This window comes from Amycolatopsis sp. WAC 04182 (assembly GCF_003947465.1).
In the GTDB taxonomy this organism is placed as follows: domain Bacteria; phylum Actinomycetota; class Actinomycetes; order Mycobacteriales; family Pseudonocardiaceae; genus Amycolatopsis.
Genome location: NZ_QHJJ01000009.1, coordinates 57,233 through 443,772, shown reverse-complemented (window position 1 = coordinate 443,772; position 386,540 = coordinate 57,233). Strand labels below are relative to the sequence as shown.

At 68.7% G+C, this 386,540-nt stretch carries 377 protein-coding genes, 1 tRNA gene, 5 pseudogenes and 2 riboswitches (1 of these 385 cut by a window edge); of the genes and pseudogenes, 182 read left to right on the top strand and 201 right to left on the bottom strand.

The annotated features are described in order from the left end of the window. Window positions 1-247: 247 nt before the first annotated feature. The 7 genes from DMH01_RS39575 to DMH01_RS39550 all read right to left on the bottom strand — a co-directional run bounded on the left by DMH01_RS39575 (window position 248) and on the right by DMH01_RS39550 (window position 5,478). Complete coding sequence (locus DMH01_RS39575) at window positions 248-868, bottom strand: alpha-ketoglutarate-dependent dioxygenase AlkB (RefSeq protein ID WP_125684096.1); 621 nt, start codon at window positions 866-868, stop codon at window positions 248-250. Then, window positions 856-993, bottom strand: a complete 138-nt coding sequence (locus DMH01_RS43130; RefSeq protein WP_199745793.1) for a hypothetical protein — start codon at window positions 991-993, stop codon at window positions 856-858. The genes DMH01_RS39575 and DMH01_RS43130 overlap by 13 nt, the downstream gene beginning before the upstream one ends. Window positions 994-1,079: 86 nt before the next feature. Continuing rightward, a complete protein-coding gene (locus tag DMH01_RS39570) occupies window positions 1,080-2,138 on the bottom strand; it encodes an alcohol dehydrogenase catalytic domain-containing protein (protein WP_125684095.1) in 1,059 nt (352 codons plus the stop codon). A 9-nt stretch (window positions 2,139-2,147) separates the two neighbouring features. After that, window positions 2,148-2,522 carry a transcriptional regulator gene (locus DMH01_RS39565; protein ID WP_125684093.1) on the bottom strand — a complete coding sequence of 125 codons (375 nt, stop codon included), beginning with the start codon at window positions 2,520-2,522 and terminating at the stop codon, window positions 2,148-2,150. 192 nt (window positions 2,523-2,714) lie between these two features. After that, the gene (locus DMH01_RS39560) at window positions 2,715-3,398 is read right to left on the bottom strand and encodes a metal-dependent transcriptional regulator (protein ID WP_125684091.1); all 684 of its coding nucleotides are present in this window, start codon (window positions 3,396-3,398) and stop codon (window positions 2,715-2,717) included. Between the two features lie 35 nt (window positions 3,399-3,433). After that, on the bottom strand, window positions 3,434-3,883 hold the full coding sequence (locus DMH01_RS39555) for a GNAT family N-acetyltransferase (protein WP_125684089.1): 450 nt from the start codon (window positions 3,881-3,883) through the stop codon (window positions 3,434-3,436). Window positions 3,884-3,888: 5 nt separating this feature from the next. Continuing rightward, window positions 3,889-5,478 carry an amidohydrolase gene (locus tag DMH01_RS39550; protein ID WP_125684087.1) on the bottom strand — a complete coding sequence of 530 codons (1,590 nt, stop codon included), beginning with the start codon at window positions 5,476-5,478 and terminating at the stop codon, window positions 3,889-3,891. A 47-nt stretch (window positions 5,479-5,525) separates the two neighbouring features. On the opposite strand from DMH01_RS39550, the gene DMH01_RS39545 reads away from it, so the two are divergent. The 4 genes from DMH01_RS39545 to DMH01_RS39530 are packed head-to-tail and all read left to right on the top strand — an operon-like array spanning window position 5,526 to window position 8,845. After that, on the top strand, window positions 5,526-6,278 hold the full coding sequence (locus DMH01_RS39545) for an enoyl-CoA hydratase/isomerase family protein (protein ID WP_125684085.1): 753 nt from the start codon (window positions 5,526-5,528) through the stop codon (window positions 6,276-6,278). Next, window positions 6,275-7,819 carry an AMP-binding protein gene (locus tag DMH01_RS39540; protein ID WP_125684083.1) on the top strand — a complete coding sequence of 515 codons (1,545 nt, stop codon included), beginning with the start codon at window positions 6,275-6,277 and terminating at the stop codon, window positions 7,817-7,819. The genes DMH01_RS39545 and DMH01_RS39540 overlap by 4 nt, the downstream gene beginning before the upstream one ends. Beyond that, window positions 7,810-8,451 (top strand): TetR/AcrR family transcriptional regulator, encoded by a 642-nt coding sequence (locus DMH01_RS39535; RefSeq protein WP_125684081.1) that lies wholly within the window; start codon window positions 7,810-7,812, stop codon window positions 8,449-8,451. Before DMH01_RS39540 ends, DMH01_RS39535 begins: the two co-directional genes overlap by 10 nt. 58 nt (window positions 8,452-8,509) lie before the next feature. Then, entirely contained in the window at window positions 8,510-8,845 is a 336-nt protein-coding gene (locus DMH01_RS39530; RefSeq protein ID WP_034308634.1) for a hypothetical protein, read from the top strand. Window positions 8,846-8,923: 78 nt separating this feature from the next. Here DMH01_RS39530 and DMH01_RS39525 read toward each other — a convergent pair whose 3' ends face one another. Then, window positions 8,924-10,093 carry an acyl-CoA dehydrogenase family protein gene (locus tag DMH01_RS39525; protein ID WP_125684079.1) on the bottom strand — a complete coding sequence of 390 codons (1,170 nt, stop codon included), beginning with the start codon at window positions 10,091-10,093 and terminating at the stop codon, window positions 8,924-8,926. Window positions 10,094-10,230: 137 nt separating this feature from the next. Between DMH01_RS39525 and DMH01_RS39520 the strand changes: the two genes are divergently transcribed. Then, entirely contained in the window at window positions 10,231-11,571 is a 1,341-nt protein-coding gene (locus DMH01_RS39520) for a cation:dicarboxylate symporter family transporter (protein WP_125684077.1), read from the top strand. Continuing rightward, entirely contained in the window at window positions 11,568-12,257 is a 690-nt protein-coding gene (locus DMH01_RS39515) for a 4'-phosphopantetheinyl transferase superfamily protein (RefSeq protein ID WP_125684075.1), read from the top strand. Before DMH01_RS39520 ends, DMH01_RS39515 begins: the two co-directional genes overlap by 4 nt. On the opposite strand, the gene DMH01_RS39510 is transcribed toward DMH01_RS39515, so the two are convergent. Together DMH01_RS39510 and mihF are read right to left on the bottom strand one after the other, a co-directional pair. After that, window positions 12,254-13,393: an isochorismate synthase gene (locus DMH01_RS39510; RefSeq protein ID WP_125684073.1), complete on the bottom strand. Its 1,140-nt coding sequence runs from the start codon at window positions 13,391-13,393 to the stop codon at window positions 12,254-12,256. The genes DMH01_RS39515 and DMH01_RS39510 overlap by 4 nt on opposite strands. Before the next feature lie 107 nt (window positions 13,394-13,500). Continuing rightward, on the bottom strand, window positions 13,501-13,812 hold the full coding sequence (gene mihF / locus DMH01_RS39505; RefSeq protein WP_005155963.1) for an integration host factor, actinobacterial type: 312 nt from the start codon (window positions 13,810-13,812) through the stop codon (window positions 13,501-13,503). A gap of 451 nt (window positions 13,813-14,263) precedes the next feature. Between mihF and DMH01_RS39500 the strand changes: the two genes are divergently transcribed. Both DMH01_RS39500 and DMH01_RS39495 read left to right on the top strand, forming a co-directional pair. Further along, the gene (locus DMH01_RS39500; RefSeq protein WP_125684071.1) at window positions 14,264-15,901 is read left to right on the top strand and encodes a long-chain fatty acid--CoA ligase; all 1,638 of its coding nucleotides are present in this window, start codon (window positions 14,264-14,266) and stop codon (window positions 15,899-15,901) included. 100 nt (window positions 15,902-16,001) lie between these two features. After that, on the top strand, window positions 16,002-17,279 hold the full coding sequence (locus DMH01_RS39495) for an ABC transporter substrate-binding protein (protein WP_125684069.1): 1,278 nt from the start codon (window positions 16,002-16,004) through the stop codon (window positions 17,277-17,279). Here the strand turns inward: DMH01_RS39495 and DMH01_RS39490 are convergent. Beyond that, window positions 17,248-17,703, bottom strand: a complete 456-nt coding sequence (locus DMH01_RS39490; RefSeq protein WP_125684067.1) for a hypothetical protein — start codon at window positions 17,701-17,703, stop codon at window positions 17,248-17,250. The two genes, DMH01_RS39495 and DMH01_RS39490, sit on opposite strands and share 32 nt — an antisense overlap. Before the next feature lie 58 nt (window positions 17,704-17,761). Between DMH01_RS39490 and DMH01_RS39485 the strand changes: the two genes are divergently transcribed. Beyond that, a complete protein-coding gene (locus DMH01_RS39485) occupies window positions 17,762-18,361 on the top strand; it encodes a TetR/AcrR family transcriptional regulator C-terminal domain-containing protein (protein ID WP_125684065.1) in 600 nt (199 codons plus the stop codon). On the opposite strand, the gene DMH01_RS39480 is transcribed toward DMH01_RS39485, so the two are convergent. Then, window positions 18,358-18,807, bottom strand: a complete 450-nt coding sequence (locus DMH01_RS39480) for a hypothetical protein (RefSeq protein ID WP_233621852.1) — start codon at window positions 18,805-18,807, stop codon at window positions 18,358-18,360. The genes DMH01_RS39485 and DMH01_RS39480 overlap by 4 nt on opposite strands. Before the next feature lie 161 nt (window positions 18,808-18,968). Here DMH01_RS39480 and DMH01_RS39475 point away from each other — a divergent pair, with 161 nt between their 5' ends. From DMH01_RS39475 to DMH01_RS39465, 3 genes are all read left to right on the top strand, one after another. Further along, a complete protein-coding gene (locus DMH01_RS39475; protein WP_125684063.1) occupies window positions 18,969-20,690 on the top strand; it encodes a TIGR03767 family metallophosphoesterase in 1,722 nt (573 codons plus the stop codon). Between the two features lie 97 nt (window positions 20,691-20,787). Beyond that, a complete protein-coding gene (locus DMH01_RS39470) occupies window positions 20,788-22,053 on the top strand; it encodes a peptidase C39 family protein (protein WP_199745792.1) in 1,266 nt (421 codons plus the stop codon). A 109-nt stretch (window positions 22,054-22,162) separates the two neighbouring features. After that, on the top strand, window positions 22,163-22,810 hold the full coding sequence (locus DMH01_RS39465; protein ID WP_125684061.1) for a gamma-glutamylcyclotransferase: 648 nt from the start codon (window positions 22,163-22,165) through the stop codon (window positions 22,808-22,810). Here DMH01_RS39465 and DMH01_RS39460 read toward each other — a convergent pair. Further along, window positions 22,788-24,407, bottom strand: a complete 1,620-nt coding sequence (locus DMH01_RS39460) for an FAD-binding oxidoreductase (RefSeq protein ID WP_199745791.1) — start codon at window positions 24,405-24,407, stop codon at window positions 22,788-22,790. The two genes, DMH01_RS39465 and DMH01_RS39460, sit on opposite strands and share 23 nt — an antisense overlap. 97 nt (window positions 24,408-24,504) lie before the next feature. Here DMH01_RS39460 and DMH01_RS39455 point away from each other — a divergent pair, with 97 nt between their 5' ends. The 8 genes from DMH01_RS39455 (at window position 24,505) to DMH01_RS39420 (ending at window position 30,276) form a co-directional block, all read left to right on the top strand. Next, window positions 24,505-25,068 carry a TetR/AcrR family transcriptional regulator gene (locus tag DMH01_RS39455; protein ID WP_125684156.1) on the top strand — a complete coding sequence of 188 codons (564 nt, stop codon included), beginning with the start codon at window positions 24,505-24,507 and terminating at the stop codon, window positions 25,066-25,068. Beyond that, entirely contained in the window at window positions 25,065-26,603 is a 1,539-nt protein-coding gene (locus tag DMH01_RS39450; protein WP_125684059.1) for a glycerol-3-phosphate dehydrogenase/oxidase, read from the top strand. The genes DMH01_RS39455 and DMH01_RS39450 overlap by 4 nt, the downstream gene beginning before the upstream one ends. A gap of 81 nt (window positions 26,604-26,684) precedes the next feature. Then, window positions 26,685-26,954 carry a helix-turn-helix transcriptional regulator gene (locus tag DMH01_RS39445; protein ID WP_034308595.1) on the top strand — a complete coding sequence of 90 codons (270 nt, stop codon included), beginning with the start codon at window positions 26,685-26,687 and terminating at the stop codon, window positions 26,952-26,954. Further along, a complete protein-coding gene (locus DMH01_RS39440) occupies window positions 26,951-27,487 on the top strand; it encodes a hypothetical protein (RefSeq protein WP_125684057.1) in 537 nt (178 codons plus the stop codon). Before DMH01_RS39445 ends, DMH01_RS39440 begins: the two co-directional genes overlap by 4 nt. Then, window positions 27,484-27,939 carry a hypothetical protein gene (locus DMH01_RS39435; RefSeq protein ID WP_125684055.1) on the top strand — a complete coding sequence of 152 codons (456 nt, stop codon included), beginning with the start codon at window positions 27,484-27,486 and terminating at the stop codon, window positions 27,937-27,939. Before DMH01_RS39440 ends, DMH01_RS39435 begins: the two co-directional genes overlap by 4 nt. Further along, window positions 27,936-28,166, top strand: coding sequence for a hypothetical protein (locus DMH01_RS39430; RefSeq protein ID WP_125684053.1), 231 nt, complete (start codon window positions 27,936-27,938; stop codon window positions 28,164-28,166). The genes DMH01_RS39435 and DMH01_RS39430 overlap by 4 nt, the downstream gene beginning before the upstream one ends. Then, complete coding sequence (locus tag DMH01_RS39425; protein ID WP_125684051.1) at window positions 28,163-29,089, top strand: ABC transporter ATP-binding protein; 927 nt, start codon at window positions 28,163-28,165, stop codon at window positions 29,087-29,089. The genes DMH01_RS39430 and DMH01_RS39425 overlap by 4 nt, the downstream gene beginning before the upstream one ends. Beyond that, window positions 29,086-30,276 (top strand): ABC transporter permease, encoded by a 1,191-nt coding sequence (locus tag DMH01_RS39420; protein ID WP_125684049.1) that lies wholly within the window; start codon window positions 29,086-29,088, stop codon window positions 30,274-30,276. Before DMH01_RS39425 ends, DMH01_RS39420 begins: the two co-directional genes overlap by 4 nt. Window positions 30,277-30,280: 4 nt before the next feature. Here the strand turns inward: DMH01_RS39420 and DMH01_RS39415 are convergent, their stop codons facing one another. From DMH01_RS39415 to DMH01_RS39400, 4 genes are all read right to left on the bottom strand, one after another. Beyond that, window positions 30,281-31,630 (bottom strand): deoxyribodipyrimidine photo-lyase, encoded by a 1,350-nt coding sequence (locus tag DMH01_RS39415; protein WP_125684047.1) that lies wholly within the window; start codon window positions 31,628-31,630, stop codon window positions 30,281-30,283. A 113-nt stretch (window positions 31,631-31,743) separates the two neighbouring features. Then, window positions 31,744-33,045, bottom strand: a complete 1,302-nt coding sequence (locus DMH01_RS39410; RefSeq protein ID WP_125684045.1) for a citrate synthase — start codon at window positions 33,043-33,045, stop codon at window positions 31,744-31,746. Between the two features lie 192 nt (window positions 33,046-33,237). After that, complete coding sequence (locus DMH01_RS39405; RefSeq protein ID WP_125684042.1) at window positions 33,238-34,179, bottom strand: carbohydrate kinase; 942 nt, start codon at window positions 34,177-34,179, stop codon at window positions 33,238-33,240. Between the two features lie 43 nt (window positions 34,180-34,222). Beyond that, window positions 34,223-34,813, bottom strand: coding sequence for a TetR/AcrR family transcriptional regulator (locus tag DMH01_RS39400; protein ID WP_125684040.1), 591 nt, complete (start codon window positions 34,811-34,813; stop codon window positions 34,223-34,225). A gap of 117 nt (window positions 34,814-34,930) precedes the next feature. Between DMH01_RS39400 and DMH01_RS39395 the strand changes: the two genes are divergently transcribed. Both DMH01_RS39395 and DMH01_RS39390 read left to right on the top strand, forming a co-directional pair. Further along, the gene (locus tag DMH01_RS39395; RefSeq protein ID WP_125684038.1) at window positions 34,931-36,076 is read left to right on the top strand and encodes an acyl-CoA dehydrogenase family protein; all 1,146 of its coding nucleotides are present in this window, start codon (window positions 34,931-34,933) and stop codon (window positions 36,074-36,076) included. Window positions 36,077-36,108: 32 nt separating this feature from the next. Next, a complete protein-coding gene (locus tag DMH01_RS39390; protein ID WP_233621851.1) occupies window positions 36,109-36,705 on the top strand; it encodes a Uma2 family endonuclease in 597 nt (198 codons plus the stop codon). A gap of 258 nt (window positions 36,706-36,963) precedes the next feature. Here DMH01_RS39390 and DMH01_RS39385 read toward each other — a convergent pair whose 3' ends face one another. From DMH01_RS39385 to DMH01_RS39370, 4 genes are all read right to left on the bottom strand, one after another. Continuing rightward, entirely contained in the window at window positions 36,964-37,524 is a 561-nt protein-coding gene (locus tag DMH01_RS39385; RefSeq protein ID WP_125684034.1) for a hypothetical protein, read from the bottom strand. A gap of 68 nt (window positions 37,525-37,592) precedes the next feature. Continuing rightward, on the bottom strand, window positions 37,593-38,822 hold the full coding sequence (locus DMH01_RS39380) for an amidohydrolase (protein WP_125684032.1): 1,230 nt from the start codon (window positions 38,820-38,822) through the stop codon (window positions 37,593-37,595). An 11-nt stretch (window positions 38,823-38,833) separates the two neighbouring features. Then, on the bottom strand, window positions 38,834-39,319 hold the full coding sequence (locus DMH01_RS39375; protein ID WP_125684030.1) for a GNAT family N-acetyltransferase: 486 nt from the start codon (window positions 39,317-39,319) through the stop codon (window positions 38,834-38,836). Beyond that, window positions 39,319-40,224 carry an aldose 1-epimerase family protein gene (locus tag DMH01_RS39370; protein WP_125684028.1) on the bottom strand — a complete coding sequence of 302 codons (906 nt, stop codon included), beginning with the start codon at window positions 40,222-40,224 and terminating at the stop codon, window positions 39,319-39,321. Before DMH01_RS39370 ends, DMH01_RS39375 begins: the two co-directional genes overlap by 1 nt. Window positions 40,225-40,297: 73 nt before the next feature. Here DMH01_RS39370 and DMH01_RS39365 point away from each other — a divergent pair, with 73 nt between their 5' ends. The 4 genes from DMH01_RS39365 to DMH01_RS39350 all read left to right on the top strand — a co-directional run bounded on the left by DMH01_RS39365 (window position 40,298) and on the right by DMH01_RS39350 (window position 44,162). Continuing rightward, a complete protein-coding gene (locus tag DMH01_RS39365) occupies window positions 40,298-41,806 on the top strand; it encodes a fatty acyl-CoA synthetase (protein ID WP_125684026.1) in 1,509 nt (502 codons plus the stop codon). 138 nt (window positions 41,807-41,944) lie between these two features. After that, window positions 41,945-42,508: a TetR/AcrR family transcriptional regulator gene (locus DMH01_RS39360; protein WP_125684024.1), complete on the top strand. Its 564-nt coding sequence runs from the start codon at window positions 41,945-41,947 to the stop codon at window positions 42,506-42,508. Then, complete coding sequence (locus DMH01_RS39355) at window positions 42,508-43,338, top strand: MBL fold metallo-hydrolase (RefSeq protein ID WP_125684022.1); 831 nt, start codon at window positions 42,508-42,510, stop codon at window positions 43,336-43,338. Before DMH01_RS39360 ends, DMH01_RS39355 begins: the two co-directional genes overlap by 1 nt. Continuing rightward, window positions 43,335-44,162, top strand: a complete 828-nt coding sequence (locus tag DMH01_RS39350; RefSeq protein ID WP_125684020.1) for an MBL fold metallo-hydrolase — start codon at window positions 43,335-43,337, stop codon at window positions 44,160-44,162. The genes DMH01_RS39355 and DMH01_RS39350 overlap by 4 nt, the downstream gene beginning before the upstream one ends. A 6-nt stretch (window positions 44,163-44,168) precedes the next feature. Here DMH01_RS39350 and DMH01_RS39345 read toward each other — a convergent pair whose 3' ends face one another. The 5 genes from DMH01_RS39345 to DMH01_RS39325 all read right to left on the bottom strand — a co-directional run bounded on the left by DMH01_RS39345 (window position 44,169) and on the right by DMH01_RS39325 (window position 49,514). Beyond that, window positions 44,169-45,554 (bottom strand): APC family permease, encoded by a 1,386-nt coding sequence (locus tag DMH01_RS39345; protein ID WP_125684018.1) that lies wholly within the window; start codon window positions 45,552-45,554, stop codon window positions 44,169-44,171. Window positions 45,555-45,649: 95 nt separating this feature from the next. Beyond that, on the bottom strand, window positions 45,650-46,234 hold the full coding sequence (locus DMH01_RS39340) for a DUF3558 domain-containing protein (protein ID WP_125684017.1): 585 nt from the start codon (window positions 46,232-46,234) through the stop codon (window positions 45,650-45,652). A gap of 24 nt (window positions 46,235-46,258) precedes the next feature. Further along, on the bottom strand, window positions 46,259-47,542 hold the full coding sequence (locus DMH01_RS39335; RefSeq protein ID WP_125684015.1) for an MFS transporter: 1,284 nt from the start codon (window positions 47,540-47,542) through the stop codon (window positions 46,259-46,261). 383 nt (window positions 47,543-47,925) lie between these two features. Further along, window positions 47,926-48,603, bottom strand: a complete 678-nt coding sequence (pdxH, locus tag DMH01_RS39330) for a pyridoxamine 5'-phosphate oxidase (protein WP_125684013.1) — start codon at window positions 48,601-48,603, stop codon at window positions 47,926-47,928. A gap of 539 nt (window positions 48,604-49,142) precedes the next feature. Next, the gene (locus DMH01_RS39325) at window positions 49,143-49,514 is read right to left on the bottom strand and encodes a hypothetical protein (RefSeq protein WP_125684011.1); all 372 of its coding nucleotides are present in this window, start codon (window positions 49,512-49,514) and stop codon (window positions 49,143-49,145) included. 378 nt (window positions 49,515-49,892) lie between these two features. On the opposite strand from DMH01_RS39325, the gene DMH01_RS39320 reads away from it, so the two are divergent. Genes DMH01_RS39320 through DMH01_RS39290 form a run of 7 tightly spaced genes read left to right on the top strand, consistent with a single transcriptional unit; the run spans window position 49,893 to window position 56,644 of the window. Next, complete coding sequence (locus DMH01_RS39320) at window positions 49,893-50,897, top strand: ABC transporter substrate-binding protein (RefSeq protein WP_199745790.1); 1,005 nt, start codon at window positions 49,893-49,895, stop codon at window positions 50,895-50,897. Continuing rightward, window positions 50,894-51,847: an ABC transporter permease gene (locus DMH01_RS39315; protein WP_125684008.1), complete on the top strand. Its 954-nt coding sequence runs from the start codon at window positions 50,894-50,896 to the stop codon at window positions 51,845-51,847. The genes DMH01_RS39320 and DMH01_RS39315 overlap by 4 nt, the downstream gene beginning before the upstream one ends. Next, window positions 51,844-52,632 carry an ABC transporter ATP-binding protein gene (locus tag DMH01_RS39310; RefSeq protein WP_125684006.1) on the top strand — a complete coding sequence of 263 codons (789 nt, stop codon included), beginning with the start codon at window positions 51,844-51,846 and terminating at the stop codon, window positions 52,630-52,632. The genes DMH01_RS39315 and DMH01_RS39310 overlap by 4 nt, the downstream gene beginning before the upstream one ends. A gap of 2 nt (window positions 52,633-52,634) precedes the next feature. Beyond that, complete coding sequence (locus DMH01_RS39305; protein ID WP_125684005.1) at window positions 52,635-55,250, top strand: nitrate- and nitrite sensing domain-containing protein; 2,616 nt, start codon at window positions 52,635-52,637, stop codon at window positions 55,248-55,250. Further along, complete coding sequence (locus tag DMH01_RS39300; protein WP_005156032.1) at window positions 55,247-55,672, top strand: roadblock/LC7 domain-containing protein; 426 nt, start codon at window positions 55,247-55,249, stop codon at window positions 55,670-55,672. Before DMH01_RS39305 ends, DMH01_RS39300 begins: the two co-directional genes overlap by 4 nt. A 20-nt stretch (window positions 55,673-55,692) precedes the next feature. Further along, window positions 55,693-56,073: a DUF742 domain-containing protein gene (locus DMH01_RS39295; protein ID WP_034308529.1), complete on the top strand. Its 381-nt coding sequence runs from the start codon at window positions 55,693-55,695 to the stop codon at window positions 56,071-56,073. Continuing rightward, on the top strand, window positions 56,051-56,644 hold the full coding sequence (locus tag DMH01_RS39290) for an ATP/GTP-binding protein (protein ID WP_034308526.1): 594 nt from the start codon (window positions 56,051-56,053) through the stop codon (window positions 56,642-56,644). The genes DMH01_RS39295 and DMH01_RS39290 overlap by 23 nt, the downstream gene beginning before the upstream one ends. A 67-nt stretch (window positions 56,645-56,711) precedes the next feature. On the opposite strand, the gene DMH01_RS39285 is transcribed toward DMH01_RS39290, so the two are convergent. Further along, window positions 56,712-57,332, bottom strand: a complete 621-nt coding sequence (locus tag DMH01_RS39285; RefSeq protein WP_125684003.1) for a TetR/AcrR family transcriptional regulator — start codon at window positions 57,330-57,332, stop codon at window positions 56,712-56,714. 91 nt (window positions 57,333-57,423) lie between these two features. Between DMH01_RS39285 and DMH01_RS39280 the strand changes: the two genes are divergently transcribed. Beyond that, entirely contained in the window at window positions 57,424-58,515 is a 1,092-nt protein-coding gene (locus DMH01_RS39280) for a lipase family protein (protein ID WP_125684001.1), read from the top strand. A 79-nt stretch (window positions 58,516-58,594) separates the two neighbouring features. Here the strand turns inward: DMH01_RS39280 and DMH01_RS39275 are convergent, their stop codons facing one another. From DMH01_RS39275 to DMH01_RS39250, 6 genes are read right to left on the bottom strand one after another with little or no spacing between them, the layout of a single operon-like run. Next, the gene (locus DMH01_RS39275; RefSeq protein ID WP_125683999.1) at window positions 58,595-59,299 is read right to left on the bottom strand and encodes an urease accessory protein UreD; all 705 of its coding nucleotides are present in this window, start codon (window positions 59,297-59,299) and stop codon (window positions 58,595-58,597) included. Continuing rightward, window positions 59,296-60,003, bottom strand: a complete 708-nt coding sequence (gene ureG, locus DMH01_RS39270; RefSeq protein ID WP_037317874.1) for an urease accessory protein UreG — start codon at window positions 60,001-60,003, stop codon at window positions 59,296-59,298. Before ureG ends, DMH01_RS39275 begins: the two co-directional genes overlap by 4 nt. After that, window positions 59,993-60,667: an urease accessory protein UreF gene (locus tag DMH01_RS39265; RefSeq protein ID WP_125683997.1), complete on the bottom strand. Its 675-nt coding sequence runs from the start codon at window positions 60,665-60,667 to the stop codon at window positions 59,993-59,995. Before DMH01_RS39265 ends, ureG begins: the two co-directional genes overlap by 11 nt. Beyond that, a complete protein-coding gene (locus tag DMH01_RS39260; RefSeq protein WP_125683995.1) occupies window positions 60,667-62,388 on the bottom strand; it encodes an urease subunit alpha in 1,722 nt (573 codons plus the stop codon). Before DMH01_RS39260 ends, DMH01_RS39265 begins: the two co-directional genes overlap by 1 nt. Further along, the gene (locus tag DMH01_RS39255) at window positions 62,388-62,681 is read right to left on the bottom strand and encodes an urease subunit beta (RefSeq protein WP_125683993.1); all 294 of its coding nucleotides are present in this window, start codon (window positions 62,679-62,681) and stop codon (window positions 62,388-62,390) included. Before DMH01_RS39255 ends, DMH01_RS39260 begins: the two co-directional genes overlap by 1 nt. A 12-nt stretch (window positions 62,682-62,693) precedes the next feature. After that, window positions 62,694-62,996: an urease subunit gamma gene (locus DMH01_RS39250; RefSeq protein ID WP_037317886.1), complete on the bottom strand. Its 303-nt coding sequence runs from the start codon at window positions 62,994-62,996 to the stop codon at window positions 62,694-62,696. Between the two features lie 292 nt (window positions 62,997-63,288). On the opposite strand from DMH01_RS39250, the gene DMH01_RS39245 reads away from it, so the two are divergent. Continuing rightward, window positions 63,289-64,437: a citrate synthase 2 gene (locus tag DMH01_RS39245; RefSeq protein ID WP_125683991.1), complete on the top strand. Its 1,149-nt coding sequence runs from the start codon at window positions 63,289-63,291 to the stop codon at window positions 64,435-64,437. A 51-nt stretch (window positions 64,438-64,488) separates the two neighbouring features. On the opposite strand, the gene DMH01_RS39240 is transcribed toward DMH01_RS39245, so the two are convergent. The 3 genes from DMH01_RS39240 to DMH01_RS39230 are packed head-to-tail and all read right to left on the bottom strand — an operon-like array spanning window position 64,489 to window position 68,324. Further along, window positions 64,489-65,079, bottom strand: a complete 591-nt coding sequence (locus tag DMH01_RS39240) for a TetR/AcrR family transcriptional regulator (RefSeq protein ID WP_125684152.1) — start codon at window positions 65,077-65,079, stop codon at window positions 64,489-64,491. A 17-nt stretch (window positions 65,080-65,096) separates the two neighbouring features. After that, window positions 65,097-66,788 carry an SDR family oxidoreductase gene (locus tag DMH01_RS39235; RefSeq protein WP_125684150.1) on the bottom strand — a complete coding sequence of 564 codons (1,692 nt, stop codon included), beginning with the start codon at window positions 66,786-66,788 and terminating at the stop codon, window positions 65,097-65,099. Window positions 66,789-66,824: 36 nt separating this feature from the next. Then, complete coding sequence (locus DMH01_RS39230) at window positions 66,825-68,324, bottom strand: MFS transporter (RefSeq protein WP_125683989.1); 1,500 nt, start codon at window positions 68,322-68,324, stop codon at window positions 66,825-66,827. Between the two features lie 191 nt (window positions 68,325-68,515). Here DMH01_RS39230 and DMH01_RS39225 point away from each other — a divergent pair, with 191 nt between their 5' ends. Continuing rightward, a complete protein-coding gene (locus tag DMH01_RS39225) occupies window positions 68,516-69,106 on the top strand; it encodes a TetR/AcrR family transcriptional regulator (RefSeq protein ID WP_125683987.1) in 591 nt (196 codons plus the stop codon). A 47-nt stretch (window positions 69,107-69,153) separates the two neighbouring features. Here DMH01_RS39225 and DMH01_RS39220 read toward each other — a convergent pair whose 3' ends face one another. After that, a complete protein-coding gene (locus DMH01_RS39220) occupies window positions 69,154-70,116 on the bottom strand; it encodes an endonuclease domain-containing protein (RefSeq protein ID WP_233621850.1) in 963 nt (320 codons plus the stop codon). A 184-nt stretch (window positions 70,117-70,300) separates the two neighbouring features. Here DMH01_RS39220 and DMH01_RS39215 point away from each other — a divergent pair, with 184 nt between their 5' ends. From DMH01_RS39215 to DMH01_RS39195, 5 genes are read left to right on the top strand one after another with little or no spacing between them, the layout of a single operon-like run. Beyond that, window positions 70,301-71,140 carry an ABC transporter ATP-binding protein gene (locus DMH01_RS39215; RefSeq protein ID WP_125683985.1) on the top strand — a complete coding sequence of 280 codons (840 nt, stop codon included), beginning with the start codon at window positions 70,301-70,303 and terminating at the stop codon, window positions 71,138-71,140. After that, complete coding sequence (locus tag DMH01_RS39210) at window positions 71,137-71,949, top strand: ABC transporter permease (protein WP_125683983.1); 813 nt, start codon at window positions 71,137-71,139, stop codon at window positions 71,947-71,949. The genes DMH01_RS39215 and DMH01_RS39210 overlap by 4 nt, the downstream gene beginning before the upstream one ends. Continuing rightward, on the top strand, window positions 71,946-73,100 hold the full coding sequence (locus tag DMH01_RS39205; protein WP_125683981.1) for a sensor histidine kinase: 1,155 nt from the start codon (window positions 71,946-71,948) through the stop codon (window positions 73,098-73,100). The genes DMH01_RS39210 and DMH01_RS39205 overlap by 4 nt, the downstream gene beginning before the upstream one ends. Next, entirely contained in the window at window positions 73,097-73,717 is a 621-nt protein-coding gene (locus DMH01_RS39200; protein ID WP_125683979.1) for a response regulator transcription factor, read from the top strand. Before DMH01_RS39205 ends, DMH01_RS39200 begins: the two co-directional genes overlap by 4 nt. A gap of 14 nt (window positions 73,718-73,731) precedes the next feature. Next, entirely contained in the window at window positions 73,732-75,078 is a 1,347-nt protein-coding gene (locus DMH01_RS39195; protein ID WP_125683977.1) for a serine hydrolase, read from the top strand. Here DMH01_RS39195 and DMH01_RS39190 read toward each other — a convergent pair. Both DMH01_RS39190 and DMH01_RS39185 read right to left on the bottom strand, forming a co-directional pair. Beyond that, on the bottom strand, window positions 75,075-75,584 hold the full coding sequence (locus DMH01_RS39190; protein WP_125683975.1) for a hypothetical protein: 510 nt from the start codon (window positions 75,582-75,584) through the stop codon (window positions 75,075-75,077). The two genes, DMH01_RS39195 and DMH01_RS39190, sit on opposite strands and share 4 nt — an antisense overlap. Continuing rightward, complete coding sequence (locus tag DMH01_RS39185) at window positions 75,584-75,901, bottom strand: hypothetical protein (protein WP_125683973.1); 318 nt, start codon at window positions 75,899-75,901, stop codon at window positions 75,584-75,586. Before DMH01_RS39185 ends, DMH01_RS39190 begins: the two co-directional genes overlap by 1 nt. 115 nt (window positions 75,902-76,016) lie before the next feature. On the opposite strand from DMH01_RS39185, the gene serC reads away from it, so the two are divergent. Further along, window positions 76,017-77,144 carry a phosphoserine transaminase gene (serC, locus tag DMH01_RS39180; protein WP_125683971.1) on the top strand — a complete coding sequence of 376 codons (1,128 nt, stop codon included), beginning with the start codon at window positions 76,017-76,019 and terminating at the stop codon, window positions 77,142-77,144. On the opposite strand, the gene DMH01_RS39175 is transcribed toward serC, so the two are convergent. From DMH01_RS39175 to DMH01_RS39155, 5 genes are all read right to left on the bottom strand, one after another. Then, window positions 77,141-78,343, bottom strand: coding sequence for a glycosyltransferase 87 family protein (locus DMH01_RS39175; protein ID WP_125683969.1), 1,203 nt, complete (start codon window positions 78,341-78,343; stop codon window positions 77,141-77,143). The genes serC and DMH01_RS39175 overlap by 4 nt on opposite strands. 92 nt (window positions 78,344-78,435) lie before the next feature. Continuing rightward, window positions 78,436-79,656, bottom strand: coding sequence for an ABC transporter permease (locus DMH01_RS39170; protein ID WP_125683967.1), 1,221 nt, complete (start codon window positions 79,654-79,656; stop codon window positions 78,436-78,438). Beyond that, entirely contained in the window at window positions 79,653-80,339 is a 687-nt protein-coding gene (locus DMH01_RS39165) for an ABC transporter ATP-binding protein (protein ID WP_034308470.1), read from the bottom strand. The genes DMH01_RS39170 and DMH01_RS39165 overlap by 4 nt, the downstream gene beginning before the upstream one ends. After that, on the bottom strand, window positions 80,336-81,436 hold the full coding sequence (locus DMH01_RS39160; RefSeq protein WP_125683965.1) for a peptidoglycan-binding protein: 1,101 nt from the start codon (window positions 81,434-81,436) through the stop codon (window positions 80,336-80,338). The genes DMH01_RS39165 and DMH01_RS39160 overlap by 4 nt, the downstream gene beginning before the upstream one ends. After that, a complete protein-coding gene (locus tag DMH01_RS39155; protein ID WP_125683963.1) occupies window positions 81,433-81,981 on the bottom strand; it encodes a hypothetical protein in 549 nt (182 codons plus the stop codon). The genes DMH01_RS39160 and DMH01_RS39155 overlap by 4 nt, the downstream gene beginning before the upstream one ends. A 230-nt stretch (window positions 81,982-82,211) precedes the next feature. On the opposite strand from DMH01_RS39155, the gene DMH01_RS39150 reads away from it, so the two are divergent. The 4 genes from DMH01_RS39150 to sepH all read left to right on the top strand — a co-directional run bounded on the left by DMH01_RS39150 (window position 82,212) and on the right by sepH (window position 87,191). Further along, window positions 82,212-84,014: an alpha-L-fucosidase gene (locus DMH01_RS39150; protein ID WP_125683961.1), complete on the top strand. Its 1,803-nt coding sequence runs from the start codon at window positions 82,212-82,214 to the stop codon at window positions 84,012-84,014. Between the two features lie 318 nt (window positions 84,015-84,332). Further along, complete coding sequence (locus tag DMH01_RS39145) at window positions 84,333-84,992, top strand: response regulator transcription factor (RefSeq protein ID WP_125683959.1); 660 nt, start codon at window positions 84,333-84,335, stop codon at window positions 84,990-84,992. Continuing rightward, entirely contained in the window at window positions 84,989-86,155 is a 1,167-nt protein-coding gene (locus DMH01_RS39140; protein WP_125683957.1) for an ATP-binding protein, read from the top strand. Before DMH01_RS39145 ends, DMH01_RS39140 begins: the two co-directional genes overlap by 4 nt. Before the next feature lie 190 nt (window positions 86,156-86,345). Then, window positions 86,346-87,191: a septation protein SepH gene (gene sepH, locus DMH01_RS39135; protein WP_125683955.1), complete on the top strand. Its 846-nt coding sequence runs from the start codon at window positions 86,346-86,348 to the stop codon at window positions 87,189-87,191. 36 nt (window positions 87,192-87,227) lie between these two features. On the opposite strand, the gene DMH01_RS39130 is transcribed toward sepH, so the two are convergent. After that, window positions 87,228-87,593 carry an MmcQ/YjbR family DNA-binding protein gene (locus tag DMH01_RS39130; RefSeq protein WP_125683953.1) on the bottom strand — a complete coding sequence of 122 codons (366 nt, stop codon included), beginning with the start codon at window positions 87,591-87,593 and terminating at the stop codon, window positions 87,228-87,230. Window positions 87,594-87,712: 119 nt separating this feature from the next. On the opposite strand from DMH01_RS39130, the gene DMH01_RS39125 reads away from it, so the two are divergent. From DMH01_RS39125 to DMH01_RS39100, 6 genes are read left to right on the top strand one after another with little or no spacing between them, the layout of a single operon-like run. Beyond that, the gene (locus DMH01_RS39125; protein WP_233621849.1) at window positions 87,713-88,453 is read left to right on the top strand and encodes a hypothetical protein; all 741 of its coding nucleotides are present in this window, start codon (window positions 87,713-87,715) and stop codon (window positions 88,451-88,453) included. Window positions 88,454-88,486: 33 nt separating this feature from the next. Further along, entirely contained in the window at window positions 88,487-89,392 is a 906-nt protein-coding gene (locus tag DMH01_RS39120; RefSeq protein ID WP_125683948.1) for a hypothetical protein, read from the top strand. Window positions 89,393-89,435: 43 nt separating this feature from the next. Beyond that, window positions 89,436-89,888, top strand: a complete 453-nt coding sequence (locus DMH01_RS39115; RefSeq protein WP_125683946.1) for a hypothetical protein — start codon at window positions 89,436-89,438, stop codon at window positions 89,886-89,888. After that, window positions 89,885-91,108, top strand: coding sequence for a putative T7SS-secreted protein (locus DMH01_RS39110; RefSeq protein ID WP_125683944.1), 1,224 nt, complete (start codon window positions 89,885-89,887; stop codon window positions 91,106-91,108). Before DMH01_RS39115 ends, DMH01_RS39110 begins: the two co-directional genes overlap by 4 nt. Continuing rightward, the gene (locus tag DMH01_RS39105; protein ID WP_125683942.1) at window positions 91,099-91,728 is read left to right on the top strand and encodes a hypothetical protein; all 630 of its coding nucleotides are present in this window, start codon (window positions 91,099-91,101) and stop codon (window positions 91,726-91,728) included. The genes DMH01_RS39110 and DMH01_RS39105 overlap by 10 nt, the downstream gene beginning before the upstream one ends. A gap of 2 nt (window positions 91,729-91,730) precedes the next feature. After that, window positions 91,731-92,075 carry a YbaB/EbfC family nucleoid-associated protein gene (locus DMH01_RS39100; RefSeq protein ID WP_125683941.1) on the top strand — a complete coding sequence of 115 codons (345 nt, stop codon included), beginning with the start codon at window positions 91,731-91,733 and terminating at the stop codon, window positions 92,073-92,075. On the opposite strand, the gene DMH01_RS39095 is transcribed toward DMH01_RS39100, so the two are convergent. Together DMH01_RS39095 and DMH01_RS39090 are read right to left on the bottom strand one after the other, a co-directional pair. Further along, a complete protein-coding gene (locus DMH01_RS39095) occupies window positions 92,072-92,674 on the bottom strand; it encodes a DUF2537 domain-containing protein (protein WP_125683939.1) in 603 nt (200 codons plus the stop codon). The genes DMH01_RS39100 and DMH01_RS39095 overlap by 4 nt on opposite strands. Window positions 92,675-92,701: 27 nt before the next feature. Beyond that, a complete protein-coding gene (locus DMH01_RS39090; RefSeq protein ID WP_125683937.1) occupies window positions 92,702-93,517 on the bottom strand; it encodes an RNA methyltransferase in 816 nt (271 codons plus the stop codon). Between the two features lie 216 nt (window positions 93,518-93,733). Between DMH01_RS39090 and DMH01_RS39085 the strand changes: the two genes are divergently transcribed. The 8 genes from DMH01_RS39085 to DMH01_RS39045 all read left to right on the top strand — a co-directional run bounded on the left by DMH01_RS39085 (window position 93,734) and on the right by DMH01_RS39045 (window position 102,578). Continuing rightward, window positions 93,734-95,233: a glutamate-cysteine ligase family protein gene (locus DMH01_RS39085; protein WP_125683935.1), complete on the top strand. Its 1,500-nt coding sequence runs from the start codon at window positions 93,734-93,736 to the stop codon at window positions 95,231-95,233. Window positions 95,234-95,257: 24 nt separating this feature from the next. Then, a complete protein-coding gene (locus DMH01_RS39080) occupies window positions 95,258-95,851 on the top strand; it encodes a TetR/AcrR family transcriptional regulator (protein WP_125683933.1) in 594 nt (197 codons plus the stop codon). A gap of 73 nt (window positions 95,852-95,924) precedes the next feature. Beyond that, window positions 95,925-96,593, top strand: coding sequence for a heme oxygenase (biliverdin-producing) (locus DMH01_RS39075; RefSeq protein ID WP_125683931.1), 669 nt, complete (start codon window positions 95,925-95,927; stop codon window positions 96,591-96,593). A 93-nt stretch (window positions 96,594-96,686) separates the two neighbouring features. Then, complete coding sequence (locus DMH01_RS39070; protein ID WP_125683929.1) at window positions 96,687-98,555, top strand: serine hydrolase; 1,869 nt, start codon at window positions 96,687-96,689, stop codon at window positions 98,553-98,555. Window positions 98,556-98,753: 198 nt separating this feature from the next. Continuing rightward, entirely contained in the window at window positions 98,754-99,377 is a 624-nt protein-coding gene (locus DMH01_RS39065) for a superoxide dismutase (protein WP_016337537.1), read from the top strand. Window positions 99,378-99,471: 94 nt separating this feature from the next. Next, a complete protein-coding gene (locus tag DMH01_RS39060) occupies window positions 99,472-100,221 on the top strand; it encodes an arylamine N-acetyltransferase (RefSeq protein ID WP_125683927.1) in 750 nt (249 codons plus the stop codon). A 218-nt stretch (window positions 100,222-100,439) separates the two neighbouring features. Beyond that, window positions 100,440-101,279 carry an SDR family NAD(P)-dependent oxidoreductase gene (locus DMH01_RS39055; protein ID WP_125683925.1) on the top strand — a complete coding sequence of 280 codons (840 nt, stop codon included), beginning with the start codon at window positions 100,440-100,442 and terminating at the stop codon, window positions 101,277-101,279. Window positions 101,280-101,561: 282 nt separating this feature from the next. After that, complete coding sequence (locus DMH01_RS39045) at window positions 101,562-102,578, top strand: hypothetical protein (protein WP_125683922.1); 1,017 nt, start codon at window positions 101,562-101,564, stop codon at window positions 102,576-102,578. Here DMH01_RS39045 and DMH01_RS39040 read toward each other — a convergent pair. From DMH01_RS39040 to DMH01_RS39025, 4 genes are all read right to left on the bottom strand, one after another. Continuing rightward, the gene (locus DMH01_RS39040; RefSeq protein ID WP_125683920.1) at window positions 102,575-103,000 is read right to left on the bottom strand and encodes a hypothetical protein; all 426 of its coding nucleotides are present in this window, start codon (window positions 102,998-103,000) and stop codon (window positions 102,575-102,577) included. The genes DMH01_RS39045 and DMH01_RS39040 overlap by 4 nt on opposite strands. Continuing rightward, window positions 102,997-104,256, bottom strand: coding sequence for an MFS transporter (locus tag DMH01_RS39035; RefSeq protein ID WP_125683918.1), 1,260 nt, complete (start codon window positions 104,254-104,256; stop codon window positions 102,997-102,999). Before DMH01_RS39035 ends, DMH01_RS39040 begins: the two co-directional genes overlap by 4 nt. A gap of 107 nt (window positions 104,257-104,363) precedes the next feature. Next, complete coding sequence (locus tag DMH01_RS39030) at window positions 104,364-104,795, bottom strand: MarR family winged helix-turn-helix transcriptional regulator (protein WP_125683916.1); 432 nt, start codon at window positions 104,793-104,795, stop codon at window positions 104,364-104,366. 67 nt (window positions 104,796-104,862) lie between these two features. After that, entirely contained in the window at window positions 104,863-106,320 is a 1,458-nt protein-coding gene (locus tag DMH01_RS39025; RefSeq protein WP_125683914.1) for an NCS2 family permease, read from the bottom strand. Between the two features lie 80 nt (window positions 106,321-106,400). On the opposite strand from DMH01_RS39025, the gene DMH01_RS39020 reads away from it, so the two are divergent. Beyond that, the gene (locus tag DMH01_RS39020) at window positions 106,401-106,628 is read left to right on the top strand and encodes a DUF2530 domain-containing protein (protein ID WP_125684146.1); all 228 of its coding nucleotides are present in this window, start codon (window positions 106,401-106,403) and stop codon (window positions 106,626-106,628) included. A 25-nt stretch (window positions 106,629-106,653) separates the two neighbouring features. Here the strand turns inward: DMH01_RS39020 and DMH01_RS39015 are convergent, their stop codons facing one another. Continuing rightward, entirely contained in the window at window positions 106,654-109,461 is a 2,808-nt protein-coding gene (locus tag DMH01_RS39015) for a sacsin N-terminal ATP-binding-like domain-containing protein (protein WP_125683912.1), read from the bottom strand. Then, window positions 109,451-110,350 (bottom strand): DUF3027 domain-containing protein, encoded by a 900-nt coding sequence (locus tag DMH01_RS39010; RefSeq protein WP_125683910.1) that lies wholly within the window; start codon window positions 110,348-110,350, stop codon window positions 109,451-109,453. Before DMH01_RS39010 ends, DMH01_RS39015 begins: the two co-directional genes overlap by 11 nt. Window positions 110,351-110,399: 49 nt before the next feature. Between DMH01_RS39010 and DMH01_RS39005 the strand changes: the two genes are divergently transcribed. Genes DMH01_RS39005 through DMH01_RS38995 form a run of 3 tightly spaced genes read left to right on the top strand, consistent with a single transcriptional unit; the run spans window position 110,400 to window position 113,631 of the window. Continuing rightward, window positions 110,400-111,164, top strand: a complete 765-nt coding sequence (locus DMH01_RS39005) for a glutaminyl-peptide cyclotransferase (protein ID WP_125683908.1) — start codon at window positions 110,400-110,402, stop codon at window positions 111,162-111,164. A 51-nt stretch (window positions 111,165-111,215) separates the two neighbouring features. Then, entirely contained in the window at window positions 111,216-113,138 is a 1,923-nt protein-coding gene (locus tag DMH01_RS39000; RefSeq protein ID WP_125683906.1) for an MFS transporter, read from the top strand. A 28-nt stretch (window positions 113,139-113,166) separates the two neighbouring features. After that, window positions 113,167-113,631: a DUF2771 family protein gene (locus DMH01_RS38995; protein WP_125684144.1), complete on the top strand. Its 465-nt coding sequence runs from the start codon at window positions 113,167-113,169 to the stop codon at window positions 113,629-113,631. Window positions 113,632-113,754: 123 nt separating this feature from the next. On the opposite strand, the gene DMH01_RS38990 is transcribed toward DMH01_RS38995, so the two are convergent. After that, window positions 113,755-114,141: a cold-shock protein gene (locus DMH01_RS38990; RefSeq protein ID WP_016337551.1), complete on the bottom strand. Its 387-nt coding sequence runs from the start codon at window positions 114,139-114,141 to the stop codon at window positions 113,755-113,757. Between the two features lie 131 nt (window positions 114,142-114,272). Here DMH01_RS38990 and DMH01_RS38985 point away from each other — a divergent pair, with 131 nt between their 5' ends. Next, window positions 114,273-114,518, top strand: coding sequence for a hypothetical protein (locus DMH01_RS38985; RefSeq protein WP_125683903.1), 246 nt, complete (start codon window positions 114,273-114,275; stop codon window positions 114,516-114,518). Here DMH01_RS38985 and DMH01_RS38980 read toward each other — a convergent pair. Continuing rightward, window positions 114,454-115,107: an HAD family hydrolase gene (locus DMH01_RS38980; RefSeq protein ID WP_125683901.1), complete on the bottom strand. Its 654-nt coding sequence runs from the start codon at window positions 115,105-115,107 to the stop codon at window positions 114,454-114,456. The genes DMH01_RS38985 and DMH01_RS38980 overlap by 65 nt on opposite strands. A 94-nt stretch (window positions 115,108-115,201) precedes the next feature. On the opposite strand from DMH01_RS38980, the gene DMH01_RS38975 reads away from it, so the two are divergent. Continuing rightward, window positions 115,202-115,813, top strand: coding sequence for a TetR/AcrR family transcriptional regulator (locus tag DMH01_RS38975; protein WP_199745789.1), 612 nt, complete (start codon window positions 115,202-115,204; stop codon window positions 115,811-115,813). Between the two features lie 15 nt (window positions 115,814-115,828). Next, window positions 115,829-116,800, top strand: a complete 972-nt coding sequence (locus tag DMH01_RS38970; RefSeq protein ID WP_125683899.1) for a R2-like ligand-binding oxidase — start codon at window positions 115,829-115,831, stop codon at window positions 116,798-116,800. Window positions 116,801-116,887: 87 nt separating this feature from the next. Here the strand turns inward: DMH01_RS38970 and DMH01_RS38965 are convergent, their stop codons facing one another. The 3 genes from DMH01_RS38965 to DMH01_RS38955 form a co-directional block, all read right to left on the bottom strand. Then, window positions 116,888-118,036, bottom strand: coding sequence for a hypothetical protein (locus DMH01_RS38965; protein ID WP_125683897.1), 1,149 nt, complete (start codon window positions 118,034-118,036; stop codon window positions 116,888-116,890). Window positions 118,037-118,182: 146 nt separating this feature from the next. Next, a complete protein-coding gene (locus DMH01_RS38960; protein ID WP_125683895.1) occupies window positions 118,183-118,476 on the bottom strand; it encodes a hypothetical protein in 294 nt (97 codons plus the stop codon). 127 nt (window positions 118,477-118,603) lie between these two features. Further along, window positions 118,604-120,262 (bottom strand): AMP-binding protein, encoded by a 1,659-nt coding sequence (locus tag DMH01_RS38955; RefSeq protein ID WP_125683893.1) that lies wholly within the window; start codon window positions 120,260-120,262, stop codon window positions 118,604-118,606. A gap of 212 nt (window positions 120,263-120,474) precedes the next feature. On the opposite strand from DMH01_RS38955, the gene DMH01_RS38950 reads away from it, so the two are divergent. From DMH01_RS38950 to DMH01_RS38930, 5 genes are all read left to right on the top strand, one after another. After that, window positions 120,475-121,938 (top strand): DUF4331 domain-containing protein, encoded by a 1,464-nt coding sequence (locus tag DMH01_RS38950; RefSeq protein WP_125683891.1) that lies wholly within the window; start codon window positions 120,475-120,477, stop codon window positions 121,936-121,938. Between the two features lie 66 nt (window positions 121,939-122,004). Beyond that, window positions 122,005-123,357, top strand: a complete 1,353-nt coding sequence (locus DMH01_RS38945) for a lipopolysaccharide assembly protein LapB (RefSeq protein WP_125683889.1) — start codon at window positions 122,005-122,007, stop codon at window positions 123,355-123,357. Beyond that, a complete protein-coding gene (locus tag DMH01_RS38940; protein ID WP_125683888.1) occupies window positions 123,354-123,728 on the top strand; it encodes a hypothetical protein in 375 nt (124 codons plus the stop codon). Before DMH01_RS38945 ends, DMH01_RS38940 begins: the two co-directional genes overlap by 4 nt. A 67-nt stretch (window positions 123,729-123,795) precedes the next feature. Continuing rightward, window positions 123,796-124,557 carry a PhzF family phenazine biosynthesis protein gene (locus DMH01_RS38935; protein ID WP_125683886.1) on the top strand — a complete coding sequence of 254 codons (762 nt, stop codon included), beginning with the start codon at window positions 123,796-123,798 and terminating at the stop codon, window positions 124,555-124,557. After that, window positions 124,557-124,931 carry a YccF domain-containing protein gene (locus tag DMH01_RS38930; RefSeq protein ID WP_125683884.1) on the top strand — a complete coding sequence of 125 codons (375 nt, stop codon included), beginning with the start codon at window positions 124,557-124,559 and terminating at the stop codon, window positions 124,929-124,931. Before DMH01_RS38935 ends, DMH01_RS38930 begins: the two co-directional genes overlap by 1 nt. Window positions 124,932-125,097: 166 nt before the next feature. Here the strand turns inward: DMH01_RS38930 and DMH01_RS38925 are convergent, their stop codons facing one another. Genes DMH01_RS38925 through DMH01_RS38895 form a run of 7 tightly spaced genes read right to left on the bottom strand, consistent with a single transcriptional unit; the run spans window position 125,098 to window position 130,264 of the window. Further along, window positions 125,098-125,913 carry a metallophosphoesterase gene (locus tag DMH01_RS38925; RefSeq protein ID WP_125683882.1) on the bottom strand — a complete coding sequence of 272 codons (816 nt, stop codon included), beginning with the start codon at window positions 125,911-125,913 and terminating at the stop codon, window positions 125,098-125,100. Between the two features lie 37 nt (window positions 125,914-125,950). Next, window positions 125,951-126,745 carry an HAD-IIA family hydrolase gene (locus DMH01_RS38920; RefSeq protein WP_125683880.1) on the bottom strand — a complete coding sequence of 265 codons (795 nt, stop codon included), beginning with the start codon at window positions 126,743-126,745 and terminating at the stop codon, window positions 125,951-125,953. Window positions 126,746-126,755: 10 nt separating this feature from the next. Then, a complete protein-coding gene (locus DMH01_RS38915) occupies window positions 126,756-127,820 on the bottom strand; it encodes a sulfate/molybdate ABC transporter ATP-binding protein (RefSeq protein WP_125683878.1) in 1,065 nt (354 codons plus the stop codon). Further along, a complete protein-coding gene (locus tag DMH01_RS38910) occupies window positions 127,817-128,584 on the bottom strand; it encodes an ABC transporter permease (protein ID WP_125684140.1) in 768 nt (255 codons plus the stop codon). Before DMH01_RS38910 ends, DMH01_RS38915 begins: the two co-directional genes overlap by 4 nt. A 16-nt stretch (window positions 128,585-128,600) precedes the next feature. Next, window positions 128,601-129,356, bottom strand: coding sequence for a molybdate ABC transporter substrate-binding protein (modA, locus tag DMH01_RS38905; RefSeq protein WP_125683876.1), 756 nt, complete (start codon window positions 129,354-129,356; stop codon window positions 128,601-128,603). Further along, complete coding sequence (locus tag DMH01_RS38900; RefSeq protein ID WP_125683874.1) at window positions 129,353-129,757, bottom strand: molybdopterin-binding protein; 405 nt, start codon at window positions 129,755-129,757, stop codon at window positions 129,353-129,355. Before DMH01_RS38900 ends, modA begins: the two co-directional genes overlap by 4 nt. Window positions 129,758-129,790: 33 nt before the next feature. Continuing rightward, window positions 129,791-130,264 carry a MarR family winged helix-turn-helix transcriptional regulator gene (locus DMH01_RS38895; protein WP_125683872.1) on the bottom strand — a complete coding sequence of 158 codons (474 nt, stop codon included), beginning with the start codon at window positions 130,262-130,264 and terminating at the stop codon, window positions 129,791-129,793. Window positions 130,265-130,341: 77 nt separating this feature from the next. On the opposite strand from DMH01_RS38895, the gene moaA reads away from it, so the two are divergent. The 4 genes from moaA to DMH01_RS38875 all read left to right on the top strand — a co-directional run bounded on the left by moaA (window position 130,342) and on the right by DMH01_RS38875 (window position 133,696). Continuing rightward, on the top strand, window positions 130,342-131,406 hold the full coding sequence (gene moaA / locus DMH01_RS38890) for a GTP 3',8-cyclase MoaA (protein WP_199745788.1): 1,065 nt from the start codon (window positions 130,342-130,344) through the stop codon (window positions 131,404-131,406). 1 nt (window position 131,407) lies between these two features. Beyond that, a complete protein-coding gene (locus DMH01_RS38885; protein ID WP_199745787.1) occupies window positions 131,408-131,662 on the top strand; it encodes a MoaD/ThiS family protein in 255 nt (84 codons plus the stop codon). A gap of 90 nt (window positions 131,663-131,752) precedes the next feature. Continuing rightward, window positions 131,753-132,604, top strand: coding sequence for a phosphatidylinositol-specific phospholipase C/glycerophosphodiester phosphodiesterase family protein (locus DMH01_RS38880; protein ID WP_125683870.1), 852 nt, complete (start codon window positions 131,753-131,755; stop codon window positions 132,602-132,604). Window positions 132,605-133,060: 456 nt separating this feature from the next. Continuing rightward, a complete protein-coding gene (locus DMH01_RS38875; RefSeq protein WP_125683868.1) occupies window positions 133,061-133,696 on the top strand; it encodes a transglycosylase family protein in 636 nt (211 codons plus the stop codon). A 207-nt stretch (window positions 133,697-133,903) separates the two neighbouring features. Here DMH01_RS38875 and DMH01_RS43620 read toward each other — a convergent pair. From DMH01_RS43620 to DMH01_RS38845, 5 genes and pseudogenes are all read right to left on the bottom strand, one after another. After that, window positions 133,904-134,820: pseudogene (locus DMH01_RS43620) on the bottom strand (molybdenum cofactor biosynthesis protein MoaE). Further along, the gene (gene moaC, locus DMH01_RS38860; RefSeq protein WP_125683864.1) at window positions 134,817-135,287 is read right to left on the bottom strand and encodes a cyclic pyranopterin monophosphate synthase MoaC; all 471 of its coding nucleotides are present in this window, start codon (window positions 135,285-135,287) and stop codon (window positions 134,817-134,819) included. The pseudogene DMH01_RS43620 and the gene moaC overlap by 4 nt, the downstream one beginning before the upstream one ends. Window positions 135,288-135,394: 107 nt before the next feature. Further along, window positions 135,395-136,942, bottom strand: coding sequence for an alpha/beta hydrolase (locus DMH01_RS38855; RefSeq protein ID WP_125683862.1), 1,548 nt, complete (start codon window positions 136,940-136,942; stop codon window positions 135,395-135,397). 262 nt (window positions 136,943-137,204) lie between these two features. Next, the gene (locus DMH01_RS38850) at window positions 137,205-138,605 is read right to left on the bottom strand and encodes an NAD-dependent malic enzyme (RefSeq protein ID WP_125683860.1); all 1,401 of its coding nucleotides are present in this window, start codon (window positions 138,603-138,605) and stop codon (window positions 137,205-137,207) included. Window positions 138,606-138,705: 100 nt separating this feature from the next. Further along, complete coding sequence (locus DMH01_RS38845; RefSeq protein ID WP_125683858.1) at window positions 138,706-138,888, bottom strand: hypothetical protein; 183 nt, start codon at window positions 138,886-138,888, stop codon at window positions 138,706-138,708. Between the two features lie 93 nt (window positions 138,889-138,981). Between DMH01_RS38845 and DMH01_RS38840 the strand changes: the two genes are divergently transcribed. After that, a complete protein-coding gene (locus DMH01_RS38840; protein ID WP_125683856.1) occupies window positions 138,982-141,225 on the top strand; it encodes a helicase-associated domain-containing protein in 2,244 nt (747 codons plus the stop codon). Window positions 141,226-141,229: 4 nt separating this feature from the next. On the opposite strand, the gene DMH01_RS38835 is transcribed toward DMH01_RS38840, so the two are convergent. From DMH01_RS38835 to DMH01_RS38800, 7 genes are all read right to left on the bottom strand, one after another. Next, complete coding sequence (locus DMH01_RS38835; RefSeq protein ID WP_034308335.1) at window positions 141,230-141,562, bottom strand: hypothetical protein; 333 nt, start codon at window positions 141,560-141,562, stop codon at window positions 141,230-141,232. A 477-nt stretch (window positions 141,563-142,039) separates the two neighbouring features. Beyond that, complete coding sequence (locus tag DMH01_RS38825; RefSeq protein WP_125683852.1) at window positions 142,040-142,615, bottom strand: DUF742 domain-containing protein; 576 nt, start codon at window positions 142,613-142,615, stop codon at window positions 142,040-142,042. A 3-nt stretch (window positions 142,616-142,618) separates the two neighbouring features. After that, complete coding sequence (locus DMH01_RS38820; protein WP_038507851.1) at window positions 142,619-143,038, bottom strand: roadblock/LC7 domain-containing protein; 420 nt, start codon at window positions 143,036-143,038, stop codon at window positions 142,619-142,621. Between the two features lie 429 nt (window positions 143,039-143,467). Next, window positions 143,468-144,076 (bottom strand): ATP/GTP-binding protein, encoded by a 609-nt coding sequence (locus tag DMH01_RS38815; RefSeq protein WP_007033392.1) that lies wholly within the window; start codon window positions 144,074-144,076, stop codon window positions 143,468-143,470. Continuing rightward, complete coding sequence (locus DMH01_RS38810) at window positions 144,057-144,839, bottom strand: DUF742 domain-containing protein (protein ID WP_125683850.1); 783 nt, start codon at window positions 144,837-144,839, stop codon at window positions 144,057-144,059. Before DMH01_RS38810 ends, DMH01_RS38815 begins: the two co-directional genes overlap by 20 nt. A 25-nt stretch (window positions 144,840-144,864) precedes the next feature. Then, window positions 144,865-145,323, bottom strand: coding sequence for a roadblock/LC7 domain-containing protein (locus tag DMH01_RS38805; RefSeq protein WP_085939650.1), 459 nt, complete (start codon window positions 145,321-145,323; stop codon window positions 144,865-144,867). A gap of 20 nt (window positions 145,324-145,343) precedes the next feature. Further along, a complete protein-coding gene (locus DMH01_RS38800; protein ID WP_125684134.1) occupies window positions 145,344-148,460 on the bottom strand; it encodes a nitrate- and nitrite sensing domain-containing protein in 3,117 nt (1,038 codons plus the stop codon). Between the two features lie 656 nt (window positions 148,461-149,116). On the opposite strand from DMH01_RS38800, the gene DMH01_RS38795 reads away from it, so the two are divergent. From DMH01_RS38795 to DMH01_RS38775, 5 genes are all read left to right on the top strand, one after another. Beyond that, the gene (locus DMH01_RS38795) at window positions 149,117-150,133 is read left to right on the top strand and encodes an ABC transporter substrate-binding protein (protein ID WP_125683840.1); all 1,017 of its coding nucleotides are present in this window, start codon (window positions 149,117-149,119) and stop codon (window positions 150,131-150,133) included. Between the two features lie 248 nt (window positions 150,134-150,381). Continuing rightward, a complete protein-coding gene (locus tag DMH01_RS38790; RefSeq protein ID WP_370323606.1) occupies window positions 150,382-151,386 on the top strand; it encodes an ABC transporter substrate-binding protein in 1,005 nt (334 codons plus the stop codon). An 8-nt stretch (window positions 151,387-151,394) separates the two neighbouring features. Beyond that, entirely contained in the window at window positions 151,395-152,165 is a 771-nt protein-coding gene (locus DMH01_RS38785) for an ABC transporter permease (protein WP_034308326.1), read from the top strand. Next, entirely contained in the window at window positions 152,162-152,995 is an 834-nt protein-coding gene (locus DMH01_RS38780; protein WP_125683838.1) for an ABC transporter permease, read from the top strand. Before DMH01_RS38785 ends, DMH01_RS38780 begins: the two co-directional genes overlap by 4 nt. Before the next feature lie 19 nt (window positions 152,996-153,014). Next, window positions 153,015-153,887 carry an ABC transporter ATP-binding protein gene (locus DMH01_RS38775; RefSeq protein ID WP_125683836.1) on the top strand — a complete coding sequence of 291 codons (873 nt, stop codon included), beginning with the start codon at window positions 153,015-153,017 and terminating at the stop codon, window positions 153,885-153,887. A gap of 78 nt (window positions 153,888-153,965) precedes the next feature. Here the strand turns inward: DMH01_RS38775 and mdlC are convergent, their stop codons facing one another. From mdlC to DMH01_RS38760, 3 genes are all read right to left on the bottom strand, one after another. Then, window positions 153,966-155,549 (bottom strand): benzoylformate decarboxylase, encoded by a 1,584-nt coding sequence (gene mdlC, locus DMH01_RS38770; protein ID WP_125683834.1) that lies wholly within the window; start codon window positions 155,547-155,549, stop codon window positions 153,966-153,968. A gap of 340 nt (window positions 155,550-155,889) precedes the next feature. Further along, on the bottom strand, window positions 155,890-156,567 hold the full coding sequence (locus DMH01_RS38765) for a copper homeostasis protein CutC (protein ID WP_125683832.1): 678 nt from the start codon (window positions 156,565-156,567) through the stop codon (window positions 155,890-155,892). 15 nt (window positions 156,568-156,582) lie between these two features. Beyond that, window positions 156,583-159,252 carry a nitrate- and nitrite sensing domain-containing protein gene (locus DMH01_RS38760; protein WP_199745786.1) on the bottom strand — a complete coding sequence of 890 codons (2,670 nt, stop codon included), beginning with the start codon at window positions 159,250-159,252 and terminating at the stop codon, window positions 156,583-156,585. A 191-nt stretch (window positions 159,253-159,443) separates the two neighbouring features. Here DMH01_RS38760 and DMH01_RS38755 point away from each other — a divergent pair, with 191 nt between their 5' ends. After that, on the top strand, window positions 159,444-160,403 hold the full coding sequence (locus tag DMH01_RS38755; protein WP_125683827.1) for an ABC transporter substrate-binding protein: 960 nt from the start codon (window positions 159,444-159,446) through the stop codon (window positions 160,401-160,403). On the opposite strand, the gene DMH01_RS38750 is transcribed toward DMH01_RS38755, so the two are convergent. After that, window positions 160,400-161,032: a hypothetical protein gene (locus DMH01_RS38750; RefSeq protein ID WP_125683825.1), complete on the bottom strand. Its 633-nt coding sequence runs from the start codon at window positions 161,030-161,032 to the stop codon at window positions 160,400-160,402. The genes DMH01_RS38755 and DMH01_RS38750 overlap by 4 nt on opposite strands. A gap of 85 nt (window positions 161,033-161,117) precedes the next feature. On the opposite strand from DMH01_RS38750, the gene DMH01_RS38745 reads away from it, so the two are divergent. The 3 genes from DMH01_RS38745 to DMH01_RS38730 all read left to right on the top strand — a co-directional run bounded on the left by DMH01_RS38745 (window position 161,118) and on the right by DMH01_RS38730 (window position 164,960). Further along, complete coding sequence (locus DMH01_RS38745) at window positions 161,118-162,764, top strand: DNA repair helicase XPB (protein WP_125683823.1); 1,647 nt, start codon at window positions 161,118-161,120, stop codon at window positions 162,762-162,764. A 572-nt stretch (window positions 162,765-163,336) separates the two neighbouring features. After that, window positions 163,337-164,092 (top strand): DUF4253 domain-containing protein, encoded by a 756-nt coding sequence (locus DMH01_RS38735; protein ID WP_125683819.1) that lies wholly within the window; start codon window positions 163,337-163,339, stop codon window positions 164,090-164,092. 52 nt (window positions 164,093-164,144) lie between these two features. After that, the gene (locus tag DMH01_RS38730; RefSeq protein ID WP_125683817.1) at window positions 164,145-164,960 is read left to right on the top strand and encodes a DUF72 domain-containing protein; all 816 of its coding nucleotides are present in this window, start codon (window positions 164,145-164,147) and stop codon (window positions 164,958-164,960) included. 115 nt (window positions 164,961-165,075) lie between these two features. Here DMH01_RS38730 and DMH01_RS38725 read toward each other — a convergent pair whose 3' ends face one another. Then, window positions 165,076-167,898 carry a BTAD domain-containing putative transcriptional regulator gene (locus DMH01_RS38725; RefSeq protein WP_125683815.1) on the bottom strand — a complete coding sequence of 941 codons (2,823 nt, stop codon included), beginning with the start codon at window positions 167,896-167,898 and terminating at the stop codon, window positions 165,076-165,078. A 57-nt stretch (window positions 167,899-167,955) separates the two neighbouring features. Between DMH01_RS38725 and DMH01_RS38720 the strand changes: the two genes are divergently transcribed. Next, complete coding sequence (locus DMH01_RS38720) at window positions 167,956-168,900, top strand: o-succinylbenzoate synthase (RefSeq protein WP_125683813.1); 945 nt, start codon at window positions 167,956-167,958, stop codon at window positions 168,898-168,900. Between the two features lie 59 nt (window positions 168,901-168,959). On the opposite strand, the gene DMH01_RS38715 is transcribed toward DMH01_RS38720, so the two are convergent. The 4 genes from DMH01_RS38715 to DMH01_RS38700 all read right to left on the bottom strand — a co-directional run bounded on the left by DMH01_RS38715 (window position 168,960) and on the right by DMH01_RS38700 (window position 172,228). After that, window positions 168,960-169,868, bottom strand: coding sequence for a M23 family metallopeptidase (locus DMH01_RS38715; RefSeq protein WP_233621848.1), 909 nt, complete (start codon window positions 169,866-169,868; stop codon window positions 168,960-168,962). A gap of 156 nt (window positions 169,869-170,024) precedes the next feature. Next, window positions 170,025-170,618, bottom strand: a complete 594-nt coding sequence (locus tag DMH01_RS38710; protein ID WP_125683811.1) for a hypothetical protein — start codon at window positions 170,616-170,618, stop codon at window positions 170,025-170,027. Between the two features lie 78 nt (window positions 170,619-170,696). Then, entirely contained in the window at window positions 170,697-171,491 is a 795-nt protein-coding gene (locus DMH01_RS38705; protein ID WP_125683809.1) for a transporter substrate-binding domain-containing protein, read from the bottom strand. After that, complete coding sequence (locus DMH01_RS38700) at window positions 171,491-172,228, bottom strand: DNA polymerase beta superfamily protein (protein ID WP_125684128.1); 738 nt, start codon at window positions 172,226-172,228, stop codon at window positions 171,491-171,493. Before DMH01_RS38700 ends, DMH01_RS38705 begins: the two co-directional genes overlap by 1 nt. A 72-nt stretch (window positions 172,229-172,300) precedes the next feature. On the opposite strand from DMH01_RS38700, the gene DMH01_RS38695 reads away from it, so the two are divergent. Further along, window positions 172,301-172,525, top strand: coding sequence for a PspC domain-containing protein (locus DMH01_RS38695; RefSeq protein WP_007033414.1), 225 nt, complete (start codon window positions 172,301-172,303; stop codon window positions 172,523-172,525). 240 nt (window positions 172,526-172,765) lie between these two features. Here DMH01_RS38695 and groL read toward each other — a convergent pair whose 3' ends face one another. The 5 genes from groL to DMH01_RS38670 all read right to left on the bottom strand — a co-directional run bounded on the left by groL (window position 172,766) and on the right by DMH01_RS38670 (window position 177,857). After that, window positions 172,766-174,394 (bottom strand): chaperonin GroEL, encoded by a 1,629-nt coding sequence (groL, locus tag DMH01_RS38690; RefSeq protein ID WP_034308290.1) that lies wholly within the window; start codon window positions 174,392-174,394, stop codon window positions 172,766-172,768. A gap of 337 nt (window positions 174,395-174,731) precedes the next feature. Then, window positions 174,732-176,174, bottom strand: a complete 1,443-nt coding sequence (locus DMH01_RS38685) for a serine/threonine-protein kinase (protein WP_125683807.1) — start codon at window positions 176,172-176,174, stop codon at window positions 174,732-174,734. A gap of 56 nt (window positions 176,175-176,230) precedes the next feature. Continuing rightward, entirely contained in the window at window positions 176,231-176,437 is a 207-nt protein-coding gene (locus tag DMH01_RS38680; RefSeq protein WP_005164266.1) for a cold-shock protein, read from the bottom strand. Window positions 176,438-176,551: 114 nt separating this feature from the next. Further along, window positions 176,552-177,175, bottom strand: a complete 624-nt coding sequence (locus DMH01_RS38675; protein ID WP_125683805.1) for an AIM24 family protein — start codon at window positions 177,173-177,175, stop codon at window positions 176,552-176,554. Between the two features lie 4 nt (window positions 177,176-177,179). Continuing rightward, window positions 177,180-177,857, bottom strand: coding sequence for a TIGR00266 family protein (locus DMH01_RS38670; protein WP_034308282.1), 678 nt, complete (start codon window positions 177,855-177,857; stop codon window positions 177,180-177,182). 74 nt (window positions 177,858-177,931) lie between these two features. Between DMH01_RS38670 and glp the strand changes: the two genes are divergently transcribed. Beyond that, the gene (glp, locus tag DMH01_RS38665; RefSeq protein ID WP_125683803.1) at window positions 177,932-179,125 is read left to right on the top strand and encodes a gephyrin-like molybdotransferase Glp; all 1,194 of its coding nucleotides are present in this window, start codon (window positions 177,932-177,934) and stop codon (window positions 179,123-179,125) included. A 15-nt stretch (window positions 179,126-179,140) separates the two neighbouring features. On the opposite strand, the gene DMH01_RS38660 is transcribed toward glp, so the two are convergent. Next, complete coding sequence (locus DMH01_RS38660; RefSeq protein ID WP_125683801.1) at window positions 179,141-180,385, bottom strand: MFS transporter; 1,245 nt, start codon at window positions 180,383-180,385, stop codon at window positions 179,141-179,143. After that, a complete protein-coding gene (locus DMH01_RS38655) occupies window positions 180,382-180,945 on the bottom strand; it encodes a helix-turn-helix domain-containing protein (protein WP_125683799.1) in 564 nt (187 codons plus the stop codon). Before DMH01_RS38655 ends, DMH01_RS38660 begins: the two co-directional genes overlap by 4 nt. A gap of 81 nt (window positions 180,946-181,026) precedes the next feature. On the opposite strand from DMH01_RS38655, the gene DMH01_RS38650 reads away from it, so the two are divergent. The 3 genes from DMH01_RS38650 (at window position 181,027) to pssA (ending at window position 183,489) form a co-directional block, all read left to right on the top strand. Next, window positions 181,027-181,308: a GlsB/YeaQ/YmgE family stress response membrane protein gene (locus tag DMH01_RS38650; RefSeq protein ID WP_038507811.1), complete on the top strand. Its 282-nt coding sequence runs from the start codon at window positions 181,027-181,029 to the stop codon at window positions 181,306-181,308. A 477-nt stretch (window positions 181,309-181,785) separates the two neighbouring features. Then, window positions 181,786-182,514: a phosphatidylserine decarboxylase gene (locus DMH01_RS38640; protein WP_125683795.1), complete on the top strand. Its 729-nt coding sequence runs from the start codon at window positions 181,786-181,788 to the stop codon at window positions 182,512-182,514. A gap of 3 nt (window positions 182,515-182,517) precedes the next feature. Continuing rightward, entirely contained in the window at window positions 182,518-183,489 is a 972-nt protein-coding gene (gene pssA / locus DMH01_RS38635; protein ID WP_125683793.1) for a CDP-diacylglycerol--serine O-phosphatidyltransferase, read from the top strand. A gap of 238 nt (window positions 183,490-183,727) precedes the next feature. Here the strand turns inward: pssA and DMH01_RS38630 are convergent, their stop codons facing one another. Continuing rightward, window positions 183,728-184,369 (bottom strand): TetR/AcrR family transcriptional regulator, encoded by a 642-nt coding sequence (locus DMH01_RS38630; protein WP_125683791.1) that lies wholly within the window; start codon window positions 184,367-184,369, stop codon window positions 183,728-183,730. Window positions 184,370-184,450: 81 nt separating this feature from the next. On the opposite strand from DMH01_RS38630, the gene DMH01_RS38625 reads away from it, so the two are divergent. Next, the gene (locus tag DMH01_RS38625; RefSeq protein ID WP_125683789.1) at window positions 184,451-185,065 is read left to right on the top strand and encodes a nitroreductase family protein; all 615 of its coding nucleotides are present in this window, start codon (window positions 184,451-184,453) and stop codon (window positions 185,063-185,065) included. 13 nt (window positions 185,066-185,078) lie between these two features. Next, window positions 185,079-187,358 carry an AAA family ATPase gene (locus DMH01_RS38620; RefSeq protein WP_125683787.1) on the top strand — a complete coding sequence of 760 codons (2,280 nt, stop codon included), beginning with the start codon at window positions 185,079-185,081 and terminating at the stop codon, window positions 187,356-187,358. Window positions 187,359-187,410: 52 nt separating this feature from the next. Here DMH01_RS38620 and DMH01_RS38615 read toward each other — a convergent pair whose 3' ends face one another. Then, complete coding sequence (locus DMH01_RS38615) at window positions 187,411-188,055, bottom strand: LytR C-terminal domain-containing protein (RefSeq protein ID WP_125683785.1); 645 nt, start codon at window positions 188,053-188,055, stop codon at window positions 187,411-187,413. Then, the gene (locus tag DMH01_RS38610; protein WP_005160574.1) at window positions 188,052-188,363 is read right to left on the bottom strand and encodes a DUF3263 domain-containing protein; all 312 of its coding nucleotides are present in this window, start codon (window positions 188,361-188,363) and stop codon (window positions 188,052-188,054) included. The genes DMH01_RS38615 and DMH01_RS38610 overlap by 4 nt, the downstream gene beginning before the upstream one ends. A gap of 157 nt (window positions 188,364-188,520) precedes the next feature. Here DMH01_RS38610 and DMH01_RS38605 point away from each other — a divergent pair, with 157 nt between their 5' ends. Then, window positions 188,521-189,093, top strand: a complete 573-nt coding sequence (locus tag DMH01_RS38605) for a peptide deformylase (protein ID WP_125683783.1) — start codon at window positions 188,521-188,523, stop codon at window positions 189,091-189,093. 90 nt (window positions 189,094-189,183) lie between these two features. Here the strand turns inward: DMH01_RS38605 and DMH01_RS38600 are convergent, their stop codons facing one another. Beyond that, window positions 189,184-191,352: a glycoside hydrolase family 15 protein gene (locus DMH01_RS38600; protein WP_125684126.1), complete on the bottom strand. Its 2,169-nt coding sequence runs from the start codon at window positions 191,350-191,352 to the stop codon at window positions 189,184-189,186. A 157-nt stretch (window positions 191,353-191,509) separates the two neighbouring features. Between DMH01_RS38600 and DMH01_RS38595 the strand changes: the two genes are divergently transcribed. The 3 genes from DMH01_RS38595 to thiD (DMH01_RS38585) all read left to right on the top strand — a co-directional run bounded on the left by DMH01_RS38595 (window position 191,510) and on the right by thiD (DMH01_RS38585) (window position 194,719). Next, entirely contained in the window at window positions 191,510-192,040 is a 531-nt protein-coding gene (locus DMH01_RS38595; RefSeq protein ID WP_125683781.1) for a LysE family translocator, read from the top strand. A gap of 99 nt (window positions 192,041-192,139) precedes the next feature. Continuing rightward, a riboswitch (TPP riboswitch) is annotated at window positions 192,140-192,270 on the top strand. After that, a complete protein-coding gene (thiC, locus tag DMH01_RS38590) occupies window positions 192,264-193,907 on the top strand; it encodes a phosphomethylpyrimidine synthase ThiC (protein WP_167373530.1) in 1,644 nt (547 codons plus the stop codon). Its footprint overlaps the riboswitch before it by 7 nt. Continuing rightward, on the top strand, window positions 193,904-194,719 hold the full coding sequence (thiD, locus tag DMH01_RS38585; RefSeq protein WP_125683779.1) for a bifunctional hydroxymethylpyrimidine kinase/phosphomethylpyrimidine kinase: 816 nt from the start codon (window positions 193,904-193,906) through the stop codon (window positions 194,717-194,719). Before thiC ends, thiD (DMH01_RS38585) begins: the two co-directional genes overlap by 4 nt. Before the next feature lie 202 nt (window positions 194,720-194,921). Here the strand turns inward: thiD (DMH01_RS38585) and DMH01_RS38580 are convergent, their stop codons facing one another. Next, window positions 194,922-196,439 (bottom strand): alkaline phosphatase family protein, encoded by a 1,518-nt coding sequence (locus DMH01_RS38580; RefSeq protein ID WP_125683777.1) that lies wholly within the window; start codon window positions 196,437-196,439, stop codon window positions 194,922-194,924. Between the two features lie 139 nt (window positions 196,440-196,578). On the opposite strand from DMH01_RS38580, the gene thiD (DMH01_RS38575) reads away from it, so the two are divergent. Both thiD (DMH01_RS38575) and DMH01_RS38570 read left to right on the top strand, forming a co-directional pair. After that, a complete protein-coding gene (gene thiD / locus DMH01_RS38575; protein ID WP_125683775.1) occupies window positions 196,579-197,409 on the top strand; it encodes a bifunctional hydroxymethylpyrimidine kinase/phosphomethylpyrimidine kinase in 831 nt (276 codons plus the stop codon). A 26-nt stretch (window positions 197,410-197,435) separates the two neighbouring features. Continuing rightward, window positions 197,436-198,233 carry an ion transporter gene (locus tag DMH01_RS38570; RefSeq protein WP_125683772.1) on the top strand — a complete coding sequence of 266 codons (798 nt, stop codon included), beginning with the start codon at window positions 197,436-197,438 and terminating at the stop codon, window positions 198,231-198,233. Here DMH01_RS38570 and DMH01_RS38565 read toward each other — a convergent pair. From DMH01_RS38565 to thiO, 4 genes are all read right to left on the bottom strand, one after another. Then, entirely contained in the window at window positions 198,211-198,645 is a 435-nt protein-coding gene (locus tag DMH01_RS38565; protein ID WP_125683770.1) for a MarR family winged helix-turn-helix transcriptional regulator, read from the bottom strand. The genes DMH01_RS38570 and DMH01_RS38565 overlap by 23 nt on opposite strands. Window positions 198,646-198,755: 110 nt before the next feature. Next, complete coding sequence (locus DMH01_RS38560) at window positions 198,756-199,514, bottom strand: thiazole synthase (RefSeq protein WP_125683768.1); 759 nt, start codon at window positions 199,512-199,514, stop codon at window positions 198,756-198,758. 1 nt (window position 199,515) lies between these two features. Further along, the gene (gene thiS / locus DMH01_RS38555; protein WP_125683766.1) at window positions 199,516-199,716 is read right to left on the bottom strand and encodes a sulfur carrier protein ThiS; all 201 of its coding nucleotides are present in this window, start codon (window positions 199,714-199,716) and stop codon (window positions 199,516-199,518) included. Beyond that, window positions 199,716-200,786 carry a glycine oxidase ThiO gene (gene thiO / locus DMH01_RS38550; protein WP_125683764.1) on the bottom strand — a complete coding sequence of 357 codons (1,071 nt, stop codon included), beginning with the start codon at window positions 200,784-200,786 and terminating at the stop codon, window positions 199,716-199,718. Before thiO ends, thiS begins: the two co-directional genes overlap by 1 nt. Continuing rightward, a riboswitch (TPP riboswitch) is annotated at window positions 200,780-200,887 on the bottom strand. It overlaps the preceding gene by 7 nt. A 30-nt stretch (window positions 200,888-200,917) precedes the next feature. Between thiO and thiE the strand changes: the two genes are divergently transcribed. Then, window positions 200,918-201,583, top strand: a complete 666-nt coding sequence (gene thiE / locus DMH01_RS38545) for a thiamine phosphate synthase (protein ID WP_125683763.1) — start codon at window positions 200,918-200,920, stop codon at window positions 201,581-201,583. A 79-nt stretch (window positions 201,584-201,662) separates the two neighbouring features. Here the strand turns inward: thiE and DMH01_RS38540 are convergent, their stop codons facing one another. Further along, window positions 201,663-202,373, bottom strand: a complete 711-nt coding sequence (locus DMH01_RS38540; RefSeq protein ID WP_125683761.1) for a hypothetical protein — start codon at window positions 202,371-202,373, stop codon at window positions 201,663-201,665. A 149-nt stretch (window positions 202,374-202,522) separates the two neighbouring features. Here DMH01_RS38540 and DMH01_RS38535 point away from each other — a divergent pair, with 149 nt between their 5' ends. After that, a complete protein-coding gene (locus DMH01_RS38535; protein WP_125683759.1) occupies window positions 202,523-203,461 on the top strand; it encodes a threonine/serine dehydratase in 939 nt (312 codons plus the stop codon). A 43-nt stretch (window positions 203,462-203,504) separates the two neighbouring features. On the opposite strand, the gene DMH01_RS38530 is transcribed toward DMH01_RS38535, so the two are convergent. Together DMH01_RS38530 and DMH01_RS38525 are read right to left on the bottom strand one after the other, a co-directional pair. Continuing rightward, the gene (locus DMH01_RS38530) at window positions 203,505-205,010 is read right to left on the bottom strand and encodes an MFS transporter (protein WP_125683757.1); all 1,506 of its coding nucleotides are present in this window, start codon (window positions 205,008-205,010) and stop codon (window positions 203,505-203,507) included. A 91-nt stretch (window positions 205,011-205,101) separates the two neighbouring features. Then, window positions 205,102-205,857, bottom strand: coding sequence for a GntR family transcriptional regulator (locus DMH01_RS38525; RefSeq protein WP_005160527.1), 756 nt, complete (start codon window positions 205,855-205,857; stop codon window positions 205,102-205,104). Between the two features lie 140 nt (window positions 205,858-205,997). Between DMH01_RS38525 and DMH01_RS38520 the strand changes: the two genes are divergently transcribed. Together DMH01_RS38520 and DMH01_RS38515 are read left to right on the top strand one after the other, a co-directional pair. Continuing rightward, window positions 205,998-207,041, top strand: a complete 1,044-nt coding sequence (locus DMH01_RS38520; RefSeq protein ID WP_125683755.1) for an SIS domain-containing protein — start codon at window positions 205,998-206,000, stop codon at window positions 207,039-207,041. After that, window positions 207,038-208,012: an N-acetylglucosamine kinase gene (locus tag DMH01_RS38515; RefSeq protein ID WP_125683753.1), complete on the top strand. Its 975-nt coding sequence runs from the start codon at window positions 207,038-207,040 to the stop codon at window positions 208,010-208,012. The genes DMH01_RS38520 and DMH01_RS38515 overlap by 4 nt, the downstream gene beginning before the upstream one ends. Window positions 208,013-208,096: 84 nt before the next feature. Here DMH01_RS38515 and DMH01_RS38510 read toward each other — a convergent pair whose 3' ends face one another. Further along, a complete protein-coding gene (locus tag DMH01_RS38510; protein ID WP_125683751.1) occupies window positions 208,097-208,780 on the bottom strand; it encodes a DUF3159 domain-containing protein in 684 nt (227 codons plus the stop codon). Between the two features lie 273 nt (window positions 208,781-209,053). On the opposite strand from DMH01_RS38510, the gene DMH01_RS38505 reads away from it, so the two are divergent. The 6 genes from DMH01_RS38505 (at window position 209,054) to DMH01_RS38480 (ending at window position 213,469) form a co-directional block, all read left to right on the top strand. Next, entirely contained in the window at window positions 209,054-209,893 is an 840-nt protein-coding gene (locus DMH01_RS38505; RefSeq protein WP_125683749.1) for an SGNH/GDSL hydrolase family protein, read from the top strand. Between the two features lie 162 nt (window positions 209,894-210,055). After that, window positions 210,056-210,772 (top strand): OmpA family protein, encoded by a 717-nt coding sequence (locus DMH01_RS38500; protein ID WP_233621846.1) that lies wholly within the window; start codon window positions 210,056-210,058, stop codon window positions 210,770-210,772. Window positions 210,773-210,779: 7 nt separating this feature from the next. Next, window positions 210,780-211,208 carry a hypothetical protein gene (locus DMH01_RS38495; protein WP_034308226.1) on the top strand — a complete coding sequence of 143 codons (429 nt, stop codon included), beginning with the start codon at window positions 210,780-210,782 and terminating at the stop codon, window positions 211,206-211,208. Window positions 211,209-211,299: 91 nt separating this feature from the next. Beyond that, window positions 211,300-211,776 carry a hypothetical protein gene (locus tag DMH01_RS38490; RefSeq protein ID WP_101610959.1) on the top strand — a complete coding sequence of 159 codons (477 nt, stop codon included), beginning with the start codon at window positions 211,300-211,302 and terminating at the stop codon, window positions 211,774-211,776. Beyond that, complete coding sequence (locus tag DMH01_RS38485; protein ID WP_007033450.1) at window positions 211,773-212,657, top strand: hypothetical protein; 885 nt, start codon at window positions 211,773-211,775, stop codon at window positions 212,655-212,657. The genes DMH01_RS38490 and DMH01_RS38485 overlap by 4 nt, the downstream gene beginning before the upstream one ends. A 161-nt stretch (window positions 212,658-212,818) precedes the next feature. Further along, complete coding sequence (locus DMH01_RS38480; RefSeq protein ID WP_125683747.1) at window positions 212,819-213,469, top strand: DUF4190 domain-containing protein; 651 nt, start codon at window positions 212,819-212,821, stop codon at window positions 213,467-213,469. A gap of 208 nt (window positions 213,470-213,677) precedes the next feature. Here the strand turns inward: DMH01_RS38480 and DMH01_RS38475 are convergent, their stop codons facing one another. The 8 genes from DMH01_RS38475 to DMH01_RS38440 all read right to left on the bottom strand — a co-directional run bounded on the left by DMH01_RS38475 (window position 213,678) and on the right by DMH01_RS38440 (window position 225,844). Further along, window positions 213,678-216,467: a BTAD domain-containing putative transcriptional regulator gene (locus DMH01_RS38475; RefSeq protein WP_125683745.1), complete on the bottom strand. Its 2,790-nt coding sequence runs from the start codon at window positions 216,465-216,467 to the stop codon at window positions 213,678-213,680. Between the two features lie 673 nt (window positions 216,468-217,140). Continuing rightward, window positions 217,141-218,040, bottom strand: coding sequence for an ectoine hydroxylase (thpD, locus tag DMH01_RS38470; RefSeq protein ID WP_125683743.1), 900 nt, complete (start codon window positions 218,038-218,040; stop codon window positions 217,141-217,143). Between the two features lie 24 nt (window positions 218,041-218,064). Next, window positions 218,065-218,454 (bottom strand): ectoine synthase, encoded by a 390-nt coding sequence (locus DMH01_RS38465; protein ID WP_007033454.1) that lies wholly within the window; start codon window positions 218,452-218,454, stop codon window positions 218,065-218,067. Window positions 218,455-218,498: 44 nt separating this feature from the next. Next, the gene (gene ectB / locus DMH01_RS38460; protein ID WP_125683741.1) at window positions 218,499-219,749 is read right to left on the bottom strand and encodes a diaminobutyrate--2-oxoglutarate transaminase; all 1,251 of its coding nucleotides are present in this window, start codon (window positions 219,747-219,749) and stop codon (window positions 218,499-218,501) included. Window positions 219,750-219,787: 38 nt separating this feature from the next. Next, complete coding sequence (gene ectA / locus DMH01_RS38455; protein WP_125683739.1) at window positions 219,788-220,279, bottom strand: diaminobutyrate acetyltransferase; 492 nt, start codon at window positions 220,277-220,279, stop codon at window positions 219,788-219,790. Window positions 220,280-220,502: 223 nt separating this feature from the next. Further along, window positions 220,503-223,475 (bottom strand): patatin-like protein, encoded by a 2,973-nt coding sequence (locus tag DMH01_RS38450; RefSeq protein WP_125683737.1) that lies wholly within the window; start codon window positions 223,473-223,475, stop codon window positions 220,503-220,505. Window positions 223,476-223,809: 334 nt separating this feature from the next. Beyond that, complete coding sequence (locus tag DMH01_RS38445) at window positions 223,810-225,054, bottom strand: DUF445 domain-containing protein (protein ID WP_125683735.1); 1,245 nt, start codon at window positions 225,052-225,054, stop codon at window positions 223,810-223,812. Window positions 225,055-225,061: 7 nt separating this feature from the next. Next, entirely contained in the window at window positions 225,062-225,844 is a 783-nt protein-coding gene (locus DMH01_RS38440; RefSeq protein ID WP_125683733.1) for an Abi-alpha family protein, read from the bottom strand. Between the two features lie 88 nt (window positions 225,845-225,932). Between DMH01_RS38440 and DMH01_RS38435 the strand changes: the two genes are divergently transcribed. After that, on the top strand, window positions 225,933-226,793 hold the full coding sequence (locus DMH01_RS38435) for a maleylpyruvate isomerase family mycothiol-dependent enzyme (RefSeq protein ID WP_125683731.1): 861 nt from the start codon (window positions 225,933-225,935) through the stop codon (window positions 226,791-226,793). Here DMH01_RS38435 and DMH01_RS38430 read toward each other — a convergent pair. Then, complete coding sequence (locus tag DMH01_RS38430) at window positions 226,756-227,154, bottom strand: pyridoxamine 5'-phosphate oxidase family protein (protein ID WP_125683729.1); 399 nt, start codon at window positions 227,152-227,154, stop codon at window positions 226,756-226,758. The two genes, DMH01_RS38435 and DMH01_RS38430, sit on opposite strands and share 38 nt — an antisense overlap. A gap of 82 nt (window positions 227,155-227,236) precedes the next feature. Between DMH01_RS38430 and DMH01_RS38425 the strand changes: the two genes are divergently transcribed. After that, window positions 227,237-228,154, top strand: a complete 918-nt coding sequence (locus DMH01_RS38425; RefSeq protein WP_125683727.1) for an AraC family transcriptional regulator — start codon at window positions 227,237-227,239, stop codon at window positions 228,152-228,154. Here the strand turns inward: DMH01_RS38425 and DMH01_RS38420 are convergent. The 4 genes from DMH01_RS38420 to DMH01_RS38405 are packed head-to-tail and all read right to left on the bottom strand — an operon-like array spanning window position 228,142 to window position 231,283. Next, the gene (locus tag DMH01_RS38420) at window positions 228,142-228,498 is read right to left on the bottom strand and encodes a lipopolysaccharide assembly LapA domain-containing protein (protein WP_125683725.1); all 357 of its coding nucleotides are present in this window, start codon (window positions 228,496-228,498) and stop codon (window positions 228,142-228,144) included. The two genes, DMH01_RS38425 and DMH01_RS38420, sit on opposite strands and share 13 nt — an antisense overlap. Window positions 228,499-228,536: 38 nt before the next feature. Further along, window positions 228,537-229,685 (bottom strand): dipeptidase, encoded by a 1,149-nt coding sequence (locus DMH01_RS38415; protein ID WP_125683724.1) that lies wholly within the window; start codon window positions 229,683-229,685, stop codon window positions 228,537-228,539. Between the two features lie 36 nt (window positions 229,686-229,721). Next, complete coding sequence (locus tag DMH01_RS38410) at window positions 229,722-230,327, bottom strand: alpha/beta hydrolase (protein WP_125683721.1); 606 nt, start codon at window positions 230,325-230,327, stop codon at window positions 229,722-229,724. Next, entirely contained in the window at window positions 230,324-231,283 is a 960-nt protein-coding gene (locus DMH01_RS38405) for a ring-cleaving dioxygenase (protein ID WP_125683719.1), read from the bottom strand. The genes DMH01_RS38410 and DMH01_RS38405 overlap by 4 nt, the downstream gene beginning before the upstream one ends. A 98-nt stretch (window positions 231,284-231,381) precedes the next feature. Between DMH01_RS38405 and DMH01_RS38400 the strand changes: the two genes are divergently transcribed. Continuing rightward, window positions 231,382-231,843, top strand: coding sequence for a MarR family winged helix-turn-helix transcriptional regulator (locus DMH01_RS38400; protein WP_199745785.1), 462 nt, complete (start codon window positions 231,382-231,384; stop codon window positions 231,841-231,843). A 162-nt stretch (window positions 231,844-232,005) separates the two neighbouring features. On the opposite strand, the gene DMH01_RS38395 is transcribed toward DMH01_RS38400, so the two are convergent. The 4 genes from DMH01_RS38395 to DMH01_RS38380 are packed head-to-tail and all read right to left on the bottom strand — an operon-like array spanning window position 232,006 to window position 237,235. Beyond that, the gene (locus DMH01_RS38395) at window positions 232,006-233,613 is read right to left on the bottom strand and encodes a benzoate-CoA ligase family protein (protein WP_125683717.1); all 1,608 of its coding nucleotides are present in this window, start codon (window positions 233,611-233,613) and stop codon (window positions 232,006-232,008) included. Window positions 233,614-233,632: 19 nt separating this feature from the next. Then, a complete protein-coding gene (gene boxB / locus DMH01_RS38390; RefSeq protein ID WP_125683715.1) occupies window positions 233,633-235,054 on the bottom strand; it encodes a benzoyl-CoA 2,3-epoxidase subunit BoxB in 1,422 nt (473 codons plus the stop codon). A gap of 7 nt (window positions 235,055-235,061) precedes the next feature. Then, a complete protein-coding gene (boxC, locus tag DMH01_RS38385) occupies window positions 235,062-236,654 on the bottom strand; it encodes a 2,3-epoxybenzoyl-CoA dihydrolase (RefSeq protein ID WP_125683713.1) in 1,593 nt (530 codons plus the stop codon). 38 nt (window positions 236,655-236,692) lie between these two features. Further along, complete coding sequence (locus DMH01_RS38380) at window positions 236,693-237,235, bottom strand: TetR/AcrR family transcriptional regulator (RefSeq protein ID WP_233621845.1); 543 nt, start codon at window positions 237,233-237,235, stop codon at window positions 236,693-236,695. Between the two features lie 60 nt (window positions 237,236-237,295). Here DMH01_RS38380 and DMH01_RS38375 point away from each other — a divergent pair, with 60 nt between their 5' ends. After that, window positions 237,296-237,751: a cupin domain-containing protein gene (locus tag DMH01_RS38375; RefSeq protein ID WP_125683711.1), complete on the top strand. Its 456-nt coding sequence runs from the start codon at window positions 237,296-237,298 to the stop codon at window positions 237,749-237,751. Here the strand turns inward: DMH01_RS38375 and DMH01_RS38370 are convergent. Then, window positions 237,748-238,170 carry a hypothetical protein gene (locus tag DMH01_RS38370; RefSeq protein ID WP_125683709.1) on the bottom strand — a complete coding sequence of 141 codons (423 nt, stop codon included), beginning with the start codon at window positions 238,168-238,170 and terminating at the stop codon, window positions 237,748-237,750. The two genes, DMH01_RS38375 and DMH01_RS38370, sit on opposite strands and share 4 nt — an antisense overlap. Before the next feature lie 433 nt (window positions 238,171-238,603). Between DMH01_RS38370 and DMH01_RS38365 the strand changes: the two genes are divergently transcribed. The 3 genes from DMH01_RS38365 to DMH01_RS38355 are packed head-to-tail and all read left to right on the top strand — an operon-like array spanning window position 238,604 to window position 241,659. Next, a complete protein-coding gene (locus DMH01_RS38365) occupies window positions 238,604-240,505 on the top strand; it encodes an ABC transporter ATP-binding protein (RefSeq protein ID WP_199745784.1) in 1,902 nt (633 codons plus the stop codon). 45 nt (window positions 240,506-240,550) lie between these two features. Beyond that, window positions 240,551-240,742, top strand: a complete 192-nt coding sequence (locus DMH01_RS38360) for a hypothetical protein (RefSeq protein ID WP_125683705.1) — start codon at window positions 240,551-240,553, stop codon at window positions 240,740-240,742. A gap of 32 nt (window positions 240,743-240,774) precedes the next feature. Then, a complete protein-coding gene (locus DMH01_RS38355) occupies window positions 240,775-241,659 on the top strand; it encodes an alpha/beta fold hydrolase (protein WP_125683703.1) in 885 nt (294 codons plus the stop codon). On the opposite strand, the gene DMH01_RS38350 is transcribed toward DMH01_RS38355, so the two are convergent. Together DMH01_RS38350 and DMH01_RS38345 are read right to left on the bottom strand one after the other, a co-directional pair. Next, entirely contained in the window at window positions 241,640-242,401 is a 762-nt protein-coding gene (locus DMH01_RS38350; RefSeq protein ID WP_199745783.1) for a 2-keto-4-pentenoate hydratase, read from the bottom strand. The genes DMH01_RS38355 and DMH01_RS38350 overlap by 20 nt on opposite strands. Beyond that, window positions 242,398-243,195 carry a 2-keto-4-pentenoate hydratase gene (locus tag DMH01_RS38345; RefSeq protein WP_125683701.1) on the bottom strand — a complete coding sequence of 266 codons (798 nt, stop codon included), beginning with the start codon at window positions 243,193-243,195 and terminating at the stop codon, window positions 242,398-242,400. The genes DMH01_RS38350 and DMH01_RS38345 overlap by 4 nt, the downstream gene beginning before the upstream one ends. A gap of 130 nt (window positions 243,196-243,325) precedes the next feature. On the opposite strand from DMH01_RS38345, the gene DMH01_RS38340 reads away from it, so the two are divergent. From DMH01_RS38340 to DMH01_RS38315, 6 genes and pseudogenes are all read left to right on the top strand, one after another. Further along, window positions 243,326-243,898 (top strand): hypothetical protein, encoded by a 573-nt coding sequence (locus tag DMH01_RS38340; protein ID WP_125683699.1) that lies wholly within the window; start codon window positions 243,326-243,328, stop codon window positions 243,896-243,898. A gap of 34 nt (window positions 243,899-243,932) precedes the next feature. Next, window positions 243,933-244,340, top strand: coding sequence for a CoA-binding protein (locus DMH01_RS38335; RefSeq protein WP_125683697.1), 408 nt, complete (start codon window positions 243,933-243,935; stop codon window positions 244,338-244,340). A gap of 283 nt (window positions 244,341-244,623) precedes the next feature. Continuing rightward, the gene (locus DMH01_RS38330; protein WP_005165190.1) at window positions 244,624-245,406 is read left to right on the top strand and encodes an IclR family transcriptional regulator; all 783 of its coding nucleotides are present in this window, start codon (window positions 244,624-244,626) and stop codon (window positions 245,404-245,406) included. Window position 245,407: 1 nt separating this feature from the next. Continuing rightward, window positions 245,408-247,095 (top strand): annotated as a pseudogene (locus tag DMH01_RS38325) (L-lactate permease). Between the two features lie 107 nt (window positions 247,096-247,202). Then, the gene (locus DMH01_RS38320) at window positions 247,203-248,075 is read left to right on the top strand and encodes a nuclease (RefSeq protein ID WP_125683693.1); all 873 of its coding nucleotides are present in this window, start codon (window positions 247,203-247,205) and stop codon (window positions 248,073-248,075) included. A 124-nt stretch (window positions 248,076-248,199) separates the two neighbouring features. After that, window positions 248,200-248,595 (top strand): sigma factor-like helix-turn-helix DNA-binding protein, encoded by a 396-nt coding sequence (locus DMH01_RS38315; protein WP_125683691.1) that lies wholly within the window; start codon window positions 248,200-248,202, stop codon window positions 248,593-248,595. A 56-nt stretch (window positions 248,596-248,651) separates the two neighbouring features. On the opposite strand, the gene DMH01_RS38310 is transcribed toward DMH01_RS38315, so the two are convergent. Together DMH01_RS38310 and DMH01_RS38305 are read right to left on the bottom strand one after the other, a co-directional pair. After that, window positions 248,652-249,926 (bottom strand): RNA polymerase sigma factor, encoded by a 1,275-nt coding sequence (locus DMH01_RS38310; protein WP_125683689.1) that lies wholly within the window; start codon window positions 249,924-249,926, stop codon window positions 248,652-248,654. A gap of 30 nt (window positions 249,927-249,956) precedes the next feature. Beyond that, window positions 249,957-250,373 (bottom strand): YciI family protein, encoded by a 417-nt coding sequence (locus DMH01_RS38305; RefSeq protein WP_125683688.1) that lies wholly within the window; start codon window positions 250,371-250,373, stop codon window positions 249,957-249,959. A gap of 134 nt (window positions 250,374-250,507) precedes the next feature. Between DMH01_RS38305 and DMH01_RS38300 the strand changes: the two genes are divergently transcribed. Further along, the gene (locus DMH01_RS38300; RefSeq protein ID WP_125683686.1) at window positions 250,508-251,515 is read left to right on the top strand and encodes a small ribosomal subunit Rsm22 family protein; all 1,008 of its coding nucleotides are present in this window, start codon (window positions 250,508-250,510) and stop codon (window positions 251,513-251,515) included. Here DMH01_RS38300 and DMH01_RS38295 read toward each other — a convergent pair. The 4 genes from DMH01_RS38295 to DMH01_RS38280 all read right to left on the bottom strand — a co-directional run bounded on the left by DMH01_RS38295 (window position 251,497) and on the right by DMH01_RS38280 (window position 254,481). Beyond that, entirely contained in the window at window positions 251,497-252,411 is a 915-nt protein-coding gene (locus DMH01_RS38295) for a LysR substrate-binding domain-containing protein (protein WP_125683684.1), read from the bottom strand. The two genes, DMH01_RS38300 and DMH01_RS38295, sit on opposite strands and share 19 nt — an antisense overlap. A gap of 52 nt (window positions 252,412-252,463) precedes the next feature. Then, window positions 252,464-253,177, bottom strand: coding sequence for a GAF and ANTAR domain-containing protein (locus tag DMH01_RS38290; RefSeq protein ID WP_125683682.1), 714 nt, complete (start codon window positions 253,175-253,177; stop codon window positions 252,464-252,466). A 206-nt stretch (window positions 253,178-253,383) separates the two neighbouring features. Further along, a complete protein-coding gene (locus tag DMH01_RS43445; protein WP_233621843.1) occupies window positions 253,384-253,584 on the bottom strand; it encodes a hypothetical protein in 201 nt (66 codons plus the stop codon). A gap of 276 nt (window positions 253,585-253,860) precedes the next feature. Continuing rightward, window positions 253,861-254,481 carry a sigma-70 family RNA polymerase sigma factor gene (locus tag DMH01_RS38280; RefSeq protein WP_125683680.1) on the bottom strand — a complete coding sequence of 207 codons (621 nt, stop codon included), beginning with the start codon at window positions 254,479-254,481 and terminating at the stop codon, window positions 253,861-253,863. Window positions 254,482-254,786: 305 nt separating this feature from the next. On the opposite strand from DMH01_RS38280, the gene DMH01_RS38275 reads away from it, so the two are divergent. Further along, window positions 254,787-255,974 carry a glycoside hydrolase family 64 protein gene (locus tag DMH01_RS38275; RefSeq protein ID WP_125683678.1) on the top strand — a complete coding sequence of 396 codons (1,188 nt, stop codon included), beginning with the start codon at window positions 254,787-254,789 and terminating at the stop codon, window positions 255,972-255,974. A gap of 151 nt (window positions 255,975-256,125) precedes the next feature. On the opposite strand, the gene DMH01_RS38270 is transcribed toward DMH01_RS38275, so the two are convergent. The 3 genes from DMH01_RS38270 to DMH01_RS38260 form a co-directional block, all read right to left on the bottom strand. Then, window positions 256,126-258,291: a germacradienol/geosmin synthase gene (locus DMH01_RS38270; protein ID WP_125683676.1), complete on the bottom strand. Its 2,166-nt coding sequence runs from the start codon at window positions 258,289-258,291 to the stop codon at window positions 256,126-256,128. A gap of 105 nt (window positions 258,292-258,396) precedes the next feature. Beyond that, window positions 258,397-259,176: a DUF3800 domain-containing protein gene (locus DMH01_RS38265; protein ID WP_125683674.1), complete on the bottom strand. Its 780-nt coding sequence runs from the start codon at window positions 259,174-259,176 to the stop codon at window positions 258,397-258,399. A 32-nt stretch (window positions 259,177-259,208) separates the two neighbouring features. Next, on the bottom strand, window positions 259,209-260,000 hold the full coding sequence (locus tag DMH01_RS38260; RefSeq protein WP_125683672.1) for a metalloregulator ArsR/SmtB family transcription factor: 792 nt from the start codon (window positions 259,998-260,000) through the stop codon (window positions 259,209-259,211). Between the two features lie 162 nt (window positions 260,001-260,162). On the opposite strand from DMH01_RS38260, the gene DMH01_RS38255 reads away from it, so the two are divergent. Further along, complete coding sequence (locus DMH01_RS38255; RefSeq protein WP_125683670.1) at window positions 260,163-260,531, top strand: hypothetical protein; 369 nt, start codon at window positions 260,163-260,165, stop codon at window positions 260,529-260,531. Window positions 260,532-260,722: 191 nt separating this feature from the next. On the opposite strand, the gene DMH01_RS38250 is transcribed toward DMH01_RS38255, so the two are convergent. The 5 genes from DMH01_RS38250 to DMH01_RS38230 all read right to left on the bottom strand — a co-directional run bounded on the left by DMH01_RS38250 (window position 260,723) and on the right by DMH01_RS38230 (window position 265,081). Then, complete coding sequence (locus DMH01_RS38250) at window positions 260,723-261,583, bottom strand: class I SAM-dependent methyltransferase (protein ID WP_125683668.1); 861 nt, start codon at window positions 261,581-261,583, stop codon at window positions 260,723-260,725. A 27-nt stretch (window positions 261,584-261,610) separates the two neighbouring features. Continuing rightward, window positions 261,611-262,378: a hypothetical protein gene (locus DMH01_RS38245; RefSeq protein ID WP_125683666.1), complete on the bottom strand. Its 768-nt coding sequence runs from the start codon at window positions 262,376-262,378 to the stop codon at window positions 261,611-261,613. Between the two features lie 459 nt (window positions 262,379-262,837). Further along, on the bottom strand, window positions 262,838-263,494 hold the full coding sequence (locus tag DMH01_RS38240) for a hypothetical protein (protein ID WP_125683664.1): 657 nt from the start codon (window positions 263,492-263,494) through the stop codon (window positions 262,838-262,840). 16 nt (window positions 263,495-263,510) lie between these two features. After that, a complete protein-coding gene (locus DMH01_RS38235) occupies window positions 263,511-264,275 on the bottom strand; it encodes a sulfite exporter TauE/SafE family protein (protein WP_125683662.1) in 765 nt (254 codons plus the stop codon). A gap of 74 nt (window positions 264,276-264,349) precedes the next feature. Beyond that, window positions 264,350-265,081, bottom strand: a complete 732-nt coding sequence (locus DMH01_RS38230; RefSeq protein ID WP_125683661.1) for a hypothetical protein — start codon at window positions 265,079-265,081, stop codon at window positions 264,350-264,352. A gap of 15 nt (window positions 265,082-265,096) precedes the next feature. On the opposite strand from DMH01_RS38230, the gene DMH01_RS38225 reads away from it, so the two are divergent. Both DMH01_RS38225 and DMH01_RS38220 read left to right on the top strand, forming a co-directional pair. After that, entirely contained in the window at window positions 265,097-265,558 is a 462-nt protein-coding gene (locus DMH01_RS38225; RefSeq protein WP_125683659.1) for a hypothetical protein, read from the top strand. A 101-nt stretch (window positions 265,559-265,659) separates the two neighbouring features. Next, complete coding sequence (locus DMH01_RS38220) at window positions 265,660-266,604, top strand: LysR family transcriptional regulator (RefSeq protein ID WP_125683657.1); 945 nt, start codon at window positions 265,660-265,662, stop codon at window positions 266,602-266,604. Between the two features lie 208 nt (window positions 266,605-266,812). Here the strand turns inward: DMH01_RS38220 and DMH01_RS38215 are convergent. Next, a pseudogene (locus DMH01_RS38215) lies at window positions 266,813-267,052 on the bottom strand (NAD(P)H-quinone dehydrogenase); the annotation flags it as partial. A gap of 66 nt (window positions 267,053-267,118) precedes the next feature. Here DMH01_RS38215 and DMH01_RS38210 point away from each other — a divergent pair. After that, window positions 267,119-267,448 (top strand): trypco2 family protein, encoded by a 330-nt coding sequence (locus DMH01_RS38210; RefSeq protein ID WP_125683655.1) that lies wholly within the window; start codon window positions 267,119-267,121, stop codon window positions 267,446-267,448. A 31-nt stretch (window positions 267,449-267,479) separates the two neighbouring features. Beyond that, entirely contained in the window at window positions 267,480-270,914 is a 3,435-nt protein-coding gene (locus DMH01_RS38205; protein WP_125683653.1) for a tetratricopeptide repeat-containing serine protease family protein, read from the top strand. 167 nt (window positions 270,915-271,081) lie between these two features. Here DMH01_RS38205 and DMH01_RS38200 read toward each other — a convergent pair whose 3' ends face one another. Continuing rightward, window positions 271,082-271,273, bottom strand: coding sequence for a hypothetical protein (locus tag DMH01_RS38200; RefSeq protein WP_125683651.1), 192 nt, complete (start codon window positions 271,271-271,273; stop codon window positions 271,082-271,084). Window positions 271,274-271,348: 75 nt separating this feature from the next. On the opposite strand from DMH01_RS38200, the gene DMH01_RS38195 reads away from it, so the two are divergent. From DMH01_RS38195 to DMH01_RS38185, 3 genes are all read left to right on the top strand, one after another. Next, the gene (locus DMH01_RS38195) at window positions 271,349-272,080 is read left to right on the top strand and encodes a helix-turn-helix transcriptional regulator (protein WP_125683649.1); all 732 of its coding nucleotides are present in this window, start codon (window positions 271,349-271,351) and stop codon (window positions 272,078-272,080) included. Window positions 272,081-273,146: 1,066 nt separating this feature from the next. Then, complete coding sequence (locus DMH01_RS38190) at window positions 273,147-273,509, top strand: hypothetical protein (RefSeq protein WP_125683647.1); 363 nt, start codon at window positions 273,147-273,149, stop codon at window positions 273,507-273,509. A 5-nt stretch (window positions 273,510-273,514) separates the two neighbouring features. Then, window positions 273,515-274,318, top strand: a complete 804-nt coding sequence (locus tag DMH01_RS38185; RefSeq protein WP_125683645.1) for a protein phosphatase 2C domain-containing protein — start codon at window positions 273,515-273,517, stop codon at window positions 274,316-274,318. Between the two features lie 3 nt (window positions 274,319-274,321). Here the strand turns inward: DMH01_RS38185 and DMH01_RS43765 are convergent, their stop codons facing one another. The 3 genes from DMH01_RS43765 to DMH01_RS38170 form a co-directional block, all read right to left on the bottom strand. Next, window positions 274,322-274,711 carry a tyrosine-type recombinase/integrase gene (locus DMH01_RS43765; RefSeq protein ID WP_125683643.1) on the bottom strand — a complete coding sequence of 130 codons (390 nt, stop codon included), beginning with the start codon at window positions 274,709-274,711 and terminating at the stop codon, window positions 274,322-274,324. A gap of 1,117 nt (window positions 274,712-275,828) precedes the next feature. Next, window positions 275,829-275,901, bottom strand: a tRNA-Thr gene (locus DMH01_RS38175). A 44-nt stretch (window positions 275,902-275,945) separates the two neighbouring features. After that, window positions 275,946-277,514, bottom strand: a complete 1,569-nt coding sequence (locus DMH01_RS38170) for an alkaline phosphatase (RefSeq protein WP_233621842.1) — start codon at window positions 277,512-277,514, stop codon at window positions 275,946-275,948. Between the two features lie 149 nt (window positions 277,515-277,663). Between DMH01_RS38170 and DMH01_RS38165 the strand changes: the two genes are divergently transcribed. The 3 genes from DMH01_RS38165 (at window position 277,664) to otsB (ending at window position 283,327) form a co-directional block, all read left to right on the top strand. Beyond that, the gene (locus tag DMH01_RS38165) at window positions 277,664-279,229 is read left to right on the top strand and encodes a threonine/serine exporter ThrE family protein (protein WP_125683641.1); all 1,566 of its coding nucleotides are present in this window, start codon (window positions 277,664-277,666) and stop codon (window positions 279,227-279,229) included. An 81-nt stretch (window positions 279,230-279,310) separates the two neighbouring features. Further along, window positions 279,311-280,762, top strand: a complete 1,452-nt coding sequence (locus tag DMH01_RS38160) for a trehalose-6-phosphate synthase (protein WP_125683639.1) — start codon at window positions 279,311-279,313, stop codon at window positions 280,760-280,762. 36 nt (window positions 280,763-280,798) lie between these two features. Next, on the top strand, window positions 280,799-283,327 hold the full coding sequence (gene otsB / locus DMH01_RS38155) for a trehalose-phosphatase (protein WP_125683637.1): 2,529 nt from the start codon (window positions 280,799-280,801) through the stop codon (window positions 283,325-283,327). 445 nt (window positions 283,328-283,772) lie between these two features. On the opposite strand, the gene DMH01_RS38150 is transcribed toward otsB, so the two are convergent. From DMH01_RS38150 to DMH01_RS38135, 4 genes are all read right to left on the bottom strand, one after another. Beyond that, window positions 283,773-284,045: a MoaD/ThiS family protein gene (locus DMH01_RS38150; protein ID WP_125683635.1), complete on the bottom strand. Its 273-nt coding sequence runs from the start codon at window positions 284,043-284,045 to the stop codon at window positions 283,773-283,775. Then, entirely contained in the window at window positions 284,046-285,098 is a 1,053-nt protein-coding gene (locus DMH01_RS38145) for an exo-alpha-sialidase (RefSeq protein ID WP_125683633.1), read from the bottom strand. Between the two features lie 165 nt (window positions 285,099-285,263). Next, window positions 285,264-286,220, bottom strand: coding sequence for a glycoside hydrolase family 6 protein (locus DMH01_RS38140; protein ID WP_125683631.1), 957 nt, complete (start codon window positions 286,218-286,220; stop codon window positions 285,264-285,266). 90 nt (window positions 286,221-286,310) lie between these two features. Further along, window positions 286,311-286,976, bottom strand: a complete 666-nt coding sequence (locus DMH01_RS38135) for a C39 family peptidase (RefSeq protein ID WP_125683629.1) — start codon at window positions 286,974-286,976, stop codon at window positions 286,311-286,313. 158 nt (window positions 286,977-287,134) lie between these two features. Here DMH01_RS38135 and DMH01_RS38130 point away from each other — a divergent pair, with 158 nt between their 5' ends. Both DMH01_RS38130 and DMH01_RS38125 read left to right on the top strand, forming a co-directional pair. Beyond that, window positions 287,135-287,764, top strand: coding sequence for an RNA polymerase sigma factor (locus tag DMH01_RS38130; RefSeq protein WP_199745782.1), 630 nt, complete (start codon window positions 287,135-287,137; stop codon window positions 287,762-287,764). Next, the gene (locus DMH01_RS38125; RefSeq protein ID WP_125683625.1) at window positions 287,751-288,884 is read left to right on the top strand and encodes a CU044_5270 family protein; all 1,134 of its coding nucleotides are present in this window, start codon (window positions 287,751-287,753) and stop codon (window positions 288,882-288,884) included. Before DMH01_RS38130 ends, DMH01_RS38125 begins: the two co-directional genes overlap by 14 nt. On the opposite strand, the gene radA is transcribed toward DMH01_RS38125, so the two are convergent. Further along, window positions 288,881-290,239 (bottom strand): DNA repair protein RadA, encoded by a 1,359-nt coding sequence (gene radA / locus DMH01_RS38120; RefSeq protein ID WP_034310209.1) that lies wholly within the window; start codon window positions 290,237-290,239, stop codon window positions 288,881-288,883. The genes DMH01_RS38125 and radA overlap by 4 nt on opposite strands. Window positions 290,240-290,386: 147 nt before the next feature. Next, entirely contained in the window at window positions 290,387-291,106 is a 720-nt protein-coding gene (locus DMH01_RS38115; protein ID WP_125683623.1) for a hypothetical protein, read from the bottom strand. Between the two features lie 297 nt (window positions 291,107-291,403). Between DMH01_RS38115 and DMH01_RS38110 the strand changes: the two genes are divergently transcribed. From DMH01_RS38110 to DMH01_RS38060, 11 genes are all read left to right on the top strand, one after another. Further along, a complete protein-coding gene (locus tag DMH01_RS38110) occupies window positions 291,404-291,895 on the top strand; it encodes a CarD family transcriptional regulator (RefSeq protein WP_005165253.1) in 492 nt (163 codons plus the stop codon). A 59-nt stretch (window positions 291,896-291,954) separates the two neighbouring features. Next, window positions 291,955-292,602, top strand: coding sequence for a 2-C-methyl-D-erythritol 4-phosphate cytidylyltransferase (locus DMH01_RS38105; protein ID WP_370323602.1), 648 nt, complete (start codon window positions 291,955-291,957; stop codon window positions 292,600-292,602). Continuing rightward, window positions 292,599-293,069: a 2-C-methyl-D-erythritol 2,4-cyclodiphosphate synthase gene (gene ispF / locus DMH01_RS38100; protein WP_034310203.1), complete on the top strand. Its 471-nt coding sequence runs from the start codon at window positions 292,599-292,601 to the stop codon at window positions 293,067-293,069. The genes DMH01_RS38105 and ispF overlap by 4 nt, the downstream gene beginning before the upstream one ends. A gap of 28 nt (window positions 293,070-293,097) precedes the next feature. Continuing rightward, window positions 293,098-293,493 (top strand): PPOX class F420-dependent oxidoreductase, encoded by a 396-nt coding sequence (locus DMH01_RS38095; protein ID WP_034310201.1) that lies wholly within the window; start codon window positions 293,098-293,100, stop codon window positions 293,491-293,493. 13 nt (window positions 293,494-293,506) lie between these two features. Further along, a complete protein-coding gene (locus tag DMH01_RS38090) occupies window positions 293,507-293,902 on the top strand; it encodes a PPOX class F420-dependent oxidoreductase (protein WP_125683619.1) in 396 nt (131 codons plus the stop codon). Window positions 293,903-294,009: 107 nt separating this feature from the next. Continuing rightward, window positions 294,010-294,696, top strand: a complete 687-nt coding sequence (locus tag DMH01_RS38085) for an HAD family hydrolase (protein WP_125683617.1) — start codon at window positions 294,010-294,012, stop codon at window positions 294,694-294,696. 46 nt (window positions 294,697-294,742) lie between these two features. Then, window positions 294,743-296,134 (top strand): cysteine--tRNA ligase, encoded by a 1,392-nt coding sequence (gene cysS / locus DMH01_RS38080; RefSeq protein ID WP_125683615.1) that lies wholly within the window; start codon window positions 294,743-294,745, stop codon window positions 296,132-296,134. Between the two features lie 35 nt (window positions 296,135-296,169). After that, window positions 296,170-297,126 (top strand): 23S rRNA (guanosine(2251)-2'-O)-methyltransferase RlmB, encoded by a 957-nt coding sequence (rlmB, locus tag DMH01_RS38075; protein WP_125683613.1) that lies wholly within the window; start codon window positions 296,170-296,172, stop codon window positions 297,124-297,126. A gap of 184 nt (window positions 297,127-297,310) precedes the next feature. Further along, entirely contained in the window at window positions 297,311-298,744 is a 1,434-nt protein-coding gene (locus DMH01_RS38070) for an MBOAT family protein (protein WP_125683611.1), read from the top strand. A gap of 12 nt (window positions 298,745-298,756) precedes the next feature. After that, window positions 298,757-299,107: a hypothetical protein gene (locus tag DMH01_RS38065; protein WP_125683609.1), complete on the top strand. Its 351-nt coding sequence runs from the start codon at window positions 298,757-298,759 to the stop codon at window positions 299,105-299,107. A gap of 9 nt (window positions 299,108-299,116) precedes the next feature. Beyond that, entirely contained in the window at window positions 299,117-299,332 is a 216-nt protein-coding gene (locus DMH01_RS38060) for a hypothetical protein (RefSeq protein WP_199745780.1), read from the top strand. Window positions 299,333-299,400: 68 nt separating this feature from the next. Here the strand turns inward: DMH01_RS38060 and DMH01_RS38055 are convergent, their stop codons facing one another. Then, a complete protein-coding gene (locus tag DMH01_RS38055; RefSeq protein ID WP_125683607.1) occupies window positions 299,401-300,264 on the bottom strand; it encodes an alpha/beta hydrolase in 864 nt (287 codons plus the stop codon). A 137-nt stretch (window positions 300,265-300,401) separates the two neighbouring features. Continuing rightward, entirely contained in the window at window positions 300,402-301,124 is a 723-nt protein-coding gene (locus DMH01_RS38050) for an alpha/beta fold hydrolase (protein WP_125683605.1), read from the bottom strand. Between the two features lie 87 nt (window positions 301,125-301,211). Here DMH01_RS38050 and DMH01_RS38045 point away from each other — a divergent pair, with 87 nt between their 5' ends. The 5 genes from DMH01_RS38045 to DMH01_RS38025 all read left to right on the top strand — a co-directional run bounded on the left by DMH01_RS38045 (window position 301,212) and on the right by DMH01_RS38025 (window position 305,008). Next, window positions 301,212-301,772 (top strand): TetR/AcrR family transcriptional regulator, encoded by a 561-nt coding sequence (locus DMH01_RS38045; RefSeq protein WP_125683604.1) that lies wholly within the window; start codon window positions 301,212-301,214, stop codon window positions 301,770-301,772. Further along, complete coding sequence (locus DMH01_RS38040; RefSeq protein ID WP_125683602.1) at window positions 301,769-302,374, top strand: transglutaminase family protein; 606 nt, start codon at window positions 301,769-301,771, stop codon at window positions 302,372-302,374. Before DMH01_RS38045 ends, DMH01_RS38040 begins: the two co-directional genes overlap by 4 nt. A 149-nt stretch (window positions 302,375-302,523) precedes the next feature. Beyond that, on the top strand, window positions 302,524-303,570 hold the full coding sequence (locus DMH01_RS38035; RefSeq protein ID WP_233621841.1) for a hypothetical protein: 1,047 nt from the start codon (window positions 302,524-302,526) through the stop codon (window positions 303,568-303,570). 40 nt (window positions 303,571-303,610) lie between these two features. After that, window positions 303,611-304,249, top strand: a complete 639-nt coding sequence (locus DMH01_RS38030) for a hypothetical protein (RefSeq protein ID WP_125683600.1) — start codon at window positions 303,611-303,613, stop codon at window positions 304,247-304,249. 66 nt (window positions 304,250-304,315) lie between these two features. Continuing rightward, a complete protein-coding gene (locus DMH01_RS38025; protein ID WP_125683598.1) occupies window positions 304,316-305,008 on the top strand; it encodes an HD domain-containing protein in 693 nt (230 codons plus the stop codon). A gap of 5 nt (window positions 305,009-305,013) precedes the next feature. On the opposite strand, the gene DMH01_RS38020 is transcribed toward DMH01_RS38025, so the two are convergent. The 6 genes from DMH01_RS38020 to DMH01_RS37995 all read right to left on the bottom strand — a co-directional run bounded on the left by DMH01_RS38020 (window position 305,014) and on the right by DMH01_RS37995 (window position 311,039). Beyond that, entirely contained in the window at window positions 305,014-305,664 is a 651-nt protein-coding gene (locus DMH01_RS38020; protein ID WP_125683596.1) for a class II aldolase/adducin family protein, read from the bottom strand. 2 nt (window positions 305,665-305,666) lie between these two features. Beyond that, window positions 305,667-307,115 carry an FGGY-family carbohydrate kinase gene (locus DMH01_RS38015; protein WP_125683593.1) on the bottom strand — a complete coding sequence of 483 codons (1,449 nt, stop codon included), beginning with the start codon at window positions 307,113-307,115 and terminating at the stop codon, window positions 305,667-305,669. Further along, window positions 307,112-308,146, bottom strand: a complete 1,035-nt coding sequence (locus tag DMH01_RS38010; protein WP_125683591.1) for a 2-hydroxyacid dehydrogenase — start codon at window positions 308,144-308,146, stop codon at window positions 307,112-307,114. Before DMH01_RS38010 ends, DMH01_RS38015 begins: the two co-directional genes overlap by 4 nt. A gap of 62 nt (window positions 308,147-308,208) precedes the next feature. Continuing rightward, window positions 308,209-308,670 carry a ribose-5-phosphate isomerase gene (locus DMH01_RS38005; protein WP_125683589.1) on the bottom strand — a complete coding sequence of 154 codons (462 nt, stop codon included), beginning with the start codon at window positions 308,668-308,670 and terminating at the stop codon, window positions 308,209-308,211. Then, entirely contained in the window at window positions 308,671-310,356 is a 1,686-nt protein-coding gene (locus tag DMH01_RS38000; protein WP_125683587.1) for a dihydroxyacetone kinase family protein, read from the bottom strand. Continuing rightward, entirely contained in the window at window positions 310,353-311,039 is a 687-nt protein-coding gene (locus DMH01_RS37995) for an HAD family phosphatase (protein ID WP_125683585.1), read from the bottom strand. Before DMH01_RS37995 ends, DMH01_RS38000 begins: the two co-directional genes overlap by 4 nt. Before the next feature lie 77 nt (window positions 311,040-311,116). On the opposite strand from DMH01_RS37995, the gene DMH01_RS37990 reads away from it, so the two are divergent. The 4 genes from DMH01_RS37990 to DMH01_RS37975 all read left to right on the top strand — a co-directional run bounded on the left by DMH01_RS37990 (window position 311,117) and on the right by DMH01_RS37975 (window position 315,927). Further along, window positions 311,117-311,734 (top strand): histidine phosphatase family protein, encoded by a 618-nt coding sequence (locus tag DMH01_RS37990; protein ID WP_125683583.1) that lies wholly within the window; start codon window positions 311,117-311,119, stop codon window positions 311,732-311,734. Between the two features lie 5 nt (window positions 311,735-311,739). Beyond that, on the top strand, window positions 311,740-312,534 hold the full coding sequence (locus DMH01_RS37985) for a DeoR/GlpR family DNA-binding transcription regulator (protein ID WP_125683581.1): 795 nt from the start codon (window positions 311,740-311,742) through the stop codon (window positions 312,532-312,534). A gap of 622 nt (window positions 312,535-313,156) precedes the next feature. Beyond that, window positions 313,157-314,491: an MFS transporter gene (locus DMH01_RS37980; protein ID WP_125683579.1), complete on the top strand. Its 1,335-nt coding sequence runs from the start codon at window positions 313,157-313,159 to the stop codon at window positions 314,489-314,491. After that, window positions 314,488-315,927, top strand: coding sequence for an FGGY-family carbohydrate kinase (locus tag DMH01_RS37975; RefSeq protein ID WP_125683577.1), 1,440 nt, complete (start codon window positions 314,488-314,490; stop codon window positions 315,925-315,927). The genes DMH01_RS37980 and DMH01_RS37975 overlap by 4 nt, the downstream gene beginning before the upstream one ends. Before the next feature lie 4 nt (window positions 315,928-315,931). Here the strand turns inward: DMH01_RS37975 and DMH01_RS37970 are convergent, their stop codons facing one another. After that, window positions 315,932-316,873: a hypothetical protein gene (locus DMH01_RS37970; protein ID WP_125683575.1), complete on the bottom strand. Its 942-nt coding sequence runs from the start codon at window positions 316,871-316,873 to the stop codon at window positions 315,932-315,934. 123 nt (window positions 316,874-316,996) lie between these two features. Between DMH01_RS37970 and DMH01_RS37965 the strand changes: the two genes are divergently transcribed. From DMH01_RS37965 to DMH01_RS37955, 3 genes are read left to right on the top strand one after another with little or no spacing between them, the layout of a single operon-like run. Next, the gene (locus DMH01_RS37965; protein WP_125683573.1) at window positions 316,997-318,226 is read left to right on the top strand and encodes a DUF445 domain-containing protein; all 1,230 of its coding nucleotides are present in this window, start codon (window positions 316,997-316,999) and stop codon (window positions 318,224-318,226) included. 50 nt (window positions 318,227-318,276) lie between these two features. Then, complete coding sequence (locus DMH01_RS37960) at window positions 318,277-319,503, top strand: DUF445 domain-containing protein (protein WP_125683570.1); 1,227 nt, start codon at window positions 318,277-318,279, stop codon at window positions 319,501-319,503. Between the two features lie 50 nt (window positions 319,504-319,553). Next, the gene (locus tag DMH01_RS37955; RefSeq protein ID WP_125683568.1) at window positions 319,554-320,777 is read left to right on the top strand and encodes a DUF445 domain-containing protein; all 1,224 of its coding nucleotides are present in this window, start codon (window positions 319,554-319,556) and stop codon (window positions 320,775-320,777) included. 29 nt (window positions 320,778-320,806) lie between these two features. Here the strand turns inward: DMH01_RS37955 and DMH01_RS37950 are convergent, their stop codons facing one another. From DMH01_RS37950 to DMH01_RS37940, 3 genes are read right to left on the bottom strand one after another with little or no spacing between them, the layout of a single operon-like run. Then, on the bottom strand, window positions 320,807-321,688 hold the full coding sequence (locus DMH01_RS37950) for a metal ABC transporter permease (protein WP_125683565.1): 882 nt from the start codon (window positions 321,686-321,688) through the stop codon (window positions 320,807-320,809). Window positions 321,689-321,692: 4 nt separating this feature from the next. Then, a complete protein-coding gene (locus DMH01_RS37945; RefSeq protein WP_125683563.1) occupies window positions 321,693-322,526 on the bottom strand; it encodes a metal ABC transporter ATP-binding protein in 834 nt (277 codons plus the stop codon). Next, complete coding sequence (locus tag DMH01_RS37940) at window positions 322,526-323,458, bottom strand: metal ABC transporter solute-binding protein, Zn/Mn family (protein ID WP_125683561.1); 933 nt, start codon at window positions 323,456-323,458, stop codon at window positions 322,526-322,528. The genes DMH01_RS37945 and DMH01_RS37940 overlap by 1 nt, the downstream gene beginning before the upstream one ends. Before the next feature lie 200 nt (window positions 323,459-323,658). On the opposite strand from DMH01_RS37940, the gene DMH01_RS37935 reads away from it, so the two are divergent. From DMH01_RS37935 to DMH01_RS37920, 4 genes are all read left to right on the top strand, one after another. Beyond that, window positions 323,659-324,759: a LacI family DNA-binding transcriptional regulator gene (locus DMH01_RS37935; RefSeq protein ID WP_005165317.1), complete on the top strand. Its 1,101-nt coding sequence runs from the start codon at window positions 323,659-323,661 to the stop codon at window positions 324,757-324,759. A gap of 51 nt (window positions 324,760-324,810) precedes the next feature. Beyond that, entirely contained in the window at window positions 324,811-325,302 is a 492-nt protein-coding gene (locus tag DMH01_RS37930; RefSeq protein ID WP_034310136.1) for a carbonic anhydrase, read from the top strand. 18 nt (window positions 325,303-325,320) lie between these two features. Further along, window positions 325,321-326,196: an A/G-specific adenine glycosylase gene (locus tag DMH01_RS37925; RefSeq protein ID WP_125683559.1), complete on the top strand. Its 876-nt coding sequence runs from the start codon at window positions 325,321-325,323 to the stop codon at window positions 326,194-326,196. A gap of 88 nt (window positions 326,197-326,284) precedes the next feature. Then, a complete protein-coding gene (locus DMH01_RS37920; protein WP_125683557.1) occupies window positions 326,285-327,247 on the top strand; it encodes an N-acetylmuramoyl-L-alanine amidase in 963 nt (320 codons plus the stop codon). Here DMH01_RS37920 and DMH01_RS37915 read toward each other — a convergent pair. After that, entirely contained in the window at window positions 327,192-328,346 is a 1,155-nt protein-coding gene (locus DMH01_RS37915; RefSeq protein WP_125683555.1) for an MFS transporter, read from the bottom strand. The genes DMH01_RS37920 and DMH01_RS37915 overlap by 56 nt on opposite strands. Window positions 328,347-328,513: 167 nt before the next feature. Between DMH01_RS37915 and DMH01_RS37910 the strand changes: the two genes are divergently transcribed. Further along, window positions 328,514-329,956, top strand: a complete 1,443-nt coding sequence (locus DMH01_RS37910; protein ID WP_125683553.1) for a M1 family metallopeptidase — start codon at window positions 328,514-328,516, stop codon at window positions 329,954-329,956. Between the two features lie 260 nt (window positions 329,957-330,216). Here the strand turns inward: DMH01_RS37910 and DMH01_RS37905 are convergent, their stop codons facing one another. From DMH01_RS37905 to DMH01_RS37895, 3 genes are read right to left on the bottom strand one after another with little or no spacing between them, the layout of a single operon-like run. Next, window positions 330,217-331,191 carry a LysR family transcriptional regulator gene (locus DMH01_RS37905; RefSeq protein ID WP_125683551.1) on the bottom strand — a complete coding sequence of 325 codons (975 nt, stop codon included), beginning with the start codon at window positions 331,189-331,191 and terminating at the stop codon, window positions 330,217-330,219. Continuing rightward, the gene (locus tag DMH01_RS37900; RefSeq protein ID WP_125683549.1) at window positions 331,188-332,501 is read right to left on the bottom strand and encodes a cytosine permease; all 1,314 of its coding nucleotides are present in this window, start codon (window positions 332,499-332,501) and stop codon (window positions 331,188-331,190) included. The genes DMH01_RS37905 and DMH01_RS37900 overlap by 4 nt, the downstream gene beginning before the upstream one ends. Window positions 332,502-332,503: 2 nt before the next feature. Continuing rightward, the gene (locus tag DMH01_RS37895; RefSeq protein ID WP_125683547.1) at window positions 332,504-333,190 is read right to left on the bottom strand and encodes a tRNA-dependent cyclodipeptide synthase; all 687 of its coding nucleotides are present in this window, start codon (window positions 333,188-333,190) and stop codon (window positions 332,504-332,506) included. 159 nt (window positions 333,191-333,349) lie between these two features. On the opposite strand from DMH01_RS37895, the gene DMH01_RS37890 reads away from it, so the two are divergent. The 3 genes from DMH01_RS37890 (at window position 333,350) to DMH01_RS37880 (ending at window position 335,193) form a co-directional block, all read left to right on the top strand. Then, window positions 333,350-334,303 carry a LysR family transcriptional regulator gene (locus DMH01_RS37890; RefSeq protein WP_125683545.1) on the top strand — a complete coding sequence of 318 codons (954 nt, stop codon included), beginning with the start codon at window positions 333,350-333,352 and terminating at the stop codon, window positions 334,301-334,303. A gap of 92 nt (window positions 334,304-334,395) precedes the next feature. Further along, window positions 334,396-334,746 (top strand): rhodanese-like domain-containing protein, encoded by a 351-nt coding sequence (locus DMH01_RS37885; RefSeq protein WP_125683543.1) that lies wholly within the window; start codon window positions 334,396-334,398, stop codon window positions 334,744-334,746. A gap of 12 nt (window positions 334,747-334,758) precedes the next feature. Then, the gene (locus DMH01_RS37880) at window positions 334,759-335,193 is read left to right on the top strand and encodes a co-chaperone YbbN (protein WP_034310116.1); all 435 of its coding nucleotides are present in this window, start codon (window positions 334,759-334,761) and stop codon (window positions 335,191-335,193) included. On the opposite strand, the gene DMH01_RS37875 is transcribed toward DMH01_RS37880, so the two are convergent. Further along, window positions 335,175-335,972 (bottom strand): alpha/beta fold hydrolase, encoded by a 798-nt coding sequence (locus DMH01_RS37875; RefSeq protein ID WP_199745778.1) that lies wholly within the window; start codon window positions 335,970-335,972, stop codon window positions 335,175-335,177. The genes DMH01_RS37880 and DMH01_RS37875 overlap by 19 nt on opposite strands. Between DMH01_RS37875 and DMH01_RS37870 the strand changes: the two genes are divergently transcribed. Continuing rightward, window positions 335,971-337,413 carry a M1 family metallopeptidase gene (locus DMH01_RS37870; RefSeq protein ID WP_233621840.1) on the top strand — a complete coding sequence of 481 codons (1,443 nt, stop codon included), beginning with the start codon at window positions 335,971-335,973 and terminating at the stop codon, window positions 337,411-337,413. The two genes, DMH01_RS37875 and DMH01_RS37870, sit on opposite strands and share 2 nt — an antisense overlap. A gap of 227 nt (window positions 337,414-337,640) precedes the next feature. On the opposite strand, the gene DMH01_RS37865 is transcribed toward DMH01_RS37870, so the two are convergent. Next, window positions 337,641-338,852, bottom strand: coding sequence for an FAD-dependent monooxygenase (locus DMH01_RS37865; protein ID WP_125683541.1), 1,212 nt, complete (start codon window positions 338,850-338,852; stop codon window positions 337,641-337,643). Window positions 338,853-338,892: 40 nt separating this feature from the next. Here DMH01_RS37865 and DMH01_RS37860 point away from each other — a divergent pair, with 40 nt between their 5' ends. Continuing rightward, the gene (locus DMH01_RS37860) at window positions 338,893-339,201 is read left to right on the top strand and encodes an antibiotic biosynthesis monooxygenase (protein WP_016337748.1); all 309 of its coding nucleotides are present in this window, start codon (window positions 338,893-338,895) and stop codon (window positions 339,199-339,201) included. Then, window positions 339,194-340,006, top strand: a complete 813-nt coding sequence (locus DMH01_RS37855) for a Sir2 family NAD-dependent protein deacetylase (RefSeq protein ID WP_125683539.1) — start codon at window positions 339,194-339,196, stop codon at window positions 340,004-340,006. The genes DMH01_RS37860 and DMH01_RS37855 overlap by 8 nt, the downstream gene beginning before the upstream one ends. Here the strand turns inward: DMH01_RS37855 and DMH01_RS37850 are convergent. Next, complete coding sequence (locus DMH01_RS37850) at window positions 339,999-340,835, bottom strand: hypothetical protein (RefSeq protein ID WP_125683537.1); 837 nt, start codon at window positions 340,833-340,835, stop codon at window positions 339,999-340,001. The genes DMH01_RS37855 and DMH01_RS37850 overlap by 8 nt on opposite strands. A gap of 25 nt (window positions 340,836-340,860) precedes the next feature. Then, window positions 340,861-341,874, bottom strand: coding sequence for an endonuclease/exonuclease/phosphatase family protein (locus DMH01_RS37845; RefSeq protein WP_125683535.1), 1,014 nt, complete (start codon window positions 341,872-341,874; stop codon window positions 340,861-340,863). Between the two features lie 136 nt (window positions 341,875-342,010). On the opposite strand from DMH01_RS37845, the gene DMH01_RS37840 reads away from it, so the two are divergent. Then, entirely contained in the window at window positions 342,011-342,988 is a 978-nt protein-coding gene (locus tag DMH01_RS37840) for an ATP-binding cassette domain-containing protein (RefSeq protein WP_125683533.1), read from the top strand. Beyond that, the gene (locus DMH01_RS37835) at window positions 342,985-343,785 is read left to right on the top strand and encodes an ABC transporter permease (RefSeq protein WP_125683531.1); all 801 of its coding nucleotides are present in this window, start codon (window positions 342,985-342,987) and stop codon (window positions 343,783-343,785) included. The genes DMH01_RS37840 and DMH01_RS37835 overlap by 4 nt, the downstream gene beginning before the upstream one ends. A gap of 62 nt (window positions 343,786-343,847) precedes the next feature. On the opposite strand, the gene DMH01_RS37830 is transcribed toward DMH01_RS37835, so the two are convergent. After that, complete coding sequence (locus DMH01_RS37830; protein ID WP_125683529.1) at window positions 343,848-347,033, bottom strand: BTAD domain-containing putative transcriptional regulator; 3,186 nt, start codon at window positions 347,031-347,033, stop codon at window positions 343,848-343,850. A 149-nt stretch (window positions 347,034-347,182) separates the two neighbouring features. Here DMH01_RS37830 and DMH01_RS37825 point away from each other — a divergent pair, with 149 nt between their 5' ends. Continuing rightward, window positions 347,183-348,598 (top strand): M1 family metallopeptidase, encoded by a 1,416-nt coding sequence (locus DMH01_RS37825; RefSeq protein ID WP_125683526.1) that lies wholly within the window; start codon window positions 347,183-347,185, stop codon window positions 348,596-348,598. A 26-nt stretch (window positions 348,599-348,624) separates the two neighbouring features. Beyond that, a complete protein-coding gene (pcp, locus tag DMH01_RS37820; RefSeq protein WP_034310097.1) occupies window positions 348,625-349,260 on the top strand; it encodes a pyroglutamyl-peptidase I in 636 nt (211 codons plus the stop codon). Here the strand turns inward: pcp and DMH01_RS37815 are convergent, their stop codons facing one another. Further along, window positions 349,261-351,027, bottom strand: coding sequence for an Hsp70 family protein (locus tag DMH01_RS37815; RefSeq protein ID WP_125683524.1), 1,767 nt, complete (start codon window positions 351,025-351,027; stop codon window positions 349,261-349,263). It lies immediately after the preceding gene. A 301-nt stretch (window positions 351,028-351,328) separates the two neighbouring features. Beyond that, on the bottom strand, window positions 351,329-353,887 hold the full coding sequence (locus DMH01_RS37810) for an ATP-dependent Clp protease ATP-binding subunit (protein WP_125683522.1): 2,559 nt from the start codon (window positions 353,885-353,887) through the stop codon (window positions 351,329-351,331). Window positions 353,888-354,293: 406 nt separating this feature from the next. Here DMH01_RS37810 and DMH01_RS37805 point away from each other — a divergent pair, with 406 nt between their 5' ends. After that, a complete protein-coding gene (locus tag DMH01_RS37805) occupies window positions 354,294-355,061 on the top strand; it encodes a (2Fe-2S)-binding protein (protein ID WP_199745794.1) in 768 nt (255 codons plus the stop codon). On the opposite strand, the gene DMH01_RS37800 is transcribed toward DMH01_RS37805, so the two are convergent. Then, a complete protein-coding gene (locus DMH01_RS37800) occupies window positions 355,058-355,639 on the bottom strand; it encodes a TIGR03086 family metal-binding protein (protein ID WP_125683518.1) in 582 nt (193 codons plus the stop codon). The genes DMH01_RS37805 and DMH01_RS37800 overlap by 4 nt on opposite strands. A 228-nt stretch (window positions 355,640-355,867) precedes the next feature. Here DMH01_RS37800 and DMH01_RS37795 point away from each other — a divergent pair, with 228 nt between their 5' ends. Then, window positions 355,868-356,707: an AraC family transcriptional regulator gene (locus DMH01_RS37795; RefSeq protein ID WP_125683516.1), complete on the top strand. Its 840-nt coding sequence runs from the start codon at window positions 355,868-355,870 to the stop codon at window positions 356,705-356,707. A 6-nt stretch (window positions 356,708-356,713) separates the two neighbouring features. Here DMH01_RS37795 and DMH01_RS37790 read toward each other — a convergent pair whose 3' ends face one another. After that, window positions 356,714-357,067, bottom strand: a complete 354-nt coding sequence (locus DMH01_RS37790; RefSeq protein WP_005165380.1) for an Lsr2 family protein — start codon at window positions 357,065-357,067, stop codon at window positions 356,714-356,716. Window positions 357,068-357,218: 151 nt separating this feature from the next. Beyond that, on the bottom strand, window positions 357,219-358,730 hold the full coding sequence (gene lysS / locus DMH01_RS37785; RefSeq protein WP_125683514.1) for a lysine--tRNA ligase: 1,512 nt from the start codon (window positions 358,728-358,730) through the stop codon (window positions 357,219-357,221). A gap of 96 nt (window positions 358,731-358,826) precedes the next feature. Here lysS and DMH01_RS37780 point away from each other — a divergent pair, with 96 nt between their 5' ends. Both DMH01_RS37780 and DMH01_RS37775 read left to right on the top strand, forming a co-directional pair. Beyond that, a complete protein-coding gene (locus DMH01_RS37780) occupies window positions 358,827-359,600 on the top strand; it encodes a class I SAM-dependent methyltransferase (RefSeq protein ID WP_125683513.1) in 774 nt (257 codons plus the stop codon). Further along, entirely contained in the window at window positions 359,597-360,361 is a 765-nt protein-coding gene (locus tag DMH01_RS37775; protein WP_125683511.1) for a class I SAM-dependent methyltransferase, read from the top strand. The genes DMH01_RS37780 and DMH01_RS37775 overlap by 4 nt, the downstream gene beginning before the upstream one ends. A gap of 46 nt (window positions 360,362-360,407) precedes the next feature. On the opposite strand, the gene DMH01_RS37770 is transcribed toward DMH01_RS37775, so the two are convergent. The 7 genes from DMH01_RS37770 to DMH01_RS37740 form a co-directional block, all read right to left on the bottom strand. Further along, on the bottom strand, window positions 360,408-361,187 hold the full coding sequence (locus tag DMH01_RS37770; RefSeq protein ID WP_125683509.1) for a type III pantothenate kinase: 780 nt from the start codon (window positions 361,185-361,187) through the stop codon (window positions 360,408-360,410). Between the two features lie 4 nt (window positions 361,188-361,191). Then, on the bottom strand, window positions 361,192-361,686 hold the full coding sequence (gene panD / locus DMH01_RS37765; protein WP_125683507.1) for an aspartate 1-decarboxylase: 495 nt from the start codon (window positions 361,684-361,686) through the stop codon (window positions 361,192-361,194). 12 nt (window positions 361,687-361,698) lie between these two features. Next, window positions 361,699-362,607 (bottom strand): pantoate--beta-alanine ligase, encoded by a 909-nt coding sequence (panC, locus tag DMH01_RS37760; protein WP_125683504.1) that lies wholly within the window; start codon window positions 362,605-362,607, stop codon window positions 361,699-361,701. After that, window positions 362,604-363,527, bottom strand: a complete 924-nt coding sequence (locus DMH01_RS37755) for a Rossmann-like and DUF2520 domain-containing protein (RefSeq protein WP_125683502.1) — start codon at window positions 363,525-363,527, stop codon at window positions 362,604-362,606. The genes panC and DMH01_RS37755 overlap by 4 nt, the downstream gene beginning before the upstream one ends. A 147-nt stretch (window positions 363,528-363,674) precedes the next feature. Beyond that, a complete protein-coding gene (locus DMH01_RS37750; RefSeq protein WP_125683500.1) occupies window positions 363,675-364,844 on the bottom strand; it encodes a PrsW family intramembrane metalloprotease in 1,170 nt (389 codons plus the stop codon). A 205-nt stretch (window positions 364,845-365,049) separates the two neighbouring features. Next, window positions 365,050-367,050 (bottom strand): DUF6779 domain-containing protein, encoded by a 2,001-nt coding sequence (locus DMH01_RS37745; RefSeq protein ID WP_125683498.1) that lies wholly within the window; start codon window positions 367,048-367,050, stop codon window positions 365,050-365,052. Window positions 367,051-367,119: 69 nt separating this feature from the next. Then, window positions 367,120-367,581, bottom strand: coding sequence for a DUF3180 domain-containing protein (locus DMH01_RS37740; protein WP_125683496.1), 462 nt, complete (start codon window positions 367,579-367,581; stop codon window positions 367,120-367,122). A gap of 60 nt (window positions 367,582-367,641) precedes the next feature. Here DMH01_RS37740 and DMH01_RS37735 point away from each other — a divergent pair, with 60 nt between their 5' ends. Further along, the gene (locus tag DMH01_RS37735) at window positions 367,642-368,583 is read left to right on the top strand and encodes a MerR family transcriptional regulator (RefSeq protein ID WP_125683494.1); all 942 of its coding nucleotides are present in this window, start codon (window positions 367,642-367,644) and stop codon (window positions 368,581-368,583) included. A gap of 329 nt (window positions 368,584-368,912) precedes the next feature. On the opposite strand, the gene folK is transcribed toward DMH01_RS37735, so the two are convergent. From folK to dacB, 14 genes and pseudogenes are all read right to left on the bottom strand, one after another. After that, complete coding sequence (gene folK, locus DMH01_RS37730; protein WP_125683492.1) at window positions 368,913-369,401, bottom strand: 2-amino-4-hydroxy-6-hydroxymethyldihydropteridine diphosphokinase; 489 nt, start codon at window positions 369,399-369,401, stop codon at window positions 368,913-368,915. Continuing rightward, window positions 369,398-369,757 carry a dihydroneopterin aldolase gene (folB, locus tag DMH01_RS37725; protein WP_125683490.1) on the bottom strand — a complete coding sequence of 120 codons (360 nt, stop codon included), beginning with the start codon at window positions 369,755-369,757 and terminating at the stop codon, window positions 369,398-369,400. The genes folK and folB overlap by 4 nt, the downstream gene beginning before the upstream one ends. Continuing rightward, entirely contained in the window at window positions 369,750-370,592 is an 843-nt protein-coding gene (gene folP / locus DMH01_RS37720; protein ID WP_199745777.1) for a dihydropteroate synthase, read from the bottom strand. Before folP ends, folB begins: the two co-directional genes overlap by 8 nt. Next, a pseudogene (folE, locus tag DMH01_RS37715) lies at window positions 370,589-370,933 on the bottom strand (GTP cyclohydrolase I); the annotation flags it as partial. The pseudogene folE and the gene folP, both read right to left, overlap by 4 nt. A gap of 972 nt (window positions 370,934-371,905) precedes the next feature. After that, window positions 371,906-372,178: pseudogene (locus tag DMH01_RS37705) on the bottom strand (GTP cyclohydrolase I); the annotation flags it as partial. Then, a complete protein-coding gene (gene ftsH / locus DMH01_RS37700; protein ID WP_125683489.1) occupies window positions 372,147-374,564 on the bottom strand; it encodes an ATP-dependent zinc metalloprotease FtsH in 2,418 nt (805 codons plus the stop codon). The gene ftsH and the pseudogene DMH01_RS37705, both read right to left, overlap by 32 nt. A gap of 189 nt (window positions 374,565-374,753) precedes the next feature. Next, window positions 374,754-375,587: an ESX secretion-associated protein EspG gene (locus tag DMH01_RS37695; RefSeq protein WP_125683487.1), complete on the bottom strand. Its 834-nt coding sequence runs from the start codon at window positions 375,585-375,587 to the stop codon at window positions 374,754-374,756. Window positions 375,588-375,711: 124 nt separating this feature from the next. Then, entirely contained in the window at window positions 375,712-376,506 is a 795-nt protein-coding gene (locus DMH01_RS37690; protein ID WP_125683485.1) for an ESX secretion-associated protein EspG, read from the bottom strand. Between the two features lie 240 nt (window positions 376,507-376,746). Further along, window positions 376,747-378,117, bottom strand: coding sequence for a WXG100 family type VII secretion target (locus tag DMH01_RS37685; protein ID WP_125683483.1), 1,371 nt, complete (start codon window positions 378,115-378,117; stop codon window positions 376,747-376,749). Between the two features lie 17 nt (window positions 378,118-378,134). After that, window positions 378,135-378,497 (bottom strand): hypothetical protein, encoded by a 363-nt coding sequence (locus DMH01_RS37680; protein WP_125683481.1) that lies wholly within the window; start codon window positions 378,495-378,497, stop codon window positions 378,135-378,137. A gap of 144 nt (window positions 378,498-378,641) precedes the next feature. Further along, window positions 378,642-379,205 (bottom strand): hypoxanthine phosphoribosyltransferase, encoded by a 564-nt coding sequence (gene hpt, locus DMH01_RS37675; protein WP_034310045.1) that lies wholly within the window; start codon window positions 379,203-379,205, stop codon window positions 378,642-378,644. Between the two features lie 92 nt (window positions 379,206-379,297). After that, window positions 379,298-380,260 (bottom strand): tRNA lysidine(34) synthetase TilS, encoded by a 963-nt coding sequence (gene tilS, locus DMH01_RS37670; protein WP_125683478.1) that lies wholly within the window; start codon window positions 380,258-380,260, stop codon window positions 379,298-379,300. Further along, a complete protein-coding gene (locus tag DMH01_RS37665; RefSeq protein WP_125684111.1) occupies window positions 380,257-381,285 on the bottom strand; it encodes a zinc-dependent metalloprotease in 1,029 nt (342 codons plus the stop codon). Before DMH01_RS37665 ends, tilS begins: the two co-directional genes overlap by 4 nt. Before the next feature lie 108 nt (window positions 381,286-381,393). Continuing rightward, the gene (dacB, locus tag DMH01_RS37660; RefSeq protein ID WP_125683476.1) at window positions 381,394-383,427 is read right to left on the bottom strand and encodes a D-alanyl-D-alanine carboxypeptidase/D-alanyl-D-alanine-endopeptidase; all 2,034 of its coding nucleotides are present in this window, start codon (window positions 383,425-383,427) and stop codon (window positions 381,394-381,396) included. A gap of 167 nt (window positions 383,428-383,594) precedes the next feature. Between dacB and DMH01_RS37655 the strand changes: the two genes are divergently transcribed. Next, entirely contained in the window at window positions 383,595-384,113 is a 519-nt protein-coding gene (locus DMH01_RS37655) for an inorganic diphosphatase (protein ID WP_034310036.1), read from the top strand. A gap of 267 nt (window positions 384,114-384,380) precedes the next feature. Here DMH01_RS37655 and glyA read toward each other — a convergent pair whose 3' ends face one another. From glyA to rplK, 3 genes are all read right to left on the bottom strand, one after another. After that, on the bottom strand, window positions 384,381-385,649 hold the full coding sequence (gene glyA / locus DMH01_RS37650) for a serine hydroxymethyltransferase (protein WP_125683474.1): 1,269 nt from the start codon (window positions 385,647-385,649) through the stop codon (window positions 384,381-384,383). 111 nt (window positions 385,650-385,760) lie between these two features. Next, entirely contained in the window at window positions 385,761-386,180 is a 420-nt protein-coding gene (locus DMH01_RS37645) for a hypothetical protein (protein ID WP_125683472.1), read from the bottom strand. Continuing rightward, window positions 386,177-386,540: the 3' portion of a 50S ribosomal protein L11 gene (gene rplK, locus DMH01_RS37640; RefSeq protein WP_125683470.1), read on the bottom strand. 68 nt of this gene lie beyond the right edge of the window; the window shows 364 of its 432 coding nt (coding positions 69-432); its start codon lies off the right edge, out of view — the gene reads right to left on this strand; the stop codon is at window positions 386,177-386,179. Before rplK ends, DMH01_RS37645 begins: the two co-directional genes overlap by 4 nt.

The window sequence follows — 386,540 nt, the reverse complement described above, 5'->3', positions numbered from 1 at the left end:
AACTCGATGCCATCGCAGACGAACTCAACGACCGGCCGCGGCAGACGCTGGGCTGGCTTAAGCCGATCGAAGCGTTCAGCAAAGTGTTGCTAGACTAGAGGCGGTGCACTCACCAGTTGAAACCACCATCAACATTACAGCGTGTCGAACACCTGTGCTATAGCATATTCAGACTATGGCGGACTCGACTAATGCATATGTATTATCGAGGCGAGGCAAAGGTGACCGTTTCCTCTAGTCTCAGGAGCTAAAGACCCGAAACCCGCAAAGTGATGTTCAACCGCCCCACCAGCCCCAGCGCCGGATCAGCGGTCCCCGGCAGGATCCGAGGCACCCCGTGGAAGGCCAGCCGCGACTCCCCGCCGAACACGAACAGGTCGCCCGACCGGAGATCCACGTCCGTGTACGGCCGCCCGCGATCCACCGTGTTCCCGAACCGGAAAACGCACGCGTCCCCCAGGCTCAGCGACACGACCGGTTCCGACGACGCCTCGTCCTTGTCCTGGTGCAGCCCCATCTTCGCCGCGGAGTCGTAGAAGTTCACCAGCGCGATGTCCGGCTCGTACGACGAAGGACCGTACGCGGACGAAACCGCCCGCCGCCCCAGGTCGCCCAGCCACGAAGGAAACGGCAGTACCGGTGAGCCGTCCGCGGTCACCTTCGAATACCGGTACGGGTGCCAGTGCCAGCCGAGGCAGACCGTCCGCACCGACATGACGCCGCCGTTCGGCAGCCGCGTCTGCCGGTAACCACGCCAGCCGCGGCAGGCCTCGACCAGGCGGCGTTGCCCGTCGAAGTCGAGCCAGTCGGGAACATGCACCGCACCGGGCGCGACTTCGTTACGCGGGCGAGGGATCAGCGCGTCCACGCGTCGAGTTTGCCAGGGCGCGCGCCGACGATCCGGTGGCCCCGCATCAGGACACCCGCCGCGACGAACCAGCGCAGCACGGACCGGCCGAACCGCGGCCGGGACGGAGCATCCATGACTGTCACGGCCAAGGAAGCTGCCACAAAGTGCCGGCGGAAGCCACCTTTCGGGCTACTCCGATCGGCCGGTTGACCGCAGTGCGTTCACCCGGTCACCGTCCGAATTCGACCACCGTCACCCCGGCCCGCGCGGGCACGGGGTCGTTCATCTCCGCGAGCACCGCGGGGACGTCGTCGAGGCCGACCCGGTTGCCGATCATGCCTTCGAGGTCGATTCCGGCCGTCTCCACCACCCGCAGCATCTCGGGGTACTCGTGCGCTTGCAGCCCGTGGATGCCGACGATCTCCAGTTCCCCGCCGATCACCCGGTGCATCGGGATCGGCGCGACGCCCTGCGCCGGCGGCATCAGCCCGGCTTGGACGTGCCGTCCCCGCTTCCGGAGGCTGCCGATCGAGGCGGCGCAGGTGGTCGGCGAACCGAGGCAGTCGAGGGAGACGTGCGCGCCGCCGCCGGTCAGCTCCCGGACATGAAGAGCGACGGCTTCGTGGCCTTCGAACGCGGACGGATCGACGGCCGTCGAAGCTCCCATCCGCACAGCCAGCGCCCTGGCCTGCGGAGACGGGTCGACGGCGACGACCGAAGCACCGGCGGCGACGGCCAGCAGGATCGCCGAGACGCCGACCCCACCACAGCCGTAGACCGCGACCTGATGGCCCGGCCGGACCCCGCCCTGGCGCAGCACGGCCCGGAACGCCGTCCCGAACCGGCAGCCCAGCGCCGCCGCTTCGGCCGCGGAGAGCGTGTCCGGCAGCGCCACGAGGTTGACCTCGGCGTTTTCGATGGCGACGTACTCGGCGAACGAGCCCCAGTGGGTCGCGCCCGGCTGGAACTCGCGGTCACAGATCTGCTGGTCACCGGCCGCGCACTGGGCGCAGGTGCCGCAGGCGCAGACGAACGGCACCGTCACCCGGTCGCCCTCCGACCAGCCTCGGACGCCCTCGCCGAGCGACGCGATCCGGCCGGCGAGTTCGTGCCCGGCGACGTGCGGCAGCTTCACCGACGTGTCGTGCCCCTGCCAGGAGTGCCAGTCGCTGCGGCACACCCCGGTCGCCTCGACGGCGATCACCACCCCGCCCGGTGGTGCGACCGGATCCGGCACCTCGCGTACCTCGGGCAGTACCCCGAACTCCTCGAAGACGACCGCCCGCACTCGCGCTCCCTACGTGTCCCGGCCTCGCTGCATCACGATGCCCTCGCCGGGCACCGTACACCGGGCCGCCCGCCCCCGCGGCGGTCCCAGAAGCCGCGACAGGGACTCCGGCGGCACCCCGACGATGTCCTCGAGATTCTTGAGCACCAGCAGGGATTCCGGCCGTTCCGGACGGCAACGGCCGGACTGCCAGTGACTCAGCGTCGCGAGGCTGACCGAGCACCCCCGTCCTCTGAGCCGGTACCGGATCCGATCGAGACCGAGACCCCGCGCCCTGATCGCCGCCCTGAGGGCGTCCGCGAACGGCCCCGTCTCCAGCAGCCGCCTGAGTTCACGTCCTTCCGCCACCCCCCGGTCGATGGTGTGTGTCCGCTGACCGGTCATCTTTCATCGCCTTCGCACGCTCGCTAGCCACCCGGAATAGCGCAGCCTAGGCGCGGGATCACATGATCGGAAGGGCCTTAGATCACCTATCGGCTCGGCAGGTGGGTGACGTAATTATGCAGAGACGTAGGGAAAATTCCCACCGCGTGTCCCCACCGGTACGCGTCCACAGTGGACACGTCGGGCATGGGCTCAGCGAAGCGCGACCGACAGCGCCTGCGCGATCTCCTTGCCGATGGCGTGGGTCGCCGCGTCCGGCGGCGAGCCGACCTTGACCACCATCGGGCCGCCGAACGGCTGGCGCTCGACGACCTCGATCCGCTCGCCGAGGCCGATGGAGTGCTCGGTGAGGTAGCGCAGGAGCTCCGGGTCGGTGTCCCAGACGCGGACGATCTCGCCGACCGCGCCGGGCGGGAGGTCGTCGAGGATGCGCATCGGCATCTCCTCGACGCTGCCGTCGGGCGCGGGGATCGGGTCGCCGTGCGGGTCTCGCACCGGGTTGCCGAGCTTCGCGGCGATCCGTTCGACGAGCCTGTCCGACACCGCGTGTTCGAGCGCGTCGGCCTCGGCGTGGACCTCGTCCCAGGTGTAGCCGAGTTCGGAGACCAGGTACGTCTCGATCAACCGGTGGCGGCGGAGCACCGAGCGGGCGAGCAGCCTGCCTTCGGTGGTCAGCTCGATCCCCCGGTACGGGACGTGCGCGACCAGCCCGAGCTGGGACAGCTTGGTGACCATGCCGGACGCCGACGACGGGCTGACCTCCAGCCTTCCGGCCAGCGACGTGTTGGTGACGGCCTCGCCGCGTTCGACCAGCCCGTAGATCACCCGGACGTAGTCCTCCACGGACGACGACCTGCGGCTTGCCCCTTCACCCATGTGTGCGAGTTTACGGCTTGCCGCTCAGCTGCGACTCACCCAGCGTGCGGTCGCCAGCGGTACCGGATCCAGCCGGGGACGGGTTCGGCGCCGAGCTGGGCGTAGAACGCCTCGCCCTTCTCGTTGCCTTCCTGCATGTCCCATTCGACGCGGCCGGGCGTCCGCGCGCTCAGCTCGTCGAGCAACTCCCGGCCGAGGCCGTAGCGGCGGTGTTCCGGGCGCACGAAGAGGTCGTCGAGCCAGATCCCGGGCCTGGCCTCCCAGGTGGAGAAGTTCCAGCTGCAGAAGGCGAAGCCCGCGACCTTGCCCGGTTCACCCGGTGGGGTGGCCAGCAGCACCCAGGCCTTCGGGTCGGGTCCGAAGAGGAACCCGGCCATCTCCTGCCTGTCGAGCTTCAGATCGTGTTTGTCCTCGTAGACCGCGTGCTCCTCGATGAGCGCGCAGATCTCCTCGATGTCGTCCGCGACCGCGTCCCGTACCGGCATGGGTCTCAGCTCCGTTCGTAGACGATGTCGCCGCCGACGGCGGTGGCGACGACGTGGATCGAATCCCCAGTGGACTCGTCGGTCGGGTCGGCCGAGAGGACGGCGAAGTCCGCGAGCTTGCCGACCTCCAGCGTGCCCAGGTCCTTCTCGGCGAAAGCGGCGTACGCGGATCCGTACGTGTACGCGCGCAGCGCTTCGGCGGGCGTGAGCCGCTCATCGGGACCCAGCACGACGCCGGACGCGGTCTCCCGCCGCACCATGTCGGTCAGCGCGAGCAGCGGCGCGCCCTCGACGACCGGGCGGTCGGAGCTGGCCGGGAGCACGCATCCCGCGTCGAGCAGGCTCTTGAGCCGGTAGCACCACGGCTCGCGCTCGGGGCCCAGCGCGGCCCGCATGCCGTCGCCGATCTCGTTGACGAACCTGCCCTGCGGCGAGGCGATCAGCCCCAGCGACGCCAGCCGCTTCAGCTCCTCTGGCCGCAGCACCGCGCAGTGCTCGATGCGGTGCCGATGATCGGGCCGCGGGTCGGCCTTGAGCGCGGCCTCGTAGGCGTCGAGGACGACGGTGATCGCGCGGTCGCCGATGGCGTGCGTGGCGATCTGCCAGCCCGCCTTGTGCGCGGCGGCGATCGTCCGCGCGATCTCGTCCTCGGGTACCTGGAAGTAGCCGACATTGTCCGGTTCGCCCGCGAACGGCTCGTGCATCGCGCAGGTCCGGCCGATCAGCGATCCGTCGGCGAACAGCTTCATCGCGCCGATCCGCAGCCACTCGTCGCCGAACCCGGTGCGCATCCCCAGGTCCAAGCCGAAGCCCGCACCGGCGTCCAGCTCGTGCAACACGCTCGCCGCGACCATCACCGTGCTCCGCACGCGCAACACCCCGCGTTCGCGTGCCACCTGGTACGCGGCGAGTTCGGCGGGGGTCTCCCCCACGAGGCCCCCGCCGATCCCGGCCTCCTGGACACTCGTGATGCCTTCGGCCAGGTACCGCTCGCTCGCCCTGTCCAGCCCGCGGACGACCCGCTCCACCGGCGTCGGGTAGGTCAGCGGCCGCAGCATGAGCTGGGCCTGCTCCCGCAGGAGACCGGTCGGCGAACCGTCCTCGTCGCGGACGACGTCGCCGCCCACGGGCACGTTGCCCAGGTCCAGGCGCTCCAGTACCGCGGAGTTGACCACGGTCATATGCCCGGACGTGTGCTTGAGCCGCACGAGGTGGCCAGGGGCGGCGCGATCGAGCCCCTGCCTCGTCGGATGGCCGCCCACGAGCTTGTTCTGGTCGTAGCCGCTGCCGATGATCCAGCCGCCCGGCGGGGTGTCGGTCGCGCGCCGCGCGACGGCGTCGTACACCTCGTCGACACTGCGGCAATCCGAGAGGGCGACGTCGTCGAGCGCCATGCCGAACCAGGCCATGTGGTTGTGCGCGTCGTGGAATCCGGGCACCACCACCGAGCCACCGAGGTCCACGCGGCGTTTGGCGGAAAGCGCGGCGGCATCGTCGTCCAACGCGACGATTCGTCCGTTCAGCACCGCAAGCGCCACGGATTCCTCTGCCCCAGTGAGGAACCGGGCGTTCTCGTAGACCGTGTCGACCCGCATGGATCCGACCCTATCGATCGATCGATCGGTCGTCTAGGCTCGGCGTCATGAGCACCGTGGACTACGCACTCGACGACGGCATCGCCGTGATCTGGCTGAACCGCCCGGAGCGGCTCAACGCGGTGGTCGCCGAACTGGTCGACGACCTGTTGGAGGCGCTCGACGCGGCCGCCAAGTCGGACGCGCGCGCCGTCGTGCTGGCCGGGCGGGGACGGGCTTTCTGCGCCGGTCACGACCTCAAGGAACCCACCCCGTCCGGAGACACAGCTGATTCCAGGGCGCGCCTCGACCGGTTACAGGACGTGACTCGCCGTCTTCGCGGACTACGTCAGCCCGTCATCGCCGCGGTCCACGGCTACGCGATCGGCGCGGGCGCCGAGTTCGCGATGGGCTGCGACCTGATCCTCGCCGCCGAAGACGCGGTGTTCGCCTTCCCCGAGGTCTCCTTGGGCCTGAGCGTCACGGGCGCGGCGTCGCGGTTGCTGCCGCTGCTGGTCGGCCCGCTGAAGGCCAAGGAACTCCTGCTGCTGGGCGAACGCGTGAGCGGCGTCGAGGCGGCCGGACTCGGCCTGGTCAACGCCGCCCTGCCCGTCGACGACCTGATGGACACCGCCCTCGACTGGGCGGCCAAGATCGCCGCGCATCCGGCGGCCGCGGCCACGATGGCCAAACGCGCCCTCGATTCCGGCATCGACAGCTCCCTCGACGCCGCCCTCGAACTCGAAGTCAGCCACGCGCTGATCACCGAGCACTCCGCCGAGGTCGCCGCCTCGGCCGAGGCGTTCCGGAACCGCGCATGACCTCGCTCACCGGCATCGACACCCTCCTCGGCCTGACCACCAGGGCCGCCGCGCTCTGGCCGGACAAGACGGCGTGGATCTTCGACTCCACCGGAGAGAGCTTCACCTTCGCCGACGTCGACGCGCGCAGCACCGAGTTCGCCCGCGCGTTGCTGGAACTCGGCGTGGAACCGGGTGACCGGGTCGCGGTGATGCTGCGCAACCAGCCCGAGTTCCCGTTGCTGTGGCTGGCCTTGGCCAAGATCGGCGGGGTGCTCGTCCCGGTCAACACCGGGTACCGCGAGTTCGACGGCGCCCACGTGCTCCGGCACTCCGGCGCCAGGTTCGCCGTGGCCAGCGAGGAATTCCTGGAGCTGCTGACCAAGATCGCGCCGGAGACCTCGCTGGAACACGTGCTCACGCCCGGCGAACTCACCGGCTCCGGCGCCGCCCCGGTCTTCGCGAGCGAAGCCGAACGCCCGGTCAACATCCAGTACACCTCGGGGACCACGGGCGCGCCCAAGGGCTGCGTACTGCCGAACCGGTACTGGACGACCCTCGCGATCGGCCTGGCCTCGGACTACCCGTCGGTCGGCGCGGACGACGTCATCCTGACCGCGCAGCCGTTCCACTACATCGATCCACAGTGGAACGTCGCGCTGGGGCTCGCCGGCGGCGCGACCCTGGTGGTGCTCGACCGCTTCCACCCGTCGACGTTCTGGGACAAGATCCGCGAACACGGCGTCACCTGGTTCTACTGCCTCGGCCTGATGCCCACCCTTCTGCTGCGCCAGCCGGAAAGCGAGCTGGACAAGGCGCACCAGGTCCGCGCGATCTGCGCTTCGGCCATCCCGCGCGACCAGCACGCCGCGCTCGAAGCACGCTGGGGCGCGCCGTGGTACGAGGCCTTCGGCATGACCGAGACCGGCGGCGACATCCGGATGTACCCGGCGGATCACGAGGAGACCGTCGGCACCGGCTGTCTCGGCAGGCCGACACCCGCCCGCGAGGTGATGATCGCCGGCGAGGACGGGAAACCGCTGCCACGCGGGGAAACCGGTGAGCTGCTGATCCGCGGCGTCGGCCTGATGCACGGCTACCACGACGATCCCGAAGCGACCAGGCGCGCGTTCGACGGCGGCTGGTTCCACACCGGCGACCTGGCCACAATGGACGGCGAAGGCCGTGTGTACTACGTGGGCCGTACCAAGGACATGATCCGCCGCAGCGGCGAGAACATCTCCGCGGACGAGGTCGAACGGGCGTTGCAGCTGCATCCGGCGGTCAAGCTCGCCGCCGTCGTCGCGGTGCCGGACGACATCCGCGGCGAGGAGGTCAAGGCGTACATCGTCCTCGACGAGAACGAGGGGCACCAGTGCGAACCGGCCGAGCTGGCGGAGTTCTGCTCGGCGAAACTGGCCTACTTCAAGGTTCCCCGGTTCTGGGCCATCGCGGCGGAACTGCCGATGACACCGTCGGAACGGGTCGCGAAGGGCGAGCTGAAGAAGGCGGGCGACCTCCGCGCCGGTTCCTGGGACAGGACCACGGGGACATGGTTGTGAACACCCGCGAACGCGTCCGCCAGGCGGCGGTGAAACTGTTCGCCGCCAAGGGGTTCCACGGCACCGGCATCCGGGATCTGGCGCAGGAGGCGGAGCTGTCGTCCGCCAGCCTGTACCACTACATGGGCACCAAAGAGGATCTGCTGGTCGCCATCATGAACGAGTCGCTGCGGCGCCTGCTCGACGCGGCCGAGCGGGCGACCGCCGGACTCGCCGATCCCGTGTCGCGGCTCGGCTCCCTGGTGGCGCTGCACGTGCTCGCGCACGCCATCCAGCCGGATGACACCCGCGTGGTGGACAACGAGGTCCACGCGCTCACGCCCGGCGCCAGGGCCGAAGTGGTGGGGCTGCGCGACGCCTACGAAAGGCTGTGGGCGGACGCCATCGAGGACGGTGTCGCGGCGGGCGTCTTCCACACCGACCAGCCTTCGGTCACCCGGCTCGCACTGGTGGAGATGTGCAGCGGCGTCGCGCGCTGGTATTCGCCGTCGGGGCCGCTCACCCTGGATCAGCTGGCCGCGCACTACGCGGAGCTGGCGCTGCGGGCGCTCGCCTGCGAAGGCCGGCTCGACGTCAGTGCGCTGCAAAACTGCCGTGAAGTGGTCTCGGGAGTGTGGCGAGTGCCCGTTTAGCGGCGACTTTAGGTCCGTACGCCTTGCTCAGACGGCTTCTCTGGGGGACGCTCGAAGGGTGACTGAGCAAACGATCCAACTCGAACTGGACGACTCGGGTCTCTCGCCGGCGTTGCCGGTGCCTTCGAACCCCCGTGATCAGGTGCAGGACGTCCCCTACCGCCCGGTGGGCTTCCGCGACGACGACCTGCCCACGGCGCTCGAACGGTGCGCGACATGGCTACGCCAGGCTCAGGAGTGGCTCGGGGAACCGGTCGATGTGCTGGCCGTCCATCTCGACTACGACGACCGCAAGGGTTCGCCGTACTACGACGTGAAACTTCTCTGCAACGAGGAGGACCTCGCCGGGGTCCCGATCGCGATGCGGAACCAGAAGGACGAGGACGAGGACTAGAGAGACCGACGCAATGAAGGGGCCTTTCATCGCGAAATTTGCGATGAAAGGCCCCTTCATTGCACTTGGGGGACGGCGTCAGCCCAAGGTGCCGCCGACCTTGACGTGCCCCTTCAGCAGGTTGCGCGCGATGGTCCGGCGCTGGATCTCGTCGGTGCCCTCGTAGATCCGCAGCAGCCGCAGTTCGCGGTACCACCGCTCGACCGGCAGTTCCCGCGTGTAGCCCATCCCGCCGTGGATCTGCAGGACGCGGTCGACGATCTCGTTCGCCTTCACGCCGCCGTACAGCTTCGCCATCGACTGCGCGTGCCGAGAGTCCAGCTTCTGGTCGACCTGCCAGGCGGCGTGCAGCACCAGCCAGCGCAGGGCCTCCAGTTCGGTGCCGGAGTCCGCGATCATCCACTGGATGGCCTGGCGCTCGGCGATCTTCTGCCCGAACGTCTCCCGCGTGTTCGCGTGCTCGATGGCCATGGAGATCAGCCGCTCGCAGGAGCCGATCGCGCGGGCGGGCAGCAGGTAGCGGCCCGCGCCGATCCATTGCATGGCCAGGTCGAAACCGTGGCCGAGCTCGCCCAGGATCTGCGTCTCCGGCACGCGGACGTCCTCGAAGACCAGTGACGCCGGGCCCCATTCGCCCATGGTGTCGATGTACTCGGACTTCCAGCCGGCGTCGCGGTCGACGAGGAAGCACGTGACGCCGCCGTTCGCGCCCTTCTCTTGGTCGGTGATCGCGAAGACCATCACGAAGTCGGCCTCGTTACCGCCGGTGATGAAGGTCTTCTCGCCGTTGATCACCCAGTCGGTGCCGTCCTTGCGGGCGGAGGTCCGGATGGCCTTGGCGTCCGAGCCCGCGCCGGGTTCGGTGATCGCGAAACACGACTTGCGTTCGCCCGAGATCGTCGGGAGCAGGTAGCGCTCCTTCTGCTCGTCGTTGGCGTAGTACAGGATGTTGTCCGCCGAGCCGCCGAAGCGGAACGGCACGAACGTGCGGCCGAGTTCGGCCTCCAGCAGCGCGGTCATCACCGCGGACAGGCCCATGCCGCCGTACTCCTCGGGCGTCTGCACCCCCCAGAAGCCGGATTCCTTGGCCTTCAGCTGCAGTTCGCGCAGCTCGTCGGAGGTCAGGCCGGGCTGACCGGCGCGTTCGCGGCGCAGCACCTCCTGCTCACGCGGCATCAGGTCGCGCTGGACGAAGGTGCGCACCCAGTCGCGTACCTCGCGTTCCTCGACGCTCAGAGAGAAATCCATGGTCAGCCCGCTCCCGTTCGACAGTGACCTAGCGCTGACTAAGCGCTCGCTTAGTCCAGGGTACCGCTTCGGTTGTCGTTCGCCGAGGAGTTGTCATAAGTTTTCGCAACCTGTCCCCACCTCGTCGAAGGGCACCCATGAGCACGGCAGCACCCGCGGCGAAGCGGGATCGCACCCATTACCTCTACATCGCCGTCATCGCGGCGGTGGCGCTCGGCATCGCGGTCGGCATCCTGTTCCCCGAGGTCGGCAAGGAACTGAAGCCGCTCGGGACCGGGTTCGTGAACCTGATCAAGATGATGATCTCGCCGATCATCTTCTGCACGATCGCGCTCGGCGTCGGCTCGGTGGCGAAGGCCGCGAAGGTCGGCCGCGTCGGCGGGCTCGCACTCGGCTACTTCCTGATCATGTCGACGGTCGCGCTGGTCATCGGCCTGGTCGTCGGCAACATCCTCCAGCCCGGCACCGGGCTGCACCTGACCCCCGAGATCGCCGAAAAGGGACAGGACCAGATCGCCAAGAGCGAGGGCACGGTCGACTTCCTGCTCGGGATCATCCCGAAGACGCTGGTCTCGGCGTTCACCGAAGGCGAGGTGCTGCAGACGCTGCTGGTCGCGCTGCTCGCCGGGTTCGCGCTGCAGAAACTGGGCACGAAGGGCGAGCCGATCCGCCGCGGTATCGAGCACATCCAGCGGCTCGTGTTCCGGATCCTGGCGATGATCATGTGGGCGGCCCCGGTCGGCGCGTTCGGCGCGATCGCCGCCGTCGTCGGCGAGACCGGCTGGAAGGCGCTGCAGAGTCTCGCGGTGATCATGCTCGGCTTCTACATCACCTGCGCGTTGTTCGTGTTCGTGGTGCTCGGGCTGATCCTCGGCCTGCTCGCCAGGGTCAACATCTTCAAGCTGCTGAAGTACCTCGGCCGCGAGTTCCTGCTGATCCTGTCGACGTCGTCGTCGGAGTCGGCGCTGCCGCGGCTGATCGCGAAGATGGAGCACGCGGGCGTCTCCAAACCGGTCGTCGGCATCACCGTGCCGACCGGGTACTCGTTCAACCTCGACGGCACCGCCATCTACCTGACGATGGCGTCCATCTTCATCGCGGACGCGCTCGACAAACCGCTGACCATCGGCGAGCAGATCTCCTTGCTGGTGTTCATGATCATCGCGTCGAAGGGCGCGGCCGGGGTCACCGGCGCGGGGCTCGCGACGCTGGCGGGCGGGCTGTCCTCGCACCGGCCGGAGCTGGTGGACGGTGTCGGGTTCATCGTCGGCATCGACCGGTTCATGTCCGAGGCCCGCGCGCTGACGAACTTCGCGGGCAACGCCGTCGCGACCGTGCTGATCGGCACTTGGACCAACGAGATCGACCGCGAGCAGCTGGACCGGACGCTGGACGGCCGATCCCCGTTCGACGAGGCGACGCTGCTCGATGAAAACGCGAGTGATGCCGGCGTGGAATCGGGTAAGAAGGAGACGTGATCGAATGTGCGGTCCGCTGGTCCCCGCCCCTGCCCGCCGAACCCCGGTTCCTGGCCCTGCTCGATGAGCTGGAGCAGGGCCGATACGGAAACTACCGCCAGGACATCGACAAACGCCGGTTCCTGACCGGCCGGGTCCTGGCGAAGACGGTCGCCGCCGAGCGGCTCGGCATGGCCGTCGAGGACGTGGGCTTCGACGCGACCTGTGACGACTGCGGCAAACCGCACGGACGGCCCAGGGTCCCCGGCGCGCCGCTGATGCTGTCGATCTCGCATTCCGGCGAGCTCATCGGCGTCGCGGCCACGGCGGGGACGCCGGTCGGCCTCGACGTCGAGACGGCCACCAGGCGGGCCGAGGACTCGCTCATGGAGTACGCGCTGACCCCCGCCGAGCTGGCCGCGATCTCCGGGCTGTCCGACGACGAGCGCACGACGGCGTTCTTCACCTACTGGACGCGCAAGGAAGCCGTCATGAAGGCCACCGGGAAGGGACTCAAGATCCCGCTGCAGAGCATCACGTTCTCCGGCTACGACGAGCAGGCGCGGCTGGTGCGGTCGAGCCACCAGGCCCTCGACCCGGACCGGACCCGGCTCGCGGACCTGAAGGCGGCCGAGGGCTACCGGGCCGCCGTCGCGCTGCTGACCTCGGACGACATCTCGGTCACCGAAGACTTCGCGACCCTCTAGATCTCCAGGCCCATGGCGGCCAGCAGGGTGCGGAACTTCGCCGAGGTCTCGTCGAGTTCGGTCCGGGGGTCGGAGGCGGGCACGATGCCGCCGCCGGCGTACAGCCGCATGGAGGTGTCGGCGATCTCCGCGCACCGGATCCCGACGGCCCATTCGCCGTCCCCGGCCGCGTCGACCCAGCCGACGGCGCCCGCGTAGTACTCGCGGTCGAACGGCTCCAGCTCCTGGACCAGCGAGCGCGCGGCCTCGGTCGGCGTGCCGCAGACGGCGGGAGTGGGATGCAGGGCGGCGGCGAGGTCCAGCGCGGTGATGTCCTGGTCGATCAGCTCACCGGTGACCGTGGTCGAGAGGTGCCAGATCGCCGGGGTCGAGACGAGTTCGGGGCCGCGGACGTCGAGCGTGCGGCAGAATGGCCGCAGGATCTCGACGACGGACTCGACCACGACGGCGTGTTCGACGTGGTCCTTTTCGGACGCCAGCAGCGCCTCACCGTTCGCCTTGTCGATCGCCGGGTCCGCGGACCGGGGCATCGACCCGGCATGCGGCCGGGACACGACGGCGCCGCCGGTGCGGGAGAGCAGGAGTTCGGGAGTGGCGCCGACCAGCGTGCGCCCGCCGGGCAGCTGCGCGGCGTAGGTGGTGTGCCGGGGGTTCCCGTTCGCCAGGTTCCGGACGACGTCGGCGACCGGAACGGCCTCGTCGAAGTCGAGATCGAGCGCGCGGGCCAGGACGACTTTGCGCAGGTCACGGTCGCTCAGCGCGGCGACGGCCGCGCGGACGGCGGCCAGATGCGCCTCGGGTTCTGGCACGGGAGTGACCTTGACCGGCTGCGGAAGCGCGGTGCGCGGCGGGACGGCCGCGTGGTCGGAAGACGCGCGATGGATCGCCCGGGGCAGGACCAGATGCCCCGGCAGCGAGGTGGTGTCGAAGGGCAGCACGCCGACCGCGATCGACGCGCCCGAGTCGGTGAACAGCCCGGGAAGCGCCCCGGACAGCCGCGACGGCTCGGTCTCGGTCGCGGTGGCCACGGCGCCGCTCGCGAGGAGCGCGTGCCGTGCCGTGGCCAGGAGGAAGTCGCCCCGCTCGTAGCGGGCGGCCAGGTCTGCCGGGGTCGCCGGTGCGGTACTGGTCGTCACCCCACCAGCGTCCCAGGCTCCGGCTGAGACCAGGGGAAAGTGTTGCCCGGGCAACAGCCTCTCAGGCAACACCTTCCCCCGGACAGCCCGTGACCTGGGTGGAAGCGTTACTTCAGCGCCTCGAGAAGGGCCTCACGCTGCCGCTCGCCCAGGCCGGCGGCACGCCGGTCCGGGTCGATCCCGGCCTGCTCCAGCAGGGCGGCGACCTTGACCGCGCCCAGGCCGGGCACGGCCTTCAGCAGCTGCGTGACCTTCGTCTTGCCGATGGTCTTGTTCTCCTTGGCCTGCTTGAGCACCTTGTCGATGCTCTCCTTGCCGGACTTGATCGACGCAAGCAGCTCGGAGCGCGCTTTGCGAGCCTCAGCCGCCTTGGCGAGGGCATCGGCGCGCTGCTCCGGAGTCAACGTGGGCAGAGCCAACGTAGTAGTCCTTTCATCTCAGGTCTCCGCTTTCGCGGCCGACGGCCTTTAAACCATGCTTGCAAGAGCAAGCGCTGGCCAGCCGTCTCTGTACCACGGCTCCAGTAAACGCCACCCGTTCCCCGGCCGTGAAACCGACACGCACTTATTACCCTTCGACCACGCCGTGGGCAACCCGCCCCAGCCTGCGGAAACACGCCGTTCGAGCGGCGATTCGCCCGCGTTCATCACCCTTATGAGCGATGCCATCACTTCGCACAGTCGGCCATTTTTCGTTTCATGGCAGGAAAAATACGAATTATTGATGATCTTGATCCGAACTGGCGAACACCCGTTAGCGCGACACTGTGACCGAACGGTTGCCTGCGATGTTACTGACCGGTTCACCCCTCCCGGATTAGAGTCGGCGCAACCCCAGTTCACCGGAGAACGAGCACCACGGGAGTACGCGATGTTGAGCACGATGCAGGACGGGCAGCTGTCACTCGGCAGGCTCCTCCGCCACGGCACCACGGTGCACTCCGAAAGCGAAGTCATCACCTGGACCGGTTCAGAAGCCCGTCGCGAAACCTACGGCGAGCTCGGCAAGCACGCCGCCCGGCTGGCCAACGCCCTCCGGAGCCTCGGTATCACCGGTGACCAGCGGGTCGGCACCTTCATGTGGAACAACGCGGAGCACATGGCCGCGTACCTGGCCATCCCGGCCATGGGCGCGGTGCTGCACACGCTGAACATCCGGCTGTTCCCGGAGCAGCTCGTGTTCGTCGCCAACCACGCCGAGGACCAGGTCGTCATCGTCGACGGCACACTGATCCCGCTGCTGGCCAAGCAGCTGCCCGAGCTGAAGACCGTGCGTCACGTCATCGTGGCCAACGGCGACGCCTCCGCCCTGACGGCGCCGGACGGCGTCCAGGTGCACTCCTACGCCGAACTGCTGTCGGGCCAGCCGGACACGTTCGACTGGCCCGACGTGGACGAGCGCTCGGCCGCCGCGATGTGTTACACCTCGGGCACCACGGGTGACCCGAAGGGCGTCGCGTACTCCCACCGGTCGATCTGGCTGCACTCCATGCAGGTCACGATGTCCGACAGCATGCGGCTGGCCCAGCACGACAAGGCCCTCGCGATCGTCCCGATGTTCCACGCGATGGCGTGGGGGATGCCATACGCGGCGATGATGGTCGGCGCCTCGCTGCTGATGCCGGACCGCTTCCTCCAGCCCGCGCCCATCGCACAGATGCTCGAGGCCGAGAAGCCGACCTTCGCCGGCGCCGTCCCGACGATCTGGCAGGGCCTGCTGTCCCACCTCGACGCGAACCCGCAGGACATCTCGCATCTCCGCGAGGTCGTCGTCGGCGGATCGGCCGCGCCGCCGTCGCTGATGCACGCGTTCGAAGACCGCTACGGCGTGCCGATCCTGCACGCCTGGGGCATGACCGAGACGTCGCCGCTGGGCAGCGTCGCGCGTCCGCCCGCCGCCGCGACCGGCGAGAAGGCGTGGGAATACCGCTACACCCAGGGCCGGTTCCCGGCGTCCGTCAGCGCCAGGCTGATCGGCGACAACGGCGAGGAACTGCCGTGGGACAACGAAAGCGTCGGCGAGCTCGAAGTGCAGGGCCCGTGGATCGCGGCGTCGTACTACAGCGGCACGAGCGGTGACGAGCCCGACCCGGAGAAGTTCCACGACGGCTGGCTGCGCACCGGCGACGTCGGCAAGATCAGCCCCGACGGCTATCTCACGCTGACCGACCGTGCGAAGGACGTCATCAAATCCGGCGGCGAGTGGATCTCCTCGGTGGATCTGGAGAACCAGGTGATGGCGCATCCCGCGGTGGCCGAGGCGGCCGTGGTCGGCATCCCCGACGAGAAATGGGACGAGCGCCCGCTGGTCGCCGTCGTGCTCAAGGAGGGCCAGAACGTCACGGCCGAGGAACTGCGCGAGTTCCTGTCCGACAAGGTCGCGAAGTGGCAGCTCCCGGAGAACTGGACCTTTGTGGACGAAGTCCCGAAGACCAGTGTCGGCAAGTTCGACAAGAAGCGGCTGCGGGCGTTCCACTCCGAAGGCAAACTCGACATCAGTCAGCTCTAACGGGTTAATCTCCCGCGCGCCTGCCCTTCCGTGAAGGCCATCTTGAGGGACGCTGTTCCCTGAAGATGGCCTTCACTGCGTTCGGCGAAGGGTTTTGTTGGTGCGTAAGACAAACAGGCGAACGTTCCTGGCGCTGGCGGGGACGACCCTGCTCTCCGCCTGCGGGTCCAACACCTTCCAAACAGGCGGTGTCCAACCAGGGAAGCCTCCCCCTTCGACGGCCTACTCCGCCGGGGTGACCAGGCCGAAACCGAAACCGGTGGATCTCACGCAGTGGTATCACCCGTATCCCGAAGCCGGCGTCCAGGAAGCCGTTAAGCGCTACGCGGCCGCGTACCAGAAGTCCAAGGTCGCGGTGCAGTGGAATCCCGACGACTACGAAACGAAACTGAACGCCGCACTGCAGGCGGGCCCGGTCCCCGACGTCTTCGAAGGCCAGGTCACCGTCGACCGCGTCCGGCAGAACCTCCTCGTCCCGCTGGACGACGTGATCGGGCCCGTGCGCGGAGATTTCAACCCCTCGGTACTCGCGGCACAGACGGTCGACGGCAAGACCTACGGCATCCCGCAGGCGCTGGACACCCAGGTCCTGTTCTACCGCAAGAGTTTCCTGCAGGAGGCGGGGGTCCAGCCGCCGCAGACGCTGGACGAACTCGTCGACGCGGCGAAGAAACTGTCCAAGGACGGCGTCAAAGGACTGTTCGCCGGCAACGACGCGGGCGCGGCGGCGCTGGCCGGTCCGCTGCTGTGGTCGGCCGGGCTCGACTACGTCAAGGACGGTAAATCCGTCGGCTTCGACGATCCGCGTGCCGCCACGGTGTTCACGAAACTGCACGAACTCAACGGTTCTCTGCTGCTGGGCGCTTCGACGGACTGGCCGGATCCGCTCCCGTTCATCGACGGGCTCACCGCCATGCAGTGGACCTGGCTGTGGAACCTGCCGAAGATCCAGGACACCGTGAAGGACGACTTCGGTGTCCTGGCGTTCCCCCGGCTCGACGCGGCGGGCGCGCCGTCCGTCCCGGTCAGCGGGTTGAGCGCGATGGTGCATGCCAAGAGCCTGAACCCCAACGCCGCCAAGGACTTCGTCAAATGGCTGTGGCTGGAGCGCGTCGACTTCCAGCAGGAGTTCGCCACCAGGTTCGGTTTCCATCTGCCCGCACGGCTGAGCGTGCTCGACAAGGTCACCGCGGCGGCCGACGCCGCGAAGCTGGTCAAGGAGAACGGCCGCGCCGCCGGTCCACTGTGGACACCGACGGCGAACACCGCGCTCGTCGACGCGCTGGGCCGGATCGTCCGCGACGGCGCCGACGCGGTCGCCGAGACGAAGGCCGCCGTCGAGGCCGTCAAAGCCGAACTGGGCCGCCTGGTCGCGTGAGCCGCCGCGAACGCACGTAAGCGACGATCAACACGATCGACAGGATCACCGCGCCGCCGTCGGTGACCAGGGACGGGAGCACACCCGGCCAGCCGTGTTCCGCGATCGCCGCCTGGTGCACTTCGAACGGCACGACGTACACGCCGAACGCCTGTCCGACATTGACCGCGAGCACCGGCCAGAACAGCCATGACCATCGGAACCACGCCAACAGGCCGAGCGCGTTTCCGACGATGAAGACGTTGCCCACCAGCCGCAGCGCGCCGATATACGCAGGTGCGTCGGCGGTGTCCACCCCCTTGAGCCGCATGCTCGCCTCGATCAGGTCCAAATCGACGATCACGTAGTTCTGCAGCGTCGTCCCGACGACGAAAATGATCGAGCACAGCACTGTGACCAGGCGGATCTTCGGTGTCCAGAGCATCACTTCCCCCTTTCCCTATCAGTGATAGAGACGAATCTATCACTGATAGGGTCCTCGGGTGGCTCGCAAAGGCTCGCTCGACCTCGCCAAGATCACCGAGGCCGCCGTCGAACTGCTCAATGAGGCCGGTCTCGCGGAACTGAGCACCCGGCGGCTGGCGGCGAAGCTCGGCGTCAGCTCGCCGACGCTGTACTGGCATGTGAAGGACAAGGCCGAACTGCTGGACCTCGTCGCCGAGGCGATCTGCGCCGACGCGATCGAGATCGACGCCGACCTGCCGTGGCGCGTACAGCTCGCGAGCGGGCTTCGCCAGTTCCGCGCCCTGCTGCTGCGTCACCGGGACGCGGCCGCGCTGCTGCGCGAGCGGCCACCTACCGGACCGCACCGGCTGGGTCATATCGAGACGACCGCGCGGGTCCTTTTGGAGGCAGGGTTTTCCGAAGAGGACACCGCGGGAATCTCCCGGCTGCTGACCGCGCACGTGCTCGCCTCGGTGGAAACCCTCCCCGCGCGGAAGCCGGATGAGGGGTTTCTCGAACGACTGGCGGCCTACCCGCACGTGAGCAGGCTCGGCCCGGCTTTCGCGACACAAAGCAGCGAAGACCTGTTCGAGCTGGGCGTCGAGGTGATCCTGGACGGGCTCGAAAGCCGGCTCTAGTCCCCGGAGACGCCCCAGATCGCCAGCTCCACCGCGACGTCGTTCTCGTACAGCAGCGCGCAGTTCGCGCTCCAGCGCGGGCGGCGTTCGTACGGCAGCCGCCCAGCCTTGTCGAGTTCGTCGAAGTCGGCGACGGACGGCTCCTCGGTACCGAAGGCGGCGACGAGTTCGGCGTCGGTCAGGGGGCGGATCGTGCCGAAGTCGTCCTCGCCCGTGGCGCTGATGAACTCGTGGACGTCCAGCACGGAGTGGGTCCCCGACTCCTGGACGCTCTCCACCTCGTACAGCTCGTCGATCGAGTCCGGGCGGCCGAGTTCGTCCTCCTCCCAGAGGTAGTCGCCCTCCTCGAAGACGCGTGCCTTCATCGCGTCCAGCGCCGCTTCCGGATCGCCGTCGAACCGGCCGCGGACGGACCAAGCCGAAGCGCCCACCTGGCCACCTCCCACGCTCGCCAAGCGGCCAGCGTAACCAGCCCGCTTGGCTTCCCGGACATACCGCCGAACGTGACAAATTTTCGCATTACCCTTTTCTGGCGTTCACCTCACGGCTAACGTCGTGCGGCATCGTCCTTCCGCGACATCCATCCGCGACGACTGGGGGCACCGCCATGTCCGTCATCTCGAGGCGCACCTTCACCACGGCGGGCGCCGCCGGCGTCGGCCTGCTGCTGTGCACGCCGACCGCCAACGCGCTCGACCGGGCGCTGGCGCGCACCACGACCCGTGCGGTGCGCACCGCGGGCACCACGCTCGAAGCCGCGGCGGCCCCGCTGAAAACCGGTCCTGGCTACACGCGGCTGACCGCGGGCCCCGGCTGGCCGCTCGTCGTCCGCGGCGACCTGGCCGCGCCGAAGTCCGGCCGCGACGACCGGCGCCGCGCGATGGCGTCCTTCGCGCAGTTCACCGACCTGCACTTCACCGACGCCGAAAGCCCGGCGCGGTTCGAATACCTGCACCCGTTCGTCGGCTCGGCGCACCGGCCGCAGGAAACCCTCGGCCCCGTCGCGACGACGGCGTTGGTCGAGCGGGTGAACAGCCTCAAAGCGGGCCCGTTCACCGGACGGCCGATCGACTTCATGGTCACCACCGGCGACAACACCGACAACCACGAGCTGATCGAGCTCGAATGGTTCCTCAAGGTGCTCAACGGCGGCACGGTGAACCCGACCTCGGGCAACCCGAACAGGCACGAAGGCGTCCAGACGTCCGGGTCCGCGCACTACTGGAACCCCGGCAAGACGCTGGACGACGCGTACACGAAGAAAGGCTTCCCGCAGCTGCCCGGCCTGCTCGGCGCGGCCTCGAACACCTTCACCTCGCCCGGCCTCGACGTCCCGTGGTTCTGCACCTTCGGTAACCACGACGACAGCATCGTCGGCACGGTGCCGGATCTGCCGGGGATGGACGCCTGGTACACCGGCCGCTTCAAGGTGATCGGCAAGGACGAGACGACGTCGCGGAAGCTCGCCAAGGCGATCGGGTCCGGCTCCGGCGTCCCGGTCACGGAGCTGTTCGGCGGCTCGGGCACGATCCGCGAGATCACCCCAGACGAGCGACGGCGGCCATTCAGCACCGCGGAGTTCGTGCGGCACCACCTCGATTCCGCCAACACCGGGCCCGGCCCGGTCGGCCACGGGTTCAGCGAGAACAACGCCGACGGGCGCAACGTGTACTACACCTTCCGCATCGCGCCGGGTGTCGTCGGCATCAGCCTCGACACCACGACGATGGCCGGGCTGGCCGACGGATCGATCGGGCTCGGGCAGTTCACCTGGGTGGAGAACACGCTCAAGCGCAACAGCTCGACGTACTACGACTTCTTCGGGCGCAAGGTCACGCAGAACGTGACGGACGAGCTGTTCATCCTGTTCAGCCACCACACCAGCGACACCATGGGAAACGTGCTGCCGGACGCGCGCCACCCGCTGGAGATCCGGCTCAACGGCGACACGTTCGTCTCGCTGCTGCACCGGTTCCCGAACGTGCTGGCGTGGGTCAACGGGCACACGCACCACAACAAGATCACGCCGCACGTCGGCAAGACCGCGAAGCAGGGCTTCTGGGAGATCAACACCGCCTCGCATATCGACTTCCCGCAGCACGCGCGGATCATCGAGGTCGCCGACAACGCCGACGGCACGTTGTCGCTGTTCACAACCCTGATCGAGGCGGAAGCGCCGTACGAGGTGGAGTACTCCGACACCTCGACGCAAGCGCTTGCGTCGCTGTACCGGGAGTTCTCGTACAACGACATCCACGCCTCGCTTTCCGCCGTAGGCACCGCCCAGGACCAGAACACGGAACTCCTCCTGCCGAACCCGCTCGCCTGAGTCACGCCCTCGTGCGATCGGGGGTAACTGTTTACATACCTCGCGCGACCGGCGAAAATCCCTTCCCTACTGGGTGGACACGAGGGATGGAGCGGGGATGCGCATACGAGGGCTGGTCACGCTGCTGACGATCGCGACGATGACCGCGGTGACGGCACAGACGGCGGAGGCCGGTCCGGGCCGCCCGGACGACGAGTCGATCGACTACCACGAATGGTCCGGCCACCATGGTTTCCGTGACGGCAGGCTCGAAGGGCTCGGCCTCGACCACGGCGCGCTGCGCATCGACCGCCCGATCGGCACGATCGAGCACACCGAACCCACGCTCGGCACCACGAAGACCTACGAATACGGCCAGTGGACGTCGCGGAGTCACCCGCAAGGCTTCGACGCCTCCCAACTGGTCGCCTCGTGGAACGCGAAGACGCCGGCCAAGACGTGGATCAAGGTCGAAGCGAAGGGCCGCACCGCCACGGGCACGGAGACGTCCTGGTACGTCATGGGCCGGTGGGCCAGCGGGGACGCCGACATCAAACGCACCAGCGTCGACGGCCAGAGCGACGCCAGCGCCGCGGTCGACGTCGACACGCTGGTCATGAAGGCCGGTGTCGCGCTCCGCTCGTACCAGCTGCGCGTCAGCCTGTACCGCGAGGCCGGCTCCCGCGCCACGCCGTCGGTGACGTCGGTCGGCGCGATGACGTCGCTCGTCCCGGACCGCTTCGAGGTCAAGGCGACGAAACCGGGCCGCGCCACCGGCATCGAGCTCAAGGTGCCCGCCTACGCGCAGAACCTCCACAAAGGACAGTTCCCCGAGTACGGCGGGGGCGGCGAGAACTGGTGCAGCCCCACGTCCACCGAGATGGTCGCCGAGTACTGGGGCAAACGGCCCAAGGCCGAGGACATGAAGTGGATCCCGGAGGGTTACGTCGATCCGACCGTCGCGTACGCCGCCCGCTACACGTTCGACTACGCCTACGACGGAACAGGCAACTGGCCGTTCAACACCGCGTACGCCGCTTCACTCGGACTGCGTGGGCACATCACCCGTTTGCACTCCTTGAATGAACTCGAGAACTACATCGCGCGCGGCATCCCGGTGATCACGTCGCAGTCGTTCAAGGCCGAGGAACTCGACGGCGCGGGCTACGGCACCGCCGGGCACATCATGGTCGTCGTCGGCTTCACGAAGGACGGTGACGTGATCGCGAACGACCCGGCCGCCAACAGCAACGACCGGGTCCGGAACGTCTACAAACGACACCAGTTCGAGACGATCTGGCAGCGCACCAAGCGGTACAACACGAATGGCGGCGTTTCCAGTGGCCCCGGCGGCGTCGCTTACATCATCACGCCTGGGCACTGAATCGGTTCCCCACCCGAGCGGATGTCGCGATCCCGGTCGTCTTCGTGGCAAGCTGCGAAGTCGACGACTCGGAGGTGGGCATGCCGTACGAGGTCCCCGGCGTGGTGACGTGGTGAAACTCTTCACCGACGCCGATTTCCCGGCCGATCCGTACCCGGGCGCGCGGCCGGGGCATTCGTTCGTCCACTTCGACGGCGCCGGGCACAGCCTCGACACCGCGCCGGAGGGCTGGCGCGAACGCCAGGCCGTGCTCGCCTATGGCTCGAACGCGTGCCCGTCCAAGATCACCTGGCTGCGGGAGAACATGGACCTGACCGGTCCGGTCGTCGTCTGCAACGCGCGCTGCACCGACCTCGCCGCGGTCTGGGCGTCCGGCCTCCGGTTCCGGGACGGGCAACGGCCCGCGACGCTCGCCGCCGCGCCGGGTGTCGTCGAGGAGCACTCCGTCTGGTTCGCGACGCCGGAGCAGCTCGCCGTCCTCGATCGCTGCGAGGGCAAAGGACAGCGCTACAACCTGGTGCGCTTGACCTCCCCCGCCATCACCCTCGACGACGGCACGGTGCTCGACGACGTCGTGGCGTACGTCGGCGCCGCGGACATCCGCCTGCCGATCCTGGTGGACGGCAGGCATATCCGCGTCGCCGACCTCGAACAGCGCCGGGCCGCGGCGCTGGAAGGGATCCCCGCCGAAACGCACGGTCTGGACTGCACGCTGGTCGAGGCCGGGACGCTGGTCAGAGAAGCTTCCCGGGATTGAGGATCCCGGTCGGGTCGACGGCCTTCTTCGCCGCCCTCAGCACTTCGACGCCGAGCTCGCCGATCTCCGCCGCCAGATAGCGCGCGTGGTCGACGCCGACGGCGTGGTGATGCGAGATCGTGCCGATCCCGGTGATCGCCTCCGACGCCGCCGCCTTGGCCCGCTGCCATTGGCCGACCGGGTCGGCCTCGTCGCGGGCGGTGAGCACGGTGAAGTACAGCGACGCGCCCGTTTCGTAGGCGTGCGAAACGTGGCACATGATGATGGCGTTGCCGAGCGTCGCGGTGAGCGCGGCACGGACGGCGTCGCGCAGGTCGCTCAGTTCCGTCCAGTACGCGGCGGTTTCGAGGGTTTCGACGCAGACACCGTTGTCCATCAAGGCATCCCGTTGCCGAGGACCGGAGAACCGGCCGCGGCGCCAGGATTCGCCGAGCGCGGCCCCGATGCGGACGGCTCCGAACCGCTCCAGGACGCGGGTGGTCTCCTGACGACGCCGGGCGACCTCGCGCTTCGACGCGCCCTCCCAGCCGACGATCAGCAGGCAAGGCGCGTGGACTTTCCGTGCCTTGAGGTACCGGCGGAGCGCCTTGGTCTTCAAACTGTCGTTGAGCGCCAGCGAAACCTCGCTCTCGTCCACATCGGACAGTCGCGTGACGTCCGCCAGCACGTGCCGCTGGGCGAGTTCGCGGACCGCGTCGGTGCCCTTCTCCCAGCCATCCAGGACATAACCCTCGTAACGGCGCACTTCCGGCACCGGGCGGACGCGGAGGGCGACCTCGGTGATCACGCCGAGCGCGCCTTCGCTGCCGATGGCCAGATGCCGCAGGTCCGGTCCCGCGGCCGACGCCGGCGCGACCCCGAGTTTCCATTCCCCGCGCGGGGTCGCGAGCCGGACACCCGAAACCATGTCCTCGAACCGGCCATAACCCGACGAAGCCTGCCCGGCGGACCGGGTGGCGGCGAATCCGCCGATGGTGGCGCGTTCGTAGGACTGGGGAACGTGCCCGAGGGTGAAGCCGTGCGCGGCGAGCAGCCGGTCCGCCTCCGGGCCGGTGACGCCCGCCTGGAGGACCGCGATCCGGGAGACCGGGTCGACGGAGACCAGTTCGCCGAGCCTGGTGAGATCGAGCGCGATCACCGCGCTCTTGTCCCCGCGCAGCGCCGAAACCCCGCCGACCACCGACGTCCCGCCGCCGAACGGGACGACGCCGACGTCGTGCCGTGCACAGATTTCCAGTACTGACTGGACTTCGGCGGGATTCTCCGGCAGGACGACGGCGTCCGGCACCGGAAAATCACCGAACCCGCGCCGCCGTACCAGGTCCAGATAGGACAGACCACTGGCCCGCGCGAGCCGTTCACCCGGCGCCAGCAGGACTTGATCGGCGCCGACGAGTTCCTCGAGGTCTCGTTTCGGCTGTTCGCCCAGCGCCGAATCGGGAACGGACAGCGCCGAATCGGGCGCGAGGGGCGCCGCGGAGCCCAGCGGACCGATACGCTGGACGAGCCACCTCAAGGCCTTCGCCGGAAGGTGGGCCGCGTCACCGCCCTCGGGCGTCCAGGATCGTCTTAACCGGTGGTCAATAAGCTCCGTCACGACTACAGTGTTACATATGGACGTAAAACGTCACTCACCTGCGGAAACAGGCGTTTCGGCGCTGGCGGACACCCGGTCCCGCCAGGCCTCCACGCGTGTGTCCGACGACGTTCTGCTCGACGCCGCGAAGAAGTGCGTGCTCGCCGTCGGCGTGCGGCGGACCACCCTCGCCGAGATCGCCCGTACCGCGAAGGTCAGCCGGATGACCGTCTACCGGCGGTTCCCGGACGTGCGCAGCGTGCTCGCGACCCTCATGACCCGTGAGTTCGGCGGCCTGCTTCAGGGCGCCGCCGAGCCGGAGGTCGAGCCCGCCAACTTCCGCGAGAAGCTCGTGCAGAGTTCCGCCACCGCCGTCGCCGCGCTGTCGGGCGACCCGTTGTTCCGCACCCTGCTGGATCTCGACTCCGAACTGGTCCTGCCCTACATCGTCGAGCGGCTGGGGAAGACCCAGCGTTTCGCCGAGGGCGTGATCCTGCACCTGCTGAAGTCGGGCCACGAAGACGGTTCGATCCGCAAGGGCGACCTGCCCTCGCAGGCACGCACGCTGCTGCTGCTCATCCAGTCCTTCGCGTTCTCCTACCGCCCCGCCACCGCGGACGTGAACGAGAAGGAGCTGATGGCGGAGTTCGCCCACGTGCTCGACGCGGCGTTGCGGCCGTGACGCCGGGCTCGCTCAACGCCCTGCGGCGCGACCGGGAACTCACGGCGCTGGCCGGCGGCGAGCGGGTCGATCTGGTGGTGGTCGGCGGCGGTGTCACCGGCGCGGGGATCGCGCTGGACGCGGCCGCGCGCGGGCTGTCGGTGGCCCTGATCGAGGCGTACGACCTGGCATACGGGACGTCGCGCTGGTCCAGCAAGCTCGTCCACGGCGGCCTCCGGTACCTGGCCAAGGGCGATCTGGCGCTGGCGCACGAAAGCGCCGTCGAACGCGGGATACTGATGACCCGCACCGCCCCGCATCTCACCAGGGCGATCCCGCAGCTGTTCCCGATGTACCGCAAGACCTCCCGCGGCCAGCAGGCGTTCATCATGACCGGTCTCGTCGCCGGTGACGGCCTCCGCCGCGCGGCCGGGACCCCGGCGTCGGTACTGCCGCGGCCGAGGTCGATCCCGGCCGCGGAGGCGCTGGCGCTCGCACCCGGCCTGTCCCCGAAAGGCCTGCGCGGGGCGCTGCTGGCCTACGACGGCGCGCTGACCGACGACGCGCGCCTCGTCGTGAACCTGGCCCGCACGGCGGCGTCACGCGGCGCGAAGATCCTGACGAAGGTCGAGGCACTCCGGCTCGACGCGGAATCGGTGCTGGCCAGGGACAGGCTCACCGGGCAGGAGATCGAAATCCGCGCCCGCCAGGTGATCAACGCGACCGGTGTCTGGGCGGGCGAACTGGCGGAATCGGTGCGGCTGCGGCCTTCCCGAGGTTCGCATCTCATCCTGGCTTCGGGCGCGGCACGGATCGGCGCGACGTCGGTCAACGTGCCCGTCCCCGGCGAGAACAACCGCTTCGTCTTCCTGTTGCCGCAACCGGACGGCCGGGTGTTCGTCGGGGTCACCGACGAGCCGACCGACGGCCCGGTCCCGCGGGTGCCGTCCGTGCCGGAGTCCGATGTGGACTTCCTGCTCGAAGTGGCGTCGACGGCGTTCACCCGCCCACTGACGCGGGCCGACGTCGCGGGCTCGTTCGCCGGGCTGCGCCCCTTGGTCGAAGGCGGCGGACGCAGCGCGGACCTCTCGCGCAAGCACGCGGTGGTGACCGGCGCCGACGGCGTGCTCACCGTCGTGGGCGGCAAGCTGACGACGTACCGGAAGATGGCCGAGGACGCCGTCGACGCGGCACTGAAACGGTCCGGGCTCCTCGCCGGGCCGTCGACCACCTCCCGGCTTCCGCTGCTCGGCGCGACACCTCGAGACCGTCTGTCTACTGTGGACGCTCCGGCTCGGCTGGTCGCGAAGTACGGCACCGAAGCGCCCCGGGTCGCGGCGCTCGGCGAGGTCGATCCGGAGCTGGGCCTGCCCCTGTTCGACGGGACCGAGATCAGCGCGGCGGAAGTCGTCTGGGCCGTGCGGCACGAGGGTGCCCTCGACGTGGAGGACGTCCTGGATCGCCGCACGCGGCTCGGCCTGGTCACCCCGGACGCCGAGGCCGCCCGCGGCCGTGCCCAGGACCTTGTCGACAAATCGCTCGCCGGCCTCGCCTGATCTTCCGCATTTAGTCCTCTAAATGCGGTGGAGCGCGCCCTCAACTTGACGAGTCGTTGGGTTTTTGCAACAGTATGTTCCATGAGCCCGGTCAGACGCGGCAAAGAGCTGCCGATCTACAACCGGCTACCCGTGCTCCGGGCGGAGCGCGGACTGAGCAGGGCCGCCCTCGCGGCGGCCGTCGAGGTCAACCCGCAGACCATCGGCGCGCTCGAACGGGGGGACCACTACCCGAGCCTGGACCTGGCGTTCCGCATCTGCGCGGTGTTCGACCTCCCGGTCGAGGCCGTGTTCAGCCGCGAACCGTTCACGCCGCTGTCCACTCAGGTCTACCGGGAGGGGGGAACATGAGCGAGGAGCGAGGCCGCCTCGCGGCGTACTGGGAGCGCCAGCAGGAACGGCTGGACGAGTTGGAACGCAAGCGGGCGCTGAAGCTGCCGGCCTGGCGCACGCGGAAACGGCGGCGGACGTTGAGCGTGCTGGTGGTCCTCGGCGATCTGGTCCTGATCGCCGGAGCGGTCTTCTACCAGACAGGGGAGACAGGAGCCTTCCTCGTGTGCTGGCTCGGCGGGGGCCTCGTGGCGGGCGGCTCCCAGTACCTGCTGCGGATCCTCACCGGCAAGATGAGCGGCGGCTTTTCGATGCGGCTCGACGAACGCGAGCGGGAAATGCGCCACCGCGTCACCTATGTCAGCTACCAGATCCTGATGACGCTGATGCTGTTCGCGGTGCTGTACGGCCTCCTGGTCCCCGGCCCCAAGGGCGGCGGCGCGATGATGGCCTGCGCGCTGCTGGTCACCGGCTCCACGGTGGCTGTCGTCATCCTGGGCTGGTCGCTGCCGGATGACGATCCAGAAGACTTCGATGAGGTGACTCCGGCATGACCACCACCCGGACGCGATCGGACCGGCGTCGCCTCGCCGTCGCGGCCGTGATCGGCCACCTGGTCGTGATCGCCGGTGCCGCGCTGCTGCGCGAGCCGACTTTGTGGTTCGCCGTGGGCCTGATGGGGCCGGGGCTGTGTCTCTGCGTCGGCGCGGCGACGGTGCTGCGCAAGGCCGTCGGCAGACCCGGCTCCGCGGCGAAGGATCTCGACGAACGCGAACTGCTGCTGCGAAATCGCGCGCACTACGCTGCGTTCCAGGGGATCTGCGCGCTGATGCTGGTGGATCTCGGGTACGGGCTTTACGCGGCAGGACAACCGGACTCCGGTTCGCTGCTGTCCGCGATGACAGCGGCGTTGTTCGTCTTCGGGACGTCGCTACCGGCGCTTTGGCTCGCGTGGCGGCTGCCGGACGACGACCCCGAAGACTTCGAGGGGGTGGCTCCGGCATGACCGGGGACAAGAAGCGGCACAAGATGTCCATCGGCGTGGTCGCCGTCGTGCTGGTGGCGGGTGGGGTCCTCGCCGGCGCGGGCCGGGCGGTCCTGGTTTACCGGGCCACCTCGGTGGTGAGCAACGTCGAGCTGGACGGGCTGATCGAACGGAACCGCACGGTTTCCGGCGTCCATCGGGGATTCACGGCGCTGGTGCGGTATTTCGAGGAGGGGAAGTGGAAATGAGCGAGGGGAAGCTGGAGATCGACCGGATCTCCAAGAAGTACGGCGCGAAGGTCGCGCTGGACGAGGTGAGCTTCGAGGTCCAGCCCGGTGAGCTGTTCGGGTTCGTCGGCAGCAACGGCGCGGGCAAGACCACCACGATGCGGATCGTGCTCGGGGTACTCGCGGCCGACTCCGGCCAGGTGCGTTTCGACGGCGCCCCGATCACCCACGAGACCCGCACCCACATCGGGTACATGCCGGAAGAACGCGGGCTGTACCCGAAGATGAAGGTGCTGGAGCAGCTGGTCTACCTCGCCGAACTGCACGGGATGTCGACCAACGACGCCCACCGCAGCGCCGAGAACTGGATCGCCCGCCTCGGGCTGACCGAACGGCGCAAGGACGAGGTCCAGAAGCTGAGCCTCGGCAACCAGCAGCGCGTGCAGCTCGCCGCGGCGCTGGTGCACGATCCGAAGGTGCTGGTGCTGGACGAGCCGTTCTCCGGCCTCGACCCGCTGGCCGTGGACGTGATGAGCGGCGTGCTGCGCGAGAAGGCCGCGACCGGCGTGCCGGTGGTGTTCTCCAGTCACCAGCTGGATCTGGTCGAGCGGCTGTGCGACCGGGTCGGCATCATCCGAAGCGGACGGATGGTCGCCTCCGGCACCGTCGCGGAGCTCACCGCCGGCGCGGGCAACGGTCTCGTCGTCACCGCGCCCGCCGCCGCGCCCGGCTGGGCTTCGTCCGTTCCCGGTGTCCGGACGGTCGAGCAGAACGGCCCGACCACGATCCTCGAACTCGAGGCGGGCGCCGACGATCAGGCCGTGCTCGCCGCGGCGCTGGCCACCGGCCCGGTCACCGAGTTCAGCAAACGCAGGCGTTCGCTGACCGAGCTCTTCCGCGACGCGGTCGCGGAAAAGCCGGCGGCACAGGGAGTTTCCGCATGAACACCGTATCTTCGTGGCGCGCGGTCTGGCTCATCGCCAAACGCGAGCTGAACACCCGGCTGCGCACGAGGTCCTTCGTGATCGGCACCGCCGTGCTGCTGGTCATGCTGATGGGCTACGTCCTGCTGCAGTCCACGCTGATCAGCAACGAGGACAAGAGCAAGGTCGGGCTCACCGGCCAGACCGCCGGGATCGCGCAGCAGCTCAAGACCGCGGGCGAAGCGATCGGCGAGCAGATCGAGACCGTCACCGTCGCCGATCCGGCGCAAGGCCGGACGCAGATCGAGAACGGCGACCTGGACGCGTTGCTGTCCGGCAACGCCACCGAGCTGAAGGTGCTCGTCAAGTCCGAATTGGACACGAAGCTGCGTTCCCTGCTGAACGGCGTGTCCCAGCAGGAAGTGCTGAACGGCATCCTTTCCGAGGCCCAGAAGTCGCCGGACGAGGTGATGCGCACGGTCCACCAGACCCAGGTCGAGGTCGACTCGATCAAACCGCCGGACCCGGAGAAGGCGCAGCGGATGGTGATCGGGCTGATCGTGGCGGTGCTGCTGTACATGAGCATCGTGACCTACGGGACGCTGGTCGCGCAGGGCGTGGTCGAGGAGAAGTCCAGCCGCGTGGTGGAGATCCTGCTTTCCACCGTCCGGCCGTGGCATCTGTTGCTGGGCAAGGTGATCGGGCTCGGCCTGGTCGGGCTGACGCAGCTGGTGATCATCGGCGGCGCCGGGTTGATCGTCGCGTCGGCGACCAACGTGCTGACGCTGTCCGGGGTCGCGACGAGTGCGCTGCTGTGGGGTGTGGTCTGGTACCTGCTCGGGTTCCTGCTGTACGCCACCGTCTACGGCGCGATGGGTTCGCTGGTCTCCCGGCAGGAGGACACCCAGTCGGTGATCGGCCCGGTCAACATCGTGCTGATCCTCGGCTTCGTCGTCGGGTTCAATCTGCTGACGCAGGCGCCGGAGGGCACGGGCACGAAGATCCTGTCCCTGATTCCGCTGCTCTCCCCGGTGCTGATGCCCGCGCGGATCGCGGCCGGGACCGTGGAGGTGTGGGAGATCGCGCTGTCGCTGGGCCTGACCGTGGGCGCCATCGCCCTGTTCACCTGGCTGGGCGCGCGGATCTACCAGAACAGCGTGCTGCGGGTCGGCAGCCGGATCAAGCTCTCGGAAGCACTGAAGGGCTGACCCTTCAGGAACCTTTGATGGCGCCGTAGCGCTCCAAGGCGACCTGCCGTTCGTGCGCGTGGTCGACCATCGGTGCCGGATAGTTCTCGACGTTCTCCGGTTTGTGCACGGCTTTGCCTTGCACAAACCGGAGTTCGGGGACATAGCGGCGGACGTAGTCGCCGGCGGGGTCGAACTTCTCCCCCTGCGTGGTCGGGTTGAAGATCCGGAAGTACGGCGCGGCGTCGGTCCCGCTGCCCGCGACCCACTGCCAGTTCAGCTGGTTCGACGCGAGATCGCCGTCGACCAGATGTTTCATGAAATGCCGCGCGCCGAGCCACCACGGCAGATGCAGGTCCTTGACCAGGAAACTCGCCACGATCATCCGGACGCGGTTGTGCATCCAGCCCTCGGCGAGCAGCTGCCGCATCCCCGCGTCGACGATGGGGAACCCGGTGCGTCCCTCGCACCACCGCTGGAAAGCCTCATCGTCGCTCTCGTGTTCCATGGCGTCGAACCGGGAATCGTAGTTCTTCCGCGCGGCTTCGGGACGGTGCCACAGGACGTCGGCGTGGAACTCACGCCAGGCGAACTCACCGCGCAGCGCCTTGGCGCCGGACCCCTCGTTCCCGGCGAGATCGGCCAGCAGGGTGCGCGGGTGGACGCAACCCCAGCGCAGGTACGGCGAAAGCCTTGTCGTGCCGGGGCGATCCGGCCGATCGCGATCCTCGTCGTAGGTTTCGAGGCCGTCGTCCAGGAATTCGTGCCAGCGTTCCAGCGCCGCCTTCTCACCGGGCTCCGGCAGCTCCATTCCCTTGAGCGACGGGGACTTCGGAAGCTTGACGGACCGCAGCGGCTTCACCCAGTCCACTATGGACTTGCCGGTGTCCGCGGGCCGCGGCCAGCCGTGGCGTACCCACGCGCGGTAGAACGGGGTGAACACGCGATAGGGGTCGCCGTCGGGTTTGCTGATGCGGCCTGGCGTGATCGCGTACGAGGAACCGGTCTCCACCCACGCGATGTCGTGCTCCGCCAACGCCTTCTTGACCTCGTCGTCGCGGCGGCGGCCGTACGGGCCGGTGTCCGCGCTGACGTGCACCGCCGCGGCGCCGACCTCGCGCGCGGCCTTGACGACCTGCTCGGCGGGGTCACCCTTGACGAGCATCAGCCGTCCACCGAGCTGATCGTCCAGCGCCTTCAGGCAGCCGTGCAGGAACGCGACACGCGGGGCGCCGGAGGGTTTGAGGAGCGCGTCGTCGAGGACGTACAGCGCGAGCACGTGCTTGCTGTGCTTCGAGGCCTCCAGCAGGGCCGCGTGGTCTCCGAGGCGGAGGTCGCGGCGGAACCACAGCACTACCGGGGCTTCTCTGGTCACTCCCGAAACCCTAAGCGCGCTCCCCCGTCCCCGCACGCCCGGATGCAATGAAGGGGCCTTTCATAGCAAATTTTGCTATGAAAGGCCCCTTCATTGCACTTGCCGGCGGGGGATCAGCGCTCCGCGATGGGCGCGTAGTCCCGCGACGCGTAGCCGGTGTAGATCTGCCGCGGGCGGCCGATCTTGGTGGCCGGGTCCTGGATCATCTCGCGCCAGTGCGCGATCCAGCCCGGCAGGCGGCCGAGCGCGAACAGCACGGTGAAGTACTTCGTCGGGAAGCCGAGCGCCCGGTAGATCAGACCGGTGTAGAAGTCGACGTTCGGGTACAGCTTCCGCTCGATGAAGTAGTCGTCCGAGAGCGCGGTCTCTTCCAGCTTCTTCGCGATGTCGAGCAGCTGGTCGCCGCCCTTGAGCTTGGAGAGGATCTCGTCCGCGGTGTTCTTGATGATCTTCGCGCGCGGGTCGTAGTTCTTGTAGACCCGGTGCCCGAAGCCCATCAGGCGGACACCCTTTTCCTTGTTCTTCACGCGGGTGACGAAGTTCGCGACGTCGCCGCCCTCGGCCTGAATGCCCTCGAGCATGTCCAGGACCGCGCTGTTGGCGCCACCGTGCAGCGGGCCGAAGAGCGCGTTGATCCCCGCCGAGATCGAGGCGAACAGGTTCGCCTCGGAGGAGCCGACGAGGCGCACGGTCGAGGTCGAGCAGTTCTGCTCGTGGTCGGCGTGCAGGATGAAGAGCAGGTCGAGCGCCTTGGCGACGTCCGGGTCGACCTCGTAGGGCTCGGCCGGGAAGCCGAAGGTCATCCGCAGGAAGTTCTCGACAAGGCCGAGCGAGTTGTCCGGGTACAGCAGCGGCTGGCCGACGGACTTCTTGTACGCGTACGCGGCCAGGGTCGGGACCTTGGCGAGCAGGCGGATGGTGGACAGCTCCACGTTCGGTTCGTCGAACGGGTTGAGCGAGTCCTGGTAGAAGGTCGACAGCGCGGATACGGCGCTGGAGAGCACCGGCATCGGGTGCGCGTCGCGCGGGAAGCCGCTGAAGAAGGCCTTGAGGTCTTCGTGCAGCAGGGTGTGGCGCTGGATCTTCTCGGTGAACTCCGACAGCTGCGTCTGGGTGGGCAGCTCGCCGTAGATGAGCAGGTACGAGACCTCGATGAAGGTCGACTTCTCGGCCAGCTGCTCGATCGGGTACCCGCGGTAGCGCAGGATGCCGGCGTCACCGTCGATGTAGGTGATGGCCGACGACGCGGCACCGGTGTTCACGAACCCCGGGTCGTGGGTGATGTACCCGGTCGTCGCCAGCAGCTTCCCCAGCTCGATCCCAGGCGCGCCCTCGACCGGGTGGATCACCTTGAACTCGTGCTCACCATTGGGCAGGCGCAGCGTCGCGGTCTCGCCCGTCGTCGCGTCGGACATGTAAGTCCCTCTCACGTTCAGCACGGGCCGGCGGCGCCTGTAGGTTCCACAGGTACGCCCTCTTTCACGCGCGTGACCCACGGCCTCGCTGCACACCGCCCCGCTGGGGTATGAATTCCCCTCTACGCTAGTCGAGAATGGGGGCAACGCGCAGCGGGTGAGTTGCTCACAACAGCCCCTTTGGGACCAGGTTCACACGCTGGATGCCATATCGCCCGCCGTCGGCGGTTCGGCCCCGCTCCGCGAGACGGTGATCGACGCCGCTTTCGCCGCGAATTCGAGCGCGGTACGCCAGCCGTCGGCGTCGAGTGTGGACACGTCACGCACCCCGTTCGAGTACAGCCATGCCAGCAGGGCGCCCTGCACGGTGTCACCGGCGCCGATGGTGTCGACGACGTCGACCCGGCGTGACGGGACCTGCGCGATTTCGCCCGCTCGTGTGATGACGGACAACCCCTGCGCGCCCCGGGTGAGCACGACGGCATCGACTCCGCAAGAGGTCCAGACCTTTGCCGCGCCGACCGGGTCGGCGCCCTCGGCGAGCCATTCCGTGTCGTCGTCGGAGATCTTGAGCAGGCGGACATGCGGCAGCCAGGACTCGAACCTCGCCCGGTAGGCCGCCGGATCGGTGATCAGCGCCGCACGGATGTTCGGATCGAGCACGGTCAGGACGCCACGGGCGGATTCGCGGCGCAACACGGTTTCGTACGTGCTCGCGCCCGGCTCCAGGACCATGCCGAGGGTGCCGAGCGAGAGCGCCGTCACATCCTCCGGTAGCGGGCCGGGGTCGGCGACCAGCCGGTCCGCGGTGCCCTCGGTGTAGAAGGTGTACTGCGCGGAACCCTTGCCGTCGAGCGCGACCACCGCGAGTGTGGTCGGCTCGTTTCCCCGCTGCAGCAAGGCGGTGTCGACACCGGAGGCGTGAAGCCGGTCCACCAGCGCGACGCCGAAGCGGTCGTTGGAGACGCGCGAAAGGAAACCCGTCGGGACGCCGAGCCGGCCGGCGGCGAGCGCGACGTTGTAGGGACCACCACCCATCCGGGGCAGCAGCGCGCGCAACCCACCGTCCACAGTGGAATCCAACGGTGCACCGGGAACGAGGTCGACCAGCGCCTCTCCACCTACGACGATCACGGGCGCGATGCTAGCCGAGGCGACGGTGAGACCACCAGAATTGTCAGTTCAGGACATTTTTTGTCGCGATCCCGCCAAGGAGCAGTTCCGACAAAGCGGTGAACGCTTCGGCATCGGTCACCCCGGCGCGCTGACCGATGACACCGGTCTGGATTCCCTCGATGATCAGTCCCGCCATTTCCGCGATCAGCCGCGCGTGCACCTCACGGAAAACACCGTCGGTGACGCCGCGATCGATGAACGACCGGATCCGGCCCGCCGCGACCCGGCTGTTGAGCTGATACGCGTCCCGCGCCGGCGCGAATTCGGCGATGTCGGTCATGAAAGCGGCCGAAGCGCGATTCAGGTACTCGGAGATCCCGGCGAGGTACTCCCCGAGGATCTTGCGGGCGTCGTCGATCCCGGCGATCCGCTCCTCCAGCAGCTCGGCGGCGCCCTTGAAAAAGTGGGTGACGACCTTGACCGCGAGCTGCTCCTTGCTGGGCGCGAGCGCGTAGAGGGTCGACTTCGAGCAGCGGAGCCTGGCGGCCAGGTCGTCCAGCGTGAACTGGGAGAACCCTTCGGCGAGAAAGAGCGCTTCAAGCTCCGAGAGCAGTGCTCTCTGACGCGCGGTGGGCTGGCGGCGCGAGGTCATCGGATCACTATCCCCTACGCGAACGGTATCCCCCCAGCGCCGTCTACTGTACGCTGAATCAGCCCACAGTACTGTTTTTAGTACAGCTTGCCCGGAACAGCCCAGCTCGGAGGAGCCATGCCGGCGGACCGTCTGCTGCCCAGCACCGAGGCCCAGGATCTGATCGGCCTGGCCAAGGAGATCGCGCGCGAGGAGCTCGCCCCGATCGCGAGCAAGTACGAGGAGACCGCGCATTTCCCGCGCGAGCAGTTCCGGCTGCTCGGCCAGGCAGGGCTGCTCGGCCTGCCGTACTCGGAACGCTGGGGCGGCGGCGAGCTGCCGTACGAGGTCTACCTGCAGGTTCTGGAGGAGATCGCGGCCGCGTGGATGTCGGTCGGCGTCGGGCTCTCCGTGCACACGATGTCCTGCTTCGCGCTGGCGCACCACGGCACCGACGAGCAGCGTGACCGCTGGCTGCCTTCGATGCTGGAAGGCGACCTGCTGGGCGCGTACGCGCTCTCGGAGACCCACGCCGGCTCCGACGCTGCCGCCCTCTCGACCCGCGCGCGGCTCGACGGCGACCAGTACGTCGTGAACGGCACGAAGGCGTGGATCACCCATGCGGGCGAGGCCGACTTCTACACGACCATGGTGCGCACCAGCGACGACGGCGGCCAGGGCATCTCCTGCCTGCTCGTCGACGCGGCGACGCCGGGCCTCTCGGCCGCGCCGCCGGAGCGGAAGATGGGCCTCACCGGGTCGACCACGGCGCAGCTGATGTTCGAGGACGCCGCCGTCGACGCCGACCGGCGGATCGGCGAAGAGGGCCAGGGGCTCAAGATCGCCCTGTCGTCGCTCAGCTCCGGACGGCTGGGCATCGCCGCCTGCGCCGTCGGGCTCGCGCAGGCCGCGCTGGACGAAGCGCTCGAGTACGCGAAGGGCCGCACGCAGTTCGGGCGGCCGATCATCGAGTTCCAAGGACTGGAATTCCTGCTGGCCGACATGGCCGCGACCGTCGAAACCTCGCGTGCGATGTACCTCGACGCCGCCCGCCGCCGCGACCGCGGGCTGCCGTTCCAGCGGCAGGCGTCGATCGCGAAGCTCGTCGCGACCGACGGCGCGATGAAGGTGACCACCGACGCCGTGCAGGTCCTCGGTGGCGCCGGCTACACGAAGGACTTCCCGGTGGAGCGGTACATGCGGGAGGCGAAGGTGCCGCAGATCTTCGAGGGCACGAACCAGATCCAGCGCATGGTGATCGCGCGGGAGCTCCGGAAGGGCTGACTCTCCGCGCTGCTATGGTCACCAGTGGTCACGTGGTGATCGTGAGACACTGTGGAAAAGTCGACTTCCTGGATCGCCTGCTGTCGGTCGCGGAGTACGCGGCGCTCGGTGAGCCCGATTCCGGATTCACCGAGCTCGTGGAAGGCCGCCTTGTCACGTCGCCAAGTCCCGAGAGGCGACACAACAAGGCGCTCTACGCCGTGGCGAGGCAACTGGAATCCCAGCTGCCCGACCACCTCGAGTTCATCCAGGACATCGACGTCGATCTGGGACTGGTGCCACCTGGCGAGCCGGGTTTCGCCAGGCGACCGGATCTGATCATCGCCCTCCGCGCGGCAGGCGAGCGAAGTGACGAAGAAGACACGATGTACCACGCGGACGACGTCGTCGTCGTGGTCGAGATCGTGTCACCGGGCTCGAAACGCACCGACTACGTGACCAAACACGGCGAGTACGCCGACGCGGGGATCCCGCACTACTGGATCGTCGACCTCAGCGAGCCCGTCTCGCTTGTCGCCTGCCAGCAAGCAGGCGAACTCGGCTATCAGGACGCTCCGGCCATGACCGGCGAATTCGCCGCCACCGAGCCGTTCCCGGTGAAGCTGGATCTCGACCGGCTGCTCTCGTGAATGGCGAGGATGGTCAGGCCATCCGTGTCTCGAGTACCTATTGCGGGTGCGTTTTCGCGTGATGGGGCGGGCAACGTCTGGCTCACCTGCTGGGCGCCGGCCCTGGCGACATGTCGCGAAAGCCACTTTCGCGACGTCTGATGTCCCGAAAGTGGCTTTCGCGACACCATCTCCAGAGGCCGCAGGTCACGGACCGGACCCGAGATCAACGGCGGCCGGAAGCCAGCAGATGCTCTCGGCTAGCACCGTCCTCGCCGCTCACGAGCCTCCGTGCCCCGGCGGACCGAACTGCTGTGGCGGCGGACCGGCCTGCGGCGGCTGCTGCGGCCATCCGGTCGGCGGCGGATAAGGCTGCTGCCCCGGCACGGGCTGCCACTGAGGCTGAGGCGGGGCCTGAAATCGGGCGCCGGGAGCCTGCTGAAAACCTTGCTGCGGGAACCCCGGCGGTTGCTGAAAACCCTGCTGCTGAGCAAAACCCGGCTGCGCCTGCGCATCCTGCCGAGCCGCGGCGAGGGCGCGGTCCTTGCGCCGCTTCCCACGGATCAGCATCGTCGCCCCCAAGCCGGTCAGCGTCACGCCGACCCCGGCCATCCAGAGCCCGTGGCTCCGGAACGTCTCCGCACGGGATTCGGCTGCGGCCTTCATCTCGTCGTAGGTGTCCTCGTCAACGACACGGCTGCCCTTGGTGCTTTCGCAGACGTCGCCGGGCCCCATGATCCGGCTGCCGCATTTGATGACGTTCGGATCCTCGCGCGAGAACAGCAAGGTGACGACCAGAAAACCGATACCGACGATGAGAACGAAGACCCAGCGCTTCATGTGTTACACACCCTCCCCAGTGTGTCACACATGAGAGCACAGGTAGGTCCGTCCTGGCAAGACCGAAGTCAGCCCTCGCGGTAGCGCCGCTCCTCGGTGACGCCGACGCCGGTCTCCTCGTCGAAGTGGTAGACCTCGCGCCCGCGCACGAACACGCGCATGGCCCGGTTCATCACGTCCAGCGGGTCACCCGACCAGATGACCACGTCGGCGTCGAGGCCCGGCTTCAGCGAGCCGACCTGGTCGTCGAGGTCCAGCATCGCGGCCGGGTTGACGGTCAGCGCCTTCAGTGCGGTCTCCGGGTCCAGGCCGTCCTTCACCGACAGGGCCGCTTGGTACACCAGGAAGTTGATCGGCACGACCGGGTGGTCCGTGGTGATCGCGATCCGCACACCCGCCCTGGCGAGGATGCCGGGCGCGCGCAGGGTGCGGTTGCGCAGCTCCACTTTGGACTTGGTGGTGAACAGCGGGCCGAGGATCACCGGCACGTCCCGCTCGGCGAGCAGGTCCGCGATCAGATGCCCTTCGGTGCCGTGGTTGATCACCAGTTTGTAGCCGAACTCGTCGGCCAGCCGGATCGCGGTCACCATGTCGTCGGCGCGGTGGACGTGCTGGTCCCAGTACAGCTCGCCGTCGAGGACCTTGGCCAGCGTCTCCTTGGTCAGGTCGACGTCGAACGGCTTGCCCTCGCCGGCGGCGTGGTCGCGCTGGGCGGCGTAGTTGCGCGCGGCGGTGAACGCGTCGCGGATGGTCGACGCGACACCGAGCCTGGTCGACGGCGTCTGCTTCTTCTCGCCGTAAACCCGCTTCGGGTTCTCGCCGAGCGCGCTCTTCACGCTGACACCCTCGGCGAAGATCATGTCGAGCACGGTCCGGCCCCAGGTCTTGACGCCGATCGTCTGCCCGCCGATCGGGTTCCCGGAGCCGGGCTTGATGACGACGCTGGTGACGCCGCCCGCGAGCGCGTCGTCGAAGCCGGGCTCGTACGGATCGATCCCGTCGATCGCCCGGAACCGCGCGCCGTTGGGGTCGGTCATCTCGTTCGTGTCGTTCCCCGACCAGCCTTCGCCGTCCTCGTGGACGCCGAGGTGGGCGTGCGCGTCGATGAACCCGGGCAGCACCCAGCTGCCCGCGGCGTCGATCAGTTCGGCGTCGTCGGGGACGTCGACGTCGGCGTCGGTGCCGACCGCGGCGATCTTCCCGTTCTCGATGAGGACCGTGCCGCCTTCGATGGGATCACCGTCGACCGGGACGACGTAACCACCGACGATGGCCTTGACCTGTGCTTTGTCAGACATACTTTGACACGCTAACGAACTGGGCCACCGGTCCGCACGCGGGGCTTTTCGAAATGGACCAGTTCGTAGTGCTTCTCGGGCGTGCGGTGCGTCTCGACGTAGCCGAGCTTCCGGTACATCCGCAGCGGACCGGCGCTCCGCTCCCCGGTGAACAGGCGGAACACGGTCACCGAGGGCGGCGCGGCCGCCTCGGCGGCGAGCAGCAACGAGCTGCCGAGACCGTGTCCCTGCCTGTCCGGGGCCACGATGAGCCTGCCGACGAGACCGGCCTCGCCGTCCACGACGATCCGGACGCTCGCCACCAGCCGCCCGGATTCCCTGATGCCCCAGGCGAAACACGCGGGGTCGCCCAGGGCCTCCTTGGCCTGTTCGAAGGTCTCCAGCAGCGGCGGGAGGTCGAGGTTCTCGTGCTCCCTGGCCTCCGGGACGTACGCCGCGCGCTGCAGCGTGAGCACTTCACCCGCGTCGACGGGGCCCAGCCGGAGCGGAACCGTCATCAGCGGACTCGGATTCCCCAGCTCCCGGTCCACGAAGTGGCGGGCTCCAGGTCGATCAGGTCCGTGCCGGTGTTGAGCGCGTCGGCGGGGCAGGTCATCGGCTCGATCGCCACCGCCCGGCCACGGCCGACCAGGTCGTCCGGCGTGAACACCTGCGCCCAGCGGAAGTCCGGCCCCGCCCAGACCAGCAGCTCCTGCTCTCCGTGCGACAGGACGTGGTGGTGGTTCCCGTCCTCGGCCACGCTCAGCCCGCCGAACGCCGTGTCCAGGTCGACGCCTTCCAGCAGCTTGCCGGACCGGAAGTCGTACTCGGTCCCCTCGACGTCCTGCTCGTCGGCGTACGGCATCTGCTCCTCGCCGCGATACGGGCGGACCCGGCTCGCGGGCAGTGTCAGGGTCAGCTCGTCGGTGGGCACGTCGCCGATGCGGAAGTAGGGGTGTGTACCGAGCCCGACGCCGATCGGGCTCTCGCCCTCGTTGCGGATCTCGTGCGTCACGACCAGTTCGCGCGGCGAGATCTCGTAGGTGATCGTCGCGCGCAGCGGCACCGGCCAGCCGTCCTGCGCCGGGACGTCGATGGCCAGCGTGATCGACGACTCCGCGTGCTCGAGAAGTTCCCACTCCTCGTGCCGGGTCAGGCCGTGGATCGCGTTGCCACGCGCCTCCTCGGTGATCGGGAGCTGCTGTTTCTCACCCTGGTGCACCCACTGGCCGCCCTTGGTGCGGTTCGGCCAGGGCAGCAGCACCTGCCCGGCGCCCTTCGGCGGCTTCTCGTCCTCGGCGAACGCCTCGACGTACGGCACCCCGCCGACCTCGAACGCGCGCAACCCGGCACCGATCTCGGTGACGACGGCGCGCGCGTTGCCGCGGGTGATCTCGAACTGCTCTCCGGTGGGATTGGCCATGCGGACGAGGTTACCGGCGGCCGCCGGGAAAGTAGTCTGGGAATGCCACGCCCGGACGAAGGAGACCGCCGCGATGACCGTTCCCGGCTACCCCAGCACCGTCGGCCGCGTCCTGGAACGGAGCGCGCGACGCGTCCCGGACCGGGTCGCGCTCACGTTCGCCGATCGCGTGTGGACGTACGCGGAGCTCGACCGCGCGACGGGCCGGGTCGCGGCGAAACTGCTCGGCCGAGGGCTCGTCCACGGTGACCGCGTCGCGGCCTTCGGCAAGAACTCCGACGCGTACCTGTTGCTGTACCTCGGTTGCGCGCGGGCCGGGCTGGTGCACGTGCCGGTGAACTTCAACGCGCGCGGTGAAGAACTCGAATACCTGCTCACACAGTCCGAACCCGCCGTCGCCTTCGTCGATCCCGCGCTGGCCGAGCACGTCGGCGTCGAGCATGTGTCCACACTGGACGTTCTGGAGTGGGCGCTGGACGAAACCGTCGAGCCACACGAGGAGTCCGGGGTGGCGGACGAAGACCTCGTCCAGCTGCTCTACACGTCCGGGACGACCTCGCGGCCGAAGGGCGCGATGCTCACCCACCGCGCGCTGGTGCACGAGTATTCGTCCTGTATCGCGGCGCTCGACCTGAGCGACCGCGACGTGCCGCTGCACGCGCTGCCGCTGTACCACTCGGCCCAGATGCACGTCTTCCTCATGCCCGGCCTGGCCGTCGGCGCGACGAACCACCTCGTGGAGGCGCCCGACCTCGGCGACATCTTCGCGCGGATTCCCCGCCAGGGCATCACTTCGCTGTTCTTCCCGCCGACCGTCTGGGTGGGACTCGCGAACCATCCCGGTCTCGCGGACGCGGATCTGAGCTGTCTCACCAAGGCGTACTACGGCGCGTCGATCATGCCGGTCCCGGTGCTGAAGGCACTGCGCTCACGACTGCCGGAAGTCGGTTTCTACAACTGCTTCGGCCAGTCGGAGATCGGTCCACTCGCGACAGTGCTGCGACCCGAAGAGCACGACGCGCGGCCGGATTCCGTCGGCCGCCCGGTCCTCTTCGTCGAGACGCGAGTGGTGGACGCCGAGATGAACGACCTCCCGCCGGGTGAACTCGGCGAGGTCGTGTACCGCTCTCCCCAGCTGTGCACCGGTTACTGGGGTAAGCCCGAGGAGTCGGTGGAGGCGTTCGCGGGCGGCTGGTTCCACTCCGGTGACCTGGTGCGGCAGGACGAGGAGGGCTACCTGTTCGTCGTCGACCGGATCAAGGACGTCGTCAACACCGGCGGCGTCCTGGTCGCGTCGCGCGAGGTGGAGGACGCGCTGTACGCGCATCCCGCCGTCGCCGAGGTCGCCGTCGTCGGCCTGCCGCACGAACGCTGGATCGAGGCGATCGCGGCGATCGTCGTGGCGAAGGAACCCGTCGAGGAAGCGGATCTGATCGAGTTCGCCAAGGGGTCGCTGGCGGCGCACAAGGTGCCGAAGTCCGTGCACTTCGTCGGCGAACTGCCGAAGAACGCGTCCGGGAAACTGCTCAAACGCGAGCTGCGGCAACAGTTCGGCGGGTCGGCGTCCGCGATCGGCGTCTAGCGACGCGGCGAACTCGCGAGTTACGCCTCCAATCACGTGAGTTACGCCTTCGATCACGCGAGTTACGCGCCTGATCACGCGAGTGCGGCATCTCTACTTACTAGACCGGTCGTCATAGTTTGAGCTACAGTCGGTCGCATGGTCCGCCGCACCGACACCCGGCAGCGCATGCTCGATTCCGCCGCCGAGCTCTTCCACCAGCAGGGTTACCACGCCACCGGTCTCAACCAGCTCGTCGCCGCCGTCGGCGCGCCCAAGGGATCGCTCTACTTCCACTTCCCCGGCGGCAAGGAGCAATTGGCCGCCGAGGCCATCCGCCAGTCCGCCGATCGGCTCTGCGACCAGCTGCGCACGATCGCCGCGAACGCGCCCGACGTCGTCACCGGGATCGAGAACGTGGTCGAAGCGCTGGCGACTTCGCTGGAGGAGTCGGATTTCCAGCGCGGCTGCCCACTCGCGACGGTCGCGCTCGACGCGTCGGGTGACAGCGAGACGATCCGCCAGGCCTGCGCCGACGGCTACAAGTCCTGGCACACCGTCATCGCCGAAGCGCTCGACACCGACAAGGCGGACCACCTGGCCACTGTCGTCCTCGCCGCCATCGAGGGCGGTCTGCTGCTGGCCAAGACGTTGCACGACACCGCGCCGCTGCGCGCGATCGCCCCTCACCTCCGTGCCACCCTCGAACGGGAGCTGTCCTGATGCGCGTCCATCACCTGAACTGCGGAACCATGCGGCCGGTCGGCGGCAAACTCATCGACGGCAGGCCCGGCCTGTTCCGTCGCGCCGAACTGATCTGCCACTGTCTTCTGCTGGAGACCGACACCGGGCTCGTGCTCGTCGAGACCGGTGTCGGAACGCCGACCGTCACCCGCCCGGTCGAATGGCTCGGCGCCGGTTTCGTCCGGCTGGTCCATCCCGACAGCGACGACGACCTCAGCGCCACCACCCAGATCCGCAAGCTCGGCTTCGACCCGGCCGACGTGCGCGACATCGTGCTCACCCACCTCGACCTCGACCACGCGGGCGGGCTCGTCGACTTCCCGCAGGCGCGGGTCCACGTCCACGATCGCGAGCTCCAGGCGCTGGAGAAGCCGATCGACCGCAAGGAGGCGAGCCGCTATCGGAAGGTCCAGTTCAGCCATGGTCCACAGTGGAGGTCGTACCGCGCCGACGGCGAGCCGTGGTTCGGTTTCGCCGCCGTCCGTGAACTCGAAGGGGTCCCGGACGTCCTGATCATCCCCCTCGCCGGGCACACCCGCGGGCACGCCGGCGTCGCGGTCGACACGGGTGACGGCTGGCTCCTCAACGCCGGTGACGCCGTCTTCCACGGCGGCGAACTGGAACGAAAGCCGCACATCCCTCTGGCCTTGGGCTTCTTCGAGTCGTACATGCAGACGGAGAAGACCGCACGACTGGACAACCAGCGCCGGCTGCGCGAACTTGTCAGTAACAACGGTGACGAGGTGACGGTCTTCGCCGCGCACGACGCCACCGCATTCGAACGGCTCAGCCAGAGGAGCAGGCTATGAAGGTGCACCACCTGAACTGCGGCACGATGCGCGCGCCGGGAGGGAAGCTGCTCGACGGTCAGCCCGGCCTGCTGCGCCGCTCGGAGCTGGTGGCGCACTGCCTGCTCATCGAGACCGGCGACGGGCTCGTGCTGGTGGACACCGGTTTCGGCCGCAAGGGCGTCGAGAATCCCGGCGCGTGGCTCGGCACGCCGTTCACGATCATGGTCGGCGCGAAACCGGTCGAGACGGAGACCGCGGCGCACCACGTCGAAGCGCTCGGCCACAAGCTCGAAGACGTCCGGCACATCATCTGCACCCACCTCGACGTCGATCACGCGGGCGGGCTCGCGGACTTCCCGAACGCCGTCGTGCACGTCCGCACCGCGGAGCACGACGCGGCGACGTCACCGGCCAACCAGAGCGAGAAGCTGCGGTTCCGCGCCAACCAGTTCGCCCACCGTCCACTGTGGAGCATGTACGACGAGGCCGGGGACGACTGGTTCGGCTTCCAGGCCGTCCGGGAGCTGAAGGGCCTGCCGCCGGAGATCCTGCTGGTGCCGCTCGCGGGGCACACCAAGGGCCACACCGGGGTGGCCGTCGACACCGGCGACGGCTGGTTGTTGCACGCGGGCGACGCGTACTTCTTCCACGGTCAGCTCGATCCGGTGAAGCCGCACTGCCCGCCGGGGATGACCGCGTTCCAGAACATGGTGCAGACCCTGCGCAAACCGCGGCTGGAGAACGTCGAGCGCCTGCGGGAGTTGAGCCGAGAACACGCCGACGAGGTCACCGTGTTCTCGGCCCACAGCCCGGTGGAGTACCAGTCGCTCAGCCGGGGATAGGAATGGTCAGCCGACCGGCGGCTCGAGGGGCTGCCGGTCCTCTTCCTTGTGCGTGGCCCGCATGACGAGCCAGTTGATCCCCCACAGCACGATGCCGACGCCGAGCAGGATCGCGGCGACCTTGTAGTCGCGCGCGGGCCGCCCGGACAGCGGCGTCACCAGGTAGAGACAGAAAATCGCGGCCAGCACCGGGATGATCGTCGGCGCGCGGAAATGCTCGTGCGCCGCCTTCTCCTTGCGCAGTACCAGGACAGCGACGTTGACGATGGCGAACACCGCCAGCAGGAGCAACGCCGTCGTACCGCCGAGCACGCTGATGTCCACAAAGGACACGAGGCCGATGGCGATGACACTGGTGAACACGATCGCCACCCACGGGCTGCGGCGGAACGGGTGCACGGTGCCCAGCTGCTTCGGGATGATCCGCTGGTTCGCCATGCCGTAGAGCAGACGGCTGGCCATCAGCATGTTGATCAGCGCCGAGTTGATGACCGCGAAGAGACCGATCGCGGAGAAGATCTCGCGCGGGAACCCGGGGGCCCCGACGTCGAGCACCTTCAGCAGCGCGCTGCTCTTGGCGGCCTCCAGTTCGTCGGCGGGTACCAGCAGCGAAGAGGTCACGGAGACCAGGATGTAGATGGTCGCGGCGATGACCATGCCCCACAGCATCGCCTTCGGGAAGATCCGGATCGGGTCCTTGCACTCCTCGGCCATGTTCACCGAGTCCTCGAAACCGACCATCGCGAAGAACGCCAGCGACGTCGCCGAGGTGATCGCCACCAGCATCGTCTGGTTCTCGGTGTCGAATTCGACCAGCCGCGACGCGTCCCCGCTGCCGTTCAGCACCGCCCACACGCCGACCCCGATGATGATCAGCAGACCGCCGATCTCGATGCAGGTCAGCACCACGTTGGTCTTCACCGATTCGGAGACCCCGCGGAAGTTGATCAGCGCGAGCCCGATCACGAACAGGATCGCCACCAGCGGCATCGGTGCGGTGATGAATTCCTTCAGATAGGTGTCACCGAAGGCCTTCGCCGCCGACGAGGCCGACGTGATCCCGGAGCACATCACCGCGAACGCCACCATGAAGGTGAGGAAGCGGAGCTTGAACGCCTTGTGCGTGTAGAGCGCGGCCCCCGCCGCCTGCGGGTACTTGCCGACCAGTTCCAGGTAGCTGAACGCGGTCATGATCGCGACCACGAACGCGATCAGGAAAGGAAGCCAAAGCGCGCCGCCCACCCGGCCGGCGACCTGTCCGGTGAGCGCGTAGACGCCCGTCCCGATGATGTCCCCCACCACGAAGAACAGCAGGAGTTTGGAACCCATCACCCGCTTGAGGCTCGGTTGGCCGGCCGGACCGGCCTGTTCTGTTGTCGTCGTGTCCGCCATGCGGCAAGAGTGTGCCGTATCACGTCTGGGGCCGACAGTCCGGTTTGGTCAGTTCTTCGTCACGGGTTGACGAAGCACGCCTTTGGGTAACTCCCTCAGTTGGCGTCGACCGCGGTCTTCACCAGCGGGAGCATCATGTCCTGCGTCATCTTCAGCGGTCCGGTGTAGTTGACCAGGACCGGCACGTTGTCCACGAGTTCGGCCGACGCGAGCGTCGCGGTCTTGTTCTCGTCGGTGTAGTAGATGGCGCCTTCGCCGACACCGGCGACGTCCTTCGCGTTCTGCTTGGCCTTCTTCAGCGCGGCGACCATCTCGGCGGGCTTGATCTTGTTGCCCTCGAAGCGGGTCACCGCGAGCGCGCCGATCTGCTTTCCGGCCGCCGAGTAGACGCAGCTCTTGGCCTTGCCGCCGTTGGCGGCGTTGTCCTGCACCGGACCCGGCGCCGACGTCACGCCCTGGATCGAGACCGCCTTGCCCACGGCCTCGGCGGGCAGCAGCGCGCAGGGCTCCTTCGAACCGGTGCCACCGGTGGGAGCGGCCGAGGAACTCGGCGCGGCGGAAGGAGCGGGAGCCTGGCTCGACGGCTTGGCCGCGTTGTCCGTCTTCTCGTCCCCGGACGAACAGGCGGAAAGGGTCGCGATGACAGCGGCGAACAGGATGATCGCCCGTGAAATACGCATGGGCCCGACGATAGACCGAACGGCTCAGTCCACCGGGGCCCGGTACCGCCAGAACGACGGGATGAGCAGCGCCGCGCCGATGACCAGCACGATGACCAGCACTCCGCCGCCGGAGGCCGCGGCGGCCGTGCCGACACCGGCGGCGGCCCAGCCGTGGGTGAGGTCGGCGATCCGCGGGCCGCCCGCGACGACGACGGTGAACACACCCTGCAGCCGTCCGCGCATCTCGTCGGTGGTCGCGAGTTGCAGGATCGACATGCGGTAGATCGCGCTGACCATGTCGGCGGCGCCGGCGAGCGCCATGAAGAACACCGCGAGCCACAGCGAGTTCGCGAGCCCGAAACCGGCGACGGCGGCGCCCCAGACACAGATCGAGACGATCACGCCGACACCCTGTTTGCGGATCCTGGTCAGCCAGCCGGAGAAGAGACCGATCAGCATCGCGCCAGCGGGGAGCGCGGCGTACAGCCAGCCCAGCGCCGGGCCGCCGCCGGGCGGGTCGCCGAAGGTGCGCTCCGCCATCTCCGGGATCAGCGCGCGCGGCATGCCCGCGACCATCGCGATGATGTCGACGAGGAACGAGGCCAGCAGGATCTTCTGGGTCGCCAGGTATTTGAAGCCGTCGATGATGTCGCGGATCCCGGCCCGGCGCGCGATCTCGCCGAGCGGCGGGATCGGGGGCAGCTTCCAGACCGCGATGAGGGTCAAGGTCAGGGCGACGACGTCGATCAGGTAGAGCGTCGAGAGGCCGAGGATCGGGATCAGCGAACCGGCGAGCAGCGGGCCGAAGACCGCGCCGAAGGTGGACATCGTGCTGCTCAGCGCGGTCGCGGGCGCGATCAGGTTGTCCGGGACCAGCCGGGCGACGACGGCGCCGCGGGTCGGCATGTTGATCGCGAAGAACGCCTGGTTGACCGCGAGCAGGCCCAGGACCAGCCAGACGGAGCCGAGGTCGAGGAACGCCTGGAGCCACAGGACGGCCGAAGTGAGCGTGACCCCGACGTTGGTGACGAGCAGGAGCTTGCGGCGGTCGACGGCGTCCGCGATGGCGCCGCCCCAGAGACCGAAGACGAGCAGCGGGACCAGCGCGACCAGGCCGGTCAGTCCGACGTAGGCCGACGAGCCGGTGAGGTCGAAGACCTGTTTGGGGACCGCGACGGCGGTGAGCTGGCTGCCGACGGCGGTGACCGCGGTGGACAGCCAGAGCCGGCGGAACGCCGGGATCTTGAGCGGCCGGGTGTCGACGACGATCGAGCCGAACAGCTTGCGGACACCTTTGCGCTGGTCAACCCCCACGTCGTCACTCACAACCAGACAGCTTAGCCGCGCTAACTAACCATCCGCGCGCGATTTATGTCACCGGGGGCCGAAGGGACCTTTCGCCGCGTGAGACGCAGCGAAGGGAGCTTTCACCTCGTCTCACGCGGCGAAGGCCCCCTTCAGCCCACCACGAACCGCCCCAAAGCCCAGTGACCCAACGCCAGTGCCCCCGAGACCCCCGGTGACCCCACGCGTCTCCCGAAAGCGCGCCAGCGCGACGGGAGACTTCACCGTCGAGCGCCCTCTTTCGGGCCGAAGGCCCACGAAAACGCGATGAAGGGGCGCCCTCCGCTCCCAACGCGAGTTACAAGCGGTCCGGGCGCCCCTTCGGCGCGCTTTTCGTCAGCGCTCGACAAGAACACAGACAGACATCACGGCGCGACGCGCTCGATCTGCCAGCCGTCGTCGGTGCGGACGTAGCGGAGCCGGTCGTGCATGCGGTCCTCGCGGCCCTGCCAGAACTCGACGACGTCGGGCCGGATGCGCCACCCGCCCCAGTGCGGCGGGAACGGGATGTTCTCGACGTCGGCGAACCGGCGCTCGATCCCGTGGAGCGCGTTCTCGAGGGCACGGCGGCCGTCGACGACGCGGGACTGCGGCGACGCCCAGGCCCCGAGCTGCGAACCCCGCGGGCGGGACGCCCAGTACTCGGCGGTCTCGGCGACATTGACCTTCTCCACCTCGCCGCGCACGTGGACCTGACGCTGCAGGGCGTACCACGGGAAGGTGATCGACGCGTACCGCGTCGCGGTGAGGTCGTGGCTCTTGGTCGAGGTGTAGTTCGTGTAGAAGACGACACCGCGTTCGTCGAGGCCCTTGCACAGGACGGTCCGGGAGGACGGCCTGCCTTCCGGGTCGGCGGTGGCGAGCACCATCGCGTTCGGTTCGGGGATCCCGACGGAGACTGCCTGGTTCAGCCAGTCCTGCAGCTGGGCGGTCCACGTCTCCGCCAGCGCGGACTCGTCGAAGGCGGCCCCTTCGTAGGCCACCCGCATTCCGGGCAGGCGAACGACGGCGTCGTCGGCGCCCTCTTTGATCTCCGGCATCATCCGCCAAACCTCCGTACCCGATCGGGGCCCATGACTTCGGCTTTGCCGCCGACGGTATTGCCTAGAAGGCGGCGGCGAAACCCACTGAACGGTGACACCCGCCACCCCTGCCCGATCATCTGTGTGTAGCCGCCGGACCGCAAGCCGTCACCTCCTCGTTACCTGGCAGGACCTGATCGATCAAGGTCGATCGTCGGTCACGCGAGTTCTTGTTCCACACCGTCCTGTCCGCCCGGAAATCGCGCCCACCTTCCCGGGCCGGCACTTTTTCTTCTTCGCGAATCGTGAAAAGCGCCTGGACAGACCCAGTCCGCCGCGAAGAACCGGAAATTGACGACCGCCTATTTCCGCCTTCACTTCGCCACTATCTTCAGCGCCCGTGAACAATTCTTCGGACTTTTCTCGCGACATCCGGCCGCGCCCCGGCTAATTCTGTCGGTTGACAGAAATCAACGGTCTCGGCACACCTCCGCGAGATGTGTCAGACCACGACGCGAAGGTCGCCTCCGTGACGGCAATTCACGCCTTCCGCCGTGCTGTCAGTTCGTGACAGTGAACTCCGCGCGGACGATCCAGCCCCAGCAGTCGTACGACGCCGTGTACCGCCCCGGCACGGTCCCGACCGGACCGTCGCCGCGCAACGCGACACCGATGCCGCCGGTGCCGCCGTCTCCCACCACCCGCAAGGGAATCGGCGCGGCGAGTCCGTTCGCGACGAGCGTCGTCGCGAGCTCGCCCGCCCCCGACGGGCGCAGGCAGTAGATGTCCGCGGTGACCGTCCCACCTGCGACGACGGCACTCGGGCTCATGACCAGACTGGACGGTCTGGTCGCGTTCGCCTGCCCCGCTCCGGCCAAGGTGGACAAGAGCGCCACCCCCGCGACGCACGACGCGGCCGCACGAAATTTCATCTTCCGCTCCCTTCAGGATTTTCACCCGCCACCCGATGGACGTACGGCGCCCGGCACGGGGTTGCCCACCCTGCGAGAGTCCGCCCTTTGGGGCGAACGGCCGGATTTAGCAGAATGTGACAGCGAATCGTGCAAGAGCCGACGATCACACTAGGTAGACCTTGCGCCACTCGATAGGATCGCCGCCGAGAGCAACGGGGTGATCACCTCTATCCAGAGTGTTCAGAGGTTTTGATGGGACGGCCGGGTGTGCGGCCGCGCCATCCGCTATTGCCGGCCGGGCTTCCGCGAGGGAGTTCGACACCGGTCGATCAGTCCTGCGCTCGAACAGCCGGAACTTTCCACGCCCGAGTTACTCCCCTTCCCCAGGAGTGCGTTGTGATTTCCCGTTCCCGCCGTCTCATGACGGCGTTGTTGTGCGCCCTTTCGCTGGCGGGCGTGACCGCCCTTTCGGCTTGTTCCGACAGCACGGCCGCCTCCGGCACCAAGGTCACCATCGGTTACAGCGCCTGGCCGGGCTGGTTCCCGTGGGCGGTGGCCCAGGAGAAGGGCCTGTTCGAGAAGAACGGCGTGAACGTCGACCTGAAGTGGTTCGACAGCTACACCGAGAGCATCAACGCGCTGTCCTCCGGCGCGATCGACGCGAACAGCCAGACCCTGAACGACACGCTCGCGTCGGTCAGCGGTGGCGCGAAGCTGTCGGTCGTGCTGGTCAACGACAACTCGACCGGCAACGACAAGGTCATCGCCCGCCAGGGGATCACCAGCGTCGCCGACCTCAAGGGCAAGAAGGTCGCCGTCGAGCAGGGCACCGTCGACCACTACCTGCTGCTGCTCGCGCTGCAGGAGGCGAAGCTGACCGAGAAGGACATCGAGCTGGTCCCGCTGCTGACCGACGCCGCCGCGGCCGCGTTCGTCGGTGAGCAGGTCGACGCCGTCGCCGCCTTCGCCCCCTTCACCACGAAAGCGCTCGAGCGGCCCGGCAGCCGCGCGATCGCGACGTCCGCCGAGTTCCCCGGCGCCATCCCGGACCACCTGGTCGTCTCCGAGCAGATGTCGAAGGAGCGCAAGAAGGAGGTCCAGGCGCTGGTGAACACCTGGTTCGAGACCATCGAGTGGATCAAGCAGAACCGCGAAGAGGCCGTGAAGATCATGGCGAAACGCGGCGCGGTGTCGATCGACGAGTACAAGTCCTACGACGCGGGCACCACGATCTTCACCAAGCAGCAGAACCTCGACGCGTTCACCCCCGGCGTCACCCCCGCCCACCTGAACTTCCAGGCGGGCAAGATCGCCGACTTCATCGTCTCCAACGGGCTCGCCCAGAGCAGGCCGAACTTCGACGGGCTGTTCGACGACCAGTACGTGAAGGCGGTGAAGTGAGCGCCACGGACGCGTCGGGGCGCGCCGCTCAGCGGACGGACGCCGCCGACGAGGCCGAAGCGCGCCGCCTCGACGACGAACAGCGGCTCGCCGAGGCGCAGGAGGAGCGGCGCGGCACGCGACCGGACTGGTCGCCGCTGCCCCGCCGGGCGGGCCTCAAGCCGAACGCCTCGCCGCTGCTCTCGCTCCGGACGCCGATCCCCGCGCGCTGGCGGTGGACGCTGGCGGTGGCCTCGTTCGTCATCCCGCTGCTGATCTGGGTGACGCTGAACGCGCTGGGCACGATCAAGCCGATGTTCCTCCCGACGCCGGTCGCGGTGTTCGACGCGCTGCTGAAGATGGTCGAGTCGGGCGAACTGTTCAGCGACCTCTGGGCGACCACCCAGCGGGTCCTGCTCGGGTTCGGGCTCGCGGTGGTCGTCTCGGTGCCGCTCGGCATCGTGATGGGGACGTTCGACGCGGGACTGGCGCTGTTCGAGCCGGTCATCGCGATGCTGCGCTACCTGCCGGCGAGCGCGTTCATCCCGCTGCTGATGATCTGGCTCGGCCTCGGCGAACCGTCGAAGGTCGCGGTCCTGTTCCTCGGCACGGTCTTCTTCAACACGCTGATGACCGCCGACGCCGTCCGCGGGGTGCCGCGTTCCCTGATCGACGTGTCGTACACGCTCGGCGCGCGGCGAGGCGAGGTCCTGCGCAAGGTGATCGTCCCGCACGCGCTGCCCGGCATGATCGACGCGACCCGCGTCAACGCCGCGGCCGCGTGGAACTTCGTGGTGGTCGCCGAGCTGATCAACGCCACCGCCGGGCTCGGCCTGCGGATCATGCGGGCGCAGCGGTTCACCCAGACCGACCGGATCTTCGCGCTGCTGATCGTGATCGGCCTGCTCGGGCTGGTCATCGACATCGCCCTGCGGCTCCTTCGGGCCCGGGTCGGGAAGTGGGCGGCATGACGCTCCAGCTGAAGGCCGTCGCCAAGGACTACACGGTCCGAGGCAAGACCACCCGGGCGCTCGACGGGATCGACCTCGACGTGGCGCGCGGCGACTTCGTCTGCGTGGTCGGCGCGAGCGGGTCCGGCAAATCGACCCTGCTGTCGCTGATCGCGGGGCTGACCGAACCGACCGAAGGCCTGATCACCCTCGACGGCGACGCCGTCACCGGACCGGGCCCGGATCGCGGGCTGGTGTTCCAGCACGGCGCGCTGTACCCGTGGCGCACGGTGGAGGCCAATGTCGCGTTCGGACTCGAACTGCTGAGCCTCGACAAGGCCGAACGCGCGCGCCGGGTCGACTGGTATCTCGAAGAGACCGGCCTCGATCACCTGCGGAAGTCGTTGCCCAAACAGCTTTCCGGCGGGCAGAAGCAGCGGGTCGCGATCGCGCGGGCGCTGGCGGGCGAGCCCGACGTGCTGCTGCTGGACGAACCTTTCGGCGCGCTGGACGTCCAGACCAAAGAGGACATGCAGGTCCTGATCCGCCGGATCTGGACCGACACGCACACCACCGTGCTGATGGTGACCCACGACGTCGAAGAGGCCGTGTTCCTCGGCCGCCGCGTCGTGGTGCTGGCCTCGGATCCGGGCCGGGTGGCCGCCGACATCGTGGTCGACCTGCCCGCCGAACGCGACCTCGCGGTCAAACGCGCGCCGGAGTTCGTCTCACTGCGCGCGTCCATCGAAGACCTCGTCCGGGAGCAGCACCGCGGACACCTCGGGCGGAGCCGGGGAGAAAGGTGATCATGAGGCACGGGAAGACCCGGCCCGAACGCGGGCCGCGGTCCGGATTGCTCGGCAGACTCGGCATCCGGGGCAAGCTCAACCTGCTCCTGATGTTGCCGCTGACCGCCGTGGTCCTGGTGTCGGTGCCTTACGTCGCCGGGGAAATCGACGACGCCCGGTCCGCGCGCACCACCGCCGACGTGGCGTCGCAGGCCCGCGCGCTCGGCACGCTGGCCTGGGAACTGCAGCGGGAACGGCTGCTGACGGCGCACTACATCGCGTCTTCGTCGGCGAGCAGTTCGGCGATGCTGAAGCAGCAGGGCGTCGTCGCGGAAACCGTGAACCAGATCCGATCGCAGCTGAGCGCCGACGCGCCGGAAGAGCTCGCAGCCGCGCTGGTGCGCATCGGGTCGCTGAACGAGATCCGGGAGAACGCGCTCCGGCGCGGCGCCTCACTCGACAGCGTGGCGCGGACCTACCACGCGGTGATCGACGCGGTCATCAACTCGCTCCGCCTCGTCCCGCAGCAGACCAGTGACGCGGCGGGCACGCAGCAGCTGACCGCGCTCGACGCGCTGCTGCGCGCGAACGAGGAGAACTCGTTGCGCGGGATGGCGTTGATCATCGTGCTGGTCACCCCCGAATCGGGCACGCCGGTGCTGGCCGACGCGAAGCAGCAGTCGTCGCTGTTCCTCGAACGGTTCGTGCAGCAGGCCGACGTCGCCCAGGCCACGCAGGTCGTCGCGGTCGAGCAGGGCGAGACAGGCCGCCGGGTCGACGCGCTGGAAGCCAGGCTCGCGGAGGCCCGTGGCCCGCAGGCCGTGCAGAGCCTGCTGCCGGACATCCTCGGCGCCGTCGACGCCCAGTCGAACCAGCGACGGCTCGCCCAGGACGCGGTCACCACCGGCATCACCGACGCCGCGACCGCGCGAGCCGACGCGGCGCAGAATCTGGCGTGGACGATCGGTATCGGCGCCGGTGTGCTGTTCCTGCTGGTCGGTGGTCTCGCGATCGCGGTCAGCCGGTCGATCGCGGATCCGCTGCGGAAGCTGACCACGGCGGCGACGTCGGTCGCGGACCTCGCGAGCACCGAGCTCGTCCGCGTCACCGACACCGAGCAGGCCGAAGAACTCGCGCCGCGCCTCGCCACCATCGACGTGTCCTCACAGGACGAACTCGGCAAGCTGGCCGAAGCGTTCAACCGGGTGCAGGCCACCGCGGCCGAACTGGTGGAACGGCAGGCCGTCACGCGGCGCAACGTCGGCCTCATGTTCGCCAACGTCGCGAAACGCACCCAGAACCTGGTGGGCAGGCAGCTGGCGCTGGTCGACGAACTGGAGCGCAACGAGCAGGACGTCGCCCTGCTGGCCAGCCTCTACCGGCTCGACCATCTCTCCACCCGTCTGCGCCGGAACGCGGACAACCTCCTCGTCGTGTCGGGAAACCGTGACGAGGCAAGGATTTCCGGTCCGATCGAGTTGTCGACGGCGCTGCGTTCGGCGCTCGCGGAGATCGAGGACTACCAGCGGGTCCGGCTCGGTTCGATGGGCGACGTCCTGCTGTCGTCGCCGTTCGGCTCCGATCTGGTGCTGATCTTCGCCGAGCTGCTGGAGAACGCGACGTCGTTCTCCCCGCCGGAGTCCTTTGTGGACGTCGGAACGAAGATCCTGCCCGACGGCTCCTGCCTGATCGTGATCGTGGACCAGGGCATCGGCATGACCGCGGAACGGCTCGCCGAGGAGAACCGGCGGCTGGTCGAACGCGAACGGCTCGAACTGGCGCCGACCAGTGTGCTCGGGCTGTTCGTGGTCGGGCGGCTCGCGCGGCGGCACGGGCTCAAGGTCGAACTGACCGAGACCGAGCCGGGAGCGGGGATCACCGCGCGGCTCACCGTCCCGCCGAACCTGCTCACCTACCGGCCGCCCGTGCCGAAGTCCGTCCCCGCGCCGCCGGTGTGGCCGACGGCGGAACCGAGCGACGAGCACGAGCCCCCGTCCCGGGCGGAGCCGCGGGAAGCCGCGCACGAGCCGCCGACGCTGGCGATCGCCGGGATGATTCCGCGCGACGGCATGCGTCCCAAGGACTTCCGGTGGTTCCGCAAGACCGACGGGGAGATCCCGGAACCCGCCCCGGCTCCGGTACCGGTGCTCGAACCGGCGCCCGTGTACCAGGCTCCCGCGCCGACGCTGACCGCCGCCGATCCCGGCGAGACCCGCGGCGGGCTGCGACGGCGGGTCAAGGGCGCGCAGCTTCCCGGAGCCCCCGAAGCACCTTCCCGGCAGAAGTCCAGGCATGATCCAGAAGCGGCCAAGGCGGCCTTCGACGGCTTCGAGGCCGGGCTCGCGAAGGCCACCGCGCCGCCGGCGGCCGCCCCGGCGCCGATGCCCACCCCGACGCCAGTGCCCGCCGCCTCGCGCGGCGGTCTCACCAGAAGGGTCCCCGGCGCGCAGCTGGCGCCGGGGCTCGCGAAAGGTCCGGCCGCGCGGCACCAGACCGCGCGGGCGGCGCTGAACACCACCAAGCCCAAGGGCATGCGTGACCCCGAGGCCGAGCGTGCCGCGTTCGACGCCTTCAGTGACGGGTTGGAGAAAGCCGTCAACCCGGAGATGGAACAGAGAGAGAAGAGCAAGAGATGACGACCGGAGTCAGCGTCGAAGCCCGGAACTTCAACTGGTTGGTGACGCGCTTCGCGCAGAACACGGCGAGCGCGATGGGCGCGATCGCCGTGTCGGCCGACGGCCTGCTGATCGCGATGTCGTCCGAGCTGGAGAGGGCCAACGCCGACCGGCTGGCCGCGATCTGCTCGGCGATGCTCGGCCTCGCGCACGGCGTCTCCGAGAGCCACCCGCTCGGTTCGCCCGACAAGATCATCATCGAGCTGGAGCAGGGCTACCTGCTGGTCTGCACGATCAGCATCGGGTGCTCGCTCGGCGTGCTCGCCACCAAGCAGGCCAGCCTCGGCACGATCGCCTACGAGATGGCGATGTTCGCCAACCGCGCGACCGAGGTACTCACCCCCGCGCTGATCGAGGAACTCAAGAAGAGCGTCGGCAGCTGAACTGACGAGGGGACAAGGGAATGAGCGACGACCAGGTACCTCAGCCGCGGGGCGCCGAACAGGGCATCTCGCCGCTACGCCCGTATCTGCTCACCGCCGGCCGCGCGCAGCCGGTGGACGGCACGCTCGAAATCGAGGCTCAAGTGCTCACGAGCAGGCTGGGCGCGGCGTCCCACGCGAGGCTGACCTTCGAACGACGGGAGATCGTCTCCCTTTGCCGGGAAACGAAATCCGTCGCCGAAGTGGCGGCGATGCTCGGCCTGCACATCGGCGTGGCCAGGGTGCTCGTGGCGGATCTCGCCGCACTCGGCTACGTCGTGCTCCGTCGCCCGGCCGGAGCCTTCACCCAGGACCTCGGCATGATCGAAAGGGTCATTCGTGGACTCGAAGCAATTCGCTGAACCGGTGCCTGCCAAGCCGCCGACACCGGTCAAGATCGTCATCGCCGGCGGGTTCGGGGTCGGCAAGACGACCACCGTCGGCGCGATCTCCGAGATCAAACCGCTGACCACCGAGGCCGCCATGACCTCGACCGGCGCGGCCGTCGACGGCACCGGCGGGAACGTGCCGTCGAAGACCACCACCACGGTGGCGCTGGACTTCGGCTGCATCACCATCGACGAAGAGGTGAAGCTGTACCTCTTCGGCACGCCGGGACAGGACCGGTTCGGGTTCATGTGGCACGACCTGGTGCTGGGCGCGCTCGGCGCGCTCGTCATCGTCGACACCCGGCGGCTCGACGACTGCTATCCGGCCGTCGACTACTTCGAGAAGGCTGGATTGCCGTTCGTGGTCGGGGTGAACGTCTTCGACGGTTCGCTCAAGCACGACCTCGAAGACGTGCGCTGGGCCCTCGCGGTCGGCGAGGACGTCCCGCTGATCACCTTCGACGCGCGACAGCGGCTTTCGGTCCGTGACGCGCTGCTCGCCGTGCTGCACAACACCTTCCGGCGGGCGTCCGCCGCCTCCTGACGCGTTCAGTCCTCTGAATGCGGTACTTGCGTGTGCAAGGACCGCGTTCAGAGGACTGAACGCGGGGTCAGGCAGGCCGGGTGATCGCGGCGAGCATCAGGGCCCGGAGTTCGGCGGCGACGTCGGCGACCGGCAGCGGCGGGGTGTGCGCCTGCCACTCGCGCAGCAGCCCGGTCGCCGCGCCGACGAGCGCGATCGCCGTCAGCCGGTAATCGCGATCCGGCGCCACCCCGTGCGCGGCGGCGTGCCGGGCCTCGGTTTCGATGAACGCGGCCCACCGGTCGACCCATTCCTGGTGCTGCGCCTCCAAAGCGGCACTGACGCCGACGGCCTCGACGTAGTTCAGCCGCGGCATCCGGGGATCCGACGTCACCGTGCCGACGAAGACGTCCAGCAGGGTCCCGATCCGGGTGACCGCGTCGGCGTCCCCCAGCCGCTCCAGAGTGCCGGTGACGTGCTCCAGCGCGAGCGCGTTGATGCGCTCGTGCAGGGTCAGCAGCACCTTCTCCTTGCTCTCGAACTCCTCGTAGAAGTTCCGCGTCGAGACGCCGGCGCGGGTGCACAACTCGGTGATCTTCGCCTGCCGGTAACCCGTCGAGGTGAACAGGTCCAAGGCAGCCGAGAGCAGGCGTTCACGCCGCTCGGCGCGCCGTTGCTCGGGCGCGACCCCGCCGTAGGTGCGGGCCACTCGACCTCCCCCGATTCGGTAACAGGGATTGCCAGATGCTAGCAACACCGCCTACATTGCGAAAATCTCAATTACCAAACTGGAGGCAACGGTGCTTCGGACAGTTCTGGTCGCAGCTCTCACCGCCGCCCTGATCGGTGCGCCCGCCGCGCAAGCCGCGCCGAGCGCGCCCGGGGATCTGGTCGACTACAAACAGGTCATCGCCACCGCCCCGGCGAAGGCCTGGAAACTCCACTACCGCTCCACCTCGGCGACGGGGCAGCCGAACACGGTGTCGGGCATCCTGCTGGTCCCGCACACACCGTGGACGAAGGGCGCCCGCCCGCTGGTCAGCTACGCCGTGGGTACGCACGGCCTCGGCGACCGCTGCGCGCCGTCGACCCGGCTGACGAACGGGTCCGAGAACGAAGTCCTCCTGATGAGCCAAGCGCTTTCGCGCGGCTGGGCGGTCGTCGTGACCGACTACGAGGGCCTCGGCACCCCGGGCACGCACACCTACGCCGTCGGCCAGTCCGAAGGCCGGGCCGTCCTCGACGCCGCCCGCGCCGCGTCGAACGTCCCGGAGGCGGGCCTGTCCAAGACCGGACCGGTCGGCGTTTTCGGTTACTCGCAAGGAGGGCAGGCCGCGGCCTTCGCCGGTGAACTCCAGCCGTCCTACGCGCCCGACGTCAACCTGGTCGGCGTCGCGGAAGGCGGTGTCCCGGCGGATCTGAACGCGGTCCTGAAGTTCAACGACGGTGGGCCGGCGTTCGGTCTGGTGCTCGGTGCCGCCGTCGGTTACGCGACCGCTTATCCGGAACTGCCGTTCAACGACGTGCTCAACGCGAAGGGCGAGAGGGCCGTCGCGAAGGTCAAGGAAGCGTGCACCGTCGAACTCGGCGCCGCGGCGCCTTTCGCCCGGCTCAACGACTTCACGACCGTGCCCAACGTTTCGTCGGACCCGCGCTGGCAGGCCCGGCTCGGCGAGAACCTGGCGGGCAAGACCAAACCCGGCGCGCCGGTCTTCCTGTACCACGCGTCGCTGGACGAACTGATCCCGCTTTCGGTCGGCAAGGGCCTGCTCGACCGTTACCGCGCCCTCGGCGCCGACGTCACCTGGCAGGAGTTCCCGCTGCTGGAGCACATCGGCGGCGTCGCGGCGGGCGGCCCGGTCGCGATGACCTGGCTGGGCACGAAGTTCTGACGTGGGCTGAAGGGGCCCTTCGCCGCATGCGACGCGGCGAAGGGCCCTTTCGCTGCGTCACATGCGGGGAAAGTTCCCTTCAGCCCACGTCGAACACCCGGAGCGCGGTCACGGCGTCCGGAGCCAGCGATGTAGTGAGTGTCCCGCCCGCGGCCAAAGGCGTACGCGACCACCACTCGCCCGAGGCGGCAGGCAGTTCCGGCCCGCCCACGACGAGGTCGGTCGCCAGCACCCGCCGTCCGGCCAGATGTGCGAGGCTGGAGTCCAAAGTGGAGTCTCCGATCTCCAGCGTCTGCCGCAACACCGGCACTTCACCTCGCGTCACCTGCTGCTTGGTCACCAAGGACCCGGGCCGCTCACCCGCACGCCCCAGGACCAGCACCTCCCGCGTGTGCAGATAGGCATCGGTCGCCACAGCCGCCCGGAACTCAGCGGCGTGCCGAGCCCGCGCGGTCACCACGGTCGGCTCCGGCAGATACTCCAGCGAGCCACCGTCTTCCACGACAACGTCCACAAGGGACGAACTCCCCTCCCCCCGCGGCCCCGGCAACGCGATCGTCGCCGCGACCCCGGAAAGCCGCAGCGAAGCACCCGTGCCGACGCGGATGGTCAGCTTCAGCTCGTCACCGCCCAAGGGTGAGGTCGCCGAGTTGACCAGGTGCACCACCGCCGTCACACCGGTGCCCCGCTTGGGAAGGAGCGTGAGCGGCGCCATCGAACGCAGCTCACGCAGTACGGTCCGGCCACCCTCGAAGCAGGCGGTCAGCCGCGCGTGCGCCTTCACCCCGCGCGGACCGGGAGGAGCGAGCGGACCCAGTCCGCGACCGCCGGCGCGTTCGGAGTGTCCACAAGGGACTGAGTGATCACCGGCAGCTCACCCCGCATGCGGTGCGCGTCCGAGGTCATCACGTCCATGTCCGCGCCGACCAGATGCGCGATGTCGATCTTGTTGATCACCAGCAGATCCGCCGTCGTGACGCCCGGCCCGCCCTTACGCGGCACCTTGTCGCCGCCGGCGACGTCGACCACGAATACCTGGCTGTCGGCGAGCCCCCGGCTGAACACCGCGGTGAGATTGTCCCCGCCGCTTTCGATGATCACCAGGTCCAGCCCCGGAAAGCGCTCCTCCAGCCGTTCGACGGCGTCGAGGTTCGCGGTGATGTCGTCCCGTATCGCGGTGTGCGGGCACGCGCCGGTCTGCACGGCCTCGATCCGCTCCGGGTCGAGCACGCCCGCCTTGCGCAGGAAGTCGGCGTCTTCGGTGGTGTAGATGTCGTTGGTGACGACGGCGAGGTTCACCTCGTCGCCGAGCGCCCGGCACAGCGCCGCGGTGAGCGCGGTCTTCCCGCTCCCCACCGGCCCGCCGATCCCGATCCGGTACGCCCGCCCCGCGGTCGGCGCCTGCTCGTAGTGGTCGGGTTCCGCGGCGGTCGGGTCGAAGTTGACGGGATGCACGTGTCCATGACCGTGACCATGCTCAACTGGCAAAGAGACGCACCTCTTCCTGGTGATGCCGGGCGTGTGCCTCGGCGAACAGATCGAGCGCCGGTGAACCCGGCGCCGGGAGATCGGCCGGATCGTCGCCCGCGACCTCGGCCGCGCGCAGGGAAACGTCCCGGACCTCTTTCGCGAGCCGGGCCACGACCGCGTTGACGGCGAACGGGTCGAGACCGAGCAGCCGCACGGCCGCGCTCGCGGGTCCGCTGATCGCGAGGTACGCCACCGCCATCGCCGCGTCGAAGGGCACCCCGATCAGCGCACCGGCGACCACCGGATGATGCGGTCGCGGGGTTTCCTTCAACAGCTGGGAAAGCACTGGTGACGGCCAGGCCGCCTTGCCCGCTCTCGCCGTCCCGCGACCCTGCGCGCGGGACGCCTCCCGTTGCGCGAGCGACGGCGTCCTGGCGTCGAGTTCGACGTCGAGCCGCCGCCAGTGTCCACTCTGGACGTTCCGCGCGGCGGCGTGCGCCGACGCGGCCGCGAACACCGCCGCCAGCGAACCGGCCGTGCGCAAGCGCCCGGAGAGGAATCCCGGCAGGTCGCGCTCGTGCGTGATCAGCTTCCGGGTGACGGCCTCTTCGAGTCCGCCGGAATGGACGTGGCCGCCCCCGGGGAACCGGGAGTCGGCCAAAATGATCGCTGAAAGGTCCATCAAAACAAGAAGTACCTTTGCGCCATCGGCAATTCGGTCACCGGCTGGGGCTCGATCAGGTCGCCGTCGACGTGCACGGCGAAGCTGTCCGGATCCACCCGGATGTCCGGCGTCGCGTCATTCAGCACCATGTCGGCTTTGCCTCGCGAGCGCGTGTTCGAGATCGGCACGAGCTTCCGCGTGATACCGAACCGTTCCGCCACCCCGCCTTCCAGCGCTTCCGGCGCCACGAAATGGAAACTGCTCGCGGCGGCGACCACCGGGGCCGCGCCGAACATCGGCCGCGCGAGCACCGGCTGCGGTGTCGGGATGGACGCGTTCGCGTCCCCCATCGCCGCCCACGCCGGGAAGCCGCCCTTGAGCACTACATGCGGCCGGACACCGAAGAACTTCGGCTCCCACAGCACGAGATCCGCGAGTTTCCCGACCTCCACCGAACCGATCTCGCGCTCCATGCCGTGCGCGATCGCGGGGTTGATCGTGTATTTGGCGACATAGCGACGAGCCCGCAGATTGTCGGCCGCGCCGTCGCCGGCCAGGGCGCCGCGCCGCCGTTTCATCACGTGCGCGGTCTGCCAAGTCCGGATGATGACCTCGCCGATGCGGCCCATCGCCTGCGAATCCGAGCTCATCATGGAGATCGCGCCGAGGTCGTGCAGGACGTCTTCGGCCGCGATGGTCGTCGGCCGGATCCGGCTTTCGGCGAACGCCAGGTCCTCGGGCACCGACGGGTTCAGGTGGTGGCAGACGACGAGCATGTCGAGGTGCTCGTCGAGGGTGTTCGCGGTGTGCGGGCGGGTCGGGTTCGTCGACGAAGGCAGGATGTTGGGCAGGCCGGCGACCCGGATGATGTCCGGCGCGTGCCCGCCGCCCGCGCCCTCGGTGTGGTACGCGTTGATCGAGCGGCCGCAGATGGCGTCCACTGTGGACTCCAGAAAGCCCGCTTCGTTCAGGGTGTCGGTGTGGATGGCCACCTGGACCCCGGATTCGTCGGCGACGGTCAGGCAGGCGTCGATCGCGGCCGGGGTGCTGCCCCAGTCTTCGTGCAGCTTGAATCCGCCCGCGCCGGCGGCGAGCTGTTCCCGCAGAGCCTCGTGCCGGACGGTGTTCCCCTTGCCCAGCAACAGGACGTTGACCGGCTGGCCGTCCATCGCCTGCAGCATCCGGCCGAGATTCCACGCGCCGGGCGTGACGGTGGTGGCCTTGCTCCCCTCGGCCGGGCCGGTCCCGCCGCCGACGAGGGTGGTGAGGCCGGACGCCAGCGCGGTCTCGGTCAGCTGCGGGCAGATGAAGTGGACGTGGCAGTCGATCCCGCCCGCGGTGAGGATCTTCCCGTTGCCGGACAACACCTCCGTGGACGGGCCGACGACCAGCGCCGGGTCCACACCGTCCATGGTGTCCGGATTGCCCGCCTTGCCGATCCCGACGATCCGGCCGTCGCGGACGCCGACGTCGGCCTTGACGATTCCCCAGTGGTCCAGGATCACGGCGCCGGTGATGATCAGATCCGGCGCGCCTTCGGCCCGGGTCGCCATCCCCTGGCCCATGGATTCGCGGATGACCTTGCCGCCGCCGAACAACACTTCGTCGCCGCTGCCGGAAGGGCCCATACTGCGGTCTTCGGTGACTTCGATCAGCAGATCGGTGTCCGCGAGGCGGATCCGGTCGCCGGTCGTCGGGCCGAACAGTTCGGCGTACCGCTCGCGATCGATCGACGGCATCAGGACTCCATCCGCAATCCCGGCACCGCGCGGTTCCCGGCCAGCGGGACGAGGTCGACTTCGCGTTCGACGCCCGGTTCGAACCGCACCGAAGTCCCCGCGGGCACGTCGAGCCGATGTCCTCGCGCGGCGTCGCGATCGAATTCGAGCCCCGGATTCACCGCCGCGAAATGGTAGTGCGAGCCGACCTGGACGGGCCGGTCGCCGAGGTTCCGCACGAGCAGCCGGACCCGCGGCCTGCCCGGGTTCAGCTCGACCGGCGCGTCGCCGGTGATGATCTCCCCTGGTCGCACTCGCGGCCCTCCCTAGACGATCGGGTCGTGCACGGTGACGAGCTTCGTGCCGTCCGGAAAAGTGGCTTCGACCTGCACGGAATCGACCATTTCCGGCACTCCGCCCAGTACCTGCGCCCGGGAGAGCACCGAACGCCCACTCGCGACGAGTTCGCTCACCGTCCGGCCGTCGCGGGCACCCTCGAGGACGTGGTCGGTGATCAGCGCGACCGCCTCGGGGTAGTTCAGCAGGACCCCTCGTTCCAGGCGTTTGCGCGCTACGTCCGCCGCGACGTGGATGAGCAGTTTGTCCCGCTCCTGGGGGCTCAGGTGCATGGGAAAGGTCTATCACCGGAAACCGCCCGCCGCCGGTTCTCGAAACACAGGATTTACGTCGGCGTCCGGTACACGGAAAGTGAACGGCGCCGTAACTCTTCGCGTACGAGGGCGGATTTCACTGAATCGTTCTCGTAATCGTGACCGAAAGCACCACATCTTTCGATTGCCCCGCGCCGCGACGTGGAGCAAAGTTTGTCCATCCGTGCGATGAGGCGCGCCTTCGCTGCGTGCATCCCGTCCACGCATGAAACACAAAGCCGGGGAATGCGCATCGAAAGGTTTCACCACAGTGAGTGCCTCCACGATCAGCACCAAGCCGTCCGACCAGGTCGACGACGGTTTCCGACCGGGTCTCGAAGGTGTGGTCGCCTTCAAGACCGAAATCGCCGAGCCCGACCGTGACGGTGGCGCGCTGCGCTACCGCGGTGTCGACATCGAGGATCTCGCCGGCAAGGTGACCTTCGGTGACGTCTGGGGTCTTCTCGTCGACAGCCGTTTCGGCCACGGGCTACCGCCCGCCGAGCCGTTCCCGCTGCCGGTGCACACCGGTGACGTCCGCGTCGACGTCCAGGCCGCGCTGGCCATGCTCGCTCCGATCTGGGGCTACCGGCCGCTGCTCGACATCACCGACGATGAAGCGCGCGACCAGCTCGCCCGCGCCTCGGTGATGGCGCTTTCGTACGTCGCCCAGTCCGCTCGCGGCATCGGGCAGCCCGCCGTCCCGCAGACCCGGGTCGACGAGGCGAAGTCGATCACCGAGCGGTTCATGGTCCGCTGGCGCGGCGAGCCCGACCCGGCCCACGTCAAGGCCATCGACGCCTACTGGGTCTCGGCCGCCGAACACGGCCTCAACGCCTCCACCTTCACCGCCCGGGTGATCGCCTCGACCGGCGCCGACGTCGCCGCGGCGCTGTCCGGCGCGATCGGCGCCATGTCCGGCCCGCTGCACGGCGGCGCGCCGGCGCGGGTGCTGCCGATGATCGAAGAGGTCGAGAAGACCGGCGACGCGGTCGGCCTGGTCAAGGGCATCCTGGACCGCAAGGAACGGATGATGGGCTTCGGGCACCGCGTGTACCGCGCGGAGGACCCGCGGGCGCGCGTGCTGCGCCGCACCTGCCAGGAGCTCGGCGCATCGCGTTACGAGGCCGCCGCGGAGCTGGAGCAGGTGGCGCTGAAGGAGCTGCGCGAGCGGCGTCCGGACCACCCGATCGAGACCAACGTCGAGTTCTGGGCGGCCGTGATCCTGGACTTCGCCGAAGTGCCGCCGCACATGATGCCCGCGATGTTCAGCTCGGCGCGCACCGCAGGCTGGGCCGCGCACATCCTGGAGCAGAAGAAGACCGGGCGCCTCGTGCGGCCGTCGGCCAAGTACGTCGGCCCCGAGCCGCGCAAGCCGGAGGACGTCGAAGGCTGGGACCTGGTCGCCAAGCAGTCCTGACCCGCGCCATGAAAGGTCCTTTCCTTGCAAATTTTGCAAGGAAAGGACCTTTCATTGCATCTGCGGGACCGAAGTATCGTGCCTCGCGGTCGCCGAGAGCATGGCCGTCAGCTGGTCGACCAGCCAGCCGTCCAGCACCTCGCGCGGCACGGCCCGCTCCTGCAGCCAGCTCAGCAGCGAGCCCTCCACCACCGCGGTCCAGCAGCGCAAGGTCAGCAGGACCATAGGCGAGGGCTCCGACACTCCCAGCGCGTCGAGGATGAGCTCGACGGCGCGGTTGCGGACCTCGTCGATCGCCGCGTCCGTCTCCGAAGTCGCGATCACCGAGCCGCTGCGCAACAGCGCGACATAACCCGCCCGGTAGTGGTCGGCGACGTCGATCAGCCCGCGGACGGCGGCCCGCAGCCGGGTTTCGGGCGGGCCTTCCTCGAGTCCGGCCAGGCCGTCGATGAGCCCTTCGGTGACCGTTTTCAGCGCCTCGACCTGCAGTTCCCTCAGGCTCGAGAAGTACCGGTAGAACAGCGGCCGCGAAACCTCGGCGCGGGCGATGATGTCGTCGACCGTGACGAGTTCGGGCGCGCGCGAACCGAACAGATCCAGCGCGGCGCGGATCAGGTCCTCGCGGCGCGCTTCCGGCGACATCCGGCGAGGGCGTCTGGTCACGGGGTGACGTCCAGTTTCGCCGCGGCCCGCAGCAGTCCGGGGGTGAGCCGGGAGAGGACGAGCGCGGCCTTGGCCTCCGGCGTCGACGGCTGGATCGCCTTGTCCTTCTCGACCGCGCGCAGGATGTCGCGCGCGACCTTCTCCGGGCCGAAACCGCGCTTCGCGTACAGCTTGCTGCTCGACTTCTGGCGCCGCTTCTGCTCGATCTCGTCGACACCGACGAAGCGGGTGGTGCTGGTGATGTTCGTGTTCACGATGCCGGGGCAGATCGCGGTGACACCGATGTTCTCGGCAGCGAGCTCGGCCCGCAGGCAGACGCTCAGCGTCAGCACCGCGGACTTCGTGGTGGCGTAAGCGGAGAGGATCTTCGACGGCAGATAAGCGGCGGCCGAGGCGACGTTGACGATCTGGCCGCCTTCGGCCCGCTCGCGCATCTGCTCGGCGAAGACGCGGCAGCCGTGGATGACTCCCCACAGGTTCACGTCGATGAGGCGTTCCCAGTCCTTGACCGTCGTGTCGAGGAACGGGCCGGACAGGCCGATCCCCGCGTTGTTCACGACGATGTCCGGGACCCCGAACTCCTCCTTGACCCGCTGGGCGAACTTCTCGACCGCCTCGGCGTCGGAAGAGTCCACTGTGTACTCGCCGACGGTGGTGCCCTTGTCCCGCAGCAGTTTCGCGGTGTCCGCGGCGGCCGAGCCGTTGATGTCGGTGATGACCAGGTCGGCGCCCTTGTCCGCGAACGCGAGCGCCGTCGCGCGGCCGATCCCGCTGCCGGCGCCGGTGACCACGACGAGCTTGTGCGCGAAACCGCCGGACCGGGCGCGCTTGAGCGCCCGGCTCTCCTCGCCGCCTTCGACGTGGTCGATCAGCTCGGCGGTGGCGTCGGCGATCACCTGGGGCTTCTCGCGGACCACCCAGTGCGTGCCGACGATCCGGCGGACCCGGAGATCAGGAGCCCAGCGCTCGATCTCGGTCTGCAGCGGGGTGGTGACGAACTTGTCGCCGGTGGGCGCGAGCACCTGCACCGGGATCTCGGCAGGCCGCGGTCGTGGCCGGGAAAGGCGGGTGAACATGTTGGCGCGGTAGAGGTTGAGTCCGTGCAGGCCGTCCGAAGTGGACGGTGCTCCGGCCGCCGGGTCCATCCGGCCGATGAGCGCGCCCATCGCACCGGTGCGCCACAGCACCTGCGGGATCAGCGGGATCTGGAAGCCCAGGATGTAGGTCGAATGCGCCCACTGGACGAGCGCGTTCTTGAGCCGTTTCGGGTTCGGGCGCACCTGCGCGCGGAACCACGCACCGGCGTGGTCGAGGCTCGGCCCGGAAATCGACGTGAACGACGCGAGCCGTCCGCGCAGCCTCTCCCCGGTGACCGAATGCCAGGTCTGGATGGAGCCCCAGTCGTGCGCGAGGAGGTGGACCTTGCCCTCGGGCTGGACCTCGTCGACGACCGCGGCCAGATCCTCGGACAGCTGGTCCAGTTTGTAGGACCCGCGTCCCGAAGGCTTGTCCGACCGGCCCGCGCCGCGGACGTCGTAGACGACGACCCGGTAGCGGCGTTCCAGCAGGGCGGCGATGCCGTCCCACATGGAGCCGTTGTCCGGGTAGCCGTGGACGAGCACCACCGTGGGCGCGTCGTCGACGCCGGTCACCCGGACCGAGAGGCGGACACCGTCGCTGGCCGTCACCCACTTGTGAGACATGCTGTCATGTTAGACAACTTGTCAATAAGGACGCTTTTTCAACACCGCGCGGCCGAGGGTCCACCCGGTGTCGATCACCAGGACGAAGGTCCAGATGCGGCCGATGTTCAGCAGCCAGTGACCACTCGAGTTCCAGTACCAAGCGGCTTCGTGCGCTTCGCCGAACAAGGCTTCGACGGGCCAGCTGTAGCCGGCGAACGCCAGCGCCGCCTGCGCGACGACGTAGACCGCGACATGGACGGCCCAGTTTCGGAGCGGATTCGCGCGCTTGTTCGGCTCCTCCATCACCGATTCGGCCGCTTGCGGACTCTCCCCGGCCGTGCGGGTGACCGGGCTTTCCTTTTGTGACACCGTTTTTCGTGGTTCCACGGGAAACTCCGCAACTCCGACACGCCGTACGGCGCCACGAACCACGAAGGATCCGAAGAGCAGGAGCGCCGCCGCGCCGAAGCACGCGGCCCGCCATCCGGCGTCCGAACCGTAGAGCTGACCCGCCACGAAGGTCCCGATCGTCGCTCCGAGTAACGTCGCGCTCTCGTAGATCCCCATCGCGCGGCCGAGGCTGAGCCCGGCCGCCTCGGCGACGACCGCCTGTTCCACCGGGATGGCCGCGGCGAACGCCGCCGCGGACAGCACCCACATGACCGCGAGCACCGCCGGACTCGGCGCGAAGGACAACCCGGCGGCGAAGACCGCGCTCGCCACCAGCGCCAGCGAGAGCACCCGCGTCCGGCCGACCTTGCGGACGAAGCCGTGCAGGTAGTCCGGCAGCAGGCTGTACACGATGAAGCCGGGGATGAACACCGCGGCGATCTCGCCGAGTTGCAGCTGATGCCCGCGTTGCAGATGCATCAGGAGCAACAGGGCGACCCCGGCCTCGGCCATCGCGGTCAACGCGACGAGCGCGAGCATCGGGCGCATCCGCTTGCCCAATTGCAGAAGCCGCGGCGCGCCTTCTTCTCGCACGGGCGCGGACTTCGCGTTCACCAGGACCACCGCGGCCACCGCGCAGGCCGCCGCGCCGAGCCAGAACACACCCCGGTAGTCGATCCAGGCGATGGCGCTCAGCGCGACCACGAACGCGATCCACGTTCCGCCGCCCTCGGCCGGGAACAACTTGCTGAACGCCCCGTCGTCCCTCGCGAGCCCCTCCCCCACGCGGGCCCGCAACGCGACCCAGAACAGCGCACCGCCCGCGCCGCCGAGAATCGCGGCCAGATAGGCGACCCCGATCCCCGGCGCCACCGCGTAGACCACAAAGGACAGTCCATAGAGGACAGCTCCGATGGCCGCGATCCGGCCCCGGTCGAACCTGTCCGCGAGCGCACCCGCGATCGGCCGGACCACGAACGACACCAGCGTCTCCAACGCCGTCAGCGCCCCGACCTCGGCGGCCGACGCGCCGAGCTGACTCCCCACCCACAACGGCAGCAGGAAATCGAGGACCTCCGCCGGACCTTTGGTCAGCGCGGCGGCGAGCTGGTTCTCCTCCGACCTTCGTTTCTGTGCGACTTCGTCCACCCCAGCACCCCCTTTTCGGATACGACTGTATTCTAAAGGGGGCCGGGTGGGCAAGGCGGCCCGCTGCCAGTCGCCCCGACGACGTGTTGCGAAAGCCACTTTCGCAACGTTGAAGGTTGCGAAAGTGGCTTTCGCAACGCTGGCCCGGGGTTACGACGGGCAAATCGGCCGACGGAGAGGAGGATGCGTCCGTGCCGAAGATCGTGGACCGCGCCGAACGCCGCCGAGAGATCGCCGGCGCCCTCCTGCGCATCGTCGCGCGCGAAGGCGTCGAGGCCGTGAGCGTGCGCTCGGTCGCCGTCGAAGCCGGAGTGTCCGCAGGCGCGGTTCAGAAGTACTTCTCCACCAAGGAAGATCTGTTCCGCTTCGCCCTCGACATGACCAGCGAGTTCCTGGAGCAGCGCTGGCAGACCCTCGATCAGTCCGGAAACTTGCTGGACCTGCTGCTGCGGTTACTCGTCGAGGCGATGCCGCTCGACGAGCAGCGCCGCGCCGAGGTGATCGTCATCAACGCCTTTACCGCACGCGCCGCTGTCCGGCCGTCATGGGCCGAGTTCATCCGCACCGGCTACGACGAACTCGCGGAGATCACGGCCCAGTACCTCTCGAAAGCGCAGTCGGCGGGCCATGTCCGCGACGACCTCCCGGCGTCCGACCTCGCCGACGCCGTCCTCGCCCTTTCCGACGGCTTCGCGAACCGGATGCTCACCTCGGCTGACCCGGCCGCCCTTCTGCCTTCTCTCGAAACCTCCGTACGCACGCTCCTGACTCCCCGCATTTAGTCCTCTGAATGCGGTAGTTGGCCATACGAACGACCGCATTCAGAGGACTAAACGCGGGAGTTGATGGCCGCCTGCACCCTGTGCACCATCGCCCGCGGGGTCGCATAGAGCTCGTCCTTGGTGATGACGACGAACGTCCAGCCCTCAGCCTCGATCATCGCTCGCCGACGGGCGTCCAGACGCGGCTGATCGCCTTCCAGGTGCCAGGCCCCGTCGTACTCGACAGCGACTTTGGCCTCGCGGATCGCGAGGTCGAGGCGCCCCAGGAACCGGGTTCCGCGGTAGACCTCGACTTGAGGCTCCGCCTCGATCTTGTGGAGTCCCAACCACACCCTGACCTCCGATTCCGGAATGGACTCGGCGCGCTCGTCCGAGAACGCCAAGGCCTGTCGGGCACGGACGATCCCGTTGTCGCGTCGGTGTGCCAGGTATGCCTTGAGCATCTCGCCATCGACGAAGCCGGCGCGGAGCAGCATGTCCAGCATGCCGACGACACGAGGTAGCGAACGACGAAGGCGGGTGTCGGTCAAAATATCCATCGTCATGCGCAGAGGTGTCGCGATGAGGCCGTCCCGCCACGGCTCGAAGTCGTGGCCGAGGAGCCTGGTCCGGCGGAGATGTGTTCCACGGAGGCTGTGAAAACCCTTCTCCTCGGGCACCGCGAACTCGACCGGATCGTTTTCGAGCGAGAACGCGAATCCACGGACCGTCGCGGCCGAGCATCCGGTCAGCACCGCGCCGTCGGGTACGACGAGGATCGCGGCCTTGCACCGCAGCACGTGATCGTGAGGGATGCCCATCGGGGCATAGACATCCTGGAAGAGCCGGTTGTACGGCCCCGAGCGGAGTTGCGCGCGGGTCAAGTCTCCTTCGCTGACGGCACGGCTGCCCACGAAGGGACCGGAGAACTCGCATGTCGTCGCGTGACGATTACTGGGCACGGATCGAACGATGACATCTGCTTCCGGCACACCCGCGACTTCAAGATCATCTTCCGCCGAGTTGTCCACAACCGCCCGAGCCTGTGCAAGACCCGCATTTAGTCCTCTGAATGCGGTAGTTGGCCATACGAACGACCGCATTCAGAGGACTAAAGGCGGGAGGGGTGACACCGGTGTCCATCGATCGGTTGACAGCCGGGTTCAGTCCAGCGGACGTCCCGCACACCCCGCCCCGCACAGCACGATCGAAAGCATGAAAACGGCAGTGAGGGTGCGCGGTCTGCGCAAGGAGTACCCGGGCCACACGGCCGTCGGGGGGATCGACCTCGACATCGAGCAGGGCGAGGTGTTCGCGCTCCTCGGCCCCAACGGGGCGGGCAAGACGACGACGGTCGAGATCCTGGAGGGGCACCGCGAGCGGACGTCGGGCGAGGTCGACGTGCTCGGTGAGGATCCCGGCACGGCGGGCCGGGCTTGGCGGGCGCGGCTGGGGATCGTGTTGCAGACGGCCAACGACGCCGCCGAGCTCACCATCGCCGAGACGGTCCGGCATTTCGCCCGCTACTACCCGGATCCCCGTGACACCGATGAAGTGATCGAGAAGGTCGGCCTGACCGAGAAGGCGGGCGCCCGCGTCAAAAGCCTTTCGGGCGGGCAACGGCGGCGCGTGGACGTCGCGCTCGGGATCATCGGGCGGCCCGAGCTGGTGTTCCTCGACGAGCCCACGACGGGGTTCGATCCGGCGGCCCGCCGCCAGTTCTGGGAGCTGATCAGGAGTCTCGCCCGCGAAGGCACCACGATCCTGCTCACCACCCACTATCTCGACGAGGCCGAGGCGCTGGCCGACCGCGTCGCGGTCATCACTCGCGGGGAGATCGTCGCCGAAGGAACGCCGCAGACGCTCGGCGGCCGCGCGACCGCGGAGGCCACCGTCCGCTGGACCGACGAGCACGGCGGCCATCAGGAGCGCACCCACTTCCCGGCCAAGCTGATCCGCGAGCTCTCCGCCGACGGCCGCGAGCCGTCGGAGCTGACCGTCCATCGCCCCACGCTCGAAGAGACCTACCTCGATCTGATCGGAGAAGCCCGATGAGCACGCCGACCCTCCCGGGCACCTTCTCGCTCGGCCTCGTCCGGGGCGCCGCGGAGATCAAACAGTTCTTCCGCATCCGGGAGCAGGTGATCTTCACCTTCGCGTTCCCGTCGCTGCTGATGATCCTGCTCGGCTCGATGCTGAACTCGTCGATGCCCGGCATGGCGATCACCACCGGTCAAGTACTGGCCGCGGGCATGATCGGCTCCGGCATCGTCTCGACGTCCTTCACCAGCATCGGGATCAACCTCGCGTCCGATCGCGAACTCGGCGCGCTGAAACGGTTGCGCGGCACGCCGATGCCCGCGGCGTCCTACTTCGTCGGCAAGATCATCCTGGTCGGCTTCACCAGCATCGCGCAGGTGGTGCTGATGTCGATCGTGGGCAGCCTGCTGTTCGATCTGGAACTGCCGACCGAACCGGCGAAACTGCTGACCGCGCTGTGGGTCTTCCTCCTCGGCATCACCGGCTGCACGTTGCTGGGCATCGCGCTCGGCTCCGTCACCAGGACGGTCAGCGGCGCGGTCGCGGTGACCAACCTGATCTACATCGCGCTGCAGTTCATCTCCGGGGTGTTCGTCACGCCGATCACCGCGCTGCCGAAGGTTATGGTCGACATCGCTTCGTTCTTCCCGGTGAAGTGGATCTGCCAGGGCTTCCGCTCGGTGTTCCTGCCGGCCGAAGCCGCGACACAGGAGATGGCGGGGACATGGGAACTTCCGATGGTGGCGCTGGTGCTGACGGCGTGGTGCGCCGCGGGGCTGCTGCTGGCGAAGCTGACGTTCCGCTGGTCGAACGAGGGCAGGTGAACGCCTGGGAGCGGTTCTACTGGCTCTGGGAAGTCCTCTTCGGGGTCACCTTCGTCGCGACGACGGCCTTGGTACTCCTCGAAGACGGGGCGACGACGGCCAAAACGGTCGCGCTCCTGTGCCTGACAGGGCTCGGCGTGACCTACCTGGCACGAGGACGCCGCCTCATCAAGGGTCCGGATTACGACCACACGCCATGGTTGTTCGCCGGGATGATGATGCTCTTCACGCTGGGAGCCATCTTCGCCGCCGGCACCTCCAGCTTCGTCCTCTTCCTGGTCTGTCCCGTGCTGTACATGACGATGCCGACGAAGGCCGCGTCGATCCTCACCACGGTGGCGGTGCTGTCGAGCCCGGCCTCCCTGCTCGTCCGGGGCGGGCTCGACGAGCAGCCGGTCCTGCTGCCGATGACGGCGATCCTGATCATCTTCAGCCTCCTCGCCGGCCGCTACACCACCCAGATCATCCAGCAGAGCAAGAGCAGGGCCGCGTTGATCGACCAGCTGAAAGCCAGTCAGGCGGAGGTTTCCCGGCTCTCGCGGGAGGCGGGGACGGCCGCCGAACGCGAGCGCATGGCCCGCGAGATCCACGACACGCTCGCGCAGGGGTTCACCAGCATCGTCACGCTCACCCAGGCGATCGAGTCCGAAATGGACACCGACCCGAAAGCGGCGAGGCGCCACCTGGTACTGGCGGCGAGGACGGCGCGGGAGAACCTGGCGGAAGCGCGGGCGATGGTCGCGGCGCAGGGGCCGTCGGCGCTCGCCGACGGTTCACTGGAAGAAGCGGTGCGCCGTCAGGCGGAACGGCTGACCGAGGAGACCGGTATCGAGACTTCGATCGACGTCGACGGCCCGCTGCCCGCGCTCCCGATGGCCACCGAGGTCGTCCTGCTGCGAGGAGCACAGGAGGCACTGAGCAACATCCGCAAGCATTCCCGCGCCACCACGGTCTCCCTGCGTCTGTCCGTTGTGGACGGACACGTCCGCCTCGCCGTGACCGACGACGGCACCGGATTCGATCCCGCCACGCCCACGGGCGGCTTCGGCCTGGCGGGGATGCGGACGCGCACCGATCAGGTCGGTGGCATCGTGACACTCAAGAGCGAACCCGGTGCGGGGACGACGCTGGAACTGGAGGTGCCCGCGTGATCACGATCATGCTGGTCGACGATCACCCCGTGGTGCGGGAAGGCCTGCGCGGCATGCTGGAGGCCGAGCCGGACCTGAGCGTCGTCGGGGAAGCGGGTTCCGGCGACGAGGCCGTCGCGCTGAGCCGGGTCAAGCAACCGGACGTGATCCTGATGGACCTTCGGATGCCCGGTCTCGACGGCGTCGGCGCGACGCGGAAGATCCTCGCCGACCGGCCGGGCCAGCGGGTCGTCGTGCTCACCACCTACGAGACGGACGCGGACATCCTGCGCGCGGTCGAAGCTGGCGCCTCCGGTTACCTGTTGAAGGACGCTTCGCGCGCGGAGCTGGCCGGGGCGATCCGAGCGGCGTCACGCGGCGAGACCGTCTTGGCGCCTTCGGTGGCCGGGAAACTGGTGAACCGGGTGCGCAACCCGACGACTTCACCGTTGTCGGCGCGCGAGATCGAAGTACTCCGGCTGGTGGCGCGGGGAAGCACGAACGCCGACATCGGCCGGGCGCTCCACATCAGCGAGGCGACGGTCAAGACCCATCTGCTGCGCACGTTCGGCAAACTGGACGTTTCGGACCGCACGGCCGCTGTGACCACCGCTATGCGACTGGGCCTGCTCGGGTAGGCAGAATGCGTCCCATGCTTGCCTCGACCGAATTGGCGCTGCTACGCCGCCTCGCGCACGAGCAATCCTCGTGCCGCGCCCCGTCCATCGTCGCCGCCGTCGTCCGCGACGGGGAACTCGCCTGGTCCGGAGGGCGCGGACGCGTCGACGGCGAGACGCCGGGCGCCGACACGCAGTACCGGCTCGGCTCGATCACCAAAACACTCGTCGCGACGGCCGTCATGCGGCTGCGCGACGAAGGCAAGCTCGACCTCAACGACCCGCTGGAGCGGCACCTGCCGGGCACCGCGTTCGGCTCGGCCACCATCGCGCAGCTGCTGTCGCACACCTCCGGCCTGACAGCGGAATCGCCCGGTTCCTGGTGGGAGCGCACGGTCGGCGCCGACTGGGACGCGCTCGTCGAGAGTCTCGAAGACGGCGCGACGCGGCTGCGGCCGGGCAGCAAGTTCCACTACAGCAACGTCGGCTACGGCGTACTCGGCGAGCTGGTCGCCCGGCACCGTGGGCAGTCCTGGCTCGACGTCGTCCGCGCCGAGATCCTCGGCCCGCTCGGCATGACCCGGACGTCGCCGCATCCCGAAGGCGCGCACGCGAGCGGGTTCGCCGTGCACCCCTTCGCCGATCTCCTCATGCCGGAGCCGTCGCCGGACGCGGGCGCGATGGCCCCCGCCGGACAGCTGTGGTCGACGATCACCGATCTCGCGCGCTGGACGTCGTTCCTCGGCGGCCACACCGGCGGCGTGCTCAGCGAGCAGACCGTCGCGGAGATGCGCGAAATGGTCACCGTGGACGACGGCGACGCCTGGACCACCGGGTTCGGCCTCGGCGTCATGCTGGTCCGCACGGAGGGCAGGCGGCTGGCCGGGCACACCGGGTCGATGCCGGGATTCCTCGCCTGTTCGCTGGTCGACGCGAACGCCGGCATCGGCGCGCTGGTGCTGACGAACTCGACGGCGGGTGTCGGCATCACCCAGCTCTGCCTCGACCTGATGAAGCTGACCGAACAGCACGAGCCGTCCATGCCACCGGAATGGCAACCGTCCACTGTGGACCCGAAGCTGCTGGAGCTGACGGGGTTGTGGCACTGGGGCCCGACGCCGTACCACCTGCGGCTGCTCCCGGGCGGCCTGTTCTCCCTCGCGCCGACCGACGGCCCCGGCCGCGCGTCACGGTTCGCGCCGGTGGGCGAGGACACCTGGGTCGGGCTCGACGCCTACTACGCGGGCGAAACGCTGCGGGTCGGACGGGACTCGGCGGGCAAGCCGAACCACCTCGACCTCGCGACGTTCATCTTCTCGCGGACCCCGTTCGACCCGGCCGCGCCCATCCCCGGCGGCGTCGACCCCGACGGCTGGCGCTAACGGAAGCGGAAGGCGGCGGTCGTGAATTCGCGGCCGCCGTCGGCGCAGACCAGGACATCGCCGTAGCCGGCGTCGCCGATGACCCACATCCGGCGAGGACCGCGCAGGGACTCGGCGAGTTCGCCTGGACAGTCGTCGATGACGAACTTCGCCGGGTCCCCATCGAGAACGGCCCACCCGCGCGCGGTGTCCGCGTCCGGCTCCAGTGTGGCGGTGACCCGCATCCACGGCCCGAGCACGACGTCGAGGACACGTTCACGACGGCGAATCGTGTACCGCAGCGCCGCCCACCACTGGCCGATCCTCGGGGAAGAGCTCTCCCCCGGGAGGTCTCCGTGGACCCAGCGCGGCAGGCCGGGGACGAACACCAGCACGAGCGTCGCCACAAAGCCGACGGTCGCGCCGATGGTGAACGTGTCGTCCCACTCGCGGAAGACCCAGTGAAGGACGAAGACGAGGAAGTACAGGAACAGGAAACCCCATCTGGGTCTCCACGGGTCGGACATCAAACGGCCGGGGTGTGCCCGACCGCGGCGCCGACGGCCGCGATGAAGTTGCGGGCGATGCGCTTGCCCTCGCCCCAGTCGACGAAGCCGAACTTGAGGCTCGTCTGGATCGCCAGCCCGGAACCCTCCGTCGTCCGCTCGACCTTCACCGTGACCGTCTGTCCGTAGCTGAAGAAGCCCAGCTTCGTCGAGAAGGTGACGTAGCCCGCTGCCGCGTCGTAGTACGGGTTCTGCCCCTTGACCGCGGTGACCCCGTTGGGGAGGGCCTGCCACATCGCCTCGGGGGGAACGGGGAAACGTTCGTGCACTGTCGCCATGAGGCGAGAAGCTACCCGGCGGTCGGCGCCAGTGGGAGCCGGTCCGCGGATCCCACATGCCGGACACGCCGCACCGACTTTCAGCAGGCCCGTCCCGACCTGAGAGACTGGCCTCATGACCGACGCACCTGAGTTGACCCTCCCCGCGGACCTGAAGCCTGCCGATGGCCGCTTCGGCTGCGGACCGTCCAAGGTCCGTGACGAGCAGCTCGCCAACCTGGCGAAATCCGGTGCCACCTACCTCGGCACCTCGCACCGCCAGAAGCCGGTGAAGTCCCTCGTCGGCCGCGTGCGTGCGGGTCTGTCCGAATTGTTCTCCCTGCCCGAAGGCTACGAAGTGGTCCTCGGCAACGGCGGGACGACCGCATTCTGGGACGCCGCCGCGTTCGGTCTCGTGCGGGAACGTGCGCAGCACTTCACCTACGGCGAGTTCTCCTCGAAGTTCGCCACGGTGACCAAGGGCGCCCCGTTCCTCGCCGACCCGATCGTCGTCAAGGCCGACCCGGGCAGCGCGCCCGAGATCGCCTACGAAGCCGGCGCCGACCTGGTCGGCTGGGCGCACAACGAGACCTCGACCGGTGTCGCGGTGCCGGTCCGCCGCCCCGAAGGCAGTGAAGGCGCCCTCGTCGCCATCGATGCCACCTCCGGCGCGGGCGGCCTGCCGGTCAAGGCCGAGGACTTCGACGTCTACTACTTCGCGCCTCAGAAGTCCTTCGCCTCCGACGGCGGCCTCTGGATCGCGCTGGCTTCGCCTGCCGCGGTCGAGCGCATCGGCGAGATCGGCGCGAGCGACCGCTGGATCCCCGAGTTCCTGTCGCTGACCACCGCGCTGGACAACTCCCGCAAGGACCAGACCTACAACACCCCGGCGGTGTCGACGCTGTTCCTGCTGGCCGACCAGATCGAGTGGATGAACTCGAACGGCGGTCTCGAGTGGACCACCTCGCGCACGCGCGACTCGTCGACCCGGCTGTACGAATGGGCCGAGAAGACCAGCTACACGACGCCGTTCGTCAGCGACCCGTCGCTGCGGTCGCAGGTCGTCGGCACCATCGACTTCGCCGACGAGGTGGACGCCTCGGCGGTCGCGAAGGTGCTGCGCGCCAACGGGATCGTCGACACCGAGCCGTACCGGAAGCTGGGCCGCAACCAGCTGCGCGTCGGCCTGTTCCCGGCCATCGACCCGGACGACATCACGAAGCTGACCCAGAGCATCGAGTACGTCGTCGAGCGCCTGGGCTAGGACTCTTTTCGCGCGTGAAGGCCCCCTTCCCTCGGCTGAGCCGAGGGAAGGGGGCCTTCACGCGCATTCAGGGCGAAATAGAGCAGCAGCACAAGGCCGTACAGCACGAAGGATTCCGTCGCCAGCCACCAGCCGAAGCTCCCGGCCGGCCGCGGCGCGAGCCACATCGGCGCGATGACGAACAGCGCCACCGTCACGGCCGCGAGGGCGTAGGAAAGGACCGATCGGGTCCAGATCAGCAGCGCGAGGATCGGCACGCACCAGACCCAGTGGTGCGTCCAGGACACCGGCGACACCAGCAGCCCGCCGATCGCGCACGCCGTCAGCGCGAACACCGGCTCCGCGACGCGCACGATCACGAACGCGGTCAGCGCGACCACGGCGACCGAGGCCAGCACCCAGACGATGTCCTCCGCCGAGCCGAGCCCGAACCGCGCGAGCATCCCGCGCAGCGACTGGTTGCCGACGTATCCGCGATCGCCGATCCGGCCGGTGTCGAAGAGGATGTTCGTCCAGAACTTCGCGGACGCCCCCGGCGCGACCAGGAACATCAGCGCGCCCGCCCCGGCGAATCCGGCCACGACCCGGGCCGCGGAGCGGAAGTCCTTGCGGAACAAGAAGAACAGGATGAAGAAGGCCGGGGTCAGTTTGATCGCCGCGGCGACGCCGATCAAGAGCCCCTTCGTGCGGGCACGACCGGGCAGGAGCGCGTCGAGGACGACGATCAGCATCAGCAGCGTGTTGACCTGGCCGAAGCCGAGCGTCGAGCGGACCGGCTCCATGATGCCACCGACGGCCTGTGCCCCGATCGCCGCCAGGACGGCGATGGCGCGGCCGCGGACGTTCGCACGGTCGGTGAGCGAGCCGTTGAGCGTCGCCACGAAGACGTAGACGACGATGCCGCCCGCGATGATCGACGCGAGCCCGACCAGTCTCGTGGCCAGCGCGGCGGACAGCAGCGTGCCGGGCAAGAACACCGCGGCTGCGAACGGCGTGTAGGTGAAGGGCAGCCAGCCCCCGTGCGTCTGCACCCACGCGCCGTACGGGTCACCCGAGTCGACGAGCAGCCGCGCGCCGCCGATGTAGACCTCGAGGTCCTGGCCGTCGAACACCTTGAGGGTGAACAGCACGCCGACCACGACGACTTCGAGCGCGATCAACGCCCCCGCGAGTTTCCGCCCCGACAATCCCACCAGCACCTGGCGAGATTACCCACCGCTATCCCGCATCCAGTCCTCTGGATGCGGTAGTCGGCACTACGAACCACCGCATCCAGAGGACGAAACGCGAGCTAGGCGAGGGCTTGGGTGGGCGGGAGCCGGGCCGCGCGCATCGCCGGGTAGGCACCGGCGACGGCACCGACCAGAGCCGAGATCCCGACCCCGCCGAGCAGGGCGCCGACGGGCAGCACCGCCGGCCAGCCCTGGCTGAGCGCGTACCCCGCCGTCACCAGCACGCCGACCAGGACCCCGGCGATCCCGCCGAGCCCGGACAACAGCACCGACTCGGCCAGGAACTGGCCTCTCACCTGCCGTTTCGTCGCGCCGAGCGCGCGGCGCAGGCCGATCTCCCGGCGCCGCTCCAGCACCGAGATCACCATCGTGTTGGCCACCCCGACGCCACCGACCAGCAACGCCACCCCGCCGAGCCCGAGGAACAGCGCGCTGTAGGTGTCCTCCGTCAGCTTCTGCGCCTCCAACGCCTCCGACGGACGGCGCACTTCGACCTCGTTCGGCGCCTCCGGGTTCATCGTCTGCGCGAGCACCGAACGCACGTTCTCGACCTGCGCGTCCTTCGCCCGCACGTACACGGTGGTCGGATGCCCCTCGAAGTCGAGGAGCCGCTTGGCGGCGTCCCAGCCGACCAGCGCCGAACGCTCGATCTCGGGCGCCAGCGGCGTCGGCCCGAGGATGCCGCCCACGGTGAACCACTTCCCGTCGATGAACACCTGCGGTGGCTTGGCCGGGTCGATGTGGTCGATCCCGAGCCGCGCGGCCGCGACCGACCCCAGCACGACGACCGGGTAGTCGCGAGTGGCGTCACGGAGGAACTGCCCGTCGCGGACGGCACCGCCGATGACGTCGAGAAGGTCCGGGGTCGCCGCGTAGACACCGAGGCCGGACGTCTCGTCCTTGTCGATCTTGTCCGTGCGCCGTACGGACGCGCCGGTGGTCCCGGTCGCGGACGCCGCCGTCACCGGGGCGATCCGCTTCGCCATCGGCACCGCGCTGTCCGGCAGGGTCGCGTCGCCGCCGAACATCGTCTTCCCCGGCCCCGCGGTGAGCAGGTTGGTGCCGAGCGCGGCCAGCTGGTCCTGCAACGCCTTCGCGCCCGACGCCGGGATCGCGAGCACCGCCACCATCGCGGCGATCCCGATCCCGATGCCGAGCGCGGACAGCACCGCCCGCATCGGCCGCGTCCGCATCCCGTGCGCGCCGAGGTTCAGCACGTCACGCGGGCCGAGCCTGGCCGGATTAGGCGTCGGCGTCTTGTCGGTGACGGGTGCGCTCACACCAGCACCCCCGTCCCGGTGTCGAGCCGGATCCGGCCGTCCCGCAGCTCGATCCGCCGCGGGATACCCGCCGCGATCTCCCGGTCGTGCGTGATGATCACGACCGTCGTCCCCTGCGAACTCAGCGTGGCCAGCAGATTGAGGATCGCCGCTCCGTTGCCCGTGTCGAGGTTCCCGGTCGGTTCGTCGGCCAGCAGGATCGACGGCGAGTTGACGACCGCCCGCGCGATCGCCACCCGCTGCCGTTCCCCGCCGGAGAGCTCGTTCGGGAAGTGGCCCGCCCGATGCGCGAGACCCACCCGGTCGAGCGCCGCCAGTGCGCGCTCATGCCGTTTGCGCCGCGGCACCCCCGCGTACAGCAGCCCCGTCGCGACGTTGTCGACCGCGCTCACCCCTTCGCTGAGGAAGAACTGCTGGAACACGAACCCGATCCACCGCGATCGCAACGCGGAAAGCTTGCGGTCGGGCAGTTTCGCCACGTCGTGCCCGCGCAGTTCGATGACGCCGCTGGTCGGCCGGTCGAGCGTGCCCATCAGCTGCAGCAGCGTCGACTTGCCGGAGCCGGACGGGCCGACGATGGCGACCATCTCCCTGTCCTCAATGGACAGTGAAACCTCGTGCAGTGCCCGCACCCCGCCGGGATAGGTGCGCGAGGCGCCGCGCACGTCCAGCACCGGGGTCATGAGGTCGTCACCACCCGCATCCCGGCGGCGAGGCCGGTACCGCTGATTTCGACGCGACCGCCAGAGAACAAACCGGTCTTCACCGCGATGAGGCGCCGATTCCCGCCTTCGTCGACCTCGACGGCGTATCCGCCCTCGGCGAGCGCGAGCAGCGCCCCGACGGGAACCGCCAACACTCCACTGTGGACTTCCTTGGTGAAGCGCACCGAGACGGGCGTCGAATCGAGCGACCCCGCCGCGGCCGGATCGTCCAGCTTGATCTTCACCTTGATCTTCGGCTTGCCGTCGTCCTGCCCGGCGCCGTCCTTGCCGGTTTCCGCGACCTTGCCGACCTCGGTGATCACGCCGGTCGTGTTCTTGCCGCCGGTGATGTCGACCCCGACCTTGTCCCCTTCCTTCGCGATGGCCTGTTTGGCGGCGTCGAGCTTGACCTCGACGAGGCGCTCGGTGCCGGTGTACTTCAGGAGTTCGCCGCCGCCGGGGCCGCCGAGCTGCGCGGCGACCTGCGAAACCCGGATCTCGCCGGGCGCGAGGACGACGTCGCCCTGTCCGAACGCACCGGTCTGCTCCAGGCCCAGCGACTTCTGCCACTTCTTGAGCGCGGCGGCGGTGGCGGAGGTGAACTTCTTGTCCGGGGTGCCGAAACCGCCGAAACCGAGCGCCTTCAGGTTCTCTTCCAGCTGCTTGACGTCCGGGCCGTCCGCGGCCCCGTCCGCGAGGTCACGGAAGAACGGCAGTGTGCCGTAGAACAGCGGCACCGGTTTGGCATCGACGCCGTACACGGTCTTCCCCCGGGTGTACACCGCGCCCGTGTCCGGCAGGGCGGTGACGGTGCCCTGTTTCCGGCCGGCGAGGGCGTTTTCCGCGCCGTAGCCCAGAGTTCCGTTCGCCTCTTCCTCCTCCTGCAGGTCGGTCTTCTCGACCTTCGCGGTCTCCACCGGTGGTGGCGCCTGCCCGACCTGCTGGGCCTCCGACGTGACCCTGGTCAGCACGACCACGGACATCGTCCCGACCACGACGACGAGGACCGCCGCGATGATGAACCAGCGCGCCCGGCGCGAACGCCGTGCGCCGCCGGGTCCTTCGTGTTCGCTCATTTCGCCGGGGCCGCCCTCATGCTCATGCCGAGACCGCAGGCCTTCGCCGCTTCTTCGAACTTCTTGGGATCACCCGCGTCCATCGTCATGGCGGCGCCCTTGCCGCTGGGATCGGGATCCGGGAAGTCGATGCCGTGCTCGCGCATGCACTTGGCTTCCTTGCGCATCTTGTCGAGCTCTTCCGGCGTGGGCGGCTTGATCTCGCCACCGTTCGGCAGCAGCTTCCGGCACGCGTCGCTCGCGGCCTTCATCTTGTTCTCGTCGGGCCTGCCTTCGCCCGCCTCGATGGAGATCGTGCCCTGCCCGTCGCCGTTGGTCTGGGGATCCGGCATGTCGATGCCGTGCTCGCGCATGCACTTCGCGAAGTTGCGCATCTTGTCCTCGTCGGACACGTTGTCGGCCTGCTTCCCGTCACCGGCGGCGCCGGAAGCCGGCGGCGACGAGATCGAGGCGACCTTGTCGCCGCCGTCCCCGCCACCGCCACAGCCGGCCACCAGCGCAAGGACCGCTCCGGCGATCAGTACCGCCATCGGTCGTTTCCGCATCGCTGCTCCTTCGGTCGTCTTGGCGCACCGATTTCTACGGAGCTGGCGATTCCGGCGCGGTAAGCGAAGTCGCTTATGCCGCGCTTACCGTCCCAGTCAGCGGAACAGAGATCCGATCTATCTGCCGTCTTTACGAGTGAACTAGGTCCCTGGAGAGACTTTCAGGGGTTCACATCCGACCTCTGGCTTCTTAGAGTCCCCGACGTCCACACCTCAGCGAGGAGGAGTGCATGAATCGCCGCAAGCCACTCCGGGCCCTGGCGGCCCTCGTCATCGCGACCACCGCACTGGGCGTCGTGCCCGCCGCGGAAGCCGCGCCACTCCCGTCCGACCACGCTTACGACGACCCGTTCACCGCCGAGCGCACGCGCTGGTGGCGCGACGACCGCTTCGGCCAGTTCATCCACTTCGGCGCGTACTCCCAGCTCCAAGGGAAGTACACCCGTCCCGACGGAACCGTTTGCCAGGACGCCGAGTGGATCCAGCGGAACTGCCAGATCCCGCGCGCCGAATACGAACAGATCGCCGCGAAGTTCGACCCCGCCGGGTTCGACGCGAACGCCATCGCGCAGTCGGCGAAGGACGCCGGGCAGAAGTACGTGGTGATCACGTCGAAACACCACGAGGGCTACGCGATGTGGCCGACGAAGGTCAACAACTTCAACCTCCGTGACCACTCGGCGTTCGACAAGAAGCGCGACATCCTCGCCGAACTGAAACGCGCGACGGCCGCGCGCGACGTCAAACTCGGCTTCTATTACTCGATCTGGGACTGGCACGACCCGGACTTCCCCGATCCCGCGACGTTCCCGAAGTACAAGGAGCGGATGTACGCCCAGCTCAAGGAACTCGTCGACAACTACCACCCGGCGGTGTTGTGGTTCGACGGCGAATGGAGCACCGACCGGCCCAACAACCCGTGGACGGAAAGGGACGGCGAGGAGCTGGAGGCCTACGTCCGCAGCCTCGATCCGTCCATTGTGGTCAACAACCGCGTCGGCAAACGGCGGGTGGTCGACGGCGACACGGGAACGCCGGAACAGGAGATCCCGGACAAACCGGTCGACGGGCAGCTGTGGGAGTCGTGCATGACCCTCAACGGCAGCTGGGGATACACCGATTGGGACCACAACTGGAAATCCTCGGCGGATCTGACCAGGAAACTACTCTCGATCGCCGGCCGCAGCGGCAACTTCCTGCTCAACGTCGGACCCGACCGCAACGGCCGCGTGCCACAGGAATCCATCGACCGGCTGAAGCAGATGGGCCAGTGGCTGCGAACGAACGGCCACTCCGCGGCCGTCTACGGCGCGGGCGCGCCGGGACTGGTCGCCGAACCGGGCTGGGGCGTCGTCAGCCGTCGCGGTGACAAGCTCTACGCGTCGGTGTTCGACTGGCCCGCTTCAGGCGGCTCGCTGACGCTTGACGCGTTGGCACCTTTCCGGGTTCGCGACGCGCGGGTGCTCGGCAGCCGTCAGCGCGTACGGGTCGAGCAGACACCCGGAAGCGTGAAGCTCACGCCGTCGGGCGGCCGGACGAACGACGTCGCGACCGTCATCGAACTGAGCGTCGATCCGCTGTCGCAGGCACCCGCCGGCCGCGGGCCGGGGCTGACCGCCGAGTACTGGCCGAACGCGGACTTCACCGGGACACCGTCGGTGCGGCGGGTCGAGCCGGGCGTGAACCACAACTGGAAGTTCACCGGCTCGCCGGACGCGAAGATCCCGGCGGAGACCTTCTCGTCGCGCTGGACCGGCCGGGTCACCGCGCGGGACACCGGGAAGTACACGTTCACCACGGTTTCGGACGACACCGTGCGGCTGTGGGTCGACGGGAAACTCCTGATCGACAACACCGTCCCGCACGGCCCGAGTGTCGACAAAGCGACACTTGACCTGGCTGCGGGGCGGTCGTACGCGATCCGGCTCGACCACACCGAACGAGGCGGTGAGGCGTCGATGAAGCTGCTGTGGTCCAGCCCGAACACCCCTCAGCAGGTGATTCCGGCGCGGCAACTGCACCCGGCAGACTGAAGGCGACCTGACACCGCTCGACTGTCCATAGTGGGCACTTCGCGATTCACGAGGGGGTCGTGAGTGATAAAGGTCGTTAGAACGCTCCTTATCACTCACGACCCCCATCGAAAACCGCGCAACCCTTGATCAACCGGACATTTCTCCCCCTTGCGGACACCGGCCCGGACGGCCGCCACCGAAGGGGACTTTCGCCGCATCTCACGCGGCGAAGGGCGCTTTCCTCGCATCACATGCGGGGAAAGTCCCCTTCAGCCCACCCGGTCGGCTGAGCCGCGCTTATCCCGCGCTTACCCCCTCCCGAGGCAGACTGGCCAGGTGAGAGTGCTGGTGGTGGAAGACGAGCGGCTCCTGGCGGACACGATCGCCGAGGGCCTGCGACGGTTCTCCATGGCCGTCGACGTCTGCTACGACGGCGGCCAGGCCCTGGACCGGGTGGGGGTGCACGGCTACGACGTCGTCGTGCTCGACAGGGACCTTCCCGTCGTGCACGGCGACGCGGTGTGCGCCGCGGTGATGAAGACCGGCGGCGAGGCGCGGGTCCTCATGCTGACGGCCGCGGCCGACGTCAACGACCGGGTCGCCGGGCTGGGCCTCGGCGCCGACGACTACCTGACGAAGCCGTTCGCGTTCGCCGAGCTCGTCGCGCGGGTGCAGGCGCTGTCGCGGCGCGCACGGCCGGCGCTGCCGCCGGTGCTTGAGCGCGGCGGCGTGGTCCTCGACCTGCCTCGGCACCAGGCGTCGCGCGACGGCCGGTTCCTTCCCCTGTCCCCCAAGGAGTTCGCGGTACTGGAGGTGCTCATGCGCGCCGAAGGGACCGTGGTCAGCGCGGAAGACCTGCTGGAGAAGGCGTGGGACGAACACGCCGACCCGTTCACGAACGCCGTCCGAGTGGCGATGATGACGTTGCGGCGCAAACTCGGCGAGCCGCCGCTGATCGAGACCGTGCCCGGCGCCGGTTACCGGTTCGGGTCGTGAAACCGCTCCGGATCTCCGTCCGCACCAAGCTGACGGCGCTCTACGGTGGCGCGTTCCTGCTCGTCGGACTCGCTTTGCTGATCGTCAACTACCTGCTGGTGAGTTCGACGCTGCCGGATACGGCGGCGTTCGCGAACGGAGCGACCGCGGGGGCGCAGTTCCAGATGGCCCAGCCGTATCCGGTGGACACGACGATGAACCTTCCCGTGGAGCGCGCTCAGGCCACGCAACTGGTGGCGACCTCGATCACCGAATACCGCTCGGACGTCCTTTCGACCCTGCTGTGGCAATCGCTGGTGGCGCTGGCGATCGCCGGCGGGCTCGCGGTGCTGCTCGGCTGGCTGATGGCGAGCCGGGTACTGCGGCCGTTGCACGCGATCACCTCCACCGCGCGGAAACTCGAGGTGGAAAACCTCGATCGGCGCATCGACCTCGACGGTCCCGACGATGAGCTCAAGGAACTCGCGGACACCTTCGACGGCATGCTCGACCGGCTCGCCGTGTCGTTCGACAGCCAGAAACGCTTCGTCGCCAACGCCTCCCACGAACTGCGGACCCCGCTCGCGGTGCAGCGCACGCTGGTCGAGGTGGCGATGGCCGATCCCGACGCGAGCCCCGAGGTCCGGAAACTCGGCGAACACCTGATCTACACCAACGAACGCAGCGAACGGATGATCGAGGGCCTGCTCGTGCTCGCCCGCAGTGACCGCGGCCTGGCGGCGCGCGGGCCCGTCCGGCTGGACGAGGTCGCGGCGACGGTGATCCGGTCGGCGTCGGCCATGGCCGAAGACGCGGGGGTCACGGTGGAGTCGCGGCTGCGGCCGCGGACGGTGTCCGGCGACCCCGTGCTGCTGGAGCGGCTGGTCACGAACCTGGTGCACAACGCCATCACCTACAACCACCTGGGCGGCTGGGTCCACGTCGACATCGGCGTCGATCCGGCGCTGGTGGTGCGCAACACCGGCCCGCAGGTGCCGCTGGACGCCGTGCCCGCGCTGTTCGAACCGTTCCGGCGGCTGTCGGGCGACCGCACCGGCGACTCGCGCAACGCGGGCCTCGGGCTGTCGATCGTCCGGTCCATCGCGAAGGCGCACGGCGGGACCGCGGGCGCTGAACCCGGCGGCCGCGGCGGCGGACTGGTCGTCCGGGTGCGCCTGCCGTAGATTCCCCCGATCGTGACTGTGCGTGTCCGGCGCGTCACGCGGCGAGCCGCTCGTCGCTCGCGCAGAATTCCCCTTGCCGTCATGAACAAAATAGTGAGCAGGACACATGACATCGGCGCGCCTCACACGTCAAGGCGACGCGCCGTTTTAACGTGGACACCCACAATGGTGAAGAATCGGGGAGGCGAGAATGCGAGCGCTACGGGTGGTCGGGCTGCACGAGGACGGTAAGTCCATCGTGTGTGAAGACCCGGCGAGCCGCACGCGCTTCCTGCTCCCCGCGGATGAGAGGCTGCGAGCGGCGGCGAGGGGTGACATCACCCGCCTCGGCCAGATCGAAATCGAGTTGGAGAGCCAAATGCGGCCACGCGAGATCCAGGCACGAATCCGGGCCGGTGAGTCCGTGGAGCAGGTCGCGAGCAGCGCCGGCGTCACCGTGCAGCGCGTCGAGCGGTTCGCGTACCCCGTCCTGCTCGAACGATCTCGCACCGCCGAACTGGCCCAGCGGGCGCATCCGGTCCGCGAAGACGGCCCCGACGTCCAGACGCTCGGCGAGGTCGTGGCGCACTCCTTCGGGCAGCGCGGCCACGACTACAGCCAGGCGACCTGGGACTCCTGGCGAGGCGACGACGGCAAGTGGGTCGTCGTGCTGAGCTGGAAGGCGGGCCGCTCGGACAACCGCGCGCACTGGTCGTTCGCGCCCGGCGCGCACGGCGGCACCGTGCAAGCCCTCGACGAGAACGCCGAAGTCCTGCTCAACCCCAACGCCTACCGCGCCCCGCGCACGGTCCGGGCGCTGGACCCCGGCAAGGAACCGGCCGTCCAGCCCACCCTCGATTCGGCCCCCGAAGAGCCGGTCGCGAAGGTGATCGACGCGCCGATCGCGGAACCCGAAGAAGAGACCGAGCCTCCACTTCCGGCTGACGAGCCGGAGGAAGTGGCCGAACCCGCTCCACGGGCGAAGGGGAAGAAGAACCACCCCATCGTTCCATCCTGGGAAGACGTCCTTCTGGGCGTCCGATCACAACGAGGTTGAATCCGCACGTAGTGGCCCCTTCCGGTGGAGGGGCCATTACGTGCGTCCGGGGACCTGCGCGATCAGGGATTTCGGCGCCACGAGGCAATACGCGTCGGTGACGATCCGCTCGATTTCGGCCCAGTCGACGTCCACGTCCAGCCGCACCCCGAGCCACCCCCGATGCCCCACATACGGCGGACGGAAGAACCGCTCCGGCTCGGCGCCCACCAGCTCCTCCTGCGCCCCCGGCGGCGCCGGGCACCAGAACGCGACCTTGTCGTCGTGATGACGGTCGGCGTACATGACGAACGTCTTCTTGCCGCGAACGAACCAGGTCGGCTCGCCGTGACTGAGCCGCTCGGAGGTCTCGGGCAGCGCGAGGCACAGCCGTCTGAGTGAATCGAGCGGGTCGCCGGTCATGGATCTCAGTATCGTCGGGCATCCTCGGGCCAGGGGGATACATGCAGGATTGGTACACACGCGCCGTCCGATTGCGTTTCCAGGTTTTCACCGGAACGCCGTATGCGCACGTCTCACCGATGGAATGGTGGATCGATCCCGACGCTCTCCGCGGTATCGCCCGAAGCCGCGGCTACGTCGAGATCGCACCGATGTTCCAGGGCTGCTTGAGCTTCCGATTCGCGCCGCAGCACGTCCCGCCGATCCCCGTCTTCGACGGGCCGGACAGACCGGACAAAGACCGCGAACGCTGGCTGCTGAACCACCTCAGCGGCGCTGACCGGGTTTGGATCAGCCTCAAGCACGCAAACCTCTCCGCCCGGCGTGTCGCGGAAGTCGCCGAGTCGGAAGGCCTGCGTGTCGCGGCCGACTTCACCGATCCGAGCGACCGGGTCCTCCTGCTCAGCCGGGATCCGTCACCGCCGCGGCTTCCCCTTCCCGCGCCCACGGGACTCCGGTTCCGCTACGCCTGGCTGAACTCCATCGCCCCCGTCTCCGTCCTCGTCCTCCTCGGCGCGGCGGCGGCGATCGCCGGAATGCCGTCGGACCACGAAGCCCCGATCGTCAGCCTCCTGTTCATGGCGGCCTTCGCCGGCGCCATCCCGGCCGCTTTCACCACCAGCCTGTTCCCGCGTACCACCCGCGTCGGCTGGCTGGCCCGGGAATTCGACGGCAGCCCGCACGTGCAATTCGCGATGCGCTCCTATCAGGTCCCCGCCGACCTGGTCGTGCAGATCGCCGCGTACCACGGTTATGAGCTTTACGGGCGGTCCGCGACACAGGCGGGCGGGCTGAGTCTCAATTTCTACAAACGCGCGTGACTCGGTTACCCTCGGCGCCGGGGAGGGTGATCGATGCACTACTTGTCGGCGGACGGGGTCCAGCCCGTCGAATTCGGTCTCGACTGGGCTTTCCGTCTTGGCACCTTGCGCTATCAGCGGTTCGACGGACAACCGGTCGTCCACGTCTCGCCCGTCGAATGGAACCTGGATCCGCGGATCATCCGGCAGGCCGCATACGACCGCTTCTACGTCGAGATACCGCCTCCCGACCCCGGTGTCCTCAGCTTTCAGTTCGCCCCGCAGTCCTTCCCCGGCACACCGTTCTACGACTACCCGTCGTCGTCCCCGGATCCTTCACGCGCCCAGTGGTTGATGAAGAAGATCAAAGGTGCCGACCAGGTGTGGATCAGCCTGCAGGACGCCAAGCTCAGCCGGCGGCAAGTCGCCGAATTCGCCGCTCAGGGACGAATGGGCGTGATCGCGGAATTCACCGACAGCAGTGACCGGCTCATGCATCTCAGCCGCACGCCGAACCCGCGACCTGGGAAACGACCGGGTTTCCGGCCGTATTCGTCGGGTTTCTCCACCGCGCTCGCCGTAACGACGATGGCCCTCGTGATCGCCGTGGGCACCGTCGGGGCCTACACCGACCACACCTGGCTGATCTTCGTCGTCCTGGCCATCGGGCTGCCGTTGATGGTGTTCAGTGTCCGCTGGATGAGCGTCGTGCCAAGGAGCGTCCGGGCACGCTGGCTGGCCGCCAGATTCGATGGATCACGCTCGGTACACGTTCACCCGGACGTGTTCGGTTTCACCGCGGAACTCGTCACACAGATCGCCGCTTCCCGCGGCTATTACTACACCGCGTGGGACAGAAAGCCGAACGGTCAACCGACGGAAATGGTGTTCGTCCGGGCGGACACCGGAACATCCGGGGGAACGGGCACGAACGATCGAACGTCGGACGACATGACGTGAAATGGTCTTAGGCTGCCGATCAAGCCGTACCAAAGGGGGGTACATGAGCGGGTACACGGTGAAGATCGCCGAGCTGGGAAAGCTCATCGGCGATCTGGAAACCGGGGCCGACCGGATGGCGGACGCGAACAGGAAACTCTCCGGTGGCGGCGCATGGGGCGCGCTGGGCAACGAGGATCTCGCGAAATCCGGAATGGACTTCGAGGAAGCCTGGGAATTCGGCATCGGCAGGCTGGGTGAGGCCGCGGAAGGCGTCACCGAAAGGCTGAAGAAGGCCCAGCAGAAGTACCAGAAGATGGAAGAAGAGTTCGGCGGGGACCTGAACAAGTTCGCGGAGCTGATCCCCGATCCCGCCGACGGCCCGCAGGGCGGTGGCACACCGAAACCCGGGGGCGCGCCCGACCCTTCACCGCGGTTCCCGCTGGGCGACGACGGCGGCCCGGTCGGCGGCGGCTACACCGGAGGAATCACCGACATCCTCGGCGGTGGCCGATGACCGGCGACCAGTACCCCGCGCTCGGCTTCGACCCGGCTCCCGGTGACGTCGGAGGTGTCGGCGATCTGGCCGAGAAGTACCGCGCGGTCAGCCGTGACCTCGCGGAGGCCGACACCATGCTGCGTCAGATCGTCACGAAGCAGGGAATCTGGACCGGCGAGGCCAGCGAGGCCTTCGCCAGGCGCCTGGGTCCGCTGCCCGAGTATCTCGACGGCGCGGCGCGCTCGATGGCGCAGGCCGCGTACGCGCTCGAAGGCTGGACACACGACCTCGGGGAGATGCAGCGCCGAGCAGCCGATCTCGAGCGGCAGGCCAAGGTCGCTGCCCAAGCAGCCGAGCAGGCTCGTGCCAATCCCGACTTCGCGCTGGCGAACCGGACGTTCACCGACCAGGAGTCCTTGCGGATCGCGCAGACTCTTCTCGACAACGCCGGACGACAGCTCCAGGCGGCCATCGACGGCTGCACGGAAATTCAAGAAGCCGCGAAGAAGCTTCTCGAACAGCACACTTCGGCCGCCGCGCGCGTCGCGGACCTGCTCCGGAAGGCGAAGGATCTCGCACCCGACGAGCCCGATCTGCTGGACGACGTCGTCGACGCGGTCACCGGAGTCGTCACCGACCTCGTGAACACGACCGCCGACCTCGTGGACGCGGCATGGGACCTCGTTCAGGACAACGCCGAGATGCTGTCCAAGATGTCCGACGTCATGGGGGACATCGGCAATCTGCTCGGCATCGCCAGCGATGTCATACCGCCTCCCGTCGGCGAGATCACCAGCATCGTCGCCGCGGGCTTCGGCGTGGCGGCCTTGGGCGGGCATTCCGTGGCGAAGAAGGCGGGCGCGGACGTCGCGCCCGAAACCCTGACCTTCGACGCGATAGGTGCGGCGACCTCCTTGGCAGGGCTCATCCCCGGCAATTCCGCCATGGCGACCAAGATAGCCACCGCCGCCGGGCTCGCCGGTTACGGCGCTCTCGGAGTCCAGACCGGCATGGACACCGCGGGGGAGATCCAAGGACGCAAGTTCGAAGGACCGATCGACGACTTCAAGAACTACTGGATCCCGAAGGACGGCGCCCAGTGGGCCGTGGCCGGTTCGTCGATCATCTTCGGCGGGGCGCCGCTGGCCGCGATGGCCATGGGCAACGCCATCGAGCAGGGCGCGGCCGAGGATCGCAAGAACGTCCAGGAACGCGCGGAAGACAAGGCATGGAGCTGATGAACGCGACCGGCCTCCGGATCGATCTGCCGCCCGGCTTCACCGGGATGCCGGTGACCGGCGACGACACGATGAACGCGCGATTCGCACTGGGTGTCGGCGAAAAGGTCGCCGCCGGCGCCGGGCGGTCCACCGAGGACTTCGCCGCCGCGTTGATGGCACTGACGCCCGAGCTGAAGGCGAACGGCGTGCGGGTGTTCGGCAAGTTCGCCGCGGGTGACGGCCCCGAGTACCTCGCCACGTTGTCACTGGCGGTGCTGCGCTGGCCGGACGCGGATCCGGAGATGCTGACCCTGCGGCGCACCGCGGTGGCCGACGCCTTGCTGGACGTCTACCGGAAGAAGCACCCGCGTGCCGACGCACGGGTGATCCGGTTGCCGATCGGTCCGGCGTTGGCCGCGGTCGTGGCGGGCGAGTACCGTCTGCCGCCCGAGTTCACCGGCCGCCCGACGGAGATCGTGCGCGCGCAGGCCAAGGTGGAGTACCAGATCCCGCTGCCCGACGGCGAGTCCCTGGCTGTCCTGGTGGTCGCCGCCGAGTCCGAAACAGGGTGGCCCGCGGTCGCCGAAGCCGCGTCCCGCGTGGCGCGCAGCCTTCGCCCGGGCACCACGGAGGAATGACCATGGCGGAACTCAGCAATCCCCGGCTGATCGAGGAAATGCGCTGGCAGCTGCGCGAGATCGAGGCACGCAAGGCCGAGAACGCCAAGGCGCTCGCCGCGGTGGGCGAGGTGACGGAGGTGGCCTCCCCCGACGAGATGGTGACGGTGACCGTCGGCCCCGGCGGGGTGATCGGCGAGGTCCGGCTCACCGACAAGGCGATGGCGTCGAGTGCGAGCGCGCTCGGTGACCTCATCACGGCGACCATCCGGCGGGCGCTGACCGGGGAGCCCGCGCCGCGGCCGAAGCGTCCGGCACCCGCGGAGGACGAACACGACGAGCCGATCGACACCGTTTTCGATCTTTAGAAGACGACGATCAGCACACCGATCCACGCGATCACGATGCCCGCGGCCGCGCCGAAGGAAGCCCACCGCACGATCGGCACCCGCCGCGCGAGCCACAGCGACGGCGTGATCCCGGCGGTCACGACGGCGGACGCGAGTAGCGCGAGCCAGCCGTGGGTCTCGCGCGCGAGGGTGTTCGCCAGTGCCAGCATCGCCACGACGACCACGGCCGCGGCGAACGCGGAGACGGTCAGCCCGGTCAGCCACGGTGTCGGTTCCCCGGCGGGGTCCGGCGTGCCGAAGAGCCGCCGCGCGAGTTCGTTGCGGGGCGTGGGGGCGGGTGGGTCGATGATGACGCCGTGACCGGAGACGGGATCGACGAACCGCACCGACGTGCCCATCGTGGCGGCGACCCGCTGGGCGAGCTGGCGGCCGCGCTGGGAGACCACGGAAGCGGCCTCGGTGCCGGTGCCGCCGACGGCGGACGCGACCCTGGCCCATTCGTGCAGCGCCTGAGCGAGATCCGAACCGATCGCGAGTGAATGCGGGTCCACTTCGCGCGCGCGTTCGCCGCCGGGACCGGCCAGCACCGCGCGTCCCTCACGGATCCGCAATTCCATGGGTTCTCCTCGTGATCGCTCGGGTGCTCACGATAGCGGTGGACGCGTCTCGTAGAACGCGATCGCGCCCGCCGTGGCGACATTCAGCGAATCGACGCCTTCCGGCATCGGGATCCGGACCGCGACATCGGCGGCGGCGATGGCCTCTTCGGTCAAGCCGGGGCCTTCCGCGCCCAGCATCAGCGCGACCTTCTCCGGTGTCTGGTCCCGTAACTGGCGCAGCGAAACGGAATCCGCACGAGGAGTGAGTGCCGCGATGCGGAAACCGCGTTCCCGCAGCAATTCCAGGTCGCCGGGCCAGGAGCCGAAAGTCGCGAACGGCACGCGCAGCACGTGCCCCATCGAGACGCGGACGCTGCGCCGGTACAGCGGGTCCGAGCAGCCGGCGCCGAGCAGGACCCCGTCGACGCCGAGCGCGGCCGCGTTGCGGAACAGCGAGCCGAGATTCTCGTGGTCACCGACACCTTCGAGCACCGCGAGCACCCGTGCGCCGTCGACGACCTCTTCGACCGTCGGCGGCGGGACCGGCCGGTCCGCGACGGCCAGGATGCCCCGGTTCAGGTGGAATCCGACCACGTCGGCCATCGTCTCGGCCGAAGTCACATAACCGGGGACGTCGACGCCGTCCAGGTCGCCGCCCAGTTCGCGGAATCGCCGTTCCACTCCGAGCAGGGAACGGACCGGATAGCGGGACTTGAGCAGCCGCTCGACCACGACGGTGCCTTCGGCGATCACAAAGCCACGCCCACCCGGCCTATCGGGACGCCGATCGGCTGTGGACAAGTCGCGGAAATCGTCGAGCCGCGGGTCGCCCGAGTCGTCGATGGTGATCAGTTCTGCCACCAGGAGAGTGTGTCATCCGCCCGCTGCGCGCCGTTTGCGTCCGATCGTCGAAGGGTAAATGGTACGAATGGATGTATTTTGCTGTCAGTTAACCCCTAGTGACAGAGAGCACCAGTTTGGCCGCTAGCCGGGCGACTGCGAGGCGTGAAACCGTTGGGCCGCCTGGCAGTCCCGCCTGGATCCCGCGGAGCGTGGCCAATGAGGAGCTCGACGAACATGGGTAAGAATCTTTCGGCGGACCCCTCCGAGCCGCAGGATCGCGGCCGCTATCGCCGGAAGGTCCAGCGCTGCCTCGACACCTTGGCCCGCATGCTCACCGACGGAAGTTTTTCCTTCCCGCGCAAGAACATCGGTCTTGAGGTCGAACTCAACCTGGTCGACGCGGAGATGCGCCCGTCGATGACGAACACCACGGTGCTCGAAGCGCTGAACGATCCGTCGTTCACCACCGAACTCGGCCAGCACAACCTTGAGCTCAACGTGCCGCCGCGGCCGCTGGCAGGCGAGTCCGCGCTGCAACTGGAGGACGACCTCCACGCGTATCTGGGCGCCGCCTCCCGCAAGGCCGAGGAATCCGGCGCCTCCCTGGCGATGATCGGCATCCTCCCGACGCTGCGGCACGAGCACTTCGACCAGAAGTGGCTGACCAACAACGCCCGGTATTCGCTGCTCAACGACCGGATCTTCGCCGCGCGCGGCGAGCGCACCGTGCTCTCGATGGAAGGCTCCCCGCTCCCCGGCCGTCAGCCCGAGCGGCTGCGCAGCTACTCCGAATCCATCCTGCCCGAGGCCGCCTGCACCTCCGTCCAGCTGCATCTGCAGGTCGCGCCGGAGGAGTTCGCGGCGCACTGGAACGCGGCGCAGGCGCTGGCGGGCGTCCAGGTCGCGGTCGGCGCGAATTCGCCGTTCCTGCTCGGCAAGGCGCTGTGGCACGAGACACGGATCCCGCTGTTCCTGCAGGCCACGGACACCCGGCCCGAAGAACTGAAGAACCAGGGCGTGCGGCCGAGGGTGTGGTTCGGCGAGCGGTGGATCACCTCGATCTTCGACCTGTTCGAGGAGAACGTCCGGTACTTCCCCGGCTTGCTTCCCGAGACCGACCGCGAGGATCCGATCGAGGCGCTGGACTCCGGGCAAGCCCCGAAACTCACCGAACTGCGGATGCACAACGGCACCGTCTGGCGCTGGAACCGGCCGGTCTACGACGTCGTCGACGGCCTGCCGCATCTGCGGGTGGAGAACCGCGTGCTGCCCGCCGGCCCGACCGTCGTCGACATGGTCGCGAACGCCGCCTTCTTCTACGGCGCGCAGCGGGCGCTCGCCGAGGCCGACCGTCCAGTGTGGACACAGATGTCGTTCCAGGCGGCCGAGGAGAACATGTACGCCGGAGCGCGACGGGGTTTCGACGCGCAGCTGTACTGGCCGGGTATCGGCTGGATCCCGCCGGACGAGCTGGTGCTGCGGGTCCTGCTGCCGCTGGCGCACGAGGGACTACGCCGATCGGATGTTTCGGACGAGGCGAGAGAGCGCTATCTGGGCATCATCGAGCAGCGGTGCCTCACCAGGCGGACCGGCGCGGCGTGGCAGCGGGAGTACGTCCTGCGCGCGGAGGAGCGCGGCGCCGAGCGCGAGACCGCGCTGAACCGGATGCTGGGCCGGTACCTGGAGCTGTCGGCCACCGAGACGCCGGTGCACACCTGGTCGCTGGAGGCTTAGAGTCTTCCTCCAGGGAGGTGGCTCGTGCCCAAGATCATCGGCCGGTCGCTGGAGGAGCACCGGCGCGAGGTCCGCAGCAGGGTGTTCGACGTCCTGCGCGGGCAGCTGTACGAGCGCGGATTCGACGCGATCACGCTCGCGGGGGTCGCCGCCGAAGCCGGCCTCGGCCGCACGGCGATGTACAACCACTTCCCCGACAAGGAAAGCCTGCTGGTCGCCTTCGTCGAGGACGAGGCGACCCGGTACGTCGAGCGGCTGACGGCGGCCGTCGCGACCGCGGACACCCCGGTCGAGAAGCTTTCGACGTTCGTCCGGCTCCAGCTGCGGGTGCTGGCCGAGTACCACCTGCCGCCGGGGACGGCGCTCGCTTCGGCGCTGGCACCCGCCGCGTACCGGCGGATCAGCGCGCACGCCGACCCCATCACCGGCCAGTTGCGCGAGATCCTCGCGGAGGGGGTGCCGGACGAGGATCCCGACGTGCTGATCCCGATGATCACCGCCGCGCTGGGCAGCCGTCAGGTCGTCGACGTGCCACCCGAACGGCTGGACGACGCGATCGAGGGAGCCGTCCGCTTCGTGCTCAGAGCGGTCGGGATGACCGAGAACCCTAAAAATTAGGGTAGCCTAACCCGCAGTTGTGCCTTACGCTCTTTCTGACAGCATGTCAGATCGATGCTTGGAGGCTCTGTCCATGCCGGTGACCACCGACGTCGAATCCGGGCCGTTCTCCGCGACCCTGCGCGCCTCCACCTTGCCCGCCCATGAGCGGGCCAACCACTCCGAGTACATGAACGCGCTGCTCGGCGGCGAGCTCACACGCGACGGGTACACGCGGCTGGCGATCCAGTACTACTTCATCTACCAGGCCATCGAGCAGGCCGCCGACAAGCTGGCGAAGGACCCGGTTGCGGGCAAATTCGTCTTCGAGGAGCTGCGGCGGCTGCCGAGCCTCGAACGCGACCTCGAACACCTCGTCGGCCCGGACTGGCGCGAGACCGTCCGGCCGCTGCCCTCGACGGAGCGCTACGCGCGGCGCGTGGCCGAGGCGTCGGACTGGTCCGGCGGGTTCGTCGCCCACCACTACACGCGCTACCTCGGCGACATCGCCGGCGGCCAGGTCATCCGGCGGCTGCTGGAGCGCAAGTACGAGCTCACCGAAGCGGGTTCGCTGTTCTACCACTTCGACCAGCTGGGCAGCGCGCCCAAGTTCCGGGACAAGTACCGCGAGCAGCTGAACTCGGCGCCATGGAGCGAGGACGAGCGCGCGCGGCTGATCGAGGAGGCCATCGTGGCCTTCGAGTGCAACATCGCGGTGTTCGACGAGCTGGCGAGCGAGCTGGACGAATACCGGGCCGCCTGACCTCGTGCCGGTCGCGGGGTAGGGCTGGCCCCACCCCGCGATCGGCGGCCCGCCGGATCCCTTCTCCCCGGGGAAATCCCTAACTTTCGGGGTATGTTCCGGATCGCGGCCACCGCCGCCCTGCTGACCGTCGCGACGGTCCTGAGTGCCCCCGCCGCCCAAGCGGCGACACCCGGCTCCGCCGTCGGCGTCTTCGACGAAATCCTTCCGCGAAGCCTTGCCGAGCACCACATTCCGGGTGCCGCCGTGGTGGTCGTCGAAGGCGGCAAGACGGTTTTCTCGGCGGGCTACGGAGTGTCCTCAGTGGACACTCAAGCCAAGGTGGACCCCGCGCGCACCGGGTTCCTCATCAACTCCGTCGGCAAGTCGATCGCCGCGACCGCCGCGATGCAGCTCGTCGAACAGGGCAAGCTGGCGCTGGACGCCGACGTCAACACGTACCTGAAGTCGTTCAAGATCCCCGAAACCTTCCCCGGTCGCCCCGTCACCCTGTTCTCGCTCCTGACCCACACCGCGGGTTTCGAGGACCGCGTGTACCGGATGTTCACGCCACGGGACGAAAAGCTGCCGTCGCTCGCCGAGCACCTCGCGAACGAGATGCCCACCCGCGTCCGCCCGCCCGGCGAGGTCGCCCTCTACTCGAACTACGGCTTCGCGCTGGCCGGACATCTCGTGGAACTCGCGTCCGGGCAGTCCTATGCGGACTACGTGCGGCAGCACATCTTCGAACCGGCCGGGATGAAGGACAGCAGCGTCGCCCAGCCCACCCCGGACGTCCCGCTCGCGACCGGCTACCGCTGGGACGGGTCCGCGCAGGTCGTCCCGCCCGCCAACTTCGGCCCCGAACCGCCCGCCGGTGACGGCAATGTCGCCACTCCGGCCGACATGGGCCGCTACCTGTCCGCGAACCTCGTCCCCGGCGTGTTCAGCCGCTCCTTGCTCGACCAGCTGCACGGCGCGCGGTTCCGCAACGACCCGCGACTGCCCGCGATGGGGTTCGGCTTCTCCGAGCGGTACCTGAACGGCCTGCGCATGGTGGAGAAGACCGGTGACTCACCAGGGTTCTTCAGCGTGCTGGAGCTGATCCCCGAGAAGAACATCGGTGTGTACCTGGCGTTCAACGGCGGCGCGTTCTCCGGCGACGCCGCCGCGGTGACCGCCGAGGTGCTCAAAGCCTTCGTCGACCGGCTCCGGCCCGCCACTCCCGTCCCTGCTCCCGTGCCCCTGCCGGGGGACGTTTCACGGTTCGAAGGCACTTACAACAACACCCGGTTGGACTACGACAGCTTCACGAAGGTCCGTGCGCTCGCGGGCGGCGTCACGGTGACCACCGACGGCGACGGCGCGCTGACGACGTCCGGTCTCGGCGAAAGGACCCGGCGCTGGACGCAGACCGAGCCCGGTCTGTTCACCGACGCGGCGGGCGAACGGCTCGCGTTCCGTGAGTCCGGCGGCGAGATGTTGCTCTTCGCGGGCGACGACCCGAACTCCTCCTACGAACGCACGTCGTGGCTCGGATCGCCCTCCACGCACCTGCTGATCCTCGGTATCGCGCTGCTGCTCCTGCTGGGCGCGCTGGTGTGGTGGCCGATCCGTGCGTTCGTCCGGCGAGGCCGTGAGCGGAACCCGTCGGGCGCCCGGTTCGCGACCGTCGCCGCCTGGTCCGCGGCCCTCACGGTCCTGCTGTTCACAGGCGGTTTCGCGCTCCTCATGAGCGATCTGAGCGCCGCCGCCGTCGCGCTGACGTCCGGGCACTCCCCCTTGCTGAGCATCACCCTGCTCCTGCCGAACGTCGTCCTGCTCCTGACCGGCGCGGCCGTCGTCTGCACGGCGCTCGCGTGGCTCCGCCGCTGGTGGACCACCCCCGCCAGGATCACCTACACGGTGGTTTCCGTGGCCCTGGCGGCCTTCCTCGGGGTGCTCGCCTCCTATCACCTGGTCGGGTTGCCCTACCTTGCTTGATGACCGCCGTCACATCGCCTTGACCTCCAGCTAACTGGAGCTAGCAGGGTGGGTTTCAGGCGGTGGTCCCAACGGGTACAGCCGCTACGAACGGGTCGTTCCACCTGGGGAGAAACGCGGCGCCCCCGGTCGCCGCAAACGGGTGAAGACGACTAAGTTCGTCCTTGGAAACTTGTGTCGAAGACAGAAGGAGGGCCGATGGCCCGCTACGTGCTCCCCGATCTCGACTATGACTACAGCGCTCTGGCGCCGCACATCTCGGGCGAGATCAACGAGCTGCACCACAGCAAGCACCACGCGACCTACGTCAAGGGCGCGAACGACACGCTCGACAAGATCGCCGAGGCCCGTGAGGCCGGCAACTTCGGCGACATCGTCGGCCTGCAGACCACGCTGGCGTTCCACCTCGCCGGGCACGCCAACCACGTCGTGTGGTGGAAGATCCTCTCCCCGGAAGGCGGCGACAAGCCGACCGGCGAGCTGGCCTCCGCGATCGACGAGGCGTTCGGCTCCTTCGACAAGTTCAAGGCGCAGTTCACCGCGGTCGCCACCACGATCCAGGGCAACGGCTGGGCCGCGCTCTCCTGGGACCCGATCGGCAAGACGCTGATCACCCAGCAGCTGCGTGACCATCACAACAACCTGGTCCTCCCGACCACGCCGATCCTGCTGGTCGACGTGTGGGAGCACGCGTTCTACCTGGACTACAAGAACGTGAAGCCGGACTACGTCAAGGCGCTCTGGAACATCTTCAACTGGGCCGAGATCTCCAAGCGGTTCGACAACGCCGTCGCCGGTGGCAACGGCCTGCTGCTCGGCTGACCTCTCGCCACGAAGCGGGGCTCTCCTTCCGGGAGGGCCCCGTTCTTGTTTTCCGCCTTGACCTCCAGCGGAGTCGAGGTGTGAAGGTGGACGCATGGACGTCGCCGCATACCTCGACCGCCTCGGGCTCGGCCGTCCCGCCGTCGCGGACGTCGCCGCGCTGCGGACGCTGCAGGACCGCCACCTCGCGGTGGTGCCGTTCGAAAACCTGAGCATGCACCTCGGCGAGCCGATCGTCCTGGAGACCGGGGCCCTGTTCGACAAGATCGTGCGCGGGCGCCGCGGCGGCTTCTGTTACGAGCTGAACGGGCTCTTCGCGGCTTTGCTGCGGGAACTGGGGTTCGACGCCGAGCTGAGGTCGGCGAAGGTGTTCCGGCCGGACGGCACCCTCGGACCGCCGTTCGACCATGTGGTCGTCCACGTCGAGCTGGACGAACCTTGGCTGGCCGACGTCGGTTTCGGCCGGTTCAGCCGGTTCCCGCTGCGGCTGGCCGCCACCGAGGCGCAGGCCGACCCGGAGGGTGAGTTCCTGTTCCTCGACGCGCCCCACGGGGACATCGACGTCCTACGGGACGGTGATCCCCAGTACCGGATCGAGCGGCGGCCGCGGGACCTGGACGAGTTCGTCCCGACGGCGTTCTGGCAGTCGACGTCGCCGGACTCGCCTTTCACGCAGGGGCCGACCTGCTCGCTGCCGACCAGGCACGGCCGGATCACGCTGGCGGGTGACAAGTTGATCGTCACCACCCACGGCGTCCGCGAGGAGACCGGGCTTTCGGGTGATCAGGAGATCCTGGACGTCTACCGGAAGGAGTTCGGGATCCGACTCGACCGGGTGCCTTGACCGAATCGGCCTGGTCATCGACCATGAACCCTCCGGAATGAACGAAGCCCCGCCTCCGGGGGTGACCCGGTCGCGGGGCTTCGTCCGTTCCCGAACTGACTGCCGCTCCCACCACGAAGCGGACATGTATGAGGTTAGCCTAACCTCATCTACCCCGACAAGGGGTTCGGCCGAGAGATGCCGATCTCACCCTTCCGGGTGACGGCACACTGGTCTCCATGAGTCTTCTGAGCGGCAAGGCCGTGGTCGTCACCGGCGCCGGACAGGGCCTGGGCAGGGCTTTCGCCCACCACGCGGCCGCACAGGGCGCGGCGGTCGTGGTGAACGACGTCGAAGCGGGGCTCGCGGACGAGGTCGCGGCGGAGATCCGCGCACTGGGCGGACGCGCGGTGGCTCACCACGGCTCAGTCGCCGACGCGGAACTGGCCGCCGGACTGATCGACCAGTGCGTCACCGAATTCGGCGGACTCGACGGCCTGGTCAACAACGCGGGAGTCAACTATCGAGCCGATCCGTGGGCGGACGACCCGGCGCTGATGCGCGAAGTGGTCGAGGTCAACGTGCTCGGCCCGCTGTTCTGCGGGACCGCGGCGGCGAAAGTGCTCCGCGAGCAGGGCGGCGGCGTGATCGTGAACATCGGTTCCGGCTCGATGATCGGCCAGCGGCGCGCGGCCGCGTACTCGGCGTCGAAAGGCGCCGTCGCCTCCATGACCGCCTCGTGGGCGGCCGACCTGGCCGAGCACGGCATCCGGGTCAACGCCGTCGCGCCGGTGGCCTGGACGCGGATGGCCCGGAACGACCCGACCGTCGTCCAGACCCCGGAGCACACCCCGGAACGGGTGGCGCCACTGGTGACGTACCTGCTCAGCGACCTGTCGGTGGGCGTCACCGGGCAGATCCTCCGGTTTCGCGGCGACATCCTGTGCGTCCTTCGGCAGACCGCGATCAAGGACCCCGTCCTCGAACGGGCCGGCTGGACCGTCGAAGACATCGCGGACGCGGTGGGCGGCGATCTGCGGGAGGCGCTGGAGCCGCCGCCGTCGGCCAGGTGGAGGTGAAGCGGCACTGTGGTCGTCCATGAAGGATTTGGGGCGTTGAGCGTCCCAAATCCTTCATGGACGCGAGGGCTTAGCGCGGCGGTCACTGGAAGAGCCGAGTTAGAGAAATCCGAATCGTCTGAGCCCGGATACGCGAAACCCGGCCCACCCACCGTCCGGAAGGCTGCCGGGTCCACTTCGCCGGTCTATTGACCAGCGCTGACCGGAGTTTACCCCCGCGGATCCATCCATCGGGTTGGCGTTTCGCCGGACAGCGGGCGCACGACGGGCTAGCTTCACCCCGTGGCCACCCCGAACGACTACCGCGCCATCGCGCGCAGGACCGACCGTCCGATGTGGATCTGGGCGGGCTGCGCGCTGGTCAGTGTCCTGCTGCTGTTCGGTGTGGGCATCGCCGTCGCGATCACCCTGCTGAGCCGGGACGACACCGAGACCGGCGCCGAACTCCCCGAAGTCTGGCCGTCCGCACGGGCACAGGCGCTCCGGCCGGTCCAGATGCCGACGGGCGAGATGATCGCCGCGCTGACGGACGAAACCGGCGCACAGGTGCTGTGCCAGGCGATCCCGGAACAGCGCTGGGAGGAGATCCTCGGCGGCCGCACGCTGCGGGAGGCGACGACCGCCTGTCACGCGATCACCACGAAATTCGACGTCAGCGTGCAGATGGTCCCCGCGCTGCCCAAGGACACGAGCCGGGGTATGCCCACGAAGACCGCGGTCGCCGGCAAGCTCGCGGTCGTCGCCACGGACAAGGACGGCACCAGTCTGAGCGTGGAGCTCGTCGAGGTCGCGCCGCACAACGGTGCCACGCCGGTGCTGCACGTGACGTTCCGCAGCAGGATCGTCAAGAGCCCCGAAACCGAACAGAAGGCGAGGACACTCGCCGAAGCACTGATCGCCGGCGTGACGCCGCCGGGGCCGAAGTTGCCGAAAATCGGCAAGGACGGCGAGATCCCCCTGGAGAAGACCGAACCCGGCCCGATCAAGGACCGGCCGCTCCCGGTGATCTCGTGGCTGCTGTGCGGAGAACTCGGCCGCGCGCTCGGTGTGCCCGCCGACAACGCGAAGCCGACGTTCTTCGCCGCGTGCGAACTGAACGGCGTGACCGCGGACTACAGCGAACGGTCCACCGCCGTCGCCCCGACCACGACGATCGCCGGGTTGCCCGCTCAGATCGACGAACGAGGCGTCGTCGTGCAGCTCGCCGGCGATCCGGCCGGGCAGACGCTGAAGTTCAAGGGCACCGGCGACCTCCAGGCGATCGCCGAAAAGATGGTGCCGCCGCTGCTCGGGCGTTAGGCGCGGTAGTTCGACAGGAGGTCGCGGAGCAGGGTCTCGTACGCCTTCCGCTCGAACCGGGCGCCGGTGAACCGGTACTCCTCCGGGTCGTCGAACGGCTCGTAGTCGGTTTGCCAGCCGAAAGCCCGCCATTCGACCACGTCGTCACCGAAGACGACCTCGACGCTGTACCCGCCGCAGCCGAGATCGCCGCACAGTGGACACACCAGCAGCGCGACCCGGCCATCGTCGAAATCGCCCGGAAGGCGGCCCAGGAGACGGCGAAGCAGCGCGACAGCGGACTCGCGCCACCTGTCGTCGTCCAGGAACAGCGACGTCCGCTGCTCAGCGGGAACCAGCGTGCGCAGCGCGACGCCGTCGATCGTCCAGTCCAGGAACCGGGCCTCACCGGTCACCGACGGCTCGACGCCGAGTCTGTTCACACCCGCTCCCGCTTCAGCACCCGCAGCCCGTTCCCGAACCGCCGCACCGGCAGGCTCACCCCGCCACGCCGGATCAGCACGACGGCGCACGCTATCGCGGCGAGCGCCGAGACCGCGCCGCCGATGTAGAACGGCGAGCGGCCGCCGAAGGCGTCGGCCATCCAGCCGGTCATCGGGCCGCCGATGGGGTTGCCGCCGATCAGCACCAGCACGTACAGGCCCATCACGCGGCCGCGCATCTCCGGGCTGACCGCGGTCTGCACCAGCGCGTTCGCCGTGTTCAGGAAGGTGATCGTGGCGAAGCCGAGCGGGATCAGCGCGAGGCCGAAGGTCAGGTAGGTCGGCATGAACGCGGTGATCACCTCGAACGCGCCGAGCAGGAACGCCGAGATCAGCAGCAGCCGCACCCGAGGACCACCGCGGCTGTTGCGGCGGGCCGACATCAGCGCGCCGGTGAAGGTGCCGACGGCGACCAGTGTCGACAGCAGGCCGTAGCCGTCGGCGTCGGTGTGGAAGACGTTCGCGGCGACGATCGGCAGCGACGTGAAGTACGTGATGCCGAACGTGCTCACGAAGAACACCAGCACCATCACGGTCATCAGGTCGCTGCGCCGCCGCACGTACCGCAGCCCCTCGACGAGCTGCCCCTTCTCGCGCGGGATGGCCGGGCCGCGGAAGAGCTTGTCCGGGTTCATCATCACCAGCGCGGTGATGACGGCGCCCGTGCTGACCGCGTTCGCCATGAACAGCCAGCCGGTGCCGACCCAGGTGATCGCGAAACCCGCGATGGCCGGGCCGACGATACGGGCCATGTTGAAGATCGAGGAGTTGAGCGCGACGGCGTTGGTGACCTTGTCCCTGCCGACCATCTCGGCGACGAACGACTGCCGCGCGGGCACTTCCAGCGACGCCGTCACGCCGAGGGTGAAGCAGAGCAGGTAGACGTGCCAGAGCGCCGCGATCCCGCTCAGATCCAGCGCGCCGAGGACGACCGCCTGCGCCAGCACGGCGATCTGGATGCCGATCAGCAGGCGCCGCTTGTCGACGCGGTCGGCCAGCACCCCGGCCCACAGCGAGAGGAACAGCGTCGGCAGGAACTGCAGGGCGACCGCGATGCCGAGCGCGATCGGGTCGTTGCCGCTGAGGGTGAACACCAGCCAGTCCTGCGCGATGCGCTGCATCCAGGTGCCGATGTTCGAGATGACCTGGCCGGTGAAGAAGAGCCGGTAGTTACGGACCTTCAGCGAGGAGAACATGCTCCCGCGCGGCTTCTCGGGCGCGGGAGGCGGTGGTGGAGCGGGTTCCCGGGTAACGGTGGTCTTCGAAGGACACTGTGTTTCGTTACCCGTGGTCGTCACCGCTGTTAGTTCCCCGCCATCCTGTCGATGATCTCGGAGGCGCGAGAGAGCACTTCACGTTCTTCGGCGCTCAACTCCGCCAATTGCTTGTCCAGCCAGATCTCCCGCGCGGTGATCTGCTCGATCACGTAGGCCCGGCCGCGGCCGGACAACTCGACGATGGCCTGGCGGCCGTCCGTCGGATGCGGCCTGCGCTCGACGTAACCCATCTCCTCGAGCGCGGCGATCACCCTCGTCATCGAGGGCGGCTGGACGCCTTCCTTCGCGGCGAGCTGACCGGGGGTCAGCGCACCGCATTTGTGCAGCGTCGACAACGCGGACACCTGGGTCAGCGAGATGCCGTCACCGGCACGCTGGGCCCGCAGCCGTCGATTCAGCCGCACCACCGCGAGACGCAGGCGGCTCGCCAGTGAGCGCTCGTGCGTGTCTCCGGACATATAGTTAGCATACCTCACGATCGGATCAACGGCCCGTGAGATCGCCCACGGGTGGCATAACCGCAGGTCAGCTGAACGCGGCTTGGATGGGGCCGACCGCGAAGTAGGCCACGAACATCACCGCGATACCCCACATGAGCGGGTGCACACCCTTGGCCTTGCCGGTGACCGCGCGGATGACGACGTAGCTGACGAAGCCGGCGCCGATGCCGTTGGCGATCGAGTAGGTGAACGGCATGACCACGATGGTCAGGAACGCGGGCAGCGCGACGGTGAAGTCGGCGAAGTCGATCTCCTTGACCTGGCTCATCATCAGCGCGCCGACGACGACCAGTGCCGGAGCGGCGGCCTCGACCGGGACTACCTGATAGAGCGGGGTCAGGAACATGGCCGCGATGAAGAGCACCCCGGTGACGACGTTCGCGAGCCCGGTCCTGGCGCCCTCGGCGATGCCGGACGCGGATTCGACGAACACGGTGTTCGAACTCGACGACGCGAAACCTCCCGCCACCGCGGCGGTGCCGTCGACGAACAGGGCCTTGCCGACGTTCGGGAGCTTGCCGTCGGGCGGGAGCAGGCCGCCTTCCTTCGCCAGGCCGGTCATCGAGCCCATGGTGTCGAAGAAGTCCGCCAGCACCAGGGTGAACACCAGCAGCACGACGGTGATGATCGGCAGCCGCGTCCAGGCGCCGAAGGAGATGTCGCCGACCAGCGAGAGGTCCGGCACGCCGAGGACCTGATCGGGCAGCGCCGGGTAGCCGAGGTTCCAGCCCCGCGGGTCGACGCCCTTCGACGGGCCGACCTTGGTGATCGCCTCGATGACGATCGCCAGCACGGTCGAGGCGAGGACACCGATCAGGATCGCGCCCTTGACCCGCTTCGCCACCAGGATGCCGGTGATGAGCAGGCCGACGACGAACACCAGCGTCGGCCACGACGCGATCGAACCGTTGATGCCCAGCCCGACCGGCACGGTCGTCTTCGCGTCGTCCGGGACGCGGCGAACGAAACCGGCGTCGACCAGGCCGATCAGGCAGATGAACAGCCCGATGCCGACCGCGATCGCGGATTTCAGCGGCGGCGGCACGGCGTTGAACACCGCCGTGCGGATACCGGCGAAGACCAGCAGGACGATGACCAGGCCTTCGATCACCACCAGGCCCATCGCTTCGGGCCAGGTCATCTGGGAGGCGAAGGTGACCGCGATCAGGCTGTTGATGCCGAGCCCGGTGGCGATGGCGAACGGGTAGTTCGCGACCAGCCCCATGATGATCGTCAGCACCCCGGCGACCAGCGCGGTCACCGCGGCGACCTGCGGGACGGGGAGGATGTTGCCGAGGACGTCCTTGTGCGCGCCCGCGTCGTCGGCGGAGAAACTGCCGAGGATCAGCGGGTTCAGGACCACGATGTAGGCCATCGTGAAGAAGGTGACGACCCCGCCGCGGATCTCACGTCCCGGTGTCGAGCCGCGCTCGCTGATCTTGAAGAACCGGTCCAGTGTGGACCGGGTGCGCTGCTCCGCCATCGCTTACCACCCTTCGCCCGTTGCCGGGTACCCTTCCCCACGTGGGCGAATCGATCAATTCCGGGGAAGTAAACGGTTCATTGCGGCCAACGCCGGAACTGCCGAAGCGGCTGACCGACCTGACGCCGGTCGTGATCGTAGGTACCTCGCTCTGGGCGGTCGCGACCGTGGTCCTGTTCTTTGTGACCGACGGCATCTGGGTGCAGACCGCGTTCTCCGGCCTCGTGCTCGGCTTCATCGGTCTCGCGATCATCGCCTGGCAGCGCGCCGCCGCCCGCCGGGGCTCGAAGGGCGCCCAACGCTTCTAGGACCGCATTCAGAGGACTAAACGCGTCAGTTGAGCAGGGCCGAAGGCGAGGGGTCTTCGAGCAGGGCCGTGAGGACGTGCCGGTCGGCCCATCGGTCCGTCGCCCAGGCGAAGGCCCGGCCGAGGCCTTCGGGGGTGTCGGCGGCGTGCAGCCTGCCGTCGGACCACCAGGCGACGTCGTGCTCCGCGTCCTCGAAGGTCACCGTCAGCGCCTCGTGCAGCAGCACCCCGCCGTCGGGCAGTTCGACGCCCAGCTGATCGGCGGCCAGCCGGAGCGCGGAGAGCTCCGTCCACGGCACGAACTCGCCGTCTTCGGTGACCTTGGCGTCGAGACCGCTCGCCACGGGCAGGTCCAGCAGTTCCGCCAGCGCGGCGGCGCCGCTCGCCGCGACGACCATCCGCTCCGGCGCCAGCACGGCCGCGAACCACGGCACGTCGAGCACGACGGCGTCGCGAGCGTCGACGGCCGAACCGTCCGCGGCGCGAACGCGATCCGGCGGCGCGACGTCCACTGTGTACTCGGCGAGGGCCGCGTGCGCCTGGGAAGCGAGTCCAGGACTCACCTTGCGCTCGGGATCACCCAGCCGCTCCAAGAGATCTTCGACGTCTTCGGCGTCGGCACCCAGCTCTGTCCGGACGCCGACGGCGAGCAGGATCTCCTTGCTCAGCCCCGAATCCGGGACGACGTCGTAGAGCCCGGCCAGCGCGGACGCTTCCGGCATCCGCCAATCGAGCGGCGCGTGCCCGTCCAGGAGCGCGTACCGCGCGAGCCACCAGCCGGTATGCCCGCCGGGTTCGGTGAGGGCACGCCAGGTTTCGGGGCGGGACGCGAGCAACCGCAGCGCCTCGGGCCAGGCGTCGTCGCCGACGAGGTCGAGATCGCGCACGGCGAGCACCCGTGACGGCGGGTGCTCCAGCGAATCCCACCAGTCGTGCTCTTCGGGCAGACCGTGCTCGGGTTCCAGCGGTTCGTCGTCGGCGATGATCGCGAAGGAATCCAGCACGCCGACCGCGACGAGCGTGGCCGCCGGCCAATCCTCGGCGAATTCCTCGTCCAGTACGGACAAAGCGCCGTCTTCTTCGAACACCTCGGGATCGAAGATGTCGCCCAGCGGCGACGTGGGCAGGACGAGTTCGTCCGCGCGCCGCCAGCCGTCCTCGCTCGGCAGGGCCAGCGCACCCGCCCACTCGGGGGCTTCGTCGCCGACCTCGGCGATCAGGCGGAGCACCGCGCCCGCGAGGGCCGTACCGTCCAAACCGGACCGGACGTCTTCGACACTGCGTTCGACGGCGGCGCTCAGCGCGTCGGCTTCGAGCAGGTCGCTCGCCTCGGCGTGCTTGGCTCCCAAGCGTTCCAGCAACGGGTGCGCCGCGGCCGGGTGTACGAGCCGCAGGCCGATGATGTCCACATCGGACAGAAGTTCGAGTAGTTCCGCCGAGCCACCGACGAGCAACGCGTCGCGGACGCCGGGCAAGGTACGGCCGTCCGACATCGGCACGGGCAACGCGCCGAGGTCGTCCTTGGTGAGGTCGTGCGCTTCGAGTGCCGGCAGCAGCACGTCGTAGAGCGAACGCCACCACGAGGGCTCGCGCTGCGCCCCGGTCAGCAGGTCGACGGCCTCGGCGGGCGAAAGCGACTGCGCGCCGACGGCGCGAAGGTCCACACCGGACAGTGAAATCAGCCCGGGCACGAGGTCTGTCAGCAGCGGCGCCAGCCCCGGCACGTCCACCGACAGGACACGCGCCTGACGCCCCGGCAAGTCGTCACCCGCTTGCGCGGGAAGCCAGGGCGAGTCGGCGAGATTTTCGAGGATGGCTTCGCGCAGCGTTCCGTCCACAGTGGAACGCGGGAAGTCCGCGCCGGGCACGAGCGCCAGCCGTTCCTTGCCCGGCAAGGAACGGACGAGTTCGACGTACTCCCGCGCGGCGTTCTTCAAGGCCGCCGTCAGCTCGGGACCCGGCAATGCGCGGCGACGGGACGGCTCGATCGGCAACGTCGCGATCAGCCTGGCGGGCAGGGAAAGCTCGTCATCGGTGGGAGTCGGCGCGTGCAGGACGTCGTCACCGAGCGGCCGGGGCGAACCGGACCCGTCCAGCGGGACGGCCCAGACGACGTCGCCGCGATGGACCTGCCAGTGCTCGGAACCGTCCGGCGACACGAGCTCGACGACGCCGTCACCGAGCTCGGACCGGCGCCAGGCACCGCCTTCGACCTCGATGCTTTCGAGCCAGGACAAGGTGAGCAGGAGATCGCCGATGTCGTTCTTCAGGTCCGCCAGCAAGGCCTCGCTGTCGACGCCCTCACGCAGCGGGAGCCGGACCTCGGTGGTGAAGCCTTCGGGCACGGGAGGTTCGGCTTCGGCGACCGGCCACGGAAGCCGGAGCACGGGAACGTCACCGCTGCGACCGGCTTCGGCCCGCGTGCGTTCCGCGGAGAAGGCGACCCCACCGGTCACCGAGACGATCCTCGGCTCGGCGGAAACCGTGAGCACGGCGGCGAATCCGACGCCGAAGCGGCCGACGGTCTCCTCGCCCTTGCCGGAAGCGCGAAGGGAGGCAAGGGATTCGACACCGCGGGCGTCCAAGGGCGCGCCCGTGTTGGCGAACCTCAGCTCACCGTCCACGACGGACACCCGGAGCCTGCCGCGTTCACCGGCGGCCAGGGCGGCGTCGGCGGCGTTCTGGGCCAGCTCGACGAACAGCCGGTCACGGTAGCCGCCGACACGAAGGTCGTTCTCGGTGTTCGTGTCCTCGGTGAACCTCGTCGGCGAATCCGCCCACGCCCGCAGGACGGCGGCGCGGAGCCGCTCGGTGCCGAACGGGTCAGTGCTCACTGGCGCTTTCGGCCTCGGGCTCGACCTCCGGCTGGACCTCGGCGGTCTCCGGCGTCTCGGCCACCGGGGCCTCGGACTCGTCGACGACCGTGGCCTCGGCGGGCTCGGGCTCCGGCTCGGCGGGGGCCTCCGGCGCGGGCTCGAAGTCGATCAGCGAGTCGTCGTAGACGAGTTCCGCCACCGGCACCGACGAGGTCACCTCGACCTCGATCTCGGAATGCGCGCCGCAGCCGTACTCGACGTCGACGACGTGACCGTCCGCCGGGGAGATGTCGTTGGTGCACGCGCCGAAGGCCGCGCTGAGCGACCCGGCGAGCGGCACGAAGAACCCGCAGCTCCCGCAGACGTCCGGCGCGCTGCGCGCCATGTCCGACCGCGGGCCGAACTCACCGCTGTGCCAGCGGGCGGCGGCGTCGAGCCTGCCGTGCCGAGACAGCACGTGGACCCGCCCGAGACCGGCCTCCATGGCGACCGCTTCGACCGCGGGGTCGTCGGACTCCAGGTACGCCGGGACGAGCCGCGGGTCGTCCTTCTCCACCGGGAAGATGTCGCCGACGCCGAGGTCGCCCGCCTGGACGCGGCGATCCCACGGCACCCACGCCGGGGCGACGCGCGCTTCCGGACCGGGGATCAGCACGACCTCGCTGACCGTGATCGGCTCTTCCTCGCCGGCGAGCGCGACCGTGACCGACCAGCGCCAGCCTCGATAACCCGACACGGTCGCCTCGAACAGGTGGCTCGCGGAAACCGCGTCCTCCCGGTCCACGCCGACGTGCGCGCCGACCTGTTCGGCACCGGCGTCCTCCAGCACCGCCGCACGGGCGAGATCGACCGCCTCGGCGAGTTTGCGCTGGATGGAGCCGTCGTCCAGGGTCAACAGCAGGGTCATGCCCCCATTCTGCCGCACGCGATATCGCGGTCCGTGTCAGGCTGTCCGCGTGCGCACGCCGATGACCATGTCGCTCCTGCTGGCCGCCGTCCTCGGTGGCTGCGCCGCCGCGCCGGTGAGCGACGCCGCCCCGCCCGCGCCCGAGAAACTCGAGGTGCGGGTGCTCTCGACGCTTCCTCACGACCCGGCCGCCTTCACCCAGGGCCTCGAGTTCTCCGGCGAGACGCTGTACGAGGGGACCGGCCTGGTCGGGAAGTCGTCGATGCGGGCCGGGCCCGCGGGTGCGGCGCCGTCGGTCCGGCAGGACCTGCCCGGCCTGTTCGGCGAGGGCATCACCGTGCTGGGGCCGACGGCCTGGCAGATCACCTGGAAGGACGGCGTCGCGATCGAACGCGACGCCAAGACGCTGGCCGAGCTGAGGCGCGTGACGTACACCGGCGAGGGCTGGGGGCTGTGTCACCGCGACGGGCAGTTGGTGATGAGCGACGGGTCTTCGAAGCTGACCTTCCGCGACCCCGTGACCTTCGCGCCGACGGGCGGCGTCGGTGTCGGCCGTGACCAGCTGAACGAACTGGAATGCGTTGGCGGCTCCGTGTACGCGAACGTCTGGCAGACCGACCGGATCCTGCGGATCGACGCCGCGACCGGGCGCGTGACCGGCGAGATCGACGCTTCCGGGTTGCTCGCTCCCGAGGAACGGAGCTCCGCCGACGTCCTCAATGGCATCGCGGCGGTGCCGGGGACCGACGAGTTCGTGCTCACCGGCAAGCTCTGGCCAAGGATGTTCCGCGTGAAATTCGTCCCGCCCGCCTAGAAAGCAGTGGTGAACGCGCGAAGCGAGACCCGCGTAAGGCAGGATTGAAGCGTGGGAATCTTCGGCTCGAACTCTGGACCCGACGGCACGCCTTCCGGCAGGCCGGGCAAGGAGCGTGGCCGCAAGAGCAAGCGGAAGTGGACGCCGGAGCCGGGAGCCGCCCAGGCGCGCGACTGGTCCGCCCCGCCGCCGACCCGCGTCGACCAGCAGCCGGTGCCGCCTCGCGCCGCCCGTCCCCAGCCCCAGTACCAGCCGCATCCGGCCGGGCCGACCGCCGACGAGGCGCGCACCAGCGCGATCCCGATGGGGCACCACCAGCCACCACCACCGCCGCCCCCGCCGAGGACCCCTCCCCGCGGCGCGCGGCCGTATCCGGATCCCTCGCAGCGGCAGACCGAACCCGTCCGGCGTCGTCCGGGCGGGTTCTACGACGAGCACCCGCCGGGCAGCGGCGAGTACGAGCACTACGACACCGGCGGTTACGCGGGTGAGCCGCGGGTCGCCCAAGAGCAGCCGCACGAGCATCCGACGACCGCTGCCCCGCCGCGCGCGGGCTCCCTGCCGAAGATGCCGAAGAAGATCACGGTCACCCGGGTCGCGGCGATGCGCAGCCGTCAGCTGACCGGACAAGCCGTCGGCGCCTTCCAGCGCGCGACGAAGGCGGACGGCGCCGACAAATCGGGCCTGACTTCGCTGACGTACGCGGTGATGCTGAACTACGCCAGCGACGCCGCCATGGCGATCGCGCTGGCCAACACCTTGTTCTTCGCCGCCACCAGCGGGGAGAGCAAGGGCAAGGTCGCGCTCTACCTGCTCATCACGATCGCCCCGTTCGCGCTGGTCGCCCCGGTGATCGGCCCGGCGCTGGACAAGATCCAGCGCGGCCGCAGGCTCGCGATGTGCGTGTCTTCGGCGGGCCAGGCGCTGATGGCGATCGTGATGGCGCTGCACTTCGACGACTGGCTCCTGTACCCGGCGGCGCTGGGCATGATGGTGCTCTCGAAGTCGTTCACCGTGCTCAAGGCTGCCGTGACCCCACGGGTGCTGCCGCCGGAGATCACCCTTTCGAAGACGAACGCGCGGCTGACCGTGTTCGGCCTGGTCGCCGCCGGCGCGTTCGGCGCGCTGGCGAGCGGGGTCAACGCGATCTGGGGCTCACAGGGCGCGCTGTGGTTCACCATGCTGATCTGTGTCGCCGCCGCGGTGCAGTCGATGCGCATCCCGTCCTGGGTCGAGAAGACCGAGGGCGAGGTGCCGGCGTCGCTGTCCGCGCATCCCGAGCGGCGGGTCAAGAAGCAGCGGCAGCCGATGGGACGGCAGATCGTCGTCTCGCTGTGGGGCAACGGCACCGTCCGCGTGCTGACCGGATTCCTGATGATGTTCTCCGCGTTCGCGGTGAAGGCGCAGGCCGAAGGCAGCGGGCAGAGCCCGTTCGACCAGCTGCTGCTGCTCGGCATCATCGGCGCCGCGGCCGGTGTGGGCGGGTTCCTCGGCAACGCGCTGGGCTCGCGGCTGCACTTCGGCAAACCGGATCAGGTGATCCTGGCCTGTGTCGGAGCCTGTCTCGGCATCGCGATCATCGCCACCGTGGCGGCGGGGCTGGCGACGGCGGCGATCGTGGCGCTCGTCGGCGCGACCGCGAGCGCGCTGGCGAAGATCAGCCTCGACGCCGTCATCCAGGAGGACCTGCCGGAGGAGTCGCGCGCGTCGGCGTTCGGACGGTCGGAGACCGTGCTGCAGATGTCCTGGTGCTTCGGCGGTGCCGTCGGTCTGCTGCTGCCGCCGACGTACTGGATCGGCTTCCTGGTGCTTTCGATCCTGCTGGCCTTCGGGTTCACGCAGACGTTCATGGTCCGGCGCGGCACTTCGCTGATCCCGGGACTCGGCGGCGACCGGCCGCTGCGCCCGGAGCCGACCAGCGAATCGCCGATCCCCTCGCAGCCCGGTGACTCCCGGTGGCGGCCGGGCTCGTAATCTTCACCGTATGCGGCGACTTCGTATCTTGGCACTTCTCGCGGCGGGTGGTTTCGTGGTGGCCGGTTGTACGGCCCCCGGCCCCGAAGAGGTGACCTTCTTCGCCGACGGGAAGACGGTGAACGTCGCCCCGCTGGCGTCCTGCGACATCAAGAGCGCGCAGTGCACCACCCGGCCCGACGCCGCGGGCAAGCTGCGCATCCGGCCGGGGAAGCCGGTGCAGATCTCGGTGCCGAGCGCGATCGCGGAGACGCCGTGGAAGGTCACGGTGCAGTACGTGAACGGCAAGGGCGAGCCGCAGGAGCTCAAGCAGGACATCATCACGTCGCTGGACCGGTTCGCCTACACCGTGACGACGCCCCGGCCCGACGACCAGATCCTCGTCGTCGAGGTCGCGCAGGCTTCGGTGATCAGCCAGACCGGGCGTCCGGAGGACGCGGAGGCGGTCACCACGGCGATCTGGTCGCTGCAGGTCGAGCCGCCGGCCGCCTGAGGGAGCAAGGGACCTTTGCTACCGCTCGCGAGCCGTTCCTGAGCTGATGCGCGTGAAGGCCCCCTTCCCTCGGCTGAGCCGAGGGAAGGGGGCCTTCACGCGCTTGGGGCGACGGGGCGCCGATCAGGGATCGAGGTCCCGGGCGACGGCGCGCATGATCTCGGCGATCTGCTTCGTGTTCTTGCGGTCCGGGTAGCGATTGCGCCGCAGGTCCGGCTGCACCTTGAGCTCGAGCAGCTTGATCATGTCCTCGATGAGCCCGTGCAGTTCCTCGGCGGGACGGCGGCGCGCCTCGGCGACCGACGGCGGCGGGTCCAGCAGCCGGACGGAGAGCGCTTGCGGGCCGCGGCGGCCGTCGGCGACACCGAACTCGAGGCGCTGCCCGGCCTTGAGTCCTTCGACGCCCTGCGGCAGCGCGGCTTTACGGATGTAGACGTCGGCGCCCCCATCCTGGGTGACGAAACCGAAACCCTTCTCCGCGTCGTACCACTTGACCTTGCCGGTCGGCACTTCCCTCACCAGTCCTTTGCTGTCCTGCTCACAACGAACGCGCCCGGGGCGTACCCAGGGCGCGCGTCCCATAAGCGTATCTCGCCACACGCCCTGTGGAGAAGCGGATACCGGCGGATACCCTCTGCTTCATGGAGACCGCAGTAAAGGAGGCCGCTGTGGCCGTCCCCGAAAAGCCCGGCAAACCGATCCTCATGCGCGTCGGCATCGGCCTGTTCGCGCTCGGCATGATCGCCGTCACAGCGGTGTTCGTCCTGTTCGCCGCCGGTCTGGAGAACCTGCCGGTGTGGCTGTCCGCCGCGGCGGGCGTGATCACCCCGCTGGGACTGGCCCTCGGCCTGATCGCCCTGATCCGCGAGGCTCGCCGAAAGAGCTGAACCAGCCGGGGAACTCGGTCAGCGAGTCGAACACCACGTCGGCCCCTTCCGCGAGCAGCTCGTCCTTGGCGCACGGACCGGTCGTGACCCCGACCGGGACCGCGCCGGCCGCCAGCGCGCCGCGGATGTCGCCGACGTGGTCCCCGACGTAGACACGGGCGCCGTGCTCGGTGAGCGCGGCGGCCTTCTCCGTCGACCACAGCTCCCCGACCAGGACGTCGACCTCGAGCCCGAGCGCGTCCAGGTGGAGTTTCGCGTTGGGGGCGTACTTGCCGGTGACGACGACCGTGCGCCCGCCCGCCTCGCGGACCGCGTGCAGCGCTTCGGCCGCGCCGGGCATCGCGACCGTCACGGGTACGACCGTGTCCGGGTACATCGCGCGGAACCGCGCCACCAGCTCCGGGATGCGCTCCTCCGGCGCCCCGAAGCCGCGAAGGCTGGCGTCGAGGGGCGGGCCGAGGTTGGCCGCGAAGTATTCGCCGTCCAGCGGCAAGCCGGACTCCACGCCGAGCGCGTTCATCACCGCGACCATGCCCGGCCGCGGATCGATCAGTGTCATGTCGAGGTCGAACCCCACGGTGATGCCCACCCGGCCACGGTAGCCGCCCCCACCGACTGATTTACATCGGCCGAGTGCCCGTCAATTTCTTTGACATGGACGCGATCTGTGTCAAGCTGGGATTGTGGGCGAGATCACGAGCTTCTCCGATCGGACCAAGGCCTCTCTGCGCGGGTCGCTGCTCGACGCGGCCACCGAGCTGCTCACCGAACGCGGCTACACGGCCCTGCGGATGGCGGACGTCGCCGCCCGCGCCGGGGTGAGCAGGCAGACCGTCTACAACGAGTTCGGCACCAAGGCCGCGCTCGCCGAGGCCGTGGTCCTCCGGACGACGTCGGAGTTCCTGGAGGGCATCCGGCTGCGTGTGCAGGACGCGCCGGACCTGCGCGCCGGCATCCGCGAAGCCGTCGTCTACACGATCGAGCACGCCCGGGAGAACCGGCTCGTCGCCACCACGCTGGGCACCGAAGCGGGCGAGGACCTCCTCCCCCTGCTCACCACCAAGGGCGAGCCAATCCTGACCGCGGCCACCGAGGTCGCGGCCGGGCAGTACCGGGAGTTCGAGCCGTCGCTCTCCCCGGAATCCGCCACGCTGCTGGCGGAGACCGTCGTGCGGCTTTCCCTGTCCCATCTCGTCATGCCGACGCATCCGGCCGACGAGGCGGCGGCCTCCGTCGTCGCCGTGCTGGCGCCCGCCATCCGGGCGCTGACCACCGATTCGTCCACAATGGAGTGACACGAAGGGTACGTCATGACCGATACGCTCTCCGAACTGCGGACCGGTTTTTCCTCACTGCGCAAAGGCGGGCTGAACTGGGACTCGTTCCCGCTGCGGCTGTTCGTCAAGGGCAACGCCAAGTTCTGGAACCCCGCCGACATCGACTTCTCCCGTGAACGCGAGGGGTGGGAGAGCCTCAATCCGGAACAGCAACGGTCGGCGACCTATCTGGTGGCGCAGTTCATCGCGGGCGAAGAGGCGGTCACCGAGGACATCCAGCCGTTCATGCGGGCGATGTCCGCGACGGGCCGCTTCGGCGACGAGATGTACCTGACGCAGTTCTGTTTCGAAGAGGCCAAGCACACCGAAGTGTTCCGCCGCTGGATGGACGCCGTCGGGCTGACCGAGGACCTGCATCCGTACGTCGCGGAGAATCCCCACTATCGCAAGCTTTTCTACGAGGAGCTGCCGCAGTCGTTGCGTGCGCTGGAGGACGATCCCAGTCCGCTCAACCAGATCCGCGCGAGCGTCACCTACAACCACGTCATCGAAGGCAGTCTCGCGCTGACGGGCTACTACTCGTGGCAGCTGATCTGCACGCAGCACGACATCCTGCCGGGAATGCAGGAACTGGTGCGCCGTATCGGCGACGACGAACGCCGCCACATGGCCTGGGGCACCTTCACCTGCCGCCGTCACGTCGCCGCGGACGATGCGCTGTGGGACGCGGTGCAGCAGCGGATGGGCGAACTGCTTCCCCACGCGCTGGGCATGATCCAGTGGGTGCAGGACCAGTTCGAGGAGATCCCGTTCGACAACGATCCCGAGGAGATCATCCAGTACGCGGCCGACCGGGCGCAGCGGCGCCTCGGTGCGATCGAATCAGCGCGCGGGATGCCGGTGGAGCAGATCGACCTCGACTACTCGCCGGAGAACCTCGAAGAGACCTTCGGCGAAGAAGACGCGAAGGCGATCGCCGCGGCCGCCGCCAACACCGCGGCCTGAGGAGAGCTGAAGGGGACCTTCCCCGCGTCTCACGCGGCGAAGGGAACTTTCCCCGCATCCCATGCGGGGAAAGTTCCCTTCAGCCCCTTACCCGGCGGGCCAGTAGACGGCGCGCGTGCGGCCGTTCTCGTTGTCGGACAAGCCGATGATCGTCCCGTTCGGCGCGAGGTGGGTCGCGACGCTGTAGTCACCGCCCGGCAAAGTGCCGAGCACCGTCCGGCGGCCGTCAGCGGCCCACTTCGTCGCGATGTCGTTCTCCAGGCCCACGACCGTCCCCAGCCGGTCGATGTCGTAGGCCAGTCCGCGTTCGGTAGAAAGCGTCGTACGGCTTCCCGCCCGGTTCCACTTGACCGGGTTGGTGGTGCCGAACACCAGATAGCCGCCGCCGGCGACGACACCGGCGTTGTTGACCGCGCGCCCCCAGCCCGGGTTCGTCTCCGGCCAGTCGAGCCAGGTCATCCGCCCGTCGCGCTCCCACCGCACGGGTTTCGGGTTTCCGTTCACCTCGGCACTTCCGACGATCACGCCGAAGTCGTTCATGTCCTCCGGGGTGCTGTACGGATTGCCGGGGGAAAGATCGGTGATCGCGCCGGCGAGGTTCCAGCGCACGACGTGGTTGTTCCCGGCGGCGTCGGACGCCATCCCGGCGACGGTCCTGCCGTCCGGGGTGATCCATTCCGCGTTGGCGTACGAACCGCCCGGCAGCCCGCCGAGGTCCACCACCTTCCCGTCCGGGTTCCATCTGACAGCGTGGATCTTCCCGTCCGCGGCCCGCCCGGCCCCGACGATCACGCCGCCGTCGGTGATCGAGTTCGCGATCGCGTAGTCACCGCCGGGCAGGTACGGCAGCGCGGTGACCGTGCCGTCCGGCGCCCATTTGACCGCCGCCTGGTTCCAGGCCGCGTCCTTGTGGGCCCAGCCGACGGCGACGCCGCCGCGGTTGATGTCCGTCGCCTTGCTCTGTTCGCCGCCGAGGGCCGGCAACGCGGAGATGCGCCCCTGCGCGTCCCACTTCGCCGCGTGGTACTTGATCTGGCCTTCCAGTGGCGTCGACGAGCCGACCATGATCCCGTCGGCGTTGACCGCGTTGACCTGGCTGTACTGATCCCCCGGCAGGGTTCCGAGGTCAATCGGGGCGATCGCGGGAGCGGCCGCGGCCACTCCGGGCGCGATCAGCGGCAGGATGGCGAGCGAGACGCCCAGGGCGAGAACTCTTCCGCTTCGCTTGAGTTTCATTTTTCCTCCCCTTCGCGGCGGTTCGGATCCACCGCGAAGGGAACACGCGCCAGGGCTGTGACAGGTTGCCTTGAAGTGTCAACTCATGGTGTGAAGGGCCCTTTCCCCGCATCACATGCGGGGAAAGGGCCCTTCGGCTTCCCGCGTCAGAGGCCGATCGCGTCGAGGGTGCCGCTCAGGACGCCCTGGTCGTGGCCGCCGTCGGTGCTGGCGTGGGTCTCGCTGGTCGCGACACCGTCCGGGCCGGCCGCGGTGCTGTTCTCGTGGAACGAGCTCGACCCGCGATCGGTGCTTGCCTGCACGCTGTGCGTCGCTGCGCCGTCCGGTCCGGCCTGGGCTTCGGTGCTGCCATAGCTGTCCGCCGAAGCGATACCGGCGGCTCCGAGCGTCAGCGGCACCGCCAGTGCCGAGGCGGCCAGGGTGCGGCGAATCGTACGCATGAGAATTCCCCTTTTCCTTACGACTGCGGGGTTTCCTTCGGGACGCTCTCACCGTCCCGCTCACAGGCTGCCCATCGTCGCGGCGCCCCATGCGTCCGAAAACTGTGAACGATCACACCGCTCGGGATCAAGCGTGCTTCGCCGCGTCCGCCTTCTCCAGCCCGAGGATGTTGATCGACTCCGCCCGCATCTCGACCTTGCGCACCTTGCCGGTGACCGTCATCGGGAACTCGTCGACGACGTGGACGTAGCGCGGGATCTTGTAGCGCGCCAGCTTTCCTTCGCAGAACTCACGCACGGCTTCGGCCGTCAGCGGCTCCACGCCCTCGCGCATGCGGACCCACGCCATCAGTTCCTCGCCGTACTTCTCGTCCGGGACGCCGATGACCTGCGCGTCGAGGATGTCCGGGTGGGTGTAGAGGAACTCCTCGATCTCGCGCGGGTACAGGTTTTCCCCGCCGCGGATGACCATGTCCTTGATCCGGCCGGTGATGGTGACGTAGCCGTCGACGTCCATGATCGCGAGGTCGCCGGTGTGCATCCACCGCGCCGCGTCGATCGCCTCGGCCGTCTTGTCGGCCTGCTCCCAGTATCCGAGCATCACCGAGTACCCGCGGGTGCAGAATTCGCCAGGTTCGCCGCGCGGCACGGTCAGCCCGGTCTCGGGATCGACGACCTTGACCTCCAGATGCGGCCCGACCCGCCCGACCGTCGACACCCGCCGTTCCACTGAATCGTCCGCGCGGGTCTGCGTGGACACCGGCGACGTCTCGGTCATGCCGTAGCAGATCGACACCTCCGCCATGCCCATCCGGTCGATGACCTGCTTCATCACCTCGACCGGGCACGGCGAACCGGCCATGATCCCGGTGCGCAGCGAAGACAGGTCGTGGGAAGCGAAGTCCGGGTCGGCCAGTTCGGCGATGAACATCGTCGGGACGCCGTACAGGGACGTGCATTTCTCGGCGGCGACGGCTTCGAGCGTGGCCTTCGGCTCGAACGCGGGCGCCGGGATGACCATGCAGGCGCCGTGGGAGGTCGCCGCGAGATTGCCCATCACCATGCCGAAGCAGTGGTAGAAGGGCACGGGGATGCAGATCTTGTCGGCTTCGGTGTAGTTGCAGAGTTCGCCGACGAAGTAGCCGTTGTTGAGGATGTTGTGGTGGCTCAGCGTGGCTCCCTTGGGGAAGCCCGTGGTGCCGGACGTGTACTGGATGTTGATCGGGTCGTCCGCGGACAGCTCGCCTTGGCGCTGGGCGAGCCGCGCCGGATCCGCGCCGCGCCCGTTCTCCAGCAGCGACGCCCACTCCGCGCTTTCGAGCAGCACGACATGGTCCAGCGCCGGGCATTTCGGGCCGGCTTCGGCGATCATGCCCGCGTAATCGGAGGTCTTGAACGACGCCGCGGCCACGATGAGCTTGATCCCGGCCTGGTTGAGCACGTACTCGAGTTCGTGCGAGCGGTACGCCGGGTTGATGTTGACCAGGATCGCGCCGATCTTCGCGGTGGCGTACTGGACGCAGGTCCACTCCCACCGGTTCGGCGACCAGATGCCGACGCGGTCGCCTTTGGCGATCCCGAGGTCGAGCAGGCCCAGCGCGAGCGCGTCCACCTCGGCGGCGAGTTCGGTGTAGGTCCAGCGTTTCCCGGCGGCGCGGTCGACGAGCGCGTCCCGGTCGCCGAAGGCGGCGACGGTGCGGTCGAAGTCGTCGCCGATGGTGTCCCCCAGCAGCGGGGTGTCCGAGATTCCCGATGCGTAGCTCGGTACTGCGGGGGCGTCGGGCATGGAGACTCCTGCGTTCGGCGGCATCGACGCGTCGAGTCTAGGAACGCGGCGTGACCGCGGCCACCTGCAAGTGGAGACGTCGATCCGCCCGGCTCGTCACAACACTTCCACAACATTCCCACTGACGTCGGCGCCCACCATCGGAATCCGGCGTCCGGCCGAGGACAGCGTGCCCGTCCTTCCCCGCGACGCGTTTCGAGAAGGGAATGGAAATGGCTGCACCCCATCCTGCTCGCCGCCGCGTCGTTTCGCGGCGAAGAGCGGCCGCCTCGGCCATCACGGTCGTGGCCACGGTTCTGGCGAGTGCCCTCGCCGGGCTTTCGGCCGGTCCGGCGTTCGCGTCGAGCCACCGGGAAGCCCCGCTGATCTCGGGCGACCCGCCGGTGGACAACACCGACGTGTACGCGTTCGTCAGTCCGGACAGACCGGACACCGTGACCCTGATCGCGAACTGGTATCCGTTCGAGGAACCGAACGGCGGACCGAACTTCTACCCGTGGGCCACGGACGCCCACTACGACATCAACATCGACAACAACGGTGACGCGAAGGCGGACCTGACCTACCGGTGGAACTTCCGCACCGACGACCGGCGAGGGAACAACACCTTCCTCTACAACGACGATCCGGTCACTTCCCTGGACGACGAGGATCTGTTGTTCCGGCAGACCTACACGCTGTCGGTGATCGACAGGGCCACCGGACGGGTCACGAACCTGGTCACCAACGGGAAGGTCGCGCCGTCGAACGTCGGCCCGGCCTCGATGCCGAACTACCGCGCCCTCCGGGACCAGGCGATCACCGCGGTCCCCGGCGGGAAGACGTTCGCCGGGCAGGCGGACGACCCGTTCTTCCTCGACCTGAGGATCTTCGATCTGCTCTACGGCAAGGACCTGTCCGAGGTCGGGCAGGACACGGTGGCGGGCTTCAACGTGAACACCGTGGCGCTCCAGGTGCCCAAGAGCACGCTGACGCTCGGCGGCAACCCTGCCCGTAACCCCGTGATCGGGGTCTGGAGCGACACCGAACGCGGTTCGATCACGTTGCGCACCCCCGGTGCGGAGCGATCGCTCGGCGCCGACGTCCAGATCTCGCGGCTGGGCAACCCGCTGGTGAACGAGGTCGTCGTGCCCGCCGGATTGAAGGACCGGTTCAACTCGCTCCTGCCGGAGCAGGACCGGACGGTGCCCGCGCTGGTGAACAAGGTGAGCAACCCGGAGGTACCGGACCTCGTCCAGCGGTTCTACGGCATCCCCGCGCCCGCCAAGCCGCGCGACGATCTGAGCGAGATCTACCTGACCGGGATCACCAGGAAGTCCGGTGACCGGATCGATCTGACGCTCAACTCGCAACTCGACAACGCCGACGTCGACCCGGCGCGGTTCGCGCCGTCGGAGCAGCTTCGCCTGAACACCTCGATCCCCGTCACCGCGCGGCCCAACCGGCTCGGCGTGCTCGGCGGTGACCTCCAAGGGTTCCCGAACGGCCGGAGGCTGGCCGACGACGCACTCGACATCAGCGTCCAGGCGCTGGAAGGCGCCGCGGTCAGCGGCATCGTCAAGGCGCTCGCCGCGGGAGACCGGGTGGACCGGAACGACGTCCCCTTCGAGGCGGTGTTCCCGTACGTCGCCCTGCCGAACAGCAAGGCGGTCAACTCGTCGTCGTCCGCCGGCTGATCCCCCTCCCCCCGGTGGCCGCCGCGACGGCGGCGGCCACCACCCCACTTCCGGAAGGCGGACGCGATGTCCCGCGAAATCTCCGAAAGCACGACAGATCCCAAGATCCACCGATTCGGGAAACGCTCTCGCCGGGCCGTTCTCCCGGCCGTTTTCGCCGCGAGCCTGCTCATCGTCGGTATCGCCGCGCTCGTCCCGTCCGATCCGCCACCGGCCGTCCCGGAAGGAGCGCGGGGTGGTACGAGCACCCTCGACCACGCGATCCGGGCAGCGGAAGCCAAGCTGGCGAAGGGGACGCGGGATCCGCGGACCTTGGCCGAACTCGGCGCCGCCTATGTCGAGCTGGCACGGGTCGAGGCGGACCCGGCGATCTTCCCGAAAGCCGAGGAGGCGTTGCGGAAGTCCTTGGCGCGGCAGCCCGACGGCAACGGGATCGCGTTGGCGGGCATGGCGGCGCTGGCCAACGCGCGGCACGACTTCGCCGCCGCTCGCCAGTGGGGTGAGAAAGCGAAGGCCGCGCTTCCGGACAACGCCGAGGTCTACGGCGTGCTCAACGACGCCTACACCCAGCTCGGGGACACCACCGCGGCCGCCGCCGCGTTGCAGCGGATGCTCGACCTCAAACCGGGGGTCCCCTCGTTCACCCGCGCCGCCTACGAGTTCGAAATCCACGGCAGGGTCGACGACGCCCGGCACGCGCTCGACCGCGCGCTGGCGGGCGCCACCGATCCCGGCGACGTCGCGTTCTGCCGCGGCCTGCTCGGCGAACTCGCCTTCGACAACGGGGACCTCGACACCGCGGTGCTCCATTTCGAGGCGGGCCTGCGTGCGGCGCCCGAGGAAACCTCACTGCGGCAAGGAAGGGCCAAGGTCGCCGCGGCTCGCGGGCGGATCGACCAGGCCCTCGCCGACTATCAGGATCTGGTGACCCGGCAGCCGAACTTGGGAAACCTGCGCGAGTACGCCCTGCTGCTGACGTCGGCGGGCGCGCCGGACTCCGCCGCACGCCATTACCGGCTCTTCGAGGAACAGCGTCGCCTCGAAATGGCCTCCGGCTCGAACGTCGACCTCGAAACGTCGCTGGTCGCCGCGGACCGCGGCGACGCCGTGCAGGCCCTCAGGTACGCGCAGGCGGAATGGGGACGCAGGCAACCCGTGTTCGTCGCGGACGCCCTCGCCTGGGCGCTGCATCTCAACGGGCGGAACGCCGAGGCCCTGACCTACGCCGACCGCGCGGCGAGCACCGGCTGGCGAAGCGCTTCGTTCTCCTACCACCGTGGCATGGTCCTCACGCGGCTCGGCCGGACCACCGAGGCCATCGAAGCACTCAACGAAGCCCTGCGTATCAACCCGCACTTCTCCGTGGCCGACGCGCGGACGGCGAGGGCCACGCTGGTGAAACTGGGCGGTGGCGGATGAACGAGCACGCGACCGTCGGACGGGCTCCGCGACGATTCCGCGGAACGGTACTGGGCGCGCTGTTCTTCTGCGCCGTCGTCACGGCGTGCTCCGGGACGGCTCCCGATCCCGGCCCCCGGTTCGACGACGAAACCACCGGCGGCGTCGTGACCGAGCTGACCTGCATGAAGCATCAGCCGCGGGCGCCCGGCCGCCGCTACACCGACGAGAAGCTCCAGCGCACCGACGAGACACTCGCCCTGCTCCGCTACTACACCGCCAACGGGGCCAAACCCTATTGCGACGGCAACGACCTCACTGACATCGACCGGCAGTGGGTCGATCTCTACCTCGGGCTGGGCGCGGACGCGGGAAACGTCGAACGCCGGTGACCGCGGCCACGCCACCTCAGGGGAAACCCGGAGGCCGGGTCGGGCCGCGGCCGATATCGTCGAAGACATGCGCCTCTACATCGTCGACGCCTTCACCTCCGAGGCCTTCGCCGGTAACTCCGCCGGCGTCGTGCTGCTGGACTCGCCGGGTGACGCGGGCTGGATGCAGTCCGTCGCCGCCGAGCTGAAGCACGCCGAGACGGCCTTCGTCGAGGTCGGAGGCGAAGGCCCGAAGTCGCTTCGCTGGTTCACGCCGGAGACCGAAGTCGACCTGTGCGGGCACGCGACGCTGGCGACCACGCACGTCCTCGGCGGCGAGCAGACCTTCACGACGAAGAGCGGCGAGTTACGCTGCCGCGCCGAAGACGGCTGGGTGTCGATGGACTTCCCGTCGGATCCGCCGCGCGAGTCGGACGACGATCTGTCGTCGATCCTGCCGGGTGTCTCCTTCGAGTACGTCGGGCGCAGCAAGCACAACCTGTTCGCGGTGGTGGACGACGCGTCCGTGGTGCGCTCGCTCGCCCCGGACCTCGCCGCGCTTCGCGCGCACTGGAACGGACGGCTGATGGTCACCGCACCGGGTGACGTGGACGGGATCGACTTCGTCACCCGGTTCTTCGCGCCGGGCGTCGGCATCGACGAGGACCCGGTCACCGGCTCCGCGCACTGCGTCCTCGCGCCGTACTGGGCCGCTCGCCTCGGCCGGGACGAGCTCGTCGGCGAACAGGCCTCGGCCCGCGGCGGCATCGTCCGGATGAATCTCGAAGGCGACCGCGTCCTGCTTTCGGGGCAGGCGGTCACCGTGGCCAGCGGGGAGCTGCACGTCTGATGCGCCTGATCCTGAACGTCATCTGGCTCGTGCTGTGCGGCCTGTGGATGGCGCTCGGCTACATCGTCGCCGGCGTCATCTGCTGCATCCTGATCGTCACCATCCCGTTCGGGCTGGCGTCGTTCCGGATCGCGGCCTACGCGCTCTGGCCGTTCGGCCGCGCGGTGGTGGACCGGCGCGACGCCGGGGCCGCCTCGACGATCGGCAACGTCATCTGGTTCCTCTTCGCCGGGCTGTGGCTCGCGATCGGGCACGTGCTGACCGGGGTCGCGCTGTGCATCACGATCATCGGGATCCCGCTGGGCGTGGCGAACTTCAAGATGATCCCGGTCTCGCTGATGCCGCTGGGCAAGGAGATCGTCGAGTTGCCGTGAGGCTTCGGCACCAAGGGTCGTGAGTGGTAATGATCGTTCTAACCCTCTTTATCACTCACGACCCCCTTGTGGACAGTCGTGGCCGCGTTGCGACGACCGGGCCGAGGCATTCGGGACCAGACAGCAATGGCTCCGACCCGAATCACCACTCACGTTGCCGTGAGGCTCAGTCCTCGGGCTCCCACGGCAGCGAAACGATGAGGCAGGGGCCGCCGACGAACAACCCGCCGTCGATCCCCAGCGCCTTCCCGCCCGCGTAGAGGTACGGTCCCTCGATCTGCGCCGGGTGGATTCCGAGCTGGTCGGCGATGACGCTGTGCCCGTGCACGATCCGCACGCCGCCGAGCCGGTCCATGACCTGCTGCGCGACGTCGGCGCCGTCCGGGCCGCGGAAGGCGTAGCGCGTGGTCATCCGCCGCCAGACGTCCCACCAGGCCTGGATGTCGCTGCCTTCGAGGATTTCGCGGCCGCGCGCGTTGATGCCGTCGATGTCCTCGCCCCAGTCGAGGTACTCGAGCGTGTCCGAATGCATCAGCAGGTGGTCCGCGGCCAGCGTCAGCATCGGGCGGGAAGTCAGCCATTCGATGTGCTGGGGCGTGAGCCGGTCCTGGTCTTCGAGCAGCCCGCCGTTGATCTCCCAGCTGCGGGCGAAGCTGCGCGGACCGAAGTCGGACGGCACCTCGGTGTCGCCGAAGTGGTACATCCCGAGCAGCAGGATCTCGTGGTTGCCCAGCAGCGTCCCGCAGTGCCCGCCCGCCGTCGCGGCCTGCCGCTCCAGCCGCATCACCAGGTCGATGACGCCGACGCCGTCGGGCCCCCGGTCGACGAAGTCACCGAGGAACCAGAGCGTCGCTTCCCCGCCGGACCAGTCGTCGTCGGAGTCGATCAGCCCCTTCTCCCGGAGCGCTTCGGCCAGCTCGTCCCGGTGTCCGTGCACGTCACCGACCACATAGGTCGGGGACGCGGGCTGATCGTCGTGCATCGTCTGACGATAAGCCCTCCGCCCTCCGCTGTGTCGCTCAGCCTTCACCGAACGGGTCGCCGGTGCGCCCGACCAGATCGGCGATGGACTCGATGATCTTGGTCGGCCGGTACGGATAGTGCTCGGCGCTCTCCCGCGTGGAGATGCCGGTGAGCACCAGGATCGTCTGCAATCCGGCCTCGATTCCCGAGTGGACGTCGGTGTCCATCCGGTCGCCGATCATCAGCGTCGACTCCGAATGCGCGCCGAGCCGCCGCAGCGCGGAACGCATCATCAGCGGGTTCGGCTTGCCCACGTAGTACGGCGAGCGGCCGGTCGCCTTCTCGATCAGCGCCGCGACCGAACCGGTGGCGGGCATCGAGCCCTCCATGCTCGGGCCGGTGGCGTCCGGGTTGGTGGCGATGAACTTGGCGCCGCCCTCGATGAGCCTGATCGCGCGGGTTATCGCGCTGAAGCTGTACGTGCGGGTCTCGCCGAGGACCACGTAGTCGGGGTCGCGTTCGGTCAGCACGTAGCCGACCTCGTGCAGCGCCGTGGTGAGCCCGGCCTCGCCGATCACGAACGCCGAGCCGTTCGGCCGCTGCGACGCGAGGAACTTCGCGGTCGCCAGCGCGGAGGTCCAGATGGCCTCCTCGGGAATGTCGAGACCGGTCCGCTCGAGCCTGGCCCGCAGGTCGCGCGGGGTGTAGATCGAGTTGTTGGTCAGCACCAGGAAGCCGATGTCGTTGGCGCGCAGCTCCTTGAGGAACTCGTCCGCGCCGGGTACGAGGTGCTCCTCCTGGACCAGCACGCCATCCATGTCGCTGAGGTATGTCCAACGGCGCTCGTTCATGGGTCCCACCCTAATGATCGGAGACGGCGTGGACAGCCACGGACGCCGCCTTGACCGAAAGATTGACCGGTGTCCCGGGTTCGAGCGCCAGTTCGGCGACCGCGGCGGGGGTCAGGTCGGCGGCGAGGCCCGCCGCCCAGTCGTCGCCGCGGGCCCGGACGCGGATCACCGGTCCGTGGGGTTCGAGCGCGTCGACGATTCCCTCGACGGTGTTGCGCGGGCTGCCCCGGTGCTCGCCGTCCCGCAGGTACACCGCGACGGCGCTGGGCGCGAAGACGGCGACGGCCGCCTCGCCCAGGACGACGCCCTCTGCCGGGATGCCGGCCAACTTCCCGCCTGACGTGCGCAAACCGTCCTCGGCGGCGACGCCGGGCACCAGGTTCAGCCCGGCGATCCGCGCGGTGAACGCCGTGCGCGGCGCGGAGAGGACCTTGCGGGTCTCGCCGCGTTCGACGATCCGGCCGCCGTCGAGGACGGCGACGTGGTCGGCCAGCGCCAGCGCGTCGAGGGGGTCGTGCGTGACCAGCACGGTCGGCGGCCCGGAGCGCAGGACCCGCCGAAGCAGACCCCGGATGGCGGGCGCCGCGTCGACGTCCAGAGCGGCGAAGGGCTCGTCGAGCAGCAGAAGTACCGGCTCGGCCGCCAGCGCCCGTGCGATCGCGACGCGCTGCGCCTGCCCGCCGGAGAGCTGCGCGGGCCGTCGTCCGGCCAGTTCGAGCGCGTCCACTTCGGTCAGCCACTCCCGCGCACGTTTCTTCGCCTCGGCGCGGCCGGCGCCGGTCGAACGCGGAGCGAAGGCGACGTTGTCCAAAGCGGACAGATGCGGGAAGAGCAGCGCGTCCTGGGAGAGCAGGCCGATGCCGCGCGCGTGCGGTGGCAGGCCCGCCAGCTCGCGGCCGTCGAGGGTGATCCGCGCCCGGCCGGGCCGGAGCAGCCCGGCGAGGCAGCCGAGCACACTGGACTTCCCCGACCCGTTCGGGCCGAGCAGCGCGAGCACACCGCCGTCGGGAACTTCGAAGCCGACGTCCAAGGTGAACTCGCCGCGCCGGAGGGCGAGCTCGGCCGACAGGGTCACGACCGGACTCCTTCGAGCGCGCGCGGCCGGGCGAGCGCGATCACCGCGACGGCGACCAGGATGAGCAGCAAGGCGAGCGCCACCGCGCTGTCGACGTCGACCTCGGCCTGCGTGTAGACCTCCAGCGGCAGGGTGCGGGTCACCCCTTCCAGGCTGCCGGCGAAGGTGATCGTCGCGCCGAACTCGCCCAGCGCCCGCGCGAAGCTCAGCACGATGCCCGAACCGAGCGCGGGCAGCAGCAGCGGCAGCGTGACCCGGCGGAACACCGTCCACGGTTTGGCGCCCAGGGTCGAAGCGACCCTTTCGTACCGGTCACCGGCGCCCCGGAGGGCCCCTTCGAGGCTGACCACCAGGAACGGCATCGCGACGAACGTCTGCGCGATGACCACGGCCGCCGTGGTGAACGGCACCTGCTCACCGGTCAGGGTGGTCACCAAGATGCCGAGGAAACCCTTGCGGCCCAACAGGTAGAGCAGCGCCAGACCGCCGACCACCGGCGGCAGCACCAGCGGCAGCAGCACCACCGCGCGCAGCACGCGGACCCCGCGCGCCCCCGAGCGCGCGAGCACCACGGCGAGCGGGACCCCGAGCAGCACACAGGCCACAGTGGACAGTCCGGCCGTGAGCAGCGAGAGCTTGAGCGCGTTCAGCGACGACGTCGAGGTGATGAGCCCCGGGAAGCGCGTCAGGTCCGAACGCACCAGAAGGCCGATGACCGGCAGGACCACCAGCGCCAGCGCGCAGATCGCCGGTGGCCAGAGGATCCAGGGCACGCCTGGGTCACGGCGTGCCAAAACCGACCTTCGCGAGTTCGTTCCTGCCCTCCGCACCGAGGACGAAGTCCCTGAACAACCCGGCGAGCTGAGCCTGCGGAGCGTCCTTCACCACCGCGATCGGGTAGTCGTTGATCGCGCCCGCCGCCTCGGGGAAGTCCACCTTGTCCACGTTCGCGGCCGCCGATGTCGCATCGGTGACGTAGACGAGTCCCGCGTCGGCGTCGCCCGTCCGCACCTTCGCGAGCACCGACTTGACGTCCTGCTCCTCGCTCGCCAGCTTGAGCGCGACCCCGGACGACTGCTGGACCTTCTTCGCCGCCGACCCGCACGGCACCTGCGGCGCGCAGACGACGACGGTCAGCCCGTCCTTCGCGAGATCGGCCAGCCCCTTGATGCCCTTGGGGTTGCCCTTGCCGACCGCGATGGCGAGCCGGTTGGTGGCGAACACCGACGGCTGCCCGTCGATCAGCTCGGCCTTGGCGGCCTTGTCCATATTGGCCTTGTCGGCGGAAGCGAAGACGTCCGCCTGCGCGCCTTGGGTCAGCTTCTGGACCAGCGCCGAGGAGCCCTCGAAGCTGAACTTCACGGTCACCCCGGAGTTCTGCGCCTCGAACCGCTTGCCCAGCGCGCCGAACGACTCGGTCAGCGACGCCGCCGCGAAGACGGTCAGCGTCCTCGCCCCTTCTTGAGGCGCCGCCTCCGAACCACAGGCCGTCGCGGCCAGCGCCAGCGCGGCCAGGACGGAGGCGAGCTTCCTCATCGGCTTCCCTCCGGGGTTTCGATCACGACGGTGGTCGCCTTGACGACGGCGACCGCGAGCACCCCCGGCCGCAGCCCGAGTTCGCGGACGGCCTCGGTGCTCATCAGGGAGACCACGCGATGCGGGCCGCACTGCAGCTCGACCTGTGCCATCACCTTGTCCGTGATCACCTCGGTGACGAGCCCGACGAACCGGTTCCGCGCGGAGCGGCCGACACTCGAAGGGTCATCGGGCTGTTCGGCCTGCGCCTTGGCGAACGCGGCGAGCTCGGCGCCGTCGACGACCTTGCGGCCCGCCGAGTCGTCGAACGCGGTCAGCTGGCCGGCGCGCACCCAGCGGCGGACGGTGTCGTCGCTGACGCCGAGCAGACGAGCGGCCTCGGACAACCGGAATTGCGGCATGTCCGGAAGGTTACTTCCGCAGATGCGGAAAAGCTATGGACGCGAAGCATCGCCGGGGAGTTCGTCGCGGAGGCCGTCGAGTACCGCGCTCTGGAATCGCTCCAGCACTTTCCGTTCCTCGGGAGAGAACTGTTCGAGCACCGTCTTCATGGTGGTGTACGCGGATTCGAAGAGCGGCGCGTGCCGCTCCATGGCGCCGGGGACGATCTCGATCAGGACCTTCCGGCGGTCGGCGGTGTCGCGGACGCGGCGGGCGAGACCGGCCTTTTCGAGCCTGTCCATGACGCCGGTCACAGCGCCCGTCGACAACCCGGTCAGTTCGGCGATCCTGCCCGCTGTCAACGGTCCCGGCGCCTGTCCCGCCAGTTCGAGCACCTGGTGATCGGTGGCCGACAGGCCCATCCGCTCGGCGATCCTGGCGTGCCGGAGAACGGTCAGCGTGCTGCTCTCCCTGCCGAGATGGGCGAACCGGGCCAATTCCTCCGCCGAGAGCGGATATTTCGCCATCCGGAAACCCTTCAGATTCGATGCCAAGGAATTCTAGACAGTCGGTTTTCGCCCCCTTCGGGGTTAGTCTGGTGTCAATGACAGCAGTCGATCTCGGGTTTCCCCGTGTCCCCGGCACACGAGGGCGTCCCAGCGTGCCCAGGCCGGACAACCCCGCCCTGATCGACACCTTCGGCCGCGTGGCGACCGACCTGCGGGTGTCGCTCACCGACAAGTGCAATCTGCGCTGCACCTACTGCATGCCCGCCGAAGGGCTCGAATGGATGCCGAGCGCGGACGTGCTGACCGACGACGAGCTCGTGCTCCTGCTGCGGATCGCCGTCGAGCGGCTCGGGATCACCGACATCCGGCTCACCGGCGGCGAACCGCTGCTGCGCCAAGGCTTGGAGAAGATCGTCGAGCGGGTCGCGGCACTCGAACCGCGCCCACGGCTTTCCATGACCACCAACGGGATCGCGCTCGCGAAGCGCGCGAAATCGCTCGCCGACGCGGGACTGGACCGGATCAACGTCTCACTGGACACCGTCGACCGCGCGCTGTTCGAGAAGATCACGCGTCGCGACCGGCTTTCGCACGTGCTCGCCGGTATGGCCGCGGCGCGGGAGGCCGGGCTGGACCCGGTGAAGGTCAACGCGGTGCTGATGCGCGGGCTGAACGAGGACCAGGCCGTGCCGCTGCTGAAGTTCTGCCTCGCCGAGGGCTATCACCTGCGCTTCATCGAGCAGATGCCGCTGGACGCGCAGCACGGCTGGAACCGCGCCGACATGATCACCGCCGAAGAGATCCTCGGCATGCTCGGCGAGGAGTTCACGCTGTCGCCGTTCCCCGCCGCGCGTGGCGGGGCGCCCGCCGAACGCTGGCTGGTCGACGGCGGACCGGGCGACGTCGGTGTGATCGCGTCGGTGACCCGCCCGTTCTGCGGCGCCTGCGAGCGGACCCGGCTGACCGCGGACGGCGCGGTGCGCTCGTGCCTGTTCAGCAACGACGAGACCGACCTGCGCGCCCTCGTGCGCGCGGGCGCGCGCGAAGAAGAGGTGGCGGACGCCTGGCGGGCGACCATGTGGGGCAAGCTCGCCGGGCACGAGATCAACGAGGCCGGGTTCGCGCAGCCGATCCGGCCGATGAGCGCGATCGGCGGCTGACATGGTGACCATCGTGGTGCGGTACTTCGCCTCGGCCCGCGCGGCCACCGGCCTCGACGAAGAGAAGGTCACGTTGCCGGACGGCGCCCGCGTCGCCGACGCCGTCTCCCGCCTGCGCGAACTCCACCCTGAGAAGCTGGCGAAGCTGCTCGACGCGGTCTCCTACCTGCTGGACGGCGTCGCGGTGCGGGATCTCACGCGGCCGCTGACCGAGGGCGCCGAACTGGACGTCCTCCCCCCGTTCGCGGGCGGCTGACCTGCGCGAACGGCGAAAGTGGTAGCAAAGGTCCCTTGCTCGCCGTCTCGAGTTCACCGTCCGGTCGCCGAAGCAGCCGAGGATGCGCCAGTGATCACTCCCCGCCGTATTCTCGCCGCACTGCTCGCCGCGGTCGCCGCCACGAGCCTCGCGACCGCTCCGGCGTCCGCCCACGAACGCGGCGTCCGGCCGCTGCCGCAGGCGCACAGCCACAACGACTACGAGCACGCCCGTCCGCTGCACGACGCGCTGGAGCAGGGCTTCACCAGTGTCGAGGCCGACATCTTCCTGGTCGACGGGCAGCTGCTGGTCGCCCACGACCTCGCGGACACCCGCCCGGACCGCACCCTGGAGTCGCTCTACCTGGAGCCGCTGCGCAAGCGCGTCCTGGCCAATCACGGGGTCGGCGTGTACCGGCAGCGCGCGGAGTTCCAGCTGCTGATCGACGTCAAGGGGGACGCGAACAGCACCTACGCGGCGCTCGAGAAGCGCCTCCACGACCCGCGCTACTCCTTCCTCTTCTCTCTGTACGCGTTCGGTCACGTGAAGAAGCGGGCCGTCACCGCGGTGATCTCCGGCGGGCGGCCCAAGGACGTGATGCTCGGGCAGCAGTTCCGGCTCGCCTTCTACGACGGCCGGATCAGGGACGAGAACGACCTCGGCATCGGCTCCGACCGCCGGGTCACGCCACTCGTCTCGGACTCCTGGAGCGGCCTTTTCACCTGGACCGGTGACGGCCCCTTCCCCGCCGGCGAGCGGGCGAAACTCCACGATCTGGTCAAGCGGGCCCACGCGGCGGGTCAGCGCGTGCGCTTCTGGGCCACGCCGGACGCCGCCGGGCCAGGACGCGACGCGTTGTGGAAAGAGCTGGTCGCCGCCGGGGTCGACCACCTGAATACGGACGACCTGCCAGGACTGGCGAACTTCTTGAGGTCTCGCTAAAGTGCGCGGCCCATTCGCGCGCGAAGGCGCACGAATGGGCCAGTCATCCCTTAATCCACGTGATGCAAGCCTCACGATCCGTGAATTATCTCGGTCAGGAAACGGCCAGATAACGGCGCGCTGACCTGCATAAACAGCCGAATCGTTATGGGTTGCGTGCTGTTACTGTGATGTAGGTCACAGCTCGAATAATTTCCGATCAGGCCGTTCGTTACGTACCGTCGCTTTTCGGTTGGCCCCGACCGACCACGCAACACCGGGAACCCGTAGCGCCGAGCCCTGTCCAACGGATTCCCGGACCCAACCCCGAGCGAAAGCATTTCCGGACAGGGACGAGGGGACCGAGCCGACGCGTCGTGCGTCAGGCGAAGTCAGCCGGCCTGAGACGGCCGGCCAGGACCCACGGGTCTTTCCCTCAGCACAGGCTCGTAGGCGCAGGGAGCGAGATTTACTCACATGTCGTACCGAGGCAAGCACCGCAAGATGTCCGCCGCCACCCGTCACATCGCCCGCGTCGCCATTGCGGGTGTCGCGGTCGGCGCTCCCCTCGCAATCGCCGCGACCCCCGCGTCGGCGACCAACTGGGACGCCATCGCGCAGTGCGAGAGCAGCGGAAACTGGAACACCAACACCGGTAACGGCTACTACGGTGGTCTGCAGTTCTCGCAGAGCACCTGGCGTGCCTACGGTGGCACCGGCAGCGCGCACAACGCGTCGCGTGAGCAGCAGATCGCCGTCGCCGAGCGGGTCCTCCAGGGCCAGGGCATCGGCGCGTGGCCGCACTGTGGCAAGAAGGGCGGCTCCGCCAGCCCCGCCAAGGCCAAGTCGAGCGCCCCGAAGGCCACCAAGAAGGTGACCCCGAAGAAGTCGACCGCTCCGGTCACCAAGCAGCAGGCTCCGGCCCCGGCCGCCGCCAATGTCGCCAACTCGAACCCGGCGGGTGACTACACCGTCGTGGCCGGCGACACGCTGTCCAAGATCGCCTCCAAGTTCAACGTCCAGGGCGGCTTCCAGAAGCTGCAGGACCTGAACAAGGAATACGTGCCCAACGCCGACTTCATCGTCGTCGGCCAGAAGCTCGCCACCAAGTGAGCTCTTGAGCACCGGTAAGTCGTGATGCCCGCGGGATTCCCCGCGCGGCCACGTCACGACTGACAAGGCCCCACCGCGCCATTCCCCCGGCGGTGGGGCTTTGTCGTGTCCGGGGTCCGTTCCCGGGCTGAAAGCGTCCTTCACCTCGTCTGACGCGGTGAAGGGCGCTTTCCTCGCATCGCATGCGGGGAAAGTCCCCTTCAGCCCCTACGGCGAGTTGACCCACTCGTCGCTGCCGTCGCTGAAGTGCTGGTGCTTCCACACCGGCAGCCGCGCCTTGACCTCGTCGACCAGCTCCGAGCAGGCGGCGAACGCCTGGCCCCGGTGCTCCGCCGCCACGGCGCACGCCAGCGCGACGTCACCGATGGCCAGCGCGCCCAGCCGGTGGCTGACGGCGACCGCCCGCACGCCCTCCCACTTGCCCGAGAGGTCCGCGACGACCTCCGCGAGGACGTCGGCGGCGCTGGGGTGTCCTTCGTAGGCGAGCCGGTCCACCGACCGGCCGCCGTCGTGGTCCCGCACGACCCCGCCGAAGGTGACGACGGCACCCGCGGCCGCGTCGTCCACCAGGCGGGCGTGCTCTTCGACCGAAAGCGGCTCGTCGACCACCGCGATCCGTGCGACCCGAACGCTCACTGCTGTGCCTCCCGTGGGTGGTCGCCGCCCGCCAGCTGGTCGACGGCGTGGTCGAGGATCCCGTCCAGTACGCCGAGGCCGTCCTTCACCCCGCCACGCGAGCCGGGCAGGTTCACCACCAGGGTCCGGCCGGCGACGCCCGCGACGCCGCGCGAGAGCACGGCCGTGGGCACCTTGGGCAGTCCGGCGGCGCGGATCGCGTCCGCGACGCCGGGGAGTTCGTAGTCGAGGACGGCGCGCGTGACGTCCGGGGTGCGGTCCGTCGGCGAGATGCCGGTGCCGCCCGTCGTCACGATCACCTGCACCCCGGCCGCGACGGCGTCCCTCAGGGCTCCGCCGACGGGTTCCCCGTCCTCGACGACCACGGGCTCCGGCACGTCCCAGCCCCGTGCGGTCAGCCAGTCCGTGATGACCGGGCCCGTGGTGTCCTCGTAGACGCCCTTCGCGGCGCGGTTCGACGCCACGATCACCCTCGCGACCCGGTTCACGGCCGCTCCCAGGTCCCGGCCTTGCCGCCGTCCTTGCGGATCAGGCGGACGTCGTCGAGGGTCGCCGCCGGATCGACGGCCTTGATCATGTCGTGCAGGGTCAGCCCGGCGACGGCGACGGCGGTCAGCGCCTCCATCTCGACGCCGGTCCGGTCGTTCGTCTTCGCGGTCGCGGTGATGTGCACGGCGGTCTCGGCGAGGGCGAATTCGACCTTCACGCCGGACAACGCGATCTGGTGGCAGAGCGGGATCAGCTCGGGCACCTTCTTCGCGCCCATGATGCCCGCGATCCGGGCGGTTGCGAGGGCGTCGCCCTTGGGTAGCCCGTCCGTCGCCAGCAGGCCGAGCACCTCGGCCGTGGTGTGCACGGTGCCGCCCGCCAGCGCGGTGCGGGCGGCGGGCGTCTTGCCGGAAACGTCGACCATACGGGCGGCACCCGTATGGTCGACGTGGCTGAGTTCACTCACGCCCAGCAGGCTAGTCCTCAGAACCTGTCGGCGGAGCCGAGGTCCGTTCGGCACGGCACCATACGCGTGAACGCTGCGACAACGGCCGCGGGTTCACCTCAGAGAATTCAGAAGATCCGCTGCTTCGAGCGAACCTCGTCGAGGGCCTTCTCGCGTTCCTGCCGTTGCTCCGGCGTCATCGAGGCGAAGAGCCCGCCGTTGTCCGCGGCACAGGCCGTGTCGCGCGCGGGGCGCTTGCCTTCCACGAGGAACCGGTTGACGGCGTTGTTGCCGCAGGCGTTCTCGTCGCTCAGCCAGACCCCGTGCCCGCCTTCGTCCACGGTCACGATCCGTGCCCGGTCACCGAGGGCGCGGCGCATCTCCTTGGCGCCGCTCAGCGGCGTCGCCGGGTCACGCAGGTTCTGCACCATCAGGATGTTCGACGGTCCCCGGTCGCCGATCCGCACCGGCGGCTCGATCGGCTCGGACGGCCAGTACGCGCAGGCCCAGATGTTCGCCCCGGCGGCGCCGAACATCGGGTACTTCACCCGGTCCTTCGCGACGTTGCGCTGGTAGGTCGCGACGTCCTCAGGCCAGTCCGCGTCGTTGCAGACCACGTGCAACTGCCCGGCCAGCAGCTGCGCCGGGTCGATCTGCTGGGCCTGAGCGGTCTGCTTCACGGTGCCTTCGGTATCGAGTGCCTGCCACTGCTGCGCCAGCACCGGGAAGGAACTGGTCGCGTAAAGCGCACCGAAAGTGCCCATGCGGAACGCCGCGCCGTCGACACCGGGGACGGCGCCGCCGTCGAGTTTGGCGACGAGGTCGTAGAACTTCGCCGTCACCTGCTGCGGAGTACGGCCCAGCCCGTAGCTCGCGTGCCGCGCCGCCGCCCACTTCGCGAAGTCCGGGAAGCGGTCCTCGAACCCCTCCGCCAGGCGACGCGAGGTGACCGGATCGAGCCCGCCGGGGCCGGTCACGCTGTCGATCACGACGCGATCGGTCTGCCGCGGGAACAGCGTCGAATACACGGCGCCCAGGTAGCTGCCGTACGAAACGCCGTAGTACGAGAGCTTCTCCTCGCCGAGGGCTTCCCGGATGCGGTCCATGTCGCGGGCGGTGTTGGCCGTGGTCATGTACGGCAGGTTCGCGGCGGTCGCCGAAGCCCCGCACTGCTTGGCGATGCCCTCCACGTACTTCGCGCGCTCCGCCACCGCCGCCGCGTCACGCGCGTACGGCGGGACGTTGCTCACCTGCTGTTCGGGCTTGAGGTCGCAGGTGACCGGCGTGCTGTGCCCGATCCCGCGCGGATCGAAGCCGATGATGTCGTACGCGTCGAGCACGCTCGACGGCATGCCCGCCGCCCGCAACCCGGCGGGCATGGTCAGCCCCGGCCCGCCGGGGCCGCCCGGGTTGGTCAGCATGATCCCGCGCCGCTTCGCCGGCTTGGTGCTGGCGAGTTTCGAAACGGCGACGTCGATGGTCTTCCCGCCCGGGTTCCGGTAGTCGAGCGGGACCTTCAAGGTGGCGCACTGCACGCCGGGCGCGGCCACGTCCTCCGGACACGGCCCCCAGCGCACGGACGAAACCGCGGCGGACGCCGTGGCCGGTACGAGTACCGCCATGGTCACCGCCGCGGCCGTGAGTGTCCCGATCCTGCTCAGGACAGAGCGTTTCATCCCCAACCCCCGTCATGATCGACTTCTTGGTCGAGTCGAGCCTATGAGCGGGGCGTCGGCGGAGTCGTCACCCTGAAGTCGGCCACGAGGTCGGCCTCAGTGATGACGAGCACTCCGAATGGAGCAAGGGACCTTTGCTATCACTTCGGGCTACGCGGTCTCCCCAAGGGCGCCCCGCGCCCGACGGAGACTTCACCGCCGAGCGCCCTCTTTCTGGCGAAGGCCGGTGGAAGCGGAACGGCGCCCCTTCGGCGGGTTTTCGTCAGCGCTCGGCAGATTTCACAGCCTTGGCTGCCTTCTTCACCGCTTCCGCCACCGCGGGGGCGACGGCGCTGTCGAACACGCTCGGCACGATGAACGAAGCGTTCAGCTTGCCGTTGTCCACGACGTCCGCGATGGCGTCGGCGGCCGCGAGGAGCATCGAGTCGTCGATGTGGTGCGCCTGCGCGTCGAGCAGCCCGCGGAAGACGCCGGGGAACGCGAGCACGTTGTTGATCTGGTTCGGGAAGTCGCTGCGGCCGGTGGCGACCACGGCGGCGTGCTTCTGCGCCTCCAGCGGGTCGATCTCCGGGTCCGGGTTGGCCAGCGCGAACACGACGGCGTCGGACTTCATGGTCGCGACCTGCTCGGCCCCGAACAGGTTCGGCGCGGAGACGCCGATGAACACGTCGGCGCCGACGAGCGCCTCGTGCAGCGTGCCCGCCTGCTGCTCCTTGTTCGTGTGCTCGGCGATCCAGGTCAGGTTCTCGTCGAGGTTGCCGCGCGCGGAGTGCACGATGCCGTCGATGTCGGCGGCCACGATGTCGCCCGGGTTCTTGCCCAGCAGCAGGCGGATGATCGCCGAGCCCGCCGCGCCGACGCCGCTGACGACGATCTTGCAGTCTTCGATGTTCTTCCCGACCACGCGCAGGGCGTTGCGCAGCGCGGCGACCACGACGATCGCGGTGCCGTGCTGGTCGTCGTGGAACACCGGGATGTCGAGCTGCTCACGCAGGCGCTTCTCGATCTCGAAGCAACGCGGCGCGGCGATGTCCTCGAGGTTGATGCCCGCGTAGACCGGCGCGAGCGCCTTCGCGATCATGATGATCTCTTCGGTGTCCTGGGTGTCCAGGCAGACCGGCCACGCGTCGACGTCGGCGAACTTCTTGAACAGCGCCGCCTTGCCCTCCATCACCGGCAGCGCGGCGGCCGGGCCGATGTTGCCCAGCCCCAGCACCGCGGAGCCGTCGGTGAGCACCGCGACGGTGTTGCGCTTGATGGTCAGGCGGCGCGCGTCCTCGGGGTTCGCCGCGATCGCCTGGCAGACGCGGGCGACACCCGGCGTGTACGCGCGGGAGAGGTCGTCACGGTTGCGGAGCGCGACCTTGGGGGTGACCTCGATCTTGCCGCCGAGGTGGATCAGGAACGTCCGGTCGGAGACCTTGCGCACGCGGACGCCCGGCATCGAGTCCAGGGTCTGCGTGATGTCCTGCGCGTGGTTCTCCGACAGGGCGTTGGCGCTGATGTCGACGACGATCGAGTCGGGGTGCGACTCGACGACGTCGAACGCGGTCAGCACGCCGCCGACCCGGCCGACGGCGGTGGTCAGATCACCCGCCGCGGTGGACGACGCGGGGGCCTCCACCCGGACGGTGATCGAATATCCGGGACCGGGAACCGGCATGGCACTACCCCCGCTGAGGAACGCTCGAATAGGTCGATCGAAAACCTACTCCCGTGACGACGGCCACGGACCCTCGCAGGGGGTGACTGACCAGTAACTTCTACCGGTTGATCTCGGTCTCGGGGTGCACGTACGGCACCGTGTCGAGGGGGAAGGTCACGTCGCCGAACGGGGACAAGGCGCCCTGCCGGTCGGACGCGAGCTCGGTGACGGGGTGCTCCCCGTCTTCACCGGGCCACGTGGGGTCGATGCCCGCGCGCTTCTTGTTCTCGCCCTTCGCCACAACGTCCTCCAGAGCATGGTCAAGCCGTTCTCAGGGGACAGTCTGCCCGAACGCGGCTGCCGGGCCACCACCCGCCCGGTATCCTGGTCCTCTATGCCCGCGCCCTCCCTGGCGGACTGGCTGCGCCAGGAGTCCGACGACGCTCTCGCGGCACTGCTGCGCACTCGTCGCGACCTGTCCACGCCACCCCCGTCCGACACCATCGTGCTCGCCACCCGGGCCGGCACGCCGGGCTCCGTCGCGCGCGCCTGCGAAGACCTCGACACCTTCACGCTCGCCGTCCTCGACGCCCTGCTGCTGGCGGGTGCGGACACCGAGCCGGTCGCCTCGGCCGAGGTCGCGCGGCTCGTGGGCAAGAAGATCGACGAGCCGCTGGCGCTGTTGCGCAAGCGTGCGCTGGTCTGGGGCGAGGACGACGCGCTGCGCGTCCCGCCGTCGGCCCGCGACGCGCTCGGCCCCTTCCCCGCCGGGCTCGGATCGTCGTCGCCCTCGCTCGCCGGAACGGATATCGACGCCGCGCTCGCGGAGGTCGGCGAGGACGAACGCGCCGTCCTGACGACCCTGGCGGCCGGGCCGCCGATCGGCCGGACCCGGGACGCGGCGGCCGACGTCCCGCTGGAGCGGGCGCAGAACCCGGTCCAGCGCCTGCTCGCGCGCGGCCTGCTGCTGCGCCGGGACGACCAGACCGTCGAGCTGCCGCGGGAGATCGGGATCGCACTGCGCGGCGGGTCGGTGTTCGACCCGGCGTCCCTGCGCGAACCGGAACTTCCCACCCATCCGCATCAGCCGTCCACAGTGGACACAACGGCGGCCGGTGAGGCGATGGAGTTCTTGCGCCAGACCGAAAACATGCTCCGCGCATGGTCGGAGACGCCGCCGCCGGTGCTGAAGTCCGGCGGGCTCGGGGTTCGCGAACTGAAGAAACTCGCCAAGGATCTCGACGTCGACGAGACCCGGGTGACCCTGCTCGCGGAGATCGCGGTCGGCGCCGGGCTGGTGGCCGACAGCGAAGCGACCGCACCGGAATGGGTGCCGACGACGCTCACGGATTCGTGGCTCGCGTCGCCGACCGCGCAGCGCTGGATGACGATCGCCCAGGCCTGGCTCGAACTGCCCCGGCTGCCCGGCCTCGCCGGCGGGCGGGACGCGAAGGACAAGCCGATCGCGCCGCTTTCGGAGGACCTGCGCCGTCCGCTGGCACCCACGTCGCGACGGCGGATCCTCCTGGCCTTGGCCGCGCTTCCCGAGGGCGCGGGTGTGAAGAGCACCGACGAACTGGTCGCCGCGCTCGCCTGGCGCGCGCCACGGCGGGGCGGACGGCTGCGGGACGAAACCGTGCGCTGGACGATGGCCGAGGGGGCGGCGCTCGGCCTGATCGGGCTCGGCGGGCTCACCACGGCGACGCGGGCGCTGCTGGCCGAGGACCGGCCGGGAGCGGTCGAGGCGATGATCGACGCGCTGCCGCGTCCGGTGGATCACGTCCTCGTCCAGGCCGACCTGACCGTGGTCGCGCCCGGGCCGCTGGAGGCCGAACTCGCGGCCGAGATGACCGCCGTCGCCGACATCGAATCCTCCGGGCACGCGACCGTCTACCGGATCACCGAGACGTCCGTGCGGCGCGCGCTCGACACCGGGCGGACCGCGGGCGAGCTGCACCAGCTGTTCTCGACGCGGTCGGCGACGCCGGTGCCGCAAGGACTCACCTACCTGATCGACGACGTCGCCCGGCGGCACGGGCGGCTGCGCGGCGGGGCCGCCGAGTCGTTCCTGCGCTGCGACGACGCGTCGCTGCTCGCCGAGGTCATGGGCAGCCCCGTCGCGACCGAGTACGGCTTGCGGATGATCGCGCCGACAGTGCTCATCAGCGCGTACCCGCTCGCCGAAGTCCTCGACGCGCTCCGCGCCGCCGGGTTCGCTCCGGCAGCCGAAGGACCCGACGGACGTGTCATGGACATCAGGCCGTCCGGACGTCGCCTTCCCGCGAAGGCACGTGCCGCGCGTCGCGCCCCTGGCGAGCCCGCCGGGCTGACCGACGACCAGGTCGGCAAGATCGTCGCGCACGTCCGGGCCGGTGACGCCGCTTCGGCGCGCCGCCGGGGCGAGACGGTGCGCGCGCCACAGGGTGGCGGCTCCGGGGACACGTCCGCGACGCTGGCGCTGCTGTCCCAGGCGACCATCGAGCGCCGTGAGGTGTGGATCGGGTTCGTCGACTCACGCGGGACGGCGAGCCAGCGGGTGGTGCGGCCGCTGCGGGTCGGCGGCGGGGTCCTCGAAGGGACCGACAACGAGCGCTACCCACTGCACCGGATCACGTCGGCCGCCCTCGTCGAGGACTGACGGACTAGACCAGCTGCTCGGTGCGAAGATCCTTCAGCACCATCGACAAAGCCTCGCCGTGGGTCGGCCAGTCCGGTGTGCCGATCCCGGCCGAATGCAGCGCGGCGCGGACAGCGGCGTGTCCCTCGGCGATGGCGTGGGAAAGGTCGTCACCGGAAATATCGGCTTCGATCTCCATCACCGCACGCGCCGCGTCCGCGGAGACCGCGCTGTCGACGAACCCGTCGAGGCAGCGTTCTTGTTGGAGCAGCGCTCGCATCACCTTGTCGCAGTAGTCGAAGAGATCACCGTCGCCGTCGGCGATGAAGACCCAGTGCGCGTGGACCCTCACACCCATCAGGAACCCCCTTCGATCTCGTAACAAGGTTGCCGAAGCAGCCAGGACACCGCGTTCTTTCCGTAGTTGCCGCCGCTCGGCGTCAAGTGGATCCAACGTTGGTGCTGCCCGCACGGACACCGGACGATGTAGTAGGTCGGTGGATCCAAGATCCTCCATCCTGCCCGATGGAAGTGCTCGAGAACAGCTTCCAGGTCCTTCCGAGGATGCTTTCTCCAGTACCCCACCGGCTACTCCTTGCCCAGGTTAACGCAGATCAGAAGGACCGGCGTCACGCTGAGATCCCGTTCACGGACGACCGAGATGTAACCACGGCGCAGCGCGTTTCATTACCGAATGTGGCCGATGTTCACCGTAAGTAGTCAACGAGGCATGTCATCTGCCGGGCCGCAAGTTGCCCGAGACACTCGACGTGGGCAGGCGAACTGGGAATCGGTGCACCCGAAACCGCTTTTAGAGGACTAAACGCGGGCGGGATCAGAGGGCGCGCAGGCCCTGAAGCACCCGCTCCATGAAAGCGCGCGAAGACGAGTCACCAAGGATCAGCTCGGTCTGGTGGATCAGCACCAGACCGGCGTCCGCCATGTCGCCCACGAGCACCTTCACCACGCCCAGCGGCAGCCGCAGATGCGCGGCGATCTCCGCGATCGACCGGGTGTCCAGGCAGAGGTCGCAGATCTGGCGGTGTTCGGGTGTCCGCACGCCGCGGTACCGGCGGCCGTCGTCGGTGGTCGACACCAGCGCCTCCAGCGCCAGGTCGTGCGCGGTGCGGGTGCGTCCGCCGGTGCGGGTGTAGGGCCGGACCCGGGAGCCCGAAGTCGGCAGATAGACCGAAGCGGGCGCGACGTCAGCGGGCGCGGGACGCGGCGGCGACTGACGGATCGGCGACGGCATCGGCGGGGGTGCGGGAGGCTCGGCCGGGCGCCGCGGCATGACCGTGCTGATCGAGCTCAGCTCGAAGCGGCTCGGTGAATCGAAGGCTTCGCGTTCGGTGCCCTGGTAGAGGGAGTCCCAGCCGGACGGTTCCGGTTCGGTGAATCCGGTGATCTTCATCGGTCACCCACGTACGCCGCCCTGGAGCTGCGCGCGCAGCTCGGGCGTGATCTGCTGGCCGACCCGCTCGACGAGCAGCGTCATCTCGTAGGCCACGGTGCCGATGTCACAGGTCGGCGCGGCCAGCACGGCGAGTGACGAGCCGTCGGCGACCGACATGAGGAAGAGGTAACCGCGTTCCATCTCGACGACGGTCTGGTTGACCCCGCCCGCGTCGAAGCAGCGCGCCGCGCCGGCGGTGAGGCTGATCAGCCCGGAGGCGACCGCGGACAGCTGTTCGGCCCGCTCCTGCGGCAGCCCTTCCGACGGCGCGAGGAGAAGTCCGTCCGCGGAGACCAGCACGGCGTGCGCGGCACCGGGAACCCGGCGCGCGAAATCCGTGATGAGCCAGCCGAACGAGCTTTGCTGCCCGGATGCCGTCACAAGTCCCTCCTCGCTGCGTCAAGACCACCTGGGCGGCGTGGTCCGGGCGTCTAGCGCCGACCTGCACCGATCCCGGTGCCGTCGAGCCGAAAGACGCCTCCACCCAGCGTATTCGTCCCGCCGATCGTGTCGAGCCCGCCACCCGGCCGTCGGCGTTAACCGAACGTAAACGTCCAGCCGCTCACCGCGTCGACCCATCGCGAACCACGCATTCGTGGGTCACCCCGTGGTGGCCGGGTGAGACCAGGCGTGAACCGGTGTCCGCGCAGGTCATCGCCGTCACGGTCGCCTGATCGGGTGGCGTCGGTGCCGGATCGCGTGAAAGGGGTCGCCCCGCGTCCGGTCCGGCCGGTGACGCCACTCCCCGAAGCGGGTGAAGCCTGCCGAGTTCACTCCAACGGCCGCATCCGCTCCGGGTTTTCGCTCTGTTTATCCGGCGCGCAACGCCGAATCGTGCGCGATGGCGTGCTGCACGACCGAGATCAACACCTGCTTGGCGGACTCACGTTCCCGGGCGTCACAGGCCATGATCGGCACGGACGGGGAGATCGTCAGCGCGTGCCGGACGTCCTCGATCTGGTGGTGCAGCAGCCGGTCGAAGCAGTTGATCGCCACGACGTACGGCAGCTTCCGGTTCTCGAAGAAGTCGATCGACGGGAACGCGTCGGCGAGCCGCCGCGTGTCGACCAGCACGACGGCACCGATGGCGCCGACCGCGAGGTCGTCCCACATGAACCAGAACCGGTGCTGGCCCGGCGTACCGAACACGTACAGCACCAGGTCCGAGTCCAGCGAAATACGGCCGAAGTCCATGGCCACGGTCGTCGTCGACTTGTTCGGGGTGGCCGAATTGTCGTCGACGCCGGTACTGGCCTCGGTCATCATGGCCTCGGTGGTCAGCGGATCGATCTCCGAAACCGCTCCGACCAGCGTGGTCTTCCCCGAGCCGAATCCGCCAGCGACCACGATCTTGGCCGACGAAGTCGGTCCGGTCACCTGCGGCGCATTCGCGTCGGAGTCAAATTCTCCGAAGCCCACTGAGCACCCTCTCCATGAACTCGATACTCGGCCGGTCACCCACGTTCTGGCTGGCGCTGTGCACCAGGACCAGACCGAGGCCGGCCACGTCTCCGATCAGCACCCGGACCACGCCGAGCGGCAGGCGCAACAGCGCCGCGACTTCGGCGACGGACCGGGTGTCCAGGCAAAGGTCGCAGATCGACCGGTGTTCGGGGACGCGTACGCGGTCGAGCACACGTCCCTGTTCGCTGGTCGAGATCAACGCCTCGATGGCAAGGTCGTACGTCGGCTTGGTCCGTCCCCGCGTGCGGAAATACGGCCGGACCAGGCCGGAGGATTCGACGTCGGTGGTGTACTGCTCGTCGACGTACTCGTTCTGTGCCTGCTGCGGCAGTGCCGCGGCGAGCGGGTCGGCGGCGGCCGCCGCCCGGCGCTCCTCCTCCTTGTCGAAGGAGAACTTGGCGAACTCGCCGGAATCGTAGAGCGGACCGCTGCCACCACCGAACAGTTCCGCCCCGGGGCCGCCGAGGAGGCGTTCCCGGTAGTCCGAAACGCTGAAATCGGCGGGTCCCTGACCCGCGTTCGAATCGGTCAGCCAGCGGGAGGCCTCGTCCGGGGACACGGGGTCGTTGTCCGACCCCTGTGCCCGTCGCGATCGCCATTCGCGGTCGACCCGGTCCCGGAAGGACGTCCAGTCCTCCCGGCCGTCGTCACGTTCCGACCACCCGCCGGAGAAGTCGTCACCGAGCCGGCCATCGCCCCTCAAGCGCCCGTCGTCCACGGCATTCTCCTCGGTTCCCGGTCGCTCAGCGGCGGACCGACGCGCCCTGCAGCTGCGCGCGCATCTCCGGTGTCAGCTGTTGCCCCACCCGTTCCACCAGCAGGGTCATCTCGTAGACGACCAGGCCGATGTCGCTCTCCGGTGAGCCGAGGACCGCCAGGCAGGACCCGTCGGACACCGACATCAGGAAGAGGAAGCCGTTGGCCATCTCGACCACCGTCTGGGCGACCGTGCCACCTTCGAACACCTTCGCCGCACCGCGGGCGAGGCTCGTGAGCCCCGACGCGACGGCGGCCAGCTGATCGGCCCTGTCCTTGGGAAGTCCCTTCGACGAGGCCAGCAGCAAACCGTCCGCCGACACCACCACGGCATGCGCCGCGCCCGGGACCCGGTGCACGAAATCCGTGATCAGCCAGGCAAAGCTGCTCGTGTGTCCTTTACCCTGCGCCTGGCCGCCAGGCTGCGCCGGACCACCCGGCTGCATCGCACCCGCCCGTGTCACTGTCACTCCTTACTGCTGTCATCGGCAGGGGAACCCGCATCCCCGCCAGTCACCGGAACGCCGTTGTCATCCAGCGCGTCGATCGGACGTTCCTTCAACGCGTGCCGTCCCGACTTGTAGCCCTGCTGGAAGCTTGCCATCCGACTCCGCGCCGCCGTCGCCGAGCGGGCGATCGCACCCGTTCCCGGCATTCCGGAGGTCTTGTCGGCGAACGAGTCTTCCTTCTTCGGCTCGTTCCCGCCGATCGAGCCGGGGACGAGGTACTGGTTCGGCACCCGTTTGGGCAGGCCCGCCGGGGTGATCTCGTCGTTCCGGTCTTCGTACAGGACCTGCGCCGCCTGCCAGCCGTCGTCCGACGCGCTGCGCCAGCCATTGTCCTGGAGCACCGTCTCCGGCGGAACACTCCGCGGCGTCCGAGTGGGCAATGCCTCTCCGGAAGTGTCCCCGGTGTCCCCGGTGGCCGGTTCCTCCGCTTCGACACCACCGTTACGGGTCCGCGCGGACGCGTCGGGTTCGACCGGCTCGGTATAGGTGGTCGGGCTGTCGCCCCCGGCCTCGTCGCCTTCGCTGAACCAGCGCGAGAGCACCGACTGGTAGATCGGCAGCCGACGGGTGGGCACGTCGTCGTCGAGCGCCGACTTGCCGGCGTCCGAGTGTTCCTCCGGCTTGTTCTGCGGCTCGACCGGGGTGTACTTCGGCTCCCGCTTCGGCAGCACCAGCGACGCGAACTGCGTCTCGGTGCCGCTGGAGGCGCCGTCGCCGTTGGTGGGCGAGATGTCTTCGGCCGTCGGCCACGCCGGAGACTCCTCGGCGGGCTTCGCGGGGCTGAGGAACGGTCCGGCGGCGTTCTTGCCCGCGACCAGGTCGTCGAGACTGATCGGCTGGTCGAGCGGGACGAGCCCGCCCTGCTGCGCGACCGGCTGCGAAGCCGGGGGCTTCGACGGCGGCGGTGGCGTCATCTCCAGGCCGCGGTCGGAAGCCGGGATGTTCGGCAGCGAGGTCGACATCTCGGACACCGACGGCATCGAGGGCATCGACGTTTCCGAGCGGTTCGCCGGCGGCGGGGTGTTCCGCACGCCGGGCCGCATCTGCGTGAGCAGCTCGGCGGGTACGACGACCCGCGCGATCACGCCGCCCTCGATGTCCTCGTTCTCCCGGAGCCGGACCTCGATGCCGTGGCGGCGCGCCAGGCGCGCGACCACGTACAGGCCCATCCGCCGGGTCACCGAGACATCCAGGTCCGGCGGGTCGGCCAGCCGCTGGTTGACCTCGGCGAGCCGCTCCTCGGTCATGCCGACACCGTGGTCGGTGACCTGGATGGCGAGCGCCTTCTTGCGGGTGATCACCGCGCGGACGGTCACCTTCGTCTCCGGCTCGGAGAAGTAGGTGGCGTTGTCCAGCAGTTCCGCGAGCACGTGCACGAGGTCGTGGATCGTCAGGCCCTGGACGGCGACCTCGGGGACGATCCCGATCTCGATCCGGGCGTACTGCTCGATCTCCGAGACCGCGGCGCCGATGACGTCGGCGGCGGGCACCGGCTTGGGCACCGACTTCGCGAGACCGGCGCCCGAGAGCACCAGGAGGCTTTCACCGTTGCGGCGCAGCCGCGTGGCGAGGTGGTCGAGCTCGAACAGGCTGGCCAAGTGGTCCGGGTCCTGCTCGTCGGCCTCGAGCCGGTCGATGACGCCGAGCTGGCGTTCCACCAGCCGCTGCGATCGGCGGGACAGGTTCACGAAGATGCCGTTGACGTTCTCGCGTAGGAGGGCCTGTTCGGCGGCCATCTTGACGGCCTGTTCGTGGACGACGTCGAACGAACGCGCCACTTCACCGATCTCGTCACGCGAAGTGACCGGCACCGGCTCGACCGACCGCTTCGAGGCGTTGACCGGGTCCGGGTCGTCGAGGATGGCTTGCACGGTTTCCGGCAGTCGTGTGTAGGCGACGTCGAGCGCCGTCTTCCGCAGCACCCGCAGCGGGCGCAGCATCAGGCGGGCGATGACGAGCATCAGGAACAGCGCGGCGAGCAGGGCCAGCAGCACGATCGCGCCGCCGATCCAGGCCGAGTTGATCGCGTCGGTGGCCAGGCCGTCGGCCTGTGCCCGCAGCTGGCCGAGCAGGTTGGTCTCGACCGCGCGCAGCTTGTCCAGCGCGACCCGGCTGTCGTTGCCGAGCGCGACGTTGTCGATCGACGGCGGTTCGTTCTGCTGGTGCAGCGAGAACGCCATCGTGGTGATCCGGCGGCGGTCGTCGACCTCGGGGCCGGAGAAGGTGTCCGAGTAAAGCTGCCGCTGTTCGGGGCTGGCGTTGGCGATGAAGGCCGCCGTCGAGGCGTCGCCGCTCGCGACCGCCGAGCGGGCCTGGTCGAACAGGTCGCCGGGGAACCCGGAGCGGAAGGAGGCGATCAGCAGCGCCGCGTCACCGCGGGCGATGAACTCCTTGCTCTCACTGATGGCCTGCACGGTGACACCGAGCCGGAGCACGTCGCGGTTGGCCACCGCGGTGGTCACCTCGCGGCCGAGCTGGACCAGCGAGTCGAGGATGCCGGAGTAGGCGATGAGGACCGGGGTGTCGCCCAGCAGCGAGGTGTTCATCGCGCCGCGCAGCGGGCGCAGGGCGTCGAGCCGCTGCAGACCACGCGAGTAGCGGTCCCTCGTGTCCTGATCGTCCGGGTTGATCTGGTTCGCCGAAGCACGCAGGTCGTCGACGGCGCGGTCGACCTTGGCGATCTGCGCGTCGAGACCGTTCTGGCGCGACGGGTCGCCGGAGGCGATCTTGGCGACGGCGAGCGCGCGTTCGCTCTGCAGCTCGTGCACCACGAGGGTGATCTTGTCGGCGAACGCGACCTGGTCGGCGGTGTCCTGGAACCTCGCCGCCTCGTTGCTGTCGTCGATCACGCGCAGCGTGCCGAGCGCGAGCGCCGTCAGCGTCGGAATGATCAGGATGGCCGCGAGCTTCGATCGCAGACGCCAGTTACGCAGGCCCAGGAACGACCCGGCCTTCCCGCCAGGACCGTCTCCGGTATCCCGCGCAGGGGCCCCTCCCACCCCCGCGGTGTCTTCGTTCGGCACCGCCGCACCACCATCATCTTCATTCGGGCCGGGAAAGCCCATTTTGGACATGCCGTTCTCGAACTGGCCGTACTGCTGCTGTCTGGGTCGGTTGTCGGAGACCACTACCGGCACGCTCCCGTCACCCGGGAGGGATGCGCACGGCGTGAGTATCCACTCATCCGAATGAGGAAGTCGTCTTCGACGCGATCTCTCAAGTGCACTTGACCGAAACCCTGCTCGGTGCCATTGGTCTGTTCGGCCTAACCCGCCAGTGCGCGGGCGCGCACCAGTGAAGCACGGACGTGTTCACCGTGTTCGACACAGAGTGCCTTGCACCTCGGGAAAGGTCCAGAGCGTTCGGCCATCCAAGGCACTCTCTTTCACTACATCAGTGGTCCACACCTCACTACCGGTGCATGAGGGTAGCGAACGGGCGGCCCAGATGTAACCCTTCGGTCAAGACCTCCGAGAAAGCCCCGGACGGGTCTTGACCCGTCGGCGCTCAGTTGTCAACAAGTCCCCGCCCCGAACACGCCCAGTTGTGTTCACTTCTGACAAACAACCTGTTCGGGTGATCGTTACCACTTGGGATCATGGGATGACCACCCATTGTGAGCACAGTGTGTGTTCTCTACAGTGGGGCCTGACTTGAGACAAAGAGTCACTTCCGAATTCCACATCAGGCCACGTCATCACGTGTCCCTCCCCCTGATCAGGAGCACCACTTGCTTTCGAAGAAGGCCTTGAGCGCCCGCCTGGGGCGGCGTGGGGCGATCGCATTCGCGATGGCGGCCGTTGTCACGACGACGGTCAGCGGCTGCGGGCTCCTCGGCGGAGACGAATCCTCCTCTTCCGGGGGCACGGGGAACCTCGAGAAGTCGAAGATCAAGGTCGCCGTGATGTCGACCATCGACCTTGCTCCGCTGCGTCTCGCCCAGGACGGCGGCTACTTCAAGAACGAAGGCCTCGACGTCGAGGCGGTGGAAGCCGCGACCGGCCAGGTCTCGCTGACCAAGCTGATCGGCGGCGAGGTCGACATCGCGTACGCGAGCTACACGCCGTTCTTCATCGCGATGAGCAAGGGCACCGCCGACATCAAGCTGGTCGCGGACGCTTCTTCCGCGGGCCCGAAGAGCACGATGCTGGTCACCCTGCCGACGTCGACGGTGAAGAGCGTCAGCGACCTGGCAGGCAAGAAGATCGGCATCACCGCGCCGAACACCGTGTCGGACACGCTGTCCAAATCGGTCATGAAGGACCACGGCGTCGACGCCAGCAAGGTCCAGTGGGTGCCGATCCCGCTGCCGAACATCGGGACCGCGCTCAAGAACGGCGACATCGACGCCGGCTTCCTGACCGAGCCGTTCATCACCCAGACCGCCAAGCAGGCGGGCACCGTCCCGGTCGTGGACACCGCCACCGGCGCCACCCAGGACTTCCCCACCGCGGGCTACGGCTCCCTCGGCAAGTTCGTCTCGGAGAACCCGAAGACCGTGGCCGCCTTCCAGCGCGCCATGCAGAAGGCGACCCGCGACGCGGCGGACCGCTCCAAGATCGAGCCGCTGCTGGTCAAGTACGCCAAGATCGACCAGGACACCGCCGCGCTCACCACGCTGCTGACGTTCCAGTCCACCCTGGACCCCCGCCGCATCCAGCGGGTCCCGGACCTGCTCCTGCAGATGGGCGCGATCCAGACCAAGATCGACGTCGGCCCGATGATCGCGGCACAGACCACGAGTTGATGACACGCGGTTACTCCGAATTGCCCATCCACGCGGAATTCGATCACTGAAAGTGATGATGTCCAAGCGGGTGATCAAGTGATCGGGCGAATGGCCTAAAATGATCACCCGCTCACGACACCCATTGTGAGCAGGTGGGCAAATCTCTAAGGTGACCGCGTGCCTGGCGAAATGAAGCCACGACACGGATGAAAAAACCCCAACGGTGATTCATTGTTTCCGAGGAGCTGGCTTTGTTTCGAAACGCCATGAGCAGGAACGGTGCACGTAGAGGACGGGGTGCCGTCAGCGTCGCCCTGAGCGCGCTCATGCTGGCCACGTTGGGCGCCTGCGGCGCACTCGGCGGCGAGGACACGTCCAAGGCGTCGGGTGGCGAGGGCGGACTGGAGAAGCCGAAGATCAAGGTGGCCCTGCTGCCCGTCGTCGACCTCGCGCCGTTGCGGCTGGCGCAGGAAGGCGGCTACTTCAAGGCCGAAGGTCTCGAGGTCGAAGCGGTCGACGCCCCCAGTGGCCAGCAGGCGATGACCAAGATGATCGGTGGCGAGGTCGACATCGCCTTCTCCACCTACATGCCGTTCTTCGTCGCGAAGAGCAAGGGCGCGGCCGACATCCGGCTCGTCGCCGACTCCGTTTCGGCCAGCCCCAAGAGCAACGCGGTCGTCACCGTGCCGACCTCGCCGGTCAAGACGATCAACGACCTCGCGGGCAAGAAGATCGCGATCACCGACAAGAACACCGCCTCCCACCTGCTCACCGTCTCGGTGATGAAGGACCACGGCGTGGACACCAGCAAGGTCCAGTGGGTGCCCATGCAGCTGCCGAACATCGCCGCGGCGCTCTCCTCGGGCCAGGTCGACGCGGGCTACCTGCCCGAGCCGTTCCTGACCCAGGCCTCGAAGGTCGTCGGCGCGACCCCGGTCGTCGACATCTCGACCGGCGCCACCCAGGACTTCCCCCTGGCGGGCTTCGGCGCGCTCGGCTCCTTCGTGGACAAGAACCCCAAGACGCTGGCCGCGTTCCAGCGCGCACTGGCCAAGGCCGTGCGCGATTCGGCCGACCGTTCCAAGATCGAACCGATGATCGTCAAGTACGCCAAGGTCGACGCGGAAACCGCTTCACTGCTCACGCTGCCGACGTTCGGGTCCACACTGGACGCCCGTCGCCTGCAGCGAGTGCCGGACCTGCTGCTGCAGACCGGAGTGATCACGGCCAAGCTCGACGCCGCTCCGATGCTCGCCCCTCAAGCTGGATAAAGGTCAAGGTGCCACGACTTCTCCGTGCCCTGGCCGGTCTGGCCGGTTTCTTCCTCGTCTGGGAAGTGATCGTCCAGGCCGGCCTGGTCCGTAAAGAGTTCCTCCCCCCGCCGTCCGTCGTCCTCGTGACGATCTTCGAACAGTTCGGCGAGACCCAGTTCATCCGGGACCTGGTCGCCACGTTCCTCGCGTGGGCGATCGCCCTGCTGATCGCGGTCGCCATCGCCGTGCCTGCCGGTCTGCTGCTGGGCAGCATCCCCGGCCTGCGGACCGCGACCGCGGTGGTCATCGAGTTCCTGCGGCCGATCCCCGCCGTCGCGCTGATCCCGCTGGTGCTCCTGCTGATCGGCGGCGGGCCCGAAGCCAAGATCACGCTGGCCGTGTACGCGTCGTTGTGGCCCATCATGTTCAACACAATCTACGCGCTCGGCGAGATCGACCCCGTGCTGCAGGAGACCGCGAAAGCCTGCGGTACCAGCAAGTTCCGGACGCTGACGTCGGTGGCGCTGCCGCATACCGCGCCGTTCGTGTTCACCGGGGTCCGGCTGTCCGCCAACATCGCGCTGATCGCGGTGGTCAGTACCGAGTTCCTCGCCGGCGCCAAACTCGGCATCGGCAACTTCATCATGCAGGCCAGCACCGGTTCCACCAGGTTCGACCTCGTGCTCGCCGGCACCGTGGTGGTCGGCGCGCTCGGCTTCCTCATCAACGGCGGGCTCGAAATGATCGGCAGGCGGGCGTTCCGCTGGAGCACGGTCGACCGGGAGGCGGTCTCGTGACGACCCTCACGCTGACCAGCCGCGTCGGCAGGCGCGTGGGCCGGGGTATCGGCATCCTGGTCCGCAACTGGCTGCTGTTCTTCGCCCTGCTCGGGATCTGGGAGCTCGCGACCCGGCTCGCGGAAAGCCCGTTCTTCCCGCCACCGACCGAGATCCTGTCCGCGTCGGTGAAACTGTGGTTCACCGGCCCGGCCTCTCAGCTGTTCCTGACCGACACCGTGTTCGACAACGTCCTGCCGAGCCTCGGCCGCACACTCGGCGGCTGGCTGCTGGCCGGCGCCCTCGGTGTCGCGCTCGGTGTCCTGCTCGGCCGCTCCAAGACCGGCATGGACTACGTCGGGCCGCTGTTCGCGTTCTTCCGCTCGGTGCCGCCGCCCGCGCTGATCCCGGTGTTCATCGTCCTTTTCGGACTCGGGCCGGGGATGCAGACCGGATCGATCATCTTCGGCGCGATCTGGCCGGTGCTGCTCAACACCGTGGACGGCGTCCGGTCGGTGGACCAGGTGAAGATCGACACCGCGAAGTCGTTCCGGACTCCCCGGTCGTACTGGGTGCGCTCGATCGTGCTGCCCGCCGCCGGGCCGAAGATCTTCGCGGGCCTGCGGCTGAGCCTGTCCATCTCCTTGCTGCTGATGGTGATCTCGGAACTGGTCGGCTCCTACAACGGCATCGGCCGGTCACTGATGGACGCCCAGCAGGCGTTCGACTTCCCGCTCATGTGGTCGTGGCTGGTCCTGCTCGGGCTCCTCGGCTTCGGGTTCAACGCGGCCTTCCTCGCGGTGGAGCAGAGAGTGCTTCGCTGGCAGCCCACCCGCAACGGCCGTCTCTAGTTTTCGAAGGGTCAGCAAGATGTCAACCATGCTCGAAGTCTCCGGGCTGAACCACCGGTACGGCGCGGGAGAAAAGGCGCACGTCGCCGTCAACGACCTGTCGTTCACTGTCGAAGCGGGACAGCTCGCGAGCATCGTCGGCCCGTCGGGCTGCGGCAAGTCGACGCTCCTGCGCTGCATCGCCGGGCTGATCAAGCCGACGTCCGGCCGCGTCAGCCTGCACGGCGACGACGTCTCCGGCGTCCCGGAGGATCTGGCCGTCGTGTTCCAGGACTACAGCCGCTCGCTGTTCCCCTGGCTCTCGGTCGCGAAGAACGTCGAGTTCCCCTTGCGGTGGCGCAACTTGAGCCGCTCGGAGCGCCGTACGCGGGCCCAGGAGGCGCTGGAGTCGGTCGGCCTCTCCGGGGTCGGCTCGAAGTTCCCGTGGCAGCTCTCGGGCGGTATGCAGCAGCGCGTGTCGATCGCGCGGGCACTGGCCAGCCGTCCGGCCCTGCTGCTGATGGACGAGCCGTTCGCGTCGGTCGACGCGCAGACGCGGTTCGAGCTCGAAGACCTGACGCGGCGCGTGCAGCGCGAGAACGGGAGCACGGTCCTCGTCGTCACGCACGACATCGACGAGAGCGTCTACCTGTCGGACCGGGTGCTGGTGCTGTCGAAGTCGCCGGCGAAGATCGTCGCGGACCTGCCGGTGGGGCTGCCCGCGGAACGGGACCAGATCACCACGCGCGAGTCGGCGGAGTTCGTGACGCTGCGCGGTGAGGTGGCGCGGCTGCTGCACGGCGGTGCCCCCGAAGCCGTCACCGCGGCTTCCGACGCGGCCGAGTACGAACTGGCGCAGCAGGAAGCGGCCGCCTCAGATGCCGCCGAGTCCGAGGCTCGCGCGAAGAGCTGAAGGGGACTTTCCCCGCATCTGACGCGATGAAGGGCGCTTTCCCCGCATCACATGCGGGGAAAGCGCCCTTCAGCTCTCTCAGTACAGCGTGCGCGGGTTCGCGTCGATGCGGACGTGCACCAAGTGCGGCCGCTCGTCCGGCAGCGCGGCCTCCAGCGTCGGCTTGAGGTCCTCGGCCTTCTCGACGACCGACGTCCGCAGCCCCAGACTCTTCGCCAGCGCGGGGAAATCGATGCCGCCGAGGTCGACGCCCGGCACCTTCTCGCCGCCCGCCGCCTCGCCGAGGATGCGCACGGCGGCGTACTGCGAGTTGTCGAAGATCACGAACGTCACCGGCAGGTTGTGCTGCGCCGCCGTCCACAGTGCCTGGACGCAGTACATGCTCGACCCGTCGCCGAGGATCGCGACGACCTTGCGATCCGGGCGGGCCAGCGCGGCGCCGACGGCGGCCGGGAGGCCGTAACCGAGGGTGCCGCTGGCGACGGTGAGGAAACCGGTGTCGGTGGCCTTGATCGGCAGGTGGTCGTGCAGTTCGTTGCGGTGGCTAGGAGTCTCTTCGACGACGATCGCGTCGTCCGGCAGGACCTCCGAGATCACGGAGTAGGCGTAGGCCGGGGTGATCGGCGTGACCGCCGCGGGCTTTTCCAGCCTGGTACGGGGTTTCGGCGCTTCCCGCGGCGCGGCTCGGTCCAGCAGAGCGCGGATCGCGAGCTTCGGCGTCGCGCGGATGCCGGTGCCTTCCGCGGCCCTGGCGAGGATCTGTTCGTCGTCGCTGACCAGGAACAGCGGCGGCAGCGCGGTTTCCGACTCGCCCCGGTACACGTGGTAGGTGAACGCCGGGGCGCCGATGACCACCACGAGATCGTGCTCGGTCAGCGCGTTCGCGAGCGCTTTCCGTTCCGGCTGCAGGAATCCGAAGAACTGCGGGTGGTCCTCGGGGAACGAGCAGCGCGCCCCCATCGGCGGCGCCCAGACCCCGGCGCCCACCTTCTCGGCCAGTTCGACGACGTCCGGCACGGCGCCTTCCCCGTCGATACCCGGGCCGACCACGATCGCCGGACGTTCGGCGGCGTCCAAGGCGGCCACCAGTTCGTCCAAAGCGGACGGATCGGGCGCGAAACCGGGGATCCGCGGCCGGGAGACGATCGGCTTCGAGGTCTCGGCGTCCCAGTCGTCCACCGGCACCGAGACGAACACCGGACCCATGGGCGCCTGCGTCGCGATGTGGTACGCCCGGGCCAGCGCCGCCGGGACGTCCTCGGCCCTGGCGGGCTCGCAGCTCCACTTCACGTACGGCTTGGGGAAGTTCGCCGCCTCGACGGCGCCGAGGAACGGATCGTCCGGCAGCAGCGACCTGGTCTGCTGGCCCGCCAGGATGATCAGCGGGGCGTTGTTGCGGTACGCGGTGAAGATGTGCCCGAGCGCGTGGCCGACCCCGCCGGCGGAGTGCAGGTTCACCAGTGCCGCCTGCCTGCTCGCGCGGGCGTATCCGTCGGCCATCGCGACGACGGACGCCTCGTGGAGCGCGAGCACGTAGGTGAAGTCGTCGGGCCATTCCGTGAGGAAGGCGATCTCGGTCGTGCCGGGATTGCCGAAAACGGTGGTCAGGCCCAGATCGCGCAGCAGTTCCCTGGTCGCGTCACGTACGGTGCGGGTAGCCATGGCCACACGCTATCTCGTCGGCACCCGATAGTTGAAGATGCAACCTCGTATCACCGTATGTGGTCTGGACCTGACCCCGTGTTCACGGCCTCGGTGCGGGTGTCGCGAGTGGAGCGAAGGCCCGCATTTCGTCCTCTGGATGTACGGTCTACTTCGGGTGCGACGCGGCGAAGGCCCCCGTTCTCGACTGTCCATAAGGGACACCAGCCGAGATATGAGTGACCGATTTGAGTGCTTTGCGCGACTTTGCGACCGGGTCGCGAGTGGCAAAGAGCGTTCTAGCCCTCATTACCACTCACGACCCCACGCAGAACTGCACATATAGGACATTCGACATGGCCTACTCCTTGACCAGCGCCGCCCACTCGCGAACGGCGGCGACATCCACATCGGACTCCCAGCCACCCGGGCGGACCGCGCCGCCGACGTGGAACGCGCCGACCCCGCCCGCGCGCAACAGGTGCACCTGCTGTGCCCGCAGGCCGCCGCCGACCAGCAGCCGGGGCCCGTCCTCACGCCGGGCGAGCCGCTGCAGCACCGAAAGCCCGTGCGCGACGCCGTGCGGATGCCCGGCCGCGAGCACCGTGTCGCAGCCGAGGCCGGTCAACTCGTCGTAGGCGCGCAACGGGTCCCGCGCGCGGTCGATGGCGCGGTGGAAGGTCCACGGCAGCCCGTCGAGCTCCTTGACCAGGGTCTCGCAGGCTTCGACGTCGATTTCGCTTTCCAGGTCCAGGAAGCCGAAGACGAACTCCCGCGCGCCCGCGTCGATCAGGCGCGCGGTGTCCGCGCGCAGCCCGTCGAGGTCACCGGCGGCGAAGGACATGTTGTCGCGCAGCATGACCCGCACCGGGAGATCGGTGGCGCCGAGCACGTCGCGCAGCGTCTCGACCGACGGCGTGAGCCCGTCGCTGGCCATGTCGCTGACCAGTTCGAGGCGATCGGCCCCGCCCTCCTGCGCGCGCTCCGCGTCCACCGCGGTCAGCGCGATCACTTCCAGCAGGCCGGTTTTCGAACTCATGGACCTTCCAATTCGCTAAGCCGAGGGGTTGTCGTCACCCCTGGCGTGGCGACCGCGCCGGAATCCGCCTTGCAGGCTGGTCATCCGTTCGCGGACCGCTTCGGGGGAAAGTGAGAGTATCGGCCTCTCCCCTCGCGGCTTCTCCGGCCTGTCGTCCTGCGACCGGGCCTCGGGAACGACGGCGGGCAGCACCGGCCAGGTCTCCTCCGCCCCGTCCTCCTGTTCCAGTTCGGCGGGCGTCGGCCAAGCCGGCTCCGGCTCCTTTTCCTTCGGCGCCACCGGCTTCAGTGTCGGTTCGGTCGGCTCGTCCGGATCCTGCGCGGCTTCCTCGGGCACGGCGTGCTTCACCGGCTCGAACGAAGGCAAGGAAGGCGGGCCGGGTTCAGCGGGCGAAGGCCCTTCGCGCGGACCTCCGTGGTCGAACCACTGCGAAAGCACGCTCTGGTACTTGGGCATCCGCTCGGTCGGCGAGTCCAGCTCGAGATGGTCGACGGCGTCGTCGTCCGAAGACGGCCATTCCGGCGGGTTCTCGCGCTCGACGACGGGAGCGCGCCGCAGCGGGCCGGGGTCCAGCACGGGCGCGAACCGCGACTCCTCGGCGCTCTCCTCCGGCTCGGGCAGCGGCGGGACTTCCAGCGGCGGCTCGGGTTCCGGCTCCGGGACGACGACGGTCACGGGCACGGGTTCCGGCATCGGGGCCGGCCGGGGCGCTTCGACGATGAGGTCGGCGGGCACGACGACCACCGCGGTGATCCCGCCGCCGTCGGCGGACCGGAGACGGACGTCGATCCGGTGCCGGATCGCCAGCGTCGCGACCACGAACAGGCCCATCCGCCGCGAGACCTCGACATCGACGTCCGGCGGGTTCGCCAGCCGCGCGTTGGTCCGGTCGATCTCCGCCTGCGGCATCCCCGCGCCGTGGTCGGTGATCTCGATCTGCCATTCCCCGCGCTCGGTCTCGTGCCCCTCGACCTGCACCATCGTGCTCTGATCCGAATAGCGGGTCGCGTTCTCCAGCAACTCGGAGACCACGTGCACGAGGTCGTTGACGGCCTCGCCGCGCACCGCGATCCGCGGCGCCGGGCCGAGTTCGATCCGCTGGTAGTGCTCGACCTCCGAGAGCGCGGCGCCGATGATCTCGTCGGCGACGACGGCGCCACCGTCCTCACGGACGACGTCGGTTCCGGACAGCACCAGCAGGTTCTCGCTGTTGCGGCGCATCCGGGTCGCGAGGTGGTCGAGTTCGAAGAGCCCGGCGAGCGTGTCGGGATCCTGTTCGTCGGCTTCCATGCGGTCCAGCACGGACAGCTGCCGTTCGACGAGATCCTGGCTCCGCTGCGACAGGTTCACGAACATCGCGTTGATGTTCTCCCGCAGCATCGCCTGTTCCCCCGCGAGCCGGACGGCCTCGCCGTGCACCGCGTCGAACGCGCGCGCCACCTGGCCGAGTTCCTCGCGGCTGAACACCGGGACCGGGGCGACGGCCAAGCGCCGCCGCAGGTTCTCCGGCTGCGGTTCGGGGTCGCTGAGCAGACCTTCGACGGCCGCCGGCAGCTGATGTTCGGCGACATGGAGCGCGCTGCGGCGCAGGATCCGCAGCGGCCGCAGCAGCGATCGCGCGATGATCACCGAGAGCACCCCGGCGACGACCAGCACGGCGAGCACGATGCCGCCGTCCCAGATCGCGGACGTCCTCGCCCGTGCCGCGAGGGCGTCGGTGCGTTCCTGAAGCTGGACGAGCAGCGCCTGCTGCACCTGGTGGGCCAGATTGACCGTGTAGGTGGCCGAGGTGTCCCACTGGTTCGGGTCCAGCCCGCCGAGCCCCTGGTCGTTCTCCGCGCGGATGAGCGCCGATTCGACCATGTCGTTGCCGATGTCGACGATCAGGCCGATGACCGTGTCGTCGTACATCCGCTGCTGCTCGGGGGTCGCGAAGGTGCGGTAGTCGTTGCGGGCGGCGGCGAGTTCGGCCTCCGCGCCGAGCAGCGCGCGGGTCCGGTCCCGGTTGAGGCCGCCCTCCGCGAGCGCGGCCGCCATGATCGCGCGTTTGACCGACATCTGGTCCTTGACCCGCGCGAGCGCGTTACCCGCGAGGCGGAGCTTCCCGAGATCCGAGTCGGAGACGTCGGCGGCGGTGGAATCGCTGATGTCGAGCAGACCGGAGATCAGGTCGCTGTAGGAGCGCAGCACCGCGTCGGCGGGAAAGGCGGAATGTTCCGCGGAAAAGCGGAGGCCGGTCAGCACGCGCAGCCGGTCGCTGGTCTGCTGCAGGCTGGTCGCGGTCTTGCCGCCGAGCCTGCTCTTGCTCTCGCCGAGCGTGCGGTCGAAGGTGCCGATGGCCTCGTCGACGCGCTTGCGTTGTTCGGTCAGTTCGGAAAGGTCGCCCTTGCGATCGCCGGCGACGAAGCGGACGGTGAGATCTCGTTCGCGCTGGAGCTGGTGCACGGCCTCGGCGACGGTGCTGTCGACCCGGCCGCGGGTGGCGAACTCGGCCAGCTGCCTCGCGTCCCGAAGATCGGAGTTGACCCGGAGCCCGACGAGGGCGACCACCGCGAGGGCGGGGATCAGGAGTACCACGAAGAGTTTGGTACGCAGGTGCCAGTTCCGCAGCCGCCAACGTCCACCGACACGAGGATGCCGTTCCGCCGCGTCGCCCCCACGGGGACGCTTGTCGCGACGGGCCACCTGGTTTCCTTTTCCCACCACGGGACCCTTTCCCATGGCTGACATCGGGGACGAGAGCCCGAACCTACTGTAGAGTAACAAGGTTCGAGAACGATCGAAAGCCGCGCCATCGGGCGCCTCCCGCAGGCGATCGTATGGGGCCCGGACCATACGATCCAGAAGGAGGAGCACATTCTCTCGGTAGGTGAGCGGTGACGAAGATGCGCGTCTTGGCGATTCCGCTGGTAGCGGCGCTGCTGGCGACCGCCGGTTGCGGAGTGTTTTCCGGTGGTGACGCAAGTACCGACGCGCCACTCGAACGGACGGAACTGCGTATCGGCGTCAGCAGCCCCATCGACACGGCACCCTTGCGGGTCGCCGTCGCCGACGGGAAGTTCACCGCGGCCGGCCTCTCCGTGACACTCGTCGAAGTCCCCGCCGACCAGGCGATCGGCAAACTCTCCGCGGGCGAGATCGATCTGGCGTTCGCGAGCGACGTGTCGATCTTCCGCGCTTCCGCGGCCGGGACGGCGCTCCAGTTGCAGGGCGAGGCGTACACCGCCGGCCGCAACACCATGGCGCTCGTCACACTCCCCGGCTCCGACTACACCGAGCCGACCCTCAAGAAGGCACCGAAGATCGCGGTGAACATGCTCGACGACGTCGGCGTGCTGGCGGCCCGCTCGGTACTGGCGACCGCGGGCGTCGACGTGAACCGGATCCAGTTCAAGCAGCACCCGTTCGACCGGATGCCCCAGGCGTTGCAGGCGGGCGAGGTCGACGCCGCGTGGATGGTCGAGCCGTACATCACCAGGGCCGAGAAGGAACTCGGGGCAAGCATCCTCGCCGACGGCGCCCGCGGCGCGACACTGGACTTCCCGATGTCGTCCTACGTTTCGACGGGAGCCTTCGGACAGGGCAACGCCCGCACGCTCGCGGTCTTCCGCAAGGTGCTCGGCGAAGCGCAGGTGCGGGCCGCCGACCCGGCCGTCGTCCGTGACGCGCTGCCGACGTTCTCCGACATCGACCGGACCACGGCGTCGCTGATCTCGCTCGGGACGTACCCGGTGTCCCTCAACGGCATCCGGCTGCAACGCGTCGCCGACCTGATGCACAACTCCGGCCTGCTCGGCGCGCGGCTCGACGTGCAGTCGATGGTGGCGCGCCCCTAGATGTTCTCCCCGGTCGGCCTGAGACACACGGTGCGCACGGGCGGCCCGGTGTAGCGCAGTTCAGTGTCCTCCGGCATGCAGACGGCCGCCGATCCCCGCATCACCGTCGCGCGCGCCTCCGCGCTGATGTCGCTGCAGCGGACCTTCGCGATCCGCGTCTCGTGCACGACGTCGCGCAAACAGTCCCCGCTCTCGACGTTCAGCGCGAGACAGAGCGTCTTTTCCGCTCTCTTGCTCGACGAACCCCCGTACAGCTCGAACTGGATGTAGTCGGCGCTACGGCAGTCCGACGAGCCCGACCGCACCTCGTCGACGCGGAAGGTCGCGCGATTCGACGAGCAGCTGGCCGTCGTGTAGCTCTGCTTGCCGCCCGCCTCGTCGGTCAGGTACAGGCACTTGCCCGCCTCGACCTTGGTGAACCGGCTCGACTGCGAGAGCCCGAAGGCGGCCAGGCTCCCCAAGCCCAGCGCGGCGACGACGCCCAGCACGATCGAGACCTTGGCAAGCACGCTCAGCGGCGGCGGCTTGGGGAACGGTGTCGGCGGTACCGCCTCCGGCATCGAGGGCAGCGGCGCGGGCGCGTTGAACGGGTCGTACTCGGGTGTCCCGCCGGTCGGTGTAGTCGTCAAGGTCCCCTCCAGTCACCTTCCGCATATCCTTCCACCAGCGGTGCCGCGGCGGGAGCCGGTGTGGCCGGAACGTATAAAGGACGATGTGACCGATGGCCCGCTGATCGTCCAATCCGACAAGACCGTGCTCCTCGAGGTCGACAACAGCCAGGCCGACGACGCGCGGATCGCCATCGCGCCGTTCGCCGAACTGGAACGCGCGCCCGAGCACGTCCACACCTACCGGATCACGCCACTGGCGTTGTGGAACGCCCGCGCGGCGGGCCACGACGCAGAACAGGTCGTCGACGCGCTGACGACGTACTCACGCTTCCCCGTTCCCCAGCCGCTGCTCATCGACATCGTGGACACGATGGGGCGGTTCGGGCGGTTGCAGATCGCGAACCACCCGGCGCACGGCCTGGTGATGTCGACCATCGACCGCGCGGTGCTGGAGGAGATCCTCCGGCACAAGAAGATCAGCCCGATGCTGGGCGCCCGCATCGACGAGGACACCGTCATCGTGCACCCGTCCGAACGCGGGCGGCTCAAGCAGGCGCTGCTGAAGGTCGGCTGGCCCGCGGAAGACCTCGCCGGCTACGTCGACGGCGAAGCGCACCCGATCGACCTCGCCGAGGTCGACTGGGAACTGCGCGACTACCAGCGCAAGGCCGCCGAGGCGTTCTGGGCCGGCGGGTCCGGCGTCGTCGTGCTGCCGTGCGGCGCGGGCAAGACGCTGGTCGGCGCCGCGGCCATGGCGCACGCGAAGGCGACCACGCTGATCCTGGTGACGAACACCGTCGCCGGACGGCAGTGGAAGCGGGAGCTGGTCGCGCGGACCTCGCTCACCGAGGAGGAGATCGGCGAATACTCCGGGGAGAAGAAGGAGATCCGGCCGGTCACCATCGCCACTTACCAGGTGGTCACGCGCAAGACCAAGGGCGAATACAAGCACCTGGACCTGTTCGATTCGCGGGACTGGGGCCTGGTCGTCTACGACGAGGTCCACCTGCTGCCGGCGCCGGTGTTCCGGATGACCGCGGACCTGCAGTCGCGGCGGCGGCTCGGGCTGACCGCGACCCTGGTGCGCGAGGACGGGCGCGAGGGCGACGTGTTCTCCCTGATCGGCCCGAAGCGGTACGACGTCCCGTGGCGCGACATCGAGGCGCAAGGCTGGATCGCGCCGGCGGAATGCACCGAGGTCCGGGTGACGCTGACGGACGCCGAGAGGCTCGCGTACGCGACCGCCGAGGCCGAGGAGCGGTACAAACTGGCGGCGACCGCGGACACCAAGACCAAGGTGATCAAGACCCTGGTCGACCGGCATCCCGGCGAGCCGACCCTGGTCATCGGGGCCTACCTCGACCAGCTGGAGATGATCGGCGACGAACTCGACGCGCCGGTGATCCAGGGCGCGACACGGAACAAGGAACGCGAGGAACTGTTCGACGCGTTCCGGCGCGGCGAGATCAGGACGCTGGTCGTTTCGAAGGTCGCGAACTTCTCGATCGACCTGCCGGAGGCGTCGGTCGCCATCCAGATCTCCGGGACGTTCGGCTCGCGCCAGGAAGAGGCGCAGCGGCTCGGGCGGCTGCTGCGGCCCAAGGGCGACGGGCGGCAGGCGCATTTCTACTCGGTCGTCTCGCGGGACACCGTGGACACGGAGTACGCGGCGCACCGGCAGCGTTTCCTGGCGGAACAGGGGTACGCGTACCGGATCGTGGACGCGGACGACCTGCTGCGCCCCCTGTAGCGACAGACCTCGGTCTTGGGTGGTCGTGAGCGGTGATTCGGGTCAGAAGCGTCACTCACGAAGGCGTTCGGTGGGCTCGATACCGGTGCGCCGGTGCCCGCCCGAGTACATGAAGGCCCCCTTCCTTGCGTCAGGCGCAAGGAAGGGGGCCTTCATGTACTCGGCAAGGTGTGAAGGTCGAGTTTCCTCGGCTGAGCCGAGGGAAGGGGTCCTTCACGCGCGGCCGCTGTGCCTGCTGTGGTCGCTGGTGCACCTGGGGCGAGAGCGGCGACCCCGAAGGTAGCGAAGGGACCCTTCCCTACCGTCAGGGTAGGCAAGGAGGCCTTCACGGACCGCCCTCCGGCGAAGAACGCGTTGCGAAAGCCACTTTCGCAACCTTCAACGTTGCGAAAGTGGCTTTCGCAACAAGCACCCCCGCCAAGTCCACTATGGACAAAACCTGGGGCCACTGTGACATCAGGGGCACCTGAGGCGCCCGCACCGAGATCCCGCAAACGGGGTATCGAAAACTGTCGGTGCTTCGAACTAGTGTTCGGGTAGAGTTGACCGAACACCAGTTCGAGGGGAAGCCGATGACGATCGCACCGTTCCGCCCGGGTACGCCGCCCGTCCAGACCCTGCCGCCCGGCCGGTGGCACGGCCGGATCTGGGTTTCGGACCTGCCGTTGGCCAGGCCGGAGCGCTACACCGGCTGCGTCGCCGAGTTCGACCGCTCCGGTCTGTGGCCGGTGCTGATCCCGCACGACCAGCGCTTCGCCGCCAACGGCGAGGACTGGCTCGACGACCGCGGCAGGCTCGCCCCCGCCGATCACCGGATCGCGTCGGTGGATCCGGCCGAAGTGCTGGCCCGCTGGTGGGACACGTCGTGCTGCGACGGCGCCTGCCTGCGCCCGTTCGGCGCGAAGTTCCCCGGGCTCGCCCGTCGTCCGGCGCGCCGGGCGGATCCGCTGGCCGAGGCGGGCAACACCGGGTCGATCCTGGCCGCGCGCGGGCAGCACCGGCTGGCACTGGTGCAGACGGAGCGCCCCGCCGACATCCCGGCGATCCTCGGCTGGACGGGCATGATCAAGGCGACCGATCAGGTCCACGAGCTGTCCGCGGTCCTGCGCAGCTGGGAAGACCGTTTCGGCGCGACGCTCACGGTGCTGGGCTTCGATTCGCTGGAGCTGTCGGTGGCCGCGCCGCCGCGCACCCAGGGCCGCGCGCTCACCGTCGCCGCCGAGCACCGGGCGTTCTGCCTGCCCTCGTTCGCCGGCCAGCCGGGCAATCTGCGCGAGTTCGCCTCCAGCCTGGTCCAGACCCGCCGCTGGCGGTTCTCGTGGGCGTGAGCTGGCGTTTACCTCCAAACGAGAGGGGGAATCTGAGCGGCACGGGAAGGCGGTGATCGACGTCGCGGAGCTCAGGATCGGCACTTCGGGCTGGCGCTACCCACCGTGGCGCGGGGACTTCTACCCCCGCGGCCTCGTGCAGCGGCGCGAGCTGGAATACCTGTCGTCCCGGATGAACTCGGCCGAGATCAACGGTTCCTTCTACTCACTGCAGCGTCCCGAGCGGTACCGGGCGTGGGCCGAGGAGACCCCGGACGATTTCGTCTTCGCCGTCAAGGGCGGCCGCTTCATCACGCATATGAAGCAACTGCGTGACGTGGAGACACCGCTGGCGAACTTCTTCGCGTCCGGAGTGCTGGCGCTCGGCCGGAAACTGGGGCCGTTCCTCTGGCAGCTGCCGCCGCGGCTGGCGTTCGACGCCGAGCGCGTCGAGGCGTTCTTCAAGTTGTTGCCGCGCACCAGCCAGGCCGCCGCCAAACTCGCGAGCAAGCACGACGACAAGCTGAAAGCCGAACCCCATACCGATCCGAAGCCTCGCCGGAAGCTCCGGCACGCCGTCGAAGTACGGCATCCGAGCTTCGCCGAGCCCGAAAGCCTCGAACTGTTCCGGGAACACGGCATCGCGCTCGTGGTCGCCGACACCGCGGGCAAATTCCCGTTCGTCGACGAGATGACGAGCGACGAGTTCGCGTACGTCCGCCTGCACGGCGACGAGGAACTGTACGTCAGCGGGTACAGCGACGATGCCTTGAAGAAGTGGGCCCGGAAGATCGAGGGCTGGGGACGCGACACGTACGTCTACTTCGACAACGACGTCAAGGTCGAGGCGCCGAAGAACGCGATCACCCTCGCGAAACTGCTGGCTTGACCCACGCGAGCTGCACAGTCAGCGCGCAGTGAGCGGTGTCCTGTTAGGTGACGTGTGCGGGCACGGGCGTGCTCGCGTGCTGCGGCTGGGGGTCGGCACGCCGGGCGCCCGTGCCTCACTCGGCCTTGGCCGTTTCGCCGACGAGCGAGGCCAGCTTCGTCCGGACGTCCTCGGCGTCGGGATGCGCGAGCTCGGTCAGCACCCGGACCGAACGCAGCCAGCACTCCCGCGCCGACGAGGGATCACCGAGCCGCAGATGGATTCCGCCGAGCTGGGCCAGCACGTCGGCCGCCTCGTAGAGCTCGCCATGGGCGAAGAACATCTCGACGGCGCACCGCATGCAGGCGATGCCTTCGTCGCCGCGGCCGAGCCCGACCAGCGCGGTTCCCTTGGTGTGCAAGGTGAAACGGGTTTCGTCGGGGAGCGCGTGCGCCTCCAGCGCCAAGGCCTGATCGGCGAAGTCGAGTGCCTGCTCGAAGCGGCCGGCCTGGGTGCAGATGTCGCCGAGCGCCTGCAACGCGCTGGCCTCCATGCCGGCGCCGACGTTGCTCTCCCGGATGAGCCGCAACGCCCGCGTCCCGTATTCCCACCCGGTTTCGGGGTCCTGGCTGGCCAAGGTGAGGTTGTAGAGGGCCCGCGCCTCACCTTGCCGGTCGCCGACCTGCCGTTGCAGTTCGACGACCTGCTTCAGGTAGGCGATGCTGTCGTCGTACTGGCGGGCGACCCCGCAGGCCACGCCGAGCCCGCTGAGGATGGCGGCCTCGCCGGAGCGGTCCCCCAGGTCGCGGGCGGCGCGGAGCGCCACACCGAACACCGAACGCCAGTCCTCCAGCCGCGCCCGCACGATGAAATAGGACTGCAGCAACCACGCCAGCTGCCAGCACTCCCGGTATCGCCGCTCCCGGTACGCGACGTTCACCGCGGCGATGAGGTTCCCCGCCTCCTCGTCGAACCAGTCGAGCGCCTGCTCGTAGTGCCCGAATCTCAGCCCCGCGCCGTCGAACCGCTCGGGTTCGACGAGCCGGTAATGCCGTTCCGGACGCAGGAGCCTCGACGCGTTCAACGCCGAGGCGAGCGACGCGTGGAGCAGCCTGTCCAGCACGGCCGTCCGCGCTTCGGGCCCGTCGATCTTCGCCGAAAGCTCGGCCGCGTACGCCCGGATCAGGTCGTGGAACTGGTACCGGCCGGGCCTGGACCGCGCGATCAGGTGCGCGGACGCGAGTTTCGCCAGATCCTCGTGCGCTTCGGCGATGTCGACCCCGGCCACCGCCGCGGCCGCGGGCACGCTGAAGTCGCCGCCGGTGGGCAGGCCGAGCAGCCGCAACAGGCGCGCGGCCCGTGCGTCGAGCGCCCGGTACGAGTACGAGAAGACGGCCCGGATGTTCGTCTCGTCGCCGTCGGCGAGGTCGAAGGAGCCCAGCCGGTCCTGTTCGGCTTCCAGCAGCCGGACGAACTCCCGCAACCCGAGGTCCGGGAACTGCGCGGCCCGCACCGCGAGGATCCGGATGGCCAGCGGCAGCCCGCCGCAGTACCGGACGAACCGTTCGGTGGCCTCGGGGTCTTCGGCGACGCGGTCCAGCCCGATCGTCGACGCGAGGAGGGCGATCGCGTCCTCGTCCGGCAGTTCCTCCAGCGCGACGCGCCGCGCGCCGTGGGTCGCCACGAGCGCCTGCAACTGCCAGCGGCTGGTCACCAGCACCAGGCAGCCGGGGCCGGGCAGCAACGGCCTGATCTGCTCGGTGCTCCCCGCGTTGTCGAGCAGGATCAGCATCCGGCGGCCGGCGCTGTAGGTGCGCCAGGTGGCCGCGCGCCCGTCGACGTCGGCGGGGATCCGGTCGGCGGGGACACCGACGGAGACGAGCATGGTTTCGAGCGCGGCGGCGGCCTCGACCGGCTCGCCGGGGCCGTAGCCGCGCAGGTTGAGGTACACCTGCCCGCCGGGGAAGCGGTCTCCGACCTCGTGCGCGAAGTGAACTGCGAGCGTCGTCTTGCCGATCCCGCCCATCCCCTCGATCGACGCGATCGACGTCGAGCGCTCGGTGTCCAGCGCCTCCGGGACAAGTCCGTGCAGCGCCTTGAGGTCGCGTTGGCGGCCGGAGAACACCCGGAGATCGGCGGGGAGCTGCCGCGGGATCAACGGTTCGGCACCGAGCCGGTACCGCGTCAGTCCGGAGTCCAATGTGGTCTCGACGGTCTCTTCGCCGGTCAGGATCGCCTGGTGCGCCCGCTGCAGCGAGGCGCCGGGGTCGAGGCCGAGTTCTTCGGCCAGCACCGCGCCGATCCGGCGGTAGACGTTCAGCGCCTCGGCCTGTCTGCCGGAGCGGTAGAGCGCGATCATCAGCTGCTCGTGCAGCCGCTCCCGCAGCGGATTCTCGCGGCACAGCCTGGTCAGCTCGGGAACGACGGTGGCGTGGTCGCCGAGGGCGATGAGCGCGTCGGCCCACTGCTCGCGCACGCGCAGCCGCTCTTCGCCCAGCTGGTCGGCTTCGTCCCGAAGCAGCGCTTCGGAGTGGACGTTTTGCAACGCCGGGCCACGCCACTCGGCCAGCGCGGCGGCGAACCGGTCCGCGGCCCCGCGCAGGTCGCCGTCCCGCGCGGCCTCCGTCCCGGCCGCGGCGAGTACCCGGAAACGGGCGAGGTCGAGCAGCTTCTCGTCGAGTTCGAGCAGGTAGCCGCCGCGTTCGGTGCGGATGGTGACCTCGTCGCCGAGCGCGCGGCGGACCCGCAGGATGTAGGTCTGCAGGGCTCCCTTGGACCGCCGCCGGTCGTCCGGCCACAGCCAGCGGCCCAGCTCTTCGACCGGCACCACCGTGTTCGCGCGCAGCAACAGGCCCGCCAGCACGATGAGCGGCCTGCTGCCGCCCAAGGGCACCGGCAGCCCGTCCGCCGTGACCTCCGTGGGCCCCAGCACGCGAAAGTCGAGTGCCACGTCGCTCATTCTGTCCGGAACCGAGACAAACGGCACGTGATTCCCACAGTGGCATGATCGGTGCCGATGGACGTCTACGCGATCCCCCTGCGCACGCGGTTCCGCGGCATCACCGTCCGTGAAGGACTGCTGATCCGCGGCGAAGCGGGCTGGGGCGAATTCTGCCCGTTCTCCGACTACTCCGACGCCGAGAGCGCGCCGTGGCTGGCGTCCGCGCTGGAGGCGAGCGAACGCGGCTGGCCGTCGCCCGTGCGGGAGAGCGTCGAGGTGAACGCGACCGTCCCGGTGGTGTCCCCGGACAAGGCGTACGAACTCGTGTCCGCGTCGGGATGCCGCACGGCGAAGGTGAAGGTCGCCGACCCTCGGGTGAGCCTCGCCGAGGACTGTGCCCGGGTGGAGGCGGTGCGGTCCGCGCTGGGCCCGCGGGGCGCGGTTCGCGTCGACGCGAACATGGCCTGGGACGTGGACACCGCGGTCAAGGCCATCGGTGAACTGGACCGCGCGGCGGGCGGTCTCGAATACGCCGAGCAGCCGTGCCCGTCGATCGAGGAGCTCGCCGACGTCCGGCGCCGGGTCGGCGTGCGGATCGCCGCGGACGAATCCATCCGCCGGGCCGAGGACCCGCTCAAGGTGGCCGTGGCGGGAGCGGCCGACATCGCCGTGCTGAAGGTCGCGCCGCTGGGCGGGGTCCGGCGCGCGCTGGAGGTCGCCGAAGCGTGCGGGCTGCCGTGCGTGGTGTCGTCCGCCGTCGAGACGAGCGTCGGTCTCGCCGCCGGGCTGGCCCTCGCGGGCGCACTGCCCACTTTGGACTTCGCCTGCGGGCTGGGCACGATGTCCTTGCTGACGGGGGACGTCTGCGGCGACTCACTGTCCCCTGTGGACGGTCGCCTGCCGGTGCCGCTTCAGGCTCCCGCACCCGACCTGTTCGCGGCCCACGCCGCCGCCCCGGACGTCCGGGCGGCCTGGGAAGCCCGCTTCACTCGCGTCCGCACCCACCTCCGGACGCCATGAAAGGTCCCTTCCTGGCAAATTTCGCAAGGAAGGGACCTTTCATGGCGTTCGGGAGAAGATCAGGTGCAGTGCTCGAAAGGCGATTCGTAGGTGTTGGAACCCGCCGAGCCGCCCCACCGGACGCATTTCGCGCCGGCGGCCGCACTCACCGGGCCCGCGTAGTACTCGAAGCTGCCGGAGTCGGTCTTCCTCGCCGAACCCTGGACTTCGAGGAAGGCCGAAACCGCGCTGCCCGTGCCGACCGAGGTGGACTTGATGGTCGTGACGCAGTTGTTCTTGGTCGTGCCGTTGTACAGCAGGTACGCGGTCGCGGCGCTGCCGAGCGCCTGCGAGTCGATCACCTTGTAACCGTCGCCGCACACCTCGACGGCGTCGTACGGGTTGGGATTCCCGTTGCCGCTGCAGGTGTTCTTCGAGGTCACGTTGGCGTTGGGGTAGCCGAACCGCACGCCGTTGAAGTACGCGGGCTTGATGTTGCTCGGCCACGACGAGTCGTTGGTGCGGACTTCGTAGTGCAGGTGCGGGCTGATGTTGTTGCCCGGCTTGGAGGTGTTGCCGACCTCGCCGATCTTCTGTCCCTGCGCGACCTGCGCGTTGAGCGCGACCGAACGGACCTTCAGGTGCGCGTAGTAGGTCGACCATCCCCCACCGTGGTCGATCTTCACCAGGTTGCCGAACCCGTTCTCCGAACCCTGGTGCGCCGAGATGACGACCTTGCCCGCCGCCGCCGCGACCACGGTGTCGCCGAGATCCGCCCCCGCGGAACTGCCGCGGTTGAAGTCGATCTCGTAGGCCCGGTGCGCGCTGCTGTTGTCGTTGTCGCCGTTCCACACCTGGTTGCAGGGGAACGGGAGCTGGAAGTTGGGACGCGGCCCGACGGCGGCCTCGGCCGACGTCGCGGTGATCGCCAGCCCGGCCATGCCCAGCAAGGCGGTGGCGGCCGCCGTGACCACTCGTCTGAATCTCATCGGATGTCCTTTCTCGGCGTTTCGTGAGAAGCGTCCCGAAAGGGCGTACAAGCGAGATACAAACGACCACGAGCCCTCCTGGCCGAGGGGACCAGGAGGACTCGTGCCGCCTCCGCACCGGACCGTCCGCGTCTTCCCCGTCCCGGTGCGGGTGTCTCAGCCGACCCGCTCGATGGTGGCCCGACGGATCAGGAACTTCCCGGGTTCGCGGACCTGCTCGAAGGCCGCGTTGTTCAGCAGCGCGCAGCTGCCGGAAGCACCGGTGACCTCGACGGTCGTGGACTTGTCGTTGTCCAGGTTCGTCACCTTCAGCTTGGTGCCCGCCGGGAACTCGCTGCTGGACGCCGCGGGCGCGCCGCCCTCGCCGGACAGCGTCACCGTGGAGCCCTGGCAGACGACTTCGCCTTCCCCGGCCACCTCTGCTTCCTGATCGACGACCTGTTCCTGCTTCGCGCCGTCGGCCTGGACGTCCTCGGTGCATCCCGCGGCTTCGCGGCGCTGCTGGATGAGGTCGACGACGGCCTGCCGGTTCGCGATCCGCGCCCCGGACTGCGCGTCCGGATCGGCCTGCTGGCCCGCGATGAAATCCAGGTTGTTTCGGAGGGCGGTGTCCAGTCCCTGGCAGCTTTCCGCTGCTTGCCCGTCCGGAGTGCTGATCGCGAACATCGCCGCGGCGATGGCGGCCACCCCGAGAACGGACGCGATGCCGATCGTCGCACGCTTGCGGTGTTTCCCGGCGCTGTTCATCATCGGTGCTTCCTCCGGTCTGGTTCCTCCTCACCCACATCCATGGATACGGCCGGGTAACGGAAGTGGTTCAAACCGATTTCAGCCGAGCCAGGGTTTCGCGATCCGCGCGTAGGTGTCGTCGTTCAGCGCGAGATGCAGCCACTGGTCGATCCATTCCTTGAACACGATGTCGCGCGGCACCAGGTACGCCTTCTCCGAGAAGGTGAACGGCTCGTCGGGATGCACCGCGCACAGCCGCGGATTCTGCTTTGCCTGCCACCGGGTTTCGGTCGCGTCGGTGATCATCAGATCCGCCCGGCCTGCCAGGATCTCGGCGAAGATCGTGTTGTTGTCCGGATGCCGCACGATGGTCGCGCGTTTCAGGTTGGCATCGGCGAACTGTTCGTTGGTACCGCCGGGGTTCACGATCACCCGGACGCCCGGCTGGTCGATCTGCTCCAGGGTCTGGAACCGCTTTTCGTTCTCGCACAAGGTGATCGGGGTCTTGCCGTCACGAAGATAGGGAACGGTGTAGAAACCCTTCTTCGCGCGGTCCAAGGTCACCGAGACCCCGCCCATCGCCAGATCGCATTTCCGCCCGACGTCGTCGGCGATCGCCTTCCATGTGGTCTGGACCAGTTGGAGCCGGACGCCGAGCCGCTTCGCGAGGTCGCCCGCGAGGTCGATGTCGATCCCGCTCCACGCGCCCGCCGCGTCGCGATAGGTGAACGGGCGATAGTCGCCCGTCGAGCACACGCGGATCTCGCCGCGGGCCTGAACGACGTCGAGCCTGCTCTGCGCGCCATGACCTTCGGGCGCGGCGCCGGCCGTGCCGATTCCCAGCACGGTCAGCACCGCGACCCCGAACGTGAGTACCTTCGCCTTGATCGTCATCAAGGCATTTTCCACGCCCTGAGGTAGGCCTGCACGAGCCAAGCGTCGACCCAGCCGGTGTCCGGCTCCTCCGGCAACGGCGACGCCCCGCGGCCGAGCTCGTCGAGACGGCGCTCGAGGAGCTCGGCCGCTTCCAAGGCTTCCTCGCGGGTTTTCTTGCCCTGCCTCAGATCGCGAAGCCAACCGAGCCACGGTTCGGGAACCGGCAACGTGATCCGCCCGGTCTCCAGCAGCTCCACACCCTGGACTCCGAGGCGCACCATGTGCATGGCGAACTTCGTGTCGAAGCCGTACTTCTCGATCAGCTCCGGCCGCCCGGCCTTGCCCCGCAACCCCAGCATCCGCTCGCGCTGGGCGCGGGAGTAACCGAGGAACCGCAGGCCCGCCCGGCGCGAGACGATCCGGTGCGCGTTCTCGCGCAGTTCGGCGCCGAGTTCGTCGATCACCACGATCTCCGACTCGGGCGCGAACAACGGCAGCAGGACCGTCGGATTCCCGTTGAGCACGAGCCGCAGCCACTTGCGCAACGAGTAGACGATCAGGTCGAGGTCGCCGGGACCCGACCGGACGCCTTCGGGTTGCGTGCGGAAGATGTACTGCTCGAACCGCTTGAGGCCGATGACGTGGTCCGGCGGCTCGACGCAGATGCCGAGTTCGTCGCGGTCGTCCTGGCCGAGCACGGCGGTACCGTGCAGACCGGACCCGACCTGGCAGCATCCGGTTTTCCGGCCCCTCAGGGTCGGATTCCAGGGTCGGGTCGGGGCCGTTCCCCGATGTGCCAGGGGTCGTTCCGGGGCGAACATTGAGCCATGACCAACAGCGTGTACACCCCCCAGGCCACCAAGAAGCTCTACCGCAGCCGCACCGACAAGATGCTCGCGGGCGTCGCCGGCGGCTGGGCCGCCTACCTCGGCGTCGACGCCGCGATCCTGCGCATCGCCCTCGTGGCAGGCGTCTTCTTCACCGCCGGATTCGCGATCCCGCTCTACGCCGCCGCGTGGCTCTTGACTCCGGAACAGCCGGGCGAATCCTGAGCGGGGCGGGCGCCGCGCACAGGGGGCGCGGCGCCCGATGGGGCAGGGGGACAGGGGAAAGGCCCGGGCATGGGGATGCCCGGGCCTTTCCCTTTCGCGGAACACGCGTGATTGGAGGCGTAACTCGCGTGATTGGAGGCGAATCACACGTGTCTGGAGGCGGAACTCGCGAACGGGCAAAAGAAAAGCCCGGACGCGCGAGGCGCGTCCGGGCTTTCCGGTGGTGCTACAGGCTCGAACTCAGAAGTCCATGCCGCCCATGCCACCGGACGGGTCGGCGGGAGCGGCCGAGGCCTTCTCCGGCTTGTCCGCCACGACGGCTTCGGTGGTCAGGAACAGCGCCGCGATGGAAGCGGCGTTCTGCAGCGCGGAGCGGGTGACCTTCGTGGGGTCCGGCACGCCGGCGGCGAGCAGGTCCTCGTAGACACCGGTGGCGGCGTTGAGGCCGTGACCCTGCGGGAGGGACTTGACCTTCTCCGCCACGACGCCGCCTTCGAGGCCGGCGTTGATCGCGATCTGCTTGAGCGGCGCCTCGACGGCGACCTTGACGATGTTGGCACCAGTGGCCTCGTCGCCCTCGAGCTTCAGACCGGCGAAGGCGGCCTCGGCGGCCTGGATGAGAGCGACGCCACCACCGGCGACGATGCCCTCTTCGACGGCGGCCTTGGCGTTGCGCACCGCGTCCTCGATGCGGTGCTTGCGCTCCTTCAGCTCGACCTCGGTGGCGGCACCGGCCTTGATGACGGCCACGCCGCCGGCCAGCTTCGCCAGACGCTCCTGGAGCTTCTCGCGGTCGTAGTCCGAGTCCGAGTTGTCGATCTCGGCGCGGATCTGGTTGACGCGACCCTGGATCTGGTCGGCGTCGCCCGCACCCTCGACGATGGTGGTCTCGTCCTTGGTGATGACGGCCTTGCGCGCCTTGCCCAGCAGGGAAAGGTCCGCGTTCTCCAGCTTGAGGCCGACGTCCTCGGAGATGACCTGGCCACCGGTCAGGATCGCGATGTCCTGCAGGATCGCCTTGCGGCGGTCACCGAAGCCCGGGGCCTTGACGGCGACGGACTTGAAGGTGCCACGCATCTTGTTGACGATGAGGGTGGCCAGGGCCTCGCCCTCGACGTCCTCGGCGATGATCAGCAGCGGCTTGCCGGACTGGATGACCTTCTCCAGCAGCGGCAGGACGTCCTTGACGGTGGAGATCTTGGAGCCGAAGAGGAGGACGTACGGGTCCTCGAGCTCGGCTTCCTGACGCTCCGGGTCGGTCACGAAATAACCGGAGATGTAGCCCTTGTCGAAGCGCATACCCTCGGTGAGCTCGAGCTCGAGCCCGAAGGTGTTGCTCTCCTCGACGGTGACGACGCCTTCCTTGCCGACCTTGTCCAGCGCCTCGGCGATGAGCTCACCGATGGTGCGGTCCGCGGCGGAGATCGACGCGGTGGCGGCGATCTGCTCCTTGGTCTCGATCTGCACGGCCATCTTGTGCAGCTGCTCGGTGATGGCCTCGACGGCCGCCTCGATGCCGCGCTTCAGGCTGATGGGGTCGGCCCCGGCGGCGACGTTGCGCAGACCCTCGCGGACGAGAGCCTGGGCGAGCACGGTGGCGGTGGTGGTGCCGTCACCCGCGACGTCGTCGGTCTTCTTGGCAACTTCCTTGACGAGCTCGGCCCCGATCTTCTCCCACGGGTCCTCGAGCTCGATCTCCTTGGCGATGGAGACACCGTCGTTGGTGATCGTCGGCGCGCCCCACTTCTTTTCGAGCACGACGTTCCGGCCCCGCGGGCCGAGGGTCACCTTGACGGCTTCGGCGAGGGTGTTCAAGCCGCGCTCAAGACCGCGGCGGGCGTCCTCGTCGAACGCGATCAGTTTGGCCATTGCGGTGTGGTCCTCCGGTATTGGGCGCCGCCGCACGCCTACTACAGCGCGGCGGCAGGACTCTTCCTCGGCCAGGCTCGGTGCCCGCGACGGACGACCCACCCGATCAAGGGTGCGGCCTCACCGTCCCGACCTTCAGGCGAGCGATCGGTGACCGCTCTGCCTGGCACTCGACGGCGTCGAGTGCCAATGTCGTGTTTAGCACTCTCCCGGGGAGAGTGCAAGAACCGCAGGTCAGCGCGGTGGCGTGGCCGAAGGGAACCATGCCCTCATAAGACGCGGCGAAGGACGCTTTCACCGCGTCGCATGCGGTGAAAGCGTCCTTCACCCCCGGGTGTCAGTTGCTCGGCTTGATGGGGATCGACGACGGCGGCGCCTTCAGCGACGATCCGGGAGCCTGCGACTGCGAGCCGCCGGGGCCGACCGGGATGTTCGGCGCGGTGGTCTGCGGGCCGTTGCCGCCGCTCGAATCACCGAAGATGAAGATGGCGGCCACGATCGCGCCCGCGACCACGAGGGCGCCGACGATGATCCAGATCCACTTGGCGCCGCCGCCCTTCTTGGGCTGCTGCTGGAACCCGCCCTGCTGCTGCGGCGGGCCGTAGCCGGGGGGCGGCCCCTGCTGGAAACCACCCTGCTGGAACCCGCCTTGCTGCGGCGGCGGGCCGTAACCCGGGGGCGGTCCCTGCTGGAAACCGCCCTGCTGGAAGCCACCCTGCTGCGGCGGCGGGCCATAGCCGGGCGGCGGGCCCTGCTGGGGCGGGCCTTGCGGCGGGGGACCCTGCGGTCCCGGTCCCTGCTGGCCGTAGCCGGGCTGCTGTCCTCCGTACGGGTGCACGGGGCCCCCCTCTCCCTGTGGCGGCGTGTTCTGCCGTGGCGCGCTCTGCTGGACCGGCGCCGCGGCCCCGGGCGGGCCGGGGGGCTCGTTCGAAGTCGCGAGCGGACCGAGCGCGCGCCGGGCGGCCGCGATCATCTCAACACAGTTGGGGTAGCGCTCGGCGGGATTCTTCGCCATTCCCTTCCGGATGACCTCGTCGATGCCGGCCGGCAGGCCGACGATCCGCGAGATGGCCGGGGGCTCGCCGTTCAGGTGTCCCTTGATGACCGTCTGCACGTCGCCCTTGAAGGGCGGGCTGCCGGTCAGGCAGGCGTAGAGGACGCAGGTGAGCGCGTACTGGTCGGTGCGGCCGTCGAGCGGCTCCCCGCGCAGGTGCTCGGGGGCGGCGTACGTGGGCGAGCCGAGGAAGTCGCCGCCGCGGGTCCGGTGCCCGGTGGCGCCGCGGCGGGTCAGGCCGAAGTCGGCGACGTAGACGTGCTCGCGCGAGGTCTCCTTGCTGGTGACCAGGACGTTCGCCGGTTTGACGTCGAGGTGCACGAGACCCCGGTTGTGCAGGGTGTCGAGCGCGTCGGCGACCTGGTCGAGCATGTTCAGCGCGCGGGCGGGCGCGATCGGACCGCCGGAGATCAGCCCGGCGAGGTCGCCGCCGTCGACCATCCGCATGGCGATGTAGAGCATGCCTTCGAGCTCGCCGAAGTCGTACAAGGGCACGACGTTGGCATGGTCGATCGCGGACGTGTTCCGCGCCTCGTCGACGAAGCGTTCGCGGAACTCGGCGTCGGCCCCGAGGTGATCACCGATGACCTTCAGTGCCACCTTGCGTCCGAGCCGCACGTCCGTGGCCTTGTAGGTCACGCTCATGCCGCCCTTGCCGAGCACACCGTCGATGCGGTAGTTGCCCAGCCGGCGACCGGTCAGGTCCCCCGACTCATCGCCTGTCACGCAGCGCAGCCTAACGCGCCAGTTCCCGAGGCCGCCGGGGGTCGCCCGAAGTCTGCCTATGAGACCTTGCGGACGTCCGCCGCCTGGCTCCGCCCGTCACGGCCGGACTGGACTTCGAATTCCACGCGGTCACCCTCGTCGAGCGTCCGGAATCCGTCGGCCTGAATGGCCGAGTAGTGGACGAAGACGTCGGGCCCTTCGGTGGATTCGATGAATCCGTAGCCCTTTTCCGAGTTGAACCACTTGACGGTGCCGACTGCCACGGCGCACTCCCTCAGCACAGGATCCGTCGGCCTTCTCTGCCCCGGCCGGCGGTTTCGAGTGCAGTTCACGCTACCCGAATTACCGGCGTCGGCAATGCTCAATTCGTCCCAAGGTCATCCGCGGGAAAGCCGCCTATTGCGCGCTTGCACGAGGACGCGTCCTGGTCCAGCGAAGTCCAAAGCGAGCCCTTCGCCGGTGCGGACCGACTGCGGACCGGACTGGTCGACCGCGCGGAGACGGCACTGCACGGTGTCCGGGTAGGCCAGCAGGAAGTCCGGCCGGACGGTGACGAGTTCGCCGGCGGTGAGCTCGAAGGCGTCGACCGGACCCTGCGCGGCCAGCACGAGCGGCCCGGTTCCGCTGTAGTGCTCCAGGAAGCCGGAGTCGGACCCGAAGAGCGTCTGCAGCGGCGCCCAGCCGGCGTCGTGCCGGACGGTCGCCGGCCGGGCGAGGATCGCGTCCCGGCTCACGCACCAGCCGCCCACGCCGGTGAATTCCAGCGGGTAGACGTCGCCCGCCGCCAACGGCGCGAAGTCGATCCAACCGCCGCCCTCGGGCGCGGTGAACACCGACGGCGTGCCCTTGCCCGCCCGCGAACCACCTCGGGAGGGAACGGTTTCGGTGATGCCGAAACTGCTGGCGAGCATGGTGTCCCCGGCGGCCTGGACGGCCTCGCCGGGGGACAACAGCACTCGTGCGACCCCGAAGTTCGGGGTGTGCCTCGTCTGGACCCGCATGGGCTCAGCGGGAGGGGACCTGGGCGATCACCCAGGCGGACAGCGCCGACGGGTTGCGGGTCTGGGTGAGCAGCTGGCCGGGACCGGCGAAGTCGAAGACGAGGCCTTCACCGCTCTTCATCGACTGGATGACGCCGGTGGCGACCTTGCGGATCTGGTACTGCAGGGTGTCGGCGAACGCGACGACGTGCCCGGTGTCGATGGTGATCACCTCGCCCTGCTGCAGGGTCACCGTCTCCAGCGCGCCGTAGCAGGCCACGACCAGCGGGCCCTGTCCCGTCGCGTGCGTCAGGAAGCCGCCCTCGCCGCCGACGAGGTTCTTGAGCCCGCCCCATTTGGTCTCGGTCTGCACGCCGTGCGACGACGCGAGCCACGAGCCTCGGGTGACGCACCAGCCGGTGCGGCCGTCGAGGTTGATGATCTGCATGTCGCCCGGCAGGTTCGCGGCGACGTCGACCCAGCCGCCGTTCTGCGGGGCGGTGTAGGTGGAGATGAAGAACGACTCGCCGGAGAGGAAGGCGCGGCCGAGGCCCTTCATGATGCCGCCCTGCGCCTGGGACTGGACCTGCACGCCATAGCTCGTCGCCATCATCGCGCCCGACTCGACCTGCGCCGGCTCACCCGGGGCGAGCATGAGCCTCGCCACCGCGAACGAGGGCTGGTGACGGATCTGAACCTGCATGTTCTTCTTCTCCCCGGTGGTGGTTGTGACGCGCAGAGTCTTGCATGCGACCCCCGACCGAGGAGGATGGTCCGGTGATCTCCGTCGACGCCCACCGTGAGACCGTCACCGGCCTGCTCGGAAACGCCCCTGTCATCAGCCTTCCGCTCGCCTCCGCCGCCGGGCTCGTCCTGGCCGAGGACGTGCGCGCGGGGGTCTCGCTGCCGCCGTTCGACAACTCGGCGATGGACGGTTACGCGGTCCGCGCGGAGGACATCGCGGAAGCGCCGGTGACGCTGCCGGTCGCCGAGGACATCCCCGCCGGCCGCGTCGACATCACGAAGCTGGAGCCGGGCACCGCGCACCGGATCATGACCGGCGCCCCGTTGCCGCCCGGCGCCGACGCCGTGGTGATGGTGGAGCACACGGACGGCGGTGTGACGGACGTCCGGATTCTCAGGACAGCCGTCCCGGGCGCGCATATCCGGCGCCGGGGCGAAGACGTCGTCGAGGGCACGGTGGCCCTTCCCGCCGGGACCGTGCTCGGCCCGGCGCAACTGGGTCTCGCGGCGGCCGTCGGGCTCGCCGAGGTTCCCGTGTTCAGGCCGTTGAAGGTGCTCGTCGTGTCCACCGGGACCGAACTCGTCGACGCGCCGGAACCCTTGCGGCACGGGCAGATCTACGAGTCGAACAGCATCATGCTGGCGTCGGCGATCCGCGCGCTCGGCTGCGAGGCCGAAGTCGTGCGCAGTGTGGTCGACGACGTGGACGAGTTCCGCGCGGTGATCGAGCCGCGGCTGGCGGACGCGGATCTGCTGGTGACCTCGGGCGGGGTCAGCGCGGGCGCGTACGAAGTGGTGAAGGACGCGCTGACCGGACAGGGCGTGGAGTTCCGGAAGGTCGCGATGCAGCCGGGCGGGCCGCAGGGCTGCGGACGCTGGAACGGCGTGCCGGTGGTGACGCTGCCGGGCAATCCGGTGAGCGTGCTCGTCTCCTTCGAGGCGTTCCTGCGCCCGGCATTGCTCGCGGCGATGGGGCACGCGGGCGTCGACCGGCAGCAGGTGCGGGCCCGGCTGACCGAGGCGATGACCTCCCCCGCCGGGCGACGCCAGTTCCGGCGGGGCTTCTACACGCATTCCGAAGGCGAGGTCACCGGGATCGTCGGTCCGCGCGGCGGGCCGGGTTCGCATCTGCTGGCGTCGTTCACGCAGGCGAACTGCCTGATCGTGCTGCCGGAGGACGTGGACTCGGTCGAGCAGGGCGACGAGGTGACCGTCCTCCTGCTCTGACCTGCGTTTAGCGGGCTAAACGCGATCTGTGGGGAAGTCGCGGCACCGGCCGATCGGCGTGAACAGCAGCGCGAAGACGGCGAGCACCTCCAGCCCGGCCATCAGGCCCAGCGTCTGCCGGACGCCGGCGGTCTCGCCGAGGATCCCGCCGAGCAGACCGCCGAGGGCGATCGCGCCGAAGCTGAGCACGGACATGCTCGCGGTGACCCGGCCGAACATCGGCGCCGGGACGTACCGCTGCTTGAAGGTGGCGTTGAGGACGTTCGAACCGACGACGCCGGCGCTGAGCGAGAACCCGGCGGCGACGAAGAAGGCGAGCCCCCAGCCGCCGTTCGCGAGCGGGCCGAGCAGCATCATCAGCGCGCCGAAGGCCTCGCAGAGCACGAAGGCACGAGCGGTGCCGATCCGCGCGGCGAGTTTGCCCGACAGCGCGGCGCCGAGGACGCCACCCGCGCCGGCGAGCGCGAGCACGAGGCCGGTGGCGCCCGCTCCCACGCCGAGGTCGCGGACGAGGAAGACGACCTCGATCGACTGGTAGCCCATGAGCGCGACGTTCGAGATCGCGCCGAAGACCGCCAGGACACGCAGATACGGGTCGCGGACGACGAAAGCGAGGCCGTCGCGGATCTCGTCCCGCAGCCGTGACCGCGTCTTCGCCGGACGTTCGGGCTCTCGGTGGCGGATGGATCGCAGGCACAGTGCGGAGATCCCGAAACTGATGGCGTCGGCGAGCACTCCGGCGACGGCGCCGAACCCCTGTGCCAGCAGACCGGCCAGCCCGGGGCCGCCGATCTGCGCGGCGGATTCGCTGCCCTGCAGTTTTTCGTTGGCTTCCTGGAGTTGTTCCTTTTCGACCAGCGAAGGCAAGTACGCCCGGTACGCGACGTTGAAGAACACCTTCGCGACGCCGCCGGCCAAGGCGACGACGATCAGCTGGGTCATCGTGAGCAGGCCCGCCCACGCGGCGACCGGGACGCTCAGGAACACCAGCATCGAAATGCCGTTGCACACCAGCATGACCGGGCGTTTCGGCCGTCTGTCAACCCAGGCGCCGGCGGGCAGGCCGATCAGGAGCCACGGCAGCCAGGCGGCCGCGGTCAGCAGCCCGACCGCGAACGTGCTCGCCTGCAGGGTGACCACCGCGACGAGCGGCAGCGCGACGACGGCGATGGAACTGCCGAGCACGCTGGTCGTCTCGCCGGTCCACAGGAGCCGGAAATCGCGTGAGCGCAGCAAACCGCCGCGTTCGCGGGTGGTCACGGGCGGGCCGGGACGGCGCGGGTGGCGATGAAGACGGGGCGGCGCTCCTGGCCGTCGTCCGGGATCTCACGGCCGCTGTAGGACTTGATCAGCTCGTGGACTTCTCGTTCGAGTTCGGCCAGTTCGGCGACCGACATCTTCGCCCAGCTGTCGGTGGCGAAGGCGGCGCGATGCCACTCCTCCGGATAGGTCTCGCGTTCGGCGAACCATTGGCGCGCCATGGAGACCTGACGTTCGAGGGCGAGGGATTCGGCGGCGGCCGCGACCGGGTCGTCGGGGAAGTCCGACGGCGACCAGGAAACCGCGTAGCCGACGCGGCGCCACCAGCGCTCACGGCGGTCGCGGGCGAGTTCCGGCGCTTCCTCGACGAGATCGCTGGCGGCCAGCACCTTCAGATGGTGGCTGACGTTCCCGACCGCCTGCCCGGTCCGCTCGGCGAGCACGGACGCCGTGCTGGGGCCGTCGAGGCGGAGTACGTCGAGCAGGCGGCGGCGCAGCGGATGCGACATCGCGGCGAGCACCTTCGAATCGTGGACTTCGTGTACCTCACGGTCGGCCATAACGCACAACAGTAGTTGCACAAGGATCCTTGTACAAGTCCCCTTGTGCGCTACTCCATCCGGGTCGGTAACCTCGACGGCATGGGTTTCTTCTCGTGGATCGTGTTCGGCGCCATCGCCGGGTGGCTGGCCAATGTCGTGGTCGGCGGCCCGGACCGGCGGGGCGGCTGCCTGTTCAGCATCCTGGTCGGCGTGCTGGGCGCGGCGCTCGGCGGCTTCATCTACCGGCTCGCCACCGGCACCGAGCGGACCTTCGAGTTCGACTTCCCCAGCTTCGGCGTCGCCATTCTGGGTTCGATCGTGCTGCTCGCCCTGTTGCGGCTGGTGCGCGGCTCCGGGCGGAGCGACTCCTACCGCCGATGACCGATGGAGTAACCGTTGGTAACGGTTTTCTCGCGACCGGTGATCACGGGTGTCCGGCGAACTAGAGTGGGAGTTTCGCTCAGTTCCAGTGGCCGCGTCCGGTCGCATGTGCCGTCGGGGGGCATATGCGCCCGGACGCGCGTGCCTCGGCGATGACCGAGGCGGCACGGACCGGATCGACGAGCGGTGGCATCGGCGCCGCCGAAATGTCCCTCTTCCAGGCGCGGAACAGCTCGGCGAGTCGCTCGCCTGCGGGGTCCGGGCTGGCGGGCATTCGCGGGTCCTCAAGGTCGGCGATCGGCATCAACTACCTAGAGTTATCGCTTATTTCCACCTACCGTTACCGGGATGTGGCCCCTCCCACCCGGCCCGGGGAAACCCTTCCGGGGGAGGCCACGGCCTGTCTCCGGACAGGGCGGTAGCGTGGTGGCTCTTCCTGTCCCGACCCCCCGACACGAACTGCGGTGAACCCGACCAATGAGCGGCAACCGGCCGGAAGCCACTGGCAACCCCCTCGCGCACGCCGTGAAACTCGCCCGCGAGACCGTCCCGCCGATGCACCCGGCCGGCAGGCCGTTCGTGGCGGGCGGCCTCGCCGCGACGCTGGTGCTGCGGAGGTTCTCCAAGCCCCTCGGCGTCCTCGGCGCGCTCGCGACGGCCGCCACGGCCGCGTTCTTCCGTGAGCCGAAGCGTGTCCCGCCCGCCCGGTCCGGGCTCGCGGTCGCGTCGGCGGATGGTCTGGTCTCGTTGATCGAAGAGGCCGTGCCGCCGCCCGAGCTGGGGCTGCCCGCCGAACCGCGGATGCGGGTGAGCGTGTTCCTGTCGGTGTTCGACGTGCACGTCCAGCGGATCCCGGCGTCGGGTGTGATCGAGCGGGTCGCGTACCGGCCGGGGAAGTTCCTGTCCGCGGACCTGGACAAGGCGAGCGAGGACAACGAGCGCAACTCCGTGCTCATGCGCACCGAAGACGGCCACGAGCTCGTCGTGGTGCAGATCGCCGGGCTGGTGGCGCGGCGCATCCTCTGTGAGATCCGCGAGGGTGACAAGGTCGGCGTCGGCGCGACGTACGGCATCATCCGCTTCGGCTCGCGAGTCGACCTGTACCTGCCGCCGGGCAGCAAGGTCCTCGTCTCGAAGGGCCAGCGCACGATCGGCGGCGAGACGCCGATCGCCGAGCTGCCCACGGCGCCGCACCCGGAAGGCTGATCCATGGTCCGCGTGACCACTCCCGGCGTGCGGCTGCTGCCGAACGCCATCACGGTGCTCGCCCTGTGCGCCGGTCTGTCGTCGGTGCAGTTCGCGCTGATCGGCAACTACCCGATGGCGATCGCGTCGATCGGGATCGCCGCGGTGCTCGACAGTCTCGACGGCCGGATCGCGCGGCTGCTGGACGCGACGTCGAAGATGGGGCAGGAGCTCGACTCGCTGTCCGACGGGATCTCGTTCGGTGTCGCGCCCGCGCTGGTGCTGTACGTCTGGCACGCGGAGGGCGAGCGCATCGGCTGGGTCGCTTCGCTGATCTTCGCGGTCTGCATGATCCTGCGGCTGGCGCGGTTCAACACGTTGATCGAGGACACCGAGCAGCCGCCGTATGCGGGCGAGTTCTTCGTCGGTGTGCCCGCGCCCGCCGGTGGCCTGCTGGCGATGCTGCCGCTGATCCTGGAACTGCAGTTCGGGCAGGGCTGGTGGTCGCACCAGTACGTGGTGTGGGTGTGGACGATCGCCGTCGCCGCGTTGCTGATCAGCCGGATCCCGACGCTGTCGCTGAAGACGGTGAAGGCGCCGCCCAAGGCGATCGCGCCGCTGCTGGTCGGGGTGGGCCTGCTGGCCGCCGCGATCATCCAGTTCCCGCTGGTGGCGCTGGCGATCGCGCTGATCCTGTACCTGGCGCACATCCCGTACTCGGTGTACCGGCAACGGTGGCTGGCGAACCACCCGGAGGCGTGGATGGCGCCGCCGCGGGAACGGCGCGCGATCCGGCGTCGTTCGAGCCGCCGCCGCCTTGGCCTGCGCCCGCCGCTGCGGCGGGTGGTGGCCGGCGCCGCTCAGCGCGTCCGGCTCCAGCGGGGCGAACAGCACGTCGCGCGCACTCCGCGCACCATCAGCACCGACAAGGACCGCGACAACGGCCGAGGCCCGCGACGCCGCTCATGGCGCCGGATCGGCCTGCGAAAGCGCTGACCCGCGCCACCCCAGCCCCCCACCCGTCCCTGGGGGACGGCCCCGCGCCCAGCGTATCGGGGGTGTCCGACGGGACCTGGGTAAACGGGGGTCGGGGGCCGGAGTTGTCCACAAGTGGGTGACCCTGTGGACAACTTGGGGACAACAGGTAAGCCAGGGTGTCGCGAAAGCCACTTTCGGGACATCTGACGTCGCGAAAGTGGCTTTCGCGACACCTCCGCGAGGGGCGCTGGGCCGCTCAGCCCACCGAAGCCCGCAACCCGCCGATCACCAGGTCCAGCTGGAACTCGAAGTCCCGCAGGCAGTCGCCTTCCATCAGCGACGGCAGCGCACGGTGCAGCGAAGGCAGCCCGTCCGACGTCACCGACCGTTGGAACCACGAGACCACCGGCTCGGCCCGCTCCAGATCGGCCACGTCCGGAACACCGGACAGCCCCACCGTCTCGGTCAGCACGGCGCCGAACACCAGCCCGATGAGCGACCGGTAGCCCCGCGCCGCGCCACGTTCGTCGAGCCCGGCGTCCAGCAGCGCCGAGAACATCGCGTCGATGAACTTCAACGCGCCCGCCGAACGCGGGTTCGCCGCGTCGGTCGCCAGCGCCCGGACCACCACCGGATGCCGTGAAAAGGCCGTGTACAGACCATGGGTGAGCGCCCGCAGCCGCTCGTCCCAGGGCCCGGGCCCCGGCAGCGGCACACTTTCGAAGACGCGCGCGGTCAGCCCGTCGAGCAGATCACCCTTGTTGGCCACGTGGTTGTAGAGCGACATCGCTTCCACGCCGACGTCGGCGGCGAGTTTGCGCATCGACAATCCGGCCAGTCCGTGTTCGCCCGCCAGCCGCAACGCGGCGTCGAGCACCTTCTCCCTGCTCAGCGCCATGTGTTCCAGTTTACCGGCACCCCCTTACGCCGTAAGTACTTACATCGTATGCTTACGTCGTAAGTCACCTGGAGGGACGTCATGGACACCGAAACGCTGCTCACCACCACCCGCTCGGTCCGCCGCAAGCTCGACCTCGACCGGCCGGTAGAGGAAGGACTTCTCGAAGACTGCGTCCGCATCGCGCAGCAGGCACCCGCCGCGGGGATGCTGCTCGATTCCCAGCGGTGGGTGATCGTCCGCGACCCGGAACTGCGGGCGGAGGTCGCGAACATCGTCCGCGCCGAGGCGATCCCGACCATGGCGAAGTACGGCCACCTGGCGAGCGAGGCCGTCATGCGGTCGGCCCGGCACCTCGTCGACAATCTCGGGCGCGTCCCGGCGCTCGCCGTCCCCTGCATGATCGGCCGCCCGCCGTCGGATCCCGTCATCCAGAACGGTTACTACGGCTCCGTGTACCCGGCGATCTGGAGCTTCCAGCTCGCGCTGCGGTCGAAGGGGCTCGGCAGTTCGATGTGCGCGTACCACCTGCCCGCGCGCGAGGCCGAGGTCGCGGAACTGCTCGGGATTCCCGGCGACGTCACGCAGATCAGCCTGCTCGCCGTCGCCTACACCACCCAGCGCGACTTCTCCCCCGCCGCCCGGCGACCCGCCGGGGAGATCCTGTCCTTCGACCGCTGGGAGCACGCCGCGTAGATAGGGTGACGGGGTGAGCGCACCCCAGATCACGCTGACCGTCCGGCACACCCCGTCCGCCCTGGACTCCCGCCGCGGCGTCGTCCGGCTGCACCCCGAAGTCCTCGACGCGCTCGGCCTGATGGCCTGGGACGCCGTCCGCGTCACCGGCGCGCGCGTCAGCTCGGCGCTGGCCGCCCCCTCGGACGCGGAGGGGATCCCAGGGGTGATCCTCCTCGACGACGTCACGATGTCGAACCTCGGCGTGACCGAGGGAGCGGAGGTGGTCGTCGCGCCGGCCGAGGTGTCGGCCGCGAAGACGGTCACCGTGTCGGGTTCGAGGATGGCGAGCGTGTCGCTCTCCCCGCACACCCTGCGGCTCGCCCTGATCGGCAAGGTGCTGACCGTCGGCGACGCCGTTTCCCTGCTCCCCCAGGATCTCGCGCCCGCGCCGGGCTCCGACGTCTCCGCGGTCCGCGGCCAATTGTCCCGTGCCATCGGCATGACCTGGACGAACGAGCTGCTCACCGTCACGGCCACCGAGCCGTCGGGGCCGGTCGCCGTCGGACCGTCCACTGTGGTCAGCTGGCGTGACGGCGCCCGCACCGGCGAGGCCGCGCCCGCCGCCGCCCCGGCCCGCGCCGGGACGACGCTGGTGCGCAGCACGCCCTCCACGCCGCACGAGGATTTCATCGACGCCGAGATCGTCGAAGACGAGCGGGTCGACGAGGTGGCCGAGGAATCCGTGCCGCCGTTGTCGGACCTCGCCGGTTCCGAAGCGGCCGCGCGCAAGCTCGCCGAATGGTTCGACCTGGCGTTCCACCGTCCGGAGCTGCTGGCGAAACTCGGCACGTCCGCGCATCTCGGGGTCCTGCTGTCCGGGCCGGAAGGTGTTGGGAAGGCGACGCTGGTCCGCGCCGTGGCGCAGGCCGAGAAGGTGCGGGTGGTGTCGCTCGCCGCGCCGAACATCGCCGTCCTCGAACCGAACGTCGCCGCCGCGCGCCTGCGTGAGGCGATCGAGCAGGCCACCCGCGACGAAGACCCCGCTGTCCTGCTGATCACCGACATCGACGCGCTGCTGCCCGCGTCCCAGCCGCCGCCGCTCGCGACGGTCGTCCTCGACGACCTGCGCAAAGCCTTGCGCCACAAGGGTTTCGCCGTCGTCGCCACCACCGGGCGAGCCGAGTCCACCGATCCGCGGCTGCGTGCCGCCGACCTGCTCGACCGCGAACTCGGCCTGCCGCTCCCCGACGCGAAGACCCGCACGGAATTGCTGCGCGTGCTTCTGCGCGAAGCCCCGTTGGAGACCGGCGTCGACGTCGGCCCGATCGCCGAGCGCACTCCCGGCTTCGTGGCCGCGGACCTGATCGCGCTCCGTCGCGACGCCGCCCTCCGCGCCGCGCTGCGGCAACGCGAAGCCGACGAACCTCGGATTTCGCAGCAGGACTTGCTCGACGCGCTGACCACCGTCCGGCCCATTTCGATGTCCACTTCGGACAATCTGGCGACCGGCGGGCTGACGCTGGACGACGTCGGGAACATGACCGACGTCAAGCAGTCGCTCACCGAGGCGGTGCTGTGGCCGCTGCGCTATCCGGACTCGTTCGCCCGCCTCGGTGTCGACCCGCCGCGCGGCGTGCTCCTGTACGGGCCGCCCGGTGGCGGCAAGACGTTCCTGGTCCGCGCGCTCGCGGGCACCGGCGCGCTGAACGTCTTCGCGGTCAAGGGCGCCGAACTGATGGACAAATGGGTCGGCGAGTCCGAACGCGCGGTGCGGGAACTCTTCCGCCGTGCCGCCGAGGCCGCGCCGTCGCTGATCTTCCTCGACGAGATCGACGCGCTCGCCCCGCGCCGCGGCCAGTCCTCGGACTCCGGCGTGTCAGACCGGGTCGTCGCGGCCCTGCTGACCGAATTGGACGGTGTCGAGCCGATGCGCGAGGTCGTCGTCCTCGGTGCGACGAACCGCCCCGAGCTGGTCGACCCGGCCCTGCTGCGACCGGGACGGCTCGAGCGTCGTGTCTACGTCCCGCCGCCGGACGCGCACGCGCGCAAGGCGATCCTGGCCGCCAGCGCCAAGAACACGCCGCTCGCGTCCGATGTGGACCTCGCGGCGTATGCGGCCACTTTGGACGGTTATTCGGCGGCGGACTGCGCGGCGCTGATCCGGGAGGCCGCGCTGACCGCGATGCGCGAATCGCTGGAGGCCAAGGAGGTCACCGCCGAGCATCTGACGAAGGCGGCCAAGGCCGTGCGTCCGTCGCTCGACCCGGCCCAGCTCGCGGCGCTGGAGGCCTACGCGCAGACGCAGGTCTGAAGTACGTGAAAGGGCCCCTTCCTCGCGAGGAAGGGGCCCTTTCACGGATCGGCTAGGAGCCGTCCTTGTCGTTGGTCTTGTAGTCCTTGGTGAGGATGACGATCACGCCAGGGCCGATGTTCTCGATCTCCTTGAACCTCGGCTCGGCACGGAAACCGAACTCCAGCGCCAGCGCCTTCGCGGCCGCTTCCTCGTCGGTGCCCGGCCGGTAGTAGGCCACCGTCTCGGGGAGCCTGCCCGGGTAGCCCTTGACCTCGGAGACGTTCCAGCCGGAGGCGCGGAAATCCTTCGCGGCCTGATCGGCGAGCCCCTGGATCGTGCTGTTGTTGTAGACGCGCACCGTCACCCACTTGTGCGACGCCTGCTGATCACCGCCGGGCTGACCCGGACCCGGCTGACCGGGCTGACCCGTCTGCCCCGGCTGACTCGCCGGCGGCGCGGAACTCGCGGGCGCGCTCGACGGCGGTGCCGACGACGCAGGCGGCGTGCTGGCGGAAGATGAACCCGGCGCCGGCGATGAAGGCTGCGTCGCGCCGTCCGAGGAGGTGGGCGTGCTGCCGGGTGGCGTCGCGGTGTCCGAGTCACCGCCGCCGCTGGTCAGGGTGATGCCACCGATCACGGCGGCGATCACGGCGACACCGACCAAGGCCAGTCCGGCGGCCTTCATCGGCCGGGACAGACCCGAAAACAGACTCATGAGAGATCGATCCCCAGTCGCCGGGCCGCGCGATTGCGCTGCCGGGCCGCTCGCGTCTTTCGCAGGCGCTTCACCAGCATCGGATCGGCCTGCATGGCTTCGGTCTTCTCGAGCAGCCGGTTCAGCAACTGGTAGTAGCGCGTCGACGACATAGAGAAGCGTTCGCGGATGGCCTGTTCCTTCGCGCCGGCGTACTTCCACCACTGACGTTCGAACGCGAGCATGTCGAGCTCGCGCTCGCTGAGGCCGTTCACGGTCTCCGACGGGGACGGCTGGTCGGGCTCGGCCATCGACTCCGCGGCGTCCATCCGACTCCTCGCAATCAGGTCAGTGCTCGGCGGCGTGAAACCACAGGCTTGTCATTCCGCGGCGCCATTAGACCACGGATGCGGCGCCCGGCCTCGGTAACGACGTCGGCGCGTCATGGGTAAGGGTGTACCAGACGGGTCCGACTAAACTGCGCGCGTGACCGTCCATCCCATCGTGATCGCCGGCGAGCCCGTGCTGCACAACCCGACTCGGGAGATCACCGAGTTCGACGACAAGCTGCGCACGCTCATCGACGACATGTTCGAGACCATGTACGCCGCCGAAGGGGTGGGCCTCGCGGCCAACCAGATCGGCCTCGACCTGCGCGTGTTCGTCTACGACTGCCCCGACGACGAGGGCACGCGCCACAAGGGTGTCGTGGTGAACCCGAAGCTCGAGACGTCGGAGATCCCGGAGACGATGCCGGATCCGGACGACGACTGGGAAGGCTGCCTGTCGGCGCCCGGCGAGTCGTACCCGACCGGCCGCGCTTCATGGGCGAAGGTGACCGGCTTCGACGTCGACGGCAATCCGATCGAGGTCGAAGGGACCGGCTACCTCGCGCGCTGCCTGCAGCACGAGACCGATCACCTGGACGGCTTCATCTACCTCGACCGGCTGGTCGGGCGCCACGCCCGTGCGGCGAAGAAGATGCTCAAGGCGAACAAATGGGGCGTTCCGGGCAATTCGTGGCTGCCGGAGGCTCAGCCCGAGTCCGCCGACGACTGACCCTCTCGCACCCGCTCCGCGTGCAATGAAGGGGCCTTTCATAGCAAATTTTGCTATGAAAGGCCCCTTCATTGCACTAGCGAGCCGGGGTCAGCAGCCCAGGAAGTGGCACCGCACCACCCGCGGCTGCTCGATCACCTTCCCGGCCTGCACCGACCACGCGAGCCGCAAGTACTGCGCGTGCGTCCAAGCCAGCGGCGTCGCGGACGCGGTCGGAGTGCCCACCGGGAAGCCGGGCTGCCCCGAAGGCGCGTTCTCGTCCCAGACCTGCTCCGGCATCGTGTCGCCGGAGCTGCTGACGCGCCCGAGGTCACGAAGGCGCTTCGCGGCCGTACCCCGGTCACCGTTGGCGAGGTCGTACTCGCCGCGTTCACCCGCCAGCAGCGGCCACAGTCGCCCGAAAGTGGTCCGGCTTTCCGCCGGGAACGTGTAGTCCCACGGTGACCCGTCGGCCTTCTCGCCGTAGCCGTCCTTCGTGTACCGGTGCCAGAACTGACCCGTCGGGGTGGTGAAGGCGATGTCGGCGTCGGTGACCTTGATGCTGTTGCGGATCACCGGATCGTCGGCGCGGTAGATGCCCAGCCTCACCAGTTCGAGGAATCCCGCGTCGGTCACGGCACGCTGGTCCATGGTCACGCTGGAGTTGCCGAGGTTGTACTTCGTGCCGTTGTCTGCGTTGCCGTCCTTGGTCAGCCGGACGAAGTACGGGTCCTTCGACAGCGGGCCGTTCGTGGTCACCGTCCACTGGGCGAGCTTCGCCTTGAACGCGTCGGCGGTGCCGAGGTAGCGCTTCGCGTCGGCGGCGGCGCCGTTCGCCTTGGCGATGTCGGCCGCGCAGACCAGTCCGGCGATCACCGCGGCGATCGTCGAAGGCGAGTAGCCGTCCTGTTCCTCCCAGCGTTCCTGCTGGCTGTACGGCGACGCGTGCCCGTTGTCCGCCTTGTAGGACAACAGGAATTCCGCCGCCTTGCGCACACCCTGCCACGTCTTGGCGTCGGTGCGGCCGAGCTGCTGGGCGAGCACGATCGGCAGCGCGGTCTCGTCGAGCTGGATGGACGTCCAGTACGGCGTGCCGTCGACGTGGCTGTTCTGCGGCAGATGCCCGTCCGGCAGCTGCTGCGTCCCGAACATGTAGTCGATCGACCGGTTGGCGGCGTCGCGGTCGCCGGCGGCGAGCAGACCGGTCGCGATCTGGTAGAGGTCCCGCGGCCAGACCAGGTGATAGGTGCCCGACGGCGACCATTCCGGGTCGTTGTCGCCGAACCGCCACGGCATGCTCGGCGACGCGATGAGCGCTCCTTGGTGGATCTTGTCCTCGCTCGCCGCGAGCATGAGCACGGACGCCTGATAGAGGTCCCGTTCCTGCTTGGTCTTGAGTGACGACGGCGCGTCCTTCACCTGTCGGAGGTACTGCTTCCAGCCCCGGTCGTACGCGCGGGCCGCGTCGGAGAATCCGCGGCGTAGCGAGGCTTTCGCGTTGGCGAGCGCGTCGGAGTCTTTCGCGCCCATGCCGAGCGAAAGCGTGAAGTCCCGTGAGCGGACACCGTCGGCGGAGGTCTGCCCGGTGATCAGCACATTGCCCTTGGCCGCGGTCGCGTAATCCTTGAGGGTGAAGGATTTCGTCAGCTGCGTGATGCCGTCGGAGGAACCCGCGAAACCCACGGAACTACGCGAGAACGCCGGTTCCGCCGCCAGCGCGGCCGCGGTCTTCGCGTCGGACGCGACCGCGTTCACCCCCTCGGTGCGTGCGGAATCGTCGGAGCCCTCGTTGGTGAGATCGGGATCCGCGACCGCGTACACCTGGTACGGGCGGCCGGTCAGCGAAACGAAGTCGACGTCGATCAGCACACTCGTGCGCGCCGGGTCGGTGACGTAGGTCTTGCGGAGCTTCCAGCGGCGCTGGTCGTCGGTGATCGTCTGTTCGTAGGTGAGGCCACCGGTGCGGCGCACCTGCTGCGCCTTCGCCGAGGAATCGACGGTGGCGAAGCTCGTCCCGTCGGTGACGACGAGGTCGAGCGCGCGGACGCTCGGCGTCGACAGATCCGGGTAGTAGACCTCGGACATCCGGCCGCCCTGCAGGGTGAACCAGACGTTGCTCGCCCGTTCGCGGGCGGTGCCGAAGCCGGTCTTGTCCGCCGGAAGCCAGCTCGGATGGGCGCCGGGCGCTCCGGGCGCCTCACCGCCCTGTGCCGCGGCCACCGCCGGGACCAGCCCCGCGATCAGTACGCCTGCCAGTGCCGGGAGCACGAGTTTTCGCATATCCACCCCAGACTTCTGTAACGGTGCAGAACCTCCGGGATTCTGTCGTGAATCCCCGGCGCGCACATGCTCCAAACCGGTGAACCGCTAACGCTGTCGACATGTCGGCCCGGAAATCGCGTTGCTCGCGGCAGTCCCCGTCCCCGACGATCGGAAAATGCCGAACCTCCTGGCGTTCATCCCCGCCGCGTTCCTCATGGCGATGGTCCCCGGCCCGGCCACGGTGATGCTGATCAAGCAGTCGGCGAAGGGCTCACGCCGGAACGCGTTCGCCACCGTCGCGGGCATCGAGGCGGGCGTCGCGTTCTGGGGACTCGCCGCGGTGTTCGGTCTCACCGCGCTCCTCATCGCCTCGCAGGTCGCCTACGACGTCTTGCGCATCGCGGGCGCGGTCTTCCTGATCTACCTCGGCGTCAAGGCGCTCTTCTTCCGCAAAGGCGCCGACGACGCTGTCGAACCCGCCGGACGCGGCTTCCGTTCCGGCTTCCTGATCAACGTGAGTAACCCGAAGGCGGGCGTGTTCGCGATCTCGTTCCTCCCCCAGTTCGTCCCGTCCGACGCCGGGCCGTGGCCCTTGCTGCTGTGCGTCGCGGTGTGGATCGCCGTCGACATCGTCTGGTATTCGTCGCTCGCCTTGCTGGTCACACGCCTGGGTGAGTGGTTGCGCCGCGATCGCGTCAAGCTGTGACTGGAGCGCACGTCCGGCGGCGTCCTGGTCGGCTTCGGAGTGACCGTCGCCTTGGAGGGTTGATTGTCCGCGCCCCGGCGTGGCATGGTCGGGGCACAACCAAACAACCGCGGGAGCTCGCGCCATGGCGGGCTGAGAGGGCGGCTGGAGTCTTTCTAGGGGACCCGGCGCCGCCGACCGCATGAACCTGACCGGGTAATGCCGGCGTAGGGAGTGAACGTCGTTGACGACGCTTGAGAATGCCCAGGGCATCACGCCGACCGTGACCACCGGGCCGATCACCGGTTCCCGCAAGGTCTATCACCAGACGGAATCCGGTCTCCGGGTCCCCGCGCGGCGGATCGATCTTTCGAACGGCGAGCATTTCGACGTTTACGACACCTCCGGCCCGTACACCGACGACGACGCGCAGATCGATGTCCACAGTGGACTGCATCGGCTGCGCGCAGGCTGGGCCGACGGTCGTGAGCACAACACCCAGCTCGGCTGGGCGAAACAGGGCGTCATCACCCGCGAGATGGAGTACGTCGCGGCACGCGAGCGCTGCTCGCCGGAATTCGTGCGGGACGAGGTCGCGCGCGGCCGCGCGGTGATCCCCGCCAACCGCAAGCACCCGGAGACCGAGCCGATGATCATCGGCAAGAAGTTCCTGGTGAAGATCAACGCCAACATGGGCAACTCGGCCGTCTGGTCCTCCGTGGAGGAGGAGGTCGACAAGATGGTGTGGGCGACCCGCTGGGGCGCCGACACGATCATGGACCTCTCCACCGGCAAGCGGATCCACGAGACGCGCGAGTGGATCATCCGCAACTCGCCGGTGCCGGTCGGCACCGTGCCGATCTACCAGGCGCTGGAGAAGGTCAACGGGGAGCCAGAAAAGCTGTCGTGGGAGGTCTACCGCGACACCATCATCGAGCAGTGCGAGCAGGGCGTCGACTACGTCACCGTGCACGCCGGGGTGCTGCTGCGCTACATCCCGCTGACCGCGCGCCGGGTCACCGGCATCGTCTCGCGCGGCGGCTCGATCATGGCGGCCTGGTGCCTCGCGCACCACAAGGAATCGTTCCTGTACACCAATTTCGCCGAACTCTGCGAGATCCTGCGCGAGTACGACGTCACGTTCTCCCTCGGTGACGGCCTGCGGCCCGGCTCGATCGCCGACGCCAACGACCGCGCGCAGTTCGCCGAACTGGAGACCCTCGGCGAGCTCACGCACATCGCCCGTGAACACGACGTCCAGGTGATGATCGAGGGCCCCGGCCACGTGCCGATGCACAAGATCAAGGAGAACGTCGAACTCGAGGAGAAGCTGACCGGCGAGGCGCCGTTCTACACCCTCGGCCCGCTCGCGACCGACATCGCGCCGGCGTACGACCACATCACCTCGGCCATCGGCGCGGCGCAGATCGGCTGGTACGGCACGGCGATGCTCTGCTACGTCACGCCGAAGGAGCACCTCGGCCTGCCGAACCGCGACGACGTGAAGACCGGCGTCATCACCTACAAGATCGCCGCGCACGCCGCCGACCTCGCCAAGGGGCACCAGTACGCGCAGGAATGGGACGACGAGCTTTCCAAGGCCCGCTTCGAATTCCGCTGGAACGACCAGTTCAACCTGTCGCTGGACCCGGACACCGCCCGCGCGTACCACGACGAGACGCTGCCCGCGGAACCGGCGAAGACGGCGCACTTCTGCTCGATGTGCGGACCGAAGTTCTGCTCGATGCGCATCACCCAGGACGTCCGCAAGTACGCCGAGGAACACGGACTGTCCACTGTGGAGGCCATCGAAGCCGGCATGGAGGAGAAGTCGAACGAATTCGCCGAGCAGGGCAACAAGGTGTACCTGCCGGTGGTCAATCAGTGACAGCCACACCCAGGACCGCCCTCACCATCGCCGGATCGGATTCCGGCGGTGGTGCTGGCATCCAGGCGGACCTGCGCACCTTCTTCGCCAACGGAGTGCACGGGATGGTCGCGCTCACCGCGGTCACGGTGCAGAACTCCCTGGGCGTGCAGGGGTTCAGCGAGATCCCGGTCGACGTCGTCACCGGGCAGATCAAGGCCGTCGCCACGGACATGGGCGTCGACGCGGCGAAGACCGGCATGCTCGCGACGGCCGAGATCATCAACGCCGTCGCGAAGACCCTCGACGAAGTCCACATCGGACGCTCGTCGGACACGCCGTTCGTCGTCGACCCGGTCGCCGCTTCGATGACCGGGCACGCGTTGCTGCGCGAGGAGGCGCTGGAGGCGATCCGCACCGAGCTCTTCCCGCGCGCCACGCTGATCACGCCGAACCTCGACGAGGTGCGGCTGCTGACCGGCGTGGAGGTGACCGGGCCCGCGACCCAGCGCGAGGCGGCGGAGGCGTTGCTGGAGTTCGGGTCCGAGTGGGTGCTGGTGAAGGGCGGGCACCTCGACGCGGCTCAGGACTGCGTGGATCTCTTGTCCGACGGCGAATCGTGGGTGGAGCTGAGCGGGCCTCGCTTCGACACCCGGAACACGCACGGCGGCGGGGACACGATGGCTTCGGCGATCACGTCTTCGCTCGCGAAGGGTGCGGACGTGCCGACGGCGGTCGCCGAGGGGAAGCGGTTCATTGAGCGCTGTGTGGCGGAGTCGTATCCGCTGGGGGCGGGCGTGGGGCCTGTGTCGCCGTTCTGGCGGCTGCGGTAAGTGGCGGCAGTGGTCGCAGGTCCGTGAAGGCCTCCTTCCCTACCCTGAAGGTAGGCAAGGAGGCCTTCACGGACTACGCGATCGCCACCCGCAGCCCCAGCAACCTCAGCAGTCACAGCGGCGGCGCGTGAAGGCCTGAGGCCTGCAATGAAGGGGCCTTTCATAGCAAAATTTGCTATGAAAGGCCCCTTCATTGCACGCGTTACCGCACGGCGAGGCGAGGCGCGTCCACCGCCCAGTACCAGTTGTTCCCCGCCGCGTAGAGCCGCCAGGTCAGCTTCACCGACCGAGCCCCCGCGGGCACCTTGACCGAAGCCGACGTCGGCACCGAAAGCACGTCGCCGCCCTTGTTCGCCGTACCGGATTCCGGCCCGTAGGCCAGCACGTTCTGCTCAGGGCCACCGTCGAACGACGCCGTCAGCGCACCCCGCTGGGTCCCGTCCTGCCGGTAGTGCGACACGAACGAGACGTCCACCCCCGACTTCCCGGAAACGTCCAGCGAAGGCGAAACAAGAGAAGAGTCGAAGGTGCCCCGCGAAGAGGGCGAGCCCTTGTCGTCCCACTCGTCCGCGTCCGCCACCGCGAAGACGCCACGCGCCCGCGCGTTCGCCTCGCGCTGCTGGCCAGGGGCGGTGCGGGTCCAGAAGTCATCGGTGGTGAAGGACCAGCCCTGCCACTCCGTCACACCGGTCGGCATGCCGGACGCGTTGCGCACGCTCCAGCCGCCGGGCGCGTCGTGCGTCCAGCCGAGGACTCCCGCCGGGACACCGGTTTCGTCCTGCCTGGGCTTCAAAACTGCCGCGTCGAAGACGTCCGAAGGCGCGGCGCCGAGCGCGTAGCCGTCGTAGACCGCCGGAGCCGCGACGCCCAGGTGCCGCAGCACCGTCGGCGCGATGTCGACGATCTTCGGTGCCACGGCGGGGGTTCCGGCCGGGACCGCACCGCCGGCGGCGATCACGAACGTCATCCGCTCCTCAGGGGTGTCGCCGCCGTGGCCGCCCGAAGGCGTGTGGCCGTGGTCCGACGAGATCATGATCAGCCAGTCTTCGTTCGCGCGGTCCGCGCGGGCGTCTACGGCGGCGAGCAGGCGGCCGATCAGCGCGTCGTCGGTGCGCAGGCTGGCTTCGTACTCCGGGGAATCCGCGCCGTGGTCGTGGCCCGCGATGTCCGTCTGTCCGAAGTAGACGAACGAGGCGTCGGCCTTGTCCTGCTTGAGGTGTTTCTCCGCGTCGACGGCGACCTGCTCGTCGGTCTTTTCGTAGCCGTCGCTGTCGCCGTTCAGGACGAACTTGCGGTCTTGGCCGGTGCGCAGGATCCGGTCGCCGATCGGCGTCCAGTCGACGGCCGCGTACGTGTCGAGCACGGGGTTCGCGGTTTCGGCGCGGGCGAGCCAGCTCGGATGCGAGGCGAGGTCGTTGCCGGTGAAGGAGTTGTCCTTCACCTTGTGCTTGTCCGGCCAGACCCCGGTGAGGATCGTGGACCAGCCGGGACCGCTCACCGTCGGCGCCATCCCGCTGCCGTACAGCGAACTGCGCGAGGCGTAGCCGCGCTCCACCAGCCCGTGGACGTTCGGGGTGTCGGCGGCCATCAGCTTGTCGAACCGGGCGCCGTCCAGGCCGATGACCAGGACTTTCGGCGTCTTGGCCGCGGCGGTGGCCACACCGGAGGTCAATCCGGCGACGGCCACCAGCACCGACAGGAGGGAAAGCGTTCTGCGCACGTGAGCCTCCAGATAACTTGTTCGAACCAATTGTTCGTCAAGTTAGTGCGCCGAACTGTCTTCCCGATGAAGTCCGCGTGCCGCCGCGAAGGACTTCAGCCGACGGGCTCCCTTGAGATCGCGCGTGGAAAATGAACCCATGAGCGAGAACCCGAGCCCGCCGTCGGCGCTGACCATCGCGGGGTCCGACTCCGGCGGCGCCGCCGGACTTCAGGCGGACCTGCGCACGTTCCTCACCTGTGGCGTGCACGGGCTGGTCGCGGTCACCGCCGTGACCGTCCAGAACACCCTCGGCGTGCACGACCGCACCGACATCCCGGCGAGCATCGTCGCCGGGCAGATCGAGGCCGTCGCGGCCGACATGGGCGTCAACGCGGCGAAGACCGGCATGCTCGCCTCGGCCGAGATCATCCACGCCGTCGCCGCGGCGTGCGACAAGGCCGAGATCGGCCGCGACGCCAAGGTGCCGTTCGTGGTCGACCCGGTCGCGGCGTCGATGCACGGCCATCCGCTGTTCGACGAGGCCGGGCTGGTGGCCCTGCGCGACGAGCTCCTGCCCAGGGCGACCGTCCTCACGCCGAATCTCGACGAGGTCCGCCTGCTGACCGGGATGACCGTGACCACCCGCGAACAGATGCACCAGGCGGCCGTCGTCCTGCACCGGCTCGGGCCGAAGTACGTGCTCGTGAAGAGCGGTCACCTCGTGTCCGACCCGGAGTGCGTCGACGTGCTCTTCGACGGTTCCACGTTCGTCGAACTGCCGGGCGAGCGGTTCGCGACGCAGCACACGCATGGCGCCGGGGACACGATGGCGTCGGCCCTGACGGCCGGCCTCGCGAAGGGGATGTCCGTCGTGGAGGCCGCGCGCTACGGCAAGTGGTTCGTTTCACACGCGGTCGAAAACGCCTACCCGATGGGCGCGAAGGTCGGTCCGGTTTCGGCGTTTTGGCGGCTTGCGCCGGAGCACTGAGCACCCGTCCGGTTACGATCTGCGCCGTGACCGGACGCGAAACGGTGGCCAGGGTCGTCGAAGACCGCCGCTTCCAGAACTTCATCATCGCGGTGATCGTCTTCAACGCCGTCACGCTCGGCCTGGAGACCTCGACGAGAATGGTCGCGGAGCACGGGTCGCTGCTGCACACGGTCGACTACGTCGCGCTCGGGATCTTCGTCCTCGAACTGGGCGCGAAGCTCTACGCCTATCGCGGGAAGTTCTTCCGCGACCCGTGGAACATCTTCGACCTGGTCGTCGTCGGTATCGCGGTGATCCCCACGACCGGCCCGTTCGCGGTGCTGCGGGCGTTGCGGGTCCTGCGCGTACTGCGGCTGATCTCGGTCGTGCCGTCGATGCGGAAGGTCGTCACCGGCCTGCTCGCGGCGATCCCCGGCATGGCGTCGATCGCCGCGCTCCTCGCGCTCATCATCTTCGTCGCGGGCGTGATGGCGACGAAGCTGTTCGGCGCGATCTCGCCGGAGAACTTCGGCGACCTCGGCACTTCGCTGTTCACGCTGTTCCAGGTGATGACCGGCGAGGCCTGGCCGGACATCGCCAAGGAGGTCATGCGGGAAGCACCCATGGCCTGGGTGTTCTTCGTGGTCTACATCCTCGTGTCCAGCTTCGCGGTGCTGAACCTCTTCATCGCCGTCGTGGTGAGCGGGATGGAGGACGAGCTTCGCCAGGACATCCGAGAGGAAGAGGCGAAGCAGGCCGAAACCCAGGCTGTGGCGAACAAGGAGATCCTCGACGAGCTCCGCGCCCTTCGCGCCGAAGTCAGCGCTCTTCGTCGGCAATGAGCGCTTCGAGCGCGGGCAGAGCCGCCGCGAGGGCCGCCTGATGCTCCGGGGTCAGCCGTTCGAGGCGTTTGCCCAGTTCGTTCACCCGCGTCGACCGGACACCGGAAACCAGCCTCTCGCCTTCTTCGGTGGCCTCCGCGAGCCAGGCACGCCTGTCGATCGGGTCCGACTCACGGCTGACGTAGCCCGCTTCGACCAGCGAAGCGACGATCCTCGACATGGTGGCCGCGGCGACGCCTTCCTTCGCCGCGAGATCACCCAGGCGGAGCTGGCCGTAATGCACGAGCGTGGCGAGCGCCGAGATCGCGCCGTGGCCGGGCCCGGGTACACCTGCCTGGCGCAGTGACCGGGACAGCCTGCCCACCGCCAGGAACAACCTGCCTGAAACGTCCTGGACCGCTGACGTGGTCACCACTGGCTCCTCTGGGTACACGGCGGCGGGTGCGCCTCCGGAAAGGTGCCGTCAACCATACGGGCTTCCGGTGCGAACTCGCCGTGAAGGCCGTGAACCGTACAAAAGGGTTACCGGGGCGGGCTCGACGCGTGTGCCCAGAACCGCTGCGGGATCCGCCCCGCGCCGGCCGCCAGCCGTCCCGCGGTGACGGCGGCCCGCATCGCCGACGCCATCCGTTCGGGGTCCGCGGCCCTGGTCACGGCGGTGGAGAGCAGGACGGCGTCGCACCCGAGCTCCATCGCGAGCGTCGCGTCGGAAGCCGTGCCGATCCCGGCGTCGAGGATCACCGGAACCCCCGCGCGCGACACGATCAGCTCGATGTTGTGCGGGTTCCGGATGCCGAGACCGGTGCCGATGGGCGCGCCGAGCGGCATCACCGCGGCGCAGCCCGCCTCCTCCAGCCGCAACGCCAGCACCGGGTCGTCGTTGGTGTAGACGAGCACGGTGAAGCCGTCCGCGGCGAGCTGTTCGGCCGCTTCGAGGGTCTCGAACGGGTCCGGCAGCAGGGTGCGGTCGTCGGCGTGGACCTCCAGCTTGACGAGATCGGTCTCGAGCGCTTCGCGGGCGAGCTGCGCGGTGAGAACCGCTTCGGCGGCCGTCCGGCAGCCGGCGGTGTTGGGCAGCAGACGGATGCCGAGTCGGCGAAGCAGGTCGAGGACACCGGAGCCACCTTCGGCGTCGGCCTTGCGCATCGCGACGGTGGTCAGTTCCGTGCCGGACGCCACCAGCGCGCGTTCCAGCACGGCGAGGTTGCCCGCGCCGCCGGTGCCGATGATCAGCCGCGACGAAAGCTTGTGCTCGCCGATGACGAGGTGGTCGCCGTCCATTTCAGCCTCCTTGCACAGCGGTCAGGATGTCGACGCTGGCGCCCTTGCGCACCACCGCTTCCGGCCAGTCGCCGCGCCGGACGACCACGCCGTCCACCGCGACCGCGACACCTTTCGTCGCCGTGCCCAGTGCCTCCAGCACGCCCTCGACGGTGGTCCCGTCGGGGAATTCGCGCCACTGGCCGTTGACCTGGATCTCCATCACACCCGCTCCTCGCTTCGCCGCGACGGCGTTGCCGCCGCGACCTCGTCCGGCAACGGCACTCCGTCCAGCCAGGCGACCGCGGCGTCCGCGGTGACCGGGGCCATCAGGAGACCGTTGCGATGGTGGCCTGTCGCGGCGAAGACGCCTTCGCCCAGCTCACCGATGAAGGGCATCGTGTCGACACTCGCCGCGCGAAGCCCGGCGGCGGTCTCGACGAGTTCGTATTCGGTGAGGCCCGGGAAGACGCGCTCCGCGCCTTCGAGCAGCTCACGAACGCCTCGGACGGTGACGGTCTCGTCGAAACCGGCCTCGTACTGGGTCGCGCCGAGCACGAGCTGACCGTCGTCACGCGGGACGAGGTAGATCGGGCGGCCTTCGACCATCGCGCGGACCGTGCGTTTCGGAGGCGGCAGGCAACCCCGTCGCGGCCGGAGGCGGAGGATCTCGCCCTTGAGCGGGCGGACGGCGCCGTCGAGCGCGGGATGCAGCCGCCCGGTCCAGGCACCGGCGGCGAGGACGACGTCGCCGAGCCCTTCGAGGTCGGTGACCGTCTCGTGGCGGAACTCGACACCGTGCGTGCCGCAGGCGTGCCGGAGCGCGTGCAGCAGCCTTCTGTTGTCCACGGCCAGATCACCGGGCACGAGCAGTCCACTTCGGACGGATCCGGCGAGACCGGGCTCGGCGCGGCGGGCCTCGCGGCCGGTCAGCTGCTCGACCTCGCGGCCGAGTTCGGCGAGGTACGCGGCGAGCATTTCGAGGTTGCCCGCGTCGGCGCTGTCCAGCGCGACGACGAGCGTGCCGTGCGGCGAAAGACCCGGATCGATGCCCTCTTCGGCCAGGTCACGGGCGAAATCGGGCCAGCGCCGCAGCGACGCTTCACCGAGCGTGAGGACGTCCTCCTCGCCGGGCCAGGCCTCGGTGACCGGCGCGAGCATGCCGCCCGCGAGCCACGACGCGCCGCGCCCCGGCTCGGGGTCGTACACGGTGACGCGATGACCGCGCGCGGACGCGCGCCAAGCGACCGAGAGGCCGATGACCCCGCCGCCGACAACCGAAAGTTCTCTCATGAGATCACGCTCCCTGCGCCGGCATGACCCGGATCAGGTTCCACGGTCGGAGCGGTCTCGGCTCCCTCTCAGCCCGTCCTCGGGCTCCCGTGCGGACCACCCCACCGTAGCGCGCGAGTACCGTCGCCGCCATGCCCACCCTGTCTGGTTCGCTGATCCGCGCCCGGCTCGCGGACGCCCGCCTGTACCTCTGCACCGACGCCCGGTCCGGCCGCGGCGATCTCGCCGAATTCGCCGACGCCGCGCTGGCGGGCGGGGTCGACATCATCCAGCTGAGGGACAAGACCGGCGGTGCGCCGATCGAGGCGAAACACGAGATCGCCGCCTTGGAAGTGCTGGCCGAGGCGTGCGAGAAACACGACAAGCTGCTGGCGGTGAACGACCGCGCGGACGTCGCGTTCGCTGTCGGCGCGCACGTGTTGCACCTCGGCCAGGACGACATCCCGGTGTCGCTCGCCCGCCGCGTGCTCGGGGACGACGTGGTGATCGGCCGGTCCACCCATTCGGCCGAACAGGCCGCGGCCGCCGCCGAAGAACCCGGCGTGGACTACTTCTGCACCGGCCCGTGCTGGCCGACGCCGACGAAGCCCGGCCGGACCGCCCCGGGGCTCGGCCTGGTTCGCTCGACCGCGAGCCTGGGAACGACGCGGCCGTGGTTCGCGATCGGCGGGATCGACGCCGAGCGGCTGCCCGAGGTGCTGGACGCGGGGGCGTCGCGGATCGTCGTCGTCCGCGCGATCACCGAGGCCGAAGACCCCGAAGCGGCCGCCCGCACCCTCCGCTCGGCCCTCCCCTGACGCCACGCGTTTCGTCCTCTGAACGCGGTAGTCGGCAGCGCGAACTACCGCATCCAGAGGACGAAATGCGGGAAGAGGGTCAGGGCACGGGGGTGTTCGAGGCAGGCGGGGCCGAGGGGGTCGTCGGGGGCGCCTGGGAGGTCGAGGGCGTCAGAGACGGCGCTGTCGGTGTTGTCGGGGGCGCCTGCGTAGTGGTGGGCGTCGTCGACGGGGTGGGCGTGGTCGACGGCGTCTTCTCGGGCTGGTTGTCCCGAGTCTCGGTAGGGGTCGTCGCCGGCGGGGTGTCGTGCTTGTCCTGCCGATCCTGCGCCTGACCGCCGCCGATGATCTTCCCTATGGTCGTCCCGGTCCCCCCGCCGAAGGTCTTCCCGGTCGCCCCCTCGAAGCCGGTGATCGCGACGAGCGCCACCGCGAACGCCACCACGCTGACGCCGGCGATCACCGCCCAGCGCGGTTTGAACTTCCGCCCGGACGGCTCTTCCTCCTCCGCGGGGGTGAGCCGGACGGTCTCCTGCTCCGCCGGGTCGAGCACCTTGCGGCGTGCGGGGACGGTCAGCACCACTCGCGCCTTCAGCGCCGCGTCCTTCGTCCGTTGCAGCGAACGCAGGTACAGCTCGCCGCCGAGCGTCGTGATCACGCTCGCCAGCCCGGCGCCCGCCACCGTTCCGGCCACGCCGAGGGTGGAACCCAGCAGCGCCGCGGTGATCGCGGCCATCGCGGCCGCCGTCACCTGGATGATCCGGCCCTGCTTTTCCGTCTTTTCGGTTTTCTCCGTGCTCTCCTTGGTCATGATCCCGTTCTGCTGCTAGTCGGTCCTCACCGGTCCTAACGAATAAGGCGCACGGGATGCTCCCCGCGTTGTCCGCACGTGAGCAGCGCCACGCTCTCTGTCCAAAAAGGACTGTCCGTGGCTCACGAATCCTTGACATAATCGGGCAGATGAACCTGGTATCGATCGAGGAAATCCGCGACGCGGCGAGCCGTGTCAAAGGCGTCGCGGTGCGCACCCCGTTGCTGGAACAAGGGTGGGCGCCGTTGTGGCTCAAACCGGAAAGCCTCCAGCCGATCGGTGCTTTCAAGGTGCGCGGCGCCTACAACGCGATCGCCGCGCTGGACGAAGATCAGCGCGCTCGCGGCGTCGTCGCGTTTTCCAGTGGCAACCACGCGCAAGCGGTCGCGTACTCGGCGAAGCGATTCGGGATCCCCGCGGTGATCCTCATTCCGGACGTCGCCCCGCGCGCCAAGGTCGAGGCCACCAAGGCGCTCGGCGCCGAAGTCATCGAGGTCCCGATCGACGCGCAGGAGTCCTCCGCGCTTGCCGTCGCCGAGGAACGCGGGCTCACCATGATCCCGCCGTTCGACCACCGCGACGTCATCGCCGGGCAGGGCACCGTCGGCCTGGAGATCGCCGAAGATCTGCCGGACGCCGGCGTCGTGCTCGTGCCGCTCAGCGGCGGCGGGCTGGCCTCGGGCGTCGGCACGGCGATCAAGGAACTGGTGCCGGACGCGAAGATCATCGGTGTCGAGCCGGAGCTGGCGGGCGACACCGCCGAGGGCCTGCGCGCGGGCAGGCGGATCGAGTGGCCGATGGACCTGCGGGCGCGCACCAGCGCCGACGGCCTGCGCGCCCAGCCGTCGGACCTGACGTTCGCCCACCTTCAGGCGGTGCTCGACGACGTCATCACCGTTTCGGAGGAGGAGATCCGCGAGGCCGTGCGGACGCTGGCGCACCGGGCCCGCCTGGTCGCCGAGCCGAGCGGGGCCACCGCCACCGCCGCGTTCCTCTCCCACCGGGAGGCGCTACCGCCGGGCAAGGTCGTTTCGGTCGTTTCGGGCGGCAACCTGGACCCGGCGACCCTGGCCGGCCTATTGGCGTAACTCGCGTGATCGGGGGCGTAACTCGCGTGATTGGAGGCGTAACTCACGCGTGTCGGCCGGGGTGGACGTGCGTCGGGGGCGAGTCGACGCCGCAGTGGAGACATTCACCCGGGTGCGGTGACTCGTCGGTCTCCTCGGCCGAGGACGTGTCGAGGACGCCGTTGTGGATGCCGAGCGCGATCAGCCCGCCGCCGATCGCCAGGGCCGCGCACACCAGCAACGCCGTCCGCCAGCCCGCGGTGAGCGCCACCGGATCGGCGTAGGCGGCGCCGGACAGCCCGGCGACGGCGGGCAGGACGGCGATCGCGAGCAGGCCACCCGACCGGGCGATGGCGTTGTTGACCCCGGAGGCGACGCCGGCGTACCGGTCCGGCGCGGCGGCCAGCACCGTCGCGGTCACCGGCGCGACGACCGTCGCCAGCCCGGCGCCGAAGACGACGACGGCGGGCAGCACCGACCCCAGGTACGAAGATCCCGGCCCGACCCGCATCAGCAGGAGCATGCCCACGCCGACCAGGATCGGGCCGACGACCAGTTGCGTACGCGGCCCGATCTTCTGCGCGAGTGCGCCGGACCGGCCGGAGAACAGCAGCATGATGACGGTGATCGGCAGCCCGGCGAGCCCGGCCGCGGTCGGCGAGTAGCCCAGCGACACCTGAAGCTGCATGACCATCAGCATCATCACGCCGCCGAGTGCCGCGTAGACGACGAAGGTCAGCGCGTTGGCGAGGCTGAACGTCCGGTCGCGGAACAGTTTCGGCGGCACCAGCGGATCGGCCGAGCGGTGCTGGATCACCAGGAACGACCCCAGCCCCGCGACGCCGAGCACGATGGCGACCAGGACGACGACGTCGCCGATACCGCGTCCGGGTGCCTCGACCAGCGCGCCGGTCAGCCCGGCGAGCCCGATCGCGCCGACGGCGGCCGCGAGGAAGTCGGGATGCCCGGTCGCCTCCTCGTCGCGGGACTCGGGCACGTAGCGCCGGGCGAGCAGGACGCAGACCGCGGCGAGCGGCAGGTTGATCAGGAACGCCAGCCGCCACGACCACACCTGCACGAGGACGCCGCCGAGCAGGGGGCCGATCGCCGCCGCGATACCGCCGAGCCCGGACCAGGCACCGATCGCGCGGGCCCGGTCTTCGTGGGCGAAGGAGGCTTGGAGGATCGCGAGCGAGCCGGGCGTGAGCAAAGCTCCCCCGATCCCCTGGAGGATCCGGGTCGCGACGAGCATCTCGGTGGTCGTCGCGGCGGCGCACAGCCCGGAGGCGACGCCGAACCAGACGACGCCGACGATGAACATGCGGCGACGGCCGTAGCGGTCGCCGAGGGATCCGGCGACGAGGATCAGCGCGGCGAGCGCGAGCAGATAGCCGTCGAGGATCCATTGGAGGCCCGCGACGGACGCGTCGAGTTCGTCGCCGATCCTCGGGAGCGCGACGTTGATGATCGTCCCGTCGAGCATCGCCATGCCCGAGCCCACGATCGTCGTCGCGAGCACGCCGCGCGCCACGGGCGTTCCCCACCGGATCCCCGCCGCCGTGTCAGTCATGGGACGACTGAATCACGACGACCGGGCCCGGGCCACCGCGAAATCGGGAGGAATTCCGGAAAGGCGATCTTTCCCGGAATTACCTGACTCGTCAGGGAAGCAGCGTGGTGACGAATTTGTAACGGTCACCCCGGTAGATCGCGCGCGCGAACTCGACCGGTTTTCCGTCGGTGGCGAAGGAATGCCTCGAAAGGAGCAACATCGGCATTCCGACGTCGGCGCCGAGCATCTCCGCCTCGTGCGGTCCGGCGAGGGCGGTCTCGATCGTTTCCTCGGCCCTTTCGAGCTCGACGCCGTAGTGCTCCCTCAGCACGGCGTACAGCGAACCACCTGCGGAAACGTGTTTGCGCAAACCGCGGAAGCGGCCGAGCGGGAGATGCGTGGTCTCGAGGGCCATCGGCTGCGAATCGGCCAGCCGGAGACGGCGAAGGCGAAGGATCTTCGCGCCGACGCGGATTCCGAGCAGTTTCGCCAGATCGGCTTCGACGGGCAGTTCGTCGATCTCCAGCAGCTTGGACGACGGCTTGAGCCCCTGCTTGCGCATGTCCTCGGTGTAGGACGACAACTGCAGGCGCTGCGCGAGTTTCGGCTCGGCGGCGAAGGTGCCCTTGCCCTGCACGCGGTGGAGCCTGCCCTCGGCGGTGAGGTCGGCGAGCGCCTGCCGGACCGTGGTGCGCGAAACGGTGAATTCCCCCGCCAGCGCCCGTTCCGTCGGAATCGGCGAGCCGGGCGGCAACGCGTCGAGCAGATCGAGCAGATGCTGTTTCAGCGCCCAGTACTTGGGTTCGCGCTGTCCGCGCATCCCTGCCGTAGCGCCCGCCTCACTCGCGGTGGTTGTCTCCAACATGACCGACTCCCTAAGCCTTCCCACTCAAACGCGCACCGTCCCCGCTAGGAAACGTACCCTTCACCACAAACGTCCATTCGGGCTAGCATTGGTCTAGACCTACTCGGGGGACGAAGTACGTCCCGGTGGAAGGGAACGAGATGACCGAACAGCGCCCCGGCGAGCACATGGCCGCGGAGATCTCCCAGCAACCCGCCATTCTGGCAGGAATCGTGGAGCGACAGGCCGAAATCGCCGAGGTGGCCGAAGCCATCTCCAAGCGCCCGCCCAGGTTCGCACTCCTCGCCGCCCGGGGCTCCAGCGACCACGCCGCCCTGTATGCGAAGTACCTGATCGAAGTACTCCTCGGTCTCCCCTGCGGTCTCGTCTCACCGTCCACCGCGACTCTGTACGGCGCCCGTCCCGATCTGCGGGACGTTCTCTTCATCACAGTAAGCCAAAGCGGTGGATCCCCGGATCTCATCGAGGTCACCGAAACCGCGCGTCGCCAGGGAGCGCTGACCGTCTCGGTCACCAACACCCCGGAGTCGCCGCTTCGCGCCGCCGCCGAACTCGGTGTCGACATCGGCGCGGGACTGGAAAAGGCGGTGGCCGCCACCAAGACCTACTCGGCCACCTTGCTTTCGCTTTACCTTCTGATCGACGCGGTCCGCGGCGGCAAGGGCGCGGACGCGGAGAAGCTCGGCGAATTGGCCCAGGCCACCCTCGACGGCTCCGAAGAAGGCGTGCAGCGCGCGGTGGACCGGTACCGCTTCGTCGACCGGGTGCTCACCACCGGCCGCGGTTACTCCTACGCCACGGCGCTGGAGGGTTCCTTGAAGCTGGCCGAAACCAGCTACCTCGCGGCCCGCGCGTACAGCGGCGCGGACCTGTTGCACGGTCCGGTCGCCGCGGTCGACGGTGAGACCGCGGTGCTCGCCGTGACGAGCCAGGGACACGGAGTGGGCGCGATGCAGGAGGTCCTCGAAGCCGTCGGCAAACGCGGCGCGGACGTGCTCGCGGTCGGCTCCGCTTCGGCCGACGTGCCCGCGGCGCTGCGGATCGGTGTCGCGCCGTCCGCCGAAGAGGTCGCCCCGATCCTGGAGATCCTGCCCATCCAGCGGATCGCGCTCGGCCTTTCGCTGGCGCGCGGCGGTGACCCGGACAGCCCGCGCGGGCTGCTCAAGGTGACCAAGACCCGGTGACCCACGTCGTAGGTGTGGACGCCGGAGGCACGTCGACGCGAGCGATCGCCGTCGACGCCTCCGGCGCCGTCCTCGGTACCGGGCGCGCGGGCGGGGCGAATCCCAACTCCCATCCGCCGTCGGAAGCCGCGGCGCGGATCGCGAGCGCGATCACCGGCGCGCTCGGCGGGCTGGACCCGGCCGAGACCGCGGCGTGCGTCGTCGGCATGGCGGGCGTCAGCAAACTGAGCGATCCGGCGATCGCGGAGATCTTCGAAGCCGCTTGGAAGGACACGGGGATCAGTCCGGTGCGGACGGTCCCCGACCCGGAGGTCGCCTACGCGTCGGCGACTTCCGCGCCGGACGGTTCGGTGCTCGTGGCGGGCACCGGGTCGATCGCCGGCCGGATCCGCGGCAGGCGGATGGTGTCCACCGTCGGCGGCTACGGCTGGTTGCTCGGCGACGAGGGTTCGGCGTACTGGCTCGGCCGTGAAGCCGTTCGCTCCACTTTGGATGTTCTGGGCCGCGGCGGCGATCCCGGTCCGCTCGCGCGCGCCGTGCTCGCCGAAGCACTCGGACCGTCCGCAGTGGACCCGGCGAGCGACCGGTCGCCGCTGTGGCGCGCGCTCATCACGAGCGCCAACGCCGAAGCCCCGATCCGGCTCGCCAGGTTCGCCCCGTTCGTCAGCGAGGCCTACCGCGAAGGCGATCCGGCGGCGGACGAGATCACCACCCGCGCGGCCGCCTTGTTGGTGACGAACGTCATGGCCGCCCGGGATCCGGGGGAGGACACGCCGGTCGTCCTGGTGGGCGGCGTGTTGTCGCCGGAGGGGCCGGTGGGGGCGAAGGTCCGTGCCGAACTCGACGGCATCGAGGTCCTGACCAGCACCGACGGCGTGCTCGGCGCCGCTTGGCTGGCCGCCGTCGACGCCTTTGGAGAAGGGGCGCCGCGGCCGGCCCCACCCTGGAAAAACACCAAAAACGAGCCCTAAAAGACCAAACCATCGACTCCGGGGCCGAACTCCGGGTACCGTAGGACCCGGCCCCCGGACCCTCCCCCCTCGCCGGGGGCCGCCTTATGTCCTGGGCAGCCCGCCGGGCGCGGAATCCGAGGGGTCCCCGTTCTCCTCCACCACCCGCAGACCGGGATGTTCCGGAGGCAACGTGCGGTACAGCACCCAGCCGCTCACGGCGACCGTCACCGCGACCAGCGGCCACGAGAGCACCGTCCGCGCGATGCCGAGCGCGACCACCTGCCCGCTCCACCACAGCGAGCCGTACACGACCACCCGCAGCGTGTACTGGAGGAAGACCCACACCCAGCTCGCCCGCGAATACGCGCGCAGCAGCTCGGGATCGCGGCGCCATCGGGTCTTCTGCCCGATGACGAGCCCCACCACGACGCCGAGCAACGGCCACCGGACCACGATGCTGGCCGCCCACAGCAGCGCGCTGGCCACATTGGACAGCAGCTGGATGAGGAAGAAGTCTTCGGCACGGCCGGTGTGCAGGGCGATCAGCGCGGCGGCGATCACCGCGGCGAGGCTCACCAAGACCGCGCGGGCCTTGTCGCCGCGCGCGACCCGGTACCCGCCGAGCAGCACCGCCACCCCGATGGCCACCCCGGCGCCCCAGGCGATCGACTGGCCGGCGATCAGCCAGCCGAGGACGAAGGCCGCGGGCGGGATGCTCGCGTCGATGGCGCCTCGCCGCCCGCCGAGGATCTGGGCGAGCGACTCGCGCGAGGGTCGTGAGGTCACCCTTACAGCCTGCCGGATCTATGAGCCCGAACACCCGGGCGGGGAGACGTTCGCCACATACCCTGTCCGGTTTACGCCCACTTGAGGGGAATCTACGCAGCCCAGGAGTGTACATCCCAGTAATGGAGATGCATGGACGTCCGACAAAATAAGAGACTGTGTCAACGGGCTGAACCACGGGTTTCGGTCAGGTGGGATTGCAGGGGCGCTCTCAGCTGTTAGTTGTGGTGTACAAGTACCAACCGGGGGCACACGGACGGAAGGGGACCCAACGTGTACGGATTCGACAGCTACGTGGCGATCGGTGACAGCTTCACCGAAGGACTCAACGACGGCTTGCCCGACGGCAGCTTCAGGGGCTGGGCGGACAGGCTGGCGGAGATCCTCGCCGAAGGCAGGCCCGACTTCCAGTACGCGAACCTCGCCCTCCGCGGGAAGATGCTCGACGAGATCCTCGAAGAGCAGCTCCCGATCGCCCTCGCGGTGAAGCCCGACCTGGTCACCCTGTGCGCGGGCGGCAACGACATCATCGTGCCCGGCGCGGACGTGGACGCCGTCGCCGCGCGGCTGGAGGCGGGGGTCGCCAAGCTGCGCGAGGCCGGGATCCCGGTGCTGATCTTCAACGGGCCGGACACCAAGTACCTGTCCGTGATGCACGTCCTGCGGGGGAAGGTCGGCATCTACAACGCGCATCTGTGGGCGATCGCCGACCGGCACGGCGCCAAGATGGTCGACATGTGGGCGATGGCCCCGCTGCACGACCGCCGCGCCTGGAGCGACGACCGGCTGCACTTCACCCCCGAGGCCCACCGGCGGATCGCGCTGCGCGCGGCCGAGGTCCTCGGCGTCCCGGTCGCCGACGACTGGCGTGAGCCGTGGCCGGCGTCCGAGGAGCCGAGTACCTGGATCACTTCGCGCCGCTCTGACCTGGAGTGGACGAAGGCGCATCTGCTGCCGTGGATCCGCCGCCAGCTCAAGGGCGAGTCCATGGGCGACGGACTGTCCCCGAAGCGTCCCCAGCTCGCGCCGCTGCTCCCGCTGGAGCAGATCGAGACGACGGGCGTCACCCTCCCGGCCGAGCCGCTGCGGGAGATCCACCACCACGCGAGCTGAAGGGGGACTTTCCCCTCATCTGGCGCCGCGAAGGGGCCCTTCAATGCATCTGATGCCGTGAAGGGCCCCTTCGGCATCTAAGTCACCCGATCGGGTTATGTGCGTGGTGGACCGGGGTCCGGCCGGTTCGCCAACCGGTCTGACGCGGCTTACAGTCCCTTCATGCCCGGTACACGCTGGAGCCGCTTGCTGCCTACAGCGCTGCTGGTCACGCTCGCCTTGACGGCGATCTCCGTCTGGTCGGCCTCGGACGACATCGAGGCCGAGCTGACCGCGCGCGCCAAGAACGCGCTCGCCGACGTCGGCGTCTCCGGCGGCCAGGTGAGCTTCTCCGGCCGCGACGCGAACCTCACCGGCTTCCCGCCGGACAAGGCCGCGCAGGCGATGGACGCCATCCAGCGGATCGACGGGGTCCGGACGGTCGAGATCTCCGGCGACACCGCCCCGCCCGCGGGCCCGGTGACGACCAGCGGCGAGCCGCCGAGCCAGCCGCCCCCGAGCCCGCCGCCCAGCCCCGCGCCGACGTCGGCCAAGCCGGTGGACAAGGCGGGCTTCCAGGCCGAGATCGACCGCCTGCTGGCGGCCACGCCGATCACGTTCGAACCGGACACCACCGAACTCACCGCCGACGGCGAACGCGGCGCGCTGGAGATCGCGAAGCTGCTCACGGACGCGCCCCGCGAGCTGAGGTTCCGGATCACCGGGCAGGTCGCGACCGGTTCGGACCGGAAGCTCTCGATGAACCGGGCGCTGACGGTGGAGCGGCTGCTGGAGCGCAACGGGGTCAAACGCGACCAGGCGTACTCCACCCAGCGCAGGAACTCCGACGGCGCGAACGGCGAGGGCCGCCGCGTCGACATCACGGCAGAACAGAGGTGATGGCCTGATGCTCTGGCTCTTCGGGCAGATCTGGCTCTGGCTGCTCATCTCGTTCGCACTCGGCTGCGGCGTCACCTGGCTGCTGATGCGCGGCGAACGACGTGAGCGACCGGCCGCGGAACCGGTGGCCCGCGAGCCGGAGCGCCCGGCACCGGTCCCGGCCGAGCCGGAGCCCGAACCCGTGCCCGAGCTGCTCTCCACCGAACGGACGCAGTTCCTCCCGCCCGCGCGGATCCAGGACGACGACGAGCCGTACGACCAGGAGGCGGAAGGCCATCGCGAGGGTCAGCTGACGCCGGAACCGGTGCGGGCCTACCACCCGGAGCCGCCGGAACCGGCCGCCCGCAACGGCGAGGGCGGCCACGAACCCGAACCCGTCTGGCCGAGCGACGAGGACTGGCCGCCCGCCGGACACCGGCCGGGGCAGGGCGGCTGACACTCGCCTGGTAAATTCGGCTACGCACTGTGAGCGGGACGCCGGGTACGTTTCTTCGATCGGGAGCTCCGGCACACGAAGGAGGCTCCGATTGGCGCTCCCCTATTGGACGCCGCACAACCTGCTGCCTCCTGGCCGCCATCCCGCCGATCTGGCCGACGTCTACGAACGGCTGGTCTTCGACGCGCCGCACCAGAACGACCGTGAAATCCTGTTCAGCGCACTGAACAGCTACCTCGGTGTCGCCCGGCGGATCATGCCGACCGGCCGCGCGTGGATCGGCGGCGATCTGACCGCCAGGACCCCGCACGCGCCGCTCGGGCTCGACGTGGTGCTGATCCCGGACGAATGGGGCGCGCTCAAACGGCTCGACGACACGGGCCGCTCGGCGCTGTACGGGTTGCTGACCTTGCGCGGGGTCATCGTTGGCCAGCCCGCCATGTACCTGGACCAGGTCCAGCCGGTCGGCGGCATGCTCGACGGGTTCCTCTGCCGCCCCGGCGACGAGGAGATCTGGGAAGAAGTGTGGGCATCGGGTGGCAGGGGAATTCCGGAAGTGATCTGGTGAGGAACGAATTCCGGCGTATCGCCGACGAGATCCCCGGCGGCACCTGGCTCGACGACCTCGCACGCGCGTCGGCGATGGCCGCATACGCGAAGTTCGAGCGCACTTCACGGTCGCCGCTGCTTCGCGTGTCCGTGCTCGGCGAGTCGCATCTGGACGCGTACACCTTCTCCGACATCAGCCGCGCTTTGCAGGACGCGACGGCGAAGATCGGGCACATCATCCGGAACCCGTCGGGCGAGGTGACCTTCGTCCAGCCCGCGGACCGGGAGAAGGCCCCGCTGATCCAGCGTGGGCAGGCGGGCAACGCGATCTTCTTCGGCTTCCCGGAACCGGCGCTCGACGACGCGCTCATCCACGACGGGATCGAGTCGCTGTCCGAACGCGCGGTCAAGGAACTGTGCGACTTCCTGCCCGCCAACGGTTCCGACGACGGCGCGCTCGACGCGGTGCTGCTGCAGCGGGACACCGTCCGCAACGCGGTCAGCGACATCGTCAACGCGGTCAGCAAGCACGCCGGGATCGGCATGGCGCTGACCCCGACCGCCGGCGACGAGCTGACCCGCAGCATGACCACCGAACAGGCCCGGATCCTGTCCGGAAGCCTGCGCGAGTCGCGTGAGGCCGTCGGCTACGAGACGGTCAGCGGCAGGCTGGACGGCGTCCGCACGCGGCGCCGGATCTTCTATCTCGAACGCGAATCGGGCGGCACGATCCAGGGCGCGGTCGCGCCGGATCTGCTCGACGAGATCAAGGAGAACCTGGACCGGCCGGTGACCGCGCGGCTGCGCGTCGTGCGCACCACGACCATCGACGGCCGCCGCGGCCGCCCGGTGCACGAACTGCTGGAGATCACCCCGGAAGTCAGCCTGTTCGATCAGTGATCGGGTTTCCGACATTCGGCGATACCACAATTCTCGTCAGAAAATATCGGTGACCGCTTGATCATCGTTGAATAATGACTTTTTCCGGCAGGTAACAATTTCGGCCATTGCCCCGAACGATGGGTTAACGTCTTCGGACGGAAGCCTCCGAAAGGGCATGTATGCCGACCGATCCACCTGTCCCGCACCCGCCTGCCACCCGCTACGGCCCTGGGTTCGCCGCGCACGGAACACGCCACCGCAAACCCAAGAACGGCCTGGTCATCGCGGGTTTCCTGGTGGGACTGGCGGCGCTCGGGGTCGCCTTCGTGCCGGTCGCCGGGATCGCCGCATGGCCGCTCGCCGTGACCGGTGTGATTCTTTCCGTGATCGGTTTGACCAAAATCAAGAAGGGTGAAGCGGACAAGAAGGGAATGGGGATCGCGGGGCTCGCGCTTTCGATCGCCGGACTGCTGGCCGCGGGCGGGTTACTGGTCTACACCAGTTTCTTCGCCACCGGCGAGTCGGGACTGCACGTCCCGGCGGTCGCCGGGGACAAGAACACCGTCGAGTTCGTCGTCAGCGCCTCCGGCGGCGCGACCATCCGGTACGGCTCGCTCAACGACCAGCGGACCGAGACGACCCCGGCCAGCACCGACGAATGGCGCGGCACGGCGTCCTTCAACTCGGGCGACTACCTGCTCACCGTCACCGCGGACACCCGGAACTCGACGGTCAGCAACCAGATCGCCTGCACGATCCTGGTCAACGGCAAGAAGGTGGCGGAGAACAAGGGCCAGACCATCGCCCTGTGCACCGCCGGCACCGGCTGATCCCCGCCTGGCGGCCGGCCGGTATCGCCCCCACCTCCACCGGCCGGACCGCCACGAGCCGCTCCTGGCGGCTCTTCAGACGGACCCGGAACCGGATCCGCCCGAGCGCCGATCACTACCGCATGCCCCTCCCCTAGGGCTCGATCGACACTGAATCGGACCCTACGCGCGTGCGCGGCGAGGCCACTAAGAATCCGCTAAGGATCACTCACGGACTTTCGTCGAGGTCCGTGAGTTCCGCACGGACCAGTGCGGCGAGCTTGGGATTGGCGTCCGCGAGGATCTTCAGCGCGAGCGCGAATTGTTCGCGGGCACCGTCCACATCCGACCCGGCCCGCAGCACCCTGCCCAGCGTCAGCCGCAGGACGCCCTCCTGGAGGACGAACCGTCTGCTGATCGTCAGGTCCACGGCTTCCCACACGTACCGCTCGGCCGCGGCGAGTTCGCCGATCCGCATGCTCAATTCGGCCAGATTGTTCAGCGAGACGACAACGTAGCTTTCGTCGCCGAGGGCCCGGTCGATCTCCAGCGAGGCGACCTGATGCCCGATCGCCTCGATGAACCGCCCGGCCCGCTTTTCGGCCTCGGCGCAGTTGTTGAGCGCCTGCCCGCGCAGTTCGAGATCGCCGGTCCGCTCGGTCTCCTCGACCGCCCGCCGCAGCGTCCTGATCGCCTCGTCGTGCCGTCCCAGCAAGGTCAGCGCGGAGCCGAGGTGGATGTTCGCGGAGACCGTCAACCGGTCGTCACCGATCGCGGTCGCGAGTTCCAGCGCGCGTTCGGCGTCGGCTAGGCAACCCTGCGGCAGCTCGAAGGTGAGCGCGATGGCGCAGCGGGAGATCAGCATCCAGCACCGGCCGAGGACGTCGCCGGATCGCTCGGCGGCCTCCAGCCCGATCGCGACCAGCCGCGTCCACTCGTCCAGCAACGGATACACCGCGCGATAGGTGTGCGCGACCCTCGCCAGCCGCCAGACGTCGTCGTGGCGTCCGGCGGCGCGGGCGGCTTCGAGGACCTCGATCAGGTTCTCCCATTCCGCGGTGAACCAGTCCTGCGCCTCGTCGAAGGAGCCGATCGGCGGCGTCTGCGCGTCGGTCAGCGCCCCGGTGAAGTCGAGCGGGTCGACGATCCGCAGCATCTTGCGCCGGGCCCGGTCGGCGACGGCCTGATAGAACCGCACCGAGCGCGACAGGACGTCTTCCCGGTCGGCCTCGTCGAGTTCGTTCTCCGCCAGCTCACGGAGGAACAGGCGGACGAGATCGTGCGGGACGAAGGAGTCGCGGCCGGTTTCGGCGAGCAGGTTGTGCGCGGCGAGCACCCGCAGATGCCGCCGCGCCTCGGCGACGGTGATCCCGCCGATCGCCGCCGTCAGATGCGAACCGGCCGAAACGCACTGGACCACACCGAGCCGCAGGAACGTGTTCGCGACCTCCGGCGGCAGTCCCCGGAACGAGACGTCGAACGCCGCGCGGACGCCGTCGTCCGGGCCCTCGACGTCGAGCGCGGCCAGCCTGGTCCGTTCGTTGCCGAGTTCGTCGACCAGATCCTGCGCGGACCACTGCGCGCTGGCGGCGAGCCGGGCGCCCGCGATCCGCAGCGCCAGCGGGAGATAGCCGCAGAGCCGGGCGAGCGCGTGGTTGAGGTCGAAACCGGCGGGCCCGGCGAGTTCCTCGATCAGCCGGACGGCGTCACCGGGTGCGAGAGTGCCGAGCACGCGCAGTTTGGCGGCGTTGGACACCGCGAGCCCGTCGAGCCGGGAGCGGCTGGTCACCAGCGTCATCGACCGCGAACCGGGCGGCAGCAACGGCCGGACCTGCTCGGCGCTCCGGGCGTTGTCGAGGATGACCAGCATCCGGCGTCCGGCGATCATCGAGCGGTAGAGGGCGACGCGTTCGTGGACCTGGTCCGGGACGCCCTCGGCCGGGACGCCGAGCCCGAGCAGGAACTGGGTGAGCAGGTCGGCGGGCTCCAGCGGCGGATGCTGCGGGTCGAAACCCCGCAGCGAGGCGAAAAGGATGCCGTCGGGGAAGCGGCGGCCCGCGCGATGCGCCCACCACACCACCAGACTGCTCTTGCCGATCCCGGCCGTCCCGGTGACCACGCCGACCGCCGTCTCGCCCGCTTCGGCGCGCTCGGCGAGTTCGTCCAGCCAGGCGAGATCGGCTTCGCGTCCGGCGAGGTTCGGCACCGCGGGCGGCAGCTGCTGGACGGGCGCCGCCTCGGCCTTCGGTTCCGCGGCGACCTTGACCGGCAGGTCGTCGTTGAGGACGCGTTCGTGCAGCCAGCGCAGGTCCGCGCCGGGTTCGACACCGAGCGTGCGCAGGGTCGCCCTCGACACCGTGCGGTAGAGCTCGAGCGCGTCGCCGCGGCGGCCGGCGTGGTACAGCGCGCGCATCAGCTGACCGGCCGTGCGCTCGGCGAGCGGGTTCGCGCGGACGAGCGGGCTGAGCTCGACGATCAGTTCCGCGTGCCTGCCCAGTTCGAGGTCCGCGTCGACCCTGGCGCCGTGGACGGCGAGCCGAAGGTCCTCCAGTTCGGGAGCGCGGACCGACCCCGGCACCCCGGCGAGCGCGGGCCCCTGCCAGAGCGCGAGGGCCTCGGTGAGCAGTTCGGCCGCTTTCTCCGGCTCTTCCGCCGAAGCCCGCTCCAGCAGGGACCGGGCGCGGTGGACGTCGATCCGCTCGGGTTCGACGGTGAGCTGGTAGCCGGGCGGCGCGGTGAGGATCCGGGCGCCGTGCGGATGATCGCCCTGGATGCCCCGGAGCACGCGCCGCAGATGCGAGACGTTGCCGTGGACGATCGTGCGGGCCGTGGCCGGCGGGTCGTGCCCCCAGAGCGCGTCGATGATCTCGTCGAGCGCGACGACCTTGTTGACCTTCAGCGCCAGCAACGCGAGCAGGCCGCGGACGCCGGGACCGCCGACGGGCACCGGCCGTTCGCCGTCGAGGAGACGTACGGGACCGAGGAGTTGGAAGCGGGCAGGGGAACCGCTTTCGCCCATGACAAGCCCCCCTCCTCCGATCTCTCCCCTTACCGGAGTAGCCAACCTACCGCGCGGAGACGCCGCCAACCAGGACGCACGAGGTCGTGAAGGCCTCCTTCCCTACTTTCAGGGTAGGGAAGGAGGCCTTCACGACCTCGGCGATACGGACAAAGGGCGCTAAGCGGGCGGGTTGCGTCCACTGTGGACTTCGGTTGCCGGTGACCGGCGCTCTCAGGACACAGACAGGCTTGCCGGAGCCACACAGTCGCCGCGGATAGCTCGTGAAGGCCGCTTCCTGCGGCTCAGCCGAGGAACTCGACCTTCCCAAGTACATGAAGGCCCCCTTCATTGCGCTAGACGCAATGAAGGGGGCCTTCATGTACTTGGGGGCTCACGAAAAGCGCGCCAAGAGGAATCACTCACGAAAAAGAAAAGGCTCCGTGCCATCAGTCCCGATCTGATGGCACGGAGCCGGGAGATGTCCGATTTGGGCCGCCTGGGGGCGCGACCCACACCGGACATCGGCGTCCACGTCCGTCCGGGTGGGCTCACCCCGAGCGAAGAACCCGTTCGGTCGTCGACAACACCTACGTGAGCGAGCCCACTGGCCCGCTCACGTGGCGACAACGTAACAGGGCGCACACCGACGGCTACAAGCGCCCCGCCATGGCCTTCGCGACCTGCGGTTTCGTCAGCGCGTCAACGGGGTCGAGTCGCGGCCGGCGATGAACGCCGGACGCGGTTCGATCGCGGCGAACGGCTCCTGGAGCGCGTTCTCGACGCTGTTGAACACGACGAAGATGTTCGACCTCGGATACGGCGTGATGTTGTTCGAAGAACCGTGCATCACGTTCGAGTCGAACCAGAGCGCGGAACCGGCCTGACCGGTGAACTGGTCGATTCCGTATTCGGCGGCGAGTGCGGTGATGTCTTCCTCGCTCGGGACGCCGACCCGCTGCTCTTTCAGCGAACTCTTGTAGTTGTTCTCGGGGGTTTCCCCGGCGCATTGGACGAAGGTCCGCTGCGAACCCGGCATCACCATCAGCCCGCCGTTGAACGGGTAGTTGTCGGTGAGCGCGATGGAGCAGCTGACCGCGCGGGGCACCGGCATGCCGTCCTCGGCGTGCCAGGTCTCGAAGTCCGAGTGCCAGTAGAACCCGGTGCCCTTGAAGCCGGGCATGTAGTTCACGCGGCTCTGGTGGATGTAGACCTCGGAGCCGAGGATCTGCCGCGCCCGGTCGAGCACACGGGGATCGCGGACGAGCTCCGCGATCAGCTCGCTGGTCTCGTGGACGTCGAAGATGGAGCGGACCTCACCAGTCTTGGCCTCGGTGATCACGCGCTCGTCGTCGCGGTGGTCCCCCGACGACATCCTGACGAGTTCCTGCCAGTAGGTCTGGACCTCGCCGGGCGACAACAACTGGTCGACGACGGTGTAACCACGCGTTTCGTGGTTCGCGAGCGTGGCCGCGTCCAGGGGACCGTCGACCTCGGTGCCCCAGACGGTGGGGTGCGTCCTGGGCAGGTGTTCGGGCTTACCCGTGATGCGGGTCGGGTAACTGTCGTCGACTCGGGTGTCGGTCAGCGTCAATGCAGTCGCCTCCTCGAGCGATTTCTAGGGTTCGGTGACGAGCGGGTACACGCCGTTTTCGTCGTGGACCTCGCGGCCGGTGATGGGCGGGTTGAACACGCAGACGCACTTGATCTCGGTCTTGGGCCGGACCTGGTGCTTGTCGTGGTCGTTGAGCAGGTACAACGTGCCCGGCTTCAGCTGGAAGACCTCGCCGGTCGCGGTGTTTTCGAGCTCGCCCTCACCAGAGGTGATGAACACCGCTTCGATGTGGTTCGCGTACCAGAAGTCGTTGACCGTCCCGGCGTACAGCGTGGTCTCGTGCACCGAGAAACCGACGCCCTCCTTGGCCAGCACGATGCGCTTGCTGCGCCAGTTCGGGGTCTTGATGTCGGCGTCGGTGTCGGTGACCTCGTCGAGTGTTCTGACAAGCAACGGAAAACTCCTTCTCGTTCCTGGTTGAGGGCGGTCGGTTCAGGTCAGTTGAGGACCGAGGCGACGGCTTCGTCGATGATCGCCAGGCCCTTGGTGAGCTCGTCGTCGGTCAGCGTGAGCGGCGGGAGGACCTTCATGACCTCGCCGTCGGGGCCGGAGGTCTCCATCAGCAGCCCGCGCTCGAACGCGGCGGCGCAGACCTTGCCCGCGAGGTCGCCGTTGGCGAACTCGATGCCCCGGGCCAGGCCGCGGCCCTTCGCGAAGAGGTTCGCGTCCGGGTACGCCTCGACGATGCCCTGGAAGGCGGCGGCGATGCGCTCACCCTTGGCCTTGGTCGACTTCTCCAGCTCGTCGTCGCTCCAGTAGACGCGCAGTGCCTCGGTCGCGGTGACGAACGCCGGGCTGATGCCGCGGAAGGTGCCGTTGTGCTCGCCCGGCTCCCAGACGTCGAGGTCCGGGCGGATCAGCGTCAGCGCCATCGGGATGCCGTAGCCGCCGATGGACTTCGACAGGCAGACGATGTCGGGTTTGATGCCCGCGTCCTCGAAGCTGAAGAACGGGCCGGTGCGGCCGCAGCCCATCTGGACGTCGTCAAGGATCAGCAGGATGCCGTGCTTCTTGCACAGGTCGTCCAGCGCCTTGAGCCACTCGACGCGCGCGGCGTTGATGCCGCCCTCGCCCTGCACGCCCTCGACGATCACGGCGGCGGGCTCGTTCAGGCCGCTGCCGGAGTCTTCGAGCAGCTTCTCGAAGTAGAGGAAGTCCGGGATGGAGCCGTCGAAGTAGTTGTCGTACGGCATCGGGGTGGCGTGCACCAGCGGGACACCCGCGCCGCCGCGCTTCATCGAGTTACCGGTCACCGAAAGGGCGCCCAGCGTCATCCCGTGGAAGGCGTTGGTGAAGTTGATGACCGATTCCTTGCCGGTCACCTTGCGGGCGAGCTTCAGCGCGGCCTCGACCGCGTTCGCGCCACCGGGGCCGGGGAAGACGACCTTGTAGTCGAGCTCCCGCGGGCGGAGGATCTTCTCCTGGAACGTCTGGAGGAAGTCCCGCTTGGCCACCGTGAACATGTCGAGCGCGTGCGTCACGCCGTCACGGGCGATGTAGTCGATCAGGGCCCGCTTCAGCGCGGGGTTGTTGTGCCCGTAGTTGAGCGCGCCCGCCCCGGCGAAGAAGTCGAGATACGCCTTGCCGTCCTCGTCGTACAGGTAGCTCCCCTGCGCCCTGTCGAACACGACCGGCCAGCCGCGGCTGTAACTGCGTACCTCGGATTCGAGTTCCTCGAAAATGCTCATCACGTTTTCTTTCTCCCTGAGATCCCCGGATTTACGTTCTATTGACTGCTGAGCGGACCGATTCGATACAGGTCCTCCTGCTCATGCGTTCCTTCCTCGGCCGGGAAATCCGTCGCGGAGAACAGATCCTGGCGTTCCACGGTGGCGTCCCACCGCTTGGCGAACGAGGCGAACAACCGGATCGAAGCCTCGTTGTCCGGGGTGATCGTCGTTTCGAGGTACCGGACGCCCTGGGCGGTCAACTGGCCGAACAGCTCGTCGAGCAGAGCTCCGGCCAGGCCTTTTCCTCGCTGGGACGCGTCGACCGCGACCTGCCAGACGAAGCCGACGTCCTGCTTGCGGTACCCGATCACGAAGCCGACCGGGGTGCCGTCGACTTTCGCGACGACCGAGGTGTCGGCGAAATCGTGGCACCACAGCAAATAGGCGTAAGGCGTGTTGAGATCCAGCTTCTTCGAATCGCGGGCGATTCTCCAGAGCGCGGCACCGTCTGCCTTGGTCGGATTTTCGATCAAGTGCTTTCCGGACATGTCCAAGAAACGTACCGGAGGATTCGGGCGCGGTCAGATCAGCGCGGCGGCGGCAACGCGGCTACCTGCAACAACCCTGAAACACACGTGACAAAGGTAACGGTAACGTTTAAAGCGCAGCACTTGTGGGCAAGGCCGCTTCGCTGCGGTCTCACTGCATGTGACGATACCAACCGTTACCGCTTCGTCGCAGGGTCAGGGCGCTATTCGACGCCCGGTTCCGCTATTCACGACGCCGCTTGCGACCCGCGAGCGAACCGAGCGGCGTCCAGATGGCGGGTAGCACGAGCAGCAGGCAGACCACCAGCCACCAGACCGGCGCCTCGCCGCGCCGCCAGCCCGCGACGACGCCGCCGAGCCAGCCGAACAGCGGGTCGCGCACCGGTGGCAGGAACGCGGCGAACAGCAGGGCCGCCACCACGAGTACACCGAGCACCGTGAGCACCATCCGCCACGTCTTGCGCAACGTCATCAGGCTCACCACCAGGAACACGATGGCGCCGGCGGCCACCGGCACGCCGACCCACTGCAGGACGGGACCGCCCTGTCCGCCGAGGACGAACCCGGCCAGCACGGTGATCAGCGCGGCGAGCACGTTCCACGGTGACGGCAGGGTGGCGGCGCCGCGCGTGATCCACCACGCGCTGCGCCCGGCGGCCTTGGCGAAGGTCGCGGCGGGCTGGACCGACTTCGGCACCCGGGTCGCCCCGGCGGCCGCGTTGAGCCCGGCGGCGCCGGCCTTGACCAGCGTCTTGGTCAGGAGCATGGTTCCGCGTTCGTGCTCGAACCGTTCGCCGGAGACCTGGCACGCCTGGAACGCGCGCTGGGTCTGCTCGTCGCTTTCGGGCTCGTTCTCGACGAGTTTCCTGAACCGTTCCGACGGTTTTCCGTTCCCCCTGGCCGTTTTCGCGTCGTGTCCGCAGTGGAGGCCGACACACGGCAGCTCCTCGCGGGCGATCTCCAGCTGCCGGACCCTGGCGAGCACCATCGCCGTCACCGGCATGCTGATCGGGAGGCCTGTTTCGCCCTCCACATCGGCCAGTTCGCCGTCGAGCCCGAGGAAAGCCAGCTCACCGGCCAATTGCGCGCGCAGAGCCTCCGCTTCCTCTTGCGACAGCCCGTCTTCCGTACCCGGCTGCCGCCACCCGATCGCCTTGAAGGTGTCCCGCACCCGCGTCCGGAACTCCTCCCGTCCGACGACGTCGCGCAGCAGGCGCAGGCGTTTCGGGTCCAGCAGGCACTGCACCAGCCAGCCCGCGCCGTCGACCCGGCCCCACATCCAGTCGTTGGCGCGCCAGGACGCCTTGTAGAACGCGCCGAAGTAGTCGGCCTGCATCCCGGTGAGCTTGTCCCACGAACGGCGTCGCTTCATGTCCAGCAGCGTCCGCGAATCCGCGCTCACCTGGACGAGATCGACCCGCTGGTCGACCGACGGCGGCTGCGCGAGCAGGCCCCGGGTCGCGATGTGCAGGCGTACGAGCCGAGAGGTGACGACGGGATCGGCCGCGCTCGATTCATCGACGGTGAGCCCTGTCCAGGCCAGCAGCGTGCTGACCGTGTCGGCGGCTTCGGTGTCGGGTTTCGCCTGCGCCAGCGGCAAAAGGATCGGGGTGGCCTGCCGGAGGGCGGCGACGACGAGCGGCCACGCCTCCTTCAGCGTGTCCGAGCGGCCGAGCGCGGCCCATTCCTTGGCGAGACCTTCGATCCAGACCGCCAGCGTGACGTCGGAGGCAGGCGGATCCTGTTCGGTGATCCAGCCCGCGAGCCGCTTCCCCCGCGCGGCCTTGTGCCGTGCTTCGTGCAGCAGCACCCGGCATCGGTTGAGCTGCACCGCCTGCTCCGGCGACGGGTCGAGCCGGAAGCCCGCGTTCACCAGTTGCAGCCCGGTGGCGACCGAATCGTCGAGCGCGGTGGTGCGGAAGGCGACGAGATCCGCGAGTTCGCAGGTGTCCTTCGGCGGCTCGGCGGGCAGGCCGTCACGCAGCCCGGCCGCCGCGGCCGCGCGCAGCTGCGCCGCCGTGCCGGACGCCCACTGACGGCCCTGGTCCTCCACATCGGACAGTGAGAGCCTGCGGGTCGCCTCGCGGACCAGCGCGGTGGCGTCCTCCTGCACCCGCCGGTCGCGGTAGTCGTTCATCAGCCGCTGGTCGACCAGCGAGTCCGGGCCGCCGCGAACCCCCATCGCGGCAAGGGAAACGCGAGTCCCCCTTGTCCGGACGACGGCGTCGTTGTGCCTGGTCAGGTCCTCCAGTTCGGCGCTGATCGTCTGGCTCAGCACGGTGCCGACGACCTTGCTCATCGCGGTACCCAGCAGCGGCGGTCGCTCCGGATCGACCACGACCCGCTCGGCCTCGCGTTCCGCCGTCGGCACCACGTACAGCAGCAGCCGCCGCACGTCCGAATGCGACTGCCGTTCGAAGATCTCCCGCAGCGCCGGGCGCAACGGCTTGTTCAGCAGCACCCCGCCGTCGGTGAGCCAATGCGAGCGCGTGACGTCGGTGTACTTCGTCATGTCCGGATGCAGCGGTCCGGTCTTCTCGCCGATCGGCATCCGGGAAAGTTCGAAGGCGCCGGGGAACGACGCGGTCGACCGCGCGGCGAGCGCGAGCGGGCCGACCACGTCGTCCGTCCACAAAGGACCATCGAAGCGGAACAGGAGCCGATGTTCGGTGTCCCGCACCAGATTGCCGAGCGCGTCGTCGAACCTGGTCGTCTCGCCGTCGATCATCGTGCCGGTGAGCAGCACCGTGATGTCGGGACAGTCGGGTTTCACCGTCGCCTTGTCGGTGATCCGGTGCAACGCGTCCTTGAGATCGCCGAGCAGCACCTTGTCGCCGTCGAGCAACGACCGCGGCTCCTTCTCGCCGGGGTCGCGGATCAGGTTGTCGAGCGATCCCGTGCTGATCCACGTGTCCCGCAGCACCTGCGGACTCGACCGGAACGCCTCGGCGAGCCCGAGGCACGCCGCGTTGATACCGCCCGCGCTCGTGCCGGTGAGCACGTCGAGCGAGACGGTGGCGTTGAGCAGATCGAGCAAGGCCCGGTACGGGCTTTTCGATTCCGGCGTTCTCGACGCCTGGAGCAGATGCGAGGTCTCGGTGGCGACCCCGCCCATCCAGACCGCGAGGCTCGCCCCGCCCACCATGGTCATCGCCAGCCGGATCTCCTGCGGCCACGGGCTCCCCGCGTCGGCCATGCGCCCTCCCCAAGGCTTTGTGCACCGAGCACCTTAGACCGGACGGGCGAACCGGTGTACCACCGTTAGTGCCGGAATTCGTTCGCCCGTAAGGGCGGTTTCACGCCCCCGCAATCAGGTGCGCGGTCGCCGCGCCTGGATACGCCCAGGACCGCATTTCGCCCCGGAGCTCGATGGCCCTTCGGCACAGGGGGTCGTGAGTACATGAAGGACCCCTTCCTGTACCTAGGCGCAAGGATGGGGGCCTTCATGTACCGGACCTGGCGCATTTCGTCACCTACATGCGATGGCCGCGAACGCGAAGTCTCGCATGTAGGTGACGAATTGCGGGGCGTCAGGCGGCGAAGTGCTCCAGCAGGAGGACCTGGGCCTCACCGACGGCGAAGCCGAGGACGGCACCGGTCGCGATCAGGATCCATTCGTCCTGCTGGAACGCGGGCCGCAGCAGGCCCTCGAACTCGCGCGGCGACAGCTCCTTCATCTTCGTCACCAGCACGTTCCGGATGTCCATCGCGTCGGTCGCGTAGTCCTCGATGTACCGCATCGTGTCCGGCAGTTCGGCCATGATCTTCTCGGCGATGTTCAGCTTCATGTCCTGATACCGCTTGCTGCCCACGGCGAACACCACCAGCGGTTTCCCGACGCCGACGCGGCGGCCGAGCTGTTCGTCGAGCTGGCGCTGGATCAGCCCGAGAACGCGGTCCGACAACGGCCCGTGCAGCACCGCCTCGATCACGTTGTGCGGGGTGATGATCTCCTTCGCGATCAGCGAGCCGTACGCCTCCGCGACCTCGCCGCGCCGTTTCAGGAACAGGCCCTGCCAGCGCACGCCGAAGTACCGGCGTTCCTCGATCGGATAGAAGATCATCCGCAGCGCTAGCCAGTCGGTGAACCAGCCGGTGAAGAGCCCGAACAGCGGCATGATCAGCGGGAACTTGAACAGCACCCAGGCGACCATCTGGATCACGCCGATGAGCCCGCCGAAGAAGATGCCGGAGCGGGCGATGAACTTGAACTCCTTGTCGCCCGCCTCCTGGAAGATCCGATTCAGCAACCGTTTGTCCTTGACCAGTGCGGTGACCACCATGCCCTTGAGGTCGAAAACACTGTCCACATCGGACTTGATCAGCTCCAGCACGGCCGCGACCATCCGCGGCGTCTCGGCCTGCACGCGCTGGATCACCAGCCGCTGCATGCCCACCGGCAGCGATTCCCACAGCCCCGGCTGGTAGTGGGCGGCGACGTCGCGCACGATGTCCTCGACGGCCGCCTGGAGCGGTTTTTCGATCTCCTTGGCGATTCTCTGCGGATCGAGCCTGGCGACGACCTCGGCCGGTTTGATCAGCTGCTCGGTCATCGTGTCGCAGGCGATGCTCGCCATCCGCGCGGCGCGTTTGGGCACGATGCCCTGCCAGCCGAGGAACGGTTTGATGCCGACGAACTCGACCGGCTGGAACATCATCCGGATCGCGACGAGTTTGGTGGTGTAGCCGATCAGGGCGGCGACGACCGGGATGGAGACGTAGAGCGGCCAGTGCTCGCCGAAATCGGCGAGGATCCCGTCGAGGAACGCACCCATGCCGAGGTCAGCCGGCGCTCGGGTCGCAGGCCTGCCAGAACTGGGCGCCGAGGCGGGAAATATGGACCGTGCGCTTCACGAACTTCGCCCGTTTGACCGACTTCTCCGCCTCGCGCACGGTTTCGTCGGTCAGCAGGATCTCGTACTGCGTCTCCAGCGCGGGCACCTCTTCGTCCAGCTCGACCAGGCCGAGCCCGATCAGCCTGGTGAGGTAGCCGGGCACCTGGTCCGGCAGCGAAACCCCGGCGGCCTTGCCGACGGTGGAGGCGTTGCGGAGCACGAACCGCCCGGCCGTGCCGAGGCTGGTCCGCTCGGCGACGTCGACGGCGGGGAACGGCGAGCCGTCGGAAAGGGCGGAAAGGATCCGGGCCTCGTCCGGCGTGAGCTGCCGCAGGATGATCGCGTAGAGGTATTCGCGGGCCCGCTCGCGGCCGAAGCCGATGGAGTGGTTGAGCAGTTCCGCCATCGCGGCACGGAGCGGTTCGAGCTGGGCGCGGGTGTGCACGAGGGTGACGGTCGCCTCGACCGGCCGCGAACCGTTGGTGTCGGGCCGGTTCATCGCGGACGCGGCGGTGAGCGCGGCGTGGTACGGGTCGTCGACCTCGTCGAGACGGCGGCGCAGCTCCGAAAGCAGCTGCCGCTCGCCCTGTTTGACGATCTGTTCCGCGATTTCGACACCGGGGAGTTTGCGGGTGAACTCGAAGCCCGTGCGCGCGGCCCAGCCCGCCAGCTGTCCCGCGCGTTTGGCGAAAGCGGCCAGGTCGTCACCGGCGGGTCGGTCGTTGCTCACGGGCACTCCCCTCACGTTCGCGCTGATGCTACCTGCGAGTAGGCCGAATGGCCGAAATTGTGATCGACGAGGGTGTTTTGATGAAGACATGAGCTTCACGCGCTGGGGTCCACCGATCGACGTCCTCCCGCTGTTCGCGCGGGAGGAGCAGGCTCTGCTCGACGTGCTCACCGGATTGGCCGCGGAGCAGTGGGCCGCGCCGACGGTGTGCACGGGCTGGACGGTGCACGATCTCGCCGCCCACATCCTGGGCGACAAACTCGGCAGGCTGTCCCGCGACCGCGACGACTACCGCAAGACGGCGCCGCGCGAGGGCGAACGCTTCGGGGACTTCATCGACCGGATCAACGACGAATGGGTGGTCGCGTGCCGACGGCTGTCCCCCGAGGTGCTGTTCGCGATGCTGGTGGACAGCACCTCGCAGATCGCCGAGATGTGGGGCCGCGCCGACCTCGACGCCATCGGCGAGCCGGTGAGCTGGGCCGGGGACGAACCCGCGCCGGTCTGGCTCGACGTCGCCCGCGAGTACACCGAGTTCTGGGTGCACCAGCAGCAGATCCGCGAGGCCGTGGGCGCGCGGATGCTGGATGAGAAGGAATTCCGCGGTCCGGTGATCGACACCTTCATGCGGGCGTTGCCGCACACCCTGCGTGACGTCGACGCGCGCACCGGCAGGCAGGTCGCCTACACCGTCACCGGCGAGGGCGGCGGGAAGTGGACGGCCCGGCGGACCGCCGACGGCTGGGAACTCGACCGGGCCGCGCCGACGTCACGCTCGCCGCTGGCCTCGGTGACGACCGACGCGGACACCTTCTGGCGGCTGTGCACCCGGAACCCGGCGGACCGCGGCCGGGTCACCGCCGAGGGCAACGAAAACGTTTGCGCCGCCCTGCTCGGGATGACGTCGATCATCACATCAGGTAACGGCTCACCTTCTCCGGCCGGATGACGAGCCGCACGAGATCGAGGGTCTGGATCCCGGCGAGCTCGCCCGAGTGGGCCGGGTCGTCGAGGTCCCAGTAGCGCTCGGCGAGGCGCGCGGCCAGTTCGTGCGCCCCGTCGGGCTCCACCGTGACGCCGCCCGAGACCGAGACCCAGCGCTCGCGTTCGCCCACCGGCGCGGCCACGATGATCGACGCGCGCGGATCGTCGTCCAGCCGCCGGACCTTGGGCGATTCGCGGGGCGTGAACAGCTGGATCGTGCCGTCGCCGGCGGCCTCGAACCACACCGGCCGGACCGGGCCGCCGGCCACGGTCAGGAACCCGTGCAGGGGGCGGCGGAGGAATTCGAGGTCGTCAGTGGTCAGCATGAGCTCGATTCAACCGGGCGGACCTGGACGTGCCCATAGGTGAAAGGCCGGATCGCCTGTGCATTCGTCTAATCTCGCCGGGGTGGACGTGTTCAGTGACCTGATCCGCGGGGTGCGCTCCCACGGTTCCCTGTTCGGCAGTTCGACCCTCTCCCCGCCGTGGAATCTGCACTTCGTGGACGGCGCGCCGCTCACCCTGTGCGCGGTGCTCACCGGCGCGGGCTGGATCGTCCCGGAGGACGGCCCGCCCGAGCCGCTTCGCGCGGGCGAGTCGGTCATCGTGCGCGGCCCCGCGACGTTCACCTTCGTCGACGAGATCGGCACCGCGGCCGAACCGGTCGCGTGCGGCGAGCACTGCGCGACGCCCGGACAGGGCGGGACGCGGCACCGGCTCGGCTGGATCGACGCCCCGGGCGGCGAGACGACGTTGATCGTCGGCGCGTACCCGGTGCGCGGCGAGATCGGCCGTCCGCTGCTGGACGCGCTGCCCGCCGTGCTGCGGGTGGACGCCGGTGGCCCGGGTGATCCCGTGCTGGAGCACGTCGCCGCCGAGGTCGCCATCGACGCGCCGGGGCAGCAGGTGGTCCTCGACCGGCTGCTGGACTGGTTGCTGGTCTGTTCCCTGCGCGAATGGTTCGACCGGCCCGGCGGCAGGCCCCCGGCGTGGTGGGCCGCGCAGCGGGATCCGGTGGTCGGCGACGCCCTGCGCCTGCTGCACACGGAACCGGCGGCACCGTGGACCGTCGGCTCGCTGGCCGGGCGGACCGGGGTGTCGCGATCGACGCTGGCCAAACGGTTCGCCGACCTGGTCGGCGAACCGCCGCTGACCTACCTCACCCGCTGGCGGATGACGCTCGCGGCGGATCTGCTGACCGGCAAGGAATCCGCGACCCTTTCCGACATCGCCCGCACCGTCGGCTATTCCGACGCGTTCGGGTTCAGCGCGGCGTTCAAACGCGTGCGGGGCGTCAATCCGAGCGAGTTCCGTCAGCGCAGCTGATGCCGCGACTTCTTGGCCTGCTTGCGCAACTGCAGGATCCGGGCGCCGCCGACGAGCGCGACCAGCGCGCCACCGGCGATCACGGAGAACAGCATCGCGACCGCCAGCGGCATGCTGCCGGACATGCCCAGGAAGTGCACGGTGGCCGTGTCCTGGTTCTGCAGGATGAACACGAGCAGGAACACCAGCACGATCAACGCGACGATGACGGCGATCCAGGTGCCGCTCACCCGCGTCCGTTTGAGCTTCGGGCCGGCTTCGAACTTACCGGCGTGGCGTGCGCCGCCCGCGGTGTCGGACGGCTTGACGGGAACCTCGGCGGTGCCCTCCTCCGGCTGCGTCATGCAGCACAGTGTCCGCCGAAGCGGGCTTGATCGCGCTCTCAAGCGTCCGAACGGGTGACCTCGTCCGCCGCGCGCAGCACGCGCAAGGTGTTCTTGCCGGCCAGTTTCGCGCAGTCCTCTTCGCTCCAGCCGCGTTCCAGCAGCGCGGCGAACAGCACCGGGTACTTCGAAACGTCTTCGAGGCCTTCGGGCAGCGTCGCGACTCCGTCGTAGTCACCGCCGAGTCCGATGTGGTCGACGCCCGCCACTTCGCGCGCGTGCTCGATGTGCGCGACGACGTCGTCGATGCCCGCCTTCGGCTTCTCCGGGCCGCCTCGTTCGGCGGTGAACTTCGTGCGCTGGTCGATGTTCCGGTAGTCCTTGCCCGCGGCTTCCATGTCCTGGCGCAGCTGGTCGTCCCACTCGGCGACCTTCGGCGAGATGAAGCCCGGCACGAACGTCACCATCGCGACGCCGTCCTTGGCCGCCAGGGTTTCCAGGACGTCGTCGGGGATGTTGCGGGGATGGTCGTTGACCGCGGTGCACGAGGAGTGGCTGAAGATCACCGGCGCGGAACTGACCTCCAGCGCGGCGCGCATCGTGCTCGGCGCGACGTGCGAGAGGTCGACCAGCATGCCGATCTTGTTCATCTCGCGGACGACGTCGCGGCCGAACTCGGTGAGCCCGCCGTGCGCCGGTTCGTCGGTGCCGGAGTCGGCCCAGGTGGTGTTGTAGTTGTGCGTGAGCGTCATGTAGCGGACACCGAGGCGGCGCAGAATCCTCAGCACGCCAAGGGATTCCGCGATGCTGTGGCCGCCCTCGGCGCCCAGCAGCGACGCGATCTTGCCGTCGCGGAAAGCGGCTTCCGCCTCGTCGGCGGTGTCCACGAGGGCCAGGCGATCGGGGTAACGCTCGGCCATCTGGTGCACGATCTCGATCTGTTCGAGCACCGCCGTCACCGCGCTGTGGCCCTCGAACTGGCAAGGCACGTAGACGGACCAGAACTGCATCCCGAGCCTGCCTTCGGCGAGCTTCGGGAAGTCGGTGTGCAGATGCGGCTGACGGACCGTGAGATCCGTGCCGGCAACGGCCTCGACCGGATCTGGCCCGGTCGTGACCCGCAGCTCCCATGGCAGATCGTTGTGCCCGTCCGCGAGGAGGACCCTGTCGAGCAGGGCCTGGGCGCGGACGAGGTCCCCGTTAGTCATCGGACGATGCTACGTTCGCGTGCTTTGCTCTCCCCGCTACGGGTTCAGCCACCCCGCGGCCGCTACCAAACCGTTGCCGGTCACCTGGTGCCCGCCGGGATGCCGATGGGCGACGACGTCCGCGCCGCGCTCGCGCAGGGCACGGACGAGCGTCTCCGCCGAAGCCAGCGGCGCCATCGGATCGTGCTCGCCGTTCGACAGGAAGACCCTGGTTCCGGACAGATCGGTCGGCGGCGGCGAGGGAACGGGAGACATCGCCGCGAACAGCGCGGCCTCCCTGACCGCGTCCGGACGGAGCAGGGACACCGCGGCGGCGATGTTGGCACCGTTGGAGAACCCGATGGCGACCAGCCGCCGGTTCCCGAGGCCGTACTCCTCACGCGAGGCGAGCACGAAGTCGGCCAGCTGGTTCGCGCGGAAGACGACGTCCTCGTGGTCGAAAACGCCTTCCGCCAGCCTGTGGAACCACCGGGCCGCACCGTGTTCCGACACCGGCCCGGCCGGCGCGAGCAGCGCCGACCCCGGGCTCAGCTGCCGGGCGAGCGGCACGAGGTCGTCCGGGCCGCCGCCGGTGCCGTGCAGGAGCAGCAGCACCGGCTCGTCGGGCGCCCCTTCGACGTACTTGTGCTCCAAGGTGCTCATCGCGGGTTGTTCTCGCTCGGCAGGTCCAGTTTCGGCAGCATGGCTTCGATGTCCTCGCGCTTGGGCTCCAGCCACGGCGGCAGTTTCAGCGCGCGGCCGAGTTCCAGCAGTGGCTCGTCGATCGCGAACCCGGGTTCGTCGGTCGCGACCTCGAGCAGCGTGCCGCCCGGCTCACGGAAGTAGATCGAGCGGAAGTACTGACGGTCCAAAATGGACGTCACGTTCACGCCGTCGTCGATCAGCTCGTCGCGCCAGGCGGCCTGGGTGCCCTCGTCCGGCGCGCGCCAGGCGACGTGGTGCACGGTGCCCGCCGCCACCAGCCCGCGCGGGGCGTCCGGCGTCACGAGGACGTCGACGAGCGCGCCGGGGCCGCCTTCGCCGGCGGAGAACCGCAGGCGGTCGCCATCCTGGTGGACGAAGGTCAGGCCGAGGCCGTCGGTCAGCATCCCGGCGGTCGCGTCCTCTCGGGACACCGACAGCGTGACGGAGTGCAGCCCGCGGATCGCGTGCTCGGCGGGGACCAGCTTCGTGTCCCACGGGTCACGCGGGTCGCCCTGCGGATGCGCGACGAGCGCGAGTTCGAGGCCGTCCGGGTCGAGGAAGGTGAGCGTCTCCTCACCGTCGGAGTTGCGGACCTGGCCGGTCTCGACGCGGTTCTCGGCGAGGTGCGCCTTCCACCAGCCGAGCGAGGTCTCCGGCACGGAGAACGACGTCGTGGTCGCCTGTCCGGTGCCGTGACGGCCCTTCGGCGCGTCCCGCCACGGGAAGAACGTCATCAGCGAGCCGGGCTTGCCGGACCCGTCGCCGTAGTAAAGGTGGTACGTGCCGGGGTCGTCGAAGTTCACGGTGGTCTTCACCAGCCGGAGGCCGAGTGCCCGGGTGTAGAAGTCCGCGTTGCGCTGGGGGTCGCCACCGATGGCGGTGACGTGGTGCAGGCCCGAAGTCTTGATCGACATGGTGCCCCTCCTCTGGAGCCGGTGGACTCAAGCTAACCCGATAACCTCTCGCGCGCAAGATATATTCCAGGAAGAGTTTTTGCGGTACCCTCGCTCGCGTGACAGTGGTGAAAGCGGAGGAACCGAACGACGACGAAGTGGTCACGTGGTGGGGCCTGGTGATCGAGGGCTACCTGGCCACACAGAACAAGCTGATGGGCGAGATCGCTGAACGCTTCGGCCTGGCGCCGGCGTCGTTCGACATCCTGCTGCGGCTCGTGCGCTCGCCCGAGCACCGGATGCCGATGACGCGGCTGGCCGTCGAGGCGGCACTGTCGAGCGGCGGGTTCACCAAGGTCGCGGACCGGCTGGTCGCCGCGGACCTGATCTGCCGCGTACCCAGCCCGGACGACCGCCGCGTCACGTTCGCGGCGCTCACCGACCACGGTCTCGACGTCGCCGAGAAGGCGCGGGAAGCGTGTGCCGAGATCCTGCGGCGCATCGTCCTGACCCCGCTCGGCGACGGCGCGCACGACCTGGCCGAGGCCATGCGCACCCTGCGCACCGTCAACGGCGCTTGACGCCTTCAATCACGCGAGATCGCCTTCTGATCACGCGAGATCGCCTTCTGATCACGCGTGTCGTCCGCCTGATCACGTGTGTCGTCCGTTCGCTCACGCGAGCCTGGCTTGCGGCACCGGCGAACTCGCGTGATCAGGAAGCGAACTCGCGCGAGATCGGGGTCAGCCGGGCAGGGGCGACGTGGGGTCCGGCTGATAGGTCCGGACCTCGTACATGTCCCGCACCAGTTCCCGGATGACGTTGCGCCGGATCTTCCCGGTCGCCGTCTTCGGCAGTTCGCCCAGCTCGACGATGCCCCGCGGCCGTTTGAACGACGCCAGCCCGGCCCGGCAGAACTCGATCAGCTCGTCCGCGTCGAGCCTGCCGCCGGGCACGCCGACCACGCACGCGACCGGTTTCTCGATACCGTCGGCGTCGAAGGCGGCCACCACCGCGACCTCGGCGACCGCCGGATGCTGCAGCAGCCTGTCCTCGACCTCGGCGGGCGACACCCAGATCCCGCCCGGTTTCAGCATGTCGTTGAAACGCCCGAGGCAGGTGTAGCTCCCGTCGGCGTTGCGCACGAAGCTGTCGCCCGTCCGCAGCCATTCGCCCTGGAAGACGTGCTTCGTCGTCTCGTACCGCGCCCAGTATCCGGTCGCGATCGACGGTCCGGCGACGAACAGTTCGCCGGGTTGCCCGTCCGGCACCGGCTCGCCGTGTTCGTCGCGCAGCGCGATCTCGTAGCCCGGCACCGGCACCCCGGTGCTCCCGGGGCGGACCTGGCGCGGCCGGTTGGACAGGAAGATGTGCAACGCCTCGGTCGAGCCGATCCCGTCCAGGATCTCGACGCCGAAGCGGTCGCGGAACCGTTCGTACAGCACGGCCGGCAACGGCTCGCCCGCCGAAACCGCTTGGCGCACCGAGGAGAACGTGTCGTCGGGGATGTCGCTGGCGAGCAGCGCGGCGTAGAACGTCGGGACGGCGAAGAACAACGTCGGCCGCTCCGCGCGGACCCTGGCGGCGATCAGCCCCGGGGTCGGCCTCGCCGGTTCGAGCAGGGTCGTCCCGCCGGCCACGAGCGGGAAGAACGCCGAATTCCCCAGCCCGTAAGCGAAGAACAGCTTCGGGACGGACAGGAACCGGTCGTTCGGCCCGATGTCCAGCACGCCGCGCGCGTACGTTTCGCAGACCGCGCGGATACTCGCGTGCCGATGCATCGCGCCCTTCGGCTTGCCCGTCGTTCCCGACGTGTACAGCCAGAGCGCGGGCGAATCCTCCCAGGTCGGCGCCGGTTCGAAACCGTCATCGTCCACTGTGGACAGCTCGCCCCACTCGTGCGCGCGGACCCCGGACGGCAGATCGGCCACCTTGGCCCGGTCCAGCACGACGTCCGTGACCTCCGGCGCCAGCCCCAGCGCGACCGTCGCCTGCGCGGCGAACTCACCCGAAACACACAGGACCCTGGCCCGCGAATCGGCGAGCAGTTTGCCGAGGTCCAGCCCGGTGACCATGGTGGACACCGGCACCGCGACCGCTCCGGCCAGCATCGCGCCGAGGATCCCGGTGAGCAGCTCGACGTCGTCGGCCATGCAGAACAGGACCCGCTCCTCCGGGCGGACGCCGATCGCCTTCAGCCCCGCCGCGACCCGGCGGCTTTCGGCCGCCAGCCCCGCGTACGTGAGGCTCCGCCTCGGGGAAACGACCGCGTCCTTCGCCCCGCGCCCTTCCGCCAGATGCCGGTCGAGCAGGTAGCTCGCCGCGTTGAAACCGGTGGCGGCAGCGGACACGGGCACACCTTCTCTCGGCTCAGCTCAGGTAAACGTATTCATAGTCGAACGGTTTCCCATTGATGCCCTGACGTGGCGGTGCCACCCAGCTCGCGATCTTTCCTCGCTCGTACACCGGGTGCATCAGCGATCGGACGAAGGTCAGGTCTTCGGGGGTGGGCAGCCACTTGCGTTTGCCGGCCAGCCAGGTCCGCTCGTCGACAACGGTGCCGTCGGGCGTCACATGGTGGCCGGAGTTTATGCCGACTTCGCGATTGAATCCAGGGTGCGGGAGGACGAATCGGAAGTCGACGCCCGCCTCGTCCAGGATCCTGTTCCAGCGGTTGACTCCGGTCTGGCAGTCGGCGCGGTACTCCTCCCGCAGGTCGAGGTTCAGCAGCAGGATGGCCGCGAGTTCCTCGGTCTCCCAGGTGCCGTCGGCCCTCGGCCGGGACAGCGATCCGGCCGCGTCGGTGAGCTTGTGGTCGTCCTTGCGGCGGGCCTCCTGCCAGCGGCCTTTCAGCCCGGCGGTGTAGTAGTTCGCCGCGTTGGTCGACGTCTCGCCGCCGAACAGGTCGAGCGACACGGTGTAGTGGAAGTTGAGGTAACGCTGGATGACGTCCAACGGGATCCCGCCGTGCCCGGCGATGTCGAAGGTGTCGTGCTCGCGGATCAGTTCGGCACTGCGGGTGACCACCCGGTCGACCCCGGTGGTGCCGACGAACATGTGGTGCGCCTCTTCCTTGAGCATGAATTCACAAGTGCGGGAAAGCGGGTCGAAACCGCTTTCCTTGAGGGTGCCGAGCTGATATTTGCCATCACGATCGGTGAAATAGGTGAACATGTAGAACGCGAGCCAATCCGCGGTCTCCTCGTTGAAGGCGCCGAGGATCCGGGGCGCGTCCGGACTTCCGGAATTCCGGAGCAGCAATCCTTCCGCTTCGTCCCGGCCTTCGCGGCCGAAGTAGGCGTGCAGCAGATACACCATCGCCCACAGATGGCGGCCTTCTTCGACGTTGACCTGGAACAGGTTCCGCAGGTCGTAGAGGCTCGGCGCGGTGAGGCCCAGCAGTTTCTGCTGCTCGACCGACGCGGGTTCGGTGTCGCCCTGGATCACGATGAGCCGCTGCAGGTCGGCGCGGTATTCGCCGGGCACCTGCTGCCAGGCGGGCTCGCCCTTGTGCTCGCCGAAGCCGATGACCCGGTCCGGATCCGGCTCCGCGAGGAAGATCCCCCACCGGTAGTCGGGCACGTCGACGTGGTCGAAATGCGCCCAGCCGTCCCGGCCGACGCTGATCGCGGTCCGCAAGTAGACCCCTTGCGTCCGCAGCGCGGGGCCCATTTCGCCCCACCAGTCCAGGAACTTCGGCTGCCACCCCTCCAGCGCCCGTTGGAGGCGCCGGTCGCCGGAGAGGTCGACGTTGTTGGGGATCTTGGCGTCGTAATCGATCTTGGTCGGCATGGGCTGTTCAAACCCGCTTCCTGTCGAAGACGGCCTTCTGACCGGTACCGTAGCGACGCAGCGCGCCCTCGGGGCCGGATGCGTTCGGACGAGTGAAGATCCAGTTCTGCCAAGCGGCCAGGCGGCCGAAGATCTTGCTTTCCAGCGTCTCGGGACCGACGAACCGGTGGTTCGCCTCCATTCCGGTCAAGGCGTCGGGGCTGAGTGAAGCCCGTCCTTCCAGCGCGATCCGGATCTCGTCCTCCCAGTCGAGGTCGTCCGGGGCGTCGGTGACCAGGCCGAGTTCGTTCGCCTCCGCCGGGCTCAGCGGTCCGCCGCGTACCTCCGCGAGCCTCGTGACGTGCTCCGGGTCGCCGAAGAACCGGGACTCCAGGCGGGTCAGGCCGTTGCCCATCGGGAAGCGGCCGAAGTTGGCTTCCGACAACGTGATCGACGCACGTTCATCGCTTTCTTCGTCGTCGATCGGCGGACCGTCCAAGATGTACTGCCGGTCCGCGGCGAACGCGAGTTCCAGCAGGAGCCCGGCGTAACAGCTACCAGGCTCGATGAGGGCGATCAGGCTACGGCTGGTGACGTCCAGCCGCTTCAGCGTCCGCTTGAAGTAGTGGACGATTTCGTTGCTCACACAGTCTTTCGCGTCGAATACGGCGCGTTCGTGGTCGAGGACCTTCGCCGGATCGCCTTCGGTGCGGAGCACCCACGTGCCGAGTTCGGGTTGGTTGGTGCGCAGGCGAAGGATCGCGTCGTCGAGTTCGCGGGTGACGTCCAGTAACCAGCCGTCGTCGTCCTCCGGGCCCTTGACGGTGATCGTCGCTTCGGTCTTGCCGCGGGCGATGTCGACGTAGCGATGCTCGAGTGGCTTCAGCTCGACGCCTTCGCCGTCGAGCCGCTCGCTCGTCCGCGCGAACTCCTTCGCCCTGGCCAGCACGGCTTCGCGAAAACCCTGCCGCGGCACGAGTTCGTCGACGAGCCGCCAGTCGACCGCGGTCCGCCCCTTCACCCCATCGGGGCGGGTGGCGAAGACGTCGGCGAGGTCCCGCCGCACGCCGCGTTTGTCGACCACCCTGGTGAGCCCGCCGGTGCCGGGCAGGACGCCGAGGAGCGGCACCTCCGGGAGTGCGACGGTCGAGGAGTTGTCGTCGACCAGCAGGATCTTTTCGCAGGCGAGCGCGATCTCGTAGCCGCCGCCGGCGCAGGTGCCGTTGACCGCCGCGACGTAGCTCTGCCCGGAGTGCGCGGCGGCGTCCTCCATGGCGTTGCGGGTCTCATTGGTGAATTTGCAGAAGTTCACCTTCCACTCGTGCGACGACGAGGCCAGCATGCGGATGTTCGCGCCGGCGCAGAAGACGTTGTCCTTCGCGCTGGTCACGATGACCACACGGACCTCGGGATGTTCGAACCGCAGCCGCTGCGTCGCGTCGTACAACTCGATGTCGACGCCGAGGTCGTACGAATTGAGTTTGAGCTCGTACCCCGGCACGAGACCGCCGTCCGCGTCGACGTCGAGTTCGAGCCATGCGACGTCGCCGTCGGTGGACAGTTTCCAGTGCCGGTAGCCGCTGGGATGACGTTCGAACGTCACCGATGTGGTCCGCGTCACTCTTCCGATTGTCTACAGTGCACTGATCAGCGTCAATGTTATGTAGAAAGTTGGTCACGGAGCAGGTCGAGGAAACGAGCCCAGTCACCACCCTTGCGGATGACGGACGACAGGGCGCCGACCAGGAGATAGACGTCGGCGACCGTGCAGTCCGAACGGAGGAGTCCGGCCGCTTGATCGTGGGCGATGATTTCGGCGACCACGGTTTCCAGCCGCTCGCGAGCGGTACCGCGCGGCTCGCTTCCGGGCCGCCCGCGGGCCGAGTCGATGGCCGCGGTGAGCCCGCGATCGCGGGACAACAGCTCGCCCACAAACCGGAGATAGCGCTCCAGGCCGGAGCTTTCACCGAAGCAGCGCGCCCGGGCGTACTCCTCGATCTCCGCGAAGCGATGTTCCGCCGCGGCCTCGACCAGCGCCTGGCGATCCGGGAAGTGCCGGTACACCGTCCCCACGCCGACGCCTGCCGCGCGGGCGATCTCCGGCATCTGCACGTCGTCCCCGCGTTCGACGAACAACGCGCGCGCGGCATCGACCACCCGGGTCCGATTGCGTTCCGCGTCGGCTCGCGGCTTGGTTGACAAGCTGCCCTCCCTCGGATTAAGTGGAAACGGAGTCCGTTTCCGAATGAAGGGAAGCATAGCATGTCGAAGGACCGATTCCTCCTGCTCAAGCCCGGCGAGGCCCGCCCCGGCCGCGTGCGGCTGCCGTCCGCGTTCAGCGTCAAGGCGATGACCGAGGACACCGAGACCAGGTTCTCGTTGCTCGAGGTCACCCTCGCCATGGACATCCCGCGGCACGTGCATCACGAGGCCGACGAGTGCATCTACGTCCTCGAAGGCGAACTCGGGATCGAGTTCGACGACGAGAGCCACATCGCGACGAAGGGCACCTTCGTCCTGCTGCCGCGCGGCGTCCCCCACGCCCTGCGTCGAGTCTCCGAACCGCCGCGCGTTCTGCAGATCTCGTCCCCCGGCGGCTGGGAGCACTATCTGGAGGACCTGTTCGAGGCAGGCCCTGCCGTCTTCACCGACGGTGCGATCGATCCGGCGAAGATCAACAAAGTCGCCGCGCCCCACGGCATCACTTATGGCGGCTAGGCCGTGCGCACGGGTACCCGGTTGAGTTTCGTCGCCGCCCAGGTCACGAACGCCCACAGCGCCAGCGCGGCGGCCGTGTCGGTGTAGATCGTGGCGAACCAAAAGGCCGGGATCTGCGGCACGGCGACCAGGAAGTGCCCGAGGCTCGCGAGACCGGAGAGCGAGTAGACCATCAGGAAGGCGAGCGCCCGCCAATAGCGTCCGCGCAGGTAGTCGCGGTAGCCGAGCACGCCGAACACGGTGAAGAGGACGTACGCGACGACGACCAGGGTGGCGGCCATGCCGACGGAAATCCCTTCGACCTGCGGATAGTCCGCAGCCCGGATCACGTTGTGCGCGTAGTGCAGCGTGGTGGACAGCAGCGTGAAGGCGAGGATCAGCCGTAACGCGGTGAGTCCCCGGTCTTGCAGAGTTTCCATGTTCGCCCCCTTTGCGACTTGATAGATCGCTCTAGCGAGAGCGTAGACCATGGCGGGCGCGAGATGAAGGGACCTTTGGTCCTGCTCGGCGTGACCGGAGGGGCGCCGGCCGACCGTGTGGATTTTGGGGCGTTGGATGACCCGAAATCCACACAGTCACCTGAGGGAGCAAGGGACCTTTGCTACCGCGAGGCGTGACTGGCCCGACGACAGGTGGGTGTGCGGAAATAGAGACATTGAGTGTCCCTATTTCCACACACCCCTCACCCTGTGTAACGCCCCTGACCGACCGTGTGGGTTTTGGGACATCTGACGTCCCAAAACCCACACAGTCACCTGAGGGAGCAAGGGACCTTTGCTACCACTCGGCCACCCGGCCTTCGCACCCCTTCGGCTCTCAAAAATGTCGGTGGGTACGCGTAGAGAAGGAGGGGTGCCCGAAGCGACCGTGCCCCTGATCGGGGTCGAGAACATCAAGATGCCCGAATGGGCCACGGTCGACGAGACCGTGGCCGCCGCGGGGATGGTCAAGGCCATCCGCACGCTCCCGTCCGCCGTGGCCATCGTGCTGCGCCTGGCCTGGCGGACGTCGCCGCGGCTGACCCTGCTCGCCGGCGTCGTCCACCTCCTTTCCGGCTGTGTCACGGCGTTCGGCCTGCTGGCCACGGCGAACGTGTTCATCGCGCTGCTGGAGAACGGGCCGACGCCGGACAGGGTGCTGCAATCGCTGCCCGCGCTGCTGATCGTCGTCGGCACGTACGCCTTGCGAGCGCTGCTCGACACGGCGGTGGCCGCAGTCGAGGGCGCGCTCCGGCCGCGGGTCGTGACTTCGGCGGGCGACGAGGTCACCGCCGCGATGGTCCGCGTCCGTCTCCTGGCCTTCGAGGACGCCGATTTCCGGGAGCTGGCGAGGCAGGGCGCGCGGTACGGGGTCCGGTCGATCGAGATGAGCCTGCGCTGGCTCGCGGACCTGACGTCGGCGCTGATCTCGCTGGTCGCCGCGCTGGTGGCGGCGGGTCTGCTCAATCCGTGGCTCGCGCCGGTGCTGCTGCTCGCGGCGGTGGCCGACGGCTGGGCGGCGGCGAAGGTCGCGAAGCTGAACTACCGGCACTATCTCGACACTGTCGGCCGCAACATCCGGAAAGGGATCGTCGAGGAGGTCGCGACGTGGCGCGAGTTCGCGCTCGAACGGCACGCCCTCACCCTCCAGGAGCCGTTGCTCGGGGAGTACCGGCGGATCACCGACAGCCTGATGCGCGAAGAGGTCCGGCTCGCGCATCGCAGCAACATGGTCCGCCTGACCGGGCGCGCGGCGGCCGGAGTGGGCACCGCGATCGCGTATCTGGTGCTCGGTCTCCTGCTCTACACCGGGCAGATGGAACTCGCCCTCGCCGGCACGGCCGCGCTCGCCATGCGGACGGCGTCGAATTCGCTGTCCATCACGATGCACGCGGTGAACTCCCTGTACGAGGAGTCGTTCTACATCGCCTTCTTCCACCGGCTGCTGGTGGAATCCGGGAAACGCGGTCCGGTGAAGGACGGGGTCGCCGCTCCGCCGGATCCGGCGGAGATCCGGCTGGAGAACGTCGGCTTCACCTATCCCGGACAGCAGAACCCCGCGCTGCGCGAGGTTTCGCTGACCATCCGGCGCGGCGAGGTGATCGCCCTCGTCGGGGAGAACGGTTCGGGCAAGACCACGCTGGGCAAGCTCCTCACCGGGCTCTATCCGCCTTCGGAGGGGCAGGTGTACTGGGACGACGTCGATCTCGCCGGTGCCGATCACGAGTCGGTGCATGCCAACATCGCCGTCATCGCCCAGGATCCCGCCGAATGGCCGATGACGGCGGAGCACAACGTGACCGTCGGCAGGCTCGGCCGGGAAGACCCGGAGCGCGCCGCGTGGCAGGACGCGATCACCTCCTCCGGCGCCGACGAAGTGATCGATTCCTTGCCCGCCAAGGAGAAAACGGTGCTGTCCAAGAAGTTCAACGACGGGCAGGACCTTTCGGGCGGGCAATGGCAGCGGATGGGCATCGCCCGCGGGATCTATCGCGACGCCGCAGTCCTGGTCGCCGACGAGCCGACGGCCGCGCTCGACGCGAAGGCCGAGGCCCGGGTCTTCGCGGGGCTGAGGCACGCGAGCGTTTCCGGGGCGGGCAGGCGCACGACGATCCTGGTGACCCATCGGCTGGCCAACATCCGCTCCGCGGACCGGATCCTGGTACTGGAGAAAGGACGGCTGATCGAGCAGGGCACGCACGCCGAACTCATCGAGGAAGGAGGCCTATACCACGAGCTTTACGAAATCCAAGCCCGTGCGTATCGCGGCGAGTGAGCGGGTAACCGGTGGACGGCAAGGACCCGATCCACCGGAGGAAGCATGTCCGACCAGGAAGACCGCGAAGCAGCCGACGGCCCGAGCCCGGCCGACGCCGCCGACGAGGCCGTCCAGCTCAGCAGGCCCGACGGCGGCGAGCCGGGCGACACCGAGCCGGAAGAGATCGCCGAAGACGAGGGCACGCAGCGAGCCGCCGGGCCGGAGAGCCAAGCCGTCCACATCGAGGACGCGTAGCTCTTTTCGCCCTGGCCGGTCACACTGTCCTGATGCCGGAGAAGATCGCCGAAGTGAACGGCATCCAGCTGTGCCACGAGACGTTCGGTCCGCCGGACGGCAGGCCGTTGCTGATGATCATGGGTTTGGCGTCGCAGATGATCTGGTGGGACGACGAACTCTGCGAGAGCCTCGCGGCCGAGGGGTTCCACGTCATCCGCTACGACAACCGGGACGCCGGCCGGTCCAGCCGGATGTCCGGCCGGGTGAACCTGCCGCTCGCGTACGCCCTGCGCACGGCGCCGTACTCCCTGGCGGACATGGCGGGTGACGCCGCCGGACTGCTGACCGAACTCGGCGTCGGGAGCGCGCATGTCGTGGGCGCGTCGATGGGCGGGATGGTCGCGCAGACGCTGGCCATCGAGTATCCGTCGCGGGTGCGGTCGCTGACGTCGATCATGTCGACCACCGGCAACCGGTTCGTCGGGCGGCCGAGCGCCAAGGCGATGGCGATGATGCTTTCGGCGCCCCCGCGCGGCCGCGAGGAGTACGTCGATTCCCTGGTGCGCACCTTCCGCGTCATCGGCTCGCCCGGTTACCCCTTCGACGAGGCGCGGATGCGGGAACGCGCGGAACGGTCCTACGATCGTGGCGTCAATCCCGGCGGGACCGCGCGGCAGCTGGCGGCGATCGTCGCGAGCCGGGATCGCTTCCGCGCGTTGCGGAAGGTGGAAGTGCCCGCATTGGTCGTGCACGGTTCGAAGGATCCGCTCGTGCACGTTTCCGGCGGCCGGGCGACGGCCCGCGCGCTGCGAGAGTCCGAAGTGGACATCGTCCCCGGGATGGGGCACGACCTGCCGCGCGCGATCTGGCCCCGGCTGACGCGCGGTCTGGTCCGGACGGCCGACCGCGCCGACGTCAAGACCCGGCGAGCGTGATCGAGCCCAGATGCGAGAAATGCGCCGCCACCCGTGAACCCGGGCGCACGTCGACCGCGTCGGTCATCCCGCCGGTGAGCACGATCCAGCCCGGCTCCAGCGCGAGCCCTCGCGCGCCGAGGGTGTTGGCCGCCAGCGCCAGCGCTTCCGCCGGATGCCCCTGTACGGCCGCGCCGGTGGCGGTGTCGACGATGGCACCGTCGACCTCCAGCAGTGCCGCCTCCAGCGAAAGATCCACTGTGGACGGTTCGACGCCGACCGGGCCCAGCGTGAAATACGCCGAGAAACCGTTGTCCGCCACGACGTCCGGGAGTTTGCCCCGGTAGTCGCGGTAGCGGCTGTCGACGATCTCGATGCCGCCGTGGACCCGGTCCACCGCCGCCATCGCGGTCGCCGCGGTGACACCGGGGCCCGCGAGCCGCTCACCCAGCACGAAGACCAGCTCGGGTTCCGCGCGCGGGTGGATCAGCGACGGCACCGGGACGCCGGCCGGCAGCACCATCGCGTCGGTCAGCCACGCGAGCAACGGCGAGTCGATCCCCATCCGCCGCTGCGTCGCGCGCGAGGTCAAACCCAGCTTGACGCCGATCACCGTCTCACCGCGCGCCCGCCGGAGCCGCAGGGCCTCGTCCTGGATCGCATAAGCGGTATCGACGTCCAAAGCGGGCCATGTGTCCGTCAGTGGCTCGCGTTCTTCCCCGGACAGCAGCGCTTCCGCCGCCTCCCGCACACCAAGGCTCACGGCCGTTCCTCCCCGGAGAACTTCGCGGTGACACTGCCGAGCCCCGCCATCGTCGCCACGACGGTGTCACCGGGGCTCACCGGGATCGCCCGCGTCATCGAACCCGGCAGCACGACGTGCCCCGGTTCGAGCGCGACACCGAGCGGTCCGACCGTGTTCGCGAGCCACACCAGCGCGTTCACCGGCGAGCCGAGCACCGCGCCGCCCGCCCCGGTCGCGGCGATCTCGCCGTTCTGATGCAGGACACAACCCACCAGCCGCAGGTCGATGTCGCCGATCGCGGTCGGCCTGCTGCCGAGGACGACACCGCCCGAGGACGCGTTGTCCGCGATCGTGTCGACGATGCTGATCTTCCAGTCCTGGATACGGGAATCGACGATCTCCAGCGCCGGGACGACGAAGTCCACCGCCCGCAGCGCGTCCGCCACCGTGACGCCGGGGCCGCGCAACCGCGAGCCGAGCACGAACGCGATCTCCGGCTCGATCCTCGGCTGCAGGAAGCCGCCGATCGGGATCGGCTGGTGTTCGAGGTGGAACATCGAGGCGGTCAGATGGCCGTAGTCGGGCTGGTCGACGCCCATCTGCCGCTGCATGGCGGCGGACGCGAGACCGACCTTGTGCCCGCGCACCTCGTCGCCGCGTTCGGCCCAGTGGCGGACGAGCCGCTGCTGGATGCGGTACGCGTCCTCCAGGGTCGCGGCGGGGTACGTCTCGATGAGGGGCGCGATCGGCTTGCCGGTCTCGTACGCGCTGAGCAGCGCGGCCGCGGCCTCCTGCAGCGTGCTGGCGTCCATGGGCTCCTTCCGACAGCCGAACTCTGCCCCGTCGCCTGTGCCCGCACAAGACGCCCGTTCCACTGGCCGGTACGAAGAGATTAGGCCGAAAGGGTCTCGCACGACCCCGATCATCACCTAGCCTGCTCCCATGTCCGATTGGACGCTCTCACGGGCGAAGGCCAGGATCGACCGCCGCGAAGAGCTCGACGAGCTCACCGCGCGTATCCGCTACGAGGTGCGGGTGCACCTCAACGAGCCCACCGCGCACAACGCCTACGACGAGCTGACTGACATCTTCGCCATCGGGCACGCGGAGTGTTCGGCGCTGCTGAAGCACCGCCGTGTCCTGCCGCTGTGGGAGCGGCTGCTGCTCCAGCGCTACACCCGCCGTCTCTACGGCAAGGCGGTCTCGGCGACCGTCGGTGACCTCCCGGCCGACGCGGGGCCGGCGCCCGCCGCCGCGTTCGGTCCGGAGATCGCTTCCCTCACCCCGGATTCCGGTGACACGGGGGCGAAATTCGACCTGCAGGGCCGCGGCCTGGTCAACGTCTTCCGGATCGCCGCCGGGCGGCACGGCGAGAGCTGGCCGGACCGCCACGACGTCGCGACGACGTCCGCGCGCAGCGTGCTCACCTGTTCCGCGGTCTTCCTGCGCCGCCGCGCCTGGCACGTCGTCTGGCCGGTGTACCGGGTGCGGGGCCTGCGGCTCTGGAAGCTGTAGGAATGCGCGGCCACCCGCCGTCGTTGAACCCGGTATGACCGATCGCGCCACCGAGATCCTCGCCGGATCGAAGACGATCGCCGTCGTGGGGCTGAGCCGCGATCCGGCCAAGGCCTCGCACGGGGTCGCCGCCGTGCTGCAGGCACACGGGTTCCGGATCATCCCCGTCCATCCCACGGCCGACGAGCTGCTGGGCGAGAAGGTCTACCGCTCGCTCACCGACATCCCGGAGCCGGTCGACATCGTCGACGTCTTCCGGCCGTCCGAGGACACCCCGCCGATCGCCGAACAGGCCGTCGCGATCGGCGCGAAGGCGCTCTGGCTGCAACAGGGCATCGTCTCCGCCGAGTCCCGCCGGATCGCCGAAGAAGCCGGGCTGGCTTACGTCGAAGACCGCTGCACCGCCGTCGTCCGAGCGGTCGCGAATCTGTCTGTGCGTTAGAAACGCACTTCACGCCGAACCCTCGCCGCGATTTTCCGGCGGGGGTTCGTTCATATCCGTGAACAAAAGAACGACCCCTTGAAGTCATACACCGATTCTGATCAGCCGACCGGATTGGTCCAAATCGGTGATCTTGACGAGAAGCCTCCGAACTGGGAAAACTTGTCCGGTCGCCAGTTTGTTAAGAAACCTTCCCAAGGGTCGGGCGAGCTGTTAACGTCCGAATCCGCTTAGCGGAAACAGGTGCCGTCCATCGGTACCCCGGTCCCCAACGGAGGGCGAAGTGGGCACACCACGCGGCCTGGATTCCAGTGGCACACTCGAGCGCGGGCTCGCGGTTCTCGAGCATGTCGGTCAGAACCAGGAGATTTCCACCAACGCGATCGCCAGGCAACTGGGTCTCTCCCGGAGCGCCGCGTACCGCATCGTCGGCACCCTCAAGAACCTCGAATACCTCGAAGCCGATCGCGCCACCGGCCGCGTGCGGCTCGGCACCCGGCTGGTCGAACTCGGCGCCCGCGCGATGGCGGCGACCGATCTCCACCGCTGTGCGCCGCGCTATCTCGCGTCGCTCGCCGAACGCAGCGGCGAGACGACGTATCTCGCCGTGCCGGACAACGACACGATGGTCTACGTCGCCACCGAACGCAGCGCCAACGCCGTCACCCTGGCCTGCCGTCTCGGCACCCGCCGCCCTCAGCACGCGACGTCGCTGGGCAAGGCGTGGCTGGCGGCACTGCCCGAACAGGACCGTGTCGAACGCATCCGGCGGATGAAACTCGACAGTCTCACGCTCAAGACGATCAACGATCCTGCCCGGCTCCTCGACGACCTGGCCAGGACGAGCCGGCGCGGCTGGGCCGTGGACGACGTCGAGAACGAACCGGACGTGGGCTGCGTGGCCGCCGCCGTCCGCGACCACACCGGACGGCCGATCGCCGCGATCAGCATCGCGGGCCCCGCCGGCCGGGTGCTCCGCCGCACCGACGAACTGGGCGCGACGGTGGCGGGCACCGCGGCCGCGTTGTCGCTCCGGCTGGGTTACGTCCGCGCGCAAAGGGGCTGATGTGGGCTGGATCCAGGACTACCAGCCGGCGGGCGGGCTGTGGGTGTCCGCCGCGCTGGCGGCGCTGCCGATCGTCGTGCTGCTGGTGACGCTGGGAGTCCTGCGCAGATCCGCCCATCTCTCCGCGGCGCTGGCGCTGATCACCGCGCTGCTGGTCGCGGTTCTGCTGTACCGCATGCCCGCCGGGCTCGCCTTCGATTCCGCGGCCATGGGGCTGGTGTTCGGGGTGTGGTCGGTGGCCTGGATCGCGTTCCACGCCGTGTACTTCCACAAGGTCACCGTCGCGACGGGACGATTCGACGACATCAAGGCGGTCCTCGCCGGGTTCAGCGAGGACCGCCGCCTCCAGGCGCTGCTGATCGCGTTCGGTTTCGGCGCGCTGCTGGAAGGGATCGCGGGCGGCGGCTCGCCGATCGCGATCACCGCGGCGATGATGGCCGCGCTCGGTTTCCCGCCGGTGAAGGCGGTCGTGCTCGCGTTGCTGGCGAACACCGCGCCGGTCGCGTTCGGCGGCCTCGGCAATCCGCTGATCGTGCTGGGCAGGCTGACCGCGCCGATCCTCGACCTGAAACAGGAGCAGGCGACGGAACTGTTCTCGGCGATGGTCGGCCGCCAGCTCCCGTTCCTGGCGCTGATCGTTCCCGGGTTCCTGATCGTCGTCCTCGCGGGCTGGAAACGGATGATCGAGGTCTGGCCCGCCGTGCTGACGGCCGGGCTGTCGTTCGCGGTCATGCAGTTCGTCACCTCGAACTTCATCAGCCCGAGCCTCGTCGACGTCGTCGCCGCGCTCGCCGCGATGGCCTCGCTGTGGATCTTGACGCGGTTCTGGCAGCCGTCGGCGGTCTGGCGTTTCGACGGCGAAGAACCGGTGCGGGCCGGGGCGAGCCTCGGCGCGGCGAAGGCCGGACGCGGCGCGCTGTACGCGTGGGCGCCGTACATCGTCCTGATCGCGGCGATCTTCCTTTCCCGGATCGGCACGATCTTCAAGAACCTGCCCGAATGGCTGGACCTGACGAAGCTGCTGCACAAGGCCGACTGGGTGTTCGCATGGCCGGGGCTGCACAAGGAGGTCGTCCAGCACGCGCCGATCACGCCGAAGGACACCCCGTACGCGGCCACGCTGACCGTCGATTTCCTTTATTCGCCGGGAACGGTGGCCCTGATCGCGGCGATCGCGGCGGGTTTCCTGATGGGCGCGAAACCGCGGCTGCTGCTGGCGACCTACCGCCGGACGCTGCACCAGATGCGCTGGGCGCTGGCGACGATCTTCATGATCCTCGCGATCGCGTTCGTCATGAACTACTCGGGTGCGACGCAGACCCTCGGCCTCGCACTGGCGACCACCGGGGTGCTGTTCCCGTTGTTCTCCGCCTACATCGGCTGGCTCGGTGTCTTCCTCACCGGATCGGACGCGTCGACGAACAGTCTCTTCGGGCCGATGCAGGTGATTTCGGCTCAGCAGCTGCACGTCGACCCCATCCTGGCCGGTGCCACCAACACCTCCGGCGGCGTGATGGGCAAGATGATCTCGCCGCAGAACCTGTCCATCGGCGCCACCGCGATCGGGCGGTCCGGGCAGGAGGGCGCACTGTTGCGGCAGACCTTCCTGTGGTCGGTCGTGCTGACCGCCGTGGTCGGGGTATCGCGTTACTGCAGGCGACCGTGCTGGAGTTCATGATCCCGTCGTGAACGAGAATGCGGGAATGTCCACAGTGGTCATCTTATCTTTACCGGCCATTGGGCTGGATGGATGAACACCAGGTTCGTTCACCGGAATGGGAACTACCGTTGTCCTCATGCCCATGACGCTGATCAAAGGTACGTTCCAGCTCGTCGGAGCCTCACCGGACGGCGATTCGGTCCGGTTCTATCCCGAAGACCCCCAGGCGACCAAGAAGGCGGGCCTGAAGGTCCGGCTCAATTCGCGGGGTGGGATGCAACTGCGGCTCGACGCGATCGACGCGCTCGAAACGCATTACCAGGCCAGGGGAACCGGCGGGATGTGGCATCAGCCTGCCGAATTCGCGGACGCCGCCGCGGCGAACCTGCTGAAGGCACTCGGCTTCAAGAAGGTCGAACGCGATGAACGGGGAACGGTCACTTCGTCGACGCCGATCAAGGTACCCGGTCACATACTGACGCGATTCGCCGACAAATACGGACGGGCGGTGGCCTTCGCCTTTCCCGGGCAACGGCCGGGCCGGTCGGCGGACCTTTCCCAGGTCCATCTCGACGTCAAAACGCTGAAGAACTCCGCGAACTACCGGCAGGTCGCGGACGGGCTCGTCTACCCGACGTTCTATTCACTGCTTTACCCCGATCTGCGTGACGCCTTGGCCGAAGCGGCGGTCAAAGCACGTCAGAACGGGCTCGGGCTGTGGCCTCAGGACGTGACGAACTCCGGGTTCAAGCTCTCGTCGCGGCGGCAACTGGCCGACGAACTGGTGATCCTGCCGAAACTGTTCCGCAGGCTCGTCGACTACCTCGCGCTCGACGAAAGCGGCGGGGTCTCCTTGAGCGGCTTCTCCGACTTCCTCGATTCCCGCAACGACCGCCTGTTCACCGTCCCGGACGGGCACGCCACGGAGTTCGAGACCCTGGTGAGCGTGAAGCGGCAGACCGTGAACCTGACGATCGAGCCCGAGCGGATCGTCTTCATCGAGGCCTGAACCATGCCCCGTGTCGGCAAAAACACCGTACCTCCCTCCCCTTCCGCCGTGCTCATCTGAAAGGTGGGAGAGGGAGCCGATGCGAGGACACGGTTCACGGCGGCCGGAGGAGGCCGAGGGACGGATGGAGACGGCTTCGAAACTCGTCGACACCATCCGCGTCCTGGTCGTGCGCTACTGCCGGGCGCGGATCGGCCGCCGTTCGGGCACCTACGACATCGCCGACGCGATCGCGAAGGACAGCTGCCACGAGATCTTCGCCGGGGCGGCCGGCGCTCCCGCGCTCCTCAGGTTCGCCTACGACGTCACGTGCGGGCTGGTCGACGACTTCCACCGGACCACCGCCGAACTGCCGAATCCGCTTTCGGGGCTGCCGGGCAGGCAGCGCGAGATCATGGTGCTGCGGTCGCTCGTCGGGCTTTCCGCCGACGACACCGCGCTGGCGCTCGGCTGCTCCGTCCAGGCCGTCCGGCTGGGACAGCACCGGGCGCTGAGCGCCCTGCGCCCCACCCCCGCCTGACGCGTTTCGTCCTCTGAACGCGCTGGTTCGCACCACGCACTACCGCATCCAGAGGACTAATCGCGAAGGGTGCACTCCGCGGCTCGGTTCAGCAGCAGGGTGCGCTCGCGGTCGTTCCCGGTCATCTCGGCCGCGCGCTCGAATTCGGCGCGGGCCTCGTCGAGACGGCCCAGCTTCGAGAGAAAGTCGCCGCGCACACTCGGCAGCAGGTGGTACGACTTCAGCGCGGGCTCCGACACCAGCTTGTCGACGACCTCCAGCCCCGCCTCCGGCCCGACGGCCATCGACAGCGCCACGGCGCGGTTCAGTTCGATCACCGGCGACGGGTTCAGCTTCCCGAGCCCTTCGTACAGGACGGCGATGCGGGCCCAGTCGGTCTCGTCGCCCGTTCGCGCCCGCGCGTGACAGGCGGCGATGGCGGCCTGCGCCGCGTAGACGCCGAAAGCTCCGTCCGCGAGCGACTCGGCGAGCTCCAGCGCGGCGAGGCCGCGGCCGATCAGGAGCCGGTTCCATTTCGTCCGGTCCTGATCCATCAGCAGCACGGGTTCGCCGTTCGGGCCGACGCGCGCGGCGGAGCGCGACGCCTGGATCTCCATCAGCGCGACGAGCCCGTGCACCTCGGGCTCCTTCGGCATCAACCCGGCCAGGATCCGGCCGAGCCGCAGCGCCTCTTCGCACAGCGCCGGCCGCATCCAGTCCTCGCCGGCCGTCGCCGAATAGCCCTCGTTGAAGATCAGGTAGATGACCTCCAGCACCGAAGACAGGCGCGCGACCCTGTCCTCCCCCTCGGGCACCTCGAACGGCACCTTGGCGTCGCCGAGCGTCTTCTTCGCCCGGACGATCCGCTGCGCGATGGCGGTCTCCTTGGCGAGGAACGCCCGCGCGATCTCGTGCGTCTGGAGCCCGCCGATCATCTTCAGCGTCAGCGCCACCCTGGCCTCGGTGGAGAGCACCGGGTGACAGGCGGTGAACACCAGCCGCAGCAGATCGTCCTCGATATGGTCGTCGAGCCCCGCGGTGAAGTCGGGATCCTCCTCGAACTCCTGCTCGCGGCCGATCTCGCCGAGCTTCTTCTCGTACCGCTCGTTGCGCCGGAAGGTGTCGACGGCGCGGCGTTTCGCCGTGGTCATGAGCCAGGCGCCCGGATTCCTCGGGACGCCCGACTCAGGCCACTGTTCGAGCGCGGCGACCAGCGCGTCCTGCGCCAGTTCCTCCGCGAGTCCGACATCGCGCGTCATCCGCGCGAGGCCGGCGATGAGGCGGGCCGATTCGATCCGCCACACCGCGTCGATCGCCGAACGGGGGTCTGCTGTTGCCGTCACGCCGACCAATCAACATCGTCGGCGCGACGACCGCAACCACTAGTTGGCCTCGGCCTGCTCACGCAGCTTCTGCTCGCGCTCGACGATCTCCGGGGTCGCGTTGTCGAAGTCCTCCATCTCCGCGATCCGGCGGATCTCGATCTCGCCCTCGCGGAACGGCGCGCGCTTCATCCATTCGACGACCTCGGCCCGGTCCTTGACCTGCAGGATCCAGAAACCCGCGATGAGCTCCTTGCTCTCGGCGAAGGGCCCGTCGACGACCCTGGCCTCGGTGGTGCCGGAGTACTGGATGCGGAATCCCTCGGCACTGGGGAGCAGGCCTTCACCCGCGAGCATGACGCCGGCCTTCACCAGTTCCTCGTTGAACTTCCCCATCTCCTGAAGGTCCTCGGCGCTCGGCTGCGCACCGGCCACGTCGGTCTTCTCGTCGCTCTTGACAATCACCATGAACCGCATTCGAAGTCTCCGTTCCCGGCGGGGCTCGTCCCCGCCACATCTACGCGTCGATCGGGCATCCCCGGTTTCGACACGGTCCCCGAACTTTTTTCCGCGATCATTCGAGCAGCCGGAAAACCGCGGGTCAAGCACGCATGGGAGAATCCGCTCCCGTGGCAGCACTCCCCGAAACCCTCCGCTCCGCCCTCGACGAAGAGCTGGGCAAGTACCCGCAGAACAGGCTGACGCAGTCCGTCGAGCGGCTCAGCACGCGCTACCGCGAGAACAACCCCGCGAGCGCGCCCATCCTCTCTTCCGAGGTCGACATCGCGGCGTACGCGGGCTACCGGATGCCGGCCACGTACGCGGCCGTACACGCCGTCCTCGCCGAAGCGGCCCTCCGCGCTCCCGGGTTCGCTCCGCGGACGCAGATCGACGTCGGCGGCGGGACCGGTGCCGCGATCTGGGCGGCGGCCGACGTGTGGCCGTCGCTGGAGGAGAGCACCGTCGTCGAGCAGGTCCCGGGCGCGATCGCGCTGGGGCGGCGGCTCGCGGGGAACGCCGATGGCAAGGCCGTCCGGGGCTCGACCTGGCGTCGTGGCCTGATCGACCCGGCCGCGCCCGCGCCGGAGGCCGATCTGGTGACCCTCTCCTATGTCCTCGGCGAACTGCCCGACGCCCGCCGGGCCGACGCCGTCCGCTGGCTGTCGGCGAAGGCCGGGATGCTCGTCCTGATCGAACCCGGCACCCCCGCCGGCTACGAACGGATCGTCGAAGCGCGGGATCAGCTCGTCGGGCTCGGGCTCTCCCTGGTCGCGCCCTGTCCCCACGAGGGCGAGTGCCCGATCCCGCGCGGCAAGGACTGGTGCCATTTCTCCGCCCGTCTCCCGCGCACCGGCCTGCACCGCCAGCTCAAGTCCGCGACGCTCGGCTTCGAGGACGAGAAGTTCTCCTACGTCGTCGCGTCGCGCACGGCACCGGAACGCGCCGAAGCCCGCATCCTGCGGCATCCGGCCAAACGCAAGGGCATGGTCGGCCTCTCCCTCTGCGCCGGAGCCGGGCTCACTGAAACGATCGTCACCAAACGGCACGGCCCGGCCTACCGCGCGGCCCGTGACGCCGAATGGGGCGACGCCTGGCCCACTCAGTCCACAGTGGACTGACGACCTCGGCGCACCTGGTTGCCGACGGCGGCGAGCAACGCGCCGAGCGCCGGATTGTCGTTGCTCCGCCGCCACATCAGTTCGAGTTCGACCGGGCGGTTCTCGACCCCGTCCACCGGACGGAGCACCACTCCCTCGAAGCGCAGCGCGGCGGCCGCTGCCGGCACCAGCGCGACCCCGAGTTCCGCCTTCACCAGCGCGAGCACCGTATGCACCTGACAGGGGTACTGCGTGTACTCCGGCAGCACCCGGGCGGTGCGGAACACCGCCACGACCAGGTCGTGGAAGTAGCGGCCGTCCGACGGCGAATACATGATGAACGGCTCGCCATCGAAGTCGCGGACGTCGGGATTCTTCTTGCGCCGCGCGAAAGGATGCGCCGACGGCAACGCCGCCAGCAGCGGCTCCCGCCACAGCGGCAGGGTCACGACGTCGGCTCCCGTGACCGGCGGCCGGATCATGCCGAGATCGATCCCGCCCGCCAGCAGTTCCTCCACCTGCGCCGCCGTCACCATCTCCCGGAGCACCAGATCGACACCGGGCGCTTCGGCGTTCGCCACGGCGATGACGCGTTCGAGAAAGGAATACGCCGCCGTGGCGGTGAAACCGAGCGTGACGACCCCGGCCTCGCCCTTCTTCGCCCGCCGGGCGTACAGCGTCGCCTCCTGTGCCGAACGAAGGATCTTCCTTGCCTCGGCGAGAAAAACCCGCCCCGCCGGGGTCAACCGGACCGCGCGGTGCGTCCGGTCGAAAAGCTCGACCCCCAGTTCGCGCTCCAGCAGTTGGATCCGCCTGCTCAACGGCGGCTGGGTCATCGAGAGCCGCTCCGCCGCCCGGCCGTAGTGCAGTTCCTCGGCCACCGCGACGAAACTCACCAGCTGCTCCAAGGAAAACACCCAGCCAGTCTAGGTATCGCCGAAGGGCGGACAAGCGCCGAATCGGTATCGTTCAGCGCGGGATTTCCACTGTGCGGTCGATGATCCCGTTCGCCACGGAAAGGATCTTGCGATTGTTGCTCCGCGAGTAGGCGCGCAATACGCCGAACGCGTCGTCCACCGAAACCCGGAGCCGTTCGGCGAGAACGCCTTTCGCCTGCTCGATGATCACCCTGCTGTTCAACGCGGTCTGGAGCTGCGCGGTGACGATCTCCTGCCGCTGCCACGTCCGGTGATGCAGGATGCCGATCGTGGCGACGTCCGCGAGCGCTCGCGCCAAGTACAAACCGTCGTCATCGAGCGACGCGGGGCGGGTGTCGAAAAGGTTCAGCGCACCGATCACCTCTTCACGAAGCCGCATCGGCAAGGCGTACACAGAACGGAATCCGGCGTTTTCCGCCTCTCGGGAGAACTTGGGCCAGCTTTCGCCCTCTCGCGCCAGATCCGGGCAGTCCACCGGCTTGGCGCACCGGTAGCAGTCCAGGCCCGGACCCTCCGAGTTCCGCAGCTGGAACAATTCGAGCAGGCGGGTCCTTTCGTCGGACGCGGCGACCATGGTGAGGGTGCCGCGCGCGTCGGCGAGCATCAGCCCGGCGGTGCCGACACCGAGCAGTTCGACGCATCTGCACGCGAGCAGATCGAGGAACTCGACGAGGTCGAAGTCGTCGACGAGGGTGTCCGCCAACTGGACGAAGGTCTCGCATAAGCCGGCCGTCAGGTCGGTCATCGTCTCCGCTGTCTCCTTAGGCTCACGTCCGTCAAGGCCCGGGCCGGAACGTGGCCCGGCGAAGCACCACGTCCATGGCCACCTCGTCGAGCTTCCGGTCGTCGGCGTAGGCGCAAGCGCGTCCGCGAGCCCGATGCCGAGCTGGACCGACACCATGCCCGCGGCCTGACGCACCCGGTCGCGACGGCCGGTGAATACGCGATCGATCATTCCGGCCTGCCCCGGCCCACCGTCGCCGGGGCCCCGGCGAATTCGCGATAGCAGTCGACAACGCCCACTTTGATCGCACCGGCCTGAATCGGCACCGCGATGATCGATTTCACGCTCCGGTCAATCGCCTCCGGCGCGAATATCGGCCATCGGAGTGACGCCTCCGAACTGGTCACATCGGTTACGACGCCGAGCATACCGCCGCGCACCACCTCCGCCGATGAGTCCGGCGTCGACCGACTTTGTCCGCACCGGCGCCATTCTTCACTCTTTCAGTGACGAATCACTCGGTCCCAATGGTCCGTTCGGCCGGTACCGGCTCACCGGTCCGCGCCTAGGGTGGAATCCGAGACCGCTTGTCCCGGCCCCCGGCAACGGCACTCGTCCGCGAGCTCTGGAGGGGCCATGTGCGTTCGCATTCTCGAAACCCGGGCCAAACGGGAGAACCCGTTCGTCCGGCTGTTGATCCGCATTCAGCTCAAGGCGTCCTGGCGCTGAGCGCAGGCGCGCAGCCTGCTGATCGCGCGGTGTTTCGTCACCCGCACGCGTGACGACGTCGTCCCGAGCGCCGCCGCGGTCTCGTTCGAGGTCAGCTCGCCGATCACCCGCATTCCCAGCACCTCCCGGTGCGACATCGGCAGCGTCCGCATCAGCCTGCCGAGCCGGAGGCCGAGGTCGGTCCGCAGGGCGCGTTGCTCGGGTTCCTCCGCTGCCCCGGCCGGACGTTCGGGGAGCTCGCCGGTCAGCACCTGTTTGCTCCGCGCGGCCTTCCGGAAGACGTCGGCGACCTTGTTCGCCGCGATGGCGCGCAGGAGGAACAGGAAAGAGCCGCCGCGGCGGCCGTATCCGGGGACCGCGACGAAGACCGCGAGGCAGATCTCCTGCGCGACGTCGGCCGGTTCGAGATAGGTCAGCTCATGGCCGCCGAGGCGGGTCTCGGCGTACTGCCGCGCCCACGACATGAGGGCGGCCATGAGGTCGTCCATGGCGTGCGGCTCGCCGTCCACCGCGGCCTTGGCGAGGCCGTCCCAGCAGGCAGGGGAAATCCACGTCTCACCGCCGCCGGTTCTTCGCATCGCAAACTCGTCGCTCATGTCCCGCTCCCCACGGATGAGAAAACCCGGCCGCCGGGGTCCAGGACGGAACCCGACCCACGGTAGTCGACGAATCCGGCCACCTCAATCAACGAAAGGCCCGCGACAAATTGTCCGGCCCGGCGGAAAACCGGACAGATTCCCACCAGTGGTCTGGACATCTCCGCGTCCGGCGACGTAACTTCCCGTGCTGAGACCCCTCGCCAAGGTCACGCCCAGGCCGGGAACGCGCCCCCGGCCGACATCCGCAAGCACCGCCGCGGCGCGTCCACGCTCCGCGGCGGGATTCCGCCGAGGAGTGAACTGTGCGCATCCGCAAGAAGATCCGGCGCGTCTTGACCGCGTTGGCGGTCGCCCTCCCCCTGGTCACCGGAGTATCGGCGCTTTCGGCACCCACCGCGGTCGCCGACGGCCCCGATCCGCTGCCGCTGACCGTGACCAACAATTCGAACCGCTCCGACGCGGTCCACCTCTACGTGCTCGGCACGAACCTCAATACCGGGAAACTCGGCTACGTCGACGCCGGCGGCACCTTCACCCCGTGGCCCGCGGGCGCGAACCCGCCGAGCCCAGCTCCGGACGTCTCGATCGCGGGCCCCGGCAACGGCGGCTCGACCACGCTGCGGATCCCGCGGATGCTCTCCGGCCGCGTCTACATGTCGTTCGGGCAGAAGATCAAGTTCTTCCTGACCCCGGACGGGCTGGTGCAGCCGGCGCCGTGGGCCGACGGCGACCCGAACCGCGACATCCTGTTCGACTGGAGCGAATTCACCTACGACAACGGCGGGCTGTTCATCAACAGCTCGCAGGTCGACATGTTCAGCGTGCCGCACGCCGTCGGGCTCACCAACGGGGCGGGAGCGGACAAGGAGGCCGGGCGCCTCAAGGCGGGTGGCCGCGAAGCCATCTTCAACGCCGTCCAGGGGCAGTCCGGTTTCTCGAACCTGGTGCGCGACCGGCTGCGGGTCCTCGCGCCGGGCAAGGGCCTCGACACCGGCAAGTTCAGCGGGACCTACCTCGACGGCTACGTCACGAGCGCCTGGAACGCCTACAAGTCGACACCGCTGACCGTGGTCCCCTTCGAGGCCGAACCCGGCAAGAAGTTCACCGGCCGGACCGGCGGGGACGACGTCCTGCGCTTCACCGACACCTCGGGCGCCACGGTGGCGTCGTTCAGCAAGCCGAGCACCCGTGACGTCTTCAACTGCGACGGACGGCTGCACGCGCCGAACGACCAGGTCGTCGGCCCGATCGCGCGGACACTGTGCGCGGCGCTGCACCGCTCGACCCTCGGCACCCTGCACACGCAGCCGACCTACGACGCGGGCCAGTTCTACAAGCAGCCCGTGACCGACCACTACTCGCGGATCGTGCACGAGCAGATGGTCGACGGGAAGGCGTACGGATTCGCCTTCGACGACGTCGGGCACTTCGAGTCGCTGGTGCACGACGGCGACCCGCGGACCGCGCGGATCGTCCTCACCGCGTTCTAGGGACCTGGCGTTGGGGGCCTTTCCCCGCATCGGATGCGGGGAAAGGGCCCTTCACCTCTGCTCTGTTGGTCTTCCTGCCGCGAAAGCCACTTTCGGGACATCAGACGTCGCGAAAGTGGCTTTCGCGACATGCCCAGGCCGCGGCGAGCACCTACCGCGCCCCACTCCCGATCCGCCAGGCCGACATACCGATCCCGCTCGGCACGAGCGAGAACGTCGGCGGCGGTTCGGGAGTGCTGAGGCGCTCCAGCTCCTCCGGCGTGTACCGCACGCATTTCCGGTGCCATTCCAGGATTCCGGCCATCCAGTCCTTCATGTTGTCCGCGTATCGGGTCAGCACCGCGCGGACGTCGTCGTCGAGCCCGAGGTCGTCGCACATCCGCGGCAGCCCCTCGTCGGCGAGCTGCTCGAACTGGTCCATCCGCGCGTTCATCAGCCGGGCCGCGATGTCACGGGCCTCGATCCGGCCGACATCCAGGAAACGTTCGACGACATGGACGAGGTTGTGCACCTCGCCCTCGTACTCGATCTCCTTCTGATAGGAAAAGAGATCGTTGGCGAAAGCCGCGTAGTCCTGGGCCGCGGTGTCGAGTTCGAACAGCACCCGGTTCTGGTAGATCTCCGGCGGCACGACCTCGCCGAGCCGGAGCCGGGCGAGGCTCTTCGTCAGGTCCGAACCGAACGTCCGCCGCCGCATCTCCACGTAGTCGACCGGGTCGGGGACCCGGTTCTGCGCCTGGTTCGCGACTTCCCAGACCCAGCTCGCGGTCATCCTCTCGATCGCCTGCCGGAACTCCGCCCGCGCGGGCGGGGTCAGCGGTCCGGCGGTGCGGTTCCACAGGTCCTCGAGGCCACGCTCGACCGAGTTCGACGGCTTCGGCACCGGCTCGCCGTCGAGCGGCATGAACAGGGAAAGCCGGTCATTGCACAGTTTCGCGGCGACGGGGTCCCTTCTCATCCCGAAGACGAGCGGAAAGTAGTCGTCGCCGTAGGTTCCCCAGGTCAGCCAGTCCGACGACAGCTTGAGCTGATCGAGATCCGAGTCCGCGTGGATCATCGCGGCGCAGTGCGGCAGGTCGATGCCGCGCATACGGCGCTCGTCCCAGATCCCGCCTTCCTCGAACATCCCCATCTCCCGCGCCCAGCCCGGCGCGTACTCGCGGGCGGCGGCGAGGTGGGGGCTGGTGCGCACGGGGTACGGCATGCGGAATTCCGGCAGGGGCAGGTGTCCGACCTTCGCGAACGGCGGGGGCGCCTGCTGCCGCACCCGCTGGACGAGCCCCAGCCGGTTCGGCGAGAGCCCCGTCGGCTCGGTCACGCCCTCGTTCATGTACCGGCTCGACCGCGCGTGCCATTCGTGCCCGCCGGACTGCCAATCCTGCAGGCCCTTGACGTAAAGGCCGACCGCGATCTGCTCGGACAGCGAGACGTCGCGTTCGGCCAGCAGCGCGGGAACCTCGACGAGCGCGGTGTTCTCGAACTGCTGCAGCCGCGAGGTCAGCAGGTCGTTGGTGAGGTCGGCGGCCTCCTGCGTCGGGCAATCGAGGAACTTCTCGAAGACGAGGACCGCATTGGAGTTCTCCCCCTCTTCCCGCACTTCACGTTGGTAGGAAAAGAGATCGTTGCGCAGGTGGACGGCGTCGGCGAACGTGTCGCGCAGAACCTCCATCGGCCTGGTCGCCGCGATCCGGTCCGGTACTTCGGCGCCGACGGCGTATTCGATGAGGTTCGCCGACCACGGCGCGCCGCCGACCCGGCGGCGCATCTGGATGTATTCGATGGGGTTCGCGATCCGGCCGCGGTCGATGTTGTCCAGTTCCCAGAGCGATTCGACCATCAGGTTGTGCGTGCTGGTGACGAAACGCCGTCGCCACGCCTCCGACATCGAGGGAATGGTGCGCGCCCAAAGGTCTTCGAGCCCGGCTTCGGCGGGATTTCCCGGCTCCGGCGACGTTTCCCCCGGCCCGGTCATGAACAGTTCCAGGCGGTCCAGATAAGCCTTCGCGCCCTCGATGTCCCGCGTGTACTTGAATTGCGCGAGGAAATCGTCGTCGAAGAAGAACACCCACACGTACCAGTCCGTGACCAGATCGAGGGACGGCCCGTCACAGTCCGGATGGGTGTGCGCGCAGAGTAGCGCGTAGTCCATTTTCGCCAGTGCCTCTTCGGTCCAGACGACCTCGCCGGACGGCGACGGTGAATCGAGCATCCCCATTCGCCTCGCCCAGGCCATACTGTGCGTCCGCGCCGCTTCGAGGTGCGGATTCATGCTGGCCGGATGCGGCACGTAGAACTCGGGCAAGGTGAAAGCCTGCATCTGCGAGTGCCTCCCGGGCCGGTGTCGGAACCGTTCCGACGTTTCCAGCCCGCGGCCGCACCGGGCAACCGTCCACCCGAGCGATTCGGTGTGCCATGGAGTGAATCAGGACCAGAGGGACGCCGAATCGACATACGGCGCGAGCAATCCGGTCAAGATCCGGTCGCCGTTCCCGTTCAATGCGTCTTCGGCGATCCGGCGGGCGACGCCGACCAGGAAATCGGCGGCCTGCACCCGCGGATCCGTCCGTGAATCCACGAACTTCACCCCGGCCAATCCCGGACTCGATTCGATCCGGGCGAGCCGGTCCCCTTTGAGCGACGGTTGTTCGTCGTGGACGAGAAAAACCTGCTCCCCGCCTTCGCTCCAGTACTCGACGGCGCGGAGGATCGCGGGCACCAGCGGATCGAGGACCTTGGCGTCACGTGCTTCGGCGACCTTCGCCCTCAATTCCGCGGTGTCCCCGGCCATCGCGAAGAACGACCCCGTCGCCGGATCCCGGCGATTCCTGGCCCGCAGCACGTCGTTGAACGCGGCAAGGAGTTCGTCGTCCGGCCGGATGTCCGGACCGGCGAGCGCGTGGAGTTCGTTCGCCAGCAGCCGCTTCTTGTCCACGAGGTACACGTGGGCCCGCCCGTGGACCGGACCGAGCGGCCCGAGGAACCACTCGAGGACCCGCCGGTGCTTCGTCCGCAGAAGGTGGTTCGCCTTGTACTCGACCGCCGGCGAACGGATCCTTCGCCGCAGCTCGACCAGGCAGGCGGCGGCCTCGTCGAGACTCAGCCGGACCCCCGCGTGCGCGAACACGTCGGTCTGGCCGCCGATCAGCTTCTCGCCCTCGGACCCGGACTCGTCGCAGGCGATCTCCAGGGGCACGCTGCGCATCGTGCCCGATCACCCCGGCGACGTCGACCGGGTTACGCGGGGCCGGGCAGCGGCTCACCGGTCTCGAGCAGCGTCTTGAGGCTGGACAGGATCGACGGCCAGCCGCCCTTGACCATCTCCAGCGCGGTGCTGCCCGGGTCGAAACCGTCGTGCACCACGGTCAGTTTCACCGTGTCACCGACGGGTTCGAGATCGAAGGTGACCTTCGACCGCGATTCGGCCTGGAGTTTCGCCGACACGTCGTCTTCGAGGCCCACCGACTTCGCGAACTCCGGCGTGAAGGTGTGCCACGTGTAGGACAGCCGCCGGTACGGGTCGGATTCGAGGATGACCTGTTCGGGGTCCTCCAGCTTCACGCCGAGTTGCTCCCAGGCCATCGTCGACCCGGGCTTCCAATCCGAAGTGAACTCACAACCCCAGTACCGCTTGGTGAAGACCGGATCGGTGAGTGCCCGCCAAAGCCGCTCCGGCGTCGTCCTGATGTAGCTGGTGTACACGAATTCGTCGGTGCTCATGGGTTCCTGCTCCAATGCCTTCTTGAGGTCGGCGAGCGCGTCGACGCGGCCCTGGTGGTAGCGGTCGATCCAGCGCTCGGCGATCGCGTTGATCGGCTCCGCGTTCACGTAGTGCAACTTCTCGCGGCCACGACGCACCGTGGTCACCAGATTGGCCGCCTCCAGCACGCCCAGATGCTTGCTGACCGACTGCCGCGCCATGTCCAGCCCCGCGCACAGCTCACGCAGGGTCTGCCCGTTGCGGGCGTTCAGGTCGTCCAGCAACCGGCGACGGCTGGGGTCCGCCAATGCCTTGAAGACCTCGTCCATTGCCGCTCTCCCTGATAGGCAGCCTCACGGCTGCCTTTGCAGGTTAGGCAGCCGAGCGGCTGCATGTCAAGGCGTCTACAAATCCGGGCTCGGGTGAAGCCGTCCTGTCACGTTTCCGGTGGCTACCTCGTCGAGTGGTGACTTCCACCCGAAGGAGTTCCCATGCCGACCCCGTTGCGCGTCGCGATCGCCGTGCAGACCCTGGCCGTCTTCCTCACCCCGATCTCCGCCGGTCTCCTGCTGACCGTGCCGAGCGGCCACGCGCTGCACAGCGCCACGTCCTACACGCTGTTCATCGTCGTGACGCTGCACGTGCTCACCGCGATCCTCGTGTGGCGGCCGGGCGGCGGCTCCCCCAAGCCGATCCTGCCGGCGGCCGTGTTCCTCGGGCTCACGCTGGCACAGGTGTTCCTCGGGCTCGCGCACGTCACCGCGGTCCACGTCCCGCTCGGTGTCCTGCTGTTCGGGTTCAGCCTCCTGCAACTGAGCCGGATCCGGCCGGCGCGGGAAGCGGCGGCCCAGAACGCCTGACCGATGATCCGCCCTTTTCCGGCAGCGGTGCGGCGTTCGCCGTGCCGAGGCGGCGGATGTGACCAATGCTCAATCAGATCGAAGACCTACATCGGTTACGTCCAGACAGTCCCGTGCCCGCGACGTCGTCCTCCGAGTGCCGGCTCACGTGCGACCGGCGGACGTCCTGGTCTCGGCGATCGGCGGAGCGGTCATCGAACGACGAATCCGGGTGCCCCGTGGATGATCTCGCGCCGCGCGGCGTCCGCCCCCGGTAGCGACAGGTACAAGTCGGCGGCGAGGAACCCCAGTTCCTCAGGTGTCGGATTTCGTTCACAGCGTGCGTCGGTAGCGGCGAGCGCGGCGGCCCGCTCGCGTCCGTTCGCGATCTCGCGTTGCCTGAGCGGTCCGGCCAGGCGCTCGGTGAACAGCCCATAACGCTCGAAGTGTTCTTCAAAGACAGCGAAGTCCAGAGTGCGCAAAGCCGTGACAGCGATCCATGGCGGTTCGGCCGGCGCGAGATGGTCGAGAACGCGAGCAAAGGTCCGGTGCGTGACATACCCGATGCACCCCGTGGAAATGATGAGGTCGACCTTCGGCAGCGTTTGCAGAATATTCACAGGAACGCTGTCTTCTTCGAGATTGACGGCGATAGCCGAGTCCAATAACCGTACTTCGCGTGCGTAATCGATCGCCTGCCTGGAGATGTCGATACCATGAACCCGCACGCCGGGACGCTCCTGAAAGCGCGAGAAGAATTTTCGATCATCCTGAGCCGACGAACCCCGACGATCCCCCGCATAATATTCATAGAGGACATCCAGGGTGAGCTCGTACTTCAGGAGCGCCGCGTTCACACCATACGAGCATCCGATGTCCAGAACCGACACCTCGCTCAAGCGGCGAGCAGTGCGAATCTCGTCCATGACGCGGACCAGAAAATGATTCGCGTTCTGCGGGATCTGGTAGTTGACTTTTCGCATTGCGGCATAGTAGGCATGAGGGTCTTCGGACACGTATTCTTCATCGAAATTCTTCTTGGCCTGATTGAACTCCGCTTGCGTTTCGGTCATCGTGTACCTTCCCTGCGGACGGCCTCTTCATGCCTTCTCGTATCGTTGCGACGCCAGATAGGCGGGAACCTGCCGCGAGCGCACATCCGAGACATATTGGTCGATCCACTTGAAGTCGGGGTTGTCCGCGGCCAGGTAATACAGTGGGTTGTCATCGATATAGGGCCGGTCACGGGCGCGCAGGTTCATGTTGAGGCTGACCCGATAGCCCCTTTCGATAGGGGCGGTTCGATGAAGGACGCGCATCAGTTGCGCCAGGGTGCTCGCCCCCATCCGATGCGGAACGGTGATCACGTCACGCTCGGGCAAGGTTCCCTGTTCGTCCAGCAGAACGAACCCGGCTTCATAGTCACCTCGGTAGATCTGCAGCTCGCCACCCACCACGTCGTCCATGATCAGCGGAACGATCTCGGTGACGGGCACCCCGTCCGCGTGCCAGGCGGCCGTACCGTCGTCCGGGTCGGCTCCCATGAAGGTTATGGTCGCGCTGATCACCGATACCGGGTACGGCTCGAGCTCGGTACCCGCCTGCCGACTGAGCCGATCGAGTCGCCCCGGGTAATGCACCAGTTCGAGGATCTCGGGTATCACCACGTGGGCCTCCCGGATGAAGCGGAGGTTGAGATGCTCCTTCCTGCTCATCTCGTCCTTGATTCGCCGAGCTTTGTCCAAAACCGTCCGCAACAAGGCAGGGTCATAGTCGACTTCCGACTGCACCACGCCCAGACCCGAGACCTGCCAGTGCGATTTTTTCCTGATCAGATCGAACCGGGACATCTCTTCGAAGATACGCATAGCCTCTTCCCCTCTGTGACGCCTCACGGAAGTGGACACATGGCGGCAATGGAATCAGCAGCAAAGTGACGGCCGTCCTCAAAGCGACTTGAACACCGGGGACGCGCCAGGCTTGTCATCAGATCGCGGACCATGGATCACGGCTCCACAATGTGAGAAAGATTAGCACTGCCGACCGTTTCTGTAAAGAACTCCCAGTGATCGGGATCGAAGTCCCGATCGACCGGATCAAGCCCATTAATTCAGCTATCGACCAGAGGGCGTGGCATCGAAAACCGAATCTCGGAGCCCGGCATGGTGCGGTTTGCGTATCGATCGAAGACGACTTGCCGCCTCGTTGCCGACGGCGAGCATGCCGAAGTTGCCGATCTGTCGCTTTCTTCCCATTCCGACAGAAAAGTTTCATGCCTTACGGTCACGCATACGAGATTGGCTTCGCCCGAATCGGAAGAAGCGCGACTAGCGCGCCTGCCAGGTCTCCGTGGCCCCCGTCGCCTCAGTGGAGAGACCGAACCACGTGACGTCGACGACTCCCTCGTCCGCCTTCGAACAGAGCATGACGTCCAAGTCATCTCTCGGCGGTTGCGACCAGGCGGCGACCAGGTTGTGGCCGCCCCAAACGAAGCCGAGCCCGCCGTACTCCACCTGATCACCTTGGAGCCATCGGATGTGCAGACGCCCGTGACGGTCGGTGATCTCCTTGGTGAGGGTCGGGAATTCCGTGCCGTTCGCCCCGTAGTCGGCCCGGTAGAGACCGCAGATCCGATCCGTGGGCCCGTCGGTGGACAGTCCGCCACCCAACTCTCCGTCGAGGTCCGGGCGGTACCAGATGGCAGGCAGGCGCCCCTTGGTCTGGATGTCATAGTTGACAACACCCGGATAGGTCGACAGGTCGGCACTGTCCACAGAACGGCTACGCGCGACGCAGAGGTTTCCGTTCTGCTCGATTCCTACACCGAACAGGGTCTCTCGGCGGCAACCGTGATCAATGATCCATCGCAGTCTGACCGCGTCACCGTCGCTATCGACGATGACGGTTCCTTCGTAATCGGTGGAATCCGGGTCATTCCCTGTCACAGTCAGCTCCGACCGCCGGCGCCGCAGCCAATCCAGCATGGGATGGTCCTCCTTCTCATCCACGGATGAACACGACCAAACCGAGTACCCCGACAATGACGATAACGACTCTGAACCAGAGGTCAGGCACCCTTCGCCCGACCAGCGCGCCGACTTTTCCGCCAACCACCGAGCCGGTCGCGAGCAGCCCGACTATCAACCAGTCGACGTGCGACGCGAAAGTCAAGATCAACGCTGAAACCCCGTTGTCGACGCCCTGCAGAACGTTCTTCAACGCGTTGATGGATTGCAGTCGCTGCTTGATCAGCAACGACATGACCGCGATCAGTATGACACCCTGCGCGGCCCCGAAGTAACCTCCATAGAGGCTTGCCAAGAGCACCGAGACGATGAGCAGGATTTCTCTGCGCGGAACCTGTCCATGTCGCGAATCCCGCTCTCTCCGCGACCACCTCGAAACCAGCGGTTGTATGGCCAGCAGCAAGACGGCCAGCAGGATCAGCACGGGGACGATCGCCTCGAACGTGCGAGCAGGCAGAAAGAGCAGGAGCCACGCTCCCATCGCTCCCCCCGCGGCCGCCGCCGTACAACACGCGATCACCCTCCAACGAGGGCCGGACAGCTCTGACCGATAGCTTATCGCTCCACTGATCGAGCCGGGCGCGAGTCCGATGTTGTTGGCGATGTTGGCCTGGACCGGTGGAACGCCGACCGCGAGCAGAACGGGAAACGTCAACAGTGTCCCGGAACCTACGACTGTGTTGAGCACGCCGGCGCCCAACCCGGCGGCGGCCACACCCAGCATCTGCCCTAAGTTCATCTGCCAACCAACCGTCTTTTGATTTGGACCCACCAAGACCTTCGTGGCGTTCGCCCGCGACACTCCGATGGAAATCAGGCGCGCAGCAGAATTCCACCGTTCTCGACTTCGCTGCGACAGCCGGCTCGCCGGAGGACCCGCCAAACCAACGCTTGATTGCTCGCAACCACCGGCTTACCGTATTCTTCTTCCAACCGGTCGATCAATGACACTATCCTGAGCGCATTGCAGCAGACGAGAAGTGAATCGACTCGATCGTCCTTCAGCATCGCCCCTGCGATATCAAGGAGTGCCTCTTGGGAGATACGCGCGATCATATCATTCGATTCGACCGCCAGCGCGCAGCTGAGAGCCACGTCGAATCCGCGTGCACCGAGTTGCTTTCGAACAATCTCGTGTAATTCCTCGACATACGGGGTCAGCAAGGCGATGCCGGTCGGCGCCAGAGTGTCCAAGGCCGCGAAAATGGCCTCCCGCGTATCGACCATCGGAGCTCGCCCGGAGGTCACATACCCCGCCTCGATACGGTCGCCGACCGCGCCGAAGCTACCCGAGCTGCACGCGTAGCCGAAAGCGTCGACCGGCGAATCCGGGTAGATCATGTTCGCGGACCGGGCGATTTCACGCTCATACTCGGCCGAGGTCATGTTCTCATAGTTCGGTACACGACTGATACCGACCTGGACCTCATCGGGCACCAAAGAGAGAATTTCGCGGTCCGAACCATGGTCGGTGTCCAGTAGAAGAAAACCTACTCGAGCCTTCGGCTCAGGCTCGAAGCAGCGGTTCACCAGATGGGTACCCAAGGGACCTGCTCCTCTGTGCTCGCACTGCTGCGACAAGCGCGAATCAAGGCCTGTTTTTCGTCGGCGAAGTTTCCCGATTTCCTGTTTTCAGGCATGCCGCAGGCCTCACCGCGGAGAGCCATGCGGCCTGCCGTTGTTCGGCTGCGCCATACCGGAGATGGCGATGTGAGCATTGTCGATCGCGTTCGTGGTGGCGCCCCCGAGAGCGTCTCGCGCGCTTCCGATCCAGAGATCCGCTGTCGCGACAGCTCCGGCGGTATCGCCGAGGAACGGTCCTTCGACCACCGCGATCTCGCCGGCTCGAGTCTCTTCCCGAAGCGTTCGCGAAAAAGCATCGAGGGCGGTTTCAAGTGCGGCAACGACTTGACGGAGAGTGCCGAGCATCTGATATGCGTCGTACCCCCGCCGATCACACGCACCGCCTCTGGCAGCCAGGAAAAGGGCGTCACGCGCGACTCTGCACAGCTCGGTCGATGATTCTCGATGGAGCTTCACTGATCGAGTCATACGCCAAGTCTTCCGAAGGCTCGATCTGTTGGAAAGTTACTTGTCGTACCGCATTGAGTTAGAATTCGTGCATGCCCCTTGACCCCCGCCGCTTATTGCTGCTGCGTGCGGTCAAACGCACGGGCAGCGTGCTGGCCGCTGCTCGCGCGCTCCACCTGACACCGTCCGGTATCTCCCAGCATCTGGGAAAGCTCGAGGCAGAGGCCGGACTAGCGCTGATCGACCGGGATCGCCGAGGTGGTGGGCGGTCCGTCCAGCTCACGCCGGCGGGCAAGGCGCTCGCCGAGCATGCCGAGCGCCTCGCCGAGGCCTTGGCGGCAGCCGAGCGGGGGCTTCAGCAGTTCCGGGAAGGAGCTACCGGCCCCCTGAAAGTCGGAGGTGTCTCCGTCGTGCTCAGCGAACTCGTCGCTCCCGTGGCGATGAGGATGGCGGCCGCCGATTCGAGCATGGATCCCTGCATCTACGAACTCACCGACAGCGAAGGTGTCCCCAAACTCATCGAAGGACACATCGACGTCCTGCTCAGCGAACGCGCCAAAGCCGACGGCGTCGCTCGCGCGCCGGGCCTCACGGAAATCGATCTGGTGCGCGATCCGTTCCAGGTCGTCATTCCCGGGACCTGGACCGCTGACACCGGCCCGGCGGCTTTGCTGGCACGCCCGTGGGTCACGACATCGTCGGGCAGCGCGACACGGGACGAGTTGGAGCGGCTGTGCCGCCAGTACGGGGTGGAGCTCGACGCCCATGACATCGGCGCCGGTTCCGCGTCGACCCTGATCGCGCTCGTCTCACATGGCCTGGGCGCGGCTGTGGTCTCGTCGCTCGCCCTGCGCCAGAATCCGGCATCGAACGTCCGCGTCTGCGACGTCATCATGGACCCCGGATCCCGGGTCATCACCGCGCTGTATCGCAGTGACGCTTCGCCGGCCGTCCTTCAGCTGGTCACGGAGCTGAAGCGTTTCGCGGCCACGGAGCTGCGAAACGCTTTCACCCACCGCGGCGGGCATAAAGCGTAAAAGTGAGCCGCCAAGGGGGCTCGAACCCCTGACCTTCTGTTTACAAGTTCCAGCGCCGACCTACAGATCGGTGGCGACCTGGGTTTTGTTGGACATCAGAGGCGGCGAAATGGGCGTGATCAGTGTAGCTGAGCAGCAGTTCGTGGACCGGAACGTGGACCAAGATCAACGCGATAGCCCGCGTCGGCTGTCTGTGGGGCAGCGCTGGCTGGCGCCAGTCGAGGATGCGCTCGCCGTCCGACACGGCGCCGGGCAGCACGCGCGGGGTGGCGCCGGTGGAGATGAGGACGACGTCGGCGTCGAGCACCTCGGTCGAGCCGTCGGGGGCGGTGACGGCGACCTTGTGCGTAGCGAGCCCGGCCTCTTCGTCGTCGAAGCGGGCCTGGCCGATGACGACGCGGACGCCCTCGCGCTGGACGCGGGCGCGGATGCCGGCGGACTGCGCGAGCTCCGTCCGGAGTACCTCCCGTGAGGTCGGTGTAGCGGGCCGAACTGCCGGGACGACACTGTGGTCATGAACATCGAATTGGGGGACGCCGTCGCGGCCCTACGGGACGAACTGCTGGACGCTGCCGATCGCGCCACGACGGCCGAGGTGGAGTTCGCGGTGGGACCGATCGAGCTGGAATTCGCCGTGGAGTTGCGCAAGGACGGCAAGGCCAAGGCCGGATTCAAGGCGTGGGTGGTGTCCGCCGACGCCGAGGCTAGTGCGTCTCACACGACCAAGCACAAGGTCACTGTGACACTGAACCCGCGCAAACCCGGCGGTGGCGACATGATCGTGTCAAATAGAGCTGCTGGCAAGGACGGTCCTGGGGACGTGACCGGGCACATCGGCCGCTGACGGGCGACAGTTCACGGGAGGGACTTGACGGGTGGAGCGAGAGCGGGTTGTGGCCGTGTCCGGCCTGGGGGGTGACGGCTCCGGCTACGTCATCGCGCCGCGGCTTGTATTGACCTCGGCGCACGTCGTGACCGGCCTCGAAGCGTCGGTCACAGTGTTTCGGCCCGGCGTGCCCGGCACCGTCACTGCACGCCCGGTGTGGTGCGGAACCCCGGCAGGGCGAGACGACGCCGCGCTAGTGCTCATTGATGACCCAGCGTGGACACCACTACCCGACACACCGATCATGTGGGGGCGCACCGTCACCTACCGACCCGGGATCGCTTGCCGCGCCTGGGGCAGACCACGGATCGCCCAACGCGACGGCCGACCAACCGACATAAGCCAGATCACCGGCTCCCTCAACCCGGGCAGCAGTATCGTCGCCGACCGATACCTGATCGAACTCGACCAGTTCCCACCCGAGGGCGACTCGCCGTGGGCGGGGATGTCTGGCGCGGCGGTGTTCTGCGGCGACCTGCTCGCCGGAGTCGTCGCGGTCGACCCCGCTCACCGTCGACACGCGGCATTGGAGGCGGTGCCAGCCTACGTCCTGCTCCACGACAAGACGTTCGTGTCGGTGTTAGCCGACGGTGGTGGAGATGCGCTGCGATGTGAGGCCATCGAACTCCAGCTCCTCTCCGATGGCAGAAGCCGCCTGTCGGCAGGAGAACCGGTCCGTTCGCCGGCGGCGTTGCTGACGGCTCACCGTGCGGTGCTGCCGTTCCGCGGCCGGGACGAGGTCTTGAGTGAGTTGCATGCGTGGGCAAAGGGGCCGGGCATTGGGATGTGGTTGCTGTATGGCCAGGGAGGTCAAGGCAAGACGCGCCTCGCGCACGAGTTCGCTAACCGACTACGAGACGAGGACCAGGCTTGGACGACGATCTGGTTGAATTCTGCGGCGGATGCCACAAGTATTGGAGTGCTGGCGGCGCTGTCGTCTGCGACGTTGGTCGTGGTGGACTACGCGGAGAACCGCGCTGAGCAGCTTACCGCCCTGTTCACCGCCTTAGCCCGAGTCAGTCCTGCTGTCACGGTGAAAGTGTTGTTATTAGCCCGGACCGCGGGCGCGTGGTGGGACGAAGTAATCGCGACCGGCGGTGATATCGTCCGCGACATCGCAGAGCTGACCCGGCGTCAATCGCTGCCTGCGCTGGATACGACACCGCAGGCATGCACCCTGACTTACCAGGCGGCGGTGTCCGCGTTTACGACAGCGCTGCGCACAATGCAAGGCCTATCCGACCAGCCGTGGTTTGAGATCGCCGCCGCGCTGCCTGAGCCGACTGGTGTCGCCTCGACGGTACTGGCAGTCCAGATGACTGCCTTGGCAGACCTGCTTGACGGAGCGACCTCCACTTCCTCTGATCGTGACGTTGAGTCTGGACTTGAGGATCGGGTGCTGATTCATGAACGCGGGTACTGGAAATCTACGGCGACGGCCCAGGGGCTTCTGCCGGGCCTGACATTGGCGACATTGACCGACCTTGTGATCGCCGCCGCAGTGCTTGGACCGTGCTCTCTTGACGATGTAGGCAATGTGGTAGCGCGGGTTCCGGGGCTGGCCGATCAGCCAGTGGACCGGCAGAACGCCGCCAGCGCATGGCTGTTGAGCGTGTACCCCCCTGGTGACGACGGCGCGTTCGAAGGGTTGATGCCGGACCGACTAGCTGAGCGGCTGGTCGGCCAATCAATCTTAGAGGCTGGACGTAGCGGTGTGGTGACACGGCTAGCAGCGCAGGCTGGGGCCGAGGATGCTGGGCGATTGCTGACGGTTTGCACGCGGGCAGCAGCACACACCGTATTCGGCAGTCGGGTCGGCGACAGGGTGACACGGTTGTGTGTTCAGCAGGCAGACAAACTCGCCGTGGCAGCGATCATCGTCGCGACACGAGTTGAAAAACCGTTGCCGCTGGTGCGAGCTATCAACCAGGTCGCCGCTACAGACGGCGTGCATACCTCACTGTTAGAGCGTATGGGACGGGCCTTTCCACAGCAGAGTCAGATTCTCGCCGAAGCCGCTGTCGCGGTCGGCGAAATATTGGTTGACCGTCAGCGGAGCATCCCTGCGAACGACCCGATTCTTGGCAGTGCTCGTCTGGCTCAACGCTTGACTGCTCTCGCGGTGCGGTTGGGTGCCGTGGGGCGGCTCGAAGACGCGCTCAAGGCCATCACCGAAGCCGTCGCGATCCGACGCCAACTCGCCGAGCAGCGCCCCGATACCTTCCTACCCGATCTCGCCACCAGCCTGTACATCTTCGCGGTACGACTGGGCGCCCTGGGGCGACTGGAAGACTCGCTCGAGGTCAACGTTGAGGCTGTCACACTTCACCGCCGACTGACCGAGCAGCGTCCCAACGCCTTCCTCCCAGGCCTTGCCACCAGCCTGAATAACATGGCGGTTCGGCTGAGTGCCTTGGGGCGCCCCGAAGACGCGCTCGAGGCCATCACCGAAGCCATCACGATCCGACGCCAACTCGCCGAGCAGCGCCCCGATACCTTCCTGCCGGGCCTCGCTGCGGGCCTGAACAACCTCGCGCGCGCCCAGAACAGCCTAGGACGCCTGGAAGACTCGCTCGAGAGCATCACCGAAGCCGTGACGATCAAGCGCCAACTGGCCAAGCAGCGCCCCGACGCCTTCCTACCCGATCTCGCCACCAGCCTAAACAACCTCGCAAATGCCCAGTATGGGCTGCGGCGCCCAGAAGAGGCGCTCACATCGATCACCGAAGCCGTTGCGATCCGACGCCAACTGGCCAACCAGCGCCCCGACGCCTTCCTACCCGATCTCGCCACCAGCCTAAACAACCTCGCGAGCCCACTGGGCGCCCTAGAGCGACCCGAAGACGCGCTCGAGGCCATCACCGAAGCCATCACGATCCGACGCCAACTCGCCGAGCAGCGTCCCGACGCCTTCCTCCCTAACCTCGCTGCGAGCCTGAACAACCTCGCGATAACGCTGGGCGCCCTAGAGCGACCCGAAGACGCGCTCGAGGCCATCACCGAAGCCATCACGATCCAGCGTCAACTGGCTAAGCAGCGCCCCGACGCCTTCCTCCCAGACCTCGCTGTAAGCCTCACCAACCTCACAAATTTCCTGTTTGAGTTGGAACGCCTGGAAGACGTGCTCGAGGCCATCACCGAAGCCGTCGCGATCCGACGCCAACTGGCCAAGCAGCGCCCCGACGCCTTCCTACCCGATCTCGCTGAGAGCCTCACCAACCTCGCGATAACGCTCGGCGCCTTAGAGCGACCCAAAGACGCGCTCGAGGCCATCACCGAAGCCGTTGCGATCCGACGCCCACTCGCCGAGCAGCGCCCTGATGTTTATCTCCAAGCACTTGATAATTCAAACGATCTGCTAGCCCTGCTAACTGACGAACTATCCAATCTCCCTGTTTTGGAAGACCACCCCCCCGATGCGTAAAACCCTGTCGCAACCCACTAACGTCGCCTTGCAAAAGTGCTGGTCGACGACATCTGAGGCGTCTACCGCTGGTTGACCTGAACCAGGGCGTGTCTGGACTGGCTTGTCTGGATGCTTCCGACTGAGGTTCGCACCCACCGTGACTCCCATTGATCAACTATTCGAGGTCAGTGCCCCAGGATTTGGGTCAGCAGACCACAGACAGCGATCCCCACGCCAAGGCCGGCCAGCGGCCCACCGAGGAACCCCGCGAGGAGTCCCGCCCCGACCGCGATCGTGAGAATGACCGCCCACCTGAGCGGAAGTCGCTCATCGCTGTTCGCGCCACCGGGGTCGCCGGTCCCATTCGCCGCTGTCATTGCAGTTGCTCCTTTGGTCGGTCGATCCGAGACGCCCTCGGCACCGTGCTCTCACAGAACCAGAGCCTGATACCAGTGTTCAAACTGGGCGCTACATCGCGCTACTATGTTCATCTAGTGCGCTACAAAGGAGGTTTGATGCCTCGCCGACCTCGTCCGCTCAGCCCCGACGACGGTCCGCTGGCGGTCTTCGCGCTCGAACTCAGAGCCATGCGAGACCGCCATGGGCCGACCGCGCCCACGCCGGACGACATCGCTACTCGGGAGGGCATCCACCGCACAACCGTCTATGCGGCCCTTTCAGGCAAACGCGTGCCAAGCCGCGACGTGCTCGCCGCGATCGTCAAGCAGTGGAACGGGGACCAAGTCGAGTGGGCAGCGAAACGAACAGCTCTTGAGAACGTGCTTAGTACTGCTCGTCAACTACTGGAGAAACCAATCCGCCCAGGCGAAACACGAGCAGGGGCCAGTTCCGGCGTTACATGGGACGAGCTACAACACGCCGGAGTAACTTGGCAAAACCCGCGCGGAAGCAACGACACTCTTTCAGCGAGCGACGGTGGCATCGAGAGAGCGATTTTTATTCGCGATCTAGGAGCACTGATCATAGAAAATCAATACTCCTACCAAGTGATCAACAGCCGTTCAGGAGTGTCAATGGGCACTCTCAGTAGCATCGTGAACAGCAGAGCTCTCAGGCTGCCTCGATGGGAAATCGTCGAACGCATCCTGAGGGCCATCTACATCAACGAGACGGACATCAAAGAGTGGCAAATGCGCTGGATTAGGGTCCGAGGTCAGCAGTGAAGCTCCGGCCACAGGAAAAACGTGAGCCAGCTCTGCAGATGTTACACCGGCAGCGACCAGCCCTTCCGAGGCGATACGTCTTCCATATCACGGAGCGCGTGGGCCGAAAACCTGCTCCACAAGTTGATGAAGCGCCGCCGAGGTCTGACCTCCGCCATAGAGAGCCAGCCGTGACATCGCGAGGTCGTAACCTAGCACTGGGTCATTCTCGGACGCTCTGAGGCCGCGGCCCTACCGCAGTAGCGCAAAGCACATATACGGCTACGCCAAGCGATTAGGCCGCGTATCCACGACACGCCGAAGAGGTCGTATTGCCCGACACGCCGGTTTGACTTGGAGAAAGTTCTCCACAGGCCGACGGCTCGTTGACCAGCTGTTTTCTTCGCCGAGGAAAGTCGGCCCCGTGCACGGGGCCTGTTTCACCCTCAAAAGAGGGGTTTTCCACAGGGTTGTCCACAGGATGGCCCCCAGGCGAAATTGCGCCGGTCCAGCCGAACGCTCCAACATGTCGACCAGCCGTTCGAGAGCCACAAGCTCACCGTGCGGTTGCCTCTCGCTCCGACGTGACCGGTAACGCCGGAGCACCGACGGCCTCAACCAGAGGCCTGGCTCCAACTGGAGTTCAGTAGTGCCCAAACACCCGGCAAGACGAAAGGAGCGCCGAACCAGGGGTAACGGCCCTGGCCGACGCAACCTCGTCGAGCTTCAAACGCAGTACCTGAAGCTGCTCATCGTGCTCATTCCCTTGATCAGCCCGATCGTGCAGCACTACCTCAAGTAACACCCTGCGCTGCCGGGTGGAGCTGCAAACTCCACCCGGCGGTTCACACAACAGCACACCTTCCTCGGTCAGTCCTGTGCAAGCAACAGATAGGAGCGAACGATCACGCGGCCAGGTTCGAACCGCCCTGTTGCGTGGTTGTTAGCTCCTCTACCTACAAGTGGGGGCCTCTTCGTCCATCTCGTCGACCTGGCGTGAGCCCGATCAAGTCTGTCAAGGGGGGCGCTTTCCTGCGGTGGTGAGCGTGTGTGCGGTGTGCCCCCTTGACAGGCTTGAATAGCCCTTGTGGAGGTGGGCGACAGGCACGCACGGACGCAACCCCTTGGCTTCACACGTGAGAAAGAACGCTGGCGGACCGACGATCACGACTCGGGCGAACGCTACTTCTCACCTCGGCTCCAAGAGCCTCCTCGCGACGAAGAGTTCGGCTACTTCGCGCGCCGCCGCGAGGAAGATCGCGTAGTGATCCACGTTGCGGGCATCACCGCGGTTGGCTCCAGTGGTGTACTGCACTACCTGCAAACGAACGTGAGAGACCTGTTCACGAAGCAAGGTGACGTCTCGTTCAGCATGATCGTCAAGTGCGGCTTTTCAAGCGACACAACGGTTACATCGAGCGAACTTGTTGCAGGCCCCTACAGGTGGTGACGCGGATGCGGACGGTTACAGCCCAGACGCCGCGCTCCTCGGAAAGCCAGGACCGAGTCGCGGCGAGTGAGAACATGGCGCTCGTTCTCGACGGAGCCAGCGCGTTCGAACCCGTTGACGTATCGACTGGTCTCTACGTCGACCACCTCGCAGCGGCCATTAAAACCCGCCTCGAGCAGGAGCAGGACGTCGACCTGAGAACGGTCGTCGCTGGTGCGATCCGAGACACCGCAAACAGACTCGGACTTCACCCGGGCAACTCGCCGTCCAGCACGGTCAGCTTGCTCCGCGCCCGCGAAAGGCATATTGACCTGCTCTGCTTGGGCGACAGTGCGATTTACTACGGTGCGGACAGCGATGAGGTCAGCATGCTGGCCGACACTCGAATGTCGAAGCTTGGGATTCCTGAGCACCAGGCGTACCGCGAAAGAGTGGCAGCGGGCTACGGCTACGACTCTCGGCAACGCGAGTTGCTCGCGGCGTTGCAACGCGAGCAGCGGAAGCGGCGGAATCGCCCGGGCGGGTACTGGATAGCTGAGGCAGACCCAGATGCCGCGTTTGAGGCAATGGTGGAGACCGTTCCACGGAAGGAAATCTCGTGGGCGGTCCTCGCGACCGACGGAGCTTATAGTCCAATGCTCCACTTAGGACTCGCGAACTGGGCACACTTGGCACACGGAAGTGAAGCTGAGCTGGGGAACTTGCTTGACATCTGCGCCGCTTGGGAGAAACGAGACGACCCGAACGGCCGCGCACTCCCGCGAGCGAAGGTCAGCGACGACAAGGCCTTGGCGGCAGTCGTTCTGTAAGCCCTAGTTGTCGGATGTGGACCCGGACCGCCGGAGCTTCGGCATCGTGCTACCGATCGTTTCCGCTGCGGCTTTGTCGGCAGCTCCGACCCACGCCGCGTAGTGCCGAAGCGTGGTGCTGCCGTCCCCATGTCCGAGTCGACCGGCTACTGTCCGAAGGTCCACGCCGGCGGTAAGCAGCTGGGTCGCTGAGCAGTGACGGAGTTCCTTGAGCTGTGTCTTCACGCCGAGCTTCCCGACGAGAAGGCCATACCGGCGAGTTAGCGAACTGGGGTCCCGGGGCTTGCTGAAGTCGGGTTGCGCCGAGAAGACCCAGGTTTCACCACTCAGCGCGAGCCCCAGGCTCGCCAGCTGCCGAATCGTCGCCGCCCTAAGCTGTTCGAGCAAGCGCACGGTCTCAGGGTCGAGCGAGACTCGTCTCCCTGGTGAGTCTTGGTGTCCTTGAGGATCATCCCGTCCGGCCCTCGGACGTAGTTCTCATCGAGGGTCACGACCGCTGCGTCGAGGTCGACGTCTTCCCACTGAAGCGCTGCAACCTCGCCGCGGCGAGCACCGGTCACTGCGGACAGCCAGGCATACGTCCCCCACTCAAGGCTGACCTCGTGCGCAGCTTCGATGATTCGGGCCATCTCCTGACTCGACGGCGGGCGAGGTTGCGATTTTCGTTTGGTGGGCAAGCGAACACTCGGCGCCGGGTTGTACGGGATCCGCTTCCAACGCACTGCGGCACTTAGCGCACCGCTAATGACTCCGTGGATCGAGCGAATCGAGGAGGTCGAGTAGGGCTTGCACACATGTGGCTGGCACTCAACCACTTCGCAGCCTGTCGATACGCAGTCGTGGTTAGCCAGTTCATCGGCAGTCGGTCGCCCAGCTCTCCGCCGATGTTTCATCACGACTCGACATTCGTGCTTTCCGGCGACTCGATGCTCGACGAACGGCTTCCCGTCGCAACGCTGTCGGCAGCGCCGCAGGTCCGCGTAGAACTTCTCCAGGCGCTCGGGCGCGTCTCGCATGAGCAGGACCAACGGAAGATCGCCGAGCACAGGACGAATGTGATCCCGAATCATCCACTCGTAGTTCATGCGGGTCGTGGGATCGATCTCCGCCTGCGGAAGCACTGATCAAGGAATGCACCGAAGGTCGACCTTGTCCGAGCGACCTTCAAGGAGTCCGCTTCATGCTGGAGCCGCGTCCGGACCTTCTCAGCTTCCTTCAGTGCTGCACGCTCGGACCGCTCGTTTCCCGGCCTCTCGATCGACACCGATTCCGTGAGAACGATCCGCTCCCCCGTCGCGGGGTCTTTCCCTGCGGACACTCGCACCTGGAAGGAGTCACGATGGCGGCGAATGCTGCCGCGCTGTCGCCCGCCCTCGATCGAACCCGTGGTCACCACGCATCTCAGGCTAGCAAGGCCGGTGGACCAAACCGTGGACCAAGATCCACTTCATGACACGCAAGAGGACTTGCCTGAACCGGAATTGACTGGTCAGGGAGAGGTTTGATCTTGAGCCGCCAAGGGGGCTCGAACCCCTGACCTTCTGTTTACAAGACAGATGCTCTACCAGCTGAGCTATAGCGGCCGTGCCCAGGGCAGCCCGGGCACGGCCAGTATATCGGCGCCCGTTCAGCCGTCCGCAGGGCGCACCCGGGGCTCCCCGGCCACCGCCCGGAAGGCGTGCGCGAACGTCACGGCGGTCGCCGGGTCGCGGCGGTCGGCGACGTAGTACCAGTTCATCCGGACGGCTTCCGGGGTCACTTCGAGGACGCCGGGGCCGTGCGAGTCGAGCTCGACGAACCGCACGTGCGGGTTCAGCGCGCGGATCGCGGCTTCCACCTTCAGCGAGCCGGTCCGTGGCGGGACGCCGAGTTGCTCGTCGATGTTGTCCGAGGTGACCGACGGGCACACGAACTCCACGGCGACGCTCGTCCCGTCCCGCGGCACGTCGTTCGCCCACGACGAGTGGACGTCGCCGGTCAGGAACACCGTGTTGCCCCGGCCCTGTGCGGCGATGGTGTCGAGGACCCGGCGGCGGTCGGCGGTGTAGCCGTCCCATTGGTCGGTGTTGACCGTGGTCGGCTGGTCGGTGAGCAGGTCGTCGAGCGCGAGCCGTTCACGGGTGGGCAGCGCGGGGATCTTGATCGGCGTGACCATCACCGAGTTCCCGATCAGGTTCCAGGACGCGGTCCCGCGCGCGAGGCCGTCCAGGAACCACCGCCGTTGCTCGGCGCCGAGGATGGTTCCCTCCACCGAAGCCGCGCCGGGCTGCCGGGTCCGGTACGTCCGCAGGTCCAGCATGGTGAGGTCGGCCAGCAGCCCGAACTTCAGCCGCCGGTACAGCCGGTCGCCGCGATGGCGCACCGGCATCCATTCGAAGTACGCCTGGTGCGCGGCCCGCATCCGGTCGTGCCAGCTTCCTTCGGTCGCCGGGTCGTGTGACGGCGACCCGCCGGACCAGGCGTTGTCCGCGGCCTCGTGGTCGTCCCAGGTCGCGACCATCGGGTGCCGGGCGTGCAGCCGCCGGAGGTGCTCGTCGGTCTTGTACATCGCGTGGCGTTGCCGGTAGTGCCCCAGGGTGATCAACTCGTTGGGCGGTACCGAAGGCCGAAGATCACCCGCAGGGTTGGGATTCCCTTCGTAGAGGTAGTCACCCAGGTGAATGAAGGCGTCGAGGTCGTCACGGTCGGCCAAATAGCCGTAGGGGGCGAAGTGACCGACAGCCCAGTTGGCGCACGAGACCACGCCGAACCGCAGGCTCGCGACGTCCTCTTCGTGCGAAGGCGCGGTGCGTGTCCGCCCGGACGGCGAGACCTGCCCCTGAGACGTGAAGCGGTACCAATACTCCGTCGACGCGCACAGCCCGCCCGCCGTCACCTTCACCGTATGGTCGCGTTCCGGCCCCGTCCGGACGTGACCGCGAGCGACGACGCGCGCGAATCCGGCGTCTTCGGCCATCTCCCACCGGACGTCCGCCGCCGCCCCTTTTCCGGATCCCGGAATCGCGTCGGGCGAGGGCGTGACACGGGTCCAGAGAAGGACCGAATCGGGCATCGGATCGCCCGAGGCCACCCCGTGCGCGAAAACCGGGGCCTCCGCCCCGCTAGATGCACCCGAAAGGGTGAACGTCGCCGCGGTTCCGGCGGCGGTGACGCCCGCCGCGCGAAGAACGGATCTCCTGCTCACAGAGGACGCCATGGCATGCAGTGTGCCGTAAACCGGCGCGCCCGCGACGATCTTCCTCCGACGTGGTGGACGCCACTTCGGGTTTCCTGCAACGGTCGAGGCACCGGCCCCGATGCTCCTCGGGAAAGTCCCTCGAACCAGAGTGAGGAGGTGGATCGATCATGAAGATCAACGAGCACACCAAGGGAGCCCGACGCGGCGAACACGGTGCCGAAAAGAACCAGGACGAAACACCCGAACGTGGCGAATGGCTGCTGGAAGCGCCACGCCAGCGTGACGGAGAGCGATCGATCCCCCAGACTCGCTCGCACCGGCCGAATCTGCTGCGCCGCCGCGCCTGGCAGATCCTCGAAGCGCCGACGGCCGAGCAGCCCGCCGTCGACGTCGAAGAGGCGATCGGCCCGCAGCCGCCGGACGACACGACGGTCAACTTCGTCCTGGACCTCGCCTTGCGTATCGGCGAGGTCCAGATGTCGAGCGGCGCCGGCGCCTCCGACGTCACGGCGACGATCATCGCGCTGACCTCCGCGCTCGGCCTTCCGCACTGCGAGGTCGACGTGATCTTCACGTCGATCACGGTGACCTGCCACCGCGGCACCGACATGGCGCCCGTGACGGCGCTGCGCGTGGTCCGCTCGCGCAGCCTCGACTACACGCGGCTCACCCAGACGGAGACGCTGGTCCGCCGGATCGTCCGCGGCAACATCGGCGCCGAGGAGGCGCAGCAGGAACTCCAGCGGATCACGACGGCGCCGCACCCGTACCCCCGCTGGGTGGCCACGGCCGCCTGGGGTGGGCTGGCCGCGTTCATCACCCTGATCCTCGGCGGCAGCATCGACGTCGCGCTGGTCGCGCTGGTGATCAGCGCGGTCATCGACCGCCTCGGCCGCTTCCTCAACCGCTTCGCGCTGCCGTTCTTCTTCCAGCAGGTGATCGGTGGCCTGGTCGCGACCCTGTCGGCGATGGCCATAGTCAGCAGCAATCTGCTCACCACGGACAAACCCACGCTGGTGGTCGCGGCGGCGGTCACCGTGCTGCTGTCCGGCCTCTCCACGGTTTCCGCCGTGCAGGACGCCATCACCGGCTACTACGTCACGGCGGCCGGGCGCACGACGGAAACCGCGCTGATGAGTGCCGGGCTGATCGCGGGGGTGGTGCTCGCGCTGAAGATCGCGGTGCTGCTCGGCCTTCCGCTGACGCCGCTGCCCGAGGTCGTCTCCTCGACGCCGCAGCAACTTCCGATCATCATCGTCGGCAGCATCGGCGCGTCGGCCTGCTTCGCGCTGGCCTCCTACTCGACGCTGCGCGCGATGATCGTCGCGGGAGCGGCGGGCGCCATCGGCGGCGCGGTCTACGGCGCCTTGATGCTGACCGACTTCCAGGCGGTCAGTTCGTCCGCCGTCGCCGCCACGCTGGTCGGTTTCTGCGGCGGTGTGCTGGCCAGGCGGCTCAAGGTGACGCCGCTCGTGGTGGCTGTGTCCGGCATCACGCCCCTCCTCCCCGGTCTCTCCACCTATCGTGGTCTATACCAATTGGGCGTCGAGCCCGGCGGGAACATCTCGACGCTGATGACCGCGGTCGCGATCGGGCTTGCCCTGGCAGCGGGTGTGGTACTCGGCGAATACCTCGCGCAGCCGGTGCGCACGGGGCTCGGCAGGCTCGAACGCAAGTTCGCCGGGCCGAGGATGGCGGGCCCGATGGAACCCGCCGAACGACGCTTGGAGTGATCGCTCGCCGACGGGCCGTGGCCTCCTCGCGCGATAGGGTTTCCGCTTAGGGCAGCGACCCGCGAATCGAGGGAGCGGCTGGTGGACGAAGTGATTGCCGAGACGAGCAGAACGGCCTCCGCGGATTTCGTGGTGGTGGCGAACAGGCTCCCGGTGGACCTCGAACGGACCGCCGACGGAAGCAGGCGCTGGACGGCGAGCCCCGGCGGGCTGGTGTCCGCGCTCGAACCGTTCCTGCGGTCACGCAAGGGGGCCTGGGTCGGGTGGCCGGGTGTGCCCGACGTCGACGTCGAGGAGTTCGACGACGACGGCCTGGTCCTGCACCCGGTCTCCCTGACGTCGGACGACGTCCGCGACTACTACGAGGGCTTCTCCAACGCGACCCTCTGGCCGCTGTACCACGACGTGGTGGCGCGGCCGGTGTTCGACCGGAGCTGGTGGGAGTCCTACGTCCGGGTGAACCGGCGCTTCGCCGAGGCGAGCGCGAAGGTCGCCGCCGAGGGTGCGACCGTGTGGATCCAGGACTACCAGCTGCAGCTGGTCCCGGCGATGCTCCGGGAACTGCGTCCCGACCTCCGGATCGGGTTCTTCCTGCACATCCCGTTTCCCCCGGTCGAGTTGTTCATGCAGATGCCGTGGCGGACCGAGATCGTCCGCGGCCTGGTCGGGGCCGACCTCGTCGGGTTCCACCGGCCGGGTGGCGCGCAGAACTTCCTCTGGCTGGCGCGGCAGCTGGCCGGCCTCGAGTCCAGCCGCGGCGCGGTCGGCATCCGCACCCGCCCCGGCCTGATGCAGGTCGGCGACCGCACGGTGCGGGTCGGCGCGTTCCCGATCTCCATCGACGCCATCGGCCTCGACAAACTCGCCAAGACCAAGGGCGTCGCCGAACGCGCCGCCCAGCTGCGGCGCGACCTGGGCAATCCGAAGAAGGTCCTGCTCGGCGTCGACCGGCTCGACTACACCAAGGGCATCGACCTGCGGTTGCAGGCGCTGCACGAGTTGCTGCACGAAGGCCGCGTCCGCCCGGAGGACGTCACGTTCGTCCAGCTGGCCACGCCGAGCCGCGAGCGCGTCGAGCACTACCAGCGGATGCGCGGCGACATCGAGCAGATGGTCGGGCGGATCAACGGCGAATTCGCCCGCGTGGGTCACCCGGTCGTGCATTATCTGCACCAGTCCGTGAACCGGACGGAGCTGGCCGCGTTCTTCTCCGCGGCCGACGTCATGGTGGTCACTCCCCTGCGTGACGGGATGAACCTCGTCTGCAAGGAGTACGTCGCCTGCCGCCACGACCTGGGCGGCGCGCTCGTGCTTTCGGAGTTCGCCGGCGCCGCGGCGGAGCTCACCAGCGCGCTCCTGGTCAACCCGCATGACCTGGACGGGGTGAAGAACGCCTTGGAGACTGCCATTACGCTCGACCCCGCAGAGGGACGCCGCCGTATGCGCGCCATGCGTCGACAGGTCCTCACGCATGACGTCGACCGCTGGGCGCGCTCGTTCCTCCAAGCGCTCGGTGCCGAACCGGCCGACTGATTCCCCAACCCCCGCTACGTTCCCGAGGAGAAATCGTTGACCGCCGAGGCACTGCCCGCCGAGCTGCGGCGCGCGATCGTCCAGGTCGCGCGCACCCCGCGGTTGCTGGTCGCCTGCGACTACGACGGCACGCTGGCTCCGATCACGGCCAACCCGGACGAAGCCCGGCCGCTGCCCGAATCGGTAGGCGCACTGAGGTCGCTGGCCGGCCTGCACGAGACGACCACCGCGGTCATCTCCGGCCGCGCGCTGCGTGATCTCGCCACCCTGTCCCGTCTCCCGGCCGAGGTGAACCTGGTCGGCAGCCACGGGTCCGAATTCGACATCGGCTTCATCCACGCGCTCGACGACAAGGCCCGCGAGCTCCACAGACGGCTCGAAGCCGAGTTGGAGAACCTGGTGCTCGACGTGCCGGGCGTCTCGCTCGAGGTCAAGCCCGCGAGTATCGCGGTGCACGTCCGCCGCGCCGAGCACGAGGCGGGCCGCCGGGTCCTGCGTGACGTCCACAATGGACCGGCGCAGTGGGAGGGCGTGTCCACGACCGACGGCAAGGAGGTCGTCGAGCTCGCGGTCGTCCAGACGGACAAGGGCCGCGCGCTGGACACCCTGCGCCACCAGGTCGGCGCGACGGCCGCGGTCTTCCTCGGCGACGACGTCACCGACGAGAAGGCGTTCGCCCGGATCTCCGGCCCGGACCTCGGTGTGAAGGTCGGCGACGGGGAAAGCCTCGCGCAGTACCGGGTCCCGGACACCGTCGACGTCGCGATGGCGCTCGCCTTCCTCCTCGAAGAGCGGCGCAACTGGCTCTACGGCGAGCAGGCGCCGCCGATCGAGCGGCTTTCCATGCTGGCCAACGAACGCTCGGTCGCGCTCGTCACGCCGGACGCCCGGCTGACCTGGCTGTGCCACCCCGGACCCGACGCGCCCGCGATCTTCGCGGACCTGCTCGGCGGGGCCGGCGCCGGACACTTCTCGATCAAGCCGCACCGCAACGGCCTGCCGCTCGGGCAGCGGTACCTGCCGAACACGATGACGGTCGAGACCCGCTGGTCGCGCCTGCTCGTCACCGACTACCTGGAGCCGGAGAGCCCCGCGCACCGCACGGATCTCGTCCGGGTGATCTCGGGCGAGGCGGCGGCGGAGATCGTGTTCGCGCCGCGGCCCGAATTCGGTGGTGTGCCGGTGAAGCTGGTCGCCGAGGGCGACGGGCTCCTGGTGCAGGGCACCTCGGAACCGTTCGCGCTGCGCTCGCCGGGCGTCGAGTGGGAGATCACCTCCGACGGCATGAACGACACCGCGACGGCGCTCGTCACCCCCACCCCGGAAAACCCGGTGGTGCTCGAACTCCGCTGCGGCACCTCGGATCTCGGCGCGCACGAACTGTCCGAAGTGGATCGACGGGCCCGTGCGGGCGACTACTGGAGCACCTGGGCACAGACGCTCAAGCTGCCCAGCGTCCAGACCGACCTCGTCGGCCGCTCGGCGCTCACGCTGCGCGGGCTGGTGAACACCGACACCGGCGGCGTGCTCGCGGCGGCGACGTCCTCGCTGCCGGAGGAGATCGGCGGCGTCCGGAACTGGGACTACCGCTACTGCTGGATCCGTGACGCGGCCATGACCGTGCGCGAACTGGTGCACCTCGGCTCGACCGAAGAGGCGGAAGGCTACCTCCGCTGGCTGCACGGCGTACTGTCCACTTTGGCCGGTCCGGAACGGCTGCACCCGCTGTACACGTTGGCGGGCAGCGTGATCGGCGCCGAAGCGGTCATCGAGTCGCTGCCCGGGTACGCCGGTTCGCGGCCGGTCCGCGTCGGCAACCTGGCGAACCACCAGGTCCAGCTGGACGTGTTCGGCCCGGTCGTCGAGCTCGTGCAGACGCTGGCGGCGGCGCGCGGCGAACTCCGCGACGAGGACTGGCAGATGGTGCGCGCGATGGCCGAGGCCGTCACGCGGCGCTGGAACGAGCCGGACCACGGCATCTGGGAGGAGCGGCACGTGCCGCGCCACCGGGTGTACTCGCGGGTGATGTGCTGGGTGACCATCGACAGGGCGATCAAACTGGGCGAGGTCTACGGCCGCGAGGTGCCGGGCGCGTGGCCTTCGCTGCGCGACGAGATCGCCGCGGACGTCCTGGAGAAGGGCTGGAACGAAGAGGTCCAGGCCTTCACGACCGCTTACGACGGAACGGATCTCGACGCCGCGTCGCTGTTCGTCGGGCTGACCGGGCTGATCGATCCGGCCGACCCGCGGTTCCAGTCCACGGTGACCGCAATCGAGGCGGAACTGCGCAGTGGGTCCACTGTGTACCGTTACCGCCGCGACGACGGCCTTCCCGGCGGCGAGGGTGGTTTCCACATCTGCGCGGCCTGGCTCATCGAGGCGTACCTGCTCACCGGGCGGCGCACCGAGGCCGAGGAACTGTTCACGCAGATCGTCGACGCCGCGGGCCCGACCGGGCTGCTGCCCGAGCAGTTCGACCCGATCGCGGAGCGCTCGCTGGGCAACCACCCGCAGGCGTACTCGCACATCGGGCTGATCCGCTGCGCGAACCTGCTTTCCCAGTAGCGCTCAAGGTCGTGAAGGCCTCCTTCCCTGCACTCAAGGTAGGGAAGGAGGCCTTCACGGCAGGGTCCCGGCAAAGTCGCATAGCCGCTGTTCGGGTTCAGGGTCGCGAGCTACTCGAGACGCGCGTCAAGCCCCCGAGTGTCCACAAGGGACACTTTCTGCCGGTGAAATGTCTGATTGATGGCTAGATGCGCGGTTCTCGATAGGGGTCGTGAGTGGCAATGATCGTTCTAACGATCATTGCCACTCACGACCCCTTCACAAAACGCCCGAATCAGGCACCGTTACCTGGGAAGTGTTTCCTGTGGACAGTCGAGAAGCCGTCAGGACACTCTGACGGGCCCCTCACCAGCACCCGAGTCATCCCTCGACACTCACCTGACCAGCGGCTATGCGACTTTGCCGGGACCATGCACTCAAGGTAGGGAAGGAGGCCTTCACGGCCTCAGCCGCCGGCGACCGACGGAATGATCTGGACTTCCTTCGCCTCGGCGAGTGAGGTCTTGGCACCGTCGAGACGGCGGCACTCCTCACCGTCCACATAGAAGTTCACATAGCGCCGCAGCGCGCCGGTTTCGTCGCGCAGACGGCGTTCCAGCGCGGGGAACTCCGCGCCGAGCGAGTCCAGGACGCCGTCGAGCGTCGAGGCCTCGACTTCGAGTGTGCCGCGGCCGTCCGCGAGCGGCCGCAGCATCGCGGGCAGCAGGACCCGGACCACCTAGACCACCTGGGCCCGCACGCACAGCACGTCCGGCAGATGCGCGGCCACCTGATGCCAGGTGTCGCCTTCGTCGGGACTCGCCCACACTTCACCGGATCGCGTGCCGAAGTAGACGCCGTCCCACGAATCGACGCACATCCCGTCCCGCAGCACGCCCGCGTAGAAACCCTTGTCCGGCAAGCCGTTCCCGAGCCCGGTCCAGGTCTCGCCCGCGTCCTCGCTGCGGTAGACCCGGCAGCGGCCCTCCGGCGGGAAGCGGAGAACGTCCGCCACTAACGGGAAGTTGTAGATGGTGTCCGGTTTGGACGGATGAACGACCATGGCGAAGCCGAAGTCGTTCGGCAGGCCGCCGGCGATCGACTGCCAGGTCTTCGCGTCGTCGTCGCTGCGGTACACGCCGCCGTGGTTCTGCAGGAAGAACCGCTCGGGACGCGACGGATGCATCGCGACCTTGTGCACGCACTGCCCGAATTCGGGCTCCTCGTCGGGCAGGAAACCCGCGCTGATCCCGCGATTCGACGCCGTCCAGCTCTTGCCGCCGTCCTCGGTGCGGTACACCCCGCCGGTCGACATGGCGACAGTGATCCGACCGGGATCCGTGGGATGCGGCAGGATCGTGTGGATCATCTGGCCGCCGCCCCCGGGAGTCCAGTGTGGACGGTGCTCGTGATCCCAAAGCCCGCGGACGAGTTCGAAGGTCTCGCCGCCGTCCTCGGACCGGAACAGCGCCGACGGCTCGACACCGGCGTAGACGACGTCACCGGCGAGCACGATCTGCCAGATGCCTTCGAGCGCGGTCTCCGTGTCGGCGGGGAAGGCGACCGGAGCGTGATCGGGTTGGGACCAAGTCTCGCCGAAGTCCTCCGACGTCGCGATCGTCGGCCCGAAATGCTCGTTGACCGCGGCCGCGTAGACCTTCGTGGGGGCCAAAGCGACCGCCCGGACGGCCTCCATGGGGAACTTCGGTTCGGAGATCTCCCAGTTCTCGCGGTCCTCGCTGCGGGCGAGGAACAAGCCCTTCCTGGTACCGATCCCCAGCTGGAACTCCACGACGCCATCCTCTCGGTCGACACTGTGACTCAGGTCACCGTACTACCGGAGGCGGGGAAATGGAGGCGTCGCGCCGGCTGCTGTCCAAGGGGTCGTGGCCCTCGCCTTCTCGGGAGAACGAGGGTCACAGACGAACAGCCGGCGCGACGGGTCTGAGGGGAGAGGTCAGGTGCCGCTGATCAGGCGCAGTGCCAGATCGGGGCTGAACTGACCGGCTTCGACGTTCGGCGCGATCCCGCACTTGCCGTCGGAGTCACCGGGCACCTTGACCCAGAGCAGCATTTCGGCGCCGCCGCCGGTCTGCGAGGTCGCCCCGAGCTTGCGTCCGGCCGGGTTGCACCACTCGGAGCCCAGCGGGCCGTTGCCGTTGCGGCTCGTGTCGATCACGAACGGCTTGGTGTAGCCGTACTTGCTCGACAGCGCGGCGCTGACCGCCTTGCCGTAGTTCGCCGAGTCAGTGGTGGTCTTGTAGTTCGACACGTTGATCGCGAGACCGCGGATCGACTTCACCCCGACGGCGTTGAGCCGGTCGGCCATGGTCGCGGCGGGGATCCAGGTCGAGTTGCCGCCGTCCATGTACGCCCAGGTGTTCGGGGCCTTCGCGGCGAACTGCTCGGCGGCGTACTTGAGCAGGTCGAGGCGGGTCTGGCGCTCGCCGACCGGCAGGCAGTCGACCTGCGCGAGCGCGTCCGGCTCGATGACGACGACCGCGGGCTTGCCGCCGATACCGTCGGCGAAGTTCGAGATCCAGGTGCGGTACGCCTCCGGGCTGCCCGCGCCGCCACCGGAGTGACCGCCGCAGTCACGGCCGGGGATGTTGTAGGCGACCAGGATCGGCAGCTTGTCCGCGACGTCGGCGGCGTAGGTATAGCCGTCGACGGCCGTCTTGACGTTCCCGCTCCAGTTGCCGAACCAGCGCGCGCCCGCCTTGGTGGAGATGGCGGCCTTGATCTTGTCGGCGGTGCTGCCCGGGTGATCCTTCACCCAGATCGCGGGGTTGGAGTTCGGGTCGACGTAGAAGCCGTTGGTCTTCTCAAGGGGGTTGCCGTCGGCGGCCTGGGCCGGCGCGGCGATGAGGGCCAGCAACGAGGCGGCCAGCAGACCGAGCGTCTTGATGCGCATGACCGTCAGCTTCGAGCCCTCCCGTACAAGATTCGTACAACCCGCGCGTTTCGTCCTCTGAACGCGTCCAGAGGACGAAACGCGGCGAGGTCAGGCCGAGTAGCCCTTCGGCGGGATCAGGGTGGCGAGCTGATTGAAGGTGAGCCAGTAGATCTGGTTGCCGCCGAAGTTGGCCGGGTCGGCGATCTTCACCGTCATGTTGTCGCTGTTGTAGCCGATGATCGTGAAGTAGTGGTAGATCGTGTAGTTCGGGTAGCCCGGCGGGTGGTTGTTCGCCGGGGCGACGATGTTCGCGACGATCGCGTAGCCCTTGTCGACGTCCAGCACGATGTCGCGCCACAGGAGATCACGCTGTGCCTGGGTGGGCGGGTCGTTCGGCATCTCCTTGGTCTCGTACCAGCCACCGGCGACGTGGTTGTTGAGGACGCGGGTGACCTGCCCGATCCAGTCGGTGCCGTTGGTGCTGGTCGGGAGCTCGTTCGCGAGCTGCTGCTGGCTCGGCGGGTTGCCGTTCTTGGCCGAGATGGCGATCCGGGTGGCGGCCGGGCCGCACCAGTACCCGGTCTCCTGGATCTGGTACTGGATGTTGAGCTCCGCGGCCGCCCTGACCCCTTCGACCTTGGCGGGCGGCGCCATCGACTTCACGAAGTCGGGCGCGGGGACGACGTAGTCGCCTTGGGCGACGGCCGCCGCCGGAGCGGTGATCAGTGCGGACACCGCGAGCGCGGCCACGACCGCGGTCCTGAGTCGACGCATGGTAATCCTTCCCCAGTTTCACGTTTGAATGGTGAATACTGAACAGGATCTCCGGTCCCACGGCTTTTGTCTGCGGTGTCACCTGCGCTTTCCCCGTTCGGCCCACGACGAAAGTAGGATCGGATGAACGCTCCGGGCGTCATCGGGCAATAGCGATCGTGCAGGTGATGAAAGACGATCACGAGCAGGCCGGCACGCGCGGGCTGGACAGGCCGGATCTCGGTGGTCCGGATCCCGCACCCGTCTTCGGCCTGCTCTTCGACGCCCACGCGGCCCCGCTGCAGCGCTATCTCGCGCGCCGCGTCGGCACGGAGACCGCGCACGACCTCGTCGCCGAGACGTTCCTCGTGGCGCTCCGGCGACGTGAGACGTATCGTCCCGAGGCCGGCACGGCGCGTGCCTGGCTCTACGGGATCGCGACGAACCTGCTGCGCCACCACGTCCGCACGGAGACCAGGGCACTCAACGCGACGGCCCGGCTCGCGGCCGCCGACACGACGGTCTCGGCCGGACACGACGGCCGCGTCGCCGAGCGGGTCGACGCCCAGTCCCGCGCGGCCCAGCTCGCGGGAGCACTGGCTGAACTGAGCGTCGCGGACCGCGACACCCTGCTGCTGGTCTCTTGGGCGGGACTGGACCCCGGCGAGGTCGCCGAGGCCTTGGGAATTCCCGCCGGGACGGTCAGATCACGCCTGCACCGGATCCGGAGATGGCTCCGCGCCAACGCGCCGGAGTCCACAAAGGACGATTCAAGGAAAGAGGAGGAGGGCGAAAGTGCACGGCGGTAGCATCCGGAAGGTGTGGTCCGAGGCCGAACTCGACGAAGCGCTGGCCGGACTCCACGCCGAGCCGGAAACCCGGCAGGACGAACTTTCCCGCGCCAGGGCGGCGCTCCTGCGCGCCGCCGGCGACGTCGAGGACGAACTCCTACCCGCGACCGCGCCCCCGGTGAAGAAGCGGCCGGGCGCGTGGCGATGGATCGCGGCCGCGGCCGCCGCGGCGCTGGTGTCCGGCGGCGGGATCGTCGCGACGAACGTCTTCACCGCCGACGACGGCCCGGACCCCGCGGCCCACTCGGCCGTCGCCCAGGGCGAGGCCGCCCTCGAAGCCCTCCACGGCGACGACTTCCCGATCCGGGACGACCAGTTCCGGCTCGTCACCGAGTCCACGTGGACCACCCATGTCACCAAGACGGGGCTCGTCTACCAAACCCACGAGATCCTCGAACGATGGCTGCCGCCGCGCAGCTGGATGCCGATCAAGACGCGCTTCACCGGAACCGGCGAGATCCGCTGGGTCAAGGGCGACTACCAGACGGCCAAGAGCCATGGCGAAACACTTCCGGGCCCGTCGTCCCACGTCACCGTGGCGGACGCACGGCCGCCGCGGACCACCACCACGGCACAGGTGCCTCCGCCGGTGAAGACCTCCGAGGATCGGCTGCCGTCGGAAAGCGGGTGGACCGACCCGACCCCGGAGTTCCTCGCCGAACTGCCCGCCGACCCGACGAAGCTGTCCGAGCGGCTCCGCCGTGACGGCCTCTGGCCGGACGGCCGCTCACCGGAGCAGATGAACTCCACCCCCGAGATGTTCGAGATGGCCTTCAAGGTCCTCCGTTCCTCCCAGGGCTTCGGCGCGCTGCGGGTGGCACTGTGCAAAGCACTCGCGAGGATGCCCGGCGTCGACGTGGCGAGCGTGGTCACACCCGGCGGACGGCCCGCGGTGTCCTTCACGGTCGCGTTGCCGGACCGGACGCGCACGTTCGTCGTCGACCGGGCGACGGCCGCCGTCGTCGGGAACCGCGCCGTCCGGTCCAGCGGCCAGGACGAGGGCTGGCCGGGGCTGACCTTGTTCGACACGTCGATCTCGGTGGTGATCACCGAGGACCGCGGCCCCAAACCCGGCTAGCGCGCGTGCTTTGCGGCGTTGAGCGCGCTTCCGACGTCCGGGACCTCCAGCACCCGGATCCCCGGCGGGATCTTGCCGGAGTCCGGCGGCACCAGCGCGTAGGTGAAGCCGAGCCGGGCGGCCTCCGCGAGCCGCCGCCCGACGCTCGGCACCCGCCGGACCTCGCCCGACAACCCGACCTCGCCCATCGCGACGAGCTTGGGCGAGAGCGGCGTGTCCCTCGCCGAGGAGATCAGGGCCAGCACCACCGCGAGATCGATCCCGGGTTCGGTGATCTTCATGCCGCCGACCGTCGCCACGTAGACGTCCTTGTCGCCGACCTTGATGTTCGCCCGCTTCTCGACCACGGCCAGCACCATCGCGACACGTGCCGAATCGAGCCCGCTCACCGCGCGCCGGGGCTGCGGTGACTGGGTCGCCGACACGAGCGCCTGCACCTCGCCCAGCAGCGGCCGCTTGCCCTCCATGGTCACCGTGACCGCGGTGCCCGCGACCGGCTCCGCGGTGTGGCTGAGGAACAGCCCCGACGGATCCGGTACGCCGACGATGCCCTCCTCGACCAGTTCGAAACAGCCGATCTCGTCGGCCGCGCCGAACCGGTTCTTGATGCCGCGCAGCATCCGCAGCGTCGAATGCTTGTCGCCCTCGAACTGCAGGACCACGTCGACCAGGTGCTCCAGCACGCGCGGCCCGGCGACCGACCCGTCCTTGGTGACGTGCCCCACCAGCACGATCGGCAGCCCGCGCTCCTTGGCCAGCGCGACCAGCCCGGAGGTGACCGCGCGGACCTGGGTGACGCCGCCCGGCGCCCCCTCCACCTGCGGCGAGGCCATGGTCTGGACCGAGTCGACGATCAGCACGCCCGGTTTGACCGCGTCGACGTGCCCGAGGATCGCGGAGAGATCGCTCTCGGCCGCGAGGAACATCTCGTCGTGGACGTTGCCGGTGCGCTCGGCGCGCAGGCGCACCTGCCCCGCCGACTCCTCGCCGGTGACGTAGAGCGCCCGGCCCGCGGTGGCCGCCCATTGGTAGGCGACCTCCAGCAGGAGGGTCGATTTGCCGACACCGGGCTCGCCCGCGAGCAGGATGACCGCGCCCGGCACGAACCCGCCGCCGAGCACCCGGTCCAGCTCGGAGACGCCGGTGGGCTTCGCGCGCGCCGTCTCGACGTCGACCTCGCCGATCGGGCGTGCCGGCGCGCTGGGCGCTCCCGCCGCGACCCTGGCTATCGCGGGGCGGGCGTCACCGCGTTCCTCGATGGTCCCCCAGGCCTGACATTCCGGGCAGCGCCCGACCCACTTCGGCGCCTCGTATCCGCATTCACCGCAGCGGTAGGTACTGCCTTTCTTGACCACCCCGCGAGGCTAGCGGCCACCACCGACAAACCCCGGCAACGACGGGCTGAAGGGGACTTTCCCCGCATGTGACGCAGCGAAGGGGCCCTTCACCGCATGACATGCGGTGAAGGGCCCCTTCGGCTCGGCTTATTCGGCTGCGGAGGCTTAGTGCCCGCCGCCCTTGGCTTCCTTCTCCGGCGCGGGCGCCCGGCTGCCCGGGTGCGACGGCGCCGCGACCGGCAGGTCGACCGTGATCGAGCCGGAGTTCTTGAAGACGAAGGTGACCTTGATGGTCTGGCCCGCCCACACCGGCTGCTTCAGCCCCTGCAGCTCGATGGTGGCCTTGCCCACCTGGTCCGGCGCGTTGGTCGTCTCCGGGCCCGCGGACGGCGTGACCGTCCCGGCGGAGCTCGACGGGGCACCGGAAGACGACGGGGCACCCGACGACGACGGCGCGCCCGAGGACGAAGCCGGCGCGGAGGACGAAGCGCTCGTCGGGGCGACCTCCTTGGTCGACTCGACCGAGTCGGACGGGCCGATCACGAGCGCGTGGGTCGCGGCGATGACCTTGGACCCGGCGATCTTGGCGTCCCCGGTGGCGGCTTCGGAGGAGACGGAGACGAGCTCGTCGTCCAGCTTGCCCTGGTTCACGATGGTCAGCGTCAGCGGCGCGGCGGAACCGGCCGGGTACGCCTGCCCCTCGGTCGGGAACTGGAGCGCGGCGTTCCGCAGCACCAGGTCCTTCGCCTGCGCGTACGTCCCGTTGACCGCGGGCTGCTGCGAGTCGGTCTGGGTGATCTGACCAGCACCGCAGCCGGCGAGCACGAGCGCGGCGCCGAGCGCCAGCACACCTGCGCCGAACACGCGACGATTCTGCAGCCTCACGTCGGAGTCCTTCCATCTCACGGCCTCTTCACCGCGAAGACTAGCCGGGCGCCTTAGCGGGCGGAGAACCCGGTGCGTGTTGACACCCCACCAATGCGGTGACGTGCCCAAGATCAACCGTCCACAAAGGATTTGGAAATCGTTCGCTTCTCACCAGCGTGAGCATGGGCGAATTGGGTTTGTCAACCCCCGGGCGGAGCACCGTCAGGCCGCTGACCTGCGACGACGATCGCGGGCCGCTAGGTGGGGCTCGTCGGCACGTGCTAAGATGAATTCAGCGAAAGGGGCAGAGGACACATGGTTTTCAAGGTCGGAGAGACCGTCGTCTACCCGCACCACGGTGCCGCACTCATCGAAGCCATCGAGACCCGCGTGATCAAGGGCGAGGAGAAGAAGTACCTCGTCCTCAAAGTCGCGCAAGGGGATCTTACGGTTCGCGTGCCCGCTGACAACGCCGAGATCGTCGGTGTTCGTGATGTCGTCGGGCAAGAAGGACTGGACAAGGTTTTCGACGTTCTGCGTGCTCCGCACACCGAAGAGCCCACCAACTGGTCTCGTCGGTACAAGGCCAACCTCGAGAAGCTCGCCTCCGGCGATGTGAACAAGGTGGCCGAAGTGGTGCGCGACCTCTGGCGGCGAGAGAAGGACCGAGGACTTTCAGCCGGCGAGAAGCGCATGCTGGCGAAGGCGCGGCAAATTCTGGTCAGCGAGCTGGCGCTCGCGGAGGGCACCGACGAGGACAAGGCTGAAGTCCTCCTCGACGAAGTTCTGGAAACCGCGGCAGTCTGAACCGGCGGGTGTCCCACGCCAGGTGAGGCTGCGGGGGATACCTCTACGATCGCGCACATATGAGCACCGTCCATATGAGCACAATCGTGTTCGTCACTGTCGTTCGACACCATGCCTCCGACGCGGAGCTCGCTCTCGCGCCGGTCAATGGTGAAGCGCTACTCACGCACACTGTGCGGGGGCTGCTCGCTCTGCCGGATCTCGATCTGGTGGTCGTAGCGGCCCCCGAGCGGTGTGCTGATTTGTTTTCGGCCGCTTTGAGCGGCTTCGAAGAGCGTTGCCGGATAGTACCCGGCGCGTCACTCGCGCATGCTTTCGACACCGTCGAAAAGGAGATCACCGGGAATCCGGTCTTCCTCGTGCACGACGCCTTGCGCGCCTTCACCCCCGCGGACACGATCCGTGCCGTCGCGGACGCGGTCCGTGCGGGCTCGCCTTTCGTGGTTCCCGTGCTGCCGATGGCGGACACCGTGAAGGTGACCGACGCGGCGAAGGTGATCACAGGCACGGAAGACCGCGCATACCTGCGCACGGCCCAAACCCCGCTCGGCTTCACTCGTGAGACTTTTCTCTCGTATGCCGCCGAGCCTTCTCTCGACGGCGCGCACACCGTCGCCGGACATCCCGACGCGATGCGCGTCACCAACGCGTTCGAACTGAAACTGGCCGAGGCGATCGCGGTGGCCGGGAAAGAGGAAGTGCTGTGAGGATCGGCAACGGCGTCGACGTCCACCCCGTCGAGGCGGGCCGCGAATGCTGGATCGCCGGTCTGCTCTGGCCCGGCGTCGACGGCTGCGCGGGCCATTCGGACGGCGACGTCGCGGCGCACGCGTTGTGCGACGCGCTCCTGTCCGCGGCCGGGCTCGGTGATCTCGGCGCGGTGTTCGGCACCGGCGACCCCCGATGGGCGGGCAAACACGGCGTCGAATTCCTCGCGGAGGCGCGGCGCCTGGTCGAGGCGGGCGGCTGGACCGTCGGGAACGCGACCGTCCAGATCGTGGGCAACGCGCCGCGCGTCGGGAAGCGCCGCGAGGAGGCCCAGAAGGTGTTGAGCGAGGCCGTCGGCGGGCCGGTGAGCGTCTCCGGGACGACGACCGACGGGCTCGGCCTGACCGGACGCGGCGAGGGCATCGCGGCGTTCGCGACGGCGTTGCTCCTGCCTTCGCAGGAATAGCCGCCGCCGGGAGCCGGTTCGGGCTGTCATGGCAGTCACACTTCCCGAACCGGTCCGCGAACTGGTGGACGGCAAGAACTTCGCGACCGTGGCCACGCTGGACGCCGACGGCGGCCCGCAGACCTCGGTCATCTGGGTGGGCCTCGACGACGGCGATCTGGTCTTCAGCGCCACCGAAGACCGGCTGAAAGTGCGGAACCTGCGGCGCGATCCGCGCGCGAGCGTGTCGATCACCGACGCGGAGAATCCGTACCGGCACACGCAACTGCGCGGCACGGTCACGATCACCCCCGATCCCGGGAAGACGTTGCCGAAGACGCTCAGCCACAAGTACCTCGGCCAGGACCCGCCGCCGGAGGGCGACGACGTCCAGCGGGTGATCGTCCGCCTGCGGGTCGAGCGGATCGCCGGGAACGTCCGGTGATTAGGCTTCCGGCATGGGTGTGACCTTCAACGACGCGACCAAGAAACTCCTCGACGGCAACAACTTCCCGGTGCTCGCGACCATCAACGCCGACGGCTCCGCGCAGACGTCCGTGCTGTGGGCGAAGCGGGACGGCGACACGGTGATCTTCGCGACCGTCCGCGGCCGTCTCAAGGAGCGGAACATGGCCAGGGACCCGCGGGTGTCCGTCTCGGTCTTCGACCAGGAGAACCCGTACGACTACGTCGAGATCCGCGGGACCGTGGAGATGACCGACGAGGGCGGACGCGAGCTGATCAACGAGCTCTCGCACAAGTACCTCGGCAAGGACTACCCGGAGGAGCCGGCGGACGTCGTCCGCGTGCTGGTCCGGATCACGCCCACCAAGATCACCGGCAACGCCGCCTGACACACGCCATGAAAGGCCCCTTCCTTGCGAAATTCGCCATGAAGGGGCCTTTCATCTCACACGCGAGGGGCGGCGAGGACCCCACGATCGTGGCTAATGTGGGGCTCGTGACCTTTCGCGCTGTGTTGTTCGACTTCTCCGGCACGGTCTTCCGGCTCGAACAGGACGAGACCTGGCTCGCCGACCTCACCGACCACGAAGGCGAGAGCCTCGACATCGAGGCCCAGACCGAGCTGATGCGCCGGATGACCGCGCCGGTCGGCCAGGTCGTCGATCTCGACGAGGAGCACCTGCACGCCTGGAACCACCGCGACCGCGACCCGGTGCTGCACCGGAAGGTGTACCTCGAGGTCCTCAAGCAGTCCGGGGTGCCGCACGCCGACCAGGCGGTCGCGCTCTACACCCGGCTGATCGATCCCACCCAGTGGACGCCGTACCCGGACACCGAAGCCGTCCTCAAGGGCGTCTCCGGCAAGGGCGTGAAGCTCGGCGTGCTGAGCAACATCGCCTTCGACATCCGGCCCGCCTTCGGACGCCGGGGCTGGGACGCCTACGTCGACGAGTTCATCCTGTCGTTCGAGGTCGGAGCGGTGAAGCCGGAGCCGGAGATCTTCCGCGCGGCCGTCGAGCGGCTCGGGGTCGACCCGGCGGAAACGCTCATGGTCGGCGACAGCGAGGAGGCCGACGGCGCCGCACGCGCGATCGGCTGCGCGTTCGCGCTGGTAGAGCCGCTGCCGACGACCGAGCGGCCGGACGCCCTGCTCAGCGTCATGCGTGCCCATAACGTGCTGTAATACGGTCACTGCGACACCGCTCACGCCGACCCCGTACCCTTTTAGGGTGGCACTACACCTCTATGACACGGCGACCCGGAGCGTGCGGGAATTCCATCCCGCCCGTAGCGGAACGGCGTCCATGTACGTGTGTGGTGCCACCGTGCAGGGTGTTCCCCATATCGGCCACGTCCGCGGCGCGCTGAACTACGACGTCCTGCGCCGCTGGCTCGTCCACAGTGGACTCGACGTGCTGATGGTCCGCAACGTCACCGACATCGACGACAAGATCCTCACCAAGGCCGCCGCGGCGGATCGTCCCTGGTGGGAGTGGGCGGCCACGCACGAGCGCGCCTTCGAGTCGGCGTACGAAGCCCTCGGCTGCCTGCCGCCCTCGATCGCCCCTCGGGCGACAGGGCATGTCACGCAGATGGTCGAGCTGATGCAACGGCTGATCGACGGCGGGCACGCGTACGCCTCGGGCGGCGACGTGTACTTCTCGGTCAAGGCGTTCGACGGCTACGGCGATCTCTCCGGCCAGAAGCTCGACGAGGTCCAGCAGGGCGAGAGCCTCGGCGAGGGCAAGCGCGACGCGCGCGACTTCACGCTGTGGAAGGCCGCGAAGCCGGGCGAGCCGTCATGGCCGACGCCGTGGGGTCCCGGCCGTCCCGGCTGGCACCTCGAATGCTCGGCGATGGCGACCACGTACCTCGGCGCCGAGTTCGACATCCACGGCGGCGGCGTCGACCTGGTGTTCCCGCACCACGAGAACGAGCGCGCCCAGTCGAACGCGGCGGGTGACCCGTTCGCGCGGTTCTGGCTGCACAACGCCTGGGTGACCCTGTCCGGCGAGAAGATGTCGAAGTCGCTGGGCAACACGGTCTCGATCCCGGAGATGCTCAAGAACTACCGGGCGCCCGAACTCCGGTACTACCTGGTCCAGCCGCACTACCGGTCGACGATCGAGTACTCCGACGGAGCGCTCGCCGAAGCCGCGCAGGGCTACCGGCGGATCGAGCAGTTCCTTCGCCGCACGGCGGGCATCGCCGGCGCGGTCCACCTCGGCGAGATCCCGGACGGGTTCGCCGCCGCGCTCGACGACGACCTGGCCACTCCGCAGGCCTTCGCAGTGCTGCACAACACCGTCCGCGACGGTAACGCCGCCCTCGACGCGGCCGACAATTCCAAGGCACTCGAAATCGCCGCCTCCGTGCGCGCGATGACCGACGTGCTCGGCCTCGACCCGCTCTCCGCGCGCTGGTCCGAGGCGGGCGGCAATGAGACGCCCACCCGGCAGGCGCTGTCCGAACTCGTGGAAGGGCTGCTCACCGAACGGCAGCAGGCCCGCGCCGAGAAGGACTTCGCCCGTGCGGACGCCGCGCGTGACCGCCTCCAGCAGGCGGGCATCGTGGTGGAGGACACCCCGAACGGTCCACAGTGGACCGTCAAGGACGTCTGACACTTACTCGGTTTCTAGCTCAAGGATTCTCACTGATGGCAGGCAACTCCCGGCGCCAGGGCGCTATTCGCAAGCCCGGCACGAAGAAGGGTCAGGTCGTCGGCTCCGGCGGCCAGCGCCGGAAGGGCCTCGAAGGCAAGGGCCCGACGCCCAAGGCCGAGGACCGGCCCGGCCACAAGGCGTATCGCATGTCGAACGCGCGTGACCGCAAGGAACAGGCGCGGCAGAAGAAGGCGGACAAGCCGGAGCTGATCGCCGGGCGCAACCCGGTGGTCGAGGCGCTGCGCGCCGACGTGCCCGCCACCGCGCTGTACGTCGCGATCAACATCGAGATCGACGACCGCGTGAACGAGGCCGTCCGGCTCGCCGGTGACAAGGGCATCTCGATCCTGGAGATCCCGCGCGAGGAACTGGACCGCAAAACCAACCGGGCCATGCACCAGGGCCTCGGCCTGCAGGTCCCGCCGTTCGTCTACGCCGACCCGCGCGACCTGATGGCCGTGGCGAAGGACTCGGGGCAGACCCCGCTGTTCGTCGCGCTCGACGGCGTCACGGACCCGCGCAACCTCGGCGCCGTGATCCGCTCGGCCGCCGCGTTCGGCGCTCAGGGTGTCCTCCTGCCGGAGCGGCGTAGCGCGGGCATGACCGCGGTCGCGTGGCGGACCTCCGCCGGCACCGCGGCCAAGCTGCCGATCGCCGTCGCGACCAACCTGACCCGTCAGCTGAAGGCGTGGAAGGACGACGGCCTGATGGTCGTCGGCCTCGACGCGGACGGCTCGGTGGACATCGACGAACTCGACCTCGCGGCGGATCCGCTGGTCATCGTGCTCGGCTCGGAGGGCCGCGGCCTCTCCAGGCTGGTGCGCGAGACCTGCGACGCGACCGTGTCGATCCCGATGGCGGCGGGCGTCGAGTCGCTCAACGCGTCGGTCGCGGCCGGAGTGCTGCTGGCCGAGGTGGCGCGCCGTCGTCGTATCGCGGGACGTGTCTGACCCCGCACTTCGTCACACGGTGCGGGGTGCAGTGTCCCTTGGTGAACCCGCGTCCGCGATCGACGTCGGCAGGGCGGGTTCACGGCTGTGGTCACTTTTCCGGGGCATCTCAGCTCCGCCACCAGGCGCGCAGGCTAAGGTCACCAGCGGATAAAGCGTAACCGCCCTGGGGGACCCCGCACCGATGTCGTTCATTTCACCGCTGTTCCTGTGGTACTTCATGCCGGCGGTCCTGCTCGCCGTGCTGGTGTGCCCGCGCGGCTGGCGGAACGGCATCGTCGCGGTCGGCAGCCTGATCTTCTACGCCACCGGCGCCGGGCCGTACACGCTGGTGCTGCTCGGCTGCATGGTGGTCAACTTCCTGGCCGGGCCCGCGCTGGAGCCGAACGCGTGGGACCTGCAGAACAAGCGGCGCAAGCGGCTGCTGCTCGGGGTCATCGGCCTCAACGTCGGCATGCTGCTGATCTGGAAGTACGCGGGGTTCGCGACACAGCAGATCGCGGCCGTGACGCACTGGTTCGGCGGCGATTTCCCGGTGGCCGACCTGGTGATCCCGATCGGCATCTCGTTCTACACGTTCCACCACATCTCCTACGTGGTGGACATCTACCGCGGTGAACGCCGCGCGCTGCGCGACCCGGTGTCGTTCACCGCGTACATCGCGATGTTCCCGCAGCTGGTGGCCGGGCCGATCGTGCGGTTCCGGGAGATCGCCGACCAGCTGCCGCAGCAGCGGTCCCACCGCCTCGACGACATCGCCGCCGGTTTCCCGCGGTTCGCGCTCGGGCTGTGCAAGAAGACGATCATCGCGGACTCGCTCAGCCCGATGGTGGACGCCTGCTTCAACACGCCACCGGACCAGATGACCTTCGCCATCGCCTGGCTCGGCGCGATCGGGTACACGCTTCAGCTGTTCTTCGACTTCTCCGGATACTCCGACATGGCGATCGGGCTCGGCCGCATGCTCGGCTTCCGGCTCCCGGAGAACTTCGCGAGACCGTATTCGTCGGTGACCATCACCGAATTCTGGCGACGCTGGCACATGTCGCTGTCGCGCTGGTTCCGCGACTACGTCTACATCCCGCTGGGCGGCAACCGCGCCGGCGCCGGGAAGACGTACCGGAACCTGTGCATCGTGTTCGTGCTGACCGGGTTCTGGCACGGCGCGCAGTGGACGTTCCTGATCTGGGGCATCTACCACGGCGCGCTCCTGATCGTGGAGCGCGCTTTCGGCTACGACGTCACCCCCAAATCGCAGGCCGCCCGCATCGGCCGCCGCGCGCTGACGCTGGTGCTCGTGATCTTCGGCTGGGTGTTGTTCCGCGCCAAGGACCTGCCGTCCGCGCTCGGCATGATCGGGCACATGGTGCTGCCGGACTTCACGGGCCTCACCGACCTCGTCGAGAGCGCGGTGACCAACCAGCGGCTGGTCATCCTGCTGTGCGCGCTGGCGATCGTGTTCCTGCCCGCGCATCCGGTGACCGGGCCGCTACTGGAATCCTCACGGAGCCGCTCGGCGACGGCGCTGCGGATCGGCGTGATGACCGTCGGGCTGGTGTACGCGGCCATCCTGATCGCGACCGGGACGTTCAGCCCGTTCCTCTACTACCAGTTCTGAGGGAGCCCGAGTATGACCGACCTGGCCGCACAGCCCGGCGTGATCGCCTACGTCGACAACCACGACGGCCCGCGGCGGCTGCTCACCATCGACATTCCGCTCGTCCGCCATGCCCAGATCTTCGCGCCTCTCGCGAGCATCGACGGCAGGCAGTACGTGGTCTCGTGGGGCGCCGTCATGTTCGAAATCCCCGCTGACCGGAATGTGCATGTCAGCGTGCATCTGCATACCAACTACACGGGCCGCGCGGGAGACACGTCGACCCAGTTCGCGTCGATCGTCCTCGCGCCCCACGCGGCACCGGTCCGGCTGGCCGCTCAGTTTCCGACCAACGGGGAGGGTTCGCTGCTGCCGGTCGGTTAGCTTGGCCGCATGACCGACGACTGGAAGCGGGATCGCATCGGTTCGGCGCTGCGCGGGGAGAACCCGACGGTGCTGCGGCGGCTGGACGCGGGCTTCGCGGTGATCGGCGATACGCAGTTCCTGCCGGGCTACTGTGTTCTGCTGACCGATTCTCCCGGTGTCGGCAGGCTGACCGACCTACCGCGGCCGCGGCGGCTGGAGTTCCTGGCGGACATGGAGTGCTGACCGCGGAGATCGACAGGCTGCGAGCCTGAAGCGCCCTCACCGCCGAAACCGGCGGCGAGGGCGCTTTCTCAGACGAGATCGACCAGCAGTTCGGCGAAGATCTCAGGCCGGCTGAAGTAGCCGACGTGCGACGAGGCCAGCGTGCGCACCTCGAACGGGTTGTGCGGAGTCAGCTCATCGGCCTTGCGGATCATGTAATCCTGCACCGCCGGAGTGATGCTGAGGTCCTCGGCGAGCCGGACGTAGGTGTGCGGGACGCGCCCCCACCCGTCCGCCTGAACCAAGGCGCCGGGCTCGAGTACCGCGTAGCTCTCGTCCGGATCCAGAGAATCCAGCAACAGCCGGAACTGGTGGTCGGTGGCGTCGGCCATGATGGCGGCCTTCAACTCGGCGAACAGGGCCGGGTCGCCGTGGGCGCCGCGCCAGTTCAGCCGGGCCACGCCGGGTTCATCCACCTCCGGCACGGTGATCCGCGCCGCCAGCGCGTCCAGCAGGTTGTCATCGACCACGTCCCACGGTTCGGTGAGCATGGCCGGGTCGCTGAGACAGAGGGCGGAGAGGTAAACGACGCGGCCGAGCAGTTCCGGCACGGCGTTGGCGACGGCGCTGATCGTCAGCCCGCCGAGGCTGTTGCCGACCAAGACGACCGGCGCTCGGCCGTCGAGCCGTCGCAGGGTGTCCACGACGTGCCGCACGTTGTCCTGCAGCGTGACTCCACGCAGCGGGGAGGGAGCGGAGGCCAGTGCCGTGAGGTCCTGGGGTTGGCGGTAGTAGGCGGCCGGGCTGTCCGCCCGGTCGCCGTGGCCGGGCAGGTCGACGGCGTGCGAACGGTAGCCGAGCAGCGCCAGTTCGTTCTGCAACGGGCCCCACGCCCGTGCATTACTGGAGCCGCCGTGAACGAAGACGAAAATGGGGCGCGAAAGTGCGCGCATGGTGAAAGATCCTTGTCATCCCTTGGCGAACGGTGGACGTGTGGACCTCGACGCCGACGAGGGCGGCACCAGGTCAGCGCGTCGACCGGGTGCGAACGGCCTGCCAAGTGTGGATGACGGAACTCATGATGATCACCTTAGCCGGGGGTGATGCGGGGCGCCTCCGATTTACCGGAGCTCGACAGGCTGCGGGCCGCGTCGAGCAGCAACAGGGAGAACTCCTTGCCCCGCACCATCGGCAGATAGTGCCCGGCTTTCGGAACGGTGATGAGGCGCCCGTCGGCGCAGGCGTCGAGAAAGCGGCGTTCATGGCGGCGGAAGTGATCGTGTGACCCGTTGACGAGCCAGGTGGGGCCCGGATAGGTCGCGAGTTCCGCGAGCACGTCGAAGTCCGCGAAGGCCTCGGCGACGTCCGGGATGACCTCGGTCGCGATGCCGCCGCCGATCACCGCTTCGGCGAGTTTCGGTGGCAGGACACTTCGGAACTGCCATCGGCTCAGCCGTTCGCCCTGGTCCGGCAGCCGCATGAGCAAGCGGTGCGCCACGCGGAACGGTGTCTCCAGCGTTCTGCCGGGCAGGTAAGTCGAATCCGCGAGGACGAGGCCTGCCACGCGCTCCGGATACCGCGCGGCCGCGGCGATGGCGACGTAACCACCGAGGGAATGCCCGACGACCAAAGCGGGCTCTTCGATGGCATCGGCGATCGCGTCCGCCGCGGCGGCCATGCTGAACCGCTCGCCCCGACGGGTGCCGTGTCCCGGCAGGTCGACCGCTGTCGCGGGATGCGCCGAGCGTTCCAGTTGGCCGGTCCAGGCGGCACCGCTGAGCCGGATGCCGTGGACGAAGACGAGGGGGACCATGGACTACCTCCTAAATGCAACGCACCGTTGCGTTGCAAAGTACGCGTCCTCACGGCGAAACGCAACGGTGCGTTGTATTGTTCTCCGGTGAGCACCCGGAACGGCCCTCGCAAGGCCGAGGCGATCTTCGCCGCCACCCTCGAACTTCTGGCCGAGCACGGCTACGACAAGCTCGCCGTCGAGGCCGTCGCCGCCCGGTCCGGCGTCAACAAGACGACGTTGTACCGATGGTGGCCGTCGAAGGACGCGCTCCTGGCCGCCGCGCTACGCGATTCCGGCCTGTTCGCCGTCGACGTCCCCGACACCGGGAGCCTGCGCGGCGATCTTCTCGCCGTGGCAACGCAGATCCACCGGCTGCTGACCTCGGAACGCACCGCGCCGGTCGTCACGGCGGCCCTGACCGCGGGCCCCCGGCGCCCCGAACTCGGTGACGTGTCACGGAGTTTCTTCGCCGACCGCATGGCACGCGAAGAGCCGATCTTCGCCCGGGCCACCGCGAGAGGCGAACTGCGCGCGGGTGCCGATCCGGTTCTGGTGATGGATCTGCTCGCGGGAGCGATCTGGTTCCGGCTGCTGCTGCGCGGCGGCGAAGCCGGTCCGAAATTTCTCGAAGAGGTTGTCGACACAGTACTGGGTGGTGCCGCGTGAAAATCACGCTGAAGATCGAATCCGAGCGGCTCGAAGAGTATCTCGCCGCCGACGCGGTGATCGATCACGATCACCCGCTGATCCGCGAAACAGCTGACCGGCTGTCACCGACCGGCGGCACCGAAGTCGACGTGATTCGTTCGATGTTTCACTTCGTGCGCGACGAGATCGCCCATACGGTGGACGCCGCCGATTCACGGGTCACTCTTATGGCCTCCGAAGTTCTGCGCGAGGGAGTGGGACTCTGCTACGCGAAGGCCCATCTGCTGGCTGCTTTGCTTCGCAGCCAAGGCATCCCGGCAGGGTTCTGTTATCAGCGGATCGGCGTCCTGCACGGGCTCAACGGCGTGTACCTCGCCGGTCTCGACCGGTGGATCCGGCTCGACCCGAGGGGCAACAAAAACGGCGCGGACGCTCAGTTTCCTTTCATACGAGCGAGTTGCCCCGAAGACGAGCGGCTCGCGTGGACGCTCGACCCGAGCAAGGGGGAGATCGACTTCCCCACGGTGTACGCCGCGCCGTCTTCGGCGGTCGTCGAAACCTTGTCGTCGGCGAAGCCCGGACCCGCGTGGTACGAAGGAATCCTTCCGCACGCTCCGTGAGTGGTTTTTCCGCGATCCGGGGAAACCTCCGATGCGAAACCGGCATCGCCGTGCGTCACATTCGTTGTTGGTGGCTTTCCCCCGAATTTCTTATTTCGACATTGTCACGATGCGCGTAGAGTAACTCCCCGCACTCGAACAGATACGCATTGCGTTCGTCCGTCCGAGTGCCGATCAAGGAGGTGACCTTCGTGCCCGCGGAAGCCGATCGGCTCCGCCGTACCCCGTTGCAAGAGATCTTCTGGACCAGGACGAGTCTGCTGCTCACCGTACTGGTCGTCGTCGCGGGCTTCAGCCTGTGGATCTCCAGCATGATGGATCCCGGCGCCGGCAAGACGCTGCTCACTTCACTGGGCACCGGCACCCTGATCTCCGCGGTGGTCGGCTTCGGCCAGACCCTGATCACCGCCACCGCGTCACAGCGCGCGATGGTGACCCCGGTGATCGAGGAAAGCCGCCGGGCGCTGGAAGCGCTCAGCGCCGAATACCGTTCGCTCAACAAGGAATTCTTCCCCACCCACGTCTTCGAGGCGACCACCGATCCGGATCCGTTGTTCAACCGGGTCATGACCGAAGACCTCGACGTGACCAGGCACTACTTCTTCCGCGGGTTCTCCGGTAGGCACGCCGCCGCCCGATTGCTGTTGTCCCGCACCGAAAGGGAGCTTCGCGTGGTCATCGCCGACCCACGCGACGAGGGCGCGATCAGCGGCAGGGCGCGCTATCTCCTGCGCAGCGAAGAAGCGGGAATGGACTACGAGACGATCCAGAAGCGGCTCAACGACGAGATCAGCATCGGTCTCGTCGGGTTGTTCCTGGCGCGCAGCCGGTGTTCGCTGGTGGACATCACCGTCGTCGCCGATCCGCCACTGGACCGGCTCGAAGTGTTCGACGAGAGCGTCTGGGTGACCTTGTACAGCGACATCCGCGGCGCGACCACGTTGTATCCGCGCACGCTGCGGTTCAGCGAAGGTTCGTTCCTGTACAACAAGGAACGCTCCGAGTTCCTGCGCGTGTCCCAGTCCCGTTCCGGACGGCACTTCCGCATCTCGACCACGACGACGAGGGCGGATTTCCTCGCCCTGTACGAAAAGATCACCGGCTCTCCCCTGTCCGAAGAGAACTTCCTAGAACTGGAAGGGAAATTCCACTCCTTCCGGAAGGAGTTCACCACACTCGCCGAGTTGAACCCCTGACCTCTCGGCGTCGCACGGCACTAGATTTGAGGAGCTGAAGTTGCTCACTCGCTTGTCCCCCCTCACCCAGCTCTCCACGCTGCTCCGGACCACGGACCTACCGCTGACGCAGCACTGGCAGATCGTCGACGGGATCTTCCGCGACTGGACGTCGAGACCAGCGCTGCGCGACGACCTCCGGCGGCATTTGGATTCGCTGAGCCCGGACGAGGCGAGCGCGGTCCTCGAGCGGTCCCGGGAGACCACCACCCATTTCGCCTGGTGCCTGCTCGATTGCCCGACGGACCCGTTTTCGATCTGGCTTCACGAGTACAAGGCGCCGTCGGACTGGCGTGAGGGGTACGCCGATTCGATCCACAACCACAGGTATCACTTCTGCACCACGATCCTCCGTGGCAACTACGTCCACGAGCGCTATTCGACCCTGCGAGATCAACTTTCCGGATTGATCACATCGGTTCGATTACGACGGAGCACGCTGTGCCAGACGGGTTCGGCGGGCGTCATGTACGCGGACGAGTTCCATCGGATTCCCGAAGCCACCGAAGGGACCATGACATTTCTGGTGAAGTCACGTCCCGTAAGCGAATTCAGTCTTTCCTATGACCCGAAGACCGGGATCGGACATCGTCACGTTCCGGTCGAGGTCCGATTGGGGGACCTGGCAAGCCGCATCTAACTACACACTGCCGTCGAACGCGCATACCATTACTCCACCCGTCTGTAAACGGGATCGGAGAGGTGTATGCGCGCGCGAAAGAGCACGATTCCTTCCCAGACCATCGAAGCCGTCGATCACCATGTCCGGCGACTGTGCTGGCGTTATGCGGACAAACTGCAGTTCCACGGCTGGCACCACGTGAGTTTCGTCCGGGCCAAGGCCGCGGGGTTCGCCGACCACAACGGCGCGGATCGCGCCGTCGTCGAGGTGGCGGCGCTGGTGCACGATGTGAACTACATCGTGCACCGGAACTCCCCCGCGGCCGCCGGACGAGACCTCCGGATGGACATCCTGCGGGAATGCGGTGTCGAGGAGACCGTGGCCCGGTGGATCGACGACATCATCGACGAAGCCGAGATGGCCACCAGAGGCCGGCACATCTCGCTCGAGGCTCAAGCACTGAGCGACGCCGACACGCTGTTCAAGGCGCTGCCGGTGACGCCCGTCGTCCTCGCCCACCGTTATCTGCGGGAGAACGGGTTGAGCCTCCGCGAGCTGGCGCACAAGATCGTCGGCGAACAATGCGACGTCCACGACAGCGGTTACTACTTCTACAACCCCAAGGCGGCGGAGAACTACTCCCGCTGGGCACTGGCGAATCTTCAGTTGTGGCAGTGCATCAAGGAAGCCGTCGACGATCCGACGGTCGTCGAGCTGCTCGACGCGGTGCACGCCGTGGACGCCACGGACTTCGAGGCCGAGCCCGCCGCTTCCTAGTGTCGTCAGCGCTGGCCGTAGCCGCGGAGTTTCTCCACGACGTGCTCGATTTCGGCGGGCGGGAGCAGGTTCGGCGTTCCCGCCGCCCGGGCCGTCAGCCACACCTGGCAGACCCACTCCAGCTGCTGCGCCCGGCTGTACGCGGAGGCGAGGCTGTCGCCGAAGGTGATGGTGCCGTGGTTCGCCAGCAGGCAGCCGCGGCGGCCCTCCAGGGCTTCCAGCATCACTTTGGCGAGCTCTTCGGTGCCGTACGTCGCGTAGGCCGCGACGCGGGCTGTCGGGCCGATCGCGGCGAGCATGTAGTGGATCGGCGGGACCTCGGTGACCAGGGTGGAGACCGCCGTGGCGTGCACGGAATGCGTGTGCACCACGGCGGAGACCGGTTTGCCGTCGGGATCCACCGCCTGCCGGTACACGGTGAGGTGCATCGGGAGTTCGCTCGTCGGCTTGAGCGAGCCTTCGACGGTTTCCCCGTCGAGGCCGACGACCGGGACGTCCTCCGGCCGCAGCGCGGCGTAGTCGACTCCTGTCGGGGTCACCGCGATCAGGTCGCCCTGCCGCGCGGACACGTTGCCGGAGGTGCCGACCACGAGCCCGTCGGCGGTCATCCGCCGGGCGAATTCGCAGACCGCCAAGCGTTCTTTGGCCAGGATCACCGTCACAACCTCCAGAGTCCGCGGGCCGCGGCCAGTGAGGCCTGATAATCGGCGTAGCCCTGCTCGTAGAACTCTACGTTCCCGGGCCGGACCTCGACGACACGTGCGCTTTCCGCCCAGAGCTCCCGGTCGACGGGTTCGCCGAGGGCGTCCGCCGCGACGATCACCGCTCCCCGCGCACCGACCCCGGGATCGCCGGGGATCACGATGGGCCGGCCGAGAACGTCAGCGAAGATGCGGGTCCATTCGAGCGAGCGGACCCCGCCCCCGCAGGCGTACAACGTGCCGGTGAGCCCGGCGGCGTCGAAGCAATGCCTTGCCGCGTAAGCGATCGACTCGCACAGCGCCCGGACGATGTCGCCGCGTTCGCTCTCCAGGCTCAGCCCGGAGAACTGCGCCCTCGCCGAAGCGTCGACGAACGGCGCTCGCTCACCCGACGCGGAGAGGAACGGCAGCGCGCGTACACCGCCCGCGCCCGGCATGCTCGCGTCGAGCAGCGGGCCGATCTCCTCGACCGCGATGCCGAACAGGCGGCACACCCAGTCGATGCCGGCGGTGCCGACCATCGCGGGCATCGCCCGCAGGAACTCACCTTCTTCCGGCGTGCAAAGGAACATGCCCGCCGGCTCGCCGTCCGGATCGAACTCCGCCGAGTCCGTCAGGACCTGGCACGCGAGGGTGGTTCCCGCCGTGAGGATGCCGTCGCCCGGGCGTCGCACACCGGCGCCGATGGCACTCGCGGGCAGGTCGAACGGCCCCGCGGTGACCGGCAGCCCGACGGGAAGGCCGAGCAGCGCGGCTCCGCGCTCGTCCAGGCGGAAGACGGTCTTCGGCGCCGCGGGCTCCACGAACAGGCTCCGGCGATGGGAGAGCCCGACGGCCGCGATGGCGTCTTCGTCGTAGCGGCGGGTTGCCGGATCGAGGAACGGCAGCGAAGCATCCGACGCGTCGACGGTGATCTCGCCGGTCAGCCGCTGAAGTACCGCGTCGACGCAGTAGCCCGCCACCGCCGCCCTGTCCAGCGACTCCGGTTCATGAGTGTCCAAAAAGGAGATAATCGCCGCGGCGCAGCCCGGGAACATTCCCGACGCGGTGCGGCGGAACACTTCCCTGGTCACCCCGCCGGCCTGCCATTTGGCGAGCAGGGAGTTCGCCCGGCCGTCGAGCCAGGAGATCGCCGGGCGCACGGCTTCGCCGCTCTCGTCGCGCAGCCACAGCCCGTCGCCCTGCCCGGTGAGGGCCAACGCGGTGACCGGACCGTCGAGACCGGCGGCGACCTCGCGCACCACCGTCGCCACGGTGCCGAGCACCTGGTCGAGATCCTGTTCGACCAGCCCGCCCGGCAGGTGGTGCACCTCGGACGTGGTGCACGCGCTCGCCACGGACATCCCGGTCTTGTCGAAGACGACCGCCTTCGTCAGTGACGTGCCGATGTCGACGCCGATGATCATGGCCGCAGGACCTCGGGGTTCGCCAGATTCGCGAGTGCCTCCCCGCGGACGTACCGGCCGACCTCGGCGGCGACGATGTGCGCCGCCCGCTCCGCAGTCTGCCTGCTGGCTCCGGCGAGATGCGGGGTCGCGATCACGTTCGGCGCGTCCCGCAGAGCCCAGTCCGCGGGCGGAGGCTCGACGTCGTACACGTCGAGAGCGAGCGCGCCGAGCCGTCCCGAACGCAGGGCTTCCGGCAGCGGGGAGTAGTCCAGCAGGCCGCCCCGCGCCGTGTTGACCAGTACCGCACCCTTCGGCAGCAGCGCGAGTTTGGCGGCGTCGATCAGGTGCCGGGTCTCCTCGGTGAGCCGGGCGTGCAGGCTCACCACGAAACTGCGGCGCAGCAGATCATCCAGCTCGACGAGCTCCGCGCCGTCGGCGGCGATCTTGGCCGGGTCGGCGAACGGGTCCGAGACCAGTACCTTCGCGCCGAACGCCACGAGCACCTTGGCCACCCGCGCGCCGATCGCGCCGTATCCGACCAGGCCGACGGTGGTCCCGTCGAGTTCGAGACCGGTCTGGTCGTAGGCGTAGTAGTCACCGCGCCAGGTGCCGCCCAGCAGTTCGGCCGAGGACGTCGAGATCCGGCGCATCGCGGCCAGGATCATCCCCACCGCGAATTCGGCGGCGGCGCCGGCGTTCCGGCCGGGCGCGTACGTCACCGCGACACCCGCCTCGGTGGCCGCCGCGAGGTCCACGTTGACCGGGCCTCCCCGGCAGACCGAGACGAGCTTGAGCCCCGGCGCGGCGGCGAACACCTGCTTGGTGAAGGGCGCCATCTGGGTCACCGCGACCTCGGCTCCCGCCAGCGCCTCGATCACCTGTTCCTCGGTGCCGCTCGCTTCGTGCACGTTCGCGACCGGGCCGAACGGCTCCACCGGCCACAGCAGGGTCAGCTCCGAGAACTCGTGCCCGGCGCCGATCTCGGCACGGACGGCGTCGGCCAGCAGGCCGGTGCCGACGAAATGGTCTCCCGCAGCGAGTATCCGCAACTCTGCGTCCTCTCTCCGTGCCCTTGATGGGCAGTTCTCAATGATTGTTGGCGGAGCTGAGATCAGGTACTCAGCGCTTGTTCGTATTCGGTGATGTGCGCGACCTTGCTCGCGCTGGCGGAGGCCGGGTCGAAGCGGTAGCCGACCCATTCGGCGACGATCTTCTTCGCCAGCTCTGGGCCGATCGCCCGGGCGCCGAAGGTGATCACCTGGCAGTCGTTCGACTTGACCGAACGCTCGGCCGAGTACGAGTCGTGCGCGACCGTGGCCCGCACCCCGGGCACCTTGTTCGCCGAAATCGCCATGCCGATCCCGGTCCCGCAGACCAGCACGCCGCGATCCGCCTCGCCTCGCGCGATCGTCTCCGCCGCCGCGAGGCCGAGCAGCGGGTACGCCTTGTCGTCGGCGCCATCGGCCACGCCGAGGTCGGTGACCTCGTCCACCCGGTCATCGGCGAGGAGCAGGTCACGCAACTGGTCTTTGAGAGCGACCCCGGCGTTGTCCGCCGCCACCACGATCCGCATTCAGTCTTCCTTTCCCAGCGCCTGGCCGACCGCGGTGACGAGCAGCGCGAACGAAGTGGCCCCGGGATCGGGGTGCCCTTTGCTCCGCTCCGCCAACCGCGCCGCCCGTCCCTTGGCGGGCAGCAGGTCCGCCGTGGCCTCGGCCGCGCTCACCGCGACCTGGGCCGCCTTCTGCCAGGCCTGCGGGACGTCGGCGCCCGCTTCGGCCTGTTCGCGCAACGCCAGCCTGAACGGCTCGATGGCGTCGAGCATGGTCTTCTCGCCGGGCTCGGCCTTGCCCAGTTCGACGAACGCCGCCACGGCCCCGTCGACGGCGTCCGCGAGGGCCACCGTGGTGACCTCGCCCGCGGATCGGCCCCGGAGCCCCGCGCCGGTCTCGGCGAGCAGGACCCCGTACAGCGCGCCGGACGCCCCGCCCGCCGCGTCGGCGAACGCCGTCCCAGCGGCCAGGAGCGCACTGGAGAGGGAGTCTTCGTCGCGCCGTGCGGCGGCCACCGCGGCCCGCATCCCCCTGGTCATGCCCAGACCGTGGTCGCCGTCCGCCGCGACCGCGTCCAACCTGCCGAGTTCGGCTTCGTTGGCCTCGATGTCGTGGAGGGCCGCCGTCAACGCGCGGTCCACGATGCCCTTGCCCGGCGCGGTCCCGGTCAGCAGCGAGTCCACTGTGGACTCCAGCGGGACCTGTGCCAGCGCGGCACCGGTGCTCCGGTAGCCCGGGGTGTCGCAAGGAGCCGCGTAGAGCTCGGCGAGTTCGTCGTCGAGCACCAGGATCGACAGCGAGACACCGGCCATGTCGAGCGACGTGACGAATTCGCCGACCTCGGTGTGCAGCGGGCTGAGCCCCGCCGCGGCGAGCCGTTCGTGCACGCGGGTGTAGGTCGCGAACATCTCCTCGTACTTGGTGCGGCCCAGCCCGTTCAGCAGGACCACCACCCGGCCGTCACCGGAGGGCAGCTCCGGGAGGAGGCCGTCGACCAGTTCGTCGGCCAGCTCCCGGGCGCTCAGCCTGCCGACCGTGCGCACGCCGGGCTCGCCGTGGATGCCGAGCCCGAGTTCCATCTCGCTCTCGCCGACGGTGAACAGCGGCGCGGAAGCACCGGGCAGGGTGCAGCCGCCGAACGCGACGCCGAAGGTCCGGGTGTTCGCGTTCGCCTTCTCCGCCACCGCGTGCACGGCGGCCAGATCGTCACCGCGTTCGGCGGCGGCGCCCGCGATCTTGAAGACCAGGAAGTCGCCCGCGACACCGCGGCGCCTTTCCGGCGCGTCGGCGGGACCGCTGGCGATGTCGTCGGTGACCAGGATCGTCCGGCTTTCGACGCCCTCCGCGGCCAGCCTGCGCGCGGCGAGCCCGAAATGCAGCACGTCGCCCTGATAGTTGCCGTAACCGAAGAGCACGCCGGCGCCGCTCTCCGCGGCCCGCGCCGTGCGATAGACCTGCTCGGCGCTCGGACTCGTGAACACGTCGCCCACCACGGCGCCGTCGGCGAGGCCGGGGCCGACCAGCCCGGCGAACGCGGGGTAGTGGCCGCAGCCGCCGCCGATCACCACCGCGACCTTGGGCGCGGACTCCTCCCGGCGCAGCACGCCGTAGGCATCGGGCACCTTGCGCACCGAACGCCCGTAGGCGGTGACGAACCCGTCCAGCCAGTCGCGTTTGAACGTCTCCGCGGCACCCAGGACGGTCATCGTCCGCTCGCTTCCGCGAGTTCACCGGACAGGTACGCGAGCAGCTTGCGGCGCACGTCGTCGTTGTTCTCCGCGACCTCGGCGGCCAGCTCCAGCGCGTCCGGCTTCGGCGGGTACACCGGATTCGGCAACGCGATCACGGTGAGCCCGGCCGCGGCGGCGGCACGGATGCCGTTGCTGGAGTCTTCGACGCCCAGGCATTCCTCGCCGGACCGGCCCAGCCTGGCCGCGGCTTCGAGGTAGACGTCCGGGCTCGGCTTGCCCCTGGCGACCTCGGCGCTGGAGACGGTCGCGGAGAACTCACCGGTGAGCCCGTGCTTGCCGAGTACCGCGTCGATCACCCGGCGGGCGGCCGACGACGCCAGCGCGACCGGCACCTTCGCGCTCACTTCGCGGACCATCTCACCGGCGCCCGGCAGCAAGGGCGCCTCGCCCGCCTCGATCGCGGCGATCATGCCGTCCACCACGGCGCGCTCGACCTCGGCCGCGCTTTCCGGGGTGCCGGACCGCTTCGCGAGGTACGCGGCCCATTCGGGCGCGCTCATCCCCTGCACGGACGCGGTGTCCTCAGCCGTCCATTCGGTGTGGTGCCGGGCGGCGTACGCCACCCAGTTCTCCTCCCAAAGGTGTTCACTGTCGACGAGGACACCGTCCAGGTCGAACACCACCGCGGCGAGTGCCATCCGGCATCTCCTTTCACATCGATGCTGTTAAATTAACATCGATGATGTGATCTGGACAAGCCCCGAGGAGGGATCCCGTGGTCGCACGGTTGTTATTGGCACGGCACGGCCAGACCGAATGGCACGCCGAGAACCGGTACGCGGGCAGCAGCGACGTCGCGCTGACCGAGGAAGGGCTGCGCCAGGCGGACGAACTCGCCGTCTTCGCCGCGGCGGTCAAGCCGTCGGCGGTGTTCTGCTCGCCGCAGAGCCGGGCTCGTCGCACGGCGGAACCTTCGGCCGAGGCGCTCGGCCTGCCGTTGCGAGTGGTCGACGGACTGCGCGAAGTCCACTTCGGACTGATGGAAGGGCGCACCCGGGACGAACTCGCGGCGACGGATCCCGATGCGGTCGCACGGTTTCTCGCCGATCCCGTGACCGGCGCCTTCCCCGGCTCGGAGCCCCCGAAGGAAGCAGCCGCCCGCGGAGCCGAGGCGTTGCGCGGGATCGCCGCCGAGGTCCCGGACGAGACGGTGCTGGTCGTCGCGCACAACACGCTGATCAGGCTGACCCTCTGCGCGCTGCTCGGCATCCCGCTCGAGACCTACCGCACCGTGTTCCCGCGGCTGGACAACGCGGCCGTCACCGAGATCGCGATCGACGGCACGCGCACCGGCCTGCTGCGCCTCAACCAGCCGGCGCACACGCGATACTGAACGGTATGAGCGATGAGAAGACGGCCGGTGCGAGCGCACACTCTCGTAACACGCGTCAGCAGCTGATCACCGAATACGTCTTCAAGGCCGGCTCCTCAAGCATCACCGAACTGGTGGAACTCACCGGCGTCAGCACCATGACGGTGCACCGCGACGTCGACGAACTGGCCCGCCGCGGCCTGCTCCGGAAGTACCGGGGTGGCGTGTCGGCCATGCCGTCGACGGTCTTCGAAAGCAACGCCGACTACCGGATGAACGTGCATTCGGAAGAGAAGATGGCCATCGCCGCGCACGCGCTCGCCCGCGTCGAACCGGGGATGTCGATCCTGCTCGACGACTCCACGAGCGCCCTCGCGCTGGCGAAGATGCTGCACCGGGTCACCCCGCTGACCGTCGCGACGAACTACCTCGGCGCCATCGAACTGCTCAAAGGCGTCCCCGACCTGCGGCTCATCTGCATCGGCGGCGACTACTCGGCGACCCACGACTCGTTCCTCGGCATGCAGAGCCTCGAGGCGATCGAGCGGATCAACGTCGACGCGACCTTCGTCTCCACCTCGGCGATGAACACGCGGATGACGTTCCACCAGGAGCCGGAGATCGTGATGCTGAAACGCGCGATGCTGGCCAGCGCCCGAACGAAGGTGCTGCTGATGGACCACAGCAAGACCGAACGCGCGGCGCTGCACCGGCTGGCGCCGTTGAGCGACTTCGACGTGCTGATCGTCGACGACGGGGTGGAAGAGCACCTGGCCGAGGAGATGCGGAGCCAGGTGGAAGTGGACATCGCGGAGCTCTGAGGCTCAGCGGGGGCGGGTCTGCGGTCCGTCTGCCAACTTTGCCCAGAGTCGCGGCTCCATCCGGCGCCGAGACAGCACAGGACGCAGTTGACGAGGTTCATCGATCCTGTTGTTCCCCGGGGCAAGGACTGCTCATTCGGTGTCCCCAATGCCACATTGGGGACACTCGACCACCGACCAAACCGGTAGGTGAACAAAGACGAATCCGCCAAGACGCCTTCACGGGCTCGGAACCACGCCTATGTAGCCCCACCAGTCGCGGCGATGGCGCGTGAAGGCCCCCTTCCCTCGGCTCAGCCGAGGAAACTCGACCTTCACACCCCCCGGAGTACGTGAGGGCCCCCTTCCTTGCGCCTGGCGCAAGGAAGGGGGCCTTCACGTAGTTCACAAGAGGAGAACTGCGGTGGCTGCCCCACCAGCGTGGTCGTACCGATGCCGGCGTTTCGCGTGACCGACCGGACGACACGCGTGATCCGGCGGACGACAAGCGTGACTGGAGGGACATGAAGGCCCCAACCCACCCGGGCGCGCGAGGCTAACACGAAAATCCACCGACGTAACATCTTGAAAGTTAAGTTAACACGATCCATGATACGCTGAACACGACGTCATGGAGGCGTGCATGAACCAGATGACACCGACGTTATCGCGATCCGGGAGCGGGTTCGCCCGCGTACTGAACCGTTGGGGCCTGCCCGCCCCGCTGTTCCTCGGCTACGCCGGGCTGCTGCTGTTCATGATCGGCGACGGGGTCGAGTCGGGCTTCATCGCGCCGTTCATGGCGGACAACGGCGCGGGCACCGAGATCAAGGCCTCGTACGTGATCACCGTGTACGGCGTCGCCGTGATGCTGGCGTCGTGGTTGTCGGGCGCGCTGTCGGACCTGTGGGGGCCGCGGCGCGTGATGATGATCGGCCTGGCCGTCTGGCTGGTGTTCGACGTGCTGTTCCTCGCGGTCGCGGTGTCGGGCGAGAACTACCCGTTGATGCTGGTGTTCTACGGTCTCCGCGGGTTCGGCTATCCGATGTTCGCGTTCGGTTTCCTGGTCTGGATCACCGCGGTGGCGCCGGTCGCGAGGCTCGGCGCCGCCGTCGGCTGGTTCTACTTCGCGTTCACCGGCGGGTTGCCGACGCTGGGCGCGCTGGTCGCGAGCTTCACGAACCCGGTGCTGGGCCAGTACGGCACGCTCTGGTTGTCGGTGGCGCTGCTGGCGCTCGGCGGCTTGCTGGCGATCTTCGGGGTCCGGCAGCGGACGGGGTACACGCGGCTCGCGCCGCCGGACGTGAAACCGGTGCAGAGCCTGGTGTCCAGCGTGTCGATCGCGTGGAAGAAGCCCCGCGTCGGCGTCGGGATGCTCGTCCGCGTCATCAACACCGCGCCCGAGTTCGGGATGCTGGTGTTCTTCCCGACGATCTTCATCGAGGACATCGGGTTCGGGGAGAGCCGCTGGCTGCTCCTGGTCTCGGTCATCTACGGCACGAACATCTTCTTCAACCTGATCTTCGGGGTGCTGAGCGACCGGATCGGCTGGCGCACCACCATCTTCTGGTTCGGCGCGATCGGCTGCGCGATCTCGATCCTGTTGCTGTACTTCGTCCCGATCGCCATGGGCGCCGAGTACTACTGGCTCGCGCTGCTCGTCGGCGCGCTGTACGGCGCCACGCTCGCCGGGTTCGTGCCGATCTCGGCGCTGCTCCCCTCCCTCGCCCCGGAGAACAAGGGCGGTGCGATGGCGCTGCTGAACCTGGGCGCGGGCGCGGCGGCGTTCGTCGGGCCGGCGATCGTCAGCCTGTTCCTCGGCCCGCTGGGCGCGGCCGGAGTGGTGATCGTCTTCGCCGCGCTGTACCTGGTCGCGGCGGTCATGGTGCGCTACCTGAAATTGCCCGAGGAGACGGCGAAGGCGATCGAAGAGGACAAAAGTTTGCAAGAAGTCGGAGAGAAGGTCGTCACCACGTGAACCAACCCGTCACGATCGGCATCGACGTCGCCACCGCGGGGGTCCGCGCCCTCGCGGTCGGCGGCGGCACCGTCCTCGCTTCGGCCGCCGCGCCGCTGCCCGCACCGGTCCGCGACGGCCGCGGGCACAGCGAGCAGGACGCCCGGTCCTGGTGGCCCGCGGTGAAGACGGTGCTGGCGAAGGTCACCGGCGAGCTGCCGGGCAGGGGCGGCGAGGTCGCCGCGGTGGCCGTCGCCGCGACGTCGGGGACGATCGTCGGGGTCGACGTCTCGGGCGAGCCGGTCACGCCCGCGCTGATGTACGACGACAGGCGTGGCGCCGAGCTCAACCGCAAGGCCACCGAACTCGGCGCGGACCGCTGGCGGCGGCTCGGTTTCGGCGTGTCCGCCACGGCCGCGCTCGGCCGCATCGCCTGGCTGGCCGAGCACGTCCCCGGCGTCGCCGGGATCCGGCACACGCCGGACCTGATCGCCGCCGAACTCACCGGCGGGCCGGTGGCCGCCGACTGGTCGCATGCGCTGAAGAGCGGCTACGACCCGCTCGCCCTCGAATGGCCGGGCGAGGTCTTCGATGCCTTGGGGGTACCGGGAAGCCTGCTCCCGCCGGTGGTCGCGCCGGCCACCGTGCTGGGGAAGGTGGCCCGTCCGGTCGCCGGGCTCCCGGCGGGCTGCCCGGTCGTGGCCGGGATGACCGACGGCTGCGCGGGCCAGCTCGCGGCCGGGGCGGTCACCCCCGGGAGCTTCGTCGGCATTCTCGGCACGACCTATGTACTCAAGGGAGTCACCGAAGAACTGGTGCCGGATCCGACGGGGGCGATGTACAGCCACCGGCATCCGGACGGCTGGTGGCTTCCGGGCGGCGCGTCGAACACCGGCGGTGAGGCCGTCGCCGGGCAGGAGCGCCTTCCCGAACTCGACGCGGCGGCGGCCGCGCTGGGCCCGGCCAAGGTCGTCGCGTATCCGTTGCGGCGCAAGGGCGAACGTTTCCCGTTCGCCAGCGCGGAAGCCGAGGGGTTCGTGTCCGGCGAGGTCGACGAGGTCGAGCTGCACCGGGCCAGGCTGGAGGGGGTCGCCTTCCTCGAACGGCTGGCGTTGGATCACCTCCGCCGCCTCGGCGTCGCGATCACCGATCCGCTGCTGGCGGCGGGCGGCGGCAGCAAGAGTCCTTTGTGGACGCGGATCCGGGCGACCGTCACCGGTCTCGGCCTGCGGGTGTCACCACAGGCCGAAACGGGTTACGGCGCCGCGCTGCTCGCCGCGGCGGGGGTCCTGCCGGGCGGGCTCACGGAGGCTTCCGCCGGGCTCGGTCGAGGAATGCTGGTCGAACCCGACGAGCGCGAAAGCGCCGCGCTCGCCGAGTCGTACCGGCGGTTCTGCACCGAGCTGCACACCAGGGGCTGGATCGACGACGAGCTGTTCGCCGTCGCCCAGCGATGAGAGATCAGGAAGGACGGGGGCCGTTGGACTTGGCGGGGCTGGGCTTCGGCGCCTCGGCGGCCTCAGGAGCGGGCGACAGCAGCCGGATGGCCTCCTGGACGGCGACGTCCGTGGCGGAAAGCCGCTCGGCGACCTTCGACCGGAGTTCCAGCGACAGCTTCCGAGCCTGCTGAGCCTCGGTCTGCTGGGTCTTCGCGTCGGCGAGGGCCTCCGCGACCTGCTCCTGCTTCGCGGCGATGTCCTCCGCGGAAGACTTCTCCGCCTTGGCGATCTTCTCCGCCGAGATACGTTCGGCTTCGGCACGTTTGGCCGCGGACACCCGGTCGGCTTCCGCGATCTTGTCCGCGGACGCCTTCTCCGCCTCCGCGCGACGAGCGGCCGACGTCTCCTCGGCCTTCTTGTCCGCGGCGGCACGGGCCCGGACGCTCTCCATGTCCAGTTCCTTGCGCTTCTGCGCCGCCTCGGAGTTCAGCCGCTCGATCTCGGCCTTGGCGTCCGCGAGCAGCTTCTCGCGTTCCGCCTGCGCGTCCTTGGCCGCCTTGTCGATCGCGCGCTGCGTCTCGTGGGCGTACTTGTCCGCTTCGGCCCGCGTCGCCTTGGCGTCGGCTTCCGCGGCGGCCTTGAGGTCGGCGATCTCCTCCTCGGCGAGCTGCATCATCATGCGGACGCGTTCGGCCATCGCGCCGGCGCCGGACGGGCTCGCGCTCATCCGCACGAGGGCGGCCTTCGTCTCGTCCAGTTCCTTCTGGGCGTGGCCGAGCGCCTTGGTGAGCTCACCGGCGGTCGCCACGGCCTCGTCGCGGCTGCGTGAGGCCCGCTTGATTTCGGCCGCCAGCTCGCCGAGACGCTCGTCGACCTGACGCTTGTCATAGCCACGCACGGAGCCCGCGAACTGGGGCGATTTCGCTGAGGGCGCCTGAGGCGCCGTCTTCTCAGGAGCGACCATGGCGGCCACCTTAATGAGCAGGGACCCGTCGGGCAGTACCGCCAAACGGCTGCACTCGGCGTGCGACGGGTCGATCACATGGCATCCTGCATTGTTGACAGGTCGTAAGCAGAGGAGGCCCGGTTGGACATCTCGGCGATCCTCGAAGACATCCGCGAGCACTGGCACGTCTACGCCACGATGCCCTTCATCGCCGCACTCATCGGGTACATCACGAAACGCGTCGCCATCGAGATGATGTTCCGGCCGCTGGAGTTCGTCGGGATCAAACCCTTCCTCGGCTGGCAGGGGGTCATCCCGGCCAACTCCCGCCGGATGGCGACCACCGCCGTCGACCTGCTGACCAAGAACCTCGTCGATCCGCAGGAGATCTTCTCCCGGCTCGATCCCGAAGAGGTGGTCAAGGAACTCGAGGAGCCGCTCCTCAAGGCCGTCGAGGACGTCACCCGCGAGGTGATGGAGCAGTACCAGCCCAGACTGTGGGAACTGCTGCCGACCCGGGCGCAGCGCATGCTGGTCGACCAGGTCCGGGCGCAGGCGCCGAAGGTCGTCGCGCGGCTGATGCGCGAGGTGTCGACGAACATCGACGAGGTCCTCGACGTCAACGAGATGCTGATCAACGCCATGGTCCGCGACAAATCGCTGACCTGCCGCCTGATCAAGGAGGTCGCGACCCCGGAGCTCCGCTTCATCGCCCGGTCCGGCATCTGGTTCGGTTTCGTCATCGGCCTGATCCAGTTCGTCGCGTGGGCGCTGACGAAGCAGCCGTTGATCATGCCGATCTTCGGTTTCGTCACCGGCTTCGTCACGGACTGGCTGGCGCTGAAGATGATCTTCTACCCGCGTGAGCCGCGCCGTTTCCTGTTCTTCAGCTGGCAGGGCATGTTCCAGAAGCGCCGCCAGGCGGTCGCCAAGGACTACGGCGCGCTGATCGCGGACGAGGTGCTCACCGTGCGGAACGTGATGGAGGCCGTGCTCACCGGGCCCAAGTCGGACAAGCTGTTCGCGATGATCACCCGCGAGGTGCAGCGCACCATCGACGCCCAGGCGAGCATCGCGAAACCCTTGGTGGCGCTGACCGTCGGCGGGGTCCAGTACCAGGAGATGAAGAAGGCCGCGGCGGAGAAGGCGATCGCGTATCTCCCCGAAACGGTGAAACACGTGGAGAGCTACGCCACTGACGCGCTCGATGTCCGCAACACCATCGTCACGAAGATGCAGCAACTGACCCCGCTCGAGTTCGAGGGGATCCTGCGACCCGCCTTCCAGCAGGACGAATGGAAGCTCATCGCGGTCGGCGCGGTGATCGGCGGGCTCGTGGGTGAACTTCAGGTCCTGCTACTGCTCCACTGAGGACAGGCGGCTAGGTTGCCCCTCAAGCGCGACGCGGGAGGGGCTCGGAAGTGGACGCCGTCATCGCCGATCTCGGCGAGCACTGGCCGGTGTACGTCAGCATGCCGTTCATCGCCGCGCTGATCGGCTACGTCACCAAACGCGTCGCCATCGAGATGATGTTCAAACCGGTGGAATTCGTCGGTGTGAAGCCGTTCCTCGGCTGGCAGGGGGTGCTGCCCGCCAACGCCGAGCGGATGGCCGCGACCGCCACCGAGATGCTGACGACCAACCTCGTCGACCCGAAGGAGATCTTCGCCAGGCTCGACCCGGCCCAGGTGGCGAAGGAGATCGAGCAGCCTCTTCTGCGGATCGTCGAGGACGTCACGCGCGAGGTGATGGAGCAGTACCAGCCCAGACTCTGGGAAGTACTCCCGAACACCGCACAGCAGCTGCTGCTCAAACGGGTGCAGGCCGAGGCGCCGCGCGCGATCACGAAGATCATGGGCGAGATCGCGGACAACATCGAGGACGTGCTCGACCTCAAGCACATGGTCGTGACGAACCTGGTGCGCGACAAGGCCTTGCTGAACCGGCTGATCCGCGACATCTCGCGGCCGGAGATGCGGTTCATCGCGCGGTCGGGGATCGTGTTCGGGTTCTCGCTCGGCTGTGTGCAGTTGCTGGTGTGGGCGCTGACGAAGTCGCCGATCGTGCTGCCGCTGTTCGGTATCGGCATCGGCTGGTTCACCGACTGGATCGCCCTGAAGATGATCTTCCTGCCGCGGGAGCCGAAGCGGTTCTTCGGCTTCTACACCTGGCAGGGCGTCTTCCAGAAACGCAAGGACCAGGTCTCCGCCGACTACGGCGACATGATCGCGCGCGAGATCATCACCATCCCCAACCTGCTCGAAGCCGTGCTGAGCGGGCCGAAGTCGGACAAGCTGTTCACGATGATCACCCGTGAGGTGCAGCGGACGATCGACGCGCAGGCGAGCGTCGTCAAGCCGTTCGTGGCGCTGGCCGTCGGGAGCAGGCGGTTCCAGGAGATGAAGCAGACGGCGGCGGCGAAGGCGGCCGCGCGGATCCCGGAGACGATCCGCCACGCCGAGAGCTACGCGGTCAACGCGCTCGACGTCCGGAACACCATTGTGGACAGAATGCGGCGGCTGAACCCGCTCGAATTCGAGCAGCTGCTGCGCCCGGCGTTCCGGCAGGACGAGTGGAAACTGATCGCCGTCGGCGCGGTGATCGGGGGCCTTGTCGGTGAACTTCAGGTGCTTCTGCTGCTCCACTGACGGCCACCCGCTACCGTTTCCTCCTTCCCTGAGCGAAGCGAGGAGGTCGTGTGGACGCCGTCCTGGACGACCTCGCCCGCCACTGGTGGCTGTACGCCGCGATCCCGTTCGTCGCCGCGCTGATCGGCTACGTCACCAAACGCGTCGCCATCGAGATGATGTTCAAACCGCTCGAGTTCGTCGGGATCAAACCGTTCCTCGGCTGGCAGGGCGTGGTGCCCAAACACGGCGGGCGGATGGCCGCCGTCGCGACCGAGCTGCTGACGTCGAATCTGCTGGACGTCAAGGAGGTCTTCCGGCGGATCGATCCGGCGATCATCACGCGCGAGATCGAGCAGCCGCTGCTGCGTGCCGTGGACGAGGTCGCCCGCGAAGTGCTCGAAAAGCACCATCCCCGGCTCTGGGAGGTCATGCCGACGATGGCGCAGGAGCTGCTGATCAAGCAGGTCCAGGCGTCGACGCCGCGGCTGGTGCGCGAGTTCATGACGGAGCTGACCGAGAACCTCGACGAGGTGCTCGACTTCCAGCACATGACCGTGCAGCGGCTCACCAGGGACAAGAAGCTGCTCGTCCGGCTGATCCGCGAGACGTCGCGGCCGGAGATGGCGTTCATCGCGCGCACGGGGATCTACTTCGGCTTCGGGCTCGGCATCGTGCAGGCGATCGTCTGGGCGGCGACGAAGGAACCGTGGGTGCTGCCGATCTTCGGCGGCTGCATCGGGCTGTTCACCGACTGGCTCGCGATCAAGCTGATCTTCGTGCCGCGCGAGCCGGTGCGGGTCGGCAGGGTGATCCTGCAGGGCAAGTTCCAGCGGCGGCGGGCCGACGTCGCGCACCAGTACGGCGAGATGATCGCGAACGAGATCCTCACCGTGCCGAACCTGCTCGACGCCGTCCTGCGCGGGCCGCGGTCGGACCGGCTGTACGCGCTGGTCGAGCGGCTCGTGGCGCGGGCCGTCGACGAGCAGGCGAGCGTCGCGAAACCGATGGTCGCGATGGCCGTCGGCGGACAGCGGCTGAACGAGATCAAACAGGCGGCCGCGCGGAAGGCGCTGGAGCGGCTGCCGCCGACGATCCGGCACGCCGAGGGCTACCTGACCGAGGCGATGGACGTCGCGAAGATCGTCGAGCGGCGGATGCTCGGGCTGACGCCGCTGGAGTTCGAGGGGCTGCTGAGGCCCGCGTTCCGGCAGGACGAGTGGAAGCTCATCGCGGTGGGCGGGCTCATCGGGTTCCTGGTCGGTGAGCTGCAGGTCCTCCTGATGCTCCACTGACCTGCGTTCAGCGGGCTAAACGCGATCCGCTAGCGCAGGGCGGGCTGCGCCGTAGCCGTCGGCTCGACGCGGACCCGTGAGCTCCGGCCGCGCAGCCACGCGATGAGACGGCAGACGAGGTAGATCACGAACGAGATCGTCGTGACGAACGCGCTCACCGGCTTCCCCGGCGCGAGCGAGAGGATGATCCCGCCGAGCGCGGCGATCTCCGCGAACACGATCGACAGCACGGTCGCCTTCCACGGACTCGCCGTGACCCGCGCGGCCGCCGCGGCCGGGGTCACCATCAGCGACACCACCAGCAGGGCGCCGACGATCTGCACCCCGAGCGCGCTCGAAATCCCGACCAGCACCGCGAAGATCAGCGAAAGCAGCCGCACCGGCACGCCGCGCGCCGTCGCGACCGCCGGGTCGACCGTGGCGAACAGGAGCGGCCGGTAGATCACCGCGAGCACCACCAGCACGACGACCGAGGCGCCGACGAGCAGGTTCAGGTTGGTCGAGTCGATGGTGATGATCTGCCCGACCAGGATGCCGAACTTGTTGGCGCTGCGGCCTTCGTAGAACGACAGCAGCAGGACGCCCATGCCGAGGCCGAAGGCGAGGATCACGCCGATCACGGAGTCGCGTTCGGACTCGCGGCCGCCGAGGAGCCCGATCAGCAGGGCGGCGATGACGGCGCCCGCGAGGCCGCCGAGTTCGACGCCGACGCCCAGCAGCAGCGCGCCCGCCGCGCCGGTGAAGGCCAGTTCGGCGGTGCCGTGCACGGCGAACGACATCCGCCGCATGACGACCAGCGGGCCGAGCACCCCGGCGACCAGGCCGAGGACGGCGGCGGCGAGCAACGCCGTCTGAACGAAGTCGAGACCGAGGAGTTCACCGGTCAGGGCGAAGTCGAACATCTTGTCCACGGCGCTATGAAGCCTGTTCGTCGATGTGGTGGGGTTCGTCCTCGCACAGCGAGCTTTGCGCACCGGCGACGTGGATCTGCCCGCCGATCTTCAGCACCTCGATCCGGGTGCCGTACAGCTCTGACAGCGTCTCCGAGTTCATCACCTCGTCCGGCTTGCCGACCCGGAACTGGCCGTTCACCAGGTACAGCACCCGGTCCACAGAGGACAGGATCGGGTTGATCTCGTGGGTGACGAACAGGACGGCCGTGCCGGCGGAACGCCGCCGCTCGTCGATCAGTTCGCTGACCGCGCGCTGGTGCGCGAGGTCGAGGGAGAGCAGCGGCTCGTCGCACAGCAGGACTTCGGGGTCACCGACCAGCGACTGCGCGACGCGGAGCCGCTGCTGCTCGCCACCGGAAAGCCGCCCCACCGGCTGCTTCGCGTACGCCTGCGCGCCGACGGACTCGATCGCCCGCGACACCAGCTGACGCCGCTTCGACATCCCGAAGAGCCCGGTGCCCCACCGGTGCCCGTCCAGGCCGAGGCCGACCAGGTCCACCCCGCGCATCGTCAGGCCCTCGTCGAGGGCGCGCTGCTGCGGGATGTAGCCGATCCGCCGGTTCGTCCCGCCGGGGCGCCGCCCCGCGATCTCGACCGTGCCCTCGGGCAGCCCCTGCTGACCGAGCAGCACCTTGAGCAGGCTGCTCTTCCCGGAGCCGTTCGGCCCGAGGATCGCGAGGAACTCGCCGGGCTCGACGTCGAGGTCGAGCCCGGACCAGAGGGTCCTGGTGCCGAACGCGAGGCTCGCCCCGCGGACACGGACCGCGGGGCGAGCTCCGGCAGGTACGGAGGTCACTACTTCAGTGCTCCCGCCAGCGCGTCCACTTCCTTGGTCATCCATGCAATGTAGTCGGTCACACCCTGGGGCAGCGTTTCGGTGACGTCGACGACCGCGATCCCGGCGTTCTTGGCGTCGCCGACGACCTGCTGGGTGACCGGGGTGGTGGTCTGCGCGTTGTTGACCAGCGCCTTGACCTGCTTGCCGGAGATCAGCTGCTTGACCTCGTTGAGCGCGGCGGCGGGCACGTCCTGCTCCGCTTCCACGGCCTCGGAGAAGGCCGGCGGCGTCGCGTCGGTGACCTTCGCGCTGTCGAGCAGGTAGTGCGCGACGGGCTCGGTGGCGACGACCTTGGCATTCGAGGCACCCAGGCCCGAGACCTTCTTCAGCAGTTCCTGGGTCTTGCCCTTGAACGCGGTCGCGTTGGCGGTGAAGGCGTCCTTCGAGGCGGGCTGGATCTCGCCGAGCTTCGCGGCGACCTGGTCGGCGATCTTCTCGACGCCGGGCAGGCTGTACCAGACGTGCTCGTTCTCGTTGCCGGTCGCGGCGATGTCGACGGCGACCAGTTTCTGCGCGCCGGTGGCCTGGTCGGCGAGCTTGGAGAAGAAGTCGTCGTAGCCGCCGCCGTTGGACAGCGTCAGCTTCGCGTTCTTCGCGGCGATGGCGTCGCTCGCGGTGGTCTCGTAGGAGTGCGGGTCGGCCGAGGGGTCGTGGATGATCGAGGTGACCTCGACCTTGTCGCCGCCGACGGCGGTGACGACGCTGCCCCAGACGTCGGTCGAGGCGACGACCTTGATCTTCTCGCCGCCGCCCGGGTTCGCGGCGGACGCGTTCTGCGAACCGGTGCCCGTCGACGCCTTGTCGCTCGACGCGCAAGCCGTCGCGCCGAGCGCGAGGACGGCCAGGGCCGACACGGCCGCGAAAACACTCTTAGTACGGCGGGAATTCATTTACTGCACTCCTGCGGATGCCCTGGCCAGGTGTCCCCAATGCCGGGTAATGGAAACCGTTGTCAGATTCAACTGTACCCCATCCGGATGACGACGCCTCCGGTCCTGGTCCGAGCTGTACCCAGGGTCACTCTGAATCGAGACCTGCCACACGTCGGGTGATGCTTCTGCAAAACGTTCTGAACCGTTACGGTTTGCGGATGGGCCGTCCTATCCGCACCAGGAGGCAGGCGACACTGGCGTCGTTGGCCGCAGAGCTCGGTGTGTCGAGGACCACCGTCTCGAACGCCTACAACCGACCGGACCAGTTGTCCCCTGAGCTGCGCCGTCGCGTCCTCGAGACCGCACGCCGCCTCGGCTACCCGGGCCCGGACCCGGTGGCCCGTTCACTGCGGACGCGCAAAGCCGGCGCTGTCGGTCTTTTGCTCACCGAGAACCTTTCCTACGCCTTCCGCGACCCGGCCGCCGTCGGCGTGCTCGAAGGGCTGGCGCTGGCCTGCGAGGACGCGGGCGTCGGCCTGCACCTGGTCCCGGCGAGCCCGGGCAGGGAGGACGTCGCGGCCGTGCACCGCGCCGGCGTCGACGGCTTCGTCGTCTACTCGGTGCCCGACGACGACCCGCATCTCGGTGCCGTACTGGAGCGCCCGGTGCCGACGGTGATCGTCGACCAGCCCCGCGTGGACGGGGTCGACCGCGTCGGCCCGGACGACGCGGCCGCGGTCACCGCCATGGCCGAACACCTCATCTCGCTGGGCCACCGCCAGATCGGCGTGCTGTGCATGCGGCTGGCCCGCGAGCGCAACGACGACTTCGTCTCCATCCAGCGGCAGAGCGCCGCGCATTTCCACGTCCAGCGGATCCGGCTGGAGGCGCTGGCCGCCGCGTTCTCGGCGGCCGGGGTCGACTGGGCGACGGTGCCGGTGGTCGAGCGCTTCGACCACACCGTGGACGACGGCGCGTCGGCCGCACGTCAGCTGCTCGACGCGTATCCGCAGGTCACCGCCGTGATCTGCACCTCGGACATCCTCGCCCTCGGCGCGCTGGCCGAGGCGGAGCGCCGGGGCCTGCGCGTGCCGCAGGACCTGACGGTCACCGGGTTCGACGGCATCACCGAGGCCGAGCGCTCCGGCCTCACCACGGTCCACCAGCCGGTGCTCGAGAAGGGCAAGGCGGCGGGCAAGCTGCTGCTCAGCTCCGCCGACCGGGTGGGGCCGAAGGTGATCACCCTGCAGACGGAACTGCGGGTCGGCCGTACTTCCGCGCCGCCACGAACGGCGGAAGAACGCTGGTTCGGGCCGTGATCTGCGCCCGCACACATTGCCCTCCCCAGGCGTGTCGGTTCCAATGAGCTTGTGACCTCAATCGACGTACTGCTGAAGCGCAACCAGGAGCTGGGTGATGTCACTCCTGGTGACCGCTCGTCTCCGAGGCCATCACTCCAGGTGGCGATTCTGACCTGCATGGACGCCCGTATCCGGGTGTTCGAGATCTTCGGCCTGATCCAGGGCGAGTCCCACATCCTGCGTAACGCGGGCGGGGTCGTCACCGACGACATGATCCGCTCGCTCGCGCTCAGCCAGCGGAAACTGGGCACGCGCGAGGTGCTGATCGTGCAGCACACCGACTGCGGCCTCTCCATGGTCACCGAGGACGACTTCAAGGACGAACTCGAAGCCGCCAGCGGACTGCGCCCGACGTGGTCGGTCGAGGCGTTCCGCGAGGTCGAGGACAGCGTGCGCCGGTCGGTGCAGCGAGTCCGGCGCAGCGACTTCCTGCCGCACACCGACAACGTGCGCGGGTTCGTCTACGACGTGAAGCTGGGCCGCCTCACCGAGGTCGCGTAGGGGTTTTAAGCTGGCTCGGTGGGCGTCGACGCGGATGTGCTGACCGAGTGGTTCGACGAAGTGGGGCGCGACCTCCCTTGGCGTGAGCCGGAATGCACCGCCTGGGGTGTGCTCGTCAGCGAGATCATGTTGCAGCAGACCCCGGTCGCGCGGGTCCAGCCGATCTGGCTCGACTGGATGGCACGCTGGCCGGTGCCGTCGGCGCTGGCGGCGTCGTCGCAGGGCGAGGTCGTGCGCGCCTGGGGCAAACTCGGCTACCCGCGGCGCGCGTTGCGGCTGCACGCCGCGGCGGCCGTCATCGCCGCCGAACACGGCGACGTCGTTCCGTCCGATGTGGACACTCTGCTCGCGTTGCCCGGCATCGGCGCGTACACCGCGCGCGCCGTCGCCGCCTTCGCCTACGGCAAGCGGGCCCCGGTGGTGGACACGAACGTCCGGCGCGTGGTGGCCAGGGCGGTGCACGGCGCCGGCGACGCCGGTCCGCCGTCGAACACCCGCGACATGGCCGACGTCGAGGCGCTGCTGCCGCCGGACGACGCGCCCGCCGCGAAACTCTCGGCCGCGTTGATGGAACTCGGCGCGCTCGTCTGCACCGCGCGTTCGCCGCGCTGCGCGGACTGCCCGATTTACGACGACTGCGCGTGGCAGCACGCGGGAAGGCCCGCGTACGCCGGGCCCGCTAAGCAGGTCCAGAAGTTCGCCGGCACCGACCGCCAGGTGCGCGGGCTGCTGCTCGACGTCCTGCGCGGCAGCGAAGGCCCGGTCGAGAAGGCACGGCTCGATCTGGTCTGGCACGAATCCGGGCAGCGCGACCGCTGTCTCGACTCCCTGCTGGTGGACGGCCTGCTCGAACAGACCCGGGACGGCCTGTTCGCCCTCCCTGGCGAACACTAACGCATTACGACAAAAGTTGGTCAATGGTTGTCATCGGCGCGATGGCGGGTTAGTTTTCCGGCCAACGCGCATGATGGGAGTTTCGCCCGTGGCCGACTTCGACCGACGTACCGCGCTCAAGGGCGGCCTGACGGTAAGCGCCGTCGGGCTACTGGGGACAGCGACCATTTCCGCCGCCGACGCGGCGTCCGGGGTTACAGAACCGAAGATCTACGGAACGGCCGCGTGGAGCGCGCGGCCGCCGAACGGCGCGATCGAGGTGCAGAACCACAAGCCGACGTACATCGTCGTGCACCACACGGTCGAGCCGGGGAACGTCACCGACTACACCCTCGAACACGCCTTCTGGGCGTCGCGCTCCATCCAGAATTTCCATATGGACACCCGGGGCTGGGTCGACACCGGCCAGCAGTTCACGAACAGCCGCGGCGGGCACATCACCGAAGGGCGGCACCGCAGCCTGGAGATCCTGCGCGGCGGGACCCAGCACGTGCTGGGCGCGAACGTGGGCAACAACAACAGCACCTGCATCGGGATCGAGAACGAAGGCCTCTACAGCAAAGAGGACGTCACGCCGGCGCTCTGGGACTCGCTGGTGAAGCTGGTCGCGTACATCGCTTCGCAGTACGGGATCTCCCCGGAATTCATCAAGGGACATCGGGACTTCAACTCGACCGAATGCCCGGGAACCGTGTTGTACGACCGGCTTCCCGAGCTGCGCACCGAGGTCGGCAAGCTGCTGGGATCCTCTTCGCCGAAGGTGGATCTGCCGGAGTGGCCGCTGCTCAAACCCGGCGACAGCGGGCCACGGGTGCGGATGGCACAGGAACTGCTGCGGGCACGCGGTTTCGCCGTGCCCACCGACGGCCTGTTCGGACAGTCCACAAAGGACGCAGTGGCCGCGGTGGCCGCACGGCACGGGCTGGAGCGCGACACCTGCGGCGCGACCGCGGCGACCGACGAGACCGGCTTCCTCGGCTCCGACGTCTGGCCGCTCATCGTCGGGTCGGGCACCGATCTCCGGGCGCTGAAAGCACGACTCGCCGGCTGAACAGCAGCGGCGACAGGACGATCAAGGCGGCGCACCAAGGGAGCAGGCCCGTTCCCAGCGGCAGCAGCAGTCCGCCGATGAGCGCGCCCCCGGCGACGGCGCCGTTCCAGGCCGCGATCGTGAGCGACTGGGCGGCGTCGGCCGTGGGGCCCGCGAGCAAGGCGGTGACGGCCTGGAAAGCGGTCGGCGCGCCGCCGAACCCCAGGCCCCACAGGCCGGCGGCCGCCAGCACCAGACCGTGGACACCGTCGCTGACCCCCAGCAGGACGATGGCGGCGGCGGTCACGGCGGTGCAGGACAGCAATACCGCGCGCGGACGGCTGTCGAGGGCGGAGCCGACCGCGGCCATCCCGCCCACCGCGGCGCAGCCGAACACCAGCAACGCCGCCCCCAGCAACGTTTCCGCGTCCAGACCGGCGAGCACCGGCCCGACGTAGGTGTAGGCCACGTTGTGCCCCAACGAGAACAGGGCCACCGTCGCGAGCAAGGGTCGCATCCCCGGCAGCCGTGACGCGGCCAGCGGCCGGGTGGGGCCGGCCGGATCCGCGGGCACGGCGGGCACCGCGACCAGCACCCAGACCAGCAACGGCACGGTGATCAGCGCCATCGCGGCGAACGCCCAGCGCCAGTCGGCGAGTTCGCCGAGCGCGGTACCGGCGGGCACGCCCAGCGCGAAGCCGATCGGCGTGCCGGACATGGCCACCGCCAGCGCCCGGCCGGTGAGCCCCGGCGGGGCGAGACGCATCGCGTAACCGGCCACGAGCGACCACATCACCCCGGTCAGCGCCCCGGAAACGACCCGCGCGGCCAGGATCAGCGGGTACGACGAGGCCACGGCGATCACCAGGTTGGTGACCAGGAAGCCGGCGATCAGCGCCAGCAGCAGGCGTTTGCGCGGTACCCGGAGGGTGGCGCCGGTGAGCGGGACGGCGGTCAGCGCGGTGGTGATCGCGTAGACCGTCACCAGCTGCCCGGTGGCCGACGGGGAAACGCCCAGATCCTCGGACATGCCCAGCAGCAGCCCGGCGGGCAGCACTTCGGTGAGGCAGCCGAGGAAGACCGTCGTCGTCAGCGCGAGCAGCGCCGGTAGGGGCAGCATGCCTCGACGATCTCCTCCCTCTCGCGGCAGGCGATAGTCCCTGGCGGGTATGCCGAGGGGTTATCGGCCGGGATAACCCGGCGGCATGACCGGCTGGCAGTGCCGCGCGCGGCGCGCACGTACGCACGATGGCCGGACATCCTCCCCTTGAGAGAGAAGGCTCGTTCATGACCGTGCGGCTTCGGTGGCAGGAGCCACTGTGCACCGCGTTGCTGGCCACCACGATGATCGGCGCCTGCCCGGCTTCCGCGGCGGCCCAGCCGGCACCCGGCAGCGACGGATACGTGCACGTCTCGCCCGACGGGACCGTCCTCGGACCCGATCCTTACTACCCGAAGGACGGCAACGGCGGTTACGACGTCGGCAAGTACTCACTCGCGCTGCGGTACGCGCCGTACTCGATGCTGTTGAGCGGCAGGGCGACGATCACCGCGACGGCGACCCAGGACCTGAGCCGGTTCGACCTCGACCTGCGCGGGCTCACCGTCCGGTCGGTCACCGTCGACGGGGTGGCCGCCACGTTCCGACGGGCGGACGAGCACGAGCTGGTGATCACCCCGCGGACCCCGGTGGCCGACGGCAGGACGTTCACCGTGGTGGTCGATTACGACGGCCGCCCGGAACCGATCCCCACCGCACGGGGCCGCGTCGGCTGGCTCGCCGCTTACGGTGATTCGGCCGTGGCCACCGGGCAGCCGCGTTCGGCGATGACCTGGTTCCCCGTCAACGGCACCGAAGCCGACAAGGCGGCACTGCAGGTCTCCGTCACCGTCCAGGACGAATTCTCCGTACTGGGCAACGGTTCCCAGGTCTCCGACGTGCCCGCGGGCCCGGGACGCCACACCGTCACCTGGTCGGAGGAGACCGCCCTCGCGCCGAGTACGGCGATGCTCGGCATCGGACGCTGGGAGGTCGAGCGGATCGCTCTTCCCGGTGGCCGGACGGCGGTCAACGCCTACCACCCGTGCGCCGTGGACAAGCGGCAGATCGGCGGGCGGCTGCCCGAGGTCCTGGAATTCCTCACCGGGAAGTTCGGCGACTACCCGCAATCGGCGGCGGGCGGGCTGTTCCTCGACCGCTCCCTCGGCTACACGCACGGCGCGCAGACCCGGCCGGTGTACGGCCGCGCCGCCACCATCGCCGATCTGGTGTACGCCGTCGCGTACCAATGGTGGGGAGCCGGGGTGAGCGGCAAGATGTGGCGCGACGCGCTGCTGCCCGAGTCCGTCGCGCGGTACGCCGTCTGGCTGTGGGACGAGAGCAAGAACGGTGCCGACCTGGACCGTCGCTACCGGAAGCTGGTGGCCGAGGTGCGTGACGACCCGGCGTTCTGGGCGCCCCAGCTCACCGATCCTGGCAAGGGCGCCGAATTCGCGCCGACGGCCAAGGCGGTGCTGATGGTGCACGCGCTGCGCCGTCACATCGGCGACGACGCGTTCTTCCAGATCATGGCGGGCTTCCCGATGATCAACCCGCAGGGAAACCAGAACTGGCACGACTTCGAGCTTTACGTCTCCGCGATGACCCAACGCGACCTCGGCGAGTTCAATGAGGCCTGGCTGGACGGCACGGTGCGGCCGCCGGACGAACTCCTCTTTCCCGGGACGTAGCTCCGCCGGGTTCTGGAGGTGTCGCGAAAGCCACTTTCGGGACGTCTGATGTCTCGAAAGTGGCTTTCGCGACATGGTCGCCAGGGCGGTTCCGGGACCGGCCGCGGCCGACGTTGCGAAAGCCACTTTCGCAACCCTCCGGCGGGGCACGTCGCCCAGCAGGACCCCGCAGTACATGAAGGCCCCCTTCCTTGCGCCTGGCGCAAGGAAGGGGGCCTTCATGTACTCGGGTGAGCGAGGAAGCACCGGTACCGAGTCGGTCAGGAGTCTCGGTCCAGGTACTCGGCGTAGACGGGCGCGGTCCTCGCCTCGGCCCAGTACGCTTCGACCACTGCGGAGAGCAGTTCCTCCCGCCGCCCCGCCACGAACGTCTCCCGGTTCCAAGCGAGAATGTGCCTGCGCGGCAACACATCCCCGCGCAGGGGCCGGGGCACGATGCCGTGGTTCCGCGGATCGCAGATCGGTTGCGACAGCCCGATCGCGCCCGCCTTGACCACCAGCAGCGCCACCTGCTGCGAAGTCACCTGATGGGTGAACGACGGGCTGAAGCCGTGCCGCGCGCAGGTGTCGGCGAAGTACTTGGTGAACGTGGCCGCCGACGAATCGGACACCATCACCCACGATTCGTCCCGCAGGTCGCGCAGGTCGACGACCTTCTCGCGCGCCAGCGGATGGAACTCCGGCAACAGGACGAAGGTCGGCTCGGTCACCACCACCGCGGTGTCCACGTTCGCGGGGATTTCGAGTTCGTATCCCGGATAGTCCTTGACCAGCCCCAATTCCGCGCGCCGCTGGGCCAGCAGAGGCAGCAGCCGTTCGGGGTGGTCGTCGTGCACGACCTGCACTTCGGAGACCTCGGGCCACAATCCGGTCACCAGTGAGGGCAGATACGCCACCAGCGCGCTGGCCACCGCCACCACCCGGACCACGTCGGGCGGGCCGCTGGGGCAGACGCGCTGCTCGATGTCTTCGAGCAGTTTGTCCAGCTGTGGCAGCAAAGCGGCGGTGCGGCGCAAGAGCAGTTCGCCCATCGGCGTCGGGGTCACGCCGCCCTCGCACCGGTCGAACAACCGGTAGCCCAGCATGTTCTCCAGCCGTTTGAGTTGCGCGGAAACCGCGGGCTGGGTGACACCGAGGGCGATCGCGGCCCGGGAAAGGCTTCCCGTGTCCGCGATCGCCCTGATCACCCTCAGGTGGTGGACATCCAGCTGTACGACGTCGAACTCCTTTGTCACGAACGGGTTTTCGACCCGCCGGAAGAAGTCATGGCCGTGGAGGACACCGCGGCCGCGGTCCGTCTGCCGAGCAGAATATACAGGAGAAAAGCGCCCAAAACGGAGTTCACGGTGGGGATTCCCCACGGCAGCCAGGCCCCCACCGCCGCCCCGGCCACCCAGCAGATCAGCGCGGAAGGCACCCAGGACGGGCAGGTGGACGGCAGCTCCCCGGACGCGCGGGTGGCGTCCAGCTCCGGTTTCCACCGCCGGACCACGTAGTACTCGGCGATCACCACGCCGGCCACCGGTGGGGTGAGCACGCCGACCCACGTCAGGAAAGTGGTGAAGTGGTCGAGAATGCCGATCGCGGAGAGCACCGTGCCGAGACCGCCGAGCAGCAGGGTCGCGGTGGTGCGGTCCAGCCGCCGGGACAGCAGCACCTGCACGGTGTTCACCAGCCCGAGCGAGGACGAATAGAGGTTCCAGTCGTTGATCTTCAGGATCGCGGTGACCAGGATCAGCGTGCCGAGCACACCGGACGACGAGGTGATGATCCCGACCACGTCGGCGCTTTTCGCCGCGTGCGCGAGCAGGACGCCGATCAGGCCGATGAGGTACTGGCCGAGGGTGACGCTGACCAGGGTCTGCTTCACCACGTCGGACGCGGTCCGGTTGAACCGGGTCATGTCCGGCGTCATGATCGCGCCCATGATGAACGCGCCGGCCACCAGCGTGGTGCCCTGCGCCAGCGACATCGACGGTCCCGGCGGCGGCTCGGCCATCAGCGCCGGCAGGGAATGGTCGCCGAGCGCCGAGATGATCGAAAACCCTGCCAGCGCGAGGAAAGCGGGCACCGTCAGATACGCCGTCCAGGCCATCGCGTGGAAGCCGAACACGACGATCGCGGTGACCAGCGCGCCGCCCGCGAGCGCCCACACCCACACCGGCGGGCCGCCCATCAAGGCGTGGAGGCCGTGGGCGAACACGTCGTTCTGCACCCCGAACCAGCCTGCCAGGCTCAACGTCATCAGGAGCCCGACGAGCGAGGACCCGCCGGTGCCGAATCCGGTCCAGCGCGCGAGCACCGACGTCGAAAGCCCCTCGCGGGTGCCGGCGATGCCCATCAGGATGGTGATGATCTCCAGCAGCACCGAACCGATCGTGATGGCCAGCACCGCTTCCCAGAACGTCATGCCGAAGCCGAGCACCGCGCCGAGCAGGAACTGGTGGAACGAGGACACCTGCCCGAACCGCTGCAACGCGACGGAAATCCAGGAATAACGGCGGTCGGCGGGCACCCGGCGGAGGGAGAAGTCGTCGTGTTCCACGGTCACTCCACTCGTTCCGGGACGGCTTGTTCGAGGACGACGAAACCTTGGCCGGGCAGGGGCCGCCACGACAGTTCGCCGCGGTAGAGCCGTTCGAGGAAGGCGACCCGCTGGTGATAGGCGAACACGGAGCTTTCGACCCCGGCCACGGCGACGGTGCCGACGAACATCGGCAACTCGGCGAGGAAGTACCGGACCGCGCTGCGCAACTGGTCGCGCGTGGGATGTTCGCCCTCGGGCAGCCGCCGGTCCAGCACCCAGCCCGTGGCGCCGAGGCACTGCTCGGCGAACTCCGGATCGGTGGCGAACCGTTGGTGCGCCTCGGAAAGCAGGGCGAGGTACGCGCTGTCGGCTTCGAGCGCCGCGGAATCCAGGATCAAGGCGTGCGGATCCGGCACGCAAATCTGCTCCAGCGCGCGGACGATCTTGTTCCGCGTGTAATTGCCCTGCCGCTGCGCCTTCTGCGCGGCGCGGACCGGGTCGTAACCGAGCGCTTCGAGGGTGAACGCGGACGGGCCGTCGGGGACGAAGAAATGAAAACCGTGAAAGGCCGACATGGCCCAGCGGGCGAGATCGGCGATACGGTCGACCGTGAAATGACTGTTGAACGGGCTGACACCCAGGCAAACGTGCTCGGCTCGCGCCAGCGGATCAGCGCAATGCTCCGTGAGCGGCAGTGGTCGCGGCAAGACGGCTCCTGATTCGCGTGATATGCGGGGCGTCGACCGAACGTAGCCACGGCCGGATGGTGCGGGTATTGCCATCGAATGTTGTCACCGGGTTATGAGAAATCGGCTGTCTCGACTTTCGGGGGTGCCGGGCGCGAACGGGTCGCGGTATACGAAGTCATGGAGATTCAGGTTCGGCATCTTCGCGTGATCTGTGAGATAGCCGCCTCCGGCAGCCTCAACCGTGCCGCGGCCGGACTGGGGCTCGGCCAGCCCGCGCTCAGCCACCAGCTGCGCCGGATCGAGCGGATGGTCGGCGGCCCGCTGTTCCACCGTGACCAGCACGGGGTGCGGCCCACCGAACTCGGCGCCCTGATCCTGCGGCGGGCGCGGGCGATCGTGCTCACCTTCGACGAACTGGAGCACGACTTCCACCGGCAGGAGCCCGAGACGGGCGAATCGCTCAGGATCGGCTGGAACGACAGCGCCATCACGGGTTCGCTGCTCGGCGGACTGCGCGACCTGCGCCCGGGCGAGCCGTTCCGCACGCGCGCGGACACCTCGCGCACGCGGCTGCTCGCGCAGGTCGCGAATCGCGGCATCGACCTCGCGCTGATCATGATCTGCGGCCGGCGCGGCCTCCCGGTGCCGCCGGAAGTGCGGACCATGACCCTGGTGGAGGAGCCGTCGTTCGTGGCGATCCCCGCGGAACACCCGCTCGCCGGTGAAGAGGAGATCGAGCTCGCCGAGCTGGCCGGGGAGGACTGGATCGTGACGAGTGGGGGCGACGGCTGCCGGGTGGTGTTCCGCGAAATGTGTCTCGCGCACGGTTTCGACCCCCGGATCACCCACGACGCCGACATCGACACCACACGGGAGGATCTGGTCAGCGGCGGATACGGCGTCGGGCTGATCCAGCCGACCCGGCCGTCGGCGGACGGGCTGGCCATCCGGCCGCTCGTGGGCGCGCCGATGTGCGTGCGGCATGTGCTGGCCTGGCGGGAGGACGGCCGGTGCGCGCCCGGCGTCCCGGAGCTCGCCGCTTCGGCGAGGGCCGGATATTGGCGGCTCGCCGGGCGGACGGCGCCGTACCGGGCCTGGTTGCACCGCCACGGCAGGTTGGCCGCCGGATAACCCTTCGGCATGCCGAGGCGGCACTAGAGCGTGTCCCGCGAGGCGCCCGACGATGGGAATCGTCAATCACGGTCGCCGAAAGAAGGGGCACCATGCTGCCGTTGATCACCCGTACGGAACTGCTCTCCCGGATGGAGTCCGGATCGGTGGTCGTGGTGGACACGATGCCGATCGCCTATTTCGAGAAGGACCATCTTCCGGAAGCGCGCAACATTCCGGGTTTCCCGTACGAACGGGCGGCCGAATTCACCGACCGCCTGGCACCGGTGGTGCTTCCGGACAAGGCCGCCGAGATCGTCGTCTATTGCGCGAACACGCCGTGCCGCAACAGTGAATTCGTCGGGCGGCGGCTGCTGGAGCTCGGGTACACGAACGTCCGCAAATACCGCGAAGGCATCGAAGACTGGGTCGCGAACGGGTTGCCGACCTGGTCTTCGTCCTGAAAGGAGATCGTCTTGTCCAAGTGCAAACGGTTCGTCTGCGTGCTGGCCGGTGTGCTGGCGCTCATCACCGGCTTCGGCAACGGCGTGGCTTCGGCCGCGCCGGCGGCCGAGAACGTGATGACGGTGACTTCGGCCAACTACGCCGAGGTCATGAACATCTCGCGGCAGAAACTGGTCATCATGGACTTCGGCGCCACCTGGTGCCCGCCGTGCCGCCAGATGAAGCCCGTGATCGAACGGCTCGCCGGTGAGTACGGCGGCCGGTTCCTGCTGGGCGAGGTCGACGTCGACCAGAGCCGGGACCTGTCCACGCGTTACAACATCCGCTACCTCCCGACGCTGGTCGGTGTCCGCAACGCCGCCGAGCTGCCGTCCTCGCGGAACATCGGCTACCCGGGCGAAGCGCGGCTGCGCGCCTGGATCGACGCTCAGCTCGCGAAGGGCTGACCGAGCACGTCGGAGAGAAACGCTTCGACCGCACCGAGGTAGGTCTCCGGTGCTTCGTCGTGCACCACGTGCCCGGCGCCTTGGACGACGATATGCCGTCCGAGGCCGCCGGGCACGCGTGCGGCCAGCTCGGCCTGCTGGCCGTGCGGCATCGCGGTCCGTTCGCCTTCGATCGCGAGCAGCGGGCATTTCACGCGTTCGACGAACTCCCAGAAGTCGCGCCTGCCCCATTCGGCCGCGATCTCGTACAGGTCCGGCAGGGACGCGATCAGGTGATAGCCGTCTTCGCGTTCCTCGACGCATTCGATGAAGTAGTCGCCGGTGTCGCCGAAGAACTCGCGAACGTGGGCCAGTGAACGGAACGGGACCGGCCACGATTCGAAGTACCCTCGCCAGGTGTCCACGGTCCGGCCGCGCTGGTCCGGCGCGAAGTCCTCGCAGACCACGGCGCGGACGAGCTCGGGATGGGTGGCCGCGGTGACCCAGGCGTGCAGGCCGCCCATCGAATGTCCGATCAGGACCGCGGGTTCGTCGAAGGTCCGCAGCACCGCGGCGACGTCGTCGGCGAACCGCTCGGTGCGCCAGGGCCCGCCGCGCGGTCCGCGTCCGTGACCGCGCGCGTCGAGGCCGTGGACACGCCCGTACGGCTCGAGCCTTCGCGCGACCCGCCACCACGTCGTCGCCCTGCCCATCAGCCCGTGCAGAAGGACGATCGGCGGCCCGTCGCCGCCGAAAGTGATCAACCCGTCGCGCTGGATCACCACTAAGCTCCCCTCCATGCGCAGCCGTGTCCCCGCCGCCGGTCTGGTACTGGGGGCCGTCTGCGCCCTGATTATCGGCTGCACCGCCGATCCGCCTCCGGCCACGCCCCCACCGCCGCCGCCGATGAACCCGGTTCCTGGTGCTTCCGGCGCGGGCGATCCGTATTACCCGATGGACGGGAACGGCGGCTACGACGCGACCGAATACCAGGTGGGGATCACGTACGACCCCGCGAAAGGGCGGCTCGACGGCGACACCACGGTGATCGCGAACGCGACCCAGGACCTCGATCGGTACAACCTGGACTTACGCGGCTTGACCGTGCAATCCGTCGAAGTGGACGGGAAACCGGCGAAGTTCGCGCGCGAGGGCGAATTCGAACTGGTGGTGACGCCCGCCGAGCCGATCCGGAACGGGACCGCCTTCCGCACGAAGGTCGTCTACGGTGGCGACCCGTCGGCGACGCCCAAGGCGGGCGGCAGCGAGAACGGCTGGCAGAAATCGAAGGACGGCGGCGCGTTCATCGTCGGCGAGCCGCATTCGGCGTCGTTCTGGTATCCCGTCAACGAGACCCCGCGCGACAAGGCGATGTTCACCCTCACCGCGCGGGTGCCGGACGGCTGGACCGTCATCTCGAACGGGCGCGAGATCCAGAAGACCGCGACCAACGGCTGGACCACGACGTCCTGGCAGGAGCGCACACCTGTGGCGTCCTATCTGACCACCGTGGCGATCGACAAGTTCACCGTCGACCGGATGGCGCTGCCGGACGGGACGCCGGTGGTCAACGCGTACGCGCCGGGCGCCGAGGACCGGCGCGACACCGGCAGGCGGCTGCCGGAGATCATCGGTTTCCTGAGCTCGAAGTTCGGGCCGTACCCGGTGGACGCGGCGGGCGGCATCTATCTCGACGAGGACATCCATTTCTCGCTGGAGACCCAGACCAGGCCGACCTACGCGAAATGGGCCGACCTGATCACCGTGGTGCACGAAACCGCGCACCAGTGGTTCGGCGATTCGGTGACGCTGAAATCGTGGTCCGACATCTGCCTCAACGAATGCCTCGCGTCGTACGCGCAATGGCTGTGGCAGGAGTCGCGGGACCACGAGAACCTGGACGACCGCTACCGCGCCGCCCTCGAGATCATGCGGGGCAGCCAGGATTTCTGGACGTCGAAGCTGGTCGACATGGGGGTCGGGCAGGAATTCCACGGCGTCTACGACAAGGGGATCCTGGCCGTCCACGCGCTGCGGCGGAAGATCGGCGAAGTCGCGTTCACGCGCCTGCTGAAGGAATGGCCGGCCGCGTACCGCAACGCCAACGCCTCCTGGGCGGATTTCGAGGCGTTCACGATCAAGCTTTCGGAGCAGAACCTGCGGCCGTTCTTCGACGCCTGGTTCCACGGCACGACGATCCCGCCGGACGCCGAACTCCTACCAGGCACCCTGCGAGGCTGAAAACCCCCCGCGTTTAGTCCTCTAAATGCGGTCTCCTTCGCGCGCTTGGGCATGTCGTCACCTGAATGCGGTCGTCCCCCACGCCACCCGACGCGAGCGCGTTGCGAAAGCCACTTTCGCAACGCTCAAGGTTGCGAAAGTGGCTTTCGCAACACGCGGCCCGGCTGACCGGACCGCGGTGTGCGTCGGCCGAGGTGGGGCGTGCACCCACCCCCGCATTTAGTCCTCTAAATGCGGGGGTAGTCCGGCAGGTCGATGCCGTTCACCACGTCCCGCATCTTCCGCGAGGCCAGCGCGGCGAACGGCTTGAGCCGCATCACCCGCATCAGCACGTAGCGCATCCGCAACGCCGTCCGCGACTTCACGAAGATCGACTCCGCGTTCTCCCGCCCCATCTCCTGCGTCTTCTCGACGAACTCGCGCATGACCGCCTCGTAGCGTTTGAGCCCGGTGTCGAGACCGGCGGCGAGTTCCCCGGCGAGGACGTACGCGCCGACGAACGCCAGGCTCGTGCCCTGGCCGGAAAGCGGCGAGGGGCAGAAGGCGGCGTCACCCAGCAGCCCGACGCGGCCGCGCGACCAGGACTCCATGATCACCTGCGCGCACGAATCGAAGTAGAAGTCGGGAGCCTCGTCCATCCGGTCCAGCAGCCAGGGCGACTCCCACTCCATCCCGGCCGCGAACTCGCGCACCAGCGCCTTCTGCGCCTCGACGTCGCGATAGTCGTAGTCCACCTTCTCCGACGCGAACCCGAAGTAGGCCATCGCCTCGTCGCCGTCGCGGACGGCGCGGATCCCGGCGGACCGGCCGACGTCGTCGTAGCCGACGGCCCAGTTCCGCAGGCCCAGCCGGTTCGGCACGGTGAAGAACGCCAGGTACGAGCCCAGATGCCGGACGAACCGGGACTCCTCGCCGAAGGCCAGCGCCCGCACTCCCGAATGCAGCCCGTCCGCCCCGATGACCATGTCGTACGTCCGCCGGGCACCACCGGCGAAGGTGACGTCGACGCCGTCGGCCCGCTCGTCCAGCGCGGTGATCCGGTCGCCGAAGAGGTACTCCGTCGTCTCCTTGGTCGCCTCGTAGAGCACTTCGGTCAGGTCGCCGCGCAGGATCTCGATCTCGGCGACGACGCCGTCACCGCCGAAGTCGTCGGCCCGGATCGTGGCCTTCGTGCGGTTCTTCCGGTCGACGAGCGTCTCGCCCTTCGTATCCGTGCAGGCGGCGCGGATGCGTTCGTCCAGGCCCATCCGGCGCGCGACCTCTTTGGCTGTTCCGCGCAGGTCGACGGCCTGGCCGCCGGGGCGCAGCGAAGGCGCGCGCTCCACGACGGTCACCTGGAAGCCGTACCGGGCGAGCCAGAAGGCCAGCGCCGGCCCGGCGACGCTCGCCCCGGAGATGAGGATCTTGGTGTCTGCCACTCTTGGGAAGGTCCCACGCATCACATCGCGGCGCAAAAGAGTTTCGTCGTAGGCTGGCGGCATGGCTGTCGTGAAGATCAACGCGATCGAGGTCCCCGAAGGCGCAGGCCCCGAGCTGGAGAAGCGGTTCGCCGCGCGGCTGCACGCCGTCGACAATCAGCCCGGTTTCCTCGGCTTCGAGCTGCTCCGCCCGGTCTCCGGCGAGTCGCGCTACTTCGTCTACACCAAGTGGGAGTCCGAAGAGGCGTACCAGGCGTGGGCCTCCGGTCCGGCGCGTGAGGCGCACGCGGGCGAGCGCGCGAAGCCGGTTTCCACCGGCGCGAACCTGCTGGAATTCGAGGTCGTCCAGGCTTCGAAGCCGGGTGAGTGAGCTCGAACGAGCCGCGGAACTGATCGACGGCGCCGGCGCGCTGCTCGTCTGCGCCGGTGCCGGGATGGGTGTCGACTCCGGCCTGCCCGATTTCCGGGGCGACGAAGGTTTCTGGAAGGCGTATCCGCCGTACGAGCGGCTGGGCATCAGCTTCGTCGAGCTCGCCGACCCGCGGCATTTCGCCGAAGACCCCGAGCTGGCCTGGGGTTTCTACGGGCACCGGCTCGCACTGTACCGCGCCACCGTCCCGCACGACGGGTTCCGGCTCCTGCGGTCATGGGGAGCGCGCAAACCGGGCGGCACCCGCGCGTTCACGTCCAATGTGGACGGACAGTTCCAGAAGGCGGGTTACTCCCACATCGCCGAGGCGCACGGGTCCATCCACCATCTGCAGTGCCTCGACAGGTGCACCAAGGAGATCTGGCCCGCGGACGACGTCGCGGTCCCGCTCGACGAAGACAGCATGCGCGCGCTCGAACCGCTGCCGTCCTGTCCGCGCTGTGGCGGCCTCGCCCGGCCCAACATCCTGATGTTCGGCGACTACGACTGGCTCGGCCAGCGCAGCCAGGCCCAGCTCGACGACCTGAACGCGTGGCGCCGCGCGCATCGCGACCTCGTGGTGGTGGAACTCGGCGCCGGTCAGGCCGTGCCGACGGTGCGGCGGTACTCGGAGCTGGCCAGCGCCGCGACCGGCGCGCTGGTCCGGATCAACCCGCGCGAGCCGCAGGTCCGGCACGGCCGCGGCGTTTCGCTGGCGAGCAACGGCCTCGAAACGCTCGAAGCGCTGGACGCCCTGCTCAGCTAGGGCGGATCCACAGGTCGCGGTCGCCTTTCAGCATCACCCGCCCGTCGTCGAGGGTCGCCGCGGCGATGAGCCGATCCGCCGGACAGCCCAGCTCACCCCGCGGCCAGCCGCCCTCCGCGACCCACACCACCAGGCACGACCGGTTCGAGGTCTGGGCCTGGTTCCACTCCACGCGGTCGCCGAACAACACCGCTTCGCCCGCCTTGTCGACAGTCCCGCCGAGGACCCGGCCATCCCCGAGGGAAACGGTCTCCCAGACGCCGGGCTCGCCGGTCACGACCAGCGCCCCGGCCGCGGAACCCCCGGCCAGCAGCCATTTCCCGCCTGTCCGGAGCACCGTGGAGAACCAGAGGTCGCTTCCCCGCACATGAACCGGTGACACCGTCCAGGTCGCGCCCGCGTCGCCGGAGGCCCACACCCGTACGTCGCCGCCGAGGGCACCGGCCACGAGCACCCGATCACCGTCGGCCGCGATCGCCGTCGGCGCCCAATGTCCCGGCCTGTCCTGCGGCAGCAGGATCTCCCGCACGCTGCGGCCTTCGTCCCCGGTCACCCACGCGATCGGTTCCGACCGGCTTTCACCGGCGGACTCCCTGAAGCCGACGCCGATCACGTTTCCGCCCGCGCGGGCCAGCGCGACCCCGGTCCGGCCGGGCCCCGGCCGGAACAGCCGCTGGATTTCGGTGACCGGGTCCTGGAGGCCGAGGGACCGTGCCTCACCGGGCCGGGCCGCGAAGCCCAGCGCGCTCTTCGCCTCCGACGGCGGCAACTGCCCCGGGACGCACGCCGCGACCAGCGAAAGCGCGAGCACTCCCCAGAGCTTCTTCATGAGCGGGAAGCCTGCCAGCGGAAGGTCACTTTCCGGGCAGCACGATTTCCGCGTAGACGGCGTCGTGATCGCTGCCCGGCGTCTCCAGCACCTTGAAGTCCGCGATGGCCGTCCGTTTGTCCGCCAGCACGTGGTCGATCGGCACCGGCGGCACCAGCCCGTTCGTCCAGGTCCCCTCCAACGCCTTCCCCAGCTGATCGGCCGCGTCCACGTATCCCCTGGTCAGCAGCTCACGGAAGAGCGCATGGTCCAAGCCGGCGTTGAAGTCGCCCGCCAGGATCCGGATGTCGTGCTCCGCGTCGGCGTACGGCAGGTCCTTGGCCTCGTCGACCCACGCGTGCCGGTCCCACATCGGCGCCGCCGGATGGACGGCGACGACCTCGATCCGGACGCCGTCGCCGAGGTCCACGCTCGCGCTGGGCTGCTTGTAGTCCGAATTGCCGCTCAGCTTCAGCGGCGTGAGCGGATACCTCGACACCAGCCCGGAGCCCGACGCCCACTCGGCCGGATGCAGCACGTGGTAGGGCAGGACCTGGAACAACCCGGCCCGCTCGAGCCCGGTGATCGCCTCGGGCGTCATCTCGGTCAGGCTCAGGACGTCGACCCGGTGCTCCTTCACGTAGCCGACGATCCGGTCCGGATCGGCCTGCCCGCCGAGCATGTTCGACGCCAGCACGCGCACGTGTTTCCCGTCGAGCGCCTTCTGCTCGTTCGCGAACGCGCGGGGAAGGACCAGAGCCGCGATCGTGCCGGTCAGCACCAGCGCGACCACCCCGGTCCACCAGCGGCGGAGCCCCAGCGCGAGGACGCCGAGGAGCAGCGTCGCGATCCCGGCGTACGGCGTGAGCGCGAGCGCCGCGATCGTGTACGTGTTGCCGTCGTAGCCCACCAGCCGCATCGCCGTCAGCACCGCGAACGGCACGACCGCCGCGACGAGCAGCCCGCCGGCCAGCTTCCGCCCGGCACCCCGCCGCACGCGTTCTTCGATCACCATGCCGTCGAGTATGCCGATCAAGAACGTGGTGGCGGCCGTCTCCACAAGACCTCCACAACCTCCTCACACCGCGTCTACCAGCGCTTATCGGCTCCTGTCAGCCGCTGCCAGCCCGCTGTGCGCGGTCTGCCAGGCCGGGAGTGCACCTTTGTCGGCGGGGCGAGATCCACAGGAGGAAACGATGACTCACGCGATCAGGGCCGAGGGCCTGGTCAAGCACTATGGGGAGACGAAGGCGCTCGACGGGGTCGATCTGGAGGTCCCGGCGGGCAAGGTGGTCGGGGTGCTGGGGCCGAACGGCGCGGGGAAGACGACCGCCGTCCGGATCCTGGCCACCTTGATCCGGCCGGACCGCGGCCACGCGAGCGTCTTCGGGTACGACGTCGTCAAGAACCCGATGGCGGTCCGGAGCATGATCGGGCTGACCGGGCAGTACGCGTCGGTCGACGAGGACCTTTCCGGTACAGAGAACCTCGTCCTGATCGGCAGGCTCCTGGAGTTCTCGAGGGCGGACGCGAAGAAGCGCGCGGCCGACCTGCTGGAGCGGTTCGAGCTGACCGGCGCCGCCGGTCGCGCGATCAAGACCTACTCGGGCGGCATGCGGCGGCGGCTCGACCTCGCCGCGAGCCTGGTCGGCCGTCCGAAGGTGCTCTACCTGGACGAGCCGACCACCGGGCTCGACCCGCACGCCCGCAACGAGGTCTGGGCCGTGGTCCGGACGCTGGTCGCCGACGGCACGACGGTGCTGCTCACCACGCAGTACCTGGAGGAGGCCGACCAGCTGGCCGACACGATCACCGTGTTCGATCACGGGCACGTCGTGGCGAACGGGCGCGCCGACGAGCTCAAGCGGCGGACCGGCGGCCAGACGCTGCAGGTCCGGCCGTCCGCGCTCGCCGACCTCGACGCCGTCGAGCGCATCCTGGCCGGGCTCACCGGCGCCCGGCCGAACCGGGACGACGACACCGGGCTGCTCACCGCGCCCGTCGCCGACCCGGTCCTGCTGTCCACCTTGGTCCGCAAGCTGGACGAGGCCGGTATCACCGCGGACGAGCTGGCGCTGCGGCTGCCCAGCCTCGACGAGGTGTTCCTCGCGCTGACCGGCAAGAAGACCGACGAGTCCACAAAGGACACGACTCCGGAAGGGAGCCTGGTATGACGACCATCGCGATGCCCGCACCACCACGGCGCGTTTCACCGTCCAGCAGCGTGCGGCACGGGCTTTCCCTTGCCTGGCGCGGTGTCCTGAAGATCCGCAAGAACCCGGAACAGCTGGCCGACGTCACGCTCGCGCCGATCATCTTCCTGGTCATGTTCGTCTACCTGTTCGGTGGCGCGATCATGGGCAGCACCGAGGGCTACCTCCAGATGATCGTGCCCGGCATCATGGTGTTCAACATCCTGCAGGCCAGCATGACCGTCGGCGTCCAGCTGAACACCGACGTCACCAAGGGCGTGTTCGACCGGTTCCGCGCCATGCCGATCGCGCGGTCCGCACCGCTCATCGGCGCCGTACTGGCCGACATCGTGCGGTACCTGGTGTGCCTGGTCGTGCTGATGGTCGTCGCGACGATCATGGGCTACCGGATCCAGACCGGACCGGCCGAGTTCGCGCTGGCGATCGTGCTCGTCATCGCGTTCGCGCTGGCGTTCTGCTGGGCTTCGGTGTTCGTCGGGATGCTGGTGAAGAGCCCGGGCGCGGTGCAGGGCCTGATGTTCGTGGTGCTGATGCCGCTGACCTTCGGCAGCAACGTGTTCGTGCAGACCAACACCATGCCCGGCTGGCTGAAGGCGTGGGCCGACATCAGCCCGGTGACGCAGATGTCCGACGTCCTGCGCGGGCTGATGAACGGCGGGCCGGTCGCCGGTCCGCTGACCGGGGCGCTGATCTGGATGGCGGCCGCGGTCGCGGTCTTCTTCCCGCTCGCCACGTGGGCTTACCGGAAGCGCGTCTGACGGGGGTCAGGGGGAACGCGCGTGAAGGGCTCCTTGCCTCTGCCGAGGTGAGGAGCCCTTCTTCATGTGCCCGCTTCCTGACGGATCCAGGCCACCAGGTCCGGACGCGACAGGCCGGCGTCCTGGACGAGGAGCTCTTCGTAACGCTCCTCGCCGAAATGCTCGCGAAGATCGTCGGCGAGCTGCCGGATACCGGGTTCTCCGAGGTCCAGCCTGCCGCGCAGCAGTTTCGCCGCGCCGAGCAGCCGGACAGCCGCCTCCGGCCGCCCCTGCCGGAACCGGATCAGGCCGCAAACCTCGACGATCCGGCCGAGATCGGGCATGTCGCCGCGTTCCGCGGTGGACTTCACGACCACCGCGGCACCGCGCTCGGCCCCGTCCAGATCCCCGGCGGCCAGCGCGATCTCCGTGTCGATGTACCCGCCGTACTCGTCGCCGAACATGCCCGGCATCGGCACCGTCGCCATCAGCTCCCGGAACCGGACGCCGACCGCGCGCGCCTCGTCGACGCGTCCGGCGCGGCAGAGCAGATCGGCCTTGCCCACCAGCACCATCACCGCGAGCTGGTCGTTGCCCGTGTCGATCGCGTAGCGCTCCGCGTCGCGCATCTCGCGCATCGCCGTCTCGACGTCACCGGCCCGCGCGTACTCCGTCGCGAGCCGCCAGCGCTGCTGGATCACGTCGTCCTGCGACCCCAGTTCGAGCGCGAGGGCGAGCCCCCGCCGGTACAGCGCGAGCGCGGCGTCGTGATCGCCCGACATCGAGATGTCGCTCGCCTTCATGCCCACGGCCATCGCGGTGCCCCAGCGGTCGCCCACGGCCGTGAACCCCTCGTAGGCCTGGTCCCGCGCCCTGTCGGCGCCCTCGGGGTCGCCGTCGTCGGCGAGGATGAAGCTGTATGCCCACGAACCCGCGGACCTGGCCCACGGATCCGGGCTCGCCAGCGCCCGCTCGACCTCGCGATGCGCGAGTTCCTTGTTCTGGCTGAAGAAGGCCAGCATGGGCAGGCCGATCGCCAGCCCGGCGAACCGGGTGTGCGCGTTGGTCCGCACGCATTCGTCGATGAGTTCCCGCACGGCTTCGCGGTCACCGGCGCCCGGCACCATCGAGGTGATCTCACCCATCGCCCGGAACGCGGCGGCGAAGTCCTCCTCCAGCCGGTCACCGAAACCGAGCACTTCGGCGACGAAGGACTCGACCCGGTCGCTGTCGCCCTTGACCAGCCAGTACCAGAAGGTGTTGCCGAACAGGCGCGTCGCCATTTCCGCGTCACCCGCGTCGATGGCCTGGCGAAGCGCCGTCACGATGTTGCCGTGCTCCGCGTCGTACCGTGAGATGGCGACGAGCTGATCCGCCGTCCGCAGCATCGGCTCCAGCCGTTCGGCGAGTTCGGCGTAGTAGCGGTGATAAGCCTTGGTGAGCTGTTCTCGCTCTTGGGCTTCGTCGAGCCGTTCCGCCGCGTACGCCCGGATGGTCTCCAGCATGCGGTATCGCGGCTCGCCGTGGTCACCGGCCATCGCGTCCACAATGGACTTTTCGACGAGCGAGCCCAGGACGTACAGGGCGTCTTCGGCGGGCAGGCCGTCACCGGCGCAGACGCTTTCGACCGCCTCCACCTCGGCACCCGCCCCGAAGACCGAAAGCCGCCTGGCGAGCACGCGTTCGGCGTCGTCGAGCAGGTCCCAGCTCCACTCGACGACGGCCCGCAGCGTGCGCTGCCTCGGCAACGCGGTCCGGCTGCCGGACGTCAGCAGGCGGAACCGGTCGTCGAGGCGCCGCGAGATCTGCGCGACGGTCATCGACCGCAGCCTCGCGGCGGCCAATTCCAGCGCCAGCGGCATCCCGTCCAGCCTGCGGCAGATCTGCGCGACGTCGTCCACAGTGGACTCGTCGAGCACGAAGTCCGGGCGGACGGCCACCGCCCGGTCGACGAACAGCCGGATCGCGCCCGCCTCGGCGGCTTGGGAAACGGTCGGCGTGCCTTCCGGGACGGACAGCGGACCGAGCGGGCACAGCGTCTCGCCGTCGATGGCCAGCGCCTCACGGCTCGTCGCGAGGACGCGCAGCGTCGGCACGCGGCGCAGCAGGGTGTTCGCCAGCTCCGCGGCCGCGTCGACCAGATGCTCGCAGTTGTCCAGCACCAGCACCGATTCACCGGCGCCGAGCGTCTCCACCGCCCTGGCCAGCGCGTCCACCGGGCGGCGCATCGGATCCCCACCGTGCGAAAGACCGAGATCCCACAGCTCCAGCGCGGCGAAGACCGCGCCGGGCAGGTCACCCGGGTCGCGGACGCCGGCGAGCGGCACGAACCAGACACGTCCGCGCGCGTGCGCCGGATGCCGCGTCGCGACCTCGGTGGCCAGCCGCGTCTTCCCGGCGCCGCCGGGCCCGACGAGCGTCACCAGCCGCGCGCCCGCGAGAAGTTCGGCGATCAGCTTCAGCTCGTCGTCACGGCCGACGAAACTGGTGAGCCGGACCGGGAGATGATCGGCGGCCGCGGGCGGCGGGCCGAGTTCACCGCGCAACGCGGCGAGATGGATCTCCCGGAGTTCGGCCGACGGGTCGACGCCGAGCTGATCGGCCAGCGCCGCCCGGACCTCCTCGTAGACGGCGAGGGCGTCGGACTGCCGGTCCGCCGCGCACAGCGCCCGGATCCACAGCCCCGCGAGTCGTTCACGCAGCGGGTGCCGCGTGGCCGCCTCCTTGAGATCCGCGAGCACCCGGTCGTGCCCGCCCAGCCGGATCTCCGCCTCGAAACGGTCTTCGGCGGCTTCCAGGCGCAGATCCTCCAGCCGGGTCGCCGGCGCCTGCGCGAAAGGGGCGTCGAGCACGTCGGACAGGGCCTGACCACGCCAGAGGCCGAGCGCTTCGGCGAGAATCGTGGCCGCACCGGCGTCCCGTCCGGCCGCCAGTTCCGCGCGCCCCTCGGCCGCCAGCCGTTCGAAGCGGACCACGTCGACGTCCTCGCGGGCGATGTCGAGGCGGTAACCGCCCGGCCCGGAGTCGAGGGCGACGTCTTCGGCACGCAGGACCTTGCGCAACCGCGAGACCAGGGACTGCAGCGCGTTCGCCGCGTCGGCGGGTGGCTCCGCGCCCCAAAGCCCGTCGATGAGGGCCGCCGCCGGGACGGCATGGCCGGGGTCCAGCGCGAGCCTGGCCAGGAGCATGCGGAGACGGGCACCGCCGATGTCGACCGGGGTGCCGTCACCGGCCTCCGCTCCGACCGGGCCCAGCAGCGTCACACGCACGACCCCCAGCTTTCCAGAAGCCGCAAACGGATACCGACCAGGCGACGGAAGTGGGGATTATCCGGGCACGAAGGATCTTTCCGGGCGGACGGCCCAGGTCACGGCGCTACGTTCGTGATCGAGTCACAGCCGATCGACTGGGAGTGTGAATGAGGTACCGGAGTACGGCCGTCATCGCCGCCGTTCTGGCCGCGAGTGTCCTCGGCGGCGGGACCGCCCTCGCCGGCACCGGGAAACCCGGCGCCGACGGGGCGGGCGACAGCTACTACCCGCAGGACGGCAACGGCGGCTACGACGTCGCCGACTACGACCTGAAAATCGGCTACGAGCCCGCCACCAAGCAGCTCACCGGCCTCCAGACGATCACCGGCCGCGCCACCCAGGCGCTGAGTTCGTTCAACCTCGACCTGCACGGGCTGACCGTCGACTCGGTCAAGGTCGGCGGGCGGAAGGCGACCTTCACCCGGACCGGCGACCACGAACTCGTCATCACCCCGGCGCGTCCGCTGCGGAACCACGAGCGGTTCACCGCCGAGATCGCCTACCACGGTGTCCCGCAGCCGATCGAGGATCCGGCGTTGGGTGAGAACGGCTGGCAGTACGCGAAATCCGGCGGTGCGTTCGTCGCGGGCGAGCCGAGGTCCGCGACCACCTGGTACCCGGTCAACGACACCCCGCGGGACAAGGCGACCTTCCACCTCGCCGTCACCGTGCCGTCGGAATGGGGCGTCATCTCGAACGGCCGCGAGCGCGGGAAGTTCGCTTCGGGGAAGAACACCACCTACGTCTGGGCCGAAGAGACCCCGGCCGTGCCGTACATGACGACGGTCGCGATCGACAAATGGGAGTTCGAGCGGACGAAGCTGTCCGACGGCACCCCGGTCGTCAACGCCTACGCCCCGGGCACCCCCGCGGCGACCAAGCAGGCCGAGGCGCGGCTGCCGGAGATCATCGACTTCCTGGCGTCGAAGTTCGGACGCTACCCGGTGGACGCGGCGGGCGGCATCTTCCTCGCCGAGCCGATCGGGTTCTCGCTGGAGACGCTGAGCAGGCCGATCTACTCGGGCGCGGCGGGCAACGTCCCGACGATCGTGCACGAGAACGCCCACCAGTGGTGGGGCGACTCGGTCGCCGTCGACAAGTGGAAGGACGTCTGCCTCAACGAATGCTTCGCCTCGTACGCGGAATGGCTGTGGTCCGAGGCGAAGTCGGGGCAGGACCTCAAGGCGCGTTACCTGACCGCCGTGCAGAAGGCGACGGACCGTTTCTGGGCCGGGAAGCTGTACGACATGGGGCCCGGCAACGAGTTCACCTACGTGTACTCGAAGGGCCCGGTGGCGCTGCACGCGCTGAAGAACTACATCGGCGCGGCGCCGTTCGACCGCATCCTGAAGACGTGGCCCGCCCTCCACCGCGACGGCAACGCGAGCCTGCCGGAATTCCAGAAATTCGCCGAACGCGTCGCGCACAAGAACCTCCAGGGTTTCTTCGACGCGTGGTTCTACGGCAACACCAAACCGGCGCCCGAGTTCCTCTACCCGGGGGACCTCAAGCCGGCCGCCTGACCGGCGTCACACGTTAGGGTGAGGGCATGACGTCAGTGCTCCTCACCGGTTTCGAACCGTTCGGCGGTGAGCGGGTGAACCCGTCGTGGCAGGCGGTTTCCCTGCTCACCGGCCGTCGGCACGACACCGTCGCCGTCGAACTGCCGTGCGTGTTCTCGCGTTCGCTGGTCACCTTGCGCGACGCGATCGACGAATACCGGCCGGAACTGGTGATCTGCGTCGGGCAGGCGGGCGGTCGTCCCGATGTCACCCCGGAGCGGGTCGCGATCAACCTGATCGACGCCCGTATCCCGGACAACGCCGGCTCGCAGCCCGTCGACGTCCCGGTGATCCCCGGCGGGCCCAACGCGTACTTCACCACGCTGCCGGTGAAGGCCTGTGTCACGGGGATCAAGGCCGCGGGGCTTCCGGCGTCCGTCTCGCACACCGCCGGGACCTACGTGTGCAACCAGGTCTTCTACGGGCTGATGCACTTGCTGGACAACGACTTTCCCGGAGTGCGCGGCGGTTTCGTGCACGTGCCGTACACGCCGGAGCAGGCCGCGCGGACGACCGCGCCGAGCCTGGCCGTGCACCGCGCCGCCGAGGCGCTGGAGATCATCGTGGAGACCGCGCTGTCGGTGACCGAGGATCTTTCGACCCCGGCGGGAACCCTGCACTGATCAAGGCTTGAGCTGCGCCGTGAAGAACTCGACCATCTCCGCGGTCGTCCGCGCGGAGCCGTCGCTGCGGGTCGAGACGAGCATCGCGCTCAACGGCGCGTCTTCGGTCCCGAAGAGCACGATGCCGCTTCGCGCGCCCACGCCCGCCAAGTAGCGCCCCCGCAGCCCGTCGGCCGCCCAGGTTCCCTCCACGGGCTTGCCCTTGGTCATGCGCTGCCGAACGCCGTCCTCCAGGCCGGTCATCGCGATGCCCTGGTAGTAGTTGATCGCGTTCGACCCCTTGTCGTCCTTGAAGACGCAGGTGACCGCCGACGCCGCACCCACCGTGGCGGCGGCGTCCGGCGCGTCCCGGCAGTCGTCCCGCTGCGGGATGACGGCGGCGATCCGGCGGAGACAGTCCGTGAACCCCTGCGTGTCCTTCTGCCCCGGCTGATCGCAGCTGACCGGTTTCGACGGCGCCGGTCCGGCGACCGGCTCCTCCCCGCCGCCGCTGAGCAGGACGACCGTCGTCACGATCGCCGCGAGAGCGAGCACGATGACGCCGTAGGCCGTGGGCTTCTGCCAGTTCCGGCCCGGCGGTGGCGGAGGCGGCGTCCAGCGCGGAGGCTGCGGGCGGCGCGGCGGCGGTTGTTGGTGCACCGGCTGCTGCTGCCGCACCGGCGGCGCGACGGGCGCGAAGGCGGGCACCGTCAGCTGCGTATCCTCGCCACCGGCGGGCACGTGGAGCAGCCCGAACGCGACCGCCGTCTCCGGCTGGTCCTGCGTCGTCGGCGCGATCCTGAGCTGATTCGCCAGCAGGCTCGCCAGCAACGGCATCCGGCTCGGCCCGCCCACGAGGTAGACGCCACCGAGGCGGTCCGGGGACAGCCCGGCACGGCGGATCGTGGTGGCCAGAAGCTCGGCACTGCGCAGGAAACTCGGCCGGACGAGCGCCTCGAGCTCCATCCGCGTCACCCGCACGTCGCCGAACGGCTCCGGCATCGGGATCTCGGTCTGCTGGTGGCGGGACAGGCTTTCCTTGGCGTCACGGACGTCCTGCAGCAACGACCGGCGCGTCCGGCGGTCGCTGACCGACTGCGGGCGCAGGATCCGTTGCCAGCGCGCGGGTTCGGAATGCGAAACCTCGCGGCCGATGTGCACCAGCAGCGCCTGGTCGATGTCGAGACTGCCGAGATCGGGCAGCCCGTCCTCGGCCAGCACGGCGAACCCCTGCGCGCTGACACCGACCACCGCGCAGTCGAAGGTGCCCGCCCCGAGGTCGTACACCGCGATCGGACCGGGCGGCCGGTGACCGTTGCCGAGGGAGGCGTAATGCGCTGCGGCGGCGACCGGCTCGGGAATGAGCGTCGTCGTAACGAAACCGGCCTTGAGCGCCGCGTCGCGGAGGATCTGCTTGCGATCCGGGCCCCAGCCCGCGGGATGCGAGATGCGCACCTGGGCGGGCGGACGCTGCAGGAGCAGCTCGGCCTCTTCGCCGACCCGGCGCAGGACCGCGGCGAAGGCGTCGGCGATGGGAAGCGAGACGTCACCGAGCTGGAGGGCGCCCTCGTCGATGCGCCGCTTCGGATTCGCCTCGAACCGGCTCGGATCCAGCCGCGCCCGGCGTTCGGCGTCACGACCGACGAAGACCGTGCCGTCCTTGTCGACGTAGATCGCGGACGACATCGTCACCGACCCGTCGATCTCGACGACCTGCGCCCCCCTGCCGTGGATCGACAGCACCCCCACCGTGCTGGAGGTGCCGAAATCGATCGCCAGAACGTCCACCTGACCCCCTCCCGGACCCGAAGGCATCGTCTCACGCCCCCCGATCACGCGAGTTCCGCCTCTGATCACGCGAGTTACGCCCTCAATCACGCGAGTCACGCGCCTGATCACGCGAGTTCGCCCTCCACGCACGCAGGCTCCCTGTGCGGAAAGAAGTACCTCGCGTGGCTGGAGACGTAACTCGCGTGATTGAGCGCGCAACTCACGTGCTTGGGCGCGTAACTCGCGTGATCGCAGGGCGAACACGCGAAAGTGCCCGCCGCGGCGAACCGCGACGGGCACTTCCGGAACCGAAAGGGACTTACTCGCCCTCGGCTTCACCGTTCTCTTCGGTCGAGCCGGCGCCGATGCTCACCGGCGGGGCGTCCGGAACCGACGAGGGCCGGGCTTCGCCGCGGAAGACGAAGTGCGCCTTGTCGTCCTTCTCGCCCTCTTCGTCGTTCCAGCCTTCGACGTCGACCAGGATGATCTGGCCGGCCTGGACCTCGCCGAACAGGATCTTCTCCGACAGCTGGTCCTCGATCTCGCGCTGGATCGTGCGGCGCAGCGGCCGCGCGCCCAGCACCGGGTCGAAGCCGCGCTTGGCGAGCAGCGACTTGGCCTTGGGCGTGAGCTCGAGCTCCATGTCCTTGGCCTTGAGCTGCGTCTCGACCCGGGCGATCATCAGATCGACCATCTGGATGATCTGGTCCTTGGTCAGCTGGTGGAAGACGATGATGTCGTCGATCCGGTTCAGGAACTCAGGCCGGAAATGCTTCTTCATTTCCTCGTTGACCTTTTGCTTCATCTTCTCGTACCGGTTGGCGGTGTCGCCCCCCTGCGAGAACCCGAGCGAGACGGACTTGGAGATGTCCGAGGTACCCAGGTTCGAGGTGAAGATGAGCACGGTGTTCTTGAAGTCGACCGTACGACCCTGGCCGTCGGTGAGACGGCCGTCTTCGAGGACCTGCAGGAGCGTGTTGTAGATCTCCTGGTGGGCCTTCTCGATCTCGTCGAACAGCACCACCGAGAACGGCTTGCGCCGCACCTTCTCGGTCAGCTGGCCGCCCTCTTCGTAGCCGACGTAGCCCGGAGGGGCACCGAAGAGCCGCGAAGCGGTGTAGCGGTCGTGGAACTCGCCCATGTCGATCTGGATGAGCGCGTCGTCCTCGCCGAACAGGAACGCCGCGAGCGCCTTGGACAGCTCGGTCTTACCGACACCGGACGGGCCGGCGAAGATGAACGAGCCGGAGGGGCGCTTCGGGTCCTTCAGGCCGGCACGGGTGCGGCGGATCGCCTGGGAGACGGCCTTGACCGCGTCCTCCTGGCCGATGATCCGCTTGTGCAGCTCGTCCTCCATGCGGAGCAGACGCGTGGTCTCCTCCTCGGTGAGCTTGAACACCGGGATACCGGTCCAGTTGGCGAGGACCTCGGCGATCTGCTCCTCGTCGACCTCGGCGACGACGTCGAGGTCGCCGTCCTTCCACTGCTTCTCCCGCTCGCCCTTCTGGCCGAGGAGGGTCTTCTCCTCGTCGCGGAGGCGGGCGGCGCGCTCGAAGTCCTGCGCGTCTATCGCGGACTCCTTGTCCCTGCGCACGTCGGCGATCTTCTCGTCGAACTCGCGCAGGTCCGGCGGCGCGGTCATGCGGCGGATGCGCATCCGGGCGCCGGCCTCGTCGATCAGGTCGATCGCCTTGTCCGGGAGGAAGCGGTCGTTGATGTAGCGGTCCGCGAGGGTCGCCGCCTGCACCAGCGCGCCGTCGGTGATCGAGACGCGGTGGTGCGCCTCGTACCGGTCACGGAGACCCTTCAGGATCTCGATCGTGTGCTCGAGCGACGGCTCGCCGACCTGGATCGGCTGGAAGCGGCGCTCCAGCGCGGCGTCCTTCTCGATGTACTTGCGGTACTCCTCGAGCGTGGTCGCGCCGATCGTCTGCAGCTCGCCACGGGCCAGCATCGGCTTCAGGATCGACGCGGCGTCGATCGCGCCCTCGGCGGCACCCGCGCCGACGAGCGTGTGCAGCTCGTCGATGAACAGGATGATGTCGCCGCGGGTCTTGATCTCCTTGAGCACCTTCTTGAGGCGCTCTTCGAAGTCACCGCGGTACCGGGAACCGGCGACCAGGGAGCCGAGGTCGAGGGTGTAGAGCTGCTTGTCCTTCAGCGTCTCGGGCACCTCGCCCTTGACGATGTTCTGCGCGAGCCCTTCGACGACGGCGGTCTTGCCGACGCCGGGCTCACCGATCAGGACCGGGTTGTTCTTGGTGCGCCGCGACAGCACCTGCATGACCCGCTCGATCTCTTTGCCCCGGCCGATGACCGGGTCGAGCTTGCCTTCGCGGGCCTGCACGGTCAGGTTGCGGCCGAACTGGTCGAGCACCAGCGACGACGACGGGGTGCCTTCACCGCGTCCGGAGCCGGTCTCGGTCGACTCCTTGCCACCCTGGTAGCCCGACAGCAGCTGCAGGACCTGCTGACGCACCCGGTTGAGGTCCGCGCCGAGCTTGACGAGCACCTGTGCGGCGACGCCCTCACCCTCGCGGATCAGCCCGAGCAGGATGTGCTCGGTGCCGATGTAGTTGTGGCCGAGCTGCAGCGCTTCGCGCAGGGACAGCTCAAGCACCTTCTTGGCCCGCGGGGTGAAGGGGATGTGCCCGCTCGGGGCCTGCTGCCCCTGGCCGATGATCTCCTCGACCTGCTGGCGGACGCCCTCCAGCGCGATGCCCAGCGATTCCAGCGCCTTGGCGGCGACACCTTCACCCTCGTGGATCAGACCCAGGAGGATGTGCTCGGTGCCGATGTAGTTGTGGTTGAGCATCCTGGCTTCTTCTTGGGCCAGGACGACCACCCGCCTCGCGCGGTCGGTGAACCTCTCAAACATGTGCACTCCCTCGACTGCTGCGACGGCGGCCCGTTTCCATCGTGCTTTCACCGCGATGGATTCAGCACCGTGAGACCACTCTAGTAGCCATGCGGTCGCGCTGGCGTACCACTACGGCTGATTGCGGCCCGTTCGCGCCCGGTCCGTTCTCCGGCCGTGCGCTCTTTCATCTTCCGGTTGCCCTGCACCTTTACGTCAAGCCCAACGTGCGAAGGCGCGCCCGGATTCCGCCGGACGAGGGTTGTCCGCTGAGCGCGAACACGGGTCCGCCCAGTGGATGGACACCCGTCCGGAGTAGTCACGGATCGTATGTAAGGTTAGGCGTACCTAAAGACGGGAGGCCGGTGTGTCACGACACTACGCTCTCGCGTCCCCGCCGGACGGTCTCCGGGCTTCCCTCTCCAGGATGCCCGAGGACGCCGGGCTCCGCGGAGACGTGCCGGGCGGGGAGCCGGGCTGGGTCCGCTGCGGCGACCTGCTCGGCGAGCCGGCCCGGCTCGTGCGGTGGCGGGAGCGGCTCACCGGCTGGCTGGCCGAGACGTACCCGGAGGCGACCGCGATCCCCGAGCGGACCCCGGCGAAGTGGATCGTGTCCTGGTACCTGCACGTCCCGGCCCTCGCCGGCGCGATGCTGCTCCACCACGGACGCCGCGTGCCGTCGCTGGCGCCGTCCGCGCTGGCGTTCCGGATCGGCGCCGACCGGCCCCATCCCGACTCGGTCGCCGTCCTCGACCCAGATCTCCGCGGTTTCCATTGCCTGCCGACCGACCCGGGCTCGGCGCATCCGAGGGCCGTCGTGGTCCCGGACGAGCGGGCACTGGCGGCGGTGCTGCGGGGCAGGTTCGTCGCCCACGCGAGCCGGTTCATCGACGTCTACGGGCCGCTGACGAGGCTCGGGCGACGGCAGTTGTGGGCGGCCGCCACGGACGCGCTCGACAACGCGCTGTGGTCGGCGGGGCGGCTGGGCGGGACGCCGGAATCCGAGGGCGCCGGCGTCGCGGACGCCGCTCTGGTCCTCGAAGCCCGGTTCCCGCCGCTGACATCGCCGTCGAAGCTGACGCTGACCACGGGAGCCGACGGACACCGCGAGTGGATGAGAAACCGCGAAAGCTGCTGCTTCAACTATCTGCTTCCCGCGGAATCGGAATGCGGCGGCTGCCCGCGACTTCGTTAAGGCGTCCAGCCGGGATCACGTCCCGTCGCGCCCAAGGCGCGCTCGAACGGTGTCGCGCCGTCCGCGACGGGCACCTCTTCGCCGTACACCTTCATCGCGCGCGCCTGATCACCGATCTCCAGCGCGATGGCGTACACGGCGACGGCGACTTCGGGGACAACGGCGAACTCCGCGCCGGTCGCCCTCGCGAGGTCCCAGCCGTGGAAGACGAACTCGTCCAGCACCATGTACCCCGCCATCGACGCGGGCATCGGGTTGCCGCCGAAGGTGGTCTGTCCCTGCCACGCCTCCGGGGCGCCGAAGACGTCCACGAGGCGCGCGGTCCGCTTTTCGATGTCGGCGAGCCATTCGCCGCCGACGAGGTCCGCCTCGGCCTCGCCGGAGGACACCTCGGGCGGTGCCGCCTTGCGCCCGGCGGCTTCGAGCCAAGGACCCCAGTAGAGAAGGTGGTTCAGCAACGCGCGGACGTCGTATTCGGCGCACGGGGTCCGGGCGGAGAGGTCGGACTCGCCGATCCCGCGCAGGATTCTGGCGAATTCCGCGGCGGCGGGGGCGATCAGGGCAGCGTGTTCGGACATGAGGGCATCAGTTCACGAGACCCGGCGCACTGTCTTGAAGAAACACGACAGAGCTAGGCCGTGTCCGGCAAGTCTGCCCGCGGCCTTCGCGCCCAGGCGGCCCCTGACAGCACGGGCGGTCCAGCCGAGTACAACCCGGTACGAGGCCGAACCGCCCGCACTGCCAGGAACCACCTGGATCACGAAGTCCATCGAACAGCCTTACCGGACACGGCCTAGGTTGGTCCGGTGAGCGGGCATCGGATCCCGGCGGGGATCGTCAACGCGCGGGAGGCGAAGTTCAGCCTCGTCCGGCATCGCCCCGCGCCGGCGCTGCGCCCGTTCGTCGAGCACCACTGGGTGCTGCGCTGGGACCTGGGCGGCGGTCCGTCCCATGAACAGGTGGTTCTGCCCAATCTCGCGGTGAACGTCACGTTCTTCCGCGACGCGGCCGGCGCGTTCGGCCCGGGGAAACGACCTTTCCGCTACACCGTCGCGGGCACGGACCACGGTATCGGCGTGCGATTCCGGCCGGGGGCTTTCCGGGCATTCCTCACCGGTCCGGTCTCGATGATCTCCGGCGGTTCCGTTCCGCTCACCGATCTCTTCCCCGGTGCCGGATCGGTGACGGAATCGGTACGGAATGCGACGGACGACTTCGAAATGGTCCGCCGGTGCGAGGAACTGCTCCTCGGCGGAGATCCCGTGCTCACCGCCGCGGCCAGGACGGCCGTCGACGCGGTCGAAACAATCGCGGCCGATCCGGCCATTACCAGAGTCGGCGAGCTGTCAAGCCGGACGGGCCTGTCTCACCGGAGCCTGCAACGCCTGTTCGCCGAACATGTCGGCGCCGCCCCCAAATGGGCGATTCAGGTATACCGCTTGAACGAAGCGGCGGCACGGATCGCCGCCGAGGAACGGCCGGACTACGCGGAACTGGCGACAGAGCTGGGCTATAGCGACCAAGCGCACTTCGTCCGGGATTTCCGCTCCGTGACCGGATGGGCGCCCACCGAGTACGCCCGCTTGAACCGTGTACAAGAACAAGAAAGCCGCCGGGAACGGATTCCCGGCGGCCGTCAGGTCTGAAAGACCTCAGTTCTTCTTGTGGTACGCCTCCACGACCTCGGACGGGATACGTCCGCGGTCGGAAACCTGGAAGCCGTTCTTGCGGGCCCAGGCGCGAATGGCCTGGTTCTGCTCGCGGTCCACGGTCGCGGGGCGGGCGGCGGCCTTCACACCGGCGACCGGACGAATGGCGGTGCGCTTACGGCCACCCGCGCGACGGGCGTGCTCCACATACTGGGCCAGCGCGTCACGAAGCTCTTCCGCGTTTTCCGCGGAAAGGTCGATCTGGTAGCTCACACCGTCCAAACCGAACTCGACGGTCTCTTCAGCCTCGGTGCCGTCGAGGTCGTCGACGAGCGAGACGAGCACCTTCTGTGCCATCTGTTTCCTCCTGCTGGGGGCTTACACGAATGATCTGGTACGGGGCATGCCCCGGACAGAAGACTTTGTCTAGCGACATTAATACCCGCTACCGAGACATAACGCAAATCTTGTTTACGAGAACGATCGAGGTATCTGTCACGCGGACGGGTTATTCGGGTCGGACGAGCGGGAACAGGATGGTCTCCCGGATACCAAGGCCGGTCAGCGCCATCAGCAACCGGTCGATCCCCATTCCGACACCACCGCTCGGCGGCATTCCGTACTCCAGCGCACGGAGGAAATCCTCATCCAGGTTCATGGCCTCACTATCGCCCTGCGCACCCAGCCGAGCCTGTTCCACCAGCCGCTGACGCTCCACCACGGGATCGACCAGCTCGGAGTATCCGGTGGCCAGTTCGAATCCGCGCACGTACAGATCCCACTTCTCGGCGACCCCGGGCTTGCTGCGATGTTGCCTGGTCAGCGGGGATGTCTCGACCGGAAAATCACGGACAAAAGTAGGTTCGTGGAGATGATCGCCGACGAGATGTTCCCAAAGTTCTTCGACGAGTTTGCCGTGGCCTAACTTTGGGTCGAGCTCCAGCTCTCGCGCTTCGGCATAGGAACGCAGCTTGTCCGCCGATGTCTCGGGAGTGACCTCTTCCGACAACGCCTCGGACAACGACTCGTACATTCCGAGTGTGGTCCACTCGCCGGACAGGTCGTACTCCGAACCGTCGGCGAGAGTGACCACCTGAGTACCGAGAACGTTCTGCGCCGCCTCCTGGATGAGCTGGCGCGTCATCACCGCGTTGGAGTCATAGGTCGCATACGCTTCGTAGTACTCGAGCATGGCGAACTCGGGCGAGTGCGAGGAGTCGCTGCCCTCGTTCCGGAAGTTCCGGTTGATCTCGAAGACCTTCTCGATACCGCCGACCACACAACGCTTGAGGTACAGCTCCGGTGCGATCCTCAAGTAGAGGTCGAGGTCGAAGGCATTCGAATGCGTGACGAATGGCCTTGCCGCCGCGCCGCCGTGCAGCGTTTGCAGCATCGGGGTCTCGACCTCGAGGAATCCCCTGCCGTGAAACGAGTCACGCAGGGAACGCAGCACACCGGCGCGGGTGCGGACCACGTCCCGCGCCTTGGGACGCACGATCAGATCGACATAACGCTGCCGGATCCGCGTTTCCTCGGCGAGATCTTTGTGCGCCACGGGCAACGGGCGCAATGCTTTCGACGTGATCCGCCAAGAGTCGGCCATCACGGAAAGCTCACCGCGCTTGGAGGTGATGACCTCGCCGGAGACGAATACGTGATCACCGAGATCGACATGAGACTTCCACGCCGCGAGCGCGTCCTCGCCCACCTTCGCGAGGCTGAGCATCGCCTGCAACTCGGTGCCGTCGCCTTCACGGAGACTCGCGAAACAGAGTTTGCCGGTATTGCGCATGTACATGACCCGGCCGGTGATGCCGACGATCTCGCCGGTGGCGGTGTCGGCGGGAAGACCGGAATGCTTCGCGCGGACTTCGGCCAGTGAGTGCGTCCGGGGCACCTCTACCGGATACGGATCGATACCCTCCGCGACTATCCGGTCGCGCTTGTCCCGGCGCACCCGCATCTGTTCCGGCAGGTCTTCGTCGGGGCTCACGCCCTCGGATGCGGGGATTTCAGTCATGGCGCACAGCGTACGAACCCGCCGGTTCCCTACGCCAACCGGATTACCTTTTCCGGGTCCGGACCGGCCGGTTTTCTGTCCTTTAACCTGGATCGCGTGAACTCATCCACTCCTGGCATCGAACCCGATCTGCACGCACGGCGCGCCGCTTCGTTCGGCGCCAAGGCCGCCGCCTATGCCGCGCATCGGCCGGATTATCCGGAAAAGGCACTGGCCTGGGGGCTGGCAGGCGCCCGGCACGCGCCGGAACGGGTACTGGACCTCGCGGCCGGGACCGGCAAGGTCGGCGAAGGGCTGCTCGCGCTGGGTGTCGAGGTCACCGCGGTGGAGCCGGACGAGCAGATGCTCGCGGAACTGAAGAAGGCGCTGCCTTCCGTGACCCCGCTCATCGGCACGGCCGAGGAGATCCCGCTGCCCGGCGGTTCCGTGGACGCCGTGGTCGTCGGCCAGGCCGTCCACTGGTTCGACCTCGACCGGGCGTATCCGGAGATGGCCAGGGTGCTGAAACCGGGAGGCGTCGTCGCCGCGCTGTGGAACCACGACGACGAGTCGACGGAGTGGCTGGCGGAGTTGAACACGCTGATCAAGACGTCGATGAGCAGGCGCTGGCTGAGCGACTACGAATCGCTGCCGGGACACGACGCCTTCGAGCCGTTCGAGAAGAAGACGTTCGGCCACAAACAACCGAGGACTGCGGAGACCATGGTGGCGACTCTCGCCACCCATTCGCACCTGCTGGTGGCCCCGGCGGAGGAACGCGAGGCCAAACTTCGCACGGCGCGGGAATTCCTCGACCGGAACCCGGAAACCGCCTCGGGGGAATTCGACCTGCCGATCACCACCACCGTCTTCCGGGCGCGTAAGCGATGACCGACTGGAAGGCGGCGTTCACGACGACGTTCGGCGCTCCCGCGTCGGCGGTGTCCGCGCGGATCTGGGCCGAGGTGTACGGCGACGAGTACCCCGCCGAACTGGACACCTACAGCTTCGTGACCCGGACGGACCTGCGCCGCATCGCGGCCGAAACGCGGCTCGAACCGGGCGGGCGGCTGGCCGACATCGGCTGCGGGCGCGGCGGTCCCGGGCTGTGGGTCGCCGCGCGGACCTACGCGACGCTCACCGGCGTCGACATCGCGGAGACGGCACTGGCGTCGGCGCGGCGACGCGCGGAAGCGATGGATGTCGAAGCGACCGAGTTCCTGGTCGGCGATTTCCAGGACACCGGCCTGGACGACGCGTCGTTCGAGGCGGTGATGAGCGTCGACGCGCTGCTGTTCGCGCCCGACAAGCGGCGTGCGTGCGCGGAGTTCGCGCGGATCCTCGTGCCCGGCGGGCGTCTGCTCGTCACGACCTGGGACTTCGACGGGCAGCCGGCGAACCGGCCGCCCCAGGTGGCCGACCATCGGCCGCTGCTGGAAGCGGCGGGATTCGACGTCCTCTCCTACGAGGAGACGCCGGACTGGCGAGCGCGGCAACGGCGGACGATGGAGCTTTCGCTCGAGCGCGTGGCGGAACTGGCCGCGGAATCGGGACAGGATCCGGCTCAGCTGCGGGCGAGCCTCGAGCAGACGCTGCGGAACCAGGACCTCATGACGCGGCGGGTCCTGATGGTCGCTTCCCGGCGCGTTTAGTCCTCTGAATGCGGTACTTGCACACGCAAGGACCGCGTTCAGAGGACTAAACGCGGTGGTTGCGCTCGTAGACCAGCCGCAGGCCCAGCAACGTCAAGTCTGGGACGTGCTCGGTGATCGTCTCGGACTCGCCGAGCACCAGGGGCGCGAGGCCGCCCGTCGCGATCACCGCGACCGGATCCGCCCCGGCGGGCGAGAGCTCGCGCTTGATCCGCTTCACCAGGCCGTCGACCTGGCCGGCGAAACCGTAGAGGATGCCGGATTGCAGGCATTCCACGGTGTTCTTCCCGATCACCGACCGCGGCGGCACCAGTTCGACCTTGCGCAGCGCCGCGGCCCGCGCGGCCAGCGCGTCGACCGAGATCTCGATGCCGGGCGCGAAGGCACCGCCGAGGAACTCGCCCTTGGCGGAGATGGCGTCCACATTGGTCGAAGTCCCGAAATCCACCACCACACAAGCGGTGTCCGGGTGCAGATGGTGCGCGGCGAGGGTGTTCACCAGCCTGTCCGCGCCCACCTCCTTGGGGTTGTCGACCAGGAGCGGCACACCGGTGCGCACCCCCGGCTCGACGACGATCTTCGGCACTTTGGCGTAATACCGCGAAAGCATCACGCGCAGCTCCCGCAGCACGGCGGGAACCGTGGACAACGCGCTGATCCCGGTGACCGCGTCCGCGTGTGAACCGAGAAGGCCGCGCATGGTCAACGCGAGTTCGTCGGCGGTCATACGCGCGTCGGTGCGCATGCGCCAGTCACCGATGAGCCGCTGCCCGGAGTACAGGCCGAGCACGATGTTGGTGTTGCCGACGTCGACCGTGAGCAGCAAGGGCTCAGCTTTCGGCGTGCAGAAGCGCGTCGAGACGGCGGGCGTCGGCGGTTTCGGCGACCGGGAAGGTCATCGTGTCGTCGTCGGCCAGCGTCACGGTGCCGCTCAGCAGACCGGAGCCCTCCGGCGCGTGCCCGGGGTTGGCGCCCTTCTCGACGATCCGGTTGTCCGCGTCGACGAAGACGACCCGCGGCCGGAACGAGGCCGCCTCGGCGTTCTCCATCTGCGCGTACGAAATCAGGATCACCAGATCGCCGGGGTGCACCAGATGCGCCGCGGCGCCGTTGATGCCGAGCACCCCGCTGCCGCGTTCGCCCGCGATCACGTACGTTTCGAGCCGCGCGCCGTTGGTGACGTCCACAATGGACACCTGTTCGCCCGGCAGCAGATCCGCCGCGTCCATCAGGTCCTCGTCGACGGTCACCGAGCCGACGTAGTGGAGGTCGGCCTGGGTGACCGTCGCCCGGTGGATCTTCGATTTCAGCATCGTGCGGTACATCGTGGACTCTCCCTATTCCCCTGCGTCCAGCGCGTGTTCCGGATGGTCCGCGGCGGCGCCGAGCACCACCGGGACGTTGTCGATCAGCCGGGTACTCCCCACCCTGGCCGCGATCAGCAACCGCGCCTCACCGTCCACGGGCGCGGGCCCGAGGTCGGTTCCCCTCAGTTCCAGATAATCGACCTCGACCGCGGGCCGCGCGGCGAGGGTCTGCCTGGCGGTCGCCAGCACGGCTTCCGCGCCGTCGCGCCCGACGAAGGCACCCGCGGTGAGTGCCGCCGACAACACGATCGCGTCCTCGCGCTGTTCCGGAGTCAGGTAGACGTTGCGCGAGGACAACGCCAGCCCGTCGCGTTCCCGGACCGTCGGCACCCCGATGACGCGGGTGTCGAAGTTCAGGTCACGCACCATCTTCTTGATCAACACGAGCTGCTGGTAGTCCTTCTCCCCGAAGAAGGCGTAGTCCGGCCGCACGATGTTGAACAGTTTCGCCACCACGGTCAGCACGCCGGCGAAATGCCCCGGCCGCACCGCGCCTTCCAGCTCGTCGCCGAGCGCGCCGGGGTGCACCGTGACGGTGGCCCCGTCGGGATACAGGTCCGACGCCTTGGGCAGGAAGCCCAGCTCGACGCCGTCCTCCTTGAGCACCTCGAGGTCCTTGTCCAGTGGACGCGGGTACGCCTCGAAGTCCTCGCCCTCCCCGAACTGCAGGGGGTTCACGAAGATCGACGTCGCGACGACCGTGTTCGGCAGGCGCTTCGCGCGGCGGATCAGCTCGCGGTGCCCCGCGTGCAGGGCGCCCATCGTGGGCACGAGCGCGACCTTGCGGCCGACGCCGTGCAGGGCACGCGTCACCTGGCTGACCTGCTCGGGCGGCTGGAAGGTGTGCAGCGTGCCTCGGGCGAATTTCGGTGTGGTCACTGGTTTTGCTGCCCTTCGGCGGGATCTGCGGGATCGGCGGGATCACTGAGGAGTTCGGTGAGCTCGGCGGCGGCCGAAGCGTCCAGGAGCCCGGCGGCGTCGCCGCGCGCCAGCGTGCGCTTGGCCAGCGCGCGGTAGCTCGGGGCGATGTCGGGGCCACGTTCGGCCAGCACCGCGAGATGCTTACGCACGGTGCCGAGATCACCACGGGCCACCGGCCCGGTCAGCGCCCGGTCCCCGTGTCGCAGAACATTATCCAACGCCGCCGACAACAACGGAGCCACCAGGCGTTCGGGCTGGGCGATTCCCGCCTCCCGCAACAGTTCCGCGCAGTCGGCGACCAGTGTCATCAGGTGGTTCGCGCCGTGTGCCAACGCCGCGTGATAGAGCGCTCGCGCCTCGTCAGGGACCCGCACGGGCTCCGCGCCCATCTCCACGGTCAGCGCCTCGCCGACGTTCCACGCCGCTTCGTCACCCTCTGTCGCCGTGACGCCGACGCTGCAGGTGGCCAGCCGGTCGAGGTCTTCGGCGCGGCCGGTGAAGGTCATCACGGGGTGCAGGGCCAGCGGCAGCGCCCCGGCCTCGGCGGCGGGCGCGAGGACGTCGATACCGTGCGCGCCGGAGGTGTGCACGACGATCTGCCCCGGCCGGAGGGATCCGGTGGCGACGAAACCGCGCACCATCCCGGCCAGCGCGTCGTCCGGAAGGGCCAGCAGGACCAGGTCGGCGCGGCGGGCGACCTCGTCGGGCGGCAGGAGGGGCACGTCGGGGAGCAGTCGCTCCGCCCGGCGGACCGAGGCGTTGGAAAGGCCCGAAGCGCCGACGACGGTGTGCCCGGCCCTGGTGAGCGCGGCGCCGACGACACTGCCGACGCGCCCCGCGGAAACGACGCCGACGGCCAGGCGAGCGGGCCTCATCATGGCGTGCGCCAGTGGACGCTCATGGTCGAAAACTCCTCAACTCGTTCCAGTCCCGCTCGGTGGTCGCGGGTACCAGACGACGGCGCGAGGGTAACCCTCCGGCCCGCGTCTGAACCGGCCCCCGTGACCAGCTTCACCTGACCGTGGTCACCCGCGCGGAGCGCCGTCGGCCAGCCGCACGGCCTCGGCGCGCGACGTCTTGAGCACCTGGAGCAGCTCACGTTGCCGCTGTTTCGCGTCGTCGGTGAGCTTCCGTCCGCGCCGCAGGAACGCGAGCTCGGTCACGCTGGCCTGGTAGCGACCGACGGCCTTCGCCGCCTCCCGTCCCGACTGCTTCCGCGCCTGTTTCCGCCACGACCGCCGTCCGGAGAGGCTGGCCAGCAGCGCGACCTCGGACGGGGCGATCCAGCGTGCGTCGACCATCATCGGCAGCGCGGCCGCGACGATCCGCTGCTCGCGGCGTCGTTGCATGACCACCACCGAGAAGACCCCGATGAACAGCGGCACCATGATCAGGAAGTAGACGTTCAGGAAGGTCTTCGCGCCGCCGAGCAGCGCGGCGCCGTTCCACAGCGCGTGCAGCAGCACGGCGACGATGTAGCCGCCGATCGGCGCCAGGATCCGCAGCGAGCGGACCTTGCTGCTCGCGGCGACACCGAGCCCGATCCCGGTCATCACGGCGAACAGCGGATGGGTGAACGGCGAGAGCACGCCGCGGAGGAAGAACGCCGCGAGCACACCGGCGCTCGTGCCGTCGCCGAAGCCGTGCTCGGCGAAGGCGCGGCCGAAGTAGTAGATGTTCTCGGTGAAGGCGAAGCCCGCCGCGGTGAACCCGGCGTAGACGATGCCGTCCACGACGCCGTCGAACTCGATCGGGCGGCGCCACCACAGCAGCAGGATGAAAGCGGCCTTCGCGGCCTCCTCGACCAGCGGCGCGGAGACCAGGCCGCTGATCTTGCTGCCGACGCCGGTGCCGAGCAGCAGTTCACCGACGGCCTCGGCACCGCTGTTGAGCAGCAGCGCGATGATCGTCGCGACACACGCGCCCCAGACGAAGGCCAGCAGCAGGAGCTTCGGCGGTTCCGGTTCCCAGCGGTCGACCCACAGGAACGCGGTGACCACCACGGCGACCGGGACCAGCGCCGCGAGCACGCCGATCCCCACCGCGAGCGGGCCGACCTTTTCGGTCACCGTGCCGAAGACGAACAGTCCGCACAGCGCGACGGCGATCAGCCCGAGCACCGGCAGCAGCACGGTGATCGACCGAGACCGGCGGATCCGGTCGGGACCGGGCGCCGGGGAGGAAGGCTCGCTCACAGCGGGTCACCCTACCGTCGGTACGGGACACGGGCGGGACGTGGAGCTGAAGTCCGACGCAGTACCGGCCACACGTGTGAACCCGCCCGGCCGAAGGCCCCGCCATCGCGGTGGCAGGGCGCCCGGCCCGAGAAGGCGACGGGACTCGTCAACGAGCGCCCTGCCGACGTCGATTGCGGTCGCGGGTTCACCTATCCGGATACGGTCAGTCTTCGGCACGCCGCCTGCGCCGCGGAGTGGATTCGTTCGCGCCGTTGGCGGCGAGCAGATCCATCACCGACCGGCCGGACGCGTGGGAACCCGCAGCGGAGTCCTCCGGACGGCTGTGCGAAGACCCGTTGCGGGACGACTCCTCGTCGTCCGGCTTCGCCCGCCTGCCGCCGTGACGGCCGCCGGTGGACTCGGTGCTCTGCCAGGCCGGGGGCTCCCCGTCCGGACGACGGCGACGGCCGCCACCGGTGGGTTCGGGGACGTTCGGGGCCGGGGTGAGCGAAACCGAGGAGTCTTCCGCCGCGCGACGACGACGTCCGCCGCCGTTCTGCGCCATGCGGATCTCTTCGGGCAGCGTCGGGTTGACCGCGGGCGGCTCCTCGACGGGCGGCGATCCGTGCCGCGACGGCGCCTCGGCCGCCGGACGGCGCACCGGTTCGGGCTCCGGCTTTCGCACGGGCTCGACCCGGCGAGACGGCTCGGACACGGGAGGGATCGACGGCGGCTTCGGCGGCTCCGGCTCACGGCGCGGCTCCGGCCTGGGCTCGGGACGCGGCTCCGGCCGGGGCAGGGAGACCGAGGGCTGGGGCTGCTGGGGTTTCGGCGGCGACGTGGGACGCAGCCGGTCCTGGAAGTCGTCCTTCCGGGGGAACGCCGCGCTCAGGTCGGAAACCGGGCGCTCCTGTGTCCACGACGGCTTCCACTCGCCGGTGGCCTCCATCTGCTCCGGCGCGGCGGGCTTGTTCACGGGCGGCGGCGTGCCACCGGCGGGCCGGGACCGCTCGACCGGCTTCATGCCGGGGCGGGTCAGACCGAGCTCGCGGTTCGGGCGGGGACGGTCCGGCTCGACCTTCTTGACCGGCTTCGCCTGCGCGGGGGGCTTCACCGGCGGCGTCTGCTTGCGGGTCTGCTCTTCGGGCCGCGGCGCGGGAGGACGCTGCACGGTGCCGGCGTCGAGCCGCTGCTGCAGCGAAGACTGCTGCGGGCGGCGAGGCGGTTCGTTGCGCTGGGGCTGCCGGGCGACGGTGGGCATCGAGGGCTGCGAGACCTCCGAGCGCGACACACCCGGCATGGACGGGCGGGACACCTCGGCCGGGGTCACCGGCGGCGGGGTCTTGCGCTGGGCGTCGACCCTGGGCATCGGCCGGGAGACCTCGGCGGGCGACATCCCGGGGTTCGACATCTCCATCCGCTCGCGGCGGGCGGCTTCGGCGGCGAGCGCTTCGGCCGCCTTCGAGGCGCGGGCGTCCGCCTTGCGCATACTGCGGCGAGTCGACTCGTCGACCGGCTTCGGCCGCTGGACCTGATTGTTCTGGCCGTAGCCGTTGTTCCCGTTGACCTGGCCGTTCGCCGGTTTGCGGCGAGCGGCGGGCGGCGTCCCGGCCCGCGCGGAGGCGGGTTCGAGGACGCGGTCGATCATCTCGGTCGGGCGGTCGCGCTCACGGTCGTCGACGTCGATCGTGGTGCTCTTGGCCGCCATGAGCTGGGGTTTGCCGTTGCCGTTCTCGGATCCCGCGCTCATCAGCTGCTTGTTGTCGAGGGACCGCATCCGGGTGGCCTGCGCGGTGAGCGCGACGCGTTCGAGGAGCACCTCGCCGCCGAAGAGCGACTGGAGGCTTTCACGCAGAGCGCTCACCTCGGCTCTGAGCGCTTCGAGTTCTTCCTGGGAGCGGCTCTCCGCGGCCTGCCGGGTCTCCGCCTCGATTTCGAGTTCGAACTCGCGGCGGGCGGCGATCTCGCGTTCCAGCTCCAGTTCGTAGACGGCCTGCGCCTCGGCGACGGCGTCCTCGCTCTGCGACACGTGCTTGCGGTAGCGGACCGCCAGGAACGCGCCGATCAAGGCGGCCCACAGCGCCGCGACGATCCCCAGACGCAAGTAGCGGAGGTCGTCGGAAAGCACCAATGCGAGAGTCGCGCCGACGGCGAGAACCAAGCCGACGACAAGCCACGGCCTACCCGCAAGGCGGCCGCGCGAGTCGTCACCCACCCCGGTCATGCCCAACACCGTACCTTCTAGTAATCCGAACGAGACCTAGTCGGTACTTCGAGCGGTGGCTCCCGAGCGTTAACCGGTCGGCTCGGGATCGCTGTCCCGATCACCGCCCTCGGGGGTCCGGCAGCAGTGTTCGAGCCATAAAGCCGCAGCTACCAGCGCCGCCGAGCTGACGATCCCGACCGTCGCCGAGCGGAGGTCGCCGCTCGCCGCGAGGAGTTCGTCACGTCGCGGAAAAAGATACGCGAAAGCCGCGAGCCAGACGCCCGTCATGGCGGATCCGGCGAGCGAAGAGGCCTTGGCGAGGGCAACCGATCGGGCGACGGAGATCGCCGAGAGCACGCGGCCCTCCTTGATCCGCGACCGGATGATGAAGGCGAGCACGAACTCGCAGAGCGCGAGGACGAGCAGCGTGATTCCGGCGAAGAGCGGAAGCGCGGGGATGGATCCGTAGGCGACCTGGAAGAGCAGATAGGCCAGGACCAGACCCAGGAGGCCGGCCACCGCCAGCTCACGTGGCCGGGTGAAGTGCATGGTCCAACGCTACCTGGCAGGCTTGACTCTCCACCAACTGGAGAGTCGACGATGAAGCATATGGGCACCGCAGCGGTTTTCACCATCGGGGAGCTGGCCAAACGGACCGGCCTGCCGGTGAAGACCATCCGCTTCTACTCCGACGAGGGGCTCCTGCCCCCGACCGACCGCACCGGCTCCGGCTACCGGCTCTACGACGCGACCGCGATGGCGCGCCTCGAACTGGTCCGGACGCTGCGGGAACTCGGGCTCGGCCTCGCCGACGTGGAACGGGCACTGACCAGGGAAGCGACCATCGGGGACCTCGCGGTCCAGCACGTCGCCGCCCTGGACGAGCAGATCCGGCGGCTGGAACTGCGCCGGGCGGTCCTGCGGGCGGTGGCCAAACGGGACTCACCACTGGAGGAGGTCGAACTGATGAACAAACTCGCGTCGATGTCGGACGAGGACCGCAAACGTTTGCTCGACGAGTTCTGGGCGGACATGGTCGAAGGGCTCGAACTGGACCCGGAGTTCTATGAGCGGATGCGCTCGGCGAAACCGGAGCTGCCCGACGACCCGACGCCCGAGCAGCTGGAGGCCTGGATCGAGTTCGCCGAACTCGTGCAGGACGAGGAGTTCCGCGCGTCCATCCGCCGGATGAGCGAGTGGCACTCGCAGCTCCGGAAGCAGGACGGAGCGGACTTCGGCGCGAAGCAGCAGGAGCTGTGGATGGCGTGGAGCGCGAAGGCGACCGAAGCGCTCGAAGCCGGCCTCGCGCCGGACTCGGCCGAGGGCCGCGAGCTGGCGGAGACGATCTTCACGCAGTCTTCGCGGAACGGCCGCGACCCGGACGACCCGGCCTGGCGGAAGCGGCTGACCGACGGGATGGCGATCAGCTCCGACCCGCGCGCCGAGCGGTACTGGATGCTGCTGGGGAAGATCAACGGCTGGCCGTCGTTCCCCTCGCAGATGGCGCAGGCCGAGTGGATCATCGCCGCCCTGCGCTCCGCGCTGGGGTAGCAAGGGACCTTTGCTACCACTCCCGCATTTAGCCGACTAATTGCGTGAGTCGAGGGCGCCGGGTGGGCGTTGCGAAAGCCACTTTCGCAACGTTGAAGGTTGCGAAAGTGGCTTTCGCAACCTCTCCGGGGCCGCCACCCCTCGCGGTTAGGCGGCTAAACGCGGTGGTTCGCATTACGAACCACGGGGGGCTTGGCCGTGACCGTGTGGGTTTTGGGACGTCAGATGACCAGAAATCCACACAGTCCCCCATCTCCGGGGCCGGGACCGAGCGCGAGGGGCGCGTTTCGTCCTCTGAATGCGGTGGTTCGTATCGCCAACTATCGCATTCAGAGGACGAAATGCGTGAGCCGGACGGAGTCGCGGTCCGAGGCCGGGCGGGCGGCGAGGAGGTCGGCGACCGGACCGTGGCCGGGGAGCACCGCGTCGGGCTCGATCTCCAGCCAGGGGATCAGCACGCTCGCGCGCTCCGGCGTGCCGGGATGAGGAAGCAGCAACTGGGGGTCGTCGGAGCGCACCCCGTCCACGGTCACTATGTCGACATCCAGCGTGCGCGGACCCCACCGGAGTTCGCGCACGCGCTCCGCCGCCCGCTCGGCGGCCTGCCCGGTGCGCAGCCAGTCCCAGTGATCCCGCGCCGGGTCGTCGACCAGGACGACGGCGTTGAGGAAGTCCGGCTGGTCCTCGACGCCCCACGCCTTCGTCTCGTAGACCGACGACACCGCGACGACCGCGGGCCGGACCGCGTCGACGGCGGACCGGAGGAACGCGAGCCGGTCCCCGAGGTTGGAACCGAGCGAAAGCAGTGCGCGGCTCATCGCTCCCGCCGCACCGTGACGGCGACGTCGTCGAAGTTCAGCGGGATCGGCGCGGACGGCTTGTGCACCGTCACCTCGACGGCGGTCAGCCGCTCGTCGCGCAGCACCTCTTCGGCGATCTTCCCGGCGACACTCTCGATGAGGTCGTACGGCTCGCCCGCCACGATCCCGGCGGCGAGTTCCGCCAGTTCGCCGTAGTGCAGCGTCTTGGTCAGGTCGTCGGACGCGGCGGCCGGGCCGAGGTCCAGCCACACCACGATGTCGACGACGAACTCCTGCCCGTCCCGCTTCTCGTGGTCGAAGACCCCGTGCCTGCCGAAGACCCTCAATCCGGTCAACGTGATCCGGTCAGACAACGGGACTCCCCTTCCGCCAAGCCGCCGCGACGGTCACGGCGTCGATACTCGCGCCGACTTCGTGCACCCGCACTCCCCAGGCACCGGCCGCCGCGGCGAGCGCGGACACGGCCGCGGTCGCGTTTTCGCGACCGTCCGGCGGGGCGGGCTTTCCGTCCTTTCCGGACAAAAGCCGCCCGAGGAACCGTTTGCGCGAAGCGCCGACGAGAACCGGAAAACCCAGTGACAGAAAGGAATCCAGGCCGTTCAGCAAGGCCCAGTCGTGTTCGGCGTTCTTCGCGAACCCGAGCCCGGGGTCGAGCACGATCGCACTCTGGTCGACGCCCGCGGCGAGCGCTTCGTCCACTCGGGACAGCAGTTCGGCGCGCACGTCCGCGACGACGTCCTCATAGGACGCCAGCGCGTTCATGTCCTTGCTGTGCCCGCGCCAATGCATCAGGACGTACGGGACGCCGGTCTCGGCGGCGACCTTCGCCATGTTCGGATCGGCCAGCCCACCGGAGACGTCGTTGATGACCGACGCGCCCGCCTCGACCGCGGCGAGGGCGACCTCGGCCCGCGTGGTGTCCACGGACATCGCGACACCGTCGGCCGCGAGCGAGCGGATCACCGGCATGATCCGGGAAATCTCGGTTTCGGCGTCCACTCGGGACGCCCCCGGCCGCGTCGACTCCCCGCCGACGTCGATCAGATCCGCGCCGCGCGCCCACATCTCGTGCGCGTGCTCCAGCGCCTGCTCGACGCCCAGATAGCGGCCACCGTCCGAAAAGGAATCGGGCGTGACGTTCAGGATGCCCATCACCGCGCACCGGCCGGGCCGGGGCAGGGCGGTCATCGACGGCCCTTGATCAGATCCAGCGCCTCCGCCCGCGAGGACGCCGAAGTCTGCAACAGACCGCGCACGGCCGACGTCGTCGTCCGGGCTCCGGGCTTGCGGATGCCGCGCATGGCCATGCAGAGGTGCTCGGCCTCGACCACGACGATCGCGCCGCGGGGCGCGAGTTTGCGCATGAGCGCGTCGGCGACCTGGGAGGTGAGGCGCTCCTGGACCTGGGGGCGCTTGGCGTAGAGGTCGACGAGTCGGGCCAGTTTGGACAGGCCCGTGACCTTGCCATGGCCGTTCGGGATGTAGCCGACGTGGGCGACGCCGTGGAAGGGCACCAAATGATGTTCACAGTTATGCGTCAGGTGCCCGGCGATCAGGAAGGTCGGGTGGGGCTCGCATTTGAAACTGTACACCGTGTAGGGCTTGGTCCCCGTGGCCTTCACCGGCCGGACGGACTCGACCTCGACGTACTCCGACTCGATGAGATCGGTCGTGTAGTCGTCCTGCGGGAAGCCGTGTCGCCGAAACCAGCTGTCAGCCACGTAGAGATGCGAGGCGATTCCTCCGGTCCGGGGCGTGAAACGCGCCCCGATGACCGTGGCCAGATCTTCCAGGAACGGGATGTTCGCACTGACGATGGTTCGGCCGGCGATCTTCTTGTGCCGGAACCCGTCGCCGTCCACGTACCCGTCGAGGAAGCCGTTGAACGTGCTCAAGTCGTTGAGCACGACCACCGGAAACCGCTGCCGCTGATGATGGGCATCGCCGCCGACGTACTGCCGCATGAGATCCGCGAGGAACGAGGAAACGACACGCACTCGAAAGCCCGGCGCTTCACGTCCGAGGTAACCCGACGGCCGCGAAACCGGCTCGAGTTTTGCCTCGATCCCGAAGGCCCGATAAAGCGACTCGGCGTACTTCTTCGCGAAGTCGCGGTCGTTCACGACGAGCGACACGTAGCGCTCGGCGACCGTCCCGTCCGAGCAGGTCGCGCCGATGACATAGCCGAAGTCGTAGCCGAACTTCGGCTTCCAGCGATCCCGGCAGAGTTTGCGCGCGTGGGTCCACTCGATGAAGGAACCCTCGACATCCTTGGCCTCCATCCAGCCCTTGGGCGTCGCCAAAGGATGGTCAGGAGTGACCTTGAAACTTCCACCCGCAGTCGTGACCTCGACAAGCTCACGAGTCTGGTGCGAGCTGATCTCAATGACCGTGGTCTCCTCGACCTTGCCACCCGACAGAGTCCACAACTTGTCACCGACTTCGACCTCGGCCGCCGTCTTGGTACCACCGACTGCATTCACCGTCTGCTTGCTGGGCACGCAGGTCGAGAACATCGGGATGTCCGTCACCAGCACGAGTTCTTCGTGTGCCTCGTCGAACGTGCGGTCCAGGACGTGGTCGGGTTCGGTGTAGAGCCCGGCGAACATTTCCCGGTAAGCGCGAGCGACCCGGGCCGGGGTCTCAAGGAGACCATCCCGGTCCGGGTCCTCACCACAGGCGAGCAGGAGTTCGCGTACGGCCTTCTCGGCCCGGTCCTGGTCGAAGACCGGGCTTGCGCCGTTACCGCTTGGTGTCGTCCTGTCCGTCGTCACGCCGTTGCTGTCCTTCGTCCTGCTGACCGCCGGGCTGGTCAGCGAACCAGCCGTCGCGCGGGCGGTCTTCGGCGGGACGCCAGGGCTGGTTCGGCTGGCCGCCCGGCTGCGTGGCCGGGGTCCATCCGGGAGGAGCCCCGTAGTTCGGCGGACCGCCAACGGGTCCACCCTGGTAACCGCCTGCCGGACCGCCCGGCTGCTGCCCACCATATGCCTGGGGCCAGTGACCGGTGCCGTTCGGCCCACCGTTGGGGCGACCACCGTTGGGGTAGGCGCCCGGCGGCGGCGGAGCGTACGGGTTCGCGTTCGGGTCCGGCGGCGGAGCGGGCTGACCGTACGGCGGGCCACCGGGAAGGTCGCCGCCGCCCTGCGCGGTGCCGACCGGGGTCGGCGCCGGCTGCAGCACCGGCTGCTCCTTCTTCTCCTCCGGCGGGGGCCACGGCTCACCGCGCTCCATCGCCAGCTCGCCGGGGGTCTTGATCGGCGGCTTGTCGGACGGCTTGCGGTCGCCGAACTCGTTGAAGATGGTGATGTGCGGGCGCTTCTCGACGGTCGCGAAGATCCGCTCGAGGTCCTTGCGGGTCAGCGTCTCCTTTTCGAGGAGCTCGATGACCAGCTCGTCCAGCACGTCGCGGTAGGTGCTCAGCACGTGCCACGCCTCGGTGTGCGCGGTCTCGATGAGCTTGCGCACCTCCTCGTCGATCTCGTGCGCGACCTCGAGCGAGTAGTCGGCCTGGCGGCCGGCCGAGCGGCCGAGGAACGGGTCGCCCTGCTCCTGGCCGTACTTGACCGCGCCGAGCCGGGCGCTCATGCCGTATTCGGTGACCATCGCGCGGGCGATCTTCGTCGCCTGCTCGATGTCGGAGGAGGCACCGGTGGTGGGCTCGTGGAAGACGAGCTCCTCCGCCGTCCGGCCGCCCATCGCGAAGACCAGGCGCCCGATCATCTCCGAACGGGTCATCAACTCCTTGTCGTCCTCCGGGACGAGCAGGGCGTGCCCGCCGGTGCGCCCGCGCGGCAGGATCGTCAGCTTGTAGACCGGTTCGATGTCCGGCATCGCCCACGCGGCGAGCGCGTGCCCGCCCTCGTGGTAGGCCGTGATCTTCTTCTCCTTCTCGGAGATGATCCGGCTCTTGCGGGCGGGGCCGCCGACGACGCGGTCGACCGACTCCTCCAGTGCGGCGTCGGTGATCACGTGCCCGTTCTGGCGGGCGGTGAGCAGCGCGGCCTCGTTGAGCACGTTCGCCAGGTCCGCGCCGGACATGCCGACGGTCCGCTTGGCGAGGCTGCTCAGGTCGGTGCCCTGCGCGATCGGCTTGCCCTTGGCGTGCACCTCGAGGATCGCCTTGCGGCCGCGCATGTCCGGCGCGGACACCGGGATCTGGCGGTCGAAGCGGCCGGGGCGCAGGAGCGCCGGGTCGAGGATGTCGGGGCGGTTGGTCGCGGCGATCAGGATGATGCCGCCGCGCGCGTCGAAGCCGTCCATCTCGACGAGGAGCTGGTTCAGCGTCTGCTCGCGTTCGTCGTGGCCGCCGCCGAGGCCGGCGCCGCGCTGGCGGCCGACCGCGTCGATCTCGTCGACGAAGATGATGCAGGGCGCGTTCTGCTTGGCCTGCTCGAACAGGTCGCGGACTCGCGAGGCGCCGACACCGACGAACATCTCGACGAAGTCGGAACCGGAGATCGTGTAGAACGGCACGCCCGCCTCGCCGGCGACGGCTCGCGCGAGCAGCGTCTTACCGGTACCGGGCGGCCCGTAGAGCAGGACGCCCTTGGGGATCTTCGCGCCGAGCGCCTGGTAGCGCGCCGGGTTCTGCAGGAAGTCCTTGATCTCGTACAGCTCTTCGACGGCCTCGTCGGCGCCCGCGACGTCCCCGAAGGTCGTCTTGGGCATGTCCTTGTTGAGCTGCTTGGCCTTCGACTTGCCGAAGTTGAGGACGCGGTTCCCGCCGCCCTGCGCGTTGTTCATCATCCACATCAGCAGGCCCAGCACCAGCGCCAGCGGGATGGCGAAGATCAGGATCTGGGTGAGGACGTTCTGCTGGGTGACCTTGGTGGTGAACTTGACCGGGTTGTCACCGCTCTTGAGGCCGATGAGCTGGCCGTAGATGGTGCCCGCGACGTTCGCCGGGTACTGCGCGATGATCTGGTCGACCTGCTGGCCGTCGACCTCGATCTTCTTGTTCAGCAGCAGCTTGATCTGCTGCTCCTTGTCCTCTTGCGAGGCTTCCTTGACGTTGTTCGCGGTGATCTGCTGGTTCGCGATCGAGATCGGCACCTGGGTGTAGCCACGATCACTGTCGAAGATCGTGTTGTATGCGAGAAACGCCAGTACCGCCGCGAGAATCCAGAGCACTGGGTTCTTGAGCACGCTCTTCCGGTTCATACGACTCGGCCCTGGTGGCCTCGACCCTTCCTGGTTGGGCGGCTCCTGTGATACCCGCCATCACGATCTTGACGACCCATGGTGCTCCGACACCCGCCCCTCAGGATACCGCCCGCCTGGACGGATGAGGGTGGTGAGCCTCTCGGACGTAAACGGCGGACGCCGCGCGAGGGTTCCCGGAGCGGGGGCCTAGCGTGTGTCCACCGCCACACCGGCGGCCATTTCGCCCAGCCGCATCCGGAGTGTCTTGACGTCGGCGGGTGAGACGGTGACCCACTCGCGTCCGTCCGGGCCGGCCTGTGACGTGCTGAGATAGCGTCCGCTGGCGGTGTCGAACCAGCCGAGGACCCGGGACCGCTGCTTGGCGCCCACGTGGGACCGGCTGTTCGCTGCGAGCTGACCGCCGCGCAGCCTCGGCTGGCCGGTGAGCTTGCCGAACGCCTCGCGCGGGTCCGCGGTGATGCGTTCACTCAGCGAGACACGCGGCTTGTCCTTGCGGCGCGTCTTCGCCGCTTCGGGCTCCTCGGCCTGCTTCGTCGCGTTGATGGCGGCGCGGATCGGCTCGGTGCGGCGGGCGTCGTCGATCGGCAGCGTGACGGACGCCTCCGAGCCGCGCTGCCCGGGGGGCAGCAGGTCGACGACCGCCGTCGGGAGCCCGTCGGCGGGTGCCTCACGCAGCCAGATCCCGGACTGGTCCTGGATCGCGATCACCGCGTCGCGGCCGTCGGTGGCGCCGAGCACGGCGATGGTCGGGGCCTGGAATTCGGGGATGTGCAAGGCGTCGATGGTCAGCGAGCCGCGGGCGAGGAGGTACAGCCAGTCCTCGATCCGTCGCTCCAGCCTTCCCCGGCCGTCGCGGATTCCGCGGGCCTGGAGTTCGTTGTCGACGCGCTGGCGCAGCGCCCGGCGTTCGAGTTCGGTCGCGCCGTGCGACCGGACGCGCAGCGGGTATGGCAGGTCGCCGAGCTCGGCGGACTCCCAGAGGAAGTCGAACGCCATCGGTGTGAAGTGTTCCTGGTGCATTGTGCTCCGTGCCCTCCCGGCACCTCGGCTTCATGGGCCTCGGGACGCCCAGAGGTTCACGATAGCGAAGGGGTACGACGGTCGGCGGCCGGATGCGGGAAACGTCCGTGTCGTGGCCGAAGGGTCAGTGCGCGGGCGAGGCCTCGGCCGCGATCTTCCCCAGCAGCTCCGTGAGCCGCTGCCGCAGCGTCGCCGGGTCCGCGGGCGCGACGGTGATCCAGTCCCGTCCGTCGGAACCGCGGGAGGCCTGGGTGAAGTACCGGCCGGACTGCGTGTCGAACCAGCTCAGCACCGAAGACCGGCTCCGCGTGCCGTGCTTGCTGCGCGCGTTCGCGCCGAACTGGCCGCCGCGAAGCCGCGGCTGGGCCTGGAGCCGCGACAGGGCCTTGCGGTCCTCGTCGGACGTCGCCGAGCCGTCGACCTGCGGCTGGCGACGCTGGAGGAAGTCCGCGCCCGAAGCGCCGACGAGCCCGTCCAGCGGGAGGGTGATCGACTTCTCCGTACCGCGCGAACCCGGCGGCAGCAGGGAGACGATCGCGCTCGCGAGGCCGTCCGGGGCGATCGGGTGGAAGTGGAAACCGCGCGGGTCCTGCACCGTCAGCAGGCCTTGGCCGCCGAGCAGCGACGCGACCGCGAGCAGCGGTTCGGTGTTGGGATTGTTGAGCTGGACGCAGTCCAGGCTCAGGTCCGGCCTGGCGAGGACACCGAAGTAGTCCTCGATATGCGGCTCGGGGCGTCCGCGTTCGTCGGCGAGGCGACGCTGGTTCAGCGACTGGAGCGTCTGCGTCCGCAGGGCGCCGCGCTCGTCCATGGTCGCCCCGTGCGAGCGGAGCCGCAGCGGGTACGGCAGCTCTCCGGCGTTCGCGCTCTCCCACAGGAAGTCCAGCTCGACCGGGGTGAGCAGGTCACCGTTCGCCATCATCCGCCCCTAGTGTCTGTTGGTGAACCCGCGTCCGCGATCGGCGTCGGCAGGACACTGCTTGATCAGCTACCTCACGACCGCGGACAGGGTGTCCTGCCACCGCGATAGCGGGGCCTTCGGCCGGGGCGGGTTCACGCGTGGTCGCCTTTCGACATCCATCTTCAGCTCCGCCGACAGGCTCTCGCACAAGTCAGCGGGCGCGCGGCCGGATCGGCCGCGCGCCCGGTGAAAACCGCTCTAGCGTTCGTCGTCTTCGGTCCAGGCGCCGATGACCGGCGGCGGGGTCGCCTCGTTGGCGCCGAAGGCGTCGTCCGGGTCCGGCTCGATGAGGAACGACGCGTGCGTGTGCTCCTCTTCCTGCTCGGCCTGCGCGCCGTGGGCGCCCATGCCCATGCCGCCGCCCATACCGTGCATCGGCGGCGGGGTGGCGCCACCGATGGTGCCGCTGGAGGACACGATGCCCTGCTGCGGCACGGCCTGGGACGCGGCGCTCTGCGCGGGCCCGCCCTTCTCGGTGGCGGCGGCGTCCGTGCTGTCGGTGTCCTTGGCGCCGGACTTGTTGCCCTGGCCGAGCGCCTTGGCGCCCGCGTAGCCGAGGCCGCCGCCGAGCGCGGCCGCGGTGAGGGCCTGGCCGAGCCCGTTGCCGCCGCTCGCCGGGGCGTGCGGGGTCATCGGGGCACCGGCGCCGGACGCGACGCCCGCACCCGGTGCGACACCGGCGGCCGGGCTCGCGGCCGGGGTGTAGCCGGCCTGCGAGAACACGCCCGAGTCCGGACCGGCGTGGACGGGAGCCCCGACGCTGCCCTGCGCGCCGCCGTAACCGTGCGTGCCGGCGAAGACGGGGGTGCCGGAGACGGCGCCCGAGTTGAGGCCCGCGCCGCCGATGTTGCCGACGCCGCTGAACCCGGCGCTGTTGTGCGTCGCGGTCGGCTTCATGCCGAGGGATTCGGGGCCGAAGCTCGGGGTCGAGCTATCGACCTCGCTCATCTCCTTGGTGTAGGCCTCGAGGAACCTGGCCTGCTCCGCCCGCACTTCCTTGTCCTGGTCGGCGAGGGGCTTCTGGTCGGTGATCATGCCGATCGGGCCTGCCGCCAGCGCCTGGCCCATGGCCTTCTCGGGGCTGTAGTCGGTCGGCTTCGGCATGAGCTTGACCTTGGTGGCGGCGTCGGCCTGCTTCTGCAGCCTGTCCGACATCGTGTGCGCGGCCTCGGAGGCCTGCGAACCCGAGTTCGCGATGGCGACCAGCGAACCCTGCGCGGCCGCGGCGCCCTGTCCGATCCAGGCGGCGCCCAGTTCGGAGATCGCGTTGTAGAGGTCGTTCGACGCCTGGCTCAGCTTGCTGCCGTGCGAGCCCCAGGACTGGCTGATGGCGGTCGCGGTGCTGGGGTCGTTGCCCAGGTTGGCCTGGTTCCACAGGTCCTGGCTGCTCGGCGCGCTCTCCCAGTTCGGCGGGTTGCTGATGGCGCGGTCGGCGCCGATGTCGAACCCGTCGGAACGGCCGCGCGCGGAGGAGACGATGCTCTCGGCGTGCGAGTTGTCGCCGAGCTGGACCGGCGTGGTGCTGCTGCTGCTCTCGCCGTAAGAGTCGGCGCTGTGCTTCGGTGGCATGGCTTTCTGACTCCCCCTCAGACGTTACGGAACGGCTCGGCCGCGGCCTGGTCGATCTCGTGGTAGCGGGCCATCGCGGTCACGATGCCGGACTCGGCGGCCTCGTACTGCTGGAAAAGGTTCTGGAGCGCGGCCGCGTACGAGTCGCCTCCGCCGTCGGCACGGTTCGCCACCTTCGCGGCGATCGCGTTGCCGACCGGGTTGTTGCCCAGCTTCGGCGCCTGCCCGAGGTCGCCGGCCCGCTGGAGAAGGGCCTCGATGGCGTCCTTGCCGGTGCGGATCTTGTTCAGGACGGTCTGGGCCGCGTCAGGGTCGATCCCGACCTGACCCTGGGCCGCGGCGTTCTTGAACGCGTTCGCGTCCGCCAAGCTGTTCCCCATCTGAGCTCTCTCCGTTTCCCCCGGGCCAGGCCACGACGGCTGTGTGGCAAAGGTCTTCGCATAGGTTAACGCACTCGATCGCAGCCTATGACGCGTTCTCGCCGCTCAGGGTTCCGTATTTCCGCATACGCGGGCAAGCGGTTCTCAGGACGTGTAGACGTGCGGATCCAGGGTGCCGATGTAGGGCAGGTCCCGGTAACGCTCCGCGTAGTCCAGGCCGTATCCGACTACGAATTCGTTGGGAATGTCGAACCCGATGTACTTGACCGGTACGTCGACCTTGACCGCCTCCGGCTTGCGCAGGAGCGAGACGACCTCGAGCGACGCGGGGTTGCGGCTCGCGAGGTTCTTCAGGAGCCAGGACAGGGTCAGCCCGGAGTCGACGATGTCCTCGACGATGAGCACGTCGCGGCCGGCGATGTCGCGATCGAGGTCCTTGAGGATCCGCACCACGCCGGACGACGACGTCGCCGAGCCGTAGGAGGAGACCGCCATGAACTCGAGCTGGCAGGGAAGGGGGAGCGCCCTGGCGAAGTCGGTCATGAACATCACCGCGCCCTTGAGCACGCCGACGAGCAGGAGGTCTCCCTGCCCGGCGCCGGGGCCGTCGGCCGGGTAGTCCGCCGCGACCTTTGCCGCCAACTCGGCGATCTTGTCGTTGATCTGCTGCTCGGTGACGAGCACGGAGGCGATCTCGCCTTCGTACACGGGACGATCCCCTCTAGGTGGTGGACTGGGGTGCTTCGGCTGAGCCTGTTCGCGGAGCCGGGTCGTGTCGATGAATGGTCACGATACGGGGTTTACCCGATCGACACCGTGAGCCTGCCATGCGCCCGCGCGGCCACCAAGTCGCCGGGTAGCCAGACCCCGCCTTGACCCCGCCAGTTCCCCACCAGAGCGTCGACCGAACGCAGGTGGGCGTCGGTGAGTTCGCGGACGCCGGAGTCCAGCAGCCACCTGCGGAGGACGCGTCGCCGCAGCGCGGGCGGTTCGGTGGCGAGCACCGCGACGTCGAGCCCTTCGCCGGTGAAGGCGCGTAGGTGGACCTCGCCCGCGAGTGTGTCCAACGCCTCGGTGTCCTCACGCAGTTGCGCCGCCGTGCGAGCGAGCGACGCCGCGACACCGCCGGACAGCACATCCTCCAGAAGGGGCAGTACTTCGGTCCGTAACCGGACACGGGTGAACCGCGGGTCTTCGTTGTGCGGGTCCTGCCACGGGTCGACGCCGAGCGCCTGGCAGGCCCGCCGGGTGGTGGCGCGGGTGACGCCGAGCAGCGGCCGTCCCCATGGCGGATCATGCGGGCGCATCCCGGCCAGCGACCGCGGCCCGGAACCCCGGCCGAGGCCGAGCAGCACGGTTTCGGCCTGGTCGTCGAGGGTGTGGCCGAGCAGGACGACACCGCGTCCGTCCGGCAGCGCCGAGCGCAAGGCGCCGTAGCGGGCCCGGCGGGCCGCCGCTTCCGGTCCGCCCGCGCCCTCGACCCGCACCTTCAGGACTTCGGCCGTGTCGACGCCCAGTTCCCGTGCCGTGTTCGCGGCGCGGGCGGCGGTTTCGGCGGAACCGTCCTGGAGGCCGTGGTCGACGACGAGTGCCCGCACCTTCAGCCCCGCGCGGCCGCCGGTGAACGCGGCCGCTTCGGCCAGCGCCAAGGAGTCCGCGCCGCCGGAGACCGCGACGCAGACTTCCTCGGCCGCGCTCACCGAGGCGAGGAAGTCCCGCACGGCCGTCCGCACGGCCGCGATCGCCGGATCCGGTCCGCTCACCCGTGCAGGCGCCGCACCCAGGCCGCCGGATCGCTGATCTCGGCCCTGGTCGGCAGCGTGTTCGGCGACGTCCACACCGCGTTGAAACCGTCCATACCGACGGCGTCGACGACGTGCTTGGTGAACTTCGCGCCCTGTTCGTACTGGCGCAGCTTCGCGTCCACGCCGAGGAGGCTGCGCAGCACGCGGTCGATCAGGCCGCCGCCCTTGCGCCGTGCGGTGAACCGCGAACGGATCAGCTCGACACTCGGCACGACCTGCGGCCCGACGGCGTCCATCACGAAGTCGGCGTGCCCCTCCAGCAGCGTGGAGAGGGCGAGGAGCCGGTCGAACACCGCTCGTTCGCTCGGCGACTGCAGGAGTTCGGCGAGACCGGCGCCGCCCGCCTTGCCCTTGCCGATCTGCTTGATGGTGTCCGGCAGGCGGCCGACCAGATCGCTCAGCCCGTCCGCGTCCCGGCCGGCGAGCCCGCCGATCAGGCGCTCGACCTCGTCGGCGAAGTAGTCGCGCAGCCAGGTGACCGCGGTGAACTGCAACCGGTGGGTGCATTCGTGCAGGCAGACCCACAACCGGAAGTCGTGTCCCGACACGTCCATCGCGCGCTGGGCGGCGACCACGTTCGGCGCGACGAGCACCAGCCGCCCGGCGCGGTCCGGCCCGCCGAACGGGTCGTACTGGCCGAGCACGCGGGAAGCCAGGAAGGCGAGCACCAGGCCGGTCTGCACGCCGGCGCCCCCGGCCAGCACGGGCGCCAGCGGGCCGCCCTGCGCCTCCGGCAGCGCACGGCCGGTGAGCGCGTCGAGCCCCGCCGCGGCCGAACGGACCCAGCCGGGCCGGTCGACGACTTCGGCGGGCAGCAACGGCAGATCGAGGCCGAGCCCGGTCAGCTCGCGGACGTGTCCCTCGGCCTCACCGGTCAGGTCACGGAGATCGGCGACGGCTTCTTCGGCCTCTTCGCGGTCGACCACCGGACCACCGCGCACCAGGAGGGCACCCGTCGAGGCGGCCAGGGACCAGTCGACCATCGAACGTGTCTTGGTCGGCGTTTCCTCAGTCACTCTTATGACGCTACCCGCTGGAAGACCGGATTCCGTCCCGACTTCCTCACGCTCCGATTCCGGTCGCTCACCGAATCACCGGCAGCCGCACTTGTGCAGGGTCGCCGCGACGACGTCGAGCGCCGCCCTGCCCTTGTTCTGGTCCGAACCGGACGACATCAGCGCGAACACCAGCATCCGGCCGTCGGTGTCCAGCACCACGCCCGCCAGGGTGTTCACGCCGGACAGCGTCCCGGTCTTGCCGCGCACCCAGCCGCGGCCCGCGGCCGACGCCGGATCACCGTAGCGCTTCTCCAGCGTCCCGCTGCCGCCCGCGACCGGGAGACCGGCCAGCAGGGGCCGCAGCTTGGCCGTCCGCGGATCCTTGCCGTCCGGCGCGGCCGCGACCGCGAGGATCTCGCTGAGCACCTTGGCCGGGATCTTGTTCTGGTCGGACAGTCCGCTGCCGTCGTTGATCTGGACGCCGGTGAGGTCGAACCCGGCCTGCTTGAGCACGTCCATCGTCGTGGTCGCGCCGCCGGTGAACGACGCCTCGGCGCCCTTCGCGAGCGCGAGCTGACGGGCGAGGACGTCGGCCATCAGGTTGTCCGAAAGCTGCATCAGCGAGTTGGCGAACTCCGCGAGCGGCTGGGACTTGACCTCGCCGAGCACCTTCGCGTCCTTCGGCGCCGTCGTCGTGCCGCCGGCTTGGGCTTCGAGCTTGCCCGCGATCTTCTGCGTCAGCGCGGCCGCCGGATTGGCGACACGGGGCGCGTGGTCGTTCTTCGGGTCGGTGCGGCCGCCGTCGGCCATCACGGGGAGGACCGGCGCCATGTAGGTATTCCCGGCGGCGGTGTCCTCGGGGTCCCAGCCCTTCGCGGACGTCGGTCCCTTGAACAGGCTGATGTCCAGCTGGACCTTGGAGATCTTGCCGCCCGAGGCCTTCTTGACCTGGGCGACGAGGTCGTCGACGTGGGCCGCGCCGGGGTACAGCGGCGAGTCCGTGCCCAGCGGCAGCGAGGTCAGCGACGGGTCGCCGCCCGCGACGAGGACGACCGTGCCCGGTTCGGCGCCCTGGACGATCTTCGTCGAGAACTGCGTCCCGGGGTCCATAGACAGCAGAGCCGCCGCGACGACGAGGATCTTCGTGGTCGACGCCGGGGTCAGCGGGGTGCCGGAGTTCTTGTCCCACAGGACTTCGCCGGACGCCGCGTCCACGACGGTGCCGGTGAGCGTGCCCAGGTCGGGCGAACCGGCGGGGCCGGCCAGCGCGGCCGCGAGCCCTTCCTTCGTCGGCCCGGCGCCGTTGATGTCCGGCCCGTGCAGGACCCGGGTGATACCCGCGGGCTTGGGGATCTCGCCCTTCGGCGCGTTCGGCGCCCAGGGCAGGCCGAGGCGGTTCGACACCTTCGGCATCGCGGCGGCGCCGCCCATCCCGGCCAGCAGCAGGACGACGACCAGGGTCGTGATCAGCAGGGCCTTGCGTTTGCGCTTCGGCTTCGGCGCGGGAGCGGTCTCGGTTTCGGCGGCCGGGGGTTCCTGGGACGGCGGCTCGGGCCGCTGGATCCCGACGGTCGCTTCGGAGTCGAAGCGCTCTTCGGCGGGCTCGATGCGGACCGGACGCGCGTGCATGGTCGCGGACGGGACCGGCGCGGGAGCGGGCGGCTCGACCCGGTTCTGCTCGGGACGGCGCGGCGGATCCTGCCTCGGGGGCTCCTGCCTCGGCTCGGGTCTCGAGGGCTCGGCGTCACGCTGTGGAGTGGCGGTGCCCCGGTCGAACTGGTCCCAGTCCGGTTCGTCCTTGTGCTGCGGCTCGACGGGCTGGACGAAGAGCGTCTTCGGCTCTTCTCGCTGCTCCGGCTCGACCGGCGTCACCGGTTCGAAGGCGGACCACTTGGGCGTCGGGGTCTCCGGAACGTCCGGTTCCTCCTCCACCTCGACCACCGGCTCGAACCAGGAACCACTTTCGGGTGTGACCTTCGGCACTGACAGCTCTTCGGTCTTGCCGTTCGCCATCCCCGTCATGGGCAGCCACATCGTGGCCTCGCCCTCCCCCTTCGTGCCCTTGGGCTCGGCGGATGAGGTGTCCTTGTCGTCCGACGGCCACCTCGGGACATCGTTTTCCGGCACTCAACGCTCCTTCATCCACCGTCCGGGGAAGGGGCCAAGCTCACATACGACCACATCGATGCGACCGCCCGAGCCCCCGTGGTCCACACTAGTGAAGACAAGACGATGATTTCGGTGAGCCGTCCGCGACGGCGGGGCGTACCAAAGACGAGAGCAGCGAGGCCGGCGTGGAATTCGACGTCACTATCGAAATCCCCAAGGGGGAGCGCAACAAGTACGAGGTGGACCACAAGACCGGTCGGATCAAACTCGACCGGACGCTGTTCACCGCCACCCAGTACCCCGCCGACTACGGGTTCATCGACGACACCCTCGGCCAGGACGGCGACCCGCTCGACGTCCTGGTGCTCGTCCAGGAGCCGACCTTCCCGGGCTGCCTGATCCGCTGCCGCGCGATCGGCATGTTCCGGATGACCGACGAGAAGGGCCCGGACGACAAGGTCCTCGCGGTGCCCACGAACGACCCGCGGCTGGAGCACCTCCGCGACATCCACCACCTGAACGAGTTCCACAAGCTCGAGATCCAGCACTTCTTCGAGGTGTACAAGGACCTGGAGCCGGGCAAGAGCGTCGAGGGTTCGAGCTGGGTCGGACGGTCCGAGGCCGAGGCCGAGATCAAGCGTTCGCTCGACCGTGAGACCGACCGGCTGGCCAAGGAGGCCATCGACGGTCCGGCGGCTCACTAGTTTCGGAGTGCCGAAGGGGCCCTTCACCGCATCGCATGCGGTGAAGGGCCCCTTCGTGCGTTTCGTAAGTGCCTGGTCGCGTCTCCCCAGTACATGAAGGCCCCCTTCCTTGCGCCTAGGTACAGGAAGGGGGCCTTCATGTACCTCGACTGCGCCTCCCCGCAGGTCACCGCCCGCCGACGGTGTCGATCGATCCCGGCCCGTAGCGCGTGAAGGCCCCCTTCCCTCGGCTCAGTCGAGGGAAGGGGGCCTTCACGCGCTACCTGCTTAAGCCGAGTAGCCCGGGATCGGGAACGGCGCCAGGAACTCGCGGATCTCGGCGGCGATGGTGTCCAAAGCGGACTGTTCCTCGCCCGCCGCCGCGGTGATCGTGCGGTCGATCCACTCCGCGACCTGCGTCTGGTGCTCCGGCTTGAGCCCGCGGGTGGTGATCGCGGAGGTGCCGAGCCGGATACCGGACGGGTCGAACGGCTTGCGCGGGTCGAACGGCACCGTGTTGTAGTTCAGCTCGATGCCCGCGCGGTCCAGCGCCTGCGCGGCGGGTTTGCCCGGCACGTTCTTGTTCGTCAGGTCGATCAGCAGCAGGTGGTTGTCGGTGCCGCCGGACACGAGGTCGTAGCCGCGCTCCACCAGCGCCTCCGCCAGCGCACGCGCGTTCGCGACGATCGTGTGCGCGTAGTCGGAGAACTCCGGCTTCTGCGCCTCGCCCAGCGCGACGGCGATCGCGGCGGTCGTGTGGTTGTGCGGGCCGCCCTGCAGTCCGGGGAACACCGCCTTGTCGACGGCCTTCGCGTGGTCGGCGTCGGAAAGGATCATCGCGCCGCGCGGACCGCGCAGCGTCTTGTGCGTGGTCGTGGTGATGACCTGCGCGTGCCCGACCGGCGACGGGTGCGCGCCACCGGCGACCAGCCCGGCGATGTGGGCGATGTCGGCGACCAGGACCGCGTCGACCTCACGGGCGATCTCCGCGAACGCCGGGAAGTCGATGGTGCGCGGGATCGCGGTGCCGCCCGCGAAGATCAGCTTCGGCCGGTGCTTCAGCGCGAGTTCGCGGACCTGGTCGAGGTCGACGCGGCCGGTCTCCTTGCGGACGCCGTAGCGGACCGGGGTGAACCACTTGCCGGTCGCGGACACGCTCCAGCCGTGCGTGAGGTGGCCGCCGTCCGGCAGCGCCATGCCGAGCACGGTGTCACCCGGCTGCGCGAAAGCGAGGTACACCGCGAGGTTCGCCGGGGAGCCGGAATACGGCTGGACGTTCGCGTGGTCGACGCCGAAGACGGCCTTCGCGCGCTCGATGGCGAGCTTCTCGACCTGGTCGATGAGCTGCTGGCCCTCGTAATACCGCTTGCCGGCGTAGCCCTCGGAGTACTTGTTGGTGAGGACGGTGCCCGTCGCCTCCAGTACGGCCTGGGAGACGTAGTTCTCGGACGCGATCAGGCGGATCTTGTCGTGCTGGCGTTTCGCCTCGTCCTCCACGAGCCCCGCGATCTGCGGGTCGGCGGCGGCGAGCGCGGAAAGTTCGGGCTGGTGTGTCATCGGACGTACTCCTGCCAGAGACGGCCGGACCCAGGCGCGCGGTACCGGCCTTGTCGTCGCTTCCCGGTGGTGCTCCACCTCAAATGGCGCCAGTCGCTGGTGCGGACCAGACTAGAGCACTCCGCTCGGGCGTGACTCGGCGTGCGGACGATGCCGGGCGCACCATCGGCGGCTGCATCCGGCCGTGCGATCACAGAACGCCTGTGCGCAGACGGCGCAGCGTTTGATCCGCCGCCAGCCGCCGAACACGACGAGTTCCGCCAGCCCGGAGGCGCCCGCGACCAGGTCGCCGCAGCCCGGCCACGACGGCACCTGCACCAGGCGCCAGCCGTTCCCGACCTCGACCAGCCGGGGCGCGGCGCCGTTCCCGGCGAGGACCCGGTTGAGCCGATCGGCGGCGGCGTACTCGTCGGGCAGCGCCGACACGACACCGGTGAGCCACGGATTTCCTTGCGCCAAAAGCCTTTCCGCGACCTCGAGCGCCGGGTCGAGGTCGCGGAAAGGCGGGACGATCACGTGCTTGCGCGTCACGGTTCTTCGATCGCGACGCCCATCGAGCGGGCCGTGCCCGCGATCGTGCGCATGGCCGCTTCGATGTCGCCGGTGTTGAGGTCCGGCAGTTTCCGCTCGGCGATCTCGCGCAGCTGTTCCCGGGTCAGCTTCCCGGCGACCTCATGTCCCGGACGACCGGATCCCTTGCCGCCCAAGGCTTTCTTGATGAGGAACGACGCCGGCGGGGTTTTCAGCCGCAGTTCGAAGGAGCGATCCTCGAACACCGACACGACCACCGGAACGATGTCGCCGCGCTGCGTGGCGGTCGCCGCGTCGTAGGCCTTCTTGACCTCGACGAGGTTCACGCCGGTCTGCCCGAGCGTCTTCCCGAGGTTGACC

What these genes read in the sequence shown, in the direction of transcription:
- DMH01_RS39565 (WP_125684093.1), bottom strand. Translation starts at nt 2,522, where the DNA reads ATGACCGGTCAGCGGACACACACCATCGACCGGGGGGTGGCGGAAGGA.
- DMH01_RS39560 (WP_125684091.1), bottom strand. Translation starts at nt 3,398, where the DNA reads ATGGGTGAAGGGGCAAGCCGCAGGTCGTCGTCCGTGGAGGACTACGTC.
- DMH01_RS39555 (WP_125684089.1), bottom strand. Translation starts at nt 3,883, where the DNA reads ATGCCGGTACGGGACGCGGTCGCGGACGACATCGAGGAGATCTGCGCG.
- DMH01_RS39550 (WP_125684087.1), bottom strand. Translation starts at nt 5,478, where the DNA reads ATGCGGGTCGACACGGTCTACGAGAACGCCCGGTTCCTCACTGGGGCA.
- DMH01_RS39545 (WP_125684085.1), top strand. Translation starts at nt 5,526, where the DNA reads ATGAGCACCGTGGACTACGCACTCGACGACGGCATCGCCGTGATCTGG.
- DMH01_RS39540 (WP_125684083.1), top strand. Translation starts at nt 6,275, where the DNA reads ATGACCTCGCTCACCGGCATCGACACCCTCCTCGGCCTGACCACCAGG.
- DMH01_RS39535 (WP_125684081.1), top strand. Translation starts at nt 7,810, where the DNA reads ATGGTTGTGAACACCCGCGAACGCGTCCGCCAGGCGGCGGTGAAACTG.
- DMH01_RS39525 (WP_125684079.1), bottom strand. Translation starts at nt 10,093, where the DNA reads ATGGATTTCTCTCTGAGCGTCGAGGAACGCGAGGTACGCGACTGGGTG.
- DMH01_RS39520 (WP_125684077.1), top strand. Translation starts at nt 10,231, where the DNA reads ATGAGCACGGCAGCACCCGCGGCGAAGCGGGATCGCACCCATTACCTC.
- DMH01_RS39500 (WP_125684071.1), top strand. Translation starts at nt 14,264, where the DNA reads ATGTTGAGCACGATGCAGGACGGGCAGCTGTCACTCGGCAGGCTCCTC.
- DMH01_RS39490 (WP_125684067.1), bottom strand. Translation starts at nt 17,703, where the DNA reads ATGCTCTGGACACCGAAGATCCGCCTGGTCACAGTGCTGTGCTCGATC.
- DMH01_RS39475 (WP_125684063.1), top strand. Translation starts at nt 18,969, where the DNA reads ATGTCCGTCATCTCGAGGCGCACCTTCACCACGGCGGGCGCCGCCGGC.
- DMH01_RS39470 (WP_199745792.1), top strand. Translation starts at nt 20,788, where the DNA reads ATGCGCATACGAGGGCTGGTCACGCTGCTGACGATCGCGACGATGACC.
- DMH01_RS39445 (WP_034308595.1), top strand. Translation starts at nt 26,685, where the DNA reads ATGAGCCCGGTCAGACGCGGCAAAGAGCTGCCGATCTACAACCGGCTA.
- DMH01_RS39440 (WP_125684057.1), top strand. Translation starts at nt 26,951, where the DNA reads ATGAGCGAGGAGCGAGGCCGCCTCGCGGCGTACTGGGAGCGCCAGCAG.
- DMH01_RS39435 (WP_125684055.1), top strand. Translation starts at nt 27,484, where the DNA reads ATGACCACCACCCGGACGCGATCGGACCGGCGTCGCCTCGCCGTCGCG.
- DMH01_RS39430 (WP_125684053.1), top strand. Translation starts at nt 27,936, where the DNA reads ATGACCGGGGACAAGAAGCGGCACAAGATGTCCATCGGCGTGGTCGCC.
- DMH01_RS39425 (WP_125684051.1), top strand. Translation starts at nt 28,163, where the DNA reads ATGAGCGAGGGGAAGCTGGAGATCGACCGGATCTCCAAGAAGTACGGC.
- DMH01_RS39420 (WP_125684049.1), top strand. Translation starts at nt 29,086, where the DNA reads ATGAACACCGTATCTTCGTGGCGCGCGGTCTGGCTCATCGCCAAACGC.
- DMH01_RS39410 (WP_125684045.1), bottom strand. Translation starts at nt 33,045, where the DNA reads ATGTCCGACGCGACGACGGGCGAGACCGCGACGCTGCGCCTGCCCAAT.
- DMH01_RS39400 (WP_125684040.1), bottom strand. Translation starts at nt 34,813, where the DNA reads ATGACCTCGCGCCGCCAGCCCACCGCGCGTCAGAGAGCACTGCTCTCG.
- DMH01_RS39395 (WP_125684038.1), top strand. Translation starts at nt 34,931, where the DNA reads ATGCCGGCGGACCGTCTGCTGCCCAGCACCGAGGCCCAGGATCTGATC.
- DMH01_RS39385 (WP_125684034.1), bottom strand. Translation starts at nt 37,524, where the DNA reads ATGAAGCGCTGGGTCTTCGTTCTCATCGTCGGTATCGGTTTTCTGGTC.
- DMH01_RS39380 (WP_125684032.1), bottom strand. Translation starts at nt 38,822, where the DNA reads ATGTCTGACAAAGCACAGGTCAAGGCCATCGTCGGTGGTTACGTCGTC.
- DMH01_RS39375 (WP_125684030.1), bottom strand. Translation starts at nt 39,319, where the DNA reads ATGACGGTTCCGCTCCGGCTGGGCCCCGTCGACGCGGGTGAAGTGCTC.
- DMH01_RS39370 (WP_125684028.1), bottom strand. Translation starts at nt 40,224, where the DNA reads ATGGCCAATCCCACCGGAGAGCAGTTCGAGATCACCCGCGGCAACGCG.
- DMH01_RS39365 (WP_125684026.1), top strand. Translation starts at nt 40,298, where the DNA reads ATGACCGTTCCCGGCTACCCCAGCACCGTCGGCCGCGTCCTGGAACGG.
- DMH01_RS39360 (WP_125684024.1), top strand. Translation starts at nt 41,945, where the DNA reads ATGGTCCGCCGCACCGACACCCGGCAGCGCATGCTCGATTCCGCCGCC.
- DMH01_RS39355 (WP_125684022.1), top strand. Translation starts at nt 42,508, where the DNA reads ATGCGCGTCCATCACCTGAACTGCGGAACCATGCGGCCGGTCGGCGGC.
- DMH01_RS39350 (WP_125684020.1), top strand. Translation starts at nt 43,335, where the DNA reads ATGAAGGTGCACCACCTGAACTGCGGCACGATGCGCGCGCCGGGAGGG.
- DMH01_RS39345 (WP_125684018.1), bottom strand. Translation starts at nt 45,554, where the DNA reads ATGGCGGACACGACGACAACAGAACAGGCCGGTCCGGCCGGCCAACCG.
- DMH01_RS39340 (WP_125684017.1), bottom strand. Translation starts at nt 46,234, where the DNA reads ATGCGTATTTCACGGGCGATCATCCTGTTCGCCGCTGTCATCGCGACC.
- pdxH (WP_125684013.1), bottom strand. Translation starts at nt 48,603, where the DNA reads ATGATGCCGGAGATCAAAGAGGGCGCCGACGACGCCGTCGTTCGCCTG.
- DMH01_RS39325 (WP_125684011.1), bottom strand. Translation starts at nt 49,514, where the DNA reads ATGAAATTTCGTGCGGCCGCGTCGTGCGTCGCGGGGGTGGCGCTCTTG.
- DMH01_RS39310 (WP_125684006.1), top strand. Translation starts at nt 51,844, where the DNA reads ATGACGCTCCAGCTGAAGGCCGTCGCCAAGGACTACACGGTCCGAGGC.
- DMH01_RS39305 (WP_125684005.1), top strand. Translation starts at nt 52,635, where the DNA reads ATGAGGCACGGGAAGACCCGGCCCGAACGCGGGCCGCGGTCCGGATTG.
- DMH01_RS39300 (WP_005156032.1), top strand. Translation starts at nt 55,247, where the DNA reads ATGACGACCGGAGTCAGCGTCGAAGCCCGGAACTTCAACTGGTTGGTG.
- DMH01_RS39295 (WP_034308529.1), top strand. Translation starts at nt 55,693, where the DNA reads ATGAGCGACGACCAGGTACCTCAGCCGCGGGGCGCCGAACAGGGCATC.
- DMH01_RS39265 (WP_125683997.1), bottom strand. Translation starts at nt 60,667, where the DNA reads ATGGACCTTTCAGCGATCATTTTGGCCGACTCCCGGTTCCCCGGGGGC.
- DMH01_RS39260 (WP_125683995.1), bottom strand. Translation starts at nt 62,388, where the DNA reads ATGCCGTCGATCGATCGCGAGCGGTACGCCGAACTGTTCGGCCCGACG.
- DMH01_RS39250 (WP_037317886.1), bottom strand. Translation starts at nt 62,996, where the DNA reads ATGCACCTGAGCCCCCAGGAGCGGGACAAACTGCTCATCCACGTCGCG.
- DMH01_RS39240 (WP_125684152.1), bottom strand. Translation starts at nt 65,079, where the DNA reads ATGTCGCCGGAAGCGCGCCGCGAGGACCTGATCCGCGCCGCGCTGGAT.
- DMH01_RS39215 (WP_125683985.1), top strand. Translation starts at nt 70,301, where the DNA reads ATGAAAACGGCAGTGAGGGTGCGCGGTCTGCGCAAGGAGTACCCGGGC.
- DMH01_RS39210 (WP_125683983.1), top strand. Translation starts at nt 71,137, where the DNA reads ATGAGCACGCCGACCCTCCCGGGCACCTTCTCGCTCGGCCTCGTCCGG.
- DMH01_RS39195 (WP_125683977.1), top strand. Translation starts at nt 73,732, where the DNA reads ATGCTTGCCTCGACCGAATTGGCGCTGCTACGCCGCCTCGCGCACGAG.
- DMH01_RS39190 (WP_125683975.1), bottom strand. Translation starts at nt 75,584, where the DNA reads ATGTCCGACCCGTGGAGACCCAGATGGGGTTTCCTGTTCCTGTACTTC.
- DMH01_RS39185 (WP_125683973.1), bottom strand. Translation starts at nt 75,901, where the DNA reads ATGGCGACAGTGCACGAACGTTTCCCCGTTCCCCCCGAGGCGATGTGG.
- serC (WP_125683971.1), top strand. Translation starts at nt 76,017, where the DNA reads ATGACCGACGCACCTGAGTTGACCCTCCCCGCGGACCTGAAGCCTGCC.
- DMH01_RS39165 (WP_034308470.1), bottom strand. Translation starts at nt 80,339, where the DNA reads ATGACCCCGGTGCTGGACGTGCGCGGCGCCTCGCGCACCTATCCCGGC.
- DMH01_RS39160 (WP_125683965.1), bottom strand. Translation starts at nt 81,436, where the DNA reads ATGAGCGAACACGAAGGACCCGGCGGCGCACGGCGTTCGCGCCGGGCG.
- DMH01_RS39155 (WP_125683963.1), bottom strand. Translation starts at nt 81,981, where the DNA reads ATGCGGAAACGACCGATGGCGGTACTGATCGCCGGAGCGGTCCTTGCG.
- DMH01_RS39150 (WP_125683961.1), top strand. Translation starts at nt 82,212, where the DNA reads ATGAATCGCCGCAAGCCACTCCGGGCCCTGGCGGCCCTCGTCATCGCG.
- sepH (WP_125683955.1), top strand. Translation starts at nt 86,346, where the DNA reads ATGCGAGCGCTACGGGTGGTCGGGCTGCACGAGGACGGTAAGTCCATC.
- DMH01_RS39130 (WP_125683953.1), bottom strand. Translation starts at nt 87,593, where the DNA reads ATGACCGGCGACCCGCTCGATTCACTCAGACGGCTGTGCCTCGCGCTG.
- DMH01_RS39125 (WP_233621849.1), top strand. Translation starts at nt 87,713, where the DNA reads ATGGAATGGTGGATCGATCCCGACGCTCTCCGCGGTATCGCCCGAAGC.
- DMH01_RS39120 (WP_125683948.1), top strand. Translation starts at nt 88,487, where the DNA reads ATGCACTACTTGTCGGCGGACGGGGTCCAGCCCGTCGAATTCGGTCTC.
- DMH01_RS39115 (WP_125683946.1), top strand. Translation starts at nt 89,436, where the DNA reads ATGAGCGGGTACACGGTGAAGATCGCCGAGCTGGGAAAGCTCATCGGC.
- DMH01_RS39110 (WP_125683944.1), top strand. Translation starts at nt 89,885, where the DNA reads ATGACCGGCGACCAGTACCCCGCGCTCGGCTTCGACCCGGCTCCCGGT.
- DMH01_RS39105 (WP_125683942.1), top strand. Translation starts at nt 91,099, where the DNA reads ATGGAGCTGATGAACGCGACCGGCCTCCGGATCGATCTGCCGCCCGGC.
- DMH01_RS39100 (WP_125683941.1), top strand. Translation starts at nt 91,731, where the DNA reads ATGGCGGAACTCAGCAATCCCCGGCTGATCGAGGAAATGCGCTGGCAG.
- DMH01_RS39095 (WP_125683939.1), bottom strand. Translation starts at nt 92,674, where the DNA reads ATGGAATTGCGGATCCGTGAGGGACGCGCGGTGCTGGCCGGTCCCGGC.
- DMH01_RS39085 (WP_125683935.1), top strand. Translation starts at nt 93,734, where the DNA reads ATGGGTAAGAATCTTTCGGCGGACCCCTCCGAGCCGCAGGATCGCGGC.
- DMH01_RS39075 (WP_125683931.1), top strand. Translation starts at nt 95,925, where the DNA reads ATGCCGGTGACCACCGACGTCGAATCCGGGCCGTTCTCCGCGACCCTG.
- DMH01_RS39070 (WP_125683929.1), top strand. Translation starts at nt 96,687, where the DNA reads ATGTTCCGGATCGCGGCCACCGCCGCCCTGCTGACCGTCGCGACGGTC.
- DMH01_RS39065 (WP_016337537.1), top strand. Translation starts at nt 98,754, where the DNA reads ATGGCCCGCTACGTGCTCCCCGATCTCGACTATGACTACAGCGCTCTG.
- DMH01_RS39060 (WP_125683927.1), top strand. Translation starts at nt 99,472, where the DNA reads ATGGACGTCGCCGCATACCTCGACCGCCTCGGGCTCGGCCGTCCCGCC.
- DMH01_RS39055 (WP_125683925.1), top strand. Translation starts at nt 100,440, where the DNA reads ATGAGTCTTCTGAGCGGCAAGGCCGTGGTCGTCACCGGCGCCGGACAG.
- DMH01_RS39035 (WP_125683918.1), bottom strand. Translation starts at nt 104,256, where the DNA reads ATGTTCTCCTCGCTGAAGGTCCGTAACTACCGGCTCTTCTTCACCGGC.
- DMH01_RS39030 (WP_125683916.1), bottom strand. Translation starts at nt 104,795, where the DNA reads ATGTCCGGAGACACGCACGAGCGCTCACTGGCGAGCCGCCTGCGTCTC.
- DMH01_RS39025 (WP_125683914.1), bottom strand. Translation starts at nt 106,320, where the DNA reads ATGGCGGAGCAGCGCACCCGGTCCACACTGGACCGGTTCTTCAAGATC.
- DMH01_RS39010 (WP_125683910.1), bottom strand. Translation starts at nt 110,350, where the DNA reads ATGACCCTGCTGTTGACCCTGGACGACGGCTCCATCCAGCGCAAACTC.
- DMH01_RS38985 (WP_125683903.1), top strand. Translation starts at nt 114,273, where the DNA reads ATGGAGACCGCAGTAAAGGAGGCCGCTGTGGCCGTCCCCGAAAAGCCC.
- DMH01_RS38970 (WP_125683899.1), top strand. Translation starts at nt 115,829, where the DNA reads ATGACCGATACGCTCTCCGAACTGCGGACCGGTTTTTCCTCACTGCGC.
- DMH01_RS38965 (WP_125683897.1), bottom strand. Translation starts at nt 118,036, where the DNA reads ATGAAACTCAAGCGAAGCGGAAGAGTTCTCGCCCTGGGCGTCTCGCTC.
- DMH01_RS38960 (WP_125683895.1), bottom strand. Translation starts at nt 118,476, where the DNA reads ATGCGTACGATTCGCCGCACCCTGGCCGCCTCGGCACTGGCGGTGCCG.
- DMH01_RS38955 (WP_125683893.1), bottom strand. Translation starts at nt 120,262, where the DNA reads ATGCCCGACGCCCCCGCAGTACCGAGCTACGCATCGGGAATCTCGGAC.
- DMH01_RS38950 (WP_125683891.1), top strand. Translation starts at nt 120,475, where the DNA reads ATGGCTGCACCCCATCCTGCTCGCCGCCGCGTCGTTTCGCGGCGAAGA.
- DMH01_RS38945 (WP_125683889.1), top strand. Translation starts at nt 122,005, where the DNA reads ATGTCCCGCGAAATCTCCGAAAGCACGACAGATCCCAAGATCCACCGA.
- DMH01_RS38940 (WP_125683888.1), top strand. Translation starts at nt 123,354, where the DNA reads ATGAACGAGCACGCGACCGTCGGACGGGCTCCGCGACGATTCCGCGGA.
- DMH01_RS38935 (WP_125683886.1), top strand. Translation starts at nt 123,796, where the DNA reads ATGCGCCTCTACATCGTCGACGCCTTCACCTCCGAGGCCTTCGCCGGT.
- DMH01_RS38930 (WP_125683884.1), top strand. Translation starts at nt 124,557, where the DNA reads ATGCGCCTGATCCTGAACGTCATCTGGCTCGTGCTGTGCGGCCTGTGG.
- DMH01_RS38925 (WP_125683882.1), bottom strand. Translation starts at nt 125,913, where the DNA reads ATGCACGACGATCAGCCCGCGTCCCCGACCTATGTGGTCGGTGACGTG.
- DMH01_RS38920 (WP_125683880.1), bottom strand. Translation starts at nt 126,745, where the DNA reads ATGAACGAGCGCCGTTGGACATACCTCAGCGACATGGATGGCGTGCTG.
- modA (WP_125683876.1), bottom strand. Translation starts at nt 129,356, where the DNA reads ATGAGGAAGCTCGCCTCCGTCCTGGCCGCGCTGGCGCTGGCCGCGACG.
- DMH01_RS38900 (WP_125683874.1), bottom strand. Translation starts at nt 129,757, where the DNA reads ATGCCGCAATTCCGGTTGTCCGAGGCCGCTCGTCTGCTCGGCGTCAGC.
- DMH01_RS38895 (WP_125683872.1), bottom strand. Translation starts at nt 130,264, where the DNA reads ATGGCGAAATATCCGCTCTCGGCGGAGGAATTGGCCCGGTTCGCCCAT.
- moaA (WP_199745788.1), top strand. Translation starts at nt 130,342, where the DNA reads ATGACAGCAGTCGATCTCGGGTTTCCCCGTGTCCCCGGCACACGAGGG.
- DMH01_RS38885 (WP_199745787.1), top strand. Translation starts at nt 131,408, where the DNA reads ATGGTGACCATCGTGGTGCGGTACTTCGCCTCGGCCCGCGCGGCCACC.
- DMH01_RS38875 (WP_125683868.1), top strand. Translation starts at nt 133,061, where the DNA reads ATGTCGTACCGAGGCAAGCACCGCAAGATGTCCGCCGCCACCCGTCAC.
- DMH01_RS38855 (WP_125683862.1), bottom strand. Translation starts at nt 136,942, where the DNA reads ATGAAACGCTCTGTCCTGAGCAGGATCGGGACACTCACGGCCGCGGCG.
- DMH01_RS38850 (WP_125683860.1), bottom strand. Translation starts at nt 138,605, where the DNA reads ATGCCGGTTCCCGGTCCCGGATATTCGATCACCGTCCGGGTGGAGGCC.
- DMH01_RS38840 (WP_125683856.1), top strand. Translation starts at nt 138,982, where the DNA reads ATGCCCGCGCCCTCCCTGGCGGACTGGCTGCGCCAGGAGTCCGACGAC.
- DMH01_RS38835 (WP_034308335.1), bottom strand. Translation starts at nt 141,562, where the DNA reads ATGGGTGTGAGGGTCCACGCGCACTGGGTCTTCATCGCCGACGGCGAC.
- DMH01_RS38825 (WP_125683852.1), bottom strand. Translation starts at nt 142,615, where the DNA reads ATGAAGATCACCGGATTCACCGAACCGGAACCGTCCGGCTGGGACTCC.
- DMH01_RS38805 (WP_085939650.1), bottom strand. Translation starts at nt 145,323, where the DNA reads ATGCAGCCGGGTGGTCCGGCGCAGCCTGGCGGCCAGGCGCAGGGTAAA.
- DMH01_RS38800 (WP_125684134.1), bottom strand. Translation starts at nt 148,460, where the DNA reads ATGTCCAAAATGGGCTTTCCCGGCCCGAATGAAGATGATGGTGGTGCG.
- DMH01_RS38790 (WP_370323606.1), top strand. Translation starts at nt 150,382, where the DNA reads ATGAGCAGGAACGGTGCACGTAGAGGACGGGGTGCCGTCAGCGTCGCC.
- DMH01_RS38775 (WP_125683836.1), top strand. Translation starts at nt 153,015, where the DNA reads ATGTCAACCATGCTCGAAGTCTCCGGGCTGAACCACCGGTACGGCGCG.
- mdlC (WP_125683834.1), bottom strand. Translation starts at nt 155,549, where the DNA reads ATGGCTACCCGCACCGTACGTGACGCGACCAGGGAACTGCTGCGCGAT.
- DMH01_RS38765 (WP_125683832.1), bottom strand. Translation starts at nt 156,567, where the DNA reads ATGAGTTCGAAAACCGGCCTGCTGGAAGTGATCGCGCTGACCGCGGTG.
- DMH01_RS38735 (WP_125683819.1), top strand. Translation starts at nt 163,337, where the DNA reads ATGACGATCGCACCGTTCCGCCCGGGTACGCCGCCCGTCCAGACCCTG.
- DMH01_RS38725 (WP_125683815.1), bottom strand. Translation starts at nt 167,898, where the DNA reads ATGAGCGACGTGGCACTCGACTTTCGCGTGCTGGGGCCCACGGAGGTC.
- DMH01_RS38720 (WP_125683813.1), top strand. Translation starts at nt 167,956, where the DNA reads ATGGACGTCTACGCGATCCCCCTGCGCACGCGGTTCCGCGGCATCACC.
- DMH01_RS38715 (WP_233621848.1), bottom strand. Translation starts at nt 169,868, where the DNA reads ATGAGATTCAGACGAGTGGTCACGGCGGCCGCCACCGCCTTGCTGGGC.
- DMH01_RS38710 (WP_125683811.1), bottom strand. Translation starts at nt 170,618, where the DNA reads ATGATGAACAGCGCCGGGAAACACCGCAAGCGTGCGACGATCGGCATC.
- DMH01_RS38705 (WP_125683809.1), bottom strand. Translation starts at nt 171,491, where the DNA reads ATGACGATCAAGGCGAAGGTACTCACGTTCGGGGTCGCGGTGCTGACC.
- DMH01_RS38695 (WP_007033414.1), top strand. Translation starts at nt 172,301, where the DNA reads ATGACCAACAGCGTGTACACCCCCCAGGCCACCAAGAAGCTCTACCGC.
- groL (WP_034308290.1), bottom strand. Translation starts at nt 174,394, where the DNA reads ATGGCCAAACTGATCGCGTTCGACGAGGACGCCCGCCGCGGTCTTGAG.
- DMH01_RS38675 (WP_125683805.1), bottom strand. Translation starts at nt 177,175, where the DNA reads ATGCGGGTCCAGACGAGGCACACCCCGAACTTCGGGGTCGCACGAGTG.
- DMH01_RS38670 (WP_034308282.1), bottom strand. Translation starts at nt 177,857, where the DNA reads ATGCAGGTTCAGATCCGTCACCAGCCCTCGTTCGCGGTGGCGAGGCTC.
- DMH01_RS38655 (WP_125683799.1), bottom strand. Translation starts at nt 180,945, where the DNA reads ATGGCCGACCGTGAGGTACACGAAGTCCACGATTCGAAGGTGCTCGCC.
- DMH01_RS38650 (WP_038507811.1), top strand. Translation starts at nt 181,027, where the DNA reads ATGGGTTTCTTCTCGTGGATCGTGTTCGGCGCCATCGCCGGGTGGCTG.
- DMH01_RS38640 (WP_125683795.1), top strand. Translation starts at nt 181,786, where the DNA reads ATGAGCGGCAACCGGCCGGAAGCCACTGGCAACCCCCTCGCGCACGCC.
- pssA (WP_125683793.1), top strand. Translation starts at nt 182,518, where the DNA reads ATGGTCCGCGTGACCACTCCCGGCGTGCGGCTGCTGCCGAACGCCATC.
- DMH01_RS38630 (WP_125683791.1), bottom strand. Translation starts at nt 184,369, where the DNA reads ATGGCGCTGAGCAGGGAGAAGGTGCTCGACGCCGCGTTGCGGCTGGCG.
- DMH01_RS38625 (WP_125683789.1), top strand. Translation starts at nt 184,451, where the DNA reads ATGGACACCGAAACGCTGCTCACCACCACCCGCTCGGTCCGCCGCAAG.
- DMH01_RS38615 (WP_125683785.1), bottom strand. Translation starts at nt 188,055, where the DNA reads ATGAGTCTGTTTTCGGGTCTGTCCCGGCCGATGAAGGCCGCCGGACTG.
- DMH01_RS38610 (WP_005160574.1), bottom strand. Translation starts at nt 188,363, where the DNA reads ATGGACGCCGCGGAGTCGATGGCCGAGCCCGACCAGCCGTCCCCGTCG.
- DMH01_RS38600 (WP_125684126.1), bottom strand. Translation starts at nt 191,352, where the DNA reads ATGCGAAAACTCGTGCTCCCGGCACTGGCAGGCGTACTGATCGCGGGG.
- DMH01_RS38595 (WP_125683781.1), top strand. Translation starts at nt 191,510, where the DNA reads ATGCCGAACCTCCTGGCGTTCATCCCCGCCGCGTTCCTCATGGCGATG.
- thiD (WP_125683775.1), top strand. Translation starts at nt 196,579, where the DNA reads ATGAGCGAGAACCCGAGCCCGCCGTCGGCGCTGACCATCGCGGGGTCC.
- DMH01_RS38560 (WP_125683768.1), bottom strand. Translation starts at nt 199,514, where the DNA reads ATGGACGGCGACCACCTCGTCATCGGCGAGCACAAGCTTTCGTCGCGG.
- thiS (WP_125683766.1), bottom strand. Translation starts at nt 199,716, where the DNA reads ATGGAGATCCAGGTCAACGGCCAGTGGCGCGAATTCCCCGACGGGACC.
- thiO (WP_125683764.1), bottom strand. Translation starts at nt 200,786, where the DNA reads ATGAGAGAACTTTCGGTTGTCGGCGGCGGGGTCATCGGCCTCTCGGTC.
- thiE (WP_125683763.1), top strand. Translation starts at nt 200,918, where the DNA reads ATGCCCACCCTGTCTGGTTCGCTGATCCGCGCCCGGCTCGCGGACGCC.
- DMH01_RS38540 (WP_125683761.1), bottom strand. Translation starts at nt 202,373, where the DNA reads ATGACCAAGGAGAGCACGGAGAAAACCGAAAAGACGGAAAAGCAGGGC.
- DMH01_RS38535 (WP_125683759.1), top strand. Translation starts at nt 202,523, where the DNA reads ATGAACCTGGTATCGATCGAGGAAATCCGCGACGCGGCGAGCCGTGTC.
- DMH01_RS38530 (WP_125683757.1), bottom strand. Translation starts at nt 205,010, where the DNA reads ATGACTGACACGGCGGCGGGGATCCGGTGGGGAACGCCCGTGGCGCGC.
- DMH01_RS38525 (WP_005160527.1), bottom strand. Translation starts at nt 205,857, where the DNA reads ATGTTGGAGACAACCACCGCGAGTGAGGCGGGCGCTACGGCAGGGATG.
- DMH01_RS38520 (WP_125683755.1), top strand. Translation starts at nt 205,998, where the DNA reads ATGACCGAACAGCGCCCCGGCGAGCACATGGCCGCGGAGATCTCCCAG.
- DMH01_RS38500 (WP_233621846.1), top strand. Translation starts at nt 210,056, where the DNA reads ATGCCCGGTACACGCTGGAGCCGCTTGCTGCCTACAGCGCTGCTGGTC.
- DMH01_RS38495 (WP_034308226.1), top strand. Translation starts at nt 210,780, where the DNA reads ATGCTCTGGCTCTTCGGGCAGATCTGGCTCTGGCTGCTCATCTCGTTC.
- DMH01_RS38480 (WP_125683747.1), top strand. Translation starts at nt 212,819, where the DNA reads ATGCCGACCGATCCACCTGTCCCGCACCCGCCTGCCACCCGCTACGGC.
- DMH01_RS38475 (WP_125683745.1), bottom strand. Translation starts at nt 216,467, where the DNA reads ATGGGCGAAAGCGGTTCCCCTGCCCGCTTCCAACTCCTCGGTCCCGTA.
- ectB (WP_125683741.1), bottom strand. Translation starts at nt 219,749, where the DNA reads ATGAGCATTTTCGAGGAACTCGAATCCGAGGTACGCAGTTACAGCCGC.
- ectA (WP_125683739.1), bottom strand. Translation starts at nt 220,279, where the DNA reads ATGTCCGGAAAGCACTTGATCGAAAATCCGACCAAGGCAGACGGTGCC.
- DMH01_RS38450 (WP_125683737.1), bottom strand. Translation starts at nt 223,475, where the DNA reads ATGGCCGACGCGGGGAGCCCGTGGCCGCAGGAGATCCGGCTGGCGATG.
- DMH01_RS38445 (WP_125683735.1), bottom strand. Translation starts at nt 225,054, where the DNA reads ATGGGTGCGTTCCTCGACGGGATCCTCGCCGATTTCGGCGAGCACTGG.
- DMH01_RS38435 (WP_125683731.1), top strand. Translation starts at nt 225,933, where the DNA reads ATGAGCTTCACGCGCTGGGGTCCACCGATCGACGTCCTCCCGCTGTTC.
- DMH01_RS38430 (WP_125683729.1), bottom strand. Translation starts at nt 227,154, where the DNA reads ATGCTGACCACTGACGACCTCGAATTCCTCCGCCGCCCCCTGCACGGG.
- DMH01_RS38420 (WP_125683725.1), bottom strand. Translation starts at nt 228,498, where the DNA reads ATGACGCAGCCGGAGGAGGGCACCGCCGAGGTTCCCGTCAAGCCGTCC.
- DMH01_RS38415 (WP_125683724.1), bottom strand. Translation starts at nt 229,685, where the DNA reads ATGACTAACGGGGACCTCGTCCGCGCCCAGGCCCTGCTCGACAGGGTC.
- DMH01_RS38410 (WP_125683721.1), bottom strand. Translation starts at nt 230,327, where the DNA reads ATGAGCACCTTGGAGCACAAGTACGTCGAAGGGGCGCCCGACGAGCCG.
- DMH01_RS38405 (WP_125683719.1), bottom strand. Translation starts at nt 231,283, where the DNA reads ATGTCGATCAAGACTTCGGGCCTGCACCACGTCACCGCCATCGGTGGC.
- boxB (WP_125683715.1), bottom strand. Translation starts at nt 235,054, where the DNA reads ATGCCGACCAAGATCGATTACGACGCCAAGATCCCCAACAACGTCGAC.
- DMH01_RS38375 (WP_125683711.1), top strand. Translation starts at nt 237,296, where the DNA reads ATGTCGAAGGACCGATTCCTCCTGCTCAAGCCCGGCGAGGCCCGCCCC.
- DMH01_RS38370 (WP_125683709.1), bottom strand. Translation starts at nt 238,170, where the DNA reads ATGGAAACTCTGCAAGACCGGGGACTCACCGCGTTACGGCTGATCCTC.
- DMH01_RS38360 (WP_125683705.1), top strand. Translation starts at nt 240,551, where the DNA reads ATGTCCGACCAGGAAGACCGCGAAGCAGCCGACGGCCCGAGCCCGGCC.
- DMH01_RS38355 (WP_125683703.1), top strand. Translation starts at nt 240,775, where the DNA reads ATGCCGGAGAAGATCGCCGAAGTGAACGGCATCCAGCTGTGCCACGAG.
- DMH01_RS38345 (WP_125683701.1), bottom strand. Translation starts at nt 243,195, where the DNA reads ATGGACGCCAGCACGCTGCAGGAGGCCGCGGCCGCGCTGCTCAGCGCG.
- DMH01_RS38340 (WP_125683699.1), top strand. Translation starts at nt 243,326, where the DNA reads ATGTCCGATTGGACGCTCTCACGGGCGAAGGCCAGGATCGACCGCCGC.
- DMH01_RS38335 (WP_125683697.1), top strand. Translation starts at nt 243,933, where the DNA reads ATGACCGATCGCGCCACCGAGATCCTCGCCGGATCGAAGACGATCGCC.
- DMH01_RS38320 (WP_125683693.1), top strand. Translation starts at nt 247,203, where the DNA reads ATGCCCATGACGCTGATCAAAGGTACGTTCCAGCTCGTCGGAGCCTCA.
- DMH01_RS38315 (WP_125683691.1), top strand. Translation starts at nt 248,200, where the DNA reads ATGGAGACGGCTTCGAAACTCGTCGACACCATCCGCGTCCTGGTCGTG.
- DMH01_RS38305 (WP_125683688.1), bottom strand. Translation starts at nt 250,373, where the DNA reads ATGCGGTTCATGGTGATTGTCAAGAGCGACGAGAAGACCGACGTGGCC.
- DMH01_RS38300 (WP_125683686.1), top strand. Translation starts at nt 250,508, where the DNA reads ATGGGAGAATCCGCTCCCGTGGCAGCACTCCCCGAAACCCTCCGCTCC.
- DMH01_RS38290 (WP_125683682.1), bottom strand. Translation starts at nt 253,177, where the DNA reads ATGACCGACCTGACGGCCGGCTTATGCGAGACCTTCGTCCAGTTGGCG.
- DMH01_RS43445 (WP_233621843.1), bottom strand. Translation starts at nt 253,584, where the DNA reads ATGCTCGGCGTCGTAACCGATGTGACCAGTTCGGAGGCGTCACTCCGA.
- DMH01_RS38280 (WP_125683680.1), bottom strand. Translation starts at nt 254,481, where the DNA reads ATGAGCGACGAGTTTGCGATGCGAAGAACCGGCGGCGGTGAGACGTGG.
- DMH01_RS38270 (WP_125683676.1), bottom strand. Translation starts at nt 258,291, where the DNA reads ATGCAGGCTTTCACCTTGCCCGAGTTCTACGTGCCGCATCCGGCCAGC.
- DMH01_RS38265 (WP_125683674.1), bottom strand. Translation starts at nt 259,176, where the DNA reads ATGCGCAGCGTGCCCCTGGAGATCGCCTGCGACGAGTCCGGGTCCGAG.
- DMH01_RS38260 (WP_125683672.1), bottom strand. Translation starts at nt 260,000, where the DNA reads ATGGACGAGGTCTTCAAGGCATTGGCGGACCCCAGCCGTCGCCGGTTG.
- DMH01_RS38255 (WP_125683670.1), top strand. Translation starts at nt 260,163, where the DNA reads ATGCCGACCCCGTTGCGCGTCGCGATCGCCGTGCAGACCCTGGCCGTC.
- DMH01_RS38250 (WP_125683668.1), bottom strand. Translation starts at nt 261,583, where the DNA reads ATGACCGAAACGCAAGCGGAGTTCAATCAGGCCAAGAAGAATTTCGAT.
- DMH01_RS38245 (WP_125683666.1), bottom strand. Translation starts at nt 262,378, where the DNA reads ATGCGTATCTTCGAAGAGATGTCCCGGTTCGATCTGATCAGGAAAAAA.
- DMH01_RS38240 (WP_125683664.1), bottom strand. Translation starts at nt 263,494, where the DNA reads ATGCTGGATTGGCTGCGGCGCCGGCGGTCGGAGCTGACTGTGACAGGG.
- DMH01_RS38235 (WP_125683662.1), bottom strand. Translation starts at nt 264,275, where the DNA reads ATGAACTTAGGGCAGATGCTGGGTGTGGCCGCCGCCGGGTTGGGCGCC.
- DMH01_RS38220 (WP_125683657.1), top strand. Translation starts at nt 265,660, where the DNA reads ATGCCCCTTGACCCCCGCCGCTTATTGCTGCTGCGTGCGGTCAAACGC.
- DMH01_RS38210 (WP_125683655.1), top strand. Translation starts at nt 267,119, where the DNA reads ATGAACATCGAATTGGGGGACGCCGTCGCGGCCCTACGGGACGAACTG.
- DMH01_RS38200 (WP_125683651.1), bottom strand. Translation starts at nt 271,273, where the DNA reads ATGACAGCGGCGAATGGGACCGGCGACCCCGGTGGCGCGAACAGCGAT.
- DMH01_RS38185 (WP_125683645.1), top strand. Translation starts at nt 273,515, where the DNA reads ATGCGGACGGTTACAGCCCAGACGCCGCGCTCCTCGGAAAGCCAGGAC.
- DMH01_RS38170 (WP_233621842.1), bottom strand. Translation starts at nt 277,514, where the DNA reads ATGGCGTCCTCTGTGAGCAGGAGATCCGTTCTTCGCGCGGCGGGCGTC.
- DMH01_RS38165 (WP_125683641.1), top strand. Translation starts at nt 277,664, where the DNA reads ATGAAGATCAACGAGCACACCAAGGGAGCCCGACGCGGCGAACACGGT.
- DMH01_RS38140 (WP_125683631.1), bottom strand. Translation starts at nt 286,220, where the DNA reads ATGCGCATCAAGACGCTCGGTCTGCTGGCCGCCTCGTTGCTGGCCCTC.
- DMH01_RS38135 (WP_125683629.1), bottom strand. Translation starts at nt 286,976, where the DNA reads ATGCGTCGACTCAGGACCGCGGTCGTGGCCGCGCTCGCGGTGTCCGCA.
- DMH01_RS38110 (WP_005165253.1), top strand. Translation starts at nt 291,404, where the DNA reads ATGGTTTTCAAGGTCGGAGAGACCGTCGTCTACCCGCACCACGGTGCC.
- DMH01_RS38105 (WP_370323602.1), top strand. Translation starts at nt 291,955, where the DNA reads ATGAGCACCGTCCATATGAGCACAATCGTGTTCGTCACTGTCGTTCGA.
- DMH01_RS38095 (WP_034310201.1), top strand. Translation starts at nt 293,098, where the DNA reads ATGGCAGTCACACTTCCCGAACCGGTCCGCGAACTGGTGGACGGCAAG.
- DMH01_RS38090 (WP_125683619.1), top strand. Translation starts at nt 293,507, where the DNA reads ATGGGTGTGACCTTCAACGACGCGACCAAGAAACTCCTCGACGGCAAC.
- rlmB (WP_125683613.1), top strand. Translation starts at nt 296,170, where the DNA reads ATGGCAGGCAACTCCCGGCGCCAGGGCGCTATTCGCAAGCCCGGCACG.
- DMH01_RS38070 (WP_125683611.1), top strand. Translation starts at nt 297,311, where the DNA reads ATGTCGTTCATTTCACCGCTGTTCCTGTGGTACTTCATGCCGGCGGTC.
- DMH01_RS38065 (WP_125683609.1), top strand. Translation starts at nt 298,757, where the DNA reads ATGACCGACCTGGCCGCACAGCCCGGCGTGATCGCCTACGTCGACAAC.
- DMH01_RS38060 (WP_199745780.1), top strand. Translation starts at nt 299,117, where the DNA reads ATGACCGACGACTGGAAGCGGGATCGCATCGGTTCGGCGCTGCGCGGG.
- DMH01_RS38055 (WP_125683607.1), bottom strand. Translation starts at nt 300,264, where the DNA reads ATGCGCGCACTTTCGCGCCCCATTTTCGTCTTCGTTCACGGCGGCTCC.
- DMH01_RS38050 (WP_125683605.1), bottom strand. Translation starts at nt 301,124, where the DNA reads ATGGTCCCCCTCGTCTTCGTCCACGGCATCCGGCTCAGCGGTGCCGCC.
- DMH01_RS38025 (WP_125683598.1), top strand. Translation starts at nt 304,316, where the DNA reads ATGCGCGCGCGAAAGAGCACGATTCCTTCCCAGACCATCGAAGCCGTC.
- DMH01_RS38015 (WP_125683593.1), bottom strand. Translation starts at nt 307,115, where the DNA reads ATGATCATCGGCGTCGACATCGGCACGTCACTGACGAAGGCGGTCGTC.
- DMH01_RS38005 (WP_125683589.1), bottom strand. Translation starts at nt 308,670, where the DNA reads ATGCGGATCGTGGTGGCGGCGGACAACGCCGGGGTCGCTCTCAAAGAC.
- DMH01_RS38000 (WP_125683587.1), bottom strand. Translation starts at nt 310,356, where the DNA reads ATGACCGTCCTGGGTGCCGCGGAGACGTTCAAACGCGACTGGCTGGAC.
- DMH01_RS37995 (WP_125683585.1), bottom strand. Translation starts at nt 311,039, where the DNA reads ATGGCACTCGCCGCGGTGGTGTTCGACCTGGACGGTGTCCTCGTCGAC.
- DMH01_RS37985 (WP_125683581.1), top strand. Translation starts at nt 311,740, where the DNA reads ATGAGCGATGAGAAGACGGCCGGTGCGAGCGCACACTCTCGTAACACG.
- DMH01_RS37980 (WP_125683579.1), top strand. Translation starts at nt 313,157, where the DNA reads ATGAACCAGATGACACCGACGTTATCGCGATCCGGGAGCGGGTTCGCC.
- DMH01_RS37970 (WP_125683575.1), bottom strand. Translation starts at nt 316,873, where the DNA reads ATGGTCGCTCCTGAGAAGACGGCGCCTCAGGCGCCCTCAGCGAAATCG.
- DMH01_RS37940 (WP_125683561.1), bottom strand. Translation starts at nt 323,458, where the DNA reads ATGAATTCCCGCCGTACTAAGAGTGTTTTCGCGGCCGTGTCGGCCCTG.
- DMH01_RS37935 (WP_005165317.1), top strand. Translation starts at nt 323,659, where the DNA reads ATGGGCCGTCCTATCCGCACCAGGAGGCAGGCGACACTGGCGTCGTTG.
- DMH01_RS37915 (WP_125683555.1), bottom strand. Translation starts at nt 328,346, where the DNA reads ATGCTGCCCCTACCGGCGCTGCTCGCGCTGACGACGACGGTCTTCCTC.
- DMH01_RS37910 (WP_125683553.1), top strand. Translation starts at nt 328,514, where the DNA reads ATGACCGTGCGGCTTCGGTGGCAGGAGCCACTGTGCACCGCGTTGCTG.
- DMH01_RS37890 (WP_125683545.1), top strand. Translation starts at nt 333,350, where the DNA reads ATGGAGATTCAGGTTCGGCATCTTCGCGTGATCTGTGAGATAGCCGCC.
- DMH01_RS37885 (WP_125683543.1), top strand. Translation starts at nt 334,396, where the DNA reads ATGCTGCCGTTGATCACCCGTACGGAACTGCTCTCCCGGATGGAGTCC.
- DMH01_RS37870 (WP_233621840.1), top strand. Translation starts at nt 335,971, where the DNA reads ATGCGCAGCCGTGTCCCCGCCGCCGGTCTGGTACTGGGGGCCGTCTGC.
- DMH01_RS37875 (WP_199745778.1), bottom strand. Translation starts at nt 335,972, where the DNA reads ATGGAGGGGAGCTTAGTGGTGATCCAGCGCGACGGGTTGATCACTTTC.
- DMH01_RS37865 (WP_125683541.1), bottom strand. Translation starts at nt 338,852, where the DNA reads ATGCGTGGGACCTTCCCAAGAGTGGCAGACACCAAGATCCTCATCTCC.
- DMH01_RS37860 (WP_016337748.1), top strand. Translation starts at nt 338,893, where the DNA reads ATGGCTGTCGTGAAGATCAACGCGATCGAGGTCCCCGAAGGCGCAGGC.
- DMH01_RS37850 (WP_125683537.1), bottom strand. Translation starts at nt 340,835, where the DNA reads ATGAAGAAGCTCTGGGGAGTGCTCGCGCTTTCGCTGGTCGCGGCGTGC.
- DMH01_RS37840 (WP_125683533.1), top strand. Translation starts at nt 342,011, where the DNA reads ATGACTCACGCGATCAGGGCCGAGGGCCTGGTCAAGCACTATGGGGAG.
- DMH01_RS37835 (WP_125683531.1), top strand. Translation starts at nt 342,985, where the DNA reads ATGACGACCATCGCGATGCCCGCACCACCACGGCGCGTTTCACCGTCC.
- DMH01_RS37825 (WP_125683526.1), top strand. Translation starts at nt 347,183, where the DNA reads ATGAGGTACCGGAGTACGGCCGTCATCGCCGCCGTTCTGGCCGCGAGT.
- pcp (WP_034310097.1), top strand. Translation starts at nt 348,625, where the DNA reads ATGACGTCAGTGCTCCTCACCGGTTTCGAACCGTTCGGCGGTGAGCGG.
- DMH01_RS37810 (WP_125683522.1), bottom strand. Translation starts at nt 353,887, where the DNA reads ATGTTTGAGAGGTTCACCGACCGCGCGAGGCGGGTGGTCGTCCTGGCC.
- DMH01_RS37805 (WP_199745794.1), top strand. Translation starts at nt 354,294, where the DNA reads ATGCCCGAGGACGCCGGGCTCCGCGGAGACGTGCCGGGCGGGGAGCCG.
- DMH01_RS37800 (WP_125683518.1), bottom strand. Translation starts at nt 355,639, where the DNA reads ATGTCCGAACACGCTGCCCTGATCGCCCCCGCCGCCGCGGAATTCGCC.
- DMH01_RS37790 (WP_005165380.1), bottom strand. Translation starts at nt 357,067, where the DNA reads ATGGCACAGAAGGTGCTCGTCTCGCTCGTCGACGACCTCGACGGCACC.
- lysS (WP_125683514.1), bottom strand. Translation starts at nt 358,730, where the DNA reads ATGACTGAAATCCCCGCATCCGAGGGCGTGAGCCCCGACGAAGACCTG.
- DMH01_RS37775 (WP_125683511.1), top strand. Translation starts at nt 359,597, where the DNA reads ATGACCGACTGGAAGGCGGCGTTCACGACGACGTTCGGCGCTCCCGCG.
- panD (WP_125683507.1), bottom strand. Translation starts at nt 361,686, where the DNA reads ATGTACCGCACGATGCTGAAATCGAAGATCCACCGGGCGACGGTCACC.
- DMH01_RS37755 (WP_125683502.1), bottom strand. Translation starts at nt 363,527, where the DNA reads ATGATGAGGCCCGCTCGCCTGGCCGTCGGCGTCGTTTCCGCGGGGCGC.
- DMH01_RS37745 (WP_125683498.1), bottom strand. Translation starts at nt 367,050, where the DNA reads ATGACCGGGGTGGGTGACGACTCGCGCGGCCGCCTTGCGGGTAGGCCG.
- DMH01_RS37740 (WP_125683496.1), bottom strand. Translation starts at nt 367,581, where the DNA reads ATGCACTTCACCCGGCCACGTGAGCTGGCGGTGGCCGGCCTCCTGGGT.
- DMH01_RS37735 (WP_125683494.1), top strand. Translation starts at nt 367,642, where the DNA reads ATGGGCACCGCAGCGGTTTTCACCATCGGGGAGCTGGCCAAACGGACC.
- folK (WP_125683492.1), bottom strand. Translation starts at nt 369,401, where the DNA reads ATGAGCCGCGCACTGCTTTCGCTCGGTTCCAACCTCGGGGACCGGCTC.
- folP (WP_199745777.1), bottom strand. Translation starts at nt 370,592, where the DNA reads ATGACCGCCCTGCCCCGGCCCGGCCGGTGCGCGGTGATGGGCATCCTG.
- ftsH (WP_125683489.1), bottom strand. Translation starts at nt 374,564, where the DNA reads ATGAACCGGAAGAGCGTGCTCAAGAACCCAGTGCTCTGGATTCTCGCG.
- DMH01_RS37695 (WP_125683487.1), bottom strand. Translation starts at nt 375,587, where the DNA reads ATGCACCAGGAACACTTCACACCGATGGCGTTCGACTTCCTCTGGGAG.
- DMH01_RS37690 (WP_125683485.1), bottom strand. Translation starts at nt 376,506, where the DNA reads ATGGCGAACGGTGACCTGCTCACCCCGGTCGAGCTGGACTTCCTGTGG.
- DMH01_RS37685 (WP_125683483.1), bottom strand. Translation starts at nt 378,117, where the DNA reads ATGCCACCGAAGCACAGCGCCGACTCTTACGGCGAGAGCAGCAGCAGC.
- DMH01_RS37680 (WP_125683481.1), bottom strand. Translation starts at nt 378,497, where the DNA reads ATGGGGAACAGCTTGGCGGACGCGAACGCGTTCAAGAACGCCGCGGCC.
- DMH01_RS37665 (WP_125684111.1), bottom strand. Translation starts at nt 381,285, where the DNA reads ATGGTCGACTGGTCCCTGGCCGCCTCGACGGGTGCCCTCCTGGTGCGC.
- glyA (WP_125683474.1), bottom strand. Translation starts at nt 385,649, where the DNA reads ATGACACACCAGCCCGAACTTTCCGCGCTCGCCGCCGCCGACCCGCAG.